General features: G+C 38.3%; 458 protein-coding genes, 2 other RNA genes, 6 pseudogenes, 6 riboswitches and 1 other annotated feature (2 of these 473 running past the window's edge). Of the genes and pseudogenes, 96 read left to right on the plus strand and 370 right to left on the minus strand.

The genetic code is table 11. The annotated features are described in order from the left end of the window. From ACN6MT_RS19765 to ACN6MT_RS19775, 3 genes are all read right to left on the minus strand, one after another. Nucleotides 1–179, minus strand: partial view of a hypothetical protein gene (locus tag ACN6MT_RS19765; protein WP_419887664.1) — the start only. 337 nt of this gene lie to the left of the window's left edge; the window shows 179 of its 516 coding nt (coding positions 1–179); its start codon is at nt 177–179; its stop codon lies beyond the left edge, outside the window. Nucleotides 180–736: 557 nt separating this feature from the next. Next, nucleotides 737–1,435, minus strand: a complete 699-nt coding sequence (locus ACN6MT_RS19770) for a DUF4352 domain-containing protein (RefSeq protein WP_419887665.1) — start codon at nt 1,433–1,435, stop codon at nt 737–739. Between the two features lie 85 nt (nt 1,436–1,520). Continuing rightward, nucleotides 1,521–2,912: an alkaline phosphatase gene (locus ACN6MT_RS19775; RefSeq protein WP_419887666.1), complete on the minus strand. Its 1,392-nt coding sequence runs from the start codon at nt 2,910–2,912 to the stop codon at nt 1,521–1,523. A gap of 506 nt (nt 2,913–3,418) precedes the next feature. Here ACN6MT_RS19775 and ACN6MT_RS19780 point away from each other — a divergent pair. After that, nucleotides 3,419–4,071: pseudogene (locus ACN6MT_RS19780) on the plus strand (LysR family transcriptional regulator substrate-binding protein); the annotation flags it as partial. A gap of 1,089 nt (nt 4,072–5,160) precedes the next feature. Here ACN6MT_RS19780 and ACN6MT_RS19785 read toward each other — a convergent pair. Together ACN6MT_RS19785 and ACN6MT_RS19790 are read right to left on the minus strand one after the other, a co-directional pair. Then, nucleotides 5,161–5,391 (minus strand): hypothetical protein, encoded by a 231-nt coding sequence (locus ACN6MT_RS19785; RefSeq protein ID WP_419887667.1) that lies wholly within the window; start codon nt 5,389–5,391, stop codon nt 5,161–5,163. 489 nt (nt 5,392–5,880) lie between these two features. Beyond that, the gene (locus ACN6MT_RS19790) at nt 5,881–6,021 is read right to left on the minus strand and encodes a hypothetical protein (RefSeq protein ID WP_419887668.1); all 141 of its coding nucleotides are present in this window, start codon (nt 6,019–6,021) and stop codon (nt 5,881–5,883) included. Between the two features lies 1 nt (nt 6,022). Between ACN6MT_RS19790 and ACN6MT_RS19795 the strand changes: the two are divergent. Then, nucleotides 6,023–6,160 (plus strand): annotated as a pseudogene (locus ACN6MT_RS19795) (tyrosine-type recombinase/integrase); the annotation flags it as partial. 116 nt (nt 6,161–6,276) lie between these two features. On the opposite strand, the gene add reads toward ACN6MT_RS19795, so the two are convergent. The 5 genes from add to ACN6MT_RS19820 all read right to left on the minus strand — a co-directional run bounded on the left by add (nt 6,277) and on the right by ACN6MT_RS19820 (nt 9,726). Beyond that, nucleotides 6,277–7,269: an adenosine deaminase gene (add, locus tag ACN6MT_RS19800; RefSeq protein WP_419887669.1), complete on the minus strand. Its 993-nt coding sequence runs from the start codon at nt 7,267–7,269 to the stop codon at nt 6,277–6,279. Between the two features lie 64 nt (nt 7,270–7,333). Next, a riboswitch (purine riboswitch) is annotated at nt 7,334–7,432 on the minus strand. A 249-nt stretch (nt 7,433–7,681) separates the two neighbouring features. Next, a complete protein-coding gene (locus ACN6MT_RS19805; RefSeq protein WP_419956490.1) occupies nt 7,682–8,452 on the minus strand; it encodes an SDR family oxidoreductase in 771 nt (256 codons plus the stop codon). A gap of 55 nt (nt 8,453–8,507) precedes the next feature. Next, the gene (locus ACN6MT_RS19810) at nt 8,508–8,732 is read right to left on the minus strand and encodes a phage holin family protein (protein ID WP_419887670.1); all 225 of its coding nucleotides are present in this window, start codon (nt 8,730–8,732) and stop codon (nt 8,508–8,510) included. An 82-nt stretch (nt 8,733–8,814) separates the two neighbouring features. After that, nucleotides 8,815–9,063: a hypothetical protein gene (locus ACN6MT_RS19815; RefSeq protein ID WP_419887671.1), complete on the minus strand. Its 249-nt coding sequence runs from the start codon at nt 9,061–9,063 to the stop codon at nt 8,815–8,817. Nucleotides 9,064–9,156: 93 nt separating this feature from the next. Continuing rightward, complete coding sequence (locus ACN6MT_RS19820) at nt 9,157–9,726, minus strand: histidine phosphatase family protein (RefSeq protein ID WP_419887672.1); 570 nt, start codon at nt 9,724–9,726, stop codon at nt 9,157–9,159. Between the two features lie 350 nt (nt 9,727–10,076). On the opposite strand from ACN6MT_RS19820, the gene ACN6MT_RS19825 reads away from it, so the two are divergent. Continuing rightward, nucleotides 10,077–11,312, plus strand: coding sequence for an IS110 family transposase (locus ACN6MT_RS19825; RefSeq protein WP_419887673.1), 1,236 nt, complete (start codon nt 10,077–10,079; stop codon nt 11,310–11,312). 209 nt (nt 11,313–11,521) lie between these two features. Here the strand turns inward: ACN6MT_RS19825 and ACN6MT_RS19830 are convergent, their stop codons facing one another. From ACN6MT_RS19830 to ACN6MT_RS19860, 7 genes and pseudogenes are all read right to left on the minus strand, one after another. Then, the gene (locus tag ACN6MT_RS19830) at nt 11,522–11,929 is read right to left on the minus strand and encodes a tetratricopeptide repeat protein (protein ID WP_419887674.1); all 408 of its coding nucleotides are present in this window, start codon (nt 11,927–11,929) and stop codon (nt 11,522–11,524) included. 105 nt (nt 11,930–12,034) lie between these two features. After that, nucleotides 12,035–12,976, minus strand: coding sequence for an SMI1/KNR4 family protein (locus ACN6MT_RS19835; protein WP_419887675.1), 942 nt, complete (start codon nt 12,974–12,976; stop codon nt 12,035–12,037). Nucleotides 12,977–13,164: 188 nt separating this feature from the next. After that, complete coding sequence (locus ACN6MT_RS19840) at nt 13,165–13,971, minus strand: aldo/keto reductase (protein WP_419887676.1); 807 nt, start codon at nt 13,969–13,971, stop codon at nt 13,165–13,167. Nucleotides 13,972–14,133: 162 nt separating this feature from the next. Beyond that, on the minus strand, nt 14,134–14,727 hold the full coding sequence (locus tag ACN6MT_RS19845; protein WP_419887677.1) for a kinase: 594 nt from the start codon (nt 14,725–14,727) through the stop codon (nt 14,134–14,136). 91 nt (nt 14,728–14,818) lie between these two features. Further along, nucleotides 14,819–15,205, minus strand: a complete 387-nt coding sequence (locus tag ACN6MT_RS19850) for a GNAT family N-acetyltransferase (protein WP_419956491.1) — start codon at nt 15,203–15,205, stop codon at nt 14,819–14,821. Nucleotides 15,206–15,409: 204 nt separating this feature from the next. Further along, nucleotides 15,410–15,718, minus strand: a pseudogene (locus ACN6MT_RS19855) (NUDIX hydrolase); the annotation flags it as partial. A gap of 537 nt (nt 15,719–16,255) precedes the next feature. Further along, nucleotides 16,256–16,414, minus strand: a pseudogene (locus tag ACN6MT_RS19860) (aldo/keto reductase); the annotation flags it as partial. Between the two features lie 3 nt (nt 16,415–16,417). Here ACN6MT_RS19860 and ACN6MT_RS19865 point away from each other — a divergent pair. Continuing rightward, nucleotides 16,418–17,049, plus strand: a pseudogene (locus ACN6MT_RS19865) (AraC family transcriptional regulator N-terminal domain-containing protein); the annotation flags it as partial. A 687-nt stretch (nt 17,050–17,736) separates the two neighbouring features. On the opposite strand, the gene ACN6MT_RS19870 reads toward ACN6MT_RS19865, so the two are convergent. The 9 genes from ACN6MT_RS19870 to ACN6MT_RS19910 form a co-directional block, all read right to left on the minus strand. Continuing rightward, nucleotides 17,737–20,091, minus strand: a complete 2,355-nt coding sequence (locus ACN6MT_RS19870) for a glycoside hydrolase family 2 protein (RefSeq protein WP_419887678.1) — start codon at nt 20,089–20,091, stop codon at nt 17,737–17,739. Nucleotides 20,092–20,342: 251 nt separating this feature from the next. Beyond that, nucleotides 20,343–21,407 carry an AraC family transcriptional regulator gene (locus ACN6MT_RS19875; RefSeq protein ID WP_419887679.1) on the minus strand — a complete coding sequence of 355 codons (1,065 nt, stop codon included), beginning with the start codon at nt 21,405–21,407 and terminating at the stop codon, nt 20,343–20,345. Nucleotides 21,408–21,619: 212 nt separating this feature from the next. Then, on the minus strand, nt 21,620–21,946 hold the full coding sequence (locus tag ACN6MT_RS19880) for a hydrolase (protein ID WP_419887680.1): 327 nt from the start codon (nt 21,944–21,946) through the stop codon (nt 21,620–21,622). Nucleotides 21,947–22,111: 165 nt separating this feature from the next. Further along, the gene (locus ACN6MT_RS19885) at nt 22,112–22,300 is read right to left on the minus strand and encodes a 4-oxalocrotonate tautomerase (RefSeq protein WP_063252719.1); all 189 of its coding nucleotides are present in this window, start codon (nt 22,298–22,300) and stop codon (nt 22,112–22,114) included. 45 nt (nt 22,301–22,345) lie between these two features. Beyond that, nucleotides 22,346–23,134 (minus strand): 2-keto-4-pentenoate hydratase, encoded by a 789-nt coding sequence (locus ACN6MT_RS19890; RefSeq protein WP_419887681.1) that lies wholly within the window; start codon nt 23,132–23,134, stop codon nt 22,346–22,348. A gap of 51 nt (nt 23,135–23,185) precedes the next feature. Then, the gene (locus ACN6MT_RS19895; RefSeq protein ID WP_419887682.1) at nt 23,186–23,965 is read right to left on the minus strand and encodes a 2-keto-4-pentenoate hydratase; all 780 of its coding nucleotides are present in this window, start codon (nt 23,963–23,965) and stop codon (nt 23,186–23,188) included. 116 nt (nt 23,966–24,081) lie between these two features. Next, a complete protein-coding gene (locus ACN6MT_RS19900) occupies nt 24,082–25,068 on the minus strand; it encodes a catechol 2,3-dioxygenase (protein ID WP_419887683.1) in 987 nt (328 codons plus the stop codon). Between the two features lie 48 nt (nt 25,069–25,116). Then, nucleotides 25,117–26,487 (minus strand): MFS transporter, encoded by a 1,371-nt coding sequence (locus tag ACN6MT_RS19905; protein WP_419887684.1) that lies wholly within the window; start codon nt 26,485–26,487, stop codon nt 25,117–25,119. A 142-nt stretch (nt 26,488–26,629) separates the two neighbouring features. Continuing rightward, entirely contained in the window at nt 26,630–27,835 is a 1,206-nt protein-coding gene (locus ACN6MT_RS19910; RefSeq protein WP_419887685.1) for an FAD-dependent monooxygenase, read from the minus strand. A gap of 629 nt (nt 27,836–28,464) precedes the next feature. Between ACN6MT_RS19910 and ACN6MT_RS19915 the strand changes: the two genes are divergently transcribed. The 4 genes from ACN6MT_RS19915 to ACN6MT_RS19930 all read left to right on the plus strand — a co-directional run bounded on the left by ACN6MT_RS19915 (nt 28,465) and on the right by ACN6MT_RS19930 (nt 32,145). Then, nucleotides 28,465–29,217 carry an IclR family transcriptional regulator gene (locus ACN6MT_RS19915; protein ID WP_419887686.1) on the plus strand — a complete coding sequence of 251 codons (753 nt, stop codon included), beginning with the start codon at nt 28,465–28,467 and terminating at the stop codon, nt 29,215–29,217. 473 nt (nt 29,218–29,690) lie between these two features. Further along, nucleotides 29,691–30,467 (plus strand): enhanced serine sensitivity protein SseB C-terminal domain-containing protein, encoded by a 777-nt coding sequence (locus ACN6MT_RS19920; protein ID WP_419887687.1) that lies wholly within the window; start codon nt 29,691–29,693, stop codon nt 30,465–30,467. 25 nt (nt 30,468–30,492) lie between these two features. After that, nucleotides 30,493–31,782: a glycohydrolase toxin TNT-related protein gene (locus ACN6MT_RS19925; protein WP_419887688.1), complete on the plus strand. Its 1,290-nt coding sequence runs from the start codon at nt 30,493–30,495 to the stop codon at nt 31,780–31,782. A 120-nt stretch (nt 31,783–31,902) separates the two neighbouring features. Further along, nucleotides 31,903–32,145: an Imm59 family immunity protein gene (locus tag ACN6MT_RS19930; RefSeq protein ID WP_419887689.1), complete on the plus strand. Its 243-nt coding sequence runs from the start codon at nt 31,903–31,905 to the stop codon at nt 32,143–32,145. Between the two features lie 310 nt (nt 32,146–32,455). On the opposite strand, the gene ACN6MT_RS19935 is transcribed toward ACN6MT_RS19930, so the two are convergent. From ACN6MT_RS19935 to ACN6MT_RS19945, 3 genes are all read right to left on the minus strand, one after another. Then, a complete protein-coding gene (locus ACN6MT_RS19935) occupies nt 32,456–32,887 on the minus strand; it encodes a hypothetical protein (protein ID WP_419887690.1) in 432 nt (143 codons plus the stop codon). Between the two features lie 197 nt (nt 32,888–33,084). Beyond that, nucleotides 33,085–33,294, minus strand: a complete 210-nt coding sequence (locus tag ACN6MT_RS19940) for a hypothetical protein (protein ID WP_063252690.1) — start codon at nt 33,292–33,294, stop codon at nt 33,085–33,087. Nucleotides 33,295–33,436: 142 nt separating this feature from the next. Next, nucleotides 33,437–33,823, minus strand: coding sequence for a hypothetical protein (locus ACN6MT_RS19945; protein ID WP_419887691.1), 387 nt, complete (start codon nt 33,821–33,823; stop codon nt 33,437–33,439). A gap of 166 nt (nt 33,824–33,989) precedes the next feature. Between ACN6MT_RS19945 and ACN6MT_RS19950 the strand changes: the two genes are divergently transcribed. Further along, nucleotides 33,990–35,348: a TrkH family potassium uptake protein gene (locus ACN6MT_RS19950; RefSeq protein WP_419887692.1), complete on the plus strand. Its 1,359-nt coding sequence runs from the start codon at nt 33,990–33,992 to the stop codon at nt 35,346–35,348. Between the two features lie 148 nt (nt 35,349–35,496). Here the strand turns inward: ACN6MT_RS19950 and ACN6MT_RS19955 are convergent, their stop codons facing one another. After that, complete coding sequence (locus ACN6MT_RS19955) at nt 35,497–36,066, minus strand: YdhK family protein (protein ID WP_419956492.1); 570 nt, start codon at nt 36,064–36,066, stop codon at nt 35,497–35,499. A 259-nt stretch (nt 36,067–36,325) separates the two neighbouring features. Between ACN6MT_RS19955 and ACN6MT_RS19960 the strand changes: the two genes are divergently transcribed. Further along, complete coding sequence (locus ACN6MT_RS19960) at nt 36,326–36,916, plus strand: DUF421 domain-containing protein (protein ID WP_419887693.1); 591 nt, start codon at nt 36,326–36,328, stop codon at nt 36,914–36,916. A gap of 331 nt (nt 36,917–37,247) precedes the next feature. Here ACN6MT_RS19960 and ACN6MT_RS19965 read toward each other — a convergent pair whose 3' ends face one another. The 31 genes from ACN6MT_RS19965 to ACN6MT_RS20115 all read right to left on the minus strand — a co-directional run bounded on the left by ACN6MT_RS19965 (nt 37,248) and on the right by ACN6MT_RS20115 (nt 66,741). Further along, entirely contained in the window at nt 37,248–37,955 is a 708-nt protein-coding gene (locus ACN6MT_RS19965; protein WP_419887694.1) for an ABC transporter ATP-binding protein, read from the minus strand. Between the two features lie 13 nt (nt 37,956–37,968). Next, the gene (locus ACN6MT_RS19970; RefSeq protein ID WP_419887695.1) at nt 37,969–38,721 is read right to left on the minus strand and encodes an ABC transporter ATP-binding protein; all 753 of its coding nucleotides are present in this window, start codon (nt 38,719–38,721) and stop codon (nt 37,969–37,971) included. Then, nucleotides 38,690–39,709 (minus strand): branched-chain amino acid ABC transporter permease, encoded by a 1,020-nt coding sequence (locus ACN6MT_RS19975; RefSeq protein WP_419887696.1) that lies wholly within the window; start codon nt 39,707–39,709, stop codon nt 38,690–38,692. The genes ACN6MT_RS19970 and ACN6MT_RS19975 overlap by 32 nt, the downstream gene beginning before the upstream one ends. Nucleotides 39,710–39,713: 4 nt before the next feature. Then, entirely contained in the window at nt 39,714–40,583 is an 870-nt protein-coding gene (locus ACN6MT_RS19980; protein WP_419887697.1) for a branched-chain amino acid ABC transporter permease, read from the minus strand. 57 nt (nt 40,584–40,640) lie between these two features. Continuing rightward, nucleotides 40,641–41,885: an ABC transporter substrate-binding protein gene (locus ACN6MT_RS19985; protein WP_419887698.1), complete on the minus strand. Its 1,245-nt coding sequence runs from the start codon at nt 41,883–41,885 to the stop codon at nt 40,641–40,643. Nucleotides 41,886–41,917: 32 nt separating this feature from the next. Further along, complete coding sequence (locus ACN6MT_RS19990) at nt 41,918–42,712, minus strand: enoyl-CoA hydratase-related protein (protein ID WP_419887699.1); 795 nt, start codon at nt 42,710–42,712, stop codon at nt 41,918–41,920. Then, on the minus strand, nt 42,706–43,473 hold the full coding sequence (locus ACN6MT_RS19995; protein ID WP_419887700.1) for an SDR family NAD(P)-dependent oxidoreductase: 768 nt from the start codon (nt 43,471–43,473) through the stop codon (nt 42,706–42,708). Before ACN6MT_RS19995 ends, ACN6MT_RS19990 begins: the two co-directional genes overlap by 7 nt. Beyond that, entirely contained in the window at nt 43,474–44,541 is a 1,068-nt protein-coding gene (locus ACN6MT_RS20000) for an acyl-CoA dehydrogenase family protein (protein WP_419887701.1), read from the minus strand. 16 nt (nt 44,542–44,557) lie between these two features. Continuing rightward, nucleotides 44,558–45,718 carry an acyl-CoA dehydrogenase family protein gene (locus ACN6MT_RS20005; RefSeq protein ID WP_419887702.1) on the minus strand — a complete coding sequence of 387 codons (1,161 nt, stop codon included), beginning with the start codon at nt 45,716–45,718 and terminating at the stop codon, nt 44,558–44,560. After that, a complete protein-coding gene (locus tag ACN6MT_RS20010; RefSeq protein ID WP_419887703.1) occupies nt 45,715–47,343 on the minus strand; it encodes an AMP-binding protein in 1,629 nt (542 codons plus the stop codon). Before ACN6MT_RS20010 ends, ACN6MT_RS20005 begins: the two co-directional genes overlap by 4 nt. A 42-nt stretch (nt 47,344–47,385) precedes the next feature. Then, a complete protein-coding gene (locus ACN6MT_RS20015) occupies nt 47,386–48,126 on the minus strand; it encodes an SDR family NAD(P)-dependent oxidoreductase (protein WP_419887704.1) in 741 nt (246 codons plus the stop codon). Nucleotides 48,127–48,139: 13 nt separating this feature from the next. Next, a complete protein-coding gene (locus tag ACN6MT_RS20020) occupies nt 48,140–48,757 on the minus strand; it encodes a TetR/AcrR family transcriptional regulator (RefSeq protein WP_419887705.1) in 618 nt (205 codons plus the stop codon). A gap of 274 nt (nt 48,758–49,031) precedes the next feature. Beyond that, the gene (locus ACN6MT_RS20025) at nt 49,032–50,099 is read right to left on the minus strand and encodes a hypothetical protein (RefSeq protein ID WP_419956493.1); all 1,068 of its coding nucleotides are present in this window, start codon (nt 50,097–50,099) and stop codon (nt 49,032–49,034) included. A gap of 15 nt (nt 50,100–50,114) precedes the next feature. Continuing rightward, the gene (menC, locus tag ACN6MT_RS20030) at nt 50,115–51,221 is read right to left on the minus strand and encodes an o-succinylbenzoate synthase (RefSeq protein ID WP_419887706.1); all 1,107 of its coding nucleotides are present in this window, start codon (nt 51,219–51,221) and stop codon (nt 50,115–50,117) included. Beyond that, nucleotides 51,218–52,033 (minus strand): GNAT family N-acetyltransferase, encoded by an 816-nt coding sequence (locus ACN6MT_RS20035; RefSeq protein WP_419887707.1) that lies wholly within the window; start codon nt 52,031–52,033, stop codon nt 51,218–51,220. Before ACN6MT_RS20035 ends, menC begins: the two co-directional genes overlap by 4 nt. Next, nucleotides 52,030–53,166: an amidohydrolase gene (locus ACN6MT_RS20040; RefSeq protein ID WP_419887708.1), complete on the minus strand. Its 1,137-nt coding sequence runs from the start codon at nt 53,164–53,166 to the stop codon at nt 52,030–52,032. Before ACN6MT_RS20040 ends, ACN6MT_RS20035 begins: the two co-directional genes overlap by 4 nt. A 5-nt stretch (nt 53,167–53,171) precedes the next feature. After that, nucleotides 53,172–54,041 carry a MurR/RpiR family transcriptional regulator gene (locus ACN6MT_RS20045; protein ID WP_419887709.1) on the minus strand — a complete coding sequence of 290 codons (870 nt, stop codon included), beginning with the start codon at nt 54,039–54,041 and terminating at the stop codon, nt 53,172–53,174. A gap of 519 nt (nt 54,042–54,560) precedes the next feature. Further along, nucleotides 54,561–55,133, minus strand: coding sequence for a thermonuclease family protein (locus ACN6MT_RS20050; RefSeq protein WP_419887710.1), 573 nt, complete (start codon nt 55,131–55,133; stop codon nt 54,561–54,563). A 17-nt stretch (nt 55,134–55,150) separates the two neighbouring features. Beyond that, nucleotides 55,151–55,570 carry a hypothetical protein gene (locus ACN6MT_RS20055; protein ID WP_419887711.1) on the minus strand — a complete coding sequence of 140 codons (420 nt, stop codon included), beginning with the start codon at nt 55,568–55,570 and terminating at the stop codon, nt 55,151–55,153. A gap of 42 nt (nt 55,571–55,612) precedes the next feature. Further along, complete coding sequence (locus ACN6MT_RS20060) at nt 55,613–56,875, minus strand: DnaB-like helicase C-terminal domain-containing protein (RefSeq protein WP_419887712.1); 1,263 nt, start codon at nt 56,873–56,875, stop codon at nt 55,613–55,615. Continuing rightward, complete coding sequence (locus tag ACN6MT_RS20065) at nt 56,872–57,816, minus strand: DnaD domain-containing protein (RefSeq protein ID WP_419956494.1); 945 nt, start codon at nt 57,814–57,816, stop codon at nt 56,872–56,874. The genes ACN6MT_RS20060 and ACN6MT_RS20065 overlap by 4 nt, the downstream gene beginning before the upstream one ends. 244 nt (nt 57,817–58,060) lie before the next feature. Beyond that, the gene (locus ACN6MT_RS20070) at nt 58,061–58,201 is read right to left on the minus strand and encodes a hypothetical protein (RefSeq protein WP_419887713.1); all 141 of its coding nucleotides are present in this window, start codon (nt 58,199–58,201) and stop codon (nt 58,061–58,063) included. Continuing rightward, entirely contained in the window at nt 58,171–59,271 is a 1,101-nt protein-coding gene (locus ACN6MT_RS20075; protein WP_419887714.1) for a GerAB/ArcD/ProY family transporter, read from the minus strand. Before ACN6MT_RS20075 ends, ACN6MT_RS20070 begins: the two co-directional genes overlap by 31 nt. A 31-nt stretch (nt 59,272–59,302) precedes the next feature. After that, nucleotides 59,303–59,524 carry a hypothetical protein gene (locus ACN6MT_RS20080; RefSeq protein WP_419887715.1) on the minus strand — a complete coding sequence of 74 codons (222 nt, stop codon included), beginning with the start codon at nt 59,522–59,524 and terminating at the stop codon, nt 59,303–59,305. Continuing rightward, nucleotides 59,521–60,714 (minus strand): Ger(x)C family spore germination protein, encoded by a 1,194-nt coding sequence (locus ACN6MT_RS20085; protein WP_419887716.1) that lies wholly within the window; start codon nt 60,712–60,714, stop codon nt 59,521–59,523. The genes ACN6MT_RS20080 and ACN6MT_RS20085 overlap by 4 nt, the downstream gene beginning before the upstream one ends. Then, nucleotides 60,714–62,291 carry a spore germination protein gene (locus ACN6MT_RS20090; RefSeq protein ID WP_419887717.1) on the minus strand — a complete coding sequence of 526 codons (1,578 nt, stop codon included), beginning with the start codon at nt 62,289–62,291 and terminating at the stop codon, nt 60,714–60,716. Before ACN6MT_RS20090 ends, ACN6MT_RS20085 begins: the two co-directional genes overlap by 1 nt. Nucleotides 62,292–62,824: 533 nt before the next feature. Further along, complete coding sequence (locus ACN6MT_RS20095) at nt 62,825–63,007, minus strand: hypothetical protein (protein WP_419887718.1); 183 nt, start codon at nt 63,005–63,007, stop codon at nt 62,825–62,827. A 334-nt stretch (nt 63,008–63,341) separates the two neighbouring features. After that, nucleotides 63,342–63,821, minus strand: a complete 480-nt coding sequence (locus ACN6MT_RS20100) for a GNAT family N-acetyltransferase (protein ID WP_419887719.1) — start codon at nt 63,819–63,821, stop codon at nt 63,342–63,344. A 257-nt stretch (nt 63,822–64,078) separates the two neighbouring features. Continuing rightward, nucleotides 64,079–64,921 (minus strand): aldo/keto reductase, encoded by an 843-nt coding sequence (locus ACN6MT_RS20105; protein WP_419887720.1) that lies wholly within the window; start codon nt 64,919–64,921, stop codon nt 64,079–64,081. Nucleotides 64,922–64,950: 29 nt separating this feature from the next. After that, nucleotides 64,951–65,799, minus strand: coding sequence for an NAD-dependent epimerase/dehydratase family protein (locus tag ACN6MT_RS20110; protein WP_419887721.1), 849 nt, complete (start codon nt 65,797–65,799; stop codon nt 64,951–64,953). Between the two features lie 15 nt (nt 65,800–65,814). Next, entirely contained in the window at nt 65,815–66,741 is a 927-nt protein-coding gene (locus ACN6MT_RS20115) for an aldo/keto reductase (RefSeq protein ID WP_419887722.1), read from the minus strand. 158 nt (nt 66,742–66,899) lie between these two features. Here ACN6MT_RS20115 and ACN6MT_RS20120 point away from each other — a divergent pair, with 158 nt between their 5' ends. Beyond that, nucleotides 66,900–67,226 (plus strand): winged helix-turn-helix transcriptional regulator, encoded by a 327-nt coding sequence (locus ACN6MT_RS20120; RefSeq protein ID WP_419887723.1) that lies wholly within the window; start codon nt 66,900–66,902, stop codon nt 67,224–67,226. 110 nt (nt 67,227–67,336) lie between these two features. Here the strand turns inward: ACN6MT_RS20120 and ACN6MT_RS20125 are convergent, their stop codons facing one another. From ACN6MT_RS20125 to ACN6MT_RS20135, 3 genes are read right to left on the minus strand one after another with little or no spacing between them, the layout of a single operon-like run. Next, nucleotides 67,337–67,543: a hypothetical protein gene (locus ACN6MT_RS20125; RefSeq protein WP_419887724.1), complete on the minus strand. Its 207-nt coding sequence runs from the start codon at nt 67,541–67,543 to the stop codon at nt 67,337–67,339. A gap of 51 nt (nt 67,544–67,594) precedes the next feature. Continuing rightward, nucleotides 67,595–68,101, minus strand: a complete 507-nt coding sequence (locus ACN6MT_RS20130; protein WP_419887725.1) for a CBO0543 family protein — start codon at nt 68,099–68,101, stop codon at nt 67,595–67,597. A gap of 51 nt (nt 68,102–68,152) precedes the next feature. Continuing rightward, the gene (locus ACN6MT_RS20135; RefSeq protein ID WP_419887726.1) at nt 68,153–68,710 is read right to left on the minus strand and encodes a CBO0543 family protein; all 558 of its coding nucleotides are present in this window, start codon (nt 68,708–68,710) and stop codon (nt 68,153–68,155) included. A 320-nt stretch (nt 68,711–69,030) separates the two neighbouring features. On the opposite strand from ACN6MT_RS20135, the gene ACN6MT_RS20140 reads away from it, so the two are divergent. From ACN6MT_RS20140 to ACN6MT_RS20150, 3 genes are all read left to right on the plus strand, one after another. Then, entirely contained in the window at nt 69,031–69,591 is a 561-nt protein-coding gene (locus ACN6MT_RS20140) for a TVP38/TMEM64 family protein (RefSeq protein ID WP_419887727.1), read from the plus strand. Between the two features lie 106 nt (nt 69,592–69,697). Next, nucleotides 69,698–70,111: a hypothetical protein gene (locus tag ACN6MT_RS20145; RefSeq protein WP_419887728.1), complete on the plus strand. Its 414-nt coding sequence runs from the start codon at nt 69,698–69,700 to the stop codon at nt 70,109–70,111. A 30-nt stretch (nt 70,112–70,141) separates the two neighbouring features. Then, complete coding sequence (locus ACN6MT_RS20150; RefSeq protein WP_419887729.1) at nt 70,142–70,339, plus strand: hypothetical protein; 198 nt, start codon at nt 70,142–70,144, stop codon at nt 70,337–70,339. A 458-nt stretch (nt 70,340–70,797) separates the two neighbouring features. Here ACN6MT_RS20150 and ACN6MT_RS20155 read toward each other — a convergent pair whose 3' ends face one another. Beyond that, on the minus strand, nt 70,798–71,952 hold the full coding sequence (locus tag ACN6MT_RS20155; RefSeq protein ID WP_419887730.1) for a YecA family protein: 1,155 nt from the start codon (nt 71,950–71,952) through the stop codon (nt 70,798–70,800). A 172-nt stretch (nt 71,953–72,124) separates the two neighbouring features. Here ACN6MT_RS20155 and ACN6MT_RS20160 point away from each other — a divergent pair, with 172 nt between their 5' ends. Then, a complete protein-coding gene (locus tag ACN6MT_RS20160) occupies nt 72,125–72,997 on the plus strand; it encodes a LysM peptidoglycan-binding domain-containing protein (protein WP_419887731.1) in 873 nt (290 codons plus the stop codon). A 124-nt stretch (nt 72,998–73,121) separates the two neighbouring features. Here ACN6MT_RS20160 and ACN6MT_RS20165 read toward each other — a convergent pair whose 3' ends face one another. From ACN6MT_RS20165 to ACN6MT_RS20205, 9 genes are all read right to left on the minus strand, one after another. Then, the gene (locus ACN6MT_RS20165; RefSeq protein WP_419887732.1) at nt 73,122–73,592 is read right to left on the minus strand and encodes a DUF3291 domain-containing protein; all 471 of its coding nucleotides are present in this window, start codon (nt 73,590–73,592) and stop codon (nt 73,122–73,124) included. A 481-nt stretch (nt 73,593–74,073) separates the two neighbouring features. Then, nucleotides 74,074–75,069, minus strand: a complete 996-nt coding sequence (locus ACN6MT_RS20170) for a DUF3231 family protein (RefSeq protein WP_419887733.1) — start codon at nt 75,067–75,069, stop codon at nt 74,074–74,076. Beyond that, complete coding sequence (locus ACN6MT_RS20175) at nt 75,062–76,168, minus strand: NAD(P)/FAD-dependent oxidoreductase (RefSeq protein ID WP_419887734.1); 1,107 nt, start codon at nt 76,166–76,168, stop codon at nt 75,062–75,064. Before ACN6MT_RS20175 ends, ACN6MT_RS20170 begins: the two co-directional genes overlap by 8 nt. A 261-nt stretch (nt 76,169–76,429) precedes the next feature. Next, a complete protein-coding gene (locus ACN6MT_RS20180; RefSeq protein WP_419887735.1) occupies nt 76,430–78,232 on the minus strand; it encodes a glycosyl hydrolase family 18 protein in 1,803 nt (600 codons plus the stop codon). Nucleotides 78,233–78,459: 227 nt separating this feature from the next. Then, complete coding sequence (locus ACN6MT_RS20185; RefSeq protein WP_419887736.1) at nt 78,460–78,864, minus strand: MFS transporter; 405 nt, start codon at nt 78,862–78,864, stop codon at nt 78,460–78,462. After that, nucleotides 78,861–79,697 (minus strand): MFS transporter, encoded by an 837-nt coding sequence (locus ACN6MT_RS20190; RefSeq protein WP_419887737.1) that lies wholly within the window; start codon nt 79,695–79,697, stop codon nt 78,861–78,863. Before ACN6MT_RS20190 ends, ACN6MT_RS20185 begins: the two co-directional genes overlap by 4 nt. Nucleotides 79,698–79,718: 21 nt before the next feature. Continuing rightward, nucleotides 79,719–81,230: a sodium:solute symporter family protein gene (locus ACN6MT_RS20195; protein ID WP_419887738.1), complete on the minus strand. Its 1,512-nt coding sequence runs from the start codon at nt 81,228–81,230 to the stop codon at nt 79,719–79,721. A 12-nt stretch (nt 81,231–81,242) separates the two neighbouring features. Next, nucleotides 81,243–81,482: a hypothetical protein gene (locus ACN6MT_RS20200; RefSeq protein ID WP_419887739.1), complete on the minus strand. Its 240-nt coding sequence runs from the start codon at nt 81,480–81,482 to the stop codon at nt 81,243–81,245. Between the two features lie 15 nt (nt 81,483–81,497). Then, entirely contained in the window at nt 81,498–82,700 is a 1,203-nt protein-coding gene (locus ACN6MT_RS20205; protein ID WP_419887740.1) for a CaiB/BaiF CoA transferase family protein, read from the minus strand. A 229-nt stretch (nt 82,701–82,929) separates the two neighbouring features. Between ACN6MT_RS20205 and ACN6MT_RS20210 the strand changes: the two genes are divergently transcribed. Together ACN6MT_RS20210 and ACN6MT_RS20215 are read left to right on the plus strand one after the other, a co-directional pair. Next, nucleotides 82,930–83,601 (plus strand): GntR family transcriptional regulator, encoded by a 672-nt coding sequence (locus ACN6MT_RS20210; RefSeq protein WP_419887741.1) that lies wholly within the window; start codon nt 82,930–82,932, stop codon nt 83,599–83,601. Next, nucleotides 83,598–84,482, plus strand: a complete 885-nt coding sequence (locus tag ACN6MT_RS20215; RefSeq protein WP_419887742.1) for a hydroxymethylglutaryl-CoA lyase — start codon at nt 83,598–83,600, stop codon at nt 84,480–84,482. Before ACN6MT_RS20210 ends, ACN6MT_RS20215 begins: the two co-directional genes overlap by 4 nt. 227 nt (nt 84,483–84,709) lie before the next feature. On the opposite strand, the gene ACN6MT_RS20220 is transcribed toward ACN6MT_RS20215, so the two are convergent. The 7 genes from ACN6MT_RS20220 to ACN6MT_RS20250 form a co-directional block, all read right to left on the minus strand. Then, a complete protein-coding gene (locus ACN6MT_RS20220) occupies nt 84,710–86,182 on the minus strand; it encodes an aldehyde dehydrogenase (RefSeq protein WP_419887743.1) in 1,473 nt (490 codons plus the stop codon). Next, nucleotides 86,179–86,379 carry a 2-hydroxymuconate tautomerase gene (locus ACN6MT_RS20225; protein WP_034675225.1) on the minus strand — a complete coding sequence of 67 codons (201 nt, stop codon included), beginning with the start codon at nt 86,377–86,379 and terminating at the stop codon, nt 86,179–86,181. The genes ACN6MT_RS20220 and ACN6MT_RS20225 overlap by 4 nt, the downstream gene beginning before the upstream one ends. Nucleotides 86,380–86,405: 26 nt before the next feature. After that, nucleotides 86,406–87,197 (minus strand): 2-keto-4-pentenoate hydratase, encoded by a 792-nt coding sequence (locus ACN6MT_RS20230; protein WP_419887744.1) that lies wholly within the window; start codon nt 87,195–87,197, stop codon nt 86,406–86,408. Between the two features lie 337 nt (nt 87,198–87,534). Further along, on the minus strand, nt 87,535–88,314 hold the full coding sequence (locus tag ACN6MT_RS20235; RefSeq protein ID WP_419887745.1) for a 2-keto-4-pentenoate hydratase: 780 nt from the start codon (nt 88,312–88,314) through the stop codon (nt 87,535–87,537). 23 nt (nt 88,315–88,337) lie between these two features. Continuing rightward, nucleotides 88,338–89,351, minus strand: coding sequence for a 4-hydroxy-2-oxovalerate aldolase (gene dmpG / locus ACN6MT_RS20240; protein WP_419887746.1), 1,014 nt, complete (start codon nt 89,349–89,351; stop codon nt 88,338–88,340). After that, the gene (locus ACN6MT_RS20245; RefSeq protein WP_419887747.1) at nt 89,348–90,259 is read right to left on the minus strand and encodes an acetaldehyde dehydrogenase (acetylating); all 912 of its coding nucleotides are present in this window, start codon (nt 90,257–90,259) and stop codon (nt 89,348–89,350) included. The genes dmpG and ACN6MT_RS20245 overlap by 4 nt, the downstream gene beginning before the upstream one ends. A 34-nt stretch (nt 90,260–90,293) precedes the next feature. After that, nucleotides 90,294–91,289, minus strand: a complete 996-nt coding sequence (locus ACN6MT_RS20250; RefSeq protein ID WP_419887748.1) for a catechol 2,3-dioxygenase — start codon at nt 91,287–91,289, stop codon at nt 90,294–90,296. A 246-nt stretch (nt 91,290–91,535) separates the two neighbouring features. Here ACN6MT_RS20250 and ACN6MT_RS20255 point away from each other — a divergent pair, with 246 nt between their 5' ends. Beyond that, entirely contained in the window at nt 91,536–92,309 is a 774-nt protein-coding gene (locus tag ACN6MT_RS20255; protein WP_419887749.1) for an IclR family transcriptional regulator, read from the plus strand. A 17-nt stretch (nt 92,310–92,326) separates the two neighbouring features. Here the strand turns inward: ACN6MT_RS20255 and ACN6MT_RS20260 are convergent, their stop codons facing one another. The 6 genes from ACN6MT_RS20260 to ACN6MT_RS20285 all read right to left on the minus strand — a co-directional run bounded on the left by ACN6MT_RS20260 (nt 92,327) and on the right by ACN6MT_RS20285 (nt 99,453). Next, nucleotides 92,327–93,187 carry an adenylyltransferase/cytidyltransferase family protein gene (locus ACN6MT_RS20260; RefSeq protein ID WP_419887750.1) on the minus strand — a complete coding sequence of 287 codons (861 nt, stop codon included), beginning with the start codon at nt 93,185–93,187 and terminating at the stop codon, nt 92,327–92,329. Between the two features lie 61 nt (nt 93,188–93,248). Continuing rightward, nucleotides 93,249–94,238, minus strand: a complete 990-nt coding sequence (locus tag ACN6MT_RS20265) for a catechol 2,3-dioxygenase (protein ID WP_419887751.1) — start codon at nt 94,236–94,238, stop codon at nt 93,249–93,251. Nucleotides 94,239–94,274: 36 nt separating this feature from the next. Further along, complete coding sequence (locus ACN6MT_RS20270) at nt 94,275–94,757, minus strand: flavin reductase family protein (protein ID WP_419887752.1); 483 nt, start codon at nt 94,755–94,757, stop codon at nt 94,275–94,277. 21 nt (nt 94,758–94,778) lie between these two features. Next, nucleotides 94,779–96,290: a 4-hydroxyphenylacetate 3-hydroxylase family protein gene (locus tag ACN6MT_RS20275; RefSeq protein ID WP_419887753.1), complete on the minus strand. Its 1,512-nt coding sequence runs from the start codon at nt 96,288–96,290 to the stop codon at nt 94,779–94,781. Between the two features lie 240 nt (nt 96,291–96,530). Then, on the minus strand, nt 96,531–98,414 hold the full coding sequence (locus ACN6MT_RS20280) for a helix-turn-helix domain-containing protein (protein ID WP_419887754.1): 1,884 nt from the start codon (nt 98,412–98,414) through the stop codon (nt 96,531–96,533). Nucleotides 98,415–98,583: 169 nt separating this feature from the next. Further along, on the minus strand, nt 98,584–99,453 hold the full coding sequence (locus ACN6MT_RS20285; protein WP_419887755.1) for a 50S ribosomal protein L11 methyltransferase: 870 nt from the start codon (nt 99,451–99,453) through the stop codon (nt 98,584–98,586). A 426-nt stretch (nt 99,454–99,879) separates the two neighbouring features. Here ACN6MT_RS20285 and ACN6MT_RS20290 point away from each other — a divergent pair, with 426 nt between their 5' ends. After that, nucleotides 99,880–100,617, plus strand: a complete 738-nt coding sequence (locus ACN6MT_RS20290) for an HAD family hydrolase (protein WP_419887756.1) — start codon at nt 99,880–99,882, stop codon at nt 100,615–100,617. 192 nt (nt 100,618–100,809) lie between these two features. Continuing rightward, nucleotides 100,810–101,352 carry a CBO0543 family protein gene (locus tag ACN6MT_RS20295; protein WP_419887757.1) on the plus strand — a complete coding sequence of 181 codons (543 nt, stop codon included), beginning with the start codon at nt 100,810–100,812 and terminating at the stop codon, nt 101,350–101,352. 241 nt (nt 101,353–101,593) lie between these two features. On the opposite strand, the gene ACN6MT_RS20300 is transcribed toward ACN6MT_RS20295, so the two are convergent. Further along, complete coding sequence (locus ACN6MT_RS20300) at nt 101,594–102,118, minus strand: N-acetyltransferase family protein (RefSeq protein WP_419887758.1); 525 nt, start codon at nt 102,116–102,118, stop codon at nt 101,594–101,596. A gap of 214 nt (nt 102,119–102,332) precedes the next feature. On the opposite strand from ACN6MT_RS20300, the gene ACN6MT_RS20305 reads away from it, so the two are divergent. From ACN6MT_RS20305 to ACN6MT_RS20320, 4 genes are all read left to right on the plus strand, one after another. Further along, on the plus strand, nt 102,333–102,857 hold the full coding sequence (locus ACN6MT_RS20305) for a hypothetical protein (RefSeq protein ID WP_419887759.1): 525 nt from the start codon (nt 102,333–102,335) through the stop codon (nt 102,855–102,857). Nucleotides 102,858–102,963: 106 nt separating this feature from the next. Next, nucleotides 102,964–103,266: a hypothetical protein gene (locus ACN6MT_RS20310; protein ID WP_419887760.1), complete on the plus strand. Its 303-nt coding sequence runs from the start codon at nt 102,964–102,966 to the stop codon at nt 103,264–103,266. A gap of 275 nt (nt 103,267–103,541) precedes the next feature. Further along, a complete protein-coding gene (locus tag ACN6MT_RS20315; protein WP_419887761.1) occupies nt 103,542–103,976 on the plus strand; it encodes a CBS domain-containing protein in 435 nt (144 codons plus the stop codon). Between the two features lie 193 nt (nt 103,977–104,169). Continuing rightward, nucleotides 104,170–104,430, plus strand: a complete 261-nt coding sequence (locus tag ACN6MT_RS20320) for a hypothetical protein (protein ID WP_419887762.1) — start codon at nt 104,170–104,172, stop codon at nt 104,428–104,430. A 47-nt stretch (nt 104,431–104,477) separates the two neighbouring features. Here ACN6MT_RS20320 and ACN6MT_RS20325 read toward each other — a convergent pair whose 3' ends face one another. The 16 genes from ACN6MT_RS20325 to ACN6MT_RS20400 form a co-directional block, all read right to left on the minus strand. Continuing rightward, entirely contained in the window at nt 104,478–105,038 is a 561-nt protein-coding gene (locus ACN6MT_RS20325; protein ID WP_419887763.1) for a CBO0543 family protein, read from the minus strand. Nucleotides 105,039–105,282: 244 nt separating this feature from the next. Further along, a complete protein-coding gene (locus ACN6MT_RS20330; protein ID WP_419887764.1) occupies nt 105,283–105,819 on the minus strand; it encodes a hypothetical protein in 537 nt (178 codons plus the stop codon). Nucleotides 105,820–106,033: 214 nt separating this feature from the next. Further along, nucleotides 106,034–106,966 (minus strand): haloacid dehalogenase-like hydrolase, encoded by a 933-nt coding sequence (locus ACN6MT_RS20335; protein WP_419887765.1) that lies wholly within the window; start codon nt 106,964–106,966, stop codon nt 106,034–106,036. A gap of 267 nt (nt 106,967–107,233) precedes the next feature. Beyond that, nucleotides 107,234–107,971 carry a DUF4253 domain-containing protein gene (locus ACN6MT_RS20340; protein ID WP_419887766.1) on the minus strand — a complete coding sequence of 246 codons (738 nt, stop codon included), beginning with the start codon at nt 107,969–107,971 and terminating at the stop codon, nt 107,234–107,236. 151 nt (nt 107,972–108,122) lie between these two features. After that, on the minus strand, nt 108,123–109,067 hold the full coding sequence (locus ACN6MT_RS20345; protein ID WP_419887767.1) for a sugar ABC transporter substrate-binding protein: 945 nt from the start codon (nt 109,065–109,067) through the stop codon (nt 108,123–108,125). Nucleotides 109,068–109,106: 39 nt separating this feature from the next. Beyond that, nucleotides 109,107–111,149 (minus strand): PAS domain S-box protein, encoded by a 2,043-nt coding sequence (locus ACN6MT_RS20350; protein ID WP_419887768.1) that lies wholly within the window; start codon nt 111,147–111,149, stop codon nt 109,107–109,109. Beyond that, nucleotides 111,115–111,888, minus strand: a complete 774-nt coding sequence (locus tag ACN6MT_RS20355) for a CheR family methyltransferase (protein ID WP_419956495.1) — start codon at nt 111,886–111,888, stop codon at nt 111,115–111,117. Before ACN6MT_RS20355 ends, ACN6MT_RS20350 begins: the two co-directional genes overlap by 35 nt. Nucleotides 111,889–111,978: 90 nt before the next feature. After that, nucleotides 111,979–114,732 (minus strand): response regulator, encoded by a 2,754-nt coding sequence (locus ACN6MT_RS20360; protein WP_419887769.1) that lies wholly within the window; start codon nt 114,730–114,732, stop codon nt 111,979–111,981. 247 nt (nt 114,733–114,979) lie between these two features. Then, a complete protein-coding gene (locus ACN6MT_RS20365) occupies nt 114,980–116,572 on the minus strand; it encodes a class I adenylate-forming enzyme family protein (RefSeq protein WP_419887770.1) in 1,593 nt (530 codons plus the stop codon). Between the two features lie 23 nt (nt 116,573–116,595). Beyond that, on the minus strand, nt 116,596–118,272 hold the full coding sequence (locus ACN6MT_RS20370; RefSeq protein ID WP_419887771.1) for a long-chain-fatty-acid--CoA ligase: 1,677 nt from the start codon (nt 118,270–118,272) through the stop codon (nt 116,596–116,598). An 85-nt stretch (nt 118,273–118,357) separates the two neighbouring features. Then, nucleotides 118,358–119,137 carry an enoyl-CoA hydratase/isomerase family protein gene (locus ACN6MT_RS20375; RefSeq protein WP_419887772.1) on the minus strand — a complete coding sequence of 260 codons (780 nt, stop codon included), beginning with the start codon at nt 119,135–119,137 and terminating at the stop codon, nt 118,358–118,360. A gap of 19 nt (nt 119,138–119,156) precedes the next feature. After that, nucleotides 119,157–120,701 (minus strand): long-chain-fatty-acid--CoA ligase, encoded by a 1,545-nt coding sequence (locus ACN6MT_RS20380; protein ID WP_419887773.1) that lies wholly within the window; start codon nt 120,699–120,701, stop codon nt 119,157–119,159. Between the two features lie 30 nt (nt 120,702–120,731). After that, nucleotides 120,732–121,910 carry a lipid-transfer protein gene (locus tag ACN6MT_RS20385; protein WP_419887774.1) on the minus strand — a complete coding sequence of 393 codons (1,179 nt, stop codon included), beginning with the start codon at nt 121,908–121,910 and terminating at the stop codon, nt 120,732–120,734. A 38-nt stretch (nt 121,911–121,948) separates the two neighbouring features. Further along, nucleotides 121,949–122,719, minus strand: coding sequence for a 3-hydroxyacyl-CoA dehydrogenase (locus ACN6MT_RS20390; RefSeq protein WP_419887775.1), 771 nt, complete (start codon nt 122,717–122,719; stop codon nt 121,949–121,951). Beyond that, complete coding sequence (locus tag ACN6MT_RS20395) at nt 122,716–123,930, minus strand: CaiB/BaiF CoA transferase family protein (protein WP_419887776.1); 1,215 nt, start codon at nt 123,928–123,930, stop codon at nt 122,716–122,718. The genes ACN6MT_RS20390 and ACN6MT_RS20395 overlap by 4 nt, the downstream gene beginning before the upstream one ends. Nucleotides 123,931–123,947: 17 nt before the next feature. Next, nucleotides 123,948–125,108: an acyl-CoA dehydrogenase family protein gene (locus tag ACN6MT_RS20400; protein ID WP_419887777.1), complete on the minus strand. Its 1,161-nt coding sequence runs from the start codon at nt 125,106–125,108 to the stop codon at nt 123,948–123,950. A gap of 220 nt (nt 125,109–125,328) precedes the next feature. Between ACN6MT_RS20400 and ACN6MT_RS20405 the strand changes: the two genes are divergently transcribed. Further along, on the plus strand, nt 125,329–127,041 hold the full coding sequence (locus ACN6MT_RS20405; RefSeq protein ID WP_419956496.1) for a sigma 54-interacting transcriptional regulator: 1,713 nt from the start codon (nt 125,329–125,331) through the stop codon (nt 127,039–127,041). Between the two features lie 123 nt (nt 127,042–127,164). Here ACN6MT_RS20405 and ACN6MT_RS20410 read toward each other — a convergent pair whose 3' ends face one another. From ACN6MT_RS20410 to ACN6MT_RS20425, 4 genes are all read right to left on the minus strand, one after another. Then, nucleotides 127,165–127,953, minus strand: a complete 789-nt coding sequence (locus tag ACN6MT_RS20410) for an enoyl-CoA hydratase/isomerase family protein (protein ID WP_419887778.1) — start codon at nt 127,951–127,953, stop codon at nt 127,165–127,167. A 23-nt stretch (nt 127,954–127,976) separates the two neighbouring features. Continuing rightward, nucleotides 127,977–128,399 carry a MaoC family dehydratase gene (locus tag ACN6MT_RS20415; RefSeq protein ID WP_419887779.1) on the minus strand — a complete coding sequence of 141 codons (423 nt, stop codon included), beginning with the start codon at nt 128,397–128,399 and terminating at the stop codon, nt 127,977–127,979. Between the two features lie 212 nt (nt 128,400–128,611). Further along, complete coding sequence (locus ACN6MT_RS20420) at nt 128,612–132,769, minus strand: 5'-nucleotidase C-terminal domain-containing protein (protein WP_419887780.1); 4,158 nt, start codon at nt 132,767–132,769, stop codon at nt 128,612–128,614. A 436-nt stretch (nt 132,770–133,205) separates the two neighbouring features. After that, nucleotides 133,206–134,648, minus strand: coding sequence for a DHA2 family efflux MFS transporter permease subunit (locus ACN6MT_RS20425; RefSeq protein WP_419887781.1), 1,443 nt, complete (start codon nt 134,646–134,648; stop codon nt 133,206–133,208). A gap of 476 nt (nt 134,649–135,124) precedes the next feature. On the opposite strand from ACN6MT_RS20425, the gene ACN6MT_RS20430 reads away from it, so the two are divergent. From ACN6MT_RS20430 to ACN6MT_RS20440, 3 genes are read left to right on the plus strand one after another with little or no spacing between them, the layout of a single operon-like run. Next, a complete protein-coding gene (locus ACN6MT_RS20430; protein WP_419887782.1) occupies nt 135,125–135,400 on the plus strand; it encodes a hypothetical protein in 276 nt (91 codons plus the stop codon). A 23-nt stretch (nt 135,401–135,423) separates the two neighbouring features. Then, nucleotides 135,424–136,032 (plus strand): hypothetical protein, encoded by a 609-nt coding sequence (locus ACN6MT_RS20435; RefSeq protein ID WP_419887783.1) that lies wholly within the window; start codon nt 135,424–135,426, stop codon nt 136,030–136,032. Nucleotides 136,033–136,074: 42 nt separating this feature from the next. Further along, on the plus strand, nt 136,075–136,590 hold the full coding sequence (locus ACN6MT_RS20440) for a DUF3189 family protein (RefSeq protein ID WP_419887784.1): 516 nt from the start codon (nt 136,075–136,077) through the stop codon (nt 136,588–136,590). Between the two features lie 63 nt (nt 136,591–136,653). On the opposite strand, the gene ACN6MT_RS20445 is transcribed toward ACN6MT_RS20440, so the two are convergent. Genes ACN6MT_RS20445 through ACN6MT_RS20460 form a run of 4 tightly spaced genes read right to left on the minus strand, consistent with a single transcriptional unit; the run spans nt 136,654 to nt 140,963 of the window. Further along, nucleotides 136,654–137,439, minus strand: coding sequence for an XdhC family protein (locus tag ACN6MT_RS20445; protein WP_419956497.1), 786 nt, complete (start codon nt 137,437–137,439; stop codon nt 136,654–136,656). 34 nt (nt 137,440–137,473) lie between these two features. Then, nucleotides 137,474–138,343: an FAD binding domain-containing protein gene (locus tag ACN6MT_RS20450; protein WP_419887785.1), complete on the minus strand. Its 870-nt coding sequence runs from the start codon at nt 138,341–138,343 to the stop codon at nt 137,474–137,476. Further along, nucleotides 138,328–138,804, minus strand: coding sequence for a (2Fe-2S)-binding protein (locus tag ACN6MT_RS20455; protein WP_419887786.1), 477 nt, complete (start codon nt 138,802–138,804; stop codon nt 138,328–138,330). Before ACN6MT_RS20455 ends, ACN6MT_RS20450 begins: the two co-directional genes overlap by 16 nt. Continuing rightward, the gene (locus ACN6MT_RS20460) at nt 138,801–140,963 is read right to left on the minus strand and encodes a xanthine dehydrogenase family protein molybdopterin-binding subunit (RefSeq protein ID WP_419887787.1); all 2,163 of its coding nucleotides are present in this window, start codon (nt 140,961–140,963) and stop codon (nt 138,801–138,803) included. Before ACN6MT_RS20460 ends, ACN6MT_RS20455 begins: the two co-directional genes overlap by 4 nt. Nucleotides 140,964–141,326: 363 nt before the next feature. Between ACN6MT_RS20460 and ACN6MT_RS20465 the strand changes: the two genes are divergently transcribed. Continuing rightward, entirely contained in the window at nt 141,327–141,500 is a 174-nt protein-coding gene (locus ACN6MT_RS20465; RefSeq protein WP_157411743.1) for a hypothetical protein, read from the plus strand. A 275-nt stretch (nt 141,501–141,775) separates the two neighbouring features. On the opposite strand, the gene ACN6MT_RS20470 is transcribed toward ACN6MT_RS20465, so the two are convergent. After that, nucleotides 141,776–142,363: a nucleotidyltransferase family protein gene (locus ACN6MT_RS20470; protein WP_419887788.1), complete on the minus strand. Its 588-nt coding sequence runs from the start codon at nt 142,361–142,363 to the stop codon at nt 141,776–141,778. A gap of 200 nt (nt 142,364–142,563) precedes the next feature. On the opposite strand from ACN6MT_RS20470, the gene ACN6MT_RS20475 reads away from it, so the two are divergent. Then, complete coding sequence (locus ACN6MT_RS20475; protein WP_419887789.1) at nt 142,564–143,340, plus strand: arylamine N-acetyltransferase family protein; 777 nt, start codon at nt 142,564–142,566, stop codon at nt 143,338–143,340. Further along, nucleotides 143,294–144,406, plus strand: coding sequence for a phosphotransferase (locus ACN6MT_RS20480; protein WP_419887790.1), 1,113 nt, complete (start codon nt 143,294–143,296; stop codon nt 144,404–144,406). The genes ACN6MT_RS20475 and ACN6MT_RS20480 overlap by 47 nt, the downstream gene beginning before the upstream one ends. An 83-nt stretch (nt 144,407–144,489) precedes the next feature. On the opposite strand, the gene ACN6MT_RS20485 is transcribed toward ACN6MT_RS20480, so the two are convergent. The 3 genes from ACN6MT_RS20485 to ACN6MT_RS20495 form a co-directional block, all read right to left on the minus strand. Then, the gene (locus ACN6MT_RS20485) at nt 144,490–144,648 is read right to left on the minus strand and encodes a hypothetical protein (protein WP_157411742.1); all 159 of its coding nucleotides are present in this window, start codon (nt 144,646–144,648) and stop codon (nt 144,490–144,492) included. A 236-nt stretch (nt 144,649–144,884) separates the two neighbouring features. Next, nucleotides 144,885–145,844 (minus strand): SGNH/GDSL hydrolase family protein, encoded by a 960-nt coding sequence (locus tag ACN6MT_RS20490; RefSeq protein WP_419887791.1) that lies wholly within the window; start codon nt 145,842–145,844, stop codon nt 144,885–144,887. A 322-nt stretch (nt 145,845–146,166) separates the two neighbouring features. Next, nucleotides 146,167–146,502 carry a YrdB family protein gene (locus ACN6MT_RS20495; RefSeq protein ID WP_419887792.1) on the minus strand — a complete coding sequence of 112 codons (336 nt, stop codon included), beginning with the start codon at nt 146,500–146,502 and terminating at the stop codon, nt 146,167–146,169. Between the two features lie 297 nt (nt 146,503–146,799). Here ACN6MT_RS20495 and ACN6MT_RS20500 point away from each other — a divergent pair, with 297 nt between their 5' ends. Then, a complete protein-coding gene (locus ACN6MT_RS20500) occupies nt 146,800–147,735 on the plus strand; it encodes an FkbM family methyltransferase (RefSeq protein ID WP_419887793.1) in 936 nt (311 codons plus the stop codon). A 139-nt stretch (nt 147,736–147,874) separates the two neighbouring features. Here the strand turns inward: ACN6MT_RS20500 and ACN6MT_RS20505 are convergent, their stop codons facing one another. Beyond that, complete coding sequence (locus ACN6MT_RS20505; protein ID WP_419887794.1) at nt 147,875–148,543, minus strand: nitroreductase family protein; 669 nt, start codon at nt 148,541–148,543, stop codon at nt 147,875–147,877. A gap of 273 nt (nt 148,544–148,816) precedes the next feature. Here ACN6MT_RS20505 and ACN6MT_RS20510 point away from each other — a divergent pair, with 273 nt between their 5' ends. Next, nucleotides 148,817–149,434 (plus strand): NUDIX hydrolase, encoded by a 618-nt coding sequence (locus ACN6MT_RS20510; RefSeq protein WP_419887795.1) that lies wholly within the window; start codon nt 148,817–148,819, stop codon nt 149,432–149,434. A gap of 87 nt (nt 149,435–149,521) precedes the next feature. On the opposite strand, the gene ACN6MT_RS20515 is transcribed toward ACN6MT_RS20510, so the two are convergent. Together ACN6MT_RS20515 and ACN6MT_RS20520 are read right to left on the minus strand one after the other, a co-directional pair. Further along, entirely contained in the window at nt 149,522–149,995 is a 474-nt protein-coding gene (locus tag ACN6MT_RS20515; RefSeq protein WP_419887796.1) for a peptidoglycan recognition family protein, read from the minus strand. Further along, nucleotides 149,992–150,822, minus strand: coding sequence for a protein phosphatase 2C domain-containing protein (locus ACN6MT_RS20520; RefSeq protein ID WP_419887797.1), 831 nt, complete (start codon nt 150,820–150,822; stop codon nt 149,992–149,994). Before ACN6MT_RS20520 ends, ACN6MT_RS20515 begins: the two co-directional genes overlap by 4 nt. A 209-nt stretch (nt 150,823–151,031) precedes the next feature. Here ACN6MT_RS20520 and ACN6MT_RS20525 point away from each other — a divergent pair, with 209 nt between their 5' ends. From ACN6MT_RS20525 to ACN6MT_RS20535, 3 genes are read left to right on the plus strand one after another with little or no spacing between them, the layout of a single operon-like run. Next, entirely contained in the window at nt 151,032–151,397 is a 366-nt protein-coding gene (locus ACN6MT_RS20525) for a DUF2089 domain-containing protein (protein ID WP_419887798.1), read from the plus strand. Nucleotides 151,398–151,409: 12 nt separating this feature from the next. Further along, nucleotides 151,410–151,799 carry an SHOCT-like domain-containing protein gene (locus ACN6MT_RS20530; protein WP_419887799.1) on the plus strand — a complete coding sequence of 130 codons (390 nt, stop codon included), beginning with the start codon at nt 151,410–151,412 and terminating at the stop codon, nt 151,797–151,799. Between the two features lie 11 nt (nt 151,800–151,810). Continuing rightward, nucleotides 151,811–152,092, plus strand: a complete 282-nt coding sequence (locus ACN6MT_RS20535; RefSeq protein ID WP_419887800.1) for a hypothetical protein — start codon at nt 151,811–151,813, stop codon at nt 152,090–152,092. Nucleotides 152,093–152,193: 101 nt separating this feature from the next. Here ACN6MT_RS20535 and fdhD read toward each other — a convergent pair whose 3' ends face one another. The 4 genes from fdhD to ACN6MT_RS20555 all read right to left on the minus strand — a co-directional run bounded on the left by fdhD (nt 152,194) and on the right by ACN6MT_RS20555 (nt 157,274). Next, the gene (fdhD, locus tag ACN6MT_RS20540; protein ID WP_419887801.1) at nt 152,194–153,012 is read right to left on the minus strand and encodes a formate dehydrogenase accessory sulfurtransferase FdhD; all 819 of its coding nucleotides are present in this window, start codon (nt 153,010–153,012) and stop codon (nt 152,194–152,196) included. Nucleotides 153,013–153,033: 21 nt separating this feature from the next. Then, nucleotides 153,034–155,391, minus strand: coding sequence for an FdhF/YdeP family oxidoreductase (locus ACN6MT_RS20545; protein WP_419887802.1), 2,358 nt, complete (start codon nt 155,389–155,391; stop codon nt 153,034–153,036). Between the two features lie 152 nt (nt 155,392–155,543). Next, nucleotides 155,544–155,906 carry a DUF2294 domain-containing protein gene (locus ACN6MT_RS20550; protein WP_419887803.1) on the minus strand — a complete coding sequence of 121 codons (363 nt, stop codon included), beginning with the start codon at nt 155,904–155,906 and terminating at the stop codon, nt 155,544–155,546. Between the two features lie 96 nt (nt 155,907–156,002). Then, nucleotides 156,003–157,274 carry an OFA family MFS transporter gene (locus ACN6MT_RS20555; protein ID WP_419887804.1) on the minus strand — a complete coding sequence of 424 codons (1,272 nt, stop codon included), beginning with the start codon at nt 157,272–157,274 and terminating at the stop codon, nt 156,003–156,005. 522 nt (nt 157,275–157,796) lie between these two features. Between ACN6MT_RS20555 and ACN6MT_RS20560 the strand changes: the two genes are divergently transcribed. Together ACN6MT_RS20560 and ACN6MT_RS20565 are read left to right on the plus strand one after the other, a co-directional pair. Next, on the plus strand, nt 157,797–158,885 hold the full coding sequence (locus ACN6MT_RS20560) for a hypothetical protein (protein ID WP_419887805.1): 1,089 nt from the start codon (nt 157,797–157,799) through the stop codon (nt 158,883–158,885). A gap of 6 nt (nt 158,886–158,891) precedes the next feature. Further along, nucleotides 158,892–160,106, plus strand: a complete 1,215-nt coding sequence (locus ACN6MT_RS20565) for an amidohydrolase family protein (protein WP_419887806.1) — start codon at nt 158,892–158,894, stop codon at nt 160,104–160,106. A 205-nt stretch (nt 160,107–160,311) separates the two neighbouring features. On the opposite strand, the gene ACN6MT_RS20570 is transcribed toward ACN6MT_RS20565, so the two are convergent. From ACN6MT_RS20570 to ACN6MT_RS20620, 11 genes are all read right to left on the minus strand, one after another. Further along, a complete protein-coding gene (locus ACN6MT_RS20570; RefSeq protein WP_419887807.1) occupies nt 160,312–161,412 on the minus strand; it encodes a Gfo/Idh/MocA family protein in 1,101 nt (366 codons plus the stop codon). A 99-nt stretch (nt 161,413–161,511) separates the two neighbouring features. Then, nucleotides 161,512–162,618 (minus strand): Gfo/Idh/MocA family protein, encoded by a 1,107-nt coding sequence (locus ACN6MT_RS20575; protein ID WP_419887808.1) that lies wholly within the window; start codon nt 162,616–162,618, stop codon nt 161,512–161,514. 20 nt (nt 162,619–162,638) lie between these two features. Beyond that, nucleotides 162,639–163,517 carry a sugar phosphate isomerase/epimerase family protein gene (locus ACN6MT_RS20580; protein ID WP_419887809.1) on the minus strand — a complete coding sequence of 293 codons (879 nt, stop codon included), beginning with the start codon at nt 163,515–163,517 and terminating at the stop codon, nt 162,639–162,641. A gap of 42 nt (nt 163,518–163,559) precedes the next feature. Then, complete coding sequence (locus tag ACN6MT_RS20585; protein ID WP_419887810.1) at nt 163,560–164,393, minus strand: carbohydrate ABC transporter permease; 834 nt, start codon at nt 164,391–164,393, stop codon at nt 163,560–163,562. Between the two features lie 13 nt (nt 164,394–164,406). After that, nucleotides 164,407–165,363, minus strand: a complete 957-nt coding sequence (locus ACN6MT_RS20590; protein WP_419887811.1) for a carbohydrate ABC transporter permease — start codon at nt 165,361–165,363, stop codon at nt 164,407–164,409. A 124-nt stretch (nt 165,364–165,487) separates the two neighbouring features. Further along, nucleotides 165,488–166,789, minus strand: a complete 1,302-nt coding sequence (locus tag ACN6MT_RS20595; protein ID WP_419887812.1) for an ABC transporter substrate-binding protein — start codon at nt 166,787–166,789, stop codon at nt 165,488–165,490. 304 nt (nt 166,790–167,093) lie between these two features. Next, nucleotides 167,094–168,236 (minus strand): GntR family transcriptional regulator, encoded by a 1,143-nt coding sequence (locus ACN6MT_RS20600; protein WP_419887813.1) that lies wholly within the window; start codon nt 168,234–168,236, stop codon nt 167,094–167,096. 175 nt (nt 168,237–168,411) lie between these two features. Then, nucleotides 168,412–169,791, minus strand: a complete 1,380-nt coding sequence (locus ACN6MT_RS20605; protein WP_419887814.1) for a sensor histidine kinase — start codon at nt 169,789–169,791, stop codon at nt 168,412–168,414. Then, nucleotides 169,788–170,468 (minus strand): response regulator transcription factor, encoded by a 681-nt coding sequence (locus ACN6MT_RS20610; RefSeq protein WP_419887815.1) that lies wholly within the window; start codon nt 170,466–170,468, stop codon nt 169,788–169,790. The genes ACN6MT_RS20605 and ACN6MT_RS20610 overlap by 4 nt, the downstream gene beginning before the upstream one ends. A gap of 78 nt (nt 170,469–170,546) precedes the next feature. After that, nucleotides 170,547–171,227, minus strand: a complete 681-nt coding sequence (locus tag ACN6MT_RS20615) for an ABC transporter ATP-binding protein (protein WP_419887816.1) — start codon at nt 171,225–171,227, stop codon at nt 170,547–170,549. Between the two features lies 1 nt (nt 171,228). Next, nucleotides 171,229–172,263 carry an ABC transporter permease gene (locus ACN6MT_RS20620; RefSeq protein WP_419887817.1) on the minus strand — a complete coding sequence of 345 codons (1,035 nt, stop codon included), beginning with the start codon at nt 172,261–172,263 and terminating at the stop codon, nt 171,229–171,231. Between the two features lie 216 nt (nt 172,264–172,479). Between ACN6MT_RS20620 and ACN6MT_RS20625 the strand changes: the two genes are divergently transcribed. After that, nucleotides 172,480–173,589 (plus strand): NTTRR-F1 domain, encoded by a 1,110-nt coding sequence (locus ACN6MT_RS20625; RefSeq protein ID WP_419887818.1) that lies wholly within the window; start codon nt 172,480–172,482, stop codon nt 173,587–173,589. Between the two features lie 372 nt (nt 173,590–173,961). Then, complete coding sequence (locus ACN6MT_RS20630; RefSeq protein WP_419887819.1) at nt 173,962–176,994, plus strand: efflux RND transporter permease subunit; 3,033 nt, start codon at nt 173,962–173,964, stop codon at nt 176,992–176,994. Nucleotides 176,995–177,628: 634 nt separating this feature from the next. Here the strand turns inward: ACN6MT_RS20630 and ACN6MT_RS20635 are convergent. The 3 genes from ACN6MT_RS20635 to spxA all read right to left on the minus strand — a co-directional run bounded on the left by ACN6MT_RS20635 (nt 177,629) and on the right by spxA (nt 179,004). Further along, nucleotides 177,629–177,970 (minus strand): IDEAL domain-containing protein, encoded by a 342-nt coding sequence (locus ACN6MT_RS20635; RefSeq protein WP_419887820.1) that lies wholly within the window; start codon nt 177,968–177,970, stop codon nt 177,629–177,631. Nucleotides 177,971–178,083: 113 nt separating this feature from the next. Further along, nucleotides 178,084–178,497 (minus strand): RrF2 family transcriptional regulator, encoded by a 414-nt coding sequence (locus tag ACN6MT_RS20640; protein ID WP_034677232.1) that lies wholly within the window; start codon nt 178,495–178,497, stop codon nt 178,084–178,086. A 111-nt stretch (nt 178,498–178,608) separates the two neighbouring features. Further along, the gene (gene spxA, locus ACN6MT_RS20645; protein WP_419887821.1) at nt 178,609–179,004 is read right to left on the minus strand and encodes a transcriptional regulator SpxA; all 396 of its coding nucleotides are present in this window, start codon (nt 179,002–179,004) and stop codon (nt 178,609–178,611) included. Between the two features lie 312 nt (nt 179,005–179,316). Between spxA and ACN6MT_RS20650 the strand changes: the two genes are divergently transcribed. Together ACN6MT_RS20650 and ACN6MT_RS20655 are read left to right on the plus strand one after the other, a co-directional pair. Then, nucleotides 179,317–179,700 carry a GntR family transcriptional regulator gene (locus ACN6MT_RS20650; protein ID WP_419887822.1) on the plus strand — a complete coding sequence of 128 codons (384 nt, stop codon included), beginning with the start codon at nt 179,317–179,319 and terminating at the stop codon, nt 179,698–179,700. 11 nt (nt 179,701–179,711) lie between these two features. Continuing rightward, the gene (locus ACN6MT_RS20655) at nt 179,712–180,803 is read left to right on the plus strand and encodes a DUF1648 domain-containing protein (protein WP_419887823.1); all 1,092 of its coding nucleotides are present in this window, start codon (nt 179,712–179,714) and stop codon (nt 180,801–180,803) included. 30 nt (nt 180,804–180,833) lie between these two features. Here ACN6MT_RS20655 and ACN6MT_RS20660 read toward each other — a convergent pair whose 3' ends face one another. The 7 genes from ACN6MT_RS20660 to ACN6MT_RS20690 form a co-directional block, all read right to left on the minus strand. Beyond that, nucleotides 180,834–181,148, minus strand: coding sequence for an HAD family hydrolase (locus ACN6MT_RS20660; RefSeq protein ID WP_419887824.1), 315 nt, complete (start codon nt 181,146–181,148; stop codon nt 180,834–180,836). Beyond that, nucleotides 181,129–181,530 (minus strand): HAD family hydrolase, encoded by a 402-nt coding sequence (locus tag ACN6MT_RS20665; protein ID WP_419887825.1) that lies wholly within the window; start codon nt 181,528–181,530, stop codon nt 181,129–181,131. Before ACN6MT_RS20665 ends, ACN6MT_RS20660 begins: the two co-directional genes overlap by 20 nt. A gap of 121 nt (nt 181,531–181,651) precedes the next feature. After that, complete coding sequence (locus ACN6MT_RS20670; RefSeq protein ID WP_419887826.1) at nt 181,652–182,623, minus strand: alpha/beta hydrolase; 972 nt, start codon at nt 182,621–182,623, stop codon at nt 181,652–181,654. A gap of 193 nt (nt 182,624–182,816) precedes the next feature. Beyond that, the gene (locus ACN6MT_RS20675; RefSeq protein ID WP_419887827.1) at nt 182,817–184,310 is read right to left on the minus strand and encodes a carboxylesterase/lipase family protein; all 1,494 of its coding nucleotides are present in this window, start codon (nt 184,308–184,310) and stop codon (nt 182,817–182,819) included. A gap of 389 nt (nt 184,311–184,699) precedes the next feature. Beyond that, nucleotides 184,700–185,413 (minus strand): TIGR02206 family membrane protein, encoded by a 714-nt coding sequence (locus tag ACN6MT_RS20680; protein ID WP_419887828.1) that lies wholly within the window; start codon nt 185,411–185,413, stop codon nt 184,700–184,702. Nucleotides 185,414–185,548: 135 nt separating this feature from the next. Then, nucleotides 185,549–186,085 (minus strand): VUT family protein, encoded by a 537-nt coding sequence (locus tag ACN6MT_RS20685; protein ID WP_419887829.1) that lies wholly within the window; start codon nt 186,083–186,085, stop codon nt 185,549–185,551. 188 nt (nt 186,086–186,273) lie between these two features. Next, entirely contained in the window at nt 186,274–186,747 is a 474-nt protein-coding gene (locus tag ACN6MT_RS20690) for a GNAT family N-acetyltransferase (RefSeq protein WP_419887830.1), read from the minus strand. Nucleotides 186,748–186,913: 166 nt separating this feature from the next. Between ACN6MT_RS20690 and ACN6MT_RS20695 the strand changes: the two genes are divergently transcribed. Next, nucleotides 186,914–187,843 (plus strand): alpha/beta hydrolase family protein, encoded by a 930-nt coding sequence (locus ACN6MT_RS20695; RefSeq protein ID WP_419887831.1) that lies wholly within the window; start codon nt 186,914–186,916, stop codon nt 187,841–187,843. Between the two features lie 216 nt (nt 187,844–188,059). Here the strand turns inward: ACN6MT_RS20695 and ACN6MT_RS20700 are convergent, their stop codons facing one another. The 12 genes from ACN6MT_RS20700 to ACN6MT_RS20755 all read right to left on the minus strand — a co-directional run bounded on the left by ACN6MT_RS20700 (nt 188,060) and on the right by ACN6MT_RS20755 (nt 199,611). After that, on the minus strand, nt 188,060–188,314 hold the full coding sequence (locus ACN6MT_RS20700) for a hypothetical protein (protein WP_419887832.1): 255 nt from the start codon (nt 188,312–188,314) through the stop codon (nt 188,060–188,062). Between the two features lie 502 nt (nt 188,315–188,816). Continuing rightward, nucleotides 188,817–189,746, minus strand: a complete 930-nt coding sequence (locus tag ACN6MT_RS20705; protein WP_419887833.1) for a DMT family transporter — start codon at nt 189,744–189,746, stop codon at nt 188,817–188,819. 376 nt (nt 189,747–190,122) lie between these two features. Continuing rightward, complete coding sequence (locus ACN6MT_RS20710) at nt 190,123–190,872, minus strand: nucleoside phosphorylase (RefSeq protein ID WP_419887834.1); 750 nt, start codon at nt 190,870–190,872, stop codon at nt 190,123–190,125. Then, the gene (locus ACN6MT_RS20715) at nt 190,844–191,506 is read right to left on the minus strand and encodes a sulfite oxidase-like oxidoreductase (protein ID WP_419887835.1); all 663 of its coding nucleotides are present in this window, start codon (nt 191,504–191,506) and stop codon (nt 190,844–190,846) included. The genes ACN6MT_RS20710 and ACN6MT_RS20715 overlap by 29 nt, the downstream gene beginning before the upstream one ends. 19 nt (nt 191,507–191,525) lie before the next feature. Then, nucleotides 191,526–192,443 (minus strand): ABC transporter permease, encoded by a 918-nt coding sequence (locus ACN6MT_RS20720; protein WP_419887836.1) that lies wholly within the window; start codon nt 192,441–192,443, stop codon nt 191,526–191,528. Next, nucleotides 192,430–193,506 (minus strand): ABC transporter permease, encoded by a 1,077-nt coding sequence (locus tag ACN6MT_RS20725; RefSeq protein ID WP_419887837.1) that lies wholly within the window; start codon nt 193,504–193,506, stop codon nt 192,430–192,432. Before ACN6MT_RS20725 ends, ACN6MT_RS20720 begins: the two co-directional genes overlap by 14 nt. Then, on the minus strand, nt 193,472–195,010 hold the full coding sequence (locus ACN6MT_RS20730) for an ABC transporter ATP-binding protein (RefSeq protein WP_419887838.1): 1,539 nt from the start codon (nt 195,008–195,010) through the stop codon (nt 193,472–193,474). Before ACN6MT_RS20730 ends, ACN6MT_RS20725 begins: the two co-directional genes overlap by 35 nt. A gap of 65 nt (nt 195,011–195,075) precedes the next feature. After that, a complete protein-coding gene (locus ACN6MT_RS20735) occupies nt 195,076–196,095 on the minus strand; it encodes a BMP family lipoprotein (RefSeq protein WP_419887839.1) in 1,020 nt (339 codons plus the stop codon). A gap of 188 nt (nt 196,096–196,283) precedes the next feature. Further along, a riboswitch (SAM riboswitch) is annotated at nt 196,284–196,392 on the minus strand. 146 nt (nt 196,393–196,538) lie between these two features. Beyond that, a complete protein-coding gene (gene nadR, locus ACN6MT_RS20740) occupies nt 196,539–197,561 on the minus strand; it encodes a multifunctional transcriptional regulator/nicotinamide-nucleotide adenylyltransferase/ribosylnicotinamide kinase NadR (RefSeq protein WP_419887840.1) in 1,023 nt (340 codons plus the stop codon). Then, nucleotides 197,562–198,257: a nicotinamide riboside transporter PnuC gene (gene pnuC / locus ACN6MT_RS20745; RefSeq protein ID WP_419887841.1), complete on the minus strand. Its 696-nt coding sequence runs from the start codon at nt 198,255–198,257 to the stop codon at nt 197,562–197,564. Between the two features lie 13 nt (nt 198,258–198,270). Then, complete coding sequence (locus tag ACN6MT_RS20750) at nt 198,271–199,035, minus strand: NUDIX domain-containing protein (RefSeq protein ID WP_419887842.1); 765 nt, start codon at nt 199,033–199,035, stop codon at nt 198,271–198,273. A gap of 201 nt (nt 199,036–199,236) precedes the next feature. After that, nucleotides 199,237–199,611: a DoxX family protein gene (locus ACN6MT_RS20755; RefSeq protein WP_063252498.1), complete on the minus strand. Its 375-nt coding sequence runs from the start codon at nt 199,609–199,611 to the stop codon at nt 199,237–199,239. A gap of 193 nt (nt 199,612–199,804) precedes the next feature. Here ACN6MT_RS20755 and rnpB point away from each other — a divergent pair. Beyond that, nucleotides 199,805–200,186, plus strand: an RNA gene (rnpB, locus tag ACN6MT_RS20760) — RNase P RNA component class B. Between the two features lie 55 nt (nt 200,187–200,241). Next, nucleotides 200,242–200,507, plus strand: an RNA gene (ffs, locus tag ACN6MT_RS20765) — signal recognition particle sRNA large type. A 61-nt stretch (nt 200,508–200,568) separates the two neighbouring features. Here ffs and helD read toward each other — a convergent pair. After that, entirely contained in the window at nt 200,569–202,878 is a 2,310-nt protein-coding gene (gene helD / locus ACN6MT_RS20770) for an RNA polymerase recycling motor HelD (protein WP_419887843.1), read from the minus strand. 521 nt (nt 202,879–203,399) lie between these two features. Here helD and ACN6MT_RS20775 point away from each other — a divergent pair. After that, nucleotides 203,400–204,212 carry an EcsC family protein gene (locus ACN6MT_RS20775; RefSeq protein ID WP_419887844.1) on the plus strand — a complete coding sequence of 271 codons (813 nt, stop codon included), beginning with the start codon at nt 203,400–203,402 and terminating at the stop codon, nt 204,210–204,212. 112 nt (nt 204,213–204,324) lie between these two features. On the opposite strand, the gene ACN6MT_RS20780 is transcribed toward ACN6MT_RS20775, so the two are convergent. From ACN6MT_RS20780 to ACN6MT_RS20795, 4 genes are all read right to left on the minus strand, one after another. Continuing rightward, on the minus strand, nt 204,325–204,669 hold the full coding sequence (locus tag ACN6MT_RS20780; RefSeq protein ID WP_174524406.1) for a n-acetylglutamate synthase: 345 nt from the start codon (nt 204,667–204,669) through the stop codon (nt 204,325–204,327). Nucleotides 204,670–204,765: 96 nt separating this feature from the next. Further along, nucleotides 204,766–205,308: a hypothetical protein gene (locus ACN6MT_RS20785; RefSeq protein ID WP_419887845.1), complete on the minus strand. Its 543-nt coding sequence runs from the start codon at nt 205,306–205,308 to the stop codon at nt 204,766–204,768. 191 nt (nt 205,309–205,499) lie between these two features. Next, on the minus strand, nt 205,500–205,961 hold the full coding sequence (locus ACN6MT_RS20790; protein ID WP_419887846.1) for a GNAT family N-acetyltransferase: 462 nt from the start codon (nt 205,959–205,961) through the stop codon (nt 205,500–205,502). A gap of 380 nt (nt 205,962–206,341) precedes the next feature. Continuing rightward, nucleotides 206,342–206,641 (minus strand): hypothetical protein, encoded by a 300-nt coding sequence (locus ACN6MT_RS20795; protein WP_063252495.1) that lies wholly within the window; start codon nt 206,639–206,641, stop codon nt 206,342–206,344. A gap of 254 nt (nt 206,642–206,895) precedes the next feature. On the opposite strand from ACN6MT_RS20795, the gene ACN6MT_RS20800 reads away from it, so the two are divergent. Further along, on the plus strand, nt 206,896–207,642 hold the full coding sequence (locus ACN6MT_RS20800; RefSeq protein ID WP_419887847.1) for a sulfite exporter TauE/SafE family protein: 747 nt from the start codon (nt 206,896–206,898) through the stop codon (nt 207,640–207,642). A gap of 52 nt (nt 207,643–207,694) precedes the next feature. On the opposite strand, the gene ACN6MT_RS20805 is transcribed toward ACN6MT_RS20800, so the two are convergent. The 4 genes from ACN6MT_RS20805 to ACN6MT_RS20820 all read right to left on the minus strand — a co-directional run bounded on the left by ACN6MT_RS20805 (nt 207,695) and on the right by ACN6MT_RS20820 (nt 210,422). Continuing rightward, nucleotides 207,695–208,684, minus strand: coding sequence for a Gfo/Idh/MocA family protein (locus tag ACN6MT_RS20805; RefSeq protein WP_419887848.1), 990 nt, complete (start codon nt 208,682–208,684; stop codon nt 207,695–207,697). Nucleotides 208,685–208,709: 25 nt separating this feature from the next. Next, entirely contained in the window at nt 208,710–209,054 is a 345-nt protein-coding gene (locus ACN6MT_RS20810; protein WP_419887849.1) for a putative quinol monooxygenase, read from the minus strand. A gap of 87 nt (nt 209,055–209,141) precedes the next feature. Further along, on the minus strand, nt 209,142–209,306 hold the full coding sequence (locus ACN6MT_RS20815) for a hypothetical protein (RefSeq protein ID WP_235847083.1): 165 nt from the start codon (nt 209,304–209,306) through the stop codon (nt 209,142–209,144). 120 nt (nt 209,307–209,426) lie between these two features. Further along, nucleotides 209,427–210,422 carry a DUF3231 family protein gene (locus ACN6MT_RS20820; protein WP_419887850.1) on the minus strand — a complete coding sequence of 332 codons (996 nt, stop codon included), beginning with the start codon at nt 210,420–210,422 and terminating at the stop codon, nt 209,427–209,429. Between the two features lie 135 nt (nt 210,423–210,557). Here ACN6MT_RS20820 and ACN6MT_RS20825 point away from each other — a divergent pair, with 135 nt between their 5' ends. From ACN6MT_RS20825 to ACN6MT_RS20835, 3 genes are all read left to right on the plus strand, one after another. Continuing rightward, nucleotides 210,558–210,989, plus strand: coding sequence for a VOC family protein (locus ACN6MT_RS20825; RefSeq protein WP_419887851.1), 432 nt, complete (start codon nt 210,558–210,560; stop codon nt 210,987–210,989). Between the two features lie 261 nt (nt 210,990–211,250). Then, nucleotides 211,251–211,487: a hypothetical protein gene (locus ACN6MT_RS20830; RefSeq protein WP_063252493.1), complete on the plus strand. Its 237-nt coding sequence runs from the start codon at nt 211,251–211,253 to the stop codon at nt 211,485–211,487. A gap of 328 nt (nt 211,488–211,815) precedes the next feature. Beyond that, nucleotides 211,816–212,283 (plus strand): GreA/GreB family elongation factor, encoded by a 468-nt coding sequence (locus ACN6MT_RS20835; RefSeq protein WP_419887852.1) that lies wholly within the window; start codon nt 211,816–211,818, stop codon nt 212,281–212,283. 50 nt (nt 212,284–212,333) lie between these two features. Here the strand turns inward: ACN6MT_RS20835 and ACN6MT_RS20840 are convergent, their stop codons facing one another. The 4 genes from ACN6MT_RS20840 to ACN6MT_RS20855 form a co-directional block, all read right to left on the minus strand. After that, nucleotides 212,334–213,122: a DUF2935 domain-containing protein gene (locus ACN6MT_RS20840; RefSeq protein ID WP_419887853.1), complete on the minus strand. Its 789-nt coding sequence runs from the start codon at nt 213,120–213,122 to the stop codon at nt 212,334–212,336. Nucleotides 213,123–213,271: 149 nt separating this feature from the next. Then, a complete protein-coding gene (locus ACN6MT_RS20845; RefSeq protein ID WP_419887854.1) occupies nt 213,272–215,395 on the minus strand; it encodes a glycoside hydrolase family 3 protein in 2,124 nt (707 codons plus the stop codon). 147 nt (nt 215,396–215,542) lie between these two features. Further along, nucleotides 215,543–216,769 (minus strand): helix-turn-helix domain-containing protein, encoded by a 1,227-nt coding sequence (locus tag ACN6MT_RS20850; RefSeq protein ID WP_419887855.1) that lies wholly within the window; start codon nt 216,767–216,769, stop codon nt 215,543–215,545. Between the two features lie 120 nt (nt 216,770–216,889). After that, entirely contained in the window at nt 216,890–218,050 is a 1,161-nt protein-coding gene (locus ACN6MT_RS20855; RefSeq protein ID WP_419887856.1) for a DUF4317 domain-containing protein, read from the minus strand. Between the two features lie 196 nt (nt 218,051–218,246). On the opposite strand from ACN6MT_RS20855, the gene ACN6MT_RS20860 reads away from it, so the two are divergent. Next, on the plus strand, nt 218,247–218,699 hold the full coding sequence (locus tag ACN6MT_RS20860) for a CBS domain-containing protein (protein ID WP_419887857.1): 453 nt from the start codon (nt 218,247–218,249) through the stop codon (nt 218,697–218,699). Nucleotides 218,700–218,881: 182 nt separating this feature from the next. Here ACN6MT_RS20860 and ACN6MT_RS20865 read toward each other — a convergent pair whose 3' ends face one another. Further along, nucleotides 218,882–219,844, minus strand: a complete 963-nt coding sequence (locus tag ACN6MT_RS20865) for an MFS transporter (protein ID WP_419887858.1) — start codon at nt 219,842–219,844, stop codon at nt 218,882–218,884. A 209-nt stretch (nt 219,845–220,053) separates the two neighbouring features. Between ACN6MT_RS20865 and ACN6MT_RS20870 the strand changes: the two genes are divergently transcribed. Next, the gene (locus ACN6MT_RS20870) at nt 220,054–220,551 is read left to right on the plus strand and encodes a CarD family transcriptional regulator (protein WP_419887859.1); all 498 of its coding nucleotides are present in this window, start codon (nt 220,054–220,056) and stop codon (nt 220,549–220,551) included. A 49-nt stretch (nt 220,552–220,600) separates the two neighbouring features. On the opposite strand, the gene ACN6MT_RS20875 is transcribed toward ACN6MT_RS20870, so the two are convergent. The 7 genes from ACN6MT_RS20875 to ACN6MT_RS20905 all read right to left on the minus strand — a co-directional run bounded on the left by ACN6MT_RS20875 (nt 220,601) and on the right by ACN6MT_RS20905 (nt 226,411). Next, entirely contained in the window at nt 220,601–221,059 is a 459-nt protein-coding gene (locus ACN6MT_RS20875; protein ID WP_063252486.1) for a MarR family winged helix-turn-helix transcriptional regulator, read from the minus strand. Between the two features lie 61 nt (nt 221,060–221,120). Beyond that, nucleotides 221,121–222,257, minus strand: coding sequence for an MBL fold metallo-hydrolase (locus ACN6MT_RS20880; protein ID WP_419887860.1), 1,137 nt, complete (start codon nt 222,255–222,257; stop codon nt 221,121–221,123). Between the two features lie 399 nt (nt 222,258–222,656). Continuing rightward, entirely contained in the window at nt 222,657–223,034 is a 378-nt protein-coding gene (locus tag ACN6MT_RS20885) for a VOC family protein (RefSeq protein ID WP_419887861.1), read from the minus strand. A gap of 131 nt (nt 223,035–223,165) precedes the next feature. After that, nucleotides 223,166–223,687, minus strand: coding sequence for a GNAT family N-acetyltransferase (locus tag ACN6MT_RS20890; RefSeq protein ID WP_419887862.1), 522 nt, complete (start codon nt 223,685–223,687; stop codon nt 223,166–223,168). 38 nt (nt 223,688–223,725) lie between these two features. After that, nucleotides 223,726–224,286 carry an AAA family ATPase gene (locus tag ACN6MT_RS20895; protein WP_419887863.1) on the minus strand — a complete coding sequence of 187 codons (561 nt, stop codon included), beginning with the start codon at nt 224,284–224,286 and terminating at the stop codon, nt 223,726–223,728. Nucleotides 224,287–224,418: 132 nt separating this feature from the next. Next, entirely contained in the window at nt 224,419–225,486 is a 1,068-nt protein-coding gene (locus tag ACN6MT_RS20900) for a GGDEF domain-containing protein (RefSeq protein ID WP_419887864.1), read from the minus strand. Between the two features lie 163 nt (nt 225,487–225,649). Next, the gene (locus tag ACN6MT_RS20905; RefSeq protein WP_419887865.1) at nt 225,650–226,411 is read right to left on the minus strand and encodes a hypothetical protein; all 762 of its coding nucleotides are present in this window, start codon (nt 226,409–226,411) and stop codon (nt 225,650–225,652) included. A gap of 171 nt (nt 226,412–226,582) precedes the next feature. Between ACN6MT_RS20905 and ACN6MT_RS20910 the strand changes: the two genes are divergently transcribed. Both ACN6MT_RS20910 and ACN6MT_RS20915 read left to right on the plus strand, forming a co-directional pair. Further along, nucleotides 226,583–226,738 carry a hypothetical protein gene (locus ACN6MT_RS20910; protein ID WP_419887866.1) on the plus strand — a complete coding sequence of 52 codons (156 nt, stop codon included), beginning with the start codon at nt 226,583–226,585 and terminating at the stop codon, nt 226,736–226,738. A 201-nt stretch (nt 226,739–226,939) separates the two neighbouring features. Then, nucleotides 226,940–228,376, plus strand: a complete 1,437-nt coding sequence (locus tag ACN6MT_RS20915) for a PLP-dependent aminotransferase family protein (RefSeq protein ID WP_419887867.1) — start codon at nt 226,940–226,942, stop codon at nt 228,374–228,376. Nucleotides 228,377–228,407: 31 nt separating this feature from the next. Here the strand turns inward: ACN6MT_RS20915 and ACN6MT_RS20920 are convergent, their stop codons facing one another. From ACN6MT_RS20920 to ACN6MT_RS20940, 5 genes are all read right to left on the minus strand, one after another. After that, the gene (locus ACN6MT_RS20920) at nt 228,408–228,599 is read right to left on the minus strand and encodes a hypothetical protein (RefSeq protein WP_034676567.1); all 192 of its coding nucleotides are present in this window, start codon (nt 228,597–228,599) and stop codon (nt 228,408–228,410) included. A gap of 113 nt (nt 228,600–228,712) precedes the next feature. After that, nucleotides 228,713–229,261, minus strand: a complete 549-nt coding sequence (locus tag ACN6MT_RS20925; protein ID WP_419887868.1) for an N-acetyltransferase family protein — start codon at nt 229,259–229,261, stop codon at nt 228,713–228,715. A 121-nt stretch (nt 229,262–229,382) separates the two neighbouring features. Next, nucleotides 229,383–230,339, minus strand: coding sequence for an alpha/beta hydrolase (locus ACN6MT_RS20930; protein WP_419887869.1), 957 nt, complete (start codon nt 230,337–230,339; stop codon nt 229,383–229,385). A gap of 119 nt (nt 230,340–230,458) precedes the next feature. Continuing rightward, complete coding sequence (locus tag ACN6MT_RS20935) at nt 230,459–231,076, minus strand: class I SAM-dependent methyltransferase (RefSeq protein WP_419887870.1); 618 nt, start codon at nt 231,074–231,076, stop codon at nt 230,459–230,461. A gap of 97 nt (nt 231,077–231,173) precedes the next feature. Next, nucleotides 231,174–231,860, minus strand: a complete 687-nt coding sequence (locus ACN6MT_RS20940) for an N-acetylmuramoyl-L-alanine amidase (RefSeq protein ID WP_419887871.1) — start codon at nt 231,858–231,860, stop codon at nt 231,174–231,176. A gap of 510 nt (nt 231,861–232,370) precedes the next feature. Between ACN6MT_RS20940 and ACN6MT_RS20945 the strand changes: the two genes are divergently transcribed. After that, nucleotides 232,371–232,688: a hypothetical protein gene (locus tag ACN6MT_RS20945; protein WP_419887872.1), complete on the plus strand. Its 318-nt coding sequence runs from the start codon at nt 232,371–232,373 to the stop codon at nt 232,686–232,688. A gap of 52 nt (nt 232,689–232,740) precedes the next feature. On the opposite strand, the gene ACN6MT_RS20950 is transcribed toward ACN6MT_RS20945, so the two are convergent. The 7 genes from ACN6MT_RS20950 to ACN6MT_RS20980 all read right to left on the minus strand — a co-directional run bounded on the left by ACN6MT_RS20950 (nt 232,741) and on the right by ACN6MT_RS20980 (nt 239,875). Further along, on the minus strand, nt 232,741–233,040 hold the full coding sequence (locus tag ACN6MT_RS20950; RefSeq protein ID WP_419887873.1) for a BC1872 family protein: 300 nt from the start codon (nt 233,038–233,040) through the stop codon (nt 232,741–232,743). A gap of 135 nt (nt 233,041–233,175) precedes the next feature. Then, on the minus strand, nt 233,176–233,715 hold the full coding sequence (locus tag ACN6MT_RS20955; RefSeq protein ID WP_419887874.1) for a glutathione peroxidase: 540 nt from the start codon (nt 233,713–233,715) through the stop codon (nt 233,176–233,178). Between the two features lie 95 nt (nt 233,716–233,810). Continuing rightward, nucleotides 233,811–234,383, minus strand: coding sequence for a hypothetical protein (locus ACN6MT_RS20960; protein ID WP_419887875.1), 573 nt, complete (start codon nt 234,381–234,383; stop codon nt 233,811–233,813). A gap of 191 nt (nt 234,384–234,574) precedes the next feature. Further along, nucleotides 234,575–236,317: an aminodeoxychorismate synthase component I gene (gene pabB, locus ACN6MT_RS20965; RefSeq protein ID WP_419887876.1), complete on the minus strand. Its 1,743-nt coding sequence runs from the start codon at nt 236,315–236,317 to the stop codon at nt 234,575–234,577. 60 nt (nt 236,318–236,377) lie between these two features. Then, entirely contained in the window at nt 236,378–237,835 is a 1,458-nt protein-coding gene (locus ACN6MT_RS20970; protein ID WP_419887877.1) for an amino acid permease, read from the minus strand. Between the two features lie 360 nt (nt 237,836–238,195). Beyond that, the gene (locus ACN6MT_RS20975) at nt 238,196–238,726 is read right to left on the minus strand and encodes a cupin domain-containing protein (protein ID WP_419887878.1); all 531 of its coding nucleotides are present in this window, start codon (nt 238,724–238,726) and stop codon (nt 238,196–238,198) included. 120 nt (nt 238,727–238,846) lie between these two features. Next, nucleotides 238,847–239,875, minus strand: a complete 1,029-nt coding sequence (locus tag ACN6MT_RS20980) for a threonine aldolase family protein (RefSeq protein ID WP_419887879.1) — start codon at nt 239,873–239,875, stop codon at nt 238,847–238,849. 209 nt (nt 239,876–240,084) lie between these two features. Between ACN6MT_RS20980 and ACN6MT_RS20985 the strand changes: the two genes are divergently transcribed. Then, nucleotides 240,085–241,395 carry a TrkH family potassium uptake protein gene (locus tag ACN6MT_RS20985; RefSeq protein ID WP_419956498.1) on the plus strand — a complete coding sequence of 437 codons (1,311 nt, stop codon included), beginning with the start codon at nt 240,085–240,087 and terminating at the stop codon, nt 241,393–241,395. Between the two features lie 625 nt (nt 241,396–242,020). Here ACN6MT_RS20985 and ACN6MT_RS20990 read toward each other — a convergent pair. From ACN6MT_RS20990 to ACN6MT_RS21005, 4 genes are all read right to left on the minus strand, one after another. Next, entirely contained in the window at nt 242,021–242,686 is a 666-nt protein-coding gene (locus ACN6MT_RS20990) for a carbonate dehydratase (RefSeq protein ID WP_419887880.1), read from the minus strand. Nucleotides 242,687–242,847: 161 nt separating this feature from the next. After that, entirely contained in the window at nt 242,848–243,837 is a 990-nt protein-coding gene (locus tag ACN6MT_RS20995) for a hypothetical protein (protein ID WP_419887881.1), read from the minus strand. Between the two features lie 277 nt (nt 243,838–244,114). Next, nucleotides 244,115–244,612, minus strand: coding sequence for a hypothetical protein (locus ACN6MT_RS21000; RefSeq protein ID WP_419887882.1), 498 nt, complete (start codon nt 244,610–244,612; stop codon nt 244,115–244,117). Nucleotides 244,613–244,807: 195 nt separating this feature from the next. Beyond that, nucleotides 244,808–245,809, minus strand: coding sequence for an LLM class flavin-dependent oxidoreductase (locus ACN6MT_RS21005; protein ID WP_419887883.1), 1,002 nt, complete (start codon nt 245,807–245,809; stop codon nt 244,808–244,810). A gap of 353 nt (nt 245,810–246,162) precedes the next feature. Between ACN6MT_RS21005 and ACN6MT_RS21010 the strand changes: the two genes are divergently transcribed. Together ACN6MT_RS21010 and ACN6MT_RS21015 are read left to right on the plus strand one after the other, a co-directional pair. Then, entirely contained in the window at nt 246,163–246,774 is a 612-nt protein-coding gene (locus ACN6MT_RS21010) for a cell wall hydrolase (protein ID WP_419887884.1), read from the plus strand. A gap of 174 nt (nt 246,775–246,948) precedes the next feature. After that, on the plus strand, nt 246,949–247,377 hold the full coding sequence (locus ACN6MT_RS21015; protein ID WP_419887885.1) for a DUF2383 domain-containing protein: 429 nt from the start codon (nt 246,949–246,951) through the stop codon (nt 247,375–247,377). Between the two features lie 181 nt (nt 247,378–247,558). On the opposite strand, the gene ACN6MT_RS21020 is transcribed toward ACN6MT_RS21015, so the two are convergent. From ACN6MT_RS21020 to ACN6MT_RS21070, 11 genes are all read right to left on the minus strand, one after another. Then, complete coding sequence (locus tag ACN6MT_RS21020) at nt 247,559–247,690, minus strand: hypothetical protein (protein ID WP_419887886.1); 132 nt, start codon at nt 247,688–247,690, stop codon at nt 247,559–247,561. 129 nt (nt 247,691–247,819) lie between these two features. Continuing rightward, nucleotides 247,820–248,650 carry a GNAT family N-acetyltransferase gene (locus ACN6MT_RS21025; protein ID WP_419887887.1) on the minus strand — a complete coding sequence of 277 codons (831 nt, stop codon included), beginning with the start codon at nt 248,648–248,650 and terminating at the stop codon, nt 247,820–247,822. A 28-nt stretch (nt 248,651–248,678) separates the two neighbouring features. Beyond that, nucleotides 248,679–249,293 (minus strand): nucleotidyltransferase domain-containing protein, encoded by a 615-nt coding sequence (locus ACN6MT_RS21030; protein WP_419887888.1) that lies wholly within the window; start codon nt 249,291–249,293, stop codon nt 248,679–248,681. A 144-nt stretch (nt 249,294–249,437) separates the two neighbouring features. Then, nucleotides 249,438–249,854, minus strand: coding sequence for a FosM family fosfomycin resistance protein (gene fosM / locus ACN6MT_RS21035; RefSeq protein ID WP_419887889.1), 417 nt, complete (start codon nt 249,852–249,854; stop codon nt 249,438–249,440). A gap of 65 nt (nt 249,855–249,919) precedes the next feature. Next, nucleotides 249,920–250,957 carry a DUF3231 family protein gene (locus tag ACN6MT_RS21040; protein WP_419887890.1) on the minus strand — a complete coding sequence of 346 codons (1,038 nt, stop codon included), beginning with the start codon at nt 250,955–250,957 and terminating at the stop codon, nt 249,920–249,922. Between the two features lie 28 nt (nt 250,958–250,985). Next, nucleotides 250,986–252,023 carry a DUF3231 family protein gene (locus tag ACN6MT_RS21045; RefSeq protein ID WP_419887891.1) on the minus strand — a complete coding sequence of 346 codons (1,038 nt, stop codon included), beginning with the start codon at nt 252,021–252,023 and terminating at the stop codon, nt 250,986–250,988. A gap of 68 nt (nt 252,024–252,091) precedes the next feature. After that, entirely contained in the window at nt 252,092–252,607 is a 516-nt protein-coding gene (locus ACN6MT_RS21050) for a CBO0543 family protein (RefSeq protein ID WP_419887892.1), read from the minus strand. A 215-nt stretch (nt 252,608–252,822) separates the two neighbouring features. Further along, nucleotides 252,823–253,923, minus strand: a complete 1,101-nt coding sequence (locus tag ACN6MT_RS21055; protein ID WP_419887893.1) for a hypothetical protein — start codon at nt 253,921–253,923, stop codon at nt 252,823–252,825. A gap of 39 nt (nt 253,924–253,962) precedes the next feature. Then, a complete protein-coding gene (locus ACN6MT_RS21060; protein ID WP_419887894.1) occupies nt 253,963–254,394 on the minus strand; it encodes an NUDIX hydrolase in 432 nt (143 codons plus the stop codon). Nucleotides 254,395–254,448: 54 nt separating this feature from the next. Continuing rightward, nucleotides 254,449–254,667, minus strand: coding sequence for a hypothetical protein (locus tag ACN6MT_RS21065; protein ID WP_419887895.1), 219 nt, complete (start codon nt 254,665–254,667; stop codon nt 254,449–254,451). A 51-nt stretch (nt 254,668–254,718) separates the two neighbouring features. After that, complete coding sequence (locus ACN6MT_RS21070; RefSeq protein WP_419887896.1) at nt 254,719–254,901, minus strand: hypothetical protein; 183 nt, start codon at nt 254,899–254,901, stop codon at nt 254,719–254,721. Nucleotides 254,902–255,056: 155 nt separating this feature from the next. Here ACN6MT_RS21070 and ACN6MT_RS21075 point away from each other — a divergent pair, with 155 nt between their 5' ends. Beyond that, nucleotides 255,057–255,440 carry a hypothetical protein gene (locus ACN6MT_RS21075; RefSeq protein ID WP_063252453.1) on the plus strand — a complete coding sequence of 128 codons (384 nt, stop codon included), beginning with the start codon at nt 255,057–255,059 and terminating at the stop codon, nt 255,438–255,440. A 95-nt stretch (nt 255,441–255,535) separates the two neighbouring features. Here the strand turns inward: ACN6MT_RS21075 and ACN6MT_RS21080 are convergent, their stop codons facing one another. The 3 genes from ACN6MT_RS21080 to ACN6MT_RS21090 form a co-directional block, all read right to left on the minus strand. Further along, nucleotides 255,536–256,003, minus strand: coding sequence for a CoxG family protein (locus ACN6MT_RS21080; protein ID WP_419887897.1), 468 nt, complete (start codon nt 256,001–256,003; stop codon nt 255,536–255,538). Between the two features lie 111 nt (nt 256,004–256,114). Continuing rightward, entirely contained in the window at nt 256,115–256,483 is a 369-nt protein-coding gene (locus ACN6MT_RS21085; RefSeq protein WP_419887898.1) for a VOC family protein, read from the minus strand. Between the two features lie 126 nt (nt 256,484–256,609). Continuing rightward, nucleotides 256,610–258,718, minus strand: a complete 2,109-nt coding sequence (locus ACN6MT_RS21090; protein WP_419956499.1) for a transglycosylase domain-containing protein — start codon at nt 258,716–258,718, stop codon at nt 256,610–256,612. Nucleotides 258,719–258,948: 230 nt separating this feature from the next. On the opposite strand from ACN6MT_RS21090, the gene ACN6MT_RS21095 reads away from it, so the two are divergent. Further along, the gene (locus ACN6MT_RS21095) at nt 258,949–259,959 is read left to right on the plus strand and encodes a DUF3231 family protein (protein ID WP_419887899.1); all 1,011 of its coding nucleotides are present in this window, start codon (nt 258,949–258,951) and stop codon (nt 259,957–259,959) included. A 64-nt stretch (nt 259,960–260,023) separates the two neighbouring features. On the opposite strand, the gene ACN6MT_RS21100 is transcribed toward ACN6MT_RS21095, so the two are convergent. After that, the gene (locus ACN6MT_RS21100) at nt 260,024–260,224 is read right to left on the minus strand and encodes a Fur-regulated basic protein FbpA (protein ID WP_419887900.1); all 201 of its coding nucleotides are present in this window, start codon (nt 260,222–260,224) and stop codon (nt 260,024–260,026) included. A gap of 214 nt (nt 260,225–260,438) precedes the next feature. Between ACN6MT_RS21100 and ACN6MT_RS21105 the strand changes: the two genes are divergently transcribed. Further along, the gene (locus tag ACN6MT_RS21105) at nt 260,439–261,524 is read left to right on the plus strand and encodes an AbrB family transcriptional regulator (RefSeq protein ID WP_419887901.1); all 1,086 of its coding nucleotides are present in this window, start codon (nt 260,439–260,441) and stop codon (nt 261,522–261,524) included. A gap of 283 nt (nt 261,525–261,807) precedes the next feature. Here the strand turns inward: ACN6MT_RS21105 and queE are convergent, their stop codons facing one another. Genes queE through queC form a run of 3 tightly spaced genes read right to left on the minus strand, consistent with a single transcriptional unit; the run spans nt 261,808 to nt 263,672 of the window. After that, entirely contained in the window at nt 261,808–262,536 is a 729-nt protein-coding gene (gene queE, locus ACN6MT_RS21110; RefSeq protein WP_419887902.1) for a 7-carboxy-7-deazaguanine synthase QueE, read from the minus strand. Further along, nucleotides 262,533–263,012 (minus strand): 6-carboxytetrahydropterin synthase QueD, encoded by a 480-nt coding sequence (queD, locus tag ACN6MT_RS21115; RefSeq protein WP_419887903.1) that lies wholly within the window; start codon nt 263,010–263,012, stop codon nt 262,533–262,535. The genes queE and queD overlap by 4 nt, the downstream gene beginning before the upstream one ends. Nucleotides 263,013–263,015: 3 nt before the next feature. Beyond that, nucleotides 263,016–263,672: a 7-cyano-7-deazaguanine synthase QueC gene (queC, locus tag ACN6MT_RS21120; protein WP_419887904.1), complete on the minus strand. Its 657-nt coding sequence runs from the start codon at nt 263,670–263,672 to the stop codon at nt 263,016–263,018. Nucleotides 263,673–264,067: 395 nt separating this feature from the next. Here queC and queF point away from each other — a divergent pair, with 395 nt between their 5' ends. Together queF and ACN6MT_RS21130 are read left to right on the plus strand one after the other, a co-directional pair. Further along, nucleotides 264,068–264,568, plus strand: coding sequence for a preQ(1) synthase (queF, locus tag ACN6MT_RS21125; RefSeq protein ID WP_179600278.1), 501 nt, complete (start codon nt 264,068–264,070; stop codon nt 264,566–264,568). A 134-nt stretch (nt 264,569–264,702) separates the two neighbouring features. Further along, on the plus strand, nt 264,703–265,236 hold the full coding sequence (locus ACN6MT_RS21130; RefSeq protein ID WP_419887905.1) for a J domain-containing protein: 534 nt from the start codon (nt 264,703–264,705) through the stop codon (nt 265,234–265,236). A 30-nt stretch (nt 265,237–265,266) separates the two neighbouring features. On the opposite strand, the gene ACN6MT_RS21135 is transcribed toward ACN6MT_RS21130, so the two are convergent. From ACN6MT_RS21135 to ACN6MT_RS21190, 12 genes are all read right to left on the minus strand, one after another. Then, entirely contained in the window at nt 265,267–266,571 is a 1,305-nt protein-coding gene (locus tag ACN6MT_RS21135) for an MFS transporter (RefSeq protein WP_419887906.1), read from the minus strand. Between the two features lie 85 nt (nt 266,572–266,656). Then, nucleotides 266,657–267,448: a 2-keto-4-pentenoate hydratase gene (locus ACN6MT_RS21140; RefSeq protein ID WP_419887907.1), complete on the minus strand. Its 792-nt coding sequence runs from the start codon at nt 267,446–267,448 to the stop codon at nt 266,657–266,659. Between the two features lie 96 nt (nt 267,449–267,544). Then, nucleotides 267,545–268,432 carry an alpha/beta fold hydrolase gene (locus ACN6MT_RS21145; protein WP_419887908.1) on the minus strand — a complete coding sequence of 296 codons (888 nt, stop codon included), beginning with the start codon at nt 268,430–268,432 and terminating at the stop codon, nt 267,545–267,547. 24 nt (nt 268,433–268,456) lie between these two features. Then, nucleotides 268,457–269,440 (minus strand): hypothetical protein, encoded by a 984-nt coding sequence (locus ACN6MT_RS21150; protein ID WP_419887909.1) that lies wholly within the window; start codon nt 269,438–269,440, stop codon nt 268,457–268,459. An 18-nt stretch (nt 269,441–269,458) separates the two neighbouring features. Next, nucleotides 269,459–270,271, minus strand: coding sequence for a bifunctional riboflavin kinase/FMN adenylyltransferase (locus tag ACN6MT_RS21155; protein ID WP_419887910.1), 813 nt, complete (start codon nt 270,269–270,271; stop codon nt 269,459–269,461). A 21-nt stretch (nt 270,272–270,292) separates the two neighbouring features. Next, nucleotides 270,293–270,772 (minus strand): flavin reductase family protein, encoded by a 480-nt coding sequence (locus tag ACN6MT_RS21160; RefSeq protein ID WP_419887911.1) that lies wholly within the window; start codon nt 270,770–270,772, stop codon nt 270,293–270,295. A gap of 61 nt (nt 270,773–270,833) precedes the next feature. Beyond that, entirely contained in the window at nt 270,834–272,018 is a 1,185-nt protein-coding gene (locus ACN6MT_RS21165) for an acyl-CoA dehydrogenase (protein WP_419887912.1), read from the minus strand. A gap of 254 nt (nt 272,019–272,272) precedes the next feature. Beyond that, the gene (locus ACN6MT_RS21170; protein WP_419887913.1) at nt 272,273–274,138 is read right to left on the minus strand and encodes a V4R domain-containing protein; all 1,866 of its coding nucleotides are present in this window, start codon (nt 274,136–274,138) and stop codon (nt 272,273–272,275) included. A gap of 359 nt (nt 274,139–274,497) precedes the next feature. Continuing rightward, nucleotides 274,498–274,923 (minus strand): OsmC family protein, encoded by a 426-nt coding sequence (locus tag ACN6MT_RS21175; RefSeq protein WP_419887914.1) that lies wholly within the window; start codon nt 274,921–274,923, stop codon nt 274,498–274,500. An 87-nt stretch (nt 274,924–275,010) separates the two neighbouring features. Further along, nucleotides 275,011–276,018 (minus strand): aliphatic sulfonate ABC transporter substrate-binding protein, encoded by a 1,008-nt coding sequence (locus ACN6MT_RS21180; protein ID WP_419887915.1) that lies wholly within the window; start codon nt 276,016–276,018, stop codon nt 275,011–275,013. A 28-nt stretch (nt 276,019–276,046) separates the two neighbouring features. Continuing rightward, on the minus strand, nt 276,047–276,808 hold the full coding sequence (locus tag ACN6MT_RS21185; RefSeq protein ID WP_419887916.1) for an ABC transporter permease: 762 nt from the start codon (nt 276,806–276,808) through the stop codon (nt 276,047–276,049). Next, the gene (locus ACN6MT_RS21190) at nt 276,741–277,583 is read right to left on the minus strand and encodes an ABC transporter ATP-binding protein (RefSeq protein ID WP_419887917.1); all 843 of its coding nucleotides are present in this window, start codon (nt 277,581–277,583) and stop codon (nt 276,741–276,743) included. Before ACN6MT_RS21190 ends, ACN6MT_RS21185 begins: the two co-directional genes overlap by 68 nt. A 181-nt stretch (nt 277,584–277,764) precedes the next feature. On the opposite strand from ACN6MT_RS21190, the gene cysK reads away from it, so the two are divergent. Together cysK and ACN6MT_RS21200 are read left to right on the plus strand one after the other, a co-directional pair. Next, nucleotides 277,765–278,676 (plus strand): cysteine synthase A, encoded by a 912-nt coding sequence (gene cysK, locus ACN6MT_RS21195; protein ID WP_063252429.1) that lies wholly within the window; start codon nt 277,765–277,767, stop codon nt 278,674–278,676. A 259-nt stretch (nt 278,677–278,935) separates the two neighbouring features. Further along, on the plus strand, nt 278,936–279,121 hold the full coding sequence (locus ACN6MT_RS21200) for a hypothetical protein (RefSeq protein WP_063252427.1): 186 nt from the start codon (nt 278,936–278,938) through the stop codon (nt 279,119–279,121). Nucleotides 279,122–279,193: 72 nt separating this feature from the next. Here the strand turns inward: ACN6MT_RS21200 and ACN6MT_RS21205 are convergent, their stop codons facing one another. From ACN6MT_RS21205 to ACN6MT_RS21315, 23 genes are all read right to left on the minus strand, one after another. After that, nucleotides 279,194–279,469 (minus strand): Spo0E family sporulation regulatory protein-aspartic acid phosphatase, encoded by a 276-nt coding sequence (locus ACN6MT_RS21205; RefSeq protein WP_419887918.1) that lies wholly within the window; start codon nt 279,467–279,469, stop codon nt 279,194–279,196. Between the two features lie 200 nt (nt 279,470–279,669). Next, a complete protein-coding gene (cysI, locus tag ACN6MT_RS21210; protein WP_419887919.1) occupies nt 279,670–281,388 on the minus strand; it encodes an assimilatory sulfite reductase (NADPH) hemoprotein subunit in 1,719 nt (572 codons plus the stop codon). 216 nt (nt 281,389–281,604) lie between these two features. Then, the gene (locus tag ACN6MT_RS21215) at nt 281,605–283,410 is read right to left on the minus strand and encodes an assimilatory sulfite reductase (NADPH) flavoprotein subunit (RefSeq protein WP_419887920.1); all 1,806 of its coding nucleotides are present in this window, start codon (nt 283,408–283,410) and stop codon (nt 281,605–281,607) included. Between the two features lie 99 nt (nt 283,411–283,509). Further along, nucleotides 283,510–284,235, minus strand: coding sequence for a sirohydrochlorin chelatase (locus ACN6MT_RS21220; RefSeq protein ID WP_419887921.1), 726 nt, complete (start codon nt 284,233–284,235; stop codon nt 283,510–283,512). Nucleotides 284,236–284,256: 21 nt separating this feature from the next. Then, nucleotides 284,257–285,033, minus strand: a complete 777-nt coding sequence (cobA, locus tag ACN6MT_RS21225; protein WP_419887922.1) for a uroporphyrinogen-III C-methyltransferase — start codon at nt 285,031–285,033, stop codon at nt 284,257–284,259. Between the two features lie 30 nt (nt 285,034–285,063). Next, a complete protein-coding gene (cysC, locus tag ACN6MT_RS21230; RefSeq protein ID WP_063252415.1) occupies nt 285,064–285,663 on the minus strand; it encodes an adenylyl-sulfate kinase in 600 nt (199 codons plus the stop codon). Between the two features lie 11 nt (nt 285,664–285,674). Continuing rightward, a complete protein-coding gene (sat, locus tag ACN6MT_RS21235) occupies nt 285,675–286,823 on the minus strand; it encodes a sulfate adenylyltransferase (RefSeq protein WP_419887923.1) in 1,149 nt (382 codons plus the stop codon). A 139-nt stretch (nt 286,824–286,962) separates the two neighbouring features. Then, the gene (locus ACN6MT_RS21240) at nt 286,963–288,021 is read right to left on the minus strand and encodes an anion permease (RefSeq protein WP_419887924.1); all 1,059 of its coding nucleotides are present in this window, start codon (nt 288,019–288,021) and stop codon (nt 286,963–286,965) included. Between the two features lie 15 nt (nt 288,022–288,036). Continuing rightward, entirely contained in the window at nt 288,037–288,753 is a 717-nt protein-coding gene (locus tag ACN6MT_RS21245; RefSeq protein WP_419887925.1) for a phosphoadenylyl-sulfate reductase, read from the minus strand. A 72-nt stretch (nt 288,754–288,825) separates the two neighbouring features. After that, nucleotides 288,826–288,927, minus strand: a riboswitch (SAM riboswitch). A gap of 138 nt (nt 288,928–289,065) precedes the next feature. Continuing rightward, complete coding sequence (locus ACN6MT_RS21250; protein WP_419887926.1) at nt 289,066–290,115, minus strand: anthranilate phosphoribosyltransferase; 1,050 nt, start codon at nt 290,113–290,115, stop codon at nt 289,066–289,068. Next, nucleotides 290,099–290,872 (minus strand): uroporphyrinogen-III C-methyltransferase, encoded by a 774-nt coding sequence (gene cobA / locus ACN6MT_RS21255; protein WP_419887927.1) that lies wholly within the window; start codon nt 290,870–290,872, stop codon nt 290,099–290,101. The genes ACN6MT_RS21250 and cobA (ACN6MT_RS21255) overlap by 17 nt, the downstream gene beginning before the upstream one ends. 18 nt (nt 290,873–290,890) lie before the next feature. Then, the gene (locus ACN6MT_RS21260) at nt 290,891–291,736 is read right to left on the minus strand and encodes a formate/nitrite transporter family protein (RefSeq protein WP_419887928.1); all 846 of its coding nucleotides are present in this window, start codon (nt 291,734–291,736) and stop codon (nt 290,891–290,893) included. Nucleotides 291,737–291,829: 93 nt separating this feature from the next. Beyond that, nucleotides 291,830–292,153, minus strand: a complete 324-nt coding sequence (gene nirD, locus ACN6MT_RS21265; RefSeq protein WP_419887929.1) for a nitrite reductase small subunit NirD — start codon at nt 292,151–292,153, stop codon at nt 291,830–291,832. A 19-nt stretch (nt 292,154–292,172) separates the two neighbouring features. Next, nucleotides 292,173–294,566, minus strand: a complete 2,394-nt coding sequence (nirB, locus tag ACN6MT_RS21270; protein WP_419887930.1) for a nitrite reductase large subunit NirB — start codon at nt 294,564–294,566, stop codon at nt 292,173–292,175. Nucleotides 294,567–294,779: 213 nt separating this feature from the next. Beyond that, complete coding sequence (locus tag ACN6MT_RS21275) at nt 294,780–294,980, minus strand: CLC_0170 family protein (protein ID WP_419887931.1); 201 nt, start codon at nt 294,978–294,980, stop codon at nt 294,780–294,782. A 21-nt stretch (nt 294,981–295,001) separates the two neighbouring features. Next, nucleotides 295,002–296,219, minus strand: a complete 1,218-nt coding sequence (locus ACN6MT_RS21280) for a Ger(x)C family spore germination protein (protein WP_419887932.1) — start codon at nt 296,217–296,219, stop codon at nt 295,002–295,004. Continuing rightward, a complete protein-coding gene (locus ACN6MT_RS21285) occupies nt 296,200–297,312 on the minus strand; it encodes a GerAB/ArcD/ProY family transporter (RefSeq protein WP_419887933.1) in 1,113 nt (370 codons plus the stop codon). Before ACN6MT_RS21285 ends, ACN6MT_RS21280 begins: the two co-directional genes overlap by 20 nt. Next, complete coding sequence (locus tag ACN6MT_RS21290) at nt 297,260–298,927, minus strand: spore germination protein (RefSeq protein WP_419887934.1); 1,668 nt, start codon at nt 298,925–298,927, stop codon at nt 297,260–297,262. The genes ACN6MT_RS21285 and ACN6MT_RS21290 overlap by 53 nt, the downstream gene beginning before the upstream one ends. A 268-nt stretch (nt 298,928–299,195) precedes the next feature. Continuing rightward, nucleotides 299,196–300,446 (minus strand): Ger(x)C family spore germination protein, encoded by a 1,251-nt coding sequence (locus tag ACN6MT_RS21295; RefSeq protein WP_419887935.1) that lies wholly within the window; start codon nt 300,444–300,446, stop codon nt 299,196–299,198. Further along, nucleotides 300,443–301,537, minus strand: a complete 1,095-nt coding sequence (locus ACN6MT_RS21300) for a GerAB/ArcD/ProY family transporter (RefSeq protein WP_419887936.1) — start codon at nt 301,535–301,537, stop codon at nt 300,443–300,445. The genes ACN6MT_RS21295 and ACN6MT_RS21300 overlap by 4 nt, the downstream gene beginning before the upstream one ends. 14 nt (nt 301,538–301,551) lie before the next feature. Beyond that, nucleotides 301,552–303,093, minus strand: a complete 1,542-nt coding sequence (locus ACN6MT_RS21305; protein ID WP_419887937.1) for a spore germination protein — start codon at nt 303,091–303,093, stop codon at nt 301,552–301,554. 223 nt (nt 303,094–303,316) lie between these two features. Beyond that, complete coding sequence (locus tag ACN6MT_RS21310; protein ID WP_419887938.1) at nt 303,317–303,871, minus strand: competence protein ComK; 555 nt, start codon at nt 303,869–303,871, stop codon at nt 303,317–303,319. A 550-nt stretch (nt 303,872–304,421) separates the two neighbouring features. Next, on the minus strand, nt 304,422–305,792 hold the full coding sequence (locus tag ACN6MT_RS21315) for an MATE family efflux transporter (RefSeq protein ID WP_419887939.1): 1,371 nt from the start codon (nt 305,790–305,792) through the stop codon (nt 304,422–304,424). Between the two features lie 195 nt (nt 305,793–305,987). Here ACN6MT_RS21315 and ACN6MT_RS21320 point away from each other — a divergent pair, with 195 nt between their 5' ends. Both ACN6MT_RS21320 and ACN6MT_RS21325 read left to right on the plus strand, forming a co-directional pair. Further along, nucleotides 305,988–307,202, plus strand: coding sequence for an MFS transporter (locus ACN6MT_RS21320; protein WP_419887940.1), 1,215 nt, complete (start codon nt 305,988–305,990; stop codon nt 307,200–307,202). A 70-nt stretch (nt 307,203–307,272) separates the two neighbouring features. Beyond that, entirely contained in the window at nt 307,273–307,470 is a 198-nt protein-coding gene (locus ACN6MT_RS21325; protein WP_419887941.1) for a hypothetical protein, read from the plus strand. An 88-nt stretch (nt 307,471–307,558) separates the two neighbouring features. Here the strand turns inward: ACN6MT_RS21325 and ACN6MT_RS21330 are convergent, their stop codons facing one another. Continuing rightward, nucleotides 307,559–308,365 (minus strand): histidinol-phosphatase, encoded by an 807-nt coding sequence (locus ACN6MT_RS21330; RefSeq protein WP_419956500.1) that lies wholly within the window; start codon nt 308,363–308,365, stop codon nt 307,559–307,561. Nucleotides 308,366–308,549: 184 nt separating this feature from the next. Between ACN6MT_RS21330 and ACN6MT_RS21335 the strand changes: the two genes are divergently transcribed. Beyond that, a complete protein-coding gene (locus ACN6MT_RS21335; protein WP_419887942.1) occupies nt 308,550–308,984 on the plus strand; it encodes a hypothetical protein in 435 nt (144 codons plus the stop codon). Between the two features lie 30 nt (nt 308,985–309,014). On the opposite strand, the gene ACN6MT_RS21340 is transcribed toward ACN6MT_RS21335, so the two are convergent. Then, nucleotides 309,015–310,841: an APC family permease gene (locus ACN6MT_RS21340; RefSeq protein ID WP_419887943.1), complete on the minus strand. Its 1,827-nt coding sequence runs from the start codon at nt 310,839–310,841 to the stop codon at nt 309,015–309,017. Between the two features lie 127 nt (nt 310,842–310,968). Beyond that, nucleotides 310,969–311,110: riboswitch (cyclic di-AMP (ydaO/yuaA leader) on the minus strand. Nucleotides 311,111–311,190: 80 nt separating this feature from the next. Between ACN6MT_RS21340 and ACN6MT_RS21345 the strand changes: the two genes are divergently transcribed. Further along, the gene (locus tag ACN6MT_RS21345) at nt 311,191–311,316 is read left to right on the plus strand and encodes a bacitracin ABC transporter ATP-binding protein (RefSeq protein WP_419887944.1); all 126 of its coding nucleotides are present in this window, start codon (nt 311,191–311,193) and stop codon (nt 311,314–311,316) included. Between the two features lie 133 nt (nt 311,317–311,449). Beyond that, nucleotides 311,450–312,769: a YheC/YheD family protein gene (locus ACN6MT_RS21350; RefSeq protein WP_419887945.1), complete on the plus strand. Its 1,320-nt coding sequence runs from the start codon at nt 311,450–311,452 to the stop codon at nt 312,767–312,769. A gap of 250 nt (nt 312,770–313,019) precedes the next feature. On the opposite strand, the gene ACN6MT_RS21355 is transcribed toward ACN6MT_RS21350, so the two are convergent. From ACN6MT_RS21355 to ACN6MT_RS21385, 7 genes are all read right to left on the minus strand, one after another. Next, the gene (locus tag ACN6MT_RS21355) at nt 313,020–313,265 is read right to left on the minus strand and encodes a glutaredoxin family protein (protein WP_419887946.1); all 246 of its coding nucleotides are present in this window, start codon (nt 313,263–313,265) and stop codon (nt 313,020–313,022) included. 29 nt (nt 313,266–313,294) lie between these two features. Continuing rightward, nucleotides 313,295–313,783 carry a metallophosphoesterase family protein gene (locus ACN6MT_RS21360; protein ID WP_419887947.1) on the minus strand — a complete coding sequence of 163 codons (489 nt, stop codon included), beginning with the start codon at nt 313,781–313,783 and terminating at the stop codon, nt 313,295–313,297. Between the two features lie 296 nt (nt 313,784–314,079). Continuing rightward, a complete protein-coding gene (locus tag ACN6MT_RS21365; RefSeq protein ID WP_419956501.1) occupies nt 314,080–315,351 on the minus strand; it encodes a YjiH family protein in 1,272 nt (423 codons plus the stop codon). Nucleotides 315,352–315,549: 198 nt separating this feature from the next. After that, a complete protein-coding gene (locus ACN6MT_RS21370; RefSeq protein WP_419887948.1) occupies nt 315,550–316,557 on the minus strand; it encodes an agmatinase family protein in 1,008 nt (335 codons plus the stop codon). Then, complete coding sequence (hutI, locus tag ACN6MT_RS21375; protein WP_419887949.1) at nt 316,529–317,827, minus strand: imidazolonepropionase; 1,299 nt, start codon at nt 317,825–317,827, stop codon at nt 316,529–316,531. Before hutI ends, ACN6MT_RS21370 begins: the two co-directional genes overlap by 29 nt. 14 nt (nt 317,828–317,841) lie before the next feature. Next, nucleotides 317,842–319,515: a urocanate hydratase gene (gene hutU / locus ACN6MT_RS21380; RefSeq protein ID WP_419887950.1), complete on the minus strand. Its 1,674-nt coding sequence runs from the start codon at nt 319,513–319,515 to the stop codon at nt 317,842–317,844. Between the two features lie 200 nt (nt 319,516–319,715). Beyond that, entirely contained in the window at nt 319,716–321,251 is a 1,536-nt protein-coding gene (locus tag ACN6MT_RS21385; protein ID WP_419887951.1) for a helix-turn-helix domain-containing protein, read from the minus strand. Nucleotides 321,252–321,383: 132 nt separating this feature from the next. Here ACN6MT_RS21385 and ACN6MT_RS21390 point away from each other — a divergent pair, with 132 nt between their 5' ends. After that, nucleotides 321,384–321,794 carry a VWA-like domain-containing protein gene (locus tag ACN6MT_RS21390; protein WP_419887952.1) on the plus strand — a complete coding sequence of 137 codons (411 nt, stop codon included), beginning with the start codon at nt 321,384–321,386 and terminating at the stop codon, nt 321,792–321,794. Nucleotides 321,795–321,979: 185 nt separating this feature from the next. Here the strand turns inward: ACN6MT_RS21390 and ACN6MT_RS21395 are convergent. The 14 genes and pseudogenes from ACN6MT_RS21395 to ACN6MT_RS21460 form a co-directional block, all read right to left on the minus strand. Beyond that, a pseudogene (locus ACN6MT_RS21395) lies at nt 321,980–322,261 on the minus strand (gas vesicle protein); the annotation flags it as partial. A gap of 19 nt (nt 322,262–322,280) precedes the next feature. Further along, a complete protein-coding gene (locus ACN6MT_RS21400; RefSeq protein WP_335531205.1) occupies nt 322,281–322,544 on the minus strand; it encodes a gas vesicle protein K in 264 nt (87 codons plus the stop codon). Continuing rightward, nucleotides 322,519–322,755, minus strand: a complete 237-nt coding sequence (locus ACN6MT_RS21405) for a gas vesicle protein (RefSeq protein ID WP_419887953.1) — start codon at nt 322,753–322,755, stop codon at nt 322,519–322,521. Before ACN6MT_RS21405 ends, ACN6MT_RS21400 begins: the two co-directional genes overlap by 26 nt. A gap of 2 nt (nt 322,756–322,757) precedes the next feature. Next, nucleotides 322,758–323,576 (minus strand): GvpL/GvpF family gas vesicle protein, encoded by an 819-nt coding sequence (locus tag ACN6MT_RS21410; protein ID WP_419887954.1) that lies wholly within the window; start codon nt 323,574–323,576, stop codon nt 322,758–322,760. A 27-nt stretch (nt 323,577–323,603) separates the two neighbouring features. Beyond that, nucleotides 323,604–323,837 carry a gas vesicle protein GvpG gene (locus ACN6MT_RS21415; RefSeq protein ID WP_419887955.1) on the minus strand — a complete coding sequence of 78 codons (234 nt, stop codon included), beginning with the start codon at nt 323,835–323,837 and terminating at the stop codon, nt 323,604–323,606. After that, entirely contained in the window at nt 323,834–324,592 is a 759-nt protein-coding gene (locus tag ACN6MT_RS21420) for a GvpL/GvpF family gas vesicle protein (RefSeq protein ID WP_419887956.1), read from the minus strand. Before ACN6MT_RS21420 ends, ACN6MT_RS21415 begins: the two co-directional genes overlap by 4 nt. Continuing rightward, nucleotides 324,589–325,494: a gas vesicle protein GvpN gene (gene gvpN, locus ACN6MT_RS21425; protein ID WP_419887957.1), complete on the minus strand. Its 906-nt coding sequence runs from the start codon at nt 325,492–325,494 to the stop codon at nt 324,589–324,591. Before gvpN ends, ACN6MT_RS21420 begins: the two co-directional genes overlap by 4 nt. A gap of 86 nt (nt 325,495–325,580) precedes the next feature. Beyond that, the gene (gene gvpJ, locus ACN6MT_RS21430) at nt 325,581–325,814 is read right to left on the minus strand and encodes a gas vesicle protein GvpJ (RefSeq protein WP_063252352.1); all 234 of its coding nucleotides are present in this window, start codon (nt 325,812–325,814) and stop codon (nt 325,581–325,583) included. Between the two features lie 240 nt (nt 325,815–326,054). Continuing rightward, on the minus strand, nt 326,055–326,861 hold the full coding sequence (locus tag ACN6MT_RS21435; RefSeq protein ID WP_419887958.1) for a hypothetical protein: 807 nt from the start codon (nt 326,859–326,861) through the stop codon (nt 326,055–326,057). 207 nt (nt 326,862–327,068) lie between these two features. After that, on the minus strand, nt 327,069–328,373 hold the full coding sequence (locus tag ACN6MT_RS21440; protein ID WP_419887959.1) for a UDP-glucose dehydrogenase family protein: 1,305 nt from the start codon (nt 328,371–328,373) through the stop codon (nt 327,069–327,071). 1 nt (nt 328,374) lies between these two features. After that, entirely contained in the window at nt 328,375–329,280 is a 906-nt protein-coding gene (gene galU / locus ACN6MT_RS21445; protein WP_419887960.1) for a UTP--glucose-1-phosphate uridylyltransferase GalU, read from the minus strand. Nucleotides 329,281–329,419: 139 nt separating this feature from the next. Beyond that, the gene (locus ACN6MT_RS21450) at nt 329,420–330,196 is read right to left on the minus strand and encodes a HipA family kinase (RefSeq protein WP_419887961.1); all 777 of its coding nucleotides are present in this window, start codon (nt 330,194–330,196) and stop codon (nt 329,420–329,422) included. After that, complete coding sequence (locus ACN6MT_RS21455; protein ID WP_419887962.1) at nt 330,189–331,319, minus strand: glycosyltransferase family 4 protein; 1,131 nt, start codon at nt 331,317–331,319, stop codon at nt 330,189–330,191. The genes ACN6MT_RS21450 and ACN6MT_RS21455 overlap by 8 nt, the downstream gene beginning before the upstream one ends. Nucleotides 331,320–331,371: 52 nt before the next feature. After that, nucleotides 331,372–332,454, minus strand: coding sequence for a hypothetical protein (locus tag ACN6MT_RS21460; RefSeq protein WP_419887963.1), 1,083 nt, complete (start codon nt 332,452–332,454; stop codon nt 331,372–331,374). Between the two features lie 323 nt (nt 332,455–332,777). Here ACN6MT_RS21460 and ACN6MT_RS21465 point away from each other — a divergent pair, with 323 nt between their 5' ends. Both ACN6MT_RS21465 and ACN6MT_RS21470 read left to right on the plus strand, forming a co-directional pair. Then, nucleotides 332,778–334,088: an ectonucleotide pyrophosphatase/phosphodiesterase gene (locus ACN6MT_RS21465; RefSeq protein ID WP_419887964.1), complete on the plus strand. Its 1,311-nt coding sequence runs from the start codon at nt 332,778–332,780 to the stop codon at nt 334,086–334,088. A gap of 17 nt (nt 334,089–334,105) precedes the next feature. Continuing rightward, nucleotides 334,106–335,362: an MFS transporter gene (locus ACN6MT_RS21470; protein WP_419887965.1), complete on the plus strand. Its 1,257-nt coding sequence runs from the start codon at nt 334,106–334,108 to the stop codon at nt 335,360–335,362. A gap of 53 nt (nt 335,363–335,415) precedes the next feature. On the opposite strand, the gene ACN6MT_RS21475 is transcribed toward ACN6MT_RS21470, so the two are convergent. Next, nucleotides 335,416–336,456, minus strand: a complete 1,041-nt coding sequence (locus ACN6MT_RS21475) for an ATP-grasp domain-containing protein (protein WP_419887966.1) — start codon at nt 336,454–336,456, stop codon at nt 335,416–335,418. 186 nt (nt 336,457–336,642) lie between these two features. On the opposite strand from ACN6MT_RS21475, the gene ACN6MT_RS21480 reads away from it, so the two are divergent. Then, nucleotides 336,643–337,320, plus strand: a complete 678-nt coding sequence (locus ACN6MT_RS21480) for an SOS response-associated peptidase (protein WP_419887967.1) — start codon at nt 336,643–336,645, stop codon at nt 337,318–337,320. A 41-nt stretch (nt 337,321–337,361) separates the two neighbouring features. On the opposite strand, the gene ACN6MT_RS21485 is transcribed toward ACN6MT_RS21480, so the two are convergent. Continuing rightward, nucleotides 337,362–337,856 (minus strand): flavodoxin domain-containing protein, encoded by a 495-nt coding sequence (locus tag ACN6MT_RS21485; protein ID WP_419887968.1) that lies wholly within the window; start codon nt 337,854–337,856, stop codon nt 337,362–337,364. Nucleotides 337,857–338,091: 235 nt separating this feature from the next. Here ACN6MT_RS21485 and ACN6MT_RS21490 point away from each other — a divergent pair, with 235 nt between their 5' ends. After that, nucleotides 338,092–340,182 carry a hypothetical protein gene (locus ACN6MT_RS21490; protein ID WP_419887969.1) on the plus strand — a complete coding sequence of 697 codons (2,091 nt, stop codon included), beginning with the start codon at nt 338,092–338,094 and terminating at the stop codon, nt 340,180–340,182. 30 nt (nt 340,183–340,212) lie between these two features. Here the strand turns inward: ACN6MT_RS21490 and ACN6MT_RS21495 are convergent, their stop codons facing one another. The 5 genes from ACN6MT_RS21495 to ACN6MT_RS21515 all read right to left on the minus strand — a co-directional run bounded on the left by ACN6MT_RS21495 (nt 340,213) and on the right by ACN6MT_RS21515 (nt 344,513). Further along, nucleotides 340,213–340,848, minus strand: coding sequence for a hypothetical protein (locus ACN6MT_RS21495; protein WP_419887970.1), 636 nt, complete (start codon nt 340,846–340,848; stop codon nt 340,213–340,215). 154 nt (nt 340,849–341,002) lie between these two features. Then, nucleotides 341,003–341,350 (minus strand): metal-sensitive transcriptional regulator, encoded by a 348-nt coding sequence (locus tag ACN6MT_RS21500; protein WP_034673066.1) that lies wholly within the window; start codon nt 341,348–341,350, stop codon nt 341,003–341,005. 115 nt (nt 341,351–341,465) lie between these two features. After that, nucleotides 341,466–342,929 (minus strand): alanine/glycine:cation symporter family protein, encoded by a 1,464-nt coding sequence (locus ACN6MT_RS21505; protein WP_419887971.1) that lies wholly within the window; start codon nt 342,927–342,929, stop codon nt 341,466–341,468. Between the two features lie 142 nt (nt 342,930–343,071). Continuing rightward, nucleotides 343,072–343,809 (minus strand): GTP pyrophosphokinase, encoded by a 738-nt coding sequence (locus ACN6MT_RS21510; RefSeq protein WP_419887972.1) that lies wholly within the window; start codon nt 343,807–343,809, stop codon nt 343,072–343,074. Between the two features lie 29 nt (nt 343,810–343,838). Then, nucleotides 343,839–344,513 carry a TetR/AcrR family transcriptional regulator gene (locus ACN6MT_RS21515; protein ID WP_419887973.1) on the minus strand — a complete coding sequence of 225 codons (675 nt, stop codon included), beginning with the start codon at nt 344,511–344,513 and terminating at the stop codon, nt 343,839–343,841. A 260-nt stretch (nt 344,514–344,773) separates the two neighbouring features. Between ACN6MT_RS21515 and ACN6MT_RS21520 the strand changes: the two genes are divergently transcribed. Beyond that, nucleotides 344,774–344,935 carry a hypothetical protein gene (locus ACN6MT_RS21520; RefSeq protein WP_169803660.1) on the plus strand — a complete coding sequence of 54 codons (162 nt, stop codon included), beginning with the start codon at nt 344,774–344,776 and terminating at the stop codon, nt 344,933–344,935. Between the two features lie 776 nt (nt 344,936–345,711). Here ACN6MT_RS21520 and ACN6MT_RS21525 read toward each other — a convergent pair. From ACN6MT_RS21525 to sigX, 19 genes are all read right to left on the minus strand, one after another. Further along, nucleotides 345,712–346,449 (minus strand): protein-glutamine gamma-glutamyltransferase, encoded by a 738-nt coding sequence (locus ACN6MT_RS21525; protein ID WP_419887974.1) that lies wholly within the window; start codon nt 346,447–346,449, stop codon nt 345,712–345,714. Nucleotides 346,450–346,556: 107 nt separating this feature from the next. Next, nucleotides 346,557–346,811 (minus strand): hypothetical protein, encoded by a 255-nt coding sequence (locus ACN6MT_RS21530; protein ID WP_419887975.1) that lies wholly within the window; start codon nt 346,809–346,811, stop codon nt 346,557–346,559. 181 nt (nt 346,812–346,992) lie between these two features. After that, nucleotides 346,993–348,303, minus strand: a complete 1,311-nt coding sequence (locus ACN6MT_RS21535) for a hemolysin family protein (RefSeq protein WP_063252327.1) — start codon at nt 348,301–348,303, stop codon at nt 346,993–346,995. Nucleotides 348,304–348,362: 59 nt separating this feature from the next. Next, nucleotides 348,363–348,776 carry a MerR family transcriptional regulator gene (locus ACN6MT_RS21540; RefSeq protein ID WP_063252324.1) on the minus strand — a complete coding sequence of 138 codons (414 nt, stop codon included), beginning with the start codon at nt 348,774–348,776 and terminating at the stop codon, nt 348,363–348,365. A 437-nt stretch (nt 348,777–349,213) separates the two neighbouring features. Continuing rightward, nucleotides 349,214–350,149 carry a manganese-dependent inorganic pyrophosphatase gene (locus ACN6MT_RS21545; RefSeq protein ID WP_419887976.1) on the minus strand — a complete coding sequence of 312 codons (936 nt, stop codon included), beginning with the start codon at nt 350,147–350,149 and terminating at the stop codon, nt 349,214–349,216. A gap of 153 nt (nt 350,150–350,302) precedes the next feature. Next, nucleotides 350,303–351,511 carry an iron-containing alcohol dehydrogenase gene (locus tag ACN6MT_RS21550; protein WP_419887977.1) on the minus strand — a complete coding sequence of 403 codons (1,209 nt, stop codon included), beginning with the start codon at nt 351,509–351,511 and terminating at the stop codon, nt 350,303–350,305. A gap of 16 nt (nt 351,512–351,527) precedes the next feature. Beyond that, on the minus strand, nt 351,528–353,051 hold the full coding sequence (locus ACN6MT_RS21555) for an aldehyde dehydrogenase family protein (protein WP_419887978.1): 1,524 nt from the start codon (nt 353,049–353,051) through the stop codon (nt 351,528–351,530). 71 nt (nt 353,052–353,122) lie between these two features. Further along, nucleotides 353,123–354,016: a R2-like ligand-binding oxidase gene (locus ACN6MT_RS21560; RefSeq protein WP_419887979.1), complete on the minus strand. Its 894-nt coding sequence runs from the start codon at nt 354,014–354,016 to the stop codon at nt 353,123–353,125. A 9-nt stretch (nt 354,017–354,025) separates the two neighbouring features. Further along, nucleotides 354,026–355,546, minus strand: coding sequence for a long-chain-fatty-acid--CoA ligase (locus tag ACN6MT_RS21565; protein ID WP_419887980.1), 1,521 nt, complete (start codon nt 355,544–355,546; stop codon nt 354,026–354,028). A gap of 123 nt (nt 355,547–355,669) precedes the next feature. Beyond that, nucleotides 355,670–356,443: an SDR family oxidoreductase gene (locus ACN6MT_RS21570; protein ID WP_419887981.1), complete on the minus strand. Its 774-nt coding sequence runs from the start codon at nt 356,441–356,443 to the stop codon at nt 355,670–355,672. A gap of 274 nt (nt 356,444–356,717) precedes the next feature. Further along, nucleotides 356,718–357,899 (minus strand): thiolase family protein, encoded by a 1,182-nt coding sequence (locus tag ACN6MT_RS21575; protein ID WP_419887982.1) that lies wholly within the window; start codon nt 357,897–357,899, stop codon nt 356,718–356,720. 144 nt (nt 357,900–358,043) lie between these two features. Then, nucleotides 358,044–358,445: a MaoC/PaaZ C-terminal domain-containing protein gene (locus ACN6MT_RS21580; RefSeq protein WP_419887983.1), complete on the minus strand. Its 402-nt coding sequence runs from the start codon at nt 358,443–358,445 to the stop codon at nt 358,044–358,046. Beyond that, on the minus strand, nt 358,442–358,891 hold the full coding sequence (locus ACN6MT_RS21585) for a MaoC family dehydratase N-terminal domain-containing protein (RefSeq protein ID WP_419887984.1): 450 nt from the start codon (nt 358,889–358,891) through the stop codon (nt 358,442–358,444). Before ACN6MT_RS21585 ends, ACN6MT_RS21580 begins: the two co-directional genes overlap by 4 nt. A 25-nt stretch (nt 358,892–358,916) precedes the next feature. After that, nucleotides 358,917–359,681, minus strand: a complete 765-nt coding sequence (fabG, locus tag ACN6MT_RS21590) for a 3-oxoacyl-ACP reductase FabG (protein WP_419887985.1) — start codon at nt 359,679–359,681, stop codon at nt 358,917–358,919. A 57-nt stretch (nt 359,682–359,738) separates the two neighbouring features. Then, nucleotides 359,739–360,917 carry an acyl-CoA dehydrogenase family protein gene (locus tag ACN6MT_RS21595; protein ID WP_419887986.1) on the minus strand — a complete coding sequence of 393 codons (1,179 nt, stop codon included), beginning with the start codon at nt 360,915–360,917 and terminating at the stop codon, nt 359,739–359,741. Between the two features lie 525 nt (nt 360,918–361,442). Further along, nucleotides 361,443–362,834, minus strand: a complete 1,392-nt coding sequence (locus ACN6MT_RS21600) for a DL-endopeptidase inhibitor IseA family protein (RefSeq protein WP_419887987.1) — start codon at nt 362,832–362,834, stop codon at nt 361,443–361,445. An 8-nt stretch (nt 362,835–362,842) separates the two neighbouring features. Continuing rightward, nucleotides 362,843–364,216 carry an ATP-binding protein gene (locus ACN6MT_RS21605; RefSeq protein ID WP_419887988.1) on the minus strand — a complete coding sequence of 458 codons (1,374 nt, stop codon included), beginning with the start codon at nt 364,214–364,216 and terminating at the stop codon, nt 362,843–362,845. Then, entirely contained in the window at nt 364,213–364,920 is a 708-nt protein-coding gene (locus ACN6MT_RS21610; protein ID WP_419887989.1) for a response regulator transcription factor, read from the minus strand. The genes ACN6MT_RS21605 and ACN6MT_RS21610 overlap by 4 nt, the downstream gene beginning before the upstream one ends. Before the next feature lie 109 nt (nt 364,921–365,029). Then, nucleotides 365,030–365,557 carry an RNA polymerase sigma factor SigX gene (gene sigX, locus ACN6MT_RS21615; RefSeq protein WP_419887990.1) on the minus strand — a complete coding sequence of 176 codons (528 nt, stop codon included), beginning with the start codon at nt 365,555–365,557 and terminating at the stop codon, nt 365,030–365,032. Between the two features lie 245 nt (nt 365,558–365,802). Between sigX and ACN6MT_RS21620 the strand changes: the two genes are divergently transcribed. Beyond that, complete coding sequence (locus ACN6MT_RS21620; protein ID WP_419887991.1) at nt 365,803–367,095, plus strand: ATP-binding protein; 1,293 nt, start codon at nt 365,803–365,805, stop codon at nt 367,093–367,095. 36 nt (nt 367,096–367,131) lie between these two features. Here the strand turns inward: ACN6MT_RS21620 and ACN6MT_RS21625 are convergent, their stop codons facing one another. The 4 genes from ACN6MT_RS21625 to ACN6MT_RS21640 form a co-directional block, all read right to left on the minus strand. Further along, nucleotides 367,132–367,356: a hypothetical protein gene (locus ACN6MT_RS21625; RefSeq protein WP_419887992.1), complete on the minus strand. Its 225-nt coding sequence runs from the start codon at nt 367,354–367,356 to the stop codon at nt 367,132–367,134. A gap of 370 nt (nt 367,357–367,726) precedes the next feature. Next, the gene (locus ACN6MT_RS21630) at nt 367,727–367,993 is read right to left on the minus strand and encodes a phage holin (RefSeq protein ID WP_063252297.1); all 267 of its coding nucleotides are present in this window, start codon (nt 367,991–367,993) and stop codon (nt 367,727–367,729) included. Nucleotides 367,994–368,085: 92 nt separating this feature from the next. After that, nucleotides 368,086–369,441 (minus strand): ABC transporter permease, encoded by a 1,356-nt coding sequence (locus ACN6MT_RS21635; RefSeq protein WP_419887993.1) that lies wholly within the window; start codon nt 369,439–369,441, stop codon nt 368,086–368,088. After that, nucleotides 369,438–370,127 (minus strand): ABC transporter ATP-binding protein, encoded by a 690-nt coding sequence (locus tag ACN6MT_RS21640; protein ID WP_419887994.1) that lies wholly within the window; start codon nt 370,125–370,127, stop codon nt 369,438–369,440. Before ACN6MT_RS21640 ends, ACN6MT_RS21635 begins: the two co-directional genes overlap by 4 nt. A 170-nt stretch (nt 370,128–370,297) precedes the next feature. On the opposite strand from ACN6MT_RS21640, the gene ACN6MT_RS21645 reads away from it, so the two are divergent. Next, nucleotides 370,298–372,400, plus strand: coding sequence for a PBP1A family penicillin-binding protein (locus tag ACN6MT_RS21645; RefSeq protein WP_419887995.1), 2,103 nt, complete (start codon nt 370,298–370,300; stop codon nt 372,398–372,400). Nucleotides 372,401–372,406: 6 nt separating this feature from the next. On the opposite strand, the gene ACN6MT_RS21650 is transcribed toward ACN6MT_RS21645, so the two are convergent. The 19 genes from ACN6MT_RS21650 to katA form a co-directional block, all read right to left on the minus strand. Continuing rightward, entirely contained in the window at nt 372,407–373,126 is a 720-nt protein-coding gene (locus ACN6MT_RS21650) for an ATP-binding protein (RefSeq protein ID WP_419887996.1), read from the minus strand. Then, nucleotides 373,123–373,617 carry an ECF transporter S component gene (locus ACN6MT_RS21655; protein WP_419887997.1) on the minus strand — a complete coding sequence of 165 codons (495 nt, stop codon included), beginning with the start codon at nt 373,615–373,617 and terminating at the stop codon, nt 373,123–373,125. Before ACN6MT_RS21655 ends, ACN6MT_RS21650 begins: the two co-directional genes overlap by 4 nt. Next, entirely contained in the window at nt 373,607–374,191 is a 585-nt protein-coding gene (locus ACN6MT_RS21660; RefSeq protein ID WP_063255604.1) for a cob(I)yrinic acid a,c-diamide adenosyltransferase, read from the minus strand. Before ACN6MT_RS21660 ends, ACN6MT_RS21655 begins: the two co-directional genes overlap by 11 nt. After that, nucleotides 374,188–374,637 carry a bifunctional adenosylcobinamide kinase/adenosylcobinamide-phosphate guanylyltransferase gene (locus ACN6MT_RS21665; RefSeq protein WP_063255605.1) on the minus strand — a complete coding sequence of 150 codons (450 nt, stop codon included), beginning with the start codon at nt 374,635–374,637 and terminating at the stop codon, nt 374,188–374,190. The genes ACN6MT_RS21660 and ACN6MT_RS21665 overlap by 4 nt, the downstream gene beginning before the upstream one ends. Continuing rightward, on the minus strand, nt 374,589–375,188 hold the full coding sequence (locus tag ACN6MT_RS21670; RefSeq protein WP_419887998.1) for a histidine phosphatase family protein: 600 nt from the start codon (nt 375,186–375,188) through the stop codon (nt 374,589–374,591). Before ACN6MT_RS21670 ends, ACN6MT_RS21665 begins: the two co-directional genes overlap by 49 nt. Continuing rightward, a complete protein-coding gene (gene cobS / locus ACN6MT_RS21675) occupies nt 375,158–375,949 on the minus strand; it encodes an adenosylcobinamide-GDP ribazoletransferase (RefSeq protein ID WP_419887999.1) in 792 nt (263 codons plus the stop codon). Before cobS ends, ACN6MT_RS21670 begins: the two co-directional genes overlap by 31 nt. Further along, entirely contained in the window at nt 375,946–377,451 is a 1,506-nt protein-coding gene (locus ACN6MT_RS21680; protein ID WP_419888000.1) for a cobyric acid synthase, read from the minus strand. Before ACN6MT_RS21680 ends, cobS begins: the two co-directional genes overlap by 4 nt. Next, the gene (locus ACN6MT_RS21685) at nt 377,448–378,020 is read right to left on the minus strand and encodes a bifunctional adenosylcobinamide kinase/adenosylcobinamide-phosphate guanylyltransferase (protein WP_419888001.1); all 573 of its coding nucleotides are present in this window, start codon (nt 378,018–378,020) and stop codon (nt 377,448–377,450) included. Before ACN6MT_RS21685 ends, ACN6MT_RS21680 begins: the two co-directional genes overlap by 4 nt. Then, the gene (gene cobD, locus ACN6MT_RS21690) at nt 378,002–379,078 is read right to left on the minus strand and encodes a threonine-phosphate decarboxylase CobD (RefSeq protein WP_419888002.1); all 1,077 of its coding nucleotides are present in this window, start codon (nt 379,076–379,078) and stop codon (nt 378,002–378,004) included. Before cobD ends, ACN6MT_RS21685 begins: the two co-directional genes overlap by 19 nt. After that, a complete protein-coding gene (gene cbiB / locus ACN6MT_RS21695; protein ID WP_419888003.1) occupies nt 379,035–380,018 on the minus strand; it encodes an adenosylcobinamide-phosphate synthase CbiB in 984 nt (327 codons plus the stop codon). Before cbiB ends, cobD begins: the two co-directional genes overlap by 44 nt. Further along, nucleotides 380,015–381,481: an adenosylcobinamide amidohydrolase gene (locus tag ACN6MT_RS21700; protein ID WP_419888004.1), complete on the minus strand. Its 1,467-nt coding sequence runs from the start codon at nt 381,479–381,481 to the stop codon at nt 380,015–380,017. The genes cbiB and ACN6MT_RS21700 overlap by 4 nt, the downstream gene beginning before the upstream one ends. A 4-nt stretch (nt 381,482–381,485) precedes the next feature. Further along, nucleotides 381,486–382,547, minus strand: coding sequence for a FecCD family ABC transporter permease (locus ACN6MT_RS21705; protein WP_419888005.1), 1,062 nt, complete (start codon nt 382,545–382,547; stop codon nt 381,486–381,488). Further along, nucleotides 382,513–383,475 carry an ABC transporter substrate-binding protein gene (locus ACN6MT_RS21710; RefSeq protein ID WP_419888006.1) on the minus strand — a complete coding sequence of 321 codons (963 nt, stop codon included), beginning with the start codon at nt 383,473–383,475 and terminating at the stop codon, nt 382,513–382,515. Before ACN6MT_RS21710 ends, ACN6MT_RS21705 begins: the two co-directional genes overlap by 35 nt. A gap of 161 nt (nt 383,476–383,636) precedes the next feature. Then, a riboswitch (cobalamin riboswitch) is annotated at nt 383,637–383,826 on the minus strand. Nucleotides 383,827–383,900: 74 nt separating this feature from the next. Then, nucleotides 383,901–384,368 carry a 6,7-dimethyl-8-ribityllumazine synthase gene (gene ribE / locus ACN6MT_RS21715; protein WP_063255557.1) on the minus strand — a complete coding sequence of 156 codons (468 nt, stop codon included), beginning with the start codon at nt 384,366–384,368 and terminating at the stop codon, nt 383,901–383,903. A 39-nt stretch (nt 384,369–384,407) separates the two neighbouring features. Continuing rightward, nucleotides 384,408–385,538 (minus strand): bifunctional 3,4-dihydroxy-2-butanone-4-phosphate synthase/GTP cyclohydrolase II, encoded by a 1,131-nt coding sequence (locus ACN6MT_RS21720; protein WP_419888007.1) that lies wholly within the window; start codon nt 385,536–385,538, stop codon nt 384,408–384,410. Nucleotides 385,539–385,562: 24 nt separating this feature from the next. Beyond that, nucleotides 385,563–386,222 (minus strand): riboflavin synthase, encoded by a 660-nt coding sequence (gene ribE, locus ACN6MT_RS21725; protein ID WP_063255555.1) that lies wholly within the window; start codon nt 386,220–386,222, stop codon nt 385,563–385,565. Nucleotides 386,223–386,397: 175 nt separating this feature from the next. After that, a riboswitch (FMN riboswitch) is annotated at nt 386,398–386,545 on the minus strand. A 93-nt stretch (nt 386,546–386,638) separates the two neighbouring features. Then, a complete protein-coding gene (locus ACN6MT_RS21730; protein WP_419888008.1) occupies nt 386,639–387,109 on the minus strand; it encodes a GyrI-like domain-containing protein in 471 nt (156 codons plus the stop codon). Between the two features lie 115 nt (nt 387,110–387,224). Further along, nucleotides 387,225–388,073 (minus strand): oxidoreductase, encoded by an 849-nt coding sequence (locus tag ACN6MT_RS21735; protein ID WP_419956502.1) that lies wholly within the window; start codon nt 388,071–388,073, stop codon nt 387,225–387,227. A 137-nt stretch (nt 388,074–388,210) separates the two neighbouring features. Then, nucleotides 388,211–389,671 carry a catalase KatA gene (gene katA, locus ACN6MT_RS21740; RefSeq protein ID WP_419888009.1) on the minus strand — a complete coding sequence of 487 codons (1,461 nt, stop codon included), beginning with the start codon at nt 389,669–389,671 and terminating at the stop codon, nt 388,211–388,213. 218 nt (nt 389,672–389,889) lie between these two features. Between katA and ACN6MT_RS21745 the strand changes: the two genes are divergently transcribed. Both ACN6MT_RS21745 and ACN6MT_RS21750 read left to right on the plus strand, forming a co-directional pair. Then, nucleotides 389,890–390,093 (plus strand): hypothetical protein, encoded by a 204-nt coding sequence (locus ACN6MT_RS21745; protein WP_419888010.1) that lies wholly within the window; start codon nt 389,890–389,892, stop codon nt 390,091–390,093. Beyond that, nucleotides 390,093–390,299 carry a YwbE family protein gene (locus ACN6MT_RS21750; protein ID WP_419888011.1) on the plus strand — a complete coding sequence of 69 codons (207 nt, stop codon included), beginning with the start codon at nt 390,093–390,095 and terminating at the stop codon, nt 390,297–390,299. The genes ACN6MT_RS21745 and ACN6MT_RS21750 overlap by 1 nt, the downstream gene beginning before the upstream one ends. Before the next feature lie 213 nt (nt 390,300–390,512). On the opposite strand, the gene ACN6MT_RS21755 is transcribed toward ACN6MT_RS21750, so the two are convergent. From ACN6MT_RS21755 to ACN6MT_RS21765, 3 genes are all read right to left on the minus strand, one after another. Next, nucleotides 390,513–390,713: a cold-shock protein gene (locus ACN6MT_RS21755; RefSeq protein WP_045515670.1), complete on the minus strand. Its 201-nt coding sequence runs from the start codon at nt 390,711–390,713 to the stop codon at nt 390,513–390,515. A 189-nt stretch (nt 390,714–390,902) separates the two neighbouring features. After that, complete coding sequence (locus tag ACN6MT_RS21760; RefSeq protein ID WP_419888012.1) at nt 390,903–391,655, minus strand: Cof-type HAD-IIB family hydrolase; 753 nt, start codon at nt 391,653–391,655, stop codon at nt 390,903–390,905. Nucleotides 391,656–391,864: 209 nt separating this feature from the next. Further along, nucleotides 391,865–392,170, minus strand: coding sequence for an iron-sulfur cluster assembly accessory protein (locus tag ACN6MT_RS21765; protein ID WP_419888013.1), 306 nt, complete (start codon nt 392,168–392,170; stop codon nt 391,865–391,867). 313 nt (nt 392,171–392,483) lie between these two features. Here ACN6MT_RS21765 and qoxA point away from each other — a divergent pair, with 313 nt between their 5' ends. Genes qoxA through qoxD form a run of 4 tightly spaced genes read left to right on the plus strand, consistent with a single transcriptional unit; the run spans nt 392,484 to nt 396,256 of the window. Beyond that, nucleotides 392,484–393,392, plus strand: a complete 909-nt coding sequence (gene qoxA, locus ACN6MT_RS21770) for a cytochrome aa3 quinol oxidase subunit II (protein ID WP_419888014.1) — start codon at nt 392,484–392,486, stop codon at nt 393,390–393,392. Nucleotides 393,393–393,429: 37 nt separating this feature from the next. Next, on the plus strand, nt 393,430–395,373 hold the full coding sequence (gene qoxB, locus ACN6MT_RS21775; RefSeq protein WP_419888015.1) for a cytochrome aa3 quinol oxidase subunit I: 1,944 nt from the start codon (nt 393,430–393,432) through the stop codon (nt 395,371–395,373). A 3-nt stretch (nt 395,374–395,376) separates the two neighbouring features. Then, nucleotides 395,377–395,973, plus strand: coding sequence for a cytochrome aa3 quinol oxidase subunit III (gene qoxC, locus ACN6MT_RS21780; RefSeq protein WP_419888016.1), 597 nt, complete (start codon nt 395,377–395,379; stop codon nt 395,971–395,973). Between the two features lies 1 nt (nt 395,974). Next, nucleotides 395,975–396,256, plus strand: coding sequence for a cytochrome aa3 quinol oxidase subunit IV (qoxD, locus tag ACN6MT_RS21785; protein WP_063255544.1), 282 nt, complete (start codon nt 395,975–395,977; stop codon nt 396,254–396,256). 15 nt (nt 396,257–396,271) lie between these two features. On the opposite strand, the gene ACN6MT_RS21790 is transcribed toward qoxD, so the two are convergent. The 3 genes from ACN6MT_RS21790 to ACN6MT_RS21800 form a co-directional block, all read right to left on the minus strand. Next, the gene (locus ACN6MT_RS21790; RefSeq protein WP_419888017.1) at nt 396,272–396,535 is read right to left on the minus strand and encodes a hypothetical protein; all 264 of its coding nucleotides are present in this window, start codon (nt 396,533–396,535) and stop codon (nt 396,272–396,274) included. Nucleotides 396,536–396,672: 137 nt separating this feature from the next. Continuing rightward, nucleotides 396,673–397,992 (minus strand): hemolysin family protein, encoded by a 1,320-nt coding sequence (locus ACN6MT_RS21795; protein WP_419888018.1) that lies wholly within the window; start codon nt 397,990–397,992, stop codon nt 396,673–396,675. Between the two features lie 161 nt (nt 397,993–398,153). Then, nucleotides 398,154–398,942 (minus strand): TerC family protein, encoded by a 789-nt coding sequence (locus tag ACN6MT_RS21800; protein WP_419888019.1) that lies wholly within the window; start codon nt 398,940–398,942, stop codon nt 398,154–398,156. Between the two features lie 424 nt (nt 398,943–399,366). Between ACN6MT_RS21800 and ACN6MT_RS21805 the strand changes: the two genes are divergently transcribed. Continuing rightward, nucleotides 399,367–401,436 (plus strand): peptidoglycan D,D-transpeptidase FtsI family protein, encoded by a 2,070-nt coding sequence (locus ACN6MT_RS21805; RefSeq protein WP_419888020.1) that lies wholly within the window; start codon nt 399,367–399,369, stop codon nt 401,434–401,436. Between the two features lie 1,046 nt (nt 401,437–402,482). Here the strand turns inward: ACN6MT_RS21805 and trhA are convergent. The 3 genes from trhA to ACN6MT_RS21820 form a co-directional block, all read right to left on the minus strand. Next, nucleotides 402,483–403,130, minus strand: a complete 648-nt coding sequence (trhA, locus tag ACN6MT_RS21810) for a PAQR family membrane homeostasis protein TrhA (RefSeq protein WP_419888021.1) — start codon at nt 403,128–403,130, stop codon at nt 402,483–402,485. Nucleotides 403,131–403,484: 354 nt separating this feature from the next. Continuing rightward, a complete protein-coding gene (locus tag ACN6MT_RS21815; protein ID WP_419888022.1) occupies nt 403,485–404,090 on the minus strand; it encodes a LysE/ArgO family amino acid transporter in 606 nt (201 codons plus the stop codon). Between the two features lie 65 nt (nt 404,091–404,155). Then, nucleotides 404,156–404,599, minus strand: coding sequence for a GNAT family N-acetyltransferase (locus ACN6MT_RS21820; protein ID WP_419888023.1), 444 nt, complete (start codon nt 404,597–404,599; stop codon nt 404,156–404,158). Nucleotides 404,600–404,715: 116 nt separating this feature from the next. On the opposite strand from ACN6MT_RS21820, the gene ACN6MT_RS21825 reads away from it, so the two are divergent. After that, on the plus strand, nt 404,716–405,063 hold the full coding sequence (locus ACN6MT_RS21825; RefSeq protein WP_063253739.1) for a hypothetical protein: 348 nt from the start codon (nt 404,716–404,718) through the stop codon (nt 405,061–405,063). On the opposite strand, the gene ACN6MT_RS21830 is transcribed toward ACN6MT_RS21825, so the two are convergent. Both ACN6MT_RS21830 and ACN6MT_RS21835 read right to left on the minus strand, forming a co-directional pair. Beyond that, nucleotides 405,060–405,689, minus strand: a complete 630-nt coding sequence (locus tag ACN6MT_RS21830) for a TVP38/TMEM64 family protein (RefSeq protein ID WP_419888024.1) — start codon at nt 405,687–405,689, stop codon at nt 405,060–405,062. The genes ACN6MT_RS21825 and ACN6MT_RS21830 overlap by 4 nt on opposite strands. Nucleotides 405,690–405,824: 135 nt before the next feature. Next, nucleotides 405,825–406,595, minus strand: a complete 771-nt coding sequence (locus tag ACN6MT_RS21835) for a LysM peptidoglycan-binding domain-containing protein (protein WP_419888025.1) — start codon at nt 406,593–406,595, stop codon at nt 405,825–405,827. A gap of 373 nt (nt 406,596–406,968) precedes the next feature. Between ACN6MT_RS21835 and ACN6MT_RS21840 the strand changes: the two genes are divergently transcribed. Further along, nucleotides 406,969–408,144 carry a TIGR04053 family radical SAM/SPASM domain-containing protein gene (locus tag ACN6MT_RS21840; protein ID WP_419888026.1) on the plus strand — a complete coding sequence of 392 codons (1,176 nt, stop codon included), beginning with the start codon at nt 406,969–406,971 and terminating at the stop codon, nt 408,142–408,144. A 36-nt stretch (nt 408,145–408,180) separates the two neighbouring features. Here ACN6MT_RS21840 and ACN6MT_RS21845 read toward each other — a convergent pair whose 3' ends face one another. Genes ACN6MT_RS21845 through ACN6MT_RS21855 form a run of 3 tightly spaced genes read right to left on the minus strand, consistent with a single transcriptional unit; the run spans nt 408,181 to nt 411,678 of the window. After that, entirely contained in the window at nt 408,181–409,281 is a 1,101-nt protein-coding gene (locus ACN6MT_RS21845) for a Ger(x)C family spore germination protein (RefSeq protein WP_419888027.1), read from the minus strand. After that, nucleotides 409,278–410,351, minus strand: coding sequence for a GerAB/ArcD/ProY family transporter (locus tag ACN6MT_RS21850; RefSeq protein WP_419888028.1), 1,074 nt, complete (start codon nt 410,349–410,351; stop codon nt 409,278–409,280). The genes ACN6MT_RS21845 and ACN6MT_RS21850 overlap by 4 nt, the downstream gene beginning before the upstream one ends. 13 nt (nt 410,352–410,364) lie before the next feature. Continuing rightward, nucleotides 410,365–411,678: a spore germination protein gene (locus ACN6MT_RS21855; RefSeq protein WP_419888029.1), complete on the minus strand. Its 1,314-nt coding sequence runs from the start codon at nt 411,676–411,678 to the stop codon at nt 410,365–410,367. Nucleotides 411,679–411,843: 165 nt separating this feature from the next. On the opposite strand from ACN6MT_RS21855, the gene corA reads away from it, so the two are divergent. Continuing rightward, on the plus strand, nt 411,844–412,800 hold the full coding sequence (corA, locus tag ACN6MT_RS21860; RefSeq protein ID WP_063253735.1) for a magnesium/cobalt transporter CorA: 957 nt from the start codon (nt 411,844–411,846) through the stop codon (nt 412,798–412,800). A 53-nt stretch (nt 412,801–412,853) separates the two neighbouring features. Here corA and ACN6MT_RS21865 read toward each other — a convergent pair whose 3' ends face one another. Further along, nucleotides 412,854–413,165 carry a hypothetical protein gene (locus ACN6MT_RS21865; RefSeq protein ID WP_419888030.1) on the minus strand — a complete coding sequence of 104 codons (312 nt, stop codon included), beginning with the start codon at nt 413,163–413,165 and terminating at the stop codon, nt 412,854–412,856. 215 nt (nt 413,166–413,380) lie between these two features. Between ACN6MT_RS21865 and ACN6MT_RS21870 the strand changes: the two genes are divergently transcribed. Both ACN6MT_RS21870 and tatA read left to right on the plus strand, forming a co-directional pair. Then, nucleotides 413,381–414,430: a M42 family metallopeptidase gene (locus ACN6MT_RS21870; RefSeq protein WP_419888031.1), complete on the plus strand. Its 1,050-nt coding sequence runs from the start codon at nt 413,381–413,383 to the stop codon at nt 414,428–414,430. 62 nt (nt 414,431–414,492) lie between these two features. Then, nucleotides 414,493–414,708, plus strand: a complete 216-nt coding sequence (gene tatA, locus ACN6MT_RS21875) for a twin-arginine translocase TatA/TatE family subunit (RefSeq protein ID WP_063253732.1) — start codon at nt 414,493–414,495, stop codon at nt 414,706–414,708. A gap of 33 nt (nt 414,709–414,741) precedes the next feature. Here the strand turns inward: tatA and ACN6MT_RS21880 are convergent, their stop codons facing one another. Further along, the gene (locus ACN6MT_RS21880; protein WP_268875091.1) at nt 414,742–414,867 is read right to left on the minus strand and encodes a hypothetical protein; all 126 of its coding nucleotides are present in this window, start codon (nt 414,865–414,867) and stop codon (nt 414,742–414,744) included. A 196-nt stretch (nt 414,868–415,063) separates the two neighbouring features. On the opposite strand from ACN6MT_RS21880, the gene ACN6MT_RS21885 reads away from it, so the two are divergent. Further along, nucleotides 415,064–415,489 (plus strand): hypothetical protein, encoded by a 426-nt coding sequence (locus ACN6MT_RS21885; RefSeq protein ID WP_419888032.1) that lies wholly within the window; start codon nt 415,064–415,066, stop codon nt 415,487–415,489. 29 nt (nt 415,490–415,518) lie between these two features. Here the strand turns inward: ACN6MT_RS21885 and ACN6MT_RS21890 are convergent, their stop codons facing one another. Continuing rightward, nucleotides 415,519–416,115, minus strand: coding sequence for a hypothetical protein (locus tag ACN6MT_RS21890; protein ID WP_419888033.1), 597 nt, complete (start codon nt 416,113–416,115; stop codon nt 415,519–415,521). Between the two features lie 280 nt (nt 416,116–416,395). Between ACN6MT_RS21890 and ACN6MT_RS21895 the strand changes: the two genes are divergently transcribed. Both ACN6MT_RS21895 and ACN6MT_RS21900 read left to right on the plus strand, forming a co-directional pair. Beyond that, nucleotides 416,396–417,619, plus strand: a complete 1,224-nt coding sequence (locus ACN6MT_RS21895; RefSeq protein ID WP_063253729.1) for an NAD(P)/FAD-dependent oxidoreductase — start codon at nt 416,396–416,398, stop codon at nt 417,617–417,619. A gap of 228 nt (nt 417,620–417,847) precedes the next feature. Next, nucleotides 417,848–419,248, plus strand: a complete 1,401-nt coding sequence (locus ACN6MT_RS21900; protein ID WP_419888034.1) for a YheC/YheD family protein — start codon at nt 417,848–417,850, stop codon at nt 419,246–419,248. Nucleotides 419,249–419,290: 42 nt separating this feature from the next. Here ACN6MT_RS21900 and ACN6MT_RS21905 read toward each other — a convergent pair whose 3' ends face one another. The 6 genes from ACN6MT_RS21905 to proS form a co-directional block, all read right to left on the minus strand. Then, nucleotides 419,291–420,271 (minus strand): ABC transporter permease, encoded by a 981-nt coding sequence (locus ACN6MT_RS21905; RefSeq protein WP_419888035.1) that lies wholly within the window; start codon nt 420,269–420,271, stop codon nt 419,291–419,293. Then, entirely contained in the window at nt 420,264–421,175 is a 912-nt protein-coding gene (locus ACN6MT_RS21910) for an ABC transporter ATP-binding protein (RefSeq protein WP_419888036.1), read from the minus strand. The genes ACN6MT_RS21905 and ACN6MT_RS21910 overlap by 8 nt, the downstream gene beginning before the upstream one ends. 13 nt (nt 421,176–421,188) lie before the next feature. Then, nucleotides 421,189–421,965 (minus strand): SGNH/GDSL hydrolase family protein, encoded by a 777-nt coding sequence (locus ACN6MT_RS21915; RefSeq protein ID WP_419888037.1) that lies wholly within the window; start codon nt 421,963–421,965, stop codon nt 421,189–421,191. Between the two features lie 90 nt (nt 421,966–422,055). Beyond that, nucleotides 422,056–423,297, minus strand: coding sequence for an NO-inducible flavohemoprotein (gene hmpA / locus ACN6MT_RS21920; protein ID WP_419888038.1), 1,242 nt, complete (start codon nt 423,295–423,297; stop codon nt 422,056–422,058). A 393-nt stretch (nt 423,298–423,690) separates the two neighbouring features. After that, the gene (locus ACN6MT_RS21925) at nt 423,691–424,251 is read right to left on the minus strand and encodes a GNAT family N-acetyltransferase (protein WP_419888039.1); all 561 of its coding nucleotides are present in this window, start codon (nt 424,249–424,251) and stop codon (nt 423,691–423,693) included. 285 nt (nt 424,252–424,536) lie between these two features. Further along, on the minus strand, nt 424,537–425,967 hold the full coding sequence (proS, locus tag ACN6MT_RS21930; RefSeq protein WP_419888040.1) for a proline--tRNA ligase: 1,431 nt from the start codon (nt 425,965–425,967) through the stop codon (nt 424,537–424,539). Between the two features lie 241 nt (nt 425,968–426,208). Continuing rightward, nucleotides 426,209–426,427, minus strand: a binding site (T-box leader). Nucleotides 426,428–426,565: 138 nt separating this feature from the next. Here proS and ACN6MT_RS21935 point away from each other — a divergent pair. Both ACN6MT_RS21935 and ACN6MT_RS21940 read left to right on the plus strand, forming a co-directional pair. Further along, nucleotides 426,566–426,715, plus strand: coding sequence for a hypothetical protein (locus tag ACN6MT_RS21935; RefSeq protein WP_157411805.1), 150 nt, complete (start codon nt 426,566–426,568; stop codon nt 426,713–426,715). Nucleotides 426,716–426,848: 133 nt separating this feature from the next. Continuing rightward, nucleotides 426,849–427,727, plus strand: coding sequence for a cupredoxin domain-containing protein (locus ACN6MT_RS21940; protein WP_419888041.1), 879 nt, complete (start codon nt 426,849–426,851; stop codon nt 427,725–427,727). 41 nt (nt 427,728–427,768) lie between these two features. Here the strand turns inward: ACN6MT_RS21940 and ACN6MT_RS21945 are convergent, their stop codons facing one another. From ACN6MT_RS21945 to ACN6MT_RS21960, 4 genes are all read right to left on the minus strand, one after another. Further along, the gene (locus ACN6MT_RS21945) at nt 427,769–430,921 is read right to left on the minus strand and encodes an MMPL family transporter (RefSeq protein ID WP_419888042.1); all 3,153 of its coding nucleotides are present in this window, start codon (nt 430,919–430,921) and stop codon (nt 427,769–427,771) included. A 4-nt stretch (nt 430,922–430,925) separates the two neighbouring features. After that, on the minus strand, nt 430,926–431,387 hold the full coding sequence (locus ACN6MT_RS21950) for a MarR family winged helix-turn-helix transcriptional regulator (RefSeq protein ID WP_034673906.1): 462 nt from the start codon (nt 431,385–431,387) through the stop codon (nt 430,926–430,928). Nucleotides 431,388–431,543: 156 nt separating this feature from the next. Next, nucleotides 431,544–432,128 carry an ATP-dependent Clp endopeptidase proteolytic subunit ClpP gene (gene clpP / locus ACN6MT_RS21955; RefSeq protein WP_034673907.1) on the minus strand — a complete coding sequence of 195 codons (585 nt, stop codon included), beginning with the start codon at nt 432,126–432,128 and terminating at the stop codon, nt 431,544–431,546. Between the two features lie 32 nt (nt 432,129–432,160). Continuing rightward, a complete protein-coding gene (locus ACN6MT_RS21960) occupies nt 432,161–432,865 on the minus strand; it encodes a sigma factor-like helix-turn-helix DNA-binding protein (RefSeq protein ID WP_419888043.1) in 705 nt (234 codons plus the stop codon). 225 nt (nt 432,866–433,090) lie between these two features. Here ACN6MT_RS21960 and ACN6MT_RS21965 point away from each other — a divergent pair, with 225 nt between their 5' ends. Next, the gene (locus tag ACN6MT_RS21965; protein WP_419888044.1) at nt 433,091–434,557 is read left to right on the plus strand and encodes a TerD family protein; all 1,467 of its coding nucleotides are present in this window, start codon (nt 433,091–433,093) and stop codon (nt 434,555–434,557) included. 200 nt (nt 434,558–434,757) lie between these two features. On the opposite strand, the gene ACN6MT_RS21970 is transcribed toward ACN6MT_RS21965, so the two are convergent. The 25 genes from ACN6MT_RS21970 to coaW all read right to left on the minus strand — a co-directional run. Further along, the gene (locus ACN6MT_RS21970) at nt 434,758–435,351 is read right to left on the minus strand and encodes a TetR/AcrR family transcriptional regulator (protein WP_419888045.1); all 594 of its coding nucleotides are present in this window, start codon (nt 435,349–435,351) and stop codon (nt 434,758–434,760) included. A gap of 189 nt (nt 435,352–435,540) precedes the next feature. Continuing rightward, the gene (locus ACN6MT_RS21975) at nt 435,541–436,527 is read right to left on the minus strand and encodes an ABC transporter substrate-binding protein (protein ID WP_419888046.1); all 987 of its coding nucleotides are present in this window, start codon (nt 436,525–436,527) and stop codon (nt 435,541–435,543) included. Between the two features lie 40 nt (nt 436,528–436,567). Beyond that, nucleotides 436,568–438,943, minus strand: coding sequence for a xanthine dehydrogenase family protein molybdopterin-binding subunit (locus ACN6MT_RS21980; RefSeq protein ID WP_419888047.1), 2,376 nt, complete (start codon nt 438,941–438,943; stop codon nt 436,568–436,570). 224 nt (nt 438,944–439,167) lie between these two features. After that, a complete protein-coding gene (locus ACN6MT_RS21985) occupies nt 439,168–440,508 on the minus strand; it encodes an MFS transporter (RefSeq protein WP_419888048.1) in 1,341 nt (446 codons plus the stop codon). Nucleotides 440,509–440,703: 195 nt separating this feature from the next. After that, the gene (locus ACN6MT_RS21990) at nt 440,704–441,213 is read right to left on the minus strand and encodes a (2Fe-2S)-binding protein (protein WP_419888049.1); all 510 of its coding nucleotides are present in this window, start codon (nt 441,211–441,213) and stop codon (nt 440,704–440,706) included. Further along, nucleotides 441,210–442,091, minus strand: a complete 882-nt coding sequence (locus ACN6MT_RS21995) for an FAD binding domain-containing protein (RefSeq protein WP_419888050.1) — start codon at nt 442,089–442,091, stop codon at nt 441,210–441,212. Before ACN6MT_RS21995 ends, ACN6MT_RS21990 begins: the two co-directional genes overlap by 4 nt. Nucleotides 442,092–442,123: 32 nt before the next feature. Beyond that, nucleotides 442,124–442,576 (minus strand): CoxG family protein, encoded by a 453-nt coding sequence (locus ACN6MT_RS22000; RefSeq protein WP_419888051.1) that lies wholly within the window; start codon nt 442,574–442,576, stop codon nt 442,124–442,126. Between the two features lie 215 nt (nt 442,577–442,791). Continuing rightward, nucleotides 442,792–443,808 (minus strand): NAD(P)/FAD-dependent oxidoreductase, encoded by a 1,017-nt coding sequence (locus ACN6MT_RS22005; protein WP_419888052.1) that lies wholly within the window; start codon nt 443,806–443,808, stop codon nt 442,792–442,794. A gap of 140 nt (nt 443,809–443,948) precedes the next feature. Continuing rightward, nucleotides 443,949–444,935 carry an ABC transporter substrate-binding protein gene (locus ACN6MT_RS22010; RefSeq protein WP_419888053.1) on the minus strand — a complete coding sequence of 329 codons (987 nt, stop codon included), beginning with the start codon at nt 444,933–444,935 and terminating at the stop codon, nt 443,949–443,951. Nucleotides 444,936–445,051: 116 nt separating this feature from the next. Then, nucleotides 445,052–446,086 (minus strand): TAXI family TRAP transporter solute-binding subunit, encoded by a 1,035-nt coding sequence (locus tag ACN6MT_RS22015; protein WP_419888054.1) that lies wholly within the window; start codon nt 446,084–446,086, stop codon nt 445,052–445,054. A 67-nt stretch (nt 446,087–446,153) separates the two neighbouring features. Beyond that, on the minus strand, nt 446,154–448,082 hold the full coding sequence (locus ACN6MT_RS22020; protein ID WP_419888055.1) for a TRAP transporter permease: 1,929 nt from the start codon (nt 448,080–448,082) through the stop codon (nt 446,154–446,156). Between the two features lie 263 nt (nt 448,083–448,345). Beyond that, on the minus strand, nt 448,346–448,789 hold the full coding sequence (locus tag ACN6MT_RS22025; protein ID WP_419888056.1) for a CoxG family protein: 444 nt from the start codon (nt 448,787–448,789) through the stop codon (nt 448,346–448,348). Between the two features lie 129 nt (nt 448,790–448,918). Then, nucleotides 448,919–449,287 (minus strand): DsrE family protein, encoded by a 369-nt coding sequence (locus ACN6MT_RS22030; protein ID WP_419888057.1) that lies wholly within the window; start codon nt 449,285–449,287, stop codon nt 448,919–448,921. 366 nt (nt 449,288–449,653) lie between these two features. Next, on the minus strand, nt 449,654–450,424 hold the full coding sequence (locus tag ACN6MT_RS22035) for an Asp/Glu racemase (RefSeq protein WP_419888058.1): 771 nt from the start codon (nt 450,422–450,424) through the stop codon (nt 449,654–449,656). Then, nucleotides 450,397–451,536: a zinc-dependent alcohol dehydrogenase gene (locus ACN6MT_RS22040; RefSeq protein ID WP_419888059.1), complete on the minus strand. Its 1,140-nt coding sequence runs from the start codon at nt 451,534–451,536 to the stop codon at nt 450,397–450,399. The genes ACN6MT_RS22035 and ACN6MT_RS22040 overlap by 28 nt, the downstream gene beginning before the upstream one ends. A 16-nt stretch (nt 451,537–451,552) precedes the next feature. Beyond that, nucleotides 451,553–452,356: a DUF3891 family protein gene (locus tag ACN6MT_RS22045; RefSeq protein WP_419888060.1), complete on the minus strand. Its 804-nt coding sequence runs from the start codon at nt 452,354–452,356 to the stop codon at nt 451,553–451,555. A 29-nt stretch (nt 452,357–452,385) separates the two neighbouring features. Further along, entirely contained in the window at nt 452,386–453,090 is a 705-nt protein-coding gene (locus ACN6MT_RS22050; RefSeq protein WP_419888061.1) for an isochorismatase family protein, read from the minus strand. Further along, nucleotides 453,056–454,072 carry a CobW family GTP-binding protein gene (locus ACN6MT_RS22055; protein ID WP_419888062.1) on the minus strand — a complete coding sequence of 339 codons (1,017 nt, stop codon included), beginning with the start codon at nt 454,070–454,072 and terminating at the stop codon, nt 453,056–453,058. The genes ACN6MT_RS22050 and ACN6MT_RS22055 overlap by 35 nt, the downstream gene beginning before the upstream one ends. A gap of 26 nt (nt 454,073–454,098) precedes the next feature. Beyond that, nucleotides 454,099–455,361, minus strand: coding sequence for an NAD(P)-dependent malic enzyme (locus tag ACN6MT_RS22060; protein ID WP_419888063.1), 1,263 nt, complete (start codon nt 455,359–455,361; stop codon nt 454,099–454,101). Nucleotides 455,362–455,510: 149 nt separating this feature from the next. Continuing rightward, nucleotides 455,511–456,725 (minus strand): benzoate/H(+) symporter BenE family transporter, encoded by a 1,215-nt coding sequence (locus ACN6MT_RS22065; RefSeq protein ID WP_419888064.1) that lies wholly within the window; start codon nt 456,723–456,725, stop codon nt 455,511–455,513. Between the two features lie 31 nt (nt 456,726–456,756). Further along, entirely contained in the window at nt 456,757–457,239 is a 483-nt protein-coding gene (locus ACN6MT_RS22070; protein WP_419888065.1) for an aromatic-ring-hydroxylating dioxygenase subunit beta, read from the minus strand. 53 nt (nt 457,240–457,292) lie between these two features. Next, the gene (locus ACN6MT_RS22075) at nt 457,293–458,453 is read right to left on the minus strand and encodes an aromatic ring-hydroxylating oxygenase subunit alpha (protein ID WP_419888066.1); all 1,161 of its coding nucleotides are present in this window, start codon (nt 458,451–458,453) and stop codon (nt 457,293–457,295) included. Nucleotides 458,454–458,516: 63 nt separating this feature from the next. Further along, nucleotides 458,517–458,771, minus strand: a complete 255-nt coding sequence (locus tag ACN6MT_RS22080; protein ID WP_419888067.1) for a hypothetical protein — start codon at nt 458,769–458,771, stop codon at nt 458,517–458,519. A 248-nt stretch (nt 458,772–459,019) separates the two neighbouring features. Next, a complete protein-coding gene (gene selB, locus ACN6MT_RS22085) occupies nt 459,020–460,876 on the minus strand; it encodes a selenocysteine-specific translation elongation factor (RefSeq protein WP_419956503.1) in 1,857 nt (618 codons plus the stop codon). Between the two features lie 100 nt (nt 460,877–460,976). Beyond that, on the minus strand, nt 460,977–461,373 hold the final stretch of the coding sequence (gene coaW, locus ACN6MT_RS22090) for a type II pantothenate kinase (protein WP_419888068.1). Its footprint extends 410 nt past the window's final position; only the last 397 of its 807 coding nucleotides appear in the window; its start codon lies off the right edge, out of view — the gene reads right to left on this strand; its stop codon occupies nt 460,977–460,979.

A 461,373-nucleotide genomic window follows, 5' to 3' on the forward strand; every position in this document is an offset into this window, starting at 1 on the left:
TTTTCTTCCCACCCCGACTCAATTCTATATCTTAACGCTTTGGGACCAATACCTGAAATCCGAGACCATTCCGCAATTGTCTTGGTTTCTCCGTTAATGGTAATAAGACGATTATTTCTTGTGTTGTTACCTTGCTCCTTATCTGATCTTTCCTCTGTATTATCATGTAATTTTCTCATTTTCGTAAATTCTCCATAATGTCTAAACTAAAATATATTAAATTACTCTACTTTTCTTCTACTATATCAAATAGAGAGAGTTTGTAAATCATGGAAAAATTAAAGAATTTACCGCAGTAGAATATTGGTTCTTAAAAATAATTAATATTACATTTTGATTTCCTCAGCCAACTCCATATTCAAACTGAATTGCTGGTCTAGGAATCCATTCGGTATTAATGCTAATTCTTAAATAAACCGATTGCCATCTTAATGGACTCCCTTATTCCAACCAAACTGCGTCGTTAGTCAACAAGAAAATCTGCCATAATGACAGCTCTGTTCTTAAAATATTTCACTTGCTACTTTAAGTAATTTATTCACAAACTTACTATTTAGAGGCAAGTTCTTTTTTTAACGAAGCATACTCGTCTCTTCAAGACTCTTGAGTACAAAGGATTGCAGTGTATCCCCCGAGAATTCAAATAAAATCGGCATGAAACTGTTTGACGAGGATTATGGAAAAATGCGGATAAAATTAACCTCACAAAAAACCTCCCCGATCGTGCAGCGGGAGGTTAAAATTCAATTTTAATCTTTTCCGATTCGTTGATTTTTGTTTCTTCCCTATTAAAAACATCACTTGTAGTTAGTTTAATCCACTCAATGTTTTCTGCATCTCCAGCATTAGGCGTTCCACTCTCCGCGGCATTGACAATAAAGCCAAGGTTACCTGACTTTGTACTATTCCCAGTAAGTTCACCGTTTAACTCTTCAAGGTAAATATCTTTTTCCCAATCAAATGTTTCACCTGTGTTCGTTTTAAGAAGCGCGATTGGTGCAAAATTGACTTTCTCAGAAGAGGTGTTTTTGATCTCAACGAAAACTTTAACAAAATCAAATTCCTCATCATGAGTTAGTACATGAAAATAATCAATCATACTATAATCCGGTCTTAAATGAATCATTTTCATCTCTTTTACTATCAATTCGATTGGGCCCACTTTATATGTTTGGTTTACTTGTTTAATGGCTTTTAAAGTGGCTTCACCCTTTGAATCGGAAAAAGTTTGGCCAACTTTAAGAAGAGACTGGTCATCCGTTACTTGTGGATTGGGCTGATATTTCTTATTTGTTTCCTGTTTCTCGGTCTTTATTGAAGTCTCTTCTGCTTTTGTGTTCTCAACAGTACTTTTTTCATTATTTACAGTAGCATCATTTGCTGAACAACCAACAAGCAATAAGATTAATAATAGGAAATTAAGAGATTGCTTCAAGATGTTTCCTCCGCATGAGTTTATTTTCAAATAAAAGTTCCCGTTGCTATGTAGTGTAGCAACGGGATATTTAGCTTGTATTCTCTTATTTATCTTCGATTTTGATGTCATATTTTAAAACATCGAAGATATTTTTCGCAATATCCGTATTATCAATTTGCCCGGCAAATTTTTCACTTGAAGGTCCAAATGCATAGACAGGAACGTCTTCGCCTGTATGTCCGCCTGTTGTCCAGCCAGTGTGTGAACGCTTATTAAAGATATTTTCTATCGCATTGTCAATATCGAGAACTTTCTTTGCAGCCGCAGCAGTCTCCACAGACTGGATTTCTTCTGGTGTTAACGCAAGAACATTTTGATCAATATACTTTTTCAATGTTTCTTCAACACCTGCACCTTTAGCGATCTTCTCTGCCATGAAGTCAGGTGTACGCTTTGCTGCTTTGATTGGCTCACCAAACCAGTTATAGTTACCATCCGCACCGATGGAATATCCTCCAGTCGAATGGTCAGCAGTTGCCACTACTAGTGTATGCTTGTCCTTTTTTGCAAAATCAATAGCAGCTTTATACGCTTTTTCAAAGTCTTCCATTTCACTCATGGCACCGACAATATCATTGTCATGTCCTGCCCAGTCTACTTGGCTTCCTTCAATCATTAAGAAGAAACCATCCTTATCTTGACTTAAACGAGAAATGGCTGCGTTTGTCATTTCTTCAAGTGAGGGGGTTTCCGCTGGACGGTCAATCATCTTTGGAAGTCCGCCCGGTGCAAATAAACCGAGTACTTGTTTGTTCGTATCTTTTAGTAATTCGTCTTTGTTTGTTACATAGCTGTATCCAGCTTTTTGGAATTCTTCTGTTAGGTTACGATCATTACGAACGAAGTTACTTACACCTCCACCTAACATAACATCAACTTTATGCTGACCATTTACCATTTCATCGTAGTAGTCATCTGCAATGGAGTTCATGTTTTTACGGCTTTTATCATGTGATCCAAATGAAGCTGGAGTTGCATGAGTGATTTCCGAAGTCGCCACAAGACCTGTTGCCTTTCCTTGTTCTTTAGCAGCTTCTAGTACCGTTTTTACTTCAGATCCATTATTGTCGACTGCAATGGCATTGTTATATGTTTTAATCCCAGCCGACATTGCCGTTGCTGCAGATGCTGAGTCTGTTACGTTTTGTGCAGGATCTTCTGGATATGTCATTTGTTGTCCCACAAAGTATTGATCAAATGCTGTTTTTTCAGCTATTTTAGTGGAAGGATCATTTTTTAAATAGCGATAGGCAGATGTATAAGAAACTCCCATTCCATCACCAATTAAGACAATCACGTTTTTGATGTCCGCATTATTAGTAGCCGGCTCTTTTGCCTCTGCAGGTGATATAGCACCCATTAAACTCCCGAATGCGACTGTTGAAAGAACAGCTACTGGAATTAGTTTGTTAGTAAACTTTTTTTTGTTTAACAATCTCGTTTCCCCCTAGTTGATGTCTTAATCTTTCTTACAAAATACATTCTAAAACTAAATTGTTAAGTTGATTATAATAACTTGTAAATTTAGCATTAAGATTCCTTTACAAAAAATTATTGTGACTGTTTTCTAGTTTGTGAAAGATTTTCCTACCCTGATAACTTAATGTTTGAACAGGCATGTGGCCATATCAGTTGTTTCCGTTTTAAGACATGAAATATTAACTAGTCAAAAAATGTTTATCCCCATCATATTTGTCATTTTACCTAAAATAAATCCCTTCTATAACAAAAGGGATGCAATATCCTGCTCTTGTATCACAACTAACCTGAAATCCTTAGGATCAAAACACCTATAATCATTGAAAAGTTCATTAAGATTGGCATTTTCCCCATTTTAAAACAAGGCTTTTCCATTGGGAACAAGCAACCAAGTTATCCAATAAAATGATAAATTCTGTTTCTAATTTATCAACCATTTCAACGATTTCTTCTGCCCTTTTTCGCATGGAAGAAACCATTAGTGGTGATGTTTACATAGATGGTGGGGAAACAGAAGTCATGAGACACATTGCGCTGGTAGTAAAAGATTTGCGCTCCACTTACCCAAAAATTCGATATCACCTTACAGTGGAAATGAAGACGATGTGACGGAACGACTTGATAAGGGACTTCTTGACTTTGGTATTTTAATTCAACCGGCTGATTATCGAAATACAATTATATTGATATCCCTGGTAATGATGTTTGGGGTGTTGTGATGAGAAAAGATAGTCCTCTTGCCTCGAAAAATACCATTCAAGTAGTGGATTTATTAAATGTTCCGGTGATTTGTTCACGACAGGCTATGAAACAGACGTTTTCTAAAAATGAATTTGCAGATTGGTTTGGTGAAGATTTTGAAAAAATCAAATGTCGTGACTACCTATAATCTTGCATATAATGCTGCCATTATGGTTGATGAGGGTATTGGTTATGCAATAACTCTTGATAAATTAGTAAATACGTCAAACGACAGTAACCTTTGTTTTAGACCGCTAGAGCCAAGACTTGAATCTGGCTTAAATATTGTTTGGAAGAAGCACCAGGTTTTTTCTGTGCTGCTATGTTTTTAAAAGAAACAGGCGAAATTTAGAAATTCTTTATCTGATGTCTAGGGATCATTTAGTGCTTCTACCATGTACGCGTGGCAGTTCTATGAGGCATTAGAGTTTTAGAAACCAGAACCCTTCTCATTTTTGAGAATTTTTTTTGAGAGGAGACTTATGTCCAACCCTTAGAACAACCAAAGCATAAATTAATAGTAGCATGAGAGCAAAGGAGGGAATTAGAATGGGACTTAGGATACAAATAGAACCAGAAGCATTACGTTCCTGTTACAATAGATATACTACTATTTTTACAAGAGGACGTTCTTCTTTTTTATTTTTACCACTCACTTTTGAGGAAAAAGTAGTTAAGGGTTATAGGTTTTATCCAAGACAGAATGATTGGCACCCATATACTATAGCTTACTCTAATATTCTTAACTTTCAATGTTCCAATTAATTATCTGGACAAAGACCAATTTACAAACCCCTTTTTGGGTGCTGGAATTGCTCTAGCACCTATTATGTTGTTGAAAAGTTACACCATTTTATTTCCTAACGAGCCAGTAAGCCGTTCAATAAGCATTTAATAAAAAGGTTCCCAACTCTTCTAGGGTTGATTCACTCATCTGTTAGCTGAAAATTTACATATGCCCAGTTAAGTGGAAGTATAAGACAGCAATTATATAGGAAGTATTACTAGAAATAAATGAGCAACGCATTTCGAATTGCGTTGCTTTAATTCACCCTTGCACTCATTACTTTAAGTTTAACCGTCACAAACCTTGAAGAATAAATGCGATGATAAAGACTATAATGAAAAAATTGGTCAGGCAGCCTTTAGCCTTATTTTCTATATTATCCATTTCTTGATTATATCCGCAGGAAAGGCAAATGGTGATCCAGTAAAAATTACCCTCAAATCCACCACCCCTACGTTCTTTGTAGGCATTCTTCTTACCGCATTTTGGGCATACGTGCCTCGTTTTAGGAATATTATATTTTCCTATATAATATAACCCCCATTGTAGAAACAGGAACTTTCCCTAAATATTCAACGCCTTATTTTCTAAAACCTCTTTCAACTACACTGCATCGTTACTTCAATAAGAAAAAAGTGTATTACTCTTTCAGATTAATACAGTCCTTACATCAGATTTATCTATCAGTTTTCTTTATTACTACTAAGAATAAACCCAAAACAGCCACAACAACCAGTGAAACTAAAACCAAAGAAGGTACTTCGTCACTCCAAGACAGAAGTCCAGTTTTGGTGGCAATATATGCAGAGGATTGGCTAATTGAAGCTGAAAGTTGTTGAATTGAATATACAATAACATCAGTAATAATTACCTGTGCAATTAGAAAATAGCCTAATAATTCTCTCATCTTATGCCCTCTTGCCCTTAATTATACAGCTATTTTGGTAAGTGGAAATAAATCCCTAGTTCCATTAACCTGCAACGTTTGTTTAAGTAGAATTCTTCATAGTCTCACAAATCGTTAGATTAATAAGAAAATGTCATTGCCTCATTGCTGAAGTAATGCCACAACCCACCAAATGGTCATTACTTGTATTCTTTATTATATTGAATTAGCAATATCAACTAATGCCTCAGGTGTAACTTTGTCCAATATCTTTTTGTCAATTCCAAGCATATATTGCCAATTATCTTTTTCAAAAACAAGAAAATTCATAACTGGATCGTTGCCTATATAAACTACTTTTTGACCATTTTCAAGTGTATAGACTCTGTGAGTGCCTCTATCTTTAAAATTTATTTTCTTATTTAAAGGTCGAATATCAACTTTATAATTATTTTCTCGTGACTTTTCATTTAAAAAATAGATTGATAGTAAATCATTGGTGTCAAATTCCTAATCTTCATAATATCTTCCGAATTGATGGGTGAAAATAATAGGAGGTTTTGTTTTTGGCAATTTCACATCTTCTTTGAAGTGATTTTCAAATTCCTTAACGGCTTCTTCAACAGATGTGTATCCAACTTGAGTGAACATCCAACTTCGCCACAGCTATGCCAAACACCTATTGAACAATGGAGCTCCAATTGATGTAATTCAAAGTTTACTAGGACACGAAAAAAGCGAAACAACTAGGATTTATGCTCTCCGCTGCCTTTCCACTATTGAACCCTAGTTTAAGTACATTTCTTCACAATCTGATAACATTACAAAAGTTTATTTTTATGGTAGTTAAAAGATTTGTTCGAGTTCGGGGACTGTTTTTGTCACTAAACTAAGTCTAATTTTCTTTTAATATTTTGCCAAGCACCATTCTTTAGTTTCTTGGTCGGCAAAAGATGTTTCTACACTATTTAAATAAATTTGCCGGTAATCTTCTTCGCTTAAATTAAATTCTTTGTTAACTAGATGGATTTCTTTTGTCATTGTAGTATTAGATACTGTTCTGTTATCCGTATTAATTGTCACTTTTACTCCATCTTTATGAAACTTATAAATCGGATGTTCAGAATAATGATGAACAGCTTTCGTTTGGACATTACTTGTTGGACACATTTCAAGCACTACCTGTCTTTCTTTCACGATCTTATAAGCCTCAGGACAATCTTTAATAAATACTCCATGTCCGACTCTCTCGGCACCTAACAGTTCAACAGCTTCAAGGACGTTTTCACCAATTCCCGTTTCACCGGCATGAATAGTGACTCTATAGCCATATTCTTTGGCTAAGAGAATTGGATCTACGAATCTTTCACAAAACCCCTTTTCTTCTGATGCACATAGGTCAATTGCCACTACCCCTTTTCCTAGGAACTCTTTCCCCTTTTCAACCACCTCAAATGCACTTTCCACAGACATTGTCCTCATGCAAGACAAGATTATATTTCCTTTTATTTCGTAACAGCTTTCAGCTTCCCTCATCCCCTCTATAACAGATTGAATAACTTCTTCAACACCAAGCCCTTTTAATGTGTGAAGTAACGGGGCAAATCTGACTTCCATATATTTCACATTTTCCCTTGCTGCATCCTCAAATAGCTCAAAAGTAATTCTTCTTAAGTTCTCCTTGGACTGCATGACCAAATTAGGAAGAGAAAATCTTTCTAAATACTCATTAAGGGATTCACATTCTAACGGGGCAATCAGTTCCTTTTGCAGTTCATCCTTATCAAAAGAGGGTAACTGAATGCCTTCCTTCTGGGCAATATCGATAATCGTTTCAACCCTAAGGCTTCCATCCAGATGACAGTGAAGTTCAATTTTTGGCAATGCTAAAAAGTTCATTTTTGACCTCCTGAAATAATAATTAAAATATAGAAAAAAAAAATTCCTGACTACGAAGAAAATACAAATCTTGTACTTTCTTCGTAATCAGGAATTTCGGTTCCTGGTAGAGACCTCCAAACCATATTATTGGAGTTATACGAAATTTTATTGAATTCATTAACGTTTTTTAAAGGATAATAAAAAAAGTTTAGATTGTCAACATGGTGCCTCATACCGATAAATCATTTTGTTTTTTTGTAAAAGCATATTCTACAATAAAAATTATTACTTGCCTTCTTCAACAAACCTACACTGTTATTTCAATAAGAAAAGCTGCCTCAATGACAGCTCTGATCTCAAACTCTTGCATCCCGTTAGTTAAAGTACATCTCTTCACAATGTTATTTAGGAGATCTGAGCTTACAATATTTCATTCAAGCTTATTACTTAGATATTCCCCGAAGGTGATTTTCCCCATTTTTCGCAAAGAATTTGTATTTTTACCTTCGGAGATAGATTTGTACAGTTCTCCTGGAAAAGAAAAACTTAAAACTTTATTTGATTCATTATTTTTTTTGATTTTCAGTTCAGCCATTTCTTTTAATGTCATAATATCTGGTCCACCAAAATCCTCCGCTCTTCCTTGTGGATCTTTTTCCACTAAACCTATTAGATAACTGGCAAATTCACCAACATCAACACTTTGAAATTTAAAGTTTCCAGGGACAATATATCTTTTAAAGAGTGGTTTTGATATAAATAAATTTTCGACAAAGTTGTGGAATTGAGTGGCACGTACAATCGTATGAGGGATAGAACAATTTTTTAACAATTCTTCTGCTTCATATTTTTGCTTATAATAGTTAAATGGTATTTCATCTATCCCAACAATTGACGGATAAATAAGATGTTTTATGTGGTTCATTTTACCTAAAAACTCCTTAAAACCTAAGACCTCGACCATTTTTGAATTTTTAATCGGACTTGTTGCTGCGTGAATTATTACATCTACATCTTTTATTGCTTCTTCTACTCCTTCACCAGACGATAAATCGCTATAAATCCACTCGAAATGTCCTATTCCTTCAGGTTTTCTTCTAGAAGTTATTTTAACTTTATAATCAGAACCTTTTAGTTGCTTAAGTAAAGTCGAACCTAGTTGTCCTGTTGAACCAGTAACCAATATTCTCAAAGTAAACACTCCCATTCTAACGAATTTCCTCTTTACTGTCATATTCAGAATTTGGGTTTTTAATTCAACTAACCTGCTTCAATAGCTGAATAAGGAAAAGCCAAAGAAATTTTGGCAGCCTGATCTTCGGACCTTTAAAGGCTTTTTTGGATTCCACATTTTTTTTGAAGAAGTACGCTACAATTAAGCCTGTTAGATAATCAGTAGCCATTATAATCCCTAATACAATCACCAGATGCCAAATAAATAGGAAACACTTATAAAAGCACCTCCTGTCGCTGTGTTCCATAGTGTATCTGAATTGTGTTTCATCACTTTACCTCCTAATAAAAATAAAAAGAGCCCTGGAAAGGACTCTTTAAATCTGTTTATCAAATAAATTCACCATCATTATACTTATTAATCAAATAACTTCGAACAGTATGCCTGCATGTGGAAGACAAAGGTGATTTTTGCGGATGTATTAAATCTCCGAATGGCATATCATCTACAAATTTCACTTCTCCTTCGAATTCCTTTCCTAATACAGCGTCAAAACCATTAACTTTTACGAAAACAGTTTTAAAATTAGAACTTTTAAAATCAATTATGCTAACAGTATGGTGATGTTTCTCATACATTCTTATTCCTCCTCGACCTTTGATAATTTTATCAAAAGCTGTTAAGAAAGAAATGTCAAGCAATTCAAAATAAAAGAGCGGTGAAAGCACCCGTTAGTTTAACAAGGAAAACGTCATACAATTCCAATGCTTTGCATCCCTTTTTCTTATACCTTTCCAGCCCTTTTTTTGTAACTCTTTAGCAATTAACATATTAAAAAAACCGTGTCCAACTAATACCACCGATTTATATTCATTAGCGTAGTCAATTAGCTGTTGTGATGCCTTATTTGCCCTGAATTTTGCTTTAATCAAAGACTCGCACTCGTATGAATAGCCACTGAACCATAGAATTCTTAATACAACCGCCCAGATACTTGGCTTTAACTTTATGTTAAATAATTGCGATGAATTAGAAGGTAACTCAGTTTCTCGGAATAAAGGGTCAGAAAGGATTTTCGTTATTGGTTTTAATAATCTTGCTGACTCAACAGCCCTTTTTAAATCACTCGTAATAACAATATTTGCAGTTGCAACTTTTTCAAGGGTTGCTGTGGGATATGCTGACTCTTCAAACACTCCGTTGTAATCATACTTTTCAACCCACTTATTAAATTCGAAACAAGTTATTTTATCATTTTCAGTTAGTAGTGATTTTCCATGTCTAATCAATGATATTTCCATAATTCTTCTCCTAGCATTTACACGTTACTTACTACCATCAACAGTTAATCTATAAGAGAATTTAGAAATCCTTCTTCAACTAACCTGCCCGTTCGTATTATAAGGTTAGCCAGAATGCTAAATATTTCTGGTTGACCATTTTTTATTTGGTCTTATTATAACAGTAGCCAGGGTAGAACGTAACTGCACGTGGGGCTTCGACCCCGTCAGCTAAACGGTTCGCCCCCTACTTGTAGAAACATGATTGAGGCTGGTTGGGACTTAGATCTCGTATAACAAGCGAAGCTGTGACACTGCATGGAGGATTTAGGGGTACTGGCAAATTACTAGTTTAGGAGGAGGATTTATAAATGAATCCAGTCATTGGTCTGGATATTTCAAAAGGGGAAAGTCAGGTTCAAGGATTTTTAGATAAAGGCAAACCATATCGTAAGAGTTTTAAAGTTTCTCATACTATAGAAGGTCTAAGTTTACTTGTAGGTTTTCTTGAGGAAGTTAAGAGAGAAACAGGTAAGAAACCACCTGTTGTTTTAGAGGCAACAGGACATTATCATTCCTCTGTTGTTCAATACTTAGAGGACCGTGGATATTTAATGATTATTATTAATCCATTGATTTCTTATAAGGCTAAAAGTTCAAGTCTTCGGAAAGTAAAGACAGATGCGATAGATGCTTACCATCTCTGTGAGCTGTTTTATAAGGAGGATTTAGAGCCGTATAAGAAGCGTGGTGTACAGCTATTAAACCTTCGGAATCTTACAAGACAGCACGAAAATATAACTGGAGTATTGATTCAAACAAAGCTACAATTTCAAGCGATTCTGGACCAGGTCTTTCCTGAATATAGAGGAGTTTTTGGGGACTTATATTCAGTAGTATCACTCTTAACTCTTTCAGAGTTTCACTCATCTGAAGATATATTAGAGGCAAGTGTAGAAACCATCGCTGACAAAATCGCTCAATTATGTAAAAGTCGTTCATACAGATGGGCCAATGAAAAAGCTATTCAACTCAAAGCTGCCGCAAACCGAAATCCGTTTGAAAAGACTTTGTATCAGAGTCATATTTTGAGTCTTGGTATGTATATTAATATCATTCTTCAATATAAAGAGCACCTATCCAGGTTAGAGTCAGAGATAGATGCCCTCGCAAAAGAAGTTGAAGAATATAATATTATCAAATCTATCCCTGGTATCGGAGAGAAGATCGCTGCAACGATCATTTCAGAAATTGGGGAGATAGATCGATTTACTGATCCTAAAAAGCTGGTAGCTTTCGCTGGAGTTGACCCTAGTGTATTTGAATCTGGTAAGTTTACAGCCACCAAGAATCGAATCACAAAAAGAGGGTCCAGCAGACTTCGTCACGCCCTATATATGGCTGTTCGTTGTGCTATACGTGACTGTCGCAAGAGCAAAACAAGCGATAAAATCATTCCTCGTAATAAGAAATTACGAGGGTTCTATGATAAGAAACGTGAAGAAGGAAAACCTTTTAAGGTAGCGGTCATTGCTTGTGTAAATAAGCTCTTACATTGGATATTTGCCCTTTTAAAAAACAAAACGACTTTCCAAGATATAGCTTAGAACCTAAATCTAACTAAATAAAACAAAACCTTCCAAAATCAGAATAACGGAAGGTTATTTGGCATGCACATTTTTAGTATAGCATGAGAAAATTTAATTTTTCATTGAAAAATATTGACAAACTATTAGCTGGTTTAGTTCAACAAGCAAAAAGCTCGCCGCAGCGATCTTCATCTTTAACTCTTGCACCTGTTAGTTCAATAAGGTCTTCATCTAATTTGATTTTCAAAAATAGCTAATTTCTTAAATTTCTTATCATAACTTTGTCGTTGAAGAAGATTATTTAACCAGAAATTCGCAATCTCTATATCCTTATTTTTAACAAACGTTTCAATAGCCTTTTTTAAATTACTGCTATAAAAAAATTTCTCGTCCTTCGATAATTCAAGTCCTTGTTGATAACAATGTGAGGCTTTACCGTAATCCCTCATTTTAGAATAAAGTTCCCCTAAATAAAAATAACCACTTGCAATTTCCTTTATGTTGAAACGTTGGTTTTTTACGGCGGATTCCATTGTTTGTATTGCTTTTTTTCTTAAAAATAAATCTTCATAAATGACTGCTCTATAAACATAATCATCATACTTTTTAAGTCTAAATAATGAAATAATTCCCATAAAGACACCTCTTTTTATGGTTCCTACATCCGACATTCAGCAAGCAAAAGCTACCCGTTAGTTGAAGAAACACAAATATATTTCACTGCCCGTTGGTAAATAGCATTATTCCTCCTCACCAAAGCCAATCATCACTCCAACAACCTCTTTTAAAATGTTATATTTTACTTTTACTTCGTACAATCCGTCTCCATAACCAGACATTGAAACCGCACCACCTTGGACAACTCCCCCCTGTGCATCTGAAGCAACCAGATCAGAACATGCAACAAAATATTTTAATCCTGCTTCATCAATCTCAATGTTATGGACATTTTTCACTTCAAATTGGATGGCATCGTCTCTACCAAAGGTTTTAAGATCAAAAATTCCAGCTTGTGCGGAGTCAACTCCAATCAACTTTTCGCATACACGCCATTTTCCACTAGGTTTTTTTGCTCCATAATATACGATTAAACTTTCAACTACTTCTTCATCTGTGTAAGAAATGGTTGCTTTCCATTTCCCATTTTTTACATTTGAAAGTATGATTTGCAGTTCTCCTTCTTCATCTACCTCATAACAAGGGTCAGTAACAATTAATTTTCCACTTTCCACTGTAAAGGTACCTACTGTTTTAGGCTTATTAGTATTCACTTTCGGCACATGCCGATCAATAAAATCACTTAATGATAATGACGCATATTTGCCTAACCCAGTTTTGTCATTCCAAGTATAAATTAGTTCCTGCATAAATCTTTTCCTAATTCGATAACAAAGTTTATCACCCTTGATATTTTCACCAATACAAATCATATCATTAGGTACATTTTTTGGTTTGTTATCTCGGTTTTGTTTTACTATATCCATTGTTAATTCTGATTGCCCTTGAGTTTGAATAGGGAACAAAGTCCAATCACCAAATTTTGCTCCATTCGTTTCTAAGAAAAGTTCCTTGTATTCATATGGAAAAACAGCACCAAGTGCTTTTTCTGTTTTTTTCAATTCAACCAACGACACGCCAGCCACTTTCGAACTTGGATTAATCATGTTTATTACTTTCTTCATCTCTTCCTCCATGAAACTTGCGGATTACTTTGTCATACTAGACTCAAATTAACTATGAGTGTTTTCGATATTAATTATTAAAAACCCTCTTTGTTCAATAAAAAACGGTACTACTCCAATCTCATTGTTTTGAAAAAATCAAAATCCTAGCAATATTATTCATATCACTAGGATGAAGGACTAACTAATTATAAGTTTTCAATTTTTTCTATATCTTCTGCAGATAATACAAAATCGAAAAGATCTATATTAGATGCTTGATTTTCACGGTTGTGAGATTTAGGAATAACGATCACACCGCGTTGGATTTGGTATTTTAATAAGACTTGTGCACCATTTTTGTTATAGGCTTTACCGATTTCATCCAAAACTGCTATTTGATGTGCTTCGGTTTTCATAGGTCCCCATGCAACAGGTGTAATGCCCTCGTCTTTTAATACAGCAAGGAGATCTTTGTTAGGTTCTTTTAAGTTAATTTGTATTTGGTTAACAGCTGGCTTCACTTTAGCGAATTCTTTCAATTCATCTAGATGATTTTTTCCAAAGTTTGAAACGCCGATTGCTTTTAGTTTGCCCGCTTCGTAATATTCTTCAAAGACTTCCCAAGTGTTTTTAAGTTGTACTTTGTCTTCGATAGGGAAGTGAATAAGAAGCAGGTCGAGATAGTCTGTTTGGAAGTTTTTTAGACTGTTATCGATAGCTGCTCGAGTAGCTTCCTTTGAAGAAATATATTCTTCGCTAGCTGGGACTTTTGTCGTAATGAATAACTCTTCTCGAGGCACTGTGCTTTCTGCTAAAACTCTTCCGACAAGTTCTTCGTTTCGATACATGATGGCTGCGTCTATTGAACGGTAACCCAATCCAAGTGCTGATACGAGTTCAGGAATTTCAATTGTTAACACCCCGTTATACTCGTTATTTTCTTTTCCATAAGTATTTGTACCTGTACCTACAATTGGCATTTTTAACCCATTATTAAGTGTTATGTATTCCATATTCTTTAGCACTCCCTCTGTATACTCTATTACTTTACTTCCAAAGTACATCATAACAAATTATAGAATTTTCAAAAAAGTATTTTAAAGGATACATTAATCCTATTTAGGTCAACTCACCCGTTTGTTTAAGTGTTAGATTTCGCAAAATTTGATTTTAATTTAATTTTGAATGACTAAATCGGCTTGTTCCTTTGGCGATACTGTTTCCATATAATAATCTTCTGCTCTCCAGTATCTCTTTTCAAATTTTTCAATGTTTTTTTGTGTTTCATCGCTTTCACGTTTAAATCTTTTAATTTTCGGACAATCCAAGTAAATCATATAATCGTAAAATCTTCTCCACTCTCTACGTTGCAGAAACACTCCTTCAATTATAATGAAACAAGTATCAGGTATCGTAACCACCTGTAATTTTTGTGTATCAGAGTTATCATCATAATTCTGCAAGTGTAGTTCCTTAGATACCTTCAGTTCTTTGAATAGATTGTGTTTTAACAATTCCGCATCCCATTGCAAATGGTAATACTCATACCACTCTTCATAATTAGTATTGTACCGCCTTTTTCTCTCAACAATGTAGTCGTCTATATGAAATATACAAACTGAAATGTTTTTTTCTTGAAGATGATGTTCAATTTTTTTTGCCAATGTTGTTTTTCCAGAACGACTTAACCCGTCTATTCCAAGAACAATTTTTTGACCTTTTTCTATTTTCGGAAGTTCATTGAATATAGTTAGTATTTTACCTTCCAAAGACTTCACACCCTATATTAAAATTAATACTATTACTTCAATACCCATTTTCATTGCACTAACCTGACCATTATTTCTCTGCTTGCATGATTTATTTTAATGTCCACTCATAGCGAATATCAGGTAAATTTTCTTCGTTTCCGTCTCCTCTACCAATGATCGTAAATCCATTCTTTTCATAAAATCGTTGTGCGTTTTCATTTACTTCAAATGTATATAATGTTAATATCCCACTTGATTGTTCTTTTACCTTTTGCAGGAATGTTTGTCCTATACCCATTCCCTGATATCCAGTATGAATATAAAGTTGGCTTATCTCTTTTTCATTATAGGCAACTATTCCCACTACTTTGTCATCCATTAATGCTAAATCTATTTGATACTGTTTGGGTAATATATGATTTAAAAAATGAACATGGCTTTCAAAACTATGATTTTCCTTCTGTCCAATAGCCCGTTCCTTACTATCCCGCCACATTTCCACTGTTTGTTCAGCGTACTTTGGAATATACGGAGTGATTATGAATTTTTGTTTGTTCACTACTTGTTTATGAAATACATTAATAGGATGGTAACTTTTATTAACAAGAGAATATGCTATTTGTTTTATAACGGTTGGATTGCGAAGTGTATCATCGTTAGACTTTACTAAATCACTCACCTTCACCCAGGTACTATCTATGATTTCTTCTTCTACAAGATTTATGGAACCCCCAGTGACCTGCCCTATAAAATGAAACATAATAACTTGGTCTTGAGAACTGCTTATAAAGTTATAAATACCAGTTGTATTAGTTAGTTCAACATCTAGTCCTGTCTCCTCTTTCACTTCCCTTCTCGCTGCATAAAGGATGTCTTCTCCCGTCTCAACTTGCCCACCTGGAAAATTCCATTTATTTCTTACATCCGATTTGTTTTCTTTAATCATTAAGACTTCTTCATCTTTCATTATTGAAACACTGACAACTAAAAAAATCTGGTTTGCAGTCATTTTTTCTCCTCTATATTTATATATGTTGTTTATTCTCAACTACCTTTTCGCTTCCGATTAACCATTTTCCTTCTTCAACAAACTGAACCGTTGTTCAATATAAAAAAAAGACCGTAGCTGCGATCATTCTTGATATTTCATAGATTCCTGAATAACCCCATTCGGGACCCAACAATAAATTTTTACTTATTATCACAAACGATATTGACCCTTTTGAAACTATCCTGGTTGAATAACACAAATTACATGAACCATACATATATCTTTGATAAAATCCCTAATAATCTCAATCTTATCACCACTACACGGCTGAATTCGGACGATAACCGGGGTTCCATTCGCTTCTTTACTCCATACTAATGTTGGACACTTATAAAGATTACTGTTCTCATCCACAGACATAAGCATGTGAGCGAGTTGTTCCAATTGATTTATAGTGGCAAGACTGTAGTTAAGACTGTAGTTACTCTCTAAACCCTGACAAAAATTATCTGCTATTTCAAATGGTGTATTTACTGGTGTGTAAGTATAAACTAAATTAGCCACAGCAACATCAATCAAGCGGTCTGGGTGGAAGTTACTCACACCGATAGCCTTGATTTTACCTTCACGGTACAATTCTTCCATCGCACGCCAAGAACCGTGTACATCACCAAACGGCTTGTGAATTAAATACAAGTCCAAATAATCCAATTGCCTGAGAATCCTTATCTAGGATTTATACTAGAACTTACTACAAATAAAATTCTGGAAGTTCTAGGCGATGTCAACTTTTCATCTGCTTCAGAAAGAAATTCAGGGCGAGGCATGTTTGTTAGCAAACTAAATCCATCTTTGTTGGATGCAGTAGTGAGGTTAGTTCGACTTTTAGATACCCCAGAAGATATTCCTACACTTGCTCCGCTGTTCACAAAAGAAGTGATTTATAGAGTTCTGAAGGGGGAACATGGTGATACGCTGAAGAAGATTGGAATTAAAGGAAACAGTGCCTATCACATTAAAAATGCCATCCAACGAATCATGACTAACTATGAAAAACCTTTTAAGGTTGAAGAGCTTGCAGAAAAGGCAAATATGAGTGTTTCCTCTTTGCATAAGCATTTTAAAGAAGTTACTGCAATGAGCCCTATCCAGTTTCAAAAAAATTAAAACTACAGGAGGCTCGTCGTCTGTTATTGTCTGAGTCAACGGATGCTATCGCCGTGGCATATCGTGTAGGCTATGGAAGCCCATCGCAATTCAGCCGTGAATATTCACGAATGTTTGGTTTTCCTCCAATTGAAGATAGGAAGCGTCTTAGGGAGAACTATGACCACAGGATTAACGCTTAACTGAAAGTCTTGATTAAAGTTTAATATGTAGAGAAAAATACCGACTTCCATATGTGAGGTCGGCTTTTTTTCTATACCTTGTGAAAGATTATACTTAAACTAACCATCCCGTAAGTTCAACACAAGCATAAAAATCTAGGATGCAGTAAAAAAGTATGACCGGCAGCATTTTTTGCTTGTACAGTAACACCACACCAGTTTCTAATATGTTTTTTTTCATCAAACTAAAAGCACCTTAGAGTTCGTGCAAATATAAACAATTTGATATTACGGAAAAGATATTAAACATTCAAAGTTCTCCACTGACACGTTCTATGATAAACTTAGGTTAACAAAATATTCCAAATTAATAACACTGTCATAAGCTAAAACATACAAAACGTAAGCTGGTTTAATCATAAACCTATTTTTAGAGGGGTGGATTGAAAAATTGAGGTTGCTAATTGCAATTCCATTTATTCTTATCGGTTCTATCCTAACTGCAACAACAATTGAGGATATAAGCTATTTAGGCAATATAACTATTAAGATAATAGGGTTCGGGATTTTAGCAATTGCGGCATCATTTGTTAGAAATAAGAAAGGACAAATAAACGACTTAAACAAATAACAGCTCTTTTTATGCCTAATTAAAGTAAAAGCTGGCATGATAAATTTATCATACCAGCTCTTTTAAAATGGTAACTCTCAATTCCTAGAAGAATATTTAACAACCTTCCAAGTAGTAACAGTATCTGCTACATTCGTTCCATCTGCTTTCTTAGCTGACGCAACTACTACATTGCCAGTTTCATTTAGTTTTACACCATCCCAAACAAATACACCTGGCTGTTGCATTCTTCCCTTACCGTAATCCTCGCCGTTTACAGTTAAAGTCACTTCTTCCAAGTTTGAATAAACCTTTACAGATGTGATACTTTCTTCCCTTTCAGAATATCTTCTGCTTGTGATATAGACAAATTTGTCTTCTTTATTCCATTGGGCTTTATAGAAATAGAATGCATCCTTCTTAAGCTGACGATCGTGTGACACTAGACCCTTGGTATTAATCCCTGGAGTTGTTGCCTCATTTTTACCGGCAACGCCAAAATCAAACATATTCCAGACATGAGTTGCCCATAACCAAGGACGTTCACTTATGATACTCCATGCACTTTCATGAAGATAATTTTGGAACTCTTCTGGCTGCCATGGACCACGAGAAGCTGCACTGTTCCAGTTATTGATAAACTCTTCATCAATTAAATCATGTTGATAAGGGTTTGCACCTCCACCATACTCGGAAATACCTAGTGGAACATTTGGATGCTTTTCATGTAATGTGTCAAGATAGTCTGCTAAATCCCCAGCTTTATTATAATACCAACCAAAATAGGTATTAAAAGAGGCAACATCTATACTTCCACCTTCATTCCAAGCCAAATGTCTATCCAAAACTTCCTTATAACCTTCAGGATCACGGGAATTATTCCCCTGAATAGCGTGAGTAGTCGGTCTGTTAGGATCTAATTCTTCTGCCTTCTTTGCCAAACGCTCAATCAATTGGGTTGCCGCAGCATACTGCTCTTCAAGACTTTCACTAGCGTTCCTGCTAGTATAGAAGCCGTTTCCTCCAAATTCGTTTTGAAGGCCCCATGTTACAATGGATGGATGGTTATAGTTTTGTTTAATCATCTCAGTTAATTGCTTTTCGGCATTGTTTGAGAATTCTGCTGTTAGTGACATTGTGTTTACCAATGGCATTTCAGCCCAAACCACTAACCCCATTTCATCAGCCTTATTGTAAACATACTGTGAGTGCGGATAGTGAGCTACTCTCAGAGTGTTAACACCAATTTCCTCGATAAGTTCAAAATCCTCAGCTCTAACTTCATTTGGTACTGCATTACCGTAACCTTTTCTGTCTTGGTGGATGTTAACACCATGGAGCGGGTAACTTTTTCCATTTAGGATGAATCCTTTATCAGGATCAACGGAGAAATAACGGAACCCTACTTTTTCATTTACCTGGTCAATTAACTCACCTTTTCTTGTTACCTTAACTTCAACTGTATATTGATAAGGGTCCTTTGTTCCATTCCAAAGGTGTGGATTATTTACTTTCATTGTACCTGTAAAATCAACGCTATCTCCTGAAACATCTGCAGATTTTAACTTTTTCCCATCCACCTTTAATTCTGTTCTTGATCTAACTTTACCTTCTGCATCTTTAATTTCAGCTCTAACTTCTATAGAGTTAGATTTACTCTCAATGTCATGCCTGTCCACTTTAACTGGTACTGTAAGTGTTACTTCAGCATTTTCCTCGATTGATTTATCATTTGGAGTGGTTACATATACACCGCTTGAGCCATAATCTTCTACATCAATATGGCTTTTATCCGTAACTAAGAGATTTACACTTCTGTAAATACCACCAAAAAAGGTGAAGTCTCCTTGAAGTGGTGCTGAATCTTTTACTTCATTGTTTACTCTCACAGCTATAATATTTTTTTGTCCATAGCTTACATAGTCTGTAATATCAACCGTAAATGCAAGATAGCCACCTATGTTGGTATGTACAGACTTACCATTTACAAATACCTCTGCTTCTTTGTTTGCAGCTTCAAATTGTAAGAATATTTTTTTGCCCTTGTAGGTTTCAGGAATATCTAGTTTCTTTCTGTACCATCCATCTCCTTCGTAATTTTTCGCGATTCCACTACCATCCTCTGCATTCCAAGTATGAGGAAGTCTTATCTTTTGCCAACTGCTATCATTAAAATTAATAGCACTGAAATTTTCCTCTACGCCTTGAGCACCCTTATAGAATGTCCAATCATTATCAATGTTTTCAACCATTCTACCTGAATTAACTACTGTGCTTTTTAGATTGCTTTTTTCCGCTTGCTCAGCGCTTACACCTGGTATAACAAGCGTAAATACCAGTAAGATTGTCAGCATAAATAGTGCCGACTTTTTAAAATTAATTTTGAATAACAACATCTCTCTCTCCCTTTCTATTTTTCTTTGTGAAACATTTTGTACTTTTAATTGAATCATCTCCTCCTGTTAGTAAAGTCCTTACTTATACCAATTTTACAAATTTTCTTAATAGTTAGTAATGTTAATTATTTAGGCACCTATATGTTTTATTAAGGTGTAGATTTTTTTAATAACTGAACATTTTATTTGTGCACAAAGATGCAAAAAACTCCCACCATTCGGCGGGAGTTTCTTTACTATGAGATTAATATTCTTTCCTTGTATGCGATTTTCGTAATATCTTTTAGCGCTGTTAAAACAAGACAAAGTCAGTATTTTGCTTTTAAATTTCTATTATTTATTATACTTGTTTTGTATTGATTTGGAGTCATACTGTAGGTTTTCTTAAAAACTTTATAAAAGTGACTATAGTTTGTATAACCTACTTCAAACACGATATTTTCAATTGTCATATCTGTATTTTTAAGTAAATTGCTGGCTTCTGACATTCGAACATCCGTCAGTAAATCCTTAAAATTTTTGCCAAATTCTCTTTTTACAAGACTACTTAGATAACTTGGATGAAAATGAAAATGATCTGCCATTTCTGTAAGAGTGATATCTTTATATCTATTTCTTATGTAAGTTGAAATTTTTTCCTTTATCTTATGTTGTTCATGCTTGATAAGTTCTCCAGTATTACTAGTAATTTCTCTTGAAAGCTCTGTAAAAAGAATTAAGAGATAGCCGTTAATAGCCGCTGAAGATTTAATTTCTATTGAATAATATTCTAGTAGAAGGTTCTCTAAAATCATCTTTAACACAGAATCGTCTTCAACATGGTGTATAAAAAAATTTTGTGCCTTGCTCTTAGAGTAAAGACTATTGATAATAAAATTGGAAATATAGTTATCATCGGACAATAAATGCATAAAAATACCATCAAAAAATTCCGGTGTTAAGATAATATTGACAACCTTGTCAGAATCACTTAAAGGTAATGAACTATGTACGACATTTTTGTCTAAAATACATAGATCCCCTTTATTCATCTCAATCTGTCTTCCGTTTATTTCTTGAATAAAACTGCCTTCTAAAACATATACGATTTCGATATACTCATGTTTATGTTTTAAAATAGGTATGTATTTTGTTTTTCTACTTATTGCAAACTTATTGGTTTTTAGTTCATTATTAGGATACGATGTTATAATACCTTCTTCATCTTTATCCATAATAATTTTCCTGTTGTTATTGTCTAACTTATTTCCAAGAAAGTAAGGTTGTTGTTTAGGATTTTTCAGAACCTTTTCTGGATTTTGCATTAAATATTCTTCTATGCCCGTTCTTTTATCAATTATATCCAACAAATTCTTATAACCTTTGAGTCTCATACACATGCACTCCAATCTGACACGGGAATAAAAGTGGTTTTATTTTTTTTACATTCTACCATGTGTATAATAAAATAAATAGTCGTAACATTTTTACTTTTTATAAAGTAAACAGAAAAGTCCCATCCTAGTCGGATGGGCTTTCTATGCATTCTGTTAAACTATCTTTTACCCTACTTTCCTTTTTTAAGGCCACATGTCATCAAAACCCACTAATGGCTATCTACATTTAGAATTCCCATTTCCCTAATATGTTCTCGGGTTTTTTCATCACCTAATTCATATAGCATCGAATAGACCCAAAGTATCCGCTGGTCATATTCCTTATTTTGAGGCTGATGATGATATTCAAGATAAGGAATATGTGAACGAAAATAACTTTCCCAATCCGTTTCATCCATTCGATTAAAAAGTCGTTCAAGGACACTTACTTGAGAATCTGTCGCTTCAATTTTAAAATCCCACTCTCCCTCGTAAGGTCCTTTGAAAATTTCATAAGATTGAATATTGATATAGTAACTTTGTGTTTGTTCATCCATTCGATCATCTCCCATCTTTATGGATGTTTACCACAACTTTTAATGTTTTAAACCATTTTCATACTTCAAGTTACCTCCATGGTAAAAATAATATGAAAAAACCGACATCTCCTAATCAGATGTCGGTTAATCCATATTTTTTCAACTTAATCTAGCTGTTTTTCTCTACTTTCTTTCAGACGCTGGTACTCCTGCGATTCCCCAATTGGTTTTTGGGAGTTCAGTTACTAATACTCGGACACTTTCTCGTGGGGCATCTAAGGTCTCCACAACGGTGTCTGTGATATTTTCGATAAGCGCTTTGATTTTTTCAGGCGGTCTGCCTTCGATTAGATTAACTTGGATAATCGGCAACGGTATTCCCCTTTCTAAAATTGATTTCACACTAGTTTAACGTTTTTATTCTCCAACTGAGAAAGTAACTTCACCTAAACCATCAAATTTGCCGGAAACAAAATCTCCGATATTCAACATTACAGCACTTGTTAAGGCACCGGACAAAATAATGTCCCCTTTTTTTATTTTTTCTCCTTTTCTCGAAAGCATATTTGCTAGCACAGCAATGGCGTTGGCAGGATGGCCTAAAACAGCTGCTCCAGCCCCTAGTTCTTTGATTTGACCATTAATGGATAGAGTTGCCCCTATTAATTCTAGGTCAAACTCACTTGGTTTTCTAAGTGCATTCCCAAAAACGACTCTAGATGTAGAGGCATTATCTGCAACCACATCCGGTAATGTAAAGTTAAAGTTTTCATAACGACTGTCAATGATCTCAAGAGCAGGTAATACATACTGTGTTTTGGCCAGCACCTGGGCGCCTGTAATTCCTGGTCCCTCAATATCTTCCCCAATAAGAAAGGCAATTTCTGCCTCTACTTTAGGATGGATTAAATCTGAGAAAGGTAATACACCTCCATCATTAACCAGCATATAATCAAATACATAACCGTAAATGGGCTCCGATACGCCCATTTGATCCCATTTTGCCTTGCTTGTTAAACCCATTTTAGGTCCAATTATTCTGTGCCCTTCGTTTATTTTTCTTTGAACAATCAATTCCTGTACCTGATAAGCTTCTTCAACCGTTAAATCAGGTTTCATTGTCTTTGTTACCTTTACCACTTCACGTTTTTCAACTTCTGCTGCCACCAGGTAATCCGCAATATCTTTAAAAACTTCAACAGCCATCACTTTTTCCTCCTTAGAAATACCAGTCTTGCTCAGTCAAATGGTTCGTCATTATTTAAAGTTTACGCTCACTTGCCCTAAATGGGCAAATCTTGCGGTAAACGTATCCCCTGGTTTTGCCACTACCATCCCTGAAAGTGCACCGGAAAGGATGACTTCACCTGCTTTAAGAGGGATATCATAATCTGATAATCGGTTTGCTAACCATGCCACACATGTAGCTGGATTTCCGAGTGCGGCCGCTCCGACACCGGTGTTGACAACTTCACCATTTTGATACAGAGCCATGCCCATTAATTCAAGATTAATATCGGTAATTTTCGTAGGCTTGCCCCCTAATACATAAAATCCAGATGAAGCATTATCTGCAACGGTGTCTTGCAGCTTTATTTTCCAATCCTGTATTCGGCTATCTACAATTTCCAAAGCTGGAACCACATAATCGGTAGCTTGCAGTACATCAAGAACGGTTACATTCGGACCTTTTAAATCATGTTTCAAAATAAAGGCAATTTCACCTTCTACTTTTGGCTGAATCATCGTTTCGCATGAGATGTTACCTCCATTTTCAATCACCATCGTGTCTAATAGGTGTCCATAGTCCGGCTCATTAACACCTAACAGTTTTTGCACAGCCACAGAGGTTAAACCGATCTTTTTACCGACAATTTTTCTTCCTTCCTTTACCCTCTTTTTAATATTTTCCAATTGAATGTGATAAGCTTCATTAACCGTGATGTCTGGGTCGGTGGAAGTGATCGGATCTATGCCAACACGGGTAGCCTCAGCTTGCGTCAATTTAGCGGCAAAATGTTGAATTTTATTAGACACTTGAAACCTTCCTTTCTATTCAATAATTCCTTCTCCATTACAAATCTTGATAGAAACAGTGTAAGGACCCACCCCATTTTTATGGAATGGATCCTATTAGTAAAGTCTAAAACTTTTTATTTTGAAAATAAAGAAGATTTAACTGCTGGAGTGCCCTTTTTAAAGAATGATTCTGGTAAAGGTGAGCCAAAGAACATGATGGCTTTCTCTACTTCTTCTTTCGACCACGTCACTGGCTTCCAATTAGGATTAAAGATTAGGTATCCTGGGTCACCATAAAGCTCCACTCGGTTCCCGCCTGGTTCATAAACATAGAGACTCGTTGTTTGGCTAATTCCATGTTTAAATGGACCCGCTTCAATTTCTAAACCGTGTTCTGTTAATATTTCTGCTACCTCATATAAGTTTTGTGTGTTTCCATATAAGAAGGCGAAATGATGTAGTCTTCCTAGTCCTTTTTCATCCGTACCATCATCTTCCGTAAACACCAGCTCATTAACGGTATTCGTCACCCTTAGCCAAATCCCGAGATCCGTTCCATCGTCTTTCAAAATGTGCTCACTTAACTTAAAGCCAAGTTCGTTCATAAATAAGTTTTTGTTACCGGCTACATCCTTGGACATCAACATGGCATGATCTAAACGACGAACGGGATACCCTTTGGTTGGGCGTTTTTGTGGTCGATTTTTTAACACTGTTCTTTCACTTTCGGGAGCTCGATATTCTTCTATCTCCCAAAGAATTTCCATCCTATGGTTATCTGGTGTTACAAATTGATACGCTGGACCATGACCAAAATCACCATCAATCCATCCTATACCCGCGCCTGATTTTTCAAGAGCACGTACACGTCTGTCCAATGCGTTTTTGGAACTTGCTCGAAAACTCATATGCCCTAAACCAGGTTCATTTCTCTCGGTTATTTTAAGAGAATGCTGGTAGGAATCTTCATAAGCACGGAGATATACGGATTGCCCCACTCTTGCTGTTTCTGTCATTCCTAGGATTTCTTTAAAAAACCATACCGTTCCATCCGGATTCGGTGTGTAGATTTCCATATGAGTTAACTCTGCCACATCAAATTTCAATAATTCGCTTTCCATTTTTTATCCTCCATTCAAACATTAGTCTTTTGGATTGATCTGAATCTATTAATTTGTTGTCGTTGGTATATCTTTATTGGCTAAGCTTAAGCTATCAACTGATTTTCCCTTTGCCGTCGAACCGGAAATCGATAAGATTAAGATCGCGCCAATTAATCCTGTAAGCGCAAACAATCCAAAGTGCCAGAATGTCCCTAAAGACATAGAAACTAACAGCCCCACTGCAATCGGACCGACAATCCCACCGAATCTTCCGATACCCAGGGACCAACCGAGGGCAGTCGTCCGAACAGTAGCAGGATAGTAAACGCCAACATAAGCATTGATTAAATATTGTGTCCCAATGGAGCCCATTCCTGCTGCAGCAATAAGTAAATAGGTTACTAGCGTAGAAGAAGGATTAAAGCTTAATAATAGGAATGCTGTAAAAGCAACTACAAAGGAAAGTGTACACGAAATTTTATGACCCAACCGATCAGATAGTGTAGCTCCCAGAAAACTACCAATAACCGTTCCAACATTAAGGACCAGTAAGAACGATAAAGCAGAACCGATTGAATATCCACTTTCCATCATAATGGTAGGCAGCCATGTTCCCAAGCCGAAAACGAGAAAGAGTCCACAAAATGAAGCAAGCCAGAATAATAGAGTAGATCTACGTTGTCCTTTTGCTAGCAATGAACCAATAGAATTCATTTCCTTTCCATTTTTCATGCTATTTTCTTCCTTTTGTTCCTTTTCTACTTCTTCCATCGGAATTTCAAATCGCTCCGCAATCCTAACTGCCTCTTTTTTCTTGCCTTTTGCTAGTAGGAACGCTATAGATTCAGGTAGAAAACGAATCGCTAGTGGAACAACGAGTAACAATGGAATAGCCCCTACCCAAAACATTGCACGCCACCCCATAGTAGGAATTAATGACATGCCTAAAAGGGCTGCTAGGACTCCACCTAATTGGTACCCGCTATACATGATAATCGTAGTAAAAGCGCGTCTTTTCGCTGGAGCATATTCAAGGGTTAATATCGTTACGACAGGCATTACTGTTCCTAATCCGATGCCTGTCAGTAAACGGCTTAGTCCGAAAATTTCTGGGGTCGGTGCTAGAGCGGAACCCATCATGAAGACCGCGCATATGGTTGCACCAATGATCAAAACCTTTTTACGACCAAATCTGTCCGCAAGCATCCCGGCCACGATCGCTCCAACTAACATACCTATTACTACATAACTGCCATATCGTCCTGCTTGGGTAGGTGTGATATCCCATTGTTGATATTGTAGTAATGAAGGAACGATGGTCCCATAAACCAACAGGTCGTACCCTTCAAAAATCATAAATAACCAGGATAATAAAACAACAAGTTTTGTTCCGGAATTAAGCGACGGTTTTTTTGTATTTTCCATACTAGCCTCCATAATGAATCCCCCTTATTTTAGATACCTTTCTCCTTACACTGTAGGAATTCCTGCCGTTCCCTCTTCCTGTTAAGAAATACCAGAGTTTCCTTCGCTTGAATGAAAAGTCACCCAATATCCCTCATTGGAGTTTCTATGATATTCAAAGACTATTAACTACATCTTTTTGAAGATCATATCCATTCAACCATTCATGCATATTAAATAGACTCTTATACTGGTTAAAAATATCGTCACCTGGAATACTTGAAACCTCTGTGCTAATGTATGGCGGATCAATAAATTGCCAAATGGTTCTGGCCATAAACTGAACCGTTGATGCTCTTGGTTTGCGCAACCCTTCATAGCGGGCAAAGATTTCGGATAAATCCGTTCCCTTATTTAAGTTTTTCAAATTACCTGCCAGTACTTCTGCATCTTCAATGGCCTGTGCTGCTCCTTGCCCTAAGAATGGTAATAGCAGATGCGCTGCATCACCTAATAAGGTAACTCTATTTTTGCTCCAGCGCTCAAGTGGATCCATATCGTATAATGGCCAGAGTTTTGTTTCTTGAGCTGCTCCAATCATGGCTTGAATATTTTCTTCCCAGCCAGCAAATTCAGAAAGAAAATCTTCTACGGTAGCATCAATTGGCCCAGCGTGCTCCCATTGTCTGCGGGGAACAGCACCCACGATATTCAGCAATTTCCCTCCAGATACTGGATAACGCATAAAGAAATGCCTTGATCCTAACCATGCGGTCCGATTGGGAACACGCTCAGAAGCAGGAACTTGATCAATTGGAACTAGACTTCTATACATAGCCGCCCAGAAACGCATCTTTGGAGGAGTATCAACCACAGCATTTCTAACAACTGAGCGTCCACCATCCGCTCCAATTAATACATCAGCTTCCACTTTGACACCGTTTTCAAAAGTGATTACCACACCGTCATCATCTTGTTCTACGTTTGCGCAGCCATGATTAACCGTGATAGCGTCTTCGGATACTTTGCTTTTTATCAGACTGTGCAGTTCTCCACGATGGATGACTACATGTGGAGCTCCAAAATCCTTCTTAAACGGTTCGCTGTACAGGACTCGGCCATCAATGCCATTTCGAAACTCCCATACTTCTTTAAGCGGAACGGCTACCTCCATAAGCTCTTCTTCCGTAATCCCTAATCGTAACAGTACTCTGATCGCATTAGAATCTAGGTTAATACCTGCTCCAATTTCTTTCAATTCTGCAGCTCTCTCGTATACATGTACATCAATCCCAAACTTCTGCAAAAATGCAGCAGCTGTCAAACCTCCTAGTCCAGCTCCTACAATCACAACTTGATGACGTTTATTGATTCCTACCATAAAGCGTACTTCCTTTCTATATTTAATTTCGTTATAACAAAATGAGGGCATTTTCTATTACTTAATCATTTCAAAATGGTGTTATCCGTCTCTTCTATCCCCCTCAAATATTTATTTGTGAAACCACCTTTTGTTCATTTGAAACTACATTTAAATTCTATTCTTGTGTTTTTTGTTAAACAATGGTTTACTCTGTTCAACAAACGTTTACAATGTGATTATATTATAAATCAAAACGGGTCGTCAATATATTTCGATTTTTCAGACTATTATTTTTATAAATCGCTCACTGTTATGATTTATTGTTGAATTTCGTGTAGGTAGGAGAATTCATAAGCGGAGAATTTCCTGCTAATGTTAATAGAGGACGCTCAAGAAGCAATATAAACGAAGATAATCCGCTTAGCAGCTCTAAATAGGACAAAATCCAAAGGTTTGGACCCTTTAAACGGAAAAACTCCCCTAATAATTAAGAAATCATAGCTATATACCAATTTAGCCGGAATTTCTCCGTTTATTTCAAATCAACATCCAGTGATAACAGAGCCTAAAAATGAAATCTATTTAAAAAATATAAGCATTCTCTGATAAAATAATAATAATCATAGCTTTGGAAATGAGGATTACATATGGAACAGGAAAAAAAGGGGATTCAATCCATTGAACTTGGTTTTTCTATACTTAAAGAGGTTTCACGCGCTGATAAACCATTAACGATAACTGAAATATCAAAATTAAGTAATATGCCGAAAGGTCAGCTGTATAGGTATCTTATTAGTTTATGTAAGGTAGGAGCCCTTGAAAAAGACTCGGATTTGCGATATTCATTGGGGAAAGAAATGGTGACCATGGGTGTATTCGCCCTGCAAAAAACAGATATTACCTCAAAAGCCTTTCCTTATATTAAAAAACTAAATGAGCGATTAAACGAAACAGTAGCTATGGCTATCTGGGTTGAAGATGAGGGGCCATTAATTGTTGAATGGGAAGAAAGTAAAAAGCCTATTAATTTAAATATAAGACCTGGTACCTTGGTTGAATTAACAACCACGGCAGCAGGACGAGTATTTGCAACCTACTTGCCTGAGGAAAAGACAGGAACGATCATTCAAAAGGAGCTCGAAAAGAAACTGATTGAACAAGCTAAATTGGAATCAATCCTAGCATTTGTGAAAAAGGAGAATTATGCTTATACTTCCGAATACCTATCAGGAATTTCCGCCATTGCAGCTCCTGTGTTTGATTATAGTAGAGAGTTAATTGCTGTTCTTTACATTGTTGGGCTAACAGAAGCACTAGATATTTCAAAGGAATCAACAGCCGTAAGAGAACTTATCAAAACAGCCCGGGAATTATCAGAACAATTAGGGTACTCCGTATAATATAAATAGTACATTTACAAAATTTGAGATCAGTCCCATTCTTTTAACTAACATATAATTTAGCTCTTAGTAAAAACCTTGTCATGATTTGTATGACAAGGTTTCTTTTTAAACAATATTTCAACATTTGTAAGTGTTTATTTGTAGGTAGACCATCGAAGACTACGGAGCAGGTATGAATTTAGTTGAGGCGTTCCAATGGGAGGATTAATGATTTTTATGTTTATAAATTTCTCTAGAATGCTTTGAAATCATTTGACCAGGATATCCAGCCTCCCCAATATGCGGTGAAAATAATGACATCCGCCACTACTTTTGCAAAAGATAGAAAATGCATGTAAATCAGCCCTTCGTGAAGTACGAACCGTCACCATGGTCCATGTACCCTATCACTAGTACTATATTACCTTTTTTCACCTTCTTTATTATTGTATACTATTACTTTATTTACCATATCAAACAGGAGCGCGAATATGAAGAAAATAAAGAATAACGTTGTTGATCCATTTGATGAAGTTCTTTTGGCAGCTACTAAGGATCACATGAAGCGATATCATTTTTATAAGGCCTTTTTAGAATTGGAGTTAGTGGTACTAGGAAATGTTACAAGTGATCAAGGCGATTCTGTCCTGAACTTAAAATACATAGAAGTGAAAAATGAGATGGTTCTCCCTGTTTATTCAAGCTGGCAAAAATTCGATTCTATTTTTCAATCAAACTATACATATGTAAAAATCAAGACTAGGGAGCTTTTACAATTGGTTGAACCACATACTGCTTGGGTGTTAAATCCAGGATTCGACTTAAGTAAGAAAATCATTCCTGAGGAGCTTGAAACATTACGCGACGGCAGAATTTTTGATTACTTTTTTAATCAATTAACCCCTGCCCTAAAGCAGCAGCTCTTAGCTGAACAGATAGTAGATATACCCAAGACAGCAGTAGATTTGATATCTGAATGCCTTCGAACCTACCCTTCTATAAGCAGGGCCTATCTTACAAACATTTATAATCCTATGACCGGAGAGCGTCCTTTTTCTTTCATTGGACTGGAAGTAGATGAACATGTAAACGAAACTTCTGCAGAACTGCTGGCAAAGATTTTTCAATCTGTTAAGAAAATTGCGCCTGAACGAATTGAACTTGCGATACTGGATCAAAGCCTTCCACTCACTCAATCAATCGTCAGTCATATCGCCCCCTTCTATGAGCGATCGTCTGTAGATGATTTACATTCCATGTTTCACTAACACTTTAGAAAGGAGGGTTTCTACCTTGTCAAAGATTGATATTAAAGTAAGCAATGTTCAATCCACCAATTCAGGATTGAAGACCATTTCCGCTGATTTGTCTGATTCTAAGAACCGGTTATCTTTATTGCGCAGCACCATTGATTCTAAAATAACCCAACAGCAGAACATCGGTTTACGTTTGAACCAAAGTGTTACATCTTTACAAGACCTGGAAAGTCGAATCAATGCATTGTATCATTTTATTGATGACTCCATGGATCGATATGTGAAGGCTGATCATAAAGCAAGTACGCTTACATTTTCTGAAAAGAAGAAATCCATCTGGGATCATATTACAGATGGTTGGGATTTAATCGCTGACGTTTCAAAAGGATTTGTTACAGGTATGGTTGATGCGGTAGTCGCGACAGTGGAAGGTCTTTGGAATGTGATTACCCATCCAATTGAAACCTTTAATGGTCTTGTATATGTCGTTCAGCACCCTGTTGAAACCGCCAAATCAATATGGGAATCGATTAAAAATTCATGGAATCATGATGTTGTCAATGGAGATGCCGAAAGCCGGTCCAATTGGTTTGGGCGCGCTTTTGGAGAAGTTGCCCTTGCCGTTGTCGGTACAAAAGGCGTCGATAAAGCGGTAAAATTAACGAAGGGTGTAAAGGTAGTGGAAGAAGCTGGCGGGGTTAGAGTGGTTGATGGTATAGAGGGTGTTTTGAAAAAAACAAACTGTTCCCCGACCGAATTAAATACTTATTTACAAAAGATAGATAAAGATCTTGCAGAAAAATATGTAGAAACCGGACAGTGGCCTGAACATATTCAGGTGCCGAAAGACCCTAGTGTATTAAATCCTGATGGCTCTATTAATTGGGATGAGGTTCCGAAGGGAGGCTACGTACTTGATAAAAACGGAAATGCAGTCAAGGAAACTCATATTCCGGATCAAGGAGAAGTTGTGGACCGATACGGGCCTGCAAATGGCCGATATACTTCACCCGTTATAGATGGGAAACCGTATAATTATGATCAGCGGTCCTTGCCATATGTCGAGGATCCTTCAAAATATCATCAGTATAAAATCACGGGAGATTTCAATGACATTGAATCTTATGTGAACCAGACGCCAGACCCTGTCCTTAGGGAAAAGGTAACCACACTCATGGATGCATATGACCTAACTTATGATGATTTAAAAATTCAAAAAGGTGATATTGCTCCAGGATTTGGTTCAACCGGCGGCGGGATTCAGTATGAAATGCCCTTACCAGTAGATTTATTGGAAGGTTTAGGGTTAATAGAAAAAATAAAATAAGGTGATATTGCTCCAGGATTTGGTTCAACCGGCGGCGGGATTCAGTATGAAATGCCCTTACCAGTAGATTTATTGGAAGGTTTAGGGTTAATAGAAAAAATAAAATAAGGTGTGATACCATTGACAAGAGAGAATGCTTTAGAAATTATCCAAAATGAGAAATTACAGAATTTAAATTGGTTCGATGACCATACCATTAAACCAAATGAAGTTGGCATTAGCAAAAAAGCAGATAAATGGAAAGTCTATACTTCAGACGAGCGGGCAAATCCGATCTCAGAGAAAGAATTTCAAACTGAAGGTGAAGCATTAGAAAATTTTATTAAACGATTAAGAGCGTTGAATAAATTTCAAAATCTCTAGGGATGAAAGTAATTAATTTATAAGGACTAACCCGATTGGTTAGTCCTTTACCTTTCCAACCCTGTTCTCTACGCAATAAATAGGCAACTACTGACTAACTTCATTTAGAATTATTTTACTATTATGGGCACGGGTTTTTTCATCACCTAAGTAAAAAAGCATTGTATAGATTAATAGTATTCGTTGGCCTATTTTGAGGCTGATGATGATTTTTAAGATAGGGAATGTGTGATCGGAAATAACTTTCCCAATCTGTTTCATCATTACGATTTGGATTTAGTATATTATGGAGGAGTCTCATTGGCGAGGTTTAATGATTTTTTAGTTTATAAATTTCTCTAGAATGCTCTGAAATCATTTGATCATAATATTCGAGGTCATGTTTTGTTGCCATTTTTTCCTTAATTTCTTTAACTTCCTCAAAGACGGAATCTAGTTTTTTTTCAATAGAGGTCACTTTTCCGTTTATTTCGGTAACTTTTTCATTTGTTTGAGTCATTTTCTCGTCCAATTCGGTACCTTTTTCATTTGTTTGTGTAATTCTTTCGTCCATTTCGGCAATTTTGCCGTCCATTTTAGTGATTTTGACATCTATTTCGGTAATTTTCCTGTTCATTCCACTAATTTTTTCGTCCATTTCGGTAATTTTTACATTTGATACTGCAACAGCATTTATTAATTGATGCAATAAATCACCCTGTCTTTTTTGTTCAGCTAAAATTAAATTAAGCGTATTTTCCACTTTTCCTCACCTCTTTCTATTATTTGTTTTAGTATAGCAGATTTATGTTGAGAATTGTCGATAAAATGGATTGATGTGTTGAAACACGAATTTACCACCACTTTCAATCTTTTAAACATTCTTTTTTTAAAAAAATAGGACCTCCCAAATGAGAAGTCCTAAATTGTTAAATCCTTGTTTCCTAATTTTCTATCCGTTTAACGTGAAGCTTTTGGCGGTTCGCATACGTCGCATTTCCGTTGATTGTTATTTTTGAATTTCGTAAAGGTTTTTTCAAAGTTGCTGCCACACGAACATTTAAATTGTAATTTTTGAGAAAAACCTTGGTATTCCGTCGTTAGCAACTTACTTTCCGAGTTGTTCTCAACAAATTCTTTAATTTTACCAATCGTCCATCGCTTATTCATTCCCAGACACCTCCATATTTTATCCTAGCGGAGGCTTTTTTTGGCTCCCGACAATTCCGAGTAACAGTCATCATTACCCTAAGTTCTACATTATAACATGAGCTGATAAAGAATTATACAAATGGAATAACAGATTCAGCTTTTATATCGGTGCTTCCACTGCACGGTTATGGTTTTGCATTTTTGAAAATAAAGTACCGTACTTTTTATGTACTCGTAGCAATGCTTGGTCCCTACTAATAGAAAGCCAAGCACATTTTACGCGGCAATTGAATTTTTTTGTTTTTATACCTTTTCGTGCCCACACAATCACAATCGCAACGATTAAGGTGAATCCTACAAGACTGGCGCCAAAACCGAGTAAGCCGGTAACAACGACTGCTGGCTTAAATGATTTACTTTCTGGTTTAATGAAACGAACGGTAAAGGAATAGAACATTCCAACAGCTGTGTTGAACATCATACCAAGAAGGGCGATCTCCATCAGCACGCCGGGGTGAATCTGGTTAGCAAGCTCTAGTGTTGGCATTGTTTTAGCTTTTATTGAAGATTTCAAGTGGAAGGAAAATCATGTTCAAATGAAAATAACCCGAAAAACAACATATATAATGATGTTTTTCGGGTTATTCCATTGCTTATACTAGTCATGTGCCATAAAATGATTTAGTGACAAGACAATGATAAAGAGGTAAATAATGAATTTAAATTCACTTTCTAAAAAGAAGTTACGTATTACTTCCGTACAAATGCTCGTTCTGTTTTATTTTGCTGCGGTGATCCTTTCAACGATATTACTGCTTATGCCTATCACATTAAAGGATGGAGCCGAATTAACACAATTAGATGCTTTGTTTATCTCTGCAAGTGCTGTAAGTGTTACAGGACTATCGACTGTATCATTAACAGAAATACTCAGTGTTCCGGGTACGTTTATTTTTGCATTTATATTACAATTTGGCGGAATCGGCGTGATGACGCTTGGAACCTTTATTTGGCTTTTGTTGGGTAAAAAAATTGGCTTAAGGGAAAGAAAATTAATCATGACGGATCAGAATCAATATAATCTCTCAGGATTGGTTATATTAATGCGTCATATTCTTCTCATCATGATTGTGATTGAGTTAATAGGGACGTTTATTTTAGGATTATATTTTTTAAACTATTTCCCTACATGGGAAGAAGCGTTTCTCCAAGGCTTTTTCGCTTCTATCAGTGCAACAACGAATGCAGGCTTTGATATTACAGGTGAATCATTAGTACCTTTTGCTAATGATTACTTCATTCAAACAATTAATATCCTTTTAATGATTTTTGGCTCCATCGGCTTTCCAGTCCTTATAGAAATAAAGGAATATTTTATGAAGCAGCAGAAAAAGTCCTTCAGGTTTTCCCTTTTTACAAAGTTAACCACCTTTACTTTTTTTGCCTTAATCATAGTCGGGGCTCTATGTATTTATATCTTTGAATCCCATCATTTCTTTGCTGAAAAATCCTGGCACCAATCTTTATTCTATTCGCTCTTTCAATCCGTTACAACACGTAACGGTGGTTTAGCAACAATGGATATGAATGAATTTTCTACGCCAACGCTTTTGGTTCTATCAGCACTCATGTTTATTGGTGCGTCTCCCAGTAGTGTGGGTGGAGGGATTCGAACAACTACTTTTGCCATCATGTTATTAGCTATCTATAGCTACGCAGGAGGAAAAAGCAGTATTAAAGTTTTTAAGAAAGAGATTGATCCTCAAGATGTGACGAAAGCTTTTGTTGTCATTACAACTGCTGCCATGATCTGTGGAATCGCAGTTGCCATTTTGACCTTTATAGAACCGAAAATGAATTTACTCCAGCTCTTCTTTGAAGTGTGTTCAGCGTTTGGTACGACAGGGCTTTCTATGGGAATCACGGCAGATTTAAGTATTGGCGGAAAAATCGTCATTATTCTACTAATGTTCATCGGACGTATCGGTATATTCTCCTTCCTCTTCCTATTAAGGGGCGAAACTAAAGAAGAGAACTACCATTACCCTAAAGAAAGAGTCATAATTGGATAGGTAACTCAGCGTCTGTAAATACGCTTGTTTTACCATATTTTTATATTTATAAATTAAATAGCCTAGCTCGCTTGCTAGGCTATTGTTTTTTTATCATTAACTTATTTGACCACACTCGTAACACGCTTGTATACATTTTGCACAAGCATCAATTAGCTGAAAGTTCACTTTCTATAACCCACTTATGATTTTTTACTATTGGTCCTCCAGTAGTCGGGAAATAATCAATCATATAAACTGTTGTGTGCACTGCTGAATTAATAGTTGCTTTTGCCCCCATCATACCTTCCATGTGGTTTGCTTCTAAGATTACCACTGTACCAGGTTTTAAGGTTTTAGGACCAGCATTTTTAATTTCTTCGTGAATCACCCATTTATGATTTTTTACGATGGGTCCTCCAGTAGTCGGAGTGTAGGTAACAACATATGCTGTCGTATCATAAGCACCTACAATGGTTGCTTTAGCACCATACATCCCCTTCATGTGGTGAGCTTTAACAACTACTGAACTACCAACTTTAAAAGTTGGATTTTTTGCTTCTTTTAAACCTTTAGGGACTTCAGCAGTACCAGAATGCATGTCGCCCATTTTTATTATCTTATAGTCCGTATTCATACTTATATCGGAACTATTTGTATTACTACTACTCGTCCATGCAGATAAAATCAACACGAATAGTAGCATTAAAATCGAAGTTGCAAATTTTTCAATTTTCATCATGACCTCCCAATCACTTGTATCAACAGCAGTCTACAAACAGTATACATTTACATTATTTCCTCCTTCTTTTTTAATTATTTGTGATTGTTTAACGTTAATAAGTCAGATGGGATTAGCTCTGACAATACAGCCACTAAACTGTCCCTTTCGCAGAACAAGGTCTTGATTTCGTAAACCGTCCGCTAAATTCATTTTTGTATAGTTTAACTAAAATTGGAAACTTTAAAAAAAGAATACTTTTAAAAGAGGTGATATTGTGAATTTTATTTGGTACTCTTTTATTTTAATTTTGGCGGGTATTCTCCTACTAAGAATTGCTGGAAGGAAATCTATCTCTCAAATGACGTTAGCACAAACCGTTGTGATGATTTCAATCGGTACAATTATTGTTCAACCGATTGTGGAAAAAAGTGTTGTAAAAGCTATAGTAGCTGCTACCATTTTTGTTATTTCTCTCCTCATCCTAGAATACATCGAACTAAAGTCCAATGCCTTCGAAAAATTTATTACCGGCAAATCCAAGATTGTTATTAATAATGGTACATTAGATATTCAAAACTTAAAAAAATTACGTTTAACCGTTGACCAGTTGGAAATGAGATTACGTAATAAAGGGATTTCTAACATACAAGATGTCAAGACAGCAACTATTGAACCTAACGGTCTATTAGGTTATGAGCTGCAAGAAGATGCAAAACCTCTAACAATAGGAGAATTTAAGAGGCTGATGAATACATATTTCCCTGTAGTGCCAACTGATGTAGCAACACAAAATAAAACAAGTCATAAACCAGATATATTTCAAGAAATCAATGAAAAACAACAAAATCCAAACTATCTTCAATAAAGGTATTTCATCCATCCTAAGGATTGATTCGATGGATTCTAATGTTTCAAGTAATCCAGTCATTATCCTATACAAAAAACACTCACAAATATTGATGATTCAACATTTGTGAGTGTTTTTTTGTGAACCATGAGAACCGTCCTTCGGTACTTGGTCTCTATAAAAGAAACCAAGCATTTTAAAAAAGTTTACGCAGCAATCGCTGATTTTTGACCTTTACCTTTTCGTGCCCATGCGATTATAACCGGTATAATTAAAGCAAATCCTAAGTAGCCCATTGTTGAGTAAACAACAATAATGATTTAGTAATCCACCGGTGATACCAAAATTATCATGAAACACCAAGAAATTTAAGATGAAGGTCTTCTCTATCTTTAAAGTCCTCTGAAGTATCAGCATAAACGATTTGTCCGTTGTCGATTACATATACATAATCAGTTAGTTCGATTGTAAATTTTAAATTTTGCTCAGCTAGCAAGACTGCTACTTCCATTTGGCTTATCATATTTTTTATCACATCTTTTAATTCTTGAACAATAATTGGCGCAATCCCTTCTGTGGGTTCATCGAGCAAAATTAATTTTGGCCTCCCAACAACACTTCTTGCGATTGATAAGATTTGTTGTTCACCACCAGATAGCTCAGAACCTTTTCTATGTCTTAAATCTCTTAACAGCTGAAAGTTATTCCAAACCTCTTCGAGTTTTAAAGGAGTTCGTACTTTTTTTATCGCATTAGCTGCTATCATAATATTCTCTTCAACTGTTAAATCTTTATAAATTCTCCTATCCTCTGGAACATAACCAATCCCCATCCGAACTCTTTTATGTGTTTTCTCTTTTGTAATAGGCTGACCACAATAGCTGATGTCTCCAACCGATTTTGGCATTAATCCCATTATACTTTTCATCATCGAACTTTTCCCTGCTCCATTCCTTCCTATTAATGCAACCCCTTGGCCCTGGTTGACCTGAAGAGAAACATTATGAAGGACATGACTCGAACCATAATAGGAATTTAAATTATTTATAGTTAACATATGGCACCACCTTTTATTTACCTAGATAAATTTCTATTACCCTAGGATGGCCTTTTATTACCTCCGGAACATCTGTTGTTACAATTTCTCCTCTGTTTAGAACAGTAATTCTATCTGCTAGAGAAAAAACAACACTCATATCATGCTCAGTTATCACTACCGTCAAGCTACGAGAAATATGGATTTTCTTGATTAATTGAATAGCACCCTCTGTTTCTTCAGGAGACATTCCCGCTGTTGGCTCATCAAGTAGCAGCAGCGTTGGCTCCAAAGCAATTGCCATTGCTAACTCTAGCCGTTTTTTATCACCGTGAGACAGTTCAGATATTAAGCGATCCTGTGTACCGCTTAAACCAACCTCTTCTAGCATTTCTTTAATTTTTTCCTCATATTTCTTTAAGGGTGATAAAAAGCCCTTCAAAGTGTATTTCTTTTTATTAATTTTATCCTTGGACATCAGTGCAACAAGAATGTTCTCTGCGACAGAAAGATTGTTGTATACATTCGGAACCTGGAAGCAGCGACTGATACCATTTCTCCCAGCATAATCCAAACCTTTTCCATTCATATTCATTCCATTGAATGTGACTGATCCTTTATGTGCATGTAAATCCCCATTCATGACTCCAAAAAGGGTGCTTTTCCCGGCTCCATTCGGACCGATAATGGCATGAATTTCACCTTCAGTAATCATTAAATTTATATCCTGTAGAACTTTTACTCCAGGATAATCCTTATATACTCCTTCGAGCTGTAGAGTCCCCATGCTTCCCTACTCCTTTCAACTCTCCTATTTCTCCTATACTTTTATTTCGCCTTGTTTTCCTTACTATTGCCGTTAAACGTTTGCTCACCCCAATCACTCCATCAGGGAAGACTAAAACTGTCAATAAAAGAATGATTCCTAGATACATATTTGAAGCACCAGAGTTGAGTGTGATCACATGGAAAATTTCGAAAGTGATTGCACCCACTACAGGACCCCAAAAACTATTAATACCACCAATAAGGACAATAATGAGTGGTAATGCTGATTGTGTCCATGCGAGAGTTTCGGGTGTTATTATCCCTTCAAGCGGAGATAACAGGGAACCCGCTACTCCTCCAAAGAATCCTGAAATACCAAAAGCAACCATTTGATAGCGTTTCACATGTATCCCTAAGGCAGAGGTTCTTACCGAATTTTCTCTTATGGAACGTAAAAAATGACCAAGAGATGAGTTCGTTAAATAAAATAGAATGCCCATCGACAGGATGACAGTAATTAAAATTACAAAATAATAGTTTTCTGGTCTCGATATATCAAATTCCCACCCAAATATGTTTAGTGGCTTTGCTAATATACCAGGGATTCCATCCTGTCCTCCTAAAGCAGGTGTACGATAAATGATTAGATAAACTACTTGTGCCAAAGATAGCGTTAGCATCGCAAAATATATTCCAGTTGATTTTAAGCTTAAATAACCAATGACTTGAGAAATGATAACTGCAATAACACCAGCCAACAAGATTGCTATATATATAGAATAGCCTTTTTGAATGAAGAAAGCAGAAGCGTAGGCTCCAATACCATAGAAAGCAGCATGTCCTAGTGAAAACATTCCAGCTGTTCTAGCTATAAATTGAAAGCTTGCTGCAAATAGTATAAGGATTAACAATTCACTTAATCGAAAAGTGAAAGCGTTGTTCATGACATATGGAACTAGAAGAAATAGCAAGAGGATAAAAAATAATAGAAGCCTTGTTTTCCACATATTATCACGCCTTTCCCAATAACCCTTGTGGTCTAATCATTAATATGATTGCCATGACAATATAGAACGTTATTCCTGTTAAGACAGGTACATAGAAGCCTAAAAATGAATCTAATACGCCAATTAGAACTGCTGCTATAAGTGCTCCATTAATATTTCCAAGTCCCCCCACTACAACGACTACAAAGGCTTGAATTACTAAATTCACTCCCATGTTTGGCAACAGGGCAACCGTAGGAGCCAAGAGACCTCCTGCAAATGCAGCTAAAAAGATCCCGATAATAAATACAACTGTAAACAATGCTGGAACATTCACTCCAAGGGAATTCGTCATCGTTTGATCAGCTGCAGCAGCTCGGATTATTTTACCTAAGTTCGTACGGTTCATCATAAACCAAAGAAGTATCATAACAAATAATCCAATAACGCAGATTAAGATAGAAAAGAGCGGAACTGATATCCCTACGATGGAAATAGTCGTATTTAAACTGGCAGGTAGTGGTAGTGATAAAGGAGAGGAACCCCAGTACTTTTCAACCCCACCTTCAATCATTAACAAAATCGCATAGGTGGCTAACACCATATAAAATTCATCAGCTTTATACATCTTTCTCAGAACAAAGACTTCCATGGCCCATCCAATTAGGGCAATGATGATACTGGAGACGAAAATAAATAAAAATAGTCCTGTTACCGTTTCAAACTTACCAACAAAAAAGAACATCGTTAGGTAGCTTCCTAACATAACGAAAGAGCCATGCGCGAAATTGATTACATGCAAAACACCATAAATGAGCGTTAATCCTGCAGCAATCATAAATAATACAGCAGCTTGTGTTAACCCGTTAACTAGTGGTAGCAGTACCACATCCATCGTTTTTCGCTCCTTTTTAGTAAAAGAAACGAGAGAGAGTCTCTCTCGTTCAATTCATCATTTTTTTAAAGGTGCCATTACTTCCGAACCTGGAACAATTTCTATTTCGGCAATTTTCCAGCCTTTATCACTGTTATCTGGTTCAATTTTCAACCAAACGATATCTTTGATCGCCTGATGGTCTTCTTTTCTAAATTCTCTCGTTCCCGTAACGGAATCAAACTTCATGCCTTCGAGTGTTTTGATTAACGTTTTTGTTTCAAGTGATTTCGCTTTTTCTATCGCTTCCTTATAGGCAAAGAGAGAGACATAGGTTTCAGAGTTATAACCATTTGGTTCGACTTTGTACTTTTCCTTAAATTTCTCGACAAACTTTTTATTCAATTCATTATCATAGGCTTCCGGATGGTAGTGAACACCCGACCATTCTGGATGCATATCCTTCCCTAATGCAGAGGAGATATCACCTTCGTTAGAATTAAGAACAAAGAGATCTAATTGATTAAAGAAGTCATAAGGAGCTGCCTGCTTCGACATCGTAATCGCATCTCCTGAATAAAGAGCACTAAACACGGCCTGTGGTTTAGCAGCTAGGACACTAGCAATCTCATTCTTAAAGTCAGTGGCTCCAAACTTTGGCCATGATTCCTTGACTACTTCATATTTCGGATTAATTTTCTTCATTTGATTATTGAACGCATCCCACGATGCATGCCCATAAGCATAATCAGGTGAAAAGTTTGCCCACTTTGTAAGCTCAGGGTTTTTCTTATAAAATAAATTTGCCGCGGATGTGTTTCTCATATAGGCATTATCACTTATCCGAAACACATTTGGACTAAAGTTCTCTCCTGTGATTGCGTCATCTCCAGCAGCAGCAATCATAATCAAGGCGTCCTCCTGTTCTAATACCGGAGGCAATGCAAGTGCTACACCACTACTTACTACACCAGTAAAAATCTTAACGCCTTCCTGAGTCAAATCACGAACTGCCTGGATCCCATCTTTTGGATTTCCTTTTGTATCCTTGCTTAGTAACTCGACCTGCTGACCGTTGATTCCACCTTCTTCATTGATGATTTCAACTGCTAATTCTGCCCCTTTTAACATATCTTGACCGACGCCGCCTACGGCACCACTTAATGCACCGATAAATCCTATTTTTATCGCTTCTTTCTGATCCCCCTCAGATTTTTTTCCTTTGGAGTTGGTGGATGATTGATTACTACTACAGCCTGTCAGAACTAAAGCAAATATTAAAAATAATAGTATAAATGTTTTTTTATTTCCCAATAATTTCATAAATCTACCCCCTGCATAGTAATTAATACTCGTTAGATTGTCTTGAATACTGGTTTTCTCTTTTCAATTACTGCCCTTACTGCCTCTTTCGATTCCTCAAACCCTGATAATTCACACGTAAATTGCTGCTCAAATTCATAGCCGCTCTTCAAGTCCATATATTCACAACCATTTAAGCTTTTTCTAGCCATCCTAATCGCATTTGGACTCTTACTCGCAATCTTTTGTGCCCACTTCAAACTTACTCGTAACAAATCCTCTTGAGGGGTGATCTCTGTGATGGCACCATATTTACTAATTTCCTGTACTGAAACGGCCTCTCCCGTAAAATACATTCTACGCATGACCATTTCGGGTACGATTCTCGCTCCAAACTTCGCTCCTCCTAACACCCCTACATTGATTTCAGGGAGAGCAAATTTTGCATTTTCTGATGCAATGATTACATCACAGCTGGCAGCAAGCGCAAATCCTGTCCCTAGGGCAGCCCCATTGACCGCTGCAATCACAGGGATGTCACAGTCATAAATCGCCCAGAAGGCTTCACGTACTTCCATCATTCTGTCCACACCATTTTCAGGAGTCATACTAACAAATTCATGTAAGTCATTTCCTGCACAAAATACTTTTCCTTCAGCGGTAAGGATCGCTACATTCGCTTCATTTTTGTTTTTTCCAAGGCTCGTAAATACTTCCTTTATTTCCTTATACATTTCTTGACTTACTGCATTTACAGGTCCTCTATTTAAAGTAATAATGGCGATTTTGTTTTCAATCGAAACATTTAAAAATTGATAATTCATTTTCATTTCCCCTTTCATTACCATGAAGTTTGTCCTCCATCCACTGCAATCACCTGTCCGGTAACATAATTAGCAGCTGGTGAAGCTAAAAAAACAATCACACCTTCTAAATCCTGCTCTTCACCAACTCGTTTGGCCGGTATTAGATCCTCTATGATTTTTGTCTGCGTTTCTATCAATCTAGCTGTCATCTTAGTCTTGAAAATTCCTGGAGCAATTGCATTAACACAGACCCCTTTATCTGCCCACTTAACTGCCAGTTCCTTTGTTAATAAAATCAAGCCGCCTTTTGAAACTCCATATGCTGTTGTTTTTATGGGTCGACGCATTCCCCGAAAACCGGCAACAGATGCGATATTAATTATCTTACCGCCACCATTTTCCACCATTATTTTCCCAACTGCTTGTGCACAATAAAATGCACCGGAGAGATTGGTATCGATTATTTTTTGCCAATGTCTTTCTTCTAGTAACAAGGGATCGTCCTCAGCAATTCGTCCAGCATTGTTTACTAGGATGGTAATCTTCCCAAACTCCTCTTTGATTCTATTAACACTTTTTTCCACTTCCTGTTTGTTGCTAATGTCGCAAACCAGGCTAAAACATTGAATATTTTCTTTCTCCAATGAATGCCTTGCTTCTTGCAATTTTTGTTCATTTCGTCCACATATCGCTACCCTTGCACCATTCTTTCCAAGCGCAGTAGCCATCATAAAACCAAGCCCACTCGACCCACCGGTTACAAAAGCCACTTGTCCATCTAAGTCAAACAAATGGGTTGGCATTTATATACTTGCTCCCGATAGTTCAAGCTCCAGTAAATGATTCCTTCTTAAATCAATGCTCGTATGTTGAGGGCAATCATTTATTTGTTCAATACCCAATGCATTTCGGTAAAAATGTTGCATATCATATTCCATCATAAATCCGTAACCGCCTGCCATTTGAACAGAAGCGGTGGCACAGTTTTTATATACTTTTGTAGAATACTTTAAACAAAGAATGGAAGATTCTAAAGTACGCCCATAGGTCAACTCCCAGCCCAGCTGTCTAGTAAAAAGGAGCGCAGCGTCACACATAGTTTGCAGATCAGCTGCCCAATGACTTAATGCTTGAAAGCTGCTTATTGGTTTCCCAAATTGTTCTCTCGTACTCATGTAATCGATTGCTAGATCCAATGAACTCTGGGCGGCACCAGACATATAGGAAGCAATGAAAAGTCGACCGACTGCCCGAGGTTTCTGAAGGAACTTTTCTGATTCTCCAACATCACATAATCGATAGTGATCTGGAATAACAATATTTTCTAAATTTACTCGTGCAACGGGTCTATTATCTATGAAATCAAGTGGAACGGTATTTACTTTCTCTTTCGGTAAATAAAATAATGTTCCTGAGGCTGAACAGATAAAGCTATCTGCTTCTGAACCGAAGGAAATAACCTCTGCCGTACCATGTAGGCTCCAGTTTTCGTGATTCTCTTTTTCTGCTATAATATGGTTGTCAGCATCAATGAAGGAGATTATTTTCTGGCCGGAGATAATCTTCTCCACTTCTTTTTTCCAACTTGAGGTTTCTTGACTTGCTAAAACCGAACCCGCCATCACTACCGTCTCATAATAGGGAGAATGTGTTAAGCTTTTCCCTAGCTCTAGTCCCGCAATCTGGATTAATTCATAGTCTTGACCAAATCCACCTAATTCCTCTGGTATTCCTAAACTTAATACGCCCAAATCAGCTAAACTCTTCCAAACATCTTTTGAATGACTGTTTTTTTCAACCTCAGTATTTTCCAAAAGCTTTCTCAATGATTGTTGAAACATTTCTTGCTCTTTGTTTAAATTAAAGTCCAAATACTACCACTCCCTTCTATTTTTTACTAGATAAATTCAATTTCCTTTTTGCTATAATCTCTCTTTGTATCTGTGATGTACCAGCTACAATGGTACTCATTGCTGCAGAACGATAATTCTCTTCAAACAATCCATTCCATACATTGTGTAAACTTCTATGTGTAAGAAGCGTGTTTTTACCGATTACTTCGATCGCTGTGTTACATACTTTCTTTAGCAACTCTGTTGAATATAATTTAGCCATGGATGCTTCCGAATTTGGGACCTTGCCTTCTGCCTGCATTAATGGAACTCGGTAAGCTATTAACCGGGCAGCCTTCACTTCTGCCAGTAACTCATTTAATCTCTCAGAAACCCAATGCTGCGGTTCTAAACAAGCTGGTTTTTCTTTATTTAAGAACTTAATCGTTTCGTCCAATATCCTTCGAGCTTTCCCCACATAAACGAGACCTGATCTTTCAATATCTAATGCGAGCGCTAGACCTTTCCAGCCTTCATTTTCGTTACCAATTCGATCCGATTCATCTATGATGACATTTTCAAAATATACGGTATTAACCCTATAACCGCCTAACGTCCACAATGGACCCACTTCAATTCCTTTTGTTTTCATATCAACGATAAAGAGGGAAATTCCCTTATGTTTCGGTGCATTTACATCTGTTCGGGCAGCTAAAATACAATAGTCGGCAATATGAGCATTCGTTGTGAAAATTTTCTGACCATTAATCACATACTTATCGCCTTCCTTAACTGCCCTTGTTTTAAGCGAAGCGAGATCCGAACCTGATCCTGGTTCCGTATATCCCATGCAAAATTGAATATTCCCTTCAATCACACCTGTTACAAACTCTCGTTTTTGTTCTTCATTTCCTAATAACAGAATGGAATGTGTCAGGATATTATTTATTTCATTCGACATCATCGGCGCCATGTAATAGGCTGTTTCTTCCCTAAAAATCCCCATCTCAATTTGCTTTTTCCCTAAGCCTCCATATTCCGTTGGAAAATCCAACCCGATCCAGCCCTTTTCGGCCAGCTTTTTATAGAAACTAGGTGAATGTTCATCTCCTTTCGCATAAATTTCTTCGATTATTTCTGGAGTTACCTCTTTTTCACAGAACTCTCGAACCTCATCCCTAAATGCAAGCTGTTCGTCTGTAAAAGCAAAATTCATTTTAAACCTCCTATTATTTCCTTTATTTGGTTTCGCAGTAAATATTTTTGAATTTTACCACTGGCTGTTTTAGGTAATTCCGAGACTATTTCTAGTCTTTCAGGATATTTTTGCTTTGCAATTTCCTTTGTCTCTAAATAGAGAATCATTTCATCCCAGTCCCAGGTAAACCCATCATGAACCACTACAAATGCACAGGATTTTTCAACAAGGATAGGATCTGGCATTCCAACAATCACAACTTCCTTGACGGCGGGATGTTCATACAGGATATCTTCTATTTCTTTGACACTAATTTTTTCTCCACCACGGTTAATGATGTCCTTAATTCTTCCGGTAATATAGATGTAACCCTCATCATCCATATGGGCCAAATCTCCTGTTTTAAACCACCCATCTTCTGTAAAGCTATCCTGGTTAAGAGAATGATCGAGATAACCTAAAAACATTTCAGGTCCTCTCCATTGAACTTCTCCCTGTTGACCTGGCGCGCATATTTCTCCGCTTTCATTCACAATGCGACCTTCTGTTGGGTGCATCCATCTGCCATCTGATGCACATCTTTTCTCTGGACGATCGTGTATGTTCGTGCAGGTAGCGGAAGGAAGCTCAGTGGCACCATATTGACGGACAACAGTGCATTTTAATTCGATTGATGCCTTCTCAATCAAGTTGGGGGGCATATCAGCACCTCCGCAGCAAATATATCGGAGAGACGATAAATCATATTTGTGTCTCTTAGTTGAAGACAATATCCCCTGTAGGAAAGGTGTGGCAAAAATCATAAAGCTGCAACGATGTTTTGCAATCGATTCAACCGCATAATTTGCATCCCATTGGTCTTGAAGGACCACCTTTTTACCTAATAAAAATGGCATATTTAAACCACAAAGGATCCCGGTAATATGAGTAATGGGTGAAGGATTAAAGATTACATCCCTTTCATTTAAGTTAAACCAGTCGATCATGTATTGTGTATCATAAAGAATGGTATTATGGTTATGAAGAGCCCCTTTTGGGTTCGCTGTCGTTCCTGAGGTATATAATAGAAGTAATAAATCATTTGCTTTTGGAGGTTCTATTGTTAGTAGATTCACTTTATTTTCCCAATCTGTTTCCATAAAGGATTGGAAACTAGTAAAAGAAGAAGTTTCTTTTCCTAGTACAATTGTGGTGATGGGTTGTGATAGGTCGGATGTGATTTTTTCATACATGGTTACATAATCATGATTTCGATACATATCTGGAATAAAAATTACTTTTGATTTTGCTTGGTTCAATATAAACCGTAATTCCTTCCCTCTATAAATAGGGATAATTGGATTTGCTATCGCACCAAGTCGTGCGATTCCGTGATAGATATAAAAAGCTTCTACAATATTGGGAAGCTGGAAAGAGACAACATCTCCGCGCCTTACACCTAAATGATAAAGTCCAGCCGCACATCTTAACGATTGATCCTCAATCTCTTTATAGGTTGCGGAACGTTGTTCGTCTACGACCGCAATTTCATTCGGGTAAAGTTTTGCACATTTTTCGACATATTCAGATACAATCCTGTTCTTCCAATGTCCGTCCGTCACATATCTTTCCGTTAATTCCTTATCTAGTAATCTACCCTTCACCTATTTTCCTCCTCTATTTATTTTAACCATCATGACAGAACTTTATTGTCTAGCAGACCTTCCTCCATCTACCGGTATGATACACCCCGATAAATAGGATGAATCTTCGGACGCAAGAAACAAGATTGTTTTTCCAATGTCTTCAGGTAAGCCTACTCTTCCTAATGGAGTGCTAGGATACCCCACTTTTTCTTGTGCCTTTTCGGTTAGAGGAGTTTTGATAGAACCGGGGCAAATCACGTTTACCCGAATCTGATGTTTGCCATACTCTATTGCCATCGACTTCGTAAGAGAAATAATGCCACCCTTACTCGCTGTATAGGCATCCATGTTTTTCCAACCTCTAAGTCCAGCCATAGACGCTATATTTATAATCGATCCTCCATTATTTTCAACCATATAGGGTATGGCAAATTTGGAACATAAATAGACACTTTTAAGATTAATAGATATAATTTTTTCCCATATTTCCTCTTCAAGATGAACGACGTCCGAATCCTTATCTGGCCACCAGACCCCAGCGTTATTGCATAAAACATCTAGTTTTCCAAATCTCTCTTTAGTTTCTGTCATAAGTCCTTGGACATCAGAGGATTTCGATACGTCTCCGATGATAGCGGTTACATTTGCTCCCAGATTTAATAATTCTTCACTTACTTCTCTTAACTTCGCTTCGTTAATATCATTGACGACAAGCGTAGCATTTTTTTCTGCAAAAAGAGCTGCTGTTCTTCTTCCAATACCTGAAGCAGCCCCAGTAATAACCACCACTTTATCCCTCATTTTTATTCGCTCCTTACTTATTTGGAGTTATGGCGATTCCATGTTTAATAAATGACATCACTTCTTCCACCATATCTTCTGTTACTTCGCGGTTTTCCCATAATACCCATTTCATCCCCAGGTAATCTGTCATACCCATAAAGATATAAACAAGCATTTCAGGATCTAATTCCCGTATCTCTCCCTTTTCCTTCGCTTCTGTTAGTCCTTCAATATAGCCCTTTGTAAAGGTCTCGAAGTAATTTCGATGAAGCTGTTCGTCGACAAATTCTGCTTGACGGAATAATCGAAAGAGATAGCGGTGTTGGTTTAAGAACCTAAAGAATACTTCGAAACCCTTTTTTTCAAGTTCAAGTCGATCTTTAATGCCTTGAGTTGCTATCTTAATTTCCATTCTCAGTTGTTTTTGCATTCCCATAACAAGCTCTCGAAAAATATCCTCTTTCGATTGAAAATATGTATAAAATGTTCCTTGGGAAACCTTTGCCTTTTTTGTCAAATCAGTGATTCCTGCTTGAAAAAAACCCATTTCACCGAAAACCTCTTCAGCTGCCATAAGTAATTTAAGCTTGGTCTTAGTTCCACGATCCGTTTTGGGGATTGAACTTTGAGAAAATGTGTATTCACTCATTCCTGCACAACCTTTTTTATAAACTTGAAAGTTGAATCACCTTTCAAGTTTATAGTAAGTTATATTTAATTAATTGTCAATATATTCTTAATAATCAAAATCTACTTTTTATACATATTTAAATCCATTGAAAGGATTTCAGATGGTGCTTCCACTGCAAGGTTGTTATGCCATTTTTTAAAAAAGTAAAGGTACTTTATTAGGACAATTGCAACCATTATAGACAAAAATACTTGGTCTCTATATAAAAGAAACCAAGCATTTTAAAAAATTTTTACGCAGCAATCGCTGATTTTTGTCCTTTACCTTTTCGTGCCCATGCGATCACAATCGCCATAATTAAGGCGAATCCTAAGTAGCCCATCGTTGAATAAACTTTCCCAACCAATGTGGTGAATCCAACAAGACTAGCACCAAAACCAAGCAAGCCTGTAACAACGACCGCTGGCCTAAATGATTTACTTTCTGGTTTAATGAATCGAACGGTAAAGGAATAGAACATTCCCACCGCTGTGTTGTACATCATGCCAAGAAGGGCAATTGCCATCAACACGCCAACTGCCGGGTGAATCTGGTTAGCCAGTTCAAGTGTCGGCATCGCAACACCACTTACAACATCGATTTTCACAAACATCGCAATATGAATTAATATAATTAAGGCACCTAGCATGATACCGCCAAGTATTCCTCCCATACCTGCTACTTTCTTGTCTTTAATAGTTCCACCCATCACAATCAATAAAGCTGCACCCGCTGCGATATTATACGAAACATAGAGGAGTGCACCTACAAACCAATTGGATGCTCCTGACGCTTGTTCTTTTGCTAATGCATCTGCTTCAGCAATGGATAGGTCCATGGTAAAAATAGAATAAAGTAAAATGACAAAGATGATAGCCATTAAGTAAGGTGTCACCATAGCAATTAGATTGATAATATTTTTAACATTTAACAATAACGTTAAGATGGTGGCGGCTACCATGATGATGCTTCCGATCATTGGACTAATGCCGAACATCTGCTCAAATGTCGAACCTGAGCCAGCGAACATAACAACTGCTACACCAAATAAGAAGAACGTAATAAGGATGTCAAAAATAAATCCAATATAACGCCCGCCTAAATAATAAATAACACCTTTATGTGATGCTGTTTGTAAATCTGCCCCCAGCTGTGCCAGCGTGTAACCTAAAAATACGAAGAATAAAGTAGCAATCACGCCGCCTACTGTTCCCCAAATGCCAAAGCTTGTAAAATACTGCATGATTTCTTGTCCAGAAGCAAAGCCGGCTCCAACGATCAGTCCGACGAAAGCTCCACCAATTTGTAAGCTTTTCTTCACCATCATCACCCTCTCTTATTTGTAATGTTTCTTCGCAACTGTAAATGATTCCACTGCTTCCCGGTCAACTTCATACCCAATCCCTGCAGTTTGCGGCACTTCAATATAACCGTTTGCTGCTACGACTTCAGGCAGGATAATATCTTTTTCCCAATAACGGTTTGAGCTTGCTGTGTCTCCAGGTAAAATAAAGTTTGATAATGTGGTTAAGGCAACATTATGAGCTCGGCCAATGCCTGATTCAAGCATGCCGCCGCACCATACAGGAATGCCATTTGCTTCACAGTAATCGTGAATTTTTTTCGCTTCTGTTAAACCGCCGACACGACCGATTTTAATATTAATGATTTTTGTACTGCCGAGCTCAACTGCTTTACGTGCGTCCTCAACAGAGTGAATGCTTTCGTCTAAGCAAATCGGGGTGTTTAGCATTTTTTGCAAATATGAGTGATCGATGATGTCATCCGATGCTAAAGGCTGTTCAATCATGGTTAAGTCAAATTCATCCAGTTGTTTTAAAAGCTCTGCATCTTCTAAGCGATAGGCTGAGTTTGCATCCGCCATAATCGCCACGTTCGGGAAGTTTTCACGTAATGTACGCATTACCTCTACATCCCAGCCTGGCTTGATTTTCACTTTAATCCGTTTGTAACCTTCCTTCACATACTCATCCACGAGTGCGACTAAGTCTTCAATCGATTTTTGAATACCGATACTGATTCCCACTTCAATTTTATCTTTAGTTCCGCCAAGTGCTGAAGCGAGCGATTGATTGGTTTGCTGTGCATAAATATCCCAAATGGCCCCTTCAATCGTTGATTTTGCCATGTTATTTTTTCGGATTGGCGCAAATAGTTCGCTTATTTCATCGGGATGATTGATTTCTTTATTTAAAATTAACGGAATTAAAAAATCCTCCAGTATATGCCAGTTTGTTTGTAAGGTTTCTTCGTTATACCATGGGGAGTGGAATGCTACGGATTCACCCCAGCCAATGGTGCCGTCTTGATCTTTTGCTTCCAATAGTAAAAAGTCTTTATTGGTAAAGGTACCAAAGCTTGTTGTGAATGGTGCTTTTAATTTCATTTGTAAATGACGGATCGTAATGTCGATAATTTTCATTGTGGTTCTCCTCCAAGTGCTAAAGTTTCTTTTTTGACAAAAATGTATTCATTATAGGTTTCAGATGGCTGTAAACGAACTGCTGCGTAACCTGCTTTAAATAAGCGCTGGAATAATGTACGTGTCTGCAAACGCCAGTCCATTGCTAATTCTTGGCTAGCCGATTTTAATGCTTGAAAATCTTTCGGTATCGCTAATGAATAAGCGGCTTGTGTTAGTTCTTGCTCCTTGCCTGCTACGAATACAGGTAAGTTTTCTTCATTAAATATCAACGTGTTTAAGGCAGCTGCGTCTTCGATCGATGGTTCATGTTTGTTCACTACGTAAGGACTGATTAAATGCCAGTGCAGTTCAAAGCGGTCTGATGGCAATCCTTGATTGAAGCCGTCCTGCATTTCTCCATAGCAATTCTCAACGTATGTATCACATATGCCATTCAGTTTGGATAAGTTTAAGTAACCATTTCTTGTTTCAAGCGGATCATACGTCCAATGCATTCTTTCATAGCCCTTCGCAATGGCAATATCACGCTGCGTATGTTTCAATTTTTCCCCAATGCCTTGCGAACGGTATGCTTCGTCAATCCCAAGCATATGGGAGCATAAATAGCATTTGCCATCACGGAATCCGGCAAATCCATAACTGAAGCCAATTAATTGCTCTCCATCATAGGCACCCACCATAATGCCTCCATTTTTTACTGCCGTTAACGTTTGGTGTGTGGGAATGGTTTCGGTGCCCCATACTTTAAACTCAAGCTCTTGAATTTGTTCCATTTCTTGGATTGTTTTTAATTCTCTAATTTCAATCATTGTGATTCGCTTCTTTCTACTTGTTGTAACGCCAGCACTAATGCTCTTGTGATAATTTCAGCACCAATCGGAAGGCGTTGTCTGTTAAAGGTCATCTGTGGATGATGAAGTCCTGGTGTGACACCGCAGCCTAGTCCAAGCATCGTTGTTTGCAGATTTGGTTTTGAATAGGCATAAAAGTGGAAGTCTTCTCCGCCGGGTGTTACCACTTCCGGTGCGAGGTTTTCTTCCCCTGCCATATCGATAATCGCTTGCTTCATAATGGACTTTGCTCTGTTATTTACTTGAGCTGCTGCAATATGTGCATCTACCTGGTAATCAATCGTTGCGCCATACATAGTACTAACCGCTGCCACTACTTTTTCAAATCCCACGGTTAAAGCTTCCATCGTTTCATTGTTTTGAGCACGAGCGTCTATACTAAATGATGCGGAGCCTGGAATAATATTTGCTGAAGTTCCGCCCGCTTGAAGCTGCGTCATTTTAATCGAGGCTGACTGTGTCGGGCTAATCCAAAGACGTTTGATTCCGTCAACTAAAGCCGCTGCTACTTCGATCGCGTTGACACCTTGCTCAGGACGTGCCCCGTGCGCTTCAACCCCTGTAATCGTTCCTGAAAAAAGCTTTGCTGCTCCGTGATGTAAGGCCGGCGCGTACGTCCCGTCCTGCAATTCAATCAGTGGACGAACATGCGTACCGAATAAAAATTGCAGTGAATCGACCACTCCTTGCTCGACAAGTGCCTTCGCACCTTGTGCCTTTTCCTCTGCCGGCTGGAATAGGATGCGAATTGCTCCGGGTAAAGTTGGTGCCAGCTCTTTTAGTAAAAAGATGGTACCGAGTGCCATCGTCATATGTCCGTCATGTCCACAGGAATGATTCGCACGGAACTGACCGTCTACTTCCTGCCACAGTGCGTCGATATCGGTTCGGAAGCCTACTTTAGGTGTTCCTTTCCCAATATCTACATATAACCCAGTCATGTTTTCAAAGGTATGAGGTTCAAGACCTTCTTCCTTGAGGAGGTTTGCGATATACGCGGTTGTTTCCACCTCGCTCCAGCTTACTTCAGGATTCTCATGCAAATGCTCGAAAATTGACTGTAAACGTTCTGCTAATTGTTGATCTGTCATCTTGTTCAACTCCATCTATCTGCAATAAAACTATTTTGAAAATCATCGTACTTAACCCGTTGAGTATTGTAGTAATCTGGATCATTTGTCATCATTCCCGTAACTAATACATTGAGAAAGGAAATCAGTGCCGGCATAAGATCAATGGTCGACAGCTGCGGTTGTTCTAATATAAAAGCATACGAACAATGCTTGTGAATGGGAGCCAGCCGAGAGTCCGTAACAGCGAGTACCGTTATACCGCGCTCATGAAGTTCCTTAGCAATGTTAATCGGCTCTTTAAAGTAACGATGCAGGGAAATGACGACGACAACGGAATGTTCATCGATTTCTTGCAGCGTCCGAATGAGTTCCGCTGTCCCTGTGCCGACAAGCTTCACATTCGGCCGTAGAATGTTCATCGTAAAATGCAGCCAGTGCGCACCTAACTGTGAGGCACCAGCACCAATAATATAGATATTTTTGGCTTCATGTAATTTACGTGTCGCTTCATCAAACCATTGTTTGTCAATTTGTTTAGCAATTCTGATAATTTTAGAGCTGTCTTCGCCCATTGCTTTTTCAATGAGACTCTGATCATTAAAAAGCTCTTTTTTTGAAGAAACATACGTATCGAGCGTACTATTTGTTGAATGGTTAAAAACCAATAGCGTAATTTCTTTTTGCAGCTGGGCATATCCTTCCAATCCAAGTGCATAGCAGAAACGAATGACCGTCGTTTCGCTGGTTCCAGCTTCCTTCCCAACCTCAGCCGCAGAATGCACGCCGATAAATGTCGGGTTTTTTAACACGAAGTTCGCGACTTTTTGCTGTGCCTTTGATAGTTCATGAAAAATCAATTCAATTTTATCTTTGATTGTTTGTGTGTCTTCCAAAAAGAATCCTCACCTTTTATCGGAAATCATATGAAGTCTAGACTTCATTTTAATGTTTATTAATTTATCACAATTTTGAAACAATAACAATAAAAATTCTGAAAATTTTTTCTCTATTATCTTATGTGACTATTATGTTAACTGTTTTAATGAACAGGCATCCTGTCCCCCATGGCAAAAAAGTTGATTTTTCGTGGTACAATCATCATTCATAGGCGGAGATTTTCCGACTAATGTATGAAAAGGTATCTTAAAAAGCAATTTAAGCGGAGCTATTCCGATTAAATGCTTTAAATAAGGTTAAATCCAATGATTTAGTACGTTTAGCCGGAAAAACTTCCCTTATTTTTGTGTTTATATAGGTATTTCACCATATAGACGAAATTTCTCCGTTTATTATTCAAATAAAGTGAAAGCACCATCAAGTTATAACAATAGAAAATAGCCTATCCCGATGAACTAGGCTATTTTCTATATGGCTATAAAACGAGGTCCTAGCATGCTCACAATCCTAGCTTGTTAATACAAGCACCCATTAAATCCCCAGCTCGTCACAAAATTCATCCTGCTCCAAATATTTATTTTTCCCCTTTTTGCTTGTCGTTCCTCCTCCCTAAATGGTTCAAGGTATTGATAGGGCGGATTCATGATATAAGCCACTCTAGCATATCCCTCTTTTAAAAGAGTTCCCTGAACCGATTCTCCATCCACATAAACATAGGCTAACAGTCTTCCATATGAATCTCTTACCTCTCCCTGTTCAAACTCTAATGTTACCTTTCCGCTTTTTACTAATTCGCTATTCCGTAAGAATGCTTCCTTTGCATACAGTTGAACACAGGTTTTTGGACTTTTTGATTCCGGTGTATCAATCAATAAATAGCGCACCGTTTTTATTTCGCCGTGAACAACTACTTTAATAGTGTCCCCATCAATGACATCGACTAACGTAACAGGTACTACACTTACTTGATTTTCGGTCACCTTAAGGAGGGGCTCTGGCACATTTTCTTCTTTCAGTGATGGCTCTGAAAAGTATGCGATACTGGCAGCAGCTGCGATCATGACGATAGCTCCCGTTCTTTTTCTCATAACAGATCCCCTCTCCCTTACCGTGTAAAATACCCTGCAATCGCTGGAAATTCCTCAATCCCCTGCCTCATGTCCCGAAACGAAATCACATCATTTCCTCTATAAAACTGGAAATCTAGTGGATATTCATGACAGTTCAATGGGCTATTACCAAATGTCCTCCTATAATACTGGATGGCACTTACCTCGCTAGCTGCAAAGATAAAGACAAAATCTCTTTGATTCATTTTCAGTGAATAGACGCACATTTTATGAATTCCTAATACATCGTTCTTTATCATTTCTTCTACTTTTTGTAGGTCTGCTTCTACTAAATCTATTTTGGAAGAGTCGTCATCTAATGATAGTTTTTGCTGTTCGAGTAAATGGTAGATGTAATGGGCGACGGAAGAAATTTTATTTTGTAAACAATCGAGATATAGATCTTTTACTAACATGTTCTAGCACCTCTATAGTAGATTTTTTTCGTACCTGTATGGTTAGATATGGCTATGCTTGGTTTCCTTTTGGTCCTCAATCTTTCCTGTATGCTCACTATAAGTGACAGCGACGGTCCCAACTGGGCCATTTCGATTTTTCGAGACAATGATTTCTAGGGAATGATTGTCACTTTCCTTGTCATAATACTTTTCTCGATATAAGAACAAAATGAGATCGGCGTCCTGTTCCACACTTCCTGATTCCCGAATATCAGACATCATCGGCTTTTTACTTGCTCTTGATTCCACCGACCGATTAAGCTGAGCCAAACAAATGACCGGACACTCAAATTCCTTTGCCATCGTCTTGAGGGATTTGGAAATTTCCGTAACCTGTGAATGGGAATTTCCACCGTACGATTGACTTGATTGTATGAGCGTTAAATAATCAATAAAAAGAATCGGTTTCTTGTGTGGAAATTGATTCATCATTTTTCGTGTTTTTGCTCTCATTTCAGCAATACTTTGTCCAGCGCCATCAAAAATTTGGATATTGGTTCCTCCAAGATCACCAATAACATCTGACCATTGGTTCTTTTGTTTTTCAGATAACATTCCTTTTGGATCCCGCATTTTTGCCCGGTTAAATCCCCCTGTTGACGCCATTAAACGGGAGGTGATGAGCTTTTCAGGCATTTCTAGGGAAAAGACGAGAGGCAGATAGCCTGCCCAACCCGACATTTTGGCAAAATGAAGCATGACATCGGTTTTTCCCATCGATGGTCTTGCTGCTAGAATGGTCACTTCCCCATTTTGAAAGCCACCCGTTACTTCATCTAGCTTCTTGATTCCAGTTGTGGCACTTTTCAGTTGTTTTTGCTCTTCCCAGGGAGCTTCATAGATATCAGCCAAAGCTTGTTGTAAGGATGTATGATCCTCCATCTTTATTTGGTTAATTTTATCGAGTTGGGTTATGACTTTCCCAATCTCCCAATCATTCATGGCTGCAAGTGTTAAAATGTTCCTCTTTTCCCGTTCCTTCCACTGATCAAGAATGAGCTTTTCCATTCCATTGAATTTCACAAGATCGGCATATGATAACAGCTCCGAAAGATAAGACATTCCACCCAATGATTCCAGGTTGGGCAATGTGGTAAAGGTAATTAAATCGATACTTTTACCTGTCCGGTTTAACTCAATCATTTTTTGCATAATTTCTTTATGCCGTGTACTTTCTAGGTGGTCAGGTTGTATGATGGTATCCTTAAGTAAATACTCCGCCTTCATTAAGCTTCCTAAGAAAGCTTTTTCGACGATACTCATTCCTCTTCACCTGCCGTTAGGTCAAGTACAAATTCACTTGGTACATCTCTTCCGCCAGATAACGGTGGTTTAGGTTTCCGTTGGTAATCACCCTTTTGGTTCTCCTGAAAATATTCAATTTCTTCAATTGTTAGTAAAGATTCATTCTCCCAATTTTTAAGAATCCCCACCACATAGGACAGCCTTCTTTTGTTATTGGCACATGCAATATGCAGCGCCTTTAAAATCACAGCTTTCGGCTGCAGGAAGCTAGAATCATCTAACCAAGCTAACAGCTGCTCCTTTGCATTTACGTTTGTAAACCCAAATCCATTGTTGTCCCAAAACTCGATAATCTCTTTAACATCGGCAAGTTTTTGGTTATTCTGCAACGGATACCTTTCCACTATTGGTTGAAAAACATTTTGTTGGTTTTCTTCTTGTCTGCGTGTCGTAGTACAATCTGTATAGATATCTTCAATCTCTTCACTTTCGGACAAAGGAAATGTATGATTTTCACCTTGATCACGAACTTCCACGCTTTTATAAAATGATTCATATAGGCTGCGGAATTCCTGCTTATGTATCGATTCCAAAACAAATTCAATCAATGAAGCATCTTGGACATTTTTTAATTCGGAAAAAATACAATCCATCATGGGTTTCCCTGCTTTATCAAAGTTGTTTTCTCCCCAATTCTTAATCGCGAGCTCTCTCGTTTCAGCATTGTAGCGAATCAACCCATGATGCCGAATGAATCGTTCCATTAACGACTGAACACTTTCAATGGAATAGCCCATATCAAAAGCCATTTGCTTTTTCGTTATCTTATAGATTCCGATTTGCGTTGTCCGTGAATTCGTTAAAAGATACAGATAAAAGTATCTATCCTCTGGTGTCATCTCCTCCGAAACAGCCGGATCCATCCAAAAATCAACGCGTACTTTTCTAAACTTTGCCATCCTCAACCACTGCCTTTCTCCTAACAAGTGTTTTCAACCGTTATATATAGATAAAGGGGGAAAAAGGTCATAGCTATTTCGAAAATTTGTGTACGTTTTATGACAAAAGAATTTTAGGGTGCCGGTCACCTTATGAACTTATCGAGCACATATCCACAAAAAAACACTCACAAATGTTGACCATTCAACATTTGTGAGTGTTTTTTGCAAGAAGATACGCTGTGTTCTATAAATGGATGTTACTCTATATTTGGACAGTGAGCTTCTTGTTGTTGTTTTTTTCTTTTTCTTTTTCTTCTTCTTGTTCACGTATCGTATTACGAGTCGTACAGGTATCGTCCCCTCGCATAAAACTCACTGCATGAACGATTTCGGTTTTTTCCAACGTATGACCGCCACACATAGAAGTAAACTGGGAATGATTAGCTGAATCGTTAAGAAATAATAAGGCACCGTTGTACCCATTCCTCGAATCATGTCTTCAAACGAAGGAATGGTCCAGACTGAAAAGAGGATGATTAAAAAACCAATGGGTAAAACAAATGGTTTATAACTTGGCAATTTCAGCCATTGTGAAGTACCTAGAACCACCATATAAAAAAAGGCAGACAGCTGAATGAAGCCGCCAAGAACCCACACTGCAATAATAATCGACTCAATATGTTCAAAAAATGAACCGACACTAACAAATCGCGCCGCCTCAAACACCGGAAATTGTAGATTGATAAGGATATCCCCAAATAAAAAAAGATTTCCAAGGTTCATTAAGACCATCGTCAAAACACTTGCAACGACTGAGAATAATCCCCATTTCATCACTTTTTGTTGCTTCGTTACTAACGGCAGCAAGAACGACATCAATGAATATTGACTTAACCAGGCATGTGGTGCCAGCGACCCTTTAATGGATGGCAGTACCCCGTCTGCCATGATCGGCAGCATATTTTTCAGATTCAAATCAGGAATCAGAAAGATATAAATTAGTCCATAGGAAGCTAAAACAATCGGCAAAAAAAGCACCGCACATCGTCCAATGGTTTGAATGCCCCCATGTACCGCAATAGCACAAGATATCGCTATACTTCCGGTCACAAAAAGCATAGGTGTTCTATGCAAAAAAGCACTTTCAACAAACTCACCGTACTCTCTAAATGCAATGGACGTATCATGTAATAGAAAAAACAGGTAAAGGAAGGCGATGATTTTTCCAATGGTCCGGCCAAGTATAAGTTCACAATATTCGATGAGTGTTTTCCCTGGAAAGTACCTAGAGAGTATGACGATAATCACGACGATTAGGAAGCCGCTCAAAGAACCCCATATGGGAGACAGCCACAAATCTCGTTTTGCATGCTGTGCTGTGATATATGGAATATAAAGTATGGCTGTGGCGCTAACAGTTGCATACATAATGAGGGCAAGCTCCAGACCTGAAATTCTACCTTTTTCAATCATGTTGTTCCTTCCTTTACTGACAGAAGATTCTTTACCAAAACGGCTTAAATGGCTTATAGATGAAATCAATCATTTGTCCCGGCCCCGGCATTTCTGGAAAAATCACAAGTAAAACAGCAAGGACCCCATTCACCATCATGATCGAAAAAAAAGCTATCTTTTCCCTTTTTCCACTTCTTTTCAACCCCGGCCGTTGAATCAAAAAAATAAACAACAGTATAACGATTATCCCTAAGATTCCAAGAACCTTCATCGCTCGGCACCTCGTTTATGTTTTTCATCTGCTAAACCGGTTCTCTGGATCTTGACCTTCGTGTCAAAAGAAACGGCTATCTCCGGAAAAATTTCATCCCACTGATCTCTGTTTTTTTTCCAAATTTGCGGATACTTTTTCTCAAATTCATCACCAAAGCCTAAAATATCAGCGTTTAACTTTTTCTGAAGTTCCGTCATCACGAACCGTTCCCTTTCTTCAATTTCATCAACCACCTTTTTCTCAGCTTTTTTAATGACGGTTGGATCGAATAAGTTGAATTCTGTTGTATTTTGAAAGACTTCTACGTCTGCATTCGATTTAATGCGCATGCTCCATTTGCCGTTTTTAATGGAAGGGATCAATTCATTATGACTCCTTAACAGATTTAAGGAGATGGAGCCTTTTTCACCTTTAAAAGAAATGGTAATTACACCGGATTTCATCTCATTTCTTGGCCAAAGAATTCCCCTTGTTTCCTTATCACTTAATCTTCCTACCATTTTTCCATCCTTAAAAACCGCTGCTCCCTTAATAATTGGAATGGCCTTTTTTGTATCCATTTGTGATGGGGGTAGGTTTTCAACCCATGGCAGCACGGCTGCATTGGATTTATGGGATAGCATTTGCAATAAATCCTTTACCGTTACTCTTACTCCAATATGTGATTTGACTATTTTTCGAAGTTGTATGGAGGCGTCTTTTTCCAATTCCGGTATGGCCTTCAAAACCGTCTTTGCCTTTCCTTTCGCAACCAATACATCGGCACGTATCCGAGGTTCCGAGTGCCGCATCCAAAAATCAATTTGTTCGCTAATTCCTTTCTTGGCTAGTTTATCACCAATAAGGATGACTTCACTTTGCCCCCAAAAAATCTTCCTTGTCAGTGCCTCCTGAAGCCGTGCCATTGCATCTGCAATCGTTTCTCCCTCAGCTGATCTTACAAAGGATTGACCGCTGCTGCCTCCACTTGACATCTCAGTTCCTTGCCCACTTTGCTGAGGCCGCGGAATAAAGACAAGAACTGAGAGCTCGATATTATTATTTTTTCCTTTATCTATACCTGCAGCTAGAATAAGAGCTAGGTCATTAATTTCTGTCCGATCCCAACATCCTGTAAGGACCATCGAGGCTAGGGAAATCAGCAAGAATAAAGTAAACGTCCTTTTGATTGCTCGGATTTTACACATCAACTTCCACCATCCCCTTTTTCTGGACTGGGCATTTGATTCTCGGCTTCACGTCTTGGGTTACGAGTATCTTCGGAAAACAATTCAGGCCGTGTATCCATGGCCCACCACGGGGCACGAACCAAGACATCCTTTATATTTCGAAGCTTTAGTCCTACTGCCGTATTGAGATAGGGTACACCAAAGGATTTCAGTGTACATAGGTGTGCAACAATCGTAGTAATTCCAAGCATGACGCCCAAGAGACCCAACATACCGGATAAAATCATGATTGGGAATCGGAGTAGTCGAATTGTGATACCGGCCGCATATCTTGGCACTAGAAACGAAGCGATACCTGTAATGGCAACCACCATAACCATCGGTGATGAAACCAACCCCGCCGCTGTCGCCGCTTGTCCAATCACAAGCGCACCGACAATACTTACAGCAGCTCCGACTTGTTTTGGCAATCTCACACCCGCTTCTCTCAGTGCCTCAAACGTGACTTCCATCATAAACGCCTCCACCAACGCTGGAAAGGGAATCTGTTCACGACTTTGAGCGATCGTTAAGAGCAGTGAGGTTGGAAGCATTTCTTGATGAAAAGTTAAAATCGCCACATACGCTGATGGTGCAAGCAAACCAATGAAAAAGAATATATAGCGCAGCCAACGTATCAATGTGCTGATATAAAATGGATTATAGTAATCCTCAGGTGCCTGTAATAAACTTGTAAACGTACAGGGGGCAATTAGACTAAAAGGAGTGCCATCAATTAAAATAACGACACGACCTTCTAATAGACAGGCTGCAGCGACATCCGGACGTTCCGTGTTTAACAGCTGCGGGAAAGGAGAAAGCGGGCTATCCTGGATCATCTCCTCAATATAGCCGCTTTCTAAAATCCCATCCATCTTGATTCGTTTAAGTCGATGCGTAACTTCATCTACTAAAGAGTTTTGTGATAATCCTTCGATATATGCCACAATGACTTGTGTTTCGGTGTAACCGCCAATCGAGATTTGTTTCATTTTTAATAGTGGATGACGAATTTTCCTGCGTAATAAGGAGGTGTTCACTCGTAATGTTTCAACAAACCCTTCCCTAGGACCGCGGATGACGGTTTCTGCGTCAGGTTCTTTAATACTCCGTTTTTCCCACTTTGGCAGGCCCACCGAAATTCCCTTTGTTTGTCTTTCAATCAAAATGATGGGGTTGCCAATCGAAATCTGCTTAAAAATATCAGGTATTGTGGAGAATTCCTGGATATCTGATACCGAAATTTCCTTTTTCACTCGCTCAAATATCGGACCCTCTATCGGGTTTTTCAACTGGATCAGCGGCATCAGTACATGCTGGTCGATTTCTTCTGTATTTGACAGGCCATCTATGTAAAGAAGAACAGCATTAATCTCACTGCTGATGCTAAAGTTTCGGAATACTACGTCAGCGCAATCTTTATAGGCCGATTTCAGTATGTCTATATTCAAATCTAAACTTGAATTTAGGGGGATTTCCGGAAGTGAATTCATCGATTCCTTAAATTGTATATTGGGAGTATCCCCCCTTCTCTTCCTAAACCCCATATTTCTCATCACTGGACCCCTTGATATGTGTTAAGGATATTCTTTGTAAATACTGTAAAAATAATGCTAAAATTTCCAAAGTAACTCATTTTTTGAAACATAGGCTATATTAAATAAGGCTGTTGATTTACCCTCTTGTAACCAGCGAAGTAAGATAAGCGGAGAATTTCCGGTTAAATGCAGAATGGAGCCATTTTCAGGGTTAATAAGGGGAGGTTTTCCGGTTAAGCAAAGCAATCTTATCCGTTTTCACGTATTTCAGGTCAATAGGCGGAATCTCTCCGTCTATATAGGCTACTTTTATGAGATATTACTAGTTAAGCGAGATTTTTCCGTCTAATTAAATTCTTAAAATGAATAACATCAACATTAACCTTTAACACAGCCAAAAAATAAAAAAGACACTGCCGTCGTCCATATACAGTGTCTTCATGTCCTTATCAATTTATAGTTATGAATCTATCATGTTCTGAATTCTTATCTTGTATTGCCTCCATGGATTTTCCCCATATAACCGGAGGCCTCCTAACTCAATTAAACTATTAATTTTTATTATAAATGCTTGGAGAAAAATATCCATTCGTATATCTGTTTGTTTCCATTTCGGATGGAATCCGTTTTTCTAATTCCTGTTGTCTGTTACTATTTTTCCATTGGTCATACGTTAATGGACGCTTCCTGTCATCGTTTAAAAACTTGATATAATCATTACCATATATAAACATGGTATCACCTCCATTAAGAAATGTATGCGCTTTCATAACTATCATACACCAAAGTGTCAAAAATGTGTAGCCTTTAGTCATGGGAATATTCTCACCGTAAAAACCCACTATATAAGGCTCCTCGTCTATCTTAAATTGTGAAAATCACACCATCATTACAAGGGAACTGTTTATTAATTACACCCCTTTTGGATTATAAAAAATAGCCCGGCCCCAAAGAACCAGACTATCCTCCTTTCAAAGGCTCATTGAACTAACGCCTTCGTTTTCTTTTATGTACATCTCTTCTTCATCTATGCTAACCCATCGGTTGAATTAATAGTCTTATTCTGATTTATCCTAATTCTTTTATATACCAAGCGTCCATCGTACTATGTTCTGAACCATCTAATGGTCTTTCAAGTTGTTGGAAACCTAATTTGGTATAAAGGAGATTCGCCGTTTGGAGTATCTTCATTGTTTCTAAGTAACAGTGGGTGTAATGTTCCTTTGCGAAGTCGAGTGCTACTTTCATAAGCTCCTTCGACAGACCTTTACCTTGAGCTTCAGGTGTAATATAAAGCTTTTGCAGCTCGCATACCCCCGTCTTCTGACCAAATGGTGCAATCCCCACACCGCCTACCACTTCATCTTGTTCATTCATGGCAACCCAATACTTTGCATTTGGTTGTTCCTTGTAAAATTGGGCAAGGTTACTTAGTTGGGGATCAAAATAGGCTGTTCCTGGTATGTTTAAGTTAAACGATTCCAATGCGCGTTTAATAATTTGCTCCATTGTTTGATTGTCTCTTTCTTCCATTTCTCGAATCCGCATGTTTCATTCATCCCCCATATTTAAATAATTTATATTCTAATCTTATTTTTCTAATCATTCAATACGGCTCTTTGTTCAAGTAACGCAACTTTGAAGAAGATGGTCCAAATCGGCGATTTTGATTGGAATGTGATCAAAATTCAGGTGCCATTCTTAGCATCAGTGCTTTGGAGTCATCATGACTATTAAACTCAAATCAAAAAAATAGCTTGGGAATTCCCAAGCTAAATTATATTGATATTTTAGATTTCCACCTATTAATCTCTGCCGACCACTTCAGGGTCACCGAATTGACGTTTATTCTGGTTAAGCGTGCTGATTTGATGTAAATCGTCTTGTGTAAGTTCAAAATCAAAGATATCCGCATTTTCAGCAATACGATGTGGTTTGATTGATTTTGGAATCGTCACCACACCTGTTTGAATATCCCAACGCAGGATCACTTGGGCAGTAGACTTATTGTATTTGTTAGCAATCTCCACTAAAACCGGGTCGTTTAGCAGACTGCCTTGCATAAGCGGGGACCATGCTTCAAGCTGAATTTCATTCTTTTTACAAAAATCATGTAATTCCTGTTGATTAAAGACGGGATGGTATTCCACTTGGTTGACCATCGGTTTAATTTCGCAGTTTGCAAGAAGGTCTTCGAGATGGTTCACATTGAAATTACTTACTCCAATGGCGCGGACACGTCCATCCTTGTAAAGTTTCTCAAGCGCTTTCCATGTCTCCACATATAATCCTTTAGAAGGCACCGGCCAGTGAATTAAATAAAGGTCTAAATAGTCTAAACCTAATTTGTTCAAACTCGTTTCAAAAGCCGCCAAGGTAGATTCATAGCCTTGATCACCATTCCAGACCTTCGTTGTAACAAATAACTCTTTACGAGGTACGTTGGATTCAGCTATCGCTTTCCCTACTCCCTCTTCGTTTCGATAAATAGCAGCGGTATCAATACTTCTATACCCGACCTCAAGGGCGGTCTTTACTGAATTTACAACTTCCTCTCCTTCTTGTACTTTGAAAACACCAAACCCCAGCCATGGCATTTTTACACCATTGTTTAACGTAGTCGTACTTACCAACCCTTTTGTCATCATACTCTCTCTCCTTTATAAAAATTGATTCATTATCGTTCTACGTAATTTCTCCATTGGTGAACAGGCTTCCAATTTAATAGTTTTTTAGCCTTTTCATTACTTAACAACGATTGAAATCCTGACAAGTCACTTCTGAAATCCTTCACTTCCGGAAAACATGTTTCCATAAGCTGCATGCTCTCCATATCCATACTCGAATCATCCGCAGCAATACATAGAGGGACTGAACCGAGTCCGTCTGTTTCTACAGCTAACCGATAAGCGGTTGCTGCATCTCTTGTGTCAATGTAGCTCCAAAGAATTGTTTTTCTTAATTCAGGCTTATGTATAAAACTAGGGAAATTTTGATACATCTCAGGCGAGATGACATTACCTAACCTCATCGATACAACCTGCATACCCGTTCTTTGATGGATCATATCAGCCGTTTTCTCATTCACGATTTTCGATAAACCATAGCTTTCTTCAGGTAGTTGTGGGTGTTCTTCATCAATGGGCACATATTTCGGTGCTAAATTCTGTCTTGAAAAAACAATGCCATAGGACGATTCACTCGAGGAGATCACCGCCTTTTTAATCCCTAAATTCCCTGCGGCTTCTAAAATATTATAGGTACTCATCACATTGTTTTGGAATGTTACTTCGTTTGGGTGGGAGTATGCAACTGGTATAGCTGCCAGATGTACAACCGCATCAGCTCCTGCTAAGACGCCATAAACTTCGCCAAGATTTGTTAAGTCTGTAATCACGGTGTTACAAAGGTGTTCTTTTGGATGCTTGATATCGGCATTAACCACTTCATACCCATAATGTAAAAATTCTTTTATCACATCTCGACCTAAAAGGCCGCTACCGCCTGTTACCACTATTTTAGGCATTTTAATACCCCCATTTTAAACTTCCACAGCTTGTGGATGATTCACTGATACCAATTCTAAGTCTGCAGCCTGTGCATTTAATTCAACTTGTTCCACATTTTTACATCCTGGGATGACACTCGTAACGGCTGGATGCTTTAGGCACCAAGCAAGTGCCCATTGAGCCATGTTCACTCCTTCTGGGACTTCATTTCGTTGAATTTCTTCAACTAATTTAAGCTGCTTTAACACTTCACTTTGTACATGGTTATTCCGAACATCATTTTGATCAAATACGACACCTGGCTTATATTTGCCGCTTAAATAACCGCTGGCTAATGGAACCCGAGCCAAGACCCCAAGATTTTGCTTTTCACAGGAAGGAAAAACTTGTTCCTCTGGTTTACGATCTAACCGGTTATATACAACCTGTATCACACTGGCATTTACTTCCGTTGCTAAGTCTGTTTGATAGATATTTTCGTTTGAACCGATTGATATTCCTAGATGGCGGATTTTACCTGCCTTCATTTGCTTGTCCAACACAGTCCATAATTCTTCATTTTGAAATACGTCATCACTGCCAGAATGAAATTGATAGATGTCTACATAGTCTGTTTGAAGAGCTCTTAAAGAATCGTCCAACTGCTTCACGACTTCTCCAGCGGTCCAATGATTTGTCCGGGTAAAGGATTCATGGAAATGATGACCGAATTTGGTTGCAACAATCCAATCCTCTCGGTTTTGATTTTTTAAGTAGCTGCCGATAAATTTTTCAGAAAGGTGGTCACCGTAACATTCGGCTGTATCAATCAAATTGATTTCCTTTTCCTTGGCTTTGTCTAGAATTTCATCCACTTCTTTTTGAGTGAAGTCTTTTCCCCATTCGCCGCCATATTGCCAAGTACCGATTCCGACAACAGACACATTTAAATCTGTTTTTCCAAGCTTGCGGTATTTCATTTGTTTGATCTCCCTTTCTATTTCTTGATTAAAACCTTACAAAAAAAGTATACGTTTTCATCATTTAAACAACAACCACTGAAATATTTTTGATATAATAACCTTTATATTACTTACTATAAAATATATAGTTCCTATAAATTAGAAAGAGGTAGTCTATGAGCGAAATAAAAGAAACGAAACACTTAGAGATTGAATGTTCGATTGAAAAAGCACTTAGTGTTATTGGAGGAAAGTGGTCTTTTCTCGTATTACGAGAGTTATTCGAAGGGACAAAACGGTTTGGAGAATTACAAAAGGCGATTTCAAATGTAAGTCCAAAGGCCTTAACCGATACGCTAAGACATTTAGAATCCAATGGGGTTCTCATTCGGACTGTTTACGCTACCGTACCCGTAACAGTTGAATATTCACTTACTGAAAAGGGACAATCCTTACATACCATTATAAAAGAAATGAAATACTGGGGTTCTTACTGGGCGTAGCACTATGGGGACGCGGAATTTTAACCAACAAACTAAAAGAACTGTTTCGCCATAGAAGTTCGTGAAAATAAACCGATGCGCTATGTACTCGAAACTGGCGAGGTTATGTACTATGATTGCCTGAACAGTGAATCATAATTTTGACAAACAATTAATCGGTTTAAAGATTTGAGATAATTTTTAACCTCATGCAATAATTTTGCTTTTTGAGCCTTTTGGTTATCAGATAAGTAGTCTACAAGTTTACCGATTTTTTCTAGTAGCCAAATCTTATGTTCTTCCATTGTTCTTAATTGATTCAGCTGTTTAAAGATCAAGTATTTTTCCTCCTGAAGCACCGTTTCAACATTGTATCGACCTCTGTAGCATTATTTAATAAACTTAAAAGGAATATCGAAGAAATTTATTAGGAAGATTATAATAAATAAAGAGATGATATAAGCTCGGAATGGTTTAAACTGATGTATTACAATTACTGAAAACATGACAATATCAAATAAAAAAGAATACCAAAATTTCCATCCATTATGATAAGAGATTCTTCCGAAGTCATATAATATCCACTCAATAGATATATAAATTCCAGACCAAAGCAATATGTATAACGATCGTTTAAACCATCCTTCTGGAAAATGGAAAAGAAATAGAAAAATACTAACAGGCATTGTGATTAAAGCATATACAATTACGACCATTTCATGTCCGTATAAAAAATCTAGGTGGAACTTCCATAAGGTATTTTCTTTTACAATATATTCGTACAGTAATCCTCCTGTCGCAATAAAAAACATACTTGCATGGTATTTTCTCCAGTTTTTCCAGTTCCCCCACTTAAAGGAAGCTATAATGGTTAGCACCGCTATGGCAACGTGCATTTAAACACAACCCTTAACATTTTAATTTGGAGAATTAAGGATCACCTTTTTTTAACGGTAACCCTCTTTCTGTATTGTAATAATTTTTAAAACTAACCCTCTAGAGAAAACTCCTATTAAGAAAAAACCGAAAAACGAATAAACATGGTTCCATTTAAGTGGTTTATAAAGGTTCAGCATTTCTGCAATAGGTTCACAGACGAAAGCAAAAATGAAAGACATAATCAGAAGAACTATAGAAAAGGATTTCCAGCTTGAAAAATATTGATAAACTAACAGATAAAGGATTGGGAGTAATGTATAATCTATCGGTAATAAAGGAGTACAAAGTGGAAGTAGTGCATCGGGATAAACCCACATTGAAAAATTCCAACCCATAACATCAAGAAAAGTTGAAATAGAGATGATAAAAAATCCATATAATAAAGTTTCTAAAATACGGCTTTTATCAACTATTTTCCACCAAAAAAACCACGGAACAATTGTTAAAGCAAGTAGAATCCACCATTTTATTGAAAATACAAAATTATGTATCCAATAATCCATCATCATTTTATTTAACTCAATGGTATGTTGTTGTATTTCCATAGATGTTGGAATTTTCTGCAAATATAACACCTCCTATTTACCGCAGTTTTAGTTTTAACCCAAATTTTTGTCATTAAACATACTTTCATCGTACGAATTTCTACATTTATATAAATATTTATTTTCAAAATAAAAACAATCGGAACAATATCAATTTAGTGAAGTTCGTGAAAGTAAGATGAAGCGATATGTGCTCGAAACAGGCGAGGTCATGCACTATGATCCGCTAAACAGTGAACATAAGTTTAAAAGTTAAGAATTTCTTAAGGAAATATATACCAATATCATAAGATTCCTCTCTTATAATTGAAATTGCAAATTCAAAATGAGGTGGATGTTTTATGGAGTTTTTATTTCATGGAAATCAGTTCGTTGTGGCCATTATTTTCTTTACCATCTGTTTTCTACAACCAATCTTGCTGCCTTTTCCGGAAGCAGCAACTGTTGGGGCTGGTAGTGCTGTACTTGGTTCATTTCCTGCAGCAAGTATAAGTTTTATAGGTACGCTTTCAGGGATCATGGCTGCCTATTTCATCGCTAGGTTTGGGGGACAAAAGCTAATTAGAAATTGGGTAAAGGAAAAACATATGCAGCAATATGAACGTTATGTATCGAGAAACGAGATAAGCATTTTATTACTATTATTCGTGATTCCTATTTTACCTGATGAAATCATATGTTTTGGAGCAGGAATAAGCGGAGTAAGCTTGAAAAAATTTCTTATTATTGCCTGTGCCTCAAAACTAATCACATCATTCTCTTTAGCCTATTCTATAGATTTTGCACAGTCCTTGTCTTTAACCCATACACAGTTCAGTGTACTACTCATTGTCATTTTCGGTATTGTCCTGTTGACCTCTTTGATAAGTAAAAAGTTATTAGTAAATAGAGATAACACCTAGAAGGAATAAGCAGTGTTTTTTCATAAACAAGTAGGATGTTAGCCGTTACTGGTTGTCCCATTACTGCATTTACTATTAAGACTACTATTGAAAAGAGGCTTTAAATATGGGTACAAGACCTTGTATTGTAAAATCTAGTGGGCTCCTAGTCAATCTAAATGAGGAAACGCTGCAAATTCTTATCAATGTTGCTAATCTGAACAAGGAAAGTTCGCGGCGCGTGAAGGTTGAGGTTTTTGACTGGACATTTAATATTCCCATTGAAGTACCAATTACTTCTTTCAATGGACCGGAAATTACACCGGGTGATGGAGGTCCAATTACTATTCATGCACAAAATGGAGCAGTATTCGCTACCGACTTTTTAGATGATATGCTTATTCTCGTGTACGAAGTTAGAGTGACGTTTTTTGATTGTGACGATAATGTTTTAGTAACTAGCAACGGACTTAGCAAGATTAACGGTGGAAATGTCCCAGGACAAACGGTTCTTGATACTGACTTTAGAACATTGGATTAGAAGCTATCCTTCATCTAAGAGAAAGGAGTGATGATGTTGGATAAAACACCTAACCATAAATGGATTAAATTAAAACAAGTTCTTCCACCCACTCACCCATTCATCCGAATAAAAGAAAGCGTACCGATGTCTGTGGATAAAACGCAATGGTTAACGAAACTAAGTAAAATGATCCCTACCCACCACTCTATTAATCAAATACTAGAGCGTAATGTCGACAAGAACTGATATAAACCCAGCGTTTATTGAATAAAAAAAGGCCTTCAAAGGTCGCCTCAGGCTGTCGAGAAAGTCTCGAGAGCTCTTATTTTGACTATGAATAAACAGGGACTAGTACGATTTGTCTTCAAGAGCCTGTATTGAGGACAATCCTTGCCTGGTGCTCTGGTGATTTGTCTTCAAGAGCCCGTATTGAGGACAAATCCTTACTTGGTGCACACACGATTTGTCTTCAAGAGCCCGTATTGAGGACAAATCCTTACTTGGTGCACACACGATTTGTCTTCAAGAGCCCGTATTGAGGATAAATCCTTGCTTGGTGCTCATGCGATTTGTCCTCAAAGCACATAAAAGTAAAAAATTGCCGAGAAAGATACCTTTCTCGACAATCAAAAGGCCTCCAGTGGAGGCCCTAATCATCATTATTCTCGTATAACCAAACCCAATGTTCAAAAGTTTAAACTATTTTATTTCCCGCAGCATTTTTTATATTTTTTGCCGCTTCCACATGGGCATGGATCATTTCGGCCAACTTTATTTTCGTTTCGGACTTGCGCAAGTGGGATATCATTCCCCTTTTGTCTAAAGTCGAGTTCCCTTTCCAGTGCTACCTGTCTCCAAAAATCTAATTCTCGATGCTCTAACCCCAGTATAGAAAAGTAGCTATAAACGGTCTGTTCGATATCAACTAGACCAGAACTTTCATCTAGCTTCATATGTTTGTTAATCTCAGGAAGAGCTTCTTCCGAAAGCTGGTGACACAGTGCTTCGATTAGAATATCTTGATGATCCAATTCTTTTGCAGAACGATAGGCTTCTCTTAGAACTTGAACCGCATAGTCTGTTTTTATGTTTTCTATGATGGAAGCGGCATAAATGATGGAATTATCTTTTCTAAGATAAGGTGCTACTTCCCTTACCACCTGATCACTTTGGAAACTGATTAACGTTGCTGATAGTTCTTCTAACAAACTGTCATCATCGCGATCTAATAAGCGAACCAATAAAGGAATATGTCTTTCTAATTTTAACAATCCAATCATATAAACCGCTAAGATTCCATTAAAGGAAAACCATTGTTCCTTTAACTCCTCTTCTAGTACAAGATCTATTTCGTTTTCTGTAACCCAGCTCTTTTTCACCAAACAGGCTGCCAGACTTTTTGCTTTGATGTAGAAAGCATGCTGCTCGTTACCGGCCCGCTCAAGGTCATTTAGGATTTGACCATACTCTGAGTACACTTCTTCTTCCGTACCATGTATCAATAGATCATACAAGGACCATGTACTTTTCGGAATGTATTCTTGAAGCTGTTCTTTGTATTTAAGAGCAATTTCCGGTTTGATATGGTGAACCAGTCTCACCGCTAAATGGCGTTTGGACGGTTCCATTAATGGAATATTTTCCATTAAAATCTTAACAGCCTCTTCATTGAAGGTTTGATTTTCTACATAAATGAAGATGGAGGATTGTTTTTCTTTATTTCTAAAGGCTTCCTTCAGTAATTCATTGGTCCATTCTTCTGGAACATGCGGATAATCATGCAGCGCATGCAGCACTACATCTTGAATTAAAATATCATCGCTAATCAAGTGGGGTTTAATTTTTTCTAAAAATGTCATGATGTATCCTCTTTTTCTTCCATTTTTCAATACAAGTATTGTACTTTATAGTCCCGAAAAAGTAAAAAACGAGTAAACTCCGCCCATTTTTGGTTTCAAACCATAATTGGGCTTATTTATTCGCATCCAAACCGGTTTTAACTCGTCAAAATAGATGAGGTGATAAGATAACATGAAAAAATTTAAACGTTTCATACAAGTTGTTCTCTGTTCAGTGTTGATGGGGTCATTACTTTATTTCGGTAATGGGAAGGCATTTGCCGAGGATCAATATATTACGATAAAGAAAGGTGATACTTTATATAGCATCTCTAAGAAATACAATATTTCCATTGAGGATTTAAAGGAATACAACCAATTAAAAAGCAATAAGATTATTGCTGGTCAAACGTTAATTATTCCTGATTTTGAACAAACAAAACCTTTGTATATTGCTGTTGCTGGTTCTTTTAGCAAGAAAAGTAATGCAGATAAGCGAGTCGCATTTTTGAAGAAGAAAGAGATTGAAGCAATTGTCGTTAAAAAAGTGATAAATGGTAAAACGTATTATCGCGTTCAGGCTGGTGCCTTTTCGAGTAAATCCAAAGCGGAGAAAATGATCAAGAAGTTAAAGAATAACGGGATCAAAGACGCGTTCTTTTTAACGGAGAAGCCTCTCCAGATTAATGGAATCACAGTAGGGTCTTCTTATAATCAGCTTGTTCAAAAATTCGGGAAGCCAACTAAAACAGAAGAAGATAAAAATACTAGGTCACTTTATTATAAAAATGAAGGTGCTGGAGTTCGTGTAACCATTAATCCAGCCAATAAATCCATTGAACAACTGCAAGTGTATCCAGAATTTCTAAAAACAGCTTCTATCCCAACCGAGAAAAGTAAAATCCTTAATGCTTACGGAAACCCGAATGAAATCAACATCGTAAGCTGCTATGAAAGTGCCACTTGTGAACAAATCATCTATCGATTTAATAAAAATGAATTAATCGTTCAAATTGACCGAGATGGAAAGACGGTTCAGTATTTAGATTTACGGAAAACGAAGTAAGATAAATTACAATTTTACTAGAAACAAAAACGGGAAACCTACAATGAGTGAGGTTTCCCGTTTATGCTTATAAAATTCTAGAGAAAATCTACAAACCTTTTTATTCCACCACATTAAGTTAAAGCTAGCTACCTAACTCCCATAATTCTCCTTTTGCATCAAAGGCATGCTTAAAATCAAAAGCAAACGAAGTCGGTCCATGCTGTACATAATAGTTATATCTTTTAAAGGCCTCCTGCCAAGAGACATCTTTCACATTCTCTGTCCACCACACGACATATGAAAGATGTTTTTCAGGATAAGGCTCCACCCATTTATTTCGGTCTCGCAGCGCTTGTCTGTGCTGACCTGAATAGGTAAAACGATATAAGCCTTGAAGGCTTTTCCATACGGTTAATGTTAGTACAGGAAAGCCCTCTCCCTTGATGGCTTCCTCAGGGATTTGGACTCCAAATGATGAAAATTCCTCTATTAGTTGTCCTGTTCTCCCAGCCTGACGCATTACTTCGTATCCCACATCAAAAAACTCACGAGACGCAGGGTGATCATAGTGGTGATTTAGCCTTCCCACTGTATATATCGAAACGAATGCCATATTATATCCCTCCAATCATAATCTATTCATGTAGGGAGGTTTCTTATAACTACTAGTTACGACATTCAGAATCGCTGTATTAATAACAGGTTTCCTCTCATGTGGAAAATGGAAAAATCCCAGCCTTTCATAAAAGCAGGGATTATAGCAGCCTTAATTATTCCATAAGCAAGCTATTGCGCCTGTTCTTCTTGCGATGGAGGATAGATTAATCCAGATAATATTTGACGATAACAAATGCTGACATAATACTAAAATCTAATGACGATGAACGTCATTGTAACCAATAAGAACAGGTTTAGAAAGTATCCAAATTTCGTTTTTTCCAGAAAGTATCAAACAGTTTAAGAGTAACATTTTTTACCCAACGCCTATGAGTAGGATATCGATAAAGTATAGGGCTGGCTGCAAAGACCAAACAGGCGATTTCATGAAAAGTCAGTCCGCCAAGTACCCTTTTATTATTATAATTATAATGAATTTAATCAAATCCCCGCAATATTGACCCAGGTACTTTTTCTAACCATTCCTTTTCAATAAGAAATCGAGTTATTTTCTCTGAAAATGAACCAACTTTACTAATGAGCATGGTATATTCTACGACTAAGTCATGTCTCATGACCGACCCAATCGAAAATCCATATTGAGATAATAAGGAACCAAATAAACCAGCTAAATGGCATACCATTATTCGGTCCGAGAATACTCGATCTTTTGAGCCTAAAACCTCAGCTGAATAATTTGACGGCACTGGTAATTCATTTTCCTCTAAAATGATAGATAATCTACTATATTGCTTTCTAATAACTGTTGTTCCTTCTTGGAATAATTTGGCCACCTCTTCTGTATCGGAAGTTTGGGTAAAACCGATACAAAGTGCTTCCATGACAATAAGCAAATCAATAATCTCATACAAATTGGCAAGTTCCATGCTGTTAAAAGGTCTTCTACCCCCAATCCAGCCATTCAAATAGCTTGATTTTTGGATTTTTTTAGGTACTTGTGAGGAAGGCAACGTTGGAGTTCGCCAATAAATTCCTTTATTTAACATCATGTCAATTGTTCTCTCATGCAGTTGGATAGAAGCGTTTAAACAATCAATATTATAATTACGGACATCGACTCTAGTTGATAATGCCAATGATCTTGAATGGAATTCAAGACCTAATTGTACCGCTATATGTAGGTATTTTAACAAAAAGCGGTTGCTAAATAGTGGAGGGGCACTTACATTAATGTCAGATTCCAAAAAGCCTATGGGAACAGGATATCCTTCGTTACTAAGAAGTTTATCTCTGTTAACAATGAGATCATTCGTAATCTGCAGTGCAAATGAATACAAGTCCTTTATTTCCTTATCTTGGCTATGTTCACAAAATACTGTTAAATACCACTTAGACATATTATTTATCGCCAGACCAGTCCAAAGGTACCCTAATTCTGATGTTGTTAGAGAGATAGGATTATTATTACTCATTTGGAAGCGCTCCTTTCATGCGTAAAAAAGGACGAAGCAGGTAACTTAATAGTTTTAATGGGTTTACTTTTTTAGTATGGAATAATTTCTCGCCCCAATAGCCTTGAAGTGAACGAATAATTTGATCCAGTCCTTCATTAGATAATTGTTCCATAGCCCTTCTAAGTACAATTGAATCTTCATAACTTTTACGGATTGGTTTCATAAGTTCTTCATAGTTTCCTAACCCGCATATGTCATAAGCCGCGTAAACTCCGCTCAATATAGATGCATATTGTCCAAAGCCCATAAAAGGCATGTTGGTTCCAAAACAATTTCCAACATAAAATGTGTTGCCTATTCTTGGTGACTCACAAATTCCGATTGGGTAATTGGTAATGTGGAAATCATCTGTAATAGGCAACTCCTGAGAAAGCTGTTTACGAACCTTTTGATAAAATGAATCCCATAGTTGGTTCATATTACTGTTATTATTTTCTGAAAGATCCGGAACGGCTAGTGATATACTCGCTTCGTTTTTTGAATATGGGATTAGAAAGCCGTATCCGTATGGGGCAAGGTCATAATCAATCCACGCAATAACAGAATAAGGATCAAAACTACCTTCAACTGTTGCACCTTTTATTGAAACAGCTAAATCTTCTCTGAAGTTTTTCGTTTTTTTTGCATATGCTCCATCTCCAGTAGCCATGACAACATGAGTAAACTTTTGTACTAACTGTTCATAAGTTGCCTCCGAATTAAAATGAATTGGTGATTTAATTTGTCTTCCCAATTGAGATTCGAAGGAATCCTCTTCTCTCCCACGAATATTAGTAAAACCGATATGCCCGCTAATTAATGCTTTCTCATTCTTAGAATGTAGCTTTATTTGTTGAATATTTGATGTAGGTTTTAAGTAAATGCCATACTCATCAGATAACGATGCAATGCAATCATGTATTGGAAAGGCAAAAATAGCTAGTAAGACCTCACCGTTAATAAACCTGTCGCCTATTTGCCTTCTTTTCTCAAATATAGTTGGTTTAACACCGTTCTTTTCAAGTGTAATGGCACAAGCTAAACCAGATAGTCCAGCACCCATAATAGCAATATCCATCAATAACCGCCTCCAAAAGTTTACTGTAATATCGTTCCCTTCTTAGTACCATAAATGTAAAATATTTGAAAAAATAACAGTTGAACAAATTATATATACCCAAGAAAAACCTCATTTACATATGGTCAGGTTCATCGTTAACCAACAGCTGATATTCTTTTATTGAAAACTAAAGTCTAAAATAATAAAAGGAAAAATCCCTGCTTTCTCTTTAAGGCAGGGATTTTCAACTTGTTAAAAGGGTTTATGGTTTTATATGTTTTATTTTAATTCATTATAAATCTTCGTTAATAACACTCTATTCGGATCTTGGCTAAGCTCCCACATCATAGCTCCTCCAAGGTTATTGGCTTTGATAAAGGAGGTCTTATATCCTATTGATTCTGTATCATCATAACTGATAAATTGTGATCCGTTAAAAAGCCAAGGAACTTTGGAATCCGGTTCCCAGTATCGTATATAGCCATTCTTATTTACATAGTTCGCTTCGAGGTTCGTAAAACTGATGGCAGAACCCCCGCCCATAAATGACTGATATAATCCGTTACTACTATTAGTCACTTGGTTATAGGCTCTGCCGTAGAATGGAAGTCCCATAATAAGTTTATTTGCAGGCACCCCTTTATTGAGATAGAGCTGGATTGTATCTTGTACACTCCACTCCCAAGAGAAGCCAGACTCGGGATCACGGTACAATGGTGCATTCATTCCCGTCATGATGTCCCAGGAACCGTGAATATCATACGTCATGAGTTGAATGTAATCCACATACTGTTGAATTAAGTTCAGTTCGGTATTGGCAGCATAGGAGCTTCCTGCTCCAGCAGCAATGGTTAACAAATAAGTATTCCCATCCTTTACACTTTGAGCATCCAATGTTTCTCTTATTTTCTTTAAAAGAAGCGTAAAATTCTGCTTATCCTCGGGACGGTTGATATTGTCTGCTTCTCCCCCGCCCACTGGATATTCCCAATCCAAATCAACGCCATCAAATCCATACTTCAAAATGAATTGCAGACAGCTTTCTGCAAAGATCGTTCTGGACTGCTCCGTTAAGGCTACATCCGAGAACTTTTCGGACCATGTCCAGCCACCAACAGAAATTAAAGTTTTTAAATGTGGGTATTGCTGTTTAAGCTTTGTTAGTTGGTAAAAATTCCCCTTATAAGGCTGATCGGCCGAATCTCCTGGAAATGGTTGTTCAACATCTGCCCAAGAGTCTCCTATTGCAATTTTCCCATCTGGTGAAATGTTGGCAAATGCATAGTTAATATGGGTGAGTTTGCTTGCCTCAATATCTGCTGCCTGAAAGTTTGAATAAGTAGACCAGCCTGTATAATATCCAACTCTTTTATAAGCAGTCGGTTCAGGTTCAGGGGTAACTGTATTTTTTACAATAACTGTTTTAGAAACTTGTGTGGTTTGATTAGCAGTATCGTAAACAACCACCTTTAAGGTTTGACTGCCATCCGGCACCCATGGATCGGTAGCCCAATTCACACTATATGGTGCTGTCGTCCGTGTTCCAATTAAATAACCGCCATTATTGCTGTAAAACTCTACTTTACTTATTCCTTTATCATCACTTGCACTTACAGATAATGTAACCGTTCCACCTATAGTTTGACCATCACTCGCAATCGGAGAAACCTGAATGCTGCTAACTTGCGGTGGCTGGTCGACTGCCGTTGCGGAAGTAGTTACATTAATCGTATTACTAGCTGCAGAAACATTTCCACTTGCATCACGTGCTTTTACGAAGAAACTATAGGAAGTATTCGAACTTAGATTCCCTACTGCATAAGAGGTTGAGGTAGTATTTCCGATATAGCTATTATTCTTATAAACATCATAACCTTTAACTCCACTAGCATCCGTAGAGCTCGTCCATATTAAAGAGACCGAAGAAGAATTTATTCCCGTTGCCTTCAAATTCGATGGTGCTGTTGGTGCAGTTCGATCCTTTTTAGCGGCTTCTGCAAGAGTGAAATGACTAGTAAGGCTGATACACACTAAAAAGAAAACAATAAAGATTTTAAAGCAGTTTTGTAATCGTGGTTTCATGGCAATTCCTGCCTCTCCTATTAAAATAGCAAACTATGTATACTTTATTTTAATTGGAGGAAATGAGAATCGTGTAGTGGAAAATAGTGGTAAACTTTAGCCCATCTAGCAGAAAATGGGTTGCCTATTAATAGTCAGTTTCTTCATGTTCGCTTCCATACAATTGTGATTTTGTATTCATATAAAAAGTCCCATGAACCGAATGATTCTTTGGGACTTCATTTAAGTTATATCGTCGCTTTCCGCTTCAAAACCATTGCCAGATAACTAAGCATTGATAACACCATCACCATCAATCCTGTAATTAACAGCCAGCCAAAGGTAAAGCTGCTCGTTTGGTCTACAGTATATCCATATAGTGGTGGAATGAACACAGCACCCATGGATCCCATTGTAATACTGATTCCGCTGGATATTCCCGCCTGTTCTCTTGGGACCAGCTCGCTTGCCAGATTCATCCAAATCCCATTAAAGCCTGAGACACAAAATCCAAAAATCACAACGATAGGGACTATCGTCCAAAAACTCACATTAGGAATCAATGCCAAGGTTATACTTGATAAAGCCGTTAAAACCGTTATAATCAATAAAATTACTACTCGGTTCCCATTAAATAAAAAATCACTTATCATTCCCCAAGCAATACGGCCATTGAACCGCTCACTTCTGAAATCACTAATAGTATCCCTGATAGAAATAATGAAAATCCTAATCTTTCATATGCGAAAATGACGAGATATGTATTTAAGCACATTTGAGAGCCGTTTAATCCCATCGCACTAAAACTAACCAGCATCAGTGCTTTGTTTTTCAGCATGTTAAACATCGATTTATAAAATGCAGCCAATCCGGCAGGGTTCGATTCTTGCTGGTCCGGTGAATCGCGATAAACCAAATAGGAAACACATCCACTTACGAGCAACAGGATACATGCACTAATTAATACTGGCCGCCAGCCATATGTTGCACCTAATGGCAGCAAAATTAAACCTGCCAGGGCTGCACCCGCTGTGACCCCCATTTGTTTAATCCCCATTGCAGTACCGCGCTGCTTTAAAGAGAACCAATAAATGATTCCCCTGTTTGTGACCGGGTGCATGGAACCATAGCCAAATCCCCCAATCATCACCATCAAGAGTACTGCCCAAAACTGCCCGAGGAACATCATGACGATAAAGCCCAAACCTAAACAAAAGGCTGCCACTAAAAGTAATTTACGTGAACCATAGCGATCCGTCAGAAATCCCGCTGGAACAGACGCTACCGCCTGCCCCAAAAAGAGGGCAGCCGGTAACATTCCAATCTGAGATTTCGTTAATGAAAGATCCTCTCCAATTAATACCCCGAGTGGACCTATGCTTCGACCTACAAAGGCAACCATCAGTTGAGCAATAAGAAGAAACAATAGCATTCGCCATGGCTCAGATAGATGGACAGCCCTATTTTTTACCATTAAATTTGCCATTTCCTATTCGCCTCTTCTTATTTAGGCTTTTAAACTCACCGCATTCATGTCTTCTTCAAGAACACGATTTTTCGAAACAGAAGTGGAAGTGAGGTAAGATCCTCCTAAACAAATGATAAAGTTGAATGCTAAACCTATAATCCCGCCGTGAATTCCGTAGATTGTTTTATGCCCAGTAAAGGTGAGCATTCCTGCAATAATAGCACCGAGAAGCATTCCCCAGAAAACCGCTTTTCCGTTTAAGCGTTTCCAATAAAGACCAAGCACAAAGGCAGGAAATACTTGTACCAGCAGTTCGAATTTTAACACGAAGATTTCATACAACGTTCCTGGTGGATTCCAGGCAATCCATAGGAGGCCAAAAATGGCTACGATCCCGAAGATTTTACCGACCATTACCTTTCTATGTTCGGTAGCCCCTGGGTTGATGAATTTTCCATATACATCATTGGAGATCAGTGATGAAAAGCTTAGCAGCACAGAATCCGCTGTCGAAACAATTGCTGCCACAATTCCACCAAAAAAGATAATCATAATCCAATAGAAAAATGGATTAATAGCGGCAATTTTATTTGCCATTAAACCTACTAGTTGTTCACTGTCGTTTCCATCTAAGCCTGGGAAAAGCTTAAGCCCAATAATTCCTACAAAGAAAACCAATCCAGTTGTCAGAAGTGGCATCCAAGCCATCCGTGCAAAGGATTTTTTCAAGGTTTTTTCACTTTTTGCTGCATATATTCTTTGTACAGCATGCGGATAAATACTTGCCCCTAATCCAACAAGAACCAGCATGCTAAACCAATTGATATTTACTTCCATTGGTGGAACAGCAGTTTTCGCCGGTTCCGTTTCCGTAATGTAGCGAGTGACCTCGGTAAAGTTTCCACCTGCTAAGTATACGCCTCCGATAACAAAGAAAATAATTCCAATGAGCAGGACAATTCCCTGCATTACATCCGTGAACGCAACTGCTTTCATTCCGCCCATCCATTCGTAAGCTAACATTACTAAAACGAACGCAATTACGGCAACCTGATATGGAATGGTGCCACCCGTCATTCCGGATACCGCTTGACCGATGGCTACTAATTGCTCAAGCAAGTAGTTCCCTAATCCCCAAAGCATTAAGAAGATTGCTAAAAGTGTTACCTTTTTTGAGTTAAAACGGTGTTGCAGCCAATCCGTTGGAGTAATAAAGTTACGTTTTTTGGCAATGACATAGAGTCTTGGCGCAAATAGTAGATACACACCAATAATGATAGTCATAAAGGAAATGGACTGCAGCCAAGAAAATCCTGTACGATAAGCAGAAGGTGCATAACCAACAATGGTATTCCCGCTATACTGAGTTGCAAAAAGGGTAAAAAATAGCGCAATAAATCCTAAGTTCCCACTCGCTAAATAATAACCTGATAAACTTTCATGAATATTCTTTTCTCCTTTTCCGGAATAATATCCGATGACCAGCATGATAATCGCAAAAACGGTCAAAATGATAATTCCATCCATCCCTGCAAATGTTAACTCACCCATGGTTAACCCCCTTTATTTTTCGGCCTCTTCTTCTTCTTCAACAATCTTCCATTGCGTTAAACAAACCCAGCTTAAGTAGGCACATAATAAAATTGAGAAAATGAAAATGATGAATGCCCATAACGGAAATCCTAAGACATATGGCTCCACAAATCCTTCAGAAAAATACCATGGTACATTTCCCACTACGATCAAAACTAATCCAATCCAAATCCACTTTTTCCGAATCGGTTCCTTGATTTCTTTGTTCATATCCTTACCCCCCTTTTAAATGATCCTTTTCTCCTGCAACTCTTTAATTTTTTCCTCATCAAAACCTAGTAATTCTTGATAGACTTCAACATTATGTTTCCCCATCACATCTGGTCCTACATGCTTCACCTTCCCTGGTGTTCTGCTTAATTTCGGAACAATCCCAGGCATTGGAAATTCACCTAATTGAGGGTGTTCTACCTTAATGATCATCTCTCTTTCCTGATATTGAGGGTCTTCGATAATGTCCTTGGCTGTGTAAATTAATCCGGAAGGCACGCCTTTTTCCTCTAGTATCGCTAGTGCTTTCTTCGCCGGCAGTGTTTTCGTCCACTCCTCGATCATGGAATCTAAGAGTTTCATATTTTCTCCTCTTGCATGGTGCGTCGCAAAACGTGGATCGTCGGCAAGTTCTGGCTGTTCCATTGCCTCACATAGTCTGCGGAAAACACCATCGGCATTTGCACCGATGACAATATAGGTTTTGTCTTGGGTAAAATAAATATTGGATGGCGCCACCCCCGGAAGAATATTCCCCATCCGCTCACGAATATATCCAGCTAGTAAATAATCAGGAATAATACTCTCCATTATTGAAAAGACGGATTCGTATAAGGCTGTATCGACTACTTGTCCTTTTCCTGATTTCTCCCGTTCATGCACTGCAACAAGGCAACCGATGGTAGCAAACAATGCCGCCAACGTATCACCGATGGAAACCCCGATTCTGGATGGCGGACGATCCGTGAATCCGGTTACATTTCTTAGCCCTCCCATTGCTTCGCCGACACTTCCAAATCCTGCCCGATTTTTATATGGTCCTGTCTGTCCAAATCCAGAAGTTCTGACCATTATTAATTTTGGGTTGATTTCTGAAAGTGTTTCATACGAAAGGTTCCACTTTTCCATTGTCCCCGGTCGAAAATTTTCAATCAAAACATCCGTATCTTTTATTAATTCTTTTAAAATGTTTTGGCCTTCTTCCTCGCGGAGATTTAATGTGATCGATTTCTTATTCCTTGATTGAATCGGCCACCATAGTCCTACTCCATCCTTTGCTTTTCCCCAATCTCTCATCGGATCAGATTTTCCGGGCGGCTCCACTTTGATAATCTCGGCACCGAAATCCCCCAGCATCCTCCCAGTGAATGGTCCCGCCAATAACGTTCCCAATTCCAACACCCGCAAATCTTGTAGTGGCAATTTTTCTTCAGTCATGTTCCTTCCCCCTATGGTGGTCATCTCTTGCGTGAATAATTCGAAAATTTATAATTATGTATACAAATTTATCTGTTTGTATACAAATAGTCAACACTCTTTTTATTTTTTAGTTAATCTGACCTAAAAATAGGAGTTTTTGCCCATATAATTCCATTTTCACTTAACTTTTCAGAATATTCATTGAAATGTTTTTCTGGTTTGTATACAATAGAGTTGAGGTGTTGACATGGATGCATACGAATTCATTAAAGAGGCCATTATTTTAGGAAAATTGGAGCCTGGTATGAGATTAGGGGAAGAAACACTTGCAAAGGAACTAAACCTTAGCAGAACTCCTATTAGAGAGGCTATAAAACAGCTGGAAGCAGAAGGGCTTGTCATTCCTTTAAAAAGAGGCGTAGGTGTCAGGCGTTTTACGAAGGATGATATTCGGGAAATCTACGATTTGAGAACTCTGTTAGAAAGCTACGCTGCCAGCCAGGCTGCCATCCATAGAACGGAAGAAGATTTAATACTATTATCCAGGGCGAACGAATTTTACGAACAGGCAATCGAGGACACTACGCCTCTAGATATGACGAGAATCCGCAAGATTGTGAAGGTGAACCAAACATTCCATGAAGCGATTGTTGCCGCTTCAAAAAATACTCATCTTTATTTTCATATTTCAAAGGTAGTAGTGGTTCCGATTGTGTTCCGTTCCTTTTACTGGTATAACGATTTTCAATTAAAGCAATCACTAGAAGTTCATAAAATTATTTTTGAAGCGATTAAAAACAAAGAGCCTGAACGTGCTCGTATCGCCATGCATGAACATATCTTCCAAGGCCGTGACAATGTGTTGAAGCATTTAGATAATAGTGAAATTAGTCATTTATTAAAGGAGGAAGTAAAATGATCGAAATTTGTGAAGTTGGACCTCGTGATGGTTTACAAAATGAGTGTAAGATGATTTCGTCTGATATAAAAGTTGAATTGATTACTAGATTAATTCATGCTGGAATTCGAAACATCGAGGCCGTTTCATTCGTTAACCCAAAAGTGGTCCCTCAAATGGCGGACGCGGAAGAAGTTCTAAAGCTTCTTCCAAAGGATAAAAATGTCCGCTACGGCGGACTTGTTCTTAGTCGTTCTGGCCTAGAGCGAGCATTAAAAACAGATATCGACTTCCTCCATGTGGTGACTACTACAAGCGATGCTTTTAATCAAAAAAATGCCAAAAGAACCGTTGAACAAGCTGTAGATGAGCTTTCCAAAGTGATTATAGAAGGCTCTGAATCTGGTAAAGGAGTTGCTGGGGTATTGGGCACTGCCTTTGGCTGCCCTTTTGAAGGAGAAGTCCCGCTAACAAGAGTTCTTTCTGTCGCGGAGAAATTTATTGAGGCAGGTTGTACGGAAATTACGTTAGCTGATACAACTGGAATGGCGAATCCCATCCAGGTTCAAACCGTTGTGTCTGCTTTTTACAAGCAGTTTGGAAAAGAATTTTCGCTTGGACTTCATTTCCACAATACCCGTGGTCTCGGACTTGCCAATACGCTTGCAGGCTACCAAGCGGGAGTCCGTAGGTTTGATTCTTCGATTGCCGGACTAGGCGGCTGTCCATTTGCTCCTAAAGCCGTTGGAAATGTCTGTACAGAAGACATGGTCAACATGTTCCGTGGGATGGGAGTCGAGACAGGTGCAGACCTAAACCAACTCCTGGATACTGCAAAATGGATGGAAACCAATATGGATCGGCCACTTGACGGCATGCTGATGAAAGCGGGAATTGCTTAAATTTTTATAAAAACATAAGTTGACTCAAAAGGTTAGTAGAATAATCTTTTGAGTCAGCTTTTTTTCAGGTGAAAAAAGCTAGAATAACTAAGTTTAAAAAGAAATCTATATCTACTATTAACAATCGATAATACACTCTTAAATTGCGTAAAGGAAAGGCTCATAGCTCACAATGCAGCTATTCGCCTTCCCTCTATACTTTTTCATATCATAGTAGTAATCGGTCACTATTTCAAAGCGATACAAATATTTTTCGCTTCTGTAAAAAACTCCATACTGTGGTGACCGCCCTCACGTCCTACTCCACTCTTTTTGAAGCCGCCGAATGGAGCACGTAGATCACGAACAAACCAGCAGTTCACCCAAATGGTACCTGCACGGACAGAATGTGAAATCCGGTGAGCTCGCTGGAGATTTTCTGTCCAAACAACACCGTTCAATCCGTAATCTGTATCATTGGCAATGCGAAGGGCATCTTCTTCAGTATCAAATGGAATAATGGTCACGATTGGGCCAAAGATTTCTTCCTGGCAAATTCGCGACTTCGAATCTTCAGTCAGATAGACAGTAGGCTCTAAATAATATCCATTTTGCAAATACTCCGGTAACTCTGGACGTTTTCCACCACAAATTAATGTTGCATTTTCTTCTTTGGCAATCTCTAGATAACTGGTGACCTTATTATAATGTTCTTCACTCACAACCGGACCCATTTTTGTTTCCGAATCTTGTGGATCGCCGACTTTTAGTTCCATTGCTGCTTTCTTAAATCTCATAAGGAACTCATCTAAAATCGATCTTTGCACTAAGATTCTTGATCCAGCAAGACAGATTTGACCAGAATTCATGAACGCTGCATGAATCGATACAGGAATCGCTTTATCTAGATCGGCATCCTCGAACACAATATTCGCTGCTTTTCCACCTAATTCAAACGAAACCTTCTTTAACGTGTCGGCACCGTTTTTCATAATTCGTTTTCCTGTAGCCGTCGAACCCGTGAAGGAAACAAGATCTACTTCAGGATGGGTGGTCAGAGCAGTTCCAACAACTCCGCCTAGACCATGAACGACATTGACAACACCGTCTGGAATTCCTGCTTCCTTCGCAATTTCTCCGAGAAGCGACACAGAAAGCGGAGTCATTTCAGCTGGTTTAATTACAGCTGTGTTTCCTGCAGCAAGACAAGGACCAAGTTTCCAAGTGGTTAGCATAAAAGGAACATTCCAAGGGGTAATCAGTGCAGCGACTCCTACTGGTTCGTAGCGAGTATAGTTTAAATACGCCTCTTCCATTGGATACACTTCTCCGCCTTGCTGCTCCATGAAGTCAGCAAAGAATTTGATGTTGTTGGCAGCACGTGGAACTTCATGCTGAACCGCAGAGTGATATGGTTTTCCGACATCGGTCGCATCTAATCGCGCGATTTCCTCTTTTCGCTCAAGAATGATTTCAGCCATCCGACGAAGCTTTGCACAACGCTCAGCTACTGTCATCGTTCTCCACGGGCCATTTTCAAAAGCGTCCCGAGCTACACGGCAAGCATAATCCACATCTTCTTGTGAGGCTTCACTGACTTTCGCTATTACCTCCTGTGTCGCTGGATTTTTCACTTCAAAAGTAGCTCCGTTGCTAGCTTTTATATAATCCCCGTTTATATAAAGACCCACTTCTCTGACACCAGTCTGTACGTTTGTCATTTTGAAACCTCATTTCTCTTTTTAACTGATTCGCCTGCAATGCCCCAATGTTCTGGATCTAGTTCATTAATCATGACGCGAACACTTTGGACGGGAGCATCTAGCACCTCTGATACTAAATCGGTCATTTCTCGAATTAATCGTTCTTTTTTTTCAGGTGATCTACCCTTAAGAATATTAACTTGAATAAAAGGCATTGTAACCTCTCCCTTCACTTTGAAGTTTATTCCGTGAATACTGCCTCAACACTTCCTATTCCATCAAAGCCGGCTGTGAAATGGTCACCTGCTTCAATTTTAATTGCTGCTGATAAGGAACCGCTAAACACGACTTCTCCTGGCTGAATACTCTGACCTACTTTATACAACCGATTGGCTAACCAAGCTATCGCTCTCGCTGGGTGGCCCATTACCGCTGCACCGGCACCTGTCGCAACGACTTCTCCGTTTTGTTTAAACACCATACCCATCAATTTCAAATCGAAATCCTGCGGTGAATAAAATCTTTCACCGATAATAAAGCGGGAAGAAGATGAATTATCTGCCACCGCATCTGGCAAGGTAAAGCTGAACCCATAAAAGCGGCTGTCAATAATTTCAACGGCAGGCGCAATATATTGTGTTGCATGAAGGACATCCGCTACGGTTACATGCGGACCTTTCAATTCTTTATTAAAAATAAAGGCAATTTCCGGCTCCAGTTTCGCATGGATGAATGGGGAGAGAGAAATTTTTTCTCCTTCAGACAACTGCATGCTTTCAAGCAAAACCCCATAAGATGGCTCATGAACACCCATCATCTCTTGTTTCGCTTTACTTGTTAATCCAAGTTTCCAGCCGATTCTTTTTGTGTTTTCTTCTTTACATTTCATATCGACTAAGCGTTCTTGTATTTGATAAGCTAAGGCTTCATCCAGTTCAGGATAGGCGTCCACAAACTTACCGACTGCTTTTTTCTGTTTTTCTGCCTGGAATAGTTCATGTGCTATTTGATCGATTACATCCGTTTTAATCATGTTATCACCCAGTTTCTTTTTTTATCTAATTGATCCGTGCGCTGATCAAGGTTCGGAGTTTATTTCATGACTCTTTTATTAATGAATGCTGATTTCACTGTGTTTGAAAAATAAACGGAAGAATTCCGGCTAAATTTGGACATACCTCTATTTCCTAATAAATAAAGGAAGCTTTTCCGTTTATATGATTGAAATCATTAAATTTTGGCTTATATAGAGCCATTAACCGGAATATCTCCTCTTATATCTGCTTTTTTAGCTTACTTTTGTACATTAGACGGAAATTCTCCGCCTATGTATTCTCCTGCCTACATAAAAACCGACAACTTAACCGAGCCTACTTAATAAAGGACGCCGTGACTGAACCAATATGAGCAAACTCTGCTGTAAACGTATCATTTTCCTTCACTTCAATCGCACTGGTTAAGGCACCTGAAAGAATAATTTCCCCTGCTTTTAGCGAGACATCGTACTTACCCAATGAATTCGCCAGCCATGCAACTGAACGAAGTGGATTTCCAAGGACGGCTGCGCCTGCTCCAGAATCAATCATTTCACCGTTTCGATAAGCGACCATTCCGATATGAGTAAGATCTAAGCCATCTAGCTTTGTCGGTTTCCCGCCAATCATTGCACTAGCAGAAGATCCATTGTCCGCAACTGTGTCTTCAAACTTGATCTTCCAATCTTCAATTCTACTATCAATTACTTCAATGGCTGGAACGATATAATCCGTAGCTTCAACAACGTCAAGGATAGAAACATTTGGACCTTTTAAATCCTTTTTTAAAATAAAGGCAATCTCAAATTCTACTTTTGGTTGAATATAATGTGATAGTGAAATCGATTCACCTTCGACCACCATCATATCTGCTAATAAATGACCATAGTCAGGCTGATTGACACCAAACATGTTTTGAATCGCTTTGCTTGTCGCGCCAATCTTTTTCCCTACGATGATCGCTCCATTTGCAACTTTTCTGCGGATCATCTCTAATTGGGTATAATAGGCTTCATCAACAGTAATTCCTGGATAGGAAATCGTTAACGGCTCGATCACCTGCTTTGTTTCCTCCGCTTCCAAAAGACGAGTGGCTGCTTCTTGAATGATTGTCACACCTGTTCCCTCCTTACCTGGTACTAGACTGTTATCCCTTTTTTCTCTGCTAGTTCAACCGCAACATCTAAAATCCAGTCCTCTTGGCCAGCAACGGTTTGCCTTTTACCAAGCTCTTCCATAATTTCGGATACCCCGACACCAAACTTCTCCGCGGCGTGTTTTACGTGTAATAAAAAGCTGTTATATACTCCAGCATAGCCGCTTGATAAGTTGCCTCTATCAATCACGATTGGAGACTGGATGAGTGGTGCGACCTTTTCCTCTGCAGCATCCATTAATATCGCTAAGTTAATTCCAGTTTCGATGTTCATTTTATTTAATACCGCCACAAGAACTTCCGTTGGTGCATTTCCAGCTCCAGCCCCAAGTCCTCTAAGCGTTCCGTCAATTTGATCGGCACCCGCTTCAAGTGCGGTTATCGTATTGCCAATGGCCAATCCTAGGTTATTATGAGCATGGAAACCAACTTGAATGGACAAGGCTTCTTTTAAGGCGGACACTCTTTCACGAACGCCGCTTTGAACAAGGGCACCTGCAGAATCCACTACATACACACAATCAGCACCATATGATTCCATTAGCTTTGCCTGCTCCACAAGGACACTGGCAGGCTGCGTATGCGACATCATAAGGAAACCAACTGTTTCAAGTCCTAATTCTTTCGCTAAGCGGAAGTACTGCTCAGTCACATCTGCTTCTGTACAATGAACGGCAATCCGGAGTACAGAAATGCCAAGCTCAGCCGCTTCTCTTAATTCTTTGCTCGTACCTATTCCTGGAACAAACAAAGAAGCAATTTTAGCTTGTTTCGCGGTCTCGACAGCTACTTTAATCAAGTCGTATTCAGAATGAATAGAAAACCCTTGCTGAATGGTCGACCCGTTTAAACCAGAACCATGGCTCACTTCTATCACTGGCACACCGGCTTCATCTAAATCTTTTACAATGGCGCGTACCTGTTCTGGTGTATAACTATGGCTAACGGCATGATCGCCATCTCGTAAGGTTGTATCTGTCAGTCTAGGAATCTTCATTGTGTTACCTCCTTTGCAGAAAGATAATGTGAGGCATAGACATCTCCGACTCGGTAGGCGGAGGCCGTCATGATATCTAAATTCCCTGCATAGGTAGGGAAGAAATCTCCTGCTCCAATTACTTCATTCATAATCACTACGGTTGGCAAGCGGCCCCATGGTGTTTCACGGTAATCTACAAATGGCGTACCTTTTAAACGATAGCCGGGAACATAGCTAGAAATCTCAGCTGCAATCGATTGAACCGACTCAATCACTGCTGCCTCATCGAATTCTTCTTTCATCACGGCATAGACGGAATTTGTCATATTTATAGGCGGCTGAGCTGGATTAAATACAGGAATGGCTCTTGCGATTGTCGCTCCGCCAATTTGTTGAACCGCATTTGCCGTTGTGCGTACAAACTCATCGACATTCTGTCTCGTTCCTGGTCCAATGGATACACTGGCCGCTGTTGCAATGACTTCTGCATAATGAACAGGTACTACACGATTGACGGCATGAACAAGTGGTGTTGTCGCCTGACCGCCGCAAGAAATTAAGTTAACGTTCATTGCTTCAAGATGGTCATGTAAATTAACAGTTGGGACAACAAACGGTCCAACCGCTGCCGGAGTCATGTCAACGGCTAATTTTCCTTGTTCTCGTAAGGCTTGTGCATTCAGCTTATGGGCTTTCGCACTGGTTGCATCAAACACAATCTTAATCTCTAGATCTTCTAGAATGGCATCAATACCATGATGGCTTACGGCAATTCCCTTTGCTTTTGCTCTCGCTAACCCCTCAGAATTTGGGTCAATCCCTGCCACTAAGGCTAATTCCATGTTTCCATCATTTTTTAAAATTTTATACATCAAGTCTGTTCCAATATTTCCAGATCCCAAAATTGCTGCTTTAACTTTCGTCACGACCCTTACACCTCACTTTCTAGTAATCAATGAATTAAGGTTTTACAACTTCTTTTTCAACTGCTTCACTAGATGTTAGCGGTGTTCCTTGCGTCCACCAAGAAACAGGGAATTCGGTTCCAATCCAAGTATCGCCGTTGCCCGGAACGTCTTTCATATCCCAAATAACAGGCTTCCAAGCAGGATCTGTAATGATATAGCCCGCATCTCCGAATAATTCAATGCGGTTGCCGCCTGGTTCAATCACATACATACAAAACGCTTGGGAAACTCCATGCTTATTAGGCGGAACTTCAATTTTAATACCATGATCTTTAAGTAGATCCGACACATCATAAAGGTTTTGCGGAATCCCGTACCAGTAGCAAAGATGATGAAGCTTTCCTTTTATGCCGCTAGGCTCTTGCATATAAGCCACTTCATGAACGAGATTGGATACACTAATCCAGCTTCCTAGAACATGACCATTATCTTGAATTTGCTCTCTCAATCGGAAACCGAGCGTATCAATCATAAAGTTCGTATCGACTTCTGGATTAGAAGTCATTAAATTGATATGATCTAAGCGGCGAACCGGTACACCGCGATCTGGGCGTTTGGATGGACGGTTTAATAGTTTTGAGCGTTGATCGTCTTTCACATTGTAATAGTCGACATCCCAAAGAATTTCCATTAAGTGACCATCAGGAGTAGTGAATTGATAAGCTTTTCCGTGACCGATATCACCGTCGATCCAGCCTTTACCTAATCCTGTCTTTTCAATTTCTTCCACACGGCGCTGTAGTGCTTGCGGGGATGTTGCCCGCCAAGCAACATGGCCGACTCCTGCTTGTATGGATTCAGTTATTTTTAACGTATTATGATAAAAATCCTCATAAGCTCGCAGATAAACGGAGCTACCGGACCGAGCCGTTACTTCCATTCCTAGAAATCTTGTGAAAAATTCAACAGATTGTTCCAGTTTTGGTGAAAGAATCTCCACGTGTGCAAGTTGTGCTAGATCAAAAATTGGCTCTTTAAAAATTGTCATGTCCGTTCCTCCTAGATTTCCCTTTAAATTTTTTTAGTTTTGTAAACATGAAAAAAGAAGATTGACGAAATATACTGAATAGTGATACCGTTTTCATTATATTCGGTATCAAATTCTTCTTCATTTGTCGAAAACCTGTTGTATGCTTCCATCATAATGGGTTGCCATGTTAGGTACAATGTCACTGTCCCTTTATAGGGGACACTTTTAGAATATTTATATAATTTTTACTATTCGGAGGAAAATATGATACTAGAACAAGAAAAGCTGCTCTCTTCTGTAAAAAATGCCATTAGAATTTTGCGTGCTTTTAAAATGGATCAACCACAAAAAGGAGTACGCGAACTAGCCAATGAACTTGGTTTAGGAAAAAGCAGTGTCCAAAGAATTCTTACAACTCTCGCATCCGAAGGGTTGGTACAAAAAAATAAAGAGACCAATAAATATGAGTTAGGTCTCTCCGTTGTTGAATTGAGCTCCATTGTCTTAGGTAACATCGATCTGCATACGGAATCACGACCGATCCTTACCGACCTTGCCAATAAATGTGGGGAAACCGCCCACCTGGCAATATTAGATGGAAATCATGTAGTCTATTTAGACAAAGTCGAGAGTAAAACCTCGAATAAAGTACCCTCACACTTAGGATTCCATAATTATGCTCATTGTACGAGTTCAGGTAAACTTCTTCTTGCGCATAGTGGAACCTACTTGGTTGATCTAGTAATTCAAAATGGACTCGATGCGATTACACCGAAAACCATTATAGAACCAGATAGATTTCGGGAAGAGTTGAAAACAATCTTAAAGCATGGCTATTCGGTTAGTGTCGATGAATATACCATGGGACGGACATCCGTGTCCGCACCTGTCAGAGACCATACAGGAAAAGTCATTGCTGCTATTAATCTAGTAGGACCAAGTTCACGATTCTCAAAGCAACGCATTCAGTATTTTGCAAGTGAATTGATCACTTCTGGAAAATTAATTTCCGAGAGACTTGGTTACTGGAAAAGGTAAATATCTTCATCGACCCACTAAGAGGAGCTTAAAAAGACTTGTCTTGAAGCTACTTCTTGAACAAACCCTTTAGGCAAAACTTTCTTCCATGAAACTCGAACGGTCTCCCATTCATAAAAAGGAAATCCATGCCCGCAGGGTGATAATAAAGTAAGCCTTCCGTCACGAACGACCGCGATTTGAGTGGTCGTCTCTTGGTGAAGGTTTACGGTAACTTCATACCATCCTGAAGCAGGCATCAAATAATACGGAAGGAGTACGACCTCCACAAGTTTTTTACGGAAAATAATTCTGCCCTCACTTTGATATTCAGTCCCTAAATAAAAAGGGATTCTTTCCAGTTCACCAGCTAAAATCAGTTGACGAATGAGCGTAGAACTGATTTTTTCGCCTTCCCACTCTATTTTATCCACCTTGACTCCCTCAATTTTTCCATCTGAATCCCTTCTCATAGTATCCATATTGCCTTCGCCCCGGTGTCCATATGTAAAGTCAAAACCTGCTACCACCTGTTTTGCTCCAAAGTCCAGAAGATAGGTTTTAACAAATTCCCTTGGAGATAACTCCGCAAATTCCTTTGTAAACTGAATCAAGTAGAAACAATCTACCCCTAACTCTTCAAAAATTCTACGCTTATCCTTCATTGGCATGAGATAAGGGATGATCTTTTTCCCATTTGAAAGGACCACTTTTGGATGAGGGAAAAAACTCATAATAACCAAAGGGAGTTCTTGTTCTTCCGCAACTCTTTTTGCCTCTTTAATCACCTTCTGATGACCTAAATGCACGCCATCAAAAAATCCTAGAGCCATTACACATGGCTTTGTTCGTAAAGAAGTTTGTTCGCGGTTGTTGCTTGTCACTTGAATGAATTCCAAGATAGCTCCCTCCATTGTTCACCATATACGTATCTTTTAATGCAATTCGCCTATCAATCTATTAAGACTTCACGACTTCCTCTGTTTTCACTGGTGTAAGAGGTGTTCCCTGCGTCCACCAAGATACTGGGAATTCTGTTCCAATCCATGTATCGCCATTGCCAGGAACGTCCTTCATATCCCAAACTACTGGCTTCCATGCTGGGTCCGTAATGATGTAACCTGCATCTCCGAATAATTCAATCCTGTTTCCGCCTGGTTCAATCACATACATACAGAACGCTTGGCTGACTCCATGCTTATTCGGTGGAACTTCAATTTTAATACCATGGTCTTTCATCAAATCTGCTACATCATAAAGATTTTGAGGAATACCATACCAGTAGCAAAGATGATGCAGCTTCCCTTTTACTCCGCTAGGTTCTTGCATATAGGCAATCTCATGAACGAGATTAGAAACACTAATCCAGCTGCCCAGCACATGGCCATTATCTTGAATTTGCTCTCTTAATCGAAAACCGAGTGTGTTGAGCATAAAGTCCGTATCGGCCCCTGGATTCGAAGTCATGAGATTAATATGATCTAAACGGCGAACCGGCACGCCACGATCCGGGCGTTTGGATGGACGATTTAATAGTTTCGACCTTTGCCCTTCTTCCACTTGGTAATACTCAACGTCCCAAAGAATTTCCATTAAATGACCATCAGGATTTGTAAATTGGTAGGCTCTGCCGTGACCGATATCACCATCAATCCAGCCTTTGCCTAAACCGGTCTTTTCAATTTCTTCTACACGTCGCTCTAACGCTTGCGGTGAAGTGGCACGCCAAGCAACATGGCCGACACCCGCTTGATCTGATTCTGTAATGATTAACGTATTGTGGTAGAAATCCTCATAAGCACGAAGGTATACGGATTTTTCAGTACGAGCCGTTACTTCCATTCCTAGAAATCTTGTAAAAAATTCAACAGATTTTTCAAGTTTCGGAGAAAGAAGCTCCACGTGAGCAAGCTGGGCTACATCAAAAATGGGTTCCTGGTAAGAAGTCATGGTAATCCTCCTATTAGATATATTGTTTGAAATAGACTACTTATTTACGAGACTTACTTCAGGCGTAAAAGAGCGATATTGGCCATTAAAGAACATGAGCGGCTCTCCCTCTTCAAGCTTAATATCGATGACTCTGCCGATAAATAAGGTATGATCTCCTTCGATATGTTCATTTACCACTTCACATGCTACCTGAGCGATGGCTCCTGTTAAGACAGGGAGTCCCGCCAGTTGGTCGAAATCGATTTCCCTCTTTTCCTTTATCTGACCAGCAAAGAGCATCGAGTATTCTTGTTGCTCTCCCGCTAAAATATTCACGGCAAACTTTTTACTATTCTTGATTTTTTCAAGCATTTGCGCTCTTTCGCCGATCGAAATCACCACTAGCTTTGGATTTAGAGAGACCGACATGAAGGCATTAGCCGTCATGCCGTGCACCTCTCCTTCTAGCTCAGTCGTGATGACCGTAACGCCCGTAGCAAATTTCCCCATAGCCTGGCGAAATAGACGATCATCCATTTTGTTCCCTCCTATCAAACTTTATGATTTAACCGCTTCTTTTTCTTTCGCATCTACCCATGTTTTATTCGTCCAGCCCTTAAGGTCATAATCACTTAATGCAGAATCGACGAATGCTTTTTGCTGATCGGCAGCACCTGTTGCCTCAAAATGGAATAACGCTTCCATGTTGATGTTTTCATGGTTTCCAGCATAGTTGACCTCATATAATTCATGACGTCCTCCGAACTCTGTGCCGATTGTATCCCAAACCATTTTCAATAATTTCACACGTTCTTCCGCACCAATTCCTGTTCCGCGATAATACGTGTCTAAGTAAGGTTTTAAATCTTCATTGAGGAAATCTTTTGAACTTGAAGGCAATTGAATTAATCCGCCAGCCACGACTTGCTCAAAGATATTCTTCACCTTGACCCAAGCCAATGGAGCCAACGCTCGATAAGCAGCACTTGAGTAAGAGTTTGGAACCACTAAGCCGTTTGGCCCTTTTTCAGGATCTGTTGCCATTGCAGTAGAAAGACCCCAGAACATATTTCGTAAAGCAACCACTTCACCAATCTTTGCCTGAACCCCACGGAAATCTTTCGTACCTGCTCCTTCCGTTGCTTTTAATAAAAGCCCGGTCATAAAATCTAATTTAACGGCAAGACGTGTACAGCCATGGAAAGTAAAGCGTGGGATGAAACCGCTTACTTTTGCAAAGTTATTTGATACCTCAATATTGCGATACGCCAATACATTTTCCCAAGGAATGAAGACGTTATCGAGCACAATCACGGCGTCATTTTCATCAAAGCGGCTAGATAAAGGATAATCAAATGGAGTTCCGTTTTTTGCAGCATGTAATTCATAGGATTGGCGGCTTATCATGCTAAGACCTTCTGCATTCATTGGCACGAAGAAGATCAATGCATGACTATCATCACCACCGCCTAAATCTTTCGGTCCATAGTTTGCAACAAAGTTATAATGTGTTAAAGCAGAAGCTGTTCCTACCATTTTGGCACCGCTTACAATTATCCCGTCATCTCGCTCCGCAACAGCACGAACAAATACATCTTTATTCTCATGTAAAGGTTTTGAACGATCCACTTGTGGATTAATGATTGTATGGTTAATGAATGGTACTTCCTTTGTTGATTTTTTGTACCAGGCTAATGCATTGTCTTCAAAACCTTGATAAAAATGACCAAACGCATTAAGGTGTCCAGTGAAAGAAGCTTTGTAATCAGGTGTTCGTCCCATAAAACCATAGCTTAGCTTTGCCCACTGAGCAATGGCATCTCTTGCCTCTAACAAATCCTGAGAACTAGTGGGTGTTTTGAAAAATTTATGTGTTCTGTCGCCAAATTCGGTTGTTGTGGTTAAGATATCACGTGTCGCTGGATCATGAAGAGCATCGTACATTCTCGCATACGAACGAGCAGCATTCCGATAAGCGGGATGTGTTGTTACATCTTTAATTTTTTCCCCGTTTAAATAAACCGATCTGCCGTCATTGAGACTTTCCAAATATTCTTTGCCTGTGTACATTTCTTCAACTCCATTCTTAGATTCCTACTTTTTTATGTGTGGCACATCTGTCCACCACTAGTACTATCATAAGTTATCTGAAAATTCATAACAATAACACGAAGTGACAGAAAACTTCGTAAATACTACTCCTTTGTGTCAGTATGGCAAAATAAAAGCCAGACACCCCACTAACGAATGTTCAGTGGGAAGTCTGGCAAATTTATAGATGATTCGTTTTCTTTTACCGAATAAATCGAACTACTCTGCTTGAATTTTTTTGATTTTCTCATGCTCAACAATTTTTAATGCTTTTAGCGCCATCATTAACTGAAATTGTCTCTGCGGATCACGCAAATCACGATTAAGAAGATCCGTAATTTTGTTGAGGCGATAACGAAGGCCGCTTTTTGAGAGTGCGAGGGATTCTGCTGTTTGTTCCAGGTTGCCGCCTTGTTCAAGAAAATGGTAGAGTGTTTCAATCAATTCTAATTTATTCTTATCAAGATTCTCGTAGAGAACCCCAAGCTGATCACGGATCATTTTCCTGATGGCTTGCTCGTTTTGGTCATTAATCAAGATTCCTAGCATTCCTAAATCACTAAAAAAGGTGATTGGTTCATCCCTAGAAGATAGCCGCACAGCAGAACATGCTTCTTCCATTGCCACCCCTGCTTCAAGGATGTTACTGTTTTGCGAGCTTATTCCTGCTAAGAATAGAGCATGTTTTGTTTCCTTCTTTAAAAAAGCGACTAACGTCCGAATCATTTTCTCCATATTTTGCTGAGTGACTTGGTTCTCTGTAATCAGGAGAATTAGAGTGTCAGGCCGCTGACCGATAATTACATTTAGGTTCTCTTCTTCCCGAAAGTAAGCAGATACCATTTCAAATGTCTTCTTATGTAACGTGAATTCTTTTTCATCACACTTATTTAAAAACTTGTAGGTCAAAGCCACAATATGATAGTAATCGGACAAATCTAACTGAATATAATCCGCTTTTCTCATGATTTCTTGCTGCGTATATTTCCCACTCATAATTTCTTCAAGAAAATGGCCTTTCACCTGTTCTAATGATTCCACTTCTGTTTTTTCCTTTAAAAACAGCAGGGAGCAAATCGACGCTAGTCGATCAAGAATCATCGAGTCAACCTCATATTTAGGAATCCTTCCTTGCTCGTATAGAAAAGAGCAATAACCTACAATCTTGCCTAAAAGGTAGATTGGAGTCTTTAGGCTCATCCCTTTTTCAAATGAGAAAATACCCACTTTGGAATGACATTGCTTCTTATCGGGAATCTCAGAAAATGATGCTCTACTAGACTCAAAATCTTCCAGGTTGATACCTTTAGAGGCAATGATATTTTGACGGCTATCCTCCACGACAATCGACAGATGATTTTGTTTATGTACAATGTTGAGAATACTATCGATGTTATTGCCTTTGATTAGCTCATTGGTCATCTCATTATATGTTTTTGAAACAAGTGCGAGGTTATTTTTTTCCTGCATGAGTTTTTCGTTTGTTTGCTCCAGTTCCTTCAAAATCGGCAGTTCTTTACTATAAGAAAAGAATTCCTCCGCTTCTTCCTTCCATTCCGAAACTAGACGCCCTTCCCACACGCAACACGGGTCCCCTTGTCCCTGACATTGCAGCTCTTTGAAAAAGACGTTCACTCCAACCACACCCGTAATATATCCCGTAGCATAACCAGTTAACGTATAACAAACTGGTCCATGGCTCATCCCAAAATTTTTAAGATGTTGTTCCGCTTCATACGAATTTTCCCAAATCCCTTTAAAGCGAAACGATTTGATTTCGTTTTCTTCTACCTCAAATTCCTTTTCAGTAATGCGTGATTTTGCATGGCCTTTTAAGGCATGAATTATCGGACCATATTCAATCTTTTCAAGTAAGCTTAAGGAATCTCTTTTAGCCACCTCCTGGGCGTCTTCAACTCCCAGTTGATATCCATACTTAAAAAAGAATGTTTTCATCCGATCAATCCCAATATTCTCAATTAAATCTCGTTGCATTGTTCCGAAAGCCCTTGTTGAAACAAAGACAGATCTTTCATTGTTGGCAAACCATAGTTCATTCTCTTGGTGTATATGTAATAAGTCATTTAGTTCCAGTGTTTTCATTCTATTTCTCCCTTATTTCAGATTTAATTCAGCTTACCTGCGAGTGAATGAATGAATAAATATTGACTTATGATTATCAAGAAGTTATTAGTTCCATTATACTGAAGGATCCACTAGATGAAAAGGTTCTCACTCCTGAATGACTACTCAAAAAAACCTTTTTACATCGTTAATTTGCTTTAAAAAGACATGTCACCCATTCGTTACTTTGCTTCTTTTCCACCAATCTGAAGCCTGCCTCTTTAAACACAGATTCTACCAATTGGTAATTCCATTCAAGCATACCGGATAAAATAAATGTCGTGTTTTTGCAGTCTAAAAGTCTTTGAGCGTTAAGGATATCCCTATTTTCTTGTGTTCCAATATTGAGGAACACCCAATTATATTCTTTTTTGATTACATTTTTATTCTTGATTAAATCACTTTGAACCACATTCACCGGCATTACACCATTTAGTTCACACTGATAGAGAATTTCCCGCTCAACCGGCTGAATATCATAGGTATCGATAAGGCTCGCTCCTTTGAGTGCAGCCGCTATACTTAATACTCCGGAACCCGCGCCAATGTCTGCCACACTTAAACCTTTGAAATCATGATTTAAAATGAAGTGCAAACAATCTCTTGTCGTTTCGTGATAGCCTGTCCCAAAATTTCCTTGAGAGTCCAGTACAATCCGTTTTTTTATGTCGTAATGATTCATTTTATCTGGTGTGGTGATAACCCAGCCATTTTCAAGAAAAATATCATCAAATGTTTGCTGGTAATTGAGCTCATTTACTTTCTTAACGACCAAACTGGAGTCATCAATGGCTAATATATCTACTAACATACGCCGTTCCTTTGCTTCCATAAAATCGTTAATATAAATATTAAGGTCTGTGATTTCATTCTTCCTTTCAACAAAGGCATAGCCATTGGCATCTGTCACCACATCTAATGGAACCTCGTAAAAAGTTTGATAGTAGCCTTTTTGGTATAAATGCGGAATGATTTTCTCAATCTTTTTGGCTGGAAGTCTTACGGTTATTTCATACATCGTTATTTCTCCTAGCTATTGGCCCGTGCGACATGGCTCGAGCCAACAGTGACCATTTTTTTACCATTATCGCCAGTCGAATGAAAAAGAAAACGACTTACATAATAAAAATTGATCCTAGTAGAAATCAGAATTTGCTCCGCTTCATTTAAAAATCACTTTACCTGAAAACCTTGCCGTGGTTTTTTAATAAATGATTTACAGAACCTTAACATCAAAACTGCAGGCTCTTAACAATGATTGATTATTCTATTATTAGTGGGGATAGCATGTGTGGCTATCATGGTAATTGGCGTAGGTGGAGCCATTACTTGTAAAGCAATTTTTTGTTGAAGAATAAGGACTCTGACTCTTCTTAACTATCCTAGTAATATTAACTTAGTCTTAGTGGAATAATAGTTATATCGTTGGAAAAGGAGTTAAACAATGAAAAAACAAAACATTTTATTTAACCTTGATGACACATTAGCATACTGTAATAAATATTTTAGCCTAGTAATCGACGAGTTCGCTGACCATATGATGGAATGGTTTGACTCGATAAAAGAGGAAGAGATAAAACAGAAACAGCTTCAACTTGATGTTGCAGCGATTAGTGAGTACGGGCTAAAATCAGATCGGTTTCCTGAATCCTTTGTTGGTACATATAAATACTTTTGCGACTTAACTGGGAGGGAAAAGAAAAAGAAAGAAATCCAATATTTGAGAGAGTTGGGTTATAAGGTATTCGAGATCCCAGTTGAACCTATTCCAAAAATGAATGAAACCCTGCTGCGTCTAAAAGAAGATGGACATGAATTATATTTGCACACAGGAGGAGATGAGGCTAATCAACGCAGAAAAATTACCCAGTTGGAATTGACTACGTTTTTTGAACATCGCATTTTTATTTCAGAACATAAAGATACAACAGCATTATCCAATATTTTAAAAACGATTAAGGCTGACCCACATGTAACATGGATGGTTGGAAATTCATTAAGAACAGATATTGTCCCAGCACTGGAAATGGATATCCATGCAATCTACATTCCAGCAGAAAATGAATGGACGTATAACATGGTTGATGTTAACGTTGAACATAGCAGTACTTTTATCACAGTAAATTCACTTTATGAAGTTCCTGATGTAATTGATAAAAGCATCCAAGAGCAAATGATGTGAGTGGGAAAAATCAATAACGAATGGACCATTAAATCGGAATCCTTTAAGTGAGTCGACAATGTATGAATACTTGCCCCCAAAAAAGAATTAACATATCCTCCTTTTATTATGGATAATCTAAATGAAAGAAATTAGGTATTGAGAATCGTTAACAAGTTTAAACTCTAGTAAGTTATTCGGAGGGAAGATTTTTTGAGTGGAATAATTCCTACTTATACTGAAATTGCAGCACTTCGAAATCGTTTATTCGATAAAAATTTAAAACACTGGATTCATGATGATTTATTTACCCCCGGTTGGTGGTTTCTACTTCTATCTTGTATACTTCCTTGGTATATATGGTGGAAGCTCGTTGATAAAAATAGAATTTTTGAGATCTTATCTTATGGACTTATTTGGGCAGTTTTATCCATCGCCTCAGACCTTGTAGGTGTTGAGTTGGGTTTGTGGGGATATCCTGATAAATTAATACCTATCATTCCGCCTATGGTACCTGCTGACCTCACTGTAATACCCGTCAGTTACATGTTGGTATATCAGTATTTCCCATTATGGCAGTCTTTCGTAAAAGCAAGCATAGTATTGTCTGCACTATTTTCATATATTATAGAGCCAATTTTTGAACTATTTGACTTACTCATACTAGATAAATGGAAACATACTTATTCCTTTATTGGATTTATTTTTGGCGCAATCCTCTTTAAATTTGTAATGGAGAAGATAAAGAAAAGGTAATATTCATCAAAAAATACCCTAAGTTCCCCATCAACGGTATAAAAACCATTAAAATCTCGCCTATGTGTATGATTCCTTTAATAAAGTAGGCTTTTTCCTTGTTAAACTATCCTGCTCTTTCTAACGGAAATGTTAGTTTTTAATCTACGATATTAAGCATTACAGCCTCTTCTATCATTGAATTGAAAAAGAGGTGCGACTGCACCTACAATTTTTAACTTAAGCCCTGTTAGTTAAAAGTTTATTCTTCTTCCGTACATAATACTGAGACGTCCATCCAGCCATACGCAACATCATCTACTACCATTCCTCCAAACTCACTTTTCCTATGAAGATATGCCCTTCCTCCCATACGTTCATAAAAACCAAGACCAGATTTATTTCGTTCCATTACCCACACCAACATAGAAGCAATGCCTTTTTCTGTAAAATGCCTGGCAATGGCCGAAACCAGTTGTCTTCCTACACCTAATCCTCTACATTCCTGTAATAGATAAAGTGAGTATAATTCCCCATCAAAATTTTCGTCAACAATGCTTTTACCTGATGCAAAACCTATAATTTCCCCTGCCTCAGTCATTGCAATATAAATAAAGGGTTCTTTTTCGTGATTTAAAAAATTAAGCCACCTTTGTTCTGACTCTTCATACGATAAACTGTCCAAATAATCGTCTGGTACTAAACCTCGATAAGTAGTTTTCCAACCATCAACATAAACTCTCGCTATCGATTTTATATCTACTCCACTTGCCTTTTTAATCTTCATACTTATCACCTCTAAATAGACTTCGTGCCTGTTTATCACTTGTTTTTATACTCTCATTCACATTTATACTACTGTTTTCTTTTTAATGTATCCAGTACTCTACTTATACTGCAAATTTTTTCTAGTTAACATCTTTTTTTACTGGGTACATAAAATAACGTCTTGGCTTAAACGAAATTACATATTCTACATAGGATATTTTAGGAGGATAACTATGTTTGGATTCGCTGACATCATAAAATTTTTAATCTCTTTTTTCGTGATCCTGCCTTTTGTTACTCTTATCCATTTAAGCGGGCATATTTTTTTCGTTACGCTATTCAGAGGATTAGAGAAAAAAATCATCATCGGTTGTGGACCTTTGGTATTTTCATTTTGGAATATTGAAGTAAGGAAATACTATTTCTGGAATGGGGCCTGCGAGTTTAAATCGTTAAAGCATGATAACCGAGTCACGAACACCTTAATTTACCTTGGCGGATCTTTATTCAACCTGATAAGTATTTTTCTGGTACACATCCTCATTTCTAAAGGAATTCTAGAGAAGTCCGTTTTTTGGTCTCAGTTTACCTATTTCTCATTTTATATTCTTTTTTTCTCCCTATTTCCTATGTATTTTTCAGATGGGTCGCCCAGTGACGGGAAGGCGGCAGTACTCGCATTGAAAAACCAGGATGAAAAGAAAATAAGTGATGATATTCAATTCAGGAAAAGTGAAGACAAAAATAAACCAGAGTAACGAAAACATCTAATGAGTAAAACTACTTCAGCTGGGTAGTATATGTTTAGGATGCTGTGCATTCATATTTAGCATATTCTCTATTAATAAACGAGGAAGTGAATAGATGACTCACAGTAACGAACGCAGTAATTTTGATGGGAATGAAGAAGAAAGTGGCAACAACAATGCTGATAACAATACTATACAAGGTACTAGTGAATTTGGTGAAGCAGCAGGAACGTTTACTGATGCTGTTGCAGGTGCTATGATAGGTGCTCCATTTGGACTCTTTGGTGCTGTTATTGGCGGTGTTTCAGGCGGTGTTATTGGTAACCAGATAGTCGAGACAGCTGAAGCAGATAACCATACAGATTCCAATAATCAGGATATCAGCAATAATATTAACTCTAAGGATTCCCATCAATAAAACAATGAAATATAAAATACTTGTTAACCCCCGTTATGAAGAACTTGTGCACAGCAGCTAACGGTAAAATGTTTAGAGAAAGAACTCAAAAATGGGTTCTTTTTTTTTGATATTATTTGCACTAAGAACGCTTAACTAAAAAAATAATTTTCATGTATTTATCTGTCCATCCCCAGCTACTTCAATAAGATACCTTATTTAATCCCAAAAATAACGTTTAACCATATGGTGTGACGGGTAGTAAATAAATGAACAATCATAAAGGAGGAATGAGCATGAATGTTGCAGAGGTAATGACTACCAATGTTGATAGCTGTAGTCCAGAAAGTACGTGTAAAGAGGTTGCCATGAAAATGAAAGAGCTGGATGTGGGGGCCGTTCCAATTTGTGATAATGAAAAATTAGTAGGAATCGTAACCGACCGTGATTTAGTCATAAAGGGATTTGTCAATGATCTATCGAGTGACTCCACGATTTCTGAATTAGTAACCGACAATGTGATAAAAGGAAACAAAGAAATGTCAGTGGAGGAAGCGGTAAACCTCATGTCCCAGCACCAAATTCGTCGTCTTCCGATTGTGGAAGATGACAAATTGGTTGGAATTGTCTCACTTGGTGATTTAGCTGTTAATAATCATTCGACGGATAAAGCTGGACATGCCCTTAAGAATATTTCAAATCCAGCACAACCTAAACAATCAAACTTCTAATTAAAAGTCCAATGTCCAATTATTAATATTGACCATAGAACGACGCCGATTTTCTATTTAAGAAAATCGGCTTTTTTAACTTTGTAATTTATTCCTTTCATATGTAGGATAATTCGCGAAAATACCTTTTCATTTTCGGTTATAAATGATATTATTCCTATTAACATAGTAGGGATTGCGGGTGTTTTAGGTTATGTCTTTGTATGAAAGATTACCTAGTGATTTTTTGATTCAATTCTATAATGAAGTGAAGAAGATGTGTTCAAATGGTTTAGTTACTAAGAATATGTACTATGAATTAGGATTAATCATGGCAGCCGCCTCAAAAAGAGGGATACAATTAGACAAGCCAAAGGATTTTGAACAAAACGTTAACTTCGACTTATTACTGGAATTAAAGTATCATAATTGGATCATTAGGAAACCAACGAAAAAAGCCACTGATAAAAATTAGTGGCTGATTCCACTTACCTACTTCGTTAATGTGTGGAGTGACCTTCTTTAGATTGTTTTAAACGTGTTAATTTTACTTATTTTAAATGAAATGAAAAAAATTACGATATAAATCGGAAAAGAATAATAATTTTTCCAATTACCAGGTGTGTATAACCCAATCCGTTCCATTACTGGTTCTCCTATAAAAGAGATGAATGCTCCATAGATAATCGCTTTAAGAAAAGGATGGATGGCCGGTTTGAATTGGATAAAAAACATCGTTAATACTGGTAATAAACAAAAATCCCAGGGTATGTAACTAGGGATCGTAGGAATTACCTTTCCAGAATAATGCCATATCCCTAAAATCACACCTAAAAAGTCTAACCATGACGTGATAAAGGCCACAAAACTCCCAACTAGTAATAACCTTCCTTCACTCCCTTTTTTTCTAAAGAAGAACCAAATCATCCAAGGAGTAACTGCCAAGATAATCGAAAAATAAAAATCCCAGTGCCATAAAGTATTTTCTTTCCAAAACTCATAATATTCAACATTTATCTGATGAATTTGTTGATAAAGCTTATCTGTTGTCTTTATCTTATCTGAATCAAGTAATGGTTCCATTTTTCAAACACCTTTTTCGAATCATAGTATTTATTTTAGTCTATCCAATGTATGCTTGTTTCACTATCCTTCCGATCACCTTAAGAAGGAAAAGGCATTACCGCTGCTACAGTAATGCCCCCTTTAGCCGTTAAGATAGCTTGTTTTTTCGCTATTCCATTCATTTTTCGTTCAATTTTAATGATTTTACTAAGGTATTTTACTTAGAATCATCTTATAAAAACTAATTGTGCTTAGCTTACGATCAAACTCCTGCTCCTTCTTGATAAGAATACGATTCCTCTAAAAGCTTTTCCCACTGTTCATATAAGGCATTAGCTATCTCATAGTCTTCGTATTCTAATGAAAGATCTTCCTCTAATTTCTCTTTTAAACGAGAGCACATTCCTTCCCATCCCTCTAAGCTTGCATTATCAACATGTTTTGCTAATATCGGTTTCGTGCTATTCCAAGTTGAGTAAAGATTGTTACACCATGCCAATAAATCCTCTCGGTATTGGTTTAGTTCCTCCATATCAATATTTTGGTCTGTTTCAATTTCCAAATCGACTTGGAAATCATTTGCCTCTAACTCTTCTTCCTCGAGATGGATTTGTTCTTCCATTTCAAAACGGTTTACAGAATCGGCTGTACATTCTTTTTGATCAGCATTTACTTCTCTATATAACAACTCCATTTGTTCAGATAAATTTTTAGCTGTTTCATGACACCATTCCAACAAATCGTGACGGTATTGTTTCTGTTCATTCACTTTAATCATTCCTCCACCGTATAAATTCATAATCCTCATTCACCATTAAAAATGGTTATTTATCACCTATAAATTAACCACAATCTCATACTATGTTCTACGATTGTCCCGCGAATAGACGATTACCCATAGACCAAACATCCTTTTTTAAGTAATTAAAGGGAGAGTCTATCCAATGTAGTCTATACCTTTAACAAGAACCAAAAAAAATCCCCTTCTTCTTAGAAAGGGATTAACGATTTAATTATCTTACTGCCGATGCAGCCATTCTTATATAAGTATGTCTTTTACCCCTAACAGTAATCGAAAGTGCTTGAATATTCTCAGGTAATGCCATACCAGAATATCCAGCATCCCCAATATGAAAAATATCGACTCCTGCTCTTTTGGAGCTTAAAGCAATAGCACGAATGGTTTCTTCGTCTGCCCCTTCTTGGCTGGTGCCAATTGCAGCAAGGGTTAATGCCCCTTTAGCTTTAACATTTTCAATCGCTTCCGCAAGTGTTTCTTCACGAACTCCTGGAACTGTTCCTGGTGCCGGAAAAAGAATGACATCTGCACCTGCTTCTGCAAAGCGAGAAAATGCATTGAGATCAAACACGTTTCCTGCTGTTCCAGCATTATGCATTTTGCCGGCTATAATCAGTCCACCAAAATGTTTATTCGCTAATGTAATAGCCTGTTCAATTTTCTCATTGGTTACCCCTGATTTTGGGTTGCCGGTTAAACAAATAAAGTCACATCCCAACTGCTTGGCCATCGCTAGAGATTTTTCAGTAGCAGTACGCCCTTCCGGCAATGAATGCAATTTTTCTAAGGTCTTAGCCTCTGGATCAACAGGTTCAAGATTAATGCCCACTGGCAGGCCCGTTAGTTTTTTTATTTTTTGAATGATTTGTTCATCGATAACCGTGTCTGCCGCATTTGGTTGAAATATGCTGTATGACTCAATCCCATTTACAAAGGGGTTCAAACAATCGAACATGTTCAGTAAGATCATATCCGCACCAAATGCCTTCATTACTTCCGGGTTGGATACCTCCGGAAGTAACGGTTGAGAAGTCACTACCGTTTCAGCGATTATCGTTCTTCCTTCTGCTGCGCGGATTGCCTGCTTTAATTCTTCTCTACCCATTTTCCGAAAATCAGAACCTCTACAATCTAAAATTCTTTTCATCTCATTCACCTCTTATGGTTATTCTTTATTATGCTATCATAGTGTCTCTACTTAAGATAATTTTCAGCAAATAGCAAGAATATCAATATTTTTATTAAAGCAGGATCCTTCCTGAAAAACTTTTTTCATGCAAACAGAATCAAATAGGTTATTGAATAATTCCACTAGTTAACATAATATGATTATGTTAACCTCGTTTTTTACAAATTATAGTTATACCTTTAACCTAAAAACTTTCCTACTACTTTTCTATACAAATACCTCTTATTAATCCCACCAAAAATACCAAACGGAAGAATTGATTAGTGTTCCTGCTAAAGAATTGACAGTTCCAACTCCTTGCCAGACGATATCTCCACAAAATCCAAACTGTTCCCATGCGAGAATTTCTGATTCTTCTTGTGTTTTGAGTGGACTTTCCACATATAGTTCCCAGACATCCTGGGTAACTAACGCGGGTGTTGCTCCGTATTTCTCATACCAGTATTTGAATACTGCAACTTGCTCCTCTGGCATAGGACATTCATTAAACCCTCCCATCGGTACCCAAGCAGCCACTTCCCAAGGTTTATCTGTTGGAATCTTTGCGAGAATGATTTTTTTATTAGAGGCTTCTTCAATAGATAAAAAATGACTTATCGGCGCCTCTGTTGAAAACTCGCCTCTGATATCATAGTCTTCGTCCCCATCCATCGGCATAACCTCATCAAGAAGTCTCTTTAACAATTCATTTATATTTATTTCATGTGCTTGTGTTATGATCGTTTCTCGATATTCATGATCCATCTCGGTGTCAAGGATTTCTAACATCAGTTCTGAAGGAATGATGATTAGCGGTGTATAACCTTCCTTTTTGCCGTCAATGAGAGCTTGACGGTATTCCGACATGACACCATTAACATCTTTCCCCGACAGCACCATGCAATCACAACCCAAATTTCCTATAATTTCTTTCATATAATCTTTCTCTACCTTATTTTTCTTAAATTTATCAAATATGCCCATACTCTCCACCCTTCAGATTTTTTTATGTTATAAAATTCAATAGAAAGTAATTATTACCTTCTAAAAATGTTGTCTACCTAAAAAAGGTGATACAGAAAATCTGTATCACCTCCAATTCGAGCTTTAATATTTTGACTATACCACTGTTATTTTACTTCACTATTTTCTCATAAAAACTTAGTCTATGCTGTGCATTCTCTTTTATGATAATATCAACGCCACTGTCCACAAATGGTTCGACATTTTCTCCTTTTAACACTTTCATGGCGGTTTCAACACTTAAATAGCCCATATCATAAGGGTTTTGTGCCGTTGTACCAGGTAGGGTACCATCTGCGATTAACTTAACCATGTCGGCAAGACCATCCGGACCAATGACGGGAATCAAGAGCCCTTGTTCTTCTAACTCCTTGATGACAGGTAATGCAATCGTGTCGTGAGTGGTCATAACTCCCTTAATATCCGGCTGGTCCCGCATAAGCTTAGTGATCACACTTTGAATTTTCTTGGGATTATCCGGTATCCCGGTTTTTTTGTATGCGATATTGATGCCTGCATTTTGTAAGGAAATGGTAGCACCTTCAACCCGCTCCTTAAAAACGGAGAAAGACAAATCTCCTCCGATTATGGCAATCTTGTCGCCCGGCTGCAGCTGTGAGGCTAAGAAGGCTCCGGCTTTTTTACCTAAATCCAGATTATTGGTTCCGATATACGCGGTTTTGTTCTCAATCGGAATATCGGTATCCACTAATAAAATCGGAATATCCGTAAATGTTTCTAATGTCGGACCAACAGCTGATGAACTGTATGGAGCCGTTATGATCAAATCCGGCTTTTCTTTGTAAATGTTTTTCAATAATTCGACCTGTTGTTGTGGTATTGCTTCACTTGGAACCATCACTTTTCCATCGATTCCAAAATCCTTAAACCCTTTTTCTATACCAGCCTTCATAATGTTCCAATAGGGTGAGTCTGAGGCTTTTAACACAACGACTACCGTTGGTTTTTTATCGGCAAATGTAACCGATATAAAACCTAGAACAATAACAGAAAGGACCGTACCGACCACTACTATCATTTTCCATTTCCCTGACACCGATTCATCTCCCCTCTCTTCTGTGTTAAAAGAATGTACCTAAACGGTGGTTAAGCTGGGAATAAGCTGAAATCGAACCGAGAAAGTAGTCCCCTGTTCACTGGTTTCAATTTCAATATCGGCGTCATGTCGTTTGGCTACACTGTAACAAATGGCTAACCCTAAACCGGTTCCTGTTTCCTTTGTAGTGAAGAAAGGTGTGCCTAATTTTGATAAGACTTCTGGGTTGATTCCCTCTCCTTCATCTTTAATTTGGAGAACGACTGTCTCTTTGTCTTGATAGGTTTTGACCGTTAGATTCCCATTGGAAATCATCGCATCCAATCCATTCAAGGCAATATTTAAGATAAGCTGGCGAATTTCTTTTTCGTCCAAGGAGATGTCGGGACATTCTCCTAAGTCAAGCGTAAGCTGTTTATTGGAACGTAATGCTTCTGCATGAATCAGAGGAGATAAAGCCTCAATAATGGTGTTCAGGTTTTGCTTCTTTTTGACACTGATTTTATTTTTTGCTAGATTCAAAAATTCTGTAATAATTGAGTTTGCTCTTTCCAATTCCTCTAGCATTAAATCAATGATATCAGTAGATAATTTATCAGTTTTATTCCTTGTTAATTGTAAAAAGCCTTGAACAGTTGTCATCGGGTTTCTAATCTCGTGGGCTATACCCGCTGCCATCTCGCCGATTAAATTCAATCGGTCTAACCGATACATTTCATTCTCTAGATTTACCCTGTCCGTAATATCGGTCAATACAACCAGCATACATGGTTCTGAATGGATATCAATAAACTCCGTAGATAATAAACCTAATCGAACTTTCCCATTTTTGGTCTCATACCTAATTTTCTTGTTACTACTCTTTTTATTTAGATCTATATAGGTCTCTGTTGCTTCATCCATAAAACTTTTACTATTTATTTTTTGATCAATCAATTCCTCACAGTTATAACCGATATATTTAGTCCAACTGTCATTGACCTCAATAAAAGTTAGATCCTGCTGTGATAAAATCGCCATTAAGCAAGGACTGGATTCAAAGATTTTTCGAAACCTTTCTTGAGAGCGGAACAGATGGTCCGCCATTCTTTTTCGTTCTTCAATTTCTTTTTGCAGTTTCTCATTTGCTTTGATTAGCTCAAGCGTCCGCTCTTCGACGATATGTTCCAAATTATGAAATCGTTGTTTTTTCACTTCTTCTATTTGCTTTCTTACTGTTACATCGCGGATGGTACAAACAAAAATCTGTTCATCCTCAATAATGGTAGAGGCAATTAATAGATCCGCATAAAAGCAGCTTTTATCCTTTCGGCCAGCCACTACTTCTATGATCTTCCCAACCGATTGTCTCATTCTAGAAAGGAACGAGAGTGATGTATCAGCTAACACTTCATCTTCCCATTTAGGAAAAAGCTTCAAAACGTGTTGTTCTAACAATTCCTTTGGCTGATAGCCAAACATGTTGATGATAGCTGGATTTACAGAAAGAATGGAACCTTGATTATCAAACGTGATAATCGTATCGGTTATCGTTTCACTTATTGCCTTTGATAAAGCCTCTGTCCTACGTAAATTTAGGGTAGTTCTATCTAGCCTTTTATTAACCTTATTAAGCTCAAGTAAATGTCCTAAATCTGTTTTTATGATAGTTTCTTGATGATTTTGATGAATTTTGACAAACTGTTCAATTTTCTTTTTCAATGTTTCGGGCTGAAAGGGTTTAAAAATATAATCGATCGCACCGACGGAGTATCCTTGATGAACATGTTCCATTTCTTGACTAATCGCTGTAATAAAAATAATCGGGATATTTTTTGTTTTTTCACGCGCCTTGATCAGCTTAGCCGTATCAAAGCCATTAAGTCCCGGCATTTGGACGTCGAGTAAGATCACCGCAAAATCATATTGAAGCATGCATTTTAATGCTTCTTTTCCTGAATGAGCACTAATAAGATTGTAATTTGGTGAAGTGAGCACTGCTGCTAATGCCAGCAGGTTTTCTGGATGATCATCCACCATTAAAATATTCACCTTCTTAGAAGGTGTATTATTTAACTTTTCGATAGAGCCTTTCTGGTCCATCAAATTCTCCATAACAGTCTTCATAACGAGTAAATTTAACCCCCTCTCTTTTTCCTAAACCAAGAAAACCTGAGATGCTTAGGCTTTCATATAGTAATTGATGAACATCATTTTGAAGATTCTTATTAAAATAGATGAGAACGTTCCGGCATATAATCATATCAAACTCGTTAAAAGAATGATCGGTTACTACATTATGCTGGGCAAAAATCATATTTTTTTGAAGAAATGGGTGAAAACAAACCTTATCATCAATGGCTTTATAATACTCAGAAAAGGCCTGTTTCCCTCCTGCCTCAATATAGTTTTTGGTATAGAGCTTCATCTCTTCTAACGGAAAGGTCCCCTGTTTGGCTTTTTCGAGAACATTCTTATTTATATCGGTTGCATATATTCTTGTTTTCTCATAGACTCCTTCTTCATGCAAAAGGATGGCCATTGAATACACTTCCTCGCCTGAAGAACAGCCAACATGCCATATTTTGATCGATGGATACTCTTTTAGTAAAGGAATTACTTTGGTTCGAATATTCTTAAAAAAAGATGGATCCCGAAACATCTCTGTCACATTGATTGAAAAATCGGAAAGTAACTTTGCCATCACACTAGGTTCCCTAAGAATTTTTTCCTGCAGCGCGGATATACTCGATAGTCTCTCAATTTGAACGCGGTGATTAATTCTTCTTTGGATAAAAGGAAAGGCATAATTTCTAAAATCATATCCATAATAGCGAAACATAGCCTCTAGTAATAATTCGATTTCTATTCTTTCGATTTCTTGTGCCTGTACGAGTTTACGAGATTCATGATTATTCACCTGTTCGATGGTCTAGCCCTCCTTCGTAAACAGCCAAACTTGCATTAACGAGAACAGCTGTTCTAAATTAATCGGTTTGCTAATATAATCGGTCGCTCCTGCCTCCAGGCATTCTTCTCTGCTGTGTTTCATCGCCTTTGCTGTAAGGGCAATAATCGGGATGGTTTCGAATATACTGATCTTACGAATCTGTTGGATAGCTTCAAACCCATCCATCTCTGGCATCATAATATCCATTAAAATCAGGTCGGTATTGGGATGCTCCTGTAAAACATCCAACGCTTCCCTTCCGTTCTCGGCAACCAAGATTTCCATATCATGATTTTCAAGTGCAATGGTTAAGGCATATACATTGCGGATATCATCATCGACAATAAGAACTTTCTTGTTTCTCAGAATGGATTTCCCGTGTTTGATGAACGACTCTTCCTTTAAAATTTGATCGTGACTGTTGTCAGAATCATTCGCTTCCAAACTGACCGCTGCTTCCATTCGAGCTGTCGAGATATTTACTAGTTTGTTATTTATTTGAAGGTTCGGCAAATATAACGTAAATGTGCTTCCATTCATCATTTCACTTGAAACTTCAATGTACCCACCCAATAACTGAGCAAGTTCTCTGCAAATGGATAGACCTAATCCCGTTCCTCCGTATTTCCTGCTAGTCGTCCCATCGGCTTGTTTGAAAGCCTCAAAAATGGTCTCTTGTTTTTCTTTCTCAATTCCAATCCCCGTATCGATCACAGAAAAAGCAAACATGTGTTGGAACCCTTGTTCTTCCCCGCCATTACCAATGATACTTTTCATTACACTCCGGATTTGTAAGGAGACACTGCCTCTTTCCGTAAATTTAAACGCATTGGCTAGAAGATTTTTCAGGATTTGCTGCAATCGTAGTTCATCCGTAAAGAACGTCATTGGCAATTCATTATCCAATTCGATTGAAAAATGAACCTTCTTCTTATTTGCGATTGGTGAGAATTGACGATAAATAAACTCTTTCAACTGATTCAATTCTACTTCTTTTGATATCACATCTAGTTTACCTGACTCTACTTTAGCTAAATCCAAAATATCATTGATTAAATTCAATAAATCATTACCGGAAGAGTGAATGGTTTTAATGTATTCTTGCTGTTTAGATGTCAGATTCCCTTCTCCGTTTTCAGAAAGTATTTGTGCTAGAATGAGCAAACTATTTAGAGGTGTTCTTAGTTCATGTGACATATTTGCTAGAAACTCAGATTTATATTTTGAACTAATCTCCAGCTGCTGGGCTTTTTCTTCAAGCGCCGCACTGACCTCTTGTATTTCGAAATTCTTTTGTTTAGACGCTTCATACTGTTCTTCAAGTTTTTCATTTGTCGTCCTTAACTCCTCTTGCTGCATTTGGAGTTCCTCTGATTGGGCTTGAAGTTCTTCTGTCAGCGCTTGTGATTCTTGCAATAATAGTTCAACCTTCATGTGGTTCATAATACTATTAATCTTAATACCTAAATTATTATTTACTTTTTCTAGCAGTTTTATATGTAATGGAGTTAACGTCTCAAAAGAAGCAATTTCAATTACCGCTAGTACCTGTTCTTCAAATAATACGGGTAAAATCATAATCGAATGAGGAGAAGCCTCTCCCAGACCTGAACCGAGCTTTAGATAATCGTCGGGAACATGGTTTAGATGGATAGGGCGCTTTAAAAGTGCGCATTGCCCAATTAATCCCTCGCCTAGACGAAATTGCTTTCTGTCTTCTTCCCCACTTAAAGAGGCATAGGAAGACATCCTTGTTAAATACTGGTCACTTTTTGTAACTTCCTTTAAATAGAAGACTCCGTAGCTCGCTCCCACCATAGGTACCAGCTTTGTGATGAGCATATTGGCTAGCATTTGCACATTTTCTATTTCCGGGTACAGTGTAGCAATTTCTGCAATCTTTGTATTCAGCCAACTCAGCTCTTCTGCTTCTTCTTTTAATTGTTTCTCGTTTTTACTATGTTTCTCAAGTGCTTTTGCCATTTTATTAAAAGCGACAGCGATTTCACTCAGTTCCCCTTTTGAGGTAATCTCAATCCGTGGTAAGGTATCAAAATCACTGGCCGTTGCCTGTTTCATCACGTCTGTTACCTTGTTAAGGTTGTTGCTGGTGCTTTTTATAATCCAGATGGCAAAGCCGATCCCAATCAACAAACCGATGACAAGATAGATATAAATATTTTCAACTGCCCACGTATAAGTATCCTTTGAACGTAACAGTTCATTCTTCATCCCTTGTTCTTGTAAGCCATGAAGCAATTCTGACAGTTGAACCATCCGCTGACTGAATTGTTCGATTTCAGCCAAAAAATCAGGAGCAAGTTCAGCATTAGGATTCATTCTTCTCTCTACCAACGCTTGCTGGCCCATACTTCGATAAGAATCTTGTAAGATTTTAAGTTTACCAATAAGTTCCTGAGATTTGTCTTGGGTATCTTTTTTCTCTAATAAATTAATCGCAACTTGTAAATTTGAATTGGAGCTTTCCCATGTATTTAATAGATCTGCATTAATTTTCCCTCCGCGATCCTTCAACATGGTATTTAAAACACTTGATGTGACTGACACCTCCTCTTTAATCGTGGAAGCAACTTCGATTCTCTCATTTAAATCACTAATAACGACATTCATTTTAACAGTCGATTGTTCGAGCATGTTCATTAATATCATAACGATAATCGTGATGAACAACAGTAATGATCCTATGCTCGCATACAGCTTCGTTCGAAATCTCATAATGCCTCCTATTATACGCTATTATTCAATGGGTTTTATTGATAGATTCCTTAATAGATAAACTAGTGAAAATTTTCTTATTTTTAATGATACTTTATAATCCTTATTATCGTCTATATGATATTTTACTAAGTTATAAAGTTATACTTGGTAAAATTCGCTCCAACAAAAAAATACCCACAAAAATGATTTGTGGGCATTTTACCTTCTATTAGAATGATTTAGCCGGTTTCCTTACTAATGTTTGCTATATTTTTTCCATTTCCTCCGATAAGTCTTTGTATTCATCTTTCAACGATCTCTTTAATAATTTTCCAGCTGATGTAGTCGGCAGGCTGGTTCTAAACACCACATACTTTGGCGTTTTGTAGCCGGATAATTTATGGCGGCAATATTCAATGATCTCATCTTTTGTAAGAGTTGATTCACTTTTTAATACGACTGCTGCCGCTACAGCTTCCCCCCAGCGTGGATCAGGTACACCGAAAACGGCACATTGCATAATTTCGGTATGCTGGCTGAGGACATTTTCAATCTCTTGGCTGGAGACATTCTCGCCGCCCGTTTTGACTATATCTTTTTTACGGTCAGCAAAATAATAGTTGCCATCCTTGTCTCGGATGAGAACATCACCTGTATAGTACCAACCATCTCGAAATGCTTTCCGATTGGCTTCTTCGTTATTATAGTATCCCTTCACCACAACTGGACCACGTGCAATTTGTTCACCGGGTTCACCGTCAGGAACTTCGTTTCCATACTCATTAACAAGTTTAATTTCACTGCCAGTATGCGTGACACTTCCAACATACCTTCCGTCTCCATTTGGAACTTCATCCCATGACTTAAACCAGCCTCCCGTTAAAGGAGACGCAGTGGATTCACTGGAACCTTGAATGGTAAAAAATTTCGCCTCAGGTGCAATCCGATTCCATCCATCGACCATACTTTTTGGAATGGTACTAGACCAAGTAATAAGTTTTCGGAGAGAAGTAAAATCGTAATCACCTGCAACATTGAGAATGCCCAAATATAATGTTGGAGGCAGGGCAGTAAATGTTATTTTATGTTTGTCCATTAACATGGCCATCTGTGAAGGAATTGGAATTTCTGTCATGACAATGGTTAACCCCACCATATGGCTATGCAGCATAAACGTAAAGCCAGCCATATGTATTAATGGAAGAGACAGCAGCAAACGATCCTCCGGTTGAAAAGCTCCCGCTGCCAAGTATGCATAATTGGAATAGAAGAAATTCCGATGGGTGACCATTACACCTTTTGGTAATGACTCTGTTCCGCTTGTATAAAATAATCCTGCGACATCCTCATCATCGATTTCCATTTCCACTTCAGTGGTATTACCTGATACAAGCTCGTTGAAATCGACCCAGCCTTCTGGTATTTCATTTGTTCGGAAACAAGCAAATTTTTGAATGCTGGATAATTCCTTAGCAACGGATTTAACTCCTTCCAAATTTAAGCCGTCTACAAAAAACATTTTAGCCTGCGAAAAATTAATCAATTGACTTATTTCCTGGGGTTTTAACATAAAATTCACTGGGGTAATCCATGCGCCAATTTTCAAAAGGGCATACGATAAAATAACGATTTCTGGACTATTCCGGCTAATGACGGCAATTCGGTCCCCTTTTTCCACTCCCATCCGTACTAACGAATGTGCGGTCTGGTTTACCTTTTCGTTCAATTCGTTATAAGTGAAAGTGCTTTGGTCCCCATCAGAATTATAGTAAATTAATGCTGGTTTTGTTGGATAACGATAACTTGCCCTTTTCAATCCATCACCAATGATTGCCCGCGTTTTTAAATTGGTTAACATCCCCATCATAGTCCTCCCTTAATTTAGCTGACTTGATTTCCACTTCCTGTATATAAGAGCTCATATTTCTTGACGATTTCCTTTTTATTAAATTTCCCTACACTCGTTTTTGGAATTTCCTCAACATAAAGAATCTGATCTGGTAATTGCCACTTGGCAAAATGGACATATAATAACTCTTCAAATTCCTCTAACGGTACTGTTTTATTGTTTTTAGTGACAACCAGAGCAAGTGGTCGTTCCTGCCATTTTTCATGAGGAATGCCCACCACTACTGCCTCAAGAACGTCGGGGTGTCCCATTAAGGCATTTTCCATATCAATGGAAGATATCCATTCTCCTCCACTCTTAATAACATCTTTAATTCGGTCAACAATTTTCAAATAACCATTTTCATCAATTGTACCGGCATCCCCGCTTCTCCAATACCCATCACGGAAATTGCTTTCTGTACCTGGTGCATGATGATAAGCACCCGTAATCCATGGACCTTTTAAGCAAACCTCACCAACTGACTTACCATCGCGTGGGACTTCCTCACCTGTATTAGGGTCACATAATTTAATATCGATTCCAGGTACCGGCATACCTTGTTTCCGCCTTAAATCCCATTTTTCATCTTCAGTGATTTTATTAAGTAAATTCGGATTAAGTTGATAATTGATTGCCACCAATGGTGTTGTTTCTGTTGCACCATAGGCGTGAATGATTTCTGCTCCCGTTAATTCTTTGAATCCCCTCATCATGGAGACAGGTGGTTCCGTTGCACCTGATAAAAACCTTGCCTTGCTTAAATCAGGCTTTTTCTCAAGTGTCCGAATATAATGAAGCATTGGCAGGAAAATCGCCGGTGATCCCCCAGCAAATGTCACGTTTTCCTCTATCATAAGATCTACTAGAGGAGAAGTATCTTCCGCCGCATATCTGCCTGGCAATACGATTTTGGCTCCCATCATCGCAGCGACATGAACGAACCCCCATGATTGGCCATGAAACATCGGTACAATGACAAGTAAACAATCATGACTGTTTGCTCCTATAAGAGCAGCAGCCTCCATTGTGTGCAAGTAGATATTCCGATGCGAATAATAGACACCTTTAGGTCTGCCAGTTGTTCCAGACGTATAACAGGCACTATATGCTGTCGTTTCATCAATCATCGGCCAGTCATAATCTGCACTCTCCGTCTGAATACATTCCTCATAGTGGTAGATAGGCGATAAGCTGGTTTTTATTTCCGCTAGTGGCTTATCACTCATTACAATGAAGCCTTCAACTGTTGTTAAATAGGGTGCAATGGCTTCAGCTACTGGCAAAAGAGATTCATCGACAAAAATATATTTCGCTTCACTATGATTCGTTACATAAGATAGGTCGTCTGCTGAAATGCGTAAATTCATCTGAAGGAGAGTTGCTCCTGTACCCGGAATTGCAAAATACAATTCAAAATGCCGCTTAGAGTTCCAGTCTAATACACCAATTTTGTCACCTGGTGTGACTCCTAGTTTTTCTAGGAAATTCGCCATTTTAGCCATACGGGTGAACGCTTCCTTGTACGTATAACGATGGATTTGATTATTACTTCGATAGACGATCTCCCGATCAGGATAATTCCTAACCGCATGGCGAATCATTGTCGTTGTATTTAATTGATAATCATTCATAGAGGTCGATGGGCATCCTTTTACCATTCTCACCATTAATAACCCTCATTTCATTATTATATAATATTCCAAAAATATAATATATCAGGAATATTCCGTCTCTTTACTCTAGTTTTCGATACTAGTAACCTTGAAATCTAGCTTCTCGTTTTTCTGCAAAGGCTCTTCTTCCTTCTGAGAAATCTTGTGTTTGGAAAATGAGAGATTGGCCGTAGGCTTCCAATTCTAAGATTTCTTCTAAGGTAGCATGAGAGGCTTGATGCATAATTCGTTTTGCCATTCCTAAGGCCTTCGTTGGTCCATTTGCTAATTGTTGTGCAAGCTCTCTTCCCTTTTCAATCGCTTGCCCATTTGCAACCACTTCATTGATTAACCCGTAATGGAAAGCAGTTTCGGCATTCAGTATTTTCCCAGTAAAAACCAATTCTGCTGCACGGTGCATTCCTACTTTTTGCGGTAGGAAGTACAACCCTCCCAAATCTGGAATAGCCCCCACCTTTGCGAATATCTCCGAAAAGACAGCGCTTTCATCCACAACAATTAAATCGCAGGCAAAAGCTAAGTTACATCCTGCTCCAACAGCTGATCCGTGTACGGCTGCAATCACCGGTTTTTCCATATGATAGAGATCAATGATTGCTTCATGAGCTTTTTGTAAGAATTCTTTCACTTCGATAGGATTGTAGGGATCGATTCCAAAATCCTTCAGGTCGCCGCCAGCACAAAATCCTCTTCCATTCCCATAAAGTAAAACAGAGCGGACTGCCGGATTCTGCTTTGCCTCTCTTACTGCATCTGCTAATGCAGTGATTAATTCTAAATTCAATGCATTAAGCTGATTAGGTCGATTTAGTTCAATTTCAAAAACACCTTCATTTAGAAATGTGTTGATAACCTGCACTTTTTCCACTCCTTCTTCCTTATTTAGCCGCGTAATTCGGGTTTACATTGTTGATGGTTTCCCGAAGCCTGAATTTCAACAATTTTCCTGAAGCATTTCGAGGCAGTTCATCTTTAAAGATTACTTTTCTCGGTATTTTATAAGCAGATAAATGTCTTCTGCAAAACGCTTCTAACTCTGTTTGATCTATCGTTTCCCCTGTTTTTCGCACAATCACAGCCGTTACCACTTCTCCCCATTTGGGATCCGGTGACCCGATGATCGCAACATCTTGGATTTGTGGATGTGAATGTAAAACGTTCTCAACCTCTACGGAATAAACGTTTTCCCCGCCTGTTATAATCATGTCCTTACTTCTATCAACAATATAAACATAACCATCCTCATCTTTGATGCCTAAATCACCCGTATACAGCCACCCATCCCGAATCGTCTCTGCTGTTTCCTTCGTTTTTTTATAATACTCTTTCATAATGGTTCGACCTTTAAAAATGAGTTCCCCTACTTCACCTGGTTTTGTTTCCTGCCCATTAGGAGCGACTAATTTCACTTCATTTAAAAATAGTGCATTTTTGCCGGCTGAACCGACTTTTGCTTGATGGTCTTCAGGGGATAAATAAATACCTGAAGGACCCGCTTCTGTTAATCCACATAAACTATAAAAATTTTGTGACTTGAAAAATGACATACACGCTTTCACTTGATCACCTGACATAGGTGCGGCGCCGTACAGAAAACGTTTAATGGAAGAAACGTCATATTGATCCTTATCAGGGAATTGCAGTAAAAACATATACATGGTCGGCACAGCAAAAAAAGTAGATATTTTATATTTCGCGATATCCCGGAAAATGGCAGCAGGATTAAATTCACGGTGAATCACGTTGGAAGCACCTATGAATAAACTGCTTGTTAAACAAATGACCAATTGTGCCGCATGAAAAAGCGGTGCTATATGGATAAATTTTTCCTCAGAATGATACCCTAATGTCCCCATCAAGGACACAATCACATTGGTAACTCGTTGATGATCAAAAACTGCACCCTTTGGATTACCTGTTGTTCCCGATGTATATAAAATATGAAGATCATCTGTGTTTCTTATTTCAATCGGCGGCTCATCATCTTTATCAGATAGGACAGCCTCAATGGACAGATTTCCTATGATGGTAGGTTTTTCAACCGTAATCACTTGCCGAACATGTGAAATTTCACTTTTGGCTTCCTGAACAAGTGCTTCATACTCTTGATCACAAATGACAAGCACACTCTCAGATTGGTTCAAAATATAACTCACTTCTCGTTCAACTAAACGAAAGTTCATGGGTACAATCACTGCACCAATTTTGGCACATGCATAATAGGAAATGGCAAAGGAATCTGAGTTTTTCATCATTAAAGCAATCTTTTCTCCCTTTTTCACACCTTGGATTAGTAGACCATTAGCAAATCGGTTCACAAGTTTATTAAATTCACTGTACGTATACGTTCGATCTTCAAAAGTAATGGCCATTTTCTCTGGGTGTCTTGACGTGTTTTGAACCAAAGTATTTACAATATTCATCCCTTCACGCCTCCACTTATAAAAAAATTATTAGATCTTTTGATATACAGTGACAACACATGCACCGCCAAGTCCTAAATTATGTTGAAGTGCCGTACGTGCTCCCTCCACTTGTCTCTGCCCCGCCTGCCCGCGCAAATGCCATACCAACTCTGTACATTGTGCCAAACCTGTCGCACCTAGCGGATGTCCTTTTGACATTAATCCACCAGAAGGATTGATAACATACTTTCCGCCATACGTATTATCCCCGTCATTGATAAATTTCTCTGCTTCTCCTTCACCACAAAGCCCCAATCCCTCGTAAGTAATCACTTCATTTGGGGTAAAGCAATCGTGAAGCTCTATTACATCCACATCTTCTGGACCGATACCCGCTTTTTCATAAACCTGCTTCGCAGCGCGAGCAGTCATCCCGCTGCCAACCAAGCGAAGATTATCTTCATAGGTTTCCGGTGTATCTGTGGTCATCGATTGAGCAATAATTTTAACAGCATGATTGATCGAATGTTTTTTTGCAAAAGAATCACTGCAAACAATCACTGCTGCTGCCCCACATGTTGGAGGACAAGCCATATATCTTGTCAGTCCTGGATAAATAACCGGTGAATTCATGACATCATCTAAATGGAGCTCTTTTGTAAACAAAGAATAAGGATTATTAACAGCATGTTTTCTCGATTTAACCGCCACTTTTCCAAAAATATCTGGATTGGCACCGTATTTTTTCAAGTATTCCAATCCTGCTGCCCCAAAAACTTTTAAGGCAACAGGACCATCCGGTAGTTCAGGATTTAATTCCTCAAAACGGTTATAAATCCATTGGAAGGGCGAGGTTCGGTCGTTCCAATTTTCTCCTAAGGCACCTGGCTTCATTTCTTCAAACCCAAAGGCCAAGACACATTGTGCTGCTCCTGATTCCACCGCTTGCCGCGCCATATAAAGGGCTGTGGAACCGGAAGAACAATTATTATTGACATTTATTATTGGAATACCTGTCATTCCCACTTGATAAAGGGCCGTTTGACCACAGGTACTGTCGCCATAAACATAGCTGGCATAAGCCTGATCCACCTGAGATAAATCAATTCCTGCGTCTTTTAAGGCGCCAGTGATTGCCTTTTGTGCCATGATTTCATATGGCTCATTTTTACCTGGCTTCTCAAACTTCACCATGGAGACACCGATCACATTTGCTTGACTTGTCACACCATTACCTCCTATTTTAGTTGTTAGTTTGCTAGATTTTAACGAGGGGACATCCGAATTCCGCCATCTAAACGAATAACTTCCCCATTTAAATATTCATGTTCCATCATAAACGTCGCTAACTCTGCATATTCAGATGGATGCCCCAACCGCTTAGGGAATTCAACACTGCTCGCTAACTTCTCAATCACTTTTTCAGGTAATGTATTGGCCATTGGTGTCATAAACAAGCCTGGTGCAATCGTGTTGACACGAATGCCAAACTGAGATAAATCCCTCGAAACAGGTAACGTCATCCCAGCCACGCCTGCTTTACTTGCGCCGTATGCCGCCTGCCCCATTTGACCATCAAATGCTGCCACCGAAGCTGTATTGATAATAACGCCTCTTTCACCAGATTCAGTGAGTGGTTCATTATTTTTCATTTCATTCGCGGCTAATCTTAATACATTAAAGGTACCGATTAAGTTAATCCCTACGACTTTATTAAAGTCCTCAAGCGGTAATACACCTTTTTTTCCAATTGTTTTCCCTGGTGTACCAACACCAGCGCAGTTTACACAGATATGAATGGCTCCAAACGCTTCAATGGTTTGGTTGATCCCCTTCTGAACGGATTCTTCATCGGCCACATTCACTAATGCATACTGCACATTCTCACCTAATTGTTCGACTGCTTCCTTTGCTTTCGCTTCGTTTAAATCAAAAATGACAACCTTAGCACCCTTCTCTACTAATCTTGTTACGGTCGCTAACCCCAAACCTGACGCTCCACCTGTTACCACTGCTACTTTACCTTGTAAATTCATACTCTTAAATCTCCTTTACTTTTTAGTTGTTTTCCAAATACTCCTTTATCTGCAAGTGCTTCAATGGCCTGCGAATCCAAACCAATCTCTGTTAAAATTTCATCCGTATGTGTTCCTGTTTGCACACCTGTGAATCGATATTCTGGAGGCTGCGTTGAAAATTTAATCGGAAAGGCAATCTGCTTTTGGGTACCCCCTTGCAGCTTCGGTACTGGAACCACCATGTCCCTTTCCTTTATTTGAGGATGATTTACCGCTTCTGAAAACTTCAACACTGGTTCTACACAGCCATCAAAATCATCACCAAGTATGGTCAGCCATTCCTCAAATGATTTCTGTTTAATAGCCTCTGCTAGAATTCTTTTAAACTCTTGTTGTTCCGCCAGTTTCTGACTGCTGCTAAGTTTTACTAGATTAGGATCCCCAATTAATTGACATAATCTTGCTTGAAATTGTGGTTCCAGACTGCCAACGGATAAATAGCGTTGATCCAGCGTTTCATAGTAATCATAAAAAGACCCGCCATTTAGCAGCTCTGATTCCGGTTCAGGATCTCTGCCACCAGCTAAATATCCTGTACCATACATGGCATTTAAGGAAAATACGGCATCCGTCATGCTGATATCAATGTACTGCCCTTCACCTGTTTTTTCACGGTGATATACAGCAGAGAGTATCCCAATGACGGATGGCAGTGAGCCTCCTGCTAAATCTGCAACCTGAATTCCCGCCGGAACAGGGGCTTCATTTTTCCTAGAGGAGTAGCTTGCTGCACCCGCTATCGCTAAATAGTTATTATCATGTCCTGCCCGATTGCGCAGTGGTCCTGTTTGTCCATATCCCGTAATAGAACAATAAATCACTCCTGGATTGACTTCCTTCAGCTTTTCATAGCCAATGCCTAATTTATCCATGACACCCGGACGAAATTGCTCAACGACAATGTCATATTCCTGTATTAATTGATAGATGATTTCTCTTGCTTCACTTTGCTTTAAGTCTAGTGCAAGTGACCGCTTGGAGCGTTGCAGCTGTCCAAACAATGCCGACACCCCTCCATCCATTGGCGGCAGGTGTTTCGCTAAATCCACACGATCAGGTGATTCCACTTTAATCACGTCCGCTCCCATATCGGCCAGCATCATCGTCGCAAACGGACCTGGTAAAAGCGTAGTGAAATCCAGGACTTTCAAGCCATTCAGGATTCCCACATGTATTCCCCCTTTTCCTATTTTCCTAATACATCTTTACTAATGATTTCCTTCATAATTTCAGATGTCCCGCCGTAAATTCGTTGGACCCTTGCATCGGTAAAGGCTCTTGATATCGGGTATTCTTCCATATAGCCGTAACCGCCAAATAATTGTAGACAGCCATCGGCAATCCTGCCTTGAGCTTCTGTTGTTGATAATTTCGCAATACTTGCATCCGCCGTTGACAGTTGGTTTCTCTCTAACAATGCCAGACATTGATTCACATAGGCACGATTCACTTTTGCCTCTGTTGTCATTTCGGCGATTTTATGGCGAATCACTTGCAGCTGGCTTAGTGGTTTTCCAAAGGCCTCCCTTTCGTGTATGTATTGAATTGTCATTTCTAAGGCACCCTCCATTGCTCCACATGCCCCTACCGCAAGAGTCGTCCGTTCACGGGGTAATTCACGCATTAAGGTAATAAATCCATTGTCAAGCTCACCTAATATTTGACGGTGGTCTGCCCTAACCTCTTCTAAAAATAATTCAGATGTATCTGCAGAGTGAAGGCCGATTTTCTTTAGTTTCTTTCCTTTCGACAAGCCTTTACTGTCTCCATCAACGATAAAGAGTGTTGTCCCTTTTGATGCAGGAACTGCTTGGTTCGTCTTTGCCACAACAATCACAAAATCAAAATTCTGGCCATTCGAAATAAATGTTTTGGAACCATTGATCACATATTCACCCGTGGAAGTATTTTTAACTGCCGTTGTTTTAATCCCTTGTAGGTCGCTCCCAGCACCTGGCTCTGTCATTGCAATGGCCCCAATAAAATCCCCGGAAACCATTTTCGGTAAATAGCGGGCCTTCTGTTCCTCAGTACCCGCATTAAGGATGTAATGGGCAACAATATTAGAATGAACAGCTAGGTTTCCGGAGACAGAACTGTATCCTAGTCGGCTGAACTCGTCGACTATACTCATGGCAAAATGTAAGGGGGCTCCTAGTCCGCCATATTGCTCAGGAATATCCACACAAAGGAATCCAGCATCTCCGAGCTTTTTCCATAGTGATCTTGGAATGATTCCATCTTCTTCCCACTGGCTGTAATAAGGTTCGATTTCCTTTTTCGCAAAGGCTTCAATTGTTTTTTTAAATAGCGTAATTTCTTCTTCAATTGCTAATGAATGAGTCATCCTTTCTCCTCCTTTTCAAGCTTTCTATCAATATTTAATGCAATTTCTATGCCATGTATTAAATGTTATTAAATCGACCGTTTTTTCGTCCATGTGTAAAGAATAGTTAACAGAAAGTTGTAAATTGTAAAAGTATTAACAACCTTCTGTTAACATTTTCAATTCCTCTTGTTATAATGAGAGTAAAAAAGGGCTGATAAATTTGTTCATATCCGATCTCATGACAACAAACTTTGTATGTTGCACGAAGGATCAGACATTAAAAGATGTACACTCCATGTTTATCCAAACACACTCCAATTTACTTCCTGTAGTAGATGAATCCAATAAACTGATTGGAATTATTACGAAGAATAAGATTTTTCAACTCCTCATCACCATTTCATCCTTTGATACAAGTATTGATCCATACTATACCCCTAACCCTATCTATCTTCATCCAAATGATAGTGTGGATGAAACTAGGCGCCTGCTCTTAAAACATAACGTTGGACATGCACCCGTTGTAAATAATGATATGGAACCAGTTGGTGTCGTCTCTACTAAACAATTGCTGTCATCCTATAGTATTGTTTACAGTCAATTATCATCCGTTCTTGAGATCGCCTATGATGCTATTATCCTAGTGAATAAAAAAGCTGAGATTACAATGGTTAATAAAGGTTTCACCGACTTATTCGGTTTAAAGAGTAAAGATGTATTACATAGACGTACCACCGATTTATTCCCTGAACTGGATATTGAAAGTGTCATAAGAAGCGGAATTAGCATTCACAATTCCCCACAACTTATCGAAGGTTATCAATCGCTTATTTCAATCCTGCCGATCAAAGAAAACGGTGAAATCATTAGTGCGATTTGTAAAGTGACTTTTAGGGGGTTAACTCAGTTACATGAAGCCTTAACGAAAGTAAAGAAGCTTGAAAAACAGATTTCTTACTATCAACATGAAATACATGAAATGAAAGGGACAAAATATACATTTTTTGATATTGCTGGGGAATCCGGTGCTTTACGGAAAGTGAAGCATGAGGCAAACTTAGCTTCTAAAAGCATGTCAACCGTACTGATTATTGGAGAAAGCGGGACGGGTAAGGAGTTATTTGCTCAAGGGATTCATGCTGCTTCTGGACAAACCGGATCCTTTGTTCAAGTCAATTGTGCAGCGGTACCACCAGAACTCCTTGAATCTGAATTTTTTGGTTATGGTGACGGAGCCTTTACTGGTGCCAAAAAAGGCGGGATGAAAGGAAAATTTGAACTCGCACAGAATGGGACGATCTTTTTGGATGAAATCGGAGATATGTCGCTCCCTCTTCAGACTAAGATCCTACGTGTTTTACAAGAAAAAGAATTTCAGCCGATTGGCAGTTCAAAAACGATTCATTTAAATACGAAAATTATTGCTGCCACGAATCAGAATATTGAACAATTAGTCAAGGATGGGAAATTTAGAGAAGACTTATATTATCGTTTAAATATCATGCGCTTAAATATACCGCCTCTAAGAGAAAGAATGGAAGATTTACCCGATATCATTCATACGATTATTAGACGTTTGAACCAAAGCGGCTTTTACATTAAGGGTGTTACCCATTCTGCCGTTACAAAACTAATGAAGCATTCATGGCCGGGTAACGTGAGAGAACTGCAAAACGTTCTGGAACGAGCAGCAAATTTAAAAACGGGAGACTATATCGATGCAGATGAGATTCCTACATTCGACTCTTTCCCTCAGGAAGTATTGGTTTCTCAACCAGTACTCTCAACCTTTAAAGATCGAATGGGTACCACTGAAAAAGATATGATTATCTCCGCCTTAAAGGAAGCAAAAGGGAATAAAACAAAAGCAAGTGAAATTCTTGGAATCAGCCGTCCTTGGCTCTATGCTAAAATGAAAAAATATCAATTGAACGAAACCGTTTTAACATGATTACCAAACTAAGCAAATGGCTGAAACATGGAAAGTGAGGCTGAGCATTCATTTGCTCAGCCTCACTCTTTTAGCTGGAAGTGCCCATAATACTAGACTCCCCTAATTACGGGAACAATCAGTTTAAAACCCTTTGAAATTTGGTGTTCTTTTTTCTGCAAAGGCGGCTAATCCTTCTTGAAAATCATGTGACCGTGTGTGATTCTTTAGCGCCAATAATTCTTGCCTTAAGGCAATGTCAAGTGGTTGCTCTTGCCCATCATTTGCCAGCCTTTTCATTTCTCTTAAAACTAGCGGACTCTTTGCAGAAATCTTATCGGCTATTTCCTGTACGACTCTTTCCAAGTCTTCTGCTGGCACGACCTCATTTACCAATCCATATTCCTTCATTTGCTGAGCAGGAATAAAGTCACCGGTGAATAATAAATATTTCGCCCGATTCATCCCTATTTTTCGTGGCAGCCTAACAGCACCTCCACCGCCAGGCAGAACACCAAAATTCGCGTGAGCGTCTCCAATCTTTGCTTTTTCAGAGGCTATAATAATGTCTGCTGTCATCGCAATTTCCAATCCACCGGCCAACGTAATCCCATTTAAAGCAGCGATTAATGGCTTAGATAGATCATTTAACACTTCAAAGATTCCTCCTGCTAAATCCAGCAAGCCCTTCTGTCCATCCGGCTTTTTTTCTAAATCTGCCAGCAGTTCTTTTAAATCCGCTCCAGCACAAAAGGCTTTGCCTTTGCCTGATAATACAAGCACTCGGACTGACTCATCTTGTTCAACCTCTTGCACAACTGCCGACAATTCTTTCAACAAGGTGATAGATATAGAATTCATATCTTCTGGTCGATTCAAATAAATCCAAGCCGTTTGATTTCTTTTTTCATAAATAATTGTTTGGTACGCCACTGTTACCCTCACCCTTCAAATATTTATTTTGATACAAGTGCAGAGATTTCTGCTCGTAATACTTGTTCACCATTATTTTTAAAACTTGATAGCAATAAAGTAACTTCACCAGACCCTTTTCTTTCTTCCTTTTTTATTACCTCTGTAGTTACATAAAGGACATCGTCCGGAAACACCGGTTTGGTAAATTTAAGATTATTGACACCTGTACCAGCGATGACATCTTCACCGAGTACTCCCGCTTCGACCCATAACTTAAATGAAAGACTTAATGTATGCAGCCCTGAAGCGATAATGCCTTTAAATCGGCTTTGTTTCGCTTTTTCCTCATCAATATGCATGTACTGTGGATCAAATTGGCTAGCGAATGCGATAATTTCTTCCTTGCCCACCTTATATGACGATGTTTCAAACTTCTGTCCAATGGCTAACTCATCAAATTTCATCTCATCACCTCATATTTAACTTAATGCAACTTTCGTGCCAACTTCCAATCTACTATCCTCTCAGCTCTTTCATTTACACCTATAAAAAAACCTGTAAAGCATTCTTAACAATTAATGTTTAGGATACTTTACAGGTTGTTACGATTACGTTTTTTGGTTAAGGTTCTCATAACAAAAGGCAGACTGCCTAAAAAAGCAACCTGCCTTCTATTTTACTTACCGTTTTTCTTTAAGACGTCCACAATCGTTTCCTGACTAACATTTCCTGCTGTGTCAATAGCCGTTACTGTTAATAGATTCTTATGTTTTTGCTTTGGTACAGCTATCTTAAATTGACCATTCTGATCTGCTGTCGTTGTGCCTAGCTCGACCTTGCCCATCATGACTTTGACCGTTGCACCAGCTTCTGTTGAGCCAGTGACAAACGTATCATTATGAATGACAGGATTCACTTGCGGAGCTTCAGGTGGTGTTACGTCGATAACCGTCACTACTGTCGTTTCACTTACATTCCCTGTAGCATCTGTTGCCGTAACTGCAAGCTCTGTTCCAACTGCCTGTTTTGCAATCTCGATGACGAAACTACCATTCTCTAATGCAGGACCAGATCCTATAAGAGTACCATTAACAAACACTTTAACATGTGCTCCTGGTTCTGTCGCTCCAGTAACCTGTGTCGATTGATCTGTAACTTCATTTACAATAGGAGCCTCTGGAGCTGTGCTATCCGAAACTTCTTGTACAATTCTACCTTCTACCACTGGTGATACAGGATTGACCTTCTCTAAATAAGATGTAAACACTTCAAAATCGACAATGTATAACTCTGCGATACGCCCTTCGTCCTTCGCAGTTTTAAACATGCTATATCCATCGCCGCCGTCTGCAGTGAAGGCATTCGTTGCTACACGATACAGTTTATCCATCTGAAGTTCTTCATATCCATCAGCCGTTAATGCCTCAACATGCCAGACGCGTTCACCAACAGACTTCGCAGGATCGTACTTGAACTTTATCCCTGAAACCTGCATGAAGGAACCTTGACCAGGTGCACTCACACTGTGCTCTAACGCTGCAAGAATTTCTTCTCCTGTCAGGTCAAGCGTCACAAGGTTGTTACCGAATGGCAGTACTGTTAACACTTCTCCTAATGTGATATCTCCCTGATCAATAGAGGCACGGATTCCGCCGCCATTTTGCATCGCAATATAGGTTGGGAGGAACTCATTTGCTGTTGCTGCCATTCCGTCGGCAATTAAGTTTCCTAGATTGGTTTCCTTACTTCGAACCTCTGCACGTTCACCGTTTAACGGAACGGATGTATTTCCTACTATTTGTTTTTGTAGTTCTGTTAATGGAGCTCTGAATTCCTCGACCTTTGCCTTAGCAGCCGCGTCCTCTGCATACTTAGTTAAATCCTTAAGTTCGCCTGTGTAATTGGCTACTACACCATTTTCATCGAATGTTACATCAAGAACACCAAGGTATTTTAAATACTCATTAGCTTGAACGATTAACGTCGGCTCCTCTTTTTCTACTACTACCGGTGCATCTAGTTTTGTATGGGAATGTCCGCCAACAATCACGTCAATACCGTCTACCTTTTCAGCTAAATCCAAATCTGGTTGATAACCTAAGTGGGATAGTGCAATAATTTTGTCTACACCTTGTGCTTTAAGCCGATCAATTATCTCATTGGCTTTTTCTACTGCATTTTCAAATACAATATCATCGCTAGGATTCGCTAGGAACGCTGTATCTTCTGTCGTTAATCCAAAGATCCCTACCTCTTCTCCATCCACTTCTTTAATGATTGCCGGGAAGATTTCTCCTAGTTCATTCGTTCCACCTATTGAGGTATTGAATATTGGTCCTAAGTCAGCGTCATTTGCCATATTTACGTTGGAAGACACAATTGGGAATTTAGCTTGCTTGATAAAGTTCGCCAGCGTCGCCGAATCCTTATCAAACTCATGATTTCCAAGTGTCATCGCATCAAAGCCTAATTGATTCATAAAATATAAGTCTGCTAGACCTGAATACTGTCTGAAATACAAGGTTCCTGAAAACACATCCCCTGCGTTTAACAACAAGCTGTTTTCCTTTTGGGAACGCAATTCGTTCACGGCTGTAATGAGACGTGGGAATTGCTCCACATATGCATGTGTATCATTTGTATGAAGAAGCGACAGCGTAAATGGTCTTTCCTCTACAGCCAAATCTAACTGAGCTACAAGTGCATCATGGTCACTCGCACGGCCATGCTCTTCCATATATGGAGAGTTAAAGTTCACGATATCGAGCTGCGCTGCCTCAGCTAAGTTATTGGATACTAGAATATGATCCAATACTTGTGCATTTCCTTGATAGTTATAGGTGTATCTTTCGGAAGCTGGAAGCGTTTCAACTAAGTTGGTTAAATCATCACCTTTTAGTGCTGCTAGTGGTGCCGAAAACTCAAAATCGTTTAAGTCACCCAATACCACTACATTCGCTTCTTCGTTCTTTTCTCTTATGTCAGAGACAAAATTATTAACGATGGTCGCTATTTGCACACGCTGTGCTTCACTTTCAAGGTACGGCGGTTGATTTTTTCCAAATAAAGGCTGGTCGCCGCCTTTTGAGTTGAAGTGATTGTTAATGACAATGACTTCTTCGCCTTGGAAAGTAAATTCCGCTGCCAATGGCTTTCGGCTGCTATTGAATGCAGCGTTTGTTGGGTCAATGCGGCCAGGGTTTAATGTTAATGAATCATTTTCATAGGCAACAGCACTTGTGGCATTTCCCTTTGGTGCCTCATTTAGCGTCACACGATCAGGATTGTATAAATAACCTACACGGATATTACCTCCTGGAACTCCGCCATCCTTACCGTCCTCAGGAGCAATTTCTGTCCAAGCATAGGCTGGTCCTCCAAAACCTTGAATGGCATCGCTTAATGCCTTATAGTTTGCATCCGCTTTGACAACACCATTATTTGTTTCACCACTTTCATCAAGAACCTCAACTAGACCAATAATATCTGGAGAGCCTAAGTTCTCGACCATTGATTTCGCCAGCTTATCGCGTTTAACAGTATCTGAAGCCGCGAAGTTTTCGATATTGTAGCCAGCGATGGTGAGTTTATCTTCTTCTTTTTGAATCGTCGTTATTTCATTTGTTCTTTCACGTTGGATTAGCTTTGGTAAATCAGCTGCTTTTGTGAGAATCTTAAAGTTACTAAACGTATAGCTAACCACTCCTGTGACGGTTCCATCAAAAGAGTCACCAGCTTTCGTTACATAGCTGCGGTCATCCAGTTGAAGAAGCATTTTCTCAGGATTTTGATTTTCTTTTGTTAAAAGAGGCGTTCCTTCTTTTGTGTAGGCTTTGCCATCCACTTGACCCGTAATGACAGGTACTTCACCATATTTTCGAGGACCCGTTACCGTTGGGTTTTCAAGGGAAACAAGCATTCCTTCAAGGCTTTCATAAAAATCAATGCCGTCTTCTGCTGGATCAAATGTTCCTAATTGGTCATTATCAATGACAGAAGTCGGTGGAATCACGTCCTTACCGATTACGATTGGAGTCGGAAGTTCATTTCCACTAGAAACCTTAGTAATTTTACCGGATTGGGCATTAATTTCTGTCATCGCTAAATCCGTTTTGAGTTTCTCGGCATAACCATCTAATACCCACTCTTTTACAAGTCCTGAAACGGTTACACCGTCCCCGACAGCAACACTATGAGTCGGCTTGTAAACAAGAATGCCTTCTGATGTTTGTGAATTGTCATCTGAATTTGGATCTTGCATGTAGAAATTACTGCTGTCTACTACATGGGTCACCACCCCGGGTACATCTACTACATTTTTATCTTTATACGGTGAAGTGTGTGATTGACCTTGAATGTCACTTATCTTTAGTCCTGGTATGCCATCTACAGGATCTTCACCTGGAGGTGGGGTTGTGCCATAAAAGGACATGGCGGTTGGAGATTTTAGACCAGGTACAGTGAAGTAAGATTCAAGTGAACCTGTAATAACAACTTTCTTTCCAATATTCGAAGGGTTAGATTTTAAACCAAATGTCGAACGGAAACTACTAGGAAGCTGCACTGGAAGTATTTTAGATTTATCGGTTTCTGTCGGCGAATCCGCAATCGCTAAGTTATAATCATCCACGAATGGACCCGTAAAGTTAAATGTTGGCCCACTAGTAGTATGGGCTACTATGTAACCTGCAACTGTTGCTGTTCCAGAATTATTCGCAATGGCTTCTGCAACCGTAATCGTTTCAGCCGCTTGTGCTCGATAAGGTAGGACCATCCCTATCAACATGACCAACATGGTTGTTATAGCAAAAAACTGTTTTTTTAGTTTCTTCAAGAGTATTCCTCCTCTAAATCTATTTACTTCTATAAAAGCAGCACTTCCACAAATTTTACCTAATCTAGTAAACCTTCCTCCTTTCCTATCTAGGGAAGTACCACAGCTATATTCCTAAATTACCATTTCTCCCTGCTTTTTCGTTCTATTTAACGAAAACTTTACCTCTTTTATACAAATTATTAATAATCTTTACACAATAAAATAGTAAATACACAATACTACATCACTATAATACTATTTATCACTTATTCTTTAATGAGAACAAATTCCCATAACCTTCCTCCTAGACTTTCGTTAATTGCTAGAATTAAAATATTCGGACTTAAAAGCCTTTTGTTAGTCCTTAAAGAAATATAAAAAAAACGCTCCTTACAAAAATGTAAGAAACGTTTCCTTCTCTTAATGAATTTTTTATTATGGGTAAACTAAGCCCCTACTCCTGAAGTTTCACTCGTACATTTCTTTGGCTTTTTCCATCAACCTCATCCTCTGCCTGGCGGTTATGCTTAATGAAAAAGGTAAGAATCAGTCCTACTAAAGATAGAATGGAAACAACCATAAAGGCGATGTTCGCTCCGTGTATATCTGGATAGGCAATGTCCGGGCGATGTTTTGCTGTTTCTGCAGTTGTGGTCATCACGGTAACAAGAATGGCCGTTCCTACCGAAGCCGCAATCATTTTCATCGTATTATCCATCGCCGCCCCATGGGAAATTAATCGTTTTGGCAACTGATTCAAGGCAGCGGTTGAGACTGGCATCATGACCATGGAAAGACCGAACATTCGAATTCCATAGAGGACCATAATATAGGTCAACGTGGTCGACGGACTTAAAGTCGTAAATGCAAATGAAGCAGCACTCATGATGGTTAACCCAATCAGCACGAGCCATTTAGCTCCGACTTTATCAAATATTCTTCCAACAATCGGTGACATAATCCCGCTAATCACTGCTCCGGGCAATAAGGCAAGCCCCGCCTCAAAGGCAGAAAACTCTCTCATATTTTGCATAAAGAGCGGGATAATGGTTTCTGCTCCGATCAAGCCCATGAAGCTGATCATCCCAATTGCGATGGCAAAAGGGAAGATTGAAAACGTAAAAACACGAAATTCCAGCATCGGATGCTTCAGTCTTAATTGGCGGAAAATAAATACAATCAGTGATATACCGCCAATTGTGAGTGATAATAGGGTTGCAGCATGAGACCAGCCGTAATTTCCGGCACTTGTAAATCCATAAAGCAGCCCGCCAAAACCAAATGACGATAATAGGATCGAAATGACATCCACTTTTGGCTTGGAGATTTCTGTGACATTTTTCAAGAAACGGAAAGCGACAACTATATCGATAAGTGCAATAGGCAAAATAATAAAAAATAACACTCTCCATGAAAATTGCGATGTCACCCAGCCAGACAATGCAGGTCCGATGGCTGGTGCAAAGGATATCACAAGGCCGACAAGACCCATTGCTGAGCCGCGCTTATTAACCGGGAAAATCAGTAAGAATACGGTGGTCATTAATGGCAGCATGACACCCGCTCCTACAGATTGAATGACCCTTCCCAAAAGAAGAATTTCAAAATTAGGAGCAAGCCCACCGACAAGCGTTCCTACTGTAAAAACACTCATAGCAGCTAGAAATAACTGTCTTGTGGTAAATTTCTCTAATAAAAAGGCACTGATTGGAATCATAATCCCATTTACTAACATAAAGACTGTGGTCAGCCATTGTGCACTATTAGCGGTAACGTTCATTTCATCCATGATTGGAGGGATTGCTGTTATCATCAGCGTTTGATTCAAAATCGCGATAAAAGCCCCAGCGAGCAAAAGGCCCACGATCATCGATTGCTTATTCTTCGAACTCTTCATTCATCCAACTCCCTATAAAAAAGATACTGTTACAGATTACCTTGTTTTCCCTGTAAATTCCAATGAAATGTTTTAGAGAAGATTACTGCTACATTATTGTAGAAGCTGTATTTTTTTTTGTTGAAACTGTATGCTTTTTCGTATAACCTGTACGCTTTTTGTAGAAGCTGTATGCTTTTTTGTATAAACTGTACTTTTTTTTGTTTAAACTGTACGCTTTTTCGTATAACCTGTACGCTTTTTTGTATAAACTGTACGCCTTTTTGTATAAACTGTACACTTTTTCGTATAACCTGTACGCTTTTTTGTATAAACTGTACGCTTTTACCTCAACAATCCATCAATTTCTACACGCTGCCACACTTATACGACTCATAAAATAGGACGAACTTGTAAATAGTAATGTTGATATATATTTTTAGCAATGTTTTGAGTTCAATGGTTTAGCAAATCCTAAAGTGAGCGGGTGTTTGGGTGTGGACTTTCCTACAATCCATACGAACTTTTGGGACGCAGTGATTGCCGTTCCAGTTGTCATGGTAGTTACACAACTAATAAAAGTTTTATTAAAGGTAAAAAAGATTTATGTTCCCACAATCGCTCTTATTATTGGTCTTATCATTTCCGTTTTTATTAGCCATCGTCACCATATATTTGCTGGTCTTTTTATGGGGTGGTTTTATGGATATGCCGCCATTGGTTCTTATGCCTCATTAAAAACAACTTTTTTGACATATAGAAAACAGAAATGATTGAAGAAAGGAAAAAATCTGAGGTGTCACACAAACATTATGAAAAAGGTGTCGATATCATTTTTATCATGATACAAATCATTTGTATTATAGCTTTTTTTAAAATAAAAAATTTCGACTATATGCGAATGGCTTCTGGAAATCTTATCTTTTGGCTTGTCTATATGATTGTAGAAAAAAAAGCGAACTGGCGGATTCCTTTTTATATTCGAGTTGTTACTTTACTTTCTATTACGTTTAACGACATACTAGGTGAATATTTTAACTTATTTGTGACCTCTCAGGTATACGACCGATTCCAGCATATTTTTGGAACCTACGCCTTAACACTTTGGATCTTTTTTGTTCTTCAGCAATTTATTCAAATAAAATTAACCAGCAAACGACTAACCATTATTTTATTCATTAGTCTTGCATTAGCACTGGGAACGATTTATGAATTAATGGAGTTTATGGACGATGAAGTGTACCATCCGAAGATAAAAAATCAACCGAGTCTGCTAGATACAAACCTTGATTTACTATCCGATTTCATTGGAGGAATAATAGCTGTCTTCCATTATTACCTTTCAAAGAATTTTAAAACATTTCTATTTCCCTTCGAGCAAAGAAGGAATTTTTCTAGTTACTAGTTGTTGCCATATTGATGTAGTATTACTTAGGGGATGATACCTTTGATTTATATTTATAATGATTTTGCTGGAACACATTCAACCGCTTTGGCTGCCGCCTATCATCTAAAACAACTACCCCAATCGGAAAGAAAATTAACCACAGAAGAAATATTAAATGTAAAATTTTTCAACCAACTGACAAATAAGGATTTTGGAAAACTGTTATTTCACGGGACTGATGAAAATGGTAACTCCGTATATACCATAGGACGGAAACGGAACAAACTTGTTGTCCCTTCATTGAGAGAAATTTCTTTACTGCTAATAGAAAAGTTTCATATAGATGAAAAAATCATTTTCTCTAATACATCACCTACCGTACCACTTACCATGTCATTTGGTGGTTTATTTTCGAGAAAATTGCACATTGATTTCATTGGTGTCCCGTTGTTAGTAACTGGTGCCAAGCAATCCTGTGATACGATTTATCGGTTGGTACAAAACACGATACAAGTTGGGAATTCCAGTTTTAATGAAAAAGTGATCATTTTAGAAAACGAAGTTTATAAAGTTTGAAGTGAGTATATAAAAAAGAGGAAAACCCACATGGATTCTCCTCTTTTGACTTTGTTTCTCTCATTATCTATTTAACTGCTTCACTTTTACAGGCTTACTTTCCCGGGTTAGTTTGATGATTTCCCCAATAATACTGACGGCAATTTCCTCTGTGGTTTCAGAACCTATTTCCAATCCAATTGGCGAATGAACCTGCTCCAGCTGTTCACCCGGTACGCCTTCACTTTTTAATTTTTCAAAAATTGTTATCGTTTTGCGCTTGCTTGCAACCATCCCAACATAGGCAATCGGAAACTGAAGTGCTGTTTTTAATACGATATCATCACGATCCTTTGTCACAATAATCACATAAGACTTTTCAGAAGGACTGGCTTGAAGTAAAGCCTCTCCAATATCCTCATGGACAAAAATATTAGTTGCATGGGGAAAGCGTTCCTTTGTGGCATAACCAATGCGGTCATCAACCACGCAATAGGGATATTCGAGCATATCCGCGAGCTTTGCCAGTGCAGCAGCAAGATGCCCGGCGCCAGCTAATATAAGTTCTGGCCTGCTTTGATAAACTTCAATAAACACTTGCAACGTTCCGCCACAATTCATTTGAATTCCGTCTTTCGCATGTTTATTCAACTTGTATTGTACGATTCTCGATTTCCCCATTTGAAGCGCCTTTACACTCTCTTCAATAATATAGTGCTCGGCCAAGCCACCGCCGACTGTGCCTTCTATTGTACCATCGCGGTATACAATCATTTTTCCAACATGCCTGGGAGTTGAGCCCTTTGATTCAATAATCATGGCTAATGCAAAGGTTTCATTTTGACGATTCAGCATGGCGACTTTTTCCATCAGTAGCAAGTCTAGCTCCCCCCTTTTAAAAACATTAATTGTGTTGATACTGTTTACTGCTTAAAAAATATCGTAAAAGGTTTAAGGCGACTGTTTTTCTATATCTAGCAGTGGAGCGTTGATCGTCTATCGGTTTAATGATTTTATCGAATGCGGACAAAACTTGCGCGATGTCCGCATCTGCTAAAGGTATTGTCTTCCCAATCAGCTTCTTCTCCATATCAACAGAACGTACCATCGTAGGTCCAACCGCCCCGAATGCAAAACGAATATCCTTAATGACCTCACCATTTGTTCGGATATATCCTGCAAACCCTACTTTGGCAATCGCATCTGCATTACGGTTGCCGACTTTCTCAAAAACAACATATGCACCCTCTTCTAATACGGAAGGCAAGATGATTTCAGCTAGTATTTCATTTGACCCTCGGTCAACCCTTCGCACACCTTGAATAAAATCGCTAATGGCTACGATTCGATCACCTGAAACGGAGCGCAGCACTAGTTTTGCGTTGTATACATATAATAACGGCAGTGTGTCGCCAGCTGGAGAAGCGTTACAAATATTCCCTCCCAACGTCCCTCTGTTTCGAATGGCCGGTGCCGCAATTGTTTTGATTGCTTTCTTTAAAGGTAATGGGATTAACGGGGCTTCGAGTAATTCACTATAGGTGCAACAGGCACCGATATGCAGATCCTTACCATTTTTATACATCCGTTTTAATTCGGAAAGGTGATCAATAAAAATAATTGGTTTCTGGATTTTTGGAGGTACTCCCCTGCGACTTTTGTGAAGGACCATCAAGTCGGTCCCACCTGCCATAATTAAACAGTTCTCTTTATTCAATTGACTCAAGGTTTGATCAACTTGATCGAAACGATAGGCGATTATTTTTTCTGCCATAAGCCGTCCCCTTTTTTCGCTGCCAGATTGATCGCGTCGACAATCATATTGTAGCCCGTACATCTGCACAAATTTCCGGAAATCCCTTCACGAATTTCAGCCTCTGAAGGATGAGGGTTTTGCGCTAATAAAGCTGCACTTGCCATAACCATCCCAGGAATACAATAACCGCATTGGACTCCTCCGGCTTCCGAATAGCTCTCATCTAAAATCTTAAATTGATCTGACTCCATGATTCCTTCTATCGTGACGATCTCGGCTCCTTCAATCGAACCGATTGGAATCAGGCAGCTATTTTGCAGAAGGTTATTGACAAAAATACTGCAGGCTCCGCATTCGCCTTCGCCGCACCCTTCCTTAGTTCCAATTAACAGATACTCATCTCTGATGACATCTAGTAATCTTGCTGTAGGTGGTGCGTCTGTTTCTACTTTTCTTCCATTCAGGGTAAATGTAATCATCCTTCCTCACCTTCTCTCAAGCAAAGACTTTCGATAATGACTTCGGGTGTAATCGGTATTTGCTGAAAAGGAGTTTGCAGCGCATCCTCGATTGCCGCTTGGACTGCTGGAGCGCCGCCGATTAATGTCAATTCACCTGCACCCTTCGCCCCGTATGGACCGTCGGCATAGGGATTATCAAACACCTTGCTTTGGATTGAAACAACGTCCATAGAAGTTGGGGGTCCATAATCAGTTATGCTTTTTTGTTGGATTCTGCCTTCTTTTGACGTCATTTTTTCTAGATAACCATACGCTAATCCTTGCGCTAAACCACCGTCAATTTGCCCCTTCATGACCCGGTCATCAATGACCTTCCCCACTTCATAATTGGCATAAACGTTTTCCAACTTTACATTACCTGTTAACGTATCCACCTCTACTTCCACAAAATTCACGCCCCAAGAATAAGCGGGATAGGCGTCTCCTGTGAAGGTCAACTCATTCCAGGGAATCATTTCACGATGAACATAGTTCTCCGTTACTTCCTGTTCCACGCCGTTTTGCCACTGAGCCTTCAGTTTTTTGGCGGCTCGTTCAAGCAGTTTCCCTACAATCATGGTCGTTCTGGAGGCTACTGTTGGTCCTGAGTCTGGAACCTCTTTTGTATCGGGATAAGGGTAAGAGACTTTTTCGTATGGGAGGTCTAATTCCTTTGCGACAATTTTACTAAGTGTCGTATAAATGCCTTGTCCCATGTCAGAGTTTGAGATTTTCAGTGATACCAGGTCGTCCTTTGATTTAAAGAGCTTAACCGTTGCTTTTATATGATCTCGTTCACCGCTGCCTGTAAATCCGCAGCCATGGAGGAATAAGGACGTTCCGATTCCTTTTTTATAGCGTTGATTATGATGATTGAACATTTGAAACTCCGCTTTTTTCTTTTTATAATCGGTTGTGTTTAGCAAGTCCTCAATCATTTCTTCCATTAAGATTGGGTCGCGGAAATTTCCTTTGGTGATGGTGGGGTCTCCCTGTTTGACGAGGTATTTTCGTTTATACTCAAGTGGGTCAATATTTGCTCGTTTACTAAGGTGACCGATATGACTTTCAATCCCTGCAAAGCTTTGTGGTGCACCAAATCCTCTGAAGGCACCGTTTGGAACTGTGTGAGTTTTTAACACATATCCTTTTGCATGAAAATGTGGAATCTTATACACGCCGGCACTGTTTAGTAATGCGCGCTGCAGCACGACTGAACTCAATCCAACATTTGCTCCGCCATCGAGATATACCTCTACACACATGCTCAAAATATTTCCTTCCTTATCAAGTGCTGTTCGATATTTAAGTTTGGCAGGATGTCTTTTCGTGGTAACGACCATATCCTCGGAACGGTCGAATACGAGCATGACCGATTTTTTGACCGCTTTTGCAGCAACGGCTACATGACACGCCATCATTGACGGAAACTCTTCTTTGCCGCCAAACCCTCCGCCAGTCGGACTTTGAACCACCCTTACGTCATCATCGCCACAGTCTAAAGCAGTAATCAATGCATTTTTTATATAGTAGAGACATTGCATCGATCCCTGGACGACAATCTCATCATCTTTATAAATGCCTAGCATTCCTTGTGGCTCGAGGTAAACATGCTCCTGATAACCGGTATCATATTCTTCTTCGATAATTTGGTGGGCGCCCTGCTCGATTGCTGAAATAATTTCCAGGCTTTCCCCAAATTCATAGTTTGCCATCGTAACACCAGGTGCGGCCTTTTGTTTGATGGCTTCTTCAAGTGTAAAAATAGCCTGATATTCTTCCCATTCAATCTTTACTTTTTCAAGTAGACCGTAGAGGATATCGAGGTCTTTACCTACGAGCATGAGAATCGGCTCACCAATATAATTGACCCACTCATTGGCAAAAATGGGCTGGTCTTCTTTAATAATTTTGACATAATTCGGTCCGGGGATATCTTCTGCACCAACCACTTCATATCCTAGAGGAAGGTCTGGTACCTGAATGGATTTGATTTTCCCATATGCAATGGGCGACCGATACAAAACACCATAAACCATATTTTCCACTTTCAAATCACTAATATAGGCCAACTGGCCAGATACCTTACCTTTATGGTCCTTTTTGGGCACTGAGGTGCTTATGTCTTTTAGATTCATTCCAACAACACCCTTCGACTCATTTTTAAAGAAAATACACTATTAATCGAAACCTCTTCCTACGATTTTATAGATTAGAATGAGGTTTTATGATTAATTTTCATCAAGAAATTAGTTCTTTTCATTATATTTTAAAATCGGCAAAATTTACCCTACTGTGTAAGGTATCTAGACAAGGAATTTTGATTTAACGTTACCGTTTCCAGTTAACTACTAAGTCCAAATAGTGTTTAACTTGATCCCATTTTCATAATCCTAAACCAAACCTAATCAAAGTGTGAAAACGTTCACAAAATATTGTTGAAATCGCTTTCAAATTCGTATATAATTATATTAATATTACAACTTAAGAGGTGTATCAGCATGAAAGAATATATTTTTCTTCTAGAAGAACCATTGGGAAACAAAGAAATAAAGATCATCGCGTCAGGAATGACGGAAGCCTTCAGAAAAGCAAAGGAATTTCAAAAAAATATTGTCCGTGAAACTAAATCAAAGGTCAATATGATTTTAAAAGGTGTTAGATATACGGATTAACCTTAAAAGAAAATTTACTGAAAGGAAAATCCTACACTATATGTTCTTAAGATTAATACGAGATCAATAAAAGAGAACACATTCGCTTGTTACCGAACTGTGTTCTCTTTTTATTTTTATGAACCTTGGGGACTGTTCTAGTGGACTACTTATTGTCTGCTTGGAACCAAAAACACTCACCCTGTGGACGTTAACTATTAAAAAAAGCAACCCCATTCAACTAGGAAAACTGATTGAATCAAGTTCCCTAATTAAACTGGAATATATCAAGTCACTCAAGTTTTATTATAATAATCAATGGCTTGTTGGTAATCATCCTGCGTATCCAGATCCATGAGTACTCCAGGGTCATCTACATTGATGTATTCCTTCTTAAAACCATTAAGGACTACACGTAAATTACTCTGCGGGTCGGATTCGAGAATTTTTTGTTTTACTAATTTTGATAACTTAATAGGATGTCCACCTTTAACATGATAGCTGGGGATTACAACGGTCCCTTTGTGTTCTGCTAGCAGATGAATCGTCTCTTTTTTAACAAGCGGACAATCTCCAGGTGTTATAAAGAAGGCTGGGGTCTTTACTTCCGTACACCCCTTTTGAATAGAGGTGAACATGCCCTTGTTAAAGTTTTCATTAAAAACAACCTCCATTTGAAATGGATAGCTATTTTTATCATTGATTTTTGCCATTTCCTCATTGATGAGATCCGCATGAAACCCGGCTACGACGATGACTCTGCTGCATACTCCTTCAAATTTAGAAATCGTACGCTCCAACACGCTGATTTGCCCCAGTGGCAGCGTCATTTTAAATGCATTTGCTCGGCTAGAATATCCAGCAGCTAAGACAATTGCTTCCATTATTATCACCTCGCCAAGACCATGTGGACGGTTTCATTTGTCTACTTTTTGTTTAATAACCCCAAAGGAAACTGTCCATCTGGCGTTTTACATTATTTTACCACTAGCAATATTGGTCTGCCTAAGATTATTTTTATTTGGGTTACCTTGAGCTTTTTGTTATCATTTGAGAGATAGGTTGGTATCAAGGAGGACTTGGAATGAACACCTTTAATGAACTATTCCGTAAAAGAGTAGGTATCCCACAAGATGAAGTGATTACATTTGATAATTTAGATCGTGTTCTTGAAAAGACGGCAAAAACGATTCCTTTTGAGAATTTATGTATTATTGAAAATAGGACGCAGGAAATTACAAAAGAAAATTTAGCGAGAAAAATACTACAACATAACGAGGGTGGGCTTTGTTACGAACTTAATACCATTCTCTACCTTTTCTTAAATGAAAATGGTTTTACCCTCTCCTTAGTTCGCGGAGTCACTTATAATCATATGAATCATCAATGGAGTGGGACTGGGAATACTCATGTGGTCAATCTAATTACTCATCATGGGCAGGCCTACGTGGTTGATACCGGATTCGGAGGGAATTTACCATTAAAGCCTGTTCCGTTAAGCGGAGAAACTGTTGTATCTAGCAATGGAGAATTTAGAGTCGAACGTGCAGAAAGTGAACATGGAGATTATAAGTTGTACATGAAATTAAATCGGAAAGATGAGGATTGGAAAATAGGTTACGCCTTTAATTCTAAAGAGCCAATTCAAACTATATCTGAATTAAATGAAGTGCAAAAAATTATCATGGAACATCCTGAATCTGCATTTAATAAGAAGCCTCTAGTCACGAAGATCACAGATAAAGGGAACGTAACATTAACGGACACTACGTTTACACAATGGGTAGATAGCACATTGACAAAGGAAAACATTGATGAAATACGATTTCATGAAATTAAAAAAGAATATTTTAACCTTTAAGGAAGAAACATCCAATGGGGACTTATGGAGAGGATTACTGATTATAATGGTAGAAAAGATAATATACATAGATGAAATATTGGCACAATACTTTCCTACAGGCAGCTGGGTAACATGGGTTGGGCAAAGTGGCGCAAACAATACCACGCGTTTTGTTCGCGTTGATAATGAGCTATATGTTCTCCGTGTTTATGAAACCCACCAGGATGTTGAAAAGGTGAATTACGAGCATTCCATTCTGGTTGTTTTAGCGGAACTACCACTAACTTTTTCTATACCCAAGCCGATTGAATCAAGGGTTGGAAAAACGATTGTCAGAACTAGGGATGGAAAGATTGCCGCTTTATTTCAATACTTAGATGGCAGCAACCCTGCCCTGGTTGAATTGGTAGAAATTCATTCTTACGGGAGAACTGCTGGTCTATTGTCAGCTTCGCTGGCACATGTACAAATCCAGCAGCGTCCTGCCTACAGACCGTATTATGAGATTGAAAGTACTCATCCTAGTTGTTCTATACAGGACATTTTTAACTTTTGTAAAAACCCTCCACTAGAGTTTTCGGAACAGACAAAAGAATTATTAGTGATCTATGAACAGCTCACTTCTTTTATAGAGCAAGTCCCAACATTAAGGAAATTGCCACATCAGCTTGTTCACGGCGATTTAAATGCATCCAACATTCTCGTCAATGAAGATGGAATGGTGTCTGCCGTACTCGATTTTGAATTTGTTACGAACGATTTGCGGGTGATGGAACTGGCTGTTTGCTTATCTGACTTTATCCACCCTAGCAAAGAAGAAACGATTATTTGGACAAAAGTTCAGTCGTTTCTTTCTGGTTATGGGCAATCGTTAAAATTGACAGCAGCTGAGATCGAAGCCATTCCAATCCTTATCCAACTCAGAAGTCTCGATGTTTTCATCCACTTCCTAGGTCGTTATTTGGATAAGGTCAGCTCCATTGATATCGTTAAAGAGTATATACAGAAATCTGCGATACGCTGTAAATGGATTAAGGAAAATAAAAAGCAGTTCATTACTTTATGTAGGAATTGGTTGATATAAATAGGTAATGGGGACGGTTCTTTTGGATAACTTTTGTTAAAGTTTAAACCAAAAGAACCGTCCCCATGTCGGTCATGTGCGTTTTAAAATACCCCTGGCCCACTAGAATTATCCTTCATTACTTCCCCTAATTTCTCTCTTTGTATATCTTCATCAGGAATGGACATCCCAGATTTCTTTTCGTAATAAATCGCAATACCTCCAACAATAAAAACCGGTATTAATATCAATAACCAAATCATTCTTAACACCTCCTTGTTTTTATTATATTGGTATTTTTACTTTATTTGACAACTTTTTCCTATTTGATCCTAAATTGATAAAATGGCACTATCCAAAACATAACGAAATTTGTCAAAGTGCACTTCTATTGTACCCACCTTTTTTCGTGGAACTTATAATCCCTTTAAACAAAAAAATGACCAACAAATAAAATTTGTTGATCATTTCAGAGCAATTAGCCTCATTAGCGATAAGATTAAGGTGATACCTCTACAGAGTTCATCTCGGTTTCTTTATTGGATTCCTTTAAATAATCTAAAACCCGCTGGGCCATTAATTTATACCCGCTTGTGTTTGGATGGAATTCATCTTCCGCCAATAAGTCAATGGTAGAATTACTGAATAAGTCGATTGTTGGAATAAATCTTACGTTCTTGTATTCTTCTGAAACTGATTTACCCGCCTCATTCCAATTGTCTACGATCAGGCCAAGTTCTTTTATTTCTCCAAAATGCCGTTCAAATGGATTGTAAAAACCAATTAAATAAATTTGGGTATCTGGATTAAGCTCATTAATTTTATTAAAAATAGCCTTTAATCGCTCCATATATTTCACCCTTTCCGCTTGGAAGGGTTCCATCGTAACATTCATAAAATTGGATTTAAATACACTCATAATGTCGTTCGCACCAATTGTAATGAGGACCATATCAGCTTCTTTAATGGCAGAAGCAATGTCTTCATTCTCCAGTCTTTTCAGTAACTGATCGGTTCGGTTTCCTTTTTTACCGAAATTTTGTACAGTGATATTTAGTTTATTGTCTTCAAACGTGTTATTAAGAATCCCTACATAACCGCCATTTTCTGTTTCATCCCCAATGCCTTCCGTGAGAGAGTCACCTATTGCCACAATTTGTTGATCTTTCTTTAGAAAGTCTAATGCAACCTCCAGTACTTCCCTGACCTTATCCTTAATATTTTCCGCTATTGGCTTAGCAGTGACTTCTACCTGCTCGGTTTGTTCCTCTTCCTCAGGTTTGTCGTCTTGAACGGTACGATCTTCTGTCTTTTTCGTTTGTTCTTGACTAACAGAAGCGACCGCCTTTACATATTCCACCTTTGTTTGAGTACTATCTTGCAGAAGTAAATATAGGCAGCCGGTTACTACTAAAGTACCAATTATTATACTTATCCATTTTAATTTTTTTTGCTTCAAGTCCATCACACCTATTACAATTGTAAAATGATAATCTTAAAAATAAACAACTTACTAATATATAGTTATTCATTTTATCATGCATGGCAACATTCTAAAAGACAACAAATATTAGTAAATCAATAAGATGGGTTCATGCTTCCTACGAAGCATTGGCTACATAAAAAAGGTCCCGTTACGAAGGTTGTAACGGGACTCTTCTACTCATTCTATAAAATTATGAATTAAACTAACCAATGGTGAAAGTTCAAAGGCTGTTAAATCAGAGACTAAATTACACTCATCCAAGACCGACTGATACTCGATCAGACGGAACAAATGATCATTGTTTCCATAGAAACATCAGCAGACGATTTATCACAACACAAATTCCGAAAATCCAAGCAAGCTGGAATTTCCCTGCAGCGTATAAGGCAATAACAGCTATCGCAAACACAATGATTTCAATGAAAAAATGCAATGGCGCTGGAACCGCAATCATTGCTTTCGGTGATCCAAATGTACCCCATATCATAGCTAGGAAAATAGGTGACCCAATCCCAAACACCCACTTCATGATTCCATTCCCCGTTTGAAACCCCCAATATCCAACTGCTGCTAAAGCACATAATTCTAATAGGAACCTTACAGCTAGATTAATATTTTGTACTATCAGCACGAAAATCCCCCCTATTCCACTCTTTAAAAACATCAGATTAATTATATTCCTATTTCTCGTATTTTCACTGTTACAGTTTCCACGCTGCCATCATTATTTTTCCCTCCCCCTTTGTGCTTAAATGGGTTTTTCTTTAAAGTCCTTCGGATTATTTTCATCTAAGACGGCAAGTTGATCTACTATAAGGGTAACAAATAAGTGTAAATTTATTGTTAATCTTTCTGAACTTTGAAGGGATTTTTAACTGTTAAAGAAAATTCTTTTAATGAAGTTATTTGCATATACAGGGGGGAAACGATGAACAAGAGAGCAGCTGCGGGAAGGACTTTCTTTTTTAAAATGTGGGAAAATCACCCGAGGATATGGAAGCTTTTAATTGATTTAGGGATATTTCTTAAATACAAGACCTTGAATAACCATAAAATACCAAATGAAATTGTGCTGCCTTCCTCCAATAAAATCTATGTCAATTCAGAAGAAAATCGTGGCAGAGCATTGTTGGTCAGCAACGGGATGACTCAGAAGCGTTTGACAAATTTCTGGATTAAAGCAGTAAATGAACTATCACCAGATTTGGTTATCGATGTAGGAGTAAACTATGGAGAATGCATCTTCTCAACAAACTATCCTCACCACACACACATTTATGGAATCGAAGCGAATCGAGAATTGTTAAAGTATATTCATCGTTCAAGAGACGCTCATCTAAATAAAGAGCAAATTAAAATCTTTAATGTTTTTGCCGCAGATAAAGAAGAAGAAAAAACGTTTTATGTAGATAAACATTGGTCTGGTACATCTTCTGCGGCCTATCGACCTGCACACGATATGATTGAAAAAACAACTGTTAGCTCTGTTACGATTGATTCGATCATTGAAGAAGATGCTATGAACAAAAATATTTTATTTAAAGTGGATGTTGAAGGATATGAAGCTTTTGTTTTAAAAGGAATGACAGAGTTAATTCGTAAGAGTGCTTCTGCCTTAGGTTTTATTGAGTTTAATAGTGAGTATGTGGAAAAATCAGGGGTGAACGCAAATGACTTTTTACAGTTTTTACAGCAAAATTTTTCAGTTTACATCTATTTCAAAAATAAGCTAGTAAATGGAAGTCAATTAACCCTATCCGATTTACACAAGTTATTCGGGGCAAATTATGTTCATACAGATTTGATTTTAGTGAAGGATGTAAAAAAGCAAATAGATTTATTAAAACTTTCTTCAGCTTCTTAGTTTTTAGAATTGTTTTTTCCATTTAGTAATTAGTCGTCTAACATTTTTCCAGAGAACTAGTGAAGGCTGTTGTTACTATTTAAAGCACACATAACCCCGTTCTAAAATTGAACGGGGTTATGTGATATTTTGTATTATATCATTCTTTAACCGATGGCATTTCGTTAAAGAACGCTACATCTTCAATCGGAAGACGTGTGGTAGGATGTCCTGGTTTCGCTGCTTTACCAATCGCAATAAGCATGACTGGCACAAACTGCTCAGAGATTCCGAACGCTTCTACGAACTTCTTCTTATCGTATCCTCCCATTGGCACCGTATCATATCCTTTAGAACGGGCAACAAGCATGAGCTGCATGGAGATAAGTCCTCCGTCTGTAAATACAATTTGGCGAGCCACTTCGGGAGACAGGTTTGAGTATGTGTTAACTGTTCTTTCGATGAATGAGTTAGCTGTATCTACCGGCATGAACCCTGCAGCAGCAGCTTGTCCATAAATTTTTTCAGCTTTCTTGTAGCTTTCTACATCGCCAAGTACCGCAATTACGGCAGAAGCTTCGACTACTTGTTGTTGGTTAAACGCGATCGGCAAAAGTTTTTCCTTCAACTCTGGTTTATCGATAACGAGAAAACGCCATGGCTGCAGGTTTGAAGACGATGGAGCCAACGTTGCGAGCTCTAATATTTCAGTCATTTCTTCCCGTGAAATCTGGACAGTTGGATCGTATGCTCGGACTGAGCGGCGTTCACGAATAACATCTAAGAACATTTGCTGTTCCATTTTTTCTATAGTTTGAGAGTTTGACATCGTAATTCCTCCTAGTAATGACATGATGATTTTGATGAATTCTATGATGAAAAATTAGAGGTTTTTTAACCTCATTAAAGATACTTTCTATTCTAATGTCTGTATCACACTAAGTAACCTTACTCACATTCAACCAAAATGTCAAAAGGTATGCTTTAGTAACTTTATACAGCTAATGATGATCATGTCTAACAAACAAGTTGTAGCAAAATTTTGTTTGTTTCATATATATGATAATAGTAAATATTATTAGACAAGCTGGGAGTGTTGATATTGGAACCTAAATGGCTGGATTGGGCGAAGCAGCTCCAATCCATTGCGCAGGCGGGATTGGCGTATTCAAAAGATGTTTATGACTTGGAGAGATTTGAATTCATTAGAAATATCAGCGTGGACATTTTAGCTCATTATACAGAGATGGACAGGCCTGTCATCAAAGATTTATTTGCAGGTGAAACTGGCTACGCAACTCCTAAAGTAGATATTAGGGCAGTGGTTTTTCAGGATGATAAAATACTGATGGTGCGTGAAAATAGCGATGGAAATTGGGCTTTACCCGGCGGCTGGGCAGATATTGGACATACCCCAAGTGAGGTCGCTGTTAAGGAAGTAAAAGAAGAAGCAGGATTTACTGTAAAACCAATCAGAGTACTAGCGGTAACCGATAAAAAGTGCCATCCACACCCTCCATCTGCTTTTCATGTTTATAAAATATTTATACAATGCGAAATCATTAGCGGGCAAAAAGCTTTCGGAATCGAGACAAGTGAAGTGAAGTTCTTTGCTGAAAATGAACTGCCTCCTTTGTCAACAGCTCGGAATACAAAATCACAAATCGGGATGGCTTTTAGCTACTTAAAAAATCCCGATCAAGCTGTTTATTTTGATTAAACAACGAAATCTGTAAATGTATGAAACCAAGATGAACTTCAATTACATCTTGGTTTTTCATTTCTATTATTAATGCCTCGTACCTTTTCAGCTAAGTTTAATCGATTCTCTGAATTGGTCCATATTAAAGTTTTTACCTGGACAACTTTTTGCCATGCCATTTACTTCCCGATGTCCAAGGATTTGAGCAGTTGATAAATGATATTGCTCTAAAAGGAACATACAAAGTTTTCTTAATGATTTTAACTGCTCTATTGAGGGAGTATGACTATCAAAATTTCCTGCTAAACATATACCCAATGATTTTTGGTTATATGAAATAGCGTGTGCTCCGACATGATATCCTCTCCCATTCATGATTTCACCGTTTTCCTCAATAAAAAAATTATACCCTATCCCACTCCATCCACGCTCATTCTGATGAAACTGATGGGTTTTATTCACATCCCAACCTATTTCTTCGGTATGGTGCACAATGATGTACATAACATTTTTTAGAGTTAAAAGCGGTTCCTTAAATAATAATTTACTATCTTTAATCCATCCTGGTTCTATACTCATGTAGCGCTCTCCTCTTTGCAAAAACGAATCATGATCCCAGACTTATCATCTGAACGAAGGTTATTCCTTATCTCATATTGTTCTAATTCGATAGAATATGCTTGTAAACCGATTGTTTGTATCTTTTTAAATGTTTCTTTCACTGAATATTTTGGATGAAAAAGGCCATCTGTTATCAATAATAATGTTTTGATTTCACTGATTGTTATTTGTCCATGCTGTATAAAATTTACTACCTCTTCTTTTCCATTCGCTACAGTGTAGCCATATTCCTTATTAGCTAATGAACGATTAAAAACCAACTGGTTTGTTCGATTCTGAAAATACTCCTCGTCTGGAAGGTTAACACCTTGCTTTCTTAATTCCTCGCGCCATGCCTTCGCACGATAACTTATATCTTTTACCGTATCCCTTGTTAAGGCTTTTATCGTTCCGTTTTGATATTCAGCCATGATCATACAATCACCAAGCTGCGCATACGAAATCTTTCCTTCTTCTTCAACTTTTATCATTGCCGCACATGTGGACCAAAGTCCTTCATGTATTTCCTGATTCACCTTGTATTTGTCCATTCTTTCACTCAACATTCTATTTGCATTCACGATTCCTTCCACTAATGTAAGGTTACTTTTGTAGAGTCTTAAAAAATAATCCTTAAATATATTTGAAGCTAGATGTGCACCGTTCATTCCGTTCTCATCTTGGAATGGCACTAATGGAGTTGCCCCATCGAAAACCCCAAAAACATTAAGCTTTTCATTTATTACGATTGAATCTTCACTGACCCTTTTATGAGGTGCAGCTTTACAAAATGACTCAATGATCATTGAACTTCCACCTTTTTTTCGATTTACAAAAAATCGATTAATCAAATTATCATATTATATGGCTTAAGAGGTATACATAACATTAAATTAATAAAATTAATTATTTAATTAAAAATTTTAATATTTTCTTCGAAAAAATTAATTTTTATTATTTACTATTTGATTTTATCGATATATAATCAAATCAAATAAAAGGAAGGAATTACAATATGTCACATAAAGTAATTACAAATTGTCCTGTCTGCAGCAATACATTAAAGATTATGAAGCTGCAGTGCTCTCATTGTCACACTACGATTGAAAATGAGTTTGAGTTAACCAAGTTAGCATCATTATCCAAGGATCAGCTTCATTTTGTCGAAGTGTTTTTAACATGCAGAGGGAACATCAAAGAAGTTGAAAAGGAACTGGGCATTTCGTATCCAACGGTCAGAAGTAAGCTAACTGACATCATTTCTTCCCTTGGATATGTGCAGAAGAAGAAAAATGAAGTTGATGAGAAAAAGATTGTTACCATGTTGGAAAATGGCGAAATCACAGCAGAGGAAGCCATTAAGCTTTTAAAAGAGGAATAGGAGGAATGGACCATGAAAGAAGAAATTGCAAGAGTATTAACTTTGGTGCAAGAAGGGAAAATTGACGCAGATAAAGGATCAGAACTGATTCAAGTATTAAAAGGGAAAGAAGAAGCTGGAAGTAAGCTCGTAGAAAAAACAACTAACTATGTTGATAAAACATTAAAAATTCGTGTTGTTTCAGCGGAAAATGATAACGTTACCGTTAATTTGCCAATAAAACTTATCAAGGTTGTATTAATGGCTGGCCATAGCATCGCAGCCAGTATTCCTCAATCCGAAAAATATGTGAAGGATCTTGACATAAACCTTATTATTGAAGCAATTGAAAACGAATTGGATGGCCAAATTGTTGATGTGAAGTCGGCAAACGGTGATACCGTTTCTGTCATCATTGAGTAGTGGATTTCCCTATGCTGTATGTAAAAGTGAAAGCAAAAGACGTCCGGTTAACCATCCCAGTTCCGTATGCCCTTCTAACCATTTTTAATTCTATTTTGTCTTCAAAATTTGTCCATCAACAGGCAAACAAATGGACGAAAGAACATTTTGATAGAAAGAAACTTGACTTCTCTATTCCACAAATAGATAAAGAAACGCTAAAACCAATCATCAAGGAACTGAAACACCATAAAGGAGTCGTGCTGGTAGACGTCATAGCTAAGGATGGTACCGAGGTTAAGGTTACACTCTAAACTTTAAGTATTCCTGCCAGATCCCCCTAAAGTAAAACGCGAATCACTAGGTAACAAGAGATTCGCGTTTTACTGTTATATCATATAGGTAGTATTTAAACTTATAACACCTCAGATGAACGTTCATATTCAATTCCTTGTATCCGTTTCTGATGTGTGTATACATTGAATCCATTCCCCCGTATAAAACCAACCGCCGTAATTCCAAGTTCCTCAGCTAAATCTAATGCTAGGTTGGTAGGAGCCGATTTGGAAAGGATAATTCCGACACCAATCTTAGCAGCCTTAAGTAACACCTCAGAAGAAATTCGACCGCTGAACGCAATAATTTTATCTTTTAATGGAATTCGATTTATAATACAATACCCAAATAGTTTATCTAAGGCATTATGACGACCGATATCAGTTCTGGAAATAACGATACCCTCACCTGTACATAATGCAGCATTATGAACACCACCGGTTTGTTGAAAATGAGAGGAGCTTTCTTGCATCTTCTTCATCAGATCGCGGCATTGTTCCGGTGTCACTGTCAATTTCGTCATCACCGTTTTTGCAGTCTTCATGTCATTATGAAAGTAAAATTGTCGTCCCTTTCCGCAACAGGAGCCTATAAATCGCTTTGAGTGTAAATCCTTTTGAATATTATGTTTATTCACAAGTTCAACATATGCGAATCCCTTTTCTTCATCTATGTGAAGTGATTCGATGTCTTGGTAAACGCGTATCACACCTTCGGAAGCAAGGAAACCGACTACCAATTCCTGCAGTTCAGAAGGAGTACAAACCATAGTAGCAAACTCGTCACCATCTAAAATAACTGTTAAGGCTGTTTCAACAGCAATCTCATCCTCTTCTTCATAAAAGCTTTGTCCATTATATCTGACAATGTTTTGCGAAGTTGTGATTTCTTTTAACAATGATGTTGCCCCTTCCCCTGTTTAACTAACTTCTGTTTCAAGATCTGCAATAGGCTTTTCTACATATTGGGTATCTTTACGAGCGTTATACCGTTCTGCTTTTTCAACATTTACGGTAATGTTGTAATCTGGGATTCCTGCAAATTTCTCGTACCTGCCGCGTGGCAGCAAGAAGTTACCTTCTGGGAAGTGTACTTCGATATTACCAGGTGCAATATCCACGAACTTTGCCGTACCTTGGAAGACACCAAAACCGTTATAGACAACGATCCCTTCTCCCTCAGCGATACTTAATTTTTGACCATCTACTGGACTCATTAATACGTCATAGCGACCTGCGCCGTTTAAAGGGTCAACCTCTTTGTATACCATGGAGTTGAACTGTTTGCCTCGACGGGAGGTGACCACAAACTGTTCTGGCTTTTTATTTAAATCAGGAATGTCTACCGGAATTAAGCTTCCTCTTCCATCAGGAGTTGGACAAATCCCATCTTCACATAGCCAAGCTCCGCCCCACTGGAATACATCCCCTTGCTTTTTCAAGTGCTGAATGCCTTCATAATCAGGATTTGCTTTTGCAATCTCTTCACGAATATCAAAACCATCGGCAAAGTCAACTAAGTGGGCTGTTTCTGGTTTTACTCGCTTTGCAAGATCAATGTAGATCTTCCATTCAGCACGTGCCTCTTCAATTTTATTTTTGTTACCAGGAATTTCAGGTGAGAAGTACACCATCCGCTCTGTCGATGTACTCGTTCCTCCATCCTCTTGCTCATAACGTGTTTTTGCCGGCAGTACGATGACCGCTTCTTTTGCGTCGACAAGTGTGGAGGTATTTAGAATAATATCCTGATGGACACGAATTTCGAGCTCAGATAAAGCATGTGCAATGAAATCCGGATCCGGCATCGTTTCTAAAAAGTTACCGCCAGATAAGTAATAAAGCTTCACTTTCCGTTCATGGTCTTCAGGAAGCACGATGTTTTCCAAGGTCACCCCAACGATATCGCCCTGCCATCTTGGAAGCTCAAATCCCCAAATTTGCTCCATTCTTTCCACATTCTTGGCATCCCAGCCGCCGCCAGGCAGCACGAATGGATCTGCTCCCATTTCACCGCTTCCCTGTACACTGGAGTGTCCACGGAATGGCATAAGACCAGCGTGTTTACGGCCTAGGTGGCCGCGAAGCAGCGCCAGATTTGCCACTTGCGATATGTTGTCTGTTGCAAAGGAGTGCATGGTTAGACCAAGCGCCCACGCATACACAGCGTTTTTACTGTTTGCTAAAAGTTCAGCTAATTCAATAATCCGTTCTTTTGATACACCAGAAGATTCAATTATTTCGTCCCAGCTTTGTTCCTGCACTTTACTCTTTAGTTCTTCATATCCGTTCACATGTTCCTGAACAAACTCATGGTTGATTGCTGAACCATAGTCTTTTTCTTCCATCGCAAACCAATGCTTCATAATTCCATGCATAAAAGCAATATCTCCGCCGATATTGACTTGGTAGAAATCATCGGCAATTTTCGTTCCAAATAAGGCAGACTCAGGATTAGAAGGGATCCAATATTTATCCATTGCCGGTTCACGGTATGGGTTGACAACGATAATTTTAGTCCCCTTTTTCTTTGCTTCAAGCATGTATTTTGAAGATACAGGTGAAGCGTTAGAAGCGACACTCCCCCAAAACAATAAGACATCCGTTCCGATCCAATCCAAATAATTAGATGTCGAAGCCCCTACTCCAATCGAGCGTTTTAAAGCGGTCTTACTTGGAGCGTGACAAATTCTAGAAGCGTTATCAATGTGATTCGTCCCAAGAAAACGGGCTACTTTTGCAGCAACATAATAGCTTTCATTGGTAATTCCACGAGCCGTTAGGTAAAACGAATATTGCTTCGGATTCAATTTTTTCATTTTGTCAGCGATTAAATCCATCGCCTCATCCCAGTTAATACGAGAGAATTTTCGTTCACCTTTTCTGCGGATCATCGGATACGGTATACGGCCGAGCTTCCGGAGCTCCGTGCTATCATACTTTCTTAATTCATCTATATCGGCATGAAGAATTTCCGGCTTTATGGCAGGCATTGTATTTAACCTAAGTACATTCATACGTGTTGTACAAACATGCGGTCCTTCCAAAGTCTGATCATATAAACCAGATACACCAAGTGCGCAGCCGTCACAAACACCTTTCGTAATAATGTTTGTTGCATAGCCGATATTATCTCGATTATCCCAAGCGATTTTCATCGTATCACGAATATGCTTTGGTTTTATTTTTCCTAATCCGAACGGGATTGGACTTACCCAATGTTCAGGAGCAGGCATTTTTGCTTTTTTCTGTGGTCCTGGATGTAATGTTTTTCCCATTTATATTTCCTCCTCTAGAGTTCCCAGTTCTAAAACCAATAAAAAACCACCAGGGAGCGCATCTAATACTTAGATGACTTCTCCGAGGTGGTTAGTCTTTAACAGGTTCGCTGCCAAGTGCCAACAATCATGTAGTTGGGTAGAAGTGTTCTTTACGATTCTGTAAACTTTTTTTCAATATCTTGATCAAAAACGAAAATCGACATCCCTCTGTCCTCTTCAATATCAATATCGACAAATACATGAAGGAAGTTAGCGCCTAACAGTTCCTCCATTTCAACAGGATGGTTTTTCTTATAAATCTCTTTGACCATTTCCGTCCTAGCAGCACGAAGCATTTGTTTTCCATCATCTGCCGTTGCAATAAATTTTTCAATCGGTGATAAATTTCCTTCTAATTCAGAAATTGCCCAGCACTTACAAAAGGTTGTTCTCACTTGACTTGGACCTTTTCCCATATGGCGTTTTCGATATGCGCGAACAATATTACTAAATTCTGCTTCATATTTATTCACTTTGATTTCATCTCATTTCACTTACATATAATCCTTATATTCACTGTGCAAATGTTGTTTTTATGGGATAAGTATACAATATTATTAGTCAGATTACTAACTTGCTTGATTTTTTAATGATGAATCAACACCCTGTTGTGCCTTCAATTTCTTAATATCAAGTCGAATCAGCAGGGAGATGATCAGTGCGACCACGAATAGTCCTGAGAAAAATGTTAAGCTGCCGGAGTAGCTTCCTGTTGTATCCTTAATCCATGCAGCAAATAATGGACCAACTAGTCCTGCTGCCGCCCACGCAGTTAAGATGTAACCATGAATGGCTCCCAACTGCTTCGTCCCAAAAATGTCTCCAATAAATGCCGGTATTGCTGAAAAGCCTCCGCCATAACAGGTGTAAACAACAATTAACAAGCCCATGAACAACCATTTAATCGATACATCTGGCAGGATAAAAAAAATCACCATCTGTAGAACAAAGAATGCCGTATAGGTAGTTGGTCTGCCAATAATATCTGAAAGGCTTGCCCAGCCAATTCGGCCGAGACCATTGAAAATTCCAATTGCTCCAACAAGAGCTGCTGCAGCGGTCATATCAATTCCGATGCTTTCCATCGCAAGCGGCTTAGCAACAGCTAAAATCGCTATTCCGCAAGTAATGTTAATAAATAACATCATCCACAAGTACCAGAACCGTCTTGTTCTTACAGCCTCATTCGCCATAAGCTGTGCTAAATCAATCTTTGGCTTCGCTTTACCACTTTGAATTTTTTCCTTAAAACCTTCCGGAAGCCACCCTTCCTCTGGCTTCTCAAGATATAGAGAAGAAAGGGTCATAATGACAAAATATGAGCTTCCTAAGATGAAAAAAGTATTGGCAACACCTACTGAAGTAATCAGAGAGTTCATAATTGGGCTACTGATGGCGGCTGCGAAACCAAAACCCATAATCGCCAGTCCAGTAGCAAATCCTCGTCTATCTGGGAACCACTTAACCAACGTAGATACAGGAGCAATATAGCCTACCCCTAAGCCAATACCTCCAAGTGCTCCATAGAAAAGGTATAATAACGATTTTGAACCTACGTTCACCGCAATACCAGATCCTATGATACCGATACCAAAGAATACTGCTGCAACTAACCCAGCCTTTCTTGGACCATGTTTCTCAACAAAATGCCCCATAAAAGCAGCGGACAAGCCTAAAAATAATATCGCAATACTAAATGTAAGTGCCACTTCTGAATCAGACCAGCCAAATAGTTCTTTTAGCGGGGCTGTAAAATTACTCCAAGCATAGACGGAGCCAATTGAAATATGAATCCCGACCGCTGACATGGCAATTAACCACCGATTTTTTCTCTTTTTCATTAAGACCTCTCCCCAATGTAACCATTTTCATTTTCATTAAACAAATCGTGAAACAATAAAAAAACCGTCATAAAGATTCTTTTCATTGATTCCAAAAAACGGAATTCAAAAGAATCCTTATAACGGTTTGCCTTAAACAGGAACGCTGTTAAGTACCAACAGTTATTTATGTGCCTTCAATATGAGAGTATGCTCTCTTAACCGATAAACAGGGTCGCTGTTTCGTATTAATAGAGTCTCATATTTTATAAGAATGAATATTTCACAATTTGTTCACAATTTAATTTTTATAATACCATGGCAGCGAATTCATTACAATAGCTATATTTCATTTATTCCCTTATACAGCAAACCGTTGCAATCCTATCATCCTGAATCCACGTTCTCCATTCAGTTGGTTATTCATATGTGATTTTGCTATATATCGTAATGTTCTCATTCCTTCTTAACAAACTGGTAATCAGACAAACACACATTTCCCGCCCATACATACCATAAATAAAAATGGCAGGAGGTCGTTTTATGGAGAAGGAACAAGCATCTGTTTCACATTCCTCAAGGTCCAAGTGGCAGACTTTTGAAGTGATTGGGATATTGTTAGTCTTTGGGTCATTGATTTTGCTTTTATTCGCTCCTAATTCACTGTCAAACTTATTTGATACGATTATCAAAGAAGTAAAACCGATTGTTGTCGATATTTTTCTAACAAGTGAAGTGGGGATTGCGATTATTGTAAGCGTTATTGTTGGTCGCCTACTAGAACGTTTAGGATTTACGGATGGGCTCATTCGTTTATTTGTTCCGATTATGAAGTGGTTCAAGATCAATCCTTCCGTCATTATTCCAAGTGTCTATAATATCCTTGGAGATATTAACGCTGCCGGAAAAATCTCAGGTCCAATTTTAGTGAAAGCAAATGCAACCAAAGCGGAGCAAAAAATTGCTGTTGCAACGATGATTCAATCTCCACAATCCTTTGCAACCTTTGTATTAGGCCTTATCGCACTATCTGCATTTAGCATTAATGCCTTTCCACTCGTCATCTTATCTATTTTTGCCCCCATCATCGTCGTTCCGTTGCTCTTATCTAGAACGATTTACCGAGATACCAAAAAAGTGGAGCTTGAGGAATTACCACGGTTTACACCAACTACCAAGTTTTTGCAAACCATTTTCTCATCTGCTAAAGAAGGCGTTGAACTGCTGTTTTTAATTATTATTCCAGCTGTTGCAGCCGTCTTTTTCTTTATCGGAGCCTTAAAATTCATAGGAGTCTGGAGTTTCATAGAATCAAGCTTATCCTCTGTTCTTATGTTCTTGAGCATTGAACCTGCTACCGGCATCGTGTCTATTCTCGCAGCACCAACACTTGCCGTGGCGCAGCTTGCAGAGCTTGCAAACACCATTGACCCCCGTTTAATTGTCGGTTCATTTGTGTTAGCAAACTCCGGGCTGCCATTATCTGTTATCTTTGGACAGGTGCCTGTCACCTGGGCAGAAACATCTGGCTTAAATGAACGGGAAACATTAGAAGCAGCGATTATTGGCACGATTCTTCGGATTATTACGGCGTGTGTATTGGGTTATTTTTTAACTCCATTTTTGGTGTGATGAAGGATGAACTATTTGATTCGAAGTAAAAAAATAGTCACTGTCAGTCAGTTAGGGACCTTGGAAGATGGCGCAATGATTATTGATGATGGAAAAATCGCTGAGATTGGTAACTATGAAAGGATCAAGGGAAAGTATCCGGATATCGATGTGATAGATTGTTCGAACTATGTGATTACACCCTCTTTGGTAGATTGCCATACTCATTTACTAGAATATGCACCCACCTCCCTCTATTCGGTAACGCCTGAAACTCATTTTTTAGCAGGTAAAGCCATTCTCTTACATGCCTTGTCATCGGGTATCACAGCACTTGGAGAGCAAATCTGCGGCCACCCGTTTTGTGATTTTTCAAAAGAAGATTACCAAAAAGTAGGTCGTGATCTACCTATTGATATTACCTTTGCGACTACCAGTATTTCGATAGGTTTTGAAAATCTAGCCCATTTTACCTCAATCACAAAATCACGAGGAGTTACACAATTTGATTTATCGGACCCACTTCTGGTACAAATGATTGCTCTTGAGAGTGATTATCCTGGGGAAAATATTTTTATCAATGCTACACCAGCAAATTTTACCGAAAAAGAAGTACCTAGGGCAGGAGAAATCATCTATAAGCAGGAGGAGTTACAAAGGATCGTAAATATCTATCATCGATTAGGAAAACGGATGGGTGCCCACGTGGCTGGTGAAGAAGGAATTAACCTCGCTTTAGATGCTGGCGTTGATGTCTTACATCATGCACATGGAATTACGGATGAACAAATAGAGAAAGCTGCAAAACTAGGAACTATAATCGTCGCCACTCCAATGGGCGGTACACATTTACAGCCGAACGCTCCAGAAGAAATTCTTAAATTTGTACAAAAAGATATCCCTGTATCCATCTCAACCGACTCCTATCTTCCACCCTTTCAAGGAACATCCTGGCTGCCATTTCAAGACCAAGCATTAAAAGGGCCAGACGTCTTAATGTTAATTGCTCAGCCAGCGATGAAGCTATTAAAGAAGCATGATTATGATGAAAATAAGATTCTAGCGCTATTAACCGATAATCCCGCAAAGCTATTAGGGAAAGATGATGTGTTCGGAAGATTAGAAGCAGGTCTAGAAGCAAACTTCTTAGTATCCGAAGGAATACCTGGCTTAGAAATCGCAGAGATTAATCAGATAAAGAATGTTTTCTATAAAGGAGTTAAGATCATTGACCGGCTATAAGAATATCTACTTACTTGCAGAGTAATTCACTTAAAATGAATTAGCTCTGTTTTTTTTTTAAGAGAAATACAGAGTTTAACAAAAAATTTTCTATCTTTCGAACAAATATTGCTTTTCCCTCCACCTATCATAATTACCGATAACTTCTATCAAGAAAAAAGTGATTTCATTCTAATCATAGAATAAAACCACTTTTCGTTTTCCTTTATGATCTATTTAGACAAGATTCAGGAATCTCGATTTTCACTTCACTGCCTTGCTCTGCTGAACGTAATATTCCATCAATGATTGCCTGATTAATCACAATTTGCTCACCAGGAATTGGTGCAGGATCATCATTCTTAATTGCCAAGACAAAGTCGCGCACCTTTTCATAAAAAATATTATACTGATGATTTTGAACAGGAATAGCAGATTCTACATGGTGACCTTTTATATCATGAAATAAGCTTATCGTACCGATTCCACCGTCCCACACACCGCTCCATGGTCCGCTGCCCGCTGGCGTTAATTTCAAACCAGCATCTTTTCCAAGGAAGAGTGTTGGACCTAGAGAGTCCATATGCATGGCCCATGATATTTTAAAATTTAACACAATCCCGCCTTCTAAACGGATCATCGCTACACCAAAATCCTCTACCTCAAACTTATCTGCTTCCTTGTGGTATATCGGATTTGTACCGAAATGATTCGACGTATAAGCGGATACGGTTAAGGGCTTAGGATAGCCTAATGTATTTAAAGCTAGGTCTAATGAATAACAACCGATATCTGCCATTGCACCCGCACCAGCTAATTCTTTATTGATAAAGGTTCCTCCTGGCATTCCCCGCCTGCGTCCGCCGCCTGTTTCAACATAATAGACATTCCCTAATTGACCCGATTGAACAATTTCTTTTACTGCTTTCATATTCGGATCATATCTTGGTTGAAATCCGACTGTCAGGATTTTTTCAGCCTTTTTGGAGGCTTCCACCATTTCAATCGCCTGTCCTAGGGTAACAGCCATCGGCTTTTCCACTAGCACATGTTTGCCTGCATTAAGGGAATCAATGCTTGTGCTATGATGGGCAACATTTGGAGTACATATACTGACACCATCGAGATCCATTTGCAACAGCTCGAGATGGTTATCAAAAGCTTTTGCCTCTGTTAATTCAAGCTGTTCAATAAATTGTTTAGCCTTGCCTGGAATCACATCGGCAACAGCCACAATCTTTACATCTGGCATTTGCTTATAAGCTCTTGCGTGGGCAGCAGCAATTCCGCCACTGCCGATAATTCCAATCTTGAGCGCATTAGACATTTATTTGCCTCCGACTATTATTTTCCCATTACTTATTGAAGTATAGGCTGATAAAGTTGTATCTCCCAATTTAAGGGTCAACCGTTTTCTAAGCCCTTATTAATTCGTAACAAAAGAAGACTTCTCTTGGAAATATACTGCTTTTCCAGTTTTAGCGGATTCATAGATTGCCTCTAAGATTTGTGTCACTACAAAAGCTTGTTCCGGCTTTACCACTGGCTCTGTATCATGGATGATAGTATCAATCCAAAGCCTTGCTTCTAGATCGGCATCTGATTCTGAGTCTCCATCATAGAAAGCTACTCCCCCGGCACCAAGCTCAATATTGGTTGTATAAAGCTTTCCGAAGCTTTCTCCGTTGATTCGAAGTCCATCCTTCATATCGGCTCCACCATCTGTTCCACTAAGCGAACATTTTGCTTCATCTTCATCTAGAGAATTTAATGCCCAACTTGTTTCCAACACAATGGTAGCCCCATTTTCCATTGTAATAAAGCCAAAGGCGGAATCCTCAACGGTAAATTTATCAGGGTCCCACGGTCCCCACGCATTGGCAGCATTTTTCTTTTGGCTTAATTTATGATACGTGTTACCCATAACGGATTTAGGTTTATAGTTATTCATCATCCATAATGTTAAATCCAAGGCATGAGTACCAATATCGATTAACGGTCCTCCACCTTGTTTTTCCTCATCCAAAAACACACCCCATGTTGGAACCGCACGGCGGCGGATTGCATGCGCCTTCGCAAAATAAATCTCCCCCAAATCTCCGCGTTCACAAACTTTATGTAGATGCTGGCTATCTGGTCGGAAACGATTGTTATACCCGATTGTCAGCTTTTTACCAGAGCGTTTTGCCGCCTCAACCATCGTTTGTGCTTCAGCAGACGTTTTTGCCATCGGTTTTTCACACATAACATGCTTACCAGAATCCAGCGCAGCCACGGTTATTTCTGCATGGGAATCATTTGGAGTAAGAACATGGACTACATCAATACTTTCATCCTGAAGGAGCTCACGATAATCCTCAAATACCTTTGCACCAGATACTCCGTATTTAACAGCAGCTTTTTCAGCTCTTTCAATCAGTACGTCACAAAAAGCCACTAATTCAACATGCTTCAGTTTAGATAAACTAGGCATATGTTTTCCATTTGCAATGCCGCCACAACCAACAATGGCTACTTTCACGTTTTTTGTCATCTACATTTCCTCCTGTGTGTTTATTTAAAATATAGCGCCAGATGTTCTCTTGCTTTTCTAATTCCTTGCTGTTCCTTCTCTAAAGACCCCCAATAGCGATGGTCTTCTAGTTCTATGCTGATGGGACCCTGATAACCGACCTTTTCTAATCGCACAGCTACTTTTGACCAATCCACATCTCCTTGCCCAGGGATGGTGTATCTCCATGGCCCTTCTGAAAAATCATAGTTTGCTCCAAAGGTGGCAGCAAGGGTTCCAAATTCATATTGTTCATCAAGTAATATTTCAGTGTCTTTACCATGACAGTAATTAATTCTGTCACCAAATTCACTCAATACTCTTAAATGGTCAATTCCTAACCTTACTAAGTGGGAAGGATCATAATTGATCCCGAAATGTTTAGAAGGTATAACGGTGAACATCGCTCTTAGCATTTCAGGTGTACACCCTAACGTTGGATAGTAGGGAGCTGGTCCTGGCCACCCTTCTAAAGCAATATAAATATTCTCTAGTTCAGCGTGCTTCACGATAGCAGGAAAGGTTTCTTTCCAGATTTCAAACGCTTTTTTACGAGGCATGGTTATATCATCCGGAACCAAACACATGAACATGACTTTTCCGCCAAGCTGAGAAATTTCTGTCATTTGCGTTTTTAGAGCAGTCACTGCTTCTTCTCGACTTTTCTCATCTTCGCTTAAGAGCTTTGTATTGCCAACAGCACCCACACCATCAATGGAACCAACTTCTAACCCAGCATTTTCTAATACCGTTTTTACTTCTTGGTTATATACTGGGACATCGACAACATCCAAGCCAATACTAGCCGCGAATTTTGCCACAGACTCCATTCCCTCTGCACCGATTTTTGGTGAGATTCTCATTCCTATCTTTTTATTCATATAAACAACCTCCTATTAGTTAAAATAGATATTAATAGATTTCTATTTAATTCCACTGAAAGTGATTCCTTTAATAAATGTTTTTTGCAAAAAGAAGAATAGAATCACAACAGGAATCGTCATCATGGTGGATACAGCCATCATCAGCCCCCACTCAGAACCCTTCTGGCTTTGGAATTGCTGCAAACCTAGAGATAAAGTGTATTGAACGGAATCTGTTAAATAGAGTAATGGTCCAATAAAGTCTGTCCAACTTGCCATAAATTGAAATAGTCCTACGGCCAATACCGCTGGTTTTGCTAGCGGAAGCATGATTTGCCAGTAGATTCTAAATTCGCTGGCACCATCTATCTTTGCAGCCTCTCTTAAACTATCAGGTAAGCCCATAAAAAATTGCCTTAACAAGAAGATGTAAAAAGGGATTCCGAAAAATGCCGGGAGGATTAATGGATACGGTGTGCCAACCATCCCTAATTTTTCAAACAATAAAAATAATGGAATCATGGTCACTTGCCCCGGGATCATCATGACACCAATGGTAATGATAAAAAGGATATTCCTCCCAGGCCATTTCAGTTTTGCAAAGCTATATGCAACAATTGGACACGATAAAACAGCGCCAACGGTACTTAACACGGTAATGATGATGGTGTTTTTTAAATATGTGAAAAACGGGATATAATTCATAGCATCAATATAATTGCTCCACTTCACTGGCTTTGGGATCCATTCAGGTGGAAAAGTAAATACTTGTGTTAATGGTTTTAATGATGTTGATACCATCCAAATAAATGGAATCATAAAGAAAAATGATGCGATGATTAGGACAATTTGTGCTGAAAAACGAGATACTTTCTTCTTTCTTGTTGCATCCATTTTTTCTCCTCCCTTATTTTCCCTGGTAGTGAACCCAGCGCTTGGATGTTAGAAATACAAAGGCAGTTAGTGCCATAACAATTACAAATAATACCCATGCCATAGCAGACGCATAGCCCATTTTGAAGAATTTAAAGCCGTTATCATATAAATACATCACATAAAATGTTAATGAATTGGCTGGTGTCCCTTTCCCTTGAGTCAATGTGTAAGGCAATGTGAATTGCTGGAAGGCCCCAATAATTCCCATGACCAAATTAAAAAATATAACTGGTGTTAATAGAGGTATAGTAATATGAAACGTTTTTTGGAACCAGTTCGCTCCGTCAACATTTGCTGCATCATAATAATCTTCCGGAATATCTCCGAGACCGGCTAAATAGATCACCACAGCTTGCCCTATTCCCCACAAGGACATCACGATTAATGAAGGCTTTGACCATGTCTCACTTCCGAGCCATGATGGCCCTTCAATGCCAATCGTGCTTAATATTCCGTTTACTAGCCCAAAACCTGGATTTAACAGCCACATCCATAAAACCGCCAGGGCTACATGCGGAACAAGAGTCGGCAGGAAGAAAATTGTTCGGTAAATGGCCATCCCTTTCACCTTCATGTTCAGCATCATGGCCAGCGCCACACCAAAGATAATTCCTAATGGGACATAAAACACCGCAAAGTAAACGGTATTATAGACGGATTTCCAAAATAATTGATCATTCATTAAATCTTTATAATTCTGCAAACCAATGAATTCTCCTGGCTGAAGAATACTGTATGTAGTAAAGCTAAAATAAATGGATGAAAATAAGGGAATGGCATAAAAAACGAGTAAACCAATAATCCATGGTGATGCAAATAATAATCCAGTTTTGTATTGCCTCCAATTAGCCCGACTTTTCTTAGCAGTGATGTTTATTTGATTGTTAGGCTCTGTTTTAGGAGAGTTCTTATTTTCTGCCAATTGCATGTTACCAACCGCTCCTCTCTCTCCACTATTTTTAATTCGGGAGGAGAAAACTCCTCCCCTATATATTCCGTTCCTGCACCCGACATCTAGTTACAATTCGTTGCTGATTGGGCACTTAGATTTTTTATTTACTTAGTTCTTTATTTACTTTTTCATTCACTTTTTTCAGTAACTCTTCTGGAGTTCCATTTCCGCGTGTTGCATTTTCTACCGCGCTGGCCAATTCATTCCAGTATAAGGATCCTTGGGTCATAACAGGTCTATGATGAGAAACTGGCAAGATATTGACAAATTCTTTTAAGATTGGGTCTTCTTTATATCCTAGTTCCTCATTGACGGAATCGATGACAGAGAAGTCTCTGGCGATTCCACTAAAAATCTTTTGACCTTCCTCTCCTCCAAAGAACTTTAAAAATTCCCATGCAGCGTCTTTATTCTTCGCGCCCTTAGGGATCACAACGGACCATCCCCCAGACCATGTTGTATGATTTTCTCCTGTTGGAGTTGGCATAGGAAATACCCCATATTTCAAATCTGGTTTGAATTTCTTAATGGCGGAAACTTCCCACGGCCCGCTTACCTTCATGCTTAGCTGGCCAGTTAAGAATGGGTCCATTGCACCCTGGCCTTGTGAGTCGGTAAACCCAGCGATATCCTCGACATTATATTTCTTTGCATAATCTGTAATCCATTGAAGTGCCTCCACAACTTTTGGGTCAGTTGCCGTTGCTTGATTTGTTTCAGTGTTAAAGAATTCTCCGCCGAACGACCAACCCCAGCCATAGAACCAGCCTTGGCCAAACCATGGAATAAAGCCAATACGTTCAAAGCGCTTTCCTTTTTTCTTGGTTAATTTTTCTGCAGCAGCCTCTAATTCTGCAATGGTTTTCGGTGGGTTTTCAGGATCTAATCCCGCCTCTTTAAAATGATCGATATTAAAATACACGAGCCTTGAATCCGTTGTGGTAGGGATTCCGTATAGTTTTCCTTGGTAATTCGCCTCATCCCACGCAAAAGGATAATAAGTATCCTTTTTAACTCCGCTTGATGCAGCTAATTCTGTCAAATCCTCCAAGGATCCTTGCGCTGCCCAAGATCCGATCTCAAAACGGTCGAAGTATGCAACATCAGGAGGATTTCCTCCAGAGATCGCTGTCATTAATTTTTCATTTTGACCTTCACCTTGATTCGCTGTATAGACCGCATTAATCTTGATATCTGGATTTTTTTTCTCAAATTCCTTAATAACTGCGTCCACCGCTTCACCTGTTACATCTGTCATCGGGTGCCAAAAAGTCACGGTTGTTTGATCTTTGTTTGCTTTTCCTGAAGAACTAGACTTCGAGGAACATCCAGAAAGAATCATTGATAATGTTAAAACGAATACTAATGCAAATGCCCCGATTCTTTTTTTCTTTTGTTTCATCTTCATCCCCCTGCCCTTCTACCTAATTTTTTTACACACTTTTTATGTAATTTCTCAGATGCACCATTAATAAAAGCGCTTTCATGATTGACCAAAAAAATATTTGTACATAATGATATAACAACTTTAACTTGTTATTATTAATGGTATATTGATAGATTAACAATTGCTTACAGACATGTCAATATATTTTTTGAATATTCTTTCTTTACATTCTCTTTGATTATTACTGTTAAATTGATCATCCAAAAAAAATCGGTATGTATAAAAAAACAATCCGTTTAATGGATTGTTTTTGGATTTATTATGGATGAATTGACGCCGTTGATTTTCCTTTATACAGAGTAAAATCAATGACAGTATGCTTGGGAATTTTCTCACCATTTAACTGTTTCATTAATAAATGTACGGCTTTCTTTCCCATTTCTTCCTCATGTTGTCGGATATGAGTAAAGAGAGGCTGTTCAAAACGTTCTTCTGGGCAGTCAAAACAAACAATGGAATTATCTTCAGGAATTTTCTTCCCAAGCTTGTTTAAAACATTATTAAGAGTAAGAGCCAAATAATATTCACCCACAACAAAGGCAGTGACTTCGGGATGGTTTTCAATAAAATGTTTGATAGATTGAGAGTCAGCTTGCAATGTTATACCTGACTGATCCTCATTATTTTGCGGCAAGGAACTGATCATATCAATTAATAAAAAATCAGGTTTCATTTTTAATCCTTGCTTTGAATAAGCAATTTGATACCCTTGGAGTCTCTCTTCAATCGTCGAATTCCCGCTGGGAGACGGAGAAATGAAAGCGATTTCTTTATGACCTAAAGTAAATAAGTAGTTCGTTAAGGTTTCAGAGGCTGATTGATTATTTGTACAAACAGAACTTGCTGGTATTCCCTTCAAGTAACGATCGACTAACACGATTGGAAAATCCTTTAATACTAGTTTTAATATTTCTGTATTGTAATGTTCACCGTGGACAGGAAAGATGATTAGACCATCCACTCCACTATTTACTAGATCAATTATTGCATTTTCTTCTTCTTTTTTCTTTCCTCTTGTACGCCGGATAATCAAGTTGCAATTGTTTTGCAGACAAATTTTTTCTATGGTTTTCACTAAATTTAATCCAAAGGCATTATCAAAGTCAGGTATAATTAAAGCAATTAATTTACTATTTGTAAGTAACGAACTTGGGATATCATTTGGAGACCACTCGTTATTTTCAGGCTTCAGTTTGGCGACAAAAGAGCCCTTTCCTCTTATCCGCTCAATGATGTTATTTTGAGCTAGTAAATCTAACGCTTTTTTTGATGTAATTCTGCTTACATCGAATTCCTCAGCCAATTCCTTTTCCGAAGGAACCCGATCTCCCTCCATTAAGGTCCCCTTCTTTATCTGCTCGATGATATATTCATAAATTTTTTCATATAAGGGAGTATTCATCTTTTAGTCACCTTTTAAAGTTGATATAGTTATTATATATAAATATATCATCTTAATGTTATCAAAACAACTAAAATGGTTATTTATTACTAGACAGCGTATTCAAATTTCCCTATTGAATGATCAAAATAGCAGAAGTATTGCTAATATACTTCTGCTATTTCTAAGAGAAATTCTAGTTAACTGGCAGTTCAACAATAAAAGTAGATCCTTCTTTTTCTTTACTCTTTACTGTAATAATCCCATTATGCAGTTTGACAATGCTTGCTACAATTGAAAGACCTAAGCCAGTCCCTTCCACACTTCTTGTACGTGATGAATCTACTCGGTAAAAGCGGTCAAAAATCTGATCTACTTCGTGATCACTCATCCCTAAACCTGTATCAACAAACGTCACGAAGAGCGAATTTCCTCTTTCTTCAATTGATATCTCAATACTGCCATTGGGTACATTATACTTAATACCATTGGATAGAAGATTATCCCAAACCGTTTCAAGTAAGGCGGGGTCCCCCATAATATTGATATCAGGTAAGCTGTAACTAACCATTAATCCTTTTTCACTTATTGCCCATTGGTAGTTCGTAATTAATCCCTTTATTTGCTCACCAACGTTGAACCATTTTTTCTTCATTACATCTTCACTTCGATCTAACGAAGCAAGAAGTAATAATTGTTTCGTTAAGGAAGATAAACGGCTAATTTCATTATTAATAATGGAAATATATTGAGTTTTATCTTCCTTGCTAATCGAATCATTGTCCAATAGGTTCGTATAACCTTTTATATTCGAAAGCGGTGACTGGATATCATGAGAAATATTTGATATAAATTCTTTTCTCATGTCCTCCATTTGTTCCAACTTTGTCGCCATTTGTAAAAAACTTTGGGAAAGCTGCCCTAACTCATCATCACGATGAATATCCAGATTCACATGATATTTTCCATTCGCTAAAGCCTTTGTTGCTTTCGTTAGGGTAGAAATAGGTTTAATCAGATATCTAGTGTTAATCAGTACCATCACGAAGCTCAGAGAAATGGCTAATAGCAAAATCCATCCAAATAAAACATGCATTTCGTTGAAAAGAAATTTTATATCAGGTCTTATAAAAAGAGCGTAGTTTATTCCGTTATGTTCTAACGGAACACCGATCGTGTTCCTTAGTTCATTGGCAAAAAATCCTGTGACAAACGTTTCGCGCGGGAACTGAAGGATACCGTGAAAAATTTGACCATTTAACACACGTTTCTTGGTTGAATTGGGAAGATTTTTATCTCTGAAAGGTTCACCGAAAGAATGTTCATTCCCAACACTATCGACTAAGTACAGTTGATAGCCGACTCCCGAAACATTCTCTAAATAATCTATTAAGTTGTTATCCGGATGGTCTTTTGCAAAAGTGGCAATGTTAAGCGCAACTTTTGTGTTTTTTTGGTCATTAACCGGCTTTATTTTTTGATGGTAATAGGTATTTGAGATTAAAAAAGCAAGGATAAAACTGATCAGCATCATACCAGTAGTGATGACAATAAATTTCACATAAAGGGTTCTCATTTCCTTTGGGCCTCCAAAAAATAGCCAACCCCTCGTACTGTTTTGATCTGAAAATCATCACTTAATGTAGAAAAACGTTCCCTTAACCTTTTTATATGAACATCTACGGTTCGGTCATCTCCTTCATAATCCCTTCCCCAAATCTTTTCTATCAGGTGTTCCCTCGAAAATACTTGCTTGGGATTAGAAAATAGATACGATAAGAGTTCAAATTCCTTTAATGGTAATAGCAAGGTTCGGTTTCCACTTTGGACTTCATAGCTTTTTTTATTTATAGTTGTATTGCCAATCCGTACAAAGGTGTCATCTACTTGAGATTCATATCTCCGTAACAATGCTTTTATTCGAAAAAGTAATTCTTTTGGTTCAAAGGGCTTAACCAAATAATCATCTGTTCCGGCCAGAAATCCTTGCTCCTTATCCTCAATTTGGTCTCTAGCAGTTAAAAGGAGGACAGGAATATCATACTGCTTTCGAATTTCCTTTGTTAGTGTAAAACCGTCCATGAATGGCATCATCACGTCAACTATGGCTAAGTCACTCGCTCCCTTTTTAAGTACTTCCAAGGCTTCAACCCCATCTTTTGCTTGGAGTACCTTATAGCCTTGATTAGATAGTTGAATGGTGACTAGGTTTACTATATGAATATCATCATCAACAATTAAAATAGTTGTCATATCTGTTCTCCCTAGTGTTGAAATCTCCTGCAAAATATCTTAAGTTCATTATACCCAAACGATCTTCCATTTCTAATGTTAACTGCCCAAAACCATACCATCACTCATCTTAATGATACGGTCAGCATAGGAGAGCATATCTTCATCATGCGTTACCATTAATGTAGTCAGGTTCAACCTTTTTGTTAAATCTCGAAGTAACGTCATCACATCTCTTGATTTTGTTGAATCCAAGCTGGCAGTTGGCTCATCAGCGAACAGAACCTTTGGTTTATGAATGATGGCACGAGCAATGGCAACCCGCTGTTTTTCTCCACCTGATAATGTGGCTGGGTAGGCATGCTTTCGATGGTTCATCCCGACTAATGTTAGTATTTTGTCAATTTCCTTTTGTTGTTCTGTCTTCTTTGTTTTAGATTCTGATACATCCAACATAAGCAATAATTGCTCTTCTACGGTGAGAAAAGGAACCAAATGAGCGAATTGAAAAACAAAACCAAATTTACTGGACCGAATTTTTCTAACTTGTTCTCCATTCAACGCGGTTAAATTTTCCCCTTCGAAAAGTACCTGCCCCGCTGTAGCAGGTTGAAGTCCAGCTGCAATGGTTAAAAGTGTACTTTTACCGGAACCAGAAGCTCCTACTAATGCTGTTAACTCACCTTCTCTAAGAGAAAGGTTGATTCCTTTTAGGATTTCTTCCTTTACTTCTCCATTGATAAACGTTTTTCTCACTTTATCGAGTGTAAATCGTGTCATATTAAACCTCTCCTTGTTGAATTGCTTGTAATGGTTGTACTTTTTTAATCTGCAGGCCGGAAATCGTAGCCCCCATAAAACCAATCATGAAGAAGACGATCGATAATTGTGCTGTTGTTTCGATGGTCAAGCTGAAAGGCATATCCTTAGGTGCCAGCCTATTAAAAACCTGACTAAGTGTAATCGATATCGTTAAAGCTATTACTGTAATCACCATCATTTGTGTCCACATCATGTGGAACAACGTTCTTGTTTTTACCCCAATTGCCTTTAAGATTCCGTATAAGCCCATTTTCTGAACGTTCATCATGTAGAAAAAGATCCCGAATAACATACCGCTAATCACAACTAAAAACCAAACGATCATATTAAGCGATGTCTGCTCTGCCTTGTAACTAGATATCGTGTTTAAGAATTGTTTCTTAGTAAACACATCTAATCCTGTGACTGCACCAATAGAATCCTTTCCTGGTACAAAAATCAATTGCATTTCTTTAACGCGGTACATTTCTTGGTAGTCTTCAGAATGAATAAATGCAACAGGTGCATGACTGAATTTCTTTTGGTCGACAAAGCCTTTAACAATGAATTTGCCGCTGTACTGATTATTCGTTAAGGAATCACCAACTTGTATCCCCTTTTCTTTCATAGACAGATCTAATACAACTTCTCCCTTTTGGACATTTTCAAATACCGGAGATTCAGTCGATGTTACAAAGGCGACACTTTGCTGCTTTTCATCCTCATCATTCAAAAACCCCATTTGAATGGAAAATGCAACGGCTTCTTTATGCTTTTTTAACATGTTTTCCTGAACATCTCTATCGATTCTTGAGAGATTAATGGTTTGATCCGCATCTTGGGACATATAAAAATGTCCCTCTGGCAAATCTTTTATTAATGCAGCATTGTCCTGTGATAATCCATTTGCCAAACCCGATATGATAAACGTTAATAAACTAACAAGAAAAACAATCGAACCTAAAATCAAAAATCTCACTTTATTCTTTTTCATTTCTTTCCAAGCCATATTCATCTTTATTCCTCCAATCTCTTAATAACATCATTAGTTTATCGTCGGATTATGAACTCAAGATGAACAATTGCTGTAAAAATTCTATTTGATAATTGTGTTTTATAGAAACTGTCATTACATACAGCATCTATTTTTTGTTATATAGGACAAGCATACATACAAAAAACAATTAAGTTTAATAGAAATATAAAGAAGTAAATAATAGGAGTGATCGTTTTGATAGATAATCGTATTGTAAATGGAGGGTTTGAGACGGGAACGATTAGTCCGTTTTCAGGACTCGGTGTTTCTATTCGTAATACAATGAGCCATTCTGGTAATTTCAGTATTGGATTTACTGGAGGATCCGGTACCTTTTCTTTTTCTCAATTGGTAAATGTAACCCCAGGGGAAACCTTTGAATTTTTGGCGTCACTCGCTAAAATTAATTCATTTACTAGTCCACCAATTTCTATTAACATATCCTACTTGGATAGTAGTAATAATACCGTAGGAACCGCACTTACGATTACCATTCCAAGTGGACGCCTTACGAACAATTGGGTGGAAGTCTATGGGACAACCTCCCCCGCACCAAGTACAGCCAGACGAGCTCGGGTATTGTTCACCAAACAATCCCAATCTGGTTCTGCAACGGTTGTTGTAGATGATGTGGCACTTCTAGCTGTTAACGGCGGTTCATCCGGACCAATTGGTGATTTTACTGTGGGTGGTAATCTAGCGGTTAACGGAAGTGCTCAATTAGGCAGTTCATTGTCTGACTTAGTTAATGTAGCAGGAAGTGAAGCCATAGCAGGTGATTTATTTGTAGGTGGGACTACTCTTTTAGGTAATACATTGTCTGACATCGTTGAGGTTAGAGGAAATGAAACTGTACAAGGTAACCTTTCTGTAGGTGGAAATACAACCATTCAAGGTGAGTTAACGGTTAATGGAAATACGAATTTTACGATTGATTCCTTGACCACCACAGGTGATTTTACTGTGGGTGAAAATTTCCAAGTGAATGGAGGAGCAGAGTTCCAAGGAATCACCTCCTTTTTTGGACCATTTACTGTTTTTGTGACTACAGTTTATGCTGATAATAATTTAATAGTAGGTGGAAGTGGCGACGTAATCGGCAGTGGAAGCATCCAAGGAGGTACATTGGAATTATCCGGATTTTTGGGTGGAGGAGTAGTTCCAGATGAATCTTTAAGGGTCCAAAATGGTCATATCGCGATACTGGGTACTGGTCAAGGGATTATATTAACCGCACCAAATAATTCACGTTGGCTAGTATCGGTCAATAATAGTGGAAATCTAATTACTACACCTGTTAGTTAAAAATGGTGGCCGTTTGTCACTTTTAGACTAAAAACAAGAGCCAGGAACCGTCCAAAAAATTGGAAGGTACCTGGCTCTTATTTTGAGCTTATTACTTTTTTTATTTTTTGAGTCAGTATTTATTTACATTCGGTAAGTCTAAAGTCTTAGAAAAAATTCAGTCTCCTCAAAACATGAAAAATATGGGATATTTATGGAGCAGGATCAAGGAAATAGTTAAATAGAACTAGAAAAAAAGGCGGTGTTCGTATATTCAACTATTAAGACATTGTAAAACTTTTGAAATTTAATGGTAAATAATGGTTGTTTTTTACAAAATTATGTTAAGATTCACCTTGGACTTTCTATCTATATCAAAGGGGAGATATACCTATGTCAGTTTTCACGAAATGGGCTTTTCGAAATAAAGCCGCTGTATCCTTAATAACGGTATTAGTATTAATTATCGGGATTATTAGTTATTTTCGATTACCGATGGAGTTCTTGCCTTCTGCAGACAATCCGCAAGTAACCATTATCACGATGGGGCAAGGAACCGATTCAAAAACAATGGAAAGTGATGTTACTTCTCCGATTGAACGTGCGGTAACCGGAATTAAAGGAAAAAATTCAATCTATTCTACAACGGGAGACGGCTTTTCAAAAGTAGATTTATTTTTTGAAGCGGGTTCCGACATGAAACAGGCAAAATTAGCTGTTCAAGAGGCATTATCAAATGTCGCACTTCCAGCTTACATATCTAAGCCAATCATTTCACAGCTCAATACCTCCATGATTCCCATCTCCAACATCGCTGTAACCTTTAAAGACGGTCTCACAACCGAAAACCTTGAATTGGTAAAAGAAAAAATTGAACCGTTATACAAAGAGATTGACGGTGTTGCCCAAGTTCAGACCTATGGTTTAGTGGATCCTGTTATTTCAGTAAAAATTGATAACCAAAAATTAGCACAAAACCAGGTATCACTGCAATCGGTAATGGGTCTTCTTCAAGGTCAAAACACCGCTGTAGCAGTTGGTGAAAAGAATATTGATGGAAAAACAAGCAATATTAAAGTGATTGGTGATGTATCAAGTCTCGAAAAACTTAAAAGCCTCCCAGTCGCACCAAATGTAACACTAGAGGATATCTCATCAATTGAAGAAACAACTGAATCCAATTTCTTGAATCGATTCGATGGGAACGAAGCACTAAGCATTAGTATCACGAAGGACAGTCATTCAAACGCTGTAACCATTAGTAAAGAAATTGAAAAAGTAACAAAGGAAAATAATAAAAAATACGATTCACAAGAATCTACAATTTATGTAGCTTCAGCTGATATGGTTGAAACGTCTGTTCAAACGATGATGAAAGAAGTTCTTCTCGGTGCTTTGTTTGCAACCATTGTGATTATGATCTTTTTACGTAATATCCGAACAACGTTTATTACGATCGTTTCCATCCCGCTATCCCTTTGTTTTACCTTGTTCTTATTGTCACGGTCCGGGGTGACATTAAATATTTTAACACTCGGCGGGGTTGCAGTGGCCGTTGGACGTCTTGTTGACGACAGTATTGTTGTCATTGAAAATATCTATCGTAAAATGCAAACAGAGAAGTTTTCGGTTCAAATGGTGATTGATGCAACGAAACAAGTTGGAGTAGCCATCACGGCCTCCACCTTAACAACGGTTGCGGTCTTCCTTCCAATGAGCTTATTAAACGGAGGGCTGCAGGAATTCCTTTTACCATTTGCGCTAACGGTTACCTATTCCCTATTGGCCTCGCTTTTGGTTGCCTTAACATTGGTTCCTTTAATGAGTGCTGGTTTGTTGAAAAACACCAAACTTCCAGAACATAAACCGGCCGTACGCTTTCCAAAAGTAGTCAAATGGTCTTTGAATCATAAATGGATCGTATTTACGATTTCCCTGCTATTATTTGCCGGATCGATAGGAGCTTACTTCGCTGTACCAAAAGGTGCTGTTGATAATTCTTCTGCGGACTTTATTTCAGCCACCTTGAAATATCCGAATGATACACCTTTTGAAACAGTCAAAGAAAAGGCAATCGAGCTTGAAAATTCAATAGCTGAGATGGATGAGGTTGAATATATGTTTAACCAAGTCGGTTCTTCAGCAGATACTGCTCAATTTGGCCAAATTGGTTCTCCAACCGAAGCGGTCATCAGTATCCTATTAAAAGATAAAGATGACACAGACAAAGTTTTAAAAGAAATTGAAAAGAAAAAGGATGACTATAAGGACGCTGTTTTAGAAGTGGCCACGGCTTCGTTTATGATGGGCGGCTCAGCAACCAATATTACCATCGACGTGGTTGGTGAGAATATCGAGCAACTCGAAAAAACAGCAAACAGTATTAAAGAAACCGTAGCTGATATTGACGGTGTTGAGGAAGTTACCACGAATCAAGATGAAAAGAAAACTGTCTACTCTCTCGTTGTAGATCCTGCAAAAGGTAATACTCAGCAAATCGCCCAGCAGCTTGGGGTCATGTTAAATCAAACACCGATTGGAACGATTACAGTAGATGAAAAACAAACACTTGTCGTTCTGGAACCTTTACTTAACACAAAAACACAAAACGACTTGAAAAACATCCCGATTATGACCGAAAGCGGAATGGTACCTGTTTCTGAGATAGCAACATTAAAAGTGGCTGAGAGTTCAACCAGTCAATTCCATAAAGATGGGGAGACCTACCTACGCGTTACAGCAACCGTCGATCCTGCTAAACTCTCAGAAATTTCGACGAAGATCAATTTGGAATTATTCGGAGATCAAAAAGAAATTAAAGGAATGGACATTCCAGATGATGTGGAGGTTCTCGTTGGAGGCGCAAGTGCACAGCAAATGGAGGATTTTACTGACTTATTCTTAACGATGCTTGTTTCGATTGGAATTGTATTCTTGATTATGGTGATCACGTTTAAGTCAATTAAAGCGCCAATTGCGATCTTAACCTCCCTGCCGCTGGCTGCCATCGGTGCAATTTTAGGGATCTTAATCAGCAGGATATCGGTTGATATCACCGCTCTTCTTGGAGCGCTCATGCTAATTGGCATTGTCGTAACAAACGCTATTGTTCTGATTGACCGTGTCAGACAAAATGAAGAAAAAATGACGATACGCGAAGCAATTATAGAAGCGGCAGCTACGAGAATGAGGCCGATTTTAATGACTGCGATCGCTACCATATGTGCAATGATTCCACTTTTGTTTAAAGCATCCCAGAGTGGAAGCTTGGTTTCTCAAAGCTTGGCTGTTGTCGTTATTGGCGGGTTGGCTCTTGCTACCCTCTTAACCTTAATCGTCATCCCATGTGTATATGAACTATTGTATTTTAAAAAATCAAAGAAACAACGAATGGCAGAATCAACTGAGCAGCACATTCAAATGTAAAACCTTATTGATTGGATTCCAAAAATGTAAGTAGACTCGTATACAAAGAACATAGCCAAAAACATGCAGAGGGAATATCCAAATGCATGTTTTCGGCTTATTTAGTTTACTACGTTTTTATAATAGATTTACATAACATTAACATCTACTTATGATTCTACCTCTAGTGGGGATAGCATATCTGGCTATCATGGTAATTGCCGCAGGTGGAGACTATCCACTTGAAAGGACAATTAGTACAGTACAATGGTAAAAAAGTATATACTTCTTCACCGATCCTTAATCAGCAAAAGTAAATTAACCGGAGATTTTCCGGTTAAATGAAGAATGGAGCTTATTTTGAGGGAAATAGGAGGAGTTTTTCCGACTATCCTAAGCAAAATCTTCCATTTTATAATAATTCGATCCAATAGACGGAATCTTTCCGTCTATTTAAGCCTTTTTTAAAGATAATTTCTAATTAAGCGGAATTTTTCCGTCTACTTATATCAGCTCAGGTGCTTAATCTTACCTGATTCTAAATAAAGAAAAAGACGTATACCAATTCATACGTCAATTCTTGTATCTTTTAATAGAAAGCACCGGAAGCCTTTATGGTCCACTCCAGTCAGTTTCCCCCCAAAGGATGTTCTTCTTAAGCATTGACCTCCTTTAAAAGCTGAGTCATTGAATTCAATTTGGCTGACAGCTCCTTAAACCATTCTTCATCTCCGGTAGCTAACGCTAAATCAATTAGGAAAAGGATTTGTTCCTTATTGCTGACATTTGCAGCAGGCAAACGTTTAAGCTGGTTGGTTAATAATGCTATTGTTCTGCCATTTATGTCTTTGTTGTCACTTGTCACAATTTTGACCTTTGCGATTCCTTCTAAACTGCTAAGGGATTCAATATAACCAATAATTAATTCACCTGTGTGCAAATTCCCTTTAACCCAATCACCTGTTTCTAACTTTGGAAAATCATTATTACTCAACATTATTTTTTCACCTGCTTGGAAAAGTATAGTCCTTCTTAATGCTCCATTCATGTTTCATTTACTGTAATTTAATTTATTACAGTTAAACTAAAAAGACACTTATTGGCAGTCTTTTATTGTTTTTTATTGATAAGATCAACAATTTCTTTAATGGTGTAGTCCTTTAAATATTCACCCAGATGGTCTTCAGCACCTAAAAAAATGCTAAACAGGACTCTTTGCATATTTGCCCCCACAATGCACTGGTCATTTGATTCAGGACATTTAGGCTGAAGTGCACCTTCCGAGGTAATCTTATAGATGTCCCAGAGAGTAACCTCACTAAGATCTAAAGCAAAGATAAATCCCCCGCCTATTCCTTCTTTTGATTTAATAAATCCATGTTTTTTTAATAAACTTAATACTTTTCTTATACGAACTGGGTGGACACCGGCACTTTCTGCAATATATTCACTAGTTGACATCCGGTCTGGCTGTAATGCAAGTAGAGTTAAACTGTGAATGGCAAGTGTAAAATCACTGTTCATGACCTGCCTCCTATACGTTCATCATTTTTATATTATTGATACTCCTACTATTCACTATTATATCATTTACTATACTGTAATGATAAACGTTACAGATTGAACACAATGTAACTAATTAGCCGCTATCTGCGAATCAATGTTTACAAATGTACGAAGCCTGCGTGGTAAGAACCTTGTAATTTCGTCCTCGTTATATCCAACCTGTAATCGTTTTTCATCTAGCATGATTGGCCGACGCAACATTTTTGGGTTGTTGGTTATTAAATTATATAAGGCATTAAGTGGCAAAGATTCAATATCAACATTCAACTCCTGAAAAACTTTTGAGGTTGTCGAAATAATCTCGTCCGTCCCTTCCTCTGTCAGACGAAGAATCGATTTAATCTCATCAATCGTAAGCGGTTCAGCTATTATGTTTCTTTCAATATAGTCTATCTGATGTTTCTCAAACCACGCCTTTGCTTTTCGACAAGATCCACAGCTTGGTGTTGTAAATAGAGTTACCATATTACACACTCCCTTTTTATCATTTATTCATTATCCTATGCTTGCCGGTCATAAATGTAACAAAAATTATTACAGTTCAGAAACAATAAAGCATGTTATTCTCATTTGAATTATTTTTTTCTAAAAAGCTGAACCTTTCCTCTATACTGTAATATTAATTTTTACAGTTAAAGAAGTCAACTGTAATTTCATGGTACATGTGCAATTTTATCATCATGAAGTGTATTTTCGAGGTTTATTTTACCATTCTGTTCTAGAAATAGTAGAACAGATGTGTTATAATAAATATAGAACAGATTGGAGTGGAAAGTAATGATCATTGTAATTGAACCCGATTCTGACGTCCCCATTTATGAGCAAATTTGTAATCAAATTATGGAAGGAATTGCTCGAGGACAAATAAAGCCAGGCGATTCACTGCCTTCTGTAAGGGTATTTGCTTCTGACCTCGGTGTAAATATGCACACCGTTAATAAAAGCTACCACCTATTAGAGAAAAAAGGAATTATCACGATTGTTCCTAAATCAGGTGCGGTTATCTCCTCTCCTCAGGATTTCAATGAATCCTCTTTCATTCGGTTAAAAGATGAGTTTAAGCCACTTATTGCTGAATCTCTTGTCGTCGGTATGACCAATCAACAAATCCAGAATCTTGTCACCTCGATTATCGAAGACTTTACGAAAAATCAAAAATAGGAGGATTTACTATGACTTTGGCTATTTTTCTCTTTATTTCCATTATTTTAGCTGGCATTCAAACAGCCATTCCTTTTTTAGTAAAAAGGACCATCATCTTTGGTATTACTGTCCCAGAAAAGCACATAAAAAATGAACAATTATTATCCTATAAAAAAAACTACACCTTTATCGTTGCCCTTGTTTCTGTCATCGCTCTAGCCAGCTATGTGCTTTGGGTTCTCGTAAGTAATCCAGTCGAAGAAAAAACCGTGTTAATCGGAACCTTTATCCAATTTGGCATTATTCTTTTCAGCCTGTCCCTTTATTTTTACTATCACGGAAAAACACTTCAATTAAAAAAGAAGCAGAACTGGATGGAACAGTTAAAGCAAGTTAAAGTCGCTGATTTATCCGTACGGTCTCAGGACGAAATGCTTTCTTGGTATGTATTTTTACTTCCTATAGTGATGACAGTTGGTGTAATCGTTTATACCATATTCCAATACGACCTTCTGCCTAATCAAATTCCAACTCACTGGGGAGCAAATGGCAAAGCCGATCGCTTTACGGAGAAAACGCCAATATCTGCCATCTCTCTGCCGCTAACACTTTTAGCTATGCAAGTAATGTTCTTAGGAATCAATATTGGAAAAAGTAAGTCGGGAATCCAATTAAGTGCAACGAGTTTAAACGCATCGCGAAATCGCCAATTAACATTACGGAAAAATTCAAGCTGGCTGATGTTTGGAGTTAGTTTTTTGCTAACCATCATGTTTAGTTTTTTCCAATTAACAACGATTCACCCTAATTTGTTTGCCGGAACAGCTATGATGGCGGCGCCCATGATTTTCCTTGTCATCCTGTTAACGGGAACGATTATTTTTGCTGTTAAAGTGGGGCGTTCTGATAAACAATCCGTCGGTGAGCTGAAAGAGGACCTAACGGATTACGACGAAGATTCTTACTGGAAAGGCGGACTCTTTTACTTCAACCGAAATGATCCTTCCATTTTTGTAGAAAAACGCTTTGGCGTTGGCTGGACCCTCAATTTTGGCAATCCAATCGGTTATATTATCGTTTTTGTGCCGCTTGTTGTCATAATAATATTATCAAATCTGTAAGCTTAGAGTATAAAACAAAAGCGTATCCATTCAGTTGGATACGCTCTTCTTATGGTCGAACTCTGAAATGATTTCCCATTTCTTGTGATTAGCAATTTCTAATAGACGAGGTTCAGGGTTAACGGCTACAGGATTTCCTACTAATTCGAGAACATTTAAATCACTATAACTATCCCCATATGCAAAGCTGTTTTGCCAATCCACGTCCGTATTCGAAAGATGGGCATGGATGAATTCCCTCTTTCTTTCACCATAAATGTAACGGATCGAAGTGTTCTTAGATAATTTTTCATCCTCGTAAGGAATACTGCTGCCGATGATACAGTCAAAAGTTATATATATCACTAGTGACCGAATTCAACAGCGGTTCATATGCTCCTGAAACCAGCATGGTGTAGTATCCCTCTTTTTTATGTTGTTCCAGTCGAGTTAACATGTGATTACTAAGGTTTTGACTCATCATCTCGCCAATTTGTGAAAAAAACTCTTCGATCTCTGCTTTTGAGGAAGAACCAAATGCCGCTATGTAAGACCACATCGAGTACTCTTTCATTTTTTGTTCAGGGTAAAGTTTACATTTGTATGCTACGTAAACCGGTAGTAATTTGAGAAAAAATTTACGGTACTTTTGAAAATGAATTGGATGTTTTTTTAAATGACTCATCAAAAGCGGGAACGTCTCCTCAGGAAATAATGTTCCATCAAAGTCAAAAATTGCAACCTTCATATGGGATCAGCCTTTCTTTGAGAACAAGTATATTTTTTCTATGGACTACTCTACTATACACTAAAACATCCAGAAAGAATCGTGAGAAAACTCCCTTCTACTATTGAAGGGAGTTTAGGCATTATTGCTTAATAGCTGTGTCTAAAAAGTTTTGTAATTTACTCTTATATTCTTCTTCAGCAACCGTATAAGCTTCGGTGTGGCCGGCACCTTTCACGATCCACAAGTCTTTTTTACTAGAAGCAGCATCATAGATTTCCGTTGCCATTTCAGTTGGAACCAGCTCATCTTGGTCACCATGAATAATAAATAAAGGCAGTGTATTTTTCTTTACGCCCCCAAGTGCCGAAGCCTCCTCAAACGAATAGCCCGCGCGGATTTTTGTCACGACACTCGTTACTTCCATAAGCGGAAATGGTGGAAGCTTGTACAGGTATTTTAATTGATGAGATAACTCTGCCTTAACGGTTGTATACCCGCTATCGGCGATAATTCCTTTTACCTCTTTAGGGAGTTTTTCACCAGATGTCATCAGAACAGTGGCTGCACCCATTGAAAAACCGTGTAGGAAAATCGTATCCTCTTTCTTTTCTTCTATTAAAAAGTCTACCCAATCCACATAATCCTTTCGGTCATGCCACCCATAACCGATATAATTCCCTTCACTCATCCCATGGCCTCTGGCATCAGGCTTTAAAACATCATAGCCCATATCATAATAATCCTTTGTAATCCCTGGCATTTGTTCGCTGCTGCCCTTATATCCATGTGCCAAAATGACCACTTTGCCGTTAGAATTTGGATTCTTCAAAAAGCGCGCTTTTAATGTTAGGCCATCATATGACTTTATTTGAACGATTTCAAATTGCTGCTGCTCTGTCCATTTCATTAATTCCGCTATCTTTTTCTGCTGTTCCTCAGATCCTTCAATACTAGCAGCTGCCGCTGAACTGCCGCCTCCGTGAAGATTCGGTCCTTCCTGACTGCGATTAATGCCTACATTGTAAAAATAATTCCCGGCAATACCCATTCCTATGATAAAAATCAGAACGATTGCTATACTTATTCTTGTTACTCTTTTTTTCAACTTCATTCCCCTTTATCTAGTTAACTCTGATGTAAATTTTGTAAAAAGATGAAACTAATATATTAATATATTATAATTCAGTCACTGCTGAAAGTGGTAATTTTTTTACAGCACAAGCTTTTTAGGAATTCAGGTACGGCGAAAAGTACCAGATACCATCCTTTTAGTTGGATGGTGCCTGGCACCCTTTATTCTATTATTAGGATTTCATCATCATTGCTGCCTGTTCCCAAATGATCCGCTCCTCACGGTTTGGATCATTTTTAACTTCACTCTTGAGATTAAAAATCATCGTTGAACGTTCATTCAGATTATACTTTGGCCATTCAGGAAGGTTTTCTGTATTTGGATCGCTGTTACGTGCAAAGTTTATCCATGACTGATGCATTTGGATCGCTACCAATTGACGGTCCGGAGAAGACCCTGTGAAATTCTCCGTATTTGGCGTATTTAGTGTATTAAACACAAATGGAATTTCTAAAGCGTGCGTTGACTTAAGTGCGCCGCCAAATACTGGTGTTTCCCAATCAAACCGATACATCCAAACAGGAGCACCTTGTTTCACCTGCAGTTCGGTTAGCTTTTGTGCAGGATATGTAAAGATGCTCATCGTTAGTAGTTTGTTATAAAGTTCTTGGGAAAGCGGCTTGTTCCCTCCGAGATAACTTGAAATAACTGGCACCAGCGGTCCAAACGTTTTTTCAAATTGCTTTGTAACCTGTGTCTCATCGGCATTTTTCCATTCAGGGTCAAATGCGCTAAAAATGTTGTATTCATCTTTGTTTGTCCCAATTAGTATGGTGACATCCTTTGCTGAACCGTCTGCTATTGCCTCTTCTGGATGTCTTGGCAGTGATATTCCATCCATTACAGGCCCTAAGCTCATCGGAGGAACAAGGTCGGAGGCCTGAATTAACTGCTCAATTGGCAGTTCCTCTAATTTTGATAGATTCGTCGGTTCAACCTGTAAAGCACCTAATAAGTGACCCGCAATTTTTGTGGCTTTATCTGAAGAATGCACATTAGCAGCAGCACCACTTTGAAGGATTGCTTTATGGAAAAGACCTTGTGCTGATGGGAATCCAAGCAATACCCCAATGCTCATTGCCCCCGCAGATTCTCCAAATACCGTTACATTATTCGGATCCCCGCCAAAGGCTGAGATGTTTTCCTGCACCCATTGCAATGCAGCGACCTGATCCTGTATGCCGCAATTTCCGGAAGTCGCATATTCCTCACCGCCAATTTCTCCTAGGTGTAGGAAGCCCAAAATTCCTAGTCGGTAATTTATCGTAACAACAACGACATCGCCTTTCTCCGCGAATGAAGCACCGTCATACCAGCTGCTAGACCCTGATCCAGATATAAAAGCACCCCCGTGAATCCAAACCATCACTGGCCGCTTTTTATCATCTGCTCCTGGTGACCATACATTTAAATACAGACAATCTTCATTCATATTGGAGATGTCATTTCCAAAAAACTCCATGATTTCTCGTTGTGGTTGTGGCGCAACTGGTGAGAATGAAGTCGCGTCCCGAATACCTTCCCAAGAGTCTAGCAGCTCTGGAGCACGAAACCTAAGCGATCCTACTGGAGGCTTCGCATATGGGATGCCCCTCCATGCAAATACATCATTGATTTGTTCACCTTGCAGCTTACCGTAAGCGCTTTCAACAACTGTGTTCGTCATTCGCCTTCTCCTCCTAATTTAGAAGTTTCCGTACATTCTAGTTGCTAATTAAAAATATTCGAGAAGGAGAAGGGATTTTCCTGTTATTTACAATCACGTTTAATCTTTTTAATTGTGGTTTATTGAAACTTTACGGGTAATTTGTATAACCTGTACGGTTTTTTGTATGAACTGTACGCTTTTTTGTATAAACTGTACGGTTTTTTGTAAAAGCTGTACGCTTTTTTGTATAAACTGTACGGTTTTCCGCGAAGCTCTACACTTTTTTGAATAAACTGTACGGTTTTCCGTAAAGCTCTACACTTTTTTGAATAAACTGTACGGTTTTCCGTAAAGCTGTACGCTTTTTTGTATAAACTGTACGGTTTTCCCAAAAGCTGTACCCTTTATCATTGAACCCGCGGCTTATTTTCTCTCCGTATCAAAATTCCCATGGGAATATACGTAATGATAAATACGATGACCGCGGCTATTTCAAGGCTTATATAATACATCATTCCACTGCCGAAAAATGATAGTAAGGTTTCTGTTTCCGAAGGTCTGGCTAAAAAGAAGAAATTGGTGTCCAACCATATATTTATGAAAAATATTGGTACGGCTATCACATTCAACGTAAGATAGCTGGTGAACACTGCCTTTCTAGGAACTCTGTACCTTTCAAAGAGGATAAAGTACAAAACGGCTAATGGGATGGCTGAATGATGAAGGAAATATTTTAAGAATCGAAAATGAGGAAATTGGTAGATGATATCAGGTGTGATCATACTTAATATCGCAGGAAGAAGTCCGATGAAAAATAACAGATTAAACACTTTCTGATTGTGTTTTAAAAATAAAAACAGCGATAAAAACGTACTTAATGAACAAAGCTGTAACGGGAGGTCCCCCACTTCCCATTGGTTTGTTAGGATTAACCACAAATGAAAGGAAACTTCACATAATACTAATGTTGTAAATAAGATCCATTTTATTATCCTTTGATATGATTTAAGGCTTTTCCTGTAATGGATGAAAAGGAAACAGGTTAGAAAAAAGAGACATAACGACAGAACATGGGGCATTGAAAAGAATGTGAAAGTCTGCATTCCTGTAACAGAAAACATGATCACAAACACCTCTTTTCTGAAGATTGCAAGATAATAAGATTATATGACTACCATAGTCCGTACTATACGCTGGCAGACTATGAATAAATGAAAAGCCCCAAACTCGGAAAAAATAGAGTTTGGGGCTTTACCTTAGTTCGCAACTGTATTTTTGCTTATGTTATTCGTTTGGTGAATGATCAGTGCGGCAATACCTTGAATGATCGTTTTAACAATTACTTGACCTAAAATAGCTGCGGGAACAGCTTCCCAAGGCAGGAAGTTTGCGCCTAACGGACTCAAACCAAGAACCACGAAAATCGCTGAGTCCAAGATCCCTCCAACAATTCCGCTATATAGAACGCGTAAGCTCATTGGCAATTTTAGTCTTGAATAAATTTCTGTATCGGTTGTTTCCGCGATCGCGAACGTTACGGCAGATGCTAAAACGATGATTAGTGTGTCCCCTAAAATGGATGAAACCACTGCCGATAATAATAGTGCTAATCCAATAAACATATATGTTTTCTTTCTGCCGTACTTGTTTTGCACAAGGTCACGGAAGATAAATGTTGCCCCGATTAGAAATGTTCCCATTGGAACGATAAATACCCCCATCGTTAATGGTGCAAACGCTGCGGTTACGACGTTCGCAGTAACGATTGAAATTAAATACAATAGTATTCTCACAAAAAACACTCTCCCTTTAAAATCTAAGATGAACAATAAAAAACAGCACCTCTAAGAGAAATGCCGCTTCATCTTAGTTTTTTTAGCGAGGGGTGCTACAACCTCGACCGCAGTAAGCGGATTTTTATTAAGATTCACTTATTTTACACTTTTCCAATCAATCTGTCGATACCTTTTTTTATATTTAACTAACCTCTCTCTATTCTCATTTCAAACATTTTCGTGTGATTTTCATAAAAGTCTTTTGTTGTCTTAAATCCTGCATTTTCATAGCATTTTATCGCACGAAGATTATCACTTCTAACATTTAAATAAACCGACATAACATCAGGGTCACAGAATGCTTTAGCAATAAAATACTTTGTTACTTGTGTTCCTAAACCTTTCGAGTACAGGGTCGGAATACCTATTAAGATAGAATATTCAACGTCCTTTTCCTTCTTTTTTAATCCCACTCTTCCCACCACACTACCATCAAAAAGGATGACATAATATGTAGCGTTTGACCTAGATAATTTTTCCCACCAATAATCCGTTAATTGTTCCAGTGTATAAGGTTTATATTTTTTCGCGTTTGCTATGTAATGTAATTCTACGTTATTATACCAATCTAACAATATAGGAACATCATTTATCTCTAATTGCCTAGTTGACCAATTCATGTAATCCCCTCATTTCTAAAAAATCCCGTTATAGTAGAAGTTTAACATAAACTGTAAAAAAGGACTTTTTGGAAAAACCTAGAATAAAATAAGAAATAGGAAATTTTAACTAGATTATACATAACTAGTTCCGTAGGTAAGATATGTTATTGATGGAGGTTAAAAAATGACAGATGAAAAAATTGTGATTGGCGCTGGAACACCGTATCCACTAAATGGAATATTAAGCATTCCAAATGAACCAAACGGGTTGCTTCCGGCGATTGTATTGGTTCATGGCTCGGGTCCAGGGAATATGGATTCAAAAGCTGGAAATACATATCTATTTAAAGACCTAGCTGAAGGTTTATCGGAAAAAGGAATTGCTGTGCTTCGTTATGACAAAAGAACATTTGTATATGGTAAAGAAATGAAAGATGATACCGGAATGTCAGTGAAAGAAGAAACCATTGAAGATGCCATTCTTGCCGCTGAACTTTTAAGAAAAGATTCACGGATTGATTCAAACAAAATTTTTATTATCGGTCATAGTTTTGGAGGGATGTTAGCTCCACGAATTGATGCGGAAGGTGGAAATTTTGCAGGATTGATTTTGATGGCTGGTTCTCCAAGAAAACTTGAAGAAATTATGATATCCCAAAATGATGATCTTTTAGATTCATTGAATTGGTTGTTAAAAATGATTGCACGGAAACAGATAACAGCATTATCAGCCAAGTTTGAAAACCTATACAATTTAAACGATGAGGAAGCAAAGTCAACCAAAGTGTTAGGAAAATACGTCAGAGCTTACTATTTCAAAGAAATGGGCGAACATCCGGCTGGTGATTATCTGCGTAAATTAGATAAACCTGTATTTATTTTACAAGGAGAAAAAGATGTTCAAGCAAAGGTTGAGAAAGACTTCGAGGGGTATAAAAAAATACTAGATGATAAGAGAAATGCAACGTTTAAACTTTATCCAAACTTAAATCATATGTTTATGCCTTCTATCTATGGAAATATTCTAAAAGCACAAAAAGAGTATAAAGTTGCCCAAAAGCTAGATAAACAAGTCATCAGTGACATTTCCGACTGGATTCACTCCATTGCGTAAATAATTGGATCGTCTTACTCACAAGACGATCCTTATTTTTATAACGGGTTCTCTTAAGGAGTACAAAAAGTTAATAAACATCGTAAATCCCATATAATTTTGCAGTGCTTTTAACATTTGTATGTGTATCAAATTTGTTCCCAATTTTTTATGCTAATTCAATAATCGTACCCGATTGTTGAATAGTAATACTTATTTGGCGAAGTATTATCCTATCTAAGGTTCCTGAAAAAGTTTCCTCTGTTTCATATAATCAACAGCCTTTGTTTTATTCTTTTGTTTCAAAATATGTTCTTCTTCGTTTTTTTCTCTATAGTAGGCATAGAATTTATCTTTAGAAAGGACACCTTCCGATATAGCTTTTTTAACTGCACAATGTGGCTCTTTGGTATGAGTGCAATTAGTAAATTTACACATTCTAGATAAATCTATAATGTCTTCAAATACAAAATCCAATTCATTTTCATTCATTTTTTAAACCTCACTTTATCTATTAAGTAATGTCTTCTCTTATTCCATAATTCTGACCGTTTGTGGAATAAGTTCCGCTCGTAATAACCATATTATATATTCGATTTAGGAACCCTCTAATCCTTTCCATCGAATTTTGCACGTTAATTGGTAAGTCAATTTGCAAGTGATTTATCATTTCAAATAACCGTATGACAATAGTTATTGTCATTTCGCTAAAATGAGTCGTATCCGGGTGTGAATGTGAGGTTGAAAATCAAATAAGCGTTGATATACCAACAAAAAATAAGCCAACCAATTCATATGCGAATTGGTTGGCTATTTGCATTACTCCAAAAGAGAATCCGTTATTATTTTTTATATCATGCTTTATTCAATTTCCTAAAAAAACATGTAGTGTTTTACACAAATGCTGCCAAAATCATTACGAACCTTTCATTATTCTCATGGATGATAAAAGGCCCGGTCCAATCAAGACCGAGCCTTTTAATAAGCTATTATTTTAACGATTAGAGTTTGAGATATTTATAATGGGCGGTATCTGCTGTTTTCTCTCCGTTCCAATCCAAACTAAACCTAGAATAATAACTAATCCACCAACGATTTGTGTAATCCAAATTGCTTCATTAAAGAATAACGCACCCGCGACAGCAGCTGCTGCTGGTACGAAATAACGGAAGAAATTTGCTTTGGCGGCGCCCACGTGTTTCATACAGATATTCCAGACAACAAATGCAGCGACAGTGCATAGTAACACATTATACGCAACGGCTCCCCACGTAATTATGGTGAGATTCCCCCATTGGATACTGTTCCATTTATCAACGGTAAACGGTACCAAAAATACTGATCCAAATAAGACATACCATGTGGTTACCCGCAGAGGTGAGTACTTTTTCATCAGCGGCATGCATGCCAGATTAAATAGTGCACCAATTAAGCTGATACCTAAAGCAATGTAGTTTCCTATCATATATTTAGAACTAATGTCAAAACCGTCTTTTCCCCCTAGGATAATCAACGTTACTCCAACTAAAGCAATAAATCCGCCTATTGCCACTCTGACGCTTATTCTTTCACGCGTAAATAATGGTGCAAAAAGAGCTGCAAAAATCGGCCAAGGTGCAACATTTAATAAAGAAGCGTTTGCAAGGGTTGTATATTTTATCGAGTACATAACCATAATTTCTAAAGCCGTCACGCCAATCAAACCTATAATAGCTAGTTTGAGTAAGTCACGTTTCTCCACTTTTACACTGCCTTCTGTCCACTTTAAAATAAGAAATAAGACAGGCAATGCTAGACCAAATCGAAGAAATACAAACACCTCGGCAGGAAACACCTCCATTGCCCACCGTGAAACCCCAAAATTGATTCCCCAAACAATGGATACAAAAATTAATCCTAAATAATAAAACGTAGTTGATTTCATGTTTTCGCCTTCCATTCAGCCTAAAAATAAACACATGCAACTATTATCTCAAATAACTGGTACTTGGCACTAGGAAAATTTCAATTTAAACAAAACTGAATGTTGATTTGTTTGGAAATAAGCGGAGAATTTCCGTTTATCTTGGGAAATACCCATATTTCCTCAAAAATAGAAGGAATTTTTTCGCTTATTAAATCAAAATCCTTAGGATTTTGTCCTTTTTAAAGCAGTTAACCGGAATATCTCCGCCTATATCTGCTTCTTAAGCTGCCTCTATAACATTAGCCGTAAATTCTCCGCCTATTAATTCTCAGCACTTCACGAAAATCACCTAAGAAAAGGGATGGTTTTACCCATCCCGCGTTTCCGTTAACACTTATAACGATACAATTGCATCTAAAGCTATTTTCATCTCAGCTTCCACCGCGTTCGTGACCAAGTCATTGTGTGGATTGTATTCATCTCGAAGCTCGGAATCCGCATAGCCGTCAATCGCCATAATCGCCCCAGCTTTTACCCCTTTTAAAGCAGCAATAACAAATAAAGCGGAGTTTTCCATGTCGACTGCTACAACACCCGCTTTTTTATAAAGCTGATGTGGAAATTCGAGGACTCCTGAATAAAAGGCATCAAGTGTGAGGGTAATCCCCTCATTTACAGGGATGTCTCCCCCAGTCAAATCTGCCGCATTCATTAATGCCTCAATAACTTTACGATCTGCAACGGCTGGGAATCCAGGAGGAACAATTTGTTTCGTTAATCCATCACAGCTCACCGCAGCGGTGCTGACCACCAAACTTCCCGGTGTAACCTCTTTTTGATAAGAACCAGCTGTTCCTACTCGAATGATGGACTGTACGCCGCCCATAATCAGTTCTTCAAAACAAACAGCTGCACCAGGTGCTCCAACACCATGGCTCACTACAGCCACCTGTTTCCCATTCCAGCCTCCGCTGTATGTGTGGTACTCACGATTTTGAGCAAGTAGGACAGGATTATCCAATAACTCTGAAATAATTTTCGCACGACCAGGATCTCCGCATACCAAAACTCGTTCTGGCAGGATATCTGATGTTACTTTTAGATTTGGCAATTGTTTAGTCAAAGTCTTTTCTCTCCCATTCATCCTCTGGTATTGGCAGGTCTTCACCTGAGAATCTTTCCTCTTTAAACGGATCACCATTGATGTGAAAACCGTTTTGCTCCCAGAACCCTGGCTGGTTTTCATCAATAAACTCAATTCCGCGGATCCATTTTACACTTTTCCAAAAATAAAGATGTGGTACCACCAGCCTTAGCGGCCATCCATGCTTAGCTGATAATGGTTCTCCTTCAAAGGAGTGTGCCAAGATAACGTCCTCTTTAAGCAAATCCTCCAAAGCAATATTAGCTGTATAATCTTGATCAGCATGAAGCATTACATACTTACTTTTAGCAGTGACACCAATTTCCTTAAGAAAATCACTGAATTTGACACCAGTAAACCGATTGTCAAAGCGAGACCATCGGGTTACACAGTGGATGTCAACCTTAATATCCGTCTGTGGCATTTCTTTGATTTGATCATAAGAAAGTACGACCTCTTCGACCCCTTCACCGAATACCTTTAAATCCCATTTTTCCATATCATACTCCGGGACATCCCCTTCATGAAGAATCGGGAAACGTTCTGTTAATGCCTGGCCAGGCGGCAGACGCTTTGCCAGCTTGGGGTCGACTGCCGGAACTCTTGTTTTTTTAATTCTTTCTGCTTTATTCATATAAATATCCTCCTCGTCCTTACCTAGAGCTTTGCTGCCCTGAAAGCTGTGAATCTGCCCCGCGGTCTTTTAGGAAGAACATCGCGAAGATGGTGATAATATATGGCAGCATCGCTGTGAATTGGGTTGGCATTGAAAAACCTTGAAGTCTGATGCTCAGTGCATCCATCAGTCCAAATAAAAGACTAGATCCAACGATACCAATTGGATGGGATTGACCTAACATCATTGCCACAAGTGCGATGAATCCCCTACCTGCCGTCATGCCCTCTGTAAACATTGTTACTTGTCCAAGTGAGAGCTGGGCTCCTGCCAAACCGCAAAGGATTCCACACGCAACAATGGCACCATATTGTAAAAGTGTAACCTTTAAGCCAAGGCTTCTGGCTGCTGCTTCATTTTTGCCCACTGCAAGGACTCTGAAGCCCGTAACGGTACGGTAAAAGAAAATGTACAACACTATTGCCGCTAAAAAGGCGATATATACCAGTGGTGAATGTCCAGAAAGAAGTTTCCCGACAACAGGAATCCCTTCAATTACCGGAATATCCAATTTCGGAAGACCTTCCATGTTTTTATCATAAAAGGCGCCTTTTACATCAAAAATGGCTCGAAGTCCAAACGTAGTCAAGCCGAGAACTAAAAAGTTGATCGCAATACCTGCTACAATTGGGTTTGCTTTTAATCGAATGGCCGCCAAACCGAATAACAAGGAAACTAGTACGGAACCCAGTGCCCCAGTTAAAACGGCTACGAGCACACTCCCGCTAAAGTAATTTCCAACAATAGCAGAAAAAGCACCAGCTAAAATTAAACCCTCAAGCCCAACATTAAAAATTCCAACGCGAGCACATATTGCCCCTCCTAAAGCTGCCAATAGAATAGGACTGATCATTCGAATCGCCGATGTAAAAAAGGTGAGATCAAGCAGCTCCATGGATGTCACGACCTTTCTTCTTTACTTTCCACCAATTCATGGTGATTTTAGCTGTTACAAAAAGAATAAGCACACCCTGAATCACGCTGGCAATTTCAAGCGGAACCTCTGTATTCCGTTCCATTCCCATTGCCCCTGTTTGGAGTGCAGCAAGCAGAATCGCAGCAACCGCTGTACCAAGAGGATTCGAGTTTGCCAAAAGGGCTGCCATCAGTCCAGTCCAAGCATAACCTGGTACGGTCAGGGAACCTTCCACATAACGATATTGTGAACCAAGAACTTCTACAGTCCCTGCTAGTCCAGCAATCCCGCCGCTAAAGAACATGCTGTACAACAGCACCTTTATCTTGTTAATCCCGCCATACTCAGCAAAAAATGGGTTATAGCCAAGCATTCTTACTTCATATCCCGCTGAGGTGAATCGAAGTATAATAAATAGAATAATCGCTAAAACAATGGCGATCACAAATCCCATATGAACACTCATACCTGGGAATAGCTTAGGCAGCCATGCCACCTGGTCAATCATCGGCGTCTGCGCTAAAGCAGCCGAGCCACTTTTGTCTTGAAACGGGTGCGAAACTAAATAACCGGCAAATAATACCGCTACATAGTTTAACAGTAAGGTAGAAATCAATAATTGAACTTTAAATCTCGTTTCCATCCATCCCGCAAGAAGCGACCATAAGCCCCCTCCTAAGAATCCAGCCGCCAATGCAGCTAGTATTTTAATGATTCCAGATCCAGGAACATATAAAGCAGCAAGTGCAGCACTGACAGCACCTAACACCATTTGACCTTCTGCCCCCATATTGAATACACCAGCACGAAAGGCGATGGCCAGCCCTAAACCGATCAAAATGATAGGAGTGGCGCGCGCAAATGTAGCAGTAACAAAGTAAAAGTTACCAAATGCCCCGTCCCACATGACTTTATAGGTTTCCAAAACAGAAGCCCCTACTAAACTAATCGCAACGGCACCTGTCAGGAGTCCGATTAACACGGCCGTAAGAGGCTGTACCAACGATTTAAGCAGTTGTTGTAGTTTTCGCTTGCGATTCATTCTCGTTTCCTCCTGCCATAAGTACGCTTAATCTCTCTTCCGTCGCTTCTTTTCGATTAAGGATGTCCACAATTTTCCCTTCATACATAACAGCAATTCTGTCTGATAACGTCAGTATTTCCGTTAACTCGGATGAGACGAGAAGGACTCCGTCTCCATTATTTCGTTTCTCTATGATCGCTTCATGAATATATTCCATAGCGCCGATATCTACACCACGTGTTGGTTCTGCAGCAATGAGGAAATCTGTTTCAAATCCAAGTTCACGGGCGACAATTAATTTTTGCAAATTTCCGCCTGATAGGTTTCCGGATTTTTCATCTAAGGAAGGTGTTTTAATTTCAAAACGGTCAATCCATCCTTTAAGAAGCTCGCGGAATCCATTTAGTCGAATGAAGGAAGAATGATTGAAGGTTTTCTTTCGATAATACCCCATTAAACCTGTTTCTTCGACAGTCGCTTCCTTCGCCGCTCCCCATAGGTAACGGTCTTCAGGAATATGGGCAAGACCCGCACTTCTTCGATTTGCTACAGATGTGCCATCCAAGATTGTCTCCCCTAAGCGAATACTGCCATTATCGATTTTTCTTAAACCTGTAATCGCCTGGATTAGTTCGGACTGACCATTCCCTGAAACCCCTGCAATTCCGACAATTTCTCCACGGTGTACGGTTAAAGAAAGATCATCCAAAATGGGTTTCTCCTCTTTCCCGCCAATGGTGAGGTTGTCGACTACTAGAAGAGGTTCACCGTCCAATTGGACTCGCTCGGTAAGCTTTTGGAGCTCACGTCCAACCATCAAGGTAGCTAACTGTTCAACATCTGTATGTTGTTTTAACACATTTCCTGTCACCCGGCCATTTCTTAGCACGGTAATTTGGTCCGCTACCTTCATTACCTCTGGAAGCTTATGGGTAATAAGAATAATACTCTTGCCCTGAAGTGCTAAAAATTCAATGGTTTTTAAAAGTTCCTCAACCTCAAGAGGCGTCAACACCGCTGTAGGTTCGTCGAGGATAATAATATCCGCACCCTGATATAACACTTTTAATATTTCAATCCGCTGCTGCTCCCCTATCGAGCAGTCCCCAGCTTTTTTCAATGGATTCACATTGATTTTATACTGATTGCTTAGTTCCTTTACTTTTTCGGCCGCAGCTTTTCTATTAAAGAAACCATTCCGTTTCGGTTCATGACCAATAACAATGTTTTCTGTTACAGTAAAATCAGAGAATAACATGAAGTGCTGATGGACCATACCAATTCCATTTTCAATCGCCTCGAGCGGTCCCGAAAATTTGACGTTCTTACCATTAAGTATGATTTCCCCGCTGGTCGGCTGTTCAAGTCCATAAAGCATCCGCATTAGGGTCGTTTTTCCGGCACCATTTTCGCCGACAATGGCCAAAACCTCTCCTTTTTTCAAATGTATTGAAATCTTGTCATTCGCAAGAAACTCACCGTACTTTTTGGTCATTTCCTTCATTTCTAACACATAGGTCATGGTTTGCCCCCCTTTAAAAATCGAAACCGACTACATCATTGTGCAGTCGGTTTACTTTTTTCAGATTAATTGCTCAGTGGATTTTTGATTTCTCTTTTTCCAGATACAATTTCTTCGTGAAGTGCTTTTACTTGGTCAATCACTTCTTGTCCAACAAAGCTGTTAAGCGGAGTTTTGCTTTCATGTGTTACATATGTTAAGCCAACGCCCTTTTCCTTCAAGCCATACTCGACCACACCAGATTTAAAATTGCCATTTGCAAATGCTTTTATCGTTTCATAGGCAGCAGCATCTGTTCCTTTAAGCTGTGACAGAACTACGTGCTCAGGATCTACCTCAGTACGGTCAACGTCTTGACCTGATGTAAAAAATCCCTTTTCTTTTGCTGCTTCAAATACTCCTAGATCACCGACTGCAGCAGCCCCTGCCACGAAGTCTGCTCCTTTAGAAGCTTGTAATAAAGCTAATTCTTTTGCCTTCGCAGGATCTGTAAATCCTCCAACGTAGTTTACTAAGAACTCCGCGTCTGGATTGGTTTCCTTCAACCCTTGTTCAAACGCAACTGACCATTTTTTCATAAGTGGAATATCCATTGCTACTACCATACCCACTTTGTCGGTTTTGGTAGAAAGACCTGCTGCAGCTCCAAGTAGGAATGCCGCTTCGTGCTCTCTGAAATTTACACTTTGAACATTTGGAAGGTCTACAACGGTATCAATAATCGCAAATTGACGATCCGGATTTTCTGTTGCTACCTTTTTCAATGCATCCTCAGATTCAAATGATGAAGTAATGATTAAATCGTATCCTTCTGCCACAGCTACGCGAAGGTTTTCTTCGATTGCTGAATGATCAGTAGATTCGATTGTGTTCAATTCCACTCCAAATTCTTCTGCTGCTTTTTTTGCACCTTCATCCATTTGCTGGAAGAATGGGTTAACCCCAATTTTCTCAGGCAGAACAAGTGCGATTTTCTTCTTATCCTCTTTGTTTGACGAAGTATCTTTCCCAGATGATTCTTGTGCCCCACATCCTGCTACAAGCAGGACTAAAGCTAGTACGATAAGTGAAAGTAGTTTTCTCATGATGTTCCCCCTGTGTAATATTTCGTTTTTATTACTATTTGTCTACTAATTTACTAAAAAAGTTTAAATATAGCAATACAAAATCGAACATTTTTTAAATATTTTATTTTAATGTTCGTGTTTTGCTGTTTCGGCCCATAAAAAAAACCTCTTCCGAAAGATAGGAAGAGGGTTTATGACGATACTCTTCCTTATCTTTCAGAACGAACTCGTTCTGTAGGATTTGGCACCATACTATATAAATATAGCGGTTGCCGGGCGTCATCGGGCCAGTCCCTCTGCCTCTCTGGATAAGGTAAACGATATGTATGAAACGTAAACATTATAAACATCATAACAATAATAAAAACTAGATTTATTATATTTTAAAAGTTTTAAAATTACAATACTTTTTAAATAGTAAAAAAACAAACTGCTTTTCAACAGTTTGTTTTAGTGGAGAATTATTGCTGCAGCAATTTTTCAATATGTTGTATGGCACCTTTAAGCCGTCTCTCATAATCACCCATCAAGATCTTATAGTCAATATCATGCTTATTTAATAAATCCTTTAGGTGCAGATTGTTTTTGTCCCTAACTTTCTCATCACCGTGAACACGCAAGCCGTCATCCACCCATTTTACATCGGGCTCCAGGAAAAGCCATAGATCATAATCTTGTAGTTTTGCGATTTCATCAAGGATCGGCTGATCTGCTTCATTATATAGATGGGAGTAAAATTGAGTTACGATGGCTTCGGTGTCGATAAACACAAGCTTATTTGCTTTTTCAATTGCTTTAAATTCTTCCATCTTATGCCCATAAGCAATTCGTTGATAATCTTCTTTCACCATAATTCCGTCGCAGCCGCCTAATTCTTCACATAAAGACCGCCCATATTCCTCGACATAGGTAGTGTTATAGATTTTGGCAAGGTTTCGAGTTAAGGTTGATTTCCCACAGCTTTCTGTCCCAATTAACACAATCTTTTTTATAAAATAAGGCCGAACAATATCAGGAATAAACTCCCAATGTTTAAAGACACCCTCGTTACGAATGGTTGTAGCTGAGATGTTTACTTGTGAGCGCGTGGGATCAATCAGTTTATGCTTTGCACTAGGATATAATTCTTTAAACATCTCATTATATTCATGCTCTGAACTAAACACGTAACCGATTGGCTTTCCAATTTCTCTTTTTATGAATTGTGCTCCCTCTGCCCAATTGTAATTGTCGTTATCTTGATCATCTTCAATACTGATTACTTTTACATTCGGCATATCTTTGGTTAATTGCGAAAGCCAGCGTAACCGGATTTGAGCTGGAATATAGTTCATTTTTGTATTCTTACAAAGCTCTCTGTCTCGTAATTCGCTATGAGATAAAACAACATACAGTTCATCCACTATCGTTGAGGCGTGAACAATGGCATAAACATGACCAAGGTGCAGGGGCAAGAATTTTCCTCCGATAAACCCAATTGTCATTTAAGCCGCCTCCTGAATTTGTTTGATTGATAACTTTCTCCAGTTCACATAGCCGTAAATGCTATTGACCAGAAATGCTGACCACATGACTAACATGGAGACATCATTTCCACCTTGAGAGATAAGTGCACCCAGCCATAAGAAGATCGATAAGACATTGACTGAAATCCATAAGAGCCATTGTTCCGTATACCGTTTCAACATCAAAATTTGTGCTGCAATCGATAAAACATTTGTGGCTGAATCCGTCCATACAAGATTGCCGCCTAGGTATTTTAAGAAAAAGCCATATCCAATCGTAAGAATGAGGATCGATAACAACGTATAGAACCAGCCGGTTTTTGTAAGACTTTTTACCATGACATCTTCCCCTTTTACACCCTGTTCGGTTTTGTTCTTTTTCCACAAATAGATTCCGATAAATTGTACCGGAAAATAAAACAGCGCATTTAACATCACTTCACCGTAAAGACCATAGCCATATGCGATATAGGCGTAGGTTAATGTTTGGACAATCCCAAAATAGTAATTAGCGATTTTCCCCTTAGCAACCAAAACGACGCAAAGCATACCGCTTATAGATGAAATAAAGCCTAGTAGTGAGTCTGACCAAGCAAAGAACAAGTAAATGTTAATGAAAGTAAAGGTTAACAACCATCCTATTTCAAATCGCGTCCAATTCTTGAATATCCCCATTTGTATCTCTCCCCTAGCCTTTTAATTTATTTCTATAAACAGAAACAATTGGTTGATAATCGGTAAACCGGTACAGCTGCGCTGGTGTTTTTGAATAGGCATTTGATTTCTTTGGTTTTCCGTTTTCCAAAACCGCTTCAATAAAGGGCAGTGTGGGTGCTTTCCTAAAAAATGCGGCATCGGTCGAGATGGCTGGATCATCCAATACGGTTAATAAAACGCCTTGCAGCTCTGATAACACGAATACTTCCGGAAGGAAATGTTTTGCAAGTGTGGTGAGGGCCATATCCTTCTTAATAAACCATAGGGCGTCATCAATAATGCTGCGATGGTCGAATGCAAGATTAAGGGCTAGAGCCTCTTCCATAGAAAAGAGTTGAATATCTTGAGCATCATAAGTAGTTTTGCGGTTCTTTAAGGAAGATTCATTCGCTATGACATAATGAGCATTTGAGATAATCCAGCCTCTTTTGTCCCGACTTGGGGAATCATAAACGCCAAAATGTTTGATTCGCAGTCCATCCACTCCTGTCTCTTCCTTAAGTTTGCGTTCTGCAGCTTGTAATGCAGTCTCATCAGGTTGAACGAATCCACCTGGCAGTGCCCACTTTCCTGCTTCAATATTGGGGTTTCCTTCATGATCCTGCTCACTTCTTTTAATCAGCATAATCTTCAAACTTTTTATGGGTGGTCTATATTCCCCATTACTTTCCGATGTTATGGTAAAGACAGCAATATCACTGGTGTAACCATCTGGTGTTTGAAATTTGTTTCTCATATTATTTTTTCACCTCGTTTTAATTAACAATTTGTTAATCGTTAATTAAAATATATTCCAAAATTTGTTTTTCGTCAAGTAACAAATTTATGTGCGAATCCCCGATATACGTTCCAAACCGACCTTGCAGGGTTTAGGGAGCATCAAAAATAGCCTAGAGTCAGTTTCCCCTAGGCTAAGAATTTTTAGTTAGTTTTTGTGTTACCAAGTCCAATTCGTGATGGAAAGTAACATTAAAGCAGCGGCTGCTAATGCAATATTCTTTAGAAATTGATTCATCTCGCCTACTCTGGCGTTCTGATCGGTTTCTTTCCAGAAATTATGCATCATGAAAGCTGAAACAACGAGGAAAATTACTAATAAGTAAAGCCCCCATTCTACCCAGTATGCTGTGAGGATACTTAATCCTCCTGCCAGGAGCATTAATCCGGTTACCACAACAGATAGTCCTGGTGCTGGTACTCCCTTATAGGATGCATACTGCTTCAAACCTTGAAATTGGATGAAATGATTTAGACCTGAATAAGCAAAATAAAGACCAAATACTGCCCGACCAACCAGCCATAGCCAATCCATTCAGACATCATCCTTTCATGAGGTTACTAACTTTCTCTCTATATATATACATTAATTTGTTTAAATATTCGTTCACTTCAGGATTTTCGTTATGATGACACCCAAAATTAACCACCTCTGGAGAGACCCTCCTAATGACTATAATCCATTCACATGATATAGTTATAACCGTAGTCGAGAGACACAAACATGAAATGGTGAGTAATCGCGGCTCATGTATAATGAGTTGAGGAAAGTCCAGGCTCGCCCGGTGCTGAGACGCCCGGAGTGTTCGTGCCATCTGCAAAGGTGGGCAGCAGTATTTACTGCTGACGGCGGGGAAATGATGCTACGTCCATCATGGATATGCTCTTAGTACCCTGAAAGTGCCACAGTGACGAATTCTTCTGGAAACGGAAGAAATGGAACGGGTAAACCCCGCGAGCGAGCAACCCAAACTTTGGTAGGGGCACCATCCTGAGGGAAATGAACCAAACGGATGGATCGGTCATTTTTGACTGATAGTCATATGATTACACCTGTTGTGCGAGATTGGCATCGTTTGAGCACGAAGGAACAGAACCTGGCTTACAGCCATTTCATGCGCCAGCTTTATAAATATAACATAAGTAATAGTCTAGCCTATACATACCGTGCTAGACGGGGAGTTGGCGGTGCCCTATTACCCGCAATCCGCCATAGCGGGGTTGAACTCCTGCCCGAGGTTTGAACATGTAAGGTCTGCCTTGTAAAAATAGTGTTGAAAAACTGGGTCCTGCGCAATGGTACCTATGAATCTGGTCAGGTCCGGAAGGAAGCAGCCATAAGTAGTCACTACTATGTGCCGCGGGTCAGCCTAGTTTGAGCTAGTCTTTACAAGTAACGCTTGGTTGTTCTCATCAGAGGCAGGTGCACGGTGTTACATATACGAAAAAATAGTGACAGGTTCCATTCAAATTTGAATGGTGCCTGTCACTATTATTTTATATCCAAATGAGAAATGTTTACTTTTTCTAATAACAATTGTGATGGTTCGGCCGCATATAAATACAACTTATGCATCGGTCTTGTCATCGCTACATACAATAATTTAATATCCAACTCTTCTTCACGATACGCTTCTTCCAAAGCTACGATCAGGACGGCATCAAATTCCAATCCTTTTGAAAGGTAGGATGGTACGATGACGACACATCCTTTTTTCATATCTTCTTTTTCTTCTAACAGCTGAATTGGCAGATCGCTTTTCTCGAGCATTTTAAATATTCTCAAGCACTCATTGTCGTTTTTTCCAATAATCGCTATGGAGTTGAGCTCTTGCTCTTTCAGTAATTGAATATCTTGTTCGAGTAATCCTTTTACCTGTTGAAGGTTGGAAGGATCCATTTTTGTAAAGCGTGGTTTGTCTCCATGCCGAATGACCGGTTGTACAATTGGCAAGTCTTTGCCCATAATGGAAAGAATCTCATTCGCTAAATGCATGATTTCAACCGTTGTTCGATAACTTTTTTGTAAGGCATGATAATTCGCATTTGGAAAAATTTCCGTAACTAAAGGCTCCCAGCTGTCCAATCCTCGATAGGAATGAATCCCCTGCGCTAAGTCTCCCACAATCGTAAACAAATCTGTTTCAAAGCCTTCCTTCATTGCTGCAAATTGGAAATAGCTGTAGTCCTGTGCTTCATCGATGAAAACACTCTTCATTTTGTAGGGTTCATCAATGCCCTCAAGTTTCGCTTTCATATAAAATAATGGAGCTAAATCCTCAAGTTCCATTGCCTTTTTGGCAAAGACCTTTTGATTATAGAGGCTTAGTTTCTTGCAATCTTTTTCTGTGAGCGTGTGTGAATATTTGTGTAAAAGTTCTGGCGATGTCATCAATTCCTTATATAAGGTAAAAATATCTTTTCTTACGAAAGGATCCATATAATTCTTGATAGCCGCCTTTGACTCCTGCTCTACTGTACGAATTCGTTTTTCTTTTGTATCCATGATGGTGACGACTTTTTCTCTTCTTTTATCTGCGTCCATCCTAGTACTGTATAGCGCCTTTTCTAAAGCTTCGTCATACTTACTATTAATCTTGGTTAGGATGATCGATTTTTTTAATCGTAAATCATTGGCTAATAAATTTTTTATTTTATCCAGCCTTTTATAGATTGGTAAGTAATTAAATTCTTTTAAAAATAGTTTATTAATTTTTTGCCCTCTCATCAGAAGCGATTTTTCAATAATAAAATCCTTTGTTGGTGCAAGATTATGTTCGATTTCATTTACATAATTGTCGATTAGTACTTTAAAATCCAGGGAGCCCTTATAACCCGACACCCAATGTAACCATTTAGATTTTCCTTCCCCTTTCATAAGGGCCAATAATTTTGAGTTTGGCGTTAATAATTTAATTTTCTTCCCCAGACTACTTCTCATAAAATCAATATAGGTGGTTTGCTTAATCTTGTTTACCCCTAAATCAGGCAAAACAGCGGAAATATAATCAATAAACAATCGGTTTGGTGCAAGAATCATTAATTTTTCTGGAGGAAATCGATATCCTGAAGAATAGAGAAAGTAAGAAATTCTATGGAGTGCAATCGTTGTTTTACCGCTTCCAGCAGCTCCTTGAACGATAATCGGATGTTTAAGAGAGGCTCGAATGACGTCATTTTGTTCATTTTGAATGGTCGCGACAATTTCGGTTAAGCGATTGTCTGCTTTACCAGATAAGGATTTCTGTAATAGCTCATCATGTGTAGTTAAATCGATATCTCTGATTTCTTTTAGAAAACCGTCCTCAATTTCATATTGTCTTTTAAGAGATAAATAACCACTCTGGGTTTCGCCATAGGCGTCATAGGTGACTTCCCCTAACCGGCCATCATAGTAAACATTTGCGATCGGAGAACGCCAATCAACGATAATAGGAATTTGATTAACACGGTCAAACAGTGAGGCTTTCCCAATATACAAGATTTCTTCATCGGTATCACCGCTGCTTTTAAAATTAATTCTCGAAAAGTACGGTTTTCCAATGACGCTTGCCAATCTTTCCAATTCACTCTGTGCCAATTCTAAATACTGGGCATTCGTTAGCAAGGTCATGTAACTTAAACTACTATCTGAAGTATCAAGATCAGCAAAAGCTTCCTTCAGATTTTCTACGAATTGTTCTTTATTTCCCTTTGACATTTCCAAAACATTTTTTATGTATTCTTTGGTAAACTCTAAGCGCTCAACTTCTAATTGATAATCCTTGTGGTCACGAACTGATTTTTGTTTTTTGGAACTCATTCTCTTAAACCATCCCCTCTCCCAATCAACATTCAGGTATAGCCGAACAGACACAAAAAGAAACATCTACAACGATTCTGCAGATGCTTTCATTCATAGTGGAGCTATATTTTACCATTTAAAAGTTGTAAATTCAAATTATTTGTTAAATTCTATCACCCTTTGTAATATAAGAGAACAATCAGGAAAATAATCAATCCAATGACGAAAAGAGGCCCAAGCCCTGTGCTGTACACAATATAAATTTTAATATGAAGAACCGCGTGAACGATTAGAATGATGAGTAAGCAAAATAGCAAAAATATGGTTAATTGTACATTTCTATTTCGATTCCGATTCAAAGACTTTGCTCCCTTCTTGAATCTTACAGGGATGGACAGACTACTCTTATATAAATATTTTACTTATGTTTGAATTATTCCTTCTCATATAACTCTATAATTGAAGCTTGAAACTTTGTTGGTGTTTTTCCGTATATACCTAGAAACCTATTAATAAACGATAAAGATGGAGTGGACTTTATGAATCAGGTAGAATCTATAGATTATTTAAAAGATGAATTAAAAAAGATTGAAACGTGGGAAAAGGAACAGAAGGATTTATGGTTTTGGGAAAAGATTGGCCGCTTGCCATTCATGCTGCTTGATAAGCTAACCCCAAAATTTATTCAGGATAAAATCGGCTTGGCCATCGATGAATTAGGGAATTACATCCAAACAGGCGGACAATACTTAATCAAGGAAGAAAATATACTGAAGAAATTTGCGCCTGATTTGAGAACCGATGAGCTTCAAATTGGATTACTTGAACAGGTTCCGATAAGCAAAATGGATGAAGTTGCCGAAGATCTAAGAAATTCCCGTTCCAAAATGGCAACGGTACAAGGTGCAACGACGGGGATTGGTGGACTGTTTACACTGGCAATTGATATTCCCGTGTTATTAGGATTATCACTCAAAGTCCTCCAAGAGATTTCGATTTGTTATGGATATGACCCGAAAGAAAAATCAGAAAGAATTTTTATCGTGAAGTGCCTGCAATTTACTTCCTCCGATATTGTCGGGAAAAAGGCGATTCTAGAGGAACTTTCATCCTTTAATCAAGGAAAGCAGAATCAACAAATGGTTTCTCAATTGCAAGGATGGCGTGAAGTGGTTACCACCTACCGAGATTCATTTGGATGGAAGAAGCTATTTCAAATGATTCCGATTGCGGGAATGATTTTTGGTGCGTTTATTAATCGCTCGTCTATCAATGATGTTGCCGAAGCAGGTAAAATGTTATTCCGAAAAAGAAGAATATTGGAGCGTCTGAATCAGATTGAACAGGGTTAAATCGTCTAGATATTTTGTCTGCTAAAAAAAGTGCCTGGCACCTTCCAATGGATTGGGCAGTGCCTGGCACTAAAATGATATCTCTTACTGTCAAAATGGACAGATGTATACATCAAATCATTTCTTCAATAATTGAACTTCCCTCAGTAGCTTCAGCGTCATGCCACTTCCATTTTTCATAGAGTCTAATTCTTCCATCCGGCAAGATGGTTGGTGTAGAAATACATTTCCCACCTCTAAGTTCATCCTTTGAATTCACGTGATTGTATCTAAACTCTAAGCTCCCATTTTCCATGACCAACCCAATTAATGTCCCCTGGATGATTTCTCCACCGCTGTAGGTTGCCGAGATGATGGAGCCTTCTTGTTTATATTGAAAGATGGTTTGTGAAGAAACTTCTCCATTATCAGTATTTTCAATCGAAACAAACTTGCGCCCATTATAATTTATCCTCATTTCCAACCTCTCCTTTTTTAGAATATTTTTTATCATACCATTTATTGCCTAGACATACCTCTAAAAACGAAAAAGATAGAGTCGCAGCTCTATCCTTTATTTTTGTCCTCTTATTAAATTTGAGAATGAGGTTTTGTCGTCAACACTGAAGAAAATCCTTTTGATATTTTTTGGTTTTCCAAACATGGTTTTATCTACAATAGGTTGGTCTAACAGTATTTCAAAGGTTGGATCATCGAGGCTGAACAACGATAGATCAAGAACTTCTTTATTCTTTCTATCGTCTTGATAGAGGCTCCCGCTCTTAATCTCTTTAATATTCTCTATTGATATGGTCACCTCAGGACGAACGCCTATTTTCAGGAAAAGTTGATTGTTTTTTATCATGATGGGATTATTGATGACTGCTTTTAAATCAACGATTAGGAAAGCAATAACTGAGACTGATAGAATCAAATGAATCCAGTGCAGAATCGGACTCCATTTATATAAAAGATACGATACCCCTGCTGTTTCTACTACCATAACAGCTGCCATCGCCCAAATGAAACCTATATATCCAGATTGTTTATGATACGTGAAACTGATTTCTTCCTTACATTGATTCCCTTCTAGTTCTGCTGCGTTTGCCATCATCAACAACTCCTTCCTCCTACTTTTATTAAAAAAACATTTTATTTAATTAAATATTTAACTTAACTTAATTATATGGTAAATCTTTTTTATCATCAAGATAAAACCCAAAATCTTACAATTTGTCACAAAAAAAAGCTGTTGAGTAATTCAACAGCAAGCATACAGATATAGTGTGTAATCCTACTTTTATACAACTATTTTATTGAATAGCACATCGGGGTATATCTAATTCCTTTTACATTCTGTTCCTCATCACAATCAACAAATCCAAGTCGATGATATACTTCTATTGCATAGCGTGATGAATTTACACTAATGGTATTAATATTCAACTTACTTTTACAATCCTCTAAAACTGTTAGGAATAAACGTTTTGCAATCCCTTGCCTATGATACTGTTTATTCACAAAAAGCAGGCAGATGTGATTGCTTCCTCTTGTTGCGATTACCCCAGTTAATTCATTATTAACTACACATCCCCAAAAGAATATCTCTTCCTTCTCATATTGTTTTATCATTGAATCGTAGGAAATATATTTCTTGAATTCTTCTATCCCCTGCGGTGTGTAATCAGGAGCTTCAAATTCCAAAAATACCTTCCAAACTAAATCCAGAGCTTCTTTGATATCGCTTTTCTTTAATTTTATGATTGCCATCTAAACCCCTCTCTTCCTTTTTGATTGTAAGTCTGCGACATTTTATGGAATAGATAAAAATAACTTAGGCATTATTAATATAAGACTCAATTGTCTGAAAATGGTTGATTTGTGGTAAGCTTATAGGTGAAAATGGGGGATTGAATGCAGAAACTCTTATTTTTCTGTTAAGTGGATGTAGCGAAGAACCGCTCGAATCCAAAGATATTGCGGGGCGGAAAGAAAATATTGTTAAAAAGTCAGTCCCAACGGAAAATGATGTAATAACGAACAATTAGAGATAAATCTTAACATAGGAAAACTCGCCGCGATCTTTCAGTGAGTTTTCCTCATTTTTACCACTTAGATTCCTTCTAATGGATTTATTCCTCCTCCACAATTTAGTCGAACCGCACCGTGTCTAAACCATCCACAATATCCTCCAATTCGGTAAGAAAGTTTAGTTGTACAGGAGCAGGAATTTGTTCCATCCACTTTTTTATTTCAGGTAACTCCTCAGCCTCTTCAATATTTTTAGGCTTTGGATCAAGTGTCTCCCACCATTTCTTCAATTCATCGATAAACTCATAAAAGTAGCGTTCAAATCTTTCTGCCCATTCTGCCCCTTCGTCACCAGAAGTCTTTTGCATCATACTCCAGGCTTCCATCGTTGTTTCAAAGTACTCATCTATTTTCTTCATGTTACCTTCCTTTCAACCAATTGTATTATTCTTGAACTTTTACCCCCAAAGTTTCCTCTCAACAATGTCACCAACTCTTAAAGACAATGTTATTTTCCCCCTTTATTGGTATTTTTCTTAATTTTACCATTTACCTATAAAAATTGAATCAATGTACCCTTAATACACGTGAAATCCCAAAAAGTAAACATAGAAATTAATCCTTTTCTGCTTTAAAATAGTATAGAGAATTTAAAAAACTGAGGTGAGTCATCATGTTTGAATTATCCTACATCGAATGGTTTGTCGTTATTTTAAGTACAGTTTTAATAGGATTTACAAAAACAGGTGTATCCAGCATGGGTATTCTCGTTGCCACGATTCTTATGTACGTATTTCCTGCAAAAGAATCTATCGGAATTCTATTGCCTATGCTAGTGGTCGGTGATCTGTTTGCTGTCTTTTTTTATCGTCGAAGTGTGGTTTGGAAATATCTCATTTCATTGATTCCTTGGGTATTGATTGGAATCGTGATTGGTTATTTTGTCCTTAACCAGATCAACAGCGATCAGTTAAAACCTCTGATTGGTATCATCGTATTAGCACTTATTATCTTGCATATCAGTCGTGAACGATTTGGGGAAAAATTTACAAAAGTACTGCCAAAGTCCTTATGGTTTACTCTTTCCATGGGAATCTTAGCAGGATTTACAACGATGATCGGTAACGCTGCAGGCGGCGTAATGGCCATTTATTTATTAATGAAAGGCTTGCCGAAAAATGAGTTTGTTGGGACAGGGGCATGGTTTTTCATGTTCGTGAATTTGATTAAAATTCCTTTTTATATTAGTTTAGGGTTAATTACCATTGATTCTATTACCTTTAATATGTGGTTGATTCCTACTATTTTAATAGGTGCTTTTATCGGAATTAAAGTGGTACCTCTGATTCCACAAAAAGCCTTCCAGACTCTTATTGTTGGATTTGCCTTGATTGGTGCCTTAAGACTTATCATAGTTTAATAGTAAAAAAGTAACCATTCTTTTAGGGATGGTTACTTTTTTTGTCTGTTACTTATAGGTAATAGTTCTTTACCATTTCACCCATGACCCAGTTCGTTCTGGCACCTGTCCGTCCAGTGCTTGGGCATTTGCTGCTGGCGGTTGTTAAGTCTGCTACAATCGTTTCCACTAGGGGTTGGTGAACGTGCTGCGGCCGTTCAAAACGCCACTCTTCTGTACCTTGCTCCGTGGTCAATCGAATGGGTTCGTCTCCAAACGTGGAAAAGGTAATCTTCCCTTTGCTTCCTACAATTTCATTTATATCCTCATTCTCAAATGCAGTAAAACACCATTTTCCTACACCATGAACACCAGATTCAAACAAATATGTACCTGAGACAATATCTTCTGCAGAATAATAACCAGCTTGGTTTGAGGCAAATCCTTGGACTGACTTTATCGGTCCCAGCAAAAAGTCGAGTATATCTAGGGTATGACTGGCTAAGTCAAAAAACAATCCTCCACCCGCCAATTCAGGTTGAACACGCCAAGAGAGCTGTTCAGGTCCTTTCCCCGCTTCCAAATCTTTTTGATATTGTGTGGCAGTAACGAACCGAACCTCGCCAATAGCCCCATTTTCTAACAACTCTTTTATTTTTAAAAATCGTGGTTGTGCTCTGCGGTAGTATGCCACATATAATGGGACACCTGCTTTTTCACATGCTGCAATCATTTCTTGGCATTCCGCATAATTGCGCGCCATTGGCTTTTCTACATAAACAGGTTTCCCTGCCTTAGCTGCCTTTATGGTATATTCCATATGAGACCCAGGAGGTGTTGCGATATAGACGGCATCGACATCTGGATCGTTAATGAGTGCGTCTGCATCGTCATACCATTTGGGAACATGATGACGTTCCGCATAGTCTTTTGCAAGCTCCCCTGTTCTGCGCATCACCGCAACCAACTCAGAGTTGTTAATTTTTTGGAAGGCCGGGCCGCTTTTTACTTCGGTGACATCCCCGCAACCGATAATTCCCCAACGAACCTTTTCCAACTTCATGACGTTTCCTCCGCTCTGCACGTTTCTATTCTACTTCTCTATAAATGTTAATTTCGCTACTTTCCCGTAACTCTCTAAGCCCTGGGACAATTCTTTTAACATGTTCGGTTTGATTATGTTGATTTAAAGACTCTTCATCGACCCATTCTTCAAGCATAGTAACGATTGATGAGTCATTGATATCCTGATGTAGAGCATAAGTGATACAGCCCTCTTCTTTTCTGGTTTCTGCCACTAATTCTTTAGCTTGAATGAGATAATCCTCGACTGACACACCTGGTTTCAATTTGGCTTTTGCTACAACTTTTATCATTTCATTTACTCCTCTCGTATGGTGGATACGCATTTCTTTCATACCGTTAATTTGCACAACGATAACCACTTCACACTCTATTTTGCACAATTTTCAAACAAGTAACAACTTGTTTCTTGATTTTTTATAGTTTTCACTAATGAATTAATATATTTGCCTAAAGTGGTCCTTTAGCTCTTTTTCAGAAAGAATGATTTTGCCGTCTAAGTTCTTTGTTTGCAAAACGAACTCTTTTACACCAATAAACTCTGATTCGGATATAAGAAAAAAAGTTGTTCCTTTTTTATGAATACCTTTGTAATTTTTCATTAATTTATATCTCTTCATTTTTATCCCTCAGTCTGTCTGCTTGATTGTTATTTTACAGACTGTTTACAAATCATACAAGAAAAGAGCAGAAGGCATCTGCTCTTTTCTCAGGTATGTTTCTCATTTTGCTGTTTCAAATTGGGGAGGCTGCTCCATCCATTTTCGTTCAATCATTAAATTCATTCCGTCTTCTCCAAAAGCTGCTGTTTTGGTCAGAAAATTGGCGTACATAGCACTAATATCCCTGCGCATGGTAGTGGAAATTCCAGCACCATACGCAGCCATTCCTAGATTGGATAGTATACCGACTATAAATAACATTAATTGATCAGAAAATGGAGCAACTGTTGAATCTGTGACACTTTGATCCCACGTACTGGCCGATGGTACTTCACTTTCTTCCATTACATCATGAATGGAACTTACGATGTGCTTACACATGTTCTTTCCGCGAAGAAAATACTCGCGAAGTTCGGAATCCTGTGTTACTTTTGAAAAACCACTGCACATTTGCATTCCCATTTCATTCTGGATGATATTAATCATCAAATGTGTGACTTCAATCCCTAACAATGAACGTCTTCGTCCCAACCATCCTGTCAGAAAATTTTCTTTGTTAACAAAATCGACTTCAGATGGATAATTCATGTACGGCATTCTTACATATATCCCTTTTTCCTGCATTTTATTGACAACATTATTATATAGATTAGACACTTCGTCCATATGCTCTTTAAATAGCTGTCGCACGTCTTCTCTGGCGGAAACAGTTAAACCCGCTGTATGTGAAGCAACCCCAAATTTGCTGATTTGAAGGATACACTGTATGTAATAGAGATCAGAGAACAGTTTTTCTGCTTTAGGAACAACATGTTTCTCAGCACTGAATCCTTCAGGTATTACAATTTGCTCCTTTAAAAATAACTGTTCAATTTGATTGATATGTGTTTCGGCTAACCGCTTTGTATCTTCAATAAGTTTTCGAATATCAGGATCTGTACAGGTATCTAAAAAGTGCGTCATCATACAGATTACCACGGTGATATTTATATTGTTTGCCCATAGTGCAGATATCTCAGCACTTGTTAGTTTTACTATTTCTATTTTATTCGTCATCAAAAATCCCTCCATAATACATAGAATTCCCAAACCAAAATTAGATATTTATACATAAGGTCCAGTCAAGAAGGATTTATTATTTCTAAATAGAATATTTATGAAGGTAAACTTTAATGGTTGGAGGTAAACAATATGGTTATGCAGAGAGTCAGCTTGATTACGATTGGAGCCTATCATGTACCTGAACTACGTTCTTTTTATAAAAGTTTAGGCTGGGACGAAACAGAAATAAGCTCAGATAATTATGCTGTATTCAAAACAGCAGGTGTTCTATTATCCATTTTCCCTATAGCGGAATTAGCCAAAGACGCGGGAGTGGAATTCGAACAAAAACCAGAAACCTTTCATGGTGTGACGTTTGCTATAAATGTAGATTCTCCTAGTCAGGTTGACGAAACCATTGAGGAAATTAGGCATGCAGGCGGAAAAATTCTCAGAGAGCCCAGCGACGCATTCTGGGGAGGAAGAACAGCGTATTTCGCTGACCCCGAAAACAACCTCTGGGAAGTAGCATGGAACCCTTCCTCACTATTTGATGAAAGAGGAGCCATGATCTCGTTTTAAAACTCCTGAATAACCAGAGCGATTACTAAAAAGTAATCGCTCTTCCTTTTAACCCCAAAACAACTGTCCGCCTGAGGTGGACAGTGTCCACGAGCGGTGCCTGTCACCGTTTAATGTCACCATTTAATGTCTCCCTTTAATTTACCCTTTACTGTCACCCTTACTCGCCTATTTTGAGCCCCTTTTGCTTGATTTGTAAAACATGCTCCCTCCAGTCTGCATACAATAATCATGAACTACCATAGTGAGGGGGTGAATTACATGAGTAATGGGCATTCTTCCTGTGGCATTTTGGGTCTTTTCCTTGGATTTTTAACAGGGTTAGTTTGGTTGCTGCTTTGCACTACTGGTGTTATTACTACTTTCCTTACTCTCCTTACTCTAGGCGCACTTGCTAATATTTTTAACATCCTCATTTCCTTAATCGGCTTCCTTGTTGTCATTATTTTTGGTTTACTCATCTTCAAAAAGGTTTGGCGCTTTTACTTTAAAAAGTGAATTCTGCTGTACTTTTTAAAACCAAACTAATTTTTATACGACAGTCTCCTTAAAGAGACTGTTTTTTTGATGTTCGTTAAATACTTTTCAACAAAAATTGCTAATCATGCTATTTCTGTTGATATATGGTAAAATAGAACTAATATCTTCCATTAGGTAAAGGGGTTTAGCCTCCTTTATTGTAATAGGAATACAGGTAACGCCATTTTACTGTGGGTTATCTTATTTCTGTATGGAAGGTTTATTTTTTATATTTAGGAGGAGTTATAAATGAAACAATTAATGAAGTTTTGCAAAAAGTTCAATCCAAGTTTGGGGGTTATCTACTATGAACCATAGTCTACATCTAACTAAGGATTACTATGTTCAACAGTTGAATTATATAGACGATAATATCAAGGAATTAACGAACCTTTATCTTTCTTCCACTCCTATTCAAGAACGATTAAAACACTTTTTTAATTTATATGTGTTAGAAGTTGAAGACTTATTAAAAACGAATAAAAGAAATGAAATTATTTCATTTTTTCCAAAGGTTTTTATCGGGACAAAGGTTACGGTTTTATATGATGAGGAAGATGAAACAGAGGATTATGTAATTTGTTACCCCGAACAGTCAGATCCGGATTTAGGCTATATATCCTTTTTATCTCCAGTAGGCAGGCAGCTGCTTTTTAAGAATCTCGGTGACAAGGTATCTATAAAAATTCCAACCGGGGAACTATTGGTAACCATTAAAGAGATTTCATTTGTCGGCCAGCTTTTGGATTATGAAAGAAAGACAAAAGAGGCTTAAGGAATGTAAACAAACCTTCCACCAATTTTGGTGGAAGGTCTTTCGTTTATTTACGTTCCACTTAGACTTGCCTCAAACATTTCTATAATTTCTATGAATCTTGAAGCTTCCCTAAATGTATGGTCAGCTAAGAGAGGATGTATATTGCTCTTAATCCGACATTCTTCGATTAAGTCTCTTGCAGTTTTCTTGAAATCCCTTAATGAAGCAACCGATACTTTATTTTGGTTTAACATTTGACCAAGCAATGGTTTGGTTTCCGATTGAGGCCGCATGTATTCTAAATCTACTGCCTGAAACAACAATTTATCAAAATCATTACTAAACTCTCTCGCTTGATCTACTAATTTTCTTTCTGAAGGATCTAACAGATGCCCGATAAACTTTGCGTGGTCCGCCATGATTTTTAAGAAAAATACATTTTCTTGTATAACCGTATCTGGTGTCGGGGCTAATTTTCCCTCATTCAATTCTTTTAACCGATTCGCAAAATAGGCAGCCTCTCGGCTAATATGGTCAACTAATAACGGAAAATTGTTATGCCTGATTTGACACTTCAACGTTAAATCCAGGATTTTTCTTTTATACGCGTAAATAGAAGCTGCTGCCTGATACACCTCAGTATTAAAAGCTTGAACTTGACGTAAGTCAGAATTTACTGTAAATCTAGAAAGCTTCTCCTCAATCCTCTCGAATAAATCCATAAACTGCTGGGCTTCTTCAATTAATTGTTTCTGTTCAAACGTGAACCCAAGACTTAAAAATAATGAATGTTCCTTCATAATCCTAGACCAAAACTTAATTTCGTCTAAAGACCGAGCAACAATGGGATTTGCCATAGCTGACCCTCCTTACCTATACACTCCCTCCCATATATATGAGCTGATAGTTAGTCCATATTACCTATTTCATTGAATCAGTATTAGTACATTATTTGATGGGACAAAAAAAGCTAAGGCAGTTCACCTTAGCTTAAAAAATAAATTTATTAATATTTCAATCCATGTCCAAGCTTATAGACATTACCATCACTATCTTTATAAGCATAAGAAAGTCCTTCAGGCATATACTTGTCCTTATCGTAGCCTGGTACATCATTTGGCGACACACAATCCCCATTTTCATCGACAGCAATCACTTCTTCACTTGCCGGTAATGTAATAGGTAATACACCCACTGGCTGGAACTCACCAGCAATTACCTCAAATTGCGGCTTAAAGAAGGTATCGTAACCAGCAACAACTGCATCTGCTAAAGGTTCCGCATTTCCTATAATCCATGGCAATGTAACATTCACACTAATGACAACCTTACCACCACGATCATGGATGTTATCACATACTGCCTTTAAATGCTCTAATCCACTTAATGTTGTTTCTTGGTATTCCGCGCCATCTAATGCTTTTAACGTTTTATTCTCGCATAATTCAAGTTCTAAAAGTCCAGGTGTCGCATTAAAATAAGATCCGGATTTTGGCTGCAAGAATAAAATGGCTACATCTGCTTCTTCATGGTTATCTGTTAACGTAAAAGTAGCAAGTTCCTTGCATTCTTTCCTTGCTTGTTCCGTATACGTAGCTGCAAGTTCTGGATCCTTATGGAAAACTTCCACATAAACCTTCTTATTCGTAAGCTTTTCAGCGCTTAATGGTAAAGTCATATTAGAATTTTTAAGAACGGTTACGGATTTCTTGTGTGCTTCATATGCCGCTTCCCAATGCTTTGGAGTGCTAACGACTTCAGTCGCATACTCTGGGGATACATACGTACGATCATCAAAGATTCCTAATGTAAACATTTCTGTAAGAAGTCTTACATTCGCTTCATTGATACGCTTTTCACTAATCCAGCCTTTTTCAATTGCAATTTTAAGGTTTTCAATATCATTGGTATCTGCAACAAGATCCGTCCCGGCATTGATGGCTTTTGCAAAACGCTCCGCTTCGGTCTTATCTTCAACGCCCCAGCTCATTTTATTAGTAATACCGCTATCACTATTGATATAGCCTTTAAACCCGAGCTTTCCTCTAAGGATATGTTGTAAGAAGTAGTGATTGAACGTAAAACCAACTTCTTCGAATGGAATATCTTCTCCTTCGAATTCTTGAACCACACTCTTACCAATACTTGGAATTGAATAATATGGCATGATGGATGATGTTCCATGTTCAACCGCTGCTCTAAATGGTGGTAAATGATATTTTTCTAAACTACCTGGTGTTGGATATAGATTCCATTTTCCTTCTGCATAGTGAGGATCAAAACCATTTTCCCTTGCACCACCACCTGGGAAATGCTTCGTTGTCATGGCAATACTGTTCTTCCCTAACTCTTTTCCTTGGAATCCGTCGATAATACGGCCAATTACTTCAGAAATAAATTCCGGATCTTCGCCGAATGTACCATATGTACGCTGCCATCTAGGGTCTGTGGCTGTATCGGCCATATACATATACCCTTTTCTGATTCCTGTAGCGTCCCATTCATCATGTGCAATTTGAGCAAATTCACTAATAAGTGAAGCATCGCCGCCATTTTTGATATCTCCCATAGCTGCAGCAGCAAGCCCTAACGTTCCTGGCCATGTTGAAAAAATCCCGACTGCATCGTTCATACCAAAGATGGATTCACCATTTTCATTTCGTGAATTAGAAGTGATTAAGACAGGAATGCCAAGACGAGTTCCCTCTGCTACTTCATTCATTTTATTAATCCACTCTGCCATTGCAGCTGGACTATGGTTGTCTCGATGGATAAAATGACGTAAATGCATATTTTCAATCGTATGCGTAGTTCCATAAATTTTCGAAACCGCAAAAATGTTTTCACCTTTTTCAACGATTGCTTCATCAAGCACTCCATCATGACTAGTCTTACTCTTATCTTCTTGAGAAAGGCCCATTTTACGCGTATTAATCAGCATCATGCCAATCTTTTCATCGATATTCATCAATGTGACTAGGTTCTCAGCCCGCTCTTTCGGACTTAAACGCCAGTCCTTATAAGGTTCTAGCTTCCCGCTATTATTTAAATCTTTAAATTTTAAACCATCTACCTCGATGAGATTTTTAACTCTAACTTCTAATTTCGGTTGTTTATGATTACTTTCCAATGTAATGCCTCCTAAACTGGTTTAATCCCCTACAGTTAATATTAGCAATTTGGCGAGGCTTTCACACCCAATATTGTTGTCTTTTATACAAAAACGCAACTATTGAAAAAATATTTTTTAATATCTAAAAGAGAAAAGAGGCACGCATTAAGCTTGTGCCTCTTTTTCCGAATGATTTCTACTTTTATACTCCGTAGTTGTCAGTCCTGTTATATCTTTAAATACCTTACAAAAATAATTATAACTGCTAAAACCGACCTGCAAGCCAATTTCTGTTGTCGATAACCGGCCAAGATCAATAAGAAATTTTGCTTCGTCGATTCGCTTTCTTTGGATATAATCAATCACCGATAGATTCGTTTCAGCCTTAAATTTTTTCGCGAGATACGTTCGATTAAATCCTATTTCATCTGCAACGGATTGTAAATTTATCGAATCATTAAAATGAAGGTTTATATACATTAACGCTTTTTTTACAACCGGACTATACCCTATAATAGCGAAATGTTTAACCGCCTCACAATATTCATCGATCATACTGACATCAATGGTATTTAATTCAGACATGGCCACCGCTGACTCAATCTTTAGTGCGAATTTTTCCGAAATGGCGTGCAAATATTGTGGTTCAACACCGCCTCTTCCAGCCGCGATCCTATACATGGTATTACCTGAAAAGGTAATATTTTTTCTTGCACGTAATGGGTTCCCTGGCACTCGATATAAAAAATCACCTGTATGATGATCAAGCATTGCTTTCATCGCGTTTTCTTTATCGCCGATTTCGATGTAGTACAATAGTTTCTTTTCTGCCTCATACCTTTGTTTTATTTCAATTCCACCTTGGTCATAATCCTCAGGCTCGACATCAAGACGATATTGCTCGCCGCTGTTATTAGATGCAATGATGTGTGCTTGAACATGTGGGTTCATCACTATATTGACGATCAAATCACCTATTGCTAAGTAGGTGTGTGCTAATAAAGGTAATGTTTTATAATAGGTTTCTAATGGTTTTAGCCAATTATTATCAAGATTGTTTTCTTTTATTACATTCCAGATTATATGGTCAGTGACCCGTTCATTCAAGAATGGTCCAACCACAACCATCCCCTTATACCGTTTATCTTCGTTTATAGGTACAGCCAAATAAGATAGTTGAAAAGAATCCGTTTGATAACAAAAACTATCTTTATTTGCCTGTCTTAATTCTTTTTGCATTTCCACTAGCATTCTTTTTTGTGCCTCAACGACCATAATAGGTTCATTATCATCTGCAATATGTATGATTGTCTTCAATTCCTCATCTATTGCTTGTACACCTATTTGAAAGGCCTTATTAATTTGCCAGCATTTCCTTATCAGTTCTTCCAACTTAATCACCTAAACAAATCATATCAAAACACTAACTAAGCTAACAAGTTGAAGATTGTCAAAACAAAAAAGTTGGTTCCTACCATGAGTAGAGAACCAACTTACCTGTCGCAAAAACACTTACATGATTTCCGATTCTAATGTGAATCCTTCTACCACAACATCATCATCAATTTCCAGCATGAGGCACCGTTTTCCTTGGAACATTATATATTTTACATATTTTAGTTCTTTCGGGCTTAGTGATAAATTTGCAACCTTTGTTTCAATTTTTATCGTCTTAGGAAGTAAACTACTTGCTTTAAGTTCATGTTTCTCATCGTCTAAGATAGCCTTAAAAGCATGTTCCACTTTGGCAGTATCGACATTTTCCACACCGCTGACCGTTAAAATTCGTTCGATATCCCGGGAATCCAACATCGGTGCTTCACTTTCCTCTTTTTCTTTGCTCTCTTGGACCACCCGATCAATTTCCTCATACACATTCGAAATGATCTGGGATTCGACTTTGTCACCGATTACTTTATTAAGGATGATTTCGAAGCTGTCCTTTTCTTCTAATGCTGTAATGATTTCCTCACAATTGAGTACCTCTTCCATAAATGTCTCATCTGGTTGATTGGCCTTACCCGCACAATAAAGAATATGGTTCACATCGGCAGCATTGTCATTGAAAGCCGGGAACAAAAAGCCTGTCATCGGAGAGGCTAAATTAATGATTGGATCGAAAGCATTACTCGATCTAAACTCTCTTTCCACATAATCAAATACCAAAGCTCTTTTCGGCTGATCCGTTTTATTCAGACTGCAAAGGATAAACTCGTTTGAATAAACTTCATCATCCCCGCCCTCTTCAGATTCTTGGTCTCGTTTCTTCGTAGCTTTTCGATACTCACCACGAATGAACGTTACCACTGTATCAAATTCATAAACCGTATGAGCGAACATCTTTGCAACGATTTGGTGCATTTGATCAATCCAGTCATCGGTAGTTGCTGCCTGCAAACCGTCGAAGAGGATCATTTGGGTACTGTCTTCCACGTCCCGTTTAAATTTTAGTTCAAATAGTTTTGCATCGAGTTGTCCGGTTAACACCTTTTTGAAATTTATTAAAAATAATTCCTGTGACTCTTGGTCTAGCATTTCAAAGGGTGAAATGACGGAATGGTAGATTTCACCAGATTCTTTCTGAACATAGACATTTAGTATCTCTCGTATTTGCATCAGATTGTTGTTTAACTTAAATTGCTTCCGAATATTTGCGATATCTTTAGAATTCATTTCCTCAACTCCCATTCCTGATTATACTGTTCAAAAAGAAAAATAGTAATACTTGACAATTCAACCTTTTTAAATCAGAACTCATACCTGAGGACGTAAAATCGACACATTTCTTCATTAGAGAACAGTGTTTTATTTGTGTTAAGCTAGTGTTAAATAAATGTATGCGATTGCAATCAGAAAAGAGGGACTTTTAATGAAAGTAAGAGACATCATGATTACAAAAGTTTTTACGGTAAAACCTTCGAATACCATCAAGGAATTATTAGATATACTCAATTCAAATCGAATTGGCGGTGTACCCGTTGTTGATGACAAAGATCATTTGGTAGGTATGGTATCAGATGGAGACGTCTTACGCTACCTTGCTCCAAAACCTCTTGGGATTGCTGGTCTTGTTTATATCATAGAGGCGGAAGAAATTGAAGAAGTATTAAATGAAAAGCTGGATACACAAGTAAAAGATATTATGACCAAAAGAAACCTTCTCTTCGTATCACCTGATGAAGAGTTTGATAAGACCGTCCGCCTATTATCCCGTCATCATTTCAAAAAACTGCCTGTTGTAAACGGTGCTGGCCGTGTCATAGGTGTGCTAAGCAGAGGCGATATCATTCATAATATCTCAAAAAAGATCATCTCTTCCTAAAAAAAGAAACCATTCGAAAAGTAACTTTTCCGAATGGTTTTTTAGCCTGCCTAACTGCGTACAGGTTCTGTTACTTTCACAGCAGTTGGAGATTTCTCCGTTACTGGGCTTGGTTTTTTTACAAAGAATGAACCAATTAGTCCCAGTACAGAAATCCGCGCTCCCACTTTATCGAAAAGAGCTCATACAATCGGTGACAAAATAAAGTTGACTGCATTACCAGGAAGTAAAATTAAACCAGCCATCGCAGCACTAAATAATAATGCCCCTTTTAAATACATAGGTAATAAAATTCCCGTTGATAGAATAATCAAAATACCAAGAAACATCGTCAGCGTTCTTAATGTGAACATTGGATACTTAAAGACGCGTAAATTTACCATCGGCTGCGCCATATTATTTTGACGAATACCAAATAATAGAAGTGCGATAATCCCTACTAGCAACGGTGCCAAAACTCTTGGAGAGGTAAAAGCTTCTTCTGCCATCGAACTCAATGCAAAAATCAAGCCGCCAAAACCAACCGTTGATATTAAAATAGATGAAACATCGATTTTATGTTTTGTGATTTCGGAAACATTCTCAATTTTCGCCATCGCAACCAAGATCAATAACACATACGCAATAGCGCTAAACCAGAAAATAAATGGCCAGCTTAACGTACTAATAATAACACCTGAAAGTGTTGGTCCTAATGCAGGAGCTAACGTGACAACGAGACCCATAAGCCCCATAACGATGCCGCGTTTCTGAATGGGAAAAATAAGAAGCATTACACTCAGCATGACCGGTAATAAAAGACCTGTTCCAACCGCTTGAACAACACGTCCTAGTAATAGAATACTAAAATTAAAATTTAACGCAGCTAATATTGCGCCTGCCAGCGAAATCGTTACCCCCCCTATCACTAATTGTCTAGTCGTAAACCATTTCATTAATAGTGCTGAAATTGGAACTAAAATTGCTAATACTAATAGGTATCCTGTTGTAAGCCACTGTGCTGTTGCAGCTGGAACTGAAAATTGCTCCATAATATTTGATAATGCCATATTTAATGCCGTTTCCCCAAATAACCCGGCAAACGCACCTAACATTAAGATAAATGCCATCGTTTTAGGATTTTTAACTTGAATTTGTGTACTCATTGAAATCTCCTTTTATCGTTATCTATTGTGCTGAAATGATTGTCGTAATTTCGATTATCAGCCATTATCCAATCTCCGTTGTACACCCCCACTTACAAACGAACTTACTCACTATATCAGAGATTTTTTCTCTATGTCAACTTGGTTGACAAAAATTTTATTATGAGTTATTATCAACTTAGTTGACGAAATATATTGGGAGTGAATACATGTATCATATTGGAGACCTGGTTATCTATTCTGCACATGGCATTTGCAAAATTAATGATATTTGCGATAAAACCGTTTCGGGGATTACAAGAAGCTATTATGTATTACATCCAATGGAAAATAAACATCATTTAACCATCAGTATTCCGGTTCATAATGATAAAGTAACGATACTCGATTTAATCCAAAAAGAGGAAGCCTATGAAATTCTAGAATCTTTTAAATATCCAGGGGTAGAGTGGGTTGATAAACCTAACCTTCGTCTTCAACTATATTCTGAGATTTTAAACACTGGTGAAAGAAAAGATATTGCAAAAGTAATTAATACATTGATGAGGAAAAAGATCGATGTAGAACGCCAGGATAAAAAAATGAACGAGCAAGACCGTAAACTTTTGAAAAACGCACAAAATATTCTTTTTAAAGAATTAGCAATTTCATTAAACACATCTTATGAAGAAATCAATAATAGAATTATGAGAAATATCTTGGATTAAACTAGAAAAACCCCCGCTTATTAGCTTTTTAGCTAAGCAAGGGTTTTGTTCATTGATTTATATCCCAATCTAACTTTAATAAATCTTTTAGAATTTCTACTTGCTCAGTACCTATTTTTTCGGCAATTTTATTCTCAAGCTGGGCTTTAAGTGCCTCATTTTTCTTATAGCACTCTTCACCAAAGGCTGTTAATTGAATACACTTTTCCTTCTTGTTGTTTTCGACATTATCGATTTCAACTAATCCTTTTTCCGCAAGCTTATTGATAAACTTATGTATTGCCTGACGAGAAATTTCTACATTTTTTGTGACATACGAAATAGTAGGCTTTTTTTGATAAATTCTAGCCATGATATACCATTCGGAATTAGAAATATGAATCTCACTTTGATTGTTCCATGCTTTCTCTGCGATTCTTCTGACCATACTATGACGTTCACTTAATAGGTCAATCAGATCTAAATTTTGTAATTCAGAGGTTGGGATCAACTGATTCACTCCAATCATAATTTACACCCCAACTATACAGAAAGCAGTAAGCATTGTCAATCTAGTTGACATTATATCCTTATCTAGGAGTAGATGATTCAATATCAAACTCGTTATTCGTGCTGAGTGCTTTCCACCATGAACTAGGTTCTATGTAACTTCCATTTAAGACAACGGTTTCCCCTAAATTTGGTGCAATTAAATTTACTTCTTTTTGTTCAGCAGCACGTATTGCCCTGTCCGCCGGATCTGTCCAGCTATGATAAGCCAATGTAAAAGCTCCCCAGTGAATCAGCATCATGGTTTTACCTCTTACATCAAGATGAGCTTGTACCGATTCTTCCGGTTGCATATGGATATCTGACCAGCGTTGATCATATTGGCCGCCCTCCATTAGAGTTAGGTCAAAAGGACCATATTTTTCGCCAATTTGCTTGAAATGAGGTCCGTAGCCGCCATCCCCACTCGTATAAATTCTTTGATTTTCACAAAGAATGACCCAGCCGTTCCACAAGGTACTATTTCGATTGAACAATCCCCTGCCGGAAAAATGCTGTGACGGAACTGACGCAATCGTTAAACCTTCCCATTTAACCTCATCCCACCAATTACATTCTGTTATTCGGTCTTCTTTTACGCCCCACTTTAGTAAATGTGCTGCTACTCCAAGTGGGACGAAAAAATGATTTACTTTATCTTTTAACCTGATTATGGAAGGATAGTCCAAATGATCATAATGATCATGTGTAAATAGCACGATATCGATTTGTGGTAATTTTTCAATCACATATAGAAGATCTTCACTGTAACGCTTACTTCCAACAAATGAGACAGGTGATGGAGACGGTCCAAACATCGGATCCATTAGGATTTTCTTCTTGTCTAATGTGAGCAGCAACGTTGAATGACCAAACCAGGTCAAGCTGTCTTCAACACTGTGAATTTTGTTCCAATCGATCGAAATGGGAATAGGGTTAGTAGGACTACGATCCTTTTTTCCTGTAAATGAGTCTTTCATTAGTGAGAGAATCGTAGATACATCCATCTTCATGTCCGTTGGAATTTGATTAACAAATGCTCGATTTTTATAATGGTTGAAATCACGATACCGCTCACGATCCTGCTTATTTGGGCTGCCCCCAAACGTTGGGTGTATCGTAATAAACAGTATAATTCCAATTGCTAGAACACCTAATATGATAATTAGATAGACCATTATGTTTGTTGGTCTCCTTTCGAATTACGCTGATCCTTGAAAAATTAATGATTCCAATCCTATCATATCTACCAAATTTGTAGGGAAGCATGGTAAAAAACACCGCCTATATTTAATGGCGGTGTTCCCCCTCTAAGCGGAGATTTTCCGGTTAGACTGTGAATAGGGCTCGGTTCGGGGAATTTAAGCGGAGCTTTTCCGCTTAAGCAAGGAATAATGACTCATTTTCACGTTTTTCGAGTCAATAGCCGGAATCTTTCCCTTTATTTAAGCTATTCTCAGTGCATTTTCCTAATTAGGAGAAGTTTCTCCGCTTATTTATTAAACCCACGATTAGGTTTGTGAATTATAAATTTGCACCACACACGTAAACCCGTTAACATTTTAATTGCAGTGTATTTACTTTATTTCTGTCACAGCAAAGTAATTTTCTTCATTATCTGCAAAGTTAAACACTCTGCCGCCAGGAATATTTACAATTTCTCCAACGGTGATATTTTTATCTTGGAAGTCCTTGTAAAGTTGATCTAGGTCTTTAGTAAAAAACATCAGTGAAGGGGTTCCAAGATTAAGTTCTGGTGAGAACTTCGCAACCACTTCCTTGTTATGCAGAACGATACTTGTTTGTGCGTCCTTCGATGGGGCAATGACAAACCATTTCATGGCACCATTATCTTGCTCAGATAGCACAGTAAATCCAGCCTTCTCTGTCCAAAACTTTACGGACTCTTCCTGGTTATTAACATAAAGCATGATTTGGCCTACTATATTAATCATTTGTTCTCTCCCTTTCTACTTCTCAACTATTCACATTGTAATCAAATTTTTACTATCTATTCAACTATTGACCACGAAAATAATTATTTAACCATTCCTCTTTTTACATATCAGCCTTAACGAAGCGATTTTTATAAATACTTCTCCATTCGGATATCAAACCACATTTTATCCGCCCAATAGGTGAAATTTTCAATTCTTCCAATCTCCTTGTATCCTAGCTTTTCATATAGCTTTCTTGCCTGTGTGTTAAATTCAAATACACCCAATTCCACACGAGTTAATCCAGCCTTCTTAATTTCTTCCTCTAAAAATTGAATGGCCTGATATCCAATCCCTTTTCCCCTGCCAATAGATTCACCAATGGTTATGCCAATCCATGCGGTACCCGCCTCTTTCTTATAGAGATGATTGGGATCAATCATATAGTTCATTTCACCGACCAACTGGTTATCCAGATAAATCAGGTAGGTATAATGGTGCTCCAGTCTTTGTTTTAATTCACCCAGTGTCATCGTGTCACGTCGATCCAATGCTGCTTGGTTTAGGTTGGGGCGGGTTAATGGGATTAGATCTGGATTGTTTTCCCAGCGGTTAAACACGTCAACAAGTTCTTGGGTTGGTTCTGTTAACTTGAAGAAATTCGTCTTCATGATAGTCTCCTCTTCTAAAAATTCCAATATAATGATATTTATAATTGAAATTTCTCCTTTATGACTCTTGCTACTTCTTCTGGACTCTTATTTGTATTATTAATTCTGATATATTCTTGTTTTGTTATTTCACCCTCTAAAGAATTCAGCCTGTATTTTTCCATCGACTTCTTGAGGTTATTTTCTGACCATTCAATATTTCTTTTAGTGGGCTTATGCTCAAGACGGTGAGGACTTTTATTCCGCTCGATTCTTTCATTTAGGTCGGCTTCCAGCTCTACGAAATAAACTTTGCCTCCTTTAGACTCAAATATCTGACAGACATTATTTATATACTCCCAATCAGATGGATGATCGAATGCCCACACATATGTAAAAATTAATCCTTCCAAATCACTTTTTGCTACGGCCTCAAATATTTCCCGTCGAAACAAGCTTACTAATCTTTGTCCTTCCTTCGTACCGTAATCAAAAATCGGTGTAACCAGTTCAATTGTCATATGATTATGAAAAAGCTTTAAATCCGTAATTTTAGCAAGTTCTTGCCCTACAGTCATTTTCCCCACAGCCTGTGGACCAAATATCAAAATAAGTTTCATCTAAGCCTCCTGTATGTTCCATGAAATTATTCTCTATCCATCATTAAAATCCTTCTTCTGGTATACAAAATACACCGCGCATCTATAAAAAAAGTCACAAACCATATTGGTTTGTGCTAAGCAGTCAGTTATTTAGCCTCTAATTACGGTTCCACAGTCGAAAATAGCCTGGTTCTTACCATTATGCTTTGCCTTATATAATAACTTATCCGCACGACTGACCAGTTCCACTTGATTCGAGATTCCTTGTTGATTGGTATATAAGCCAAAGCTCATCGTGATGCTAAAGACGCCATTATCACTGCTAAACTGAACCTCTCTTAATTCTTTGTAGACTTGCTCCAAGCATGGAATAATTTTTTCCTTATCTGTTGTTTGAAAAAGGATCGCAAATTCTTCTCCTCCATAACGGAAGGACCTGCCTAGTGAGGGGGGAATGGTGTTTTGAAGTATCTCGCCAATCTTCATCAATACTTTGTCCCCTACCACATGACCGTGCTGATCATTTATCATTTTAAAATTATCAATGTCTGCTAGAACGACAGACATTTCTTTCTTATTAATATCAGATAACGAGTTTTTTAGAGATTCTTGAAAATGTCTGTGATTATATAAACCTGTTAAATAATCACGAACAACTAAGTCCTTGTAAATATACTGAAGTTTTTGGTGATGGCGCTCTCTATTTACAATCAAGGCTCCCAAAAAACCGATAACAATCAAGAATGTGACATTCAATAGAAACATGACAATGGATAGATTAGATAAAGGGAGACTAATCCAAAACAAAATCGTATAACTTATCACCATAACTGTACAAGATACAGTGGCGCCAAGAATCTTCCAATAAATAGTTGAATGCATAATGAGCAGGTAAGCTATTGGGAATAGCGGGCTCACAACTCCTCCTGTTAAACATAAAAGCCACATCAGTGCTATATAGTCAAAAAGTATTCCCGTTTTCATGAGTAGATTAAACAATGTTTGTTTCCCAGGTGCTAACCATAAGGCAACCTGAGTAATGGACATATAGGCAAAACCAAAAATGAGTAAATAATTAAAGGTATGTAATTCGAAGTTCACAATGGAGGCAATAGGTGGATAATAAAAAACAATGCATGACACTACTAAAAAAATCCACCTAACAATTGAAAATATTTGCTCTGTCACAAAATCAGTTAGTAAGAATGTATCTTTCATTTTAACCAGAATCCTTTTTTAAATTATTGTTCCTAATCGTTTTTATGGTCCTAGTTAATACGACCTATTTATTTTGATATTTCTCTTACAATTATCATACAAGTTTTACATGACAAAATAAACAGAAGAATTTGTCAATATTTTACTTATTCCCTCGCATTAGTTATTTTGTTTTATTTATTTTCCAATTTACCTGAACACCGCCTTTTAAATCATCACCCTTCACAATCACTCGGTAAACACCTGTCTCTGGAGCCGTAAACTTCATTACCCCCTCATTCACTTCTGCCATTCCCACCAACTTATCCTTAGGGTTAAGAACATGGTAGCCATATCCTCCTCCATTCCGATTGTCATACTTAATCGATATATTAATAGTTTGACCTGCTTGGATCGTAATTGGTATATCATGTTTCCCATCAAAGTACTGAAATGTTGCTTTAAAAGTTGTATCTTCTTTTACTTCATTCCAGTGGATCTTTTTTGTAAAATCAATATTCATTAAGATCATTAAAAATATGGGTACCAAAATGGCACATGCAAATTGAGTCCCTTTTGAACGTTCAGATAGATACGTTCCCAAATAGAATAGTAATGAGCAAAACGCGCCGATTGTACCTGCAATCAATGTAAATACATTAACCCCATTAATGAGAAAAATAGCATATCCCGCAACCACATATAGAAGAATTTTGAACCTTATATTGATTCTTGGTATCTTCCATTCTAGGAAATCAATCAGAAGAGAACAAAAAATACCGTAAAGATAAATAACCATCCAAATGTACTTACTGGAAATGGCCTCACCAAATTCATACATATCAAAGCCATTTTGAAGCAGCAGAAAAGTAAAAATAACAAACATCGTTAAACCTGCCCCAGCCAACTTTGTAAAAAAACGTATGGTTAATTCGTTAAGTATCATCTAATCCTCCAGTCATTTAATCGGATTTTGCTAATGAATGCTATTAAAAATTATAACAGAAATTCCAATCGTTCTCCTAAATATCCAAATTTTAGTATTTATTTTTACTTTCTACAAAAAATAATTCTCGTGTTACATCTAACACAAAATAAATCAGTAGAGGTGACTGTGATGAAAAAAAATAATGATTCAAAAGGGGAACCCACTCTTGCAGAGGGTATTAATACAGAGGATGTGTTAAACCAAGATGCCACCCAGGAGGAAATTGAGAACGGTGAATCAACGAATGTAACTGTCCTTACTTTAGATGAAAACGATCCAAGTTAGTGTGAAAAGATTTATTCTATCAATGCAAGCACAGCGATGCCTAATTAGCATCGCACTTTTTTTGCCCTTATTGCATATTTTCTTACCTTAATCCTTTTTTTCCTTTACTTCTATTATAGTAACTGGCTGCATACCAAATGAAATATTAAATGCAAAAGTATACAATAGATAGTAAGAGATCTAAATTAAAGGATGTTTCAAATGAATTGGAAACCAGATAGAAAATCAAAAATACCTATATATAAACAACTTGCATTATACATTGAGACAGGAATTGCTGACGGCACTTTTCCACATGATAAACCTTTACCTTCTGAAAGAGGTTTGGCTAAGGAACTTGGTGTAAACCGAAGCACGGTTATTGCTGCCTATGACGAATTGGAATCCAATGGACTGATTGATCGAAATCAAGGCAGCGGAACGACGATTCGTAAAGATATTTGGGGAATATCAAAGAAACGAATCCCTAGCTGGAACCGGTATATTGAGGCGGGTTCATTTTTGCCGAATTTGCCTGTAACGCAGCGAATACATAAAGAAATGGCAGAGCATAATCTCATTAATTTGGCTAGCGGGGAATTGTCTCAGGATCTTTTTCCGATGAAAACACTTAGAGAAATAACTTCAAACAGATCCTTTATTGGATCATTAGGGTATGACCACCCACAGGGCAATGCGATACTCCGAGAAACCCTTTCCAAGCATGTTAAACAGTTTCGCAGTATAGATACGAACCCCTCTTCTATATTGATAACGTCTGGTGCACAACAAGCTTTGCATCTCGTGGTTCAGTGTTTATTAAAGCCTGGAGACGCAGTGGCGATCGAGAACCCATCCTATCATTACAATCTGCCTGTATTTAAATCAGCAGGAATCAAAACATATTATTTAACCGGCGATCAAGAGGGAATAAACCCAAATGATATCACGACATTGTATAAAAAACATAGAATTAGGATGATATTTTTAAATCCTATCTTTCAAAATCCAACAGGTAGTTTATTGTCGGAAGAAAGGCGGAAAAAGGTCCTGGAGATATCATCAGAATATGGAATTCCCATTGTCGAAGATGATCCGTATAGCTTAACAGCGTTTACAGGAGAAAAGCTTCAAACCCTAAAATCATTGGATCACTATGGAAATGTGCTCTATATAAGCTCCCTAACAAAAATTGTTGCATCAGGCTTAAGGATCGGCTGGATTATTGGACCAAAGGCGGTAATCGAACGGTTATCAGATGCCAAGCAGCAAGTGGATTTCGGACATGCGAGTTACACACAATGGATTGCCAATGATTTTTTAGATTCCAATGATTTTGAGTCACATATCGATCATTTAATAAAACAGTTAAGAAGTAGAAGAGATCAGATTGTCACTAGCCTTCAGTCGTTTCTAAAAGAACAGGTGGATTTTTATATTCCTAAAGGCGGGATTCATATATGGTGCAGGATAAAAGAGGAATTTAATGAAACGCAATTATTAGAGGAATCGATTAGGAGAGGTGTGATTTATGTACCTGGCTCCACGATGGGATCTGAGAAAGGATTTGTCCGATTTACTTTTTCACGGGAAAATGAAGAAAATATTCATGAGGGAATTAGAAGGTTTTCAGAGGCTCTTCAAAGAGTTGCAAAATAAAGGATCAGGATTTAAGCCTGATCCTTTCGTATTATGTTAACCAAATGTAGATTCCAAGAGCAACTAACGCGATAAAAATAATCACTACATATATTAAGGTTAAATTTGTCGTATTCCTTTTTGTGGAATTTCGATAATTTTCGTCGGGCTTTCCTGTCAAAGCCAGGGTGGAAACCACTGCAATAATTAAAATAAGAATTACTAAAACGGATAAAATCCCCATGCTTGCACCTCGTCTATTTTTTTAGTGCTTTCCTCAAATTATATCATAGCGCAACTGGAGTAATCTTTAACCATCCAATCCCCCTAAAAATTGACCATCCACTTTCGACCAACTTACAAATGACTTAACCTTCCCATTAAAATCGTATTATAGTATTTTCCGTCTGACAGCAATTTATCGTTTATCAAAGTGCCTTCTACTTGAAAGCCATATTTTTGATATAACTTTATTGCTTTTTCATTGGTCTCTAGAACATTCAAATTCATTTTCTTCATTCCATTTGTGTCTGCCCACCGGATTGACTCTTCCAAAAACCTTTTAGCGATCCCGAAACCCCAGTAGTCTTTTAAAACACAGACACCAAATTCTACTTTATGTGAAGAGCGCTTTAATTGGTTCCCCTCACATCTGCAAAAACCTACTATCTTATCATCGACTTCTGCCACCAAAAATAGGTGGTTCATACGTTCTGTATCTTCTTTAATAATCTGTTTAAAACCTGTTTCATCTATGTATGCCTCGCCTTGTTCTCTATCCATATTCTCTGTTTCACCATCAATCTGCACTCGAACTTCCGACAGGCTTTTCGCGTCTTTCTCCGCTGCAGACCTTATGGTATAACGTAACTCATTGTTCGTAAATTGTTTTGAATGAACAAACATAAAAGTTTCCCCCCTCACTTCAAATTATGAAAACCCATTCAATTATTCTAATCTTCGAATTTTAAACTGTAAATAAAAAAGTGCAATGTAGCAAACCCTCATCCATTGCACTAGAGTTATTTTATAAACTTACTGATTCAGGCTGTAGCTGGAACGCCTTTTTTAATGCTTGAACATATTCATTTTTGGCTTTTTGGCCCACTTCTGAGGTTGGATTTAATAGTTCAAAGCCGTGGTAGGCACCAGGATAAAGGTGGAATTCGACAGGAACGCCTGCTTGTGCCAATTTTGCAACATATTCAATGGTTTCATCACGGAATGGATCTAACTGCCCTACACATGTATATGTCGGTGGCAGGTTTGAAAGATTGTTTGCTCGAGCCGGGGCTGCATATGGTGAAATTTCTCCGTTTGCATGTTCGCCCAAATACATTCTCCAACCTGCTAGGTTATTTCCACGGTTCCAGATCGCTCGTTCGTCCGTAATTTCGTAACTGGATGGTGTTACATTTCGGTCATCAATCATCGGGTACAACGGCATTTGGAACGAGATTGCCGGACCTTTGCGATCACGGGCTAACAAACTTAATGCAGCCGTTAATCCGCCCCCTGCACTTTGACCCGCAACAGCAACCCGCGACACATCAATTTTCAACTCATCAGCATCTTTCGTCATCCATACCAATGCAGCATAACAATCCTCGAGTGGTGCCGGATATGGATGTTCAGGGGCAAGACGGTAATCAACGGATACTACTACACATTGAGCTTGTTCTGCGAAAAGCTGGCAGTCTCCGTCAGAACCATCTGCGTCTCCTAGTACGTAACCTCCGCCATGAATAAACAATAGTGCTGGAAGTTTTGTCTCCTTTCTAGGTACTGGTTCATAAATCTTAACCTTCATATCTTGTCCATCGCCGCCCGGTATGGTGCGCTCTTTAATGTTAACGTTTTCAGATTTCTCAATTGGAACAACCGGTGCTTGTCTTGCAGCCTCTAACCCCTCAGGAAGACGAAGCGGCGGGAAAACCGTAAGTATTTCTTTCAATTCAGGTGCTACTCTGCTCATAAAATCCATTCAAAAACACCCCATCCATTTCTTTTCTATGAAAAAAATCATAGCTTGTACAATAATCCTATGCTAGTACCAATAAAGTTATAACAAAGTAGTAGATAGTTAGACCTAATTATTCAACATTACTTTCTAAGAATGATAGACTGAAAGTGAAAAGGTCCACCCACCATTTCTTTCGGAACTACTTGAAAATAATCGATTGTAAAAAACTCTGATAATAATTCTTTTATCGAATTATCTTCAAAAAAAGAAAAAAACCTCTTTGGAGTATAAGAATCTTCTTCCCAAATCCCCTCATGATTTTCCCCTCCATATACTCCCATATAGAATAATCCAGATGGTTTTAGAACTCTTCTAATCTCTAGAAGCACATTTTTAATGTCCTTCTTGGGTACATGTAGAAGACAATTTAGTGCCCAAATAGAATCAAAGTGCTCATCAGGGAATGCAAGATGAGCAAAGTCCATCACCTTCGCGTTTAACCCTTTCTCTTTACACAATTTAACCATCTCTGGAGAAATATCGGTACTAGTCGTAATTAAACCTTGTTCTTTAAAATATAGACTGTCCTTCCCTGGTCCCGCACCAATCTCCAATAGATTAAGGCATTTATTTGTTTTTAGTTTTCCTAAGAAGATCTCTCGTTCTTTGACCTTCCAGTCTTGTAGAATATATAAATCTCTTTCTTTCGCATTTTGGTTATATGAATCTGCTATATTTTCTTGGAATGATTTCTCCACTTTTTGTTCCCCCCGATAGGATCTTACCCTTAAAATACATAGATTAAAATTCGACGGGTGGTTTGTATAACCCTTCTTTAAAGCGTAATTACTCTACTTAAATTAGTATAGCAGGGTACCCTTTTGCTTTTAATTCTTCTACCAATGCCTTTGCACGATTGATATCTGAAAAAGCTCCCACTTGAACACGATAAAGTCCATCATTAATTGAAATAACAGCAGTTTTCTTTCTCAGTCCATATTGAGCAACAAGTCCTTCAACAACTGCCCTTGCTGCTTTCTTCTGGTACTCTGAGGTCCTCATTTTCATTGCTTCGTTTTGGTTAGTCATAAAGGCAAATTCTACTATTAATGCCGTCATTTTCGTTTCTCTTACCATTTGGAAATTAGCTGTTTTTACTCCACGATTTTTAAAACCTAATTCTCTTATAAGGTTGCTTTGTATTTTTTCCGCAAGTGCAGCTGCCTCTGTTGGCCTCGTCGTATAAATATACGTTTCTGTTCCTCCCGCATTGGTCCAACCATCTCCGTACGCATTTAGATGGTAGTCGATATGGACATTCGCTCCCCAGGTGTTTATTAATTCACAGCGTTTGTTTAACGGAATATCACTTTCCCCAGTAGGATCATCAATCCGTGTTTGACTTACTCCTTCATAACTTTCGAGTTCCATCATGACAAGTTTTACTATTTCACTCGTAACCTGCCATTCTTTATAGCCATCGGGTGACTGCTTTCCTGGTGTGATACGTGCATGTCCTGCTGCATGAGAAATTTTCAACATAAGTAACCCCTCCTTTTTTTTAAAAGGCTCTGTTAAACCTGAATGTTGATTTCACTGTGTTTGGAAAATAAGCGGAGAATATCCGTTTAACTAGGGAAATACCCATATTTCGGCTATTATAGGCGGAGTTTTTCCGCTTAATGTATCCAAATCCTTGGAATTTGTCTTATTTAAAGCAGTTAACCGGATTATCTCCCCTTATATCTGCTTCCTAAGGTTCCTCTATAGATAATAGTCGGAAATTCTCCGCCTATGAATTCTCACCCCTTCACGAAAATCAACAATGAAAAATAACAGAGCCTTTTGAAAAAGAACTTCTGAACTTCTATTTGTTCCCTTTCCTTCACCATTTATATACGGATGTGAATTATTAATGGACAGGTCAAAAGTTTCTCCGAAACGTAAAAAAGCATGAATTATTATTTCCCCTGTTATTTTTATCACACCTTTCACTTTCTAACGAATGTAAAATTATACTGAATCGTTAATAAATTAAAGGAGGGTATTGTATTGTTAAAGTTATTTCTGTTCGTCTTAATCCTTATTACGTTGGTGGTGTTAAGTATTTTTATTGATGGGGTGATGGAGTTACATAAGCAAGAAAAAGAAGACAAAAAGAATATCATCAGAGATGGAATGGAAGGATATTTAGATAAAACTTTTGGATTTGGCAATGTAACCATCTTCAAATCGATTCTTTGTGCCGATGGCAGCACTAGATACTTAGTTTATTTGCCAAAGTATGAATGGTTTAAATCTCCGCAATACGACTGGTATGAAGTTTATGCCTCACAAAACGGATATAAGCACGAAGCCGTAAAGGGCTAATAGTTACAAAAGAACACCTCCAGTGTGAGGTGTTCTTTATTCGGCTGTTTTTCTATATCCATCCCTCATCTATCGTACTATTGTCGGCGAGAGAGAATGCAGCATTTGTGATGGCTTGTGCTAATGTTTTACCATTTTCGCAAACATCATTAAAACATACTTCGTATTTTCCTTTTACGAAATAGGTATACCCAAAACTTTTTAATCTCTCAACGATAAAAAGTGCGTGTTCAAGGTTTTCCTCCGGCTTAAAATTATAAATAAAGTTTTCTTTTTCTGGGTCATACCATCTGTCCCAGCGATTCAATTTCCAGCCTAGTATTCTACGTGCAATTACTTCTGTTTTGTTCATATGCAACTGACCTCATTTATGTTCTAGATAATTATATTTTACCATTCCTCTATATAACCATCTATTTCAATATTGTGTCTCATGCTTACTTCTAGGGGCAAAAAAAGGACCATTTATGGCCCATTCGAATAAAAATTATTTTAATAACTTCTCAATATCATTCTCAACTTCAGCAGGTAACGTACTTGGAAAATAGCGTCTAACCACATTACCATTTTGATCAATTAAAAACTTAGTAAAATTCCATTTAATATCGGAACTCTCAAGAATCTTAGGAAAATTGTTACTGAGATGCTGATACAATCTACTGTCAGTATCCAAGTTACTATCCTCTGGTGCCCGCTCACGTAAAAACTTGAAAAGTGGATGTGCCTGCTCCCCGTTTACATCAATTTTTTTAAACACAGGAAAACTTACTTCATAGTTAACCGAGCAAAATGCTTGGATTTCCTCATCCGTTCCAGGTTCCTGCCCGCCAAATTGATTACAAGGGAAAGCTAACACGGAGAATCCCTGATCTTTGTATGTTCTATATAATTTCTCTAAACCCTCATATTGCGGGGTTAAACCACATTTACTTGCAGTGTTTACAATTAGTAATACTTTTCCCTTATAGTTCTCTAAACTAATATTTTCATCATTTGAAAGTTCAGCTTGATAAGTATAAATTGACATATTCGTTACCTCCATACCTTTTATCAGTTTGATAGCAATCTATGTACTATTCCACAAAGCATGAAAGTAACCCTGCAAATTCATAGAAAAAGAATCTATTTTGTGAAAAAAGCAAAATTAAGGGGAACACTAACTTTTTCATTTTCATTATGATAATTTTTAAGTTTACCTTCATAAACGACTTGAAATATAGGTGCACGTTGCAAATCATGAGGGGTTATCAGTGGCAGTGGTTTATCAAAAGCGATGATGTTAGATTCCTTAAGTAGATAAGCAACAAACTGAGAACAAAAGAAGGCATTTTTTCTCTTTATTGGTTTATTGAACATAACGCCAAATAATCCTAAAAAATTGTAGCGATAATCTTTCTTCTGTGCTTCAAATGCTTTTAAGTAGTGTTTTATTTTTTGAATTTGATCCTCTGTTACTGTCATGGAATAAATGGCACAGTCTGCTTGTTTAAATAAACCTGCCTTCACATCTTCCTTCACAAATCCTCCAATAAACGGGTTCCGTATCGTTTTTCTCCCGAAGCTGTAGACCTCGGATAACTGTCTATCAAAAGCAATGGATGCATGATTATATGGTTTTTTCGTATAAAGCTTTATTAATTTTGTTAATAAGGAACCTGTATTCGTTAAAAGAATATACACCTGTTTTTCGGTCATGATTTAGCCTCCTTAAAAGTCCTCAAGAAAACCTCTATGAGATTACAATACATACAAAAACTTAAGAAAAGTTTTATAAAATCCTTAAGATATTCTTAACTTTCAGGAGAATTCGTCCACTCTTACTAACAAAAAAAATAATCACCTTTCCTGTGAGATAGGTGATTACATGAAATCTAACATGACTTCCTTTATACGATATAAACTTCTTTCCATTTTCGAACACTATTAATAAACCAGGCTCTAGTTGCTTTTTTCAAATCGGCATGTGTAAGTGACTTTTCGCGTATTTCTCCAGTCTCGATTAATTTGTCACGATAAGTTCCAGCTAGTAAACCGCTGCTTATGGGTGGAGTCCATCGTACACCGTCAATTTCCAAGACAACATTGCCATTTGTAAATTCAGTTAATTCACCATCTTGATTCCAAAGCAGGACATCAAATGCTTCAGCAGGCTTTTGTTTTTGAAACTTTTCGTATATCTCTCGATTAGTGGTTTTATGATACAGAAATGGATTGGTTTTATCGATTGAATCGTCTGCTAGAATGACCTTCAATACTGTATCAAGCTGAATGATAGGTTGACCTTCTATTGTGTATTCCCCATCTTTGGAAAATAATAATCGAACCTTCATCATCCCGTCACCATTTTTATCTCGAAACTCGTTTAAGGATCTTTTAATCCTTTCAACTTCGTTTGGAAACCCAAAATACCGAGATGAATTCTCTAGGCGTTGAAGGTGCTCTTCAAGCAAAAAATAATTCCCATTGTCTAGTAACAAACTCTCTAACAATTGGAACTCCGCCGTTTTCTGCTCTAACAGCTTTGCTTTTGTCAGAATCTCATGGTATTCCCCTTCCGAAGTGGAATCCCATGTTACTCCTCCACCTACGCCATAAACGGCGTTGCCTGTTGAATGGTCTATCAACACGGTTCTGATTGGCACGTTAAAAATTGCCTCTTTACTTGGTGTAATATAACCTATTGCACCGCAGTAAACCTCACGTGGTTCATTCTCTAAGTCTCTTATGATGTTCATCGTGCTAACCTTTGGTGCGCCTGTAATCGATCCGCATGGAAAAATGGCTTTGAAGATATCAACTAAGGTCGTGGTTTCTGATACCTTTGCAGAAATCGTAGACGTCATTTGATGAACGGTTGGGTATTGTTCAATTTCAAATAATTTCTCCACTTCCACCGTCCCTGGTTCAGCAACCATTCCGAGGTCATTTCGCAGCAAATCAACAATCATTAGATTTTCTGCACGATTTTTCTCAGAATGTAGTAACCAATCTGCGTTTCTAGCATCTTCTTCAAATGACGCCCCTCTTTTGATTGTGCCTTTCATCGGACGTGTGGTAATTTTTCCATTATCTAAGTGAAAAAACAACTCTGGTGAAGCAGACAAAATACTATGTTCACCTGTATGGATGTAAGCACAATAATTTGAGCTTTGTGCTTTTTTTAACCTATTATAATATGCAAGACCCTCACCGCTAAATTCAGAATGGAGACGGATCGTATAATTCGTTTGGTATGTATTTCCCAACTGGATCGATTTTTTAATAGAGGATATCGCTTGATTATATTCCTCCATTGTTATTGCAGGTTTCCATTGAGATACGGAAAAATCTGCTTCACTGCTAATTTGTTGATATTCTGCATTTGAAAAAATACCAAACCAGAGCAAAGGAAAAGATCCCCCGCTCTTAACGGTAAAGGCTGAATCAAATGCTGGAGCACTTTCATATGACAAAAATCCTGCTGCATAATACCCGTTTTCCACAGCTTCTTGTACAAGTTGAAAATTCGGTATCACATCTTCCACCTTGTATGCCTCAATCACTCTGACGGGGTGTTGAAACGTTAATGGTTTTATTTTTCCGTTTGAATCGGCAAATTCAAATGCTAAAAGATGTTCTTTTTGGTTCATACGTTTACCTTTCACCCTTAAGTTTTCTGTTTTTTTTAAAGAAAAGAAACCTCTTTAAGTTTATTTTTCCTTGTTTCTTTCGTCAACTCTTTCAGCTAATTCTCTAGCTAACTCGGTAGCATAGTTTGGTCGGAGTTCCCTTGGTGACAAGGTTTTTTTAGGTGTATGATTTGGTCTTGTGCGTCTCATGTAGCTCATCATAAAATAAATGAAAGAGAAAATGACGACCATACTGCTTCCAGTTACGAGACCAGCTGTCTGCCCTGGAATAAAAGGCATGCATACTAGAACAATGATTAAGCTTATTAATGCGACCCAAGATGTAATAGGAAACCCCGGCATTTGGCAGATTCCACCCGGCGGGCACCCCTCCCTTTTCCGAAAGCGGATATGACTTGCCATAATGACAGCATAGGTAAAGATGAGTGCGAATCCGCCTGAGGTTATTAAAACAAGATAGGCTCTCGGAAATAACAAACCGAAAAATAACCCAATCAGCATCGACAGACCGGAAAATAAAATACCTTTGTAGGGAACATCGTTTTTGTCCTTAAGCCACTGTGGAGCATGACCTTCATCAGATAGAGAGCGGATCATTCTTCCTAATCCAAAAATACATGCCAACATAGCTGAGAGAATGGCTGAAATCAATACCAAATTTAGTGCCGTACCTGCCCAGCCAATTCCCCATCGGTTTAATGAAGCAACCATTGGACTGACGTTTTCACTAAGTTCTGCTGTAGGAATAAGTGGGAGCAGCACTGCTGCATACAGGATATACAAACCTACCAGCGAAAAAACAGTATAGCGAATCGCTTTCGGAATCGTTTCAGTTGGATTATCCGTTTCAGTTGCAGCCAATCCAATGATTTCAAAGCCTGCGTAGGCAAAAACAACTAAGAGCATACTTCCGGCGATTCCTCGCACTCCGCCAGGCATGATTGGTTCCCTAGCTAACTCACCAGCCCCAATAGCTGGGGTTCCTGGCAGTAAACCTGCAATTAATACCAATGCCGTTAAGATAAAAAAGATAATCGCAAAAATTTTAACCGCAGATAAACCGCTTGCCAGCTTCCCTATTTTATCTGCACCTAATAAATTTAGCAGGGTAACAGCTACTATAATCGATCCACCTAACCAAGCTATTGAAATATTCGGAACCCATTCACGTACTAATAATGAAATGGCTGTTGCCTCACTCGACATCGATAGAACGGTTCCAGTCCAATAAAGCCAGCCCACCACAAATCCTGTTCCTTGTCCAAGCTCCCTTGCTGCAAATGTACTAAAGGAGCCTACTGTTGGTGCACCTACCGTCATTTCTGACAAAGCATATAGAATAAGATAGACAAGCCCGCCAGCTAAAACATACGATAGTAAGATCGATGGCCCTGCTGCATTAATCGCCACAGATGATCCTAGAAAAAAAGAACCCCCAATGACGCTCCCTAATGCCATCATCGTAAGCTGCCAAGCTGACAATCCTTTTCGTTTACCCTTCATAGCTTGTTCACCCATTTTACAATTTCACCCAATTCCTAAAATAATCTAACGTTATTATTTACTTCATTTAGAAAAGGATTCTATGGGATATCTTGCTAGTATTTGTAAACTACATTGTTTAGTTGGGTTACTTGTTTTACCTATCGTTTTTGAACAAGCTCTTAATTGACAATAAATTTACAATTTAACAACCGTGTCTTAACAATCCTCCCCTATACTGAATGTAAAGAGTATGAATGTGGGAAGGAGAATGCAGCATGCGTGAGTTCATGTTCAGAATTATCATTTTGATTCCAATTTGTACTTTTATGTAATAAATCCCTTCATTATAAAAACCTACTATGCCTAATAATATCAGCACAAACCCCATCAATATTATTCCAACGAATTTGGCAGCTGTTCATAAGCTAGTTTCATAATGATTTCCTTGTGTTGTGGGTAAACCTTCAATAGTTCTTCCTGTGTAAAAAGTTCAAAGTCCTGAAATTCAAACCCTGGAGAAACCATACATCCAACTAGAGAACAAGTATCCTTCTCCGAAACAGAAGACCCAAATATTGAGTTTTTCTTCACTAAGGCTTGAGGCACTTCTCCTGCACCCAGATTCAATCCTAACTTTATTTCCTTATATTGACCACTTTCATCAATCACGTGGATACTCAAAGAACTCCCCCCGTGATAGTACCAAAGCTCATCAGATTTAAGTCTGTGAAAATGGGACACATCATTCGATGTTAACAGAAAATAAATACTAGTATAAAGCCTGCGCTTGCCTTCCAAATTCACAGATAATTCTTTATCACTAATTTGTTCTTCTGACTGAAAAGTTTCTTTGTAATATCCACCTTCAGGATGTGGAGTCATGCCAAGCTTGGACACCCAATAATCTAATTGATTTAACTTCACGTTACTTCCCTCATTTCTCAGTTAATAGCTATGCTTATTTTCGACGAGTACACTTTTTAAAATTCTGGGATCAACATAAAAAAAACAAACGCTACCTATTAAAAGGCAGCGATTTATATGCTATAACAGTACTCTTTTCAATTCTTCAATAAAGGCAATTACCTCTTCCTCTTTTGTTGCCCACGATGTTACAAGTCGGATGGCAGATGAATCAGAATCTACTTTCTCCCAGACATGAAAAGCATAGTTGCTTTCAAGCTTGGTGATGACTGGGTTCGGCAGAATCGGAAAGATTTGATTAGAAGGTGAGTGGGTCAAAAACTTAATATCAGCTTTTACAAACTCGTCTCTAATCTTACTTGCCATCTGGTTCGCATGGGTGGCCAAATCAAAGAACAAATTATCCTGAAAAAGTTCAAGAAATTGTATGCCCATCAATCTTCCTTTGGCAAGGAGCGCCCCTTTTTGCTTAATATGATAACGAAAATCCTCCTTTAAAGGATCGCGGCAGATTACGAGTGCCTCGCCAATCAGTGCTCCATTCTTTGTCCCGCCAATATAAAATGCATCTACGAATTTAGGGAGATCACTCAACTGCAGGTCATTCTCCTCTGAACATAATGCAGAACCAAGCCTTGCACCATCCATATACAAAATAAGTTGATTACGTTGACAGTAGTCATGTAACTCCTGAAGTTCGTTCTTAGAATAAATGGAACCAATCTCAGTCGAGTTCGATATGTAAACTAATTTCGGCTTCACCATGTGCTCATCCGGATGACCGTCAAGGACTCCCTGCAAATCGTTTGGTGAAAGTTTTCCATCGCTTCCCTCAACAGAAAGGATTTTATGTCCAGTTGCCTCGATAGCGCCTGTCTCATGCCCAAGAATATGTCCGCTGCTAACAGCTATTGCCGCTTCATGTGGTCTAAGGAAAGCTGAAATCGCGATCAGATTGGTTTGTGTTCCACCTGATATAAAGTGAATATCTACGTTTTCACTTTCGACTTTTTCCTTTATCAGTTTTATCGCTTCCTTCGAATATCGATCCTCTCCGTACCCCTCATCCTGCTCCAGGTTCGTTTCTAGTAGCGCATTTAGTATCCTTGGGTGTGCCCCTTCACTGTAATCGTTCTTAAAGCTATACATTTTATTGCCCCCATTTATCACTATTTCTATCCACCGTACTATCATACCAAGATTTCTTTTTGTCTACCAAAATAAAGGCAAAAAAAACAAGCATCACTAACACATCATCGACTCTTTTTGGTATTATTCCCATATCAGTATTTCATTTTAGTTAATTAAGGGAGACCAACGAAGTGGAGATTTATAAAAAAAGAGGGAATTTAATTAAAATGCACCCTGCTCAAATCCTTGTTCTAGGCTTTGGTGCGCTAATATTATTGGGGACTTTTCTATTTATGCTGCCAATTGCTACTTATGAAGAGGGGCGTGGACTAAGCTTTATTGATGCTTTATTTGAAGCAACCTCAGCCGTTTGTGTAACCGGTTTGGCTGTGGTCGATACGGGAACAACCTTTACCTTGTTTGGAGAGATCGTTCTCCTCTGCTTGATTCAGGTTGGCGGCTGGGGGTTTATGACCACAGGAATATTTATGTTCATTATCCTTGGGAAAAAAATTGGATTAAAGGAGCGCTTACTGCTGCAGGATTCATTAAATGTATTTTCTCTTGCTGGTGTTGTCAGCTTGGTTAAGCGAATCATTCTTATTACATTTATTGTTGAAATGCTGGGGGCTGCTGCTTTAGCGATTCGCTGGTCATTTGAAATGCCGCTTGGGAAAGCCATTTATTATGGAATCTTTCATTCGATTTCTGCATTTAATAATGCAGGTTTTGGGCTTGAACCTGATAATTTAAGTAAATGGGTTGGTGATCCTACCGTAAATATCGCCATCACTTCTCTTTTCATTACTGGAGGCATTGGTTTTACCGTTATCCTTGATTTATGGGCGAAGAAATCTTTTCGTAAATTATCCCTGCATTCCAAAGTTGCGTTACTCATGTCACTCTTTTTAAATATTATTGGATTCCTCATTATTTTGATTTCAGAATTTGAGAATTCGGCTACGATTGGAAACCTAGCATTTGAGGATAAGCTTTGGGCTTCCTATTTTCAAGGTGTGGTAACCAGAACGGCTGGTTTTAATACGATTGATATTGGAGCTATGAATCTTTCCTCTCTCGTTTTTATGATGGCACTAATGTTTATTGGTGCATCTTCAGGATCGACTGGTGGCGGGATTAAGGTAACCACTTTCGCTATTATTATTTTAGCTTTTTGGGCAGTTGTGACAAATCGTGACAATGTGAACCTCTTTAAAAAAAGAATTCCTTGGGAATTGGTAAATAAATCGCTATCTATCGTCGTAGCAGCTATATTTTTTATCTTTCTAATATTCTTTTTACTAACTTTTACGGAAAAAGCTGATATGAGCAAATTACTGTTTGAAACCATTTCCGCCTTTGGAACCGTGGGATTGTCTGCTAATTTCACACCCGAACTATCGCCATTCGGCAGGATATTGATTACCATCATGATGTTTATCGGCAGGCTTGGCCCATTAACCATGGCATTTGCTTTATTGAATCCTAGAAAAGAAGCTAAGGTAAAATATGCGGAAGAAAAAATATTAATTGGATAATAATAAACACCGTTTATGATTTAAACGGTGTTTATTGCAGGTTTATAAATTATAGGAATAGACAAAAAACCCCGACAAATGTGAGAAGGGGTCCGGTTTATTTGAATAGTTATATAGTTGGCATTAAGCAATTTCCATTTAAGCGATAAAACCCTTACCGATTAAATTAATGTGAGCTTTTTGTCTTAGTAATCTTATCTTTTGTTTTTTGGTTAATTTTCTCCAAATTCTTACTTTGAAATACATAAAAAGCCCTCCTAACTATGATTGGAGCCCCTCCAAAAACTTCTACACATTTCTACTATTTTATCTACTGAACACGAAATTTGATATTAATGGATTATGTTTTTATTTTATCAAACAAATTGTTGCTTGAAAATTTAAAAAGGTCGACCAATTCTAACGTAATATTACAAAATTCACTGTAAATTTCCTAGCAATTACTCTGTAAAATAGAATATCAATAGAAAAAATCCCTTTCATGTCGAAATGTATTTAGAATATTATGAAAATATATGTCAATATTGTGAACTGTATTATGAAGAAAATAGCCCTTCAGTTTAGTAACTGAGGGCTTTTTGCATTTTATTTCTCATTACAAAAAGGAAAACTTTGTCCATTCGTGTTAACAGGCTAAGCCGCAGGTACATTTCGTTTTTCCAAAAAAAAGCGAATAAGCTGAAGGAAATTCCTGATTCACTCGTTGTACCTCGATAGCAAACTCCTCCTCTGTTTTCGGTACAGCTGCTAGTGAGTTCGCCTTAGCTTGTGTATCTATGTTCGCTCCAGGCGGTACAAAGCTGTTTGGTTGCAGCTCGACTCCATTGGTAACCACCGCTCCTGAGGAAATAAAGCTTCCCTCCCCAATGATGGCATTATATACAATTGCCTTAAAGCCGATGAATACGTCGTCATCCACTCGGCATGGACCGTGTACCAAGGCACCATGCGCAACAGAAACCCTGTTTCCAATATATATCGAATACCTTTTCTGGTTTTTTTCAAAAAACTTATTTTTTAAGCCATGAAGGATCACACCATCTTGAAGATTACTATTGCTTCCAATAAAAAAAGGAGTTCCTTCGTCCGCCCTGATACTGACAAATGGTCCGACGTACGTATTATCTTGAATGGTTACATCTCCTACCACATACGTAAAAGGACTTAAAAATGCTTGATTATGAATAACTGGAAACCGAGGATACGGATTTACCGAAGTTGGCGGATTATAGCCGACATAGTAACTATAGAGATTAAAAGGTCCATTTTGATATCCCTGTTGATTCCACAATCTTATCTCTCCTTTCATTTTGAAGTCGTTAATATGTATGTTGATAATGGTGACATATGAATTAATTTATTTTCTATTTATCACCAAGAAGACGGCAACTTAGTTGCCGCCCTCTCCTAAGTGATATGAATTGTCATGTTTCTACCTTTAACTCTCTCCATTTATCCGAGATAAACCAAGGTTGCATGGTCCGTTTTTCTAAATGTTAAGAACCAAGGTACGCCTAATGGTCCGCCATTTAAAAATGGTGGTACGATTTCTACAAACTCTTTTGTATCAATATCGTACACTCGTACAGACCCTGTGAATTGACCGTTAGGCTCACCAGTTTCATTATCAACAGGACCATTAATTGGTACATATAAGTTTCCATTTGGTCCGAACAGGATAGCTGCTGCGAAGGCGCGGGGTTGTCCTACTTTATATAGGTCTATTTGGTCGATAAGCTGTCCCATTTGGTTGAAAATTAATATTTTGTCGTTGTCGTTCGCATCAGCACGAAAGCTTGTAACGTAAAGATTTCCGTCAGGTCCCCAAACTAAACCTTCTGGACGATGAAGATTGTTTTCTTCGCTGGAAGTAATGAATTCTCCAAGGTATTCCCCTGTTACCGGATTAAAGCGTAGAACCCAGCCGTCTAGCCCATTAAAAATATTGACGACAGAGACATACAGTAAGCCATCATGTGGACCGATGACTACACCACGAGGAAAGAACGGTGCAAAGAATTCAGGGTGCAAGAGGTTGCGTTGAAATTCGCCAGTACTTCCATTGTATTCCCTTAACTCGCCTGGCTGATTGTTAATGTCGAGAAAGTCTGCCACAAAAAGTGAGTTATTGTTCGAGAGGATAATCCCACGGGGTGCAAATGAAGCAGTAAAACCAGCAGAACTGACGAGTTCACCTAAAAACGCACCCGTTTGACCATTGTATTTTAAGATATTCCCAGGTTCATTGACGTCCGTTTCAACGTTTTGATTCGAAACAAGTAGATTTCCTTCCGGATTGAATAAGAGTCCGCGTGGACCGTTTAGACCGCCGCTGCCCGATAGGATAAATACACCGAGAAACTCCCCAGTCAACGCATCGAATCTCTTAATCGTGTTATCCAAGCCATCACCAATATAAAGATACTCTCTTCTTAATCCCATAAAAATTCCTCCTTTCTAGTAAAAATATGAGTGAAAACTTTTCACTCTATATAGTCTATGAAGATGAGTAGTTTATTGTATGAGACAAACAATCTGATAAAATAGCATATTTTAGTAGAAAAAAAATAAAAAGCGAGAATCGCAGACAACTTATAACGCTAACTAGTGAAAGACCACACCTGCACCCAACAAATATGCAAAACAACTGCATAAATGGGGTATTTATGTATAAATGGTGCCTGTCACCACAATAGTTGCCAACGCAACAGCCAGAGTCCTATTCGGACTCTGGCTGTTGTGGTGTTGTTTCTTCGTTCTTTGTTTGCTGTTGGTTGGTTTTGAAGATGTCTTTTGATACGGCGTTTAGTTTGTTCACGAAGCGGTTGAATCCAAATCCTACGAAGAAGGCGAAGCTTATTTGTGCATAAGGGGTATCTTCGAAGTCGACGAATTCGATTAGTAAGATACCACTTTGGATTAAGGTGACAGCTACGATGGCAGTACCTGTTGCGAATATGGGGTAAAAAATGTACATAATCCATTCCCTATAGTCGTTTAATTCATCTTTCATATAATGAGAACAAAACATATATAAATGTCTCAGTGAGCCTCCAATAGCCCCAGCGAAGAAGTAATATAAAAAGATTTTAATGTCATTAATAAATGGCAGTGATTCGTCAAGTACTCCCGTCCATACGATACCTATTGCTATGAAGCTCCCAAAAAACAACAACGAAAGATATAGTAAGATACCGGCTTTTAACCAATTATTCACCCAAATCACCCCGCTTGTGTTAATCCATCCTATGTGAAAATGACTTAGGGCGTGACTCTATAGATTTTTAAGAGCGAATGATTGCTATTTTAAAAATTCTACTGAACAAAATAAACTGACGCGTATGTAACACGTCAGCCTTCTATTTGTCTTCAATATGCCTGAAAAATTTCATTAACCAATTGATTGGAGAGTTTACTTCCCTTCCACCACTTCTTTAAATATTTCATAAGAACGTTTTTGTTTTTCTGGATCATAGATATACGAAACTGCCATGATTTCATCAACCGCATAGTAATCTTGGAAGCTTGTCAGCTGGTCTCGGATGGTTTCTTTACTTCCGATTAACGTTACACTGGACATAGACTTTGCCATTTCCTCTTCCATTGGAGTCCAAATTCCATCCATGCTTTCCACAGGTGGCTGCAATGGGTTTCGTGAACCACGGACAACGTTTAGGAAAAACTGATGCATGGTGGTTTGTAAGGTTTTAGCCTCTTGATCCGTTTCCGCTCCTATAACATTTAAACAGACCATCATATATGGTTTGTCTAGGTACTCAGAAGGCTGGAATCGCTCGCGATAAATTTTAATTGCTTCTCCCATGAATTTTGGTGCAAAGTGTGAAGCAAATACATAAGGCAGGCCCAAGCTTGCCGCTAAATAGGCGGAATCTGTGGATGACCCTAGAATATAAATTGGAACATTGGTATCCACACCCGGATAGGCTTTTACATAACCTTGTTGCTCTTCTGGTCCAAAATAAGTTTGCAATGCCTGAACATCATCAGGAAAGGTATATACGGAATCATTTTTCGAGCGACGAAGCGCACTCGCGGTCATCATATCTGTTCCAGGTGCACGTCCGAGCCCAAGCTCCACACGATTTGGATATATGGTTGCCATGGTGCCGAATTGTTCTGCTACGACAAGCGGCGAATGGTTTGGCAGCATAATTCCACCAGATCCTACCTTTATGGTTTTGGTATGCTCTAATGTATGTTTAATTAGGATTGCTGTAGCTGAACTAACAAGTGTTGGAGAGTTATGGTGTTCGGCAATCCAGTAGCGTTCGTAGCCCATTGCCTCAGTTGCTTGGGCTAGATCAACCATTTCCTCAATTGCTTGTTGCGAAGTTCGTCCTTCGCGAATTGGAGCTAGATTTAAAACGGATACAGGTATATTAAATGTTCCCATTATTTATTATTCGTCCTCTCTTTGTAAAGGTATGTTTCTATAGTAACAATAGAAGTAAAAGAAACAAACTCATTTGCTTTCCTTGCTAATGCTAAAATTTTCCTGTGCTTATTCCAATAAAATAATTCGCGTTGATGAATTCAGACACATCATTTGACCTGATTTCTATAAGCTCGTTTTGCTTTATAGGTCCTTTCAAAATATCGCCCATTCTACCATTTTGGAATATCCTACCAAAAATATCTCCGACTTCTAATTGTCTTCTCTATGTAATTTAACTGTAATACTATTCTATTTTTTCAATTCATAGTAATAGAGTTAAATACATTAAACCAACTTGGAGGACTAAAATAATGAAAAAATTAATCACTTTCTTTACACTTGCCGCTTCACTACTTTTTGCTTCCCCTGCTTTTGCTTATACGGTTAAACCTGGAGACACAATGTCAAAAATAGCTAGAGAGCATCATATTACCCTTCAGGAATTAGCTGATGGGAATCCACAAATTTCCAATTTAAATCTCATTTACCCTGGTCAGGAGATCCATACAGATAAAACAATTAAGTCTATTGCACTAAAAACGGTAGAACCTGTGAATGGAAATCTATCAAACGAAGAAATAGATTTGCTTGCACGTTTAGTTAGAGCAGAGGCACAAACAGAGTCTTTAGAGGGCAAGATTGCCGTCGCATGTGTAGTTCTTAACAGAGTCGAAAGTCCTCAATTTCCAAACAGCATAAAGGAGGTCATCTATGCCCCTGGTCAATTTCAACCAGTACAAAATGGTGAAATCAACAAACCGGCTGATGAAGAATCTATTCAAGCTGTTAACGCGGCCCTTTCTCATCAAAGGCAATTAGTTCAGGGGGCATTATTTTTCTACAATCCTGCTATTGCTACCAGCCGTTGGCTTGATTCAAGATCCACCACACATGTAATTGGACAACATGTATTTAAAATGTAATCACATCTTAAATAAACAGACAAAAAGCACTGCTGCTACAGTACTTTTTCTCTTCTAACATTAAATCGATAACAATTTCTCCACCGACACAGTATTTCTTACATTATGAATAAAATTGGATTATTCGTATACTACAGCCTACAAACTGCATAATAAGTTTGAGGAGCTGATAAAATGACGAATGAGACAGTTATTGAGGAATTAAATACCTTATTAAGAGGTACGTATATGGGGATTCGCTCGTTTGAACACTATATCCAAAAGACTGAAAATAATGAATTAAAAAGTGTCTTTCAATCTATGCAGCAGGAGATTAAAATGAATGCTCAAAAACTTGCGGAGCGGATTCAAAACCTTGGCGGTGTCCCAGCTGACGATGAAGGCTTCTCTGGTTCCATGCATAGCTTTATGCACAAAGCCATGCTTCCGGAAGACACAACGGAAATGATAGAAGACGCTGTAAAAGGACTAGATCAGTATGGTGTTCACTATTCTGAAGAACTTGTCAGGGGTGACCTTGACCCAGAAAGCAGACAGCTTGCCGAAGAAGTCATTGACACCAGTCGTAGACAAGTAGAACAACTTAAACAAATCCTTCACTAAACCTAATCAATAATCAAAAAAATTGACGTGTGTTTATACACGTCAATTTTATATTGTCTCTATAGTCATAGTTACACTGAAAAGATTTCCTATAACCCATTAAATCTACTACTTTGGCAAAAAGAAAAAGCCGTCCTTAGACAGCTCTTTTTGGTAATATTCTATCCAAAATTTGTAAGGCCTAAAACCATATCCTTTTATAATAATCATACTCATATAAATCCATGTTTTCATCAATATCTCTTTTTGGGGCACACTCTTCGCAAGGTTCTTCTGACTTGTTATGTTCACATTGTTCTACTAAAAGTTCCATGGTTTGTTCCCCTCCCCTAGTTCTTACTATTATTATAATGTAAACGATTACATTTGTCTTCTAATAAATTCTGGAAAATAAAATAATAGTAGAGTAGGGGGTTCACTTTTTAGGGCAGGCCCCCCCTTTTTATTCGGTCACTTTATAGTAATCCTGTGAATGATAGCTTCTAAATCCACATGATTCGTAAAGCCCCAAGGCATGGGCATTTTTAGCCTCCACCTCTAAAAATATCTCGAATCCATTTTCGTCCTGCATTTTTACGACTTTCGATAGGGCTTTTCTGCCGATTCCCTTCCCTTGCAGTTCAGGAAACACAGAAAATCCATATATCCAAGACTCACCATTCATTTCGGACAGTCGCATTTTCCCAGCAATTCTGCCTTCCGCCTCAATCATTAGTCTTTTGTCAGTATCAAGGTCTTTGGTTTCAAGTTTATACTGTCGTGCTTCCTTTTCATTTAACCCAAAGCACTGAACATCAAGCTGTATTTCCGCCTCAATATCTTCTTCTGAAATAGAAGGTCTTATCTTAACGGTAGAATCATCAAGTAAATCCAATGATTTTTCCCATTTCATTTGATACTCTACCATTGCTAACGTGCATGGTACGTTCTTTAAAAATTCCTTTGCTGATTGAGATTCAGTTGGAGCATTTAATAAAATTGTCCTAGCCTCACGTTTCTTTGCTTCTTCAACTGCTTCTTTAAGAAGCTTTGAAAAAATTCCTCTTCTGCGGTAATCCGGGTGTACCATTCCGCAAATTTCTACCTTATTACCGAAATAATAGCTCCCAAGGAATCCAACAAGCATCCCATCTTCATTATGGAAAAAGTCTTCCTTACGCTTTTCTGACCTGCTTTCTAGCATATCAAAATTAAGCTTTAACTGAAGCTTTCCTTCTTTTTCACAAAGTTCCTGAAGCGTCTTTATATTTTTCAATTCGTCTTTTGTTAGCATATTTCTACTCCTTTACATTCTAGCTTCATTAAATTCCCTTTTGTAAATAGGCAACCCAAGGATGTCCTTGTGGGAATTGTTGCAGTAAAGAGCTTGAGAGCCATTCTTTTTCTTGTGATGTTAGGATCGGAAGCGTGGTTTGAAGATCATCAAAATCCTTACCACGAATCTTTGATGAACCTCCCTTATACAGAAGCTGGATTTCCGGCCTTAAATAAGGAATTCCGTCATATGTTCTAACGATTAATTCGTTCACAGGCTTTTTGATAGACTTTTCTCTTCGATAAATCCAATTCTTGTCTTCAGTATCTACTAACATGATTTGAAAAGCCCAAGATGAGTTATGACTTTTACTAACCCAAACATCGGTTGTGTGTGCTAAGTATTCTCCCTCATTCCAGGGCAAAAGTACTCCACCTTCTGCTTTAAATACTTTCCATTCCCTGCTTAAAAGCTGGAAGGCAGCTTGATGCTGGTCTCGAAGTATGATTACATCGATATCACTATGTTCCCTGCTCTTTTTACCTAAATGTATATCTAATGCCCAGCCCCCTGCCAAACACCAGGTAATAGGAATTTCAGAAAAAAGGCTTACGATGTTAGAAACATTTAATGGCTTCCAATTCTTGAAATCTGTTCGCATTCCTAACCACCCTAGTTAACTGCGATTTCTATTAATCTTTAATCAAACCATTCTGGTTTGCTGAGGATTAATTCCATTTATCATTATAATTGTTTTATTCTAAATAATGAAACAAAAAAGTAAGTCTGGACAAAGAAAGTCTTATTAATAAAATTCCATATGCTTTTTCTCTTGTTTATAATAATTTAATCTGTCCTGCAATGTACCTGTATGGAATTCAAATTTATGGCCATCTGGATCAGTAAAGTAAATGGATTTTTTATCTTTACTATCTCTTAATCGGCCAGTTAAAATGTTGACTCCTAATGTCTCTAATTTTTCATACATGGTTTCAAAATCTTCATCCTCAATGGTAAAAGCAATATGGGTATAGGAATGATGTATTTCATTACGTGGAATATCTTTTTCAACATTTAACGCGAGCCACATTCCCTTTAAATTAAAATAGGCTGTGCTTCTCCCCTTAACTAACAACTTTGCCTCAAACACATTTTGATAAAACTCTATTGATTTTTCTAAGTCACTTACAGAAAATAAAAAATGATTAATACCTTTTATCATCTCTTTCCCCCTTAATTACCCCATATAAAAAAGGATAGATTTGGAATCTACCCTCCTTAACTAATTTACTTTTCCTGTTTATTATTTTCAATACCCTCTTTTTTCCCTCTTATTAATGCTCTCCGGTCACTTGCTTTCGGAGGTTCTTCCATCCAGCCATTTTCAATCATGAGATTAGCACCGTCTTCCGCAAATCTAACGAGTTCTGTGGTCATGGCCATATATTTTTCTGCAATATCTGCTCTGGATGTTACACTTAAAGCGGCACCATAAAAGGCAATGGCAATCTGGGACGATAGTTGGACTTGATACATCATCCACTTATCTGAAAAAGGTGAAGTTGTCGAGTCGGTAATATGGGATTGCCATGATACAGGACAATTGAGCATTTCCTCACGAAATATTTTATCAAATGCAGCAATATGTTTAGTGGAAATTTCCATGCCCCTTTGAATGTATTGGCGAACCTTCTTTGAAGCAGCCACTTGACTAAAACCAACTTTTAATGCTATATGCATATGCATTTTATTCATATTAAAGGTAATATCCCCTATTTCAATTCCCGTTAAAGGTCGACGTTCCCCAAACCAGCCCGTTAAAAAACTTTGATGTTTAATAAAGTCAATATTTTCTGGCGGGGTCAGGACAGGCGGTCGTGAGAATAACCCTTTAGTGAGCAGAGCGTCGATGATTTTTTCAAATAACGCCATCGTTTCCGTATTACAGGTAATAAAATATTGACGCAGATCAGCACGAATAGAAGTACTCACAGAAAGAGCATAACCCGTTAGCCCTTGAAGCGTCATTATGTACATATAGTATAAATAGAAAGGATCTTGGAAAAGTCGTGGTGCATGGATATTTACATCCTCCTCGGTAAAGCCCTTTGGAAGCGGATAATTTTCTTCCTTAAAAAACTCCTTCACTTTTTCAACATGTCTTTCTGATAGCTCAAGGGATGTTTTGTATATCTCAATAATATCTTCGTCTTCTAAGTGTTCAAGAGCGTATCGTATAAAACAAATCGACATGGTTTCAAATATAAATTGCGTCCATAAACCTGAAATCTCTGGAGCCGTCAAAGCTATTCGGTTTGGTTCCATCTAATTCATCCTTTACTTTTAAAAAGTCTTATTTAGATGCCAATTCATCACGGTCAATGGCCCTTGGAGGCTGTTCCATCCATCCATGTTCAATCAAAATATTTGCTCCGTCCTCGACAAATAAAGAAACCTCAGAAAGTGCCTTCATATACATCAAACCAATATCTCTTCTACCATTTACGGCCATGGAATTGGCAAATGAACGAATTTTAATCGCAAACATATCTACTTTATGGAATAGCATGATTCGATCTGAAAAAGGTGAAAAAGTAGACTCCGTAACTAAATGGTCAATTTGGGATGGGAACGGTAAATTTTCCTTATGGAGTTTATCCTGAAAATGCTGAACTTCTCGGTCCGTAATCGCTTTTCCTCTTATAAAGAATTGTCTCACTTTTTCCTTTTTTGCTACTTGGCCAAAACCAATTAACAAGGCTTTACTCGTGATATTGTTTTCAATATTATCATATAGATGGGTAATTTCGAGTGCATGTAATTGTCGTACATCGCCGAAAAATCCATTCAAATAGGTATCCTTCTTAATAAAGTCAACTCTTCGGGGGACTGGAATGGCTGCAGGTTTCATGATATAGCCTTTTTCGATCAATACATTGTTGAGTTGACCCAACAGAATCGTGGTTGTTTCATTACAGTGGATGAAAAATTCTCGTACGTCCTCTCTCATTACCAACGGAATGGCAATCGCGTATAAACTTAATCCCGCTTTGGCAGCATATTTCAAATAATGCACATAAAATTGGTCTTCGAATAAACGAGGGGCACCGAGATTTACGTCATCTTGAGTAAATCCTACAGGTATTGGAAAGTTTTCTCTTTTAAAAAACTTCTCAATCGTCGTCATAAAGTCAACAGTGAGAGCAAGACCATTTTCTAACAGTGTTTTAATATCCTCGTCTTCCACATTCTTTAGAAAATACAACAAGATCTTGTGAGACATACTATTCCCTACATAGGTAGCCCAAAGCTTACCCATTTCGACAGCAGTAAATGGGTTTTCGGGTGCTAATTTATCTGTACTAATGTTAATTGGTTTCATTAAGTCCATGTTTAATCCCCTTAACCTAATTTTTCCTTTAGTTTTTTCTACATTCCGTAATATATTCTCAATTTCTGTTAATATATTGGTACTTTAAAATACATAACAAAGAATAAAATGATTGGTATGGAGAGGATTAATGCTACTATTGGGTATTTATAGTGTAAAAGAAGCATAAAAAAAACAAGTAAGTTGAAAATAACGGACCAAGCCATTGTCCAGCCGTGATGATGCTCGATTAAGTCAAGATAATGCAAATTTATGTATTCTACTAGTGAGAATAAAGTCACCCAAAATAGTAACCACAATGCCTTTTTCATTGTTGTTTCTGGTAAATTTCCTAGATAAATCAACACAGATGCAGGATATGCGACAAACATAATTAATAATGAAACGGTTAAATGATTAGGCAAGAGATGTTGACCAAACATCGTCTCCTTGTACTCCCACATTAGATAGTTTTTACAAAGGAAATTATAAAGCAAATCACCAAACCAAAAGAATAATATGGTGGAATGGTATTGACTCCAATTCCTCCAATCTCCCCACTTCAATCCGGCAATGAGAAACAAGCTATTGAACAATATGTGCACCTCATCAACTCCGTTTTTCTAAATAATAATTTTAGACTAGTTGTTCTACGAATGAAGGAATCAATTTAGTCAATGTTAAAACAGCGAAATTATGTTAATATAATTTATTATTAACTGGAAATTATTTGGATATTCCACATTTATATATATATCACATCCTAAAGACCCAACAAAGAAAGCGCTTCTGTTTGTATCAGAAACGCTACATCAAACGATTAAACCTTAATAAACTCTGTGTTAATTTTTGTCCAACGCTCGATTAATTGCCCGTCTTTTATGATGATCTTATTAGGTCCTTCATGCCTAAGGATGGTAGGTACGTCTTCTATGTAGAACTCATTTGGACTTCTCGGTATGAGTGCCTTTTTCTTTCCACTTGGATCTATAAAATTTCCTTCTTGGATTTCGATTTTTAGATTAAGCAATGTATTAACATATTTACCTTTGGGATATATAGCTTTTTGTTTGTTTACTTTTTCTATCTCTAAAAATGAGAGTATCTCCGAAATATACTTTCCCCAATCTTTATTTGAGACTTCAACTCCCAGCTTTTTGAATGGAGTTAGTTCAAATAATTGTTTTGACCACTTATCGTAGTCTCTTAAAAATTCCCTGTAGCCTTCAGCACCTGATGGTCGGTTTTGGTAATAAGGTTGATGAGAATCTCTTTCCCAAATACGTTCTAAAAACTCAATACCCCTTGATTCTTCAATATTTATGATTGCATTTTCAACATTTTCTCGGTAGATATAAATTAGTGCAGGATTTAATTCTGCAATGATTGAAAACAGCTGAGTAACAAAATGCTCTAAATCTTCAAATGGAGTATTTCTTTCTAAAAATGTATAAATTTGAAATTGAAAAATACTACTGTCTAATATGACAACGTAATCCTTTTCCGTTTTTACACCTTTTACAAAGTGTCTCCACTTTTCAATCGCAATAGGTATATATTTTTGTAAAGAATAGTTCCAGACGTCATATTCTTTTATGGCATTTATGGCTTCTTTATTCCCTACTGTTTGATGGTTCCATTCAAGTTCTAGCAGGTCAATGCTAATGCTATCTTTCATAACAATACTTATGCTATCAAGAATTCCCTTAATATTAGGGAATTTTCCACAAAACTCCTCATACTCATAAAGTGTTAGATTTGCTTCATGGAAAAACAGGGTTGGATGAGGACGGGCCACTTCATGAAACCATCTGACCTTCTTCCCTAATTGGTCTAGATGGGACATAATAATTCGTGAGTTAGTTGACTTTCCTGATCCTGGTAATCCCTCTAGTAAAATAAGCTGTGTATTCATGTTCATCTATATTTACCTCAAATAAAATTTGTATTTCCAAGGATTTTAAAAAACAGATAGCAGCAATAATTCCGCTTTACGAATGCTATCCTTTAAATAACTAGGTGCTTGCGGATGGTTTAAAATTTCCTCTGTGGACAGCCACCATACATTTTCTATCTCATCTTGACTTTTAGGAAATGCCTCCCCTGTGGAATATTCACAAAGAAAAACAATATTTATAACATGATCTCCCTTCTCAGTTACAAATGATGTATTATGAACATAGTGGAGCTTGTTTTTCACTGTTATACCAACTTCTTCAGCTATTTCCCTCTTTATACTTCTTTCCAATAAATCTAATGAGTTCCCTTCTTGATCGACTGTCCCACCAACAAGAGAAAGCAGCCCTCCTGCATGTTCCTCTTTTTTGCTTCGTTCTATAATCAGCCACCTATCAGTCTTCCTAATTGCACCTTCTACATTAACAATAAACATTTCTGCTCCTTTCAAAAACTAAATGACTTGCTCTGTTCCAAACTTGATCCTTCGTTAACCTTTCTGTCTCTTTTGATACGATTCTCCAATAAAAAAAGTAACAATAATCGCTATAATAAATGGGATGACAGAACCACCCGTTGAGAAGGTTGTTGCCGTTTCTTCATAATATTGAAACATTAACCATTTAATCTCAAACCAATTGCCAACGGAAATTAGCAAAAAACTTATCAGAAAAAAAGATATTAAACCCACGATCACTGTTCTTATCAAAACGAATACAGCCCCTCTTTATATTTATAATTTTACTTATGAATCCTAAATTTATTGCAAACTTAATATGAAATACATAAACGAAAAAATAAGAAAGAAAGTTAAAACAGAACCCAAGACTGTTTGATTATGAGTACTTTTTTCTTCTTTTATATTTTTAATAAAAAAAACCAAATTAACAAACCACAATACGCCAAGAAATGGTGTTATAAACAAAGGTAGAGCTTCTTCCATACCAGCCTGCCTCCCTTTTTGCCATTCTATCAGTTATTCGCTATAAAACTGAATTTTTCCTTTTTCCACCAATTAAAGAATAGACAATGGTATTTAAACTTGATAAGATGTCTAATAACATAATTCATTTTTTATTGAAAAAGGAGCTACACATAATGTTTTTGAATAAGCTTCAACAAGAGGAGAAAGAAGCGTTTCTAGAGTTAGCTTATATAATGGCCACCGTTGATGGGAATTTCTCAATATTTGAAAACCCTGTTATCGCCAAGTATCAGAAGGAAATGGATCTTGAGGATTATAAAATCAAAGGATTAGCGATAGATGATATTCTTAAGGTTTTTAAAGAAGAACGCTCCAAACATATTGTTCTTACAGAAATTCTTCGCCTTGTCTATTCAGACGGAATTGTTCATGAAACAGAACTCAAATCCATTACGTTAATTAAAAAGCACTTTGGTTTCGATGCCAATAAATATGCGAATTTTAAGGATTGGATTGAAGGCATAAAAGAATTAGCTAATTATCCAGAGTATGAATAGGTAAGAACTAAAAAAAGCAACGCTCATGATGTGACCCCAAAAAGTTAGATTTCACTCTAACTTTCGGGGTGAGTACATCAACCTCGTTGCTTTTCTTATTTTCTACCTTTTCTCATAAGATAAAGGTTTTTCTTTATTTCCTTTTCAACACTCTGGAAAAAGTTTTCTATCCCCTTGTTTGCTCCTCCACTAATGATTCGCTCTGCTGCCCCAGAAAGGGTTCCAGTGACATTCACTTCAGCCTGGATATCGAGTAGTGTGCTTCCTGATTGGTCATTCAAGAATAAATGTGCATTTCCGCTGATTTCCCCTAAATTACCTTTTCCCTTTAGAAGCAGATGATAATAAGACGATGGCTGCTCTTTATCCAGCGTAACCTCGAGTGTTAAAACATCTTTTAGTGGTCCTATTTTAATATCGATTTCCGCTTGATATGTTCCATTTGTGTTTTGCAAAAATGTCCTGCAGTTTGGTATGGCCTTCATGAGTACCTTTTCATCCTTGATGTACTTCCAAACCATTTTCCTCGGCAGACTAAAAGTATATTGGTATTCAATTTTCAAAAAATCCCCCCCATTTTGAAGGTCTTAAAGATAAAATACCTACTTAACTAATATTCATTTCACAAATGAATATTCAAAGTTTATTTTTATGGTAAAAGGGGGCATTTATTTCTATTTATTCCATTCCAGTATTTCAATACGGTTGCCAAAGGGGTCTGCTGTATAAAAACGATTGGCCCCCGGAAGGTTATGATCTACAATTACATCTATTCCATTATCCATTAAATGTTTTTTCAACGCTTCAATGTTTTCTACCTCAAAGGCAGGATGTGCTTTTTTCGCTGGTGTAAAAGGTTCATCTACACCAATATGTATTTGCGTGTTACCAGTTCGAAACCAAACACCGCCGCGCTTTTTCAATTCTTCAGGTTTTTCCATTTCCTCAAATCCAAGAATATCTATAAAGAACTGCCTCGCTGAATCTTCACAACCTCTTGGACCAGCTAGCTGAATGTGGTCAATGGCTTTAAAACGATACATAAATCAAAACTCCCTTCTTAATATCCATTAACACATTTCGCCGCATCTTCATAAATTCCTTCTATACCTTTGCAGCATAATGGAAACAAAAAAATAAGGGCAGGTAACACTGACCCGCCCTTTACTTTATTCATCCTCATCTTCGTCATTTTCATCTTCTTTATCTTTGTCTTTCTTTTTTTCTTTATCTTTCTTTTTTTCTTTTTCCTGTTTTCCCTTGTTTTTTTCCTTATTGCTATTTCCTTTATGTTTGTTTCGTTTTTCTTTTTCCTGCTCTTTTCTTACCTTTTCCTCTTTTTCTTTCCTTTTTTTGATTTCAGTTTTGTATTTTTTTTCAATACTTGATAGTTCAAATTTTTCATCAGATAGCTCTGACTTTGCTTTTGAAACTATTTCTTTAAAAATAACGGGTGTGGTTCCACTGCTTGCTGTCGCTAAGTAGTGACTTTCATCGGTTTGATCATAACCGAGCCAAACGGCTCCTACAATGTCAGGCGTATAACCAACAAACCAATGATCCTTTGTTCCCGCATCGTTAGCAAATGGCAGCTGTGTAGATCCTGTTTTTCCAGCAACATCAACACCATCTATGGAAGCATTCTTCCCAGTCCCTTCTTCTACAACACCTTTAAGCATGTACGTGATTTTTTGAACAATTTCTGGTTTTGTCACCGTAGTGGATTTGCTCTTCCATTTAGCAATGACCTTTCCTTCTGCATCCTCAATTTTTTGGATAGAGTGTGCCTCAGTCATGGTTCCATTATTAGCGAAAGTGCTATAGGCTTGTGCCATTATTAATGGTGATGTTCCGTCGTGCATACCACCAAGAGCAATCCCTAGTGAATAGTCTTCTTTTTGTAAAGGAATACCGAATTTCTCCACCGACTTCGTGCCCTTTTCTAAACCAATCTCATTTAATAACCAAACAGGAGGAACATTGTACGAATTCAGGACAGCGTCATACATCGTTACCTGGCCTCGATATTGCTTATCAAAATTCTTAGGCTGGTAGCCTCCAATATTTAGCGGCCTATCTTCTAACAAATCAAAGACGTCATAGCCTTCTTCTAATGCAGGTGTATAGACAGCTAATGGCTTCATGGTCGAACCTGGCTGTCTAATTAATTGCGTGGCCCGGTTATATCCTAAAAAGGTATGCTCACCTCTTCCTCCAACTAGTGCTTGAATGCCTCCATTTTTAGGATCGATGAAAATGGCCCCGCTTTGGAGAAGCTGATCCTCTGGACTCGTTGGGAAAAGGTTATCATTCTGATAAACTTCCTCTGTCGCCTTTTGAAATGTCGGATTTAATTCTGTAAAAATATGAAGTCCACCTGAAAGGATTTCGTTTTTTGTAAGTTGATATTTCGTCATTGCCTCTTCTATAATATGGTCTACATAATAAGGATATTTTCCATCATACTCATCTTCTAGGTTTTCCTCATTTAACACCACTGGCTGCGCTTTAGCTTTTTCAACATCAGATGCATTAATATATCCTTCCTGCTCCATCAAGGATAAAACTAGATTTCGCCGCTCAATTGATTTTTCCATATTCTTAAATGGTGAGAGTATGGAAGGTGCTTTAATTAATCCAGCAAGCATGGCAGACTCACTTAAGGTTAGTTCACTTGCCTCTTTTCCAAAATACGTTTTAGCAGCCCTTTGGATACCCCATGCGCCCTCACCGAAGTAGATCTGATTTAAGTATCTCTCCATAATTTCGTCTTTGGAATATGTGCGTTCTATCTTTTTCGTAATGATTAGTTCCTTAACCTTTCGAGTATACGTCCGTTCGTGAGTCAAGAATGCATTCTTCGCTAACTGCTGTGTTACTGTACTGCCGCCAGCAACAATGTCACCACTGAACATATTTTTGACGAAAGCCTTTATAATCGCGAAATAATTAATTCCATTATGCTTGTAAAAACGTTGATCTTCTGTAGCAACAACAGCATGAACCATTACTTTCGGTATTTGTTTAATTCCGACACCTTCAATACTGGAGTTGGAAACTTTACTGGCTATCTCTCCTTTTTGATCATAAATAATCGTTGGCTGCGGTGCTGGTTTATTTAATTTGCTCACATCACTCGTCCAAATAAAGACATTTACGATGAGGAGTCCGCATAGGGCAGCAATCAACCCAGTTACAATCATTTTCTTCGCTATACCCTTTGAAATCAATTGTCTCCAATCCCATTTAGACGTTATTCTTTGCTGTCTTCTTTCCATTCGTCCCACGTCTATTCCACCTCTTAAACCTAAAATTAACTAATTTCTTTTTTCCTCTAAGTCATCATACTAACATAATGAACGTTTTGGATAGGGTCCATTTACATCCTTCGTTTTCACTACTATTCCTTTTGCCCGTACTTTTCAATTTTTTTTACCCAATTTACATACATATATTTTTTTATAATGGAAATGATGGAAAGAGGTATCCCGTAATTGGAGGTCGGACAATGGAAATAGACAAAAAAGTAATGATTACATCCGCTGAATTTGCTCAGCTTTGGGCTCAATACATGAATGACAGCGGCAGTATTTGTGTTCTTACCTTTTTTTTAGAAAAGGTGGAAGACCCAGAAATCAAACCAGTCATTGAATTTGCCTTAAATTTATCAAAGAAACATATTGAGAAATTAACGACCTTTTTTAATGAGGAGAATTACGCAGTCCCTCATGGATTTAAAGTAGAGGAAGATGTTGATTTATCTGCTCCTAAATTATTTACGGACAGCTATGTTCTTCAGTTTATTCACCAGATGGCAAAGATTGGTCTCACAAATTATTCAGCAAGTGTCTCTTCAGCGGTACGGTCCGACATTACTGATTATTATATGGAATGTGTTTCTGAAACCATGCAATTGTACAAAGTTTCTAAGGATCTGTTATTGGAAAAAGGTTTGTATATAAGGTCTCCTCATTTACCTATGGAGAAGGTGGAATTTGTCAATAAACAAGCGTTTCTTTTCGATGTTATCGGTGAAAAAAGACCATTAATCGTTGCAGAGGCAAGCAATCTCTATGCAAACGTCCAGCGAAATATTTTAGGAGTAGCTACTCTTATTGGATTTAGTCAGGTAGCGCAGGATAAGGAAGTTATTCAATTTATGCTAAGAGGAATTGACATTGGTAAGAAACATATTAGATTATTTGGGAAAAAATTAGAGGAGTGTAATCTTCCCGTTCCAGCTACTTTATCTGCTGAAGTAACAACAAGTACATCGTATACATTTTCCGATAAAATGATTATGTTCTTTACTGCCGGGTTAATTGGCTTAAGTATTGGCTATTACGGGACTGGTGTGTCTCAAAGTCCTCGAATGGATCTGGGGGTTATGTACAACAGATTATCTTTAGAAATTCAATTGTATTCAGAGGATGGCTCTAACATCATGATTAAAAATAAATGGATGGAACAACCTCCTATGGCTGTTGATCGTGGCGAGTTAGGTACCGAAAAAATGTAAATGAGTTTTGAAAAGGCCGGTCATATAACCGGCCTTCCTTGTGTTCATCTAAGTATATACCAGATTATTGTTGTAATTGGTTACTTTGGTCTAACTTTCCCTTAGCCAGACTACTAGTTTCAATATATTTGTATTCTTCCTCTAGGTCACTCAAAGTCCATTCATACAAATGTCGATCTTCTTTTTTAAACACACCCAATTTAAGCAGTTTATCTATAAGAAATTGCCTTCTTTGCTGGACAGCGGTTCGAAGAATATTCTTCATACCTTGTCACCTCCAGATTTTTAGAACTCCTAAGCTCCTATTCGATTCTAAACGCTTGCTGGTTGTGTGTGTGTCGATTTTTAGCATTTTTACCTACTCTTAAAGCAAACTTCATCTTAACTTAATAAAAGAAAATAAATTGTATTTTTATTAATGGTCTACAGTATTAGCCATTTTTGGTATGATAGATAAAAAGATGTTAGCGGGGATGTTTTTGATCAATTATAAAACTAAAAATAATCGTTTTTACATAACCATCGTCATAGCCGCTGCAGGTGGTTTCTTATTTTCATTTTTAGGAATTCCTATTCCATGGCTGCTTGGGCCGATGAGTGCTGTCTTAATTTCTTCTAGAGCAGGGGGATTTGAGGCATTGTGGCCAAAACCGATCAGGGATGCAGGCTTGGTATTATTGGGATATTCGATTGGATTATCACTGACAAAAGAAGCTGTCATTCAAATAGTTGGAAAACTTCCAATTATGCTGATCCTAACCATTATTCTTATTTCCTTTTGTGCTGGGATTGCTTTTTTTGTATCTAAACTATCCGGAATTGATTACCCCACCGTCCTTACTGGCAGTATTCCTGGAGGACTATCACAGATGATTACTTTTTCAGAAGAGGCAAAGGGGATTGATCTTACGGTTGTTACTTTTCTACAAGTAACTCGCGTGATTATCATTATTTTCTCCGTTCCATTTTTAATTAGCAGCCCATTATTTAAACATTCTTCAGTGGGATTAAAGCTAAACATTACTGAACAAACGGGATCGTTTTTTCCCAACTTCCTAATTTTTGCGGTATTATGCCTAGTTTTTGCTTTTATTGGGAAAAAGCTAAATGCGCCTACACCATTTTTATTAGGACCCATTGTTTGCACTGCTCTCTTGACTATTTCCGGTTACCACGGGCCGGAACTGCCAACCTTCCTATTAGATCTATCCCAATTCATGATTGGAAGCTACATTGGTTTAATGTTAAAACCAGAAAAGCTCGAGAATAAAACCAAAATCCTTACACTTGCGATCGTCAGCGGAATCGTAATGGTTGTAGGATCGTTAGGAATGAGCATGCTTCTTGTCCATTTTTACGATATCACTCCTGCCACAAGCTTTTTAAGCTTAACTCCTGGCGGGGCCGATCAAATGGCGATACTGGCACATGAAGTGAAAGCGGATTTATCGATGGTCGCGGGATTCCAATTATTCCGGCTCCTGTTTATCTTTTTTGCTGTGCCCCCATTCCTTAGATGGATTTTTAAGAAGAAATTGTTAAAAAATACAGATAAGCCCGCCTAAGTAAATTTAAAGGAGAAATTCCGCTTATTTAAAAATTATTATTAAAAAAGCTTAAATACACGGAGATATTCCGGTTATTGACTCGAAAAATTTGAAAAAGGCACATTTTTCTTTATATAAGCGGAATACCTCCTCTTATTTCCCCCAAAACGAGCTTGATTTTGCATTTAACCGGAAAATCTCCGTTTAGTCTACTTTTGCTGGTGACTTGATTAAGAACAAGACAGCTAATACAACTGGCAATTCGGCATGTATTATAAAAATAGCACCTGGGCTTTATTATTTATACTCCGCGTTTATTCCCCCAAAGCAGGGCATGTAGTTGAGGCAGTACTTTGACATTGTTTAACTGACTGTCTTCGACTACCCGATTGACGAGCCACTCATATTTATTAAGCAGCTTTTGGATTAGCTGTTGATTATTACCATTCGTAAGATCGTCATTCCCTACCTGCAAATAAAAAGGAATGCCTTCATAACGCTTATGAACCATTCTTGCATATTCGAGATCAACTTCATCGAAAATAACCACTTTTAAACTAACATTATTGTCAAACTGGTTTTCATCTAAATTTATAAAAATAGAGTCTAATATTTCAAAATTTGTTTCCATGTTCGAGCTTGGAGGTTTTGGCGAGATCGTGAGTTCATCAATTTTCAAAAACCAGTCCTGCCATCTGCTTCCCTGCGTTTCAATACCAATATTAATCTGCTTTTCTTTTAACAAATCAATCAGTGAATCTAGATTCTTTAAAAGTGCAGGATTCCCCCCTGAGATGGTAACAAAGGAGAAATTGTCCCCGCCAAGGGACTTTAGCTCTGACCATATTTCTTCCGCAGTCATCTGTCTGATATCATCTTTGGCGCTCCCGTCCCACGTGAAGGCTGAATCACACCAGCTGCAGGAATAATCACAGCCGGCTGTTCGAACAAACATTGTTTTTTGTCCAACCACCATCCCTTCGCCTTGGATTGTCGGGCCAAAAATCTCTAGTACGGGAATTCTCTTCATTCCTCCATCCACTCCCTTCTTGCTTCCGCATAGCTTGTCGGAGTTTCAAAAAGTCGGACAAATTCCACTCTTGATCCATTGAAACGACCCTTGTACTCTTCTTCCTCTAATTCCTCTTTCATTTTTTCATAAATCCAGACTACGATATTTTCAGCGGTTGTATTCATCGGCGGCAGCGTTTCATTTAAATAACGGTGATCAAGGTGGATTTCTATTTCATTTTTCCAAATGTCTTTGATATCACCAAAATCCATCATTAACCCTCGGTGATCCACATAGCCGCTAATCCCAAAGACCACTTTATAGGTGTGGCCATGGAGGTTCTTGCACTTTCCTTCATAGCAGTGTAAGTGATGGGCTGCGTCAAAAGTAAATTCTTTACTCACTAAAACACGCTTATTATGATATTTGAGCTCATTAAGCTGGATATCTTCATCTATTTTTTGTAGTTTATCGACGATTCTAAAGCCATACATGTCTTAAAACCTCCCACTAAGAAAATCATCGAGTCCTCGTTTTCTTAACACACATGCAGGACATTCTCCGCAGCCGTCCGAAATACCTCCATTGTAACAGGTTAGTGTTTTTTCACGGACAAATTCGAATGCATTTAATTCATCTGCTAATGCCCATGTTTCCGCTTTATTTAGCCACATTAACGGGGTATGGATGACAAAGTTATCATCCATCGAAAGATTTAAGGTAACATTTAGTGATTTGATAAAAATATCGCGGCAATCTGGGTAGCCGCTGAAATCTGTTTCACAAACACCGGTGACTAAATGCTTGGCACCAACCTGACGAGCTAACACACCGGCAAAGGTCAGGAACAATAGGTTTCTTCCAGGTACAAACGTTGATGGAAGTTCTCCCTCTTCTCCGTCTTTGACTTCAATATCTGAGCGTGTTAACGCATTGGGTGCGAGCTGATTCAATAAAGACATATCTAATATATGGTGTCTGACACCGAGTTCATCAGCTATATTTTTGGCACATTCAATTTCTAAACGATGCCGTTGATTGTAGTCGAATGTGACTGCTTCCACCTCTTTAAATTGCTGCAATGCCCAAAATAAACAAGTTGTGCTGTCCTGCCCGCCGCTAAATACGACAATGGCTTTTTCATCTTTTAACATGTTAAGGAAACTCCTTCCAAAATAGAAAAAGCAGTACCCCAAGATAGAAGTACTGCTTCATCTTAGTTTTTTTAACGAGGGGTGCTAGAACCTCTATTGTTTTCTGTATGTATAATACCATACTAAAAGTGAAAGTTTAATCTTTTAAATATTGGGATTATTTTTGTCCAAAATTTTTCAATTGACGTTTGGACGAGTGTGCCTTATCATATGGAGAAGATAATACCCGTACTAATACGGGAGAGGTTCATAGCTGATACCCTCTATAAAAAACTATGGATACATGACTCTATGCCATGTCCATACCGGACATGGCTTTTTGTTTTTATCACATTAGTTGTTATAGTATGATTGCTTGGGCACTCTGGAATAAACATTTTATTGGAGGTTTCTTTATGTCAGGCCGCAGCCACGAAGAAGGTTTAAAGGATTTAACACTATTAGGAAATCAAAATACACAATACTCATTTGAATATGCACCTGAGGTGTTGGAGGCAGTCGATAATCTCCACCCAGAGCGTGATTATTTTGTAAAATTTAATTGCCCGGAATTCACTAGTCTTTGCCCGCTTACTCATCAGCCCGATTTTGCAACGATGTATATCTCATACATTCCGGATAAAAAAATAGTAGAGAGTAAATCTCTAAAACTCTATTTATTCAGCTTCAGAAATCATGGTGATTTCCATGAGGACTGCGTGAATATCATTATGAACGATTTAATTAAGCTTTTAGATCCCCGCTATATTGAGGTTTGGGGTAAATTCACGCCACGCGGCGGCATTTCCATTGACCCATGGTGCAACTATGGTAAGCCAGGTACTAAGTTTGAAGAAATGGCCACATTCCGTTTAATGAACCATGACCTTTACCCTGAAAAAGTTGATAATCGCTAATTCTTCCCCCTTGGCTGAGGTGCCAAGGGTTTTTTTGTAATAAAAATAAAATAGTCTTGTAAACTTTTGAAGGTTTTTCATATGTTACATTGAATTAGTAGTTTAGAATACGAAGGAAAGTATGAGATGATTACATGTTAAATGTGAAAGAAGTCACCGAGCAGCTTAGAGCGGAAGGTATTACGGATAGTGAACAGGTTGTCATCCGTTGGATTCTCGATGGAAAAATAAAGGCTAGACGGACCAAGCACCTAAACCTTGAATACACGATCCATCCTGTCGATTTAGCTTCGTTTATTTTAGAAAAGAAAATTGAAGACAAAACAAAGAAATTCGGTGTAGATTTTCATCAATGGGAAAAAACGTTTAAGGAGAATCAAACATTCAAAGAGGAAATTGAACAATTAAAAACCACTATTCGTATTGAACAGGCAAAAAATAGATCTCTAAAGAGAATGCTAAAGGCAGAATATGCTCTATCGGACACTCCCCCCCTAACCTTAGGCTCACTAGTAGGATTAGAATCAGAGGCAGACCCGGAATTAATGAAGAAAGAATATAAGAAAATAGTAAAAGCCCTTCATCCCGACCGAGGCGGAGATGAACGACTTTTTAAAGTGTTTTATGATCATTATTCAAAGATAAAAGGTGACTCAAAAGGCCATTGAATAACGACCATTTTGAGTTTTTTTGTTTATTTATATAGCTTTGGTATTGGTAGGATTTAATTTGGCTGAATCATCTAACTTTATAGGTCGTACGAACGTCCATACTAATCCACCGAACACGAGTAAAACGAATCCACATACCTGAAAGGCCAAATGGAATCCAGCTGCTTGACTAGCCGAATTTTCAATAAGTAGTCCCGTCACATACGGGCCAACAATTCCTCCTAATGAAGTGATGGCCATAAACCATCCTTGGACTTTTCCTTGATGTTTAGTTGAAACCAAATCAACTAAAATAGCTGGTCCCATTACTAGCGTGATACATCCAAACGTTAAACCTAGTGACAACAATGAAATCGCTAAAATATTAGAACTGACCATTGTCCCAAAAACATAGCTGACAGCACCCGCAAACAGAACAGGTCCCAGGATGAATATCCGTCCCTTGACCATACTTTTCGTTTTATGATAAATGCGATCAGATATACTAGAAAAAGTTATCTGCGAAAGGGTAATCATAATCCAAGGCAGTGCTACCACCAAGCTTAACGTTTCCTCACTTAGATTGCGGACATTTTCTAGATAATTGGGCAGCCAGTTTAGACCAATTGTAAACGACCAATATGTGGCAAACCCACAAAGGGCAACTAAAATGAAGTTTTTCGAAACTAAAACCGACGTAAATTTTTGTGTTTCTGTCGAAACGATTGGTAAATGTATCCCGTCTTTTGCTGCAGTAAATTCACCTTCTGTAACCGCTTTCTCTTTAGCGATGAAGATCCAGGCAATAATCCAAACGAAACCTACCACTCCCGTTGCAATAAATGCGGAACGCCAGCCATGGTTCACAATCATATACATCAAAATAGGTGCCGAAATAGCTACACCAAGTGGACCGCCTATTGATACCAATGTTAAGCCAATACCCAGTTTTTCTTTTGGCAGGTATTTAGAGGCAGCAGTCATTGCTAATGAGTATGACGGGCCTTCCCCAGCACCTAAAATAATTCTTGTTACTAACAAATAGGCAAAACTGCTTACAAAGATTGTAGAGAATTGAACAATGGACCAGATTGCAACCATACCAATAATGACTTTTTTAGCCCCAATTTTATCTGCAAGACTGCCGCCTAAGACAGCTGAAATGGAATACAGTAAGAAAAAAACACTGCCAACAACACCCCATTGTTCAGCATTTAATCCTAGTTCCTCCATAATGGAAACCGAAGCAAATCCAATAATAGCTTTATCGGCATTACTGATTACGGTTAATAAAAATAACAGGAAAATAATCACCCATGCTTTTTTTGATACAGAATTTTTCTTTTGCTCCATAAAGGACCTCCTTTAATTTGCCACAGGGACGGTTCTTGTGGCCGAATTAACCATATAAACCCATGAGAACCTTCCCCATGGTTTTTTACTTAAACGTAACTTCTACTTTTCCAATATGTGAGAATTCAGCAGTGAACTGATCCCCTTTTTCGGCTGCAACTGCTGCTGAAAGGGCTCCAGATAGAATGACTTCACCCGCTTTTAACTCTACATTGTACTGTGATAATTTATTTGCCAGCCATGCTACACATTTAGCAGGGTGTCCTAATACATCTGAACCATATCCTGTGTTAATTACTTCTCCGTTTTTTAACAAGTTCATTTTAATCGAAGGAAAGTCGATATCCTTTAAAGAGAATCGTTCCTCCCCGATGACAAATAATCCGCTTGAGGCATTATCAGCTACCGTATCTGTTAAGGTAATTTTCCAGTCAGTAATCCGGCTATCGACAATTTCTAAGGCAGGAGCTATATAATCTGTTGCCTCAAGTACATCCTCAATCGTAACAAATGGCCCACTTAAGTCCTTGCAGAGAACAAAGGCAATTTCTCCTTCTACCTTTGGCTGAAAAAGACGATTCAGGCTAATAGTCCCCTTATTACTAACTGCCATTGAATCCAATAAATGTCCGTAATCTGGCTGATCCACTCCCAGCAGTTTCTGCATGGCAGCAGATGTTAACCCTATCTTTTTACCGACAATTCGCTGACCGTCCTGAACTTTTTGTTCAATTGCTCCTAATTGAACCTGGTAGGCATCCTCAACGGTCAAATCCGGGTACAACTCAGTAAGCGGGGATATTGACTGCATAGTTGCTTCTGCATGTTTTAAAAGCTCTCTGAGATGTTGAACACGATGTATGATCTGATTACTCATATAAAAAACCTCTTTCTCTTAAAAATAAAGCACTATTCATCGATTCAGGATGTACAAACTATGAATCTTCCAAATAGTGCTTTCAAAGGTGAGCTATTATTTTGTTACTAGCGCTGATTCTTTTTTAGCGGATCCAGTCCCATGCTTCAATAAGAAATCGATTAAAACTGTGTTAAATTCTTCTGGTTTTTCCCATTGCGGCCAGTGGCCTGCATCTTTAATGACCACTAATTCACTATTTGGGATCATGTCTTGAATTGGTTTTGCTTCCTCAACGGTTGAAGTAGGATCATGGTCCGTCCACGCTAACAATGTAGGAACATTAATTTTTTCGCACCAAGATGGATCCCAGCTGTAAAGTTTTCGAATTTCAAGGTCCTGAAGACAGACGATATGATGAACGGCTTCTTGATAGGAAGGCTGTGTATAGATGTTATAGCGGGCTTCGATTAACTCATCTGTTACTTGGCTCTTATCATACATTAACCACTCTAACCGCGTTTTTACATTTTCATAATTCGCTTCTAGAACGGCTTTTAACGTAGAATCCTTCAGTTTTTTCATAACTTCAGGCTTGTTATTAACGTTCCCTGGTGTATTCAGCACCATCGCTTTCACATATTCTGGATGCTCTGCAGCAAACCATGCTGCCACCCAGCCGCCTAAGGACTCACCAGACAGATACACGTTAGATAAATTTAAAGCTTTGATAACCCCTAATAAATGTTCACTATAATAATCGATTCCGTACTGTCGATCTGGTTTTGCTGTATAGCCATGACCCACCATATCGATAGTAATGACGCGAAAATGCTCACTTAATCCTTTGATATTTTTGGCATAGGCTTCGATATGACCGCCAGTGCCATGGAGCAAAATCAATGGTTCTCCTGTTCCAGCTTCCAGGACTCTCGTTTTAATTCCATTTGCGTCTAAATAATAAAGTTTAAATTCAAGATCAGCTAAGTCTGTCCATATTGTCATCTCAATCTCTCCCTTTCTACCAAATTAAATTCGAACTTCTTCTTTAATCGTATTTTTATCATTCTTTTGATCGACAGGCTGATTGAACTGCACGATGGCCATTCCTGTCACCCATTCTGGAATCGGTTCATAACAAGCTACATTTGCTTCAAAGCTTTGAAGCGCACCGAGCAGCACAAGCCAATTATGAATCTCCTGTCCACCGTTTCCTAAGTTTTCCTCAATATATTCGGCACTCCAGTTTCTGAGTGTTGCAAAATCTTTCTCTGAAACCAATCGTAAAAATTCCCTGTCCACTTGTTCATTCACGGGCCCTGATTTGATTCGGGTTACCCTTGTTTCCCTCGTGTGCAAATACTCATCAAGCTGCTCAATTTCCTGTCGGCCATTTTTTAACACTTGAATTAATGATTGATCCTCTGGTTTTTCACTTTCAATCTTTGGAATTGGCACCCAATGTGAAAGACCGCCTGAGGCAACAATTGCCACCTTGAGATCGTTGTCCCAAGACTCGATTGCCTTCTTGACTACTTCACCGATTTGAAAACAACGGTCCATTGTAGGAAGCGGAGGTGCGGATGTATTCACCGCAATCGGCACAACAGGTATTTTAAGATCAGGATTTAAAAAGTAAATTCCTTGTGTATGTCCGTGATCGACTTTCATTTTTAAAGTGAAAGCAAAATCCACATTGTTTGCTAAACTTGTGTTAAGAATGTGTTTTGCCAAATCCTGCTGGACTGGGATCTTGTATTTAGGAATCTGCCAGTCTCCCCAGCCTTCACACTCACCAATGCCAATTGTAAAGGAAGGCATATGGTCATAGAAGTAACTATTAAAATGATCATCTGATATGAGTACAATTACATCTGCTCCTGAATCTTCCAGATACTTCTTCATTTCAGCAGCTGTCTGGAGGAAACGTTGTCCTTTCTCTCCCCCTCCAGCTTCATTGGTCATAATCATTGGGCTATGTGACATCGCGACTCCAGCGATAATTTTTGCCATTGCTTCCACTTCCTTTTATTAAGAGATTAGTAGTTTCTTAGGTTCATTTTGAATCTGCTTTTTCCATATAATTGAAAGTTTTCCCTTTAAAAATGGAGGAATTTCTACTGTACATTGGACTCCCTCTTGGAAAACAGTTACTTCTGTTTGAACAGAAAAGCCCTCGTTTCTTAGTGTTACATCATATCTTCCAGGACCAGGGAGAGTATAGTACGGGTGCAGTCTAAATGCCTCTCCATCCCACTCACACTCTGTTTCGTAAAAGCGTCCAAGCAATTCAGGCAGCTCTGCCACCTTGCCGTTCAACAGCCGTTCACGAATACAGCTAGAACTGATTTTCTCGCCCCACAGTTCAACTTTTTCAACCTTTGTCACATCAATTCTGCCGCCAGAGTCCTGATTCAAGCGATCAAGATTTCCAGCCCCTCGGCTGCCATAGGAAAAGTCAAATCCAGCAACTGCATGAACTACCCCCAGTTCATTCAAATATTGCGAAGCAAACTGTTCAGGTGAAAAGGCTGCAAACTCCCTATCAAATTCAACAATATAAAAAGTATCAACACCCATTTTTCGAAGTCTCTCTTCTTTTTCAGCAAGCGGCATTAACGTGTGAACATGAACTTTACCATTTGAGATGACCGTTTTCGGATGAGGAAAAAAACTCATCACTGCTAATTCTGCCTTCTTCTCTTGTGCTTTCTGGTAAGCAATATGAATGACGGTACAATGCCCATGATGGAGACCGTCGAAACATCCAAGTGCCATCACGTTTGGCTTCGCCCTTTTCTGCCATTCTGCCAAATTACTCCGATTTATATGAATGGTTTCCATAACGGTCTCCTCCCATTGTATTTAGATTGTTACTGGTTTTTCTTCTGTTAATGAACGATACTTTCCGCTATAAAAAAGAAGTGGTTCCGCATCTTCAAGGTGAATATCGGTTACTTTTCCGATGAACAAGGTATGCTCCCCTTCTACATGCTCAGCTGATACTTCACAAGCAATTTGTGCGACCGCACCCGCTAAAACAGGTTTTCCATCCAAACGGTCGAAGATCACTTCTTTATGTTCTTTCAATTGTCCTGCGAAAATCATTGATAGCTCCTGCTGTTCGGCAGCTAAAATATTTACGGTGAAAATCTTACTTTCTTTTATTTTGTTCAAAATTTTTGCCTTTTCCCCGATTGAAATGACTACAAGCTTTGGATCAAGTGAAACCGACATGAACGCATTGGCTGTCATTCCATGGATATCTCCCTCAACCTCTGTGGCTATAACAGTCACCCCAGTTGCAAATTTACCCATTGCAGTTCGAAATTTACGGTCATCCATTCTATAATCCTCCTGTTATGAAAAGTTATTTTTTTCTATCCTGCATTCACATTGATTGAAGTTATCCCCTGACGCCTCCATTAAAACCAAACAATTCTTTACCATATGCAGCAACTGCATCTTCATATAAAGAAGTTTTGTGTGTAGCTACTGAAATAATATCCCGTAAGAATAATTCCATAGCACCGCCCTTATAAAGAGCTCCGCCACCTAGTGTTAACAGCGACCTTACAGCGATATCTGTACAAATCTTAATTGCTTTGGTTCGAATCGAAAAGAATTCGGAAGGTGGTGTCACACAACCGTCTTTTTCATAGTTTTCTAGGAGATTAATGTATTTGTCGAGCAAAGCTTCAGCAATGTGGAAATCAGTGGTCATTTCCGCTAATACACGCTGACTTCTCGGCGACTCACTTTCCCTTACTCCATCCATTAAGCGCACACGCTTTTCGGTTTGGTCTTTAAATTCCTTCAGAATTCGCTCTGCACCGCCAAGTGCCATGTAACCAAATCCAAGATAGAAGGAAGGAAAAAACGGCACATGGTAAAACGGGTAATTTGTGTCATACTCTTCTACTGGCGGTCTTCTTGTAAGTTCTGCCTGATCTATTCGTAAAATCCGTTCCATTGGGACATATACATCTTCGGCAATAATTTGGTTGCTTCCTGACCCTCTGAGCCCAAATGTATCCCAATTGTTTATCACTTCAACCTCTGAAACTTTTAACATTGGCAAGCAATATACTGGTTTGGGACTGTCAGGAAATTGGATCATAACCCCTACACCGACCCAGTCACTAAAATTAACACCGCTAACAAAGCTCCACTTTCCGCTAATGCGATAACCATCGCCATCCCTTTCTGCTTTCCCTAACGCAGCAAAGATATCGCAGATTAACCCTCCTTGATTAACAATTTCGTCCGCTCCCTTTTCCGGAAGAAAGGCTGGAAGCATATTATGGAGTGGATAGAGATAGGTCAGCCATGCAGCTGAAATATTGTAGTTTGCTACTTTACGTACCACCTTCGCAAACGTTTTCAAATCAGCCTGCGGTCCGCCATATTTCTTCGGAAGCATCATCCGTGAAATTTGCGTTTCTTTAATGAGATTCACCACATTTTGCGAAATACTTGCATTTTTTTCTGCTTCTTGGGCTTCTTCCTCGGCTAATTTTCCAATTCGTTCTGCTCCTGCTAACAATTGATCAACCGTTACATTTTCCTCATTAACTACAAAAGTTGCCATTGTTTACACCCCTTCTGATAGGTTCATATTTTAGAAAAAATAAATGTTATGGACATTTGTCCTTTGGTCAGAGATTTGACATCGCTTACAATTGTACTTTTTAGGTTGTTACTATTAACATCTTATAAATAGAGTTTAAAGAATTGGCAATTTTCATACTAGAGCAAAAACTGCTCATGTTTTTTTTGTGCATAGACAATTTTTGTTCATCGAAAAATAAGAAAGACCACTCAGATTAAACTGAATGGTCTTTCTTATTCGATGGTTAGTTCCCCAATTGCGATTAACGACTTGATGATCAGTAATAATTGATGGGCTTCGTTTGGATCTCGCAGGTCTTTTTCCAGCAGGCCTTCAATCCTGCTGACTCTATGGCGAAGTCCGCTCATAGACAGTGACAGGTCACTCATTGTTTGTTCCAATTTACCGCCATTTAACAGGAAACTATATAATGTTTTTATCAGCTCAATGTTTCTTGGATCCTTCATATTGTACAAAGTTCCCAACTCTTGTTCTGCAATCATTTTTATACCGTTAATATTTTTTGAATTAATTAGAACCCCAACAATCCCTAGTGAAGAAAATTGAACGATTCTTTTACTCCCTGCTAAGCGGAGAGCAATACTCGCTTCCTCGTAACATTTTGGTGCCTGATGAATATCAGTGCCTAAATGACTTATTCCAAATTTAAACTTGCCAAATGGGTATTTTTTGTTCATATAAGCTTGATAATCTTTGATTACATCATGGATGGATGTATGTTTTAGCGACTCATTCGTGATTAATAGAACCATATGGCCATCGCGGTGTCCAACCAATAGATTTGTTTTTCTGTCACTAAAATAGCGAAAAGTCGTTTCAAATATCTGCTCCTGTAAAAGAAACTCATCCGCAATCGTCGTTTTGGTGTTCTTATATTCCATAACTGTTATAAAGTAGTTTTGTTTCAAGTCTATTCCTGTATACTTTCCTCGGTTAACGATTTCACTTACTTGCAATCGTGACTCTAGTATTTGTTCTAAAAAATTCCCTTTCATTCTTTCAAACGATTCAAACTTCGTCTTCTCATTTAAAAGAATCAGAGACGCAGCATTGGCGAAACGGTCTAAAAATAAATAATCCTCCTCATGATGATTCTTCCTATCCTCATACACAAAAGTACAATAACCAATTACTTCTTTTTGTAATAGTATTGGTGTAATAAGACGCTGGTGATTGGCGGTTTTAAGTATTTTTTTACTTATTGGCAAAAGCTGTTTATGATTGGTTCGGCTTTCTTGCAGATAGTCTACCATTTCTGCTTTTAACTCCGCATAGGTTTCTTCCGATAAACCTGAATACGTAATGGTTCGTAAGGCTGAATCCTCAATGATAATTGGTATGTTAACCATATTGAATACCATATCAGCAATCGTTTGAAGATCACTTCCATTAATAATCTCTTCCGTTAATTTATTTTGGAAATTTGATAAACGGGTCACGACATTCTTCTGATCAAGTAATTGGTCATAGGTATACTCTAATTCCATCACAATGGGTGTTTCATTATAAAATTCCAAAACCTCATCCGTTGCCAGTTCATTTTCCCAGTCTTTTTTCGGCTTGATGACCCAACTGCAGCCATCATCCCCTTTACCCACGCACGTAACTTCTTTTGCGAGCAGCGTTTCTCCAAAAATCGTCGACATAAAACCACTTGCATACCCAATCAGTGTATGGCAGACAGAACTTTTTGAATGTCCAAGGTGTTTTATATGCTCCTCTGCCTCATAAGAACCAAACCAGGTACCATGAGAAAAAAAATATTTGAGTCTGCCTTGCCCATCCAGATCATAATTGAATTCATGCTTTATCCCTCGAATATGCCCGTTTTCAATATGAAGAATGGGTCCATGTTTAATGAGATATTCAAACGATGATCCTGTTTGCAGCGCTTCTTTGGCACCTTTAACGCCCATTTCCCAGCCATAATGAAACAGAAAACCTTTTATTCTCTTTATTCCTATATTTTTAGCAAGCTGCTGTCTCAGAATCCCGAAAACGGATGCTGATGTTACTAGTTTTCGGTCCCCTATTTCGACATCCTGACTAAAACTCTCTTCATAAATGCTGACGCACATGCAATCACATCCCGTTATCGTATTCTCATAATTATTTTTAATATTTAAAATGTAAGCCTTTTTATTAAATATTAATAGAAACCTTTGGATATTTCAAAGCATAATATTTACAGCTGTAGAGTCTGGGCAACTTCAGACACAGGAAGGCTAATTTTTATCAGTCGTGTCCGAAGTTCGGGCATCTTCGGACACATGGGGTCTAAATTTCATCCGCTATGTCCGAAGTTTGGATAAAAGAAAAAGCATGGCGAATTCTTATGCGAATACCCATGCTTTTTCTTGTGTGTTATCTCATTTATTTTTTACTTTTTGCAACTCAAAAGAGAACCCGTTAGCAAAAATGCTGAATCCTTTTTCTTTTATAGAGTTTGTTCACCCTTCGTCCCGTTAATCGAATAACTTGCCACGATGTTAGCACTTAATGAATGGGACACAGAACAGTATTTGTCTTTTGATAATTGAATAGCACGGACCACTTTTTCTTCCGGTAAATCTCCTTCAACTGAATAATGGACATGAAAATCAGTAAATTTCTTTGGTTCTGTGTCTGCGCGTGCCCCCTCTATTTCCATCGAGAACCCAGTTAACTCTAAACGCATTTTTTTCAAAATCATTACAATATCGATTCCTGTGCAGCCGGCTAGGGAATACAGGAGCAGCTCTGTTGGTCTTGCTCCACTATTTTGTCCGCCAATCTCTGGGGCTGCATCCATTCTTAATTCATGTCCAGACGGTGTAGTCCCAGAAAAAGCCATATCCCCTTGCCACGTGATAGTTGATTTCATGCCTACCATTCCTTTCATTATGTATGTTATTTATTTTACCTTAAAAAAAGGTTTTGAACTCGTAATTGAGTCCAAAACCTTTCAAAATTACTTAAGTAATGATAAGTCAATCATTCCTTTAATATCATTGCTAGGAATATAACCAGCCTCTTTGCTGATATCTGCCATTTCCTGTATCACCTTTTCATTTACGTCTGTTGTTACTGCAAGACGTGAGAACGCTGCGTCTACTTCATCTTTATTTAATTCTTTCCCTGTAAGATCTTTTAAGTGTTTAATGACAATTTCTTTAGCTTCTTCTGGATTGTCTTGAATGAATTGTACGGCCTTTTTGTGAGCGTCAAGATATTTTTGTGATAAGTCTTTATTTTTCAAGAAGTCTGATCTAGCAGCCACTACTGTATTGGTAGATTCCTTACCCCAAGCAAATTTATCCCAGTCTAAAAGCAGTTTACCATTTGCTTGGTTTTCAAGGACATATCCCCAAGGCTCTTGTGTTGCCGCTGCGTCCACTTGTTTTTGGATGAATAAAGAAGCTGTGTCAGCAGGTGCTGCAGCAAATAAATCAACTGTACCGCCGCTTGTTTTTGCTTTTAAATCTGCTTCTTTTAATGCTTTACGTAACATTACATCCTGCGTGCTTCCAATAACCGGGATCGCTACCTTTTTTCCATCTAAATCTTCTAATTTTTCCACTCCACTGCCTTCTGCTGCAACTAGAACCGCACCGCCATTAACTGCACCAGAGATCAGGTGATACTCTTTGTTTTTTACATAAAAGTTAAGTAATGGACCAGGTCCTACTGTACCCACGTCAATCGCTTTTGTTGCCATTGCTTCCATAAATAAACCGCCATTTGCAACTGTTTTGGTTTCAATTTTTACATCTTTACCGAAAGCTTCTTCAAAATAACCTTTATCAAGTGCAACAATTGTAGCGATATGAGTTAGGTTTGGAAAATATCCAATCTTAACGGTTTTTACTTCTCCCCCATCTCCTTTGTCTTCACCTTCGTTGGAAGATTGCGCACAACCGCTTAAAAGCCCAATAAATAAAATCGTGATAAATAGATATAACATTGATTTTTTTAACATTTTTTTCTCTCCTGGTAAATTAAATTTATTAAGCTCTTTTTCTAATACCCCATTTTACTTCTACATTGCGTTCAAGTCTTGAAAATACAACATTATCGACAATGGTACCGATAATGGCAATGATAATCATGACAGAAATAACTAAATCCATTTGACCAAGTGAGCGGCCCATTTCTAGCAGTTGTCCAAGGCCGCCCCCGCCGCCGAGAAGCTCACCGGCCATTAAGGCACGCCATGAGAATGCCCACGCAATCCGCAGCCCTGAAATAATTTGTGGTACAGACGCTGGCAGGATGACAGTCCGAAGGAAATGAAATCCACTTGAACCATACACTTTCGCAACATGCTGATAGAGCTGAGGTACATTTTTGAATCCGCTTGTTGCATTCACCGTCATGGTCCATGTGGCACCAATGGTAACGATAAATAGGATCGAAAAGTCATTTAAACCGAACCAAATGATCGCTAACGGGAACCAAACGATACTTGGTATCGATTGTAGTGCCGTTACCACAAAACCAAGCGTATCTTCAACTAGTTTATATCTCCAGATGAAGTAACCTAGTATTAATCCGACTACGATAGCAATCGTAAACCCGAGGAGAATACGTCCCATACTTTTTCCAATCGCCAGCGTAATTTGACCACTCATTAAGCCGTTAAATAGTGTGTCAAGAACTTGAGTCAGGCTGGGAAACATAAAGTCTGGAAGGCTGGAAAATCTAGATGTGACTTCCCATATCACCGCTATCGCCGCGATGAAGATGATCCGTCTTAAAGCTGTAGTCATCACCGATTTCCTCCTTCAATACTTTTTCGATTTCTTCTTGTAAAATTGACAAAATCCTTTGTTCCGTAATCAATGTAACACTGTCCGGTGTAACTCCATCCTTCATGGTTGGAACAGGAATAATTTCCTTAATCCTTCCGGGACGAGTGGCAAAAACGACTACTTCTTCTGAAAGAAGAACCGCTTCTCTAATATTGTGGGTAATAAAGAAGATTGTTACTTTTGTCTTCCTCCAAATTTCAAGGAGCTCTTTATGCAATACCATTCTCGTTTGTTCATCAAGTGCTGAAAAAGGTTCATCCATTAACAGAATGTCTGGCTCCATGACTAACGCTCTGGCGATGGAAACCCTTTGCTTCATTCCTCCAGATAATTCGTGAGGATAGGAATTTACATACTTACTAAGGTGAACCATTTTCAAAACATCTAGTGCCTTCGCTTTTGCCTCTTCTTTTGGCATCTTTTTCAGGTTTAGTCCGTAGATTACATTTTCTAAAACAGTCAGCCAAGGAAACAAGCCTGCTTCTTGGAAAACTACTACTCTTTCTGGGCCTGGTTTTGATACTAAGTCCCCATCAACGCGAATTTCGCCGCTATCTGCTTTATCAAGTCCCGCCACAAGGTAAAGTAACGTAGACTTTCCACATCCTGATGGTCCAACGATTGAAACAAAGCTGCCTTTTTTCACATTTAAATTGATCCCATCAAGAACTTTCACGTTTTCTTTTCTATCATTCACAAAACTTTTTTGGATATTATCTATTGTCAAATACATCTATATTTCACCTCTTTTTTAATCCCCAGTAAAACTATTGGTTTTATTATATTACAACCATTCGTTAAGTCAACTATTATTCTATAAAATAGAAAAAATTTTCTCTCACTTCTACATATTTTTAAATTCCCCTTCTCTTTGATAAGATAAAGGTATAGTTTTTTATGGAGGTAATTATTTTATGAAGGTTGTTAATAATATCACAGAATTAATTGGCGATACACCTGTTGTTCGTTTGAACAAACTTGTTCCTGAAGGTGCCGCAGATGTTTATGTAAAGCTGGAAATGTTCAATCCGTCTGGCAGTGTGAAAGACCGTGCTGCCTATAATATGATAAAAACAGCAGAAGAAAAAGGGTTAATTAAACCTGGAGATACGATTATTGAGCCAACCAGCGGCAATACTGGAATTGGTTTGGCTATGACTGCTGCGGCAAAGGGATACCGAGCGATTCTAATCATGCCGGATAATATGACAAAAGAAAGAATTAATATTTTAAAGGCATATGGCGCCGAGGTTGTGCTGACTCCAAGCGAAAAGAAAATGCCAGGAGCGATTGAAAAGGCACTAGAATTACAAAAATCAATCCCAGGAAGTTATATTCCACAACAGTTTGAAAACTTCTCTAACCCGGACATCCATCGCAGCACAACAGCAATTGAAATATACAATCAGATGGAAGGCAGACTTGATGCCTTTGTGGCAACAGCTGGTACAGGAGGTACGATAACGGGTACAGGGGAAAAGTTAAAAGAATTACTTCCTGATCTTTTTGTGGGTGTTGTCGAACCGAAAGGCTCTCCGGTATTATCCGGCGGGCAGCCTGGTCCGCATAAGCTAGTCGGAACAAGTCCTGGATTCGTACCTTCGATTTTAAACACCAAAGTTTATGATGAGATCTTTCAAATCTCTGATGAAATTGCCGTTGATATGTTCAAACGATTGGCGAAAGAAGAAGGTATCTTTGTTGGACCATCTGCAGCAGCTGCTGTATATACCGCTATTGAAGTGGCCAAGCGATTAGGAACAGGGAAAAGAGTCGTTTGTATTGCACCAGATACTGGAGAACGCTATTTGAGCATGGAGCTATAATTTAAAGAGCTGATACTGATTGTGGTATCAGTTCTTTTTATATTAACTGAATTTTCTTTAAATATTTTTCTACAAAGGAAACGTGTCGCTGATGGATTCCCGTCGTTATTTGCTAGAAAGTTGCTATTTCTAATAGAATCTGGTGATTCATGTAGACAAGTTTTATACAGTAATGGCAGGAGAAATACCCATTTACCTCTAACTATTAAAGTAGATGAAAAAGCAAGTCTAAGAATTAAGTTGAAAGGTGGTCATAGCTATGAGCCAGGATATTACCCTACAACAAATTGCTGAAGGTGTACCAAAGACACTATTAAACGCATCTGATAGAGACATTGAAGGCATCCAACGAATTATCGAAGAAACAATCAAACTAAGAGAAGCACATAGAAACTTGCAAAAAATGGTCAAAAGCTTCTCAACTTCTACGATTCAACGAACGTAAAAAATTTATAAAAAAAAGACCCATCTTTTCAAATGGGTGGGTCTAAAGATAACTTATTAGAATACAATGTAATTAAAAGAATCTACTACTCATATAAGGCAGCAATAATTTGTAAGGTCTCACGATCCATTTAAGTAAATGCTGAAAGATGGTCAAAAAGTCGTCTTGAAATAAGGTAGAATTAGATCGGTCCTGTACGACAGTTAACCGCCTGTAGTCATTAAGAAGTCTATCTAGTTCCTGACTGCAGATTACCGTTTCCTCACTAGAAAGTCCTTTTGCCATTCCCAATTCTATCATTTCAGCTCTTTTCTCATTAATTGCCTCTTCTAAATCTACTTTCCTCATAACAAAAACACACCTCTAAACAATATATTAATTATCTAGTTGCTTTAATATGTTAGTCATGAAAAGTATTATAGCATGGATTTAAATCTATTAAATCGTTTCGCTAAAACAAGTTAAATTGTGACAAAACTAGACGTTGTTCAAAATTTCTGAATATTTTATACAAAAAAAGAGACAGGATTACTGTCTCTTTTTCAATATTAAGCGTGGAAATTTGTACCATCTGTCGTAGCTTGGACAATTCCTGCACGAATGACGAAATCACCGAAGTGCTCGTCTTGCTCGCGTTCTTTCGCATAACGGGAAAGGATCACGCGTAGTTCGTTCAAGATCTCTTGCTCACCGATATTTTCTCTGTACATTTTATTGAGTCGGCTGCCATCGTACGCCGCTCCCAGATACATATTATACTTTCCTACAGCTTTACCCATGAACGCTATTTCACCCAGTCCAGGGCGTGCACAGCCGTTTGGACATCCGGTCATACGGATCGTTATTTCTTTATCCCTTAGACCATTTTCATCGATAATCTCATCAATTTTATCAATTAACTTTGGTAGGTATCGTTCGGCTTCAGCCATTGCTAATCCACATGTAGGAAGGGCAACACACGCCATCGAACTGCGGCGTAATGCAGAATAATGACTGCCATCAGTTAAGCCGTATTCTTCAATTAATTCACTAATTTGATTCTTCTTCTGGCTTGAAACATTAGCAATAATGACGTTTTGATTTGCAGTTAAACGGAATTCACCTTTATGGACTTTTGCAATTTCTCTCAAGGCTGTCTTCAGCTTATAACCATCGAAATCCGCAACGCGGCCGTTTTGGATAAATAGAGTATAATGCCATTTTCCTTGTATACCTTTCACCCAGCCATAACGGTCGCTATTATCCTCAAAGTGGTAATGTTTTGCTTCACCAAGACTCCAGCCAAGACGATTTTCTAATTCTTCCTTGACGGTTTCCAGTCCTAATCGGTCAACGGTGTACTTAAAGCGGGCATTTTTACGCTCTGAACGATTACCGTAATCGCGTTGGATCGTAATAATTTTTTCAGCAACATCTTGAACTTGGTCGGGTGTACAGAAACCAATCACCTTAGCGACTTGTGGGTAGGTCTCTTTATCACCATGAGAACTTCCCATACCTCCTCCAATCGCCACATTAAAACCGATAAGCTTATCATTTTCCACAATTGCAATCAACCCAAGGTCCTGTGAAAAAACATCAATATCGTTTGACGGAGGAACCGCAATACCAATTTTAAATTTACGTGGTAAATAAAGCGGTCCATACATTGGTTCTACATCTTCCACTTCTGGAGTCCCAGCCACTTTTTCCTCATCTAGCCAAACTTCATGATACGCTCTGGTACGCGGTAATAAGTAATCGCTCAGATGTTTTGCCCATTCATATACTTCCATATGAATCTCCGATTGATATGGGTTTGACGTACACAATACGTTCCGGTTTACATCGCCGCATGCAGCAATTGTATCCAAAAGCGTAGCATGAATTTCTTGGATTGTATTTTTCATATTCCATTTTAAAATACCATGCATTTGAAACGTTTGACGTGTAGTCAGTTTCAACGTTCCATTACCGTTTTTATCAGCTAACTCATCCATAACAAGCCATTGGGATGGTGTTGCCACCCCTCCAGGTAAGCGGACACGAAGCATAAACTGATATGCTGGCTCAAGTTTTTGCTTTTGGCGCTCGTTACGAAGGTCACGGTCATCCTGCAAGTAGCTGCCATGGTGCTTCATCAGGCGGTTATCATCGTCTGGAATTCCTGCACTGATTCTATCGAGCATAACTTCTTTCAGTGTACCGCGTAAATAGTTACTTTCTCTTTTTATACGCTCAACATCACTGGGTGCGCCTTCTGGTGCGATTAATTTTTGCTTCACCATTTATGATAAATCTCCTTCCACTACTGTATCAATAGGGCTCTTTTCTTATACTTTGTTGCTTTATGGAACTTAATTTAATATTATGCTAAGTTACCGCAGAAACTAGAATAATTCCAATAAGAAAAGAGTCAGCAAACAAAATTTTAAAGCAGAAAATAACTATTTCCACGTTAAAATCGGCTTTAAGATTTTAACAACAATCTTTACAAATCCACCTTAATAGACATCGCGCTGGTACCGTTTTTGCTGCTGCATATCTGCTAAGTAAGCTTCTGCCTCTTCTCGGCCCAAGCTGCCTTCTTTTTCAATAATTTGAATTAGTGTTTGATGAACGTCATGTGCCATATGTTTCTCATCACCGCAAATATATACAGCCGCACCTTCTTGAAGCCACTGGAACAATTCTTTGCTTTGTTCTAACATGCGGTGCTGCACATACACTTTTTCAGCTGTGTCACGCGAAAAAGCAACATCCATCCTCGTTAATACACCGTCTTTTAACCATTTTTGCCATTCTGTTTGATACAGGAAGTCTGTCACGAAATGCTGGTCTCCGAAGAACATCCAAGACTTACCTTCTGCACCCGTTTCCTCACGCTCTTGCATAAAGGAACGGAATGGTGCTACACCTGTTCCTGGTCCTACCATAATGATTGGTGTTTCAGGACTTTCTGGGAGCTTAAAGTTTTCATTTTGTTGAATGTAAATCGGTACAGTGTCACCCGGCTGTAAACGTTCTGCAGTAAAAATGGAGCAGACACCTTTTCGATCACGACCATGCGCACTGTAACGGACAGCACCTATCGTTAAATGAACTTCATCTGGGTTGGCAGTTAAGCTGCTGGCAATTGAATATAATCGTGCAGGCATTTTTCTAAGAATCGCAACAAAATCTTGAGGTGAGCTGGTTACTGGTCCAAACTCACGAACCACATCAAGCAAATCATGTCCTTCAAGATAAGATTTTACTTTTTCACTGTCATTCAGAAGTTCCTGTAGGTCACTGTTTCCTATAAGTTTAGCTGCTTTTTCAAGAAGCGGTTTTGTTAATGTTGTAATCTCATAATAGGATTTAAGTGCATCTTTTAACGAAAGAACTTCACCTTGTTTATTAATCGTTACACTCTCATCTGGGTTCCATTTTAATTCTTCGAAGAGCAGGTCAACCAGTTCTGGATCATTTTCCGGATAGATTCCTAGACTGTCCCCTGGTTCAAAGCTAAGTCCAGACCCTTCAAGTGACAACTCTAAATGTCGGGTTTCTTTATTCGATCCCCGACCATTTAGGTTCAAATTATCAAGTACTTCTGCTCTAAATGGATTGGTTCTGGAATAGACAGATTCTACTGTTTGAGTAGTTGCTGCCTGAGTTAGTGCAGGAATTCCACCCTTTGCTTCACTTAGGCTGCTGATGATTCCCTCAATCCATTCTGCTGCCGGCTCATCATAATCAAGATCACAATCAAAACGTGGATAAAGTCGGGTACCGCCTAATTCCTCCAAGCGCGCATCAAATTGTTTCCCTGTTTGACAGAAGAACTCATAAGAACTATCACCTAACGATAAGACTGAAAAGTTTAAGTCCTCAAGCTTTGGTGCCCGTTTTCCATGCAGAAACTCATGGAATGTTAGGGCATTATCCGGTGGATCCCCTTCACCATGTGTACTAACTATAATAAGTAGATTTTTTACTTTCTTAATATTATTAGGTTTAAAATCACTCATCGCGGAAACAGTTACCTGGAACCCTTTCCCCTCAAGCGTTGTGCTGGCCTTTTTAGCAAGACCGCGAGCATTACCTGTTTGTGAACCATACAGAATGGTCACTTCTTTTGAAGCTGTGCCTCCTGTGGCTCCTTGCTGGCTTGGGACTCCAAGGACCGAGGCCAATGGCGCAGAAGCTGCACCCGCAAGATACCCACTCAACCACACTTTTTGTGATTCAGTAAAAGTAGGTAAAAGACGATTTAGGAGTTCCGCCTGCTCCTGATTAAACGGACTGTTCATTACCTGAAGTTGCAACGTTATCCACCTCACTATGGAATATAAACTCTATCATACAGTATTTTTAGAGGCTGTAAGATTTAAATTAGTTCATTTAATGACTCTGTTTTCGACTATCTACTCCCCAACGGCACGTTCAATTACGATATCCTCGATTACCGTATGATTGCTTAAGGCAGGAGTGCAAAGGATACTTTGACCTTCTTTTTGTCGGGATCGAACGATCTTGTTTAACTCTGCGAGCAGGAGCCCGGTGAAGAGCATATAAGGAACGACGATGACTCGGCCCTCTGCTCCTTCTGATATAGATTCCAATCCTTCACTCAGCTTTGGTTCTGTAGCAGCTAAATAACAAACGGATACCTCCTCAGGTCTAAGTCGATCCCCGAGACCATCTGCTATCTTTCCGAAGTTTACGTGAACATCTGGGTCACTGCTGCCAACACCGACGATTAATAATCTGTCTCTTGGTGCCACTTCACCCGCGGAATCCTTTATTAATTCAGCGACCGCATCCAAGATTACTTCCTGTACGCCAAACGGATTCTTTATTTTGACCGGAATACTTGGATATTTGGCAATCAAAGGTGATAAGGCTTCAGGAATATCCCGTTTTATGTGTCCTGCTGCCAAAAGAAACAGTGGAACCACATCTATTTCCGTTGCACCCTGCTCCACACATGTTACAAAGCCTTCTTCAATCAGCGGCTCTGTTAACTCAAGGAAACTGAGTTCCTGAATCGGTACATCAATTCGCGCCTTAACCTTATCGATAAAGGCTCTTATCTCGACCGCTCCTTTTTTTGAGCGAGTACCGTGGCCGATATAAAGAATTGCTTTCATACAATGTGCTCCCTTCTGTTGTTACCGGTTGGCTGCTGGAATATTGGGTACAATTTCTTCCTGGAACCAATTCAATTTCTTGTGTAATTTCACAACCTCACCAATCACTATCATACTTGGATTGGTAATTTGCTCTCTTTCCACCACTTCTTCAATATTCTCAAGTGATCCGACCACGATCCTTTGGTCGTTCAACGTACCCCAATGGATTAAGGCGATCGGAGTTAGTGGTGATTTACCGTTTACGATTAGATGTTTGGTTATTGTTGGAAGATGTGATACTCCCATATAAACACAAATCGTATCTACAGCCTTTGCCAAATGTGCCCACTGGTGTTCTGCCTCTACATCACCAGCTTGATGGCCGGTGATAAATGCGAAGCTTTTACTCACTGAGCGATGGGTAACAGGAATTCCTGCATACGCAGAAGCAGCAATCCCAGCCGTAATGCCCGGAACCACTTCAAAAGGAACATTATGCTTCATGCATTCCTCTGCTTCTTCGCCCCCGCGTCCGAAAACAAAAGGGTCTCCCCCTTTTAAGCGAACTACTTGGTACCCCTTTTTGGCGTATTTCACCAAGAAATGATTAATAGTCTCCTGCTTCATTGTATGATAATGTGGAAGCTTACCGCAATAGACAAGTTGAGCTCCCTCTTTCGCATTCTCCAAAAGTTCAGGATTTACCAGCCGATCATAGAGGATGACATCAGCTTGCTTGAGGCAGCGCAATCCTTTTACTGTAATTAAATCTGGATCTCCTGGACCCGCACCTACTAAATAAACCTTGCCAACCATTGATCAACCATCCTTTCTTATCAACTCATGTTAGAGAACGTTCTTTTCTTGGAGGTAACTTAAAATCTGATTCACTGCCTCTTCTACTGTTAAAAGGTCAGAACGGACCGTGATTTCTGGTAATTCCGGTGCTTCATACGGAGAATCAATTCCAGTGAAATCCTTTATTTCCCCGCGGCGTGCCTTTGCATACAGCTGCTTTGGATCACGCTTCTCGCACTCTTCTATTGGACAATCCACAAAAACTTCAACAAACTCGCCTTCTTCAAAAATGGCTCGGACCTGGTCACGATCGGATCGGAACGGAGAAATGAATGCTGTCGTTACAACGGCACCGCTATCTACAAACAATTTGGCAACTTCGCCAATTCTTCTGATATTCTCTGTCCGGTCATGGTCAGAAAAACCAAGATCTTTGTTTAACCCGTGACGGATATTATCGCCATCAAGAACATATTCATTAATCCCCTGACGGTACAATGCGCTTGATACCGCGTTTGCAATCGTCGATTTACCTGAACCAGAGAGGCCAGTAAACCAAAGGACACAGCTTCCATGACCATTTTGAGCATGACGGTCGGATTTAGTTACTGTACTAGCGTGCCATGTAATATTGGTAGCTTTTGTCATGATTTTTCCTCCTAAACGTGCGTTTCTTCTTTCATTCCTTCAATCAACACTTCAACAACCTCTTTACGGCTGAATGTGGATGGTGGAAGCTGTCCTGCACGAAGCAATTCTCGAACCTTCGTTCCAGAAAGGATCACTCTGTCTTCATTGCTGTGCGGGCAAGTTTTATCAGAAGCCATTCCTTCACACTTTGTGCAATAAAAGCTATGTTCAAAGAATAATGGTTTAATGCCAAGCTCCCCTTCAGGGAATTCACTAAAGATTAATTGAGCATCGTAGGTACCATAATAATTCCCTACACCTGCGTGGTCACGTCCGACAATAAAATGCGTGCATCCAAAGTTCTTACGAGCAATTGCATGGAAAATCGCTTCTCTTGGTCCTGCATATCTCATTGCCGCTGGGTAAACACCTAACTGTACACGTTCTCTCGGGTAGTAATTTTCAAGCAGAACACGATAGCTTTTTAGACGAACATCAGCTGGGATATCGTCAGACTTTGTTTCTCCAACAAGCGGGTTAACGAATAGTCCATCCACTGTTTCAAGTGCCGCTTTTTGAATGTATTCATGAGCACGGTGAATTGGATTTCTAGTTTGGAAACCTACGACGGTCTTCCAGCCTTTTTCTTCAAACAACGCACGAGTTTCCTTTGGCTCGAACCAAACATCGCCGAAGATTCCTTTTTCCGGTTTTTTAACCAACACTACATCGCCAGCCACATAGACAGGTCCTCTTTCATAAAGACGCTTAACTCCCGGATGAGCGGTTTCTAGTGTCCTATAAACCTCAACTGCTTCTTTATCTAAATTCGGTTCATACCATTCTGAAACGGTAATAACCCCATATACCTCTTTATTGTAAATTAGCTTGATTTTCTCCCCAACTTCAAGCGTTGCTGCTGTTTCATAGGAAACAGGAAGTGTAACGGGAATAGACCAAATTGTATTATCTGCAAGACGCATGTTCTCCACAACATTTTCATAATCGGCTTTTCCAAGGAAACCGGTTAGTGGACTAAATAAACCAACACCGATCAACTCAAGATCACTTAAGGCAATGGCGTCAATTTGAAGTTCTTTTTCAATGGATGTTACATCATAATTTGGATCAAATGCTTCGATAAGTTTACCTCCATGAGGTGCTGGTAAAAATGACAACTGAATCAAACCTTTCTTAATTGAATTTGCGTTTTTTTAGTAAAGATCCTCTAAATTAGAGATTTATATCAACGATAAAAACTATTAAAAAAATAATCCTTATCGATGAAATCAATTGTTTTTCATTAAGTCTCTCAGACTACTTTTCTACTGCTTCAGCAACTGGGTGATTTGACCGTTTCATCAATGACGAAATTCCAAATACAGAGATTAAAACCCCTGCCATTGCTACAATCGGATAAAAGTTATGTTCTATCAGCATTTGGATAAGCGTGTAAGAAAGTACCATGGATAAAACAGGTGACACAATCCAAACCGTTAGAAGCTGAACCACAATACCCTTTTTTAAGACTGACTTGCCATGCTTGGCAAAACCAATTCCGATAATTGAAGATGTTGTGATTTGTGTCAGCGGTACAGGAATGCCAAAAACGGAGGCCGCAGTCACAATCGCTGCTCCTGTTCCGGAAATGACACAGCCTTCTTCAAGCCGAAGCGTGGTAATTTTCTTTCCATTTGTTTCTAAAACACGATGTCCTAAAAGAATCGCACCAGCGGCAACAAAAAGCCCGCCCCAGAAAATACCGCTGCTAGTTGACATGATATCTGCTCCGACAAGCGGTCCAACCGCATTGGCGACATTGTTCATCCCTGCTGAGAAAGCTTCAAATAACCCCATGCATACTACAAGAACAGAAAGGATCGGTATGGCTTTCGGTGCTTCCATCCATCGTTTCAGAGTTTTAATTTTCAATAGATTTGCAGCAAGAATGGCAATTAAGAATGCCGCAAAAGGAGTTAGGAGCCAAAAGACCATAATCCATGCTAACTTACTTACAAATACGGATTGATAAACGATACCAGCCCCTACCACTGATCCTACAGCTACTTCACTAGTGGAAAGTGGAATCCCGAATATATTTGCTAAGAATAAGGAAAGTGCAGCTGAAGCTAAAACGATTAGCGCGACGGGTACAGTAAACGTACTGTTTGGTACAATTCCGCTGCCAATTGTTTTTACCACTTCGCCTCCTCCCAGCCAAGCGCCAAAGAAAACGGCAATCCCGCATAGTAACAATGCCAGCTTTTTCTTAACCACTCCTGCTCCATAAGAAATACCCATTGAAGCGGCCGCACCACTTGCACCAATATTGACTGCAAAAAATAATCCTATCGTCACTGCTATAATTGTGAGCAAACGAAAAGCCCCCTTCTAGGAAGTGTGTAAGCCACACTCCGTTTTTCCGCTTCCCACCCAGCGTCCTGCACGTGAATCACCATCTGCACTAACAGGCTGTGTACAAGGGAAACAGCCGATACTAGGGTAATTTTGATCGTGCAAGGTATTATAAGGGAGATCTTTTTCCTTGATATAGGCCCAAACTTCGTCCCATGTCCAGTGAATGAGCGGACAGATTTTAATGTTCTGAAACTTTACATCTTTATTTAAAAATTGAGTGTTTGCTCTTGTTGGTGATTGCTCTCGCCGAAGCCCTGAAATCCACGCTTGTTTAGCTGTCAGTGTTTCCCTTAATGGTATAACTTTACGGATATTACAGCATTGGTTGGGCTCCCTTTTCCACAGCGCTGATCCATATTGTTCACGCTGTTCATCTAAGGTTAGCTTTGGCAGCTTCCGTTCAATTTTCAATGATGGGAAGCGTCTTTCGATTTTGTTAATTACCTCATAGGTTTCAGGAAAGTGTAAGCCAGTATCTAAGAAAACAATATGAGCATCTGGCTTAACCTGTTGGATAAGGTCGATTAATACAATTGCTTCTGCACCAAAACTGGATGCATAAACGATCTGGTCTTCCGGATAAGAGCTATAAGCATACTCCAATACCGCTTTTGCTCCTTTGGTTTTATCCTCAATTGAAAATTGATCGGATATCTGGTTCCAATTTTCATACGTAACCGGTGTATTCATTTACTACAATCCTCCTTTTATTTATCAAAAAAACCTTCCCCAAAAAGGAAAGGCATCTCACGATTGTTTAACGCCTTATCTCCCAAAATGGACACCACTTTGCTGGAATTAGCACCTTACACAGCAGGTTGCCGGGCTTCATTGGACCAGTCCCTCAGCCTCTCTTGATAAGTTATGGTAATTGTTGAGATTAATCCTACCATACCCATAGGATTTGTGTAAATAAGTAAAATAAAAATTTTGAAAAATAAATTTTCGACTTTTTTCCAACAAAAAACGCTCTAGACGCATATACGGTCCAGAACGCTTTTGTTAGTAAATACTATTTTCAGGCTGACTTACTTTTTTCCATTTTTCTAATTGACTCAAACCTCGTTGTTCTGTTAGTTGTTGATTCGCGATCTCTATACCTTCACCAATACTGTTAACAGCACCAAATAGGTAATACCTAATGCCAGTATTAAAGAGCACTTGATTGTAAAATGGCTGTAATGTTGTAGATTGTTCTCCGCTGAGTATTGCCAGTTTCATGTCAGACTGTTCTTGTGCAGATAGTTTACTATCTTTGTCTGGTTCTTTCACCAATAGGCCATATTCCTCAGGTTTTACAATGGAAGATTCAATCTTATTGTCTGTTATTTTATAAATAAAGCTGTTGCGGTGAACAGGTAAATCCTCTGAGCCTTCCATTCCCTGTACGACATAGACATTTTTAAAGGAAAGCTCTTTAAAAATAGGCGCAATTTTGTTGATCGCTGTCCGATGATAAGCACCCATCATTAGTGATTCTGCATTCGCGAGGTTCAATAACTTTTCTACTGTATTAAAAAGTGTCCTTACCCCGAGCTCCTTACGAATTCTGCGCAGATTCCCTAAACTAGCGCAATATTCTTCGGTATTTGCGAAGGCAATTCCTGCTTCTTCGATTGTTTTTGCCAGTCCTAGCGGTGTTTGAGTAACATTCAAACCTAGTTCCGATAGGATTTCCATGATTGTTGTGCCATATTTTGGAGGCAGTGAATCACTTCCATGTAAAAATACGGGCATCCCGTATTCAGCCATTAATATGGCAGTTGGTATACTTCCTGTGAAAGAGTTTCTCCCATTATACGGACTGGCTAAATCAATAAGTGACTGGTTTGGCGATTCTAGTTTAGTACTAACATCTTGATAGGCATGTACAAATGCGAGCAGTTCCTCTGGCGATTCCGTTTTCAAGCGGAGTGCAATCAGATAGGCTGCAATTTGGGCGTCTGTTGCTTTGCCACTAATAAGAGATTGAGCGACTTCTTTAGTTTGATGGTAGTCTAAGTCTTTTGACCCTCTTTTTCCCCTTGCGACTTCTTTAAGCCATTGTTGCATAACTTTCTGCCTTCCCTTCCGGTTCTAGTAAACTTATCTTATCACGGAAGGTAACCACTTCTCCAACAACGATTATTGCAGGATTTTGAATCCCTTCTTTTTCAACCACGCTAACAATTGAACCTAGTGTTCCTGTAACCGTACGCTGATGGTTAGTTGTCCCTTGCTGAATAATCGCGACTGGGGTGCTTTCGTTTTTTCCATGCGTGATTAATTCCTCGCAAATAAACGGAAGGTTCGTGATCCCCATATAAATCGCCAGCGTGTCAACCGCTGTTGCCAGGCCCTTCCAATTAACATCCGTTGGTTTCCCTTTCGGCTTATGCCCTGTTACAACAGCAAAAGAACTGGCTAATTCCCGATGGGTAATTGGGATTCCAGCATACGCAGGGACTGCTACTCCTGCTGTTATCCCCGGGACCACTTCAACCTGAATCCCATTTGCCACCAAGGCTTCAACCTCCTCCGCTCCTCGTCCAAATACGAAAGGATCGCCGCCTTTTAGACGGACCACCGTTTTTCCCTGATTGCTGTATTTAACTAAAAGATGGTTAATCGTATCTTGCTTTATTGGATGATGATTTGGTCGTTTTCCACAATAAATGAGATGGCAATCCCGTTTTGCATCCTTTAATATTTCTGGATTAACCAACCTGTCATATAGTATCACATCTGCCTTTTGGATACATCTTAAGGCCTTAAGTGTTATTAAGTCTGGGTCACCAGGACCTGCTCCCACAATATACGCTTTCCCCATAATAACCATCCCTCCTTCTTAACGCTGCGTACTAGGTACTGCCACATTGGTTTTCGGCAGCTGCAGATGAGATTTAGAATCATCTTTCCCATGTGTATAATAGAGAGCCAATCCCGTAAATAAAACACCGCTGATTAAATTGCCAATAAGCACAGGGATTTGATTCCAAATCCACCAATCAGCCACATTGACTTCTGCCCCCAGAATCATGCCAGCCGGGATAACAAACATATTAACCACGGCATGTTCAAAACCTTGCGCAAAGAAGATTACTATCGGCAGCCACATGGCAGCAATTTTTCCAATCACAGACTTTGTTGTCAACGCCATTACGGCACCAAGTGTCACCATCCAATTACAAAGCAGCGCTTTTACAAATACGACAAGCAAACCTTCTGAACCAAGACTTTTGTATCCTAGTGTTTTGGTTTCTGCCACTGCTATGATTTTTACTGCTACTGCATGATTGTTGACCTGCCCAAGCTGAGTGACAGCAATGATATATAGAATGGCATAAATAACAGCTCCTGCCAAATGACCAATGATGACCCAAAACCAATTTTTCAACATTTGCGTAACTGAGGCTTTTTTCGCCATGACTGCAACTGGAATTAGTGCGAAACTACCAGTAACTAATTCCAAGCCAAGGAGAATGATGATGACAAATGCAGCCGGAAATAGTAATGCCCCGATAATTCCTATTCCTGTTTGGACCTCTGCCGTAAAAGCTAATGTCGTCCCAAACCCAAGTAAAGCACCACCTAGTGCTCCCCTAATGAGCAAATCTTTCACAGGTAATTTCGCCTTCATTTCACCTGCTTGAATCATACTATCTACTACTTGATTCGGAATTATAATGGTCATCTTGTCACACCCCTTATTTTACTTAATTTGGATTTACGTCACTTTGAACTATCCTTATGGGTCTTAGTTACTATGAAACTATTCCACTACCTATCATTCTCTAATTAAGACATAGACTTGATCACCCTTAACCTCCACGGGATAAGTTTGAACGCACCCCACATCCGGAGCCTGGACCTTGCCATTCTTTACACTAATCTTCCAATCGTGCATGGGGCAAAATACATATTCACCGCTTAGTATCCCCTCTGCAAGCACGCCGCCTTTGTGGGGACAGCGGTTCTCAATAGCAGTGATTGTACCGTTCTCCATTTTAAAAACAGCCATTTCCTTCCTGCCGATGGTGACTGTTTTTCCTAACTTTTCCGGCAGATCTGCAACCTCTCCGATAAACACACTGCGAATTGTTTTTTCCATATGTTCAAACTCCTCATCGTCATAGTTTTACAGTTTGGTATAGGTCTCTTAAGAGATTCTTATTGTGAATCGCTTCCTTCCATGGATCTTGAACTACAGACAGTGCCTCATCGATTCGTTTATTGAATTCTCTCACCATTAATTCATCCGATAGTATCTCTCTAATATGGTCTATCCCTAAGCGCTCCACCCAAGCTGATGTTCTTTCTAGGTATTTAGCACTTTCACGATAATATTGAAGAAATGCTCCAATCATATTGACCAACTCATCACCTGTTTTGAACTTGAACAACAAGTCCGCTTCACGTAAATGAGTCCCTCCATTACCGCCGACATACATCTCCCAAGCACCTTCTACACCAACAACTCCTACATCCTTAATTCCACTTTCCGCACAGTTACGGGGACAAGCTGACACAGCCATTTTCACTTTATGAGGTGTGTTTAAACCTTCGAACTTCCTTTCTAGTCTGATTCCCATTCCAATTGAATCCTGGGTACCAAACCGGCAGAAATTTTCACCTACACATGTTTTTACAGTGCGAAGTCCTTTTGAGTAAGCTGACCCTGATGGCATATCAAGTTCTCCCCAAATCTTTGGCAGGTCTTCCTTATAGACACCAAGTAAATCAATTCGTTGACCGCCAGTAACCTTAATCATGCCAACCTTATATTTATCGGCAACATCGGCAATTTTTCGTAAGTCATCTGAGGTTGTTACGCCGCCATACATTCTTGGAACAACGGAGTAGGTACCGTCCTTTTGGATATTCGCATGCATTCTTTCATTGACATATCTGGCTTCGCGCTCGTCTTGATATTTTAACGGGTCAATCATACCTAGGTAATAATTTAATGCAGGTTTACATTTTGAACAGCCGTCTGTTTTCCACCCGAGTACATTCATTACCTCGCGTATATGAGTGAGTCCCTTTTCACGAATTTCTTCCAGCACTTCATCTCTTGATAATGTTGTACAGCCGCAAATTGCTTCCTTTTGATCTGCTTGATAGTGTTCTCCAAGTGTACAAGCTAGTAAATCAGAAACAAGAGATTTGCAGCCTCCACATGAACGTGAAGCGTTCGTACAGCCTTTGACCTGGTCAACTGTAGTTAATCCATTTGCCTTAATTGCCTCTACAATATTTCCCTTCGTGACACCATTGCAGCCGCAAATAAGTTCTTCATCTGACATACTGGCAACTGCATTGACCCCAATATTTACACTTTCTGACGACTCTAAATATTCCTCAATTCGTGCTCCTTTTTTAATAAAATCAAATAACTTATTTCCATCCTTTGTATTGCCAAACAACACAGCTCCTGCAATCTTTCCGCCTTCAATTAGGACTTTTTTATAAACACCATTCCAATCGTCGTACATTTTATAAACTTTTGTATGTTCATCGTCATTTATTTTTCCAGCTGAGAAAACATCGACGCCGGATACCTTTAATTGGGTTGATAACACAGATCCTTGGTAGCCTTCAGCCTGTATTCCACAGAGTCTTTTCGCTAACACTTGTCCTTGCTGATATAGCGGTGCAACTAATCCATACGCAATACCACGGTGCTCGGCACATTCCCCTACCGCATACACATTAGGGATTTCTGTCTCTAAATAATCATTGACAAGGATTCCACGGTTAACTGGTATTCCCGCTGCTTGTGCCAACGCTACATTGGGTTTAATTCCAACGGCCATAACAACTAAATCGGCTTTAATTCTGCTGCCGTCTGAAAACTTAAGACCAGTGACATGTTTTCTGCCTGTAATTTCGGTGGTGTTTTTTTGTAAAAGAAACTTCATCCCCTGTTTTTCGAGCTCTGCTTGCAATAATTTACCTGCCGTTCGATCTAACTGGCGCTCCATTAAGTAATTATGAATATGGATGACATCCACTTCCATCCCGAGGTTAAGGAGTCCTCTTGCTGCTTCCAAACCAAGTAAACCTCCGCCAATGACCGCAGCTTTCTTGTATTTCTTTGAATATTCAATCATCTCTTCGCAGTCTTTTATATTTCGAAATGCCTTAACTCCTTCTTTATCTGCGCCGGGTAACGGCAGCATGAATGGGTTTGAGCCAGTGGCAATAATTAATTGGTCATAGGATTCTATGCGGCCTTTATCCGTACTAACAGTCCGCGTATGCGTGTTAATGGCTGTTACCGTCTCTCCAGGATAAAAATGGATCTTGTTAACACCGTACCATTCCCAGTCATTTAAGGTGATGTCACTAACTGAAGTACCACCCTGCAACACCTTTGATAACTGGATTCGATTATAATTTGGATAAGGTTCCGTGCCAAAAATCGTAATTTCGAACCCATTTGGATTGATTTTTAACACTTCTTCAATCACTCTAACCCCTGCCATTCCATTTCCAATGAGAACTAGTTTTTGTTTGATCATGTGAACACCTTCCTTATTCGATTTGAATTATCTGAATTATTTATAACATCATGACAACTTTATTAACATGAGTTTGGAAGGTTATCTTCCACATTATTTTATCACTCCACTCTGCTAAAGCACCTTAAAATCCCCTAGTTCATCAGGTTGTTAACGGATACATTTCTATTAAAAGCAAAAAAATGGACTTCAAAAATGAAGTCCAAAAAACACTTACCACATGAAATGAGAGTATATGAAATCTGCAGTCATTAATCCAAAGCCAATGGAAATATTGACCCATCCTAAAATTTTTGACACCTTCTGTTCTGTTTTTAGCGAAGCATTTTTGTATGCTTTTACATCGGTAAGAAGGATTAATCCCCCTGTCACCCAGCAGATTATGATCACATAATTTAAATAGCCAATATACAAGCACGGGACTCCCTTCACCATTTATTTAGATTTCATTCCAACTCTGTGAATATGGGTATCAACCTTTATATCAAACGTAACATTCTGATAGATTTCATTCCATTTCTCTTTTGTTTTTACATTTTTATTCCAATATTTCGGTAATTTAGCTCGAAAATGTTCACCAAAGCCAAAGATATCAGCTTTCTTTTTTTGGGTGCTTTTAATTAATTTTTCAATTGACACTTTCACATTTTTAGAAGTTGCTTTCTCAATTTTTTTCAATATAGCTGAATCAGATAGCTGTATTCTTGCACTTTCCTTTTCATCAATTTCACTTTCATACTGAATCTTGATTGAAACATGTGGTTTGCCATTCTTTAGCATTACTTTCGTTCTCGTTTTTCGGCTAACAGCCCGAACTAAGACTGATTCATTTTTGTCAGGTACTTCGACAAATGCACCATACCCTCCTCTTCCAATTCCTCTTACTGCCATAAAGATACCTATTTGCAACGGATTTGTTTTGCCGACCATTTTATCACCATGAAAATAAGCTAGACCGTTAAGTTGTATGGAAGACTTTCCTTTTAGTTCTAAGTATGGCAGATATGGATCTTGCCCTTTACTAGAGTAAATAGTCCAAAAAAGTCCAATGAAGCTGGGTGGAAATTTCCCTAATGAAGATAAATTATCAACCAGGTCTGCTAAATAAAGGGATGGAATACGTTCCAGTTCCGGGACTATTTTCATATATTTTGAAGCTGATTCCTTTGAAACCACTAGAGAGGCTGTTCTTCGAATTTCGGGATTGCGTCTTAGAAAATCATTAAATCGGTTTGTTCCTGACCTTGCTACTTCCTCACTTAGGACAATAATCCGTAAATGCCCTAGAAACAATTCATCCGCAATTTCCTGCTGCAGATTTAATATGGCATCCTCAAAGGTATGGCCAACAACCTCAATCACCAATACAGGCTTTGCTGAACCCCCAGGCTGCTGTGGACCCAGAGGTATTTCTCCAGGGACTGCAATTTGGGCCGTAACCTTAATCATTTCTTCATCAGGAATCGGAAACTTTTTGCTCAAATGAGAGATTTCATCCTCCTTTTTTCTTTCCTCTTCACTTGCAATATCCACTCCAATCGCCAAAACATTTGCTCTTTGTTCAATCTCTTTACTGTCCCAACACCCAGATAGTAAAGGGATAAAAATACCAAACAACATAGCAACTTTTATTTCACGAAGATTTTGCCACATTTCTTTTCCTCCTCCAGCTCTTGAGGAAATCCATTAGTAAAAGGACTGCTGGATACAAAATCGTAATAAGTAAACCGATTCTTCCAATAAATTGGATGATCTCATACATGTGTAAAATGTTTTGCGGTGCCATCGCCAAAAAAAACACACATGGCAGAATGAAATAAGAAAGTACTTTATGATCCTTTAGTCTGAAAAGCTCCTTAATCGAATGGATGGTAAAGTAATAACTAGAGAATAAGGTGGTAAAAACAGCCAATACCCAAACCGCCAAAAAGATGATATCCAACCTTTGGAGGATGTTTCCCGGTATTGCTGTGGTCCGAGCCAATTCTAAAGTTGGCCAAAAGATTTGTTTAATCTCTTCTGGTCCAAAAATTGCCACCGTAGCAATTACAATTAATAGGTATAAACCTCCTGAAATAAGAATGCCCCAAAAACTAGCCTTTATCGCTTTTTTTGGCGATTTCATTGAGGGAATGATCATCGTAATAATAAAGGACCCCTGAAAAAGAGCTGCAACAGTCAGCATACCTCCGGCCATATTCCACAGATCACTTCCGAAAAATATCGGACGTAAATATAAGGGATTGGCATTCTTTAATGAGAATGCTACAACAATTAAAACAGGAGCCAATATCATCGGTACATAAAGATTATGGATATAGGCAAAAACATTGATATTGTTCCGACAGCTAATGGAGGCTAATAAAAGCATTACAATAACGGTTACCTCCAATGGTGTTTCTCTTAGCACTCCCGTAACGACCACCGCACCGAATTCCCGTGCAGTAAGACTGGTCAATATTAAAAAGAAGATGATAACAAATATACTAAAAATTCTTCCCAGCCATTTCCCAATTATATCTTGACTATAGGTAATAATCGTTTTTTGTGGGTGGCGAATCCCAAGAGAGGTTATAAATACTAAACCAATCGCCGCCAAAAACATACCAGTTAATGTGACAAATGGAGCACTTGTTTCACCTGCTCTGACAGCAAACAATGGCAGTGGAAGAACACCTACTCCTATTATAGTGCTAATTAAGATCGTTGTTGCTTGAAGTGTTGTGATCTCCTTCGGATCCCCCATTGCTTGTGCCCTCCCGCTGATCATTTCCAACTTTATTATGTTCTAATACCTTATTATCTTTTTCCGTAAGTCTGGATTGGTTAGCTGGATGAAGGAAGTCTGGCCTTTTTGGCATCCACCATAAGGGACTTCGTATCACAACATCTTTCATCCCTTGATAATCTGACGGAGAAACAGGTGCCATATATGGCACACCAAATGATTTTAATGAGAGCATGTGATTAAAAATAAAGATAATACCTATCATTACCCCGTATAGTCCAAAAATACCAGCCAATATCATAATCGGAAATCTGAGCATTCTTAATGCAAACGCTGCTGTATAGGTAGGCGTGGCAAACGAACCAATCGTGGTTAAGGCGATAACCACTACTGTAATTGGACTGGATAATCCCGCTTCAACGGCCGCCTGTCCAATTACCAGCACCCCCACAATCGATAGGGCGCCGCCGACTTGTTTTGGTAGCCGGACGGTTGCTTCTCGTAATATTTCCATCGCGATTTCAATAATCAACACTTCGATAACAGCTGGATAAGGAACACCTGCCCGGCCGCCCGCAACTGCTACTGCAAATTCTGTTGGCAGTAGTTCCGGATTAAAGGAGATAAGGGATACATATAATGACGGAAAAATAAGTGAAAACACTAATGCCAATATCCGGGCCAGTCGAACAAAACTTCCCATTAGGAACCTTGATGAATAATCTTCTGTGGTTTGGTAGAACTGATTAAAAACTACTGGAACCAATAATGAAAATGGTGAACCATCGACAAGAATAGCCACGCGACCCTCTATTAAATTTGCGACCGTTTTATCAGGCCGCTCAGTTGATTGGGTCTGCGGAAATGGTGAAAAAGGATTATCTTCAATAAATTGTTCTAAATATCCCACGTCGAGGATGGCATCTATATCAATCTCGGAAAGCCTTTTTTCCACCTCTTTAATCACCGTTTCATTTGCGATGCCTTTAAGGTAACAAATGGCTACCGTTGATTTTGTCAGACGGCCAATTTTCATCGTTTTCACTTGAAAGTCTGGTGTCGGCAGTCTGTATCTTAATAACGCAACATTGGTAGCAATATTTTCAATAAAACCTTCCCGCGGTCCTAGAATGACTTGTTCTGTTTCTGGTTGGGCAATTGCTCTTTTGTCAACTTTTCGCGTTCCGATATGAATGGCTTCCTTCAGACCGTCCATTATAATCACGGTTTCACCGCGAAGCATGAACTCAATTAAATCGTCCAGACATTCTCCAACCTTCGCCTCACTATGATATAGAGTTTCGGTTAGGATGATATCGATTAATTGGGCAAGTGGTTTTTCTTTTCCGATTAAGTGTTCAGGTTCATACATGAGGGGTCTTAAGATATCTTTATTTATGGAATCCTTATTCACTAAACTTGAAAAATACACACAGGCCGCCGAGAAGCTGCCAAAAATTTTAAAATGCTTTATCTTTAAATCTCCGTTATTTCCGAGAATTTCTTTTATCTGCTGCTCAGTCTCACCTAATGAGCTAGAAGTTGGTGTGTTTTCCTTTTGGTGAACTAATTTACTCGGTGTCAACAATTGTGGTTTTTTAAAGGTACGTTTCTTCGGCCGCAATAAGGACACACTCCCACCTCCTAACTAATAATTTTTACCAGCACTGAAATTTTATTCCTCTCTTACCATTGTATTTCGTAATAAAAAAACAGAGATCTAGAGGACCTCTGTTTCCTATATTATTTTAATCTAATGAAGAAGGGACACATCCATATCATTAAACCAATTAAGGTTATCCCGAAAGCACCTAGTTTATTTTTATCCTTAAGCAGGTAATAAGCATGTGCGAAACTATAAAGTCCACCAAAAAGTACTACTGTCCACAGAATAAACTTCACTAATCCCTCACCTTTTCAATTTCTGATTCTTTTATCTGCTTACCGAAACCAATTATTTCTACCTGGACACTTACATCTATCTGAGCAAATGGGTAGTTTTTATTCGACCAATCCCACTCCTCATATTCTTTTGTCGAGCTGAATAAAGGCCGAACATATAATGACCAGTAGAAGGGCTCTGACTTGAATTCCTTTTGTGTCTTTTCTATTAGCGGTACCATATTCTTTTTTATTTCTTTGGCAATCCAATTTTTTAAAATCCTTTGATTTTTTGTATCCCCTGCATAATCAACCATACTCGGTACAGATAATAGCTCAATTTCAATTGGTACCGTCACATCAATTTTCGGAGGACCCTTTCTCTTCTTTATTTTTACATCCGTTGCGGTTTTTTTCTTGACCCTGACCGCAACTTTATATTTTTTATCTAATGGATCAGTAAAACTGACAAACATATCTTCTACCTTCGAGGTATTATCCAGTAAAAGTGAAGCCCTTGTTTCCTCTCCTGTTAGCTTCGCAATCATTTTACCTTCCTTAAACACTGCTGAGCCAATCAACTGTACAGGATTCCCACCATTTTTCGGTACGTTTCCAGCAATGTATTGGTCTTCTTCATGAAATCCCTTTTCACCCTTTTTTTCACTAATAGAGCCGGTAATGGCTAAAAATAAATCAGCATCTCCATCTGTTATTGCAAAAAAACGATTAATCGACGCTTCCGGTACCAATCCTGTCTCTACTGATCGATCGATAATGAATTGGTAGTATTTATGTGGTCTAATGTCCATTTCCGGTTTGTTGTGTTTGATAAATTCTGAGGCCTTCCCCTCTGATACGATGATGTTGGTTTCTCTTCGTACCTCACGTTCTTTTAAAGCAGTACTAATGAATCTTAAAAACATTTCAGATTTTGCTAGTTCTTCGGATACGACGATCGTTTTGGCATGACTAAATGAAATCTGCCTGGTAACAAATGAATTTGCCGTGTTTTTTGCGGTGATAAAATCAGGTGCAGTCAATGTTATTATATTTCTATCTGATTTATCTTCCTGTCCAGTTGCACCTTTAATATTGAGTTTTGGATTAGAAAATTGAAAGGTAACATCAACTGCCTGCCTCTTTTTTAAATCTGTCCCTTCAGCAAAATCTAAACCAATTGCGATGGCATAGGACATTTGCTCTAACTCTTTACGATCCCAGCAGCCTGTAAGAAAGCTGACTAGAACGAGAATAGCTAAAACTTTCAACCCTTTACCGCCTCCTTTAATTTGACCACGATCAAGAGAAACAGCGGCAGGGAAAGCATAAGGTATTTTCCATAGGATAACATTTGCTTCCTTAGCACAAAAATGTTATCAACTTGATTCTCCGGTAAGAGGCCGATTAATAGAATTAGGATAGTTATTGGGATAAGGGTATGTTCAAATTCCTCAATATGAAACACAAATCCAAAAACCTTACTTACCAAATAGATGTAAACAGCGAATTTAACAATGACACTTAATAACCAAAAGGTTAAAAAGAAGGTCTCAATATTCGTGATGACCATTCCTATTGATACCAATCGAATCGCTTCATTGAAAGGATACGTGATTTTTCCTACACTTTGATAATCAAATAACAGGGCATAGGAAAGAAAGAGTGCTGCCATAATAAGAACACTATAAGCCAAAGCCCCAAATAAGCTTTTTGTATAAGTTTTATGATCTTTTACAAATGGATACATCATGGCAATGATCAGTGCATCACCAAACAATGAAACATAATTAAAACTTGTTTTGAGTATCGTCCATGTTCCAGGACCCAATAGTGGAAAAACCCTGTTAAACACAATATCCTTAGTAAGTAAAAAAACCAGCAGAATTAACGCTAATGTAATATAAGGAAAAATCATCCACGCCACAGAACATATAGATTCCCAACCTTTTTTTGCACCCCATAAACAAATGAGTAAAAAGAGGAGATATAATATAAAGGTGGGTGTTTTCGGAAAATTCATGGTAATTAATTGATCGGTATAACTTCTAGTTTCTAATGAGGTATTTATTAGTACGATGAAAAACATCATGGAACCAATTAAAAAGGTCATCCATTTCCCGAAAGCCAAATGGGTAATCTCTAATAGATTTTTGTTTTGGTATTTTTTCAGCAGAGAGTTTAAGGCAATAAAAGATGGCAGGATCATTAAAAATGATCCAATGATAACCATCCAAGAAGCATTTTGAGTGTCCCCAAAAAGAGTTGTTGTTGTCATATCGGTTGCCTTTGTAGCAATCATAAAAACAACAATGCTAAAGAACTCTCTCCCTCCCACTTGATCCTTTTCAACCATCACCATACTACCACCCTATTTCACTTGTTATTAATAGGCTCCTTGGTTAAATCTTTTGTTTTTACAAATGAAGGTCTTATACTTTCATGCGTTAGGACTTTCCGAAATAATGTATCATTTGATGACCTGTATTTTGGTGTTAATGGTGCCAAATATGGAACACCAAATGATTTTATTGTGGTCAAATAAAATAATCCAACCATAAAGATCCCGACCATACCAAAGATCCCAAACAAACTAGCCGCTATAAGGAATCCAAATCTTGCAACTCTAATCGCGTAATTTAAATTTACGTCACTTATCGCGAATGAAGACAAACCTGTTAAGGCTACCACAATTACGACAATCGGACTGACTACATTTGCTTCAACCGCCGCCTGACCTAGGATTAATGCTCCTACAATTCCGATGGTCGGACCGATCGGTGTTGGTACACGTATCCCCGCTTCACGTATCAATTCAAACGCAAGCTCCATTAATAGTAGTTCAAGTATGGCCGGGAATGGGACCATCTCCCGAGCACCCGCAATCGCTAATAATAAATCTGCCGGCAGCATTTCGATGTGATAATTCGTAATGGCAATATAAATAGATGGTGTAAACAAAGTAATAAAAATCGCCGACATCCGGAGAAAACGTGTAAAGTTACCATAAATAAAGCGTAAATAATGATCGTCTGCAGAATGGTAAAACGCCCAAAATGTTGCGGGTGTGACTAAGGCAAAAGGAGAATTGTTCATCACAACGATAACATGTCCATCCTCAATGAAAGAAGCAGCTCTGTCCGGTCTTTCTGTCTGCAGGATCGTCGGAAATAAGCTAGTTTTCCTGTCTTCAATATGTTGAATAAGGAGACCTAAATTTTGGACCGCGTCCTTTTGAATTGCTCCTATTCTTGCCTTTACTTCATTTAGTACTTTTTCACCAGCTAATTCTTTGTTGTAGATAATATAAACTTCATTGTTGGATCGTTCACCGATTACCATCTTTTCGACTGTGAAGTCTTCTGTTCGAATTTTTTTGCGGATCAGAGAAATATTTATATCTGCCTTTTCTACAAATGATTCTTTTGGTCCCAATAACGTTGTTTCATTTTGTGGTTTTTCAACACTTCGTCCAGCTGCGGTACTCGAGTGTATCACATAGCAGCGTGGTACTCCGTCTATAATTAGTAAAGTATTTCCTGTATTTAATTCCTTGATTGCCTTTTTTATTTTTTGTTCTTCATTAATGGAACTGGCGCTTATGATGGATGATACTTCTTTTGTTTCTTTATTACTGTTCAAAAGTAAAGGCTTTATGATATGCTCATCAACCATATTTAAATCAGTTAATGATGGAATATAAAAAATTACCGCTTCTTTCTCCATCATAGGTATTTTTATATGCCTTACCTTAAAATCGACGTTTTGTGGAAAAAAATAGAACTGTTTTATGATTAATGCGTCTATTGATATATCCCCAGAAAAAGAATTGCCTTTAATATCGGATTCATCATCAAGAAGTTCTTTGCTTGTTTCAAATTGGAATATATCGCTCTTTTTAAATAATTTTCTTTTCATTTTGTTTTATACTCCTATAAGGGTTACTTTCTCATTGCTTACTATTTATTTAGTCTTTATTAAATTAGCTAAAATATCCACTTTTCGGATATTTTTCCTTCATATAGCGGTAATAGGACTAGAGCTTATAAAGTTGCCGCCGCCATATTATACTGTGATTGCTTCATTGCTTTAGCAAATAATCAAAGAGAGCAGCATCCATTAAGAATGCTGCTCTCTTTGATTATTTTTTCTCAAGGAAATAATTATTTTCATTTGAGCTTTTAACTATATAATAGCCCTTCTTTGGTTCAACATAGAAATTTAAAGGGCAATTTAAATTAGTGGTTAAAGCTTCCTGTAGCTGAACTGCCTTTTGTCGCTTGTTGTTAAAGGCTCTTTCAGACATATCGATTAAGATTGTATGACCAAAGCTTGTTAAAACCTCAATTTGACGGGTTCTAATCGAATTTGTAGTTTTTACATGAATAAGTGATAACCATATGTTACAATGGCACTTCCTATTCTTTGTAGGAAACAATATAATGCCCAGCTGTGGATTGACACATATCGGATGCATTCTAGTTGGAGAAAGCAGATATTTTGCACTACGTTGGTCTGAAAGTAAATTGGACCTCACATGTAATAAGGATTCCTCGATTATCGTAATGGGATTTTGTTTTACAAGGAACATCTCTTTCCCTTCAATTACCCTAGACCATACTTCTCCTCGATTATGGTACTCGCCTGTTAGTAATACCGTCTTTTCATTAAGCAGGTGTTTATCTCTTATGTCCATAAAGTAGTCACCCTCTTTTTCTAGTATTAGTGGTTGATTATTTTAAGAATAAGAGTATACTAACCATACAGTTGTATACTCAACTTGCCTTGCCCTTGGGTATGTGTCCGCCAAGATCATTACCCGAGGGTGATTATTTTAACTATGTTTCCATCATACTTTTCCACATCATTCCTCCTCAAAAATAGTATATTTTACTAGAAGATATAAAGTAAATCTGTTGTAAATAAATAATTTTTTTGTTGCTCCTAACATACTTTTCAATCGTAGTTACCCATATTGACGAACGTTTACTTTGCACGTATAATGATTATTTATTTATTTTCGACACATACATTTCTTCAAAAAACATTTATCTTTGTCCTCCATTTCAACAGTTTTGCTATTTTCAGCAGATTTTACACTCAATTCTAATAAATCTTTCAATTTGTTAACTGAAAATTCATAAATACACAGAAAATACATATTTGTTTATTACTCTTACAAAAAAATCTTACCCTATTATAGAGTAAGATTTTTGTTTACATAATATTTTTATATGATTCTTTTGTTATACTGCTTCTAATTTTTGTGTGTCGATGAATTTTCTTTTTTGGATGTAGGTTAGCCTCCATGATAGTGCTATACCGGCTGCTAACAAGCCTGCGGTAAGTCCCAGCCAATAACCGGTTGCCCCTAATCCCGTAAAGTTTGCAAGACCGTAGCCAACAGGGAGACAGATTAACCAGTATGCGACTAACGTCATAACAAAGGCAAGATTAACATCTTTATATCCCCGTAAGGCAGCCTGTGCCGTTACTTGAATGGCGTCACTAATCTGGAAGAACAATGCAAAAATCAAGAAATGCGCCGTTAAGTTAATGACTTCTGCTTCATTCGAGTAAAATCCAGCCACTTGATAACGGAATAGAACGACGAGTACCCCGGTAATCAATGCTATTAAGATAGCAAGATAAATGCCTAGCCAGCTGTAGCTCTTTGCGTCCTTATATCTTCGTGCCCCTACTTCATAACTTACAAGAACCGTCTGTGCCATCGATATGCTTATCGGAATCATGTATAGGAAAGAAACGATGTTTAATGCTGATTGATAGGCAGCAATGGTTGTAACATTAAATTTACTTAATAGAATGGTCACAACTGCAAACATACTTGTTTCAAAAAAGGTTGATAGTCCCATTGGTACACCAATTTTCAGGATTTCCTTACACTCTGCGAAGGAGAATTTCTTCAAATTCTCAAACACGGGAAAATTTGAGTATGGTTGCTGCGTTTTTACAATGAAGACCGTCATTCCAGTTATTACCCATTCTGTGATAGAGGTTGCATAACCAGCACCCGCACCTCCAAGTTCCGGGAACCCCCAATATCCAAAGATCAACACATAATTCAAAAAGAAATTGATGGGTAATGACAAGAGTAGGATATACATTACAACCCTTGTTTTTCCTAATGCATAAATAAATGACCTTAGCACGTTAAAAATAAATAACGGAAGAATCCCGTAGCTAAGACCAATCAAGTAGTCAAATGCTGTTTTTTGTACGTCACTTGGGAGATTCATTTTATCTAAAAGTGGATCTAAAAAAAATACACCAAGAATAATCACCATTATCGTAATCATAACGGAAATGTAGAGTCCGTGTCTGACAACCGAAGCCACTTCACTGCTCCTCTTTTCCCCAAAGCGTTGAGCTGCAATTGGAGAAACCGCTAGCAAAATTCCACTGATGCCAGTAAATATAGGGTTCCAGATGGACGAACCAATCGCAACTGCGGCTAAGTCTGAAGAGCTATATTTTCCTGACATAATCGTATTAAAAAACACCATTGAAAACATACCAAGCTGAGTAATTAAAATAGGTATGAGCATGACAAAAATTTGCTTTGTCTTTTCCTTTAATGTAAACGTCTGATTCATATGAAAAAACTCCTAGAAATCTGTAATATGAAAGCCAAAGATTCATTATACTGGATTTCAACTAACTTGAGTATTATTTGTTATGCAAAACTGTAACTTTTTTGCTAAATAATTTTAAAAAGTATTATATAGAAATTTCGGATACCGTAGTATAATAGTATCGTTATTGATTAAAAGAGAAACTGGTGAAGAATCGTGCGTACATATAATGAAAAGATTAGTATCTATCATGGAATGGTTTCTACCATTGCTATCAACCTTGCAGGCAACTTTTATCCCATCTTTGCGATCTCGATTCTTGGAGCAACCAATTATCAAGTTGGATTAATAAGTTCTCTTCCACCTTTAATTGCCCTGTTGATGACCATTCCTGCTGCCATTCTATTAAATCGTTTGGAGACCCAGAAAAAAACCGTTGCCATGTCCGTTTTAGGGGCTCGGTTGTTATTTTTACTTCTCATCGGAGTTGTTTATATCTCCACCTCCTACCAGGCATGGGTATTCTTAATCATTATTGCGTTTATGAATGTACCCGCAACCATTGCGAACATTGGCTGGCAAACATTAATTAGCGGGATGATTAAGGACGAACGAAGGGGTTCTTTTTTTAGTGATCGTAACCGCTTATTGACGATTGCAGGAATGATTTCCACATTAATTATCGGCATTATCATGAAGAACCAAACAAATAACGAAACAGCCTATCAGTGGTTATTTTTCACAGCCTTACTTTTCGGATTACTTGAAGTGTTTTTCCTAATGAAACATAAAGAGACAGTCCAAGCGATTTCCACTGCCAAAAAATCATCGATGGATTGGTCGATTTTTAAGGATCATGGTTACAAATGGTTCCTGATTGCGGCACTTTGTTTTAATTTCACTTGGCAGATGTCCTGGGGTATATTCAATATTTATCATGTGAGAATTGCAGAGGCGACGATACTTTGGATTAGTATCTTTTCGGTGGCATGTCAATTGGTACAAATCTTTACTTTCCCTATGTGGAAAAAATGGGCGGAGGTAAAATCGAATACCCTCATGCTGGTATGGGCTGCGCTAGGAATGGCACTTGTTCCCTTTCTAACCGTCTTATCTACCAATTTGTTTTATTTGACTTGCGTTCAAGCTCTATCTGGATTTTTCATTTCTGGGGTTGTGCTCTTATTGTTCAACCTTCTGCTGGAGCAATCACCCGCCGAAACGAGAACGTATTGTATTACTACCTATAATGTACTCCTTTCATTTGTTGCCTTTATAGCCCCTCAGCTTGGTATTTTGCTACTAGAGGGACTAGGTATACAAACAGCAATGGAATTAAACTCTATATTGAGGATAGGAAGTGCATTTGTATTCCTTCTTATGTATTCACGCACCAGAAGATTTACTAAAGCTATGTTAGTAAAAAACTAGCAATTTTTCCTAGTAAATTGGCATTTTCTGTATGACTCAGTTGATATACTAGTCTTATGGAGGTGGTCCTTTGCCAAAAGGAAGTCAGGAAACAAAGTCTCATACAACTACCAACAACAATAAAAACACAGTACATGTAAACAACAACTTCAATCTAACCATTAACCTTGGAGATTCATTAAACCTACTAGCGCTAATTGGTGGTATCTACCTAATTAGAACCTTATTCAAAAGGTGCAATCAAAAACAACAGCAAGAAAAAATGTAATGGACTGCAGCTTCCATTACATTTTTTTTGCTCCATTGTGCCTCCATGGTGCCACCTACATGGTGCCTGTCACCATTTATGCAGTTATTCATAGTTTGACTGCATATCGCTTTCTTGATTTAAAGTACACCCATTCTTTGAAGCCTATTTCTTTGAGGCGGGCTTGGACGAGGTCAAATTCGTCTCCGACTCGCTCTGGGTCATGGGCGTCTGAGCCAAAGGTGACTTTTACTCCGTGATGGAGGGCCATTTCTAATATGTCATCGGCGGGGTACCAGCCTCCCACGTATTTGGTTTTTCCTGAGGTGTTGATTTCGATCGCGATATCGCATTCGGCTATCACCTTTAAGGTGTGTTCCACTGCGGCAGTTTGTATGTTAGAAAAGTCAGGATAGAAGCCTTTCATCGCATCAATATGACCAAGAATTTGAAACATGCCGCTAGCGGCGGATTGTTCAATTAATGAATAATAGGTTTCCTTCGTACGTATTTGTTCTTTTGTACTCAATCCTTCCCAGCGCTCTTTCTTAAAAATGCTCACCCCATCAACATGATGAACAGAACCAATAATATAATCAAATGGATATCGTTCAAAGTACGTTCTATAGGTATTGACATGTTCGGGAAAGAAATCTGCCTCAATTCCTAATAAGACATCAATTTTTCCAGCATACTCTTGTTTTAACTTTAGGACTTCCTCTACGTATTCAGGAAATTGACTTGTTGCCATGGTTATGTGTGGGAAGGGATGATCCTCTTTACTTGAAAAATAGGGGGTATGATCAGAGATTCCGATTATATTCAAACCCTTTTCTACTCCGGCTTCGATATAATCACGTATACTGCCCCTTGCATGCCCACACCGGTCATGGTGTGTATGTAAATCAAATTTCACCATTTGTTTATCACCTCTCCATATTTTCCCATACTCTGGTCCTTTCAATCAAATCCATAATACTATAAAACTTTTCAGTAAATCGAATCGTATATAGACTTTTCCATTTTACTCCATTCCTTGTCCAATCCAAAAGGCAAACTTTTTCATATATATAAGTAATATTGTGAATGAGAGGTGTTTTATGGAAAGTTGTAACTGTCGTAGAAACGTATCGGCAACGGCCGTTCCAGTCGAAACCTTAATTAATCGTTTCCCTTCTTGCGGCATTATTACTGTATCTGCACGAATTTGTGATGTTGAATGTAAAGCCAATAATAGTTTTATTTCCATTCTTTATGGTGACGATATAAATCAAAACAATAGCTTTGTTTTTACATCCGCTGCTCCCGGTTTACCAACCTATGAACCCGTATCCGGCGGTGGTATCGGTATGATTTTAACAGCAGAAGGACAAGCCTCCGGAGTCAACTTTTATGACAATGCCGTCCTAACAAACATACATTTTTTGCATGAAACGATTATCGGTACTGCTATCTGTTCGATTATCTTAACTTCGAATGGTCGGACGTTTGAAGTTCCAGGATGTATCTTCACCAATCTAGGAAACAAAAATTAAGCAGCTCCCAAAACGGAAGCTGCTCTTTAATTATTTTTTCAAATGATATGGTACTGTTGTAATAATAACATTTCTTTTATATAACAGATATGCTTTTATTAGTAAGCTTGATTGGTTGTGCAAGATATTGTGCCAGCCTTTTTTTGGAATGAATTGTGGAATGACAACTGTCACTCGGTAATTCGCTTCACTGGCTTTATGCTGAACAGTATCGACAAATTTTGTCAAAGGCTGGATGATACTCCTATAATAGGAATGCAGGGTGACAAGTCTTACATCCGGCTGCCACTTATTCCATTTTTCCTCGAATTTCTTTTCATCGTCCCTTTCAAAGGAAACATAGACTGCAAGTACTTGGTCGGCACCCAGGGATTTTGCATAATTCAGTGAGTTTTCAACCACTTGCGTAATCCCTGCAACAGGTACAATGATAACATTCCCTTCTATTGGCACTGCAGGCTCTTCACAATTTAATCGCAGCTGCTCTCCTACTGCTTCATAATGCTTTCTAATTCGGTAAAAGACAAAAACAATCACTGGTAAGAAAACTAATACTGGCCAAACCTGTGCAAATTTAGTTAAAAAGAACATAATAGTTACGACAAAGCAGATAATAGCACCCATGGTATTAATAATAAGCTTAGACACCCAGCCCTGAGGCTTTTCACGAAGCCATTTTATCATCATCCCCGTTTGAGACAAAGTAAACGGAATAAAGACCCCAATGGCATAAAGTGGAATTAAGTGCTCCGTTTGGCCTTTGAAAAAGATGATTAACAAAATGGATGCTAAACCTAATGTGAGAATTCCATTTGAATACCCTAATCGGTCGCCTCTTATCTTGAACATTCTTGGAATAAATTTATCATTCGCAAGATTGACTGCCAGCAATGGAAAAGCTGTATATCCTGTATTTGCCGCAAGAATTAAAATCAAGGCCGTTGTACCTTGTATAAAGAAATACATAAAATTACGTCCAAATGTTTGCTCCGCAATCTGAGAAACAACTGTAACCTTTTCATTGGGAGTAATGCCATAATAATAAGCTAACATTACAATCCCCGAAAATAAGATTGCCAGTAGTCCCCCCATTGCCGCCAACGTTTTAGCAGCATTATTAGGAGCTGGATCTTTAAAGTTCGGAATGGCATTCGATATCGCCTCAACTCCGGTAAGGGCTGAACTGCCTGAGGCAAATGCCCTTAAGAGCAAAAATAAAGATATACCAGCAATAGGTGTTCCAACTGGTGTATGCAATTCTGCTGGGACCTGCCCTGTTAAAATATTGAATATTCCTACACCAATCATAATAAATAAAGCTAGGACGAATAAATATACAGGATATGCTAAAATAGTAGCAGACTCTGTTACACCTCTCAGGTTTAAAGTAGTAATAAATATGACAAAAATAATCGCAATCCCCACGTTATGGTCATGCAGGGCTGGAAAGGCTGATGTAATGGCGTCGGTTCCAGCAGATACACTAACAGCTACCGTTAAGATATAGTCAACTAGTAATGACCCACCCGATATCAGCCCATAATTGATACCTAAGTTTTCCTTTGATACTACATAGGCTCCTCCACCATGCGGGTAGGCAAAAATAATTTGTCGATACGATAAAATTAGTGCTGCCAGTAAAACCAATACACCGATTGCAATTGGAATCGAATACCAAAAGGCTGCCGCACTAACCGTTACGAGGACAATGAGGATTTGCTCCGGACCATAAGCCACAGATGATAATGCGTCAGATGAAAGAATGGCCAACGCTTTTGTTTTATTTAGCTTTTGTTCCCCTAATTCTGTTGATTTTAAAGGTCTGCCGATTAATAATCTTTTGACCGAAGATACCATATGCTCTGCACCACCGAGTTTTCTATTAAGTTACTTTTCTTATCTTGCTAAAAAAACACAAAAAAATGCCTGCAAGTCAAAGATAAATAGACCTGCAGACATAATAATTTTGTCTCACAAGCTCCACCTTCCTTCTCATTAACGCTTACGAGGTTAGCTGTCGGATTCGGGCCATTGAGTAGCCCTACCTATTAAAGGATTCACCCCTTGGATATACTATCCATATGAATGGGTCCCCCGCACCAATTTGGTCTCAGCGATTTAGAAATATGAAACTGTGATTATCATACTCCTGTGTTTCTCAAATGTAAATCATAATTTTTAATAAATAAAGATTGGAGAAAAATATATGTCTAAAAAGAAAAAGCCTCTTTTGAGTGATGAATTTTTAGATGAATTGGCATATGAAATCAATGAGTTATATGGACGCCCTGGAGAAGAAAACGAAGAAAATAACCATGAACAAGATGATTAAACCTTTCAATAATAATTTCACAATAACAATGGTACACTTGTCCAAATTGTAAGAATCGCCCCCATTTTTAAGACCATCTCTATTATTGGTACATATAATAACTTATCCAATAATATGGTTTGGGGGAATAAAAATGAATAATGTTATTCTGCTATCAAGAAACACCTCTAACAGTGGGATATTAACCTTACATCCCGTTTTAGCAGAATCAATGGGAATCACTCAAATTACGGCAAGAAAAATCAGGTTTGGAGCAAAAACCTTTCAATCAATTGTAGACACCTCTGATGAACTGCCGACAAATGGGGCAAGCCTATCTGATGATATTTTGGACATGCTTAATATACCACAGTATTGCAGTCTTGAAATGAAGCAGAATGGCAACGAAATACACATTGGACCCTTTATCGGCTTACTTGCAGGATATTATCAAAGCTCGATTAAAAAATATCTTGATCATCTTCGTGATTATGTTTTACTTTATCGTGAAATTAAGGGTGCCATCCTCGTCTTTTCTCTTGACCGTGTGGATAAAGTCAATCAGCTGGTCGAAGGTTACCTTTATAATCCACGAACAAAACAATGGGATGAAGGAACCTACCCATACCCAGCCTCTATTTTTGTGATGACATCTTCCGTGAGCACCGCCTGGATACAACATTTCAAAACGATTATCGGAAATGTCGTTTTTAATGATTTCTTTCTTAATCGATGGAGTATTCACAAAAAATTGGCTAGTTCCATCGGGGTAAAATGTTATCTTCCTGACACCAATCTTTATGGCTCACCTCAAGATCTATACTACTTTTTAAAGAAATTTCCTAATTTAACGGTCAAACCGCTTAACAGTTCCAACCGGCAGGCATATAGAGTTTTACTAAAAGATTCAAACTCACTTGTAATAACAAATTTAACAAATTGGGAAACAAAGAATTATAGATTTAATAATCGTGATCAAGCCTATTCAATCTTTAGTAAATATTTTAAAGATGGAGAAAACCTCATACAAGAATCCATTGATGTAACTGGTTATCGTACCATCACCATTCGGTTTATTACGGTTAAAGACGATACAGGTCAATGGCAGGTTATGGGTTCGTTTACGAGAGGCGATCAATCTGTAAAAAACGATGGTAAATTACTGCCATTGGTCAAATTTGAAAAGGAAATTGTAAAAGATTTCTTGCAGCAAAGTGATTTGCATGCTTCCTTGACCTTTGAAGAATTGAACAATATTGCGATTGATACGGTACATGAAATAGAAGGTTTGGGTGTACATTTTGCAAACGCAGCTATTGATATTACGGTTGGAGAATTAGGTGATATCTGGATTTCAGAGATTGACCACTGCAACCCATCACATGATTTTGCTTTAGTAGCTGGATACCCAGACCTTTACTATGAAATTTTAAAAACCAATATGCTTTATGCAAAGAAACTTGCAGGTTTTTAACAGTAAAAAGTGCTTTTATCAAAATTGATAGCAAAGAGTGGATTGGAGCGAAAGGTGCTTGACTCCTGCGGGATGTAGAGGAAAAGTCGAGACCCCACAGACGCGCAGCGTCGAGGAGGCTCGACTTCCTCCCCGCGGAAAGCAAGCACCTGTAGCGGAAAGGAACGGTCCATTTGTATAAAATAAACTACATTCTATACAAAAAGAGCCAAAAGAAGAGACTGTCGAGAGTTTCTCGGCAGCCTGAGAGCTAAATAGCTCTTTTTGCTGTTTCGATTATTTCCTTTAATTCATTCGTAAAACCTTTCACTGCTTTATTGCCTAACACGGTTACGGGAACACCAAGAAATCCGTACTTTTCCACTTCAAGTTGATATTCGGGATTTATTGAGATATCTCTCACTTCATGTGGAATGCCTTCCTCAGTAAGTACTTTTTTCACCATTGTGCATTCAATACAGTCGTTAGTTGTATAGACGATAACTCCTTTTTCCATTGCTTCCTCCCCTTCCACCTGTAGCTACTCTACTTAAAAAATATATGTTCTGCCGTTATTCTATCACTAATGGTGAAGACCCCAAAGGAAAACATCTTTTGTTTTCTTTTGTCAGTTGGGGAACCTGGGTTAAAAATTAAAATGTCCCCTTCATACCGCTTAACAGGAATATGTGAATGTCCAAAGATAATACAGTCAACCTTCTCTCCCTTAAATGCTTCAATGGCACGTTTCTCAGTTGTTTTTCCTTTTCCATGGCCATGAGTAATACCAAATCTAAAACCGCCAGCTTCAACAATCTTTTTTGATGGTAACAATGCGATTATTTCCTCATCATCCACGTTCCCATAAACACCCTCAACCCTGCCATACGTCCGCAATTGATGATAAACATCCAGCGTCTGCCAGTCACCCGCATGGATGATTAATTCAGCATCTTTTAATTCGTCTAATAATCTCTCAGGCAATCCTTTTTTTCGTTTTGGTAGATGTGTATCTGAAACTACAACCATTTTCATTTGTTATCCCTCTTCATTTTTTGGAAAACATGTATCTATTTTTGAGCAAGTACTCCTATTCAACATTTTTTGACAAATAGCCGCCGCAAATGTCTATTCCTGCGCTTTCCCGAGAAATGTTTTCTGAATTTCATGAATTTTTAAAATTATTAACACGTATCCTCTACAAAATAATCTATCAATGGATTTATTTCAACAACAGCTTTCGCGATAATTTGATGTTTTTCGTGATTTATTATATATCTTTTCATAGTATAAAAAAACTGTTCCCCATTTAAAGAGGAACAGTTTATCTTTTATAGGATTAAGTACGCTATAGGTGCAGTTAAGAGTATGGTGAATACTACCCTTTCGAACCAAATCACGACGAGTTTTCCAATGGTTAGTGGAATTTCTGTTGATAAGATACAGGGTACTACGGCTGAAAAGAAGATAATGGATGATACTGAAACGACAGCGATCACGAACTTTGTCACAATGGCAGCCTTGGTAACTAACAGTGCCGGCAAGAACATCTCTGCGATTGAAACTGCGCTTGCTTTTGCGGCCAGCATTGGGTCAGGTAGTTGAACGAGTGCGGTGAAAGGATAAAATATATAACCCAGCCAATCAAATACTGGTGTAAATTCAGCTAATATCAGTCCAAGTAACCCCACAGACATAATGGACGGCAAGATTCCCATGGTCATGATAAAGCCATCCTTAAGATTGTCCCAGATATTTTTACCTAAGCTTGAAGATTGGTCAGCAGTAATCATCGCTTCTTTCCAGGCTGTTTTAACACGGTCCTTCTTAATAATGACCTCCTCGTCACCCTCCATGTCCTGGTAATACGATTCACTCATTTTATTTAACGGCCAAATTCTTACAGTAATAGCAGTAACGAGAAAGGTTACAACAAAGGTGACCCAAAAATATGCGTTCCATACTTCCATTAGATTCAATGTTTTTGCGACCACAATCATAAAGGTTGCCGAAACCGTTGAAAAACCCGTGGCAATAACGGCTGCTTCTTTAATGGAATATTTACCTTCTTTAAAAACACGGTTGGTAATTAACAGACCAATGGAGTAGCTTCCTACAAAAGAGGCTACTGCATCAATGGCTGATCTTCCCGGCGTTTTCCAAATCGGTCTCATCACTGGCTGCATGAATATACCGATAAATTCGAGCAGCCCGTAACCTACAAGGAGGGCAAGAAAAACAGAGCCAATTGGAACTAACAATCCAACGGAGATCACTAGTTTGTTAAAAAGGAATGGTGCCATATTAGGATCAAAAAACCATTTCGGACCAAAATTAAAGACAAGCATAATCGCAGTCACAAGTCCAAAAATTTTCAGAATTGAAAACACGGTGGTAACCACATCTTTATTCCATGACCGTGTGACAAATGGATATATCGCTCCTAACAATATGACCAATAATGCATAATAAGGTAAAACACTTGGCACCGCAAGTTGTATATATGAAACCAAATGATCCAGCATAATAGAAGACTTGCCATTCAAAGTAACAGGAACAAAAAATACAAAAATACCGATTGCGCTAAAAACAAAGAACTTCATACTATTTAACAGATTACTATTTTGCAATTCTGGCTGCTGCACCTGCTGTACCGGCTGATTTTCCATACCCAATCCCCCTTGCTCCAATTAAATCCCTATGTTCAAAATACTTCAATTCCTAACATGTCCACCTCAGGCGGACAAATGTATTTTAACGGTGCCTGTCACCAGGTCTAGCAGCTAGATATCAAACGCTATCTAGTTGCTAGCACTCTGTCGAAGCATGACTCCCGTTAGGAAGGTGAGGAATACGTGTGTTCCTAGTTTAACGGTTGGCTGGACGTGTGTGTCTTTTAATGGGTCGAGGCAGACGATGTCCATTGCTTTTACTTTTGGATGACGTCCTGCTGCTAGTACCCCTTCTAGCAGTTCTTCTGTTGTCATGCCCCCCGGCGTTGATGCCGGTACCCCAGGAGCATAGGCAATATCTAACACGTCCATATCTACCGTTAAATAAATGGTGTCCACCTTTGAAGATAGTTCTTCTAAGCATTGCTGAACAGTTTCTTCTATCCCCTTTTTACGTGCTGTACGAAGTGTAAAATAATTGACCCCTTTTTCCTCGGCATACTGTTTTAAGTCCTTCGTATTAAAAAAGCCATGCAGACCAATGTTGTACATATGACTGCCGTCAACCACTCCACTCTCAATTAAGTTACGCATAGGTGTTCCATTGGAGGGACCATTATCTGACATGTCTCGCAAATCAAAATGGGTATCAAATTGTAAGATGCCAATTTTATCAGAAGGCTTTGCCTGCTTCATTCCTTTTACCATCATGGCGGTGATGGAGTGATCACCGCCAATCGCACATACCTTTGAATCATGAAAATGGCTATGGACCATAGCAGAAGCCTGGATGATGTTGTCATGACACTTACTTATATCCGTGACATGCATCGGAACGTCCCCGATGTCAAGTGCTGTCATCTCAGCTAAATCGACATCCTCATCCAGATTGTAGGTGGCAAAGCTCCGCCAGGAACGTCTGAAGGCTTCGGGAAATTCAGATGCACCAGAAGCACTTATCGATGAACGAGACAAAGGAACACCGAGAATCACAACCTCGGCCTCCTTGCTCCTTTTGACATCATTCAAAGTCGTGATGGGCTGAATCCATTCGTGGACCTTAGACACTCCCCCACTCTCAAGGTTAACCCAAGTAAAGCTCGGTGGATTAATTTTTGGATAGAGAAATCTCTTCAAGCAAATGACCTCCTCTGACAACCACCACTCCATTTTTTATTACCGTATGCGTATGATTCACTCCATAAGAATATTGAAGTTTCATATAGTTATCTACACTAAACATGGTAATGTCGGCTTTCTTACCAACCTCCAAACTGCCAATTTCCTGACCGCGATTAATCGCATGTGCGGCATTGATTGTGGCTGCAGTAATAACCTCTGCAGGAGTCATCCCCATTTTCAAACAGCCTAAATTCATGATAAAAGGCAGTGACACCGTTGGAGAGGAACCAGGGTTACAGTCGGTAGACAACGCCACAGGTACTCCCAAATCAATCATTTTACGACCATTCGCAGATTCTGCCATTAAAAAGTAAGCGGTCCCCGGCAGAAGCACACCAACCACACCTTTTTCAGCCATCGCTTTCATGCCTTTTTCTGATGCACGTAATAAATGGTCTGCCGATATCGCTCCAACCTCAGCGGCCAGTTCTGCCCCTTCATATGGTTCAATTTCATCCGCATGAATTTTCGGTATTAGCCCGTGGCTCTTACCAGCTTCAAGAATCCGTTTTGATTGCTCTGGTGTAAAAACACCATGCTCACAAAAAACATCATTAAATTCTGCTAATCCCATTTCTGCTACCTTTGGAATCATTTCATCAATCAATAATTCTACAAATTTATCAGGATTCTCTTTATATTCTTTCGGCACAGCGTGTGCACCCATAAAGGTAGAAACTACATCGATTACATGTTTTTCGTTAAGCATTTTCGCCACTTCAAGCTGTTTAAGCTCCGTTTCCCACTCCATCCCATAACCGCTTTTCGCTTCAACCGTTGTCACACCGTGAACCAGGAATTGATTTAAGCGTTCTAAGCCTTCTTCAAAAAGCTCTTCATGTGAGGCTGACTTTGTTCTCCTAGTTGTCGCATGAATCCCGCCGCCGCTATTCATGATTTCCATGTAAGTGGCACCCTGCAGCCTCATATTAAACTCATTTTCTCTGCTCCCCGCAAAAACTAGATGAGTGTGAGGATCCACTAAACCTGGTGTGATAAGCTTCCCACTTGCGTCCACTATATCCGCTTCACCCAGACGGTCTGCATATTTTTCAAAAAGCTCTCCATCTTTTCCTACATCCCAAATGACTCCGTTCTCAATCCAAACACTTCCATTTTCAATTAAACCTAAATCTGACATCGCTTCCTTTACAAGGGGAGCATGTGAACCCCCCTGTAAGGTCACGAGCTGCGAAGCATTTCTTATAAAAATTGGCTTCCTCACCCGAACCACCTCTTTTAGTCTTGTTTCAGCATTGGCATTTTAATGCCTTTTTCCTTTGCTGTCTTAATGGCTAGGTCATAGCCTGCGTCAGCATGACGGACAACACCCATACCAGGATCTGTTGTTAATACTCGATGCAAACGGACTTCAGCCTCTTGTGTACCATCTGCAACAATGACCATTCCGGAATGCTGTGAGTAGCCCATTCCTACCCCGCCGCCATGGTGAAGCGAAACCCAGCTGGCACCTCCAACAGCATTAATCATGGCATTAAGAATTGGCCAGTCAGAAACAGCGTCACTTCCATCCTTCATTCCTTCTGTTTCCCGGTTAGGAGATGCAACAGAGCCTGCATCTAAGTGGTCACGGCCAATAACAATCGGCGCAGAAACCTCACCAGAAGCAACAAGGTCATTAATAATTTTTCCTAAGCGGGCACGATCACCATAACCGAGCCAACAAATCCTTGCTGGAAGTCCTTGAAAGCTGATTTTTTCCTGAGCCATTCTCACCCATTTACAAAGGTGCTCATCATCCTTAAACTCACGAAGGAGAACTTCATCAATTTTCCGAATATCCTCAGGGTCCCCCGACAATGCGGCCCAGCGGAACGGTCCTTTTCCTTCACAGAATAATGGACGGATATACGCCGGCACAAAACCTGGGAAATCAAACGCATTTTCGACTCCCTCATCTTTCGCCACCTGACGAATGTTATTGCCATAATCAAACGTTACAGCACCCTTTTCCTGCATAGTCAACATTGCCTTCACATGGATTGCCATGCTTTGCTTTGATAGTTTTACATAATTAGAAGGATTTTCTTTCCTAAGCGCGGCTGCCTCTTCCAGACTAAAGCCAACAGGCACATAACCATTTAACGGGTCGTGGGCAGATGTTTGGTCGGTTAACACATCCGGATTAAAGCCTTTTTCAATCATAATTGGCAAAATTTCAGCACCGTTTCCAATCAGACCAATGGAAAGAGGCTTCCCTGCCTTCTTTGCTTCCTTTGCAAGATTAATAGCCTCATCTAGATCACTGGTTTTTATATCGAGGTAAGCGGTTTCAATTCTTCTATCAATTCTTGTTTCATCCACATCAATCGCGAGACAAACACCATCATTCATTGTCACAGCTAGCGGCTGTGCTCCACCCATTCCGCCTAGGCCTGCAGTTACTGTAATCGTATGCTTTAAAGACCCGTTGAATTCTTTTCGAGCCAGCTCTGCAAACGTCTCATAAGTTCCTTGAACAATTCCCTGCGTTCCGATATAAATCCAGCTGCCTGCAGTCATTTGGCCGTACATCATTAATCCCTTTTTATCTAACTCGTGGAAATGTTCCCAATTTGCCCAGGCCGGTACTAAATTGGAGTTTGCCAGCAATACCCGGGGTGCATCCTTATGTGATTTAAAAATAGCAACAGGTTTGCCAGACTGAATTAACAGTGTTTCATCATTTTCTAGTTCAAGCAGTGATTTGACAATCGCGTCATAAGCTTCCCAGTTCCGTGCCGCCTTGCCGATTCCCCCATAAACCACTAAATCCTCTGGACGCTCCGCTACCTCTTGGTCCAGATTGTTCATGAGCATTCGCAGTGCAGCTTCTTGAATCCAGCCTTTTGCGTGCAGTTGTGTTCCTTTATAATTTTTAATGACTCTTGACTTTGCCGTGTTTGTTTCCATTATTCTCACTCCCTTAAATACTTTTTCCTCCTCTTTATTATAAAAATAAAATTTTCTGAAAAATACAAATCATTCGTTGGAAAAATAGTATTATTTTTATATACAACTCGTTTATTTTTAGTATAAAACTAAATTATTTATTGAAAACACTAATATTTTTAGAAAAAAATAAGATTCAGCTGACGCTGAACCTTGTCTTCTTATCCCTTTTTCATGCGAAAGTCTCTCGGTGAAACCCCGACTATTTCCTTAAACGTTCTGCTAAAGTAGTTGGGATTATGATAGCCAATTAAGTGGGAGATTTCCTTTACCGGCTTGGCCGTCTCAAGCAGGAACCTTTTCGCTTCTTTTATCCTGATACCGGTCACTATTTCCGTAAAGCTTCGGCCTGTTTTCACCATTAGCAGATGGCTGAAATAGGATGGATTCCTTTCAACGTATTTCGCTACATCCTCAAGTTTTAGTGCATGGTTGGAAAAATGGGTTTCAATATAGGAAATTCCACGTTCAATTGGATCTTGTTTAAACAGCTGCCGGCTGGAATCCGTACTTAAAAATAACTTTTGGATAAACAAGATTAGATTTTGTACAGACCGATAAAGAACGCTATCATATAAAATTGAATGAAAAATATACCGATACTCTTTTTCGCAGCTCAGCTGTTCATCTAAATCGAAGGTTTTCATGAATCGTCTAATTTGCGCAAGAATACTCGTAAGCCTAATTCTTACCAATCCCGGATCTGGATATGGATCTCTTAATTGGAGAAATTCATCATATAACCATTTTTTTATCCCTTCCATGTCATGATTCGCCAGCATATCCACCCACGTTCGTTGTTCTGGCGGAGCCAAAAAAGGGTCGATATGCGTCCAGTCAGCAGGATATTCAAACTCAATCATTTGACGATATCCATAATAATAGGTAAACTCCAGCATTTTCTGTGTTTCTAGAAACTTTTCATTAAGACCTATATGTGGAGAATTTTCGTTTCTGACTACAATTGCAAGCGGTTCTGAGAATTCCTCTTCCCACTTTCTCATTGCCTTTTGACACTGCTCTTTACTATTTTGGCAGGCTTCCTTAAACAAGAGAACAACCCTATCACTTAACGGGAAAATACCATGAAGTTCTTTGAAGGGGTAGTCAGATAAAAAGGAAAATAACATTCCAACCTTTTCACTATTTTCGAGTTTAAAAGCTGCGATAATAAAGTCTTCTAAAACATATGTATTGGAAATAAACAGTGACTCATAGGTTGAGTCGTTATAGAATGGAGCATTGGTCTTATCTGAAGAACCTTGTTTTTTATCAAGTGTTTTCATTGCTTTTTGATATGCTGATTTCACCTTTGTGGCAGAAAACGGCTTAATCATCAGTTCCAAGGCTTGAAGGTCAATCGCCATTCGGGCTTTTTCAAACGTTGCCTCGGCGCTCGTTAACAGTAAAATAGGCTGGTAAATCTGTATTAATTCCCGAAAGCCGGACCAATTCTCACTGTTAATCATATCGAGTTCTAAAAGGATAATATCCGGGGTTTCTTTTTCAAAGGTTACAATAAAATCCTGAATATTAGAGGCGAGAAGAATCTCTGTTACAGGGATGGAGGATGTTTTTAACAGCCATTTTAATCCTTCTCGTTCATTTAAATCACGGTCCGCTATCAGCCATTTTCCTTCTATGATAATCTCCCCCCTATCAAAAAATAGTGCTACTAATATAATAAAAGTATACATCCTATGAGGCAATCTACAAGTATTATTCGTTTTATTTCTTATTCATGAAATGAAATAATTTAAATCGAATTCATAGGTTCATTATGAGCATAATAATTTTTGTGACTATTGAAGAGAGGGGAAAATCGATACATGAAATGGCACAAAAATTTACTTAAAATCATCCAGGACCGCCAAGGCAGAAAACTTGCTTTAATGGTTGACACCTCAACAAATGAAACAAAAATTGACCTCGTCGCGAATATTGTAACTTTTTTCAAAGAACTAACTCCAGACACAACACTTGTTCAGGCTGATTTTAAAATCCGTAGTACGGAACCGATAACAGAAGGATCGGAAATCAAATATTACACACATGGTAAAGCCTCCTATACCTTGGCATTAGAATGGGCGGAAGAGGCAAAGATAGAAACCGTATTTTATATTACGGATTTAACGGGTTTTATACCAGAGGATATGCAAGTACCCTATGAGGTTTATTGGCTGGTTCCAACCGAATTTGTGCCGAAGGCTCCATTTGGAAAGGTCATGAAAGTTGTTTAACAAAACAGTAAAAAGAGGAGCATAAATCTCCTCTTTCACTTATCTTTCTTTTTTTTTGGCTCGGGATGATGATGGTGAGGATGATGATGTGATGAACTTTCTTCTGTTTGAATTGCAGACGATGAACGTTCCTCACTTTGGATGCTAACAACCTCATTTTCCACCGGAAGGGCCAATGAGTTATTTTCAATTACCTGCTCTAACCGATTAATTCTTTCAAGTAAGTGGTCATGTTCTTTTTCAGCCAATCTTCCTTTAGAGGAGTAGTATGGATCCTTTTCCCACCAGTCCATGCCTATTTCTCTAGCCTTGTCTACCGATGCAACCAAAAGCCTAATTTTTATCGTTAACAAATCGACATCGGCTAAGGATATTTTTATATCTCCCGCGATGACAACTCCTTTATCTAGTATTTTTTCGAGTACATCGAGTAAATTCGATGACTGCGGTGGATGATGAATGGGCATATGATCCCTCCTATTCAGGTTAAAGCAGTTTCCCTAAGGGACCTAATTCAATATTAAGGTCTTCATGTTCTAACCCAAAAATCTGCTTTAATTCTTCCATTTTTTCTTCAAGCCTCATTAATGTTAAACCTAATTCTTCAATTTGCTCATCCGTTAAGGAATCACTTTCGACTCTGCGCATTGCCTGTCTTTCCATCAACTGACGGAGAAGTTCAATAATGGTAAGCACTAGCTTTGCCAACCCCTGCTCTACCTGATTAGAATCCAGTGGTAACCTTTCCATCCTCTAATGCCTCCCCGATTATTTTTCGTTCATATGGTCCATAGGCACTTTCTATCGACGAAATGAGCAGTTTTAAATCCACCACAATTAAATCGATATTGGCAATCGATATCAATATTTCTCCACTCACCACTACACCTGTGTCAATAATTCCATCTAGGAGATCCAACAGGGTCATTTCTTTGTTTTGAAAAAGATGATACTGCTCCATGGTTATTTCTCCTTTGAAAAATGGTAGGGAGGCCATGGACCACTCACTTGAAATGTGCACCCGAATGCAGAAAATGTACGTTCAAGTTCTTGAACTTTCGCTAAAAATGACTCTGTTTGCTTTTTCTCAATAAGAAAGTCACAATTTACGATCATGTCATCCTTTCGCTCCGTTATTTCCCTGCCCCAATTTGCTCGAAGCCTTGAGTCGCAGAAGATTGACTGTAACTGTTGTTCCATCCTCTGCCACCATAGAGATTGTTCTTTTTCTAATTCATTTTTAATCAGCTGGTCTAGCCTCTTCTTCATAATAAATTGCTTTCCTTTTGGCATATTGGCAATGTTTTCTTTTAACTGAAGAACACTTGGATTATGATGTACCACATAGGAAAACGCCTGCTCCGAATTGCAATAAATTTTTAGATTCCATTCTTGTTTTTCTTTGAATCTCAGTAGCTGTTGTAGAATCACATCGTATTGTTCATTAAGTAAGGCGAATAAATTCTCTTCTTTTTGAAAAATCGTACAAAATGACATAGGAAGGACAGTAAAATGGGTATGGATTGCCGAAATACATTCATGATGATGAAATGCTTTTTCCTTTAACCAATCAGGATCTTTTAATTGAATGTCAATTTGCTGCTGGGAAAATTTCTGAGGATTAACTGGAGTTATGACTGCGGCTAGTTCTTTATAATGTAATACTGCTGCCTTTTTTTGATCGATCCCAACCAATACTGGAACCTCTGCACTTTGTATTTCCTCTGAAAGAATGACACCATACAAATAAATAAAATCAGTTTCCACCTTAGTATGCGTCATACGTACCTCCTCCTTTACACACTCGTTTTACATCTCATTCTTTTCTCTATCTTTGGCGATTTTGTATCTGATAAGTAATTCTTGCTCTCGTTCTATATAGGCCTCTTCATCAATTTCCTCCATATCGTACATCATATGCAGCTCTATCAGTTGTTGCTGTATATTGACAAGATCATACAGCTCTTCATCCACTTCTTCCTGAATTTTCTCACCTAATTTAATTAACGAACGAATCGGTAATGAAAATAATTTAAATATCATAATTTCCCTTCAATCCTTAACACGATATTCACAAAATTGTAAGCTGGCCATGGCCCAGAATACTTAAACTCCACTTTATCCTTCCAAATTTCATAAAGTTCATTAACCCTTTTATCAAATGATTCTTCATTATTAGTATCAATTAGAAAGGCAGCATTGAGCAGCGTTTTTCCAGGGATCGTTTTATTCAGCTTTCCTGCTTCTGCTAATTCCAGCAAAGGCTCATAAATTTCTGTGGCTGTCTTTTCCTCTAGATGCAGTATAAAATTTTGGGCTTGTTCACCTACCTGAATTTGATCATAAAAAGAAGCTGGGTTAGCCAAGTCTTTATTTGCGGCTTTCCACTCATTTAAGAGTGGATTTTTCTTCATTTCTTCGTTCATCCATTCTTTCTTTGGAATAACCTTCAAGCCAACTTCCATTTTATTTTTTAATTGAGAAAACAGTTCCTCAAACTCTTCATTTAAATGCTCCATAATTAAGAGAACATCCTTTTTGGAATGAAATACATTTCCAAAACTCATGGGAATAACGCTATATTGTTTCATAACCTCTGTAATTTTTTGTTGGTGTGCCATCAAGTTAGGGCGAGTTGGCAGTACATCACCAGCGACCTTTGATACTACCATAGCCACATTTTCAAAGTGGATGGTATATACCCCGCTCTTCTTGCCATTTAATTGAACACTTCCAAATTTCTTAGGCTCCTTTTCATGTATGGCACAAAAAAGGTACACGCCATCATGTGTACTCATTTTTTTTCATCCTTTCTCAGGATTTCCTTTAGAATCACTTTCCTCACTTCTGCAAAAGAGAGCTTTGGAAGAAGTTGATTCATTGGTCTGCTTAATATATCAATACACAATGCTTGATAGCTTGGATTTTCTGGAATAATGGGGATATTTGTTTTTTTTGAAATCGAAGCAATCATTAATGTTGCTCGCAAACTAGGACTAAATCCATTTCCATATGACCGTAAATTAGAAACAAGTCTGCCGACCTCTTGTGCTTCACTATGGCTTAATCCTGTTTTTTGTTTCAGAATTTCAATTTCCGTTTCCTTATCACAAGAGTCTACATGAATGGTAATCAGTCGATCCAAGAGGGCATCCTGAGTATGAAAAGTTCCAACATACTCATCTGGATTACTTGTAAAAATAATTGAAAAGTCAGGATGACACTTTATAAAAGATTCCTTTCCATTTCCGTATACAGGCAGAACTTTTTCTTCTAATAGAGATAAAAATATATTATTCGTTTCAGGCAGGGAACGTGAAAATTCATCATAAATCACCACATGTCCATTTTTTACTGCTTCGATTAGTTGTCCTTGAACCCAAATTGGTTTGACTTCTTGCTCCTTCTTAAAAACAGAGTGAATATAGTTATCAATTAATTCTTTTTTTCTAACACCATAGTACTGACCCAATAGGTCTTTATTCGTTAATTCATGGTGACCACGAATGATCGTTACCTTTTTATTTAGTTGTTTTGCAATATAGATGGCTAAGCTTGTTTTTCCCACGCCTGTAGGTCCAACAAAATGAATAGGAAATCCAGCTTTCAAATATTGCTTGCTCCTTGAAATGATATCCTCGAAGAAAGGAGTTTTAACAAATTCTCCTGTACCGATTCCTTTTTCAGATGGATTCAACATTATTCCTCCTAACGATTGAAGTATTTTAAAAAAAGGAGCCAAGGCACAGTCAAGCCTCGGCTCCTTCCCATCTATTCAAACCACTACTATGACTCTTCTGCGAAATGATGATGATCATGTTCCTTGAGCAGTCCAACCGCTTTTGCATAACGTAACCAAGTATCTACACTGGCAATTACGATACGGGCGTCAATGGTCAAAAGCTCGATTCCCACCAAAGAAACACGAGCCCATAAATCAATAACCACACCCTTATCCAAAATACGGTCTATTACTTCCGCCAAGCTTGAAGAGTCTACACTTTTTTGAATAGCAGCCATTCTATCCCCTCCTTCCAATTGACTGCAGTTAAAGAGGGAGTGTTATAAATTATTCTTCATTTTTGTAATAGGTGATGCTTCCTCTTTTTTCCATCAGTCATCCTCGTTTAGGAACGATTACTATAAAGTATGAAATCGTGGATATTTTGAATGGACAGGTGCTCTTATCGAGAAAATAATTACCAATAAAAAAAGAGACTTCAATAATGAAGATCTCTTTCTGATTAGGCTCCCGTTTAATTATCCATTTTTCACTATTTTTGATGGATTGTTGACTTTATATGGAACGGCTGCGTCAACGATGAATTCTTCTTCTACATCTTTGCCTTTTGCCAGTTTTTTCTTCGCCACTTTTCCATCGAATTCAAGCATATCGCCTGGTTGCAGCTCAAACTTCTTAAGTGTTTTGCTGTGACTGCACCATGCCAGTCCAATTTCTATTGGCGGGTCTTGGACGATCACGACATTTTCAAGAACAACCACTTCATCATTTTCTTCATTAAACGGATTGTATGTAAGGGCGAACTGTTTAACACTCGCAGTAAAGTGAACTTTATCTGCAGGAAGTTCAATTTTCGGTTCTTTCTCTTTTTTTGGTTTGGCAGCTTTAGGTTTTTTCGGTTCAGATTTCTCTTCCAGTTTTGGCTCAGGTTTTTCTTCATTCGCTTGCGGTTCTGTACCTTCTTCTGCTGTACTAAAATCCTTTTCCTCTACTTGCAGCATTGTCTCCTTACCAAAACTTGAAGCCTGCATTTCCTTTAGAAAAGCAGGGTGAATGCAGCACAAATTTCCATCCTGAAACTCAATCACAAGTGTATTAAACTCGTCAGACTTTCCATATGTTTCAAATCCCTTAATCGTCACAACACGCTGGTAATTCCTTTCCTTAAACAAAAACTCCCGCTTTGCCCCCTTACCCGAAGAAAGCCCCCATTCCTTCAACTTCTCCTTATAATGATCCTCATCACGAAACCCAATAAAATCCCCCTTAGGAGAAACATAACGCGTCAAACCACTCCGCTCAATCTGCTCATGCTCGATAACCATACTTTCACACCTTTCTATGACACTTTGGTGACAGGCACCACTAATGTACAAATGTCCGTCTCCAGTGGACACTTTTTATTCAACAAGAACTTCGTTATATATTTTCGGTTGATACCTTTTTTATTGTATCAAAGTTTTCTGCTAATGAAAAAAGCTAAGGCATGATTTTTGCAGTGAAACATTCTGCAAACATTCATGCCTAGTAAATTAGTTAATGATGGGTGGTTTTCCGATTGGATAGTATTCTACAGCGCTGCATGTTCGGATTTTCTCCTCTGAAAGACAGTTTCTGCCGTCAAAGATCACCGGTTCTTTCATTTTTTCTAGCATTTTAGCTATATCTATACCTTTGATCTCGTTCCACTCTGTTACAATGAACACCGCGTCTGCTTCAAATATTGCTTCATCAATGGATCCTGCGTACCTAATCTTATCGCCAATAATCTTTCTTGCATTCTCAGTGGCAACTGGGTCATAGGCAACAACTTCTGCTCCAAATTTGTTTAATGCTTCAGAAATCGGTATAGACGGTGCTTCTCTCATATCATCTGTTTCTGGTTTAAACGCTAGTCCTAGAAGCGCAATTTTCTTCCCTTTTAATCCTCCAAACCGTTTTACTGCCTTTGTTACCAATAATTTTCGCTGATATTCATTGATGGCAATGGTCTCTTTTAATAAAGGAAAATCAACCCCATTTAATCCAGCTGTGTGGAGCAAGGCTTTGACATCCTTTGGAAAACAAGAGCCGCCGTAGCCAATACCGGCATTCAAAAAAGCTTCACCGATTCTTTTATCCTTCCCCATTCCTCTAGCAACATCTGTAACATCTGCACCGACCGCTTCACATAAATTTGCGATTTCATTAATATAACTTATCTTCGTAGCCAAAAACGCATTGGATGCATATTTAATCATTTCAGCACTTCTTGTACTGGTTAAAATCACAGGCACATGTAATGGCTTATACAAGTCCCTGACTTTCGCTGCAGCCTCTCGACTTTCTGAGCCAATAATAATACGATCCGCCTTCATCGTATCCTCAATAGCAGAACCCTGGCGAAGAAATTCGGGATTCGAAACCATTTTCACTGGAAACCCACATTGGTCTTCAATCATTTTTTTAATAAAATCATTCGTTCCGACTGGCACCGTACTCTTAATCACAATAATGGTGTCAGGATTTATATAGGCAGATATATCTTTTGCAGCGTGTACCAAATAGGAAAGGTCAGCGGACCCGTCTTCACCCTGAGGCGTTCCAACCGCAACCACAATGATTTCTACACCACTTAACGCCACACGATGAGAGGTGGTAAAATGCAGGCGGCCTGCTTGCATATTCGCAGTTAATAAATCTTCCAAACCTGGTTCATAAATAGGAGAAATTCCTTGCAGTAATTGGTTAATCTTTTGCTCATTGATATCGATGCATGTCACGTGGTGTCCAATCTCCGACAAACACACACCTGTTGAGAGGCCTACATAGCCTGTACCTAAAACAGCAATCTTCATATCAATCAATCTCTTTCTTACTATTTTGAAGGTTTTCTATCCTAGTAACTTCTTGCAAATAAGCTAACACCGATTCTCTAATATCTTCGCGGGTTAATGCGAAATCAATCGTTGCCTTAATAAAGCCAAGTTTGTCTCCAATGTCATAGCGGCTGCCGTCAAAGTTATAGGCAAAAACCGCCTGGTGTTTATTCAGTTCATTGATGGCATCTGTCAGCTGTAATTCTTCTCCTCGGCCTAAAGGCATTCTCTCTAAAATCTCAAAAATCTTTGGACTCAGGACATAACGCCCCATAATCGCATATCTAGAGGGTGCCTCTTCTAGGCTGGGTTTCTCTATTAAAGAATCAATATGGAATAAATCCGACTCTATCATTGTCCCCTTTGGTTTAATAATTCCATATTTGCTGACATCTTCGTCTGGTACCGTCTGCACGGCCACAACCGAACTATTATAATATTCAAAAACATCTATGATCTGCTTAAGGCAGGGGATTTCCGACATAACGATATCATCACCTAGTAATACTGCAAATGGTTCATCACCTATAATGCTTTTCGCACAAAGAATAGCATGTCCCAGCCCTTTTGGCTCTTTCTGGCGGACATAAACAATATTTACTAAGTTGGATATTTTTTGAACTTCTGCTAACATATCAAGTTTGTTTTTTCTATAAAGTGTATCCTCAAGCTCATAAGATTTATCGAAATGATCCTCAATCGATCTTTTTCCTCTGCCGATGATGATGATTATTTCCTGAATGCCAGAAGCGACCGCTTCTTCAACGATATATTGAATGGTTGGCTTATCAACAATCGGCAGCATTTCTTTTGGCTGTGCTTTCGTTGCTGGCAAAAATCGAGTTCCGAGGCCAGCTGCTGGAATAATGGCCTTACGGATTTTCATATGCTGCCTCCTTTCCTTTTCCCTTCTAATTCTTTTATATGCAGGTGGATAACCTCCGGTCACGTTAGTAACCTATTAAAATCGTTTATTTTATGACTTTCAAAAAAATAAAACTCCCTTCACGAATAAGATAAGGGAGTCAAACGTCATGTTCATGGATTGGCAGATAAACTCGTTTAATAAACCGTTCCATCAATTTTCTTAGTATTCTTTTACGTCGAGTTACCAGGGTACTGACGATTGCTTTTCTTTCCTCACTCGTTACTTGCCAATCCTCTGGAATGACTGCCACAATTTCTTCTATTAAATGAATAGGCAGCGTTTGAATGATTTCTAGCTGCTCATGAAACTCCTGCTCATTCTCAATAAAATAGGCCATAATTTGGTGTGTGGCACTCTTTAGAATCGTGATTGGCAATGATTCAATATCCTCCTGTGTCCAGTTATAAGAAGCGAACACTTCAGCATGATCGATAATCCACAAGCGATAAGAGTGTGATGTGTCATCGCATAGAATGATATTTTTCCTAGTTCGATCACGATTACAGAGCCAGTAATCAAATAAAATAATGCCTGCTAGATTTTCTTTGTTCGTAATTGCAGGAACATCGGTTACTTCATGTCCATCAAAACAGTCTGGTACATAACGACTTGCAAATTGAAACTGTGTTTGCTGCATTTGAGCAAGTTCCGGATATTGCGAGGAAAACTCCTGGGGGATTTCTACTAATTGTGCAAAAGGTATTGGCAGTCCAAGGTAACGTGCAAGGCAATACCCGACCCATTCGTTCGCCAGCGTTTTTTCAAATCCAGGCTGAAAATATTTGACGACATAGTCCTGACCATCATTAAATGTTAGTAAGTGAGCATTCGATTTTCCTTCTAATGTTTTCTTATATGAGACTGGCTTAATCATTCACAGTCACCTCATCAGAATCGATTCCAGCAATTTTTTTCAAAAGCTGGACATATTGGTCTGCCACAACCTCTATAGCAAATTTGTCATGTACGCGTGTTATTGCTGCATTAGACATTTGTTCATGAAGGCTGGGTTGATCCAAAATATCACATAGCTGTTTCACTGCATCCTCTACGTTTTGACCACGAAATAGCAGCCCATGTTCACCGTGGACAACCAATTCTGTAACTGGCATCATTTTTGAGGCAACGACAGGTACCCCGCAAACCATTGATTCAATAAATGTATTACCAAATGACTCGGTTTTCGTTGTGGCCAGTGTGCAGCCGCCTGATTGGCGAATTTTCGCATAAACATCCGGCATTTGTTGATAAGGTATAACCGGAAACCACTTAACAATGTCTGTAAGCTCTTCCTCCTGCCATTTGGCTGCAAATTCCTCCCGCTGCACACTCTGTGCACCACCGATGACCCAAAATTGTATATCATCGCGCTGACTTTTCATGAGTTTTGCCACTTCCAATAACATTTGCCAGTTTTTACGTTTATCCAATCTGCCAATCCAGCCAATTATTTTTTTACTGTTAGGAAGGATTGGTTCACGGTCGAAGTTTATCTCTTCACACGGCAAAGCACGGTAAAAGGATGTATCGATGCCATTATATATGACATGTACCGGGATTCCGTCCGTTAGGATTGAAACTAATCGTTTTTGATAGTGTGAAGGAACAATAATCGCTTCTGGCTTAATTCCTCTGAATGATTTTAAATGCGGCCTAAGCTTAATCAGTTCCGGGGTGCGTGCCTCTACCAATACTGGTCCTCGATATTTTGCTTTCTTTAGCCATTTAAAAGCAGCACCCGTATCAACGACAATGATGGCATCATAGTTATTGTTTTTTATGATTTTGATAATCTCTTGTTCATCATTTGTCAAATAAACGGGGGCCACATCTTCCATAATATGAAGCCCGCCGTGATTGGTCGTATACAAAAACTCTGTTTCAATTCCATGCTTTTTAAAATAAATCGCGCGATTGCGCCAGCCGGCATTCACCCCGCCAACCGTCAGCAAACGCCAAATTATTAATACTTTCATATTGGTTCCCCTCGTTTTCATTAGGCTCCTCCTCAGCCCGGTTCGGTCTCTCTTGTTCGACCCCTAAAGCAGCTTAACGTCCTTTTTTCTTATCTTTCTTCTTGTCTCGCTTCTCATCATGACGGTCTCGGTTCTCGTATCGATCTCCTGCGAAGTGTCTTCCACCCTTTGCACCTTTTGCACCTTTGCTGCGTCGACCTCTATCTCCCTCGAAGTGTTTTCCACCGCGTTGTTCTCGATCACCTCTAATGCCTCGATCTCCTTCAAAACCTCTAACCCCGCCATAGTAGTTCTCACCTTCTGGGTGTCTCTCATCAAAATTTTGTTCGAGTTGGTCCCAATGCTCATCGATTTTGGCCATAACTTTTTCCGGATCCACGCCTCGTGCAAGCATCGTCTTTACCCATTCTTCCTTGAAAACCTTGTGAACCAACCCTTGCAGCTTGGTTACATAGTTTTTCTCCTCTGCTGTGGTTAACAGGGTGTTACTAATATTTTTGATCTTATCCTTATCCGGTTCCTGTGGAAGTAGTACCGCGGTGATTTGTCTAGAGATTTCCTCCATGCGGATATAATGAAGCCATTCTGCATATAATTCCGGAGCCATTTCTTGTACATGTGACAAAAAGATTGCTTTATTTTCCTCCCCTAGAGAAGTCAATAATTTACGCGGGTATGGATAAACACGATCACGCCAAATGGTTCTCGCAACGTCTATGACCTTTAGACTGCCATCTGGTTGGAGGTAAATTTGACGTTTATGATGGTCAATTCTCTCATATCCAATTTTTTTAAAAGTGATTAGCATTTCAATTAATCTTGCAGAAAGTGCCTTTGTCAGGGGCTGCGATTGTAAATATTCGCGTAAATCAACACCCTGGATAATTTCCATCACAATATAAAGCGGTCCTTTTCCATATAGCTTTGGAAATAGCGCGGTTTGTTGCCCAAGGGATAAAGCATAATATTCGCGGTCGCAATCATCTGTATTTCCAAATACCTTTACACACATTTCATTTGTTAATTGGAATACTGCACCTTGCCTTCCTTTTCCCATCATTAGTAGAGGTGAGTTATTCACAACTTCCACATCTGCATTTACCATATTTGTCACCTTGATTTTTTTCATCCATTGCTCTAAATTCTGAATATTCATATGTTCACTCCTTTCGTTTTAAGTTGGCAGCTTAATTTATTTATTAGTATCATGGCAGCCTTATTCCATCATGCTTGCCTAGTCACATGAACTTGGAAATACCGCCTACTATAATAGATTCAAATGGGTCATAAAGTGTAAAGGCACTTGTCCATAAAATGAAAATATAAAGGATCGCAGCTTTCTAAATCGAATCCTTAAATGGTAACGACATGATCAAGATTCACAGAAATACATCTTACAAGTTTAGAAAAAATTTACAATAAAGCACTTTATTTATTGTACAATTAGAATAGTAGTTTACTCTTTTTTGGGAGGTTTTCATGGAGCAGCTTACGAATCATTTAATTGTCATTTCTTTTGATTGTCTGTCAGCACTAGACTTTCCATTGCTGCAAACACTGCCTCACTTTAAGACCATCCTTGAAAAAGGTTCCTACGTGAAAAAGGTCGCATCCATTTATCCATCGGTGACCTATCCATGTCATACCACCATTGTCACAGGTAATTATCCGAATAAACATGGAATTATAAATAACACACTTCTTCAGCCGGGCAGAACTTCCCCAGACTGGAACTGGTATAGAAAATTAATCAAAGGGACAACTTTGTATGACGAAGCTAAAAAAGCAAACTTGACAACAGCAGCATTACTTTGGCCGGTAACCGGCAAAGCGAATATTGATTACAATTTGCCTGAAATTTTTCCAAATCGACCATGGCATAATCAAATTCTTGTCTCTCTACGAAATGGCAGTCCCCGTTACCAATGGGACCTGAATCAACGTTTTGGCCATATTCGTAATGGTTTAAATCAGCCTGAATTAGATGACTTTGTTTTAGCTTCCACCGTACATACCATTAAAACGAAAAAGCCAAATCTGCTGCTTGTGCACTTTACTGACCTTGATACCCAGCGTCATCATAATGGTTTTTCATCGAGGGAAGCCTTTGCTTCCATTCTTCGGCATAATGAACGGCTCGGGCAAATTTTTTCTGCACTAAGGGAAAGCGGCATTTATGAAAATTCTACGATTATTGCACTAGGTGACCATAGTGCCTTAGATGAGAACAAAGCCTTAAACCTGAATGTTCTTTTCCAACAAAACAAGCTTATATCCGTCAATGCTAAAGGGAATATAAATAATTGGAAGGCCTATTGTAAAAGTTGTGATGGCTCCGCATATATTTATCTAAAAGACAGAGATGACTTTGAAACTAGTAAAAAAGTAAAAAAATTATTAAAGTCTCTGCTCGCCGACCCTGCCGCTGGTATCGAAAAAATATTGACTGCTGAAGAAGCAGCCTCAAAGGGGGCAGATGGTTCCTGCACATTTATGGTAGAAGCTAAGAAAGGGTATTACTTTTTAGAAGACTTTCAGGGAGAATATGTTAAAAACGTTACCCGTGAGGATGTTCTGGAAGATAAAAAATACACCCTTGCTTGCCATGGTTATTCTCCAGAAAAGCCGGAGTATTCGACTATTTTTATGGCGGCTGGTAAAGGTATTCGTCCTAAGACCGTCGTACAAAAAGCACGCCTCATTGATGAAGGTCCAACAATGGCTAGGCTTTTAGGTCTGAATTTAGGAGATACCGATGGAAAAATCATAAAGGAGCTTTTAACCGTGTAAATGAAGGGGGAAAATTTATGAGTCGTTTGACGAAGCAAGAAAAGAGCTGGGTATTCTATGATTGGGCGAATTCTGCATATTCCATCTTAATTACAACTGCTATTTTTCCTTTATATTTTAAAGCAGCAGCAAATGGTGCAGGTCTTGCTGGTTCTACTTCTACTGCGTATTTGGGATATGCTAATTCCTTCGGGACTCTGCTTGTGTCCATATGCGCACCAATTTTAGGAACCATTGGTGATTTTAGAGGCTTAAAAAAGAGATTATTTACGTTTTTTGTGATTCTAGGGATTGCTTTTACTGCACTGCTCGCTGTTGTCCCAAGTAACCAATGGTTAATCCTTTTAATCTGTTATGTTATTACAGTGATGGGTTTTGGAGGTGCCAATATCTTTTATGACGCTTTTCTTGTAGATGTTACGAGTGAAGAGCGAATGAATAAGATTTCCGCCCGCGGTTTCGCAATGGGTTATATCGGAAGTACGATCCCATTCATCATTGGCATTGCTCTTATTCTATTATCACAACATGGGATTCTCCCTTTGTCTGTTACCGTTTCGACGCAAATAGCCTTTGCCATCACAGCGATTTGGTGGGGAACCTTTACCATTCCAATGTTAAAAAATGTTCAACAGGTTTATTACGTCGAGAGGGTTGCAAACCCGGTTTCTACTAGTTTTAAAAAGGTTTTCCAAACACTTAAACGGATAAAGGCCTACCGTCCTTTATTTCTTTTCCTAATTGCTTATTTCTTTTATATCGATGGGGTCCATACCATTATTACCATGTCAACGGCTTATGGCACAGATCTAGGGATTTCATCCACTAATCTGTTAATCATCCTGTTTGCCACTCAAGTCATTGCTGCTCCATTTGCACTTATTTATGGTAAACTAGCAGATAAATTCACAGGTAAAAGAATGTTATTAGTTGGTATTTTCATCTATATTATTATTTGTATCTATGCATATTTCATGAAAACCACCTTAGATTTCTGGATTTTAGCTATGCTTGTTGGTTCTTCACAAGGTGGCATTCAGGCGCTAAGCCGTTCTTATTTTGCTAAGCTAGTACCGAAGGAAAGTGCAAACGAGTTCTTTGGTTTCTATAATATTTTCTATAAATTCGCCTCAATCCTTGGACCAGCTTTAGTCGGATTCACTGCTCAAATTACTGGTAATACAAATGCCGGTGTCTTTAGCTTAGTTATTTTATTTATCTTAGGCGGCGCCGTTTTAGTACGCGTCCCGGAAACAAATGAAAAAATCCAATAATAATGACTAAAACGAAACAACGCCTTGGAATTTATCCAAGGCGTTGTTTGCTATCAGGCAAAAAGATCTTTATCGAGTATCATTTCCTTCTCGAGATGACTGGCTCGAATACCAAATTTAGGTTTCAATTGACCAATTTCTTCACCAAGCAAGAGTTTAATTCCCAAGTATGGAAGGTTAAGACCTGTTAAGCAGCTAAAATGCATTCCCCCGCTCATTCGCGGATTAATTTCAAGCAGCTTTGGGACACCTTGACTATATTTCACCTGGATATTAAAGATATACGGTATATGATAATGTTGATGAAACCTTTGGGCAAGTTGAATAAGCTCATGATGATCGATAATTTCTCTTATTCTTCCTTCCCCTTTCATCCTTGGAATTGCTGCATACAATTGCTCTGTCGATGCTACACAGTCAATACTGAATTCCGGACCATCTAAATACTCTAACACCATTAGATCAGGGAAAACCTCTTGCTGACTTAAAATTTCACAGGCGTAATCATACGAGAGACGGCGGCTGCTCGCCCTTCTAAAAAGCTGGTCGATGCTTTCTATGTCATCCTCAATGACGCGAAAACCCGTTGCCCCTTCACCCACGACGGGTTTAAAACAAACTGTATGTCCCTTTGCTCGTAAACTTTTATAGGCTGATTGGAAATCTTTACTATTATTAACAACGTAAAAATCAGGTATCGAAACCAGTTCTGCGCCATCCTCTTCCTTCTGCAGGATAGAGTGGTAGGCAGCTGCCTTATTATCCAGGGTTTCCATTAAGTCAGAATCAGGACAAACCAGTACCTTAACACCTATGTTTTCAAAATCAGCGAGCCTTTTGGATATGAGAACATTTTCTTTCCTCGGAATGAAAATATCTATCTTATGCTTCTGACAAAATGCAAGACAAAACTCTATATATTCCTCACCAGATACAGTGGGTTCTGTAAAAGCATAATCACAATACTGCAAATAGAGAGCATCCTTATTCGAATGAGTGCCAAAAATTTCAAACCGCCGACCCTCATCATTCGAACGAATCAACTCCATAAAATGCGTAACCGTCGTAAACCACCTATTAAACCAAATCCTCATAAGCAACCTCTTTCTCGTTGAATTCAAAATGAAAAACCTTAACCATTATAGGCCTATAAAATCCATTTTATACATTTTCCGCCTGCAACGATGTATAAATGAGTGAATAAATGATGATATAATGTATAAACGGTGACAGGCACCGAAAGTGGCACCGAAAGTAGCAGCGATAAAGGGGGTACTTAGATGTGCGGACGTTTCACGTTGACTGCCACGGTTGATCAGTTGATTGATCGGTTTGATATTGAGAATTTTCTGCTGGAGGAGGAGTATTTTCCGAGTTATAATGTGGCTCCTTCTCAGTCGGTGTTAGCGGTGATAAATGATGGCTCTCGGAATAAGATGGGTTTTTTACGCTGGGGATTAATTCCTCCCTGGGCGAAGGATATGTCAATCGGTTATAAAATGATTAATGCACGTGCCGAGACCTTAACGGAGAAACCAAGCTTTCAAAATGCTTATCAAAAAAAACGCTGCTTGATTGTGGCGGATAGTTTTTATGAATGGAAGAAGCTTGATCATAAAACAAAAATTCCAATGAGGATAAAACTTAAATCAAATGACTTATTTGCAATGGCCGGAGTTTGGGAGAAATGGAAATCACCTGATGGAAAATCGATCTATTCCTGCTCTGTAATCACCACGAGTCCTAATGAATTAGTCCAAGATATTCACGACCGGATGCCTGTGATATTAAAACCAGAAGATGAAAAATATTGGCTAGATCCTTCTATTACTGACACTACTAAGCTCAATCCCTTACTAAAACCATTGGATCATACGATAATGGAATCCTATGAAGTCAGCTCATTGGTTAATTCACCGAAAAACAATTCAATTGAATTGATACAAAAAATCTGCTAATTCAACAAAAAATGCCTGACCTGCTAGAGGTCAGGCATTTTCTATACAAGTGCGATGGTTGCATTAATTTTCAAAACAAAGGTCATAATAGCCGTCGTATCCAAATTCGATGTGTCCTCTGTGATACCATTTACTTTTTTAACAATTTGTCTTTCAATAAAGTTCATTTTACTAACTAAGAATTCTCCGCCAAAAATACCATTTGCGATGGATATCCTTCTTAATTCCTCAGGGAAGGCAGCATCAAATTGTTCAAGTGCTGTTTCTCCGTCGTGCCAACAGCAAAGGAAAAGACCTAGTTTTTTTGTTAACAGTTCATCATAGTGCTTTCCGATAAAATGCTTTATTTTCCCTTGAATACTTCCTGCATGGATGGAGCCGCCAATGATTACGAAGTCATATTCACGTACATCAAAGGTAATTTTATCCCGTTTCAAATCAACTGCAAGGACTTCTCCTTCCATCCACTCACTCACCAATTGGACAGCTTTTTCTGTTGTGCCATGAGACGAGCAATAAACAATCAATGTCTTCATAAATCATCCTACCCTCCATGGAAATGTTTTTACACCATTAAGGACGAAAATCATCCCGTCGGACTTTTGTTTTCTTACTACCATTATAAGACAGCTATCAGCCTTATCCCTGAAAAATATTGGCAATATTTCTACAATTCATCCACCTAATCAAGCCATTTCATTGTCTGCATCTAAACCCAGGTGCTGGAATAAAATAGCTAACCCAAAATAAAATGATCATGAGGTGGTAAAATTGAATTTCATTCCCTTACCAATGATCTTGTCTGGGCCGATTGTTCGGAGAGCAGAACCTAATCAAATAACAATTTGGATTGCGACAAGTAAAAGTTACCGAATTCATGCTGAGATTTATCGTATCACTTCAAGTAATGAAACTAGTTCGTTTGATTATGAAAGTATCCAAACAAAATGTGAAACGAAAAGGATACGGATGGGTAAACAACTGTTTATTCATTTAATTCAACTCTCCCCTTATCGTGATACCTTCCCAACCGATACCTTACTCGGGTACAATATTCATTTTCAGAGAGGCTCTGAACTTCAAGACTTACGTTCAATAGGGTTACTATCGCAGGATAATCCCGAATCCATCACCTACGGTAACCTTGACTACCCTACCCTATTTCTCAACAGTTCGGCCCAACGTTGCAATGTCCTCTATGGGTCATGTCGAAAACCTCATGGCGATAATGAGGATACCCTCTCCACTGCCGACATTTTACTAGAAAAGGAATATAATAATTTACTGGTTCGTCCCAGTACATTATTTCTTATGGGAGACCAGATTTATGCAGATGATGTTGCAGATCCATTGTTTCCCGTCATTTCTAAACTAAGCGAGGCATTAATGGGTGCGAGAGAGCCCCTCGAATTAATAGATGTGCGGCTAAACCAGGAGTCCTTCAAAACGGCATTGAACCAAGTCAACGGCAGGCAATATGTTATGGAAAAATTTTGCCATTTCACCTCTTCCCATGGGAGCAATCACCTAATGAAATTCGGAGAGTATGCTGCCATGTATCTGCTCTCATGGAGCCCGCATCTATGGGAAACTGCACAAGAATATGGACTTTTCGAACATTACGATGACTGTGTTAAAAAGAATCAGATTTATTTTGTTTTTCCAAAAGAGGATAGGTATCAAAAGGAAAACAAAAACGAAGAAATTCGGCTTAGAAATCGCTTTACGGAGCACCAGGAGGCACTGATTTCTTTTCAGCATTCTCTTTATCGTATTCGACGTCTTCTTGCAAACATACCAACCTACATGATTTTTGATGACCATGACATCACCGATGATTGGAACCTATCCTTTAGGTGGAAGGAAAATGTTAAAAACTCCGCATTAGGGAGCCATGTTGTAGGCAATGGTTTATCCGCATATTGGGCTTTTCAAGGATGGGGTAATGCCCCACAATCCTTTAATGATAAATTCCTTTGGCTGATGAAAACTTATTTTAAAATGTTAAGCGTTGGAAAAATTACCTATCAAGAAGAATGGAAAAACACCTTATGGAACTTTGACTCTTGGCATTTTGTGGCACCAACAAATCCAAAAGCGATCTTCTTGGACACACGTACACAAAGAGAATACAGCCAGGAGCCAAGACCAGAGAAATTTGGGCAACTTATTGAGGAAACCATCTGGGCTCCAAAGCTGATTAGTCAAGAAGGGTGGGGGCGTGTAACCCACAGTCTGTTTGAAAGTGAATGGAAAAGCGGCAGCCCTTTAATGATTATTTCCGCCACACCCTTATATGGACTGGGCCTTATTGAAACGTTTTTACATGATTATGTCTATCCTTTAAGAGTATTAGGCGTTAATGTGCATACCAGATTTGATTTTGAAGCGTGGAAGTATAATGGCAAAGGATTTACTGAATTCCTCGAACAGGTAGCAGCCTGGAAACCTAACCGCTGTATTATTTTATCGGGAGATGTTCATTATGCCTCTGCAGTTAAAGCAGCTGTTTCCTTTCAAAATGGTCAAAAACTCACCATTCACCAATTTACCAGTTCTCCATTGAAAAATATGAGTTTCGGAGGTTTGTGGGGTATCTTGATGAAACAAATAATGGCCCTGAATGCTATCAAAAGAAAAAACAACGAAATTCAACGTGTCTGCACTCCTTCTTATAACATTCAAGAAGTCGGAAAAAATATTACACCAAATTCATATTTATGGAGGGATATCGTAAGCTATCAAACATTAGAAAATAATTCTATTATGGAAACGAATAACAACCTCGGCCTACTCATGATTAGAAGAAGAGCAATAAAAAACTACCTGCTTAATCAGCATCACAAATTCATACAACCATGAAAAAATAGTGCTCCACTATATGTGGCAGCACTATTTTTCAATGATTTCTCCATTTTCCGTAATAAAGAAAACCTTCGCCTGTTCATTCATTTCAGTTTCATAATACCTTACTTCCATTAATACAGGAAAATCTGCCTCCTGTAAAAATTGACTAAGCTTTTTCATTTTTTGTATTTCGTTTTTTTGATTCACTTGTGTCCAATTTGCTTTTATATCAATTGGTATAGTTGTGGAGAGAGTAGAAATGTTTGTTTCTTCATAGGAAGGTATATTCGCACCAAAGAATTCCGCTTTGTCCTTAATTTGGAGTGCTTTAAACATTCCTTCATCCAATTCTGGAAAGAGTTCTTTGATTTGTGCTTTAAGGTTCATTGCTAACTCACTATCCCACATAACCTTTGGATAATTATCCGAATAGCCAAGAGCAGAGTCCATATCTTCCTCAATAATAAACAAGAGGTTCGAGTGCTGTGTAGGGTAGGCATATCCCTGGTATGTTTCACTTAAAAAATTGTAATTCAATTTAGTAAGAACAAATTCTGTATGGTATTTATCCTTAATGTAGTTTTTCATATTTTTTTCATGTTGTTGTTTAGCCCAAGGTGTTCCATAAAACACTGTATAAGCGTAAACACTAAAAGAAAGGATAAGTCCAGCAAATACCATTAGGATTATTTTCGTTGCCCTTATATCTCCTCACCTCTATAGTTTTCAGAATATTATAATTATAATATTCTCCATACTATTTTCTTATTCCTTCTAGAAATAATTGGTAGTGGAATAAAAAAAGACGTACATAAAGTACGGCTTGATGAACCTGCTATTTCTTCATTAATTTTTGGATGGTTACAAGAACTTCGTCTAAAACTTCGTGGTCTCCTTCTTGTATTCTCTCAATTACACACGTTTTCAGATGTCCTTCTAACAGAATTTTTGCCACACTATTCAGTGCAGATTGTGTTGCGGAAATTTGCGTGATCACATCATCGCAATAGGTGTCCTTTTCAATCATTCCTTTAATTCCGCGAATTTGCCCTTCAATTCTATTGAGCCTTGTAACAAGATTACTTTTCACCTTATCAGAATGATGACTTTTACGGTGACTGCCCTCCGTATTACAGCAAGATTCTTCGATCATTTCTTCCTCAGATTTATGTTCAAAAGACATTCCATCACCTCATTTTTTGTTATTATATCATACCCCCCTATCGTAAAGCGATAGCTCAACCTTGAAAGTAAAAAAGAAACTGACAAGCGTGCGTCAGTTTCTTTTCTTTTTCAAGTTACCCTATTTTTTCAACAGATTCGGCTTCTGGATACTTATATTCATGTTCCCAGAAATCAGCATCTTTAATCCCTAATTTTACCGGATCAAACACAGGATCTTTTCCGTCTTTTAACTGTGCTTCATAGTCCTTTAGAACTTTCATAGCAGGTTTAGTTAAAAGAAGAATAGCAATCAGGTTTAACCAAGCCATTGCTCCAACACCAACATCCCCTAGAGCCCACGCAAGACCTGCTTCTTTGACACAGCCGTAGTAGACCATGCCTAAAATAACAAATTTCAGGACATATTCCGTCCATTGATTCTTATTTTTTCTAATATAGGCAAGATTCGTTTCCGCCATATAATAGTAAGCCATAATCGTTGTAAAGGCGAAGAACAACAATGCAATGGCTACAAATGGTGCACCAAATCCCGGTAATACAGACTCAACTGCCGCTTGTGTATATCCAGGACCCGCTTCAACTTCAGTCAGGTTTGTAACAATTGGTTCTTTCCCTTCAGGAGTTACATTATACATTCCTGTCATGAGGATCATAAAGGCTGTTGCCGTACAAACAAACCAAGTATCAATATAAACGGAGAAGGCTTGAACAATCCCTTGTTTAGCAGGATGTGATACTTCCGCAGCTGCTGCTGCATGCGGTCCAGTACCCTGTCCGGCTTCATTGGAGTATATACCACGTTTTACTCCCCAAGAGATAGCGGCACCTAAAATTCCCCCATATGCTGCATTTCCGCCAAATGCACTTGAGAAGATTAAAGAAAGGACTTCTGGTATTTGAGAAAAATTTGCAAATGTAATGATTAGCGCAACAATAATATAACCAACAGCCATAAATGGTACAACAAATTCAGCTGTTCGTGCAATACGTTTTACTCCTCCAAAAATAATTGCAGCTAAAACTAACATTAATACGATACCTGTAATACTTGTATTGATGCCGAAAGCATTATCGATACTGACAGCGATACTATTTGCTTGTACCCCAGGTAAAAGGGCTCCCGTCGCAATAACTGTTACAATCGCAAATAATACGGCATACCATTTAAGCTTCAGCCCTTTTTCTATGTAGTAAGCTGGACCGCCTCGAAATTGTCCGTCTTGTTTTGACTTATATACCTGACCAAGTGTGGATTCTATGAAGGCTGAACCAGCACCTAAAAACGCGATTAACCACATCCAAAAAACGGCCCCTGGACCCCCAAATGCTATCGCAGTGGCAACCCCTGCAATATTTCCTGTACCAACCCTGCCGGACAATGCAAGGTTTAACGCCTGAAAGGATGAAATTCCGGCTTCAGATTTTTGACCTTTAAACGTCAGCCTAAAAATATCCTTCATATGTCTGATTTGAAGAAACCGAGTTGATAGCGTGTAAAATAAACCTACCCCTAAACATAAATAAATAAGTGCCTGGCTCCAAATAATTCCATTCAACCAATTTACAAGTCCTTCCAAGTAAATCCCCCTTTTCTCCTTTGCTGATTCCTATTATATAACAGCTCGTTTATAAAATAAAAGAATTTTTTGAATAATCCGTTAGATTTTCTTACATAAAATAGTAAAGCCTATTACCAAATTAAGTAATAGGCTCTTCTTCTTATTTAATTCCCAATTTTTCTTCCATAAAAGATTCTAAGAATTTAAGTTTGTTGTTTCCGACTCCAAATGGCAGAAGGAGCTCATTAGCTTCATCATCTTTCTTCATTTTATCCATTTCTCTATGCAGTTTCTCCATTTTCCGGTCCAAAAGCCCCGCCATTTCTGCCGTGGATTTTAGTTCATCCAGCATTTTTTTAGGAATTTCCTTGTTATATTTATAATAGATTTTATGCTCTAAGCTTGCCCAGAAATCCATCGCAATGGTGCGAATTTGAATCTCAACCATAATCTGTTCCTCACGGTCGGACATAAAGATCGGAATCTCCACAATCATATGCAGACTTTGGTACCCATTCGGTTTTGGGTTTTTTATATAATCCTTATATTCTATAATACGGACGTCTTTTTGATTCGCAATCATCCTGCTTATCTCATAAATATCCGAAATAAATGAGCAGGTAATCCTTATCCCAGCTATATCTTTAATATTTGTTTTAATACTTTCTAGATTAAATTCACAATCTTTTCTCTGTACTTTTTTAAAAATACTCTCAGGTGATTTTAACCGTGATTTTACATGTTCTATCGGGTTGTAATCATGAATATAATTGAATTCATCTTTTAGTATATTGATCTTTGTCGTCATTTCATCGAGGGCAAATTTATAAGCCATCATAAAACGAGTCAGTTCAATTTTAATTGTTTTTAAATAATTCAAATCAAGGGTCTTTTCCATTCCCAGTGTTTACATCCTTTCAAAAATCATTACTCTACTTCGTCTGCTTCAGTTTCGTTTTCAGTTTCATTTAATTGTAACTTTTTGATCTCTTCCGGTGGAAAAATGATCCGGCAAATTACTTTTGCCACTTCACGATAATCGGTCACGTTCCCACATTGTTTCATTTTATCAGGTGCATGCTCGGCCAAAGTCATCAGCGACCATGTAACTGTATTTAAATCTAAATCTTTCCAGGTTAGACCCTTCTCAAATGCCTTTGTTAATCCCAAAAGAATTCTAGTAAATATCTTCCGTTTTGCCGCTGCTAACACCTCAGCAAATTCAGTGTCCTTTGCCAATAATTCAGGAAGCAATCGCTGCATTCCCATTTCCTTAATCCGTTTATCATGTGCCTCTAACAGGGACGCCAGCATGCTTTCCGGATCTGAGTCACCCCATTTTGGTTCAGGCGGCATTAACATCTCGATTTGATTCTCTAACAGAGACATTAATAGCTGTCGTTTATCCGAAAAGTACCGATAAAAAGTCCCAGTCGCTACCCCTGCATGTGCTGCGATTTCCTTTGCCGTGGTATGCTCATACCCTTTTGTGATAAATAATTCTTGACCACTTTTTAGCAACAAATCTCGTTTAAGCTGGGCACGTTCCTGCTTCGGAATTAATGGAAACTCACCCACCAGCTGGTCTTCTCGGTCTGACATTTTTCTCACCTCATTGCTATTATAACACAAAACACAAATATTGAACCGTAGTTCATGTTTCCATTGACAGAATCTCTTAATCATGTAATACTTGAACTATAGTTCATGTTATTTCAATGGATGTTCACACCCCTTGGCATTGATTGTAGATAACATGAACAAATTATTTATTTTTGGTTTTTTTGAGACTTTTTACTCGCTTTTTTTGTTTTTATTCATATATAATATTTTATAATTAACTTTGGAAGGTGTTGATTAATATGGCAAATCAATCTGATAAAAAAGATATCTCAATCAACTCAAGCGTTTCACTAAAGGGAATTGTAAAAGCCATTTTCAACGATACCGTACACGTACAAATTGGCGGCAAGATTATTACTTTGCCTAAAGCCGATTTCCTGTTAGATAAATCTATGAATTAAAAAAGAAATCATTTAGAAAGCCCATTGCAGCAGATGCAATGGGCTTTCTTTTCGGTTGGATGTGTTAAAGTTTATGGTTGATTTTAATAATTTTTAGAAAATAGACGGAGTAATTCCGCTCAATTAATAATTCCCACTAAAAAAAGCTCAAATAAACGGAGAGATTCCGCCTATTGGCTTGAAATTTTCAAAAATAAGTGGTTTTGCTTTACATAACCGGAAACCGTCCGCCTAGCTATCCCCAAACAGGCTCCATTGTGCATTTTCCCGGAAAGTCTCCGCCTATTTTACTTAGGCGGTTTCTGGAGCGCAAATCAACAGCATTATATAACACAGTCTTTCGGTTAAATAACATTACAAGCTCTTAATGGAAGGATATGGCTCCTATTTTAAGGATGTAAGAGTTATATCCGCGACTTTCTATGTCACCCTCATTGACGCCGGTATATGCCGTTTTTTCGACTTTGTAACGAAAAATCTTCAGTGCTATCATTATTATTGTATTAACAAAAAAGCCGTAATGAACGGTAAAAACCGGAGGGATTCATTATCCATTATTTGAAAATGAAGTACACAAATGAAATGGAAAAAGGTTTGTTAAGTGCACATGGAGTATGTTATGAAGTCTACAAACGTAAATTAAATGTGAGAATGGAAGTTGAAAAACGACGTGAGCTGGACCATCTAATATGTAAACGGCTTAGCGCAGATTTTGACGGAAGATTACACTCTTAAATAGATAGAAGGAGCCTCCTTAATGGACGCTCCTTAAATTTTCACCGTAATAGGCTGATCGTTTTATAATTTGGTCTTGTGATCATACGCATTAGATAGGCAGACTCATCAGCGTTTTCTTTTCTCTTTCCGTTTAAAAATTTAATAATGGTCTTTGAATCTCTAATTCCAATTCCATGTCCATAGAATTTATCATTTCCTAAAAAAATTACATTTTCTGCCCGCCACCACGGCTGCTTTGGGTCAAAATCTGGGTTTTTAAAATGTAAAACATCTCCAATAAGAAAATCCTCTCCATCTTTTTGATAAATAGGAAGATCTTCATCAAACTGCCAATCCATTAAGTATAGTCGGCTAAAATACGTATTAAAAGCCCTCGGTCCAATCGAATATAGGGCAGCAATATACAAAACAATGGCAATCGCGGTAGAGCATTCAAAGGCATAGAGCTCCCCATTTTTCACTATATCTTCAATTCCTTCTGAAGGATCGATTCCATCCCGTAAAAGAAACCCTCCGTTTGGCAAGCGATACCAGTATTTTCTGTTCGGAAAAGAATAAGTGAAGGTCGTAAACTTTGCCCCGCTTTTGTTTAATGCATTTGCTGCTTTTACTGTATTCACTCTAAAAAGCAACTCAAATTTCAGCTGTTGAATAGATTCATAATAATAGATCACAGGGTAACTCGCCAATTCATTTACCATTACCTTTTGCTCGCTGCTAGCAATTTCATTACTAAGATCCTCAGGCTTGAGTATCCGACCATTTAAACTAATCATTTGATACCTCCTCTTTTACACCATATGACTCTATTTCTGGATACATGCAGGAGGCCAATTAGAAAAAGCCAAATCCATACTTAGGGACCTGACTCGGGTAATGAAGTTTATTTATTTCTGAAAAAATGAACAATCAATCCGCCCACAATCGAGCCAATGGCGGTAATTCCAAAGATGATAAAATAAAGACGCTCCGCCAAATCGGCCATTCCCTCACCAGGGAAAAACTCTGCCTTTCCATAAAAAGCAATGGCAGCTAGAAATAAAACAAATGATGGCGCCCAAACAATCCAGCTTGGTTTAATCTTTATTAATAAAAACGGAATGACAAACCCGATAAGAAAAAACACAAAGAACAGCATAACCTCAACCCTTCCAGCACCTTTTATTCATTAGACGAATAAATTGCAGCTTTCGTTCCGAATCAGAGTTTACAGACCAGGCCCATTTTTTCTCCGTAAATACTATAGAAAGAAAACGATAACCTATCTTGCTTTATACCAAAAAGAAACCCCTCTTGCCTTATAGACAAGAGGGGAAGATTTAAGCAATTGATTCGTGTTTCATCAATTTCACAATTTCTAATAATTTAATGTGGTAACCATCAATTTCAACAACCTTAAATTCATAATCACCATATTCAATTTTATCACCTTCGACTACATCCATTTTTTCGGAAAGAATCCATCCACCAATGGTATCCATTTCCTCATCATGAATATCAAGACCAAATAAATCATTTACTTCATCAATTAGAACTTTCCCATCCACAACTGTTTTATGCTCACTGATTTTATTAATTTCCGGTACTTCGTCTTCGTCAAATTCATCACGAATTTCCCCGACAATCTCTTCCAGAATATCCTCAACCGTAACTAAACCAGCTGTACCGCCATATTCATCCATTAAAATTGCCATATGAACGCGATCTTTCTGCATTTTAACTAACAAATCATGAATGGCAATTGATTCGATAACCTGAATCACCGGACGTGTATATTCTTCAATTGAAGTATCGAGGTTTTTACCGCTAATATAATCAGTCAATACTTCCTTCATATTCAACATACCGACTATGTTATCTTTTTCACCATCAATAACCGGATATCTTGTATAATTTTCTGCTTTCACAATTTCCAAACATTCTTCTAATGTTTGTGATTTGTCAAAAGCGACGATTTCCGTACGCGGCACCATAATTTCTTTTGCGATACGATCGTCAAACTCAAATATATTATTTACATATTTGTATTCAGACTGATTGATTTCACCGCTTTTGTAGCTTTCAGAGATAATTAATTGAAGTTCTTCTTCTGAGTGCGCGTCTTCATATTCTGAAGCAGGCTTCAAACCAAAGAGTCCAACAATGATACGCGCAGAACCATTTAACGTTTTAATAAATGGATACATTATTTTATAAAAAATTATCATTGGTTTTGCAAAAAATAATGTAACTGCCTCTGCTTTATTAATCGCAATCGTTTTGGGTGCAAGTTCACCAACTACAACGTGCAAAAAGGTTACGGACGCAAAAGCAATAACAAAAGATAAGATTCCTGCTGCTGATTCAGGTATGTTTAAATGTGTAAACAATGGATGTAGTAAATGTTCAACGGTTGGTTCACCCAGCCAACCTAATCCTAAAGCCGTAACAGTAATACCTAATTGACAAGCAGATAAATATTCATCTAAATTTGAAACAATTTTCTTAGCCGCAATTGCTTTTTTATCGCCTTCTCCTACGAGCTGATCAATTCGTGTACTACGGATTTTTACGATGGCAAATTCGAAAGACACGAAGAATGCCGTAAAGCCAATTAAAATAGCAATCACAATCAAGTTAATAATGGTCAATGGTCTCCTTACTCAAAGAATGAGTAAGGAATACACCTCCTGGTTTTTGTAAATGTAAGTTAACTTAGTAATAATAATAAGGTTTGAGCTAAAGGTACACCTTGAGAAGATAATTTATTTCTAACCATTTCTTTCTGTCCGCTGTTTAGTTTGTCAAGAATTGGTTCGATTGCTTCAATTTCTTCCTTTAGGTGACGCATTAGGATCCCAATCTGTTCAAAATGCTTTTCTACCTTTTGCTTATCCACACAGTTTTCCATCTTAATTAATTCAATTGAAGATTTTATCTCCTCAAGTGGCATATTAAGATTTTTATAGTGTTCAATTAAATGCATGATTTGAATACAGTCTTCTCCGTACAATCGATAATTAGAGTCCGTCCGAATAGGGTTAAGTAAGCCTATTTGGGTGTAATAATCGATTGTTCTTTTAGAGATATTCATTAATTTCGCTATTTCACCAATACGATACAACTTCCCAACCTACTCACCCCTTTCTATTATTATATAATACTACCATAACCAAAACTGTACAGTCAACGTAGTAGTTTTCACTATAAAATTTGGCCTGTTGATTTCCACTCCACTAAGGAAAGCTTCTTTGAATAATCACCGCAGTGACAGGCGTTCTTTGCCTGACACGAGGCACTTCGCGCACCTTAGGGCGTGCCGTGGAGCCTCCTCGGCGCTAAAGTGCCTGTGGGGTCTCCCCAGCCCCGTACTCCCGCAGGACATGAGACATGAAATTCCTCCTCGAATCCGGCCACGCACGAAGAAAATGCGATAGCATTTTAGAGGAGTCTTCGTGCCTTCCGTTCCAATCAACAGGGTGCAATATCAGCAGTTAAATGAACACAGCCTAAAAATTTAAAAAACCGTTCCTATAAAATAAGAACGGTTTTCCTTATTAATCAAATCCCTTGATTAAATATATCCGTTAGAACTGGGACGATTTGTTTCTTACGGGAAACTACGCCCTTAAGAACGGCTGTATTATTCTCTAAAGTAACATTGTATGCTTTTTCAACTGCATTGGTTTTACTGCCTAATGCTAAACCAACAGAGTCATTTGTTAAAATATCTGTTACCACAAATAAGAATAAGTCTAGATTTTTTTCTTCAATATTTTTATTGATCGCAGCTTCTAATTCAGCTTGGCGTGCAAGCACTTCTGCCGTATCAACTGCATTAACTTGTGCAATTTCTACTTTACTAGAACCCATTTCGAATTCTTTAGCGTCCAGTGTGATTAATTGTTCAATCGTTTTATCGCTTAAATCTGCACCTGCTTTTAGCATTTCTAAGCCGTAGCTTTGTGCGTCAACACCTGCAATTTCAGCTAATTCTTTCGCAGCCGCTACATCTTCAGCTGTGCAAGTTGGAGATTTAAACAGCAATGAATCTGAAATAATCGCTGATAGCATAAGACCGGCAATTTCCTTTTTGATTTCCTTGCCATTTTCTTTGTACATTTTATTTAAGATGGTTGCTGTACAGCCTACTGGCTCACAACGATAGTACAAAGGATCACTTGTTTCGAAGTTAGCGATACGATGGTGGTCGATTACTTCTAAAACGCGAACATCAGCGATATCATTAGCACTTTGCTGGCGCTCATTGTGATCAACTAAAATAACTGAATTCACTTCAGAAGCTACATTTTCCACTAAACGTGGTACCTCTGCCTTGAACGTGTCCAAAGCATATTGTGTCTCACCATTCACGCTTCCCAGGCGTACTGGTTCTACATCCATCCCAAGTTGTTTTTTCAAATCTGCATAGGCAATTGCAGAACAAATCGTATCTGTGTCAGGGTTTTTGTGGCCGAAAATAAGTACTTTTTCCATTTTTTTGACTCCTAATCGTATTAATATATGTAGACAAGCTCCATTACTGAGTTTGACCCTAACGAAAATTATATCCCATTCTTACCCAGTATTCAAAAAAAAAAATTAAAACCCAGCCGACGAATGAACATGTTCCTGGCTGGGTCACTATATTTATTTTACTCCAAGAGGGACAACCCTTTGTCCTATCGCTGCAATTAATTCTTTTGGCATTGGGAAGCTAAGTGCTGCCGGGTCTTTCATCACCGCTGGCACCGTTTGTGCGAGATTTTCTTCAGAAATATTGTATTGTTTGAAATCGGAAGGGAGTCCAACCTTGTGCTGAAGCAAACGTATCTTTTCCACAACCTTTGCTAATGCTGCTTCAGCAGTTTCCCCTTTGACCTCAACGTCCAATGCAGAAGCAAGTTCGTTTACCTTTGGCAGGTATAACGCAGGAATCATCTCCATCACAATAGGCAGGAAGACGGCATTTGCCAATCCATGTGGAATGCGGAATAATGCACCGTAGGCGTGTGCCAGGTTGTGTACCGGTATAGCATTTAAGGCAAAGCTAAAGGCAGTTATCCCCATTAAACTGGCTTGCAATAAATCCATTCGAGCACCTAAATTCGTCCCATCCGCTACAGCGACTGGAAGATTTTTTTCAATTAACCGAATTGCATGAAGGGCATGAGCGTCTGTAAGCGCTGTTGCGGTTGGCGAAGCAAGGGCTTCGATTGCGTGTGTTAAAGCGTCAAAACCAGTAAAAGCCGTGATGAATGGAGGAAGTCCGACGGTTAAATCAGGATCAAGAATTGCCATATCGGCATTAATGAATGGATTAATGATATTAGTCTTCATTTGAATCTCTTCATTGAAAATAACCGCTATCGGTGAAACCTCTGACCCTGTACCCGCAGTTGTTGGTATCGCAATATGCGGAATCGGAATATAGTTTGCCTTAGGGAATTGTTCATATAGCAGTCCGCCTGGTATGGCATCCTTTATATCGGATAATCCTTTATGAAGTGCATATTTTACCCCTTTTACTGTATCAAGAACACTGCCCCCGCCAACTGCCAGCAGGGCGTCTCCGCCTACTTCTTTTACATAACGGACAGCATCATTAATACAGCGGCTTTCTGCATCCTGAGAGATGTCTAGAAACTGGCCAACTAACTGTGGCCCGCTTCCATGACCAGTTAACTGAAATATTTCTGCAACCTTTTGGACGACACCTGCTGCCTCAAGCCCTCTGTCACTTAAAAGGACAACTCTTTTTGCACCTAGTCCTGCAAACAAGCTCGGTACCATAGCCCTAGAATTTGAACCGCTGTAAATACCCGTGCGAAGCATAAACTGTGATAAGGATGTTTTCATATTCTTCACCTCTTCATTAGTTTTGGCCAAACAGAATGCCATACCAGTTGCGTCTTTCAAGCTCCGGAGACATGGAAGTGTGTACATGCTTTGTTTGTGTATAGGCGTCTAGTGATTGCTGTCCCATTTCTCTGCCAATCCCGCTTTGTTTATAACCGCCAAATGGAGCATCGCTTCTAAGCATATGCCAGTCATTTATCCAAACCACACCTGCCTGCAGTTTTCTTGCCACTTCATAGGCTTTATTGACATCACGTGTCCAAACACCTGCAGCTAAACCATATATCGTATCATTGGCCATCTTAATCGCTTCATCTAATTCTGAATATCTGATTACACATAACACTGGTCCAAAAATTTCTTCCTGTGCAATTTTCATATCATTGGTTACATTAGTAAAAATTGTAGGCTCTACAAAATATCCATCTTCACAGCCTGAAACCTTCACTTCCTTGCCGCCGCAAACAAGGGTTGCCCCCTCTTGTATACCAGCCTCAATATAAGAAAGAATGGTCTCTTTTTGTTTTTTAGAAATAACTGGTCCTACATCTGTCATCGGATCTAGCGGATTTCCAAGCTTCAACTTGCTGGTTAATGCAACCAGACCGGCAACAACTTGATCGTATAAGGAATCTGGTACAAACAAACGGGTTCCACTCTCACACAGCTGACCAGAATGTAAGAATACTCCAAACAAACTGCCTGGGAGAGCGATACTTAAATCCGCATCCTCTAAAAGTATGTTTGGTGACTTCCCGCCTAGCTCCAAGGTTGTCTTTTTAATGGTTTCGGAAGCCAATCCCATAATTCTTCTTCCTACTTCTGTTGAACCAGTAAAGGCAACCTTATCTACCTTCGGATGACGAACCAGCGCTTCACCAATTTCAGCCCCAGGACCAGTAACTACGTTAATAACACCTGGCGGCACAACATTAGAGATTATTTCAGCCAGCTTAAGAGTGGATAACGGGGTATAGCTTGCTGGCTTAATCACAACTGTATTCCCCATTGCTAACGCAGGAGCAATTTTCCAGGTTGCAATAACCATCGGTAAATTCCAAGGTGTTATCGCAGCGCAAACTCCAATTGGTTCCCTCCAGACAAAGTTATGTGCGGGTCCTGGAAATGGCGGCACCGGCAAGGTTTCGGAGAACGGATATTCTAACGTAAAATTTGCAAGTGTTTGGAACAAATCCACCATTTGTAAAATATCACTATTGCCAATTCGGCGTACTGTACCGCCAGAACTAATTGCTTCTAAGTATGCCAGTTCCTCCGCATGCGCCGCAATTTGATAGGAAATCGCATAGAGTACTTTGGCTCTGTCTTTCGGATTCATACTTTTCCATTCGGTGTTGTCAAACGCATCTCTTGCAGCCTGAACTGCACGATCTACATCTGCTGAGGTACCTTTTGCCACTTTTGCTACAAGCTCACCAGTGGCGGGGTTAAAGACATCAAAAGTTTCTTGATTACTTGCAGGTTCCCACTTTCCATTTATAAACAGCGGAAATTGTTGAACTTCGACTTTTACTGTCATTTTCGTTCCTCCTTTTTAATAAAGGCTAATTTTGTGTAGATTGTTGTTAAAATCTTAAAGGCGATTTTAACTTATAAAACACCTAGTTCGCTATCTGAGAATCTATAAATCTCTTCGATTTTTTTGCCTTTTGCACGTGCGAGGATATCCATTCTTACTGACAGTTGTCTAAGCGTAAACTCCATCACCAATGCGGGATCTCCGCCAAATGCACTTACCTCCCTTCCTGCTATACCTTCTTCATTTAACCTTAACGCTAATGGAGTCAGTTCTGTCATTTTTGCTGCTACGTAGTCAAAGAGATGAGGGTGCTCACAAATTAAACGTTGAAGCAGGAATGTGCCATATCCAATATGCCGGGACTCATCCTTTTTCAAATGACCAATGCCCTCTAAGAGACCTGGCATGATACGAGCATTTTCTAACGCTTGATAAAAGGAATAATAGCCCGTTTCAGCTAAGACACCTTCGACAAACATGTTATACACAACGGAGGCTTCGGCTATTGCTGCTGGAGATTGGTCCGTCACAAGACGTTCCATTGTAGTTGGAAGAAGTTCATAGAAGATTTTTTTATACGTATCTGTGTGGAAATGTGATAAATCGCCTCTTTCACCAATTGCATTTAATACTAACCGGAAAAATTCGGTATGCTTGGCTTCTTCATATAAAAATGTGGTTAAAAACATCTCTTCCTCGAGACGCCCTTCTTTTGCAATGGCCATGATTAAGGGGAGCAGATCTAGTGTCACGGCTTCCTCCCCTGCTTGAAACTGTGAAATCAAACGGAGAATATCTTCCTGCTGATCAGTATTAAGTTTTTTCCAGTCATGCGCATCCTGACTAAAATCAATGTCAGCGGGGTTCCAAGTTCCTAACCTTTTTGCTTTTTGATATAAACGGAAAGGGAATGAATCCTCCAATAATCCTCTATTACTTGTCGTTAACATTTTTCTCTCTGTCATATAGACCTCCTAGTACTTCATCTCTATTTCTGTAACTGTTTTCCGCAAATGGGTTTTTAAAATTTTTCCAACACCGTTCCTTGGCAATGTCTCAAAAAAGACAATTCTTCTAGGAGTTTTGTTTTTTGCTAAATGCTCCTGACAATAGCGAATTAATTCTTCTTCTGTTACTGAAGCTCCTGGTCTCACCACTACGCAGGCAACCATTTCTTCACCCATCTTTTCATCAGGAACACCAACAACTGCGACTTCGGATACTGTTTCATGCGTATTTAAAATTTCTTCAACATCACGCGGATAAACATTAAAGCCGCCGCGAATAATCAAGTCCTTTTTGCGGTCAACAATATAGACATACCCTTCATCATCCATTCGTGCCATATCACCCGTATGTAACCAGGAATCAATCAGGACTCGTCTTGATTCTTCAACATTTTGATAATAGCCTGGTGTTACGTTTTCGCCGCGCACACAAAGCTCCCCAACCTCTCCACAAGGTACCTCGTCACCATTGTCAGCAACAATTTTCACCTCTACGCCCGGAATCGGGATTCCTACAGAGCCAGGTTTAATTTCAATTCCATCTTTATGAGCTGTCACAATAGGAGCAGCCTCCGATAAACCGTAGCCTTCGTACACCTTAGCACCAAACCTTTTTTCAAAAGCATGCAGCAAGGCGACAGGAAGCGGAGCAGAACCTGAGCTTACTGACTCAAGGCTGGAGGTGTTATATTGATCAGCATAAGGATTGGATACTAATGCATGAATCATCGCTGGTACCGCCGAAAAGGTTTTTACCTTATATTTTTCAATCGCTTTCAAAACTTCTCTTGTGTCAAAGGTGGAAAAAATGACAATCGAGCTGCCTACGGATAAGCAAATATTAGAAATGGTCAGCCCATAAACATGTGCAAGCGGCAGAACGCCAATCGTTGTTCCACGTTCAAGGTCATTATGCTTTATTGAATTTTGAGCGTTACTCGTTAAATTTTTATGAGTTAATTGAACACCTTTCGGATTACCTGTAGTACCAGACGTGTAAAGAATAACAGCGGTGTCATCATCCTTTGCCATACTGCCAGAAGCAAAAGAACCCTCACCTTTTACTTCATAAAAGTTTAACCTTTTTTCACTTGAGGGCTGATCCACAACAATCAATAATGGTTGAAAAGGTAACCCCTCAAGTGATTTTTCAACATTTACTAGAACAAGTGAGGAGGTAATCACTGCTTTTGCCCCAGAATTAAGTGCAATATAATACAATTCTTTTGGATGGAGGGTGAACATAACAGGTACGATAATAGCACCCGCTCTTGTAATCCCCTGATAAGCAAAGATAACTTCTGGACAGTTTGGCATACAAACAATGACTCTATCACCCTGAGCAATACCACGGTGACGGAGCCCTTTTGCGAACTGGTCAGCAAACATCTTACATTCAATGTTGGAATATTGCTTTTCATTAAAATGTAAAAAAGGATACTCGCCAAATTGACTTATGTTTGTTTCAAGCAAATCACTTAGCCTCACTTCACCAACCAACTCCTTTTAAGGAACTATTAGAAAAGCTGTTCTAAATTTAGAGTATCTACACCACTTTTGTGTAAACGCTGTCATTTCCTTGCATTATCACCCCCTCTATTAGACTATTATTTACATTGCATGTGCGCCGCCATCCACGACAACAATGTCCCCTGTGATAAAATCAGAGGCTGGTGCCGCTAGGAATAGTGCAACTCCTTTTAAATCTGTATCTGAACCAAACTTACGCAAAGGAGTTCCTTCAAGAATTCCTTCACTGACTTTGTCTAGCAATCCTTTTGTCATTTTTGTAGGAAAAAAACCTGGAGCTATTGCATTTACATAGATTCCGTGCGGGCCCCATTTAACCGCTAAATCCTTTGTAAACGTAATGACTGCTCCTTTAGAAGTATTGTAGCCAATCGCATTCATATAGTTAGGATTACTTCCCTTAAGCCCTGCTACAGAGGCAATATTTATGATTTTTCCTGATTTCTGCTCAAGCATTACTTTTCCCACAGTCTGTGACATAAGGAATGTTCCCGTTACATTGACGTCGATTACTTTCTTCCAAGCCTCGAGAGGCATCTCTTCCGCTAAGGCCCCCCAAGTCGCACCACTATTGTTTACCAGGATATCGATTCTTCCAAACCTTTCTATTGTAAGGTCAACTACATTTTGAACATCCTCTGGATTGGTTACATCGCATTTTATAGCAAGACTCTCCACGCCGATTTTCTTTAACCCTTCACTTACCTCCTGACAAGCCTCAATTTTCCTAGAACATACCACTACATTGGCACCGGCTTCCGCAAACCCTTCAGCAATTTGCTGGCCAAGTCCCCGTCCACCGCCTGTAACAATTGCAACCTTACCTGTTAAATCAAATAAATTTTTAACATGCATTGACGTTTCCTCCTATTGCCATTTTTATTCTCTCTATTAGTAGATTCACATACTAACTAGTTGGTATGTTACTAAGGACATAATATACAAAATATTTATAACATTCAATATCATTTTTCCGCCAAATTTCACGTTACCATTTGGATAATATGTTCATAAGCCTGCTTACTCCCGCAGTAACACGCAGCAGTTATCTCTTTATATTTGTATATTAAACTACTAAACGTTTTCCTTTTACTACTGAGCCAAGGCTTCTATGATCAATGGTTGATTTTCATATTCTTTCAACCATTATTGCCATTCCTTGGCCACCGCCGACACAAAGGGCAGCGATTCCTCTATTTTGCTGACGACGAATCAATTCATACACTAAAGTCGTCATAATTTTTGCCCCGGTAGCGCCAAGTGGATGTCCGAGTGCAATCGCACCGCCATTGACGTTTACTTTTTCAATATCTAAATTTAATTCTCGAATTACAGCTACCGCCTGGGAGGCAAAAGCCTCGTTTAATTCAATTAAATCAATATCCTCAAGTGTAAGATTCGTACGTTCCAATAGCTTTTTCACTGCTGATACTGGTCCAATTCCCATTACCTCAGGTGAAACCCCTGTAACTGCCCAATCCACGATTCGAGCCATGGGTGTTATCACTAATGACTTTGCATGTTGTAATGAGGTTAATATCATCGCTGCGGCACCGTCATTTCTGCCACAAGCATTGCCTGCTGTAATGGTTCCATTTTCTTTAAAAGCAGGCTTAAGCTTAGCAAGGGTTTCAATCGTTGTTTCGGGTCGAGGCGGTTCGTCAACTGTAACTAATGTAGTATTCTTTTTTACTCTCACTTCAACCGGCACGATTTCCGCAGCAAGTCGATTTCTTTCAATCGCAATGGCAGCACGTCGCTGACTTTCTACCGCGAAAGCATCCTGTTCTTCACGGGTTATGAAGTATCGTTCTGCAACGTTTTCTGCGGTGATTCCCATACTAAGAAGGTTTCCATATTGCTCAGTGGGCTGTTGACCCACTTCAGTGTTAGAATCAACGAGTTTTGTATTGTCACCTCCAAATCGAGAATTCCTCAGATAAATGGGAGCATTGCTCATGCTTTCTGTTCCGCCTGCAATGACTATATTTGCGTGTCCAAGCGTAATTTGCTGAGCTGCAGATGCGATCGCCTGCATCCCGGAGGCACAAAGACGATTTACAGTAAAAGCAGAAGCTGTCTCTGGAACACCAGCACGTAATGCGGCAACTCTCGCAACATTCGAACTCTCTGTGGTTTGCCTTACTTCTCCTAGTATTACTTCATCCACTTGGTTTGCCGCAATTCCTGCCCTCTTGATGGCTTCTTTGATGACAATTGAAGCCAAATCTCCAGAATTTAGGCTTCTTAATGCACCGCCATATCGCCCTACTGGTGTTCGTACAGCACTCACGATTACAATATCCTTCACAGTCTATCCCCCTTTTGTCTTAGGTAGCTGCAAACTAGCCGGATTAACCCAACACATGCACTTCGGCCGCTAAGAACTGCTATATTGAATAGTAATAAACCCAGCCAATAGGATGGACCTTTCATCTGGCTGGGTAATCAAACACTAGTATTGTTTAAATAAAACTTCACCTTTTAAAACTTCATTTCCATTTTGGTTAACAGCCTGAACCTGAAAGCGCAGTATATTATCTACTGATTCCTTTAAGATTGCTTTTAGGGTAATCACATCATTTAAAAAGACCATTCCTTTAAATCGAATGGAATAATCCTGAACAAAGCCCTCTTCAAAATAAGGTGTAAAAATCTTTGCTAGATTACCCATTGTCCACATACCATGTGCAATAATCCCTGGTAATCCAGCTTTTTTGGCTTCCTCATCTATCGTATGAATCGGATTAAAGTCGCCGGAGGCACCTGCATATTTAATTAAATCAATCCGTGAGACCGGGTCTAACTGAATTTCTTTTACCGATTCACCTACTTGTAATTGTGTAAGTGTATTCACTTTGTCAGCACCTTCCTCACTGCTTCAGAAATAACAATAGTTGATTTTGAACTAAATATCACGTTGCCCGCTGCATCTTCACCAAAGCTCTCTAAGACAAGAAAGCCCATTTCACCAAAATTTCCTTTTTTCTCAAAGTATTTCTTTACTTCGGAGTAACAAAGAAGTTCCTCACCAACGACTAGCGGACGATTGTAATGAAAGGTTTGCTCCCCGTGGATTAAGCCTTTATCCGGCAGATTTAATCCCTCAATTACCCCGTAATCGAAGGTCCTCGGAAAGGTTGGCGGAGCAATATTGTTTTTGTATCGTGAATTTCTCCCAGTTTCTTCGTCAAAATAAATGGGATGAAGATCTCCGATTGCTTCTGCAAATTTCTTGACGGCACCTCTTTCCACGACGTTTTTCACTTTCGTGGAACGTTTACCAACTTGTTCACTAAACAATTTATCTTCCCCTCGCTTTTATCATTTAATTTTTGGGTCCGCCTGCTACATAAATAACCTGACCATTTACAAAAGAAGATTTTTCATCGGCAAAGAATGCCACAGCATTGGCAATATCCGCAGGCTTCCCACTTCTTCCAACAGGAATGCTGGCTACACTGTGCTGGATTAATTGCTCAAATGGAACACCAATCCTATCAGCAGTTTCCTTTGTCATTTCCGTCTCAATAAACCCAGGTGCAACAGAGTTAGCCGTTATTCCATATCTCCCCAGCTCAATCGCTAGTGTCTTTGTGAAGCCCTGTAATCCTGCTTTTGCAGCAGCATAATTTGCTTGACCGCGATTACCAAGAGCTGAGGTCGAGGATATGTTAATAATTCGGCCGTATTTGTTTTCAACCATATATTTTTGCGCAGCACGTGCAGCGTTAAACGATCCTTTTAAGTGAACATCCATGACAATCTGCCAGTCTGAATCTGTCATTTTAAATAATAAGTTATCACGAATTACTCCTGCATTATTAACGAGAATATCAATCGAACCAAATTCCTCGTATGCCTCCTTGACAGCCCCCTCAACTTGCTGTACATCTACTACATTTGCAACCTTTGAAAAAACATCATAGCCTTGTTCCCTTAGTTCATTTGTTGTTGCTGCTAGAGCTTCTTCATTTAAGTCAATGAAGGCTACTTTTGCGCCTTCTTCCGCAAAATGTTGAACAATTCCTTTTCCAATCCCACGACTTCCGCCTGTTACAAACGCCACTCTTCCAGTAAATCTTCCTGACATTTCTTTTCCTCCAAACTTAATCTATTAAACTAGCAGTTAGATAACGCTTTCATTTATTTATACGTATTGACCAACTTTAACATGTCCTTTAATTAAATTTCTTGCAATAATCATTCGTTGAATTTCATCGGTACCGTCATAAATTCTCCAAAGTCTTGCTTCACGGTACCAGCGCTCAATTGGTAATTCTCTCGTATAGCCCATCCCGCCGTGAATTTGCAGGACACGGTCGACAACCTTATTCCCCATATTCGAACCATATAGCTTTGCCATTGAAGCTAGATGGCGATTATCTTCTCCGTGATCAAGAGTGAAAGCAGCGTTTAATACCAGCCATTTAGCTGCTTCAATTTCAACTGCAGAGTCAGCAATTTGCCACTGAATGGCTTGTCTTTCTGCAATAGGTTTTCCAAAGGTAATCCGTTCCTTTGAATAATCAATGGCCATCTGCAATAATCTCTCTGCTGCACCTACGGCTCTGGCACCGACTACCCACCTAGCAAATCCTATCCATTCCAATCCTAGATTGTAACCTTTGTGTAATTCACCAAGGATATTCTCTTCAGGAACTCGAACATTCTCAAATACAAGGCCGGCTGGTCCCCATTCTCCCATCGTATGTATATACTCAGATTTCCAGCCCATATCCCGGTCAACAATAAAGCATGTAACGCCTTCACGACCCTGTGTTGATTGGTGCAGGTCTTTATCAGTAATCGCTATCGCCATGACGAAATCTGCTTCATTTCCACCTGTTATAAATGTTTTTTCCCCATTCAACACCCAGTCATTTCCATCCTTAACAGCAGTCATTTTAATATTTCTAGTATCCGACCCTGCACCTGGCTCTGTCATCGCAAAGCATGATTTTTTCTCGCCATTAATCGTAGGGATTAGATATTTCTTCTTTTGTTCTTCGTTACCGTAATAAAGGATATTGTCTGCTGATCCGCCAAAACTGAAAGGTACAAACGTCTTTGAAACCTCCATCAGGACGATCGCCATCATCATTTGGCCAAGGTCAGCGCCGCCATATTCTTCTGGCGTATTTATTCCCCAAAAGCCAGCTTCTTTTGCTTTTAACTGGAGTTCTTTTAATGCTCCTGCAGGAAGGCTTGGCTTTCCTTCTCTTTCATTTCTTAACACTTCATTTTCTAAGGGGATTAACTCTTTTTCTACGAATCTTCTAATTGTTTTTTGAACCATTTTTTGCTCATCTGTCAGACGTAAATGCATACCTTTCACTCCATTCATTTTTTAGAATTTAGTATAATAGCCGCTTTATATCATTATGCTGGCAAAACCGGATACATACCTACCGGTTGGTATGTCTATTTAATTTTATTCTGAACTTTCAGATAAAACAAGTTTTTTTATTCAAATATATGATACTTTTTAGATTGGCTGTGTTACATAGAACTGTTGATTTCCACTCCATTAAGGAAAGCTACTTTGAATAATCATCGCAGTGACAGGCGGTCTTTACCTGTCACGAGGCACTTCGCGCACCTTAGGGCGTGCCGGGGAGCCTCCTCGGCGCTGAGCGCCTGTGGGGTCTCCTGTGCCCCGTACTCCCGCAGGACATTGAATTTCTTCCTCGAATTCGCCCACGCACGAAGAAAATGCGATAGCATTTTCGAGGAGTCTTCGTGCCTTCCGTTCCAATCAACAGGGTGCAAGATATAATTTTCTTTAACACAGCCCACAGTTATACAAACCACTAAAAAGCAGCAAGTTCATATTCTTATCTTGCTGCTTTCGTTAGAATGTTCCCGGTTCTGAGAAAATTCTCCATCCATTTTCTGTCTTTTGAAAGCTTACATGAACAAATTCATAGGAATTCGTTTCACCAACTGGAACTTTCATGTCAACTTCCATTTCATTTCCTTTATCCTTCTTTTGGACAACTTGTGCTTGGTGATAATTTAGAAGTGATCCTCCATCTGCGTTGAGTTGAATCAGCTTACCAAAAAACTCAAAGATTGTTTTCTTTTTCTGAAATGAATCTATTGCACTAGTTGTAAAAGAACTGGATAAATACTTCACCAATTTTGCGCGTGTATCCAAATCTTTACCTAGATATCGATACTCCTGATCATTAACCATTACCGTTTCTATTTTACCCTCGGGATATTCTCCCCCACTCATGACATACCAGTATTGACTTGCCGCTTCCCTCACCTTTTGAATAATCAACTCATCTTCTAAGCTGCTATATTTACTGATATATTTAGGAGGGTTACTAGTGATAAAATTTACTTTTGGCACCATTTTTTCTGCTTGCATTCTTAAAGTTTGAAAATAACCTTTTGTTGGGACGACGGAATTTAAACTCATCCCCTTATCAATAGCGTGAATAGCCTGTTCGGGAAGATTCGCTTTCAAATGGGCATCTGCTAAATAATACCAATAGTAAGCAGCGTCCGGTACCTCAGCTATTCTTCGCTGATAATAAGTAATCACTCCTTGAAAATAGGATGGATAGTACTCTCTATCAGATATAACAGAGTCACCTTTCCATGTTAATAAATCAATCTTATAGGCATCTGCCATATCACGCTTCCAAACGGCCAGCCTCGTTTTTTCCTCGTCTTCAAATCGAACGGCTTCCATTTCGTTATACGTTAATTCTTTGAGTTTTGTCAGTTTATCCTTCTTCCAATGAAAAATTTCAAGAAGACTTTCTGCCGATCCTTCTGACTGCCACCCCAGAAGCAATTCCTTTTTCTTATCCCCCATCACATCTGCAGCATTGGCCCAATGAATCTTATTGCCAGAACCTTTCGTAATAAATATTTTTTCCCAGCTCTTTGAATTTTTCTTCAAAACAAACGCTCCCACTTGACTATCATGACTCGTGGATTGATAAAAAACGAGTGCCTCGTCTCTTCCATCACCATCAAGATCAACACTAACAACTGGTTCCATTCCAACTGGTCCGTCGGGGACTGTAAGTTTTGAACCCTTAGGTAAATTTCTTTGAGCGATTGAAACTAAGTCTTGTCCTTGATTCACTGCCTTTGCTTGTTTAGGAGCCTGAATTAAACTTTCTGGAGCAGGAAATAAATTGCAGCCGTTGAGCAAAACCATTATAAAAACAACCATCACAGCGGCTTTTTGCCTCTTGCCTTTCATACCATCAGTCGCCATCATAATATCTATCATAAGGGAAGTCGTATTTCCGCAGTTGTTCCGCTGCCCACCTTACTCGCTAGGGAAAAAAGACCATGATGTGCTAGGATAATCTCCTCAACAATAGCTAGTCCTAATCCGCTTCCGGCTGCTTGTGACTTACCTTTGAAAAATTTGTCTTTTACAAACTTAAGCTCTGCATCTGGAATTCCAATGCCGGTGTCGTTAATCGTGATTACTGCTTCTTTCTTATCCCTTACCAATTGGACCGTAATTAATCCGCCGCTCGGTGTAAACTTCAACGAGTTATCTAGTAGGTTTATCAGGACCTGTTTTAAACGATTATAGTCTGCAGAAATCTCCTTTACCGACTCGTCAATTTCCACCATAATCTTCAGATTTTGCCTAGCTCCTCTGGGCTCCAATTGCTGGACAACTTGCTTAATTAAAACGGGCAGATAGACCTCTTGAAAGACCAATGGAAGTCTTCCAGATGATAAGCTTGAAAAATCCAATAATTCATTTAACAAGCCGTTTAAGCGATCACTTTCGTTGGAAATAATTTCTAATCCATCCTGAAAAAAAACATCCTCAGACATAGAATGTAAGGTCACCGCCCACCCTTTTATAGAAGTTAACGGTGTCCTGAGTTCATGTGACACGGAAGCAATAAACTCATTCTTCAATTGTTCATTTTTTTCAATTTTCTTGGCCATATAGTTTAACGTATCCGCTAACTTACCAATTTCATCGTCTTTTTCCTTTGGAATGCGGGTCGAGAGCTTGCCAGAGGCCATCTGCTCCGCTGCTATTGTAATCGCACTTACTGGCTTTGTGATGGTATTCGCTAAAAAGAGACTCATTATAGCAGCAGCTAAAATAACAATTCCACCAAAGGATAGGAGTAAAAGTGTATTTTGAAAATGGATCTCGTTAACCTTCTCTAACGAAGTCGTAAAGCGTATGGCTCCTATTACGGTACTCCCGCGTTTTAGGGGCTGTGTTACAATTAATACCCGTTCACCCTCTACTACCGTATCTAAATATCCTGTTGTTCCCATTAAAGCTAATCTGACATCATCATATTTGCTTATATTTTGGTCTGTACTTTGATGTGTATCTGCTAATATATGCCCATTTTCATCAATTAATTGCACCTGTGCATTAACGAGAAAATTGTATTGATTTAATAGATTTACTGCATCAGGTTTTAAACGATAGTCTATGATTTCCTGTTCATAGAAAGAAGAGAACATCGTTCCCTGATCGCGTAAGGCCTGCTTCATACCATCTACATAATAGAGTCTCAGCGCTAATAGTAACATGGTTTCAAATAAAGCCACGCTAAAGATGATTAACAGCAAATAACTCCACACTACTCTTCTTTTAATCCCTTTTTTCATTCCTGTTTCTCACTCTCATGGAAACAATAGCCAAAACCCCAGATGGTTTTAAGATGAATAGGCTGAGAGGGATCGTCTTCTATCTTCTCCCTTAATCTTCTAATATGGACGTCTACCGTTTTCGGGTCGCCAAAATAGTTGACTCCCCAGATTTCATCTAATAGTTCATCTCTTGTAATTGGTTCATTAAACCGAGCAAAGAATAACTTTACTAACTGATATTCTCTTGCTGTTAATTTAACAAGCTTTCCCGATTTATAAAATCGCTGTGTTTTCAGTTCCAATACAAATGGTCCTGTCCTGATTTCGTTTACTGGGGATTTGGGTGCAGCTAGGTTCGTTCTTCGTAAGACAGATCGAATTCTTGCTACTAATTCTAATGGATTAAACGGTTTCACAATATAATCATCCGCACCTAACTCTAATCCCATAATTTTTTCCATATCCTGCCCCCGTGCTGATACAATGACAATCGGTAATTCCGGATGAGTTTCTCTAAGCTTTGTACAAATTTCAAACCCATCCATATCAGGAAGCATTAAATCTAACAATACTAAAGCAGGGGACTGGTCATGAACAAGCTGAATTGCTTCTTTCCCGTCCCCCGCTTCTAATACTTCAAAGTTTGACCTTTGCAAATTAAATACAATTAACTTCCGAATAGGTATTTCATCCTCTACCACTAAAATCCTAGCCTCAAACATCCTATTTTCCTCACAATTTACGAATATACAATCTTCTATTATTTTACATCTCCGTTAAAACTTAGAAAAGTGTTTTCTGAGGATATTGTAATAGATTGAGATTATGATGTTAACCAGCCATTTCCTTTCGCAGCGTTTTGTTCATAAACGTTTTTAATTGTTTTATCGCACGGTGCTGTGTAGTTTTCACCTTACTTTCCTTCCAGCCTAACACCTGAGCAGTCTCTAGAATCGAGAGCTCTTGAATATAGCGAAGAATAATCACACTTCTTTGATCGACCGTACATTTTTCTAAGCAGCGGTACATTAGCTTCGTCTCTTCCGATTGGAAAATTATTTCCTCTGGTAATGGTGATTCATCTTTTACCTGTAGGTCAAAGATTTCAACTTTTTTGATCATTCGCTGGTTCAAACCTTTTTGTTTCCGAAAAAAATCAATCGCTACATTACGAGCAATGGCAATCAGCCATGTTTTCTCACTGCTCTCTCCCTTGAAATGCTGGTACGATTTTAAAACACGTATATATACTTCTTGCACAAGGTCTTCCGCCTGCTCACGACTCTGGACCATATAATAAAGAAAATTAAATAAATCACTATGATATTTTTTATATAAGTCATTAAATATGGTTTCCACAAACATGTCACCGCCTCTAATCTACCTGTAAATCATACATTTTTCTGCCAAAAAAAGGGTTACACATCGGTAACCACTTTTCAACAAGGTTGTTACCAATTTGTAACCTTTTTATTGTTAGTATGTAGATTTCCAGGTTTCAGATATTCCAAATTACCCGATTTTTTAGTAGTATAGATTATGCAACTAATTTTTTTTGAAATATCGTAGGGAACTTTCCTTCCACGAGAGGATAGGAGTATTAAATGAAGAAAACGAAATTAGTCATTCTTTACTTAATTACTAGCTTAATTTGGCTTTACGCAAGTAATTATATCCTGACACATTATATCCCTTTGGCCCTTGTTAATTACTTTGAACGGGGGAAGGAAATTTTCTATATTCTTGTGACAGGTGGAATTTTTTATTTTTTCATTCTAAAAAAAGAAGAACTGGATACCACGAAAGAACAAGAACGGCGTTTATCCACTCTTATCAATTCAATGGTAGATTTTGTAAACTTTAAAGATGGTGAAGGACGCTGGATTCAAGCCAATGACTTTGGACTGCAATTATTTCAGCTTGAGAATGTTGATTACTTAGGAAAAAAAGACTCTGAATTAGCAGAATACACCGAGTTCTATTCAGGTGCGCTAAAATACTGTGAAGTATCTGATGAAGAAACATGGGAAAATGGTACCGTTACACGTTGTGAAGAGGTCGTTCCACTGCCTAATGGAACTTCTAAAATATTTGATACGATTAAAGTTCCATTATTTCATGATGATGGGAGCAGAGAAGGTTTAGTTATCATTGGTCGTGATATTACGACACTAAGGCAAACAGAGGAACGTTTAAACAGAACAGAAAAATTATCTGTAGTCGGCGAATTATCAGCTAGTGTTGCTCATGAAATTCGGAATCCCCTTACCTCTTTAAAAGGCTTTGTGCAATTACTTCAAATGGAAGATGATAAACATCAGGATTATTATCAAATCATGCTAGATGAATTAAATCGAATTAATCATATCGTAGGTGAGCTCTTACTTTTAGCGAAACCACAGCATTTAAAATATACAGAAATATCGATCCAAAAAATATTAAAGGATGTCATTTCCTTATTAGCCGTCGAAGCTACCCTTTATAATGTTCAGATTGAATCGCATTTTCCAAAAGAGGATATCATTATTGAATGTGAGCCAAATCAGTTGAAACAGTTATTTATTAATTTAATAAAAAATTCTATTGAAGCTTCGAAAAGTGATAGTAAAATATCGATTTATCTTGGTCTAAATGAAGAACACCAAGTAGCCATTACAGTAAAAGATCAAGGCTGCGGTATTTCAAAGGAACTTCTACAAAAGATTGGTGAACCTTTTTATTCATCAAAAGAAAAAGGGACAGGCTTAGGATTAACTGTCAGCTATAAAATTGTTCAATCCCACCAAGGGTCTATTAATTTTGATAGCGAAAAGGGTATCGGAACCACCGTTAACATTACCCTGCCAGTGGAACAAAGTTCTTCAGCTGATATCCGTCACTCAAAAGCAACCGTATAAAAAAAGTTCCTTTACAGGTTTGTAAAGGAACTTTTTTTATGCAGATTGTTTACCAGCATTAACTTTATTTGTATGTTTACGTCGAATTTCTATTAAGCGTAATCGAATGATAAAGGCTATTTCTAATAAGATTCTTTTCCAACGTCTTGCTTTTCTCTCTTTTGGTCCATACACATAACGATTCCAAAGGTAATAAACAGACTCCTCGAGAATAATGAAAAGTATATATATTCCTGCAGCCATCCCAATCCAGTACCACATTTTAAGAATCCCCTTTCTCACGTTATACTTATACTTAGCTGTACTTTGTTCTCATCCTCATTATACCTCCTACATCTTCGACAATTCAGAAATTTCAATCACCTTATAATTACAAATTTCAACATAAATATAGGCTGGGCTAATGAAGACTAATGATTTTAGAACCTGTTGATTGGAGCGGAAGGCGCTCGACTCCTGCGGGATGATCGAGCTGAGTGAGACCCCGCAGGTCGGAACGACCGAGGAGGCTCACGGGCGAGCCCGCGAACCGCTCGCGCATGGAGCGCAAATCAACAGCCAAGTCTAACACAAAAAAACGCTCGAACTTGCCTTAATGCCAGGCTTCCAAGCGTTTCTTCGAGCTATATTATTAATTAGGTTCTTTATATGTTTTTGCACGTTCACTGTCACTCATACCTTTAGTGGTTGGATCCTGTACGATGCCCATCAATGATAATAAAATAAACACAGCATTAATAAATGTTAAAATGGATTGCTGAATCGCATCTGACAGTTGAAAGTCAGTAATACCTAATGCATTCAATCCTCCTAAAAGCATTTGTGCCACAATCATTAACTGCGCAACAAAAGCCATAACCCAGCTTCTATTCTTAAAGCGGACCTTCCAGTTGATCATTCCCCTATCCCCTTTCTATGTTAGAGATGTCCTTTCTACTAACATATGCTTGGACTGAAAATGGTTGTCCGCAAATATCACAGATTCAACAATTAAACCTCTCTTCTCATGGCTCTCAGTACATCTACCCTTGTTGCCCTTTGTGCAGGACGAAGACCTGAAAGTATCGTGACTCCATAACAGATGACAATACAGATAATTGGCAGACTTAATGGAATATCACTAAAGATGAGTTCAGGAGGTGTTTCTTCCCCAAAAGCCTGCTTAATAATTAAAGGTATGACAATATTGACAGCATAACTAATCCCGTAAGAAACAATTGTCCCAATCAACGCACCAATCAAACCAATATAACTGCTCTCTAACAAAAAGATTTTCTTAATGATACGAGGATTTGCCCCAATCGCTTTCATAATTCCGATATCGGGTGCACGTTCTGTTACCGCCATCGTCATCGTATTATAAATACCAATGGAGGCAATTAGAATCGCTATGGTCCCAATGAAGATGAGTCCTGCCTTGGCAATTGCGAACATCAAATTAACTTCCTTTAATTCATTTACTACGGAATAGGTGGCATAGTCTTTTTCCTTAAGGCTATCCACAATGCCTTGAACTGCTTCCATGTTTTCCGCATATATCTTTACATCATCAAAGGTATTTTTTGAAGCTTCTAAATCTGCTGGCTTTACCTGTTCAGCTGAATCCAATACAATTCCTTTTGGTGTTCCGGTAAACTCTTCGATATCCTTTAATAGTTCCTCCGAAATATAGACACTTCTGTCTTCTGCCCATTCCTTCGTTGGTTTTTTAGAAATCCCTGCAACTTTTACTTCAAATACTTTTTCTATTTGCTTACCTTCTTCTAACTTCCTAACAGTTAAATGGATGGTTTCTCCAATAAGCTTCCCGTTATAACGAAACTCTTCTTTTAATTGACCTTTGTCATCAAACATTTCTTCTGTTTGTTCACCTTGAACAGCTAAGTTAAGCGGAAAATTATAACCGACTACTACTTCAGTCTTATCCTTAGCAAGGCTGCCCTCTGACAATTCAAAACCAGCACTAATTTCAGATGGAAAGTTCGCTACCACTGTTTGCGCACTCTGCTGATAATCTCCAATGGAATACTTTGCTTCCTGCTGAAGCATTATTCTTCTTGTTACCGCTTTTACATCAGACATCTCTTCAAATATTTGAACGTCCTTACCATCTAACTGACGATACCCTCCATTCTCACTTGTTTCCTGACCATAGACGTCTATTTGAGTCATGATTCGTCGTTCTGTTATTTCCTTAACCACTGATTTTTGTAATCCGAAGCCAACAGAAGCAAGGACAATTAAGAAGGCGCAGCCCATTGCTGTGGCTAGGATCGTCATATAAACTCTTGTTCTGTTTTTCTTCATATTTTGGCGGACGAAACGGAATTGATCTTTTAGCTTCATACTAGCACCCCCTCTTTTATTCGTCCGTCTTTTAATTCAATCGTTCGGTGACCAATCGCAGCAACCTTTTCGTCATGTGTAATGATTAAGAAGGTTATACCCAAATCGGTGTTTAACTCCTTGATAAACTTCAATAAATCTTCTTCCGTTTCACTGTCAAGACTTCCAGTTGGTTCATCCGCTAGAATGATAGGTGGATTCACGATTAAAGCACGGGCAATACTAACTCTTTGCTGTTGTCCCCCTGATAATTCTCCGGGATAATGATCCTGGTAATCTAGTAAGCCAACCTTTGCAAGCATTTCCTCTGTCTGTTTTTTCCTTGCTGCTTCGCTGATTCCTTTTAAAATTAATGGTAGTTCCACATTTTGAAAGGCTGTCATACTAGGAATCAACTGAAAGCTTTGAAAAATAAAACCAAGGTTTTTAATTCTAAAATCTGCAAATTTTGATTCATTCATTTGCGAAACCTTCTCGCCATTAATCCAAATTTCGCCCTCTTTCGGACGAATAAAACCACTTACCAGATTTAATAAAGTGGATTTACCCGAGCCACTACGGCCTACAATCGTGACAATCTCCCCTTTTTCAACCTCAAAAGAAATATCCTTAAGAATAGGTATAAAGGTTTGCTTTCCTTTTTTACCAACCACAAATTCATGACTTAAATGGTTAATCGTAATCATAATATCCTCCTGTGTCCCTACTTCACCTTAATAGACGATGAGTTATTATCAAACCCCTACAGGTTTACGAAATTTTTGTGTATTCATTATAAAAGGCTATGATTGGAGTTTTTTTGCTAAAAAAATTATAATGAATAAAGCAAAAATCCCTTTGAAAGTAAGGAGACAAAATGGAAAAACTACGCCCCTATTGGGAAATGACTGTTCGTTTCTGGAAAAAGAAGCACATTACACAGTTTTTATTATTAATCATATTAATCGTCGTTCTTGTAACCATTGTTTATTTCGGCTGGCTTGCAACTAGAGCGAATGTACAGTCATTAAAGGAAGGTCTAAGCCAACCGACTGTCATTTATGACCGCAATAGCAGTGTTGCGACAAATGTTGCGACCAATCGGACTGGGGGGATTACGATTGAAGAGCTCCCGAAATATGTTCCTGGTGCAGTGGTCGCCATTGAAGATGAACGCTTTTATGAACATAATGGATTTGATATTAAAGGCATTACGAGGGCTTTTTTCAACAATTTATTTGCGGGAGATATTACGGGCGGCGGCAGTACTTTAACACAGCAATTAGCGAAAAACGCCTTACTTTCTCCTGAACAAACCTATAAACGGAAAGCAGAAGAGTTATTTTTAGCAGTGAAGATCGAGAAGGTCTATAAAAAAGATGAAATCCTACAAATGTACTTAAATCAAGTATATTTTGGCAGTGGTGCATGGGGAATCAGTAATGCGTCAAAAAGATATTTTAATAAAGAGATTACGAATGTTACCATTAGCGAGGCAGCACTGCTCGCTGGGTTATTGCAATCACCGAGTTACCTTGACCCAACAAAAAATTATGACGCGGCAATGAAACGAAGAAATGTCGTTCTTAGCAAGATGAATGAACTTGGGATGATTACGAAGGAACAATACACATCGGCAAAGAAAGAAAAAATTGAAATTAAAAGTGGATCCGGTAGTTTTGTCGAGCGTAAATATCCTTATTATGTGGATGCGGTCCTAAACGAAGCAATCTCTAAATATGGATTAACACAGGAAGAGATATTAACGAGGGGTTACCGAATTTATACAGAATTAGACCAAAACCTGCAAACTGGACTCGAAAAGGTAAACAACAATAAATCCCTGTTTCCAAGAGGGTCTGGTAATAGTATTGTTCAAAGTGGATCTGTCTTAATGGACCCGGCTTCGGGAGGTGTACTGGCTCTAGTTGGAGGACGTGGTGAACATGTGTTTAGAGGCTTTAACCGTGCTACCCAATTAAAGGCCCAGCCAGGTTCAACGATGAAACCCCTTGCCGTTTATACACCTGCCCTTGAGGAGGGCTACACTTTTGATTCAGAACTCGTTGATGAGCCTACTTCTTTTGGAGAATACAACCCTGAAAATTTCTCAAAAACATATCAGGGTAAGGTTCAGATGTATAAGGCTTTGGAAGATTCCTTAAATGTGCCAGCAGTGTGGCTCTTAAATGAGATTGGTCTCAAGAAAGGCTTAGACAAGCTCAAAACCTTTGGATTACCAGTTGAAGAGGAAGATAAACACTTGGCAATCGCCCTAGGTGGGATGAGCAAAGGAGTCTCTCCACTTCAATTAGCGAATGCATTCTCCGCATTCCCAAATGACGGAAAGCGACAAGACAGCCATCTGATCACAAAAATTGTCGGCCCTACCGGAAATATCATTGCGGAACGTGAACCAGAAACCACTAAAGTAACTTCAAAGGGAAATGCTGATAAGATGACAGCCATGCTTCTGAATGTGGTAGAATCGGGTACCGGGAAAAACGCACATATTCCTAATGTTCAAATCGCGGGAAAAACAGGTTCAACACAACTTCCCTTTAATGATATAAACGGAACGAAAGATCAATGGATGGTCGGTTACACACCTAACTTAGTCGCAGCGATATGGATAGGCTATGACCAAACTGATCGACAGCATTATCTCCCAAGCAGCGGTTCTGGTAATGTTGTCCCCATTTTTAAAGAAATCATGAAATCATCAATCCCTCATATACAAAATGAGACTTTTGATGTCGTTTCGATTAATGACCAATTAGCTGGTAAAACACAGACAAGAGAAGAGATAAAAGAACAGGCAGAAAAAATCAAAGAGGAATTAAATCAAAATGCCCAAAAGCTCGGTGAAAAGATTCAGGAACAAGCCCCAGTGTGGAAAAAAGGCTTAGAGGATGTTATGTTTTCAATTGGAAAACGAATTGATAACGTCATTCAAAAACTGCAAGAATTAAAGGAATAGCACGCCCTAACGGCGTGCTATTTTTATGAAATGGTAATATGCAGCGGCCATTTTTTTCAAAGCCTCTTCTTGATATTTTTCAAAGGCAATAATAAAACAGGTTGCAGGTCCAGATGATTTTAATACGTCAAGATTCGTATCAAGCATATCTTCTGTAAATTTTTTATCGGTAAACATCTGATTAAACTCATGTAAGATTCCTTTTGAACCAACAGGCCAAACCATGATGTCATCAAGTTTAGCTACTTCCCCGAAAATGGATAAAGGTACAACCTGGTCTCGTTGGTCCATTACTTCATTCCCCACCAATGGGCTGCCGATAACAGCGAACATCAGCTCATTAGAAAAAGATTTTTCCGAATTTATTGTTATAGCCTTTTTACCGAGAACGACCAATCCTAGCGCAGATTGTTGTAAAGAAAAATTACTTTCTGTACTGCCTGTTATCGAAACATCCTCGAGGTTTAATTCTGCTAAACCAATTTTGATACCCTTTACTATATTGCCCCAGGCATTATCTCCACAAAAATTATGAACGACAACGGAAAATGGTAGCCCTCCTGCTGCGATACATTCCATTGCAGCTACTCTAAACGAGTAATATGCTACTGTTTCGTACGAAACCTGCACAAGGTCTGCTGCTTTCATGCCAATTGCACCGCTATTATCGCTTGCGATGATTAGCGACTCTTCACTCGTTAACGGAACCGTAATGATATCTCTCATAATTTCACATCATGATTCAATATATCTGGTTTCACTAAAGTTCGTAGTCTCGGAATTGCCACTAAAGCAATAACTGTATTGATGATTGAACCAATTAACAGCGACGGAACGAGTGCTGTATAAAAAGCTATATTCATAATAAAGATAAAGGGCAGAGGTGCAGCGAATGTATTTGCAAGAACAAATAGAATACTCGCAGTGCCCTTTTTATTCTTTTTATAAAGTACACCGAAAATATAGACAAGCAGAGCCATTTCGATTGCGATCAACAGGTGCATGGGCCCTAATGGGAAACCTGAGATGAGAGCAGATAACAAATGTCCTAAAGCACCGACAATTGCTCCTGCCCCGCTGCCTAACAAGGCAGCAGCCAGTAATGCTGGAAAAACATCAAAAGCCACACTGCCTACAATTGCAGGTATTTTAATAGCAGCGCCAACTGCAGACAATGCTGAAAACAATGCCAGTAAACTTAGCATTCTACTTTTCATCTTTACGTTTCCCATCTCTAAAAACATTTGCACTTCTTACATATTCTACATCTTTTACATTGAGTCGATAATTTACCACTCTTGCTAATGCAAAGAAATAGTCGGAAAGACGATTAAGATATTTTAGTGCTAATTCAGGCGTTTTCTCTCCGGTCTTCATTAACGTAACAACCAATCTCTCAGCTCTTCTTGTCACTGTCCTAGCAATATGAATTGACGCAGACGGTTTCGTTCCGCCGGGTAAAATAAACTTCTCCAGCTCTGGAGCTTCTTGAATATATTCATCGATTTTGTTTTCTAGATAGTCAATCGCTTCCTTTTCCAGCTTATACTCAACTTTATCAGAAACATTGGCAAGATCCCCGCCACAATCAAATAATTCATGTTGAATCTTCTCAAGATCAGCTAATACATCTTTAAAAATTTCAGTATCAAGCTCTGTCACTACCTGACCGACAAAACAATTTACCTCATCAACCGTTCCGTAAGCTTCAACCCTGATGTCATCCTTGTCGACTCTTCCTCCAATAATACTAGTCTTTCCTTTGTCACCAGTTCTCGTATAAAGTCTCATAACTTCTCATCCCCCGTTTTTTTGATTGTTTGATTTAATCCATACCAAATAATGTCTACTTTATCTGCTTTAGCTGCAAGGTCTTGATAAGCCCAGCCTGTTACATCACGCCATACTCGATTCTCTTTCTCCATTGGGACAATTCCTTTTGTGATATCATTCCCAACCACGACAAGATTTCGGCTAACGTCTGCTTTCTCCCAAGTAAGCCAATGGTTCAGGGTCGTATTCCAGATTTCAAGACACCTGTAAGAATCATAGTTTTTTGTTAACTCTTTCAACCAAATTTCAATACCCTCAAGAACGAGCAAATTACTTTCTATTTGAATAATGTCAGCCTTCAGCTGATGGTCCCTATAGGCTGAAAACCAAGTACCATTTAGTCCGTACTTCTCCTTTACCCAAGCTCTTTTGCCGTTAAAGGCACCTCCCGTAATAAAGTGCAACGGTCACGCCTCCTTAATGCTTCTCTTTCAAAAACCAGTTCATAGCCTTGATGATGAGGTGCTTGCCACGACCAAAAGTCTTCAGCCTGAGGTGCAAATTTTGATAATAAATATCTAATTGTTCCACCATGAGTAATAATTGCACATCGGTGATGGTTTTGAGAGAGAATCGTTTCAGTAATCTTATCCCACCCCATTGAAATCCTGCTTGTGAATTCTCCAAATGACTCTCCTTCTGGAGGACTGTAAGATTTAGGATCCGATAGCCAACGTTGGTATTGGGGAACTTCTTTTAATTCTTCATAGGTTTTTCCTTCCCATTTACCGAAATTCATCTCTCGTAAATGAGATAAGAGATTTAAATGTTTATTTGGAAAAAGTATAGTGCCAGTCGTAATGCACCTGCGCAAATCACTAGAATAATATAAATCGTAGCTTTCGCTTGTGCTAATTTCCTTTGACTTTGGATCTAGAGGGGAATCATTCCACCCTAGATAGGCTTTCCGTTTATTCTCCTCCGTTAAGCCATGACGAAATAATGCAATAACCACAGTGTCATCCATAGAAACAACTCAGTCCCTTCTACTGCTGCACCTAAAATATCACCCGTAATTCCACCAAACCACTTTATCGCTTTTTGTCGGCAAAAAAGCAAAATAATAACTGCCATAACAATCATGATGGAAAAGTAATAAAATCCACCACCACCCCAAAACAAGAGAGCAAAGAATCCAATGATATATATAAAATAAGTCCATAAATCCTTTGGTGCTGCGGCACTCTGAAAAAGCACTCCCAGTCCTTCTGCTTTTGCTGACTTTACGGTTAATAAAAGCAGCCCCATAACGCTTTTACTTAATAGAGGTATTGCGGCAATCATCAGATAAGAAGTAGCATGTACATTTACAGTGATCTCATAAATAAATAGAAAACGGCTGCTTAATAAAACAATGACCGAGATGACACCAAATGCACCAGTTCTTGGATCGCTCATGACCTGTAGTCGCTTTTGCTGGTCTTTGTATGAAAAATAACCGTCACTTGCATCCATCCAGCCATCCAAGTGGATTCCGCCTGTTAACAAAATACTCATTATCCATAACAAGAATGCTGCCGCGAGATTGGAAAAAGGTGTATATTCCAGCAATAGATAAAAAAAGGAAGCATATAGGCATCCTTGAAACAAACCTAGCAGCGGGAAAGCTTGAACAGCGCTTCTTAGATGATGTTTGTCCATTGGTAATTCAAGGTGAATTGGTATGGCAGTGAAAAATTGCAGATTAATCAAGAAACCCTTTAGAAACTTTCTCATTTCTGGCACCACTTGATGATGATGTCATTTAACAACTCCACGTTTAAATGTTCCTTCATTCGAGCAGCAATATCGTCATATCGTTTATCTTTGTATTCTTTAATACACGTGGTTTCTTTCGTATGTAATCCTTTTCTTTTCCGGATTAGGTTTAGCCAAGTATTTCTCCAGTCGTCATTATGAAAAAGATGATGAAGATACGTCCCAATGATTTGACCATTCCTGCCATAATATCCTTCTTCGTTTCCATTCTCAAGCAATAGAAATGAGCAGCTTTCCTTGTGTAAAATGGTTTTTCCTAAGTGAATTTCAAACCCTTCTACCTTTCTATCAGGCGACAAACCTGTATGTTCGTGGTATACACCAGCACTTCTGACCGTTTCTTTTTCTTCATAAAAGATTGTCGTCGCTGGTATCCACCCCAGTCCTTGTTCTTTACGATTGGGTATTCCCGTATCTAAACCAGCTTCATCAATGATTTCATTCCCGAGTATTTGATAACCACCACAAACACCAACTATATAACCGCCATTCTCAATATGGTTTTGTATTAAAACGTCTAACTTTCTATCTTTTATACTCTTTAAGTCATTCATCGTGCTCTTCGTACCAGGAATGATAACAGCATCCGGTTGACCAAAATCAGAAGCGTGCTTCACCCAGCGGATGGACACATCTTCCTCATACAAAAAAGGCTCCAAATCACTATAGTTCGAGATAAACGGAAGCTGAATAACGGCGATATCAAGGGTTCCCTTTTTACGCGTTGAAAAATGATTGTCGATTGACAAGGAATCCTCGCCATCGATCATATGATTCTCAACGTATGGAAGAACACCTATTACGGGTATACCGGTTTTCTTTTCCAACCAGTCAATCCCATCTTCAAATAAGCTGATATCTCCGCGAAATTTATTAATGATTACTCCAGCCACTCTTTGCCTTTCTTCTGGCTCTAAAAGCTCAAGCGTACCAACAATGCTAGCAAAAACTCCGCCACGATCGATATCTGCAACAAGAACAACTGGAACGTCCGCAAGCTCAGCAACCTTCATATTCACAAGTTCGCGATCCTTCAAGTTGATTTCAACCGGACTTCCAGCCCCTTCTATGACCACTAGTTCAAATTCATTTGATAACCTGTCTAAAGATTTCTTTATTACATCTAGCCCTTTTTCGTAAAAAGTTTCCCGATACCCTCTGCCAGAAAGAGTTTTCAACGACTTACCCAAATACACGATCTCTGAATCTTGATTCGAACGGGGCTTTAATAATATAGGATTCATCCAGACAGTTGCCTCAATTTTTGCAGCCTCCGCCTGAATTCCTTGTGCTCTCCCAATTTCTTTCCCGTCTCTTGTCACATAAGAGTTATTGGACATATTTTGAGATTTGAAGGGTACAACTTTTTTACCTTCATTGGCAAACATTCGGCAAAGGGCTGTCACAATGAGACTTTTACCTACATCAGAGGCTGTTCCTTGTATCATAACTCCTTTCATTTTCTATCTCCCTTCATGTGGATCGGTATTCCTGCTTCTACTAAAAAGGCTTGATCAGCTTCCTTCACCAACTGTTGATGGATTTTTCCAAGGATTCGCGCATAGGAGAAAACAAGACCATTCTCTGATATTGATTCATTGAAAACCTCATTACTAACAACAATTAAAACTTTTGCTCTATCTCGTATATTATTTATGCCTGTCGAGATTGTTTTCATTACATCTGCTAAGAAAGACTCATCCCATATTTGATTAGAAGAAAACAGTTCATTATTTAAAAGGGTCGTTACGCAGTCAAGTAGAATAATATCCTCATTGTTAAAAAGATTTGCACTCTCACCAATATTTTGTGACTGTTCAATCGTTCTCCAACGAAACTTTCCACCCTCTCGGTCACGCTGGTGCTTTGTAATTCGGTCCTGCATTTCCGGGTCGGAAGCCACACCGGTTGCTAAATAGTTTAATTGTCCGCCATTTTCGTTTACGAGTTTTAAAGCCATTTCTTCAGCGAAACTGCTTTTCCCGCTCCTTACCCCGCCTGAAATAAAAATTAAGGAAGCTGGCGCCATTCCAACAATACCTCCATTAATTTACTATTTTCCTCCTTACTTTTTATAGCAAAGCGCAGCCACTTTCCTTCTAAACCAGGAAAGTTAAACGTATGGCGGGGAATGATTCCCTTCTGTAATAGGAATTCAAATAAGGTACTTTGTTCTTTTAGAGTTGAATCACGTAACATATAAAAATTAACTTGCGAGGAAGTAACCTGAAAAAGATTTTTCTTAAAAAATGGAAATAACCTTTCCCGTTCTTCCGAAATATAGACTTGAGTCTCTTTAACATATTCTTCATTTTGCAAACATAGTTCCCCTGCCAGTAAGGCAATGGTATTGATACTCCAATGCGGCTGGTATTTGCTAATTTCCGCTATTAAAGCTGGGCATGCAGCCATATATCCTAGACGAAGGCCGGGAATACCAAACATTTTTGTCATTGACCGTATAATGATTAAATTTGAAAACGTATTGATATATGGAATAAAAGATTCATAGTCTACTAAAAAATCATAGAAAGCTTCATCCAAAATCACAAAACAATTTTGTTTTTCACATTCCTGAATGATTGAAAGTACCGTTGACACTGGATATTGAATGCCAGTAGGATTGTTCGGATTACACAAAAATAAAGCGTCTGCATTCATTAAACTTGGAAGTAATTTATCCAGACTTAATTCAAAATTTGGTTCCTCCAATTGATGATACTGGACCTCACAATCGTTAGCACAACATGCCTTTTCGTATTCAGAAAAAGAAGGCTCTACCACTACAACCTTTTTCCCCGAGAGAAACCTCGTAATAAGTGTAATAAGTTCTGCTCCTCCATTTCCAATTAGAATGGAATCAACAGAAATTTGTTCTTTTTGGGCAATTCTATTCTTAAGCTTTTCAGCAAATGGATCTGGATACACGGTAATTTCTTGATAGAACTCATTCCATTTATCTTTTAAGGCAGGGGGCGGGCCTAGTGGATTAATATTTGCACTAAAATCAACATATTTCTCTGGGAGCGAAAGTCCAAGTGATTTATAAAGGTGCTGCGGATTCGAACCATGTGATGGCAAATTCATAAATCATCCCTCCTATCCATAACCATAATAAAAATATTAAAACCGTTTTATCTAAAATCTTGTTTGCTAATAAAATATGCTCTGCCTGAATAGGTACTAAAGGCTCCCCCATCTTAGCCCGGTTTGAAATGACTCCCTTGTAATAGTTAATTCCGCCAAGCTGAACGCCTAAAATTGCAGCAACAGCCGCTTCTCCCCACCCGCTGTTTGGACTCGGGTGCTTTTTTGCATCCCGGAATAAAATTTTCCACGCCTTTTGATAGTCCATTTTTAACGGTTTTTTTCCTATTAACATGGTGATTCCGGTTATTCTGCTAGGAATCCAGTTCATCACATCATCCCATTTAGCAGATGCCCAGCCGAATTCTTTAAATCTATCATTCATATAACCTACCATCGAATCACAGGTATTCGTTGCACGGTAGACCATTGCCAGCGGCGCACCCCCAATTAGGGCCCAGAACAACGGTGCAGTCACCCCGTCACTCGTATTTTCGGCAACTGTCTCGATTGCTCCTCGCGCGATTTCACCTTCATTTAATGTTTCCGTATCTCTGCCAACAATGTAAGATAATTTTATTCTTGCTCCAGGTAGATCACCCGCCTCTAAGGGACCATATACATCTAGAGCTGCTTCCTTTAGACTTCTTTGCGCAATAGTTGTCGCAATAATGATACTTTCAACAGCAATCCCCAGAATCGGATGAAGCTGATAACTTAATACAACAACGACCATGACAGTCAAAAATACAATTAATAAAACAAAAAGGAGCATTACGACCCCTTTCAATCTTTTATTATTTCCATAATTTAAGCGTTTTTCAAAAAATGATATTAACATTCCTATCCATCTTACAGGATGCGGCCAATGGGGTGGATCTCCTACAACCTTATCAATGAAATACGCTATGGTAATGGCAATTAAATGATGAACAATCATAATCTTTTCCTCTTTTGAGATTTTCGGACACCCTCAACAGTGCATTCGTAAACAGCTTTTCCAATTAATTTGCCTAATGGCGTAATCGTCCCCGCATACTCCAACAACTCACCAGTCTGAGTAGCAGCAATTAAAATACTATCTGTTGAGGTACCCGTTGCAATGGTACCTGTCACCACATCATGAATGTTTAGATCATGAAGCGCTTTGGTTTTTGCTTCGGTTGCTGTCATAATACTTTGAATAAATGCTTCCTCGGTTAATTCACCATTCACAAAAATCCACGTATTGATGGTGCCTGGCACCGCTTCAAATGTGTGGAATTCACTTTTGGATGCGTCTACTGCGTTCCCAACACCAGCAGTGACGACAACAAATAAGGAGAAACTTTCCTCTTCGAAGTACTTAAATGTTACATCTTCTAGGAAGACTGCGGTCATCATTCCTACTGTTTCAGAAGGTTCGAAGCCTTTGCCTTTTAAGTAGGCAGCCATTTCGGCTCTGTGATCGCTGCAGTTATAGTCCTTTCCAACATGCCGATTGACAAAAGCATGGTGCCAGCCTGTTCCGGAACCTACAACACCGGAAGACATTGTTCTTAATGGACCAGGTGACTTTAATTCAATAAACTCATCTGTTACTTGTAACAAACCTTCATTAATATGTAATATCTTCTTTTCATGCCTCTCTTCGGGTAATAACACCATTTGAGGTGCAGGTACTCTTGGATGAGGATGTTTCTGGATATCTGTATGATAAACAGCTCGTATTCTTTCTTCCCGAAGCACTTCGTTCGGAATATGGTTTATATTAATACTTCCATTTTCGAGCAACAGCAATCGATCACAATATAAGCCTGCAAGGTTTAGATCATGAAAAATGGATAGGACGGTTAGTCCTGTTTCTGCCGTCCAATTCTTTAATAAATCCAATAATTCTTTTTGATAGGATAGATCTAAATGGTTCGTTGGTTCATCTAATAGGAGAATTTCAGGTTCTTGGGCCAATGCCTGCGCTAAAAATACTCTTTGTTTTTCCCCGCCGGAAAGTTCTTGTATCGTTTTATTCTGTAATGAAATGATGCCTGTTTGCTTCATGACCTTCTGGACAATACTTTCATCCTTTTCTCCCCAGGTCTGAAACCATCCAGTTTGATGGGCATAACGGCCAAGAGAAACTGTTTCTTTTACAGTATAGGAAAAAGATTGTGATGAATGCTGAGACAAAACAGCTACAATTTGAGCAAGCTGTTTTGAATGATACTCCTTCAGGCTCCTGCCTTTAATGAAGATATCTCCTGATACAAATGGCAAGATTCCGCTGATCATTTTTAATAAGGTGGTCTTACCGCTTCCATTCGGTCCCAAGATACCGAATAATTCACCTTTTTGAACTTCAAAAGAAATATCTTTCAGTATATATTCATCTGAATACCCGCCTGCAACATGTTGAATGTTAAGCATCCCTTTATCCACTTCTTTCCATTCTTTTTCTCTGTAATAGAATTAGTGCAAATACCGGGGCACCAATTAATGCCGTTATGACTCCTATCGGCAACTCAGTTGGAGAAATAATTGTTCTTGAGATTAAATCGGCTAGAATTAAAAAACCACTTCCAGTAAGGATGGATAATGGGAGCAGGTGCCTATGGTCTGGTCCCCATAATAATCTTGAAAGGTGCGGTATTACCAGCCCAACAAATCCAATTGTTCCTGATACCGCAACCGCCGCTCCAGTTAATATCGACCCTGCTGTTAGGATAATCAGTTTTCTTTTTTGAACATTTACACCTAAATGGTGGGCACGTTCCTCACCAAAGGACATGGCATTTAATTCTTTGGCATTGAAAATAAGTATGATAGAACCAAGTACAAAAAAAGGTAAAATAATTCTTATGTATTCCCAGCCTCTCATCGATACACTTCCGAGTAACCAGCCAATAATTTGTCTTAGCTCATCGCCCGTTAAGGCAATCATAAGTGAAATGAAGGCACCGAGAAAGGAACTAAAAATGATTCCCGTTAAGATAATGGTTTCCACTCTCATCGAGCGTTCAATTTTACGAGCAAATGCGAGAACTAAAAAAATGGTAGCCCAAGAAAACAAAATACTGAGTAATGGAAGGGTAAAGCTGCCTATGATTGGAAGTGATAGTTGAAAAAATAGAGTTAATACTGCCCCAACAGATGCACCGGATGATACGCCTAAAGTATATGGATCTGCTAAAGGATTCCTTAAAAGTCCTTGAAAGGCTGCGCCAGCAATAGCGAGAGACGCCCCTACTAATCCAGCCAAAATGACTCGTGGCAGCCGGATATTTAAAACGATACTTGAAAACATCGGGTCGATTTGATCAATTGATATAACTCCAAAGAGCTTTGACATCAAGATTTGAATAATGGTGAAGATAGGAACCGAAACGGTCCCTATCGAAATTCCTAATAAAACGGAAAAGAGGAGGAAACTTCCTGCAATAACATAGGCTATTAATTTATTATTTAAAAACTTCTGGATAGACAGCCTTTGCAAGATCCTCGACTCCTTCAACAATCCTTGGGCCAGAGCGGGTCACACGATCAGAATCTACATCGATGACTTGCTTATTCTTAATGGCATTGACATTTTCCCAGCCTTGTCTGGATAACACTTGCTGGGCGGCATTTTCCGTATAATAACCATATGTAGTAATGATGACATCTGGATTTCGGCCAATCATCTCTTCTTGATCGATTTTAATCCAGCCTTCTTGGTCATTTGCAATATTTTCAGCATTAATTAACGTAATCATATCATCCATAAATGTGTTTTTTCCTGTTGTGAACACTTCAGGAGCAGGAGATACCTCTACTAATACTTTTTTCTTTTCTTTGATTTCTCCAGCCTTTGCTTTAATTTCTGCCAATTTGTCTTTCATACTCTTAATTAGTTCGTCTGCTTTCTTGGACTCACCTGTTGCCTTTCCAATCATAGCAATCGAATCATAGACCTGCTCAAAATTTTGGGCATCATTTATAACTAAAACCGTTAGCCCCGCATCTTTTAACTGTTGCAGGCCTTCTGTCCCATTCATTGCAGAAGCATGTGCTAAGACTAGATTGGGCTGTAATGAAATTATTTTTTCGATATTAATTTCCATCCCGCCGATTTTCTCTTTTGTGGCTGCTTCTTCAGGATAATTATCAAAATCGGACACACCTACAACTTGATCTCCAAGTCCAAGTGCAAATGCAATCTCTGTATTACTAGGAATCAATGATACGATTTTTTCAGGTTTTGCCTTAATCGTAACCTCATTATCAACTGCATCTTTAATGGTTACAGGGTAAGCTGTTTCCTCTCCTTTTTGCTCGGTGCTGCTGTTCCCTTCATTCTTACCTGTTTCCTTTTGTTCACCACATGCTGTTAAAGCAACTATTGTGAACAAAAGAATCAATAATAACGATGATAATTTTTTCATTTTTCTTCCCCCTATGACTTCTGTCAAAATATATCACAAAAAACTGCACCCGAAAAAATCAAACAAAAAAACATCTCCACGTCACGTAGAGATGTTGGTTTGATTAAATGCCATTATAAAATGACTCTAGTCGTCCACACCTCCCTATCCTCGTAGGTTCTTTTTGGGGCACAAGATTAGGCAGGTTTCCTGGCTCATGGTCATTGCTCCCTGCGTCTTCCCATCAAATTGACAGTGACATTATGCAGGTTGCTCACATTTACAGTGGCGGGACCGCGTTGGATTTTAACCAACTTCCCTTTTAAGCTAAAAATCATTAAGATTTCCAGCACCTATTCTTCGATAATTTTTTTATGATAGACTTATTATATAGTATATAAAAATGAAAGCTATATTTTTATGCAAATTTCGTCAAAAACTTTATATTATTCGAAACTACGCAATAAATTTGCCATCTCAATCGCACCAGTTGCAACATCCCAGCCTTTATTTCCAGCCTTCGTTCCGGCACGCTCAATTGCTTGTTCAATCGATTCTGTTGTTAAGACACCAAAAATAACAGGAATACCGCTATCCAGGTTAATTCTTGAAACGCCCTTTGCAACTTCATTACAAACATAGTCAAAATGTGGTGTAGATCCGCGGATCACCGTTCCTAATGTAATAACTGCATCATACTTTTTACTAATGGCCATTTTCTGAGCCACTAGAGGAATTTCAAATGCACCTGGTACCCAAGCAATTTCAACATCTTCTTCGCTTACCCCATGTCTTTTAAGGGCATCTTGGGCACCGCTTAATAATTTACTTGTAATAAACTCGTTAAAACGACCTACAACGATTCCTATCTTTAAACCTGTTCCAACTAAATGACCTTCATAAATATGTCCCATTATAATTCCTCCAACATTTTTGTGTAATAGATATCGTTTTTATTTTACCTTTTCCTCGTTAATTTCCATTTGCAAAGCTACCGTTTCAACGACTTCAAGATCAAATCCCTTGATTCCTTTTATTTTTCGCGGATTATTCGTTAATAGCTTCATTTTACTAATCCCTAAATCCTTTAATATCTGAGCCCCAATGCCGAATTCACGTAATTCAGCTCCATTTTCATCTGCCTCAACAGTGTCATGATTTTCCTCTTGTTGCTGATATTCCCGCAATTTATTGATTAAACCACTGCCTTGACGCATATAAAGGAGGACACCGTTTCCTGCTTTTTCAATTTGGCTTAGAGCTGCATGCAGCTCTGATCGGCATTCACAGCGGTAAGAACCGAAAACATCACCCGTTAAACACTCGGAATGTACACGAACAAGGATAGGCTTCTCGGGATCTATCTCACCTTTTATTAACGCTAAATGCTCTTTACCATCAATGACGTTTGAATATCCAGCAGCCTTAAATTCACCAAACTCTGTGGGTAAATTTATTTCGGCTTCTCGTTTGACCAGCTTGTCCTTCTTATTGCGATATTCAATTAAATCTTTAATGGTGATCATCTTGACGTTAAGTTCATTGGCAATTTTCCGCAGCTCCTGAACTCGTGCCATGGTTCCATCCTCATTCATGATTTCACAAATGACTCCAGCAGGCTTAGAGCCGCATAGTCTTGCTAAATCCACTGCCGCTTCGGTGTGTCCAGTTCTCCGTAGAACTCCCCCTTTTTTAGCCACCAAAGGGAAAATATGCCCTGGCCGCTTGAAATCAGAAGGCTTTGATTCCGGGTCCAGCATACTTAGTACGGTTGCGGAACGCTCAAATGCTGATATTCCAGTTGTTGAATATTTATGGTCAATACTGACAGTGAAGGCAGTGCCATGTACATCTGTATTGACTGCTACCATTGGAAACAACTCCAATTTCTGTGCTAATTCTTCGTCGACTGGGACACAGATTAAGCCTCTTCCATGTGTGGCCATTAAATTGATGACCTCAGGTGTTGCTTTTTCAGCTAAGGAGACAAAATCACCTTCGTTTTCTCGGTCCTCGTCATCGCAAACAATGATGACTTTTCCGTTTTGTAAATCGATTAAGGCTTCTTCAATTTTATCAAACACGTTTCATCTCTCCTTTCCAAGTTTTTAAGCAAAACCATGTTCTTCTAAAAAGCTCGCACTAATACCAGATGAACTTTTTTTGTTACCGGTATTTTGTTTGCCTGTTAGAAAGTTCCCTACATACTTTCCGATCATGTCGCATTCTAAATTGACAATATCACCTGATTCTTTAAAACCAATAAGACTTTCAGATAATGTATGGGGAATAAGAGATAGAGTAAATGTTTCCTCTGTAACTCCAAACACAGTTAGGCTTGTACCATCTACGGCAATCGATCCTCTTTCTATTACATATCTTAGAATGTCTGGTGAAGCTTCAATTTCATAATAAACCGCATTTTCCACCGGTTTTTTACTTTTAATTACACCAGTTCCGTCAATATGACCGGATACGAAATGCCCTCCAAACCTGCCTCCTGCAGCCATGGCTCTTTCGAGATTCACTTTTGCTCCAGATTTAAGAGTACGTAAGCTAGAGGCTTTAACGGTTTCAGGCATAACATCTACCGTAAACTGTTTATTTGAGAAGCTAGTCACGGTTAGACAAACCCCGTTAACTGAAATGCTGTCCCCAAGGTGAACATCCTCTAAGATTTTTTTCGCATCAATTGTAAGTACAAATGATTCCCCACTTCGTTTAAGATTTGCTACTACTCCTAATTCTTCAATAATACCGGTAAACATAGAATTTGTTCTCCTTACCTTTTTTTTGCAAATGAATGCAAAAATTTTGCCTACTAATAATCATAAAAGAATAAAAAGGACCCTGAAGAAACATACTCTTCAGGGTCCTTGGAAAAGGCAATAAGAAAATAGGGCTTATAAAAGGGTAGACTGCTCCCTTGGATTAAACCGGATTTTTTTCCTTCTCCCATCCAGACTTTAACTGTCGGCTCTGGAGTTTCACCAGATCCACCGCTTAAACTTTCGTTTAACCGGGTCACGGACTAAGAAGCGCATGCTTCATCACCGCCGGTTAGGAATTTCACCTGACCCCGAAGGAATTATTCAACTATATGATTATTATTAGTATACCTAATAGTTGTGAGAATTGCTAAAAAAAAAATCAAGGAGTCAAAAATTTCTCGATCACCTCGTGATCAATAACCGTTTCCATACGTTTTTACAGGCAGATAAAGTTCAATCTGGATCTCTTCATCATTAGCCAAATCTTTTTGTATATAGACTTCTAAACTCAGGGCATGATCATCCAACTCATAGCCATATTCTTGCATCCAAATCAACGTTTCTCGATATGTATTCTCTACTTCTGACAGACTCCCCTTATGCGATGTGCAAACATAATTTTTGCGAGGAATCGTAAACCCTACCATTCCCTCCGGGACATTTTCCAGCTTTTCAACTGGCGTTGTTACATAATAAGTTAATTCTGTTTCTCTGCTATGAAAAGGAGCGATTAAGATAGAAGTATTGGTTTGATTGGGTACCTCATCGATCCGCTTTTTCATCGCATCAAATAATTCAGGAATGGTATTCAATTGTGAATAGGTGCCGCTCCACGAAATTCCAACTACCTTCATTTCTTCTTTTTCTAGCACTTGGATATTCAAACAATTCCCTCCTCTATGTTGTTCATCTATCTATTATTCTCACTGTTTCCCTGAAATCCCTTCCTAAAAACGACAATATCATGAATACTTACCGTTTGCCGCTGCCTTACTATTACTATTTTTGAAATAGTTTAGTTATGATTATTTTTTCCCACAACCGCCATGGTAAAAAATTCCTCAAAAATATTGAAGCCTTAACACCACGACCAATGGGATACCTTATGTCCGGGTTTTCCATTACCGCAATTCCAGCTATTTTCCTTGCAACTTCAAGTGGATCGCCAAAGCTATTTTCTCCTTCTGTAATGTATTTTTCTATTTTTTTCATATAATCCTGATAAGGAGAGTGTGAATGCAATGATTTTGCTGCGACCTGTTTGCCTGTTGACCAGATATTAGTTTTGTATGACCCCGGTTCAATTAATACCACCTTCACACCAAATGGCTGCATTTCTAAGCGAAGACTCTCACTCCAGCCCTCAATGGCATGCTTTGAAGCAATATAGGGCGAAAGACCAGGAAAGGCTACCTTTCCGCTTATGCTGCTAACATTGATAATACATCCATGGTTTTGTTTCCTCATTACTGGTAAAAAGGCCTTGGTGACAGCAATAACGCCAAATACATTCGTTTCAAATTGTTGTCGATATTCGTCCATTGATATTTCTTCAACAAAGCCTGCACCGGCATAACCAGCGTTATTAACCAAAACGTCCACTCTTCCAAACGTAGCAATTACCCGTTCATGAAATGCTAATATTGAATTTTCATTGGTAACATCTAATTCACAGATGACAATTTTGGAATCAACATCATACTTCTTTGCCTCCTGTAACAGGTCACTCTTTTTATTGATGTTCCTCATTGCAGCAACAACAGTAAAACCCTTACGAGCTAATTCGATAGAGGTAGATAAACCAAATCCGCTGGATGTACCGGTTACAATTGCTATTTTGTTCTTCATCATTTATCTCCCTTCAGATAAGAAAAGTTTAATACGATGCATTTGCAAAAGCTGTCGAAAATCAACAGTTTTTCTTAGAAAATTAGAAAATAACAAAAAGACTGTCGTATTGAACAGTCTTTTTGTTATTTTCTATTCTATTTCACTTCTTGTGGGATAGCTAAGCCTAAACCCTGTGCTATTCTTTCACCATACTCAGGATCAGCTTTATAAAAGTGTTGAATTTGACGATGTTTTATCTCGTCTCTCTCAACAGGCTTCATCGCACCAACTACTGTCTCAATTAAACGCATACGCTCTTCTTCAGACATTAAGCGATAAAGATCTCCAGCTTGTGTGTAATGATCATTGTGGTCGTAAGAAACACTATCTGCAACACCTGAAACTGGGAATGCTGTTGTTTTTGCTTCTGGTGACTCAGTTGGACCGCCCAAACTGTTCGGTTCATAATAAACGGACCCACCGCCATTATTGTCAGAGCGCATTTGACCATCACGTTGATAGTTATTTACTTCTACTTTAGGACGGTTAATAGGAAGCAGGTTGTGATTCGCGCCAACACGGTAACGGTGCGCGTCTGAATAAGCAAATAATCGACCCTGCAGCATTTTATCTGGCGAAGGCTCAATACCAGGCACCAGTGTTCCAGGTGAGAAGGTTGCCTGCTCTACTTCTGCAAAATAGTTTTCTGGATTACGGTTTAATACCATTTGTCCCACTTCAATTAATGGGTAATCCTTATGTGACCATACTTTCGTTACATCAAATGGATCAAAACGATAAGTATCAGCGTCTTCTAAAGGCATGATTTGAACATATAACCTCCATTTAGGGAAGTCGCCTTTTTCAATCGCATTAAATAAATCTTCAGTATGATAATCTGGATTTTCACCTGCAAGCTTAGCCGCTACGTCATTGGACATATTTTTAACGCCTTGCTCTGTTTTAAAGTGATACTTTACCCAAACAGCTTCCCCTTCTATATTTACCCATTTGAAAGTATGACTTCCATATCCGTTCATATGACGAAGTGTTGCAGGAATTCCTCGATCACCCATCAAGTATGTGACTTGGTGTAATGATTCTGGTGATAAGGACCAGAAATCCCATACCGCATTTGGATTTTTCAAGTGAGTTCGCGGATCTCTTTTTTGTGTATGAATAAAGTCTGGGAATTTAATCGCATCTCTAATAAAGAAAATAGGAGTATTGTTCCCTACTAAATCATAATTTCCTTCTTCTGTATAAAACTTAACCGCAAAACCACGCGGGTCCCTCACAGTATCACTTGAGCCTAGTTCTCCTGCTACAGTTGAGAATCGAATAAACATCGGTGTGATTTTGCCAACACCATTAAATAGTTTTGCTTTCGTATATTTTGACATATCATTAGTAACTTTAAAATATCCATGTGCCCCAGCACCTTTCGCATGTACAACCCTCTCAGGCACTCTCTCACGGTTAAAGTGTGCTAATTTTTCTAGTAAATGCACATCTTGAATTAATGTTGGTCCACGGAAGCCTGCAGTCATCGTATTCTGATTATCTCCTATTGGTGCTCCGGAGCTTGTTGTTAAATTTATATTATTGTTACTCATTTAATCACCTCGTAAACTATTTAATTACTACTCAAATAGATTATAATATAAATTAAATTAAAATCAATACTAAATTATAATAATTATTAAATAGAATTAAATTTAAATAGATCTCTTGGATATTTAAAGGCATAAAAATTTAAAGACGAATTGTTAATTTACTCATAAATAGATTATACTGAGGGTATGAAAGTACATTTTTTCAGGAGGATTTCCTAATGTCAGAAAACAATCAAAGTAACCAAAATGAAGAACCAAAAAAGAAAATGAGTTTGCAGGAAGCGATGAAACAGCAGTTGGCGAATAAGAAGAACAAAGCTGCAGCAGCGAATAACACCCAGGGCGGTCTTCAAAATAGCCAAAAAATGAAAAGCCAGCAGACGAAAAAAGTAAGTAATACCCGCAGGAAAATGGGTGTTTAATGAACGGTCAAAATAGAAAAGACATCACCGCCGGTACTAAGGTTAAGATTGTACTTAAGGCTGATCAAAGAACTGGAAAACTTACAAGTGGTGTCGTGAAGGATATTTTAACAAACTCAAGTTTCCATCCACAGGGGATAAAGGTAAGGTTAATGGATGGTCAAGTTGGAAGAGTGCAGGAAATAGTGACTTCACAGTCGATCTAATAGGTAAAATGAACTATCCCTAGGTATGAATTTCCCATATGAACCCCATACTATAAATAACCATTTTACTTATCACATAGTAAGCCTCCACTTCTTGTGGAGGTTTTTTTATCTTTTGTCCGTTTTCTGGCTCTCATATCATACGTAAGATTATAAAAGAACAATAAAAAAACAGACTCATAATTAGAGTCTGTTTTTGATTTAGAAGGTTAATTATGCTTTACGAACGTTAACCGCTTGTGGACCACGTTGCCCATTTTCGATTTCAAACGTTACTTCTTGACCTTCATCTAACGTTTTGTAGCCTTCGCCTTGAATTGCAGAGAAATGAACGAATACGTCGTCTCCTCCGTCACGCTCAATAAATCCAAAGCCTTTTTCACCGTTAAACCATTTTACTTTACCATGTTCCATCTTTGTAGCTCCTCCTAGCATGTAACAATTACATGAAATTGCAATATAGTCTTGCCCGATTATTATAACCAAGAGAAATTATTTTTAAACAATTCCCTCTTGTATATATAGTATTTCACAATTGTATTAATTTTATTTCAGGAAATTTAATTTTCCAGCTGAATAATGGTTAATCGTTCGCAAATGAAACTATTGCAGCACCCATTTCTGTATTGCTTTAGCAACCCCATCTTCATTATTTGAAGATGTCACCCATACAGCAGCCTTTTTTATCGAATCCTGAGCATTTCCCATCGCAATGCCTAAGCCTGCTTCTTCTATCATAGCCAAATCATTAAGACTATCGCCTACTGCCATGACACTGTTCATATGTATTCCAAGACGCTCACAGACTAATTTCAGTCCTTTTGCTTTATTAATCCCAGCTGGGTTTACCTCTATATTGGTTGGAGTGGAGTTGCTTAATTCAAATTCCCCGCGGGCCTGTAACTCTTTTAAAATTTTGTCTCTAGTAGGGAAATCTTTAATGTTAAATCCAAATTTCAGCCATTCCTCTCCATAAATATCTTCCGGCATTTCATCAAACCAGTTTCGCCTCGTACTGATGGCCCAGTAACGCACCTTATGCTTTTTGGTAAGTTCTACCATCCATTGAATGGAATCAGTATTCACAAGACTCCTTTCCACTAGCCCCCTTTTTTCATCCCAGATTTCACTGCCATTTACCGTCACCAAATACGACGATAATGCTAATGAATCTGCATGTTTTTCACATTTTCTAAGTGAGCGTCCAGTACTCAGGACAACAAAAATTCCTTTTTCCTGAGCCTCCTTAATCGCCTGACGGTTGGCTTCTGATATCTCATGTTGATCGTTCAACAGAGTACCATCCATATCAAGTGCAATTAGTTTTATCCCGTTCTTACTATTGAAATCTCCCATATGCAATCACTCCTTTAAAACCATACATTATTAGAGTACACCATCATCATTTATCGTCAAAACATCGTTTGTTATAAACAAAAACCTCTATACTATCGTAAGGATATTACATTATCGATAAGTACTTGGATTATATGAAGGGATTTTATAAATTATAATCAAAAACCACCTGGATCCATACCAGGTGGAATTCATTTATCTTTATTAAATTAATGATGGTGATGATGACCGCCTTTAGATGGGTTAGTAATTACCCACTCTTCTTTTGGAACATGGAACAGTTGAATCCATACTCCATCCAAAAATTCATCTCGCGTATCAAGAATAAAATCAATCTCTTTATCCGTTTTAACTACTTCATCATGTTCTGTTGGAGTATCTAGCATTAAATCATAGTGAGCGTGATCGCCATGCATATTGGTTACATACACACGAAACAATTTCCCTTCTGCTTCTGGTCCTTCCAACATTTTCTTCAATGCTTTCGCTGCGTGGCGATTAATTTTGACTTTCATGTTTGTCTCTCCTATTCGATTGGTATACATATTCATTATCCCATTAATAGGCAAAAATAGACAATTATTTTATTTTCACCACATCCTGGGGCTATTTTTTAATGGAATTTAAAACCTTAACAAAGTTGTCACAAATTCTTCAAAAAACGTATATAAACATCACACCATTGTTGTTAATATTGTGGTACGGGATAATAACACTAATTATATAGTTATTATTATGTAGTATTAATTTTAGATAAGCTTCCACCCAAGTTTGTGAATGAATTCACGAACAACCAATTGTGATAATTAATGAGAGGAGTTATAAAACATGCACAAAAAGAGTATTAAGATGGCTTTCTTTTCAGTGTTTTTTACAATCATTACGATTTTATCTGGATGTGAGCCATTACTTGTCCTGGATCCTAAAGGACCTCAAGCAGAAAGACAGGCAAGCGACATCCTATTATCGATAGGAGTTATGGCTTTTATTGTCATTGTTGTTTTTGCATTGTTAGTCTACATGTTAGTGAAATATCGCGCTTCTAAACAAAAAGCAGATTATGAACCGCCTCATATTGAAGGTAACATTTGGGTTGAGGTCATTATGGTCGGTATTCCAGTATTAATTGTAGCTTTCCTATCTTATGTATCCGTTCAAAGTAACTATATTGTAGAGGCAAAACCAAAAGGATACGAAGATAAGGAACCATTGGTCGTTTATGCTTCATCCTCAAACTGGAAGTGGCACTTTAGTTATCCAGAAGAAGGCATTGAAACAGTAAATTACTTGTATATTCCAACGGACAGACCACTGGAATTTAAACTGTATTCATATGGGCCCATTACTAGTTTCTGGATTCCACAGCTTGGGGGACAAAAATATGCAATGGGTGACCATGTAACCACTTTACACTTAGCTGCAGATGTCCCTGGTGAATTCATGGGTCGTAATGCAAACTTCTCAGGTAAAGGATTTGCTGAGAATACATTTAATGTTACAGCCATGTCTCAAAAGGATTTTGACGACTGGGTAAAAGAAGTAAAGGAAACCGCTAAGCCGATAACAGAGAAAAAGTTCGAAGAATTATTAGAACCAGGTCATCTGGGGCAGCAAACATACACGGGAACTCACCTAGAATTTTCGCCTGCGCCAACAGGTCATGAACATGGTGAAGAATCATCTGAAACAGAAACAAACACAGAATCACATACCGGACATGAAGGTATGAGTCATTAATATAAAAGTAATCTTCCCCTGAAAGGAGATATAATAAATGGATTTCTTTGATCGATTTGCCGTTCCACATCCAAGTCTTGCGATTTATGCTTCGATGGCTGCCATTGGGCTTACAGTCATCGCTGTTATTGCCGGATTAACATATTTTAAAAAATGGGGCTATTTATGGCGCGAATGGTTAACAACAGTTGACCACAAACGAATTGGTATTATGTATTTGCTCTCTGCCCTTCTTATGTTATTCCGAGGCGGGGTTGACGCCATCATGATGCGCGCCCAGCTCGCAGTACCTGAAAACACATTGCTTGATGCACAGCATTATAATGAGATTTTCACGACACACGGCGTCGTTATGATCCTTTTCATGGCAATGCCATTCATTATGTTCTTCATGAACTTTGTTGTTCCACTACAAATTGGAGCACGCGATGTCGCATTTCCACGCTTGAATGCTTTAAGCTTCTGGTTATTCTTTATGGGTGCGATGTTATTCAATATTTCATTCGTTGTCGGCGGTTCACCTGACGCAGGCTGGACTTCTTACTTCCCGCTTGCAGGTAACGAATTTAGTACATCTGTAGGTTCCAATTATTATATGATTGCGATACAGATTGCAGGTATTGGTACATTAATGACCGGTATTAACTTTATCACTACCATTCTGAAAATGAGAGCACCTGGCATGACATTAATGAAAATGCCAATGTTTACTTGGTCTGCTTTAATTGCCAACGTCATCATCGTTTTCGCATTCCCAGTTTTAGCTGTGTTACTTGCAATGGGAACCTTTGATCGTCAATTTGGAACTCACTTCTTTACGATGGATAATGGCGGTATGGATATGCTTTGGGCAAACATTTTCTGGGTTTGGGGACACCCTGAGGTATATATCTTAATTCTGCCGGCATTTGGAATTTACAGTGAAGTTATTTCAACTTTTGCCCGTCGTAACCTATATGGCTATAAATCTATGGTTGGTTCGATGGTTATTATATCGCTTCTATCGTTCCTGGTATGGGCGCACCATTTCTTTACTATGGGGCAAGGAGCATTTACAAACAGTATCTTCTCCATCACAACGATGGCAATTGCTGTTCCTACTGGTGTGAAGATTTTTAACTGGCTGTTCACACTTAGAAAAGGGAAAATTGTTTTTACTACACCAATGCTTTACAGCATGCTATTCATTCCGTTATTTACACTTGGCGGAGTTACCGGCGTAATGCTTGCGATGTCTGCAGCAGACTATCAATATCACAATACAATGTTCTTAGTTGCTCACTTCCATAACGTTATTATACCTGGTGTTGTTTACGCGATGCTTGCAGGGCTGCATTATTATTGGCCAAAGATGTTTGGTTTCATGTTAAATGAGAAAATTGGTAAATGGACAGCATGGCTTCTTTCAATCGGCTTCGTCTTAGCCTTCATGCCTATGTACGTTTCAGGTTTAGATGGCCAGGCACGTCGTATGTACACATACTCTGAAGCTGCTGGATTTGGTGCAATGAATATGATTTCGTTCGTTGGTGCTGCGATTATGGCCATTGGGTTCGTGTTAATCGTCTATAATATCTACTATAGTACCCGCTATGAATCAAGAGATATTAGTAACGATCCTTGGGATGCACGTACGTTAGAATGGGCAACACATACACCAGTACCAGAATATAATTTTGCGATTTTACCAGAAGTACGTTCCAATGAAGCACTATGGGACGCAAAGAAAAATGGTCATGTATTATTTAAAGGTGAATACGAGAAAATTCACATGCCAAATAATAGCGGTATCCCATTCATCATGAGCTGTATCTTCTTTGTATGGGGATTCTCCTTTATTTTCAGCTTGTGGATTCCGGCAATCCTTACGACAATTGGTATTTTCATTTGTATGGCTCTAAGGTCATTTGAACAAGACCACGGCCGTTATATCTCTGTAAAAGAAATTGAAGAAACAGAAACAAATTTGCGAGGTGCTTAGATTATGAAAATAGATAACTCGCTTCCACTAGAATATAGTACAGAAGAAAACAGTTTAAAAGTCCTAGGATTTTGGATTTTCCTAGGTGCCGAAATTATGCTTTTCGCTACCCTGTTCGCAACCTACTTTACGTTAGAGCATAGAACCGGAAGCGGTCCAACTGGAGCAGAGATTTTCCAAATCACTCCTGTTTTATTTGAAACAATCTTACTTTTAACAAGCAGCTTTACAGTTGGACTTGGAATTCATGCCATGCGTCTAGGGAACAAAAAGGCAATGATTTCATTCTTCTCGATTACCCTGCTTCTTGGTCTAGCGTTTTTAGGGGTAGAGATCTTTGAATTTGTTACGTATGTACATGAAGGTGCTGGTATCCAAACGAGTGCATTTACAGCAGCTCTCTTAACCACCCTTGGAACTCATGGAGCACACGTTACACTTGGCTTTTTCTGGGGATTGTTCATTATTCTCCAAATTAAAAAACGTGGATTAACTCCACAAACAACCAATAAAGCATTTATCTTCTCGCTATATTGGCATTTCCTAGATGTTGTTTGGATTTTCATTTTCAGCTTCATCTACTTGAAAGGAATGATGTAATATGAGCCAATTATTTCCAATGAAGCAAGTACTTGGTTTTGTATTCTCTATACTCCTGACAACCGTTGCATTAGCCGTATACTTTCTTGATATGTCCTTTGCAGCAGGCATGACAATCCTTCTTGTTACAGCATTCATCCAAGCAGGACTACAATTAGTTGTTTTTATGCACGCTGGAGAAACAAAGGATAAAGGTGCAATTTATACAAATGTTTTTTATGGCCTGATTATCGCACTTGTAACAGTGTTTGGAACGCTGCTAGCAATGATTTGGGATATGTAATTAAAAAAGGAGTACCTATTGAATAGGTGCTCCTTTTTTTGATCTCATTGGAACTACTTTCGTCCCTATATATGATTTTTCCAACATTTCATCTGTTACGACCAAGAACACACCGATCAGAAAAATAAATACAGCACCAACACATGTTCCAATTCCAATTGGCACTAAAAGATTGTAACCGGTTACAAGTAAACCAGCAATAAAAGTCAATATTCCAATAGTTAGAATGGTTAGGCCGGTATAAGTCACAGCATTTAGGAATTTCTCTCTACTTCTCATAACCACATATCCCCTTTCTCTATATTATTAATTATTGACTCTGTTCACAAAATTGTCAAACTTTTTTTCTCAATTTCACACACTTTTCTTGACATTAAAAAAACAAGCAATTCTCCATTCGGAGAAATTGCTTGTTTTTAGGGTTTTTGTTCTGCAGTAAAAACTTTTTTTGCTTCTATTAAAAGTATATGATGTCCTTGAATTTCTTTTACTGTGAAGAGGATACCCTCCTCCTCTATCTGGTCGCCTTTTTTGGCGTCAAAATTTCGAGTCAAGAACCAGCCGCCAATGGTATCTACTTCTTCAGAGGATAAATTTGTTCCTAAGATATCATTTACTTCCCCCACTAACACTTTTGCATTAAATAAGTAGTGGTCGGGATTTATTTTTCGAATTTCCGCTACTTCGTCGGTGTCGTATTCATCACGGATTTCACCGACGATTTCCTCTAATATATCCTCAACAGTGACCAATCCAGAAGTCCCCCCATATTCATCAAGCAGAATGGCCATATGGGAACGTTCCTTTTGCATCTTAACCAGCAAATCATGAATAGGAATGGATTCAATGACTCGAATGACTGGCTTTAACATGGACTGCAAGGTAGTATCCTTCAGAATCTCGTCCCTTTTAATCTCTTCCGTCAATATTTCTTTAATATTGATGAGTCCTAAAATATTATCCTTATCTCCATCGACTACAACTGGATACCGTGTATATTTTTCTCTCTTTATAACTTCCTTTACCGTTTCAATGCTGTCATTCATATTCATCGTAACCATTTCTGTTCTCGGAACCATGATTTCTTTGGCAATTCTTTCGTCAAATTCAAAAATATTATTGACGTACTCCAATTCACTTTTGTTGATTTCTCCACTTTCATAGCTCTCTGATAATAATATCCGCAGTTCTTCCTCTGACAGTCCTAATTCATTTTCCGAGACAGATTTAAACCCAAACCATCCCACGATGACGCGCGCTGAATGATTTAATACCCAGATAAACGGGTACATAATTTTGTAAAACAAAATTAATGGTTTTGAAGTCGCAAGTGTAATTTCTTCCGCTTTTTGGATAGCAACAGTTTTTGGAGCAAGCTCTCCAATGACAACATGTAAAAACGTAACCGAAGCAAAGGCTAAACCAAACGATAATACATGGGATAAAGCTTCATTCAACTCCATCCGCTTAAATAACGGGAACAACAAGCTTTCAACGGTTGGTTCTCCGAGCCAGCCAAGACCCAAGGCTGTAACCGTTATTCCAAGCTGACAGGCTGATAGATATTCATCAAGGTGAGTTGTCACATGTTTAGCTGCTTCAGCCCCTTTTTTACCTTCTGCGATTAATTGTTCAATTCTAGATCCCCGTACCTTCACGATAGCAAATTCCGTCGCTACGAAATATCCGGTTAACGCAATTAATAATGCAATTAAAAGAAGATTTATGATTGTCAATGGCTCACCTTACACGGTGTAAGGCTTACACCTCCATAAAAATATATGTATACATTATTCATACCCATAATCCGCTTTTTTTACTGAAAAAAAGCTGCACTCGATTTGAATGCAGCTTTCTTCGAATCTTATTCTTTTAGTTTTTCATTACTGGTTGTAAATTATGAGGCTTTTGGTTCTATTTTTGTCTTTTCAGCTCCTTGGTCCTTTGATAAGAACCAGCCCGCTGCCGCAATTCCCACTAACACTGCATAAAACGTTAGTTTCCATTCTGTAGAATGAGCAAATTCTTCACTTAATACACCTAGTGACGGATGTGAAAGTGTATAAACAGCTAATTTAACACCTACCCAGCCTACGATACCAAAAGCTGCTATTTCAAGACCAGGTCTTCTTTCTAATAGCTTTACAAATTGATTTGCTGCAAAACGCATAATCACAAGACCGATGATACCACCGGCAAAAATAACTAAGAATTTACCACCGTCTAAACCGCCGATATTAGGAAGCGGCGTATCTGGAAGCACGACTGCAAGTGCAACAGCGGCTAAGATAGAGTCCACCGCAAAGGCAATATCTGCTAATTCAACCTTAAAAACCGTTGACCAAAATCCACTTTTCTTAACAGGCTTTTCTTTTTGGTTACTATCTGATTTTCCTTTGAAAGCGATTTTTCGGACAATATGATTAATTGCCATAAATAAAAGATACAGGGCGCCAATTGCTTGAACCTGCCATACATCGACAAGGAAAGAAATAATAAACAATGAAGCAAATCGAAAAACAAATGCTCCCGCTAACCCATAAAATAAAGCTTTCTTACGATCTTCTTCTGGTAAATGCTTAACCATGATGGCAAGCACCAAGGCATTGTCGGCTGCTAATAAGCCCTCCAATGCCACTAACACCAACAATACCCATCCGTATTCCAGCAAAAGAGAAAAGTCCATTTAATTCGTCCTCCTAAAAAGTAAGTTTTTTTCTAAAATATCCCTTTGCTGCAATAAAAAAGGCCTTTACCTAAGAAAAAGCGATTTTCGCTTTTTCCCACAGTAAAGGCCTCCAAAAAACAAATAAAGACCCTTACTGTTTGTGCAGTAAAGGTCTTGCTAACAACGTCACGTTGCCAATAAAGCCGGAGAATTACTTCTCGGAATGACGACTTTATTGTCCAGCTACTCCCCTTTAAAAAGGAAATATTTTATTACTCTTAATATATGATAAATCCGCTGATTCGTCAATAGAAAATTCACCATGGTTTAATTAGAAAGGAAATACTTTACAATTCTGCAAATGTAAACGTACAATAATAAATAATTACCAATTCATTTATGAGGACATACTAACGAAAAAGTATCAAGGATGTGAAAAAATTTGGAGAAAAAGAAAAAGAAGAAATCTCATTTTCCAATCCGCCTAAATCTGCTATTTTTCAGTGTATTTTTTTTATTTTCCATCCTGATATTACGTCTGGGATTTGTTCAAATCGTGTACGGAGAAAATTTCAAACGTGAGTTAGAGCGAAAAGAAGATATAACGATAAACAACCCTGTTCCCCGTGGAAAAATGTTTGACAGTAATTACAGAGTCATCGTTGACAATGTTCCAAAACGCGCGATTACATACACGAATATGGGAGCCAGCCAGAAAGAAATGCTGGATACAGCTGAAAAATTAGCAAAATTAATTGTTAAGAATGTTGATAAGATGACCCAACGGGAAAAAAAGGATCTTTGGATACTCAAAAATCAGGAAAAAGCGAATGCAAAAATTACACAAAACGAACAAGATCAATTTAAAGCAAAAAAATTAAAAGATAATGATTTATATAAATTAAAGATTGAACGAATTACCGAGGAAGAATTAAGTACATTAACGCCGGAAGAACTGGAAGTCTGGGCCATTTATCTAGAATTTTCGAGCGGGTATAAATTTACTCCGCAAATTGTCAAAAATGAAGATGTCACCCCTGAAGAATTTGCCATTGTCAGTGAAAATCTTCAATCTCTCCCAGGAGTGGATACTACAACAGACTGGGATCGGTCTTATGCATTCGATCAAACAATAAAATCTATCCTTGGAAACGTAACAAAAACCCAGGAAGGGCTGCCGGCAGACCGGCTAGATCATTTTTTATCATTAGGGTACAACCGCAATGACAGAGTTGGGAAAAGCCAACTCGAACTGCAATACGAAGATGTACTCCATGGACACAAATCGAAGGTAAAAACGGTAACAGATAAGCAGGGAAATGTCATTGAAACCGAAGTCGTAACCGATGGAAAAAGAGGCAAGGACCTAGTCCTTACCATTGATATGGATTTACAAATAGCAGTAGAAAAAATTATTGAAGAAGAACTTTGGGGCTTAAAAAAAACTCCTAATACCTCTCTTTTGGACCGGGCTTATGTTGTTTTAATGGATCCTAATAGCGGAGCTGTCCTAACAATGGCCGGTAAAAGAATTGTCAAAAATTCTGAAACCGGGCAATTAGAAATGCAGGATGATGCACTTGGCACGATTACTACCACTTATAATGTAGGCTCTGCTGTGAAGGGTGCTACCATATTGACAGGTTTTAAACAGGGGGTCATTAGCCCAGGTACTCGCATTAATGACACAGGAATAAAAATCGCCGACACCCCTCTTAAAAAATCCTATTCTTATTTAGGTACGTTAAACGATGTGGATGCGTTAAAATTATCTTCAAACGTATATATGTTTCATACAGCCATTCGGATTGGTAAAGGAAATTATCAATATGATAAACCCTTAGGTCTTGCTCCCAATACATTTGAAATCATTCGAAATTCGTTTGCAAGCTTTGGACTTGGTTCCAGAACAGGGATTGATTTACCCAACGAATCCAGTGGTTTAAAGGGCTCAAGCAGGCTTCCAGGTCATTTAATGGACTTAGTAATTGGACAATATGACACGTATTCTCCTATGCAGCTGGCACAATACATTTCAACGATTGCTAATGGCGGTAAAAGGATGAAACCGCATATTGTAAAGGAAATACGTGAGCCTATCGATAATAATACGGACGAAATCGGTCCTGTTTTTCAAGAAATTAAACCGACTGTCCTTAATACGATTGATGCTGAACCTGCTTGGATGGACCGAGTCCAATTAGGCTTCAAGAAGGTATTCCAAGAGCCGGGGGGAACAGCCTTTAGACGTTTTACCGGAGTCTCCTACTCTCCTGCTGGTAAAACTGGTACGGCGGAGGCATTTTATGATGGTCCAGAACGCGCTAAGTTCGGGAAGGAACCGCCACCGGTAATGAATTTAAGCTTAGTTACTTATGCACCCAGTACCAATCCTGAAGTGGCAATGGCTGTGATTGTCCCTTGGGCTTACCAAGGAACAACCGATAATGGTGCAAACTTTCTTATCGGGCGAAGAGTCATGGATACCTACTTTGCTATGAAGAAAAATTAAGTAGAAAAGGCGTCTGGTACATTGCCAGATGCCTTCACTCTTATAGTTACCATAGCTCCTATTTTTTCATGAGTTCGGTCATTATAGAGCTCTTTTAGTTACCTTAGCTCCTATTTTTTCATGAGTTCGGTCACTTTAGAGCTCTTATAGTTACCATAGCTCCTATTTCTTCATGAGTTCGGTCACTATAGAGCTCTTATAGTTACCATAGCTCCTATTTTTTCATGAGTTCGGTCACTATAGAGCTCTTATAGTTACCATAGCTCCTATTTCTTCATGAGTTCGGTCATTATAGAGCTCTTATAGTTACCATAGCTCCTATTTTTTCATGAGTTCGGTCATTATAGAGCTCTTATAGTTACCATAGCTCCTATTTTTTCATGAGTTCGGTCACTTTAGAGCTCTTATAGTTACCATAGCTCCTATTTCTTCATGAGTTCGGTCACTATAGAGCTCTTATAGTTACCATAGCTCCTATTTTTTCATGAGTTCGGTCACTTTAGAGCTCTTATAGTTACCATAGCTCCTATTTCTTCATGAGTTCGGTCACTATAGAGCTCTTATAGTTACCATAGCTCCTATTTCTTCATGAGTTCGGTCACTATAGAGCTCTTATAGTTACCATAGCTCCTATTTTTTCATGAGTTCGGTCACTATAGAGCTCTTATAGTTACCATAGCTCCTATTTTTTCATGAGTTCGGTCACTATAGAGCTCTTATAGTTACCATAGCTCCTATTTTTTCATGGGTTCGGTCACTATAGAGCTCTTATAGTTACCATAGCTCCTATTTTTTCATGAGTTCGGTCACTATAGAGCTCTTATAGTTACCATAGCTCCTATTTTTTCATGAGTTCGGTCACTATAGAGCTCTTATAGTTACCATAGCTCCTATTTTTTCATGGGTTCGGTCACTATAGAGCTCTTATAGTTACCATAGCTCCTATTTTTTCATGGGTTCGGTCACTATAGAGCTCTTTTAGTGACCGTAACTCCTAGTTTGTAAAGCCTATGGTCACTATAGAACTCAGCCCTTTTGTATTCACACTATTTTATTGGTAATACATAAAACAACACACAGAAAAAGTGAAGTACTGTACCTGCGATAACAAATAAATGCCATATCGCATGATGATAGCGGAAGCCACGCCATACATAAAAAATCGCTCCAAATGTGTAAAGGAGACCACCAATCATCAAATAGGTCATCCCTTCAGAAGGAAGCTTAGCTGCTAATGGATTCCAAGCAAACACCATCATCCACCCCATTACTACATAGAGAATGGTCGAGGTAAATAGATATTTTTTTGTAAAAAAGCATTTAAAAATGGTACCAGCAATCGCCAGTCCCCAAACTACCCCAAACAATGACCAGCCTAAAGGACCTCTAATCACAACAAGCAGAAAGGGTGTATAGGTTCCTGCAATAAAAAAATAGATAGATGAATGGTCAAAGATTTCAAATATATCTTTGGCTTTACCTTCTGGAAAACTATGTACCAATGTAGAGGACATATACAGGATGAACATGGATGCTCCATAGACTGTAAAGCTGACAATATGCCATACCGTACCATACAGGGAAGAAAAGACAATTAATATGACCAAAGCAGCAATACTAAGAATGGCACCAATTCCATGTGTAATTGAATTAGCAACCTCCTCTTTGCGTGAGAATATATGTGTGTTTGCCATTTTCGCAAAACTCCTTTTTTAACTCTTTTTCAATTTCTCTATTAACTCTATTATGCTCTTTTTTGGACACCAGCAGTTAAACTTATAATTCGTTTTGGTTTCATAGCCTAAACGGCTGCAGAAATATACCATTGAATCTGCCTTTCTTTCCGCTTTAAAATGCCTGCATGTCGCACAGCAATGGAAATCTTTCATTATTTTTCTCCTTCACAGATTTACCAATCTATTAATTATTCATTCATAATTTGTTCATATTTATCCGCTATTATAGTAATAGGTTCCATAACAGAACCTATCCTCCCCCCTTTTTATTTTATAGATTCCAATACCCGGCCATTCGCCGGGTACATCTTTTTATATCGAAAACATGAGGTATAACGCTGTTCCCCACATGATAACAGCAGATATTTTGTTTATCGTGTTAATAAATTTCCCGGTTTGATCAAGTTTCCCTAAAAATCTGCCAACTACAGATAGTCCAAAAAACCATAACCAAGAAACGAAAATACACGTAATGGTAAAAACCGCCTTTTCCATTCCTGTGTACGTTAAGGAACTTGTTCCGATGACACCAATGGTATCCATAATGGCATGTGGATTTAACAATGAAACAGACGCAGCAAAAGTAATTTGTTTCCGTGCAGAAAATAATTGAGCACTATTTGCCTTTTCACTAGGTTTACTTTTCCATGTTACATAGCCCATATATAGTAAAAAACCAACACCAATTACACTCAACGCTACTTTTAAAAAGCTGATTTCTAACACAACTGCAGAAATTCCTAAAACAGCCAACGAAATTAAGAGTGTATCACAAAGTGCAGCTGTTAAGACTACTGGTAATGTGTTTGTCCATTTTGGCTGTAATGCCCCCTGATTAAATACAAAAACATTTTGTACCCCTAAAGGTAGAATTAGCCCAAAGGCTAAGATAAATCCATGAATCGCAGCACTAATCATCTTGTCTCTCCTAAACATCATAATACTGGCTGCCTGCTAATTTGCAGGCAGCCTTTATAAAAGAACTATATTTTTCGTTGCATAAAGATCTCGGGGTCATCGAGTTTCTGAAAACCGTATTGTTCATATAGACCATGAGCGTCAAAGGTACACAGCATCATTTTCCGAACGTCTTTTAGTTCGGATTGCTCCACGACCGTTTCCATCATCCATTTCGATAAGCCCAGCCCCCTATATTCAGGAAGGACAAATACATCCATGATCCAAGCAAATCTTACAAAATCTGTTACTGCCCGAACAAAACCAATTTGCTTTGCCTCACCTCTTTCAGGATCTCCCTCATACATTCCAAAGCAAATCGAGGATTTCTCAATCGCTTTCTTTACTTTATCCATGGTAATCCCTTTGGCCCAGTAGGAATCCACACTCAAAAAATGGTGAATCACGTCTGTATCCAGATATTGCTTATCTGTACTAATAATAAAACCATCCTTTTTCCAACTAGCCATGCTCCATCACCTTCCATAAATTAGGAATAAACTACTATCTTATTACTACTGAAGTATACTTCCTTTGTTCGCTGTCAATAACAATACCAAACACGAGTAGAAAGAGGTGTCATGGTATGAAGGGAATCTACTTTATAAATGATCGGATAAGTTTAAATGGGCTTACGAAAGAAGAAAGCATTAAACTCCAAGAACAAACCATATTACCTTACATTCAAAAAAATAATATTCAAGTCGTAAAGTTAAATCCTTACCAAATTTATGACTACTACACCATTCCGCATGCACTTTTGCATGATCTAAAAAAACATAGAAACTATCTTGATTGTTTGATTCAGTACTCTCCTATTGTAATGGAAGATTTTATAAATACCTATCCAGCACGATGGTTCATTTTAAAAAGCTTCTTTAAAGAAGTCATTACAATTGAAGAAAAAGACCTTCCTGTAAAACACATTGTTTAGTCGAGAGATTCCTTTGCCCTTTTACGATACAGGATGAGAACGTAAATAATGAAAATAAGTAAAATATAACCACCATATAAACCAAAAGAAAATAACTTATTGCTGCTAAAAGAAGCACCGGCAAAGGATAATATCAGGATGTTTGGGGTTTTCCCAATTGTGGATGAAGTAAAAAACGTTAACCATTTCACCTTGCTTAAACCGCAAATGATGTTGACAACAGGCGCTGGGATGATGGGTATCAAACGGCAGGTTAGTATTGCAACAAATGAATTTCGATTAAGAAACTCTTCGTATTCCTGGACTTTCGGGTAGTTCATCAACTTAGATTGGGCATAATCCCGAAAACCGTACCTGCTTAAAAAGAAGAAGCCCATTGTTCCGGCCATAGCTCCAGATAAGGAAATGATTACTCCTTGTGTCGTACCAAATACACTGCCGATGACGCCTGCTAGAACAGGAAAAGGAATCACAGGGAAAAAGACACATATAGCAACAAACAGCATACTGATGAAAATAGAAAGTATTCCGCCTTCCTTCGTTAACGTAAGTAATTCATTTTTTAGTAAAAAGCCAATCGCAATGACAATTAATAATAGGGATATGCTTAGGATTCTTTTAATCATAGATTTCTCCAAATCTAATTTACTCTTCATTTAAATTATAAAGGTTAAAGAGCCCTTCATAAACAATAAAGTTTCAGATTTTTTTTGAACAAACAAAGACCCTTATCGGTTTGATAAAGGTCTTTGTTTGTTCTATTAAAATGCTGTTCTAGCACCCAAGTATCTAGGTTTCCAATATGGATTATTCATATCGGTGATGGTTACACCGGTTGATGTACCGGCATGGATGAATTTGTTATCGCCAATATAAATCCCCAAATGAGACGGTCCAGGTGCGTACGTGGTAAAGAACACCAGGTCACCTGGGCTTGGGCTCGTAACCGTTTTAAGTCCTGAAAACTGTGTCGCTGCTGTTCTTGGAAGGGAAATTCCTACTTTTTCAAAAACGTACTTTGAGAAGCCGCTGCAATCAAAACCTGCTGGAGTATTTCCGCCCCATAGGTAAGGAGTGCCAATATATTTCTTGGCTTCGGTAATTACCATTTGCGCTTTTGAAACAGTAGAAATTGGGGCTGGAGTAGGTGTCGCTGCTGTACCTGAAATGGTAAGAACTTGTCCAACATAAATCGTATCTGTGGTCATGTTATTAAGAGATTTTAGCTGTGCAACCGTTAGATTATACCGCGAGGAAATTCCCCATAGTGTATCCCCTTTTTGTACGGTGTACGTAGAAACATGCGTGTGTGGTGCCAATAATGATAGGTTCTGATTTACATAGATGCTATCGCTGGAAAGATTATTCCAATCTTTTAAATTTGTAACTGAGACATTATTATTTTGCGAAATTCTCCAAAGCGTATCCCCTGATTTAACTGTATAGACATTTTCATGTGCACTTACAGATCCACCAAAAGTTGTAAACAATATGCCGGCAGCTGCCGCGGCTGTCAGTAAATGTTTTTTCATGGTAGCACTCCTTTAATTTGTAATACACTCATCATAAAGGAGTGACCCTATTTGTTTATATCTTAAACATTTGGATAATCAGGAAAAATTCTCCTATTTCGGTAATGAAAGCACTATAGTAACAGACACTAGAAATTCTTCCAGCCCTTATACACCAAGGATTTTAGTTCGCCTTCTCTATTAAAAATTATGAAATAATAAGAGTTTGGTATTTTTTTGAAATAGAATTGTAGAATTTTTGTAACAAAGCTTATGAAATATTGTAACAATCCTTTCATACATAGTGAAAAGGACAAATTTATAATAAACCTATAGAAACATTTTTTATCGTTTTTAATTGGTTTTAAAAATATTATGAATCTTGGTGATATGTATGCAAGGAATAAGTAAAGGACATCCTCACGCAATGGGCCATCCACATGGAATGAAAAAAATCGACTATGACGTAAACCCGTTTATTGTGATTTGGGAAGTAACCCGTGCGTGCCAGCTAAAATGTGTTCACTGCCGGGCTGATGCTCAGCTGACTCCAGATCCACGAGAGTTAACACATGAAGAAGGGATTAACTTAATTGATCAAATCTATGAAATGGATAATCCTATGCTTGTATTCTCCGGCGGGGATTGTATGATGCGAGAAGACCTTTTTGAACTAGCTGACTATGCAGTTAAAAAAGGCATGCGTGTAAGTATGACTCCTAGTGCCACTCCAAATGTTACAAAGGAAAAAATGCAGCGCGCGAAGGAGGTCGGTCTTTCACGCTGGGGCTTAAGTCTTGATGCACCAACCGCAGAGATCCACGATAAATTCCGTGGAGTGCCAGGTTCCTTCGATTTAACGATTGAAAAAATCAAGTACTTAAACGAATTGGGCATGCCTTTACAAATCAATACGGTGATCTCGCGTTACAATTATGACCATCTTGAACAAATGTCTAAGCTAGTAGAAGAACTTGGAGCCGTCATGTGGTACATATTCTTACTTGTTCCAACAGGACGCGGTCAAATGGATGCGTGTATCACACCTGCCGAGCATGAAAAAGTTTTCCGCTGGTTGTACCAGCTAAGTAAGACTGCTCCATATGATATTAAAACCACTGCATCCCAGCATTACCGCCGAGTCGTTTTACAGGAAAAAGCACGTGATCATTTAATTGAAAAAGGTGAAATTCGCTACGAAGATTCGATCACAACGGATTTTGCCTCGATGCATGATGGATTAAAACGTGCACCAAAAGGTGTTAATGACGGAAATGGCTTTGCATTCGTTAACCATATTGGTGATGTTATGCCAAGCGGCTTGCTACCTATCGTTGGCGGGAATATCCGTGAAACTCCTTTAGCAGAAATTTACCGTGAAGCAAAAGTATTCAAAGATCTCAGGCAGCCAGACAACTATAAAGGCAAATGCGGAGTCTGTGAATTCAACAAAATCTGTGGCGGTTCCAGGTCCAGAACCTATGCGGTAACCGGTGACTATATGGAAAGCGAACCATTCTGCGTATATATCCCGCAGGCAATGCGTAAGAAATCAGAACAGACAGTATAGAGCTACCTCAGGCATTCCATCCCAGGAATGCCTATTTTACTCCACTAAACCTGTATCTGAAATATTAATGTCGGCATTTACTTTAAATTTTATCGCAGGATATAATTGCTGCCAGGTTTTCCAATCATCATCCCCCATTTGCCTGCTTCGATAGCGCAAACCAAATCCGAGCGGATCAACATTTGCCTTTTGCATTTTTTCGAGTAATACCTTCACCTTTTTACTTATATGATTCTTTGCTGCTTTTTCATATTTATCCAAGTCCTTATTGCTAACATTAAACCTTGCTTCCTCTATTCTTCCATCTATACTCATATCAACTTCTATATAAGGTTGTTTTTGGTTTTCTGTAATGATCTTATATTTTGTTTTTACCGATTGTGTATCAATTACGAATGAATCTTCGCCATCGTTGATTTTCAAAGCTGTTTTAGTATTTTCAGTTAATAACAGATTCAAAAACATCGTTTCCCTCGATGGTAATTTCAACTTCAATTTATTCTTATCCAAGAGTGCAACCGTATTAATTTCGAAAGTATCTTCCTTTGCTTGAATAATAGGAAGCAGAGGATCCAGCCCTTTTTCTCCAAATCGCTTCTTAAAATCAAAAAGAAACTCAGGAATAATATAGGCCGTTTCAGTACCATCTTTTCCTAATGCTAGGAATAGAGCATTTGAAGGCAGACGTTCTGATTTAGGTTTTAGCTTCAGTACTGCTTTAGCTGTAGGTTTTCCTACTGCTACCCAGGACATTTCTTGGAAATCTCTTCTTCTAATAAACCAATAATAAAGGTTCGGATCCAATTTAGAATTGATAACCTCTTCATTGTAAACGACCAATTTTGCATGACTAAAATCAATTTCTTTATCGACCTTTGATTTCATCATTCTAACGGCTTCAGCGATGGTATCTCCTTCTTGGGAGATGATAAAGGATTCATTTGATACTTTTTCAATATTCGGGACTGCAAACTTCAGGCTGACAAGAAATTTCTTTGAACTATTCTTTGCAGGATCTATTCCCACACTCACAACGAAGAGACGTTTATCAATGTCTTTAAAACCACAGCCGGTTACGAATAACGCCAGTAGGAAAATGCTGATTAAAGCTCTAAATAGTATTACATTTTGATTCACGCCTTCCTCCTCCTAAGGAACAAGAAAAAACCAAAGACTGCGAGAGCTTCAAATAATAATCTGGCAACGAGCCAGTACATCGAGATTTTTCCCGGGTGCATATAATCAATCCTGATAACTGAAAGAAGTGAGAATACAAAAAACAGCGCCAAAACTAGTCTATCTTTTTTTACTCTATTATTAGCAGAAAAGGTTCCTTTCACTAATTCAAACGCGACGTGCCAATGGACTGCCACACTTATTAATGAAATGTTGACATATAACATTAAAAATATAAACAGTGCACGCTCAATGGGACTATAAGGAAGGCGAATAGAATCGACCATGATAATCCAGGGATACATGAATTCATCTACAGAATCAATACCATGCATTCCTATTGGAACCATTATAGAAGTAAACAATGTTAATAAAGAGATACCAAAAATCAATACAAAATTTATCTTTTTAATCTTCTCTTTGAACAAACGATTGAAAATAATGATATTAGCGTACCCAGAAAAAATATAGCTTGCTACTGCCACTGCATTAAGATTAGGCATGTTATATAAATGATTCCCTGCTTCAAAGATAGAATCCCAACTTAAATAATCACTAGTAACGGCTTTAATAAAAATAAACACTATAAACGGTACGTTAATAATCAGAATGATTTCAAGCAGATACATCACTTTTATTGTAGGAAATTGTACAACAAAGCATAATATGAGTAAAAAAATAGCTATAAGTAACACCTTGGGCAATTCCGGGTTAATGAAACGATGAAGAATATCAATGTAGCCTAATAATGTTAATAATCCTGCTATAAACCAAAAAAACGCAAAGGTTACTAGAATGACGATTCTTAATGGCTTATTTAACCGATTTTGGATTATGTCAGGAAGACCCTGTCCAGGAAATTTTGCATAGATAACCGTGTCTGCGTACATTAATGCCATCCCGGCGACAATTGCGATGACAATACTGATTAACATTCCATCAAACCGATATCGAATGAGAAATCTGGGTACAAAAATGATGACATTCGTCAGCATATTTAATACAACTAAATATAAAAAATAGCGATTCATACCCACCATCCAATTATATTTTTTCTTCTCTAAAGGTTAAATATGGTTTCCCAAAACTATCGAGACTTACCATGTAGGCAAGCAGCAGAAACAACCCCAAAATCACACCAACTAACCCATAAAAAATAGATAATAACAATATAAAATATTTAGATACTCTAATTGCAAAGCTAAAAGTACTAATTGGAATAACAAAATTTGCTATGGCCCCTAAAGAGACAATAATGATCATGATGGTACTGACAAGTCCTGCCTCAGTTGCTGCCTGTCCTAAAATCAATCCTCCAACTGTTGTTGCAGTTGGTCCGATCGCTTTTGGCAGGCGAATGCTCGCTTCCATCAATAATTCCATCATGATCAGCATTAGGATGACCTCAACAAAGGATGGATATGGCACAGCATGCCTGCTGCCTGCTACAGAAAGAGCTAACTGGACGCGAAAAACCTCCGGATTATAGCTTACAAGTGCTACATACAGCGCTGGCAATGTGATTGTAGTAAATAATCCAATATAACGCACGAGTAATAAGAATTTACCAATCCAATATGTATGGTAAATATCAGCCATAGACGCCATCTGATCTTTAAGGACAGAAGGCATTAAAACCGCAAATGGTGACCCTGAAACAAGTAAAGTGATCTTCCCTGCAGCGATGTTTAGTACAGTCCGGTCAGGCCGTTCCGTTACCATTAAGGTAGGAAAGAGAACCCGTTGTGACTTTTTGGTAAAATCCAGCAATTGCTCACCAGATTGAAACATTTCAATCTCAATGGCTGACAGAAATGTTTTTACTTCCTTTAAAACGGCTTTATCCACTTTCTTAGAATCATATAGAAGGTTCACTGTTGTTTTCGAAATGGAACCAATATTCGTTGATTCAATCATTAATGTTTCCTCAGGATACCGCTGCCGTATTAGTCCAATATTGATTGGAAGACTTTCGCTAAAGCCTGATTTTGGACCTAGAATGGTAGTTTCAGCTGAAGTTTCACTGACAGCATTGTTTTTTTCAAGTTTAACATCTAATAAAAATACTTGATTTTGATAGATGAGTAAACTACTGCCTCTGATAAGGTCTTCCTGTACTTTTTCTTTGGTTTCAAAGTATTTCACTTTCGGATGTGATTGAAGGTAAGCCAAAAACTGAACTGGTTCACTAATTTCATAAAAAGGTTTAATCAAATAGGTCTGTAATTGTGCCTCATCACTAAGCGTTTTATAATACAACAATTCAAGTTTTTTTTTACCGTCCTGCAATTCCTTACTTACGAAATCTTCAGCCTTTGGAATTTTTGCTTTTAATTCTTTAATATCATTGATGGACATTTTTTATACCTCTTTAGAAGTCTTATCTTTACCATTCCATCGGTCATGAAATTTTATTCCTTTTAGAGTCACCTCAATAATGTGACAGTATTTTTGAAAAAAGCGTTTCTTATCGGTATGATTATATATATTGATTGATTGATTAAAAAGAAGGATGTTTTTATTATGATGAGCCTAGTTGGTATAACAAATGAGAATACGATAGAAAAACAAGTTTCTATATCTCATCTAAATCTTGATAACTATAAATGGTTTTGGGTAGATTTCAGCGAACCAACGGATGAGGAGGTTCAGCATTTAACAGATACTTTTCATTTCCATCCGCTGGCAATTGAAGATTGTTTATACAAATCCCCGCAAAGGCCAAAGTTGGATTATTATGATGACTACACATTTTTTATAACCCATATAGTACGTGAAGTCGAAAAGGAAGTGATCAAAGAGGAGCTGGACTTTTTTGTAGGAGAAAACTTTATAGTTACCTTTCACCTTATGCCCTCTATTGAGGTCTCTCAAGTGATGGGAAGGTTAACTACCCAAAAAGACATAGGGAATTTCACTACCCATCATGTATTTTATGAAATCCTAGATAAAATCGTAGATAATTACTTCCCCATTATTTATAAAATTGAGGATATTTTAGATGAAATTGAAGATAACACGTTAAATAATCCCATGAATAATCTACTCAAAAAATTATTTGAAACACGGTATATGTTATTAAACCTTACGCATACCATTAATCCCATGCGTGATCTTCTCTACCGCATGTTAAACTCGCAGCATTTGGTACCCATTATCAAGCGAAAAGAATATTTTTCAGACATTTACGACCATCTTTTAAAATTATCGGAAATGACGATGGCAAACAGAGAAATCACGGCAGACATTCGCGATAATTATCTTTCTCTAAATTCACATCAGACAAATAATGTCATGAAGGTTCTAACCATAATGACTTCGATATTCGCCCCGTTAACCTTTATAGCAGGAATCTTTGGAATGAATTTTGAACATATGCCTGAATTATCATGGAAGTACGGCTATCCCTTTTCCCTTATGTTGATGGGCATCATTGGATTCTCACTGTTTCTCTGGTTTAAGAAAAAAGGATGGTTTTAGCTATAACTAGGAAAAAAACAAAAAGACTAGGTGCCCCCCTAGTCTTTTGACGTTCATTCCCAATTTTCATACGAAACTGTTCCGCCTGTTAAATCAATCGTGTTCCGCTCTCCCTTATAGTAAGTCCTACCATCCTTTTCAAAAATATAATTTTCATAGGTAAATACCTCTTTTCCGTCCGGCAGATGGACCACCACTTTGGAACCTAGATTTTCCTCCGGTGTTTCAATTTTTATTGAACTTTGATAATGATAGCGAAACACGAAGAAGCCTACAGTCAATATGAGAAAAGTTAGAATGAAAAAAAATGGTCCCTTCCAAGAAAATTGTTTTGTCTTTTTGTGATATAGTTCGAGTCTGGTCATTTTTCTCCTCCCACAGTTCTTTATTTATTAAATAATTTAGAATTATCCCTTTTATTACCTTTTCTACAGGTTTCTAATCGTTCTCCAAGGGAATAATTCATCACTTTCAAAACTATGCAAAACCAACGAAAAAGTTGACAGGTTTTGTTTTTAGATTGATTTTTAAATATGATGTTATAATAGGAAAGAGTGTTAATCAGAAAGGGGATTTAGCTTTGGCAAACAAAAACACAGAGGAAACATTGAAATTACTTGTTGATTTAGTATCAATCCCGAGTCCCTCAGGAAATACCAATGAAGTGATTTCTTACGTAGAAAAATACCTCACAAATCTACATGTTGAAACTAAAAGAAACCGCAAAGGCGGTCTTATTGCAACATTAGAAGGAAAGGATTCAAGTCAGCACCGCATGCTTACTGCACATGTTGATACACTTGGTGCCATGGTCAAGGAAATAAAGTCCAATGGAAGACTAAAAATTGACTTAATTGGCGGTTTTAAATTTAATTCGATTGAAGGTGAATATTGCCAAATCGAAACGAGCAGCGGTAAAAAAATTACCGGTACCATTCTCATGCACCAGACATCAGTCCACGTTTATAAAGACGCTGGAAAAGCAGAGCGTAACCAAGAAAATATCGAAATCCGAATTGATGAAAAAGTACATAATGCAGAAGATGTTAGAGCCTTAGGAATTGAGGTTGGTGATTTTGTTTCTTTTGATCCACGGGTTGAAGTAACTCCTAGCGGATTTATTAAATCCCGTCATTTAGATGATAAAGCCAGCGTAGCGATTCTTTTACAATTGATAAAGCAATTAAAACATGAAAACATTCAATTACCTTACACTACACATTTCTTGATTTCGAACAATGAGGAAATTGGATATGGCGGGAACTCTAATATCTCCCCTGAAACGGTTGAGTACTTAGCTGTCGATATGGGCGCAATGGGTGATGGCCAATCAACCGATGAGTATACCGTTTCAATCTGTGTGAAGGATGCCAGCGGGCCATACCATTATGCACTTCGTAAAAATTTAGTACGTCTTGCTGAAGAAAACCAAGTTGAATACAAGCTCGATATCTATCCTTTTTATGGGTCTGACGCCTCGGCAGCGATTCGTGCCGGACATGATATCGTACACGGCTTAATTGGGCCGGGGATCGATTCCTCTCACGCTTTTGAGCGCACACATGAATCATCCATTGAAAATACAGCAAAGCTTTTATACCATTATGTTCAATCTAAATTAGTTATTTAAAAAGGCTGTTTTCTAAAAGGTTGTGAGTTAAGAGAAGAGCCTTAAAAAAAGGAGTCCTCGTTATGTTATCAAACATTGGTGTACCCGGATTAATCTTAATCCTAGTTCTTGCGTTAATTATCTTTGGTCCAAACAAACTTCCTGAGATTGGCCGTGCTGTTGGTAAGTCCATTCGTGAATTCAAGCGTGCAACGGAAGGAATCACAAATGACATCAAAGAAGAGTTTCAGGATGACCTCAAAGAGGCACAAAAAGAAAGAATTGACCTAAAAAAATAAGTGTAAGCTGCTATGCAGCTTGCACTTATTTTTTTATCTTCGTGATTTATCAGCAAATGCTTGAAGTTGATTGATTAACTTTTTCCGCACCTTATCATTTCTCAGTAAATAGGCGGCCCCTAATGCCGCAGTTGTCATAAGCAATCGATTCCTTGCCATTCTAAAAATCCCTCCTTTATTACTTTACTACTTAACTGTTCCCACAGATTTATCTTTTTAACAGTATGACGTCAGATTTTCGATTAATTAAATTTACGAAACCAGTTATTTATAGTATTCTAAATATATAGATAATTCAAAAAACAACATTATGAATCCTCACCCCTCCATCCTCATAAAAAGAAGGTGTTTTTAAATGTTTTTTCATTTATTTGCTGCCCTCTTATTTTTCGGTATTTCCATTTCCGTCCCTGCCATTCCAGAAAGCTATTTGGCAGCATCTGTTCTCTCAGGTTTTATTGCACTACTAATCTTTTTGAAGAATTTATATCAACATGTGAATAATAAATTCCTTATGGAAGCTAGAAAAGCAGAAAAGGAAAATATCATAAATCTTTCTACATTCAAAGGAAAATTTGTAAGTATTCGAAATGAAGAATCACCACTATCGGATGAATTTACTTTTATGATCTTTCATGACGGCTCAATAGAGATTCCCCTTTTTTGCCGGAATCATAGCGTTATACAAAAAGCTGCCCACTCCACGAATGAATTAATCGTGTATTATAAGGATTATATCCTTGTTAATGTCGAGGAAATCGAAAAGACACCAAATCCATAAACGGTTTGGTGTCTTTTCATACTTAGAGATTATTCTGCTAACATTGCTTTTATTTTCTCGTTATGCTGCTTAGATTGTTCTAGCAATTGATTTAATAGTGTTGCAGCCTGCTGATCATTTTTGGTCTCAACCGCCGCCTTTAGGTCATGGAAGGTTTTCCAATTCCCCATTGCCTTGCCGCCATGAGCCTTTTGAACAAATTCCTCTTTTGTGATTTTTCCTGCGTCTAGCTGTTTTTTTAGCTCCTGAATTTTAGCCATTTTTTCTTGCTTCCACTTTTCGCGTTTCTGTGCATTTTCGGGGCTTAGCCACTTATTTCTTAATTCTTTTTTCTCTGCTAAAACCTTTATCCATTCTGACTTTTTTTCCGGAGTATATTGGTCCACCCATGCTAGCAGGTTTTGTTCACGCTCAGCCATTTTTGCCTGCCAGTTTTTGTGACTATGCTCTTGTTTTTCACAATCACACTCTTCTGACTCCTTGTCCTCTGCTTTATCCTGAGAGCCAGGAACCGTACTTCTTTCACCTTGCTTTTCACTGTTATCTGGAGTCTGAAGATTCGCAGATGTAAATCCTGGCATGGCGAGGAAGAATCCTAGCAACATGATTAACAATCTAGTTTTCATTTCAATTTCCTTCTTTCTTTTCTTTATTCGTTCAAATAATTAATTTTGCACGAAATTATCATTCCCTATATGTTTAAAAAAATTTACCAATTCGACAAATTTTCATCCAATAACCCACTTGTTAATTACTAGCAGGTATCGTATTCTATGAATATAGAAGATATGTGAAACACTTCACAATAAAATTGAGCATAACGCTCTATATTTTTTAAGTTTTTTTGTGAACAACTTCACAATACATATCGTAGATAATTTACTTATTGTAAGGAGAGAGATTAAAATGAACAAGCCAAAAATCGTAATCTTAGGGGCTGGATACGGTGGTATCATCACTAGTAAGAAGCTTGAGAAGCTATTAAAATCGGGAGAAGCAGACGTTACCTTAATCAACAAGCATGAATACCATTATATTACGACACAATTACATAAAACTGGAGTTGGCACTGCAGCCGATCGTCAAATTGCAATGGAAATTCCGGAATTGATTAATCCCGAAAAAACAAATTTTATCAAAGGCAGTGTCACGAGTGTTGATGTTAAGCAGCAAGTCGTTCAACTGGAGGACGGCGTAACTGTAGAATATGATTACCTCTTAATTGCTTTAGGTTTTGATATTGAAACCTTTGGAATCCCTGGCATTAAAGAACATGCTTTTGCTATCCGGAGCTTTAGAAGCACGAAAGCCATCTATAACCAAATCGTAAGGCAATTAACTCAATATAAAGAGGACAAGGATCCATCACGCCTTACCTTTGTAGTAGCCGGAGGCGGATTTACAGGGGTTGAAATGCTGGGTGAACTTGCTGAAGGGCTTCCTAAACTTTGCAAAAAGTATGAGGTCCCGTTTGAAGAAGTAAAGATTGTTGCTGTCGAGGCTGCACCATCTGTAATTCCATTTTTTCCAAAGGAATCAATCCACTATACAACGGAAGTATTAGAAAAGTTTAATATCGACATGTATATGTCTACAAAAATATTAGAATGTACACCTGAGAAAGTGATTCTCGAAAATGATATTGAAATTCCAACACGAACGTTAATCTGGTCTTGTGGTGTAAAAGGAAATCCAATTGTTCAAAACTGTGGTTTACCAATCGTAAAAGGTAAACTCCCTGTTGACTCCTATCTCCGCGTTAAGGATATGGAAAATATCTTTAGTATTGGTGACTGCTCACTATTTATGAAAGATGATAAAAATGCATTACCTCCAACAGCACAGGTGGCCCTTCAGGAAGCTGATGTGTGTGCAAAAAATATTGTCGCTGCCCTTCGAGGCGGAAGCTTAAAAGCATTTGAATACCATCACAAAGGTTCTGTAGCATCGATTGGAAACTTTGCAGCTGTAGGTAAAGTTGGTAATTTCCGACTTTCTGGATTATTTGGTGCCTTTATGAAACAAGTAATCGAGGCTCGCTATCTATTAAACCTTGGCGGTCCTTCTCTTATCATGAAACAACACTTTGGAGTTAGTAAAGAACCAGTAAAGATGACTGCTAATCAGTAATTAAATTGAACCAATGGAGTAAGGATTCCCTCCCTTTCTGCCCATTGAATAGAATATCCCTAATTTATACTGCTGCCTATATCCCCCAATGTTAGGCAGCAAAACCACCTTTCAACATGAGAGGTGGTTTTTTTGTAAAAGAATATTTCTCTTCTCATGATAGACTTCTGCCCTCCAAATTAGAACATGGCCTGAATAGGATACTAAGAAAGCTAAAGTTTAAGGGGAATGATCAAATTGCGAGTCATAAATGAAAAATTCAGCCAATATTCCCACTTAATAACCGATGAAAAAATTGCTCCACACATACCGGAAACGGCATTATTAAGCAAGAGTACCTTTTATGAATATATAAATAAATACTATCAAGTATACTTGCGTCCCTGTCATAACTATAAAATATCCATTTTAGTCACATCCCTTGAGGACCAACAATTTCGAATCGAATCGGGATGCATAAATGAAATTATACAAGGAACACACAAAGTGTATCAGTTTATTGAAAATAATCTGCTTAATGGTAAAAGGTTTATTATTCAACAGGCTTTTCCACGTTTAACGATCGATGAAAATCACTTCGATATTCGAGTATACGCAGTGAAAACTTCATCTAAATGGATGATTACTGAAAAAATAGCACGGATTACCCCTGATGGCTATTCTATCACCGAGGAAGTGAAGGGAGTCTTTCCTCTCTCCTCCGTCCGTCCAGAATCTTCTTTTAACAGCATTTTTCAAGGAGCATGCACTCAATTAGATGATATTGCCCTCTTAATTGCTATAAAACTCGAGGAAAAATATCCTACATGCAAGTTTGTGATAATTGATTTCATCCTTGACCTATTAGGAAAACCTTGGATGAATGAAATAAGGTTTAGATTTTCAGACGGTAAATGGGATTGGTACCAAGTGTTAAGAGGTGAGCAGGGGCTTTTCCCTTATCTGCCAGAAACCTATCCTTATCATGAAAAGGTCCTGCTTTCTTATCTCGAAGAATATAAAAACTGTATGATTAAGCCCAATATAAGCCAATGGGGTATCGGAATAGCGGTTATTACTCAGTTAGAAAATCAATCCTTTGAAATCCATTCAGAGCGTAGTAAAATCCCTATTACTGACTTCCATGCCCTGTTAGAAAAAGTTCATGAGCGATATATTTCAAAAAAAGCTTATCACATCCAAGAAAAAATACCTCTTGCCACAGTCAAAGATTGCCCGTTTGATGTAAGAGTCATGGTCCAACGGAAAAATGTTAACTCCGACTGGGTTGTTACGGGCAAAATTACCAGAACGGCGGCGAAAGGATATATTGTTACCAATGTTGCAAAGTCATTATCGACAGTTGAGGACGCTATAGAAGCGTCCAAGATTGATCTTAAAAATATCGATTCTCTGCTATGGGAAATTGACCAATTGGGTATACTTGTTGCGAGACAGCTGGAGAAAGTGTACCCTGACTCATGCTTGTGGGGAATGGATATTGGAATTGATCAGGAAGGGAAACCGTGGTTCATAGAAGCGAACCTTGTTCCTGACGTGTCTATTTTCCGTTACTTGCCTGATAAAACGATGCTAAATACGATAAAAGAATACCTAAGAGAAGCTAAGAAAAAATCAGATAACCAATAAAAAAGAGTTATTCATTATTTCAGGAATAACTCTTTTACTTTATTAATAAACATCCTTTTTGGTAAACACATAAAAGGAAACAAATAATCCAGCACACCACCAGACAAAAAGGACCATCATTGAAAAGGACAGCGTCATCCCTTCTATTGGGGGTGGATTTCCATTCATGTAGTTAGTTAACTTTAAATTTACCATAAAGAAATATTTTGCTGATTCCCAGGACGAAACCATATTACTAAGAATCGCTCCTGAAATGAGTGCTGCTAACATCACACCCATACCAGCCGCTGTACTTCGAATGAGAACGGATAACATGAATGAAAGTGTTCCCACGACGATTGCCACTAGCCAAACAAGCCCAAAATCCATTAATAAAAACTGCCATTGATCGATTAATTTCACACTTGCAGTATTTAGACCTGCATCTGTAACACTAAACCCAGTCAATACCGGTGCTCCCCAGCCTTTATATCCAAACACCAACCCTGAAATACTGTAGGAAAGCAGGCCGGCAATAGCAACAATTAACGAGATGGCAAGAATAAGGGTTAAATACTTACTTAGAAGGACCTTCCACCTCTTAACTGGTCTCGTCAACAGCAGCTTAATAGAACCCTGACTGTGCTCAGAAGACACGATATCACTGGCAATGACCATAACCATTAAAGGAATAAACAATTCAATCGAATTTTCTAAAAAAATCCTCATAAACGTAGGAGCACCTGGCTCTGATGGATTGATATCGTGATCAAGATAATATTGATTTTGTTGTAAGGCAATTTGGAGCTGTTGTTTCCATTCATCAGATATCCGAGGGCTGCTGATACGGTTTTGCTGGTCAATAATCGTTTGTTGTATAATGGTCCGCCAATCGTCGGTTCCTAATTTTTCTCTTTGCCTTTCATTCTCTTTATATTGCGCATAGGTGAATAGTGCAACCAATATACCAATGATTAGCGCTATAACCACTAATCTCTTTTTTGCAATTAGTTTCATCATTTCATTTTGGATAAGTTTATTCAATTGAGTCACCCCCGGTTAGTTCGAGGAACAAATCTTCTAACACAGGCATTTTACGATACATCTCTGTGACGGAAACGCCTGCTTCCACCAGCATTTTATTCCACTCAGCGGTCTTCATTTCATCATATTCAGTTGAGACCGTACCATCATCTCTTTCTTCAATGGCTGTGAGTGAACGTAACACCTCTTTTCCCTTTTCAACAGGATGAAAACGCCAAATGATTCGTTCCCGATTGGATAACAAGTTATCGACTGAATCGGTCGTAATCACAGTTCCTCGAGAAATGATTGCCACTCGATCACATAATAACTGAATTTCACTTAAAAGGTGGCTGGAAACCAGAACGCTCAGTCCTTCCTCTTCGGCAAGAAACCGTATAAATTCACGCATTTCTCTGATGCCAGCAGGATCTAATCCATTCGTAGGTTCATCAAGGATTAATACCTTAGGTCTTCCTAAAAGCGCCTGTGCAATTCCAAGTCTCTGCCTCATCCCTAAAGAATAGGTTTTAACTTTATCATGAATTCGATCTCTTAGACCGACCAGTTCGGTGACCTCCCTGATTCGCTCTTCACCAATGCCATCAAGCATATGGGCAAAATGGAGCAAATTGTCATAACCAGACAAATACGGGTATAATTCAGGGTTTTCAACGATACAACCAAGATGCTTCATTGCTTCCTCAAAATGATCGACAATATTAAAGCCCCCAATTTGAATACTTCCGGATGTTGGTTTAATTAATCCCACGAGCATTCGGATCGTTGTCGTTTTCCCAGCACCATTGGGACCTAGGAAACCAAATACCTCGCCTTCCTTTAACTCAAAACTTATTCCTTTAATGATTTCTTTTTTACCAATTACCTTTTTTAAATTATGTACAGATAACGTAATATTCTCCATATGGCTGGTCTCCTTACCAGGTTAGCAGTGAAGCCACTCGTTCAGCAATTAAACGGTACCCTTTTGTATTCGGATGGAACTTGTCAGTATAAAGATAATCATTTACCTTCAACTCAAAAAGATCAAATGTTGGTACAAAGACGATTTTTGGAAAACCTGCGCTTAATTCAGCACTTTGATAATTCCAGTGTCGAACGACTGCAGACATCTCTTTCCCCCGCTCTAACTCACTAAAAGGATTATATAAACCGATGAAAAAGACATTTGCTTCACTATTACTTGCACGAATCTGTTGAAAAATAAAATTCATATTCTCCATGAATTTCTTCTCAATGTTCGCAATATCAGCTGCTTCAAACTCCAATAACCCTTGTCCACCTCTGAACAAGTCATTGCCGCCCATTGTTACTAAAATCATATCTGCACTTTGCAGCTGCCGCTTCACTTCGGTTTGTTGAATTTGCTTCTTAAGTTGGCCGGATTCCTGACCGCTTATGCCCAGATTCGTCAGCCTGACATCCTGCTTTGATTTTTCCTTTATTTCATCTAGGAGAAAACCTACATACCCTTTTCCTGTTTCATCCCCTGTACCTCTTGTTAAGGAATCACCTATGGCGACAATATGCATGCCATCTTTTTTCTCTGCTTTCATTTCTACATTGGTTTTCTCTTGGATTTTATCAGGCTTGCCTGCATAATATTCACCTACAGCCAATCCAAGTCCAACCAGCCAGAGGAGGCAAAAAAATATCGATATCATGGTTACAGATTTTATGACGTTTTTATTCACATAGCTTCATCCTTTCTGGCTATTTCTACCTTTTATTTAATCACAATTACTGGATGAATCAAACTTTCAAGACAGAAAAAAACCGATTTCCTAAACGGAAACCGGTTCTTCCTTCACACTTTCTTCTAAACTGCCTTTTGGTCCAAAGAACTCAAAGTGAATTCTCTCTTCCGCAACGTCTAAATTTTTTAAAGAAGCATTGATTGATTTCATAAATGGTACAGGGCCACAGAAATAGAAGTCTGCATCGGAAACAGGAATATTTTTAACAAGCCAGTCTTGCGTTACATATCCTTCAACATCAAAAGATTGGTTCTTACGGTCTTCTTCTGTTGGTGAATCATAAAAGAAATAGGAATTTACATTTTCTAGAGAAGATACTGACTCCACTTCCTCTCTTAATGCATGAACATTACCATTGGCTGCAGCGTGAATGAACGTTACATTTCTCTCAGGCTGAACTTCAACCACTGTTTTTAACATACTCAACATTGGTGTTAAGCCGACACCGCCGCTTAATAATACAACAGGTGTATTTTTTTCAGTATCAAGAACAAAATCTCCCGCTGGAGCACTTACCTGTAAGATTTCTCCCTCTGTAACCGTATCATGAAGATAATTTGAAACCATTCCGTCAGGGTTCTTTGTACCTGCTTCACGTTTTACGCTAATACGGTAATAATCCTTACCAGGTGAATCTGATAAACTGTATTGACGAATATGTGTAAATTCCTCACCATCGATTTCAAGTTTAATACTGATATACTGACCAGGAAGGTATTGGGCAATTTCTTTATTGTCTGTAGGTTTTAGGTAAAAGGATGTAATTACATCACTTTCCTCAACTTTGCGGTCAACCACAAAACTACGGAAACCATCCCAGCCTCCTTTTTGTTTTTCAGCTTCTTCATACATTTCTGCCTCAACACCGATAAAGGCATCCGCAATTACTCCATAAGCCTCTGCCCAGGCATTGATAATTTCATCTGTTGCAGCGTCACCTAAAACGTCTTTAATTGCTAATAGTAAGTGTTTACCAACAATCGGATAATGTTCTGGTTTAATGCCAAGACTTCTATGTTTATGGGCAATTTGTTTAACAACTGGAAGGATAGCTTCAAGATTATCAATATATTGTGCAGCCGCATAGACAGTTCCTGCTAGCGCTTTTTGTTGTCTGCCTTGCTTTTGGTTTGCATGATTGAAAATATTCAATAATTCCGGATGATTCCCGAACATCATTTGATAAAAACGTGTTGTAATGGCTTCTCCGTGTTTTTCTAAAACTGGTACTGTTGATTTAATGATTTCAATTGTATTACGATCTAACAAAACTATCACTCCTTATGTAGTGGTTATCACTATTTATATAGTGATTATATGAGATATTACACTTGGAGTAAGTGATGCAAATCACACATCATGAAATTTGGTTCATTCGAACCAGAAGTTAAGATGTCGTGTCCTTAATCGAGTAACCAGCCACGGTAAAAAGCGGAGATTTTCCGCTTAAATGCAAAATGGAGCTAGTTTCGGGGGATATAAACGGAGGGTTTCCGCTTAATTAAAGCGAAATCCCCTATTTTCGATTTTTCCGAGCCAATAGACGGAATCTCTCCGTCTGTTTGAGTATTTTTTATTACTAATTACGTATTTAGCGGAATTTCTCCGCTTATTTCTTACGATTAGTCAAGTGTATTTCAGTTAATTCATTATTTAAGTGATTTATTTTATTTTTGCGAAAACGCAGGTGTCTCTAAGTTCCTTACTATCTACAGAGATACCATCATTTTTTAAGATGCCCTCAAGGGTAAAACCTAATTTTTCTGGAATTGCACGACTTTTAGTATTTCGTGGATCACAACGAATCTCAATTCGTTTAGCATTAAGTTCGGTAAATGCAAACCTCATAATTGCTTCTGTCGCTTCCGTTATATATCCTCTGCCAGAAAAACGGGTATCAATCCAATAACCAATCTCAAACTTTGGTACTTCCCAATTAATTCTATGAAGACCTGATGAACCAATAAATTCACCGGTTTCCTTATTGAATAAATGTAATCTTAAATCTTCACGGGTTATAAACTTTGCAATACTGTCTCTTACATTCGCTTCTACATCTTGCTCTGTTTGATTCATATGAGCCCATGGCATCCACGGTTTTAGTTCATTCAATGACGCCTGGATTGCTTCATATACATATTTCCCATCACCTGGTAAGGGCTTGCGGATTAACAACCTTTCTGTGGTAAACTCCTCTGGAAATTCTATTAAACTTGGATTCATTTTGTCTCCCCCTTTAAAAACTTTGAATCTTCATGAAGTCCATTTTCTCTTTTCTTTTTCGACTTTGGGCTTTATAAACCCTTCATGGTGACCATTTATGCGATACTTCTTTCATTTTGGGCTTCATGGAGGGCTTATGATGACCATTTTACCGATTTCCCTTTCACTTTGGGCTTCATAAACCCTTCATGATGACCACTTTCGTGATTTTCCTTTCATTTTAGGCTTCATGAACGGCAATTAATAAAAAGACCCTTCCAAAAAGGAAGAGTCTCCACAAAAATATTAGTATGCTTTTGCCCAATAGACCATCTTGTCTGCTTCTTTTCCACAGCATACACATGTAGTAGAAACCTGTTCTTGTTCAAATGGAATACATCTAGAAGTGGCAGTTGTTTCTTCTTTGATTTTCTCCTCACACGCAAGCTCTCCGCACCACATAGCTTTAATGAATCCTGGTTTTGCTTCAAGCTTTTCCTTTAATTCAGGAAGTGTCACGGCTACGGAAGTTCTTTCTTCACGGTGCGTCAAAGCTTTATTGTATAAATTAGATTGGATATCATCGAGTAATTCCACAAGCTTGGTTTCTAATTGATCCATAGGAACAATTACTTTTTCTAATGTATCCCTTCTTACCAACACAACTTGTTTGTTTTCAATGTCTTTTGGTCCCACTTCTAAACGAACTGGAATTCCTTTCATTTCGTATTCGTTGAATTTCCAGCCTGGCTTTTTATCGCTAGCGTCAATATCAACACGAGCAACGCTGGATAATGACTTCTTCAAATCATAAGCGAAATCAAGAACTCCTTCTTTATGCTGTGCAATTGGCACTATCATAACTTGAGTTGGCGCAGCTTTTGGAGGAATCACAAGACCGCGGTCGTCACCATGAACCATGATTAACGCCCCAATGATTCTTGTCGTAAAGCCCCATGATGTTTGGTGAACATACTGAAGCTTTCCTTCTTTATCGGTATATTGGATATTAAATGCTTCCGCAAAACCTGTGCCAAAATGGTGGGATGTTCCTGACTGCAGGGCTTTACCATCGTGCATTAAGCTTTCAATGGTAAAAGTAGCTTTAGCTCCAGCAAATTTTTCTTTTTCGGTCTTCTGACCTTTAACTACAGGAATTGCAAGGATCTCTTCACAAATCGCTGCATAGACATTCAGCATTTTGATCGTTTCTTCCATCGCTTCTTCATCCGTTGCGTGTGCAGTATGACCTTCCTGCCATAAAAATTCTAATGTCCGTAAAAATGGACGGGTTGTTTTTTCCCAGCGAACTACGTTAGCCCATTGATTATAAAGCTTGGGTAAATCCCTGTATGAATGAATGATATTGCTATAATGCTCACAGAAAAGAACTTCAGATGTTGGGCGCACGACTAAACGCTCAGCCAGCTCCTCAGAACCACCATGTGTTACCCATGCCACTTCAGGTGCAAATCCTTCGACATGGTCTTTTTCTTTTTGGAGCAAGCTTTCTGGAATAAATAATGGCATATAGACATTTTCATGGCCTGTTTCTTTAATACGGCGGTCTAATTCATTTTTAATATTGTCCCATAGGGCATATCCATAAGGGCGGATAATCATTGATCCGCGTACACTTGAATAATCGATTAAGTCTGCTTTTGTTACAACATCGGTATACCACTGGGCGAAATCCTCGTCCATACTGGTAACATCTTTTACAAATTCCTTTGCCATTTTTGACACCTCATTATTTTTTTAAAAATCGCTGTGTGCTAAACTGGACTGTTGATTTGCGCTCCAGGCACTTCGCTTTCCGCAGGCGGTTCGGGAAGCCTCCTCGACGCTAAAGCGTCTGCGGGGTCTCCCCTGTCCCGTCCTCCTGCAGGAGTCTTCGTGCCTTCCACGCAAATCAACAGGTGCCAATATTAATATTACGCTTTAACACAGGTTTGAATATAAAAAGGCCTTGGCCCCAAAAAGGGACCAAGACCTGGCGATACCACCCTAAATTCATAAAGCAAATGCTTTATACTCTCGACATGATAACGGATTTTATCCGCATGTATCTTCAAATAAGAATCCGATACAGAACTCCAAGGCAGGTTCAAATGTCTGTCTTAAGAAACCTTCCACCAATGGTTTCCTCTCTTTGTAAGACACCTTACATTTTACTAATCCTCTTCACAGTTTCAAATAGTATTTTTGAAAAAATTATATAGTTCTAACACGAAAATGTCAAATACTATTATGGAAAAATATTCTGATTACATATTACAATGCTTTATTTCTAGCTTGGATTTCGGTTACAATTAGTAGGAATGAGGTGATATTCTTGAAAAATGACGAAAAGAATGAGATTGATCAGGAAGAAGAAGAAAAACGATACTTACTTGACCTTATGAAAATGCAAAATGAAGCGTTAAAAAGAATCTATAAAAACACCATAGATAACGAGAAAATCAATAAACCCAATGGACGTTGAGAACGTCTTTTTTTATTTCCAGTGAAGTTTTCATTAAACGTTCATAAACGCCACCAAAAAGACAATTTTTATGTTTATCAATGCATTTATAATGTACATATGTTGTTTATTAACTGTTAGAGGAGATTTTCAAATGTATGTATTATCGATTTTCACAATCGTTATTATGAGTGTATTGACTGGATGTTCCATTCTTCTGCTTCATCGCAAGAAAAATAAACTTGCAAGCCTTTCAGGTACGATTGTCGTAATCGTCCTGACAATGATGGGAGGATTATTAGCTGGATATATCAGCGGGATTCTTTCAGGCGAATTATTTTTCCCTGTTGGCTTAGGTACTTTAATTGGTTTTGTCCTAGGTTTTATTGCTGGCCAGCCTGTTGGGATGTTGGCGATTTTAAGCGGATCGGTTTCCGGTATTGTAAGTGGAATGATCGGTGCCCTCTTAGGTGCCATCCTTCAGTTTGATAACCCAACAATCATGCTTGGGATATTACTAGGCTTGTATGTTATTATTCTTGGTCTAGTTATTTTATTTATCATTGTTGATACAAACGGTAAGCTATCACTGGATACACAAGGAATTTCACCATTTAATATTTTTTCAGCTGGACTGGTTCTGATTGCCTTATTTTTATTTTTATACAGTAGTGATCTAGTCAAAATTCCTGGTGAAGCCGAAGCAGCTCAAACACAGGAGACAAATACTCCTCCAGCAAAAACAGAACTTGATATTACGGGTGAAACTAATCCTAAAATAGACATGATGATAACACCGACTGGCTATTCTCCCAATGTGATTAGAGTAAAAAAAGGTGTACAAGTGGAGTTAAACATTACAAATCCGGGTGACAATAGCTGTTTTTCAACCTTTATGATGCCAGATTTCGATTTAAACAATATTAATCTAAAGGCAGGTACAACAAATTTAACCTTTACCCCTGACAAAGAAGGAGAATATACCTTTACATGTGGAATGAATATGTTTAAAGGGACAGTTATAGTGGAGTAGAGCAAGAAAGCACGCTGAGAATTTCTCAGCGTGCTTCTTTTTTACAAATGTGTTGAATGATCATGTACAACGGTATCGGTATTCTTTTTAAACGGCCAATAGTTTGCCTCGCCAAAGGTTTTGACCATGACGGGAACAAACAACGGTAAAATTACAAGAGCATAGAGTGAAAGTCCGATTAATAGAATGGCCGCAATTTGTAGTAAAGATAAAACACCAGCTGGCATCATCGCAGCAAAAGTACCGCCCAAAATGACAGCCGCCGAGATAATAACCGTCCCCATTTTCTTCATCGAGATGAGAATCGCTTGTTCTACCGGCATATGTTTAAATTCATTAAATCGGTCCATTAAGAAAATACTGTAATCAATTCCGAGTGCAATTAATATGACAAACGCGAAGAACGGAACAGCCCAGCTAATTCCTGAATAACCTAAGATATTTACAAATAATACCTCAGCAAGTGCCATAGAAGTAAAATACGTTAAAATTAATGAACCTATCAAATATAAAGGCATAATGATGGAACGGAACAGAATGATTAGAATAATCGTAATCCCAATTAACATAAGCACCACTGTTCGAGAATAGTCAGCTTGCGAAATATTATCTAGATCATGATGCATACTTGATACACCGCCGACTGCTATTTCTGCGTTTTCAAGCTTTGTGTCCTTGACAATGCGTTCCACTGTATCTTTAATTTCAGGAACCGTCTGAAGAGCTTCATTCGAATATGGGTTCATATTAAAGACCACATCAATCGTCATTACTTTGCGATCCTTTGACATATAGGTGTCTAAGACTTGCTCAAAGTCTTCACCATCAAGAACCTCTTGTGGAATAAAGAAACCATTTTGCTCTTGTTCCGATACTCCAGCTAGATACTCCTGTGCAGACTCCAAACCATCAGAGACTTGATTTAAGCCATCCGCGCTTTGTGTTAACCCATCTGAAAGCTGAGTAATTTGACCGCTCATATCCTTAAAGCCTGTTAATATCTGCTGCTGACCACTATTTAATCCATTTAGACCATTTGAAAATTGAGGCAGGCTATCCACAATTTGTCCTTGGCCATTTCCCATTGTGTAAAGTCCTGATTCAATCTCTGTTAAACCTTTTAAGAGATCTTCCATTCCCTTCACAAGTGCTTCCTGACCTGCAATGGCTTCTGAAAAATTACTATTCGCAAAGCTAATTCCTTCCTGAGCCCCTTTTAATCCTGCATTCAATTGATTCAAGCTGCCTGCTAATTCTGCAGTTGCTACCTGAGAACCCTGAATGGTCATTTTGATAGCTTGATAGTTTTGATTTTGCCCAATATCACTATATTCATTTTCTAAATTCGTAAAATATTGATTGGTTGCCACTAAGGACGTATTTAGATCACTTAAGCCCTTTTCAACTAATTTATAGTTTCCTTCAAGTGCATTTAACCCTTGGGCCGCCTGTTTGTAACTCTCGAGCAGCTGTTTACTGCCCGCCAAAACTTCGGCAGATTTAGTCTTGATTACCGCTAGACCTTCTTTTACTTGGGTCGTACCAGCAGCACCTTGTCTTAATCCATCTTCAATTTTTGCAAGGTTTTCTTGTATGGTTCCCATGCCTGTTTGGAGCTGAGATGTTCCGGCAATCAATTGACCGATTCCATCAGCTGCCTCTTCCATTTTAGGCTGATTAGCAGCGAGCTGGCTGCCTGCATCGGCAAGACCATTGCTAATCTGTTCAATTCCATCATTTCCTTGACCAAGACCATCCTCAAGACTTTTTACCTGCTCTGAAATATATAAATCGTCAATGGTTTCACCTGTGGGGCGAGTAACGGAACGGACTGTGTCAACACCGCTAATTTTATTTAGCTCTTGGCTGATTTTTTCCGTCAGAGCAATGTACTCAGACGTGTTCAGCTCATCATCATTTTTAAAAACAATTTGTGTTGGCATAGATTCACCAGGTCCGAATCCATCAGCAATAATATTAAATCCTTGGATTGAATTGAACTCATCACCAATTTCCTCTAAAGAGTTAAACGACAAATCTCCATCATATGTGAATAACGCCGGAACTGAAATGGCCGCTACAATCAGCAGCGCAATTAAAGGACGTGCTAATGCAAAACTGCCGACAAAGCCCCAAAATTTACTTTCACCATGTTCAAGCCTGCCTTTTGACGGCCAGAATAATTTTTTGCCTAATACAGCCATAAAGAACGGAACAATCGTAAACAAACCTACTATCAATAATGCTACACCAATCGCAACGGCAGCGGCTGACTGATAAAGTACAAAGGTAGAAAAACCAATAGATGCAAAACCAATCATCACGGCTAATCCGCTAAAAAACACCGTTTTACCTGCATTTCGATACGTAATAACAATTGCTTCTACTACACTATCATTCTTAGACATTTCCTCTTTAAAACGACTAAGCAGCAATATACAATAATCAGTCCCAATACCAAACAATACAGCCACTAAGAATATCTGCGTGAACGTTGATAATGGGAAATTCACTTTATCTACTAATATCGCAACGATGGATTGGGAAGCTAAATAGCTGAATCCAACTGTTACTAATGGAATAATTGGAGCGATTGCTGATTTAAATACAAGCAAAAGAACAATTAAAATAAAAACAACCGTAATCCCTTCGGTCTTCTTAAGACCTTCTTGTGAGTTGGTTACAAGGTCCTCAGAAATCAGCCAGTTTCCTGTATAATAATGGTCTAATTTCACATTATCCAATGCTTTATACAAGGCATTTGTGATTTCTTTTGCTTCACGGTCATTTACTGCTACATTTAAGGAAACAAGAATGGTTTTACCGTCCTTCGATACAAGCTGTTCTTTCAATTCTTCTTGATTGAAATGAGTCAGGATTGAAGTTATACCTAAATCACTCTTCTCTTTTTCCAGTTGATTAATCGCCTTTTCTGCCTTGGAAAAGTCTTCTTCCGTCAACTTTTTGTCACTATGGAAGACCAATGCTGTTTGTAATTCATTTCCGCTATTTTCACTTGACTGGACATCGTTTAAAATTTCCTCGGCCAAAGTAGAAGAATAGCCTTTCGGAACGCTGATTTGTCCTTTGTCCCGGACAAGCTGTTCCATATTTGGTGCAGACAAAAAGAGAACTGCGATGACTGCAATCCATGCCAGGAGGACAAACCATTTTCCTTTTATAAATGCTCTCACGTTTTTACTCCCCCATTTCTTCCTTTTTCATGTTGGTTAATATCAGGGCTAATTTCTCATACGTATTAATAAAATTAGTGATTTCCGTTTCATCAAATTGGGTAATCAATGACTCTACCAAAAGGTGCACCTTTTCCTGAGTTTTTCGACTCATCTCTTTTCCTTTTTCACTTAAGGTAAGATATACTACTCTTCGATCGTTTTCATCTCGTGTTCTTTCAATTACACCTCTGTCCGCTAATCGATTAATGATAGCGGTAATCGCACTTTTATTGACCTCAAAGGCCTCTGCCAGTTCAGAGGACGTACACTCAGTAGAATTCTGAATGTATCTAATAATGTAGTGCTGATCAATCGTAATATCTTCTTCAATCTGACTTTTGATTAAGGACTCAGCCTTCTTATTGACTTCAAAAGAAACGGACACATAGCGGTCGATTAATTCTTGAATAATTTTTTTATCCATCGTCCATTTCTCACCTCACTTCTACTTCAAAAATAATAGTTAAACTGTTAAACTATTCACCTGTTTAACTATATGGTATGTCATAAATGGTGTCAATAAAAAAAAGGCTAGCAATTGCTAACCTTTTTCTTGTTATTTTTGCAAATTATTTTTGTATTATACCTTTGGGTATAATATCTCATCGATTATTCCATATTCTTTGGCTTCTTCTGCACTCATAAAGTAGTCGCGGTCGGTATCTTTTGCGACTTTTTCAACACTTTGACCGGTTCTTTCGGCAATAATTTGATTGATATGTTCCCGCAATTTTAAGATTCGTTTTGCTGAGATTTCTATTTCTGTAGCCTGACCCCTGACGCCACCCAGAGGCTGATGGATCATGATTTCACTATTTGGCAATGCATATCGCTTTCCCTTCGTCCCAGCTAGCAGCAGCATGGCACCAAACGACGCTGCCATTCCCGTACATATGGTTCTGACGTCAGGCTTAATGTATTGCATCGTATCAAAAATGGCAAACCCCGCTGAGGTAGAACCGCCTGGACTGTTAATATAGAGAGAGATTTCTTTATCAGGTGCGTCCGCTGCTAAAAATAATAATTGAGCTACAACGCTATTCGCGGTATGATCATTAATTTCTTCACCAATTATAATGATTCGGTCCTTTAATAGCCGAGAATATATATCATAAGAGCGTTCACCGCGGTTGGACTGTTCAATTACATATGGAATGGTACTCATTATCTAAATCCTCCTTAAAAGCTAGTAATTGGCTATGCAGCCATACAGAGAGTGCTTAAAGGAGATGAAGCTTTCAATGTAACTGGTGTTCTGGAAACTGCCTTAGGAACATTAATCAACCTACTTACGGACGGTATGGCTTCAATTAGGACTGTTGGGTCTTGGTTGACGAGTGAATCATGAAAAAGATCCCAGAGCTGTTCTCGTTCCTCCTCTTCCCAAAACGAATCTAAGGAAAAAGGTTCCCGTTCATTTCCGATTCGTTTCTTAGCCCTGTTAAGACTCGCCTTTACTGCCATTTCTGTCGTATTTAATATTTCTGCAATTTCCTTCGATTGATATTGAAACGCTTCTTTTAAAAGAAAGATGATTGCCTGCCGTGGAGTAAAGGTGTCCAGTAACAAATCCACTGAAGCAATCGTATCCCCCGCTGAAAAATAGTTCTCCTCACGCATTTGTTCATGAATGAATGGTTCGTTCTTTCTTTTACGAAGTGTATCCATCCAATGATTGTGTGCTATTTTATTTAATAACGCCGGAGTGATTCTCTCTTGGCTGTAATAGGATATTGCCTTTACCAACGCCTCTTGTGCTAAATCGTCTCCATCCCATTTACTCTGGGTTAGAAAATGACAATATTTCTGCAGTTTAAAATAATATTCATTCCAGGTAGGATCCTCAGACCCTTCATCATGCTGCACAGCCTCTAAGGTACACGGGCTAAGTTTGTTTGACATTATTTTCACTCCCTTAACACTCTCTACACTATAAACGTTTAGGTGGAATAAAAAGATACGGGTATAAAAACTTTTCTTATTTACTACTATATACATTTTTGAAACTTTTTCGCCAAGTTAACGTAAATGTAAGCAGTAGGAAATATATCAGTGAAGAATTCGTTCTTCTACAATGGTTGCTTTATAATAAAATAAAAATAGTAAACACGATTAGGAGTGAAATACGTGGGAGTTACACTTAGTAAAGGACAAAAAGTTGATTTAACAAAGTCACATCCTGGTCTGCAGAATGTTGTCGTTGGCTTAGGATGGGATATTGCACATAATGGGTCTAACTTTGATTTAGATGCTTCCACCTTTTTATTAGGAGCGTCTGGAAAGGTTCAAAGCGACCAGGATTTTATTTTTTATAATAATCCATCTGGAGGCAACGGCTCAATAAATTACAGTGGGGACAACCGCAGTGGAGCTGGCGAACGTGATGACGAACAAATCCGCATCGATTTGCAAAGGGTGCCAAGCCACATCCACCGAATTGCATTCACGATTACGATTCATGATGCACAAATGAAGCACCAGAATTTTGGACAAATCTCTAATTCATACGTGCGCATTTTCAATGAACAAACGAATGAAGAGCTGCTTCGTTTTAACCTAGGCAGAGACTTTACTGTTGAAACCGCGATTGTTGCAGCAGAACTTTACCGCCATAACGGAGAATGGAAATTTAATGCGATAGCCAGTGGTTTTCAAGGTGGACTAGCTGCTTTATGCCGCAATTTCGGTGTAAGTGTGGATGATCCGGCACCGGAAAACACACCGCCTGTTCAACAAAATTTATTTAACAACCATCAAAATCAGTTTAACAATCAGAGCCAATATAGCAGCCAAAATCAATATAATAATCAACCATCCTATAATCAAAATTCATACAGCTCTAACCCATACCAACAAAATCAACAGCACGAGCGTATCCATTTACAACCGGAATCATCCTATTCTCAACCAGCTTTTGGATATCCAACCCAAACCTCACATGGAAGCACCAATCGTACATATGGGGATGATATTCATTGTCCACGCTGTAGTTCAACTAATATTCGTACTGGACAAAAGGGATTTGGTTTGGGTAAAGCAGCGATTGGCGGTTTAATACTTGGTCCAGTCGGTTTGCTTGGAGGATTTATTGGGAAGAATCAGTTGAAATTCACATGTAATAGCTGCGGCAACTCATGGTCCCCAAACCAAACGGACTACGCGGAATGGGCGAATCAATCCAAGAGAAAAGCACAAGAATTGTTTAATCGTTACAAGAGTCAGGACGTATTAGAAGCGGTCGTAGCCGCTTGTGCATTGGTTTCCATGGCAGACGGATACTTGGATGCTATGGAAAGACAAAAAATGGTAGAATTTATTCATTCCAGCGAAGAATTACGCGTATTTGACAGTAATAAAGTGCTTCAACGATTTAATTACTTTGTGTCCCGTATTGAAGCAGATCGTATGATTGGAAGAGCTGAAGCCTTCCGTGCACTTGGAAAAATAAGAACGAAGCCTGAAATTGCCCGCTTAGTGGCTCGTTACTGTATCGCTATTGGTTATGCAGATGGCAACTTTGACCACAATGAAATGCAAATGGTCAGCGATATTTGCCGTGAGCTTGGTTTGAATCCTGGTGAGTTTTTATCGTAATGAATAAAAGCCTTGTGTAGTACGTGGACAACATAATTAGTCGGGAGATATTGAGTAAGATTTAACTGATGAATATATATTCAAAAATAGACGCTCAGAATTTTCTCTGAGCGTCTATTTTTTGTTATTTAGTTAAGCAGAAGGTTAGTTTGCGATAACTCACAATTAAATTATTCCTAAATTAACAAAATTAAACGGTTTTACTTTTTAAGTGCACTCACAAATAACTGAACGGTTGTATTAATAAATTCATTCTCGTCTATTGAGGTAATTTCATGTCCTTCTACAAAATTACGTGAAACAAACTCACCATAAACCATATATAAATAGGCCATTGCCAAACTTTCAAAGTTACCGACGAATCTAACCTTTCCTTGTTGTTTCATTTCTAAGAAATAATTAATGAGAAGTTCCTTTAATTGACGTGGATGCTTATTAATCTGATTAAATAATCCTTCAATGGAATTGCCTTCTTTAAATGCAATATGAATTACTTTTTTATTTTTTTGCATTAATCTAAGATAAGACTCACTTAACATAAGCAGATCTGCTTCCAAATCCCAAACAATATTTTTTTCAAAGAGTTCCTTCATTGATGTAGAGTAATAAAAGCGATCAATTGCCGCTTCTAACATGCCTTGTTTTGTACCGAAATGACGAAATAACGTCATTTCACTAACAGACGCTTCTTTTGCAATTTCTTTTGTCGAAACTGCTTTATATCCCTTTTCGGATATTAAATTAATTGCTGCATAGAGCAGACGATCACTTGTATCTGCCATATCTATTACCAAAGTGATATCCTCCCCTCTTTTAGTTTACTATCATAATATTTTAGTGGGAATTTTTTGTCAATGTGACAATCAATCTTCTAAATATATATGTACACATCACAAGAGTATGTGCTTTTGCGAATTTCTGCCAAGGGTACAATTAGCTGACCCTTGGCAGTTAAAAACCAAAACCGGCACAAAATATTTTCTTTATATAGCAAATTCCTCAATCGTATTTGGGGCAAACAATTCTTCAATTCTTACACGTCTTTCAGATAAACCTTGTTTGTAGTGATAATCTAAAAATGTTTCGAGTGCCTTTCTATTTTTCTCCAATCCATATGTCCATAAATCATCTTTAAAAAATTGACGTGCCTCCTCTGCATCTGCTACAAACCAAGGCAGCATCGTTTTAATGGCCGTTGTATCGAAAAGATTCTTCTTTGCGATTTCCCTCGCTTGGTTGAAAGACTTTACTAGTTCTTGGGCCACCCAAGGATTTTCATTATAGACATCTTTTTTAACGACTACTGTATGCATAATCGGGAAAATGCCCGTTTTTCGATAATAATCCATTTCTACTGCTTTATAGTTTGGAAAGAGCCGCGATATGCGAGGATCTCCTTCATCAAATGCTTTAGGCAATCTTGCACATAATAGACCATCAATTTCTCCCGCTAACAACATGGACGTCAGTGTTTTCCCTTCCGGGGCTTCTTCGACTGTAAGATTTGCCGGCGGGTTCCATGGTACTCTTTCTTTTCTTCCACTCTGTTCTTCTCCTCCGGTAATCCAAGTAATCGATTCAGGAGACACACCATACTCGTCTTCTAAAATACCTCGTTGCCATACTAGGGCAGTCATTTGATATTCAGGAACACCGATACGCTTTCCAATCAATTGTTCAGGTGCATTAATCCCGGCGTCACTTCTTACTAAAATATTACCGTGTCTAAACGCACGTGAAAGAAATACAGGCAGTGCAATAAAAGGACTGTTCCCGCGAGAAACTCCCATTACATAGGATGATAAAGAAAATTCAGCAACATCTATATCCTGGTACCGGGCCATTCTAAAGAACAGCTCCTCAGCATCTAAATGTAATGGAAATAAATCGACTCCTTGTACACGTACTCTTCCATCATGAATGGGGGCACAACGATCATAATCACCTGTAGCTAAGCTTAGTTTTAACATATACTCTATCTCCTTTTTGTTTAAAATAGTGTTAATGCTATTATCGATTATTCAATAATGACCAAATATAATTAGGCGATAATGGTAATTTATTTATCTTCAGATCAAATTGACTCAGTGCATCTTCAATTGCATTAGCTAAAACAGCGGGAGGAGATATCGTTCCACCTTCCCCCAAACCTTTAACGCCAAGCGGGTTTCTTGGACTAGGTGATTCCATATGGATTGCCGTAATTTCAGGAATTTCGCTTGCAGTTGGCAATAGGTAATCCATATATGTACCTGTTAATAATTGTCCATTTTTATCATAAACAATCTCTTCATAAATCGCCCCGCCAATTCCTTGAGCAACTCCACCCATTAATTGACCATCGGCAATTAACGGATTGATTATTTTACCTGCGTCATGTGCAACCACATAGTTTAAGATGTCTATTTTTCCAGTTTCGGTGTCTACTTCTACAATGGCTCCATGAACTCCGTTAGAATAGGTTACAGTTTCAGGAATAAAATAAATCTCCGCCTGCAAACCCGGTTCAATATCTGTCGAGTTTGAGGGTAATTTATTCGGCTTAACCCATTCTGCTAGTTCAGCGTAAGTATATCCGCGATCTTCGTATTCTTTATGGGATACTCGCCCAAGTTCTATCTTTAAATCACTAGATGGAACTTCAAGTAAAACTGAAGCAATTTTTAATGCCTTTTTCCGAATTTCTTGGGCCGCCTTTAGAACAGCACTGCCACTCACAACTGTACTTCTGCTTCCATAGGTGCCGTTCCCATAGCGTATAGCACCCGTATCCCCAATTATTACTTGCACACTTTCAATGTTAACCCCTAATGTTTCTGCGCATATTTGTGCCCATGTCGTTTTATGACCTTGCCCCTGGTCTGCTGAACTAACCTTACAAAGAACAGTTCCAGTAGGGTCTATTTCTATTTTGCAGCCATCGTGAGGTCCTTGACCAGTTCCTTCTACATAAGCAGAAAATCCAATTCCTAGAAATCTTCCATCCTGTACTGCCTTTTTTTGCTCTTTTCTAAATTCTTTTAAGTTTAATGCGTTAACTGTTTTTTCAAAACAAGCATGATAGTCGCCGGAATCATATACCAGTGGCTTGCCGTCTTTATAAATTCGGCCAGTGTCAAAAGGCATTTCCTCGAGCGTTATAAGGTTCCTTCTTCGAACCTCTACAGGATCTATTTGCAGTTTCTTTGCAATTATGTCTATCATTCTATCCATTACAAACACTGCTTCCGGCCGCCCTGCACCGCGATATTGAGAACAAGGAGTTTTATTCGTAACGGCAACCTTTACCTCACATTCATAGTTTAGGATTCGATAAGGACCCGGTAAATGAGCTGCTGTGTTGTAGGTGGAATTGATACCATATAAACTGTGAGCACCCGTATCAAGGATTAGCTCGTCACGCAACCCTGTAATGGTTCCGTCTTTCATAAAGCCAATTTCTACTTTATGAAGCTGATCTCTTGCATGGGCGGCACTTGTCATATGTTCCAAACGATCCTCAGTCCATTTTAATGGAATTTTCAATTTTGCCGCAAAATATGACATGGCAATCTCTTCAGGATAAATCAAGGCTTTACCGCCAAATCCCCCCCCTACATTCGGTGCAATCACTCTTATATCCATTTCTGGAAGCCCTAAGCAACTGGAAATATGAGATCTTAGTTTATGTGGCATCTGGGTTGAACTCCAGACTGTCAGTGAATTAGTTTGTTCATCCCACTTGGATACAACTCCACGCGTTTCCATTGGGTTTGGGCTTTGTCTATTAATTTTAAGTTCCTCTTGTAACACAAAATCCGATTGAGCAAAAGCGGCTTGAACATCCCCAGCTTCAACCTTATATGAAACAGCTACATTATCTCCCCAATCTTGATGCAATAACGGAGAATCATTTGTCACTGATATCTCTGGATCCACAACAGCCTCAAGGGGTTCATAACTTATGTCTATTAGCTGAAGTCCATCTTCCGCAATAGCGCGTGATTTTGCTATAATGGCTGCAATTGGCTCTCCAACAAAATGTACTTTATCATATGCTAAAGCTCTTTGCGTTTGAGGCTTTAAGATCGGTTTTTCCCTTTCTTGGACGCCGGGATAGACATTGGACATAATTGGCATTATTCCAACATGATTAACCAAATCTTTGCCTGTGAAAATCGCTTCGACTCCTTCAATCTCTAAAGCTTTTGAAACGTTAATATCGATTATTTTTGCATGTGCATATGGGGATCTTAAAAAAGCAACATGAAGCATGTTTACGAGTTTTATATCGTCTAAATATTCACCTTTCCCGGTAAGCAACCGCTTATCTTCTCTTCTTTTTATTGGTCTACCAATATATTTACGTTCATCTTTTATATCTTGTGAGTCCAGTACCGTACCCAAAAAATCTCCTCCCTTTGTCTAGACATCTAAAAGAAGAAAGTGCGTTAGTTATCAATAACTAACATTTGACCAATATAGATATCTTTATAAAATAAAAGCATTTTGGGATTTTTTTAATGGATCCCAAAATATATTTTTAAAATTATTTATATATTCATAATTTACCAACTAATTATTATATTGTCAATTTTTAAATATTTTATTAGAATATCTTAAAATATCAATTAAAGTATCTGCTGTTTGGGTTGTTCTTCCTCAAACTTTGGCAAATCTAATACTTTAAGAGGCTTCTCTTTCATGAAAATTGCACAGAGAGCACCAACTCCAGCAATACCTGCTAAAAAGTTAAATACATTATGAAAGTCCTGTGAACCGGATGCAGTTACAATTACTAAATAACCTGCAATAACTGGAGAAATAAATGAACCAAATTGTCCACATGTATTTGAAATACCTATAGCTCTTCCAAGGACCTCTTTTGGATATCGGTTTTGTAAAGAAGCTAATGAAGCACCAATATTAAAGCTGATAAAAAATCCAATAAGCAACAATAAAGGTAGTAACACAGAGATTTTCCCTTTATCAACCTGCCCAATCACCAATAGTAATGGTACAAGAGATAAATAAGCAATTAGTGCGATTGGTTTCATGCGATGGAAAACCTTATCCATTAACCATCCACCTAGCATCATCGAAAAAATTGAAATAATATACGGCAGAGTGGCTATAATCCCCATTTGTTGAATATTCATTCCATGCTGCTTTACTAAGAATGAGGTTAACCAAGTGGTACAACCCCAATAAACTGCGAGCTGGCAGAATTGAATGATAGAATAAAGATAGAAATAGCTATCCTTTAAGAAAATACTAGAGTTGACTTTTTTATCTTTTATCTTTTTTGTTTCAAGGATGGAATTAGTTTGGATTGTTTTCGTTTTAGTTTCATTCTGCGGTTGTGTTTTATTCTTTATTTCATTAGGCGAATTCTGTACATACACCCAAAGGAAGATGGCACTAATAAAACCTGGTATTGCAAGCAAGTAAAATACAGGGCGCCAAGAGCCGCCAAATAAGTAAACTGAAAGTGTTGTAAGTATAACTGGCCCGAGTGCGGATGCGACAGTTTTTCCTGTTGAAAACGAGGACATCGCCATCCCCTGCTCTTTGGAAGGAAACCAACTTTTAATGGTTTGAGCAGCTCCAGGGTAAAAACCAGCTTCACCAATTGCTAATCCAAATCTAAGGATCATAAAATGAAGAAAGTTCTTAACTGATCCTGTTAAGGCGGTTACAGCAGAAAACAAAAGGATGGAGACTCCCATCGTTTTTTTTGCACCGAATTTATCCACGATAAATCCATAAGGTATTTGGCATAATGCATAAACAAAAAAGAATGCTGATACTAGCTGTCCTGACTGAACTGGAGTAAGATGAAGATCTTCCTGCATGAACGGTAGAAATGTAGTAATAATTAACCGATCTAAATAATTGACAACATAAACAAACCAAAGCAAAACGAGAACTAAATACCTTCTTTTCAAAAAAGGTTTAAAAACACTTTTCATCAACCCCATCCTCTCTAAATTTCAATTGTATATTTTATGAGTTTTAAACTACATCTCTGATAATAGCTTTATAGAAGATGGACAAAGAATGACTTTTTTCAAGTAACATATTATTATCACTTTTTTGGTAATGGGTTTAGTCCCCCTTTTTTCTGGGTATCTATCATTACCGATTTTTAGGAAATGCCTTAACTGTTAAGACTTAACGACTATTGGCTTATTTTCATCGTTTGCAACTTTTTCTTTAGAATATTGTTTTACAGCTTTGATAATATTCGTATATCCCGTACATCTGCATAGATTTCCTGAAATCATCTCTCGTATTTCATTATCATCTGGAGAAGGATTTTTCTCCAGATCACATACTAAGGACATTAGAAATCCCGGTGTACAAAAACCGCATTGCAGCGCATGGTTATCAGAAAAGGCTTGTTGAAGCGGATGTAGAGTGCCATCTTCAGCTGCAAGTGATTCAACCGTTTCAATTACCGCTCCATCAGCCTGTACGGTTAGGACTAAACAGGAGCGCACGGATCTGTTATCCATTTTTACTGTACATGCTCCACATACACCATGTTCACACCCAATATGAGTACCCGTTAGTCCCAATTCTTCGCGTAAAAATTCGGCAAGTAAAAGACGCGGTTCCACCTCTCTTTTTACCTTTTTTCCATTGACCGTTAACGTAATCGTTTCGAGGGTCATGCCATCATCCCCTTTGGTACTCTATTAATTGCTGTCAGTAATGCTCGCTTTGTTAATACAGAAGCTAAATGAACCCTATACTCCGCCGAAGAGTGCAGATCGCCTTCGGGGTCAAGATAATCTTCAATAGCCTCAACGGCTTCCTCAATCACTTGTTCCGTTGGCTCTTTTCCAATTAGGAAGTCTTCAATGTCTTCTAAGATAATAGGTGTAGGTCCCGCGCCTCCAACAGCCAATTGTACGAAAGAAAAAGTACCTTCTTCATCAAGTCCAACCACCGCAGCCACTTCAACAAGGGCAAAATCTCCATGTCTCCTTGTCATTTCAATGAAGGCGGAACCAAAATTTTCGTTTATTACTGGAAATCTTACCTCTTTCACTAATTCATTTGGTTCCAATGATGTTAAAAGATAGGTAAGGAAAAACTCATCTGTTGGCACTGTCCTTTCTCCATCCGGTCCTATGATCACGATTTCTCCTCGAAGCGCGCTTAACATACATGGCAGCTCTGCTGATGGATCAGCATGGGCAATGCTCCCACCTATCGTACCACGGCTGCGAATTTGTGGATGTCCTACATTTTTCATACCTTCTGTAAGTAATGGACAATATTTTTGAACTAACTCGGACTCTTCAACCTCGTAATGCCTCGTTAGAGCACCAATTGCAAGAAATGATCCTTCTTTTTTAATATAATTTAATTCTTTTATACGACTGACATCAATTAGATACTTTGGTGTTGATAACCGCATATTAAGGACTGGAATTAAGCTTTGTCCTCCAGATATAATCTTAGCATCTTCTCCATATTCCTCTAAGTACTCAATAGCATCCTCAATCGTGACCGGCCGTAAAAACTTAAATTTTGCTGGTTTCATTTATTTACCTCCACTTTGTATCAGGTGGGTCTCTAGTTAATCACAGTTTTTTTAATAGATTCCTTCATAACGTCTTTAAAGAATTTCCCTGCCAGGAATTTTGCAATACCACTTAGCACCCTGCTCCCAACACTTGCAATCATTCCGCCCACATCTGCCTTACAATCCCACTCAAGAACACAGCCATTTTCAACAGGACTTAGCTTACAGTCCATTTTTGCAGTTACATGCCCTGGTGATCCACTACCCTCGGCATTAAAAATGTAATAATGGAACTTCTCGATTTCCTCTAGCCTTACTTTTCCTATATATTCTCCCTTAACAGCTGCAACTCCTAGTTTCATGCTCACTTGATATTCGTTTTCACCAACTAGTTCCAATTGTTGACAGCCAGGTATTACCTCCTTTAAAATCTCCGGATCATGCAATGCCTTCCAAATAACTTCTACTGGTTGTTTAAATTCTGTTTTCCCTTTTAGTTCCATTCCACTAATTCCCTCCTTTTATTTTTGGTTAGTACTAACTAACATAGAAATCAATATTTAATTAACTCTATTAACTTATTAAATACATCATAAATTAAACATTTAGAATTTTCAATACATTCTAAACAAAAATATTTTTATCAATCTTATATTTTAGCGGCTCCTTCATGATTTATCTCGAAGTCTATCACTTTATTAATATACTGTTTTTTGTGTTAAACATTGATTTTTTCCAATGACTCATTACCTAAGTTCATTGAGGTACTATGGCCTGGCTGAAGTTTTGCACTTGGATCAAAATAGGTTTTAGCATTATTTACAGCGATTGGGCCTTCACCGAAACCAACAGTAATTAGTTTTACTTTTCCTGGATAGGATGTTACATCCCCTGCTGCATAGATCCCTGGTATATTTGTTTCCATTTTCGTATTTACGAGAATGGAACCTTTTTCTAATTTAATTCCCCATTCATTAATAGGACCTAATGAGGATACGAATCCAAAGTTCACAATAACATCATCAGCATCTAAAGCTATATCCTTACTCGTATGAATGTTTTCTATGACAATTTTTTCAATTCTTTCTGATCCAATTACGCTTTTTATCGTAAATGGTGTCAATATATTTACCCTTGAATTCTTTAACCTAGTAACACTGCTCTCATGTGCTCGAAATTTATCCCTGCGATGGACCAGATTGACCTCTTTTGCAATCGGTTCAAGTGCTAGTGCCCAATCGACTGCAGAATCCCCGCCACCAAATACAATAACCTTTTTATTATTAAATAAATTCAAATCTTTAATAAAGTAGTGTAAATTGGTCCCTTCAAATCTCTTTGCATTTATAGGATCAAACGTTCTTGGTTTAAAAGCACCAACACCTGCTGTAATAATGATCGCCCGTGATAAATGAGTTCCTTTATTCGTTGAGATTAAAAAGGTACCATCGTTTTGCTTGTGAATTTTAATCACTTGTTCTTCCAGTCTAATAGAGGGTTGAAAGGGTTCCATTTGTTTTATTAAATTATTTACCAAGTCCTGTGCACGTATATGCGGAAATCCCGCAACATCGTAAATATATTTTTCTGGATAAAGGGCTGCAAGTTGGCCGCCTAGTTGTGGCATGCTTTCGATAATTTTTACACTGCATTGTCTCATTCCTGCATAGAATGCTGTAAATAATCCAGTGGGTCCCCCGCCTATCACAGTTATATCATATAGTTGTTGATCCATTTTTTTCTCCTTTCAACCATCTTTGTATGTTAGTACTAACTATCAGACATAACAAAATGAATGATTGCCTTACAAAGGACATTGCCAAGGGCCCTAAAAGTAGGTCCTTGGCAATAAAGCATTCCCCTTACGACAATATTTTATATAGCAAACTCTTCTATTGTATTTGGAGCAAATAATTCTTCAATCCTAACACGTCTTTCAGACAACCCTTGTTTGTAGTGATACTCTAAAAATGTTTCAAGTGCCTTTCTATTTTTCTCCAATCCATATGTCCATAAGTCATCTTTGAAAAATTGACGTGCTTCCTCTGCGTCTGCTACAAACCAAGGCAGCATCGTTTTAATGGCCGTTGTATCGAAAAGATTCTTCTTCGCAATTTCCCTAGCTTGGTTGAAGGATTTAACGAGTTCTTGGGCCACCCAAGGATTTTCATGGTAGACATCTTTTTTGACGACCACTGTATGCATAATCGGGAAAATACCCGTTTTTCGATAATAATCCATTTCTACTGCTTTATAGTTTGGGAAAAGTCGAGATATCCGCGGATCGCCTTCATCAAACGCCTTAGGCAATCTTGCACATAATAAACCGTCAATTTCACCAGCTAACAACATGGAGGTCAGGGTTTTTCCTTCTGGCGCTTCCTCAACTGTAAGATTTGCCGGCGGGGTCCATGGAACTCTTTCTTTTCTTCCACTCTGTTCCTCTCCTCCGGTAACCCAAGTAATCGATTCAGGAGACACACCATACTCGTCTTCTAAAATTCCGCGCTGCCAGACTAGTGCTGTCATTTGATATTCAGGAACACCAATTCGCTTTCCAATCAATTGTTCCGGTGTAGTAATCCCCGCTTCACTTCTTACTAAAATATTGCCGTGTCTAAAAGCACGTGAAAGAAATACTGGCAGTGCAATAAAAGGACTGTTCCCGCGAGAAACTCCCATTACATAGGATGATAAAGAAAATTCAGCAACATCTATATCCTGGTACCGAGCCATTCGAAAGAAAAGCTCCTCTGCATCTAAATGTAATGGAAACAAATCGACTCCTTGTACACGTACTCTTCCATCATGAATGGGGGCACAGCGATCATAATCGCCAGTGGCTAAGCTTAGTTTTAACATAAAATTTTTCTCCTTTGTTTTTAACTATTAATATTGCAAAAAATTACTAACAAGAGCCATGTTAATATTTATAAGATTATCAGGTACCAATGTTAGTTCTTCTAATATAAGAACCTCTATTTCAAAATCCCTTTTTCTTTAAAATACTTTTCTGCACCTGGGTGTAATTTAGCTGGTGCTACATTTGCCATCTTTTCTGGAGTAAGAGCTACTAAATCTTTGTGAAGTGCTTGGATACTTTCAATGTTCTCAACTAGCGTTTTTGTGATTGTGTATGCTTCATCCTCTGTCATATTTGGGTCTACCATAATCATTGCACCTGCATTAACAGTATTTATATCGTTGGGCTGAAATTTATAGGTACTAGCCTTAAGAACACTTGGAGGGGTGCCCATTTTTTCATTTAACAATTTTTGTGCCTTTTCATTTATTGGAAGTAATAGAATATCTTTTGTAGCAGATAATTCCATTAGTGTTGCGTCCGGTGCAAACACAGGATCACCTGTCCAATCTAATTTGTTGTCTTTCATCATCTCAGCACTTGGTTTCCAAGCCTCAAAGAATACTTCTCCGCCCCAATTCTTAATGTCATCATAGCTAATGCCATAAGCTTCGAAAACATATTTATTTACTTTTTCTACCATATTACCACGCTGGTTGACACCAATACGGATAGGTGGCTTTTTCTCAGCAATATCCTCCATGGATGTAATTCCGTATTTTTCAGCAAAGTCTTTTGTTATTGCAACCTGAAGTGGTGCATTGTCGTACAAATTAATTAATCCAGTAACCTGTTCAATTTTCTTTGTAAAAGGTTCTTCACCCGCTAATCCTGCTTTCACTTCAAAATTAAAAGCAATCCCAAGTGGAATTTGTCCTGAAGAGACGGAGATTACGTTTTTCACTCCATTGCCGGTTTCGTAGCTGAACTGTGTTCCCGGATTCGATTTACGCAAGATACTTCCTACACCTTCCCCTATCAGTGACCAGAATCCTCCCGCTGATCCTCCTGCCATCGTCAATGAAAGTGGAGCTGTCTTTACTTCTTTTCCTTCTTTTTCCTCTTTAGTTGATGCCTGATCTTGTTGACCACATGAAGCCAATAACAAAGTTGTTATTAAAAGAATTAAAATAAACACTTTCTTTTTCATACGAGCTTCCCCCTAAATTTTTGGTTATATTGCGGTGCATCCTTTTAAAGAGTTACTTTACTTTCCATTATTCGAACTCAATGACTTGGGAATTAATAACTACATTTTTCTTTTTAGTGAGATAATCGTTTATAACAATGGCAATGATTACAGTACCCGCTGCTATATTAATAATTAGTCCCGGATAAATCATAGCTATTCCTGCAAATATGAGGGCAATTCGCTTCCATACATTTAAAGAATTGAATAAATAATTTTCGTACCCAGCAGCCAGAGCGTATACTCCAATAACTGCGGTAATAGCGGTAAACACAATCTCTACTATACTGCCTTGTAAAAGCAAGCTAGGCTGAAAAACAAACATAAAAGGAATTAGGAAACCTACAAACGCTAATTTACTAGCTTGAAAACCTATGGCTATTGGATTAGCATTGGCTATCCCAGAAGCAGTGAACGCTGCCACCCCAACTGGAGGAGTAATGGCCGATAAAGCTGAGAAGAAAAGTAAGAACAAATGAGTTGGTAATACATCCATTCCAAGCTGGATAAGTGCAGGGGATACTAATGCAGCTACTAAAACGTATACAGAAGCAGTTGGCATACCCATTCCGAGAATGACACAAATTACCGCTGAAACAATCAGGGACAAAAGCAAGTTGCCGCCTGTCATTGTAAATATTAGCGAAGTCATTTTCCCGGCCATACCAGTTAAATTGATTACCCCGATAATAACTCCAGCAGTTGCACATGCTACGGTTAATGGGGCGATGGAATAAACAATATCGGTAAAAATATCAATTATATGTCTCCACGTAATCCAAGTACTGCGACGTACAAAACTTAATAGAAACGTTACAGCAATTCCAATACAGGCTGCAAGGGAAGGGGTAAATCCACTAAGCATTGCCCAAACTAAGGCTATTACTGGAAGTATATAATAAAATCCATACTTAAAAGTGGTACTAAATCTAGGAATCTCATTTTCAGGTAACCCTACTAAATTTAACTTTAATGAACGAAAATGCACTTGGAAGTAAATCCCTAAGTAATACAATATTGCACTTAAAACGGACGCTACTGCAATATCCACATATCTAATACCAGTAAACTCAGCCATTAGAAAGGCTACAGATCCCATAATAGGGGGAAGAATCGTTCCACCAGTAGCGGCAGCGGCTTCAACTGCACCTGCAAAAACCGGGCTATAGCCCCGCTTTTTCATCATCGGAATGTTGATTGATCCCGTCGTTGCAACATCGGAAGACGGACTTCCGGAAATGCTTCCAAATATACCTGCCGATGCGACAGCTACTTTAGCCAGACCACCTACTTTTTTCCCCATAAAAGCAGCACATATATCAAAGATGAATTGCCCTGCTCCTGCCTTTTGGAAGAAATGTCCAAACATAATAAATAAGAATGCATAAGTAGCAGCTACTTGTACAGGTGCACCATAAATCCCATTTGTCGTAAAAACCATTTCTTCTATAAAGTGATCAATCGTAATTAATCGATGACCAAATGTCCCACCGATGTAGTGGCCAAAAAAAGTGTAACCTAACCCTACTAATAGTATTAACGTAAGCCCAAACCCGAGAGTGCGGCGAGTTAGTTCCAGAACTGCAACTAAAATGATTATTCCTGAAATTATGTCCAATAAGCTAAGAGGATCAACACCACTAATTCTTGACAAAAGTACATCCATTTTAAGAATAAAATGAAGACCAGCGCCCATTACTAGAAATCCAAGAATATAATCAATTACTACAAGTACGGGTGTGGAAGTCTTTGAAAATCTCGTTGTAATAAAGGAAACAGGAAGTATCCCGGTTAAAAACACAACAGCATACGCATAAGGACTCATATTTCCTACAGATCCTAACCATAATTCAAAAACGGAAAGGGATACGGAAATAATTGTAAAAATTACAAAGAAAACTCCATTGGGCTTTTCTCTAAGCCCCTCTTGAAACAGAAAGGACAATCGTTTTTTCACATTTCATCACTCCTACTCTTTTTCTTCAGGATTTCACTATGAATGGGCAATATACTTGGATTTTGGATGAATTTTTGCATAAACCCCACTTTGTAAACCCTTTCAATGTATTTTTCAAATTATTTTTTCCTTCACCAATAAACCCCCTTTCTTTATAGAATTGGGGATAGTTAATACTAACTAACAACTCGCGTATATTCTTGCATTAATATATTTTTTATATTAATGATTCTTAATTCAAAAGTAGGAGAGACCTTAGTTTGTCACAGTTTTTTTACTATTACTTTTTCTATGTCCTTGAAGAACTTTCCTGCCATAAATTTTGCAATACCGCTGAGCACCCTGCTTCCCACACTGGCAATCATTCCCCCTACTTCAGCATTGCAATCCCATTCTAAAACACAGCCATTTTCGGAAGGAGCGAGCCTACAGTCCATCTTTGCAGTAACATGCCCCGGTGAGCCACTTCCCTCAGCATTAAATATATAGTAATGATATCTTTTTACATCCTGCAATTTTACTCTCCCATGATATTCCCCCTTCACAGCTGCAACCCCTAGTTTCATTTTTACGTCATACTCAGTTTCACCTATGAGTGCCAATTGCTGACAACCAGGGATGACTTCTTTAAGGATTTCTGGATCATGTAATGCATTCCATATCACATCAACTGGCTGTTTAAATTCCGTTTTTCCTTTTAATTCCACAGTTTATTACCTCCCTAAAAGAACTGAGATGTCTCTCTAAACAATGGATTTTACCTACAAGGAATTATAATTAGTTAGTACTAACAAACCGAAGGAGTTTAATAAACATATCGCTTTCCCAATTTCGGATTAACCATAAGTAATCACACGGTCGTTTTCAACAGTCATTTTTACAAGTGCATTCGGCATTCCTAATTCAACTTTTTTCCCTTCTAATTCCGCTTCTTCTATACCTCTGGCTCCGCAGGAAACCTTTGATAATACTATTTTTCCACCGCCCTCAATAATTGAATTCACAGAATCTTTTAAAGTAACGGCTGTTTCTCCTATTCCTAACGTTTGGTTTAAATTCTCATCTCGCATTAATTCAACTGCCGCTCCTGCTAGAAACATAGAAACTTGATGCCCCTCTTCAATAGCTGTTTTTGCAATTAAAAATGCACGATCTGCTTGAGTTGGTGCAGACGGACCATGTGTTAAATGTACAAGTATTTTCACCAATATTTTCCCCCTTTTTTTACTATTTGGTTACAAACCTGCGAACGAATCTTTTAAACATAGGAACAAATTAATTTGTGAGTACTAACTAACATATTTTTGTTTGTAAACACTATCAATAACTTGTTAAATACATCATAAATTAAACATTCGGAATTTTCAATACATTTTTCTTTGCCTTTTCAAAAATATTTCCACTTAATTTTACTTCAATAGATTGCCTCCATCCTCTTCTAATTATCGTAAAAAAATGATTGTTCAAGGAAAAGAGACTATCCCATTGTAATCAAGATCTCTTCATCACTATATATAGCATTAATAATATATAAGGATGTGGAACGTGAACCTACAGGATAGCCTATTTCATTATTGTGATAGCACAGAGTTTTCCTTTGCTAATAACCGGCCCGCATTTGGAACAACTGGTTTTAGTCCTAGGTTTTTTAAGATTTGGTACACTGTTGATGTTGCAGCAGATAAAACTGGTAGACCAATTTCATCCTCGACGATTTGAATGGCTGGCAGGGATGGCATCTGTACACATGCAGACAAGACAACTGCATCTGCACCATTCGTATTTAAATTTCTCGCATGCTTAACGAGATTCATAGGATCCAATCTGCCTACTTCAAGATTATCGGATACTTCAAGACTAATAGAATCAATAACTTCGATACCACTTGTATTTAAATACTCAATTACCATATTGGTTAGCGGTTTCATATATGGTGTAATAATCGAAACTTTTTTAGCACCGATTTCTTTAATTCCTTCAATAAGTGCCCCTGCACTACTTACAACTGGAGCAATACTTTTATTTCCTTGTACTACCTGACATAATCGTTCCTCGGAGGATACATGATATCCACAGCCCTGAGACATAATGGCAATTAAGCATGCATATGCCAGTACATCGCATTGTGCATCAGAAAGTTCTAATGCACACCTATCACTATCAAGATCCATCTTTTTTAATTCTTCCTTTGTGACATGCATCATCCTCATTCTGCTAGAATGGAATGTAAAGGATTCCTCCGGAAACCATTCCTTTCTGCTATTTAGCATAGCAGGAATCTCAGTTTCCATTGTTGTGTTAGAACTTGGTACGATTAAACCAACCCGATAGTTTTTTGGCATGATTTTTCCCCTTCCTTATTTACATCTGAATTTAATACGGCAACATGTATGCAGCCATCTAAGCCTTTGGCATGCGTATTGACTGCTTGAAGTGTTTCAGAAATGCTAAATTCATGTGTAATCATTTTTTCTAAAGGATAACGACCTGATTCAATAATTTTCAATGCCACCCCTACTGCCTTTTTAGGACGGCCTAGTACACCTTTGATCGTTAAAAGCTTCCATGTTATTTTACTGGACATGACTTCATCGGTAAGGAAATGATCTGTACCTGAATGAACGATTGTCCCATGGTATCCCGCCAAATCTAAACACATTTTAAATTGAATGGGGGTAGTTGCAGCATTGATGACAGTGTCAGCCATTTTACCATTCGTAATCTTAGAAACTTCTTTTTCAAGGTCTTGTTTATCGGCATAAAGGACATGTGTTGCACCAAATTCTTTGGCAATTTCTAACCGGTGTGCATCTTTTGAAAGACCCGTTACAATAATCGTTCCTGCACCTGCTTCTTTAGCGCCAATTACAGCTCCTAGTCCCATTGGTCCTGGGCCTTGAATGACAACTGTATCTCCAACCGTTGTATCCCCCACTTGTTGAACCCAATGAACGCCATTCGAAATTGGAATAAATAATGTTAATAGATCCGCTGGTACTTCTTCGCTTACCTTATGAATAATCGAATGTGGATGTAAATACATATATTCCGCGAAGCCGCCCCAGAGCGCTGTTTTTTGATTATGGATGCTCATCGCCCCATATCTTAAATCAAAGCAAAGCTGGTAATTTCCGGTTAAACAAGGATCACAATGACCACATGGAATATACTCCTCCACAATGACACGATCCCCTTTCTTTACCTTCCAGCGTTTTTCCGCTTCAGGACCAATTTCGTCGATATACCCTACGATTTCATGGCCAATAATACAAGGAAGTTTGAAAACAGCATTTCCTCCATGTAAATATCCTTCACTGTCAAGCCCGCAAACACCACAGGATTCCACACGTAAAAGACCATCGTTTTCCCCGATTGCTGGAATAGGAAATTCCATCATTTCAATTTGTTCTTTACCTGTCAAGACTGCAGCTTTTGCATGTGTTGGTCTAGTCATTTCTAACCCTCCGTGGTCACTTTTTTCTAATTTTCCACTTTATCACTTCTAATGGAGCATTGGCTATTTCTTGAAATAATTCTGTATGACTTTCATATTTTTTGTCAGGGATTTTTCGAACTTTTACGGATGTTTCAAATTCTTCTTTGAATGGGAACGGCTCCACAATTACTGAACCATCACCAGGCAGTTTTACAGAAATTTGAATCCCTTCACTTCGTTGATTTTTACGAACAGGTCCCAAGATAGCTTCAGCATTGTCATGATGTGTATGGAGTGAGACAAGCTGTGACATGCGATCCATCAATTGCAGGAATTCATAATCCATCCATATTTTATCTTCAAACTCGCTTCGCTTTTCGTTAAATTTCCAGTAATTCATTTTGACGCTGACCCATTCTTTTTGCGTTTCAATCACTACATTTTGCATAAAAACCCTTAAATCCTCAGGAATTTTATATGTAAATGTAGGGTCATAACCAAAACGGCTTGTATATAAGCCAATCCAATGCATCCCGATTAACATCCCGGCATAGGGATCTTCTCCCAGGATTTTTTTATATCCATTTGAATAGAACTGGACATGCTGGTTAACATTAATATTAATGAAATTAATAGGTCTTCCCGATTCCTCGTCAAATAATATCTCTTTATCAGGCTCCACCCAACCAATATCGTGCTTCTCCACAGCCGTAATAAGTGATTGACAGGGTGCGTCGAATTCTTCATTACCCCATTGACGCGCCACCTCTCCGGCTTGAATAGAATGATGAAACTGTTCAACTAACCAAATTTCGTTATCATGCTTAGCGACAAACATACTTCCCCTCCTAAAATTAAAAAGATAAACTATGCATGTTGGACTTTATTCTTTAAAGATGAAATCACTTCATTTGTAGAAAGTACATCTGCATATTTTTGCTGCATATCAAAAAGATTTATTGCATGGGTTGTAATCCCACGATCAAATACGCATTCCTCTGGAACGACAACATTTAAATTGTAAGAAAACGCGTCAACAACAGACGCACGGACACATCCACTTGTGGTTGTACCAGTAACAATTAATGTATCAATATTGTGATCAACTAAATACGAGATGAGAGGTGTTCCGAAGAATGCACTTGGCTTTTTCTTTGAGATAACAATTTCACCTGGAATAGGTCGTAGCTGCTCTACAATCTCTGTACCTTTGCCGCCTTCTACTAATGTTGGATGTCCAAAAACATTCCCTTTAATCGCTGTTTTTTCATTTGAGTTATGTTTATGCCCCTCTATAATGGTATAAAAGATTGGAATATTTATTTCTCTGCAAACATTTAATAGTTTCTGAATGTGTGGAATTGCCTTCCATGCTTCTGCACCGCAGCTAGTTGGATATTTTATAATGGACTGTTCTATCTCTTCAGATTCTTCCCCAGTAAATCCATACGTTACATCAATGATGACTAAAGCCGGATTATGACCAAGTCCTTTCACCTTTCCTAATCCGGCACTAGAATAAACCTTTTGGTCCCTTTCATCTAAATATTGCTCCCAAATTCTCTCTCCCATTTGTTTCCTCCATCTTCATTATCTTTACAAGTCCAGTTTGGAATTCGAATAATTTTAACCATTCGCTCTTCAATGCACTAGTATCAAGATCAATCCCTATTAAAATTAAATAATACTGTTCAGAACTCTCAAGCTTCCAGTCTATCCTTTTTACACCAGAATACTGCATTAAATATGAGGCAGTTCCCCCGTCCTCTAAAATCGGAACAAATCCTTTGGCACGAACAATTTTATCAGCATGGTCTGTAAAAAATGACTCGATAACTGTCTTTTTTAGTGAACGGGCAACTGGAAGAACCAAGGTAGTCATACTTGCATAGCTGGTTGACCGCTGCTTATTATTTTTGTTTATCCAAGATTCCTTTATATCTTCTGTTTTCATTATTTGTTGCAATAGATTTTCAAAATCAATTTCACCATACATGGCAAACTCTACTATTGCTGATGTGTTGCTTTTTTTAATAGCTTCATTGATGCTCTCGCACAAAGACTTTTCAACCAAATCTATTTTATTGACAACAATATGGTTTGCACATTCTAGTTGATGAAATATCGTGTCTTGGAAATCATTTGACTTTTTATCAAGAAAAAACTCCGCATCTATTATTGTCATAATATTTTTTAGTTCAACTTTTGCAATTACTTCCCTTTCATTTAACATCTTTGCTACTTCTTCAGGATTGGCTACCCCAGTTAACTCGATAAAAATGGCATCGGGTTTTTTTTGTAAAAGGGCATCCATACTACGGGCGATTTCACTTTTCTTGCTGCAGCAAATACATCCATCTAATAGGGATTCAATTTTTTCATGATCAAATTGTTTTGAAACCAATAAACCGTCAATATCCAACTTTCCACGTTCATTGATTAACACAGCATAATTCAGACCCATTTTTTTAGATTCAGATAACATTTTTAAGAGTAAAGTAGTTTTTCCACTTCCTAAAAAGCCGCATAACAACACCACAGGAATTCTGCTCATCCTTTTCTACCTCGCGATTTTCCTAATTAATTTGTTGTTAGACTTTTTTCTAACTTCTTTCCAATTAATGATTGCTGAAACGTTTTTTCACGTATATGTTCGGGATCTACCCATTTCATTGCTACTCCCGATTCGATCGCTGCCTTTGCGACAGCTGCTGCAACTGCCGGAGCAACTTGATCATTAAAAGGATTTGGTATGACATTGTCTTCATTCAGTTCTGTTTCGGAAATGAGGGATGCAATAGCATGTACGGCTGCTATTTTCATTTCTTCGTTAATCGTTGTCGCCCTTACTTCTAAAGCACCACGGAAAATCCCTGGAAAAGCTAGAACATTATTAACTTGATTAGGAAAATCTGAGCGACCTGTACCAACGATTCTAGCACCAGCTGCTTTCGCCACTTCGGGGTAGATTTCAGGGTCAGGATTGGCCATCGCAAAAATAATTGGATCTTGATTCATACTTTCAATCATTTTTTTTGTCAGTACACCGGCTTTAGACACTCCAATAAATACATCTGTATTCTCAATGACATCTTGAAGTTGTCCCTCTTGATTGTTGCAATTCGTATAGCTGGCGACTTCATTTTTTATTCCATTCATTCCAGAAGTACGTCCCTTAAAAATAGCTCCCTTTGTATCGCACATAATAATGTCTTTTACTCCGAACGACAGTAGTAATTTGACGATGGCAATCCCAGCTGCTCCTGCTCCATTAACAACAACTTTAATTTGATCCATTGATTTATTTACCAATTTCAACGCATTCACAAGCCCGGCAGCCGTTACAATAGCGGTACCATGCTGGTCATCATGAAACACAGGAATATCCATTTCTTTTTTCAAACGTTCTTCAATCTCAAAACATTGCGGTGCCGCAATGTCCTCCAAGTTCACACCCCCAAATGAGGGAGAGAGCAGCTTAATTGTTTCAACAAGCTGATTGACATCCGTTGTTTCAAGGCAAATCGGAAATCCATCAATACCGGCAAAACTCTTAAATAAGATACATTTCCCCTCCATCACCGGAAGTGCTGCTTTAGGCCCTATATTGCCCAAGCCCAAAACAGCCGTGCCATTTGTGATGACTGCTACCATATTTCCCTTCATGGTATATTCAAATACTTTATCTTCATCGTTATATATTTCCATACAAGGTTCTGCAACACCAGGAGAATAGGCTAAACTTAGGTCTTCTGAATTTTTTACCTCTACTTTTATTTCGGTACCTAACTTACCTTTATTTAACCCGTGTAACTGTAATGATTTTTCACGCAAATTAAACATTTGAATTTCCCCTCTTCAAATATGTTAGTTTTATGCACCAGCTGTTCTAATTAATGTGCAAACTCTTAAGGTTGGTTATTTACTATTTTTCCTTTTTTGATTGTTAGTACTAACTATCTATTGTTTTGTCATCTAAGAATTCATATTTGTTACTCTTTCTTTTCAATAAATTTTGAAATTAAGGAACCTATTACTAGAGCCAACACTGGCGCACTTATATGAAAAAAGGAAATGTTTGATAAAGCTATGACAAAAGAAAAGGTAGAACTTAATCGGAAGCTTTGTTTAGAAAAACCCAATTGTAAACTAGAGCCGAGCACTCCTATAAGAGCAAACCCAGCTAACATCGACACAAAAGGTAATGGTAATGCCTTCATAAAAGGAACGACCTTCCAAGATACGATGCCGAATAGTAAAATTATGACACCTGAAACAATTGAAGCGATATACCGTTTCTGTCTTGGCCCAGTTTCATCATCTGCACATATTGCAGACATCATTCCCGCAATATTTGCGCTTTGTCCACCAAAGAAAGCTGTGATCATGGTAAAAATTCCACTTGCCGTAATGATTTTTTTAGTTGGTGGATTATAATTTTGGCTTTCTAGTGCACCAATACCCGGCGCTGCATCATTACTTAATATTAGTAATGCTAGTGGAATGGATATTGTAAAAATTCCGGCTATAGAAATAGTAGGTTTAAATACGCTAGGAAGAATATATTTTGATCCCATTGTCGTAATTTCAATATTTTGTGTGATTAATATTATGAGTAGTGCAATACAAACAGCTCCGAGAACTGCTGGTATCCGCTTCACCCATTTCATCAAAATAAAGTAACATAGCAACGCAGGCAACCCAACAATGGCTAAATCATGAATCGATGTTATAAGTCGGACTACATAGGTTGTAACCATTCCGCTTAACATGGCTGCTATCGTTTCTTTAGGGAACCATTGCATAACTTTGGTAAAAAAACCCGCAATTCCTACAATAAAAATAATGAAACCGCAAAAGATATAAGACCCAATTAGTTCTGAATATGAGTAATATGGAGTCACCGTAACAAGAAACGCAACACCGGATAGTGAATGTGCTCCAGTAATTGGAATTTTGTACAGAAATGGGAAAACTATACTAAATATCCCTCCAAAAAAGTACACAGCAAACATCCAGGATATCGTTTGTTCATGTGTAAAATGACCAGCATCTGCTGCCGCTAAGATAATGGCAGGCGGTCCTGTCATTGCCAGCATGGCAGATATAATCCCCGAGGAAACATTCATTGTCGTCAGATTGTGTATGGCACTTTGTTTGTTCCGATGATTTCCTGCTTCCTTAACATGATCGGTTTCCGATTCCATTTAGCGTAAACCCCACAAAATAAAATTAGTCTTATAAGATAAAACTTAGATTTCCAAGTGGTTCATTATTATTTAATAATTCTATCTTTTTTAAGGATATCTTTAAGTTATTTCCACCCAAACGTATGTGATGCACGTTTCTTCCTGCATACATCGTTTGTTCTCCTCTTCTTAATTCGACCAGCATGAAATTAGAGGATACGATCATTTCATCTCCCTGATCTTCAAGAATTTCAACATTTGTAATCAGATGACGTGTTTTCGATTGTGGCTGTTGCCCGTATGCCAGCCCTGTCTCAAGCCTCCACACTCTTTCTTCCAATCGTTTTCTATCATCGTAGATAATCGATACATGTGTTTCCGGGTCAATATCGTTATCGTTACACGGAACCCAGTATTTGCAGTCATCTGTAAATAATTCCAGCCACTCTACTAACTTATTTTCATTAATATATCTTGCTTCTTGATATAAGAATGCTTCTATTTGTTGTAAATCAATTTTTGTTTTAATCAAAGTTATTCCCCATCCCTTCTTTGCCATATTCTTTCGTTAGACTTCCTGAATTTTCACGCCTCCATTAAGCGCTTCCATTCTTTATAAATGGCCCTTGTCGATACCTCGTCACTCGAATTAGCGGTAATAATTCCATTTTCATCTACCTGTTCCCTATTTAGACCGCGACTAATGACAAGCCATTCGTGACCTTCAGCCTTTAGTCCCTCTTTAACACGATCAAAAGCTACTTCCACATCATCCGGACTGCCAAATCCAGCAGGACCGTAAAAACCTTCATGAGTTCTTAAACGCTGTGCATTAACTTCTTTTGATACACCTTTTAACATAATAGGATACAGTGCCACTTCTGTTCGTTCCACTGAAACTGGTTGGATAACCCGAACTTGTGAACCTAATAATGCAAGATTAGGGAAGATGATTAAATTAAACGGCAGAGCCCCAATATTTAAATCTCCTGCCAATTCGTACAATGAATGACCATTACCAAGATCCGAAACCTTCTCTTCTTTATGCATCTTAGCGAACTTCATCTTCTCACCTGTCCGCTTTGCGACAATATCAAAAAATGTCTTGTGTACAAAACTTAAATGATAAGGATCAATCGTATTTTCAACTTGGAACTTCCAGTTAGCATTAAGGAAATACTTTTGTTTTCCAGCTGATAGTTCAATCCCTTCAGGTCCGGAATCAGCAACATAATCAATGTATGGGAGAGCATTTCCTAAATGTTCTTTCAGTGGTTTAACATTTTCATTTAGGCTTGCAAAGATAAATCCACGATAGCTATCCACTCTAGGAACACGAATTAACCCCATTTCCTCACGTTTAAACTCTTCACCATATCCATCCTGAAATGGAGCGCCTAGAAGTTTGCCGCTGTTCGAATACGTCCAACCATGGTATGCACAGCGAAGGACATGAGCATTACCGCATTCATCCTGGCAGACTGACGCGCCCCGGTGGCGACAGCGATTAAGGACGACATTAATTTCTTCACTATCAGCACTTCGTGTAACGACCACCGGCTGGGATCCTATTTTCGTAGTTTTATAATCACCGGGATTCGCTATCTCACTTTCATGTCCAACATATACCCATGTGCTGCCATATACCTTATCAATCTCCATCTTAAAAATAGCTGGATCTGTATAAATCTTTCCGTGAACAGCGCCTTCTTTAACATAGTCAGCAATGTTTATTGCATTTATCATTAATCGTACACCTTCTTTTCAGTTTTTTGTTTTTGTGAACAGCTCCATTTTTGATATAAGCAGCTAAGCTTCATAATCTAAGACTGGCTCAAAATTAGAATGTCCCTTTCCTTTCCAACGGCTAATTGATGGGTCCAGTATTGGATGAAGATCTTTATGATCACACCAAGCTAAACTCTCAAGCTCAAGTGGGTCTAGATAATTGACCTTCTGAGTTCGCATATCTTTAATCAAGAGTCTAACTCCATTGGACGAGTAATCTAATTGTATAGATACATGAGCAAACTCATTTTTAAGAATGAATTCCTCCTTACACATGCTTTACCTCCTTCTGAATGATAGTTAGTACATACTAACATACAGATCAAAAAAATGATTTGCTCATTCGTTTAAGTTAGCACTAACTAACACAATAGAACTATTAACACTATGATAATATCGAATTTAATAATTGTCAATAATATTCTGAATCTTTTCTAAAGTTAAATTTCATCAATTTTAGCTCTTGTTACAAAAAAGCTTTGGTCTATTGAGACCCCCTATCCCAATTGGGATAGGGGGTCCCTCTAAATTTTCCAAACTCTTTTATTTTCAACACGTTTTGTTAGACCCTGAGAATCTAATTTTTCTAAAAATGGGATCATATATTTACGTGAAAGGTCTAGAATTTCCTTCGCATTACCTACTTCAAACTCTTCTCCTGTACCATCTCTTAGTTTGTCGACTGCTTCCTTAAAGACCTCTCCATGATAGGCAAATTGCTCATCTAAATGCACCACAAACTCCTGATCTTCAAGAAAACGTCTTAAATCAGCCTCCAGCGTGTCAGGTATACCGGATTCTGAAAAATAATCCTTATAATAGCGAACCTTTAGCCCGTCTTTCTTTAATTCATTCAGCATGTTTTCCGTACGCTTTTGCCAGCTTTTTGGTACATGTGGAACAAAGCCTGATAACGAAACAAACTGCTCTTTTCGTTTAAACGTGCCATTGGCAATCCCGTTTTCAACTACAAAATCCAGCAGCGATTTTGGGAATTTTTTTTGCATAGATTGCAAAAGCTCGGCCTTATTTAATCCTAGTTTCATCGTATGCGTTTGATGGAATTCTTGCAGGCGATCATAGATGTCTTCCTCGATTGAATTAATTAACATTCTGAGTGTATACTCTTTCGCGTTGTAGAAAACAAATTCCTCATCTGCTAGAAACTCATTCAAGGTTTCTTCATCCAGCGCAGTGCGTTTTATTAATTCGCCTATATTTAAGCTTTTCGCTTCAAAAATTGCTGCAGTAATCCGTTCCTTCGGTGAACCTACTTTTTTCTTTTCCAATTCTTCAATCGTTTGATTACCAAATCGATATTTATTTCCTCTAGGATCTATGACCCAGCCGCCGCCAATCGTTTCTTGAGGGCTTGGACGTCTTAAAATAAAGCGATCGCCACGCTTCGTAAGAATTTCTTCCTCTAAACGCAGCTGACATAATATTTCACCATTTTCTTCTTTAAGCTCATTTCTGTCAAAAAAGACGATACGTCCCATTACCTCGGTTGTCCCAATATGGAGTTTAATCGGCATCCTTTGTTTAACCAAATGTTCAAGATCCTCAACTACACGTATCGCAACATCCACTGTTTTCGTCACAATAAAATGCTCCGATGAAACCAAAACATCACCGCGTTCTAAATCCTCTTTCGAAACCCCTGAAAGATTAATGGCGGTACGCTGGCCGGCATAGGCTTTTTGCGCTTGCTTATGATGAACCTGAATTTGCCTTGCTTTTACCTCTAGACCTTGTGGCATGATCTTAAGTGTTTGTCCCTCTTCTACCGTACCTTCATAGACAGTTCCTCGAACAACAGTCCCCTGCCCCTTTATGGTAAACACCTGATCAATCGGCAGACGGAAGGCCCCTTTTGCATCTCTCATTTCTTGCTCTTTTAATGTTGTAATGATTAAATCTTTTAATTCCTCAATACCCTTTTTCGAGAGGCTGTCCACTAACACAAACGGGGCACCCTCAAAGACCGTCCCTGTTAGTTCTTCTAAAATATCATCTTTCACAAGCTCAATAAATTCTTCATCGACCCGGTCAATTTTTGAAATCGCAATCATCCCGTTTTTCACGCCTAAGAATTTTAAAATATCTAGATGTTCTCGTGTTTGCGGCATTACACCTTCATCTGCTGCAACAACCAATACAACTAAATCAATTCCAGCAACCCCTGCGATCATTTGTCGAATAAAGCGCTCATGGCCTGGAACGTCAATCACCGAAATTTGAATTTCGGAATCCTCATATAACGGTGCAAAGCCGAGTTCGATTGAGATTTGCCGTTCTTTTTCCTCTTTTAATCGATCTGTATCCACATTGGTCAAGGCTTTTGTTAATGAAGTTTTACCATGATCAATATGCCCTGCCATACCAATTGTAAAATATCGTTTATCCAAAGTTGCCACCTGCTTTTTTTACTTCTTCCTATTTACTTTATCTTTAACGGACCGATAGTTCAAGAGGACAATTTTAGACTGTTATATGTGCTCCGATGGCACCGCAATATTCGCCTTTTTCTAGAAATACCGGTATTACTCCTACCATATTCATATAAAACTCAAGTGCCTGCTTTAATGGATGATTGCCAACAGTGGCACTTCCGATAATGACAGCATTTTTAACCTGATGAATCGTTGCTGCCTGTGACGTTAACAACACAATTGTTTCAGCTATCATATTAGAAAGTGACGCCAGACGGTCTCCTTCTGAATGTTTCTGCCGAATACCCTTTGCAAAGTTTGCCGCTGTTAATTCACCGTTAACGGGACTTTCACCAGATTCATAGATGTCTTTTACCATCATGTCAACATTACCTTTATTTCCTTCTTCCGCGAGGACTGTGAGCTGACGGTAGCCTCGTACTTTG

The sequence above is a fragment of the Neobacillus niacini genome (assembly GCF_048572935.1).
GTDB lineage: Bacteria > Bacillota > Bacilli > Bacillales > Cytobacillaceae > Neobacillus > Neobacillus niacini.

What these genes read in the sequence shown, in the direction of transcription:
- cobA (WP_419887927.1), bottom strand. Translation starts at nt 290,872, where the DNA reads ATGGGGAAAGCGTATATTGTGGGAGCAGGTCCTGGTGACCCAGACTTA.
- ACN6MT_RS22050 (WP_419888061.1), bottom strand. Translation starts at nt 453,090, where the DNA reads ATGGGAGAGAGAATTTGGGAGCAATATTTAGATGAAAGGGACCAAAAG.
- ACN6MT_RS20255 (WP_419887749.1), top strand. Translation starts at nt 91,536, where the DNA reads ATGATACTAGAACAAGAAAAGCTGCTCTCTTCTGTAAAAAATGCCATT.
- ACN6MT_RS21510 (WP_419887972.1), bottom strand. Translation starts at nt 343,809, where the DNA reads ATGGAAAAGACCCTTGATTTGAATTATTTAAAAACAATTAAAATTGAA.
- ACN6MT_RS20445 (WP_419956497.1), bottom strand. Translation starts at nt 137,439, where the DNA reads ATGGAAAAAGTCGCCATGCTGAATCGTCAAAATGAAACCTTTGCATTA.
- ACN6MT_RS19815 (WP_419887671.1), bottom strand. Translation starts at nt 9,063, where the DNA reads ATGTATGAGAAACATCACCATACTGTTAGCATAATTGATTTTAAAAGT.
- ACN6MT_RS20040 (WP_419887708.1), bottom strand. Translation starts at nt 53,166, where the DNA reads ATGACAGATCAACAATTAGCAGAACGTTTACAGTCAATTTTCGAGCAT.
- ACN6MT_RS19970 (WP_419887695.1), bottom strand. Translation starts at nt 38,721, where the DNA reads ATGGGGACTCTACAGCTCGAAGGAGTATATAAGGATTATCCTGGAGTA.
- ACN6MT_RS19950 (WP_419887692.1), top strand. Translation starts at nt 33,990, where the DNA reads ATGAATTTAAATTCACTTTCTAAAAAGAAGTTACGTATTACTTCCGTA.
- ACN6MT_RS20905 (WP_419887865.1), bottom strand. Translation starts at nt 226,411, where the DNA reads ATGATACTTAACGAATTAACCATACGTTTTTTTACAAAGTTGGCTGGG.
- ACN6MT_RS21205 (WP_419887918.1), bottom strand. Translation starts at nt 279,469, where the DNA reads ATGAGGAAAGTAGATTTAGAAGAGGCAATTAATGAGAAAAGAGCTGAA.
- ACN6MT_RS20825 (WP_419887851.1), top strand. Translation starts at nt 210,558, where the DNA reads ATGGTTATGCAGAGAGTCAGCTTGATTACGATTGGAGCCTATCATGTA.
- trhA (WP_419888021.1), bottom strand. Translation starts at nt 403,130, where the DNA reads ATGGCAAACACACATATATTCTCACGCAAAGAGGAGGTTGCTAATTCA.
- ACN6MT_RS21655 (WP_419887997.1), bottom strand. Translation starts at nt 373,617, where the DNA reads ATGAAAAGTAGAATGCTAAGTTTACTGGCATTGTTTTCAGCATTGTCT.
- ACN6MT_RS21900 (WP_419888034.1), top strand. Translation starts at nt 417,848, where the DNA reads ATGATCAAATTGCGAGTCATAAATGAAAAATTCAGCCAATATTCCCAC.
- ACN6MT_RS20795 (WP_063252495.1), bottom strand. Translation starts at nt 206,641, where the DNA reads ATGAAGAAAATAGATGAGTACTTTGAAACAACGATGGAAGCCTGGAGT.
- ACN6MT_RS21605 (WP_419887988.1), bottom strand. Translation starts at nt 364,216, where the DNA reads ATGAAAAAAGGGATTAAAAGAAGAGTAGTGTGGAGTTATTTGCTGTTA.
- ACN6MT_RS19810 (WP_419887670.1), bottom strand. Translation starts at nt 8,732, where the DNA reads ATGGAACACAGCGACAGGAGGTGCTTTTATAAGTGTTTCCTATTTATT.
- ACN6MT_RS20380 (WP_419887773.1), bottom strand. Translation starts at nt 120,701, where the DNA reads ATGAATATTGTAAATACTTTGGTTCAAAACACGTCAAGACACCCAGAG.
- ACN6MT_RS21485 (WP_419887968.1), bottom strand. Translation starts at nt 337,856, where the DNA reads ATGAAGACATTGATTGTTTATTGCTCGTCTCATGGCACAACAGAAAAA.
- ACN6MT_RS20885 (WP_419887861.1), bottom strand. Translation starts at nt 223,034, where the DNA reads ATGATTAATATAGTAGGCCAAATCATGCTTTATGTTAATAACCAGGAA.
- ACN6MT_RS20215 (WP_419887742.1), top strand. Translation starts at nt 83,598, where the DNA reads ATGATCGAAATTTGTGAAGTTGGACCTCGTGATGGTTTACAAAATGAG.
- nadR (WP_419887840.1), bottom strand. Translation starts at nt 197,561, where the DNA reads ATGACAATTGGGTTTATCGGAGGAAAATTCTTGCCCCTGCACCTTGGT.
- ACN6MT_RS22080 (WP_419888067.1), bottom strand. Translation starts at nt 458,771, where the DNA reads ATGTGTAAGGAGGAATTCATTCTTAAAAATGAGTTTGCTCATGTATCT.
- ACN6MT_RS20670 (WP_419887826.1), bottom strand. Translation starts at nt 182,623, where the DNA reads ATGAAGTTGAAAAAAAGAGTAACAAGAATAAGTATAGCAATCGTTCTG.
- cobA (WP_419887922.1), bottom strand. Translation starts at nt 285,033, where the DNA reads ATGGTTGGCAAGGTTTATTTAGTAGGTGCGGGTCCAGGAGATCCAGAT.
- ACN6MT_RS20985 (WP_419956498.1), top strand. Translation starts at nt 240,085, where the DNA reads ATGCACCCTGCTCAAATCCTTGTTCTAGGCTTTGGTGCGCTAATATTA.
- ACN6MT_RS21570 (WP_419887981.1), bottom strand. Translation starts at nt 356,443, where the DNA reads ATGCATGTTAAAAATTTATTTGATTTAACAGGTAAGGTTGCAATTGTT.
- ACN6MT_RS21020 (WP_419887886.1), bottom strand. Translation starts at nt 247,690, where the DNA reads ATGGAACTTTTAGTAGAACAATGTGAACATAACAAGTCAGAAGAACCT.
- ACN6MT_RS21250 (WP_419887926.1), bottom strand. Translation starts at nt 290,115, where the DNA reads ATGCAACAATGGCTTAAAGAAGTCGCAAGGGGAAAAAGAGGGTCAAAA.
- ACN6MT_RS20140 (WP_419887727.1), top strand. Translation starts at nt 69,031, where the DNA reads ATGGAGTTTTTATTTCATGGAAATCAGTTCGTTGTGGCCATTATTTTC.
- clpP (WP_034673907.1), bottom strand. Translation starts at nt 432,128, where the DNA reads ATGAGTACCATTCCATATGTAATTGAACAGTCCAACCGCGGTGAACGC.
- ACN6MT_RS20015 (WP_419887704.1), bottom strand. Translation starts at nt 48,126, where the DNA reads ATGAGGGATAAAGTGGTGGTTATTACTGGGGCTGCTTCAGGTATTGGA.
- ACN6MT_RS21465 (WP_419887964.1), top strand. Translation starts at nt 332,778, where the DNA reads ATGGAGCAGCTTACGAATCATTTAATTGTCATTTCTTTTGATTGTCTG.
- ACN6MT_RS19985 (WP_419887698.1), bottom strand. Translation starts at nt 41,885, where the DNA reads ATGAAATTATTGGGAAATAAAAAAACATTTATACTATTATTTTTAATA.
- qoxA (WP_419888014.1), top strand. Translation starts at nt 392,484, where the DNA reads ATGCACAAAAAGAGTATTAAGATGGCTTTCTTTTCAGTGTTTTTTACA.
- ACN6MT_RS21410 (WP_419887954.1), bottom strand. Translation starts at nt 323,576, where the DNA reads ATGACGCATACTAAGGTGGAAACTGATTTTATTTATTTGTATGGTGTC.
- ACN6MT_RS19835 (WP_419887675.1), bottom strand. Translation starts at nt 12,976, where the DNA reads ATGAAGAAAGTAATAAACATGATTAATCCAAGTTCGAAAGTGGCTGGC.
- ACN6MT_RS20325 (WP_419887763.1), bottom strand. Translation starts at nt 105,038, where the DNA reads ATGGAACCATTACTTGATTCAGATAAGATAAAGACAACAGATAAGCTT.
- ACN6MT_RS20305 (WP_419887759.1), top strand. Translation starts at nt 102,333, where the DNA reads ATGTTTGGATTCGCTGACATCATAAAATTTTTAATCTCTTTTTTCGTG.
- ACN6MT_RS20775 (WP_419887844.1), top strand. Translation starts at nt 203,400, where the DNA reads ATGAATCAGGTAGAATCTATAGATTATTTAAAAGATGAATTAAAAAAG.
- ACN6MT_RS19905 (WP_419887684.1), bottom strand. Translation starts at nt 26,487, where the DNA reads ATGGAGGCTAGTATGGAAAATACAAAAAAACCGTCGCTTAATTCCGGA.
- ACN6MT_RS20755 (WP_063252498.1), bottom strand. Translation starts at nt 199,611, where the DNA reads ATGGATTGGCTATGGCTGGTTGGTCGGGCAGTATTTGGTCTTTATTTT.
- ACN6MT_RS21680 (WP_419888000.1), bottom strand. Translation starts at nt 377,451, where the DNA reads ATGAAAGGAGTTATGATACAAGGAACAGCCTCTGATGTAGGTAAAAGT.
- ACN6MT_RS20185 (WP_419887736.1), bottom strand. Translation starts at nt 78,864, where the DNA reads ATGATAAGTGATTTTTTATTTAATGGGAACCGAGTAGTAATTTTATTG.
- ACN6MT_RS20050 (WP_419887710.1), bottom strand. Translation starts at nt 55,133, where the DNA reads ATGAGAAAAAGAACGGGAGCTATCGTCATGATCGCAGCTGCTGCCAGT.
- ACN6MT_RS20835 (WP_419887852.1), top strand. Translation starts at nt 211,816, where the DNA reads ATGAACCATAGTCTACATCTAACTAAGGATTACTATGTTCAACAGTTG.
- ACN6MT_RS21030 (WP_419887888.1), bottom strand. Translation starts at nt 249,293, where the DNA reads ATGCGAACAGATTTCAAGAATTGGAAGCCATTAAATGTTTCTAACATC.
- queF (WP_179600278.1), top strand. Translation starts at nt 264,068, where the DNA reads ATGTCAGGCCGCAGCCACGAAGAAGGTTTAAAGGATTTAACACTATTA.
- ACN6MT_RS21750 (WP_419888011.1), top strand. Translation starts at nt 390,093, where the DNA reads ATGAACGGTCAAAATAGAAAAGACATCACCGCCGGTACTAAGGTTAAG.
- ACN6MT_RS21610 (WP_419887989.1), bottom strand. Translation starts at nt 364,920, where the DNA reads ATGTTTGAGGCTAGGATTTTAGTGGTAGAGGATGAAATACCTATTCGG.
- ACN6MT_RS19940 (WP_063252690.1), bottom strand. Translation starts at nt 33,294, where the DNA reads ATGAATAAGCGATGGACGATTGGTAAAATTAAAGAATTTGTTGAGAAC.
- add (WP_419887669.1), bottom strand. Translation starts at nt 7,269, where the DNA reads ATGAACTTTTTAGCATTGCCAAAAATTGAACTTCACTGTCATCTGGAT.
- ACN6MT_RS20020 (WP_419887705.1), bottom strand. Translation starts at nt 48,757, where the DNA reads ATGAGTGAATACACATTTTCTCAAAGTTCAATCCCCAAAACGGATCGT.
- ACN6MT_RS21060 (WP_419887894.1), bottom strand. Translation starts at nt 254,394, where the DNA reads ATGTTTATTGTTAATGTAGAAGGTGCAATTAGGAAGACTGATAGGTGG.
- ACN6MT_RS21185 (WP_419887916.1), bottom strand. Translation starts at nt 276,808, where the DNA reads ATGACTACAGCTTTAAGACGGATCATCTTCATCGCGGCGATAGCGGTG.
- ACN6MT_RS20130 (WP_419887725.1), bottom strand. Translation starts at nt 68,101, where the DNA reads ATGCACGTTGCCATAGCGGTGCTAACCATTATAGCTTCCTTTAAGTGG.
- ACN6MT_RS20665 (WP_419887825.1), bottom strand. Translation starts at nt 181,530, where the DNA reads ATGAAGGTTGCAATTTTTGACTTTGATGGAACATTATTTCCTGAGGAG.
- cobS (WP_419887999.1), bottom strand. Translation starts at nt 375,949, where the DNA reads ATGAGAAAGTTTCTAAAGGGTTTCTTGATTAATCTGCAATTTTTCACT.
- ACN6MT_RS20195 (WP_419887738.1), bottom strand. Translation starts at nt 81,230, where the DNA reads ATGGGTGAGTTAACATTTGCAGGGATGGATGGAATTATCATTTTGACC.
- ACN6MT_RS20230 (WP_419887744.1), bottom strand. Translation starts at nt 87,197, where the DNA reads ATGATTAAAACGGATGTAATCGATCAAATAGCACATGAACTATTCCAG.
- ACN6MT_RS20815 (WP_235847083.1), bottom strand. Translation starts at nt 209,306, where the DNA reads ATGAAAAATTACAAAGGTATTCATAAAAAAGGAACAACTTTTTTTCTT.
- ACN6MT_RS21400 (WP_335531205.1), bottom strand. Translation starts at nt 322,544, where the DNA reads ATGGAAAGGTTACCACTGGATTCTAATCAGGTAGAGCAGGGGTTGGCA.
- ACN6MT_RS20570 (WP_419887807.1), bottom strand. Translation starts at nt 161,412, where the DNA reads ATGTCTAATGCGCTCAAGATTGGAATTATCGGCAGTGGCGGAATTGCT.
- ACN6MT_RS20405 (WP_419956496.1), top strand. Translation starts at nt 125,329, where the DNA reads ATGACAACAAACTTTGTATGTTGCACGAAGGATCAGACATTAAAAGAT.
- ACN6MT_RS20415 (WP_419887779.1), bottom strand. Translation starts at nt 128,399, where the DNA reads ATGAAATTTGATGAGTTAGCCATTGGACAGAAGTTTGAAACATCGTCA.
- ACN6MT_RS20055 (WP_419887711.1), bottom strand. Translation starts at nt 55,570, where the DNA reads ATGTTAGTAAAAGATCTATATCTCGATTGTTTACAAAATAAAATTTCT.
- ACN6MT_RS21760 (WP_419888012.1), bottom strand. Translation starts at nt 391,655, where the DNA reads ATGGGAGATTTCAATAGTAAGAACGGGATAAAACTAATTGCACTTGAT.
- qoxB (WP_419888015.1), top strand. Translation starts at nt 393,430, where the DNA reads ATGGATTTCTTTGATCGATTTGCCGTTCCACATCCAAGTCTTGCGATT.
- ACN6MT_RS21530 (WP_419887975.1), bottom strand. Translation starts at nt 346,811, where the DNA reads ATGCTGTTCTTTGTGTTTTTTCTTATCGGGTTTGTCATTCCGTTTTTA.
- ACN6MT_RS19830 (WP_419887674.1), bottom strand. Translation starts at nt 11,929, where the DNA reads ATGGGAATTATTTCATTATTTAGACTTAAAAAGTATGATGATTATGTT.
- ACN6MT_RS22045 (WP_419888060.1), bottom strand. Translation starts at nt 452,356, where the DNA reads ATGTTTGTCGCTAAGCATGATAACGAAATTTGGTTAGTTGAACAGTTT.
- queD (WP_419887903.1), bottom strand. Translation starts at nt 263,012, where the DNA reads ATGTATGGCTTTAGAATCGTCGATAAACTACAAAAAATAGATGAAGAT.
- ACN6MT_RS20865 (WP_419887858.1), bottom strand. Translation starts at nt 219,844, where the DNA reads ATGAGTACACAAATTCAAGTTAAAAATCCTAAAACGATGGCATTTATC.
- ACN6MT_RS21365 (WP_419956501.1), bottom strand. Translation starts at nt 315,351, where the DNA reads ATGAAGTTCTTTGTTTTTAGCGCAATCGGTATTTTTGTATTTTTTGTT.
- ACN6MT_RS21520 (WP_169803660.1), top strand. Translation starts at nt 344,774, where the DNA reads ATGGCAAATCAATCTGATAAAAAAGATATCTCAATCAACTCAAGCGTT.
- ACN6MT_RS21260 (WP_419887928.1), bottom strand. Translation starts at nt 291,736, where the DNA reads ATGACCATTATAATTCCGAATCAAGTAGTAGATAGTATGATTCAAGCA.
- ACN6MT_RS22065 (WP_419888064.1), bottom strand. Translation starts at nt 456,725, where the DNA reads ATGGAATCGGAAACCGATCATGTTAAGGAAGCAGGAAATCATCGGAAC.
- ACN6MT_RS21155 (WP_419887910.1), bottom strand. Translation starts at nt 270,271, where the DNA reads ATGGAAACCATTCATATAAATCGGAGTAATTTGGCAGAATGGCAGAAA.
- ACN6MT_RS21415 (WP_419887955.1), bottom strand. Translation starts at nt 323,837, where the DNA reads ATGATATTTAAATTATTTTCATTACCGATTCGTTCGTTAATTAAATTA.
- ACN6MT_RS21025 (WP_419887887.1), bottom strand. Translation starts at nt 248,650, where the DNA reads ATGCTAACAAAAGACGAATTGAAAAATATAAAGACGCTTCAGGAACTT.
- ACN6MT_RS21145 (WP_419887908.1), bottom strand. Translation starts at nt 268,432, where the DNA reads ATGACAATATGGACAGACTTAGCTGATCTTGAATTTAAACTTTATTAT.
- ACN6MT_RS20390 (WP_419887775.1), bottom strand. Translation starts at nt 122,719, where the DNA reads ATGAATTTACAAGGTAAAGTAGCAGTGGTAACAGGTGGAGCGTCAGGT.
- ACN6MT_RS20840 (WP_419887853.1), bottom strand. Translation starts at nt 213,122, where the DNA reads ATGGCAAATCCCATTGTTGCTCGGTCTTTAGACGAAATTAAGTTTTGG.
- ACN6MT_RS20650 (WP_419887822.1), top strand. Translation starts at nt 179,317, where the DNA reads ATGATCATTGTAATTGAACCCGATTCTGACGTCCCCATTTATGAGCAA.
- ACN6MT_RS20695 (WP_419887831.1), top strand. Translation starts at nt 186,914, where the DNA reads ATGACAGATGAAAAAATTGTGATTGGCGCTGGAACACCGTATCCACTA.
- ACN6MT_RS20485 (WP_157411742.1), bottom strand. Translation starts at nt 144,648, where the DNA reads ATGATTTGGTTATTGATATTAATACCGGTTTTTATTGTTGGAGGTATT.
- ACN6MT_RS21245 (WP_419887925.1), bottom strand. Translation starts at nt 288,753, where the DNA reads ATGAATACACCGGTTACGTATGAAAATTGGAACCAGATATCCGATCAA.
- ACN6MT_RS20335 (WP_419887765.1), bottom strand. Translation starts at nt 106,966, where the DNA reads ATGAAAAGAATTTTAGATTGTAGAGGTTCTGATTTTCGGAAAATGGGT.
- ACN6MT_RS20940 (WP_419887871.1), bottom strand. Translation starts at nt 231,860, where the DNA reads ATGTTGAAAATTTCTCATGCAGCAGGACATGCACGTATCACACCAGGA.
- ACN6MT_RS21280 (WP_419887932.1), bottom strand. Translation starts at nt 296,219, where the DNA reads ATGTGGCAAAATCTTCGTGAAATAAAAGTTGCTATGTTGTTTGGTATT.
- ACN6MT_RS21310 (WP_419887938.1), bottom strand. Translation starts at nt 303,871, where the DNA reads ATGGACATAAGAGATAAACACCTGCTTAATGAAAAGACGGTATTACTA.
- ACN6MT_RS21995 (WP_419888050.1), bottom strand. Translation starts at nt 442,091, where the DNA reads ATGAAACCAGCAAAATTTAAGTTTTTACGGCCGGTCACGATTGAGGAT.
- ACN6MT_RS20735 (WP_419887839.1), bottom strand. Translation starts at nt 196,095, where the DNA reads ATGAGAAAACTACTTTCACTTATCGTACTAGCTTTAGTCCTGCTTGTA.
- gvpN (WP_419887957.1), bottom strand. Translation starts at nt 325,494, where the DNA reads ATGTTGAATCCATCTGAAAAAGGAATCGGTACAGGAGAATTTGTTAAA.
- ACN6MT_RS20450 (WP_419887785.1), bottom strand. Translation starts at nt 138,343, where the DNA reads ATGGCAGAAAAAATAATCGCCTATCGTTTCGATCAAGTTGATCAAACC.
- ACN6MT_RS20120 (WP_419887723.1), top strand. Translation starts at nt 66,900, where the DNA reads ATGAGCGAAATAAAAGAAACGAAACACTTAGAGATTGAATGTTCGATT.
- ACN6MT_RS20860 (WP_419887857.1), top strand. Translation starts at nt 218,247, where the DNA reads ATGAAAGTAAGAGACATCATGATTACAAAAGTTTTTACGGTAAAACCT.
- ACN6MT_RS21095 (WP_419887899.1), top strand. Translation starts at nt 258,949, where the DNA reads ATGGAAATAGACAAAAAAGTAATGATTACATCCGCTGAATTTGCTCAG.
- ACN6MT_RS21735 (WP_419956502.1), bottom strand. Translation starts at nt 388,073, where the DNA reads ATGAAGAACAAAATAGCAATTGTAACCGGTACATCCAGCGGATTTGGT.
- ACN6MT_RS20915 (WP_419887867.1), top strand. Translation starts at nt 226,940, where the DNA reads ATGAATTGGAAACCAGATAGAAAATCAAAAATACCTATATATAAACAA.
- ACN6MT_RS21135 (WP_419887906.1), bottom strand. Translation starts at nt 266,571, where the DNA reads ATGGAGCAAAAGAAAAATTCTGTATCAAAAAAAGCATGGGTGATTATT.
- ACN6MT_RS20635 (WP_419887820.1), bottom strand. Translation starts at nt 177,970, where the DNA reads ATGTTGAGTAATAATGATTTTCCAAAGTTAGAAACAGGTGATTGGGTT.
- galU (WP_419887960.1), bottom strand. Translation starts at nt 329,280, where the DNA reads ATGAAAATCCGTAAGGCCATTATTCCAGCAGCTGGCCTCGGAACTCGA.
- ACN6MT_RS20475 (WP_419887789.1), top strand. Translation starts at nt 142,564, where the DNA reads ATGAACACCTTTAATGAACTATTCCGTAAAAGAGTAGGTATCCCACAA.
- ACN6MT_RS19975 (WP_419887696.1), bottom strand. Translation starts at nt 39,709, where the DNA reads ATGTGGAAAACAAGGCTTCTATTATTTTTTATCCTCTTGCTATTTCTT.
- ACN6MT_RS21895 (WP_063253729.1), top strand. Translation starts at nt 416,396, where the DNA reads ATGAACAAGCCAAAAATCGTAATCTTAGGGGCTGGATACGGTGGTATC.
- ACN6MT_RS20610 (WP_419887815.1), bottom strand. Translation starts at nt 170,468, where the DNA reads ATGACAACTATTTTAATTGTTGATGATGATATTCATATAGTAAACCTA.
- ACN6MT_RS20910 (WP_419887866.1), top strand. Translation starts at nt 226,583, where the DNA reads ATGAAAAAAAATAATGATTCAAAAGGGGAACCCACTCTTGCAGAGGGT.
- qoxD (WP_063255544.1), top strand. Translation starts at nt 395,975, where the DNA reads ATGAGCCAATTATTTCCAATGAAGCAAGTACTTGGTTTTGTATTCTCT.
- gvpJ (WP_063252352.1), bottom strand. Translation starts at nt 325,814, where the DNA reads ATGGCTGCTATTCAAAAAAGTGTAGACTCTTCAAGCTTGGCGGAAGTA.
- ACN6MT_RS21170 (WP_419887913.1), bottom strand. Translation starts at nt 274,138, where the DNA reads ATGTGCGTCAGCATTTATGAAGAGAGTTTTAGTCAGGATGTCGAAATA.
- ACN6MT_RS21420 (WP_419887956.1), bottom strand. Translation starts at nt 324,592, where the DNA reads ATGAGTACACATGATGGCGTGTACCTTTTTTGTGCCATACATGAAAAG.
- ACN6MT_RS20190 (WP_419887737.1), bottom strand. Translation starts at nt 79,697, where the DNA reads ATGGCAAATTTAATGGTAAAAAATAGGGCTGTCCATCTATCTGAGCCA.
- ACN6MT_RS19900 (WP_419887683.1), bottom strand. Translation starts at nt 25,068, where the DNA reads ATGGAAAGCGAATTATTGAAATTTGATGTGGCAGAGTTAACTCATATG.
- ACN6MT_RS20580 (WP_419887809.1), bottom strand. Translation starts at nt 163,517, where the DNA reads ATGAATAAAAAGATAGGAATGAGAATCTCACCAAAAATCGGTGCAGAG.
- ACN6MT_RS20750 (WP_419887842.1), bottom strand. Translation starts at nt 199,035, where the DNA reads ATGAGAAACAAATTTCAAACACCAGATGGTTACACCAGTGATATTGCT.
- ACN6MT_RS20505 (WP_419887794.1), bottom strand. Translation starts at nt 148,543, where the DNA reads ATGTCAAACTCTCAAACTATAGAAAAAATGGAACAGCAAATGTTCTTA.
- ACN6MT_RS20330 (WP_419887764.1), bottom strand. Translation starts at nt 105,819, where the DNA reads ATGAATTTATACGGTGGAGGAATGATTAAAGTGAATGAACAGAAACAA.
- ACN6MT_RS20615 (WP_419887816.1), bottom strand. Translation starts at nt 171,227, where the DNA reads ATGACACGATTTACACTCGATAAAGTGAGAAAAACGTTTATCAATGGA.
- ACN6MT_RS21890 (WP_419888033.1), bottom strand. Translation starts at nt 416,115, where the DNA reads ATGAAAACTAGATTGTTAATCATGTTGCTAGGATTCTTCCTCGCCATG.
- ACN6MT_RS21645 (WP_419887995.1), top strand. Translation starts at nt 370,298, where the DNA reads ATGGAAAAACTACGCCCCTATTGGGAAATGACTGTTCGTTTCTGGAAA.
- ribE (WP_063255557.1), bottom strand. Translation starts at nt 384,368, where the DNA reads ATGGGACATATTTATGAAGGTCATTTAGTTGGAACAGGTTTAAAGATA.
- ACN6MT_RS20265 (WP_419887751.1), bottom strand. Translation starts at nt 94,238, where the DNA reads ATGACTTCTTACCAGGAACCCATTTTTGATGTAGCCCAGCTTGCTCAC.
- ACN6MT_RS19920 (WP_419887687.1), top strand. Translation starts at nt 29,691, where the DNA reads ATGAAGAAAATAAAGAATAACGTTGTTGATCCATTTGATGAAGTTCTT.
- cobD (WP_419888002.1), bottom strand. Translation starts at nt 379,078, where the DNA reads ATGAATTTGCCATCACATGGTTCGAATCCGCAGCACCTTTATAAATCA.
- ACN6MT_RS20075 (WP_419887714.1), bottom strand. Translation starts at nt 59,271, where the DNA reads ATGATTGAAAAAGGTAGAATTTCAGGTCTGGAGCTTGCCCTCATTATG.
- ACN6MT_RS19820 (WP_419887672.1), bottom strand. Translation starts at nt 9,726, where the DNA reads ATGGAAATATCATTGATTAGACATGGAAAATCACTACTAACTGAAAAT.
- ACN6MT_RS20590 (WP_419887811.1), bottom strand. Translation starts at nt 165,363, where the DNA reads ATGCAATTGGCAGAAAATAAGAACTCTCCTAAAACAGAGCCTAACAAT.
- ACN6MT_RS21830 (WP_419888024.1), bottom strand. Translation starts at nt 405,689, where the DNA reads ATGATTAAAAGAATCCTAAGCATATCCCTATTATTAATTGTCATTGCG.
- helD (WP_419887843.1), bottom strand. Translation starts at nt 202,878, where the DNA reads ATGAGTTCCAAAAAACAAAAATCAGTTCGTGACCACAAGGATTATCAA.
- ACN6MT_RS20080 (WP_419887715.1), bottom strand. Translation starts at nt 59,524, where the DNA reads ATGAAGGTTCTTGGAATCTTAGGGATAATCGTTATACTGTTGTTTATT.
- ACN6MT_RS21285 (WP_419887933.1), bottom strand. Translation starts at nt 297,312, where the DNA reads ATGGGGGATCCGAAGGAGATCACAACACTTCAAGCAACAACGATCTTA.
- ACN6MT_RS21345 (WP_419887944.1), top strand. Translation starts at nt 311,191, where the DNA reads ATGTCTAAAAAGAAAAAGCCTCTTTTGAGTGATGAATTTTTAGATGAA.
- ACN6MT_RS19915 (WP_419887686.1), top strand. Translation starts at nt 28,465, where the DNA reads ATGGAACAGGAAAAAAAGGGGATTCAATCCATTGAACTTGGTTTTTCT.
- ACN6MT_RS19825 (WP_419887673.1), top strand. Translation starts at nt 10,077, where the DNA reads ATGAATCCAGTCATTGGTCTGGATATTTCAAAAGGGGAAAGTCAGGTT.
- ACN6MT_RS20705 (WP_419887833.1), bottom strand. Translation starts at nt 189,746, where the DNA reads ATGAAATCAACTACGTTTTATTATTTAGGATTAATTTTTGTATCCATT.
- ACN6MT_RS19990 (WP_419887699.1), bottom strand. Translation starts at nt 42,712, where the DNA reads ATGGTAATGAAAGGGGAAATGAAAATGAATTATCAATTTTTAAATGTT.
- ACN6MT_RS20500 (WP_419887793.1), top strand. Translation starts at nt 146,800, where the DNA reads ATGAACAAGAGAGCAGCTGCGGGAAGGACTTTCTTTTTTAAAATGTGG.
- ACN6MT_RS20875 (WP_063252486.1), bottom strand. Translation starts at nt 221,059, where the DNA reads ATGATTGGAGTGAATCAGTTGATCCCAACCTCTGAATTACAAAATTTA.
- ACN6MT_RS21640 (WP_419887994.1), bottom strand. Translation starts at nt 370,127, where the DNA reads ATGATTACGATTAACCATTTAAGTCATGAATTTGTGGTTGGTAAAAAA.
- ACN6MT_RS21130 (WP_419887905.1), top strand. Translation starts at nt 264,703, where the DNA reads ATGTTAAATGTGAAAGAAGTCACCGAGCAGCTTAGAGCGGAAGGTATT.
- ACN6MT_RS20460 (WP_419887787.1), bottom strand. Translation starts at nt 140,963, where the DNA reads ATGAATCTAAAAGACATAAGCACCTCAGTGCCCAAAAAGGACCATAAA.
- ACN6MT_RS20520 (WP_419887797.1), bottom strand. Translation starts at nt 150,822, where the DNA reads ATGATCATTGAGTCATTTTGTAAAGCTGCACCTCATAAAAGGGTCAGT.
- ACN6MT_RS19840 (WP_419887676.1), bottom strand. Translation starts at nt 13,971, where the DNA reads ATGGAATACATAACACTTAATAATGGGTTAAAAATGCCAATTGTAGGT.
- ACN6MT_RS21305 (WP_419887937.1), bottom strand. Translation starts at nt 303,093, where the DNA reads ATGAAAAGAAAATTATTTAAAAAGAGCGATATATTCCAATTTGAAACA.
- ACN6MT_RS21385 (WP_419887951.1), bottom strand. Translation starts at nt 321,251, where the DNA reads ATGTATACTTTTATTATATTAGTAGCACTATTTTTTGATAGGGGGGAG.
- ACN6MT_RS21700 (WP_419888004.1), bottom strand. Translation starts at nt 381,481, where the DNA reads ATGCTTAACATTCAACATGTTGCAGGCGGGTATTCAGATGAATATATA.
- ACN6MT_RS20725 (WP_419887837.1), bottom strand. Translation starts at nt 193,506, where the DNA reads ATGAATCGCAAGCGAAAACTACAACAACTGCTTAAATCGTTGGTACAG.
- ACN6MT_RS21390 (WP_419887952.1), top strand. Translation starts at nt 321,384, where the DNA reads ATGAAATGGCACAAAAATTTACTTAAAATCATCCAGGACCGCCAAGGC.
- ACN6MT_RS21350 (WP_419887945.1), top strand. Translation starts at nt 311,450, where the DNA reads ATGAATAATGTTATTCTGCTATCAAGAAACACCTCTAACAGTGGGATA.
- ACN6MT_RS20820 (WP_419887850.1), bottom strand. Translation starts at nt 210,422, where the DNA reads ATGACGAATAAAATAGAAATAGTAAAACTAACAAGTGCTGAGATATCT.
- ACN6MT_RS21040 (WP_419887890.1), bottom strand. Translation starts at nt 250,957, where the DNA reads ATGGAACCAAACCGAATAGCTTTGACGGCTCCAGAGATTTCAGGTTTA.
- ACN6MT_RS21480 (WP_419887967.1), top strand. Translation starts at nt 336,643, where the DNA reads ATGTGCGGACGTTTCACGTTGACTGCCACGGTTGATCAGTTGATTGAT.
- ACN6MT_RS20470 (WP_419887788.1), bottom strand. Translation starts at nt 142,363, where the DNA reads ATGGAAGCAATTGTCTTAGCTGCTGGATATTCTAGCCGAGCAAATGCA.
- ACN6MT_RS20270 (WP_419887752.1), bottom strand. Translation starts at nt 94,757, where the DNA reads ATGGATGATCGTCTATTTCGCCAGGCTATGGGGAAATTTGCTACGGGC.
- cysK (WP_063252429.1), top strand. Translation starts at nt 277,765, where the DNA reads ATGAAGGTTGTTAATAATATCACAGAATTAATTGGCGATACACCTGTT.
- ACN6MT_RS21550 (WP_419887977.1), bottom strand. Translation starts at nt 351,511, where the DNA reads ATGAAAACATCCTTATCACAGTTTATGCTTCGCACGGGTATTTACAGC.
- ACN6MT_RS19875 (WP_419887679.1), bottom strand. Translation starts at nt 21,407, where the DNA reads ATGAGACTCAAAGGTTATAAGAATTTGTTGGATATAATTGATAAAAGA.
- nirB (WP_419887930.1), bottom strand. Translation starts at nt 294,566, where the DNA reads ATGATCAAACAAAAACTAGTTCTCATTGGAAATGGAATGGCAGGGGTT.
- queE (WP_419887902.1), bottom strand. Translation starts at nt 262,536, where the DNA reads ATGAAGAGAATTCCCGTACTAGAGATTTTTGGCCCGACAATCCAAGGC.
- ACN6MT_RS21950 (WP_034673906.1), bottom strand. Translation starts at nt 431,387, where the DNA reads ATGGATAAAAAAATTATTCAAGAATTAATCGACCGCTATGTGTCCGTT.
- ACN6MT_RS20310 (WP_419887760.1), top strand. Translation starts at nt 102,964, where the DNA reads ATGACTCACAGTAACGAACGCAGTAATTTTGATGGGAATGAAGAAGAA.
- menC (WP_419887706.1), bottom strand. Translation starts at nt 51,221, where the DNA reads ATGAAAATTATCGACATTACGATCCGTCATTTACAAATGAAATTAAAA.
- ACN6MT_RS21755 (WP_045515670.1), bottom strand. Translation starts at nt 390,713, where the DNA reads ATGGAACATGGTAAAGTAAAATGGTTTAACGGTGAAAAAGGCTTTGGA.
- ACN6MT_RS20630 (WP_419887819.1), top strand. Translation starts at nt 173,962, where the DNA reads ATGTCAGTTTTCACGAAATGGGCTTTTCGAAATAAAGCCGCTGTATCC.
- ACN6MT_RS21990 (WP_419888049.1), bottom strand. Translation starts at nt 441,213, where the DNA reads ATGACCCTCGAAACGATTACGTTAACGGTCAATGGAAAAAAGGTAAAA.
- ACN6MT_RS21910 (WP_419888036.1), bottom strand. Translation starts at nt 421,175, where the DNA reads ATGGAGAATATTACGTTATCTGTACATAATTTAAAAAAGGTAATTGGT.
- ACN6MT_RS21635 (WP_419887993.1), bottom strand. Translation starts at nt 369,441, where the DNA reads ATGAAGCTAAAAGATCAATTCCGTTTCGTCCGCCAAAATATGAAGAAA.
- ACN6MT_RS21825 (WP_063253739.1), top strand. Translation starts at nt 404,716, where the DNA reads ATGAAGGGAATCTACTTTATAAATGATCGGATAAGTTTAAATGGGCTT.
- ACN6MT_RS20225 (WP_034675225.1), bottom strand. Translation starts at nt 86,379, where the DNA reads ATGCCTTTTATTCAAGTTAATATTCTTAAGGGTAGATCACCTGAAAAA.
- ACN6MT_RS21335 (WP_419887942.1), top strand. Translation starts at nt 308,550, where the DNA reads ATGGAAAGTTGTAACTGTCGTAGAAACGTATCGGCAACGGCCGTTCCA.
- ACN6MT_RS21850 (WP_419888028.1), bottom strand. Translation starts at nt 410,351, where the DNA reads ATGAATCGCTATTTTTTATATTTAGTTGTATTAAATATGCTGACGAAT.
- ACN6MT_RS20710 (WP_419887834.1), bottom strand. Translation starts at nt 190,872, where the DNA reads ATGAATGGGAGAGAAAAGACTTTGACTAAACAATTGCCAAATCTAAAA.
- hutU (WP_419887950.1), bottom strand. Translation starts at nt 319,515, where the DNA reads ATGGAAACAAACACGGCAAAGTCAAGAGTCATTAAAAATTATAAAGGA.
- ACN6MT_RS20280 (WP_419887754.1), bottom strand. Translation starts at nt 98,414, where the DNA reads ATGAAAACACTGGAACTAAATGACTTATTACATATACACCAAGAGAAT.
- ACN6MT_RS20730 (WP_419887838.1), bottom strand. Translation starts at nt 195,010, where the DNA reads ATGACCTATGTGTTAGAAATGAAGGAAATGACCAAAAAGTACGGTGAG.
- ACN6MT_RS20320 (WP_419887762.1), top strand. Translation starts at nt 104,170, where the DNA reads ATGTCTTTGTATGAAAGATTACCTAGTGATTTTTTGATTCAATTCTAT.
- ACN6MT_RS20715 (WP_419887835.1), bottom strand. Translation starts at nt 191,506, where the DNA reads ATGAATAAAGCAGAAAGAATTAAAAAAACAAGAGTTCCGGCAGTCGAC.
- ACN6MT_RS20955 (WP_419887874.1), bottom strand. Translation starts at nt 233,715, where the DNA reads ATGTCAATTTATACTTATCAAGCTGAACTTTCAAATGATGAAAATATT.
- ACN6MT_RS19965 (WP_419887694.1), bottom strand. Translation starts at nt 37,955, where the DNA reads ATGTTAACTATAAATAATTTAAATTCCTATTATGGTTCGAGTCATGTC.
- ACN6MT_RS20220 (WP_419887743.1), bottom strand. Translation starts at nt 86,182, where the DNA reads ATGACAAACGTACAGACTGGTGTCAGAGAAGTGGGTCTTTATATAAAC.
- ACN6MT_RS20890 (WP_419887862.1), bottom strand. Translation starts at nt 223,687, where the DNA reads ATGAAGACGAATTTCTTCAAGTTAACAGAACCAACCCAAGAACTTGTT.
- ACN6MT_RS19910 (WP_419887685.1), bottom strand. Translation starts at nt 27,835, where the DNA reads ATGGTAGGAATCAATAAACGTCATCAAGTTGTGATTGTAGGAGCTGGA.
- ACN6MT_RS20455 (WP_419887786.1), bottom strand. Translation starts at nt 138,804, where the DNA reads ATGATTACATTTACCCTGAATGGAAGAAAAGTAGAAACAGACGCACCA.
- ACN6MT_RS20565 (WP_419887806.1), top strand. Translation starts at nt 158,892, where the DNA reads ATGAACTATTTGATTCGAAGTAAAAAAATAGTCACTGTCAGTCAGTTA.
- ACN6MT_RS21090 (WP_419956499.1), bottom strand. Translation starts at nt 258,718, where the DNA reads ATGGAAAGAAGACAGCAAAGAATAACGTCTAAATGGGATTGGAGACAA.
- ACN6MT_RS20870 (WP_419887859.1), top strand. Translation starts at nt 220,054, where the DNA reads ATGTATCATATTGGAGACCTGGTTATCTATTCTGCACATGGCATTTGC.
- ACN6MT_RS20995 (WP_419887881.1), bottom strand. Translation starts at nt 243,837, where the DNA reads ATGGGATTAAGAAGAGAGTATCTTTATATTGGTGATGGCTTGGATAAC.
- ACN6MT_RS21555 (WP_419887978.1), bottom strand. Translation starts at nt 353,051, where the DNA reads ATGACAGTAAAAGTCGAAGTTCAACAATTTCCGCTGTTTATAAATGGA.
- ACN6MT_RS20595 (WP_419887812.1), bottom strand. Translation starts at nt 166,789, where the DNA reads ATGAAACAAAAGAAAAAAAGAATCGGGGCATTTGCATTAGTATTCGTT.
- ACN6MT_RS19790 (WP_419887668.1), bottom strand. Translation starts at nt 6,021, where the DNA reads ATGTTCACTCAAGTTGGATACACATCTGTTGAAGAAGCCGTTAAGGAA.
- ACN6MT_RS20675 (WP_419887827.1), bottom strand. Translation starts at nt 184,310, where the DNA reads ATGACGAACACAGTTGTTGAAAGCGCTTACGGTAAGCTGCAAGGTGAA.
- ACN6MT_RS20205 (WP_419887740.1), bottom strand. Translation starts at nt 82,700, where the DNA reads ATGACTGAAGAAAAATTGCCACTACAAGATTTGCGGGTGTTGGAATTG.
- ACN6MT_RS20585 (WP_419887810.1), bottom strand. Translation starts at nt 164,393, where the DNA reads ATGGATGCAACAAGAAAGAAGAAAGTATCTCGTTTTTCAGCACAAATT.
- cysI (WP_419887919.1), bottom strand. Translation starts at nt 281,388, where the DNA reads ATGGTGAAGCAAAAATTAATCGCACCAGAAGGCGCACCCAGTGATGTT.
- ACN6MT_RS20895 (WP_419887863.1), bottom strand. Translation starts at nt 224,286, where the DNA reads ATGAAACTTATTTTGATATTTGGTCCACAGGCTGTGGGGAAAATGACT.
- ACN6MT_RS20355 (WP_419956495.1), bottom strand. Translation starts at nt 111,888, where the DNA reads ATGTTTCGCTATTATGGATATGATTTTAGAAATTATGCCTTTCCTTTT.
- ACN6MT_RS20350 (WP_419887768.1), bottom strand. Translation starts at nt 111,149, where the DNA reads ATGGACCAGAAAGGCTCTATCGAAAAGTTAAATAATACACCTTCTAAG.
- ACN6MT_RS20290 (WP_419887756.1), top strand. Translation starts at nt 99,880, where the DNA reads ATGAAAAAACAAAACATTTTATTTAACCTTGATGACACATTAGCATAC.
- ACN6MT_RS21790 (WP_419888017.1), bottom strand. Translation starts at nt 396,535, where the DNA reads ATGAGAAGTAGAGAGAAATTCCTAAATGCTGTGACTTATACCGGCCTA.
- ACN6MT_RS21940 (WP_419888041.1), top strand. Translation starts at nt 426,849, where the DNA reads ATGTATGTATTATCGATTTTCACAATCGTTATTATGAGTGTATTGACT.
- ACN6MT_RS21455 (WP_419887962.1), bottom strand. Translation starts at nt 331,319, where the DNA reads ATGAAAACGAGGGGAACCAATATGAAAGTATTAATAATTTGGCGTTTG.
- selB (WP_419956503.1), bottom strand. Translation starts at nt 460,876, where the DNA reads ATGGCAGGGCATATTGATCATGGTAAAACTTCATTAACAAAAGCCTTG.
- spxA (WP_419887821.1), bottom strand. Translation starts at nt 179,004, where the DNA reads ATGGTAACTCTATTTACAACACCAAGCTGTGGATCTTGTCGAAAAGCA.
- pnuC (WP_419887841.1), bottom strand. Translation starts at nt 198,257, where the DNA reads ATGGGGATATTCAAGAATTGGACGCGATTTGAAATAGGATGGTTGTTA.
- ACN6MT_RS20830 (WP_063252493.1), top strand. Translation starts at nt 211,251, where the DNA reads ATGAGTAATGGGCATTCTTCCTGTGGCATTTTGGGTCTTTTCCTTGGA.
- ACN6MT_RS20115 (WP_419887722.1), bottom strand. Translation starts at nt 66,741, where the DNA reads ATGAAATACCGCAAGCTTGGAAAAACAGATTTAAATGTGTCTGTTGTC.
- ACN6MT_RS21435 (WP_419887958.1), bottom strand. Translation starts at nt 326,861, where the DNA reads ATGGTTATCGAGCATGAGCAGATTGAGCGGAGTGGTTTGACGCGTTAT.
- ACN6MT_RS21475 (WP_419887966.1), bottom strand. Translation starts at nt 336,456, where the DNA reads ATGAGGATTTGGTTTAATAGGTGGTTTACGACGGTTACGCATTTTATG.
- ACN6MT_RS21620 (WP_419887991.1), top strand. Translation starts at nt 365,803, where the DNA reads ATGAAGAAAACGAAATTAGTCATTCTTTACTTAATTACTAGCTTAATT.
- ACN6MT_RS21220 (WP_419887921.1), bottom strand. Translation starts at nt 284,235, where the DNA reads ATGAAAGCAATTCTTTATATCGGCCACGGTACTCGCTCAAAAAAAGGA.
- ACN6MT_RS22000 (WP_419888051.1), bottom strand. Translation starts at nt 442,576, where the DNA reads ATGGAACTAAAAGGGAAAACAGAATTTAAACAACCAGTAGAAGTTATT.
- ACN6MT_RS21685 (WP_419888001.1), bottom strand. Translation starts at nt 378,020, where the DNA reads ATGGCGCCAGCTTCCTTAATTTTTATTTCAGGCGGGGTAAGGAGCGGG.
- ACN6MT_RS22010 (WP_419888053.1), bottom strand. Translation starts at nt 444,935, where the DNA reads ATGTTAAAACTAAGCTTAGCCACTGGCGATTATGATCGCTGTGCCCCC.
- ACN6MT_RS21160 (WP_419887911.1), bottom strand. Translation starts at nt 270,772, where the DNA reads ATGGATGACCGTAAATTTCGAACTGCAATGGGTAAATTTGCAACTGGG.
- ACN6MT_RS20920 (WP_034676567.1), bottom strand. Translation starts at nt 228,599, where the DNA reads ATGGGGATTTTATCCGTTTTAGTAATTCTTATTTTAATTATTGCAGTG.
- ACN6MT_RS19880 (WP_419887680.1), bottom strand. Translation starts at nt 21,946, where the DNA reads ATGGATGAACAAACACAAAGTTACTATATCAATATTCAATCTTATGAA.
- qoxC (WP_419888016.1), top strand. Translation starts at nt 395,377, where the DNA reads ATGAAAATAGATAACTCGCTTCCACTAGAATATAGTACAGAAGAAAAC.
- ACN6MT_RS19955 (WP_419956492.1), bottom strand. Translation starts at nt 36,066, where the DNA reads ATGAAAATTGAAAAATTTGCAACTTCGATTTTAATGCTACTATTCGTG.
- ACN6MT_RS21085 (WP_419887898.1), bottom strand. Translation starts at nt 256,483, where the DNA reads ATGTATCGTTTTAAAGCCATTGACCACATTCAGCTAGCTGGTCCAAGA.
- pabB (WP_419887876.1), bottom strand. Translation starts at nt 236,317, where the DNA reads ATGAACCAAAAAGAACATCTTTTAGCATTTGAATTTGCCGATTCAAAC.
- ACN6MT_RS21005 (WP_419887883.1), bottom strand. Translation starts at nt 245,809, where the DNA reads ATGGGAACATTTAATATACCTGTATCCGTTTTAAATCTAGCTCCAATT.
- ACN6MT_RS21450 (WP_419887961.1), bottom strand. Translation starts at nt 330,196, where the DNA reads ATGATTAAGCCAGTCTCATATAAGAAAACATTAGAAGGAAAATCGAAT.
- ACN6MT_RS21495 (WP_419887970.1), bottom strand. Translation starts at nt 340,848, where the DNA reads ATGGTATTTGCTGGACTTATCCTTTCTTTTAGTGTTTACGCTTATACA.
- ACN6MT_RS21315 (WP_419887939.1), bottom strand. Translation starts at nt 305,792, where the DNA reads ATGAATCAGACGTTTACATTAAAGGAAAAGACAAAGCAAATTTTTGTC.
- ACN6MT_RS21190 (WP_419887917.1), bottom strand. Translation starts at nt 277,583, where the DNA reads ATGTATTTGACAATAGATAATATCCAAAAAAGTTTTGTGAATGATAGA.
- ribE (WP_063255555.1), bottom strand. Translation starts at nt 386,222, where the DNA reads ATGTTTACCGGTATTATTGAAGAATTAGGAGTAGTAGCAAATCTTAAA.
- ACN6MT_RS21355 (WP_419887946.1), bottom strand. Translation starts at nt 313,265, where the DNA reads ATGGAAAAAGGAGTTATCGTCTATACAACTAACGACTGTATTGAATGC.
- ACN6MT_RS20950 (WP_419887873.1), bottom strand. Translation starts at nt 233,040, where the DNA reads ATGAACAAAACAGAAGTAATTGCACGTAGAATACTAGGCTGGAAATTG.
- ACN6MT_RS21710 (WP_419888006.1), bottom strand. Translation starts at nt 383,475, where the DNA reads ATGAAAAAATTATCATCGTTATTATTGATTCTTTTGTTCACAATAGTT.
- ACN6MT_RS20105 (WP_419887720.1), bottom strand. Translation starts at nt 64,921, where the DNA reads ATGATGACAAAAGGGTTGGTAAGTACGACTACGTTAAACAATGGTGTA.
- ACN6MT_RS21865 (WP_419888030.1), bottom strand. Translation starts at nt 413,165, where the DNA reads ATGACCAGACTCGAACTATATCACAAAAAGACAAAACAATTTTCTTGG.
- ACN6MT_RS21815 (WP_419888022.1), bottom strand. Translation starts at nt 404,090, where the DNA reads ATGATTAGTGCTGCGATTCATGGATTTATCTTAGCCTTTGGGCTAATT.
- ACN6MT_RS21625 (WP_419887992.1), bottom strand. Translation starts at nt 367,356, where the DNA reads ATGTGGTACTGGATTGGGATGGCTGCAGGAATATATATACTTTTCATT.
- ACN6MT_RS19890 (WP_419887681.1), bottom strand. Translation starts at nt 23,134, where the DNA reads ATGGCTGTTGAAGTTTTTAAAGATATTGCGGATTACCTGGTGGCAGCA.
- ACN6MT_RS21765 (WP_419888013.1), bottom strand. Translation starts at nt 392,170, where the DNA reads ATGAAAGTCAAAATTAATCGCCACGCAGCGAAAGCATTGAAGAAAATG.
- ACN6MT_RS20210 (WP_419887741.1), top strand. Translation starts at nt 82,930, where the DNA reads ATGGATGCATACGAATTCATTAAAGAGGCCATTATTTTAGGAAAATTG.
- ACN6MT_RS20065 (WP_419956494.1), bottom strand. Translation starts at nt 57,816, where the DNA reads ATGGCAAAGTTTAGAAAAGTACGCGTTGATTTTTGGATGGATCCGGCT.
- ACN6MT_RS21340 (WP_419887943.1), bottom strand. Translation starts at nt 310,841, where the DNA reads ATGGTATCTTCGGTCAAAAGATTATTAATCGGCAGACCTTTAAAATCA.
- ACN6MT_RS20980 (WP_419887879.1), bottom strand. Translation starts at nt 239,875, where the DNA reads ATGTATAGCTTTAAGAACGATTACAGTGAAGGGGCACACCCAAGGATA.
- ACN6MT_RS21200 (WP_063252427.1), top strand. Translation starts at nt 278,936, where the DNA reads ATGAGCCAGGATATTACCCTACAACAAATTGCTGAAGGTGTACCAAAG.
- ACN6MT_RS20155 (WP_419887730.1), bottom strand. Translation starts at nt 71,952, where the DNA reads ATGACATTTTTAGAAAAAATTAAACCCCACTTGATTAGCGATGATATT.
- ACN6MT_RS19850 (WP_419956491.1), bottom strand. Translation starts at nt 15,205, where the DNA reads ATGTGGCGGGATAGTAAGGAACGGGCTATTGGACAGAAGGAAAATCAT.
- ACN6MT_RS21855 (WP_419888029.1), bottom strand. Translation starts at nt 411,678, where the DNA reads ATGTCCATCAATGATATTAAAGAATTAAAAGCAAAAATTCCAAAGGCT.
- ACN6MT_RS21595 (WP_419887986.1), bottom strand. Translation starts at nt 360,917, where the DNA reads ATGCATTTACGTCTGACAGATGAGCAAAAAATGGTTCAAAAAACAATT.
- ACN6MT_RS22055 (WP_419888062.1), bottom strand. Translation starts at nt 454,072, where the DNA reads ATGAGCAGAATTCCTGTGGTGTTGTTATGCGGCTTTTTAGGAAGTGGA.
- ACN6MT_RS20365 (WP_419887770.1), bottom strand. Translation starts at nt 116,572, where the DNA reads ATGTTAACCAATTTAAAAACGCGGGCAATCATTGGTGATGGATTGAAA.
- ACN6MT_RS21925 (WP_419888039.1), bottom strand. Translation starts at nt 424,251, where the DNA reads ATGAATCCAAGTTTAATAGAATTTCCAGAGGAGTTTACCACAGAAAGG.
- ACN6MT_RS20285 (WP_419887755.1), bottom strand. Translation starts at nt 99,453, where the DNA reads ATGTATGAAATAACCGTAAGACTTCCAGCCAAAAAGATTGAGAAAATC.
- ACN6MT_RS21975 (WP_419888046.1), bottom strand. Translation starts at nt 436,527, where the DNA reads ATGTTAAAACTAAGCTTAGCTACAGGTGATTATGATCGTTGTGCCCCC.
- ACN6MT_RS21515 (WP_419887973.1), bottom strand. Translation starts at nt 344,513, where the DNA reads ATGTCAGACCGAGAAGACCAGCTGGTGGGTGAGTTTCCATTAATTCCG.
- ACN6MT_RS20425 (WP_419887781.1), bottom strand. Translation starts at nt 134,648, where the DNA reads ATGAAGAGTTCGAAGAATAAGCAATCGATGATCGTGGGCCTTTTGCTC.
- katA (WP_419888009.1), bottom strand. Translation starts at nt 389,671, where the DNA reads ATGAGTAACAATAATATAAATTTAACAACAAGCTCCGGAGCACCAATA.
- ACN6MT_RS20560 (WP_419887805.1), top strand. Translation starts at nt 157,797, where the DNA reads ATGGAGAAGGAACAAGCATCTGTTTCACATTCCTCAAGGTCCAAGTGG.
- ACN6MT_RS20005 (WP_419887702.1), bottom strand. Translation starts at nt 45,718, where the DNA reads ATGAATTTTGCTTTTACAGACGAACAGCTTGCATTTAGGGATGAGGTT.
- ACN6MT_RS20400 (WP_419887777.1), bottom strand. Translation starts at nt 125,108, where the DNA reads ATGACTCATTCATTAGCAATTGAAGAAGAAATTACGCTATTTAAAAAA.
- ACN6MT_RS20315 (WP_419887761.1), top strand. Translation starts at nt 103,542, where the DNA reads ATGAATGTTGCAGAGGTAATGACTACCAATGTTGATAGCTGTAGTCCA.
- ACN6MT_RS21745 (WP_419888010.1), top strand. Translation starts at nt 389,890, where the DNA reads ATGTCAGAAAACAATCAAAGTAACCAAAATGAAGAACCAAAAAAGAAA.
- ACN6MT_RS22015 (WP_419888054.1), bottom strand. Translation starts at nt 446,086, where the DNA reads ATGAAAAAGAAAGTGTTTATTTTAATTCTTTTAATAACAACTTTGTTA.
- ACN6MT_RS20200 (WP_419887739.1), bottom strand. Translation starts at nt 81,482, where the DNA reads ATGAACAAAGAAATCAAGGAACCGATTCGGAAAAAGTGGATTTGGATT.
- ACN6MT_RS21600 (WP_419887987.1), bottom strand. Translation starts at nt 362,834, where the DNA reads ATGATGGCGACTGATGGTATGAAAGGCAAGAGGCAAAAAGCCGCTGTG.
- ACN6MT_RS19870 (WP_419887678.1), bottom strand. Translation starts at nt 20,091, where the DNA reads ATGATTCAATTAAAAGTACAAAATGTTTCACAAAGAAAAATAGAAAGG.
- ACN6MT_RS20465 (WP_157411743.1), top strand. Translation starts at nt 141,327, where the DNA reads ATGAAAGAATATATTTTTCTTCTAGAAGAACCATTGGGAAACAAAGAA.
- ACN6MT_RS21885 (WP_419888032.1), top strand. Translation starts at nt 415,064, where the DNA reads ATGTTTTTTCATTTATTTGCTGCCCTCTTATTTTTCGGTATTTCCATT.
- cysC (WP_063252415.1), bottom strand. Translation starts at nt 285,663, where the DNA reads ATGACAAAAGCTACCAATATTACATGGCACGCTAGTACAGTAACTAAA.
- ACN6MT_RS20180 (WP_419887735.1), bottom strand. Translation starts at nt 78,232, where the DNA reads ATGAAACCACGATTACAAAACTGCTTTAAAATCTTTATTGTTTTCTTT.
- ACN6MT_RS20655 (WP_419887823.1), top strand. Translation starts at nt 179,712, where the DNA reads ATGACTTTGGCTATTTTTCTCTTTATTTCCATTATTTTAGCTGGCATT.
- ACN6MT_RS20480 (WP_419887790.1), top strand. Translation starts at nt 143,294, where the DNA reads ATGAAATACGATTTCATGAAATTAAAAAAGAATATTTTAACCTTTAAG.
- ACN6MT_RS19785 (WP_419887667.1), bottom strand. Translation starts at nt 5,391, where the DNA reads ATGAGAGAATTATTAGGCTATTTTCTAATTGCACAGGTAATTATTACT.
- ACN6MT_RS21820 (WP_419888023.1), bottom strand. Translation starts at nt 404,599, where the DNA reads ATGGCTAGTTGGAAAAAGGATGGTTTTATTATTAGTACAGATAAGCAA.
- corA (WP_063253735.1), top strand. Translation starts at nt 411,844, where the DNA reads ATGATGAGCCTAGTTGGTATAACAAATGAGAATACGATAGAAAAACAA.
- ACN6MT_RS21150 (WP_419887909.1), bottom strand. Translation starts at nt 269,440, where the DNA reads ATGGCAAAAATTATCGCTGGAGTCGCGATGTCACATAGCCCAATGATT.
- ACN6MT_RS20095 (WP_419887718.1), bottom strand. Translation starts at nt 63,007, where the DNA reads ATGTTTATATATGGTAATGATTATATCAAGTTTTTAAACGATGACAGG.
- ACN6MT_RS22040 (WP_419888059.1), bottom strand. Translation starts at nt 451,536, where the DNA reads ATGACTAGACCAACACATGCAAAAGCTGCAGTCTTGACAGGTAAAGAA.
- ACN6MT_RS20165 (WP_419887732.1), bottom strand. Translation starts at nt 73,592, where the DNA reads ATGGCATTCGTTTCGATATATACAGTGGGAAGGCTAAATCACCACTAT.
- ACN6MT_RS20085 (WP_419887716.1), bottom strand. Translation starts at nt 60,714, where the DNA reads ATGTGTAAAATCCGAGCAATCAAAAGGACGTTTACTTTATTCTTGCTG.
- ACN6MT_RS20145 (WP_419887728.1), top strand. Translation starts at nt 69,698, where the DNA reads ATGGGTACAAGACCTTGTATTGTAAAATCTAGTGGGCTCCTAGTCAAT.
- ACN6MT_RS20160 (WP_419887731.1), top strand. Translation starts at nt 72,125, where the DNA reads ATGAAAAAATTTAAACGTTTCATACAAGTTGTTCTCTGTTCAGTGTTG.
- ACN6MT_RS21055 (WP_419887893.1), bottom strand. Translation starts at nt 253,923, where the DNA reads ATGAACATGAATACACAGCTTATTTTACTAGAGGGATTACCAGGATCA.
- ACN6MT_RS20110 (WP_419887721.1), bottom strand. Translation starts at nt 65,799, where the DNA reads ATGCCTAAAATAGTGGTAACAGGCGGTAGCGGCCTTTTAGGTCGAGAT.
- ACN6MT_RS21405 (WP_419887953.1), bottom strand. Translation starts at nt 322,755, where the DNA reads ATGGAGCAGTATCATCTTTTTCAAAACAAAGAAATGACCCTGTTGGAT.
- ACN6MT_RS20100 (WP_419887719.1), bottom strand. Translation starts at nt 63,821, where the DNA reads ATGCGGATTCGAGAAATGGAAGAAAGAGACAATCAAACAATGGAGCAA.
- ACN6MT_RS21015 (WP_419887885.1), top strand. Translation starts at nt 246,949, where the DNA reads ATGACGAATGAGACAGTTATTGAGGAATTAAATACCTTATTAAGAGGT.
- ACN6MT_RS20525 (WP_419887798.1), top strand. Translation starts at nt 151,032, where the DNA reads ATGTCACATAAAGTAATTACAAATTGTCCTGTCTGCAGCAATACATTA.
- ACN6MT_RS21650 (WP_419887996.1), bottom strand. Translation starts at nt 373,126, where the DNA reads ATGAGAGATATCATTACGGTTCCGTTAACGAGTGAAGAGTCGCTAATC.
- ACN6MT_RS20900 (WP_419887864.1), bottom strand. Translation starts at nt 225,486, where the DNA reads ATGAAAGATACATTCTTACTAACTGATTTTGTGACAGAGCAAATATTT.
- ACN6MT_RS20930 (WP_419887869.1), bottom strand. Translation starts at nt 230,339, where the DNA reads ATGGATTTTATGAGCAGAGTAGCACCTGAATTGAAAGAAATACTTACG.
- ACN6MT_RS21300 (WP_419887936.1), bottom strand. Translation starts at nt 301,537, where the DNA reads ATGGTGATGGTTGAAAAGGATCAAGTGGGAGGGAGAGAGTTCTTTAGC.
- ACN6MT_RS19995 (WP_419887700.1), bottom strand. Translation starts at nt 43,473, where the DNA reads ATGCCAACCCATTTGTTTGACTTAGATGGACAAGTGGCTTTTGTAACC.
- ACN6MT_RS20090 (WP_419887717.1), bottom strand. Translation starts at nt 62,291, where the DNA reads ATGAGAAATATGGGGTTTAGGAAGAGAAGGGGGGATACTCCCAATATA.
- dmpG (WP_419887746.1), bottom strand. Translation starts at nt 89,351, where the DNA reads ATGAAGATTCCTAGACTGACAGATACAACCTTACGAGATGGCGATCAT.
- ACN6MT_RS22060 (WP_419888063.1), bottom strand. Translation starts at nt 455,361, where the DNA reads ATGTTTAATTTGCGTGAAAAATCATTACAGTTACACGGGTTAAATAAA.
- ACN6MT_RS20035 (WP_419887707.1), bottom strand. Translation starts at nt 52,033, where the DNA reads ATGATTGAAATTAGAGAATTAAAAACAATCCAAGAAATGGAACAAATT.
- ACN6MT_RS20575 (WP_419887808.1), bottom strand. Translation starts at nt 162,618, where the DNA reads ATGACAAAAAACGTGAAAGTAGCCATTGTTGGTTGTGGCGGCATTGCA.
- ACN6MT_RS20340 (WP_419887766.1), bottom strand. Translation starts at nt 107,971, where the DNA reads ATGGGCATATTTGATAAATTTAAGAAAAATAAGGTAGAGAAAGATTAT.
- ACN6MT_RS20170 (WP_419887733.1), bottom strand. Translation starts at nt 75,069, where the DNA reads ATGAGTAATAATAATCCTATCTCTCTAACAACATCAGAATTAGGGTAC.
- ACN6MT_RS20880 (WP_419887860.1), bottom strand. Translation starts at nt 222,257, where the DNA reads ATGGTCTATCTAATTATCATATTAGGTGTTCTAGCAATTGGAATTATA.
- ACN6MT_RS21140 (WP_419887907.1), bottom strand. Translation starts at nt 267,448, where the DNA reads ATGAGTAATCAGATCATACATCGTGTTCAACATCTCAGAGAGCTTTTA.
- ACN6MT_RS21835 (WP_419888025.1), bottom strand. Translation starts at nt 406,595, where the DNA reads ATGAAAAAACATTTACTGACAGCCGCGGCAGCTGCCGGCATATTGTTT.
- ACN6MT_RS19945 (WP_419887691.1), bottom strand. Translation starts at nt 33,823, where the DNA reads ATGCCAACACTAGAGCTTGCTAACCAGATTCACCCCGGCGTGCTGATG.
- ACN6MT_RS20700 (WP_419887832.1), bottom strand. Translation starts at nt 188,314, where the DNA reads ATGAATGAAAATGAATTGGATTTTGTATTTGAAGACATTATAGATTTA.
- ACN6MT_RS20690 (WP_419887830.1), bottom strand. Translation starts at nt 186,747, where the DNA reads ATGAATTGGTCAACTAGGCAATTAGAGATAAATGATGTTCCTATATTG.
- ACN6MT_RS21010 (WP_419887884.1), top strand. Translation starts at nt 246,163, where the DNA reads ATGAAAAAATTAATCACTTTCTTTACACTTGCCGCTTCACTACTTTTT.
- fabG (WP_419887985.1), bottom strand. Translation starts at nt 359,681, where the DNA reads ATGTCAGGAAGATTTACTGGAAGAGTGGCGTTTGTAACAGGCGGAAGT.
- ACN6MT_RS21075 (WP_063252453.1), top strand. Translation starts at nt 255,057, where the DNA reads ATGTTTTTGAATAAGCTTCAACAAGAGGAGAAAGAAGCGTTTCTAGAG.
- ACN6MT_RS21630 (WP_063252297.1), bottom strand. Translation starts at nt 367,993, where the DNA reads ATGATCAACTGGAAGGTCCGCTTTAAGAATAGAAGCTGGGTTATGGCT.
- ACN6MT_RS21800 (WP_419888019.1), bottom strand. Translation starts at nt 398,942, where the DNA reads ATGGACTTTTCTCTTTTGCTGGAATACGGATGGGTATTGTTGGTGTTA.
- ACN6MT_RS20790 (WP_419887846.1), bottom strand. Translation starts at nt 205,961, where the DNA reads ATGGCAATCATAAAATTAAAGAAAAGCGATATCAAAGAAGCTCTGGAT.
- ACN6MT_RS22075 (WP_419888066.1), bottom strand. Translation starts at nt 458,453, where the DNA reads ATGATAAATGCAATAAACATTGCTGACTATGTTAAAGAAGGCGCTGTT.
- queC (WP_419887904.1), bottom strand. Translation starts at nt 263,672, where the DNA reads ATGTTAAAAGATGAAAAAGCCATTGTCGTATTTAGCGGCGGGCAGGAC.
- ACN6MT_RS21985 (WP_419888048.1), bottom strand. Translation starts at nt 440,508, where the DNA reads ATGAAAAGTGTTTTTAAACCTTTTTTGAAAAGAAGGTATTTAGTTCTC.
- ACN6MT_RS21660 (WP_063255604.1), bottom strand. Translation starts at nt 374,191, where the DNA reads ATGAGACTTTATACGAGAACTGGTGACAAAGGAAAGACTAGTATTATT.
- ACN6MT_RS21175 (WP_419887914.1), bottom strand. Translation starts at nt 274,923, where the DNA reads ATGAAATCAACTATCACGTGGCAAGGGGATATGGCTTTTTCTGGGACT.
- ACN6MT_RS20805 (WP_419887848.1), bottom strand. Translation starts at nt 208,684, where the DNA reads ATGAAGTTGGAAAAGGTTCGTTGGGGAATTATCGGTTGCGGGGATGTC.
- ACN6MT_RS21545 (WP_419887976.1), bottom strand. Translation starts at nt 350,149, where the DNA reads ATGGAAAAAGTACTTATTTTCGGCCACAAAAACCCTGACACAGATACG.
- ACN6MT_RS20360 (WP_419887769.1), bottom strand. Translation starts at nt 114,732, where the DNA reads ATGAGATTTCGAACGAAGCTGTATGCGAGCATAGGATCATTACTGTTG.
- ACN6MT_RS22035 (WP_419888058.1), bottom strand. Translation starts at nt 450,424, where the DNA reads ATGCCAAAAAACTATCGGGTTGGTTTAATCGTACCAAGTTCTAACACA.
- ACN6MT_RS20925 (WP_419887868.1), bottom strand. Translation starts at nt 229,261, where the DNA reads ATGTTTGTTCATTCAAAACAATTTACGAACAATGAGTTACGTTATACC.
- ACN6MT_RS21045 (WP_419887891.1), bottom strand. Translation starts at nt 252,023, where the DNA reads ATGGACTTAATGAAACCAATTAACATTAGTACAGATAAATTAGCACCC.
- ACN6MT_RS20720 (WP_419887836.1), bottom strand. Translation starts at nt 192,443, where the DNA reads ATGGAGCTGCTTGATCTCACCTTTTTTACATCGGCGATTCGAATGATC.
- ACN6MT_RS20515 (WP_419887796.1), bottom strand. Translation starts at nt 149,995, where the DNA reads ATGAGTATAGAACCAGGATGGATTAAAGATAGTAAATTATTATTTAAG.
- ACN6MT_RS20530 (WP_419887799.1), top strand. Translation starts at nt 151,410, where the DNA reads ATGAAAGAAGAAATTGCAAGAGTATTAACTTTGGTGCAAGAAGGGAAA.
- ACN6MT_RS21180 (WP_419887915.1), bottom strand. Translation starts at nt 276,018, where the DNA reads ATGTTAAAAAAATCAATGTTATATCTATTTATCACGATTTTATTTATT.
- ACN6MT_RS19980 (WP_419887697.1), bottom strand. Translation starts at nt 40,583, where the DNA reads ATGGATGTGGTACTGCTACCACTAGTTAACGGGTTAACACAAGCTGCT.
- ACN6MT_RS20275 (WP_419887753.1), bottom strand. Translation starts at nt 96,290, where the DNA reads ATGTACACAGGCAAAGAATATTTGGAAAGTCTCAATGACGGCAGATCG.
- ACN6MT_RS21560 (WP_419887979.1), bottom strand. Translation starts at nt 354,016, where the DNA reads ATGACAGAGAGAAAAATGTTAACGACAAGTAATAGAGGATTATTGGAG.
- ACN6MT_RS20250 (WP_419887748.1), bottom strand. Translation starts at nt 91,289, where the DNA reads ATGACAATTTTTAAAGAGCCAATTTTTGATCTAGCACAACTTGCACAC.
- ACN6MT_RS20780 (WP_174524406.1), bottom strand. Translation starts at nt 204,669, where the DNA reads ATGAGGATAAATTATAATGGGCGCAAGTTTGTTTCGATTGAAAATACT.
- ACN6MT_RS20680 (WP_419887828.1), bottom strand. Translation starts at nt 185,413, where the DNA reads ATGTTTTCTGTTACAGGAATGCAGACTTTCACATTCTTTTCAATGCCC.
- ACN6MT_RS20970 (WP_419887877.1), bottom strand. Translation starts at nt 237,835, where the DNA reads ATGGGTGAACAAGCTATGAAGGGTAAACGAAAAGGATTGTCAGCTTGG.
- ACN6MT_RS20535 (WP_419887800.1), top strand. Translation starts at nt 151,811, where the DNA reads ATGCTGTATGTAAAAGTGAAAGCAAAAGACGTCCGGTTAACCATCCCA.
- ACN6MT_RS22005 (WP_419888052.1), bottom strand. Translation starts at nt 443,808, where the DNA reads ATGGATCAACAACTATATGATATAACTGTGATAGGCGGGGGACCCACT.
- cbiB (WP_419888003.1), bottom strand. Translation starts at nt 380,018, where the DNA reads ATGATTGTTCATCATTTAATTGCCATTACCATAGCGTATTTCATTGAT.
- ACN6MT_RS20620 (WP_419887817.1), bottom strand. Translation starts at nt 172,263, where the DNA reads ATGAATATGGCTTGGAAAGAAATGAAAAAGAATAAAGTGAGATTTTTG.
- ACN6MT_RS21960 (WP_419888043.1), bottom strand. Translation starts at nt 432,865, where the DNA reads ATGTCAAACAAACTTAGCCCGTGTACCTTAGAGGCTGTGCAGCATGAT.
- ACN6MT_RS21360 (WP_419887947.1), bottom strand. Translation starts at nt 313,783, where the DNA reads ATGAAAATGGTTGTAGTTTCAGATACACATCTACCAAAACGAAAAAAA.
- nirD (WP_419887929.1), bottom strand. Translation starts at nt 292,153, where the DNA reads ATGGAAAAAACAATTCGCAGTGTGTTTATCGGAGAGGTTGCAGATCTG.
- ACN6MT_RS21840 (WP_419888026.1), top strand. Translation starts at nt 406,969, where the DNA reads ATGCAAGGAATAAGTAAAGGACATCCTCACGCAATGGGCCATCCACAT.
- proS (WP_419888040.1), bottom strand. Translation starts at nt 425,967, where the DNA reads ATGGCAAAGGAATTTGTAAAAGATGTTACCAGTATGGACGAGGATTTC.
- ACN6MT_RS20855 (WP_419887856.1), bottom strand. Translation starts at nt 218,050, where the DNA reads ATGAATTCTAAAGATATCGCAAATATTCGGAAGCAATTTAAGTTAAAC.
- ACN6MT_RS21525 (WP_419887974.1), bottom strand. Translation starts at nt 346,449, where the DNA reads ATGATTAGTTTAAATGGTCGGATACTCAAGCCTGAGGATCTTAGTAAT.
- fosM (WP_419887889.1), bottom strand. Translation starts at nt 249,854, where the DNA reads ATGATAAAAGGTATTAATCATTTTTTATTTTCTGTAAGTGACTTAGAA.
- ACN6MT_RS21460 (WP_419887963.1), bottom strand. Translation starts at nt 332,454, where the DNA reads ATGAATATTCAGAATTTAGAGCAATGGATGAAAAAAATCAAGGTGACA.
- ACN6MT_RS21070 (WP_419887896.1), bottom strand. Translation starts at nt 254,901, where the DNA reads ATGGAAGAAGCTCTACCTTTGTTTATAACACCATTTCTTGGCGTATTG.
- ACN6MT_RS20370 (WP_419887771.1), bottom strand. Translation starts at nt 118,272, where the DNA reads ATGGTGAGAATGGTAAAAGGATGCCCATCGACCTCTATGAATGATTAT.
- ACN6MT_RS21880 (WP_268875091.1), bottom strand. Translation starts at nt 414,867, where the DNA reads ATGGCAAGGAATCGATTGCTTATGACAACTGCGGCATTAGGGGCCGCC.
- ACN6MT_RS20175 (WP_419887734.1), bottom strand. Translation starts at nt 76,168, where the DNA reads ATGGATATTGCTATTATGGGTGCTGGACTATCTGGTTTAGCTTGTGCC.
- ACN6MT_RS20300 (WP_419887758.1), bottom strand. Translation starts at nt 102,118, where the DNA reads ATGAAGATTAAAAAGGCAAGTGGAGTAGATATAAAATCGATAGCGAGA.
- ACN6MT_RS20060 (WP_419887712.1), bottom strand. Translation starts at nt 56,875, where the DNA reads ATGAGTATCGTCGAAAAAGCTTTCTTAGGAAGCTTAATGAAGGCGGAG.
- ACN6MT_RS21470 (WP_419887965.1), top strand. Translation starts at nt 334,106, where the DNA reads ATGAGTCGTTTGACGAAGCAAGAAAAGAGCTGGGTATTCTATGATTGG.
- ACN6MT_RS21165 (WP_419887912.1), bottom strand. Translation starts at nt 272,018, where the DNA reads ATGGCAACTTTTGTAGTTAATGAGGAAAATGTAACGGTTGATCAATTG.
- ACN6MT_RS21500 (WP_034673066.1), bottom strand. Translation starts at nt 341,350, where the DNA reads ATGTCTTTTGAACATAAATCTGAGGAAGAAATGATCGAAGAATCTTGC.
- ACN6MT_RS20960 (WP_419887875.1), bottom strand. Translation starts at nt 234,383, where the DNA reads ATGACCGAAAAACAGGTGTATATTCTTTTAACGAATACAGGTTCCTTA.
- ACN6MT_RS20545 (WP_419887802.1), bottom strand. Translation starts at nt 155,391, where the DNA reads ATGGGAAAAACATTACATCCAGGACCACAGAAAAAAGCAAAAATGCCT.
- ACN6MT_RS20600 (WP_419887813.1), bottom strand. Translation starts at nt 168,236, where the DNA reads ATGAATACTCCCTTATATGAAAAAATTTATGAATATATCATCGAGCAG.
- tatA (WP_063253732.1), top strand. Translation starts at nt 414,493, where the DNA reads ATGTTATCAAACATTGGTGTACCCGGATTAATCTTAATCCTAGTTCTT.
- ACN6MT_RS20800 (WP_419887847.1), top strand. Translation starts at nt 206,896, where the DNA reads ATGTTTGAATTATCCTACATCGAATGGTTTGTCGTTATTTTAAGTACA.
- ACN6MT_RS20640 (WP_034677232.1), bottom strand. Translation starts at nt 178,497, where the DNA reads ATGAACAGTGATTTTACACTTGCCATTCACAGTTTAACTCTACTTGCA.
- ACN6MT_RS20555 (WP_419887804.1), bottom strand. Translation starts at nt 157,274, where the DNA reads ATGAAAAAGAGAAAAAATCGGTGGTTAATTGCCATGTCAGCGGTCGGG.
- ACN6MT_RS20605 (WP_419887814.1), bottom strand. Translation starts at nt 169,791, where the DNA reads ATGAGAACCCTTTATGTGAAATTTATTGTCATCACTACTGGTATGATG.
- ACN6MT_RS21440 (WP_419887959.1), bottom strand. Translation starts at nt 328,373, where the DNA reads ATGAAGATTGCTGTTTTAGGTACAGGCTATGTAGGCCTCTCAACAGGT.
- ACN6MT_RS21100 (WP_419887900.1), bottom strand. Translation starts at nt 260,224, where the DNA reads ATGAAGAATATTCTTCGAACCGCTGTCCAGCAAAGAAGGCAATTTCTT.
- ACN6MT_RS20150 (WP_419887729.1), top strand. Translation starts at nt 70,142, where the DNA reads ATGATGTTGGATAAAACACCTAACCATAAATGGATTAAATTAAAACAA.